The following is a 392,331-nucleotide window of genomic DNA, read 5'->3' as shown; positions in this document are numbered from 1 at the left end:
ATTTTAAATCCCTTGTGTCTACCAATTCCACCACCAGGGCAACGCAATCATGCGATGGGTTAGACACCATCTGTCTCAGCGGCCTTTGCCGTGAGAACGAGGCGTACTTTAACGGATTAATTTATCTGGTCAACAATAAATTTTATCTTTTTGATTTAAGTGCTTAAAAAGCGATCTGCCTAGTATATTTGGCATTCAATTAGACCAATAAGCACCCGTTCCCTTTCATTAGCTATAAAGCCATACGCATATTAGTGTCCGTAACTGCTTCGAGGTAAACACGCGACTATCACGTTATGAACGCTGATCTTTTCATCGTTGTAACATCTGTAACAATTTAATTCCCTACTCTTGGCACGATTGCGTACAGAACATCATATTTTGTTACCGATAACTTTATATCGAATGTGGTCGTACCTTTATAAAATCATTGACTTTTTTTATTTTCAAACAAAGCTCAATTCATTATCGAAAATATCAATAAATAATGGTACGTTACACGAGTTGCAGTAATTTAATGGACATATATCACATATAAGGATGTGGTTTACTTTGGCGACACAACATAAGAAAAACAAGGTATATCACTAATGTCTATCAAGAATCTTTCTATAGCGAAAAAGATATCGCTATCGTTTTTACTCATTGCCATCGTCAACATTGCATTTGGCGTGTTTTTATCTACAGAGCTCAAAAGCATCAAATCTGAGCTTTTAAACTATACCGACGATACGCTTCCTGCAATGGAAAGGGTCGATTCGATTCGAGATCATTTGTCTCGCTGGCGCCGAGCTCAATTTGCTGCGTACACTTATGAAGACGCAGACCACGTCAAAACTAAAATTTCTAACAATATTAGAGAGCGCGAAAAGATCACTAGAGAGCTCAACGCTTACGGTGAAACTATCTGGCCTGGCGAAGAGCAGCAAACTTACCAGCGTCTTATGCGTCAGTGGAAAAAGTACTTGGTTACTATGGACCAGTACAATGAAGCGATGCTAGCTAACGACAAAAGCAAGGCCCACCCTATTTTGGCGAACTCTTTGTCTGCTTTCGAAGCGGTTGACTCAGAGTTAGGCGAACTAATCCGTCTCCTTAAAGAAGCTATGGATAGCAACAAAACTCATATCCTGTCCTCTGTAAATGGATTGAGTAATTCTTCAATTGCAAGTAACGTGATTATTCTACTGATCATGGTAGGCATGACATACGTGCTGACTCGCCTAATTTGTGGCCCACTTAAACTTGTTGTTGAGCAAGCAAATGCCATCGCGACAGGTGATCTATCAAGTGACATTGACCGTAAAGCAATCGGCAATGACGAGCTTGGTGAACTGGCAGACGCGACCACTAAGATGCAAGACGACTTACGCCAAGTTATCGATAACGTGATTGCTGCAGTTACTCAGTTAAGCAGCGCTGTCGAAGAGATGAACCAAATCTCCGATATTTCTGCGTCTGGTATGAAAGATCAACAGCTGCAAATTACGCACATCGCAACAGCAATGACAGAAATGAAAGCGGCCGTAGCCGATGTTGCTCGTAACACTGAAGACTCAGCGAACCAAGCTAACGAAGCAAACCGCCGCACACAACACGGTGTTCGTGAAACCCAAGATATGGTTGACGCGATTCAAGAAGTTTCAAACGTAATTGGCGCTGCAGGCGATACCGTAGCAGAGCTTGAACAGCAATCGAATAAAATTAACGTGATCGTGGATGTTATCCGCGACATCGCCGATCAAACCAACCTACTTGCACTTAATGCAGCCATTGAAGCGGCGCGTGCTGGTGAGTCTGGTCGTGGTTTTGCCGTCGTTGCAGACGAAGTTCGAACGCTTGCCGGCCGTACGCAAGATTCAACGAGTGAGATCACTTCGATCATTGAGCAGCTACAATCACTTGCAAAAGACGCAAAATCAGCCACTGAACTTTCTAGAACCAGTATTTCAGAATGTGCAGAACAAGGCATTCAATCAAAACAGCTGATGAGCGACATTGAGCATTCGATTTCGGACATCTCAGACATGGGTACCCAAATCGCCACGGCTTGTAACCAGCAAGACTCTGTTGCGGAAGAGCTTAACCGCAGCATTGAAAACATACATTTGGCATCTCAAGAGGTCTCGCAAGGCTCGGAGCAAACCGCACAGGCGTGCCGCGAACTAAGCCAGCTATCCATTTCTCTTAAAGATGTAATGAGCCGCTTTAAACTGAGTTAAACTCAGTGGATACCTTAGTAGATACCAAATCAATCCCGATTTGCTTAAATTGAATGTCATCACTGAGGTATATTTAGGTATATATTAAATCACTATCTTAATAAACGCTCCAAAGCACCACTTGGAGCGTTTTACTTCGTCAGGCACTTTCCCCAAGTGCTCAATAACATAACCAATACAAAAAACGCGTACGGAGACTTTATGCGCTTAAATAAAACCTTACTATCACTGACTATCGCTGCTGCAGTCGCGGTTCCTGTAATGCAAGCCACTGCCGCTCCTCTTCAAATTAGCAATACAGCAGCAAAAGCAGAGCAAGTTCAAGGTGCTAACGCTTGGCTAGAAATAAACTTAGGTCAGTTCCGCGATAATATTGAGCAGTTTAAATCGCACATGGATGGCAAAACGAAAATCTGCGCCGTGATGAAAGCCGACGCATACGGTAATGGTATCGCAGGCCTGATGCCGACTATTATCGAACAACAAATTCCTTGCGTTGCCGTTGCAAGTAACGCCGAAGCACAAACTGTTCGCGACAGTGGCTTTAAAGGCCAACTCATGCGTGTACGCTCAGCGGATATTGGCGAGATTGAAGCCGCAATCGACCTAAATGTCGAAGAGTTGATAGGCACAGCAGAGCAAGCTAAAGCACTGTCTAAACTAGCCGAGAAAGCTGGTAAAGAAATCAAAGTTCACCTAGCTCTGAACGACGGTGGTATGGGACGTAATGGTGTTGATATGACGACAGAAACGGGCAAGAAAGAAGCGCTAGAAATCGCTCAACAAGCTGGCGTTAATATTGTTGGTATCATGACTCATTTCCCTAACTACAATGCAGACGACGTGCGCCAAAAGTTAGCTTCATTCAAAGACAGTTCTGCATGGCTGATTAAAGAAGCGAATCTAAAACGCGACAACATTTTACTGCACGTAGCAAACTCTTACACCGCGCTTAATGTTCCTGAAGCGCAGCTTGATATGGTTCGCCCTGGTGGCGTTTTATACGGAGACCTACCGACTAACCCTGAGTACCCTTCTATCGTGTCTTTCAAAACACGCGTGGCATCCGTTCACCACCTGCCAAAAAATAGCACAGTCGGTTACGACAGTAGCTACACAACAAGCAAAGAAAGCTTAATGGCGAACATTCCTGTTGGTTACTCTGATGGTTACCCACGAAAAATGGGGAATGCGGCAGAAGTTCTGATCAATGGCCAACGTGCAAAAGTTGCGGGCGTTGCTTCAATGAACACTACAATGGTAGATGTTACAGGTATCAAAGATGTTGAGCCTGGTTCTGAAGTTGTTTTGTTTGGCTCCCAACAAGGCAAAACGATTTCAGCTGCTGAGATGGAAAAACACGCAGAAGTCATCTTCCCTGAACTCTACACGGTTTGGGGAAGCGCGAACCCTCGTGTCTACGTAAAATAAACCTATTCAGTTATTCGTAACAGAGCGAAAAAGCGAGCCTGGTGCTCGCTTTCTTTCTTATCTACTAATTTGTACTAGCTCGTGATTCTATCAATTAAACAGAGCTTACTATTTCTGTTGTTTTACTCTCCTTTAGCACTACCAAGTGCGACTCTCTACACTCTGTTTCTTAAAGCCGCTTGGATGGCTCATTTTTATATAGCACTTAGTGTTTGAAAGCCCCTCTAATTGATGTTAAACATGAAGTTTACAAAAAAATAACAAACACACTCGTATGGCACTGCCCCTTTGCCTGCTAGCTAGGTATCTCTATGACAGAAAATACTCAACATCTTCAACGCTCCTCCACTGAGTTGCACGAATTTAATCGGCTTGACGTCTGGAACGGCTTCACCCAACTTTTACCCCTCTCTATGTTCGTGGTCATATTTGGCCTCGCTTTCGGTGTTGCTGCGGTACAGACTGGACTAGATGTATTTCCCACTATGTTGATGAGCACACTGGTCTTCGCCGGTGCTTCACAATTTGCCACGTTAGAAATGTGGGGAGCGGAAGTCCCTTTCATTCCAGTACTTATTACTGTATTTGCGATTAATGCTCGTCACCTCTTGATGGGAGCCACACTTTATCCATGGTTACGACAACTCCCACCAACAAAACGTTACGGTGTAATGCTGGTAGCATCAGACGCTAACTGGGCAATGGCACTCAATGCATTTGGTAGAAAAGAACCAGGCTTTGGCTTGCTTGTTGGTGGCGGCTTAGCGATGTGGTCTTTTTGGATTGTGGGCACCTGGATCGGCATTTATTTTGGTAGCGCAATCAAAGATCCGGTGGGCCTCGGGCTCGATATGGTTATGGGATGCTTCCTGCTGTCTATGGTGGTGGCCGGGCCGAAAGACTTAAGAATCTTTGCGATTTGGGCCATAGCAGCAGCCTCTTCTATGTTGGCGTATTGGTATTTGCCAGAGAATAGCCACGTAGTGGTTGGCGCCATTACTGGCGGAGTATTGGGTGCTTGTTGGAAGGAGAAGAAAGCATGAACATCGAAACAACCATAGGTGGCACACTGCTTATCATCATCGCTATGGCGTTAGTCACGCTCATAACCCGCTGGGGCGGAGTGTATGTTATGTCATTCATTCCAATTAGCGAACGGGTTCAACGTTTCATTACTGCGATGTCAGGCTCCGTACTGGTTGCCCTTTTAGCTCCGCTAGCAGTAGAGGGTGATAATGGTGCTAGAGCAGCACTGTTTTCTACTGCTGTTGTCATGTTCATCGTGAAAAAGCCTCTACCAGCAATTGCAGCAGGCATCATCGCCGCCGCCGCGGTACGTGCTCTTTAGTCGCTGTTTCAACGCCGATACCAGTCATCAATAAAAGACCCAAAACACAAAGCCCTGATGTCACAAGTGTCATCAGGGCTTATCTTATGCTCATCATTTGAACGATGAACAACGATTATTAATCATAGTGAGACAGCACATTACGCACAGCAGTTACAATTGCGCTTATATTTGTCCATTTTACCAATACCAGGGTTAAAGGTATTGGTTGGGTCTAATTCGTGGTAAAACTTCTGCAACGAGTTTTCGGCTTCATACAAGTGACCCACATTATGTTCTGCTGGGTATTTGGCACCACGGCTATTGAGGTGCTCTAGCATCAGCTTTTTCATCAACTTCGTGTCAGTCCCTTTTTTGAAAATGTAATCTTGATGGAAGACGTAACACATAAAGTGACCATAATAGAGCGCTTGAACAAGGTGCTTACTCACCTCTTCAGGCAAAGTTTCTAGCCACTCTTCATCATTGCGTCGCAATGCGATATCAAGTGCAACGATGTCTTCTACGTCTTTTCGATGAATCGTCTCGTACCGAATTGCTGCACCAGCGGCTGCAAAGCGATGTAAATAAGCTTTTTTACCTTCTTCCGGCGTACACTCGAAGAAATCACAGTCGTCTTCAACAGCCCAAACTTCTTTGAGGTATTTTTGTGCTTCAGCAATACCACCATCACTCATTTTCAATACCAGGTGATGCTCATACTTGTCACGGAAATCCAGCATTCGCTCTGGTAAATGTTGTGGGAACAACTTGCTCGCGTAGTACAAAATGGTGTCTGGCAGATATTTACTGACAAACGGGATGCGCTCTAAGAAGTTTTCTACCTTAGCTTTAAGTGCGAACATTTTTGGCAGCTTATCTGTGCCTAACAAGTCGATGGATAAGAACACATCCTTGCCGTACTTCTCTGCCATGTTGAAGATATCTCGATGCAAGTATTCTCCCATCTCAGGCAAGTTATCAAACGTAGATAAGAAGTCTTTTCGCAACTTCGTTAGTTTCGCAGGGTCATTGGTGCCAAGGTAAAAAACCTGCTCTTTTTCGGGTACTGGGTAGCTGTCAACCCGAACGGCAAAAACCCCCAACTTACCAGCGCAGCCACTGGCTTCAAATAATCGGCGTTCATCGGCATTAAAGCGAGAAGGAATGTCAGAAGTCACGTCTCGAACACGTTCATCGTATTCTTTGTCTGATGCCATTCGCTCATCATGAATGATCTTCGCTGGGTCAAAGTTCCCTTCTTGCAGGTTTGTTAGAATTTCTTCTGGCGTTTCACCTAACCCTTCAATACCAAGGTGGTTCACCAAATGTAACTGGCCTTGCTTATCGACCTGCGCGTAGAGCGCCAGTTCCGTATAAGCAGGACCACGCTTAACTAGCGCACCGCCTGAGTTATTGGCGATACCACCGACCACAGTGGCACCTAGCGATGAAGAGCCGATGATAGAATGCGGTGCTCGGTTCACTGCCTTCAACTCTTTCTCCAAAGAGTGTAAGCTCGCACCAGGCAAGCAAACCGCCTGCTTACCACCATCTAATAAGTGAATCTTCTTGATTTTGGTAATATTGATCACAACCACATCGCGATCATAATCATTACCACTCGGAGCTGAGCCCTCTGTTAAACCTGTTTTAGCCGCCTGCATGATAATGATGCAGTTTGCTTCAACACACTGTTTAATAATCTTCCATTGTTCTAGAAGAGTGTTAGGAAACACGATAGCAAGCGCATTACCACTACCCGAACGAAACCCCGAGCGGTAATATTTCGTTTTAACCTCGTCGGTTAGAACATTTTCTTCCCCCACGATGGTTTTAAATTCTTCAATCAGCTGCTTTTGTTTCATATCCGTATCTCTAGTTATTGTACTTCGCTCACAACACCGCTTAGCGGCAGGCATGGCGTTTGAGCCACTATAAGCAGTCCATTTCTCTGCGTCTATGTCAGGCGGACGAACAATACGTAATCAATAAACAACAAACAAAATAATTCTTTATTTTTCTGTTACTTATCTTTCACATTTGAGAAATTTAACGTAAGAAACAGACCGTTTCTTAAAAGAAACAATAGCAAAACCATTTGTTAACAGTTGTGCGGGGTATCTTGTTATCAATATTAGTGAAGAAAACGAGGAGAAGCGTAAGCTCCTAAATTTAAGAGGACTCTTAGAAATGAAGATGGAAACATAAGCTCAACACCAACATAACGATCGGTGTTGAGTTATTGGCTTAAAATCGATGGTTTTGACTTTGAAAGCTTGTGTATAGATGATCGATAAAGATCTTAATTTTTTCTGGTTGCTGACGAGTGTAAGGGTACACCGCATAAATACCCAAACATTTGGCGGTTTCGTCTTTAAATAACTGAATCAGACTGCCTTGCTTTAAGTCTTCATAAACCAATACACGCGGCACATAGATGATTCCCTGCCCTAACAGCGCCACATTTCTCAATACAGAAGAATTGTTAGTACAGAGGTTACCGTCGACGGTGATTTGATATACCTCGTCTCCATCTTTAAACGCCCACTCATGCGCTCCGGTTTCTTGGTAGGAATAGACTAAACAATTGTGTTTAGCCAAGGCTTGAGGTTGTTTAGGTATGCCATGTTTAGCTAGGTATTGGGGTGACGCGCAAATGATCCAATTTGCATCCACCAGCTTTCTTGCAATCAGACTAGAATCTGGCAACACACCCGTTCTAATTGCCAAATCAAAACGTTCATTCACGATATCGACGAAACGATTATCTAGATCCATATCGATATTGATGTCTGGGTATTTCTGATTAAATTCATTAATCACTTGAGGAAGAATTAATTCACCAGAGATAGTAGGCACCGAAATTTTAATGTTTCCAGATAAGTTTTTACCTAAACCCACAATGGATTCTTCCGCCGTTGCCACCGCTTGATAAACCGCTTTTGCATGAGTAAAAAACGCTCGTCCTGCTTCAGTCAACGTTAGCGTTCGCGTTGTTCGGTAGAGAAGCTGTACACCAAGCTCTTGTTCAAGCTTGGCAATCCGTTTACTGACGACCGATTTGGTCAGTGACATATGTCTCGCGGCAGCACTGAATGAACCTTGCTCGATCAAGTGATAAAAAATGATGTAATCGTCGGTATTTCTCATGCGTCTTCGTCAAATCCTTTGGAAGCCCGTATTGTAAACTGAAATTGGCTGAGGTGCGAAACATCGGGTCACACTTAATATCAGAAACTCGTGACAGAGATGGGGTTGCTAAGCTCACAGGTAATGAAAAAGAGATGGTGTGAATTTATCAGTCTTCAGATACAAAAAAACCAGCTTTCGCTGGTTTTAAGTTGATGCACTTGGCATCGAGATACCGCCATGGCCATATCTGAATAATTTGGAGCGACACACGAGGTTCGAACTCGTGACCTCAACCTTGGCAAGGTTGCGCTCTACCAACTGAGCTAGTGTCGCATTTATTCTCGAAAGCCATTCGCTCTCAAAAGAATAATGGAGGCGCCTCCCGGAGTCGAACCGAGGTCCACGGATTTGCAATCCGCTGCATAGCCACTCTGCCAAGGCGCCTTTTATTACGCTTCAGGGCTCTACCCCGTTGCGTTGGTGGCTACTTTACGGATTGAGAGAAGATAGTCAAACAAAAACATTTCATTTTCTGTTCGTTTGATTTCTTTTAAGTCAATTCGACCAAAGTTCGATCTTATTGGCTTAAAACGAAGCAATATAAATCTCGCTTTCAGTTCGTTTTGTCCCATGAAACATTAAGGCGTTTAATAGTTGCTGACCCTTTTTAGCAATCTTCCCACAACATTAGGGTGATAAGACCAAGTGTGATCAAACATCGACATTAATGCAGGATTTCCGTATTTCGATAAGCTAATCGCGTGAAAACGGTTTTTCTTCGCTTTGAGCGCATCCACTTTGGCCAGTAACTCGTCTTGTTGTTTTGGCGCGATAAAGTCGGAAATGACTACCATGTCTGCGTTTTTATATTTATCACCGCTCATCAAGTCGATAGATTTAATCAAAGTTGGCTCTAAGTCTGTACCACCATGGAAGCTATAAGTTAGAAAGTCCGCCGCCTCGCGCAGACCATCTTGTTTGGTTAGTTCGTAGGTAATGTGTTCCGTAGAAAAAATAATGACATAGCAATCACGTTGCTCCGCTAGTGCGATTTGCATCAGAGCATAAGCCATGGCTTTGGCGCATTGCTCAGGAAAGCCACTCATGGAACCGGACGCGTCCACACAAACAATGAAGGGGCCTTTTTCGATATCTACCGCTTTATGGTCAGGTCGGTGAGCTTTAACTTTACGTAACGTGCGCGATTTGCCTTGTGTACGATAGTTCATGAGCCGTTTATCAACTAAGTGTTTATAGAACACAACTTCAAGTTCAGGATACGCCAAAAACATCGTTTCGTTGGGAAGTAGCTTATTTAGATCATCGCTTTCGTGAATACCGACAATATCATCCGTCGCCTCATCACTTTTCTCTTCGACCAATTGAAGTTCTTCAGTGGGCGCACGATTTAGTTCAGGATCATTTACTTGCCCCGCCATACGACCGAGTTGCTCCGCAATTTCTTGCAAGCCTTGGTGCTTCTTCAGAAACTCAGCATGGCGTTTCATCACCGTTAAGTCTGTTTTACTCAACTTGGCAGATGCCATATCCCACAGGCGCCCTACACTTTCAGCGTCACCCGACTCCGTGACTTTATCCATATTACGCATGGTTTCCATACGTTGATACAGGTCATTCAGCACCTTTTCTTTATTGGCTTCAAGCTCGCTTACTTGCGCTTGTTTTATAGCATCGGTGAGGCTTTTGTACCATTGATCACAAAAGTAATGAGGGAACATAGGGTTATTCATCCCTTTGTTCTTTTCCATCATTCGGCGAGCTTGCATGTAAAACGCAGAGTGCCATTCCAGCTTTTTAATCACATCTTCGATGTTTTCAAAAAACGCCTCTTCATCCCAATGAATAACCTCTTGATATAAAGACAGCTCTTGTTGGAAACGCTCTGTCTCACATACCTTGGTGATCCGTTTTTTGACGCTGCCTCGCCACTTTAACAAGTGACCTTTGACCGAAGATTTAACACCTCGGTTTTCTGCCATCATCATGACTTGTGAACGAGCCATCAAATCATTAACTGCGCTATCGATGATGCCGGAGTCGGCCACCATCAGCGCGAGGTTAAGTCCGTCTGCACCTAGCATGTCGTCTCCTTATGAGAAAAACTGATTTAAGTTTTTAAAGCGTTGGATAACTTTTTCACTTTCTGCTTGGATTGATTCAAGTCTCTGACTGACCTGTTGCAGACTCGACTCCATTAGGCGGGGTAGTTCAGGATCAACAAAGCTATGCGGAAGCGCATCATGAAAGTTCGCTTTCACCTTACGCATATGGTGTTCTGCCTCACTAAGCTGATTTACGGCTTTTTCGCTCTGCGTTAACCACTTTTGGTAAAGCTCTACATCCAAGCCCTCTTGAGTCACTAGACTAACCAGAATGCCTCGGTTCGCGATATCACGGATAACTAGGTTGTTCGCCGCGTCAACGTCAAATCGTAAACGGCACATGTTGGTGTTTTGATTGACGTAACCATACACATCACCGCTTCCCTCTTTAATGACTCGATCTAACTCATCTTTGGGTACATAAACCCAGCGGCTATCACCTTTTTCTGATTCTGAAACCGACATGTTGCTTTGCAAGACAACCAATTTAACTAAGTTAACGGCTGCGCCAACTTTGTACATCTTGGCTTTAGAGGTATCAAAGCGCATGGTTTCTTTACGCAAAATACCCGTTGCCGCTTCAGACGTTAACGTCATGCGGTAGGCATCTTCAAGTTCATGTTGAACATCAACCAAAGACTCACGGCAGTACTCAATTTCCTGCTCCGCGTCTTGTTGATCAAATGCATGTTTTAAGGCGAACTCTTGAACCACTTCACGTACCACATCTCGCGATTCAGGACTGTTCCATAAACAATCTTGCAACAGTAGAAGGTCAAGCGGATTTATTCCATCGCGACCATTAAAAAACGCGCTCGCTTTTAACAACTTCACGGCTTTCTTCCAGCGGCGGTCAGAGACATACATGTCGGTATTGGCCACATCACCAAACTGAGCTTCAACTTTGCTTTCTAACATCGTTTTAAGCTGGAAAAGCTTTTCGAATGCATTGTCGGTTAGCGTCAATTTGTCGAGCTGTTGTTGCCATTGATGATATTCTTCATCAGTTATCGCTAGGCCTTCTGGTACTTGTGCCTCTTGCGATGTGCCCACAGTCAACATCGACTTAAAGTTTTGTTTATTCTGAATTCGATTCACAAACACACGTACCAACATGCGGTCGTAGAGCGCATCCAATCCACTATCTTCATCGGGTAATTCATTGGAAGCCGATACCAACAAGCGCATTGGCACACGCTCGATATCACTACCATTTTTGAATGTTTTCTCATTAACCACTGTGAGCAATGTATTAAGAATTGCAGGGCCCGCCTTCCAGATTTCATCCAAAAATACGACTTGTGCAGTTGGCAAATACCCTTTAGTTAAGCGAACATAACGGCCGTTGTCTTTTAGCTCTTGGATACTCAGTGGCCCAAACACCTCTTCAGGGGTTGAGAAGCGCGTCATCAGGTATTCGAAGTAACTGCTGTTATCGAACGCTTGGATGAGTCGTTTGGCAATTAAGCTTTTTGCAATACCAGGCGGACCTAAAAGAAAAACACTTTCACCAGCAAGTGCAGCAAGAAGGCAGAGCTTGATCGTATGTTCACGCTCATAAACGCCATCCGTTAACGCTTTCGCCAATTTATTGATGCGTTCTGAGAGAAGCGCTTTTTCGGCATTTGAGGCAAATAAGGTTTGTGTCATACGTTCTCCGGCTGCTGAAGTGGTATTGCGTTAACATTTTTATACACTTGTTATAACTTTGTTACAAATGTATTTTGTCGAATTCCCCTTATAGCAGATGCTTTTCCCCTTCTTGACGAAGCAATCAAAGTTTCCATTTATGAGACATTGCTCACTTAAAGTGCAAACGCTTTCGTCGTGTTGCAGTATTTTTTGCTTTTGTTTCCCACCATTTGTGGTTAATGTCGAAAAACGTCAAAAATGCGGTAACAGCTAGGGTTCATAACTGCATGAGCAAGATAATTCATAAATGGAAGCAAATTTCTCTGATTGAAGAAGACGTTATGCTTCCTACAGGACAGGCAATTACGCACACTACAATCCATCATCCGGGCGCTGCAGTGATTCTCCCTATTACAGCGGAGGGTGAGGTTGTCCTTGTCCACCAATTTCGGCCTTCACTTAATAAATGGCTATTGGAACTTCCTGCTGGTACCAGGGAAGGCAACGAAGAGCCGCTCTGCTGCGCCAAAAGAGAGTTAGAGGAAGAAACTGGGTTTAGTGCAGAGAAATTCACGTCTCTCGGCCAAGTCACCCCTCTTGCCGGATTTTGTGATGAGATACAGTATCTATTTGTTGCCGAAAAGCTCAACAAAACAAACCGTTACGAGTGCGATGAAGACGAAGTGATTGAGGTCGTCACCTTGTCAATCAAGCAACTCGAAGAAAAGATTGTCGATGGCACGATCACCGATGCCAAAACGATCGCTTGCTTAAGCAAAGCGCGCCTTTGCGGATATATTTAGGACTTTGACCAAGGAGACATTCATGGATTTTCGATCAGATACCGTTACACAGCCCACCCAAGCCATGCGAGAAGCCATGTTTAAGGCCCCCGTTGGGGATGATGTTTATGGTGATGACCCTACGGTCAATGAGCTTGAAAAATTTGCTGCGCAGCTTGCTGGTTTCGAAGCAGCTTTGTTTACCACTTCAGGCACTCAAGCCAATCTGCTCGGTTTAATGGCGCATTGCGAGCGGGGAGATGAATATCTATGTGGGCAACAAGCACATAACTACAAATACGAAGCTGGTGGCGCGGCGGTTTTGGGATCAATTCAACCTCAACCAGTCGAAAATAACCCAGATGGCACGCTACCATTTGATAAACTGGCTGCTGCGATTAAACCAGATGATTGTCACTTTGCTCGCACTAAGCTTCTCAGCTTAGAAAACACAATTAATGGTAAAGTACTACCTCTGTCTTACTTAGCAGAAGCACGTGACTTCGTGAATAAACATAACTTGCAGATGCATCTAGATGGCGCTCGCGTTTTTAATGCAGCCGTTGCACTTGATGTTCCGGTAAAAGAGATCGGTCAGTACTTTGATTCAATGACGATCTGTCTGTCGAAAGGTCTGGCTGCCCCTGTTGGCTCGCTACTGCTTGGTAGCAAAGACTACATCGCAAAAGCACGTCGCTTAAGAAAGATGGTCGGCGGTGGTATGCGTCAAGCGGGTATTCTTGCCGCAGCAGGCAAACTTGCCCTTACCGAACAAGTGGAACAGCTAAAACAAGATCACATCAACGCAAAAACCTTAGCGGAAGGTTTAGCAGAACTGCCTGGTTTTTCAGTCAACGCTGAATTTGTTCAAACAAACATCGTGTTCGCGAAGCTTGATCCTCAAGTGGACATAGTAAGTATCGCTGCGAAACTAAAGGAACAAAACATCACGATAACCCCTGGAAATCCAATTCGTTTTGTAACTCATAAAGATATTTCAGCGAAAGACATCGACACTTTCTTATCAAGTATAAAATCTCTACTTTGATTTGATTTTGATCATTGAGCTTCCCCTAAGGGGAAGCTTTATTGTATCGGCATGATTTTTAGCGAATAGATAACCTCCATGCTCAGATTTGTACTTCTAATCTCTTTTATTTTCTCTTCCGCTATCCATGCCGAGCCGTTTGGTGATGCTGATAAAGGTAAAATCAAATCACCTAGCTGTGTCTATTGTCACGGTGTTAAAGGCATCGCAACGAACAACACCTATCCAAGCCTTGCTGGTCAAAATGCTCAGTACCTTTACAATGCAATGAAATCTTATCAAGCCGGTGAGCGTAAAGGGCCACTTGCAGAAATGATGGCAGCACAGTTAAAAATGTTAAATGATGAAGACCTTCGTGATGTCGCTGCTTTTTATGCAGAACAGACAGAAATCAAGTGATTAGATCACCTGTAGATGTACTATGAAAGCTCGTGAATCATCCAAACTCAACGCATATTGAAACATTAACCCAACATTTGACCACAAAACAATCAAATTAACTTCACTTCAAATATTTGATGAATTTATAGTTCAACATAAGCATTAATATTGACTTTTTATTCTATTTTATCGATATTTCATGCTTTATTGAATTTGACGTGAAGTAAGTTATGTCTCACACACATGCGCAACCAGCAGACTCGGTTGCTACCCCTAAGTCGTGGCAGATGCCAGATACCCTCATTTTGATCTTCATTGTTGGTATTCTTGCTGCGATTCTTACCTACTTAATTCCTGCTGGTCATTTTGATAGCCAACAGGTGACCTACATGGTCGACGGTGCAGAAAAAACTCGCACAGTTATCGATCCTTCTTCTTTCTCTTATGCAACCGACGAAAACGGTGAACTGGTTTACAACAAGGTTGGCCTGTTTGCTTCTGGTGGTGGCATTGGTTTGATGAACTTCCCTTTCGAAGGGCTAGTTTCTGGCTCTAAATGGGGCAGCGCAATCGGCGTGATTATGTTCATGTTGGTTATCGGCGGTGCTTTCGGCGTTGTAATGCGCACAGGCACAATCGATAACGGTATCCTGCGCCTTATCGATAAGACCAAAGGTAACGAAGCGCTATTCATTCCAGTGCTATTTTTGCTGTTTTCGCTAGGCGGTGCGGTATTTGGTATGGGTGAAGAAGCCGTAGCATTTGCGATTATTATCGCGCCGCTTATGGTTCGCCTTGGTTATGATGGTATCACTACGGTGATGGTTACCTATGTTGCGACTCAAATTGGCTTCGCTACTTCTTGGATGAACCCTTTTTCCGTCGCTATTGCGCAAGGCATTGCGGGTGTACCTGTTTTATCCGGCATGACAGTGCGCATGGGGTTATGGGCTGGCTTTACGTTAATCGGTATCGCTTTCACAATGATCTACGCCGCTCGTGTGAAGTCAAATCCTAAACTTTCTTACAGCCATCGCACAGACCAGTATTTCCGTCAGCAAGAGCTTGGCAATCAAGATTCTCGTTGGAACCTAGGTGACACACTCGTTATCCTTACGGTTATTGCGACCACGGTGTGGGTCGTTTGGGGCGTAGTCGCTAACGCATGGTACATCCCAGAAATCGCTTCTCAATTTTTCACTATGGGCTTTGTTGTCGCGATCATCGGTACGATTTTTCGCCTGAACGGTATGGCGCTAAACTGCGCAGCTGATGCATTTAAAGAAGGTGCAGCTATTATGCTTGCACCTGCCCTATTAGTGGGTTGTGCAAAAGGTGTATTGTTGATCCTTGGTGGTGGTACAACTGATGAAGCGAGTGTACTGAATTCAATTCTAAACAGTGCTGGCGGCGTGATCAGTGGGCTTCCTGACGTGGCTGCGGCATGGTTAATGTATGTATTCCAATCTATCTTCAACTTCTTCGTCACTTCGGGCTCTGGACAAGCGGCACTAACGATGCCTCTACTGGCCCCTCTGGCAGACATTGCAGGAGTTACGCGCCAAGTGGCAGTTTTGTCATTCCAACTAGGCGATGGCTTTACTAACGTTATCGTCCCTACTTCGGCATCTCTCATGGCAACGCTTGGTGTCTGCCGTATCGACTGGGGTGACTGGGCAAAATTCTGCTGGCGATTTATTCTATTACTCTTTACCCTATCAAGTATCGTCGTTATCGCAGCTCATATTATGGGTTTTGCGTAAAACGAAACCAATTGGTAATTAAGGCGAGACATGTTCTCGCCTTATTAATATTCATCGTATGACGACGCTAAGGTTTTAGATTAGCTTATGGTTTTGGAGTGGTAACTTTAATGGCAACACAATTTCTCGATGACGTGATTCAAGGTCATCAAGTGATTCAATCTCTCAATGTAGCAGACCTAAATTCGGGCGAGCATAAGTTTTGGTTTCGCATCGCAACGAATGCTCTCTCTCAGTGGCAACACCTACCTGTGCTAGTGTTCAAAGGTGAAAAACCTGGCAAGAAGATCATGATTACCGCAGGGGTTCATGGTGATGAGTACAATGGTGTGTTAGCAGCGCAGAAAACTGCTCGAGAGCTCATCGGCACTGAAGTCGCTGGTACTGTCACTATTGTTCCAACCATTAACATGCCTGGTATGCTAAACCACAGCCGCGATTTCTATTCCGCAGACCCTGATGCGTCTCCTGCAAACTTAAACCGCTTTTTTCCTGGTGACCAAAACGGCAATGAGGCCCAACGTTACTTATATGCATTGTGGAATGATTTGCTCAAGCCAAATGCTGATTTAGCCATTGACGTTCACACTCAAACCAGTGGTGCTGCCTATCCACTTTACGTGTTTGCAGATTTCCGAATCGAGCAATCATTAGAAATGGCTCGCCTCATTAATCCTGATGCGATTTTAAATGATCCTGGAGATGCTGGCGTCCTTGAAACGGTCTGGAATAACCATGGTGTCCCAAGCATTACTGTTGAAGTAGGTATGGGGCGATACACCGAGCGAGAACTTATCAGTCGAACTGTAACAGGCATTTTTAATGTGCTGAAAAAGCATAACATTGTTGAAGGTGATATGGACCCTATTACGTCATGCTTGGAAGGAAACGAAATCATCAGTGTGAAAGCGACACACGGCGGCTTTGTACTGCCTCATGTCAGTTTGATGGAATTTGTCGAGCAAGGTCAACTTCTTGCGATTCAATACGACAGCTTTGGCGCTGAGATTAAACGCTACACCGCCCCAACAAGCGGCACAGTACTTAGCCACAATGTTGAATCTATTCGAGCACCAGGTTCCCTGATCGTTCGTTTGATTAAGTAAACCATAACCGTTTGTTGATAGAGCAACCTTTCGACGCTCACTCAAATTTATATAAGCCCCATCACGAGTAATCACAAATGATGGGGCTATATCCATTTTGACCACATTAAGTTACGCCGTAACAAATTACTGTTAAGCGAAATGACAAACTGATCTCTTAATTAGGAAGCTTCCCCTCTGTCCGCTTTTTCAGCCACGCTGATGAACTTAAAGCTGCCGTTGTTTCTCTTGTTCAACAAAAATGAGCTCGTCGATAGCGAAACCTTTCTCTTTAGCTACGTACTTAAAGCGCTCCACTACTTTCTCATCAACATTAGGAGTTCTAGACAATAGCCACAAGTAGTCGTGGTTGTAACCTGAGACAAACGCATAGTCATAGTTTTCACCTAGCTCAAACACAATGTAAGAAGAGTATATTGGCCCAAAAAAGGAAACCTTTAAGTGTCCCACCGTTTCATCTTCAACAAAATAAGCTTTGCCTTCAGCTTCTGACCACTGTCGCTCTTCTTCGGAATATCCACGGTTTATCACCTTGACCCCGCCATCCTCACGAACCTGATACTCAGCGGTAACGTTGGATAAGCCTCGCTCAAATGAATGGTCTAGGCGTGCAATCTCATACCACTTACCTAGATATGGCTCTAAATCGAAATTATTCACGGGTTCCACCCCATCCGGCTTCGAGGTACAACCAAATAAAGTTGCAAGTGACAAAAGTAAAAATATTTTTATCGATTTCATACAACACCTAAATTTTAATTAGTGATTGATTTTACTCTAGAAGATAACAAATCGATCACTAAGCCGCACCATCGCCCTCATAGGTACACATCACAATTCTTCATCATCAATAGCGCGCTGAACACCGAAACCTCGTCATCTCAGCAAATCGATAACAAGATTGCTCTATTTTTGACTTACAAGCTGACCATGCTTGTACATTTTGTCAGCATTTAACCCTATGCATATAGAAACTTTGCACAACATAGACATTCGTAGGCATATCACCCTCCTATAATACGTTGCGTTATAGACAGAGGTTATTGTTATGAAATTAAAAACAGTGTCAGTTTGTGCACTTTTGGTGTTACTTGCAGGTTGTCAGCAGGAAAAGCCGAGCGAAACGACACAATTAACGACCTCGGCAGATGTATGTAATGCACAAGGAAACATGCCAGGTGGGTGGAATGAGTTTAACGCGACCCCTGATGCACAAAAGGCAATGGCCTTTGTTTTAAAGAAAATGGACACAATAGCGTCGTTTAAACAAATACTGAATGTTCACGCGCAAATCGTTAGCGGCGTCAACTATGCTATTGAGTTTGAATTGGATGATGGCTCTGTTTGGAACACGATTGTTTATCGCAACCTCGATGGCGAATATGCGATTACCCAATCGCCAAAAGAAGGCCACTTTTGCGAACAGTAGCGACTTAGTCAGAAAGCCCCTAACAATAGGGGCTTTTTGATCTAACAGTAATCACTGAATTAGACAGCGAAGCGACATTGAGATTTAATCGACACCGTTGAACCAAGTCTTGATGGTTCAACATCAATCCTCTGCGCCATTTGCTCTTTCAGCTCAGAAACGTGAGAAATAACACCGATCATGCGCCCAGTCTGTTGCAGGTCCACTAGCGTTTGAATAGCAAGATCTAAAGACTCTGGGTCTAAACTACCGAAGCCCTCATCAATAAATAAAGTGTCTAAACGGATACCGCCACTATAGGATTGCACAACATCCGACAAACCAAGTGCCAGAGCAAGCGCTGCCATAAATGATTCACCGCCGGAAAGTGTCGCAACATCACGCGTTTTTCCTGTGTAGCCATCTTCAACCATTAAATCTAAGCCGCGACCCGCAGCGCCTTTGAAGCCCTCTGTTTTTCGAGCAAGAATATAGCGCCCTTTACTCATAAGGCTTAAGCGTTGAGAGGCCTGAATCAGCACATCATCCAACAGTACACCAAGAACAAAGCGATGTAGGCTAACCCTGCTGCCTGTTTTACCGCTAGCAACGTCGTACAACGTACCAAAGACTTTGTATTCTTCTTCTAACTTACTATTTTTCTCATGCAACACGGCAATATCTTTACGAACCTTTTCAAGACGTTCAAATATTGAGCGTGTGGTATCAAGTTGATTCCTTACTTCAATATATTGCGCCTGCAGAGTGGTTAACCTATCGTTAAACGACTCTAAATTAGGCCTTTCAAGATCTTTCAATGCATGATTTAAATCATGTAGTGTTTGCTCAAGCTTGGTTTGTGCCTGTTTGAAGCTGTCTATTTCTTGCTGCCAGGCTTGAAGTTCATCATCTCCCACTCGACTACTTAGATAATGGCTTTCATCCTCAAATTTACTCGCCTGTAGTGCCTCATTCCACGCTAATTCTGCTTGGCTAAGTTTTTGCTCTGACTCAGATAACCACTGCTTGTTCGTCGCTAAGTGACTTTCCGCATTTGATTTCTCCAATATCGCTTGCTGCAAAGCGGTTTGCGCCTTTTCTAAGCCTGTGTTCAAACTCAGAATTTGCTCTTTTGTCAGCAAAATTTCACGTTCAAGCAAGTCAGCGGAACTGTATTTTGGGTCAATAGAAGCTTGTAATTGAGCCAATTGTTCTTGGTTCGCTTTAACGGTTGATTCATTTGCCGCCATTTTATTCTGCAGCTCATGAATTTTATTTTCACCCACGACGCAGCGTTGATTAAGCTGTTCAACGTTCTTTTCTAGCTTTTCAATATCAATAGCTTGTAGACGTAGGAGTTGAGCATTGATCGCTTGCAAATCATTTTGAACCGTCGAGATCTCAGATGTAGCATACTCACCCAACTCCTCTTTCAACTGGTTACACTGATTCTGATACTGACTAATGACAACGTTATGTTGTTCTAGCTGATTGCTTAGTTGGTTCAACAAGGTTTGAGCTTCTCGCTCTTTAGCTCTAGCCGCCTGAACTTGCTCTTTTGTAACGGCTTCTTCAACAAACGTTGCGGGGTTAGGATGCGTTTCGCTACCACACACCGGGCATGCTTCACCTGCTTTTAGTCGCTGCGCTAATACTGCCGCTTGAGCGTTGTGCCACTTAAGCTCTATCGTATCAGCGGCTTGTTGACGCTGCATATAGCGCTGACTGGCTTCGTGTAGTGACTGCTGCTTGCCTACAGTTAGCGCATTGAGTTTAGAGAGCTCTAAAGTAAGATCATGCAGCTTTTGTAGATCCTGTAACAGCCGTTGTTTTTGTTTTATTTCCGCATCGATGCTGCCAATAAGCGCAACATCAACTCGTGCTTTCTCTAGCTCCTTCTGTCCCTGCTGGGCCTGTAACGTTAACTTATCTTTTAGTTCTATGTACTGTTTTAACGTTGCTTCAAATTGTTGTTTTTGTTGATAACCCGCCGTTATTTTACTTTCCAAATTGTCTTTCTCGACCAACTTGTTTTTCATACTTTCAAGCTGATACTGCAGTTGCGTTAACTGCGGGACCTTTGCCGCTGCCTCTTTTGCACTTTGCTGCAAGTTTTCTTGTTCTCTCGCAACGACATTAGCTTTTTCGAGACTCTCTTCCAAAGCTACGATTTTTTGCCTAAGCTCTTGCGTTTGAGCTTTTGCATTTTGTAATGAGATGTAGGGCAACTCTATCTTATTGGCATTTTTAGCGTTTTCTAATTGCTGTTGACGAGCTTTTATCGAATCTGCGTGTTCTAGATGCAGCTTGAGTGCGCTTTCTGCTTGCTCTCGTTTCGAAAACTCTCCATTCAAGGTTTCCGCTTTTTGCAATTCAGATTTAGCAGTATTGAGCTTATCTAACGCTGCTTGCTCATTCTTTTTATCAGACTCTAATTGCTTAGTTACTTGTTCCAGTTGTTGTAATAGTTCTTGTTCAGAACTCGCTTCTGCAACTTGTAAAGCACCTCGAATTTGATTATCAAATTCGCCTTTCGCTTTACTAATTGCACTCGCTTTATCTTTGAGCGCGTACTCAATTTTTTTATATATGTCAGTTTGAAAGAGCTGGCCAAAAATTTCTTCACGCTCTTTAGAGCTAGCAAGCAACAGTTCTCGGAATTTTCCTTGAGGCAACACCATAACTTGACGAAATTGAGTTTCATTCAAGCCAATAATATTGCTAACTTCAGTTTTAACCTGAGTCGTCTTGCTGGTGATAAGCGTTTCAGTCTCACCGAGTTCATAAAGAGCCGCAGTGTGCTTTTTAATCGTCATCCCTTCACCACGGGCCTTGGGCGCTTCCTGCTCAGGGGATCGAACAACTCGGTATTGTTTGCCGTGTAACGAAAATTCGAGAACTACTTCGGTTGGTAAGTCTTGCGCGGATAAGTCACACCGCATCTGAATACCTTGTCGCTCATTACCTGTGGTTTCACCATAAAGGGCGAAGCAAATGGCATCTAAGATCGACGTTTTACCGGAACCTGTAGGACCATTAATCAAAAATAGAGGGTTACTGCCAAGCTTCTCAAAATGAATGATTTCAGTTTTTGCAAACGGACCAAAGGCTTGCATGGTTAGTTTAATTGGTTTCATCTTTGGTCCCTATTGCTGTGATAATTGCTTAATAATGTCAGTAACAGCTTGCTTTTGCTCTTTAGACAACTGGCTATCTTGCGCCTCAATAAAAAAATCTCCGAACATATCAATTTCGCTTCGCGCCAACTTTGCTTGCGCCATTTCCTGCTCTACCCCAATTAACATGCCAGGTTTCTCAAGGTGTAAAACGTTTGGATACACTGAACGAAGTTTTTCCATTGGGTTTAAAATCGCATGTTTATCCATCAAACGAACTAACAAATAATCTTCATTCTTGGGGTCTGTTTTCCCTTGCTCAATAACTTTATCCAGCTCGCCCTCTACAATACGCATTTCATGAGGAGCCGTAAGATCAATATGCTTTGCAGAAACGAATCCTTTCTTGTCCAGTTCAACTAACGTGAAACCTTTTCTCTGGTTCTGTTCACCAAAGCTATACTTCATGAGAGAGCCAGAGTAACGGATATGCTCTGCGCCTTTCTTTTGAGGCTGATGCAAATGACCAAGTGCGACGTAGTCAAAATCTAAGAAGTGTTCATGACTCACGCGATCAGAACCACCAATAGATAATGGTCGTTCAGAGTCTGACTCGATAGCCCCATCAACAAAACAGTGACTCACGAGCACGCGCTTTTGCTTAGAGATAAAGCGCTCTTTAATTTGCTCAACAAGCAATTGATGAGCCTCATCATGAGTGGATACCGAGGCTTTGTAGGCAAACCTGACCTGTTCAGGGTCGTTATAAGGCATACCATAAAACGCGACCTCGTCCGCAGAGTCCGTTTTTATGATGATGGGAGTGAGCATATCTTCAAAGTTGCTAACAATATGGAGACCTGCATTTTTCATTTGCTCTGAGCCGAAACCTAGCCTTTCTGCACCATCATGGTTGCCAGATATAAATATCATTGGTGTTTCTAACTCGGTACAAATGCGTTTCACGACTCGATCTAACAGTTCTATTGCAACCGTTGGTGGCACCGAACGGTCATAGATATCTCCCGCCACTACAACTGCATCGACGGGGTTGCGTTCAATATAGTTAATCAGTTGTTCGAGTACTGCTTGTTGATCTTCGAGTAGTGATACGTTGTGGAATTGTCGACCAAGATGCCAATCTGAGGTGTGGATAAACTTCATTCGAATTCACTTTCCGCCAATTCTATGAGTAGGCTTGCTTCTGTCAGAGTCCATGTACCGTTTATAAAAAGGAATGCGTCACGGGTGGGATCTCGAACAAGCCAAAACTCAAGTTATTTTATATCGGTAAGGATATCTTGAGTCGAACAGCTTTTCATGTGGTTTGTGTTCTATGGCTGGCTATTTAATCAGAAAGCGAGAAGAACACTGTAAAAACGCGGTGAGCAAAGCTATTTTGAAAAGCAAGCTGCGCCTAGTCATTCTCCAAACATCATTAAAGGGCCAGTTTCGAGTCAATCCCCCATAACATTTGCATCACTAAAACCTCAGCTACTAGAAGGAAAAGCAATAGCCAGACCTATTCGCTACGCCAATTGTATATTACTCCTACCGCATAGCCATCTGGCTCGATGTCGGCTTGCAAAACGTGAAAGTCTGGGCAGGGGCTGCTTCTTTGAAGCTCATCAATCACTAACGCTTTTAAAACTCCGCCACATGCACCCAATCCGCCAAGTTTTATATCAACAAATTGATACTGAGTTTGATCGGTCACCCACGGAGACAAGAATTGCATTGAGTTTAACCATTGCGGCTCTTCCTCATTAACGGATAAATACAATTGACTGAGTGGATGTTCACAACTTACTCCTAATTGCTTAAACACCTTGTCCACGGCGATGCGTTGTTGTTTGGCATCTAAATCAATTCGAACAACATCAGGCACAAGACCTGAATGTCGAAAAAAACACTTGGTTAAAATGATAGAGCTTTGAGGTTTGACATGCCCTTCTACATCGCTCGTAACCTCTATAGCCAGTATCCAAGTCGCTTGCGTTTCATTAACTTCACGATTTATCCGATTTAGTGCCATCAAAAATGCAGCTTGGCCATAAGGATAAAAGTAAATTTCAGTATTGACAGTTTGGCCAACGAAAATAGAAAGCTCGCTTATCAATGCTTTAAGCAAGCTTTTGTCTACCGAAGATGGTAAAAGAACACAGAGATTCCCTTTGATATCAACTTGCTCAAGACTCTCGCGCTCAGAGCGCACGAGGCTTAATATATGCTCATCTATTGATTGAGCAAAGTCAGGGGGTCGGATTTCCTCGGACAATCTAAAAGAATCATCAGCTATCTCGCGAACGGTGTGTGAACGGCCATTAAAGGATAGAAGATGCGTTTGAAATGCGAGTGGCATCTAGCCTCCGATTAAAACCGTAGGCATACCAGATAGAATTTTGCCACCATGAGACGTTGAATCGCCGACTCTTGCGGCTGGTTTACCGTTGATTGTTACGCTAGAAGAACCTGCTGAGATACTATCCGGAGGACCGATACAAATAAGCTTGTCGCCTTGTCTTGCCGCAGGTATCCCGCCAATCGTTACGTTTGGTGAACCAACAACGACGGGACCACCGACATGCGGTATCTTTCCTGTTTTTTTAGGGCAAAGATGAAAGCTGCCCAAAATTGCGGCTGGTTTACCCACTTTAAATCACCTTAGTTCAATGAAATTTGCCCAGCTTTAAGAGCAATAGCTGAGCCGTTAATGGATATTTTATTACCTTTGATATTGATTTCTCCAGAGCTAGACATCTGAATAGAAGCACCACCTACTTTGATCTCGACGCTCTTTCCTGCATTAAAAGACAGTACTTCACCCGTTTCATTCGAAAAGTTTTTACCTACTTTCAAGCTCGCGTTCTGACCAACCTCTTGATTAACATCATTGGTCACTTTTTCGGTTTTACTGTTTTCAACGGCGATATCAACACAGTCTTCAACTAGCATTTGGAACAGTTTTTCAGCATGAAGATAAATGTGCTCTTCACCAGGCTTATCATCGAAGCGCAACTCATTAAAATTGGATGTACCTTTTTGTACAGAGCGTGATTTATAACCACTCTGAGAACTTTGCTCTGGTAAAGCGTAAGGAGGGAGTTGACTACCGTTATATAGTGACCCCGTAACGATTGGTTGATCAGGGTCTCCGTTGACAAACTCGACGATGACCTCTTGTCCGACTCTAGGGTGAAACACCGACCCCCATCCGTTACCTGCGATATTTTGCGCAACACGAATCCAACATGAACTATTTACATCGTATTTACCAACACGGTCCCAGTGAAACTGAACTTTGATACGGCCATGTTTGTCTATGTAAATTTCACCATCTTTGTTCCCCGTAACTATTGCAGTTTGCAAACCTTTCATCTGAGGTTTCGGATAGTTAACTGAAGGACGAAGGATTGTCTTTGAGTCAACACAACTAAACGAGACTTTGACACCTTGCGCACCGGTGCCACCTTGACCAGTCTGGTTATAAACAGCAGCAGACAAAAAAACAGAAGACAGTACATATTCTTTGCCAACTCGAGATTTATCTTCATGTTTTTTAAACTTGAAGCACTTGCCTACGCTGAATGTTCTGCACGTAGCCTCGCCACGACACAAATATGCATTTTGCTGTAGTGCTTCTATTGCATGCGTGTTTCTCAGTGCGTATTGATCATTGCTCTCCATTTCACCCATGTATTCAAAATACTCGCTTTCAGGCACTGTAAAAAAATCACTTTCACCCTTTGCAGTATTTTTAGGATTCGAAGAAGGCTTGAGCATGTTATAGCCTGACTTTTGACTCGCTTTAGTAGTCAGAATTTGCGTTTCATGCCAAGAAGAAATGTGGCTAGATTTCGCCGTACCTGTATCAAAATCGACTAAAAACTCAGTACCCGGCTTATAAAAACTGATGTCATCAAAAATATTGAGCGTATGGGCAGACTTAGTATGTGTAAAAAAAAATGATAGCCCCTCTTCCGATAACAGACGTCGAACAAATTCAAGATCTGATTCTTCATATTGTACTTTGTACGTGTATTTAGGATAGGACTTGGTTAGCTCAAAACTAAAGGCAACACTATGCTCCGATAGTACTTCAGAGATAATTTCCTTTATATCTTTATGCTGAAATATTCTGCAATTTTTTCGATATTCAGCGAAACGTAATTTAGGCTCTATTAATAATTCTATGTTTTTATAATTTTCGCCTTTATGTGTATTAGAAACCCTTTTCCCTTCTAATCTTGCAGCAGAAACGTAACCATGCATATAACGAGGATTTGAAGAAACATCCTCATTATTTTCAAGGGTAATGGTAACTTCCTTACCAATAATTTCGTTTAACTCACTTCGTTGATCATTAAAGTAAGCTTTAGCACGCAATGAAAAAAGTTCTGAGATCTCTTCTTTATACTCAAACGAGTTTAGTATGATGGCATCTTTACCGAATGGGGAAGAAATTCGGATGAAATTGTTATCTTGAGTTGCTCTTTTCATTAAATACTTCTTTCAAAAAAATGCGGAGGAATACTCCCCCGCATGAAAATTACATTTGTTGACCTTTAACACCGCTGTAGCCGTATACCAATGGAGCAGAAGTGTTGTTCTTATCGTCAGTAGGAGTCACTGTCATCATCATTTCTGTGTAAGAAATTGTGATAGTTTCAACTGGACGATCGTCTTGGATAGAAACTGAGTAGTTAGAAATCATCGCATCAGTCAGTTCGATCTTCATGATCTCTTCAACCTTCTCACCCTGCTTAGTAATATGGAAAACCGCTGGTTTACCTTTACCAATCGTCGCTTCTTTAAATAAGTCAGGAGAAGAACGGTCTTGAAGTTTAGTGATAGTCAAATCATATAGACGAGTAGCGCTCGCTTCACGGTCCATCGCTGTACCAGTGTATGATGAGATCTCACGACCTACACTCCAATCTACAGATAGTAGTGTAATCAAATCTTTGTATTGCTCGGCTGTTGCCTCACCCTTAATATCTGCGTATTTAAGATACGTATTAGACTGCATGCTAATCTCCTATAGCATTATTAATTGACATATATCGTAGTAATTTAATTATCTGACGTTTGGTGATAATTAGTGATTAATGTATCAAAAACTTCATTTTAAATACGCCCTGTTATATCTTTAAATAAGATTTAATTTAAGCGTTTTTTATAAAAAATAATAGTTAATATGAACCAACTCCCAATTATTATTGAGAGTGTAAAGGATGTTAAACTATTGAGACATCAAGTCCACTAGTTGTACCTTTAACAATAATTTCATCAAACGTCTTATCATTAAGAATTGCATGCAATATTTCATGAGAAATCTTCGGAAGCAATGTATTTTCTATGGTTGTTTGTACCACACGCGCACCACTGCCAGACTCATTGCTATTGTCTACAATATCATTAATTAGTTCCTCATCAAAAAACAGGTCAGCGTTATAGTGCTTACGAATACGAGTCGTAATTTTATCCAACTTTAATTTTGTTATTTCTATCAATACTTTTCTTGATAGAGGCAAATAAGGTAATACGTTCACACGCCCTAAAAATGCAGGTTTAAAGTCGACCAACAAATCATCGCGTAAAGCATCTTTTAGTGCTGACGGCTCAGGAGATAAATCAGGATCAGAATACAAAGACATCGTCGTTTCGGTCCCTGTGTTCGCGGTCATAATAATAATAGTGTTTTTAAAGTCTATATCTCGACCTTCACCGTCTTTAATTGAGCCTTTATCAAACACCTGATAAAAAATATCTTGAACACCAGGGTGCGCTTTTTCCATTTCATCGAGGAGAATTACACTATAAGGTTTACGTCTAACAGCTTCAGTCAGTACACCTCCTTCTCCATAACCGACATAACCAGGAGGAGAACCTAATAGCAATGAGACTTTATGCTCTTCCTTAAATTCCGACATATTGATAGTCGTGACATTTTCTTCACTACCATAGACTTTCTCTGCAATCGCCAAAGCCGATTCGGTTTTACCCACTCCGCTTGGTCCGGTTAGGAGAAATACACCATTTGGTCGTGTCTCATCCGTGAGCTGCGCACTCGCGGTTTTTATCACTTCAGACATGAGCTCTAAAGCGTGATCCTGCCCGACAACTCGCTTACACAAACTTTCTTTCAAACCCAATACTGCTTGGATTTCATCATCCTGAAGTTTACCTAGCGGTATACCGGTCCAATCCGAAATAACTTCTGCGATTAGCGCTTCATTTACATGCGAAAAAACTAAGGGCTGTGAGTTAGCGGAAAGGTTATTTTCAAGCTCTTGTAACTTGTCTCTAGCAGTTTCAGAACCCTCCTGGATTATTTGGGTTCTAAGTGACTTAGCTTCATTTACCCATTCTTTTTCTTTTTCCCAAAGTACTTCTAATTCAATAATGTCATTAGATAGCGCATCAATCTCTTTTCGGACACCTTGCAGCTGCACATCAAGAGATGCTCCTAGCCGACTCTCTTGGCTAAGATGCTCATACTCAGCTTGCTTTGCTTTAAGTTTGTTTCTTTTCGCATCTAGGCCTCCCGGTGTAGATGACTGACTTAACGCAACTCGAGAACAGGCCGTATCCAAAACAGAAACCGCTTTATCTGGCAGTTGACGACCATTAATGTATCGAGCTGACAGTTGGACCGCTGCATTGAGAGCTTGGTTAGTGATATGAACATCGTGGTGTTGTGCCATTACATCAAGTAAGCCTCGTAACATTTCGATCGCGAGTTCAGGGGCAGGCTCATCAACCTTTACGACTTGAAAACGCCTAGTTAAAGCTGCATCTTTTTCAAAATACTTTTTATACTCTGCCCACGTTGTTGCTGCGATCGTTCTGAGTTCACCTCTCGCTAATGCTGGCTTCAGAATATTCGCCGCATCACCTTGGCCCGCTTGCCCACCACCGCCAATTAGGCCATGAGCTTCATCAATGAACAATATAATAGGCTGTGGAGCGTCGTTTACTTCCTTAACAAGGTTCTTAAGCCTGTTTTCAAACTCACCTTTCATGCCTGCGCCGGCTTGCAGTAACGCCAAATCCAGAGACTTAATTGCCACATTTTGCAGAGCGGGAGGTACATCGCCATCAATGATCTTTTGCGCCAAACCTTCAACAACGGCTGTTTTTCCAACACCAGCTTCTCCCGTAAGAATCGGGTTGTTTTGTCGGCGTCTTAATAAAATATCGATCATTAGGCGAATTTCATTATCTCTACCAATCACCGGATCTATTTTACCTTCCCTAGCTTGCTCAGTAAGGTCTGTTGTAAATTGATTCAAGGCGGAATTCGCGTTTGACTGCGCTAAGTCATTCGATCTTGATTGAGGCGCATTACTTTCTTTAAAGTTCAATAAGCGAGATGGTTCTATCTTGTTTAGTTCAGGACTAATCGAACCAGCCATGTTGACTAACGTATCATCAGACAAGTAGGCAAATAAAAGATGGATGCACCCCAACTGTTCTTGATTGAATTCAATGGTTGCAGACAACAAGGCATTTTGCATAACAGTCACCGTATGAGCTGATAGCCCAGGCACCGACTGGCATCCTGTTTTGTATTTTTCTAATGCCTTTTGAATATCGGTTTCAACCTTGATTTTATCGACATCAAATTCGTCAAAAACTTCAGAGTAAATATCGTCAGGATGGCGGATAATCATCATTAACCAGTGAGACATTTCAATACTGTGATGAGTTCGGGAGCTTGCCATCGCAGCTGCCTGTTCAAGTGTTTCCTTAGCCTGAGGAGACAATCTTTCGACCAACGCTGAAAGTGAGAGTGAAGCCATTACATTTCCTTTAAATAGTAATTGTTATAGTTCGATCTTTTGTACGTTCGTGTTTTTTAAGCACAGAACCAATACCTAACTGCCCCTGCTGTTTCGATAAACAAGCTTGTGGTAGCAAACTATGTTTGGTGGTGAGCTGCCACTTCAGTTGTTTATGTTTTCCAATCAACTCATAAGCAGCGTTCTTAATGATTGCTATATTGGGTTGGTTAGGAAGCAATTTACTAACTAGCTGTTTATCTTTTGGCAGAAATTCTATTGTTGTCCCCGCGTTGATGTTCCATGCTTTCGAACCCAAAGACGCTCCTAAACCAAGTTGAGCAAACTGCCCTTCAGGCATAGTTCGGGATGCAAGGCGTGTTTGCTCTTCTTTCGTAAGGTGTAACCATTGTCCTTGAAATTCATGAACTTTTACTTGGCATCCAGATAAACATTCAAGAATACTTTTCAGTCCACCTTTACTTCTCACTGGTGAAGCAAACACACCACCATAGTGCCGGGACAGTGAACTCCCTTTCCCAGTTAATGCCGATTTACAGCTTTCTAACGGCGAACGCGCGCCCTGCGCATGCGCACGAGACTGAACAGTCAGCTGACTCAGTTGCCAACATCGATAATAAAGAGATAATAAGCGATGATTGAAAATATCGTAGAAGTCCACCATAGCCGTATCGCCTTCTTTTTGGCGATGTAAAGCTAATTCACTATAGTGCTGGGGAAGCACACCTTGCTCACCCGTTAGGCCTATTAAATTGGTCTCAATCTCTAACTTGCTGTCATCTATATTTTTCAGTTCACAAAGCTGAGCATTTTCAAAACCTAATGATGGATTAACCTTTAAGTTTAGCTTTTCATGCTTCGGTAACGCATCTGTTCCTATTTGCGCCTCTGCTTGCAGAACTTCGTGTTCAATAAGATGAATCGCTTCAAACAATGGATGTTGCTTTAATTCTCGATAAAATTGTTCCGCGCTCATAGCAACACCTTATCGCCAGTTAATGCGGGCCATAGGTGGAAAGACTTTCCCGTGGACTTAATTCTTATTTCTAACTGCGTAAAAATGTTAATTTCAGCATATTGCGAGAAGTAAACAGATAAAACACTACCTAAGAGAAAGATCTGCTCTTTAGGTAAAATTTGATCAGAAACCGTCAAAATAATTTTTATACCGTGCGCAAATCCAACTTTGCCTTTCTGACTAATTCTTCCTGTAGTAGGCTCAAACTCTAACTTAGTTAAAGCATCGATTACCGCTTTCGTTTCTGCTGTCCCAGAAAATGCATAGAGATTAAGGGTCTGCTTCAAAGTTGCTAAACCATCTTCCTCGGTAAAATGGTTTAAAGTTAAAAGCTTAGTTAACTGCCATCGTGTGCTTTCATCCATTTCTGGCCGAATAGTTTCTGATAAAGAAACTAAACAACGAACAGATTCGAAATTGTCATTTACCTCCGGTAAAGATACTTGCGGCAGCCCACCTCCAAATGGAAGTTTCTGCGCTAAGTTGCGGTTACAGCACTCAGCTTCCACGTACATTAACCAGTTTTCCCGGCTATCCGGGCTGAACAATTGATGTTTTTTATCAACAAAAGAAATGTAAGTTTCTCTACCTGGCTCATCATACCCACCAGCCCAGTTCTTATCCTCACGTCTCATCAACCAATAAATCTCACTAGTGTTTGTATAATGCGTGTGCTCACCAGCGTGATAACATGGCAAATTGTGGTACGTTTTGTTCCAGTTTCTCAACGTTACGTCAGAAATTGAGACAACCTCATTACTTTCAGATTCTTGGTATTGTGGAGACAAGTGGTAATCGTATTCAGTTGGTAGAATACGCTTAGGCTCCATAATACTTTTAAATAAGTTGATTACAGGCACACAACCTACCATTAAGCTTTCTTCGTCCACTTGCTTTGGAAGCCAGTCATCGTTGGTATCAAAGTAAAAATACAGTTCGACTTGCTCTCCAAGATCTAGCTCAGATAATCCAAGTTCGGTGATATCAAAGAACATAAACTTCTCAGGAAAGTGCAAATACTCAACAAGTAATCTTGCTCCTGAAAAGCTTCTTTTACTGTATGGCACAACTTTCTCATCTTCTGAAAATCCTACTTCAGAAAGATGTCTTTTGGTTAAAGGACGAACTTCTTTGCCATCCACAACAACAGATAAACCAATTAGGTTTTGAAACAGCATTTGGTAGAGCTTAAAAGTCAATTGAGATTGACCGTTTAAATAGAAGCGCAGCCGTTCTATCCCCATTTCACCAAGAGGAGTCTCTTCATCTTGAGCCGTGAGCTGTACTTTCAAAACTGAATGAGCATTGCTTTCCCATCGTGAGCCAACTGGCTTGAAAGGCGCATTTTTAAAAACGCCAGAGGTCACATCAACAGGATACATTCTGACCGGATAACAAGTTCTAAACTCGCATTCATGATATCCAGTAGCACCGATAACAACTCGCTCGCCTTCTTCTACATCAAAATAAGAGGAAGTGGAGTTAGAACAGCTCATTTTAATGACTGACATTGACGGGATTGGGGCGTGAAAATCCGGATATAACTGTCCCATCAAAGACTCTGTAAACTGAGGGTAACTATTGTCTAAGCTTTGTCTAATCCTTGCTGTTAGAAATGCGCAGCCTTCTAACAATCTTTCTACGTGTGGATCGTCAACCTGTTCCTCACTAATACGAAGTCTCGCGGCAATCTTGGGATACTGCTCACCAAACTCTTGCCCTTTGTGACGCAAATAAGCTAACTCGCGATTATAGTACTTGAGAAACTCTTCACTCATTTTGCTCTACTCAGTTTCATACCTAAATTTACCGGCTCTACTTCAGAATTGAATCGCACTTCATGAATACTGTTATCAATTAAGCAAGTGGCATTTATCTGTAACCTCAATACCCTATCAATAGCGTTTTTCTCGTCCGAAATCTGGACATGAGGGTTCCTTAACCTCGGCTCAAACTCTTTAATTGCATCATGAACGATGTCGCAAAGCTGATTCTGCCCTTCTTGGCTGCTATAGGGCATTGAGGAAAAATCTGGCAGCCCATAGTTCAATATTGAATAACGAACCTCTAGAAGATCATCAGGAATATTTTTCCATCCAATACGACTATTCAGCATCGACTCTAGATCTCTAAGTAAGCTGCTCAACATCTGTTGCTGGCTTGCAGGGAAGTCTTTCTCATCTCGAGTGAGAGGATCACTATCTATCAATTTGTCGAGCAGAGAAACGGTTAACGACATGATATTTCTACGCTATTTGTTTCTGTTCTAATAATGTAGTCAAATCACAGATTGGAAGCGCTGAGTCACCGACTAACCAACATTTTTGACCCAAGCCAACAAAAGATTCTTGCTCACCAATCTGCTTCCAATCCGTTTCTCGGCCTAACTTTTGTGCATCGGTCTCTGAGTCGACATACGTCAAAGGCATATGGCCTTCGCCTTCACCAAGTCCATCGATATCAAACTCGACAGGTCGCCAAATACTTTCTAACAAAGAAGTAGGTGCTTTAACTTCTAGCGTATGGATGCTCGATATGGGTACAAGAAAATAGTTACCTGCTGTAGAAAACAGTTCAATGTAACCACCTAAACGATCATCAATATCTCTAGCATCTTCGTAGTTTGTGCCGTTTACGTTAAACCCTTTAATAGTACGACGCTCTTCAATGCGATGCGATAGACGTGACGCTTCTTCGTACTCTTGATTTCCGAGAGCAAGATTAAATCGAACAAGCTCTTTAGTTAATTCCTCATCACCTAATACTTTGGCACTAGCCGCACCATTGATAAAATCCTTTCTAGCTTGAGCTGCTTTCACTAAATGTCGTAGCTGACTTGCACCAGGCAGATACTCAGGAAACAATTTAATCGATTGCATGAGCTGAGCGTCCGCACGCTCGAAGTCCCCATCAATGCAAAGAAGCTCAATGAAGGAACTTCTCAAGCTCGCATCTTTAGGGGTGGCTTTAATTTCATCAATTAATTGCTCTAGAGCGTGTTGCAATAGGCCTTGGGACAAAGCATTTTTCCATTGAGTCATTGTTATTTCCTTACACCATGTGCTCTGGTGATAATTCGGTAATTAATTTAATGCTAGATACCATTTGATCGAGTTGAAAATGCGGTCGCAAATGGATAACTGAGTAATAATGTCCAGGAGTTTCTCTTTTCTCTCGAACTGTAATTTTCGCTTCATTTAGGGGGTATTTAGCTCGAAGCTCATCAGACGCTTCATCTGATGCGGTAGTGTACTGGTGTAACCAGCGTTGAAAGTCACGCTCTAGGCTTTCTGCGTCTTGATACCCACCAATTTTGTCACGCCCCATAACCTTGAGATAATGTGCGACTCGCGATACACACAATGTGTATTGCAACATCGATGTCAGTTTTGCATTCGTTGAAATATGCTTTTCTGCGTATTGTTTGGGCTTGTAGAGAGATACATTCGAGGTCATCCCTACCATATCAGTCTCAGGTATTGGAGAAATAGAAATAAAACCGCACTCAGACAATTCTTGTTCTTTTCTCTCAGTGATTTTCAAGTTTAACGGACATCTTTCACGATCATTCTTGCCATTAACACGCATCGTGCTCCTTGTAGGAGCGACGATAATACCCTGACTGTAATCGCCTTGTTTAATCCCTCGCATATGCGTGAACCAACCATGTTCCTGAAATGCTCTAATTGATACAGCAGCAAAACAGTACGCACTACTCCCCCATAGCAAATCTCGGTTGGAGTCGTAGATGTGTTCTTGAAAATTGAATTTATCATTCCGCGAGCCATCACTTTTGTATGGCTGACGGAACAAGACGTTAGGTGCAGTCAAACCAATAAATTTAGCGTCATCGTTATCTCTCAAACTACGCCACTTTGCATAATCTTCCTGTTCAAATTGGGCTGCTATATCTCTTATCGCAGAGAGTTGAGCGAAACTATCAACACCAAACATCTCTGGCGATGCAGACATGATAAATGGGCTGAATGCTGCAGCTGCAGACTGAGAGATCTTACTCAACACAGACAGATCTCTATCAAAATAATTTTTACTAGGATCACAGCGAAGCTGATAATCTCCAACCACCACACCAAAGGGCTCTCCCCCTGCCATGCCATATTCATTTTGATAGAGCAACTTAAATAGTGCTGATTGGTCAAACTCGATGGCTTTTAAAGCATCTTTACTGATTTCATTCCATGTCGCCGTTAAAACCTTAACTTTTACAGAGTCCGATGAACGAGAATCAACCTGTTCACATAAATACCTAACTCCAACCCACCCCCTTTCGAGCTGTTGAAACTCAGGATGATGTAATATTTCATTTAGTTGAGATTCTAATAGCTCATCAATGCGGTTAATTGTGTTCATCACACTATGACGAAAGCTGTCCAAATCTCTTGAACGTGTACCTTCTAGCCAAATTCGAGCTGACGATACAAGATCAGAAGATTCATTGAATCGAGTCAACCACGGGCTATCAAGTTCAGCATAGCCTCCGGTACTGAACTCATGTTTTAGCTTGCTAGGGTCGCGAAAGTTAAGTGACACTGCTAATTCCATCTAGAACATAAAGATTGGTCATGGCTGGCCTTTCGACCAGCCAATTCATTTCTTATCCACCTGACTGAGGGATCTTTGCCACAAGTCGCAAAGATGTGGTCAGTTCTTCCATTTGTAACCAAGGCTTCAGCCATGCTACGGCATTGTAAGAACCAGGTGCGCCAGGAATTTCCTTAACCTGAACACGAGCGTCTGCTAGAGGGTATTTCGCTCTGATCTCTTGACCACCGCCTTCAGAAGCATTGACGTAACCTAGGATCCAGCGGTTCAGCCAAGACTCAACGTCTTCTGCTTCCATAAAGCTACCAATTTTATCTCGAGCCATTACTTTCAAATAATGCGCAAAACGAGATGTTGCCATCATATAAGGTAGGCGGGCAGAAATGGCCGCATTGGCCGTTGCTTCAGGGGATTCATGGTTCGCTGGTTTTTGACAGGTTTGCGCACCAAAGAACACTGCATAGTTGGTGTTTTTGTAGTGACAAAGCGGTAAGAAACCAAGCTTACCAAGCTCCGCCTCACGTCTGTCGGTAATACCAATCTCTGTTGGGCACTTCATATCAGGGTCGCCATCATCACTCATGAAGAAATGCGTTGGCAAGTTATCCACTCGACCGCCGCCTTCTGCACCACGGATGGCAGTACAAAATCCATATTTTGAAAATGCGTCGGTTAACTTAACACCAAGAACATACGAAGAGTTCATCCAACAGTAGTCGTTATGTTCAGCGTTAACAGCAATACCTGAAACAGGATCTACTTCGAACTCTTCAAACCCAAACTCTTCGACTGGAGCGGTAGCTTGTCCGTATGGCAAACGAGCAAGGACTTTTGGCATCGTCAGACTAACGAAGCGCGAATCGGCACTCTCGCGGAACGAACGCCATTGGGCGTATTCTAGTGATTCAAATACCTTATCTAGGTCGCGTGGTTTTGACAACTCAGTCCACTCATCAAAGCCGAATAGTGCTGGTGAAGCCGCGGACAAGAATGGAGAGAAGCCAGAAGCCGCTACATTTGACATTAGGCGTAACGACTCAATATCTTCTGGGTGGTTGGTAAACTCATAGTCTCCAATCAATGCACCATACGGTTCACCACCAGCACTACCAAACTCAGACTCGTAAACCTTTTTAAAGATCTGGCTTTGATCAAACTCAACAGCTTTGCTCAAGTCTTTATGTAGCTCTTTCTTGGTCATGCTCATCATGCGAACTTTCAGAGTAGAGCTGGTCTCTGAATTCATCACTAGATAATTTAAGCCGCGCCAAGAACCTTCGAGTTTCTGTAATTCTGGGTGATGCATTACTTCAGACAACTGATCAGAAATCTGCCTATCGAGCAAATTAATCGCTTCACGAAAAGTTACTGTTAGGTTTTTGTTCCAAGTAACTGTCCCTTTCATTGCTTCTTCAGCGAGCGTTTTAATCAGCTCCTCAGCACGAGAAGCTTCGGTCTGCTTAGTCGCACCAATAGCTTGATCTAAGAATGAAGTTGTCTGTTCATTAACAGTTGGATCTAACTGTTTTTCAGCTTCAGTCGTCATTATTCCGCTCCTTCAGTACTGTCTGACTTCGCTTTCTTGCCAAGATCTAACTCGCCTGCAAGTCTTGCCAGATTGTCTGTATTGTTCAAAACATCCTCTAGGATATTTTCAAGCTCTTCTGAGCGGTCAACTTTTGTCATCAAATCACGCAGTTTATTACGCGTTTCCATCAATTGGCGTAGTGGATCAACTTGATTTACGATCGCAGCAGGCTCAAAGTCTTGCATTGATTTAAAGTTTAAATCGACCTCAAACTGTGAATCGTCATTCGCAAGCTTATTCGCAACTTTAAACTTCACCGATGGATTCATTTTTTTGAGTACATCGTCAAAGTTATCTCGATCGATCTGAATAAAACGGCGGTCTTTTAATGGCTTCAACGCTTCTGTGTTTTGACCAGCGAAGTCACCCATTACACCTACAACAAAAGGCAGTTCTTTCTTAAGAGTCGTACCTTCAGTTTCAACATCATAGGTAATGTGGACACGAGGCTTCCGTACTCGTGATAGTTTCGAGTGGATACTCGTCATACCATTCTCCCTTTATTAATTTTCATTTTGTTCTGCTATGCCAACCAAACGGAAGTAGCTTTTCTTTGCATCCCCGTCGGAGATAAGTTCCGCCAGTAACTCCGGCAGAGGCATCCCACACCAACGAATAATCTGTTCGATGGAGTAAGAAACTGGTGAGTGAGGTTCACTCTCTCGGAAGAAATCAGCTACTTGCTGCAATTGTCTAATTGCCTGCTCTCGTGATTTCATGTTTGTCGCTAATAATGCATCACAACTTTGTGAACTTAACGGTTGTTCAGAAGAAGATTCATCAAGATCCTCTAGCTCTTCAAACACGGCTTGTGGTTGATTGAAACGATCTCCTAGAAGGTGCTTTAATGCCGAGTGTATTGATTCGAGTCTTTTTGATATATAAGAGCTAGGAGTCACATCACCGACCGCTTCGTCTAATCGCTGACTGAATTCATTAAATGATTCTGTAGCGAACTCCAAATCCGTGATTAATTCTTGATAAAACGTATCAGAAGTCGACTTAACCGTAGTTATAATTTCAGGTAGCTCAACAGCCCCAAGCTCGACTCGATTTCGGCGCTTATCTTCGTCTAAGCGCTCAAGCTCTATAGCTTGCTGATATTCCCAATAGGCATAAGCTTGCTCCACGCCTAAGTCAGTCAATGGTATACAAGCAATTGGAAAAATAAGTGTTCCTTCACTATCGATACCATTGAGGCCAATAATCGCCGATATTCTTGTCTCAATACCATCTTCATCAGGCATTGGGTACAGATCATCCCAAAAGTTCTCAATTAAACTGGTTGCGAGTTTGTAGCCAACGCCCATACCACGAAAACCATACAATCGAGTTAGGGCTTCTATAAGCCAGGCAACAAATTCCAAATCTTTAGACTGATTCGTGAGTATTTCTGGGACATCTTCAATAAATACTCGCCATAAATTACTGTGGGTATAGATACTTTCTTCTTCTATAAGAGCATTACGTTCAGCGTTGCGGGCGGCCATACGCTGATCTTTCAACCGATAGTAAGAAGACTGTGGTGATACATCCTCTCTAGGATCAATACCTGTAGGATTTTCTTGAGATATAGGAGCCAACGCTTGTTCATACCAATCAAACATTTCATTACTCATAAGCTCTCCCTCTTAGAAAGACAGGTATCGTCGCGTCTTCTCTAGTTACTGTTTCGCACTCCGTTTGCGCTTGGCGAACTTTGATCAAAGCACAAGTTACGTTATCACTTGCGCCCCGAACCAAAGCCGAATGCATGAGAGCTAATCCAGCTTGGTTGACTGAGTCTGCATACAATGTCCGATGAATTTCATCACTCGTAAGTTCCTTAGAGAGTCCATCGCTACAGAGTAGAAACTGATCGCCGTCAGCCAACTGCCCTGAAACTTGATCAATAGTGACACTTTCGTCGACCCCAACAGCTCTGGTAATAACATTTGCAAGAGGGTGCGATTCGGCATCTTCAAATGCCAATAAGCCCTGATCCACTAAGTCCATGACTTGACTATGATCACGTGTTTTTTGGACAAAATTACCACTTCTAAGCTGGTAAATTCGGCTATCACCCACCCAAAGACAGTGGTAATACCCATCCTGAATAAACAACAAAACAAGTGTTGTTCCCATCGTTTTACCGTCTAAGTGATTTTGTGCGTATTGGTAAATTTCTAAGTTCGCTTCTTGAACCACTCTTCGGATATCATCGATATTAGTATTGGAGACATCCTGCATGTGGCGCGCGACTCTATCCACTAGCATCTGGCTTGCTATATCGCCAGCACTGTGTCCACCCATTCCATCGGCAACCACCCAAATATGCTGTTCTGTCATATCCAACAGAGCATCCTCGTTATAAGGGCGTACTTTTCCTGCGTGCGATTTAGCAAAGGTAAAATAGTTCCAATTCATTCTTCTATCCTACCAATTCCACTTTTTCCAGCCGCCATCAAGCATGGCTGAAAACTGACCAATTGAAGGAAATCCACTAGTAATGAACATGCATGGTTCAACCTTCGTTGAACCTTCAGTCCACCAAAAACATGGTTTACTCAATTTTTCTTTAATGAGGTAATTCAAAAGCGTGTTTTGATCAGTATTGCCGTGATCATGAAAAACTGTAGATATTTGGCTTTGATAAAGAAACTCTAGAGGCTTCACTTCACTTGTTACATTCGCAACGAGGTCATTTTTTTCTTGAGTACTCTTATGCCAAACATCAAAGACAAAGTCGTCCTCAAGTACTGAAAGAGCAAGAGCGGCACTGTCCTCGGTCCAAGCTCTGTCACCCCAATATTGCGCAGCTTCACCTTTTACGGCACGAGCTATAGTAAAGAAAAAGTATCTACCGCATGCATCAACACTAGGAATCATGCTACCAATGTAGGTTGAGTCTTCTAAATAGCTAATATCCAAAGCAAAGTGCCACACAGGAGCCGTTAAAAAGTGCTCATTCCAGCTTTCACCCAGTTGTTCCCTGCTGACTGCAATAACCGCCTGTTGCCAATCATGCCAACGCTCCGAGAAATCTTGTGATAAACCATCTTTCACAAAGTCCCCTTTTGCAGGCATTTTACCGATATAGCCCCAGCCTGATGTTATAAGGTTCGTGGACATCTGAACCTCTCCATTTCATTTGACCAAAACGGATTAATGGCACTAGAAGGAATAAGCTCTAGCTGCACCTTATTTCCCTTTAAATCAATCATAACTATATTGTCTTTACGCGATTCTGGCCTTGCTTTAAGTGATTGATCCAAAAGCTTGAATATGCCCCACTCACCTTCATAGGTATGCGCAATTTCGCGTTTAGATTCAGGTGGTGTGAACACAATTCGAGTCTGATCTTGACCGGCAGGCCAACTCAACGATTTAGCTCTTGCTGGTCCATGCTTATAAACCAAATCTTGTCCACCCAACTCTAAGACAAATCGAGTAATGTGCTGGTCTAGATAAACAGGCTTCATCCCAAACTCTACGCGTAATGAATTATCAGATTCAAAGAAAGACTGCCTGATACGTTGCGCTCTTTGAAAGACCATTAGTGTTTCTGGACGAACTCCAATTTCCTTTTCTAATCGCCAACGACTTTTCGAAGTATCCACAAACGGTTCGAGGTATTCTTGGAAGAATGCGTCAAGCGTACCTCCATAACCAAAGAATCGCTTAAAGTCTTTCAATCTAACTTCTTTGCTCGCGTTGGGCTCGAATGGATATCTGCCAGCAATAGTCCGCTGATAAGGGCGGACCACCTGTGTTACCCAAAGTTGATTTAGATGATCCTTCGAACCGCTCTCCGCAAACTTAACCGACTCTTGAGAAAGCTCACCTAGCCATTGATTAAATGGTCTCGGCAAAAGTTCTTTAGCACGAGCAAAGGAAGCTGCGACATCTTGTGTAACGGTTCCATCTAAAATACTTTTGTAGGCAATTTTCTGATTGTTACCAGAGCTTGATAAGTCACTTAAATACGAACGCAAGTTAACCATTGCTTGTTGAATATCATCAAAGTCTTGCTCACCAAGGCGTAAGATCTCTGAAAAATGCGATTCGACTTCTTTACCTGGCAGAGCAACATTGAAACCGTTTTCTTCAGGTAAATACATGTCTAGTCTATCTGCCGTATTTGAAAACTTAACTTTGGCAACTTTACCAGCAACTTCAGAAGCGGCTTTTTGATTTTCTGACAATGATACTTTTGATAGAGCAACCTCTTTTTGGATTGCTCTCAACAAAGATTCGATTGGTCTTTCAACTCCAGATAAAACCCTCGCTTGCTCTGTCGCAAGTTCTAGGCTCGGAGCCTGCTTCAATTGAATATCTTCGATCAACGTTTTCCATTCATTAACATAATCTTGATAGTATCGTGACTGAACGCCTTGGATGGCACTATCTTGATCAATTTCATGAGCCTTAAGATCGTCACCATAAACCCAGTTCTCTTCCATTAGGCTTTTTACTGTACGGTTGATCTGAATCTGAAAAATGCTATGAAAACCATTGTACGTGTAGAAGCCCGAAATGCCTTGTGATAGCGGTTTTCCACTCGCTCGCTCGAACTGCTCAAGCCCTTTAGGTCCCAATACATCAGTCAAGCGAAATGAAGGTACATGACTCTTAGAAAATTGTATTTTCATTCGCTGATAAGCACGTTCAGGTAGAGACATTTGAGTCAACACTTCTCGAGCACTCGTCACAGCAGCAGTGTTGTAAGTAAAGCCTTGTCCATCGTTGCCTAATAAATATTGAGTGTGCTGTAGCAAGCGTCTTCTTAAGTCTACGTTTAGCTCACCCGGATATTGACGTTCGAAATAAAAGTTAAACCAAGCCAACACTTCATCTTGTTGATATTTGTCTGGATTGAATAACATCAAATACGTTTTTAACGTTTCGTACAAATACTCACGATGCTGTTGATTGCTCTCCATTTCTGACACCAAGCTATCAAGAAGCAGAGGGGCGTAATATTGGGTCAAAGCATCAGAATATGCATTGTTTGCCGCCTGAGACACTTTGTCTCCTTGATAGAGACCAAACCTCTTTACAGAGTCGGCATCACCGTAGTCGCTTTGCTTTCCGAGAGGAAGCGTCATCAACCTATCTAATGTTTCTACAGCTGAAACAATATCCGTTTCAAAATCTAAACTTTGAGCGCCAATCATTGCATCAATATGGCTCGCTTGTTCATTGGTATCGACAATTAACTGTGAGTTCCACTTATAACTCATAAACCAAAGCGCAGAAGCTCCTAGCAGTAGCGTTGTACATCCAATGTAAACACCTCGACGCATCCAACCTGACTGCTTTTGATAGTGACGATTAACTGTTCCTAACAGTTGCTCTTTGAAAATAACCTTGTCAAAAAGATTCTTTACGAAATAACTATGAGAACCAGTCTGACTCTTTGCTAGAGCTAAACGATTTAACCCAAGTCCATTGGTTGATTCATTCATCAGCTTATCGACTGGTAAGCCTTCTTGAACCGAACTCAACATAAACACACCACGAATCAAGGCAGGCTCTTCAAAACTGTTTTGTGCAAAAATTTCAGCTAAAAACTCGTCAAGATTAGCTTGTAGCACTCTTAATTGCTTTGGAAACTCAAAGATAAGCGCGCGTTTATCTAAATCGTCCTCTGTTTCAAGTATTCTAAGCATACGGGCATCAAGGCGCTCCAACATGCCATGAAATTCTTTGTTGAATAGAGAAATAACGCCTCTTTCATCATCCACTTCACGAGGGAACATGAAACCAAATAATTCCTCTCGCTCTTCCTTACTTAAATCGGCAAAAAACTCATTGAAACCGGCAACTAAATCCATTTTGGTGAGCAATACGTAAATCGGAAACTGCATGCCTAACTGGTTTTTCAGTTCTTGAAGTCTCGACTTAATTGCTCGAGCATGAAGACTTCGCTCGGTTCGAGTCTGAGACATCACGCTGGCTAAACTTATCGTAACAATCGCACCATTAATTGGTCTTTGCGTTCTATACTTTTTCAACAATCCTAAGAAACCATGCCACGCTTTAGAGTCGACCTTTTCTTGACTGTCTTGTGTCGTATACCGGCCAGCCGTATCTATAAGAACTGCTTTATTTGCAAACCACCAATCACAGTGGCGAGTGCCACCTACACCGGCAATAGAGTCAGAGCCAAGGCTGTCTCCTAATGGAAACTCTAACCCCGACTGCTTTAATACAGTTGTTTTCCCCGTTCCAGGAGGGCCAATCAACACATACCACGGTAAGTCATACAAGCTTCTCTTGCCTTTGTGTGTTTTCGTCACTACTTTGACAGCTTGCTCAATACGCTCGCGCATTAAGTCAATTTCACTTGCCGCTTCTTTATCTGATAGGCTATCAACCTCAAGCAACGTTTGAATACTTTCGTCTTCTCTCACCTTTTGCTTATGCTGCTTGGTAACGTTAAATATCGCCCAAAGCAACACCAACACTAGAATAGTGACTAGCCGTTGAAAGTCACTCTTTAGGGGCTCATATCCCGCTATCGCAATAAGTGGACCAACAACCCAAATGAAAATAGAACAAGCAGCGACACCTATAAGACCGAGAAACCATCTTTGAGTAAATATTCTGCCAATTTCTTTAATACGCATCTCTATCTACCTATTATTAATTCGCGACAAGAAGGTCGATTTCAATCCGGCGGTTAATAGCTCGGTTTTCATCACTACTGTTTTCAACTAATGGTCTTGCATCCCCCAATCCCTCGGGTATCACTCGCCCTTCTAATGCACTATTCGAGATCAGTTGTTCAGACATAGCAGTGGCTCGAGCTAATGATAGGTGCCAGTTCGAGGGATATTTACTCGTGAAAATAGGCCTATCGTCGGTGTGACCAGTAACAATGATCTTGCCTTGGGTCGACTCCAATGTTCTCGCAAGCTTAGAAATAACGGGTTGGATGTAAGCGACAACATCAGCACTACCTGATTCAAATAGATCTTGAGACTTTAACGAAATTCTTACCCTGTCTTGCAGCGGCTCAACATTGATTAGCCCCTTACCGATCTCAGTTGCTAGATACATTGAAATCTTTTCTGCAATTGGCGCTGATTTTGATTCTGACGTTGCATCTTGGTTAAGTTGTTGCGGTTGAATCAAATTGACTAATTGAGAAAAGGTGCGATTGGATGCCTTATTTAGCTCATAACTAAAATACATATATATGCAGACCAATAGTGCCGCCGTTACAGAACATACAACCCAAAGAGGAGCTCTATCAGAAGCCTTTGAGCCATTCAAAATGTGTTGGTCGATACTATTGCTTAGTTCCTGAGGGACTCCTCTCCCATAAGTCTTAAGAGTAGCAATAACCTGTCTTCTCAATTTCCGGTGCGATTCCAGTCCATTTTTTTCTAAACGGTATTGACCCAGAAACCCGAGAGATAAGCACACATACATTAGTTCAAGCAAATCTAAGTTCACATCTGGTTTCGCCATGCACTTATCAAGATGCTTAAAGAACGCTTCCCCACCTTGACTGCTAGCATAGAAGGAGCTAAGTAATGAATCGTGACTCCAGAATGAATTCCCACCCCAATTGGTGTTAAGGACAACTTCATCTAGTGAACAGCATAAACAATAACGAGCTGTATCAATGGTATCCAAATCAACGTCATGCTGACGTAATCGGTTCTCATAATCTCTAAGCTTTTGTGCCAATGTCTCTTTTAGAAACAACGGATCGGAATGAGTCGCTGTCGAGCGAATTTGACCGATAATAGATAACAGGCCATTCGCCTCTGCTAGTAGAGAGTTATTCCCATAAGCGACCACTGAATCATTGTTCACCAATTCAGGACTTTTTGAGATAACTACGGTATTATCCACAGACTTTTCTGATTGTGGTTTCGATGCGGGTGCTCTTCCACCCGGTGTTGGTTTTACTATCGTTTGTTCCATACAGAGCGCGCCTATTGATTAATACTCCAAAGCTCAAGTTCAGCGTTCGGAAAATGCCCTGATAGGTGAAGCGCAATACCGCCACTATCTTTTAGCCTCATCCAAAATGGCCCTTTCTTGACAACTTCGAAATAAACATAGCCCGTTTGGTAAGGAATCTGTCTCGGGACGACACTCAACGGCACTACGTTTATACCGTTGATCTGATTATTAATTAGATCGCGAATCTGTTCTGCCGGGCCAAACTTGAGTTGCGCTGGGACCAGGCGTCTTATTTCATCTGTTGTGGTGTCTGCTTTAATTGCTAGCACAAATTGGCATGACTCAAGCAAGCGTTTATCTGGAAGCGGCGTCACTTGAATACCGTATTGGCGAGGCTCCAACGGAAGTTTGGTCGCAGTTTGGTCTAGGACAACACTGAGGTACTGACTGAGTATCTGATTCAACTCGCTATAGACACTTGATACATCTAAGTGATCATACGCAAGCAAACTTGGGACTCTTTTAGTTTTATTAGAAAAAGTGGCTAACTCACCAATGTAACCTTTAAGTGTCGTCGCTAATTCCAGTGGATGTAACCTATCTAACTCACTGAAATGCTTTAACTTCGCCTCATATCGGTTCAGCATTTGGAGCATGATGAAATCAACAGCAGATGCCGATGCAGATTTACCCTTAATCAAGCGCTGTGCAATAACGTCAGCACGCATCTTTGTCATCGCGATAACGTTACGTAGATAAGCTGACATAACTTTGTCGCTAAGGAGGTTGATAAGCGGAGGAACGTACTCATCGTCTAGTATAACTTCCCCTTCAGGAGTTACCTCTTTGATCCTTAAGATAGGTAACTCCACATAACCCGCTAATTTGTCATTACTCGCTTTCAACTCTAGGTTAAGGGCTGCAACTTGGATGGTTTCTTCATCTTGTCCTGTAAGGTTATCTATCACGTCGATATCTTGAAGTACATAACGAGAGACGATCGATTCGCTTACATCCGAAACGTTTTTACCTGTAACACTTGAAAGAGGGAGAGTTATTTTTACTAACGTATTTTCAGTGTTTTTATCAATAAGTAGAGGCGAAACTGAATCGTTGGATATTAACGTATTAACCAACGTCATATCTGGCAAAACAGCTTCAAGATGCTCAAGTTCAATAAGACCATCTTTTAGCGCGTGTTTTTTTACTCGACATTTCCAAACTCCCCAATTGTAAGCCCCACCTAACTGATGTAAGCCCTTGAATTCTTGAGAGGTTGCGCGTTCTTGTTGTTGGAAGTGCTGGGGACGTAAAAACATTCCTTCGCACCAAGCCGTCTTGGAGTATTGCGTCATTTATAATTAGCCAACTAAACGTTATTTAACGACCAAAGACAGATCTTCTAACAATACTTGATATGTGTTGTAACCGGTCTTATCCACTTTAATGACTTGTCGCCAATTTGAGTTTTCAATATCTCGAAACGCTACGACAATGCCTAAATATTCTGTCTTTGGAGACATACTTGCTTGATATGTTTCTTTCTGACCTGGAGTTAATGAAACTTCATATTTATTCACTAAATCAGGTCCTAAGACTTTTTCACTTTCTTCATAAATAGAAAAAAAGTCCTGGCTTTCGAAAATGGTATTTGACGTTAATTCAAATACATACACCACTACAGGAGAAGGCCTGCCGTTTGAATCAGGATTAATGTTATGACTTGCTGCTATTTCTAAATCTGAGTATGGATCAACAACTAGGTTCGCTGCTGAGCACCCAAATAAAGCTATTGAAATTAATAACAAAATATATTGGTAAAACTTTTTCATCACCCTAATTCCTAGCCTTTGTTTTTTAATGCTAATTCATAGTGCTTAGCGAAGTCTTCTAAATAGAACGGAGACTCTTTATTGATAATATCATCGGATAGCTTTTCATGAATATCCTCAAACCTCTTCCAACTTTGAGCATATTTCCTAGCTGGAATAACCTTATTAATAACCGTGTCTTTCGCTAAAGCATCTGAGTATATAGAAGTAGGTTCAACAAGTGACATAACACTCGAAACCGTACCTTCAACACCTTTCATTAAGGCTTGCTCATGACTTTCGATGTCATTAAATGCTTCTTTAATGGCTGCATTTGGCTTTAAGAAGCTAGCGGTTTGACGGTTATATAAGTTATGAATCGCATCTTCTAAGTTTGCAGAAAACTTTAAAGGGTTATTTTCTGACTTACGAAATGCGGTATGACTAAGTCGATTTGTTTGTTTAAACACTGCTCTGTTATGCAGTGTTTCCATTAAACCAACTAGCATCAAAGAAAATGACTCCCCCAGTTGTTCGAACCATTCCTCTCGGTTATCGCTGGGAATCATCATTGGATCTATACCCACCCCTCTAACAAAAGCCGCAAGTTCACCCCCATTGGTATCAAAGTTGGGAGTCGATAGGTGTTCTGATTGTCGGTTAACTTTCGGTAAAGTTTCAGATACGGTGCTCTGTTTTTCGGGCTTTGGGATATCAATAAAATCATCGACTAAACCAATATCTAGCTGAAAGTCAGAAGGAACACTTTCGTTTAAGAGTTCACTAGCACTAAGGCCTAGGTCAACAAATTCTGCTTCCGATGGACTTGAGACTACTTCAGGGGGTGCGCTAGAAAGACTTTTACTTGTCTCAAGACTGAATACATCTGTATCTGTTTGAATAGAAACTGAAATTTGATAATCCCCTAAGCTAACCATATCGTCATCGCTTAGTGCTATTTCATTTCCTTGACCCACAGGAGTTACAGCATTATTTACAAAAGTACCATTAGTTGAGAGGTCTTTTATCAAGTATTTGTCACCAAACTTAATCAGTTCTCCGTGGGTTCCGGATACCACTCTTTCAGGATCTGGTAGTGTCCAATCACATTGTTCAGACCTACCAAATGTAACCTTGGCATGTTCATCACTTGATTCAAACACGAACTCACTCTCAATCTCTGGAGTAAATTTGTGAAAACTTGTTATGGTTAAAACCAACTTCATGTAAACCTCGCCAAAGACCTGCTAGATATTATTTTTAATTTTATTATTAACTACTTTCTTATTAACAGTAAGATTAATAAAAATCTTAATACTGCCATTGAAAATCATGCACGGAATAATGAATCATTTTTTTATCAAAGCAATCACGTATTGTTCAACAATTTTAATTATCCAACCAAGTTCAAATTTTTGACACTTAGACTTTCATCAATAAAAAAACGAATGTTAGTTTGGCCGAGAAATTCTAACATAATGACTTTTCATTGAGCAGAAAGGTATATATTCCCCCATCATTTATACGGAGTTCTTGTGATGGAAGACAGTAATAAAAACAATTCTATAAATAACGAAGAAAGCGGAGATAAAACTAAAATTGTAAAGACTCAAAAACGAGACAATGCAATTAAATCAACCAAACTCACTAATAATGAAACCTCCGTTAAAAATAAAAATGAAACAAACACAAAACTGTCTCAAAAAGAAAACACTCCGTTAGTTAATAAGAAAAAAAACAATAAAGATGACTCATTAAATAATAACAAAGATGTTATTAACGAAAGCTTAATAGGAGCGTCCGTTAAAAATCGGTATGAAATTGAGTCGGTTATTGGGCATGGTGGGCTTTGCGATGTTTACTTAGCTAAAGATAGGATTCTTGAATCTTCAGGTTCAGAAACACCCTACGTTGCGTTAAAAATATTACAGAAAGAGTTTGCTTCTCAACCAGAGACTGCACGCATGTTAATACGTGAAGCTCAACAAACTCAAAGGTTAAGCCACCCTAATATCATTAGGGTTTTTGATTTTGGTGTTGATGGCGAAATATACTTTTTAGTTATGGAGTATATTAACGGAGAAACATTAGAGAGTTTAATACAGCGTTCTAGGCCCCATGGGCTGAAGTTTAATGCAACTTTATCAATCCTAAATCAGGTACTCGATGCACTCTCATATGCTCACTCTCTTGGTGTAGTGCACGCCGACCTAAAGCCCGCTAATGTGATTTTAACGTCTGAGGGTAACGTTAAACTGCTTGATTTTGGTGTATCTAAAACACATCAATTAAAGCAGGATCAATATGCGGCTAAACGTAAATCCGAAAATGTTGAAACGCTTGGTTATACTCCCAACTATGCATCACTCAACCTGTTATCCGGTAAGGAACCGAACTTAAGCGACGATATGTTTGCTCTATTTTGTATTGCTTACGAGCTATTGAGTTGCAAACACCCTTACGCAAGAACTCCAGTTAATGAAGCTCTCAAAAAGAAGATCAAGGTCTCTAAACCAACTAACATGCCTGCATCTAAGTGGCCAATATTTTCAAGCGTATTTTCAACTGGCATTATTCCGAACGAACTGACCCCTGAGCAGTTGAAACGCAAATTGAATATGCGCTATTGGCCTATCGCTAGCGGCGCGGCAGCGAGTATATTATTAGTTAGCGGCATTGTATTTGGTTATCAGCAGCAACAAGAAACCATCACCAATTTGGAAACCGTTATTAGCAAGCAAAATGATCAAATTGCCGGACAAGAGTGGCAGCTTGATACGCCAGCAGAAAAAAGTTTGGCACTGATTGATAGTGAAAAAAGCTTACATCCAGTCGTTAAGGCTGGCTTATTACGCTTACACAAGACCTATATTCTCAGCGAGTTTGAATCTGAAATTGATCAGGTTTTGAATTCTGATGCCAACAACTACCCGAATTATGATGAAATTGAGTCCATACTTGATAAAGCAAAAACCTACTACCCTGACTCACATAAAATAGAAGTTCTTGCCTTAGATATTCAGTCAAGCAAGCACTCCACGTTACTTTCGATAGCAAGGCAAATCAACAGTCAACTTGAAAAGTCTCGGTACAGTAAAGAAGACGGCAGTAAATCCATCTATGAGCTCAAGGATGAGTTAAATCAGATTCATCAAGGTTATCCTTTCACGCCAAGTTCGTTATCTAGCGATGTTTTCGGTCAGCACCTCACTGAAGCACTCAAAAAGAAAGACGCAGCTGCACTTGTTGCTCTTATTAAGGTTGGGAACACCTTCTTTTCAAACGTAGAAGAGCATCAAGAGAACTTACAGATAAGTAATGCGATGAAAGATGCAGTGCTGGAAATGAAATTATATGAGACAGCGCTAGATTCCAACAGCCCTCTACCGTTTCCAGAAGATGCCGCTAGAATCCTGTTCCAAGAAGAGTTTGAAAACTTTTATTCTCGCCTAGAAAAGGCAAGGACGACAACTCATCTCGATAACTTGGTGAAGGATGTGGATCTGTTCTCGAAAAACTTTCCTATTGGTTTTCAGGATGTTAACGATTTAAGATTCAAAACTGCTGATAAATACTTACGCTTCTCCGATATATTGCTTAATAAGCGAAGGACTTCAAGCGCAAGACGCGCTATGAAGAAAGCCAACGAGCTTATGAAGCAAATAGAACAGGACTCTAAGCAAAGCTAGTAATACAAAAGGGACGCGAGTCCCTTTTTTGCCGTAGATTACTTGCCAATATGCAACTAGATTGCTAATTTATACTTGTACTTAATGAGGAGAGTTAGCCTTGACTGAAGGAATAGTCAAAGTTGGCGAACGTCTGGCGTCCGTATGTAACGATAGCCTTAAACTAGGACTGCAAGACACTTACCGACTCGGCGTTTTACTTGGAAACATCCCCTTTGCTACTTGTGTTAAAAACACGCGAGTTGAAGTTTTTTCATCCCTACATTTCGACCATTGCCGTTTGGATATAAGTCAAAATATCTTTAACAATGACTTTCTTTTTGTAAGTTTATCTCAAGCGACAAGCAAACTATTTCTGCTCAAATACTGGTTATGCCATTCATACCTTCGGCTAAGCCTTCACTATCCGAAACATTCCTCTACCTCAACGTTTAATAGGGGTATACATGATTAATTTTGATGTTCTCAATACATACATGGATAACGACGTAGATCTGATCGTCACTGTTTTTTCTACATACCTTGAAGATCACACGAATGATATAGAGCGTATAGATGAGCTATATGCAAGCAAATGTTGGTCAGAACTCTATCTATTAGCTCATAGTTTAAAGGGCATTCTAGAGAGTTTCGGAGAAGACACCGCGGTCATTGCGTTTCAAAGAATAGAAGAAAAAACCAGAAACGATACAGCGCCAGATAGCTCAGATATAGCTATAGTTACTAAAGAGCTAGCTGCAATTAATCAACAAATCTTCACTTACTTGAAGAATATGCAATAAAGAAATTCAAGGCTTAACTGGGGGAAATATGGCAATGAATAATAGCAATTTCAGGGAGTTGATTGAGTCTCTCAAAGACTTAACACCAACTCAAAAAAGGTACTTACTTAGCCGTACAAAGATGGCGCTAGATGATGAAAGTAATATGTTAAACATCAGTGATATTCTAACACCAGAAGAGTTGGAGGCGTTACTATCACCGGCACCAACAACGAATACAAAATAACAATGATATACAACGCAACCGTCAGATTAACGCTAGGGACCAAGTGAAGCAAATCGACTTTGCTTGGTTGTTAGTTTATCTCCCTATTCCTTTTCACTACAACAAACGTATTGTTTTCGAAACCTTTTTCCAATGTAAACAGGTCAGATAATTGAGCGACTAACATCAGTCCGCGACCTGAGGAGGACCAACTATCGTCATCCATTAAGTTAGGTGCCTCAATCTGTTTATTTTTATGTTGGATGAACGTCTTTTCATTGATCGGCGCTCCGCAATCAGAGACTCTCAGTTCCACGAAACCGGACACTTGGTCATCCCCAACCCTACACTCCACTTCAATTGGTAGGCCATCTATTTCACTGTAAGAATGAATATAAGCGTTATTCATGAGTTCAACGACACAAAGCTCCAATGATTGAATTGCATTTAAGGGGATTTGATGACCCATCAAAAACCGAACAACGTCTTTGCTCGCACTTCGTGAGTGAGTAAGGGAGCTCCCGTAAGTTCGTTTAAATTCGCTCTTTGACATTCTTTTCCTTAAAATCGAGCCTCTCACCATGCCATTTTACCTGTAAAAGGCTGGCATCATCATCAAACTCATCTTCGTTATGCCAAGATTGTACTTTTTTAAAGACGTCTCCCACTTGGTCTTCAACTGTCAGCGTGCAAACAGCTTTTATACTCGATGCCAATCGTTGTAGTGAAAACATCTCCTCACCCTGCCTCGCTTCAATCAAACCATCCGAATAAAGCCACAATGCATCGCCCTCATCCAGACTAATTTGGTTACCGATATATTCCATCGGCTGCATTGCACCAACGATAAAGTTATCGTCACCTATCTGTTCCATCGTTTTCGTACTCGTTCGCCAAACTAAGATCCTGGGGTGGCCAGCCGTGCAATAGCTAAGTTGCCCTGATTTTGTGTTAAGAATGGCGTAAGCCATAGTAAAGTAAAGTTGACTGTTTCTAGTTTGCTGATAACGCCGATTTAGCCGTTCAATCACAGATGCAGGCTCACTTACGCAATAGCCGTCATCTCTCAACTCCATCGTGATCGAATCAGGCCCCTGACTTTGAGATAGCGTCTGTTGAATAGAAAAAGCCATCAAAGCTGAAGAAATACCATGACCAGAAACATCAAATACATAAAACGCAACATGTCGTTCATCGAGCTCCAAATACCCCAACATATCACCACCAATCTGGGAGCATGGTTTGTAGACATAGCTAAAATTTACATTCTGAATAGTTGATTCAGCAGGGAGTAGTTGCTCCATCAGATGACTAGCAGACTGTAGGTCTTGGTGAATTGTTTGATAGGCCGCATCTAGCTCTTTATTTCTCTCAACGAGTTTGTTGTGCAGTTCTAAAGTACGAAACCCCGCACGGATTCTGGCCTGAAGTTCCTCTACAGACGTCTTCTTATCTACGAAATCATCTGCGCCAGCATCAATGCCTTTCACGATCGAACTTTGGTCATTTCTAGAAGACAGTAGAACAAAGAAAATGTAACGTTCGCTAACTTTAGATTTTAATTGGCGACACAATTCAATACCATTAATTCTAGGCATCATTAAATCGCTCAGCACAAACTGAATATCAGGGCGGTGGGTTAGCACTTCAAGCGCCGCTCTTCCGTCTTCAACTGCAACCACTTCATAGCCTTGCTTTTCCAATGCACTGCTGATGTAAAGCAGTACTGTTTTACTGTCATCGACCAAAAGAATGGGTTTCATCTTCCTCCTTAATACAGTTGCTATACTGGCTAACGCAAAACACTAGTCACTGACTGCTCATTTCTAAAACGGCTGTAGTCTTCGGCTAATAATTGGTGTTGATATCGAGTGTAAGACAACGCTTCATTAGAAATTAGTATCTGATGCTCTTTTTCGATTAACTGACTTTGCAGCCTTTCAATCTGTTCATCCTGCTGTATGTAATTGAGGTACAGTGCGAATAGACCAAAAACCGAAACCATTAACAGGGCTATTAGAATATTATTGATAGTTTTCACTTGAATACTCATGACCTCTCCTTGTCTATTACTAGACTTTCCATGATGAAAGAGAGCGTCTACGGACCAAGAGCTCGAGGCTCTAAAACGCAACGAAGCAAATTGAGGTTGTTTTTCCAATTATAGGCGATAGGAGAAAAAATAAGAAAAATCTGAGAAAATTTGAATATCCTGCTGAGTTAAGAATCGGTAAGGTGGTAGCAGCGAGCTATCATCCACTCGCTGCAATACATTAACTCTGAAATGCAGGTCTAGCTAAAATTTGGTTATACCATCGAGCAATGTTTGGCGACGTCGATAGCACATCAATTTCTAGGCCTTTAATTGCGAAACTGATCAAAATAAAGCCTGTTATATCGACGATAGTAAAATGGTCTACGGCGATAAAATCATTATGTTCAAGACGCTTGTCTAAGACGGGCAGAAATTCGTAGACGCGTTGTTTTGATTCTTCGCCCCATGCTTCAACGCAACGTTCTCTGTCTCCATAAACTCCGGTCATGTTTCGAAACGCCTGAAATGCCGCATTTAGTCCTTGGAACTCCACCACACGATGCCACATTTCCACCTGAGCACGTTCGAGCTGGTTAGCACCAAACAGCGCCAGATCATTTTCAAACGCTTCATCTAGGTAGCGACAAATCGCCACGCTTTCACAGATCGTCGTACCATCATCCAGTTCTAGTAGAGGCACTTTGCCGTTCACGCTTTTCGATTTAAACGGTTCAGATAGGTTATCGCCCTCACGAACGTTCAGCGCAATTCGCTCAACCTCGCCACCGATTTCCTTTAGAAAAATGCTAACTCGCTTACAACTTGGAGTCATTGCGGTTTCATAGAGCTTCATTTCACATCCTTTTATCTTTTTCTAACCGATTGGTTAGGATATACTGTAGTCAGTTTATAAACGATCAGTCAAGAACTTCACTATCAAAAATTTTCAAACAGTTGTGGGTCTGTTTGCTGAGCGAGATTTTTGATGCCGTTTGTGAGTTCACATGAATTTGGGGGCTGATACCCAAGAATAGATGGGTATTCATCATATTGGTTCAGTTCGAACGCTAGAGGTTCTCTGTACCATCCCTCCAAAGCAATTTAATTACCCGATAAGCAGACCCAGGCAGGTAATTTATGGCAAGAAAAGCCAACTTCGACCGAGATGAAAAGCTTCTCGTGGCTATGGATGTGTTTTGGCGCAAGGGCTTTGCGAACACGTCTATCTCGGATCTCACCGACGAGTTGAACATCAACCGGTTCAGTCTTTATAACACCTATGGTGACAAGCAACAGCTCTACTACGAAGCGCTCGATACTTACTTAAAAAAAGTCTCGCTACCGTCACTGAATGATTTGGAAAAAGACGACGCGTCTTTACCTGAGTTGGAATCGTTCCTTAAATCTTTTGCTGAGCTGCAACGCAAACGGAACTGTGGGTGTTTTATTCAAAATGCGTTGATTGAGCACGCTGGCGAAGACGATGACGTACTGCGCAAAGGGCATTTTTTGTTTGACCATCTTATCGACATCATTGCGGATGCGCTGACCAATGCGCAAAAGGAAACCTTAGTGCCAAAAACGCTTAAACCAGAAGAGCTTGCTCGTTTTGTTCTCAACAACATGCAAGGTATGCGTGTACTTGGCAAAGCTAAACGTTATGCCGACTTGGATACCGCGCTTTCCTGCTTGCTGGTTTTGATTAGGAAGTGACATGTCGATTGAAGTGATAGCAGTACGTCTTACCAAAGGCATGGACTTAAAGCTGAGCCTTGCGAAATTGGTCAAGCAGCATGGTATCAAAGCTGGCTCGATTGCCTCATGCGTTGGCTGTGTCTCTGACCTCAACCTTCGTTTGGCAGGTGCAGAGAGTACGTTAACCAAACATGAGCCATTTGAAATCGTCTCTGTGATGGGAACTCTAACGCCTGAACATCAACACGTTCATATCTCGGTGTCTGATCGTGAAGGACGAGTTTGGGGTGGGCATTTAATGGAAGGCACGGTTATAGATACCACCGCGGAATTGATCATCCATTCTTACTCAGAACTTGAGTTCACTAGAGCGATGGACGACTCGACTGGCTATACCGAACTACAAGTGAACCCTTCCAAATAATTAAAAGCTCCAGAGCCATACTGTGCTGTCTCTGGAGCTTTATTCGCTTGTCTCTTACGCTAAGAATTTACTCATTTCGAGCAAGCTAGTTTCGAGGGTCATTCTTCGACTAAGTAACAAACCTGATTATCGTCGACTGTTACTTGCCATGTTTTTAGACAGTGCGCATCGTCTTCTAAACACTGCCCACTCTTTAAACTGAAGTGCTGTTTATACAGTGGTGATGCAACACACATCTCACCATCAATATCACCGACAATCCCTCGACTCATCACATAAGCCTTACCAATTGGGTCCCAATCCTGAACAGCGTAAACACCGTTATCAGGAATGTAGAATAACGCCACATGCTCGCCTTCAATCAATACAGTGGCACCGATAAACGGCATTAAGTCATCAAGCTGACACAATTTCACTTTGGTTAAAGCTGCCATTTACACCTCCTGTTTCACGGGAATACGCTGACCGCGCACACGTTGGTACGGCAAGACTTTGCTGCCCGACGTGCTGTTCAAGAAAGGACGGAAGCGTTGCAATTTTTGAGGATTATCCAACGTACTCTTCCACTCACATTGATAGGTATCTACGACTCGTGCCATTTGTTCATCCAAAGAATCACATAGGTTGAGAGAGTCATCCAAAATCACTTGTTTAAGGTAGTCTAGGCCCCCTTCCATGTTCTCCATCCACACTGACGTGCGCTGTAAGCGATCAGCGGTGCTGACGTAGAACATCAAAACTCGGTCAATCATGGTGATCAACTCTGATTTGGATAAGTCGGATGCAAACAAATCAGCGTGTCTTGGTCTCATGCCACCATTACCACAAACGTATAGATTCCAGCCGTTTTCGGTGGCGATCACCCCAATGTCTTTACTTTGCGCTTCTGCACACTCACGAGTACAGCCCGATACGGCAAACTTAAGCTTATGGGGCGCTCGCAATCCTTTGTAGCGGTTCTCTAACTCGATGGCTAATCCAACTGAATCATCAACACCATAGCGACACCACGTAGAACCGACGCAAGATTTCACGGTGCGGACCGACTTGCCGTAGGCGTGCCCTGTTTCAAAACCGGCATCAATTAAGGTTTGCCAGATTTCAGGAAGCTGTTCTAACTGCGCACCAAATAAATCCACGCGCTGACCACCAGTGATCTTGGTGTACAGATCGTACTGCTGAGCGACTTCACCTAGTACGATAAGTTTGTCTGGTGTGATTTCGCCACCCGGAACACGAGGCACAATCGAGTAAGAGCCATCTTTTTGTAGGTTCGCCATAAAGGCATCATTAGAATCTTGCAGAGATTGATGTTGAGGCTCCATGATGTGTTCATTCCACAAAGAAGCGAACACAGATGCCGCTGTCGGCTTACAGATATCACACCCATGCCCTTTGCCATGCAGTGCGATTAAGGTGTCGAAGTCTTTGATTTGTTCCACTTGGCAAATATGGAACATCTCTTGGCGACTAAGCTCAAAGTGCTCACAAAGGTGGTTGTTAACCTCTACCCCCATGGCTGCCAGTTGAGTATCCAATACCGACTTCACCATATTGCTACACCCACCACAGCCAGTACCGGCTTTGGTGTTGGCTTTAAGGTCCGTCAGGTTGGTAGTGCCGGCTTGAATCTCGGCAACCAAGTCACCTTTTGTGACGTTGTGACAAGAACAGATGATGGCGCTGTCTGGCATCTCTCCATCAAGCATTCCGGTATCAAACAACAGGTTCGCGGCGTGGTCTGGCAAGACTGTTTTGTTCAAATAACACTGTAAGAGCGCATCGTAATCGCTGTTATCACCGACGAGAATCGCACCAAGTAATTGGGTGCCGCTCGCATCAACCACCAGCTTTTTGTAGATGCCTGCTACCGTATCTTGCAAGACCATTTCTTGTGCGCCTTCGGTTTGCATTTGTGCATCTCCGATAGACGCCACATCCACCCCAAGCAGCTTGAGTTTGGTGCTCATGTCTGCACCTTTAAAACCTTCGCTTGGCATTCCAGTCAGGACATCAGCAGTGGTTCTTGCCATGGTGTAACCGGGTGCGACTAAACCAAAGATCTTTTGCTCCCAAAGAGCACATTCGCCAATCGCATAAATATTCTCATCGCTGGTTTGGCATTGATTGTTAATCACAATACCGCCTCGTTCGCCTACTTCCAGCTCAGCCAGTTTTGCCAGCTCATCTTGAGGGCGAATACCTGCGGAAAAGACAATCACATCCACTTCGAGAGGATCTTTGTCTTTAAACACCATACGATGCTTAGCCGTTTCACCATCGCAGATTCGTTCCGTACCCGTCGAGGTATGTACGGTTAACCCTAGCGCTTCAATCTTCTCTTTTAGCACTAAGCCAGCACCATCATCTAACTGTACGGGCATCAGGCGAGGTGCAAACTCAATGACGTGAGTTTCTAGCCCCAACAGTTTGAGTGCGTTTGCCGCTTCTAAACCCAACAAGCCGCCGCCAATCACTGCGCCTGTTCTTGCACCTTCACATGCCTTTTTGATCTGTGAAAGATCATCAAGCGTGCGGTAGACAAACACGTTGTCGCGGTCTTTACCTTCAATTGGCGGCACAAATGGGTAAGAACCGGTCGCGAGCACAAGTTCGTCGTAACCCAGCACATCTTCACCATCAAGGAGAATGCGCTTTTGCTCTCTGTCGATGCCTGTTACTTGGCTGCCAAGTACGAGTTGGATGCCATGCATGTCGTACCATTCTTGGTTACTCAGCATCAAATCATCATGAGACTTACCCGCAAACAAAGAGGACAACTGTACACGGTCATACGCGATAAAGCGCTCTGCACCAATCACGGTAATTCGGTGCTCCAAATGCGCGTTTTTCTGTACTAATTGCTCGACAAGGTGTTGCCCGACCATACCGTTGCCTACCACAACGATGTGGCTCAATGCGTTCTTTACTGGAATCGTTAAAGGACTGTTCATCGCTGCCTCCTTATGCCGTTTGCGCTGCGGTTTTGGGTTTGTCTTCTTTCGAAGCAGGAATCTCGACTTTGGATTGCTTCTCGTAAAGGAACTTCAACACCGCTTGTCGACACTTCTGATACTGCGCATCATCCGCCAGTGCTACACGCTCACGAGGGCGAGGTAGATTTACTTCTAACACTTCTCCAATGGTTGCTGCCGGTCCATTAGTCATCATCACGATTTTGTCAGATAGCAGCACCGCTTCATCCACGTCATGGGTAATCATGATGACGGTATTGTTTAGCTCGGCTTGAATCTTCATCAGTGCATCCTGTAAGTGCGCACGAGTCAACGCATCCAGCGCACCAAATGGCTCATCCATCAGCAAAACCTTTGGTTGAAGTGCCAGTGCTCTCGCAATGCCGACTCGCTGCTTCATACCGCCCGAGATTTCATCGGGCTTTTTGTGCGCAGCATGCTGCATTTGAATCAACTCCAAATAGTGGTTCACTTGTTCCTGAATCCACGCTTTGCCCTTTTTGCCGGCAATTTGTTTTACTGCAAGCTCAACGTTTTGATACACGGTTAACCAAGGCAATAATGAATGGTTTTGGAATACCACTGCGCGGTCGGGTCCCGGCCCTGCCACCTCTCGTCCATCGACTATTACGCCGCCGTCTGTTGGCATGTGTAGCCCTGCGACTAAGTTTAATACCGTTGATTTACCGCAGCCAGAGTGACCAATTAGGGATACAAACTCACCTTTATTGATTTGTAAATCGACGTTCTTAAGCGCGATGAACTCGCCATCTGGCGTTGGGAATCGCATCCCTAAACGCGTTAGATCTAATAATGCTTTTTCCATGATCGTTTCCCTTATCTCAACGCTTGTTGTTTATTCCAAGACAGCCACTTTTGAAGTTGCAGCATGCCTCTATCGAGCATCAAACCGATAAAACCAATGGTGATGACTGCCACCATGATGCGCCCCAATGATGCCGAGCTGCCGTTCTGGAATTCATCCCAAACGAACTTGCCTAACCCCGGGTTCTGAGCGAGCATTTCTGCCGCAATCAACACCATCCAAGCGATACCTAAAGAGAGACGTAAACCTGTGAAGATCATTGGAATGGCAGAAGGTAAAACGATAGTGCGAATGTGCTGCCACCACGAAAGTTGGAGCACTTTGCTCACGTTGATTAAGTCTTTATCAACGCTCGTTACACCCACAGCGGTATTAATCAGCGTCGGCCATAAGCTACATAGCGCTACTGTGATCAGAGAGTTAATGAACGACTTAGCAAACATCGGGTCATCACTCACATAAGTGGCACTTACAACCATGGTAACGATGGGTAGCCAAGCTAAAGGTGATACGGGCTTGAGCAGTTGAATGATTGGGTTGAACGCTTGATACAGCCCTTGATTAAGACCAAGCACGATGCCAAGCGGAATCGCGATAATCGTCGCCAGCAGAAAGCCCGCGGTCACAGTCACTAAGCTAGTCACGATTTGGTCGAAGAACGTCGGTTTACCTGTGTAAGGACGAATCTTCACTTCCGCGTCTGGATTCTTCGCTAACTTCGCAGCATTGCGCTTTTCCTGACGCTCGATAAACGCTTGTTCCTTTTCTCGCTCTTGCCAATGGTCATCGACAAGGTTGCTGAACTGCTGAAAAGTTTGCACAGGTCCCGGTAGCGTACCTAATGAAGTTTGCACTTCTCTCGCTGCTAAGTGCCACATTGCCAAAAAGATCAGCAAGCCAATGACGGGCAAAAGCACCAGCCGACTTCGGTTCACTACCTGCTTAGCAGGAAACAGGGAAATGACATTACTAGACATACTCACTCCTAAGAAATTTACATCCTTGTTGCCACAAGCGAATTCCCTCGCCTGTGGCGTTTATCGTTATGGTTAAACCTTGTCTTTTCCTTTAAGCCCGATAGAGAACTTCTCTAGATATTTATTTGGCTCGCGACCGTCATAAACGATGTTGTCGATAAAGTGTGTTTGTGGCGCACGGAAACCATCTTCAGCACTAAAATCTGGGAAGTCTTTTTTGCTCAACACACCATCTTCAATTAGCGCTTGAGCTGCTTGTTTGTAGATATCTGGACGGTAAACCTCTTTCGCCACATCCATGTACCAATCATCGGATTTCTCGCTTGAGATTTGTCCCCAACGGCGCATTTGAGTCAGATACCAAATCGCATCGCTGTAATACGGATACGTGGCGTTATGACGGAAGAAAACGTTGAAGTCTGGCACGTCTCGTTTGTCGCCTTTCTCATATTCAAATGTGCCCGTCATTGAGTTGGCGATAACTTCGGCATCGGCTCCGACGTATTCGCTTTTTGATAGCATCTTCACTGCCTCTTGGCGGTTGGCATTGTCGTTTTCATCTAACCAATGTGCCGCTCGAATCAAGGCTTTCACTACGCGAATGTGCGTGTTTGGATACTTCTCAGCCCAAGCTTTAGAAACACCAAATACTTTCTCTGGGTTGTTCTTCCAGATCTCGTAATCGGTCACGACTGGTGTACCAATGCCCTTGAACACAGCTTGTTGGTTCCATGGTTCGCCAACGCAGTAGCCTTTGATTGTGCCCGCTTCCATTGTGGCTGGCATTTGTGGTGGCGGTGTAACACTCAAAAGAACGTCAGCATCCAACTGGCCACTGTTATCGCCTGATTCTGGTGCGTAAAAGCCTGGATGAATCCCGCCTGCCGCTAACCAATATCGCAACTCATAGTTGTGCGTCGATACCGGGAACACCATGCCCATGTTGAACGGTTTGCCTTTATCCAGATAGCTGTCGACCACAGGCTTCAGTGCATCCGCTTTGATTGGGTGAACAGGTTTGCCATCTGGTTGTTTTGGAATGTATTGCTTCATCTGCTCCCAAGTATCATTGGAAACCGTGATTGCGTTGCCGTTCAAATCCATACTGAACGCGGTAATCACTTCTGCTTTTGTGCCGACACCAATCGTCGCGCCCAATGGCTGACCAGCAAGCATGTGCGCGCCAGCAAGCTCACCGTCGATGACTCGGTCTAAAAGCACCTTCCAGTTTGCTTGCGCTTCTAAAGTGACGTACAAGCCTTCGTCTTCAAAAAAGCCTTTCTCATAAGCAACCGCCAGCGGTGCCATATCGGTTAACTTAATAAAACCAAACTTCAGGTCTTCAATTTCTGGCTCACCCAACTCTGCCTTTACGCTGACCGTGGTGAATACCGATAACGAAATTGCTGACACTTTCAGCATCGAACTCCATTTCATTGGTTTGCTCCCATTAAAAAAGCGCCACTACTCCGAAGAGCAGTAGCGCCGTTGCTAAGTCTACAATTACCGCCGTTGATAATTGAGATAAGCGATTCAACAATAAACCCAATTCTACTAATCCAATTACTGTGCCAACTTATTTTTCACATTAAATACAATAAGTTGGTATATCTTGCCGTTTGTTATTCCCTGTTATTGCTTGCTGATAGTGCAACACGCACCACGTTAGAAAACGCACTCTAACCCCAAAGTGGTAGAGCAACTAATCAAGCACCTCCAAAGTAGTTATCAAATTCTTGGCAACTTGTGCGAGCGTTTGGCTCGATTGCATGGCTGAATTTCTAAGTGCTTTATAAGCCTGTTCTTCATCAACGCTGTGCATCTTCATCAGCAGACCTTTGGCTTTTTCCACCAGCTTGCGCTCTTCAATCTTATGGGTCAGCGATTCAATTTCCGATTGCATACTTTCGAATTTCGCTCTCACTAGTGTCGCATGTTCAATCCAAGGCTGAAGCGCAAACTCACTATCGTGCGGCATGAGCACATAGTCCATTTTTTCTGATAACCGATTGATATCATTAGATGATAACTGCTTTAAGACGATAAGAAGTGGTGCCGATTTTCTGCGGCAGAAATCGACGATCAAACGCAGTTCCGCGGTTGGTTGCTGCCATCCAACCACAACGCTTGCTGACGGTTCTCGTTGCATTAACGTTTCTAGTTGTGCCAATTGGCAACCGATGATGTTGTCGTAATCTTTGCTCAATAAGCCGGACAATCGAGCCTGCTCTTGGAGGCTATCACAACATACTATGATGGGTGTTTTTGACGTTGATTGAGTCATGCACATTCCTTGTTTATATCTCACTCACTAAGAGAGACATAACAAGGAATGTGCCAACTAAAATAGACGCGTTTTAACTAGAGGCGAGATGTTCTTTGAAGAAGCCGAGTGTGCGCTCCCAAGCGAGTGCTGCTTCTTCCGGTGCGTAGCGTGCTGTTGAGTCGTTATGGAAGCCGTGGTTGACGTTCTCATACATTAACGCTTGATACTGTGCGTCGGTTGCGATCAATTGCTGCTCATAAGCAGGCCATGTGTCGTTAACACGCTTATCGAGCCCTGCAAAGTGAATCATCAACGGCCCTTTGACTTGCTTTTGGATCTCTTGCGCAGCTGGTGTTCCATAAAAAGGCACACCTGCATCGAGCTCTTCAGGCATTACCGCTGCAAGCATATTGACAATGTATCCACCGAAGCAGAATCCAACCGCGCCCAATTTACCGTTGCCACCCTCGTATTGTTTGAGGAAGTTAGCGGCTGCAATAAAGTCTTGTTCGATCTTGGCTCTGTCCATCTCTTTCTGCATGGCGCGACCTTCATCGTCGTTCCCCGGATAGCCGCCGAGTGGATAAAGTGCGTCTGGAGCGAAAGCAATAAAGCCATCTTTTGCAAGTCGTCTTGCGACATCTTTGATATAAGGGTTCAGACCTCGGTTTTCATGAATCACCAACACAGTCGGCGATTTTAAAGTCTTCTTCTGTGGCATCACCAAATAGCCGCGACCTTCTCCATGTCCATTTGGAGATGGAAAGGTTTCGTACGTTGCCTTGATGTCAGGATCGTTAAATGAAACTTGTTCTGCGAGTGCGTAATTAGGGGTTAGCGCGTCGACCAGTGCTGTCATGCTAAAGCCAAGCACAGCAAGACCACCCAGCCTATTAAGAAACTCACGGCGCGAGATTTTTCCGTGGGCGTATTCGTCGTACCAATCGAAGGCTTCTTGCGGGATCGGGTGAGAAGCCTTTTCACTAGGAGTGGTATGCTTTAGAACCATTATCCATGTCCTCTGTGTCTTACCATATGGGATTTTCTCATTCTCAAAAGCGCAGCGAGAAACGAACGCGATTGAGGCTAAAACTGCGGTTTCACCACTCTGATACGGAGCAAGGTGGTGAAACACATCATTGGCGAGCTAGGATCTTTTACCTTCTTCAAACAATAGATAATGGATTCAGATTCAACAACTTTGCGTCGTTGGTTTTACATTAATTGACAATAGTGCGTTATTGCTGGCCACAATAGGCTTGCCAGTAGGAGAAGGCGCGTTCGAATGCTTTTTCCCTGTCGTGCATTTGTGCAAACAAGATCACTGTCATCGTAGCGAGAACCGTATTCGCCATTTGGTTCATGTCATCTTCTGACGTCCCAAACGGGCAGTTCGCAGGCATTGGCACCTCAGACAGCATTTGCTCCGTCCAGTAGTGCGATGTCACGCCGCTTGTTTGGCTTAACCATACTGTTTGGCTTACTTTCGGGTTGTATTCTGACTCACCCGATTGTCCTTTGAATGACACAACAGCGTGAGCGGTTTGACCGATCTCGTATTCGACTTCTGCATGAAGTTGTTGGAAACCAGGATGGAAGCTACCACGAATACCAACCGTTGCTTGCCCCGGATTCAATGCTCGAACCACGGTATTAATCGGCGTTCTAAGCCCATAACGATTCTTCCAACCGATCATGGTTTCTGCTTGTGGAGCAAATGCGCTGAGCGGTAGATACACGATGTTTTGTGTTTCTAAGACACGCTTTGCTTCTTCTGCTGATTCCGCTTTCTCGATAGCAAATTTGTCGAGGTAGTCTTCAGCGTGTAAACGACCAGATTGACGGTCGTGATATCCGTGCATCAGCACTTTGTGGCCATTATCGGCAAGGATTTTCGCTGCCAACAGATGCCAAGGCTGACCTGCCGCTTCACGTTTGCCCGCATAGCATGGCCAATCAATATCTGCACCAATAGCAGGCATGCGGGATTGGAATGCTTTCACAAAGCCAGCGATTTCTTGTTGAGTCTCGTTCTGTACGCGGATCAGCATCAATAACATCGCCATCTGATCATCATCGCACTCACCGTTTAGGTATTCATCCATAACTCGAAACGCTTGGTCAAAGTTCAGTGGTTTTCTACCACGTTCGCCACGACCGACTGTTCTAATACACTCCAAAATGCTGCTCATATTCCCTCGTATTCCGTCACTGACTGTACGGTTTCTATTAGTTGTTCGCGCAGTTTGACAACTTCTCCCATCACAATCAATGCTGGGCTCACGCCTTTAAGTGTAATCGATAAATCATTGAGCTGATTGAGTTGTGTAACGTGCACTTGTTGTTGAGGGCTGCAACCATGAGTGATGATCGCGACAGGGAAATCTTCTCTCAAACCAGAGCCTATTAAACCCGTTTGTATTTGCGATGATTTTTCTAACCCCATATAGAAGACTAACGTTTGTCCGCTTTGCATCAGTTGGCTCCACGCTTCAAATGCGCCTGTTACCACTTGCCCCGTCACAAAGGTAACGCTACGAGCAACGCCACGATGAGTCAGCGGAATCAAGCTGTTTGCTGAACATCCAATCGCAGCGGTAATGCCGGGAATGACTTCGTACGCGATTGAGTGTTTGACGAGTGCTAACGCCTCTTCACCTCCACGGCCAAATACAAAAGGATCTCCCCCTTTTAAGCGTACAACTCGCTTTCCTTGTTGAGCGAGCGATACCATCAAGTCACAAATTTCTTCCTGACCAATACTAGGTTGTCCGCATCTTTTGCCCACGTAAATCCAATCGGCTTGTGGCGAAGCCAACTCCAAAATATCTTTGTTAACCAAACGGTCGTACAACAGTACCTCTGCCGACATAATCGCTTTCACAGCCTTTACCGTTAACAAGTCAGGATCGTGCGGCCCTGCTCCGACAATCGAGACAAAACCTTTGTGGTTCGCGTCCAGGTCTAGTGAATGGTCTTCTAAAAGTTGGTTCAGTTTGCTTGCTTGATCATGCTTAGAAAAGCGAGACGAGCGTTCTTGTTTCTGACTCGCTTGTCCTTTCTTAAACCAAGACTTTTGATAAGGCGCTTCCATGTGCTTATCCTCTTTATGACTTACTTTATTTGAATAGCCAAACTTTGCTGGTTCGCTTGCTGTTTGCCCTTTTGATGCTGATGGCTGTCGACCATTTGTTTGATTTGAGAGACGCACGAGCCACAGTTAGTACCGCATTTGAGTTTGTTTTGAAGTTGGGTCACTGACGTGCAGTCTTGTTTCTCCATCGCGTCATGTATTTGTTTATCGGTAACGCGGAAACAACTACAAACCAGTTTGGCACTGCTTTGCGATTGAGTGATGGTAAGCAGTTGCGATAGCTCCATCGGCTTGCCAATCAAGCCGGTAAAGTTGGTGTAGTCGGTTTGAATCGGTTCACTAGACACCACCAAAACAGAGCGAATGATACGCACGTCTCCAACAAGGTCATAGTCCACCGCTAGCCAACCTTGGACAATATCTATCGTAATTCTGCGGCTCTTTTCCGTTCGACAAAAACTCTGCTTCTTTGGTCGCTTATCATGTGCAAAGCGCCAAATGCCCAAATTGCTTTCTGCTTGAAATGCGCTGTAGAGAAATTTACCGGAATCAAACTGTGTACCGATGAACATACCGTAGGTTTTGACCGCGGCGTCTTGCACTTCAACATAAGACGACTTAAATGCAGGCTGCCCTGAAATAGGGTCTTTTGCGCTGTTTACTATCGCATTAACACTGCTTTCACCGCCATATCGACCCGCCCAGTGCATTGACATAAACAGCTCCTGAAAACCCAAACCTTCATCAATGGCAACTTTGGCATAAATACCGGTGTTTGAAGCAGGCTGAAACAGCTTGGTGAGCTGTCCTGCTTTTAAGCGATTTTGAGTGGCAGAGAGCGTGTTCATGTACACGGTTGGTTCTAACTCTGAGGCGGCAAGGTGGGCGATATGCCCTGTGCGCGTCATGGTATGCCATTGGTCACGTTGCCTGCCCGTATTGAGCCACCAGCCTTTTGTTCTTTCTAAGCGCGTTGGAGATTCACTGGTCACGACAAAACGCGCTTTTCCATCTGGGTGTGAATAGACGCCATCAGCAAAAGGGCGCTCTCCTCCCCATTGTGTCGGCACCCACTCTTCGTATTCTTGCTCGGTTAAGTTGGCGTATTGAGAAAGATCTAGCTTCAATGGCGAATCTGCATTCATGCCTGTCATCGCGGCATATTCCCTGAATACCGCCCGCTCAGAAGTAAACGCAAAGCCATTTTGTGTCTTTTCCAATGCACACAGAGCTTGCCCAACTTGGCTTATCGCCCACCAATCTGATTTTGCTTCACCGGGAGGCGTTTGAAACTGGCGCTGCCTTGAAAGTCGACGCTCAGAATTGGTCACCATGCCTTGCTTCTCCCCCCAGCCAGCGGCGGGTAGCAATAGGTCCGCGTAATGCGCTACATCCGAATCCGCTGTGATATCGGAAACAATCACAAACGGACAAATCTCTAGTGCACGTTTTACCAATTGGTTATCTGGCAAAGAGACAACAGGATTGGTTGCCATGATCCAGAGAACTTTAATCTCACCACGTTCTACCGCCTCAAACAGTTCAACGGCTTTTAAACCGGGCTGAGTGGCAATTTCTGGTGAATCCCAAAACGCCTGCACTTGCTTTATAGACTTTGCGTCAAAAGCACGATGAACCGCTAACTGGTTTGCCAATCCACCGACTTCTCGCCCACCCATCGCATTGGGCTGACCTGTAATAGAAAACGGCCCACAACCTGACTTGGCAATTTTACCCGTCGCCAAGTGTGCATTAATGATTGCATTGCCTTTGTCGACGCCATTTTCGGCTTGGTTTACCCCTTGGCAAAACAACGTAATTGCGGTTGGGCTTTGCGCAAACCATTGGAAGAATGTCGTGAGTTTTTCTTCTGAAATGCCAATGGAAGACGTCAAATTAGTGACATCGTAACGCAAATCAGAAACTTCTTCTCTAAGTGCATTAAATCCGTCGGTATAAGAATTTATGTATTCAGAATCAATCAATTGTTGTTCAATAAGAAACTTGAGCAGCCCATTGAAGAGTGACACATCACCATCGTTTTTAATCGGTAGATGCAAATCCGCTTGCTGTGCGGTGACCGTTTCACGCGGGTCAATGACCACCAGCTTGAGGTTAGGATTGTTTTCTCTCGCTTGTTGAATACGTCGGAATAAAACAGGGTGCGTCCAAGCGGTATTAGCACCGCAAATGATCAATAGCTCAGTCTTATCAATATCGTCGTAATTGACGGGAACGACATCTTCACCAAATGCTCGTACATGAGCCGCAACCGCCGAAGACATACACAAACGCGAGTTCGTATCGATGTTTGCGCTGCCAACATAGCCTTTCATGAGTTTGTTGGCGACGTAATAGTCTTCCGTTAACAACTGCCCTGACACGTACATCGCGATGGAATCCGGTCCAAACTCCGCTTTCGCTTGATGAATCTTTTCAGCAATCAGATCCGTGGCTTGTTGCCATTGCACCTCTTGCCCTTGAGGTCGTTGCTTGGTGACAAGCTTTGGATACAACAAGCGCGAAGGCATATTCAAGCTCTCTGCCAGCGCGACACCCTTCACGCACAGTGATCCCGCATTTGCAGGATGACACACATCCCCAACGATTCCTTTCGTATTGACCTCGACACCACATCCAACACCACAATAGGGACAAGTGGTTTTTTTGCATCCTTGCGACATAACACCTCCAGTGCGATTCAGCCCAACTTACTAGCAAAAAAAAGCCTCTCCCGAATCGAGAGAGGCAGCAATGCCTTTAACGCTGTTAGTACATTTTCAAAAAGTAATACCCTATACCGCTCTCGCCTGCTATTAAGAGCGGCGCATCGAGTTATCGATGAACGTTTATGTAAAGCAAGTGAGGTGCCAAGATTAAAAACCCTTACCATACAAAGGGTTAGCTTAAAACCAATTATAGCAACGTAATGCTACGCACTGATTGTGTGCAAATTTCGGTCATTATCGTGCAGTATTACTTTACTAATTCCATAACTAACCTGGATTCTTCGTCACCAAAATAATGCGCTTCTTCTTCTAACGTTTTAAAGCCAAGGGAGAGGTATAAAGACAATGCAGGTTGGTTCTTAGGATCGACAGTCAATTTCACGCTTGAGCCTAACGTCAACGACGCAATAACGTTTTCTAGGAGGGAACGCGCAATACCTTTACCTCTATGTTGAATATCGACGGCCAATGACATGATCCAATATTGATGTGCATTTGTGCTAGTCGTTAGCAATATATACCCTGCGACCTGCTCTCCCTCTTTTGCTACCAGTAAACTCTCTCCCCAACAATCAAAAGCTTGCCGAAAGAAAAATTGAGGATAGGCGTGTTCTCCAAATAAAGTATTTTCGAGCTTATATATGGCAAATAAGTCCTCTTTTTGCGCAGACAAGATGTCCATTCAATGACTCCTTCTTTAACATGAATGGCAGCAGTATACCTAAATCTCATCTAAATGACGGGACACAAACATCTCAATTAAGTGCTTAAGAAATGTAATATTCTTCCTGAAAATTAGGCCTAACTCACTTAGAACACACATCCGTGATTAAGTTTTAACCGCAAAATCAAAAACCACACAAGATGAAAATTTCAATACATATAACCATTAAATGCATTACATTTAAGAACTTTATTCTGGTTTATTGAAAAATTCATAGTTGGATAATTTACAACCACCCCAAATTCACAGCATTATTCACCAAGCTTCGCGTGTGATAATAAACACTAAAACCTTTACCATTTTCAGCATTATTATTTTTATAAAAGCGAGTTTTAAAGTGAAAGAATCTCGAAATGCCTTAAATCCTAGTGAAATAAACACAACCACAGCTTGGTCAAAACATGATACACATTGGGTTCTTAGCCTATTTGGAACAGCCGTTGGCGCAGGCATCCTGTTTCTGCCAATTAACCTTGGGATTGGTGGTTTTTGGCCTTTAGTCGCGATGGCAGTACTTGCTTTTCCAATGACCTATCTTGCGCACCGTGGCTTAGCTCGTTTTGTACTATCTTCTAAGATCAAAAACGCAGACTTCACTGATGTAGTGGAAGAGCACTTCGGCGCAAAAGCAGGTCGTTCTATTTCACTGCTGTATTTTCTTTCGATCTTCCCGATCCTGTTGATATATGGGGTTGGAATAACAAACACAGTAGATAGCTTCATGGTAAATCAGGCTGATATGGCTTCTTTACCTAGACCTTTGCTTTCTGGCGTACTAGTGTTTGCACTAATTGCTATTATGATGGCGGGTGAAAAAGTAATGCTACGGGCCTTTGCCATCATGGTGTTCCCACTTGTTGCCATTCTTGCCTTTCTATCATTTTACTTAATACCGAACTGGACCATGCCTGTCATGGATGTGCCAGAAGCGTCAGCTTTTGCTAGCACTATGTGGTTAGCAGTTCCTGTAGTGATTTTCTCGTTTAGTCACGCAGCTGCAATTTCAAGCTTTGCAAATGTACAACGTCGCCATTACGGTAAGCAGGCAGATGCCAAATCCGAAGTTATTCTTCGTCGCACTAGCATTATGCTGATTGCCTTTGTTCTTATTTTTGTATTTTCCTGTGTACTAACACTGTCACCTGAACAATTGGCTCAAGCAAAAGAACAAAACGTATCCGTATTGTCTTACTTAGCGAACGCAACCGATAATCCATTTATTGCAACACTTGGTCCTTTAGTAGCGTTTGTTGCTATCACTTCATCTTTCCTTGGGCATTTTTTAGGTGCGCGTGAAAGCTTAAATGGTTTAATTAACAAGCATTTTAACCTATCTGAGAAGCGTGTTGATCGTATCAGCGTGGCAGCACTGTTCTTCTCAATCTGGGCGGCCGCGATCATGAACCCAAGTATTCTTGGTATGATGGAAGCATTGTCAGGGCCTGTTATTGCAATGATCTTATTTATTATGCCAATGTTAGCGGTGTATAAAATCGAGGCGATGAAACAATATCGAGGAAATGTCTCTACTTACTTTGTTCTAGCAGCAGGCATTGTGGCGGTAAGTGCATTGATTTTTAGCTTCTTCAGCTAATAACTAAAGACTAGCTTGGATTTTCAGGGGAATACCTTACACAAGGTTAAGGTGATTCCCTGAATTTTCTTACTCTTTAAAAGGTAATCATCGTTACCCTTGACTCTTAAATAAGAGCGAAAACACCCGCAATCATAAGTACTGAAGCGATGCAGGTACGGCCGATAATGCCGAAGTGCGAAGGTTGAATCATTTCATTATGCATAGTTAATCTCCTATTTATTATAAAAGCCATTTTTTATTGGCTTAATAACACTATGTCTAATATCCAGTTTTTTAACAACCCATACAAACATTAAATATTTATGACAGAAACGTAATTTTTTACACTTCGCCCTGATTTTGAGCGATGAATCCGCGGTTTAAATCATTAGATTGAGTCCACCGAATATGCTCGCCTACCTGTCATCGTTACCTTATCTATACCATCGCCTAATCATTGCATAAGTTTTCAATAGATTTTGTTTTATAAATCATAATATTATAGAGATCCTTCTCGTATCTCACTCCCAAAACACTTTGCCACTGGGAATCCATCCGCACTTAACCTACAAGAAATGGTAGACTTAACTGGTATTCGGTTAAGAGATCACATTTTATTAATACGCTCATGCACTTCTCAATTAAAAAACTGGCTTGCGCACTTTGTACTGCACTTGGACTTTTCTTGCATCCCACCAACGTACTGGCGAGTACCGAAAAGCAAGCTTATCTGGAAGAACACATTTCAGCAGAAAGCAAGCCCATGTTAAAACTCTACTTTCGCTCGATGGGTAAGCCGCGATCAATTCAAAAAGATGAGTTAAATGCGCCACAGAATGCATCAGCGGAGTCTCTTGCTCTGTATTACTTTGCACGAAAGTACCTTAAGCGTTACGAAGGAGTTCCATTACCGAAAGATATGCCCGATTTAATCGAATTCGGTAAAAAGCACCATTTGGAATGGGTCGTCGCTGAAGCACAGCTCAATAAGGCTGTAACAATGATTGAGCAAGACGATAACTGGAACGCAGAATTGTTACTCCATGACGTTGTTTCTACAGCCCGTGATCTTGGTTATCTAGCATTAGAAGGCCGTGCTTACCGCTGGTTAGGCAATCTAGAAGTATCTCGAAATCAACTACGCAGTGGCCTAAAATATTATCGCAATGCCTATGAGTTATTAGAAAAAACAGTGTTTGAAATACAAGTCGCGATGACACTGAACAACATTGGGACGGTCTACATCGACGCATCAGATTGGGCTCGGGCCAACAGTTACCTAACGCAAGCCCTCGACACTTACCTAGAGAGCGAATATCAATACGATAATAGCTTTTTTATGAGTGTTATCTACGCAAACCTTAGCATCGTTCACTCGAGCCTCGGAGATAACAAAAAAGCGGAATATTATTTCAATGAAGCCATTCGACTTTCAATGCAAACGGGGTCGGACACAGTCAAGCACCACTCTTTATCCAGCTTTTCACAAATGTTGAGCTCGGTAGGAAAAATTGATGATGCATTAATGGTCGCACAACGTTGCGTAGACCTGCCCATTCCAAAAAATCTAGAAATGCTAAAAACGTCTTGTTACGAGGCATTTGCAGAGGCTTACCTCGCAAACAAACAATACGATAAAGCTATTACAACAGCACTTAACATTCTAGAACAAACTAAATCAACCAGTGAATTAGAGCTGCGTCAGCGTATTGATATGCTTTCGGTACTGGTAAACGCTCATCAAATTCTTAATGACTATGAAGCGGCTTTTCATTATTTAACCCAATTAAGAGAGCTAGAGGCTGAGTTTTCTCATCATATTCATGGTGAAGAGATGATTAACATTAAGTTTGACCTCGAAGCTAAGTTAGCCCAGAAAGAACTCAAATTGCTAGAAACAAAAAATGCGCTACAAGCCTCTGAACTGCGTTCACAGCGCTATCGAGAAATGTTCTACTTTATCGCTATTGCGGCAATTGGAGTCGTTGGTTTTCGTTACGTACTGCGCGTTAGACGTATTAATAAAGCACTCACTCAAGAAAATACTACCGATCCATTAACTCAACTGCATAACCGTCGCTATCTTCACATTTGGTTGGACAAAATGGCTCGTAGAAGCCCAGATAGAACATTTGCCTTAGCCGTTTTAGATGTCGATCATTTTAAAACCTTTAATGATCAATATGGACACGATATTGGCGATAAAATGCTGACTCATATTGCCACGCTATTTAATGAATCCACTCGCTCTGGTGACCTACTCATTCGTTGGGGTGGAGAAGAGTTTGTCCTATTATTCGAAGTACAGCGAGTTGAAGATTGCGCTAAGTTTTTGGAGCGATTGAGATATACTGTTGAAAACACACCATTGGTGGTTGACTCTAAACCATTAAGCGCGACAATTTCCCTTGGAGCAGTGGACAAACTGTCGGCACAAACAATTAAACAAGAATGGGATCAGTGGTTTTTCTTGGCAGACCAAGCTTTGTATGATGCGAAGCAAGCTGGCAGAAACCAGTTCATCATTCACCCTACATCATAAAAAAGCACACATGAAAAAAAATCTAATCATTATTACTTTTGCGCCTCTATTTCTTATGGCGTGCAGTAATCAGCAAGCATCTCAACTGGGAATGCGCAGCAGCAGTGTCAACGTATATGCCCAGCAAATGAGTAACACTCAACTATGTGAAACTCTCTACTACAACCGTGCAACTAACCAAACCAAAGTGGCGATTGGTGCTGAGTTCAATCGACGTGGATTAAACAAAAAGTGGTGTGATAAAGAATTCGATAAGTTGTACATTAAAAAGTGGATTGATAACGTGCTGCCTAAGGAAAAAGCCAAACCTAAGAAACCAATGGCAACTATTCAACCCGCTTCAACTAAATAACTCCTCTCTTGAAGCAGACGGTACACTCGTATTTTCTGCTTTTCACTTTTCATGCATGTTCGATACGACATATAAAAACCTCATAGTTTCAGTAAATTAACAAAGACTTATGTTGTCCATCGAACTTTTAATGTAAACAAGTTGTAAATGGTTTTCGTCCTTATTCTTTGTCGTTAGCTTTGTTTGTTCCTGTTAGCGGAATATGAAACAGGAACTAAAAAATTCCAAACAAAGACATGAGGTCAAAAATGGAAATACGCATTAATCGCCTATTTGCCGCTATGTTGGCAGTAGGCATTGCACCTGCCGTCTCGGCGTTTGATCCACTCTATTCTGAACAATGGCACTTAGACAACACGGGGCAAACTGCGTTTGCGGCTAATCCTGCTGTTGCTGGGAACGACTTAAACACTAAGCTCACTCAGGCAATGGGGATTGCAGGTGTTGGTGTGAAAGTTGCCGTCATTGATTCTGGAGTGCAGATCGATCACCCCGACCTTGCAGGTAATATAGTTATAGGTAGCAGAAACTTCGTCGAAGACTCTTCATTCCCACTAAGTTATCCGGTTGATACTAATGGTCATGGCACTGCTGTAGCCGGTTTGATTAGCGCCGTCGGCAACAACGGTGAAGGCGGACGCGGTGTCGCTTCTCACTCTTCCCTCATTGGTTTTAACTGGTTAGCCAACCAGACATTAGAAGGTTGGTTAATCTCCCATGGCATGGACCCAGCAACACGTGATGTTCGCGTATTTAACCAAAGTTACGGTTTCAGCCCTATAAACCCGATTACTTTTGATGAAAGCGACCCTCAACTAAAACTTGAAATGGACGTGATGAAAAACGTCAGCGAGAGTAACGCCTGGGGTCGAGGTGCTGTATTTGTAAAGTCAGCAGGTAATGGTTACCGCTATTTCAATGCAGGGCGATTCTTCGTATTGCCAAGTAACTTCTTTGCTGGTGGAGACAATCAAGGCTTACCGATGCACAACTCTGCTCAGTCTTATGATAACGCCAATTACTTCAATTTAGTCACTAGTGCACTACGAGCGGATGGTACGCGAGCGAGTTACTCATCGGTGGGTTCGAACGTGTGGGTTGCAGCACCAGCAGGTGAATATGGGCAAGATTTCCCTGCTATGGTCACCACTGATTTAATGGGTTGTGAAGAAGGGCAAAATACCAGTGAAGGCCTTGGCATTAATGGGTTACACGGCGGAACGGAGCTCGATCCGAACTGTAACTATACCAGTACGATGAACGGAACCTCATCGGCTGCGCCAAACACATCGGGTGCCATCGCGGCAATCATGTCAACCAACCACGCACTTTCTGCTCGTGATGTACGTGCTTTACTAGCGGAGACAGCAAAAGTAACGGATAAAGCGCATCCAGGCGTACAGCTTGAATTTACTAACCATAAAGGTGAACAGGTTAGCTACGAGGCAATTGCCCCTTGGCAGAAAAACGCAGCAGGCGTAGATTTCCATACTTTTTATGGCTTCGGCGCTGTAGATTTAGATGAAGCGATGCAACGTGCTCGCATGACGAATCGTGTTTTACCAGCTCAAGTCATTACGCCATGGGTTAATAACGCTACAGAAGTAAGTGTACCCGATGCAAGTCTAGTTGGTGGTTCTTCAAGTATCGCCATTGCCGATGAGCTGACAGTAGAATCCGTTCAAGTGACATTGACATTGGACCACGCTCGTCTGCCCGACTTAGCTATTGAGCTCATTTCGCCATCAGGGACTCGTTCCGTTTTGCAAACACCGCGCAATGGTCTTGTTGGTCAATCTCTTGATCCAACGATTACAGGCTACAAAGATCAATTAATGTTGTCTAACCAATTTTATGGCGAAGATGCAAAAGGCGAATGGACGTTGCGAGCAATAGATACGAACGGCGATGAAGTCTATTCTTACATTGCATATTTCAACTCTTCCACCATCTATGACGTTCCGATGGCAAACAACGCTCAACCCGGTGTTATTAAGAACTGGTCGATGCGCATATTTGGACACTAAGGAGTCAATAACATGAAATACAAATCATTTTCTATGCTGGCTCTCGTTATCATGACGTCGAGTGTATACGCAGAGCAACAGCTCTCTCAACAACCTGCACCAGAACTGTTTGTGCCATCAGAAGCGGTTGAGATTAATGGCCAAGACTATCGAAAAGTGCAAACTGGCACTGTTAGAACCCTATCTGAAGACGTAAAACTTCAAGCGGGTGATGAGGTGTTTAAGAATGCGTTTAGTAACGTATCCAAAGCCACTGGACTGGTTTACATCACCGTAAACAATCCTAACGAAGCGAAAGCAGTCGCCAAAGAGTTAAAATTAGAAGTTATCTTCGCAGAGGGGGAATCAGCGGTGTTAAAAGCATCTCAAGATCAAGATCTGCTAAGTATTAGCGACTACCTAAACGCAGACAGCCGGGTAAAAGCGTCTAAAATTGAACTAAACAGCGGTAAATACCGTGCACAATAATTCTCTAACAAGAGAAGTTGGCCTGTAAAACCATGCCTCAGCGATTGCTGAGGCATTTTTATGGGTAGGAACAGATACGCTATTATTCTTTAGTAACATTTCGCATAACTAGTATGATACCTAAACACCCTACTCGCCTGCGCCTGTCATTTCTTAAACAAAATAATTTCCGTTCTTAGCTCTTCTTCCGTGGTTTCCTTCGGGCTATTCAGATAGCGTTCGATTCCTAAAGGACTGGTTTTGACTTTCATACCACTCTGACGAACCAAGTTCATCGCTAACGCCCATGCATTTCCCAAAAACTGATATTCACCTCGGTGTTCAACGACAAATGTTTCACTCTCAGGAATGGTACCGGTAACCGCCCCTTGAGGCGCTGGTACTGAGTTATGAAGAGGAAAGCAAGTGATAAACTCGAATGTTCCTTTCTGCATATCCATCGACTCGTAATAACAAAACAATTCACCATTCACGGATAGGGTTTCGTCACTAATTAACTGTTCTAGTTGCTGAACATGCTTCTCAATTACCGAACCTAATTCCTGCAAGCTAGCCACACCCTTGACCCCAATATAATGAATTTGAGGCAACGTTCGGTTACCAATTTCGACTAAGTCTGAATGCACTCTTCCGGTTTCAAGCTTACTTTTAAGCATGCGTAACCCACGTTGATAATCCATCTCTATCATCGACTTAAACATACTTTTCAGAAAGAACAGGTACCAAGGGACGCGAGATTGCATTTGCCATTCGACTAAACAGCCATTTTGTGACGGCGTCACGATTAGAGTCACCTTTCCATGGCTCTTGATTGGGCGAAAGAAATGCAGCTCCATATCTAATCGATGCTCTTGAGTACTTTCCAGTACAATCGCGCCAGTCCCAATACGCTGACCATTCCATTGATAACCAGCTCCAACGTGGCCCTGATTATCACTGAATGTCAGCTCGCAGCTTGGTTCAAGAATGATCCATGGTGACCAGCTGGGCCAGTTATTGAAGTTCTTGAGATAGCCAATAATTTCACTTTGATTCTTATTAATTTCAATACTTCGGCTGACCTGATAAGAGAGCATAACGGTTCCTCGAGTTTCCGCTTCACTAACTTCAGTCTAATTCAAATTCCAGTTTTTTCTTGTTTGACTGCGGGTTAGATGCGTATGACAAGAAAAATCCAGAGCGTTAATTCTCACTTGAATCAATACGCGCAAAGCTAAGAGCAGAACTCCACTTTTGCACTAAATCGAACACCATCATCGTCCAGTACTAACGCCCATCCCATCCGTTCACATATTCGTTGTACGATAACAAGCCCACAACCATAACCAGCGTTGTACGTCTCGTTGCCATCGTGACGATTTAGGATCTTAAGCGCATGACCTTTCAACTCAATTTCAATATCTCCCACACTATAGCTAAAGGCGTTTTTAATCAGATTGTTGATAACAATGGCCACAAAACTCTCTGGTGCCTTCACTACACCACTATGTTGTTCGTGCAAAGCGTAATTCGAATCTTGCTTGGCAAATAAAGGCGCTAGCTCTTCCAACTGTTTTTGTAAACAAGTGAGAAGCTGATGCTCTCCGTAATGCTGAGGCTCTATTTTCTCTTTACCAAGTAAGAGAAACGCTTCTGTCAGTACACGCATCTCGTCACAAGCTGACTGCATCCTCGTGATGGCTTTTTGCGCAATTCGAGGTTGATCAGGAATACGCGTCAGAATGTCTGTTGAGCCTTTTATCACCATAATTGGCGTTCTCAACTCATGTGATGCAAAACGACTAAATTCTTGTTCTCGTTTGAAATAGCCCGCGATATCGTTCTTATTATCCAGCAAAGTCTGCTCTATCTGGCGTGTTTCGCTGAACTTAGTTTCAACTTGGAAAGCGGGTTGATCCGGTGACATTTGGCTAATTTTGTCTTCAATTTGCGCTAATGGCCGAGACAATATTCGAACCATGTAAATGCCATACCCAACCATGACAAATGAAAACAAACCACCGAGCAGCAGCGTAAACTGATGCAGCGAGCTTTCGTATTCGTCCAAGTAATCATCTGAGTCATCTTGAAATACAATGTACATAAGCCCCTTCCCTGAGGGATGGTTCAATACAACAAAGTGTTTGTCTTCTTCACCAAGCAGGTATTCGTAAAAACCAGGTGAAGTAAAAGAGAGCAACCAATCCGGTGTCGGTGCTTCACTCCAATATGAGTTGAATTCCAATACGTTTGGCAATGGCGCATCCCAGCCCTGTTTCTCGAAATTCTCACTATAAAGCGCAGCTTCAGTATCTAGCCAGTGATGTAAACTCAGCACTTCCAGTTTGTTTTCTGCCACATAAATCAGCGACCAAAAAAGAGTAAACATCACAAACGTCATGACCCCAAAACCCCAACGGATCTTGCGATAAATGCTTGGATATTCGTTATGCTTTAAGTCGGTAACCTTGTCCATGAATAGTCTCTAATCGTGATTCTTCAAAACCTTTGTCTAACGCGGTTCTTAAACCGTAAATATGGCTACGAAGTGCATCACTTCCAGGTGGTTCGTCTCCCCACACACTATCGATCACTTCTGCGCGCGAGACCGCTGCTGGCGCACGTTGGAGGAGCAATTTTAAAATTTTAGCTTGAATTCGACTCAGCTTAATTTCTTTGTCTTTTCTCGTTACTTTTCCTGTACGTGCATCTAAACAAATATCTGCAAATTTGAGCGTTCCGATATCTTGTCTTGGACCACGATTAGCCAAAGCATGAACACGCAAACTGAGCTCTTCCATCGCAAATGGCTTCATTAAATAATCATCTCCCCCCGCTTTAAAAGCCGCGATTTTGTCATCTAGCGTATCTTTTGCCGTTAGGAAGAGAATTGGCGTTCCACATAACTTATCTTGTCGAAGCTTCTGTACCGTACTGATGCCATCGAGCTTCGGCATCATGATATCCATGATGATTACATCGTAATGATTTTCCTCGATTAACTTAATCGCAGCCTCTCCATGAAACGCACAATCGATAATCATGCCTTCGAGCTCAAGATAGTCTGCAATCGTCTCCGAGACGTTATGGTTGTCATCTACAATTAAAATTTTCATAAAATCAAATTTCTTCACGATCTCTTCACGATATGCCCAATAAGATACAGGCAATTTCCTAAACTCGCTCGTAAATTGAGGCTAATACAATGAAAAAACTCGCTCTTATTTCTGTAGTAGGTTTGGCATTGTCTGGTTGTGGTGGTTCAGGTGGTGGCACCAATAGCGATAGCACACAAACTCAACCAGCAGTGAAACCAAGTGTAGCGATTGGCTCTGTTGAAGCGGTCAACGCTGAAGAAAGCACGTTAACCGTCAATGGACATACGTATCGTGTGTCTGAGGTGGTTTATGACGACACACAAGTGCAATTGGCCGATGTAAAACCCAAAATGGTGGTTCGCGTGGGTTCAGATATTCGGCAAGCTTCGGGCAATGGCGTCCGAGTCACACTTGAACCAACCATTACTGGACGTGTGACAGCGATTGATCATGTGAAGAAAAAATTCACGGTAAACGGCATAGAGCTGCAGTTTGACGGTTTAAGTGATGATATAGAGATCAACGACTGGGTGATGGTGTCATCCTTACCGACTGCGGATGCGGGCTATCGAGTGTTGTCTGTGGTCGAAATCGACGTAGATAACGATTACCCAGCCCTTGGAAGCTACTACGAACTGGAAGGTCACATTACTAGTACCGATGAAAATGCTGGCACGTTTGAGCTTGGTACAAATATAACCGTATCTTACGACAACATTAGCCAACTTAGCATCGGCCAATGGGTAGAAGTAGAAGGTGAAATGCAAAACGGCATCTTCATGGCAAATGAGGTAGAAGTTGAAGACTACGACGATCTAAAAAATGACAGCGATGTGGAAGGTATCGTGACTTGGGTTGCCAAGGATTATAGTGAGTTCTCTCTAAACTACCGAGGAGCCTTCTTCATTGATAACGCAACACGCTTTGAGGATGGTAGCAAAGCTAATCTAGAACAAGGTCAAGAAGTAGAAGTGACCTCTGTGATGAAAAATGGCAAACGCACCGCTACCGTCATCGAATTTGAGCGGTCGGAGTTTGACAATGACAACCAATGGCGAGGTAAAGAGTTTGAATGTGAAGGCTATGTATCAAACTACGATGCTGATTCAAGAGCATTTAAAATCGAGCATTGTGAGAATGATGCTGATCAAGTACTAAGTAACACCACCGTTGTGATTGATGCGCAAACACGCTTCCAAGGCATTGAAGAACTTAACCTAAATGGTGCTCGTGTCGAAGTCGAAGGTGTGATCATTAACGACCAAAATATTGCCCGTGAAGTGGAGTTAGACGTTTACGACAACTAATCCCTTCTACGCTTAAGAAAAAGTGTCACTTCGGTGGCACTTTTTCTTTTCACCTTACTTTGCTTCCCAAGCTCAAACCAACAAATTCTCAGTCAAAGCCTTTTCTCTCCGTTACACTTTACCTATGTTTCACAACATTGGTGACGACTATGAAAAAACGCAACCTCATTTTGTTAATCTTGTTTTTTGGTTCAGCCACGAGCTTAGCTAGCGTTATGGATCCTGACTGCGATGCAGAAAAGGCAGCTAAAGCCGCTGCGACAAAAGCCGTGGTTGGTGTTGGGGGTCGCTGTACGCCTAAAGAGGCACTGAAAGATACCGCAGTTGATGCAGGAAAAGACAAATTGCCAGATGAAGGGATGGCGGGTAAAGCTGTTGATGCAATGACACCGGAAAAAGAGAAGAAAACGATGAAAGACGTAACCAAAAAGCTCAATAAAGATTGATACGCTTTCTTGTAGTTAACTTTAATAGCGAAACTCCCCCCTCCCAAAAAAAGAGCGCCGATTGACGCTCTTTCCGAACTCTAATAGATAACCAATTATGCGGTCTCTGCTTCACCTATCCAATGATAATGGTGGTTGGCTTTTTTCCCCACTAAACCGAGCTCTGTCAATTCTTCAAATACCTTGTCTACCTCTTCCGCAGACAGCCTAAACTGTTTAGCAACGGCTTTTTTGGTGCACGTAATTTGATGCGTTTTAAGTGCATCGCTAACTTGCTCTAACAAGGTTTTCGGTTCCTTTGGTTCTTCTGGCTCCGGCGCAGCTGGTATTTCTTGCTCTTCTTCCTCTTTTATATGAGGAAGATAACCCGCAGGCGCTGGGTCTATATCGCGAACTGTTTTCAATATCATGCCCTCATTTCTGCGATAGAAATATCGGAACCGTTGCTCTTCACCAATCAAGCCAACAAAAAATGCAGCAAAGAAGTCCAAAAGAATCGAAAGAAATACAACCAAGCCAAGCTGAGCTTGCTGAGAGGTGGTACCAAATGCGTTGGCTAGGCTATCAATCAAACCAATCACTGAGCCTTGCGTAACCGGCGGTAAACTATCACGCTCCATAGCCAAGCGTTGCTGCTCTTCACGTAAGGTTTTGTTTTGATCCTGAATGCGAGTTACACCAGTCGCGATACGCTCCATCTCGATGTATTTCTGCGCTGCCATATTGTTGAGCTCAATCTGCTTATCGATTGCCGCAATCTGACGATTAAACGCTTCCACTTTCGCCTGCTCTACCGAAATATGACTTTGTGCACTATTGGTTGCACTATTAATCCCACCAATACTACCGCCAATGGAAATCGCAGCTAAAACTAAATAAAACACGAGAGCGGTTGCTGCTCCTGTGTAGTTGCGATGGGCTCGGCGCTCACCGTATTCATACCAAGCGTAAAATTTACCCGCTTCAAAAATGATCGCTAAACCACCAAATAAGGTTTGCATCATCGGGTTTTCGTCGATAGACAAAAATAGCAATAGAGAAAAAATAGTCGATGCTAAAATCGCAGCACCGGTGAATGCATATACACTCACCATGGCAAATCGACCTTTAGGGTATCGATATCCAATCTGTTGTTCGTATTTCATTTGAGAAATTTCTTAAGATTAATCGCCCCTCCGACTAAGTAGGACGGACGTTTCTGGCATGTACAAAGGAGCGCAGAATACCGTATCCTTTATTAAATTACTGTCATAATTCCGTTAATGGAAAACAAGTGAAGATTCGGTGTGCATTTTGAATCGATATCAGCCAAATCTAGCACGTAAAAACACCACCACGACACCCACTAACCGAAGCTTCAGTGACATATAAGAGAGATTAATTCGGTATCTTCAGAAGCGACTAAGCAAGACTGACAAGTTGAATTGGAGGTTGTGAATGTCAGCCGAATCAAGACATTAAAGCGTTAAAAATAGGCAATAAAACAAATAATGCACACTTGCATCACCTTTTAGTAAACTGATAATTACATTGTTTGGTTAATTTGTTAGTATCCCGCGCCGAAGAAGATAAGCACTCAATTGTATGGAAAACACTCTAATACAGCACAAACACCATCGCTTGCACGCTATTGCGGTTATTATCGCGGTGTTGTTTCAGTTGTATTTAGCATCCACAGCCGCTCTTAACCCTACACAAGTTCACAGCACAACTTGGCTCAACAAAGTCCAAAGTGAAAAGGTTTTACTGTGTACCGCAGATGGTTTCAAATGGGTGGATATCAATACGTTGATTGAGGCTAACGCTCAATCTTCTTCTAAGCTCATCCAAGATCTTAACTTACACGACGGCTTCCAGTTTGAATGCCCGCTTCTTCAAGCTGTTCAATTCTTTCTTTTAGTTGCGATTGGGCTTTACCTGACAACGATCCATTGGCTGCGCCGAGTAAAGTATGCACTGACGACTTATCACTTTTCAAAATGCGATAAGCTCGTTTACAAACACATCGCGCCTAAGCACTCTCCGCCGAGTGTTTTTCCTGCCTAACAGGCATCTAATCATTAACAACTTTATCCAAAAATAACGATGACTCTGTTTGTTGTCCATTCAGAGAAGCTATTCATTCAAAAGGAAAAACACATGCTTAAATCATTAAAAACCGCCGCTATCGCGCTTATTGCTGTCATCGCTAGCCCACTGAGTTTAGCGCACGATTATGAAGCAGGAAAAATTCATATCGACCATCCATGGAGCCGCGAAGCGCCACCAAACGCACCTGTTATCGGTGGTTTTTTTCAATTAACCAACCACGGTGACAGTGAAGATACATTGATCGCAGCAGAAAGCCCAATCGCAGGACATGTCGAAATTCACACGCATAAGAAAGAAGATGGTGTGATGAAAATGATTAAGATTGACGAAGTGCGCGTTCCAGCCAATGAGTCTGTGTTGTTTAAACCAGGCAGCTTCCATTTAATGATTTTCAATCCAACACAAGCGCTCAAAGAAGGCGACCGCTTCCCTATGACGTTAACATTCAAAAACGCGGGTAAAGTGGAAGTAGAAATGGCGGTTGAGAAACAAGGCCACATGGAAAAACACATGCATCATTAATGACGCAAACAAAAGTGCCCGCTGATTTAGCGGGCATTTTTATCTCAGCTTAGTCAAAATCATTATCCAATAGGTCCTAACTCGATCTTCAGAACAATGGTGATAAATAACGCTTGGCGAAACGGGGTCATATATCATAACAGCGTGCTCGGGCAAGAGATTCTAAATCACGCTCGTTCCTCACTGTTCAGAATGACGTTAAAAGATTTAAGAATCCCAAATAGGTTTCCTACTCGCATGAAACTCAATCTCTCAGCGAAATCTTCCAACCATCATTTGATAAGCCTAAGCAAAGTCATAAATTTGGTAACAATGCCCATAGCGCAATTAGTTTTCTTTCTACTTGAAACAAACCTCAGCCCAACGAGCTAAGCCCGCAGTTACTGAGCCAAAATAGTTTCCACTGACAACCGGAATACTTGGCAGTACGGTTTGAACCGCATCGCGCAAGATTGGCGAGCGTGCCGAACCTCCAGTCATAAAGATAGCATCGGGGTTAACTCCAGCTTGCTCTACCGCTTCTGTCACCAACGCCGTCATTTTATTCTTTGGCGACTGGATCGCTTCGATCATTTCGTCACGTTGTACATCAACTTCAATCGTTTCTGATAGTAAGTTGATGCCAGTTCGGTAAGAAGCTTGTTCTGAAAGTGCCACTTTTGCCTCTTCGGCACGGCGAACAATGTTGTAGCCTAAAGACTCATGATACACCTCTAGCAAACGAGCAAGTTTTTCTGGCTCTTGAGCCTGCTTTTGAAGCAACTTTAACGCTGATAGGTTCTCTCGCGAATAGAAGTCACTCTGCGCTTCTACATTATTGATTGCTATCGGGTTCCAGAATTGGGTAGTCGGCATCACAATACCTGACTCCATTTTACTTCCCATGCCAAAAGGGAACATGAGCTGCTTAAATGCTAGCGCGATATCAAGATCATTCCCGCCGACACGCTGGCCACTGTGAGCTAACAAGCTTGCGGTCCTATCTGCTTTGCCGCGCCAAGACGGTCCCATTTGGATCAACGAACAGTCCGTTGTACCACCGCCAATATCGACTACTAGAATGATTTTATCTTCGCTGAGTGTCGCTTCATACTCTAGGCCCGCCGCGACAGGCTCAAACTGAAACTCCACATTTTGGAAGCCCGCACGTTTCGCTGCCCGCAACAAAATGCGTTCAGCCTGAATGTTAGCCGTTTCACCGCCACGCCCATGAAAGTTAATTGGTCTGCCGATCACAGCATCGGTAATACTTTGCTGCGCATCGTTTTCGGCTTGAGACTTAATATTGTCCATCATCGCGCAGACAAGGTCTTCGAAGAAAGCCAATTGCACATCACGCAAGCCAGATGCACCAAGAAAAGACTTCGGCGATTTCACATAATAGATATCGCGAGGATCTTCCAAATAGAGATTAAGTGCAGCCTGACCAAACGCGATGTCGTCGGATTCTAAGTCAATACTTTCTTCTCGGTTTAAATTGATTGCCCGGCGTAAAACCTGCTCACCAACTTGATCTAATGGTTTAATATCTCGATGGCGAAATAAATGCTCGGATACCGATTCACGAGTCGGTGCAGCAAGGGTGGAAGGAATAAAAGGGCTGTTTCCTTCCAGATTAAGCAGTACTGGATCACCCGATTCCATTTTAGCCACTGAACAGTTTGCAGTACCATAGTCAAAGCCGATAAACATTGTTTCTCCCACTGTCCCACTGATTAGTGGCCTTTTGAGCGTTAAAAAGCTGGCAATGCTAACTTAATGGCATAAGAATTACTATCCCAAAATCAAGTGTAATTTAACGTGGAAAATCTATCTAAGGTACACTACTTTCTCTTTTTGCAGATGGCACAACAACCGCTACCAGTAAAGCTAACAGCAGGAACACAGGGCTAAGCATTAATCCATGCCAGATTGAATACCCATCATGGAACAGCCAGAATATACCAAGCGTCAGTAGGTACGAAAAGTAGCTGCAAAACACCAAGCTAATCGCGACAAAGCGCTTTTGATTAATAATAAGAATCCGCACTAGATACTGGCTAAGAATACCAGAGCAGCGCATGGCAAGTTGCCAATTAATGATAAAGAAAGCAAGCGCAATAAACCCAGCTACGACCAGTGCATCATGCGTACTTAAAATGAAGTAGCTACCAAATCGGCTTATGATGACCGGATAATCGCCTTCGTATATCGTTGACCAAGATATTGCGTTCGCTGCTGCTACGTAATTGGCAAAATAAGCAATAGCGTAGAAAGTCGTTTGAGAACTGAACGGCTGAAATACATCCCTACAAAATCCTCGCCATTCTTCTTTGTTGGCGGTAGGCCCAACCCAGTCACGTTTTTTTTGAGCGGTACGCCCGGCAAACGCAGGCCCGTTGCGAAACAACAGCCAAAATATATAGAGTGCAAGTATAACCAAGAGTATTGAAAACATACCCTTCCCCCTCATAAATTATCGGCGCCACTGCCAATGGCGTTGGGGTCGTAAACTGCACTTCCCTGCTATACCTATTTGATTTATCAAAGACTTATTATTTTATTACCACCAAAATTCATTTAATGGCATGCTAAACAGCAACATTTTCACGCTTTGTGCGTGAAGTTCGAAAGCCTACTTTTAGGTTTAGCACAAAAATAACTACAGCAAAGCGTAAGAGAGGGATTCCGCACCCATCAATGAAGATGAGGCGTTAAGCAGAAGCTGTGACCGCAATGAGAAGAGAAGGATTCAAAGCGGCCATGCATGGGCAAGAGGAGCAACTATTTCTCTAATTTTTCTTCAAATACACCAATCTCTCTGCCCAACCAAATCGCGCGTTCTGTGTGATCGAGCAACTCTTCTTCGCTTACTGGGTGAATGAGCACAGAAAAATCGCCTCGAATCGTATCAAGCCACGCCAAGAACTCTTCACTCAATGATTCTAGGTGAATTTCAAACATCGGCATTTTGTGTGGGCCAACTAACCTTCCAACTAATGGAAACACACGCAGCACATCTTGACGCTCTTGACGGATGATCTCGTTCAAGGCTTGCGCTTTATCTTGTTCTCTTAGGGGAAAATAAACATGAGCGTGGTACATAACTTCTCCATAATCACTTCCGCTTGAGCACCACCTACTTTGGATAAGCTCAAGGACTGCCGAGGGTATACATTTGTAATGCCGTCACCCTACCTTGATTCCACTCAGTTGGGAAGAAGTTATGCATTCTCATAAGGTCGAGGCTTCGAGCACAACAAAAATTTGCAATTCATCATATAGCAACTGTTTGAGTTGATTCATTAATAATGACTCACTTTGTCAAATTTTACAGCCAAATTTTGTTGCAAATATGTTTCATTAACCAGTAATTAAATTCGAGTTTAAAAATACCACCAACAAAATAGCAGCATATTACTCTGCAAAATCAGGGTGTAAGCAAAACTTTACTACTGAGCGAAAGTCAAAATGAAGCATAATTTAACAATTTGTTTACACTTATTGTATCTGGCTATACCACGATTTAGTTAGAGGGTTAGATACAGAAAAGCCTTTCTCTGTATCTTGCGGTGAAATGGTCGCAGCGATGTTATCGACAAATAGTTTAAGGGACGAACAGATGCCTACCGCTATCGAAAGCACACGCAACCTTAGGTATGGCCTTTGCGCTGATATCAGAGTTTGAGTACCCATACAAACTCTGGTTTTGTATGAACAGCTGCAGTCCAAAAGATCCGCAGCGTCAAAAGGAGCTTGAGATGAACGTTCAGGCATTACCCATGCATCGGTTTATCGACCATCGTGGGGACCTAGTCGGCCAACTACCCAACTGGGCTGACACTGAAACATTGGTCGGGTTTTACCGAGATATGGTATTAACTCGCACTTACGACAACAAAGCAGTTGCCTTGCAACGCACCGGTAAGCTAGGGACCTATCCCTCACACTTAGGCGCGGAAGCCATAGGCATTGCGGTCGGCAGAGCACTTAAAGCCGATGATGTGTTTGTCCCTTACTACCGCGATATGCCTGCGATGTGGTGTCGTGGCATTGGCATGGAAAAGAACCTTCAATACTGGGGTGGCGATGAGCGCGGGAGTGATTTTGCTCCTGAGGGCAGTCCGGTTCCTAGCCGAGACCTTCCCTACTGTGTACCCATAGCGACGCAATGTACGCATGCTGTCGGGGTGGCTTCCGCGCTAAAAATTCAAGGTAACCATGAAGCTGCGCTAGTCATGTGCGGCGATGGTGGTACATCCAAAGGGGACTTTCTTGAGTCAATAAACTGCGCAGGTACTTGGAATATTCCACTTGTTTTCGTCGTAAACAATAACCAGTGGGCAATTTCAGTGCCGCGTAGTCTCCAATGTGCCGCCGATTTCTTATCAGAAAAAGCGCAAGGTGCAGGTATACCGGGTATTACTGTCGATGGTAACGATGTCGTCGCCGTTTATGATGCAACTAAAACCGCCCTTGAGAGAGCAAGAAAAGGGAAAGGCGCAACACTCATCGAAGCGGTGAGTTACCGACTGAGTGACCACACTACGGCCGATGATGCGACTCGTTATCGTAAAGAAGATGATGTTCAAACTGCATGGCAATACGAACCTATCGCACGCCTTAAAACGTATCTCCTTAATCAAGGCGCTTGGAGCGACGAACAAGAACAGCAATGGCTAGATTACTGTAAAGAGCAAGTAGAGTTAGCTGTTGAACGCTATCTGAGCTTACCGCCACAAGCACCAGAAACCGGTTTCGATTACTTGTATGAATCGCTACCTCAAGAGCTTCATGCACAAAGAGATGAACTCATCAACAAGGCAATGAGAATGCAGGGAGGCAGACATGGCTGAGCTAACGTTGGTTGAAGCAGTAAACCTTGCCCTGCACCACGAAATGCAACAAGACCCCAATGTTGTCGTACTAGGTGAAGACGTGGGCGATAATGGTGGTGTATTTCGTGCCACTGTTGGACTCAAGCAAGAGTTTGGTCTTAAACGAGTCATCGATACGCCACTCGCTGAAGCCTTAATCGGCGGGGTTGCGGTCGGTATGGCAACGCAAGGATTACGACCTGTCGCCGAATTTCAGTTTCAAGGTTTCGTTTTTCCTGCGATGGAGCACTTAATGTGCCACGCGGCTCGAATGCGTAACAGAACTCGCGGTCGGCTCACTTGTCCCGCGGTTTTTCGTGCGCCATTTGGCGGCGGTATCCACGCTCCGGAACACCACTCAGAAAGCGTGGAAGCGCTATTTGCTCACACTGCTGGATTTAAAGTGGTGATTCCTTCTTCTCCACAACGCGCATACGGCTTACTTCTCGCTGCAATTAGAAGCAATGATCCCGTCATGTTCTTCGAACCGAAGCGCATATATCGCACCGTTAAATCTGAAGTCGTTGATAACGGCGAAGCACTCCCACTCGACACCTGCTTCACCTTGCGTAAGGGGCGAGATATCACGCTCGTTACTTGGGGCGCATGCGTCGTAGAGTCACTTCAGGCCGCGCAAACCTTGTCTAGTCAGGGAATTGAAGTCGAGGTGATTGATTTGGCGAGTATTAAGCCAATTGATACCGCGACGATTTTCAGCTCACTAGAAAAAACTGGACGTTTACTCGTTGTTCATGAAGCGAGTAAAACTTGTGGTGTGGGCTCTGAGCTATTAGCTCGAACCGCTGAACATGCCATGTGCTTACTTAAAGCCCCACCTAAACGAGTAACTGGAATGGACACCATTATGCCTTATTACCGTAACGAAGATTATTTCATGGTTCAGGAAGAAGACATTGTGACCGCGGCGCGCGAACTCGTGGAGGATTGGAAATGAAGACGTTTAATTTACCCGATCTCGGTGAAGGTCTCGCTGAGTCAGAAATTGTCAAATGGCACGTTAATGTCGGAGACATGGTTAAATTAGATCAAGTGATCTTAACCGTAGAGACAGCAAAAGCGACGGTAGACGTCCCTGCCCCCTATTCGGGCCGTGTGGTCAGCCGTCATGGTGAGGAAGGTGAAATCGTCAATATTGGTGCATTACTGCTAGAGATTGATGAAACAGGTGCCGGGAGAGAAGTAATGGCAGAGAAAAAAGCCACTGCTGACGCCGCAACCGTCGTCGGTAGCGTTTCTCACCAAGCGCATCATGTTAACGTTGATGATTTCTGGATTGGTGGCAACCACAACACGACAGAAAGCAACCTCGTTACCGCCCTGCCTTCGGCTCGCTTGTTGGCACAAAAACTTGGGGTAGATCTTAACCTCGTGTCAGGTAGTGGCCCGAACGGACTTATCGTTGATGCCGATATTTACGACGAAGCCGGAAAACAGCGTCCAGGCACCGAAGTTTTGAAAGGCGCTCGACGTACCATGGTGTCGTCTATGACCGAATCGCATGAACATGTTGCAGCCGTAACCATTACGGAAGAAGCGTTGTTGGAAGATTGGCTGCCAAACGAAGATATCAGTATCCGCCTTGTTCAAGCTATTGTTCATGCGTGTCAAGAAGAGCCTGCTTTAAACGCTTGGTTTGATGCCGAAACCATGACACGCTGCGTACACACAACGGTCAATGTAGGAATTGCAGTAGATAGCCGTCATGGATTGTACGTACCAGTTTTGCGCCACGCAGATGAATATGAGCCACAAGATATTCGTCGTTGGCTCGATCAAACCGTTGAAGGGATCAGAGAGAGAAAAATCGGTCGTGAGCAATTGCAGCACGCGACGATTACGCTTTCCAACTTCGGCGCGATTGCCGGTATTTACGCAACACCTGTCGTCACACCGCCACAAGTCGCTATTGTCGGCGCGGGCCGAATACTCGACCGAGTTGTGATAAGAAATGGTCAAGCAATTTCGGTGAAAGCAATGCCGCTATCCGTAACGTTTGATCATCGCGCTTGTACTGGTGGTGAAGCTGCAAGGTTTACGAAAGTACTTGCAGAGCACCTGCAACGTCCGAGCGAAAAGTAACTTATTAAAATCAAATGATAAAGGCTTCCAATTTGGAAGCCTTTTGTTTTAGGGAACAAGACTATATCTACAGCTTCTCTAACAGCTCAGGCATTACCACAAACAAATCGCCGACCAATCCATAATCTGCAATGTCAAAAATAGGCGCATCAGGATCGCTATTAATTGCAACAATCACCTTGGAATCTTTCATTCCCGCCAAATGCTGGATCGCTCCAGAAATTCCGACGGCAATGTATAACTCCGGTGCAACAATTTTGCCGGTTTGCCCGACTTGATGGTCATTAGACACATAGCCCGCATCGACCGCCGCTCGTGACGCCCCTACCGCTCCACCTAGCTTGTCCGCCAATTGTTCTACTAAAACAAACTTCTCTTTACTCCCGAATGCACGCCCCCCCGACACCACTACTCTAGCCGCTGGCAATTCTGGTCGCTCACTTTCTGGCGTTTGTTGCGAAACAAACTCACTAAGTTTATTGATAATCACCGTGTCGACTTGAGTAAGCTTAGGGACAACTGGCGTGTCAGATAGCTCTGCGGCATCAAAAGCCGTACTTCTTATGGTCATCACTTTATAGGGATCATTCGACGTGACTCTCGCCAATGCATTTCCAGCATAAATTGGACGAATCACCGTATCGATAGACTCGATTGTCATCACGTCAGAAAGTTGACCAACATTAAGCAACGCCGCCACACGAGGCATCACATTCTTACCAAATGTACTGGCAGGAGAAAGAATATGTGAGTAGTTTTTGGCTACTTGTGAGATCAAAGGTGCGATATTTTCCGCTAATCCATGTTCATATCCCTTCGCATCAACCCAGATAATTTCTGCAACACCCTGAACACAATTCAACTCATCCAAAACTGATTGGCACTGATATCCAATAAGCAACACAGAAACAGGAAGCGATTTATCATCATCCTTAATCTCAAATGCCGCTTTAATTGCACACAGCGTCCCTACAGCCAACGATTGGTTGTCATGCTCTGCGAGCACAAGTGTTGCTAATGGTCGGTCTTCCATGGTCATGCCTCATATAACACGTCAGATCCATTACTTGAGCTTAGTCCGCTTCACGTTAACGTCAACTGAGCTATAGTTTTCTGTATAGAAACCAAAACCTGTCACGCAGATGACGATAATAGAAAGGAAGCATAAAGATGGAACGAGAATGCATGGAGTTTGATGTCGTGATCGTGGGGGCCGGACCTGCAGGCTTAAGCGCCGCTTGTCGGCTAGCTCAACTCAACCAAGACAGTGAAGGTGACGCACTTTCAATTTGCGTTGTAGAAAAAGGCTCAGAAGTGGGCGCACATATTTTATCTGGCGCTGTTTTTGAAACTAGTGCCTTAGATGAGCTTTTCCCCAATTGGAAAGAAATGGACGCCCCGCTAGCAGCCTCAGTTCAACGAGATGATTTCCTTTATCTTACTACTGAACAAAACCATATTCGCGTTCCCCACTTCCTTACACCGCGTCCAATGATAAATGGCGAGAATAATTACGTAATTAGCCTTGCCAACCTTTGCCGTTGGCTCGCTAACCAAGCAGAAAATCTTGGGGTGGAAGTTTTTCCGGGCTTTGCCGCTGCAAGCATCAATTATGATCAGACTGGCGCCGTGACAGGCATTAACACGAGCGATATGGGACTAGATAAGAACGGCCAGGCCAAACCTAACTTTGAACCAGGTATCGAGCTAAGGGCAAAATACACCCTTTTTGCTGAAGGTTGTCGCGGACATCTGGGTAAAGAACTTATTCAAAGGTTCGACCTAGACGCAGGAAAGCAACCACAGCACTACGCGCTTGGCCTAAAAGAGATATGGGAGTTACCCACTGACAGTAAGGATGTATCTGGCAGTGTTATCCACTCCGCTGGCTGGCCCTTGAGTGAAACAAATACCACAGGCGGCGGTTTTCTCTATCACATGGAGAACAACCAAATCGCCGTCGGGCTTATTGTCGACTTGAATTACAGCAATCCTTACTTGAGTCCGTTTGACGAATTTCAACGCTTTAAGCACCATCCTGCTATTGAACCACATTTGAAAGGTGCTCAGCGCATCGCTTACGGCGCAAGAGCCATTGCGAAAGGTGGGCTTTCCTCTCTGCCGAGACAGCAATTCCCTGGCGGTTTATTGATTGGTTGTGATGCGGGGACTTTGAACGTCGCAAAAATTAAAGGCAGCCACACAGCAATGAAGTCCGGAATCATTGCAGCAGAAGCGGTACATACGGCCCGACAAACTGGAGCTTCTGAGCCAGACTACCAGTCGTTGTTTGAATCATCATGGTTGTATGACGAACTCGCCGAAACGCGTAACTTTGGCGCGAACATTCATAAGTTTGGCAGCATACTTGGCGGTGCTCTTTCGACTTTTGAACACAACCTGTGGCAACCACTGGTTAAGAAGCCGTTACCTTGGTCTATCAAGGACTATTCGCACGATCATGAGCAGTTAAAACCTAAACAAGAGTGCCACCCAATTGCATACCCAAAACCAGATGGTGAAATCAGTTTTGATAAGCCTTCGTCGGTATTTTTGTCGGGAACACAGCACGAAGAGAATCAACCTTGTCACCTTGTTCTGACTTACCCTCACATTCCAATTGATGTGAATTTAGGTATGTATGACGAGCCGAGCCAGCGCTATTGCCCTGCAGGGGTTTACGAAGTGGTGGAAGTTGAGAGTAAGTTGAAGTTTCAGATAAATGCCGCCAACTGCGTGCATTGCAAAACCTGTGACATCAAAGATCCTTCGCAAAACATCACGTGGAAAGCACCAGAAGGTGGCGGCGGACCAAGCTATCAAAACATGTAGATACGTTAGTATGTTGACGATCTAACAAATGGATAAACAAACCGATTGGCAGAGCCTCATTACTCCTGCCAATCGACAAAATGATCAAGCAAGAAGTCGATAGCCAATCGCGCTCGTAGTGGTAGAAAGTGACGATTCTGATAAACAATCCAGCTGCTGTTGCCGCTTCCCCAATACGGCTCTAGTATTGGCACCAAACGACCAGACGAAATAGCATCGTTGAAACTACTCTTCGGTAAGTACGCCACACCTAATCCTTCTGCACAGGCTTGCAAGACCGTGTGTGCGTTATTGCTCTTCCATCTGCCCTGCACTTTTACGCCATCTAAAGGCTTGCCGTCTTTTTCAAACAACCAAACGTCCTTATTGGCAATAATGCAGCTATGACGCTTGAGTTGCTCTGGGTGCGTTGGTAAACCATGTTCATCGAGATAACGCTGACTGGCTGCCGCTGCCATGGGACGATCCACCAGCTTTCTCGCAACCAAGCCTGAATCACTCAACCTGCCGTAACGAATGGCAAAATCGAAACCATCTTCAATAAAGTTGACCATGCTGGTGTTGAAGTTAATTTCAACCGTGAGATTAGGATGTTGCTTGGCAAACGCCATCAAGGCAGGCGCTACATGGTTCTCAGAAAACGCACCAGCGGCACTCACGCGTAACGTACCACTCAACTGAGTTTGCTGCGTGGTGAGCTGTTCATTGGCTTGCTGAAGCCCAATCACCAACTCTTTACACTGCTGATAATACGCTTGCCCCGCTTCCGTTAGACTCACCATTCTTGTCGAACGGGCTAACAAAGCGACACCTAATCGCTCTTCTAATCTTGTGACTTGGCGACTGACATGACTGGTACTGCAACCTAACTGTTTTGCCGCTGCAGAAAACCCTAAGCTCTCAGCAACCGTAACAAACTCATTGATGCCTTCAAAACTGTCCATACTTACCTTTGCTATATAGCAATAATGTTTTGCCAATTAATCGTATTATCACTTATTTGTTTAGCAATTAGTATGAAGGTGTTCAACAAATACACGTAAGCCAAAAAGGAAACCATCATGAAGAAAGTACTCATCATTGTGACGAACCATGCGACTCTTGGTGAAACTGACCAAGCAAACGGAACTTACGCGCCAGAGCTCACTCATGCCCTTAGCGAGCTACTAGGTGCAGGCTTCGATTACGACATTGCCTCTATCAAAGGTGGACAAGCACCACTGTACGGAACCGACATCGAAGGCGACGCAGCCAACGAGAAAATTTTGGCGGATGATGATTTCCAGAACCGCATCAACAACACGATTCCAGTATCACAAATCAACGGTGACAACTATGATGCGATCTTCTATCCGGGTGGCTTTGGTCTTCTTTCAGACCTAGCGAGCAACGAAGATTTTGCCAAGATTTCCGCAAAACACTATGAAGATGGCGGTATTGTGGCAGCAGTTTGTCATGGTCCGGGCGCTCTTCTTCCTATCACGCTTAGCAATGGCGAGAAGCTACTTGCGTCTAAATCAGTGACAGGTTTCACTCGCGAAGAAGAGATCGACTTCGGCACCATCAACGATATCCCATTCCTATTGGAAGAATCTCTTGCACGCAGCGCAGCGCGCTACTCTAAAGTGCAACCTTGGCAAGAGTTTGTAATTGTGGATGATCGTGTCATCACAGGTCAAAACCCAACGAGCGCACACGGCGTAGGCAGAGCGATTGTTGAACACCTAGCTTAAACGCGCCGGAAACGACAACCATCCTAGAAGAGGAAAGCGTGCTTTGTCATGCTTTCCCTTGCTACAGGCGATCGCAAGATGCGCTTATACTTCTTCCCCTGCCTCGTCCTCTTCTACGATATCTGTTTCTTGGCTCGCCTCTTCCAGCCATTGCTGTAAAGATTCACTTGCTAGCACCTTCTGTTGGTAAGCTTTGGCACCCTCCGATAACTCGATGCCATAAGTTTGGAAACGCAATGCCACAGGTGCATACATAGCATCTGCAATCGACCATTCTCCAAATAACCAGCCGTTGGGATACAGCTTGGCTTGCTCAGCCCAAATGGCATCAATACGCGCAATATCCTTACGCGCACCCTCCGTTAAATCGACTTTTCTGCGCGCACGGATGTTCATTGGGAGCTCGTTTCTTAAATCAAAGAACCCCGAATGCATTTCTGAGGCAATGGCGCGGGCTTTAGCTCGTTCTGCAGAGTTGCTTGGCCATGCTTGGCCTTGTAAGTATTGCTCGTTAACATATTCCAAAATCGCTAATGAATCCCACACGGTTGCGTCACCATCCACCAAGGTAGGTACTTTCGCCGTTGGTGTAACATCTTCCAAGGTCTTATAAAAATCTTCCGTGAATAATTTGAGCTTGGTGACTTTCACATCCAGTTTGAATTGAGAAAAGATCAGCCATGCGCGCAGTGACCAGCTTGAGTAGTTTTGGTTAGCAATAAACAGTTTCATGACGCCTCCATGCGGTTCGTGTTTTGAGTACCCATTCACAATATCTGATTGTATTTAAGGGGACTAACGGATAGTTTTGATGGAACACTTCAACAAAAACGATGGATGAGTTTTAGATATGGATATCGATGCGTTACGCAGCTTTCTGGCTTTTGTCGAAACGGGAAGTTTCACTCGTGCAGCCAAGCAGATCAATCGCACCCAATCCGCGTTCAGTGCGCAAATGCGTAAGCTAGAAGACGAACTCAGCGTCAGTTTGTTTGAAAAAGAAGGTCGCAATCTTGTCTTAAGTGAAGCGGGATTAGCACTACGCTCTCACGCAGAGCAATTGGTTAGCTTGCACAATCAAGCACTGAAACAAGTGAAACGTTATGAAAATAAGCGTCCTCTTCGCTTAGGTTGCCCAGAAGACTACAACGACAATATCTTGCCTAAAGTCATCCGCGTATTACAGCAATCTGAGCCCACATGTTCGATTCAGGTCTTTAGTGAGCCGAGCATCACCTTGAGAGAAAAACTTGATGAAGGAAAGCTAGACGCCGCTATTGTGACAAGAGCACCGGACAGTGAGGAAGGTTACTGGCTAGCAAGCGACAAAGGCGTGTGGATTGCTCATCCTGATTTTGACATTGAGAACGCCCAACCTCTCCCTCTCGCCCTATTCCAAACCGACTGTAAATACCATGCGGCAGCAGTAGACGGATTAACCAAACGTGGCACTCCTTATCAACTACTGGCATGTTGCAATACGGCTTCTGCACAACGAGCAATTGTACGTTCAGGCATGGCTATCGGTGCGATGGGCAGTATTAGCGTTAGCGAGGATCTTAAGATCTTAGACGATATGCCATCGCTACCTTCCGTGGATATCGTTTTGGTCACGGGCGTCGAGCCTCATCCGACACTGGATAAAGAATGCTTGGCGCAATTGGTTGAATTAATGGCTTAACCGGATTAGCTAGCCAATCACAAAGTTAAATTGGCCCGTTAACCGCCCGTCGATTCGTATAGTTTCAAACTGCAGATAATCACGGGCTTTGCCTCCCCACCATTCATCGCCAGTATTGCCTTTCAAGTACAACTGAGTGGTCAGAAGTTCTTGATTATCTCGCAACAACTTAACGTGAATGTGCGGTGGGCGAGAAGCATAAGGTACAGGGTACAAGGTCTGAAACAAGTAGTGACCATCCGATTGAGTTAAAACTGCACCAAAGCCAGCAAAGTGCGCATCAAACTTATCGTTATTTGGTTGCTTAGGATGATCGTAAATCCCCTGCCCATCGCATTGCCAGATTTCTACTTTGATGCCTGAGACAGGGTTTCCCGATGTATCTACGACTTTACCTTGCAACACGATAGCTTCACCGACCAAACCTTCTGATTGCAGAATCAAGTTTTGACGAAGAGGAATGTCCACTACTGGATAAAATGGCCCTTCAGTTTGTGCTGGCGTTGGCCGCATTGGTGTTTTCGCTTTTAATGAGGGTGCGAACAACAATGTCCACAGCGCTAAAAAGTGTCTTCTTTCCATGGTGCCACCAATACAATTGCGTTGAATTAAGTTTGGGAGAACTTGAGGAATTTGCCATGACGAATATAAAAAATGCCCCTGCAAGAGAGCCATTCGCAGAGGCACTGTGGAACTAAATGATGAGTGTTGATTGAAGGATTATGCGGCTTCGAACGCCAATGCTTTCTTCTCTACCTGACGGAAAATGAGAGTTAGCACACCATTTACCGTTAAATAAAATGCGCCTGCAATACCAAATACCGTCAACGTATCGTAGGTTTGTGCGTTAATGCGCTGCGCGTAACCCATCAGATCCATGATCGTAATCGTGCTTGCTAGTGACGTGCCTTTGAAGACCAAAATCACTTCGTTCGAGTAAGCCGGAACAGCACGGCGAATAGCGTATGGCAGAAGCACTTTCAGTGTTGCGGTTTTGTTCATGCCTAATGCACGACACGCTTGCCATTGACCGGAAGGAATCGCGTTAAACGCTCCTTTGAACAACTGAGTGCTGTATGCAGCGGTATTTAGTGCTAGTGCTAACATCGCACAGAACCAAGGTTGGCTTAACCATGTCCAAAATACACTTTCTCTTACAGCATCAAACTGACCCGGACCGTAGTACACCAAGAAGATCTGCACCAATAAAGGCGTACCAGTAAACAAGGTGATGATGCCACGACTTAACCAATGCAAACCCGGAGTACGTAGGATCAGAGTCAGCGTCATCATCAAAGCTAAGAGGCAGCCCACAACCAAGGAAGCAGCGGTCAATTGGAGGCTAGTGCCTAAGCCATCCAGCATTTGCCAAACGTGTTGTTCGTTCATGCGGTCGCCTCCTGTCCCATGCTCATACCTTGAATTGAGAATTTCTTATCAATCAGTTTTACGGCACGTTGCGTAATCAAAGTAATGCCTAAGTAAATCGCCGCAGCGGTTGCGTACCATGTAAACGCTTCATGCGTCGCTGCAGATGTTAGCTGCGCTTGCTTCAACAAATCCGTTACGCCAATCAGTGATACAAGCGCGGTGTCTTTCAGCAGAACCAACCATTGGTTAGTTAAACCTGGTAGTGCATGTCTTACTGCTTGTGGTAAAACAATGCGAACGAAAGCGTGTGCTTGACTGATGCCGAGTGCACTTGCTGCTTCTCTCTGCCCTCTTCCAACGGCTTTTAATGCGCCACGTAGAGTTTGAGAAGCGTAGGAAGCGAAGATCAATGACAACGCCACCACGCCAGACAAGAACGGGCTAACTTCAATAAAGTCGCCGGTGATTAAAAACAGAACCTGCGTCGAACCAAAATAGATGAACAACACGACAAGGATTTCTGGCAAGCCACGTACAATCGTCACAAACGCCGTCATTGGCCATTTAACGAAAACGCGGCGAGACATTTCACCACTGGCGAATACCACTGCCAGAATCAAACCGACTAAAAGGCTTGTGAAGGCTAGCTGGACAGTCATCCAACTAGCTTGAACAAGCGATAAAGAGTAACCCGTTAGTGCCATATTACTTACCGAAGTACTTGTTGTAGATTACGTCGTATTCGCCGTTCGCTTTCACTGTTTTCAGTGCCGTGTTCAGCTTGTTCACTAGCTCGTCGTTACCTTTGTTTACTGCGATACCGAAACCGTTACCGAAGTATTTAGGGTTAGTAACGTGCTCGCCCACGTACGCTAGGTTATCTTCTTTCTTGAACCATTCTGCTACGACAGCTGTGTCACCGAATACAGAATCAATACGGCCATTCTTCATATCGATGAATGCGTCTTGGTAACTTGAGTAAGGAACCGCTGTTACGCCCGGCATTTGTTCAATCAGGTAGCTTTGGTGTGTTGAACCGTTTTGAACACCAACACGCTTACCTTCTAGTGCTTTTTGAACAGCCACTTTTTCTTTGATAGAAACAAACGCTGCTGAGTTGTCGTAGTAAGGGTCAGAAAAGTTCACTTGCTCCAAACGCGCGTCAGTAATATCCATTGCAGAGATAGCCGCATCGTAACGCTTGAATTTTAATGCAGGGATCAGGCTGTCAAAAGATTGGTTGTGGAAGGTACATTTGGCTTCCATTTCTTTACATAGTGCGTTCGCCAGATCCACGTCAAAACCTTGGATTTGGTTGTTTTCATCCATGTATTCGAATGGTGCGTACGTCGCTTCCATCGCGAATTTGATCTCTTCTTGTGCTGCTGCGTTTGCTGCCATAGTTGCAGAAGAAAGGCCGATTAGTGAAGCTAGTAGAATCTTTTTCATTGCAATACTCCGTGTGTACTTAGTGGGCTGACACTCGCAATGACAGCCGATCTTATCTGTTAAATAGACTGAACTTTAAAAACGTAATTTAGTGATTTAGGTAGTCAGCAAACTGGGCGGTTTGCGGATTAGAAAACGAATCATTTGTGCCGTGCTCGACGATGTGTCCTTTTTCTAGATACAGTACGTGGCTAGCGATTTTCTTAGCAAAATCGACCTCATGCGTTACTACGACTTGGGTGATGCCAGTTTCGCTTAAATCTTTAATAATCTTAACGACTTGGTTAGTAATTTCCGGATCAAGCGCTGCGGTCGGTTCATCAAAAAGCAAGACTTCCGGTTTCATCATCAATGCACGAGCAATCGCCACACGTTGTTGCTGACCACCAGAAAGCTGCATCGGCCATGCATCCGCTTTGTCTGCCAAATGCAGCGTTGCGAGAATTTGCATTGCTTGGTTCTTCGCTTCTTCTTTATCCATGCCAGATACTTTTACCGGAGCCTCAATCAGGTTCTCCATCACTGTCATGTGCGGCCATAAGTTGTACTGCTGGAACACCATGCCTACTTTACGACGAAGTGCTAAACCTTGTTTCTCTTTGATTTCAGTAGAGAAATCAAAAACATCATTTGCGATGTTTAGCTTGCCGTTATCCGCCCCTTCAAGAAGGTTAAGAACACGCAGTAGAGAGCTCTTACCTGCGCCACTTGGACCAAGTAACACCAGTGTTTCCCCGCTTTCACACTTAAAGCTGACATCGTGAAGCACTTGTGTCTCACCGTAGGATTTATTGATTCCGCTTACCTGAATAGTCATGCTGACATACCGCATTAATTGTCACTTGGTATTTATATTACTCAACTGGACTTTTTATGCAATAAAAATGTATAAAAATTTAATTTGTTAATTTTTTGTATGATCAGCTACCACCAAGACAGAGTATCTGACTGGTTTGAAGAGTTAGTTTTAACTGAATTTGTTGAAGAAAAATCCAACAACATGGTGACGACCGAAACAAGGTTAAAATGGTGGTTATTTTTGTGCTGACGTGTAGAGGAAGTTTTGAGTCTATGAGGATGATCTATTCCAAGTACACCCGCTCATTTTTGCACAGCATCCCCTGTTAGTTTTCCTGTAAAGTCCTCTATGGCAGGGTCCTGATTACGACTTCGCGAATGGACTATAATTTCTCTTTGTATCTGACTCTTAATTTGAGTCATCTAAGTATTAATGGGATAACTCCATGTTGAAGTCGCATTGTTTTTCTCTCGTTACACTCATTTCTTTGAGCTTGCTTTCTGTACCCAACGTTTGGAGTAGAACAGCAATCGTATTACCTGGGTTGCATGAACAGGGTATTGATCTTCAAGATAAGCCTATCTCTGCTGCCGCTGCACTTGAATGGGAGTTGGATAATGCCGATATCGTGTTTGGAGCTTACGAAAATAAGAGTGATAACGAGCGTGTAAAAGCGCTTGGTTACATGTACAACCAAAAGCTGGAACTTAACTCAGGTTGGCTGGAAAACGATATACGTAACCAAGCAGAACTGAATGGAGTTGACTACGAAGATTTCTTTCTCCACTTTTCTGAAGACACTATCCTAGCTGAAGTCGACTCAAGCCATGGCGAGAATACTCTACTCAATCGAAAACCGATGATCGTTGGCTATACCGCCAGCGCTGACCACGCCGGTTTTTGGCTATATCAACCACCGCCATGGGATGCTGATGTATTCGGTCAGGCGAATAATGGTGGTGCCCTCTATGTTTATCACTCAGAGAAGTTCGACCGCTTAACCTTTACGTTTTCTCAGTTTGCTCAGGGTGGCAGCTTTACGATTGAATACCCTCCTGCTATCGACTCGTTTGGTCAGGTAACTGAATGGAAAAGCTTCGCGATTAAAAAAGACAAAACTGAGAACATGACTAAAAACCAAACAGTAAGCTGGTCTGTTCCTTTGGATTGGGTTCGCGCTACAACGCATGATGGTAGCGGAAAAACTTATGGTGGCGGTCAGTACTTTGGCTCCACCTTTTTACGCGACGGCGGCCGCCTTTACGTTGCGAAAATTACTTGGCATGACGACAACATAGAAAACCGCCCACGTCTCGAAAACATTCAACTCAAAGATAGCTTCCCTGCCGTCAATATCTCAGGAGCACCAACGGAGACACCTGAAGGTCAAACCATTCAACGCTGGCGTAAAATTCGTGGCTTCGACAAATCTGCAGATCGAAACCAAGACAATTATCTTTCTTGGAATGAATACAAAAACCGTTCAAATAAGAATGCAACCGCACGATTTCGTTGGGAGTCACGCGTTATTCCATTTGGTCGTATGTGGAATCAAACCTCTTCTTGGGCATTGACCAATCTCGGCAATCCCTTTTTTGCCAATACAATGCGCCACTCTTACCAAGCTGAATGGGCGAAACAAGGTTTAAATGGTGCGTACAACGACGATACGAATAAGTTACTCGGTGCAAATCAGTTCTACATATATTCCGGAGGCACAGTGGATGAACTTGGTTTGGTGGCGGGTAGCCAAGCTGCTGACGATGCTTACAAAGCGCAATTCTCGGCGTTCTTGAATAAACTGGCAACGCTGGATGAAGATGCGTTAATTGGCCTCAACATAGGTACGGCAAACTTATTCGGTCGTAATGGGCAAAACCACTTGGTTAACGCTGGCTCCTTGTACTTGCGCGAGCACTACCTTTTCCCTGCTACCGGCTTTAGTGGCTATGCTGGCTTGACTAAATTTTGGGATAACTCTGCACTCGCCAAAGCTGGCCAGAAAGTGATTTATCAAGCGACCACGCGTTATGGTCGCGTTCAATACTTTGGTAACACAGAAAACAATTGGAAACAGGACCAATACTCTGCACTAGCGGTGTTCTACTTAAACTATCACCCTGAGCGCATTTACTTTAATCAGTGGAACAATGGCTACTTATATGGAAGTAATAACGCAACAAGTGACAACTTCTGGAAGGCAGGCGTACCAAAGAATATTGCTTATCAACCTAGCGCCTTGCTTGCCGTTGATTTGGGAGAGCCTGCCAATCAAATACCAGAGGGGTATCAGGCGACTCCGCTAATGATGTCCACCAGCACGCCCTATCCTGCCGATTACACGGTGATTGGAGATGCTTCTATGAGCAAAGTGGCTCATCCTGACTTGCCTAATGGCGCTATCGATTTGTTACCAACCCATACGTACTTTGCGTATCACTCAGACGATACGGTAGTGATGCATGGCCCTACAGAGATGGTGTTAGCCCGCGAGTTCACCAAAGGCCGAGTTCTGTATCGAACTGATTTCTTTGGTAAGAATATCGATTATTTCTCCTCACCGAAGATAACTATCGCACTTCCAGAGCCTATGCGACCTGTAGATCAAGACGGTAACATCGGCGACTATGTTTCTCATATTGAGATTGGCGGCTACGAAGGAGTGTTCTTGCTGTATTAACTCCCTTTCAACACGCCTCACCAAACGCTTCATAAATCACCGTTTTTATGCTTAACGTCACTGAAAAAAACTTGTTCACTGAATCTTTATAAACCGATGTATATACTGAAGTAAATGACAACGACAAGGAAATTCAGTCACATGAAGACGACACCTTCAATGCTCTCTGTTCTGCTGCTATCAGCATTATCTACTCATGCAAATGCAGACGAATGCGGAAAAATAACCATCGCAGACATGAATTGGAATTCGGCCAGCTTAATGGCGCACATCGACCAATTTGTCTTAAATGAAGGCTACCAGTGCGATGCGGAATTGATCCCTGGTGATAGCGTTCCTACAGGCACCTCTATGATTGAAAAGGGGCAACCTGACGTTGCGCCAGAGTTATGGACAAACGGCATTAAAGAAGCACTTGATAAAGGGATTGCGGATAAACGCTTGCGCATCGCTAGTGAATCGCTTGTCAATGGTGGTGAAGAAGGTTTTTGGGTTCCCGCCTATCTGGTAAAACAGTATCCAGAACTCGCGACGATAGAAGGCGTCATCAAGCACGCCAAACTATTTGAACACCCAGAGGATGATGACAAGTTCGCGTTTTATAGCTGCCCTGCTGGTTGGACATGCCAAATCACCTCCGGTCACTTGTTTAATGCATTAGGGTTAAGTGAGCACGGCTTTGAGATGGTTGACCCAGGATCTGGCGCAGCATTAGCTAGCACCATCGCCAAAGCCTATGATCGCAAAATGCCTTGGTTTGGTTACTACTGGTCACCGACCCCCGTATTGGGCAAGTATGATATGGTCAAAGTGGATTTTGGTAGCGGAACAGATTTAGAAGAGTATCGCAACTGTACCACTCAGCCTGATTGCGCTTCACCAAAAGTAACAATGTACCCACCTTCTCCAGTTCGCACAGTAACAACTGAGGCGTTTGCGAGCAAAGAACCCCAAGCATTCGCGTACTTGCAGAAACGCGGATTTACCAACGAGCAAATGAGTGAAATGCTCGCATGGATGGAAGATAACTACGCGGACGGTGAAGAAGCGATGTTTTACTTCTTTAATACCTACCCTGACTTGTGGAAAGGCTGGGTATCTGAAGACGTCGCGGCGAGAATCGAAAAAGCGCTTTGATGATTAATACTTAAAGTGCCACAAATCATTTAACCTCCCATACCGTTTGAATAAACGGCATGGGAGACTCGTCAACGACTCGTTAATACATGGTGTGACCATTCAATGTTTCTTTGGGTATCTCTTGCAGAGCGTCCCAATGTTCAACAATCTTCCCATTATGATCAAAACGAAAGAAATCCATCGTCACGTATTCAATATCATTAGGCCATGTTTGGTGAGTGTGTAGTGCCACCAAGTTCCCTTCAGCAATGGCTCGCACAAACGTAATATCTTTATCGGGATACTCATTTTGCATCCGCTCAAAATACTCGATAAAAGCCTCGGGGCCATTTCCAACTAATGGATTGTGCTGGATGTACTCATCACCTACGTAGTCTTCAACTGCCTTTCTTGGGTTACCTCTATAGGCGGTTTCGTAAAACGCAATGGCATTTCTTTTATTCTCTTGCAGATCCATTTTTCTTACCTGTGTTGCTCCATCTTGCGGATAACGGTAATCATAGTCTTTGAACTTCAGAAGTGACTGAACATCGCGCACAAAAAAAGGCCGCTAAACAGCAGCCTTCATCACTTCTACTTGGAATCATCGCCTTTCATAGCTTAAACCACACCACCAGCACCGAGCATAGAACGCTCACTGTTCTCCACCAGCAACGCGGTTGCCGTTTGTTTCAGTGTTTCCCATTCTTGGTCTTCGACAAAGATACCATTTTGCCAAGAAGCTTGTTGCGTACGGCTTAACTCATCGCCTTCAATGTGGGTGGTATATCCTTGTGCACTTTTCTCGATATCGAAATCGTTCACGGAGAGCTCGATAACCATACTATGCAAATCCGTATCATGCCCATCAAACTGATCCGAGAAAAAGACTTCTGGTGCGATTCGTCCGCGGTTTAACACATAAAGCGTTCGCTTGGGACTAGAGCCATTGACCCACTGTGCTCGACACGCGATGCCTTTCGCAGAGAGCTTCAACAACTCACTGAAACCCAACCAACGGTTATGACACTGTTTCAACGTAATGGTAATCGACTTACGGTTGATCATTTTCTCGAGCGCGAAATCCAACACCGCGGGTAAATGACACGCTACACTCCCGTTGTGCAGTTCTACCTCTATGCTTGACGGCGTGCTGTTGGTCACCGATACGGCGCAGTCTGAATCTAACCCAAGAAACAGACTCGCGTTATTAAAATGGCGAACTCCATGTAAGCCAACCATTTGCAAGTCCGCCACCATGTTCGCAATGACATCCGCCTCACCACAGTGACGGCGCATGCCAAGAAATGCCTTACTAACGGCGGCCACCAATTCGTTGTGAGAGACGATCATAATTCAAATCCTCCACTGATTTTTTGATTATCACTTTGCGCAATTTCGTCACGCGGCGGCATGCTAGGGAAAATCCATGTGTCTGCCAGTTTAGGGTCGTGAATTTCATCTAACAACGGCGCACCTTGGAAGAAAGTTACTCGAACCCAACGATCCGAGCGCGGATCAAACTTAGTCGCGCCAAAGATCGCCAATTTACAGCGCAGTAAGTGCATTGGTAACGCATCTTTACGCAGCACATTCATTTGAATATCCCCCATCGCACGGTTGCCTAGCGTCCATACGCGACGTGTGATCGAACGATAAGCCGGTTTTTGCAATAGAAACTCTGCTACGGACATTTCTACATCACAGTCAAGCAAGGCCTGGTACAAGCGATTCACTTGTCTGCCGATATCAAGCGGCAGTTCTTTTTCTTCTCCAGCCTCTTCCCCGCGAACACCAAGCCTTGGCTCTTCTTTATCTTGTGAGCGATACCAGAACCAGTAGTTGTTCTCGGCTAGTGAGTAATCCGCATCAATCGCCCAGCGGTACTTGCTTTGCAACACTTCCAGTAAATCTTGGATCTTTTTCCCGCCCGGAATCGATAACGTTTCATCCGTATTCATTTGGCTAGCAAATTCATCCACTAAAGATGGGTAGAGTTCGATCAAGCAAGAGGTGAGGATTTCTTGGGCTTCCACACTCATTGTTTTCTTTTGCTCGACCAAACTCGCCCAGTTCGGATGTGATGCCATTAACGTTGTTAGCTCTGATAGCAGTTGTTTGATGTCTGCTATCGCTTGGTGATTGAGCCTATCTTGATGTTCATTGATGGTGATGACTTGCTCTAAATGACGCTGTGCTTTTTGTAGTAATCCTTGCAAAGGAGCATGGAATGAAGCTTCACATGGCATCGCAAAGACTCGCGCTACCGCACGTTCGCGAGAGGTCATCCATTGGTCAACGATGCACGGGTGATTAATCAAGTATGGAGCCATGCCTAAGCCAGTCGCATTGCCGACACCAAGGTAGCGCTGCAAGCCACGATGCAAAGCCACCGCGTTGTCGCCACCTTGTTGAAGTGCCAGATAGTGCACCCAATCTAGGCTGAATTCACGCAACATATATACGGCACACATTTGCGCACTAAAATACTGGCTGAAATCTGAGTTGTTCTCTAACAGTTTGAAATCGGCGATACCAAACTTTCCGTTACCATAAACTGCTGTGGTACGCAGGATATAACCCACTTCCGCTAACTCTTTCGGCTCAGGCTGCTCGCCTTGAGAAAGTGCGCTAACAATGTGCTCAAACACGCGCACACTTTTATTTGCGCGAGCAAGAACAAGTACGTTGTTTGGATTACGTCCCGCTTCTTGCAGCGGTACATTTTCTCGCAATCTTTCCAACAAAGTAACATCAACATCGCCTTGAACCAGTGCAAATGTGACGTCCCACTTTTCAGCAATTACGCGATCATTACGCTCGTCGTCGGCAATTTCATCACAGAATACCACCAAATGATAAACGTGCTCTGGCGTGGTCAATTTGTAAATCACATGACCATAACCACGAGGACAAAGCTGCCACTCATGCTTGGTTACTTGCCAGTTTTGGCTTGCCATATTACGAATCAGACTGCGTACAAAGCTGATTCGGTTTTGGTGCATTGCGCCAAGCCTTTCGGCTGCCATGACAATCGCTGCATCGCGCATAGTTGCTTCCGTATAAGTAGAACGATGTGCATCCATTTTGCTCACCACCTATTTGTTATTGTAAGAATACTAGGGTTTGTGCGGATGCAGGAGGAAAACACCCGCACAAGCTCCACGTTGTTTGAATTAGATAATTGTTATAGCCCTTGCTCTTTCGCCATTTTGATTGCGATTTGCGGCGCATTCCAAAGTGACGGTAACAGAATCAACGAAACCGGAACCGCGGTAATCACAATGAAAGATTGCAGTGCAGAGATGCCACCAGAGCCAAGAGAAATCAGGATTAGTGCCGTCACACCCATCATTACGCCCCAAAAGGTACGGATGATCGCATTCGGCTCCGTTTCACCACTGATCACGACACTGATTGTGTAGGTCATTGAGTCGCCCGTCGTGACGATGAAGATCGTGGTTAAAATCAGAAATAGAATTGAAGTCAGCATTGGCATTGGTAGTTGCTGAGTCACCGCAAGCAAAGCACCTGGCAGGTTAAAGCCTTCGAACGCCGCACTCACGCTACCCGGTTCAGCAATTTCAAACGCAAGACCTGAGCCGCCCACAATCGTGAACCAAAAACAGGTGGTTAACGGAGCCACAATACTGATGGTGGAAATGACTTGTCGGATAGTTCGACCACGGGAAATACGCGCAATAAAAATTGCCATCATCGGACCATAACCAAGGAACCAGCCCCAGAAAAATACTGTCCACCAGCTTAGCCAACCTTCATCACCACGGTAGGTCGCCATTGGGATAAAGTTATCCAGCATGCTCCCTACACCTTGAATGTATCCGTTAAAGATAAAATTCGTAGGGCCAAAAAACAGGATGTAAACCATCAATGCCATTGCCAGAATCACGTTGTAACGACTAAGCAGTTGCATACCTCGGCTTAATCCACTGAGTGCTGACAAGGTGTAAAGAGCAATCGCAAACAAGATGATGATAAGCTGAGTGGTAAAGCCATCAGGAATATCAAACAGCGCATTTAACGCGTAGCTAACCTGCAAGCCTAGAAACCCAATGGGCCCGATGGTGCCCGCGGCTACCGCGATAATGCAGCACGCGTCAATCAATGCACCGAGTTGGCCTTTAAGTGCTCGTTCGCCCAAGACTGGGTAAAGCAAAATACGGGGTTTTAGTGGTAAACCTTTGTCGTAATGTAGGTGCATCACCACGATGGAAGTTAAGCTACCTACAATCGCCCAAGCTAGAAAGCCCCAGTGCATAAAGGATTGTGACAACGCATTCACCGCACCTTGCTGCGGGTTATCTTGCGCGCCGTACAAAGGGGGTGGGCTAACATAGTGTGCGATAGGCTCAGCCGCGGCCCAGAAAACACCACCACCAGCCAATAAGGTACAGAAAATAATCGCCATCCAGCGGAAAGAGTCCATTTCTGGTTTTGCAATCCCGCCCAACATCACCTTGCCTGTTCGCCCTGCAGCCAAGCCAAGACCAATAAGAAAAGTGAGAAGCAGCAGTAACTGCCAGTATGGACCAAACACCTGAACTGCCCAGCTAAAACCGGCGTTAACGATCGTAGATAACAGCTCGCCGTCATAAAGTGCAATAGCAACGAACAACGCGATGAAACCACCGCTATACCAAAAGGCCGGGTTATTCAGTCCTAATTTGTCCATCGTGTTTTCTGTTGTTGATGTGTTGTGTTTTACTTTTGACTTACCCGATGACACGCTCATCGTGGAAGCTTTCATGCTATTGGTTAAATCAGACATACTCTGGCTCCAGAGGTTCTTTGCAGCAGCCAAAGACTGGCTACAAATGTGAGTTTTACGCCTGCCGTATTGTTATTATGTGGGCAGGCGGTTCCTACTTTGGGGAATGCTATGAAATAGGCTCTAATCCTTCTTTAAGGAAGTTGAACCAGTTTTCACCCAATATTTTTCCAGCCTCAGATTCACTGAATCCGTGATCCATTAATCCGTTGTAGATGTTCTCCATCCCTGCGCTGCCGCAGAACCATGGCAGCGCATCTGGCCATCCCGAGTTACTTGCTGAACCTTCGCCGTAATCCATCGCTTTTGACCAACGCCCGTTGCGCATCCATTCCAACACTTGTTGCGGCTGATTTAGGCACAAATCGCTACCGATACCTAAATGGTCAACGCCAAACATGTCTGCGGTTTTCGCAACCATCTGGCAGAAATCATCCAACGTGCACTGGCTGCCATTTGGCAAATGGAACGGATATAAACTGAATCCAATCAAACCACCGCGCTCCGTCAGTGCTTTGATCACGGTATTAGACTTGTTGCGCAGTGCGTCATGCGCAAACGTCGGGTTAGCATGGCTGATACAAATTGGACGCGAAGAAAGATCGATGGCTTCCAACGTCGAACGCTCTGCACTGTGGGACATATCAATGATCATTCCGACTCGGTTCATCTCTTCAATCGCTTGCTTACCAAAGCGAGTTACGCCGGAATCGTTTTTTTCGTAACAACCTGTCGCCAGTAAGCTTTGGTTGTTGTAGGTCAGTTGCATGATCAGCAGGCCTTGGCGGCGCATCACTTCAATCAGACCAATTTCATCATCGATAGGTGAGCAATTTTGCGCGCCGAAGAAGATGCCGACTTTGCCTTCTGCTTTGGCTTTTTCTACATCTGCCATTGAATAAATAGGCATGATGAGGTCCGCATTTTGCTCGAAGCGCAAGTTCCACTCAGCAAAACGCGTTAAGGTTTCGCGCGCAGTTTCGTGGTAGACGATGGTGGCATGAACGGCGGTAATGCCACTCGCCTTAAGCGTTTGGAAATACTCTCGATCCCAATTGCAGTACTGCAATCCGTCAATCACAATCCGTTGTTGGTACATAACCACTCCTTAAACAATTTCTTAGCCTTTTCGTGCGGGCAATTGACACCATCAGTTACCCTGCCGATCTTAGTAAGGACGCTGATAAGCGGTTTTCACTACGGTGTAGAACTCTTTGGCGTACTGACCTTGCTCACGAGGACCAAAGCTAGACTCTTTACGGCCACCAAATGGAACGTGATAATCTGTACCCGCAGTTGGCAAGTTAACCATGACGCAGCCCGTTTGGACTTGCTGTTTGAAGATCGCGCTATTACGCAAGCTTTGCGTGATAATGCCGCCTGTCAGGCCAAAGCGCGTATCGTTCGCGACTGCAATTGCCTCATCCAGATCAGAAACGCGAATCACGCTCGCCATTGGCGCAAAGACTTCTTCTTGGTTCACTTCCCAGCCATTCTGTGTATTTAAAAACAGAGTTGGTGACATGTAGTAACCGTCATGCTCTAGGCTCAGACGCTCACCACCGAAAGCCAGCTCCGCGCCTGCTTGGCGTGCGTTTTCGATCCACTCAAAGTTCGCATTCAGTTGGTTACCATCAACCACTGGGCCCATGAACACGCCCTCTTCCAGTGCGTGACCCACTTTAAGTTCACTCATGCGTTTGATTAGCGCTTCAACATACGCGTCGTGAATTCCGTCCATAACCACAAGACGAGAAGACGCGGTGCACTTTTGACCTGCACCCGAGAATGAGCCTGCGATTGTCGCTTCGACAGCAATCTGAATGTCTGCATCATCTGCCACTACGAGCGCATTTTTGCTACCCATCTCTAGCTGACAACGCACAAAATTTGGTGCCGTTGCCGCTGCAACTTTACGGCCAGTGTCCACAGAACCAGTGAAGCTAACGCCGTTCACGTCCTTCGAATTGATAAGGGTATTACCGACTTGCGAACCGCTGCCCAAAACGAGGTTAAACGTGCCAGCAGGTAAACCTTGGCGATGGATAATCTCTGTCAGCGCAACGGCACTTGCTGGGGTTAGGTTGGCAGGCTTCCAGACGACGCTGTTGCCAAACGCAAGTGCTGGCGCGATTTTCCAAGCCGCTGTTGCTGTTGGGAAGTTCCAAGGAGAGATAATGGCGATAACGCCGACGGCTTCGCGAGTAACTTCAACGGAGACACCTGGACGGACGGAAGCAGCGCTATCGCCAATTTGACGCAGAACCTCAGCAGCAAAGTATTGGAAGAATTGGCCAGCACGGTAAATCTCACCTCGACCTTCAGCAAATGGCTTACCTTCTTCACGCGAAAGCAAGGTGCCCAATTCGTCACATCGTGCAATGAGCTCATCACCAATCGCTTGTAGCACTGCTTGCTTGCGCTCGATTGGTGTTTTTTCCCACTCTGGCTGCGCTGATTTAGCCGCTTGAATCGCTTGCTCTACTTGCGACACACTCGCTTGTGCGAAATCGCCAATGTTTTCGCTGATATCAGAAGGGTTAATATTGGCGATGGTGTCCATGCCCGATTGCCATTCACCTGCTATATAGAGGGATTTTTCTGCTTGAACATTGTTAATAAAAGTCATGGTTCTTTCCTTGTTCTTCCGATTTGTGATGGCAAGCCACTCACTCACTGATCTCTAATTATTCTCGTTGGATTTATTCTGGTTGGCTTGCCGACGCGTAGACAACAAACTCCACCAACATCTCTTCTCGCGCTAACCCTGCAACCACCATGGCGGCGCGATTTGGGTACGGCGCTTCAAAATATTCCGCGTACACTTGGTTAACGGTCTTTAAGTATTCTCTGTCAGTCACATAAATCAGGACCTGCAACACCGAGTCCAAAGACTCCCCTGCACACTCCAGGGTGTGAATGAGATTGTTAAAGGTTTGACGTGTTTGTGCTTCGATACCGCCTTCCACAATCGCGCCTGTGTCATCAATAGGAATTTGAGCCGTATACAGGGTTCCGTTGTTGACTATCGCCCATTCAAGCGGCGCTTTAGAAGCAAATAGACTGGTTTTAACTGGGTGTTTTTTAGTAGGAGTATTCACGTGCCTTTCAACCTTTGTAACAGCTTTGTTTCAATATGGTTAAATAATGCACATTGACAGGCGATAAATCTAACGGTAAATTTTTGACATTTGATAAATTAAACTTATCACTCTGTTTAAAATAACGTAAATAAAGGGATTAAGAGGCATTAGGGATGAGTATTAAGCTTCAACAATTAATGCATTTTGTGATGGTAGTCGAGGAAGGAGGCTTTCGAGCCGCTTCACATCGTGCAAATCGTTCTCAGGCGGCACTGTCAACATCGATAAAAGAGCTTGAAAAAATTCTAGGGCAAACGCTGTTTGAACCCGGAAACAAAACCAAATTGACCCCGTTTGGTGAAATTTGTCTGCCCAAGGTGGTTCAGTTTCTCAATATCTACAGTGCGCTGGACAACGATCTCAAAGCTGCCGCGGCCGGACAGCAAGGGAGAGTGCGAATTGCGAGCGTTCCTTCTGTTGCAGCGAAACTCATCCCTAGCGTGTTGGGTGCCTTTTGCGAGCAGTATCCAAATGTAGAAGTAAGCTTGATCGATGATAACGCGGCGGGCGTCGAGGCTCGCTTACTCTCCGGTGAAGTCGACTTGGCGCTCGGTAACCCCTCTCACCTCGATGAGGGCGGCATTGACTTTACGCCGCTGTTAGCCGATCCAATAGGCGTGGTGTGTTTAAAGGACAACCCTATTGCAAGTCATCCAGAAGGAATCGAGTGGCAAACTTTGTTGGAACAACCCTTTATCCGTAACGGCACTTGTACGCTTCTCGATCCAACCCCAGCAAGAGCTCTGAGTCAGCAAGCGCTCTATTCGGTCGAAAATATTACTTCACTGTTTTCTGTCTTAGAACTTGGGATTGGTGTCACGACCCTACCGAAGCTTGCTTTCCCAACCAATGAAACACGCTTGGTTTGGATTCCGCTTATCGATCCACCACTTGAAAGGCAAATTGGTATATTTACGTTAACCGATCGCACGATCTCGCCTCAAGCTAAAGCATTTCACGATCTTTGTGTGCATTATTTAAACTATCAAAAAGAAGATAAATAATGGTTCGATTAACATGCGGATAATTAAAAGCCTCCATATTCAGAGTGGAGGCTAATTTGTATTTGTGTATTCGCTTCGTTCTATTTTTTGCGACGATTTCGGTTCTTATACACCACGCAAAAGTTACCACGCTTGGTACGACACTTTGAGCAACGTTCACAATCTACTGGTGCGCGATTGCCTTCTTTCCAACGTTTGATCAACTGTGGCTCAGCCAATAAAGGGCGTGACACAGCAAAAAATTGGATACCTGTGTTTTCTGCAATTTTCTCAATCGCATCAATGTCGCTCAGCCCGCCGACAGTAATCACCGGTATGCTAACGTCCTGACTGATCACGTGACCATATTCGTGAAAGTAACCTTCTTCTTGTAGTGTGTAACCATCGAACGTTTGACCAACAAGTTCGTTTGCTTTGCCGTGAACATTGCCAGATACGATGATCGCATCAACGCCTATTTCTTCAAGTTTCTTGCAGACGACGCGAGTTTCATTGAACGTTAAACCGCCGTCAAAGAACTCTGTTGCCGTCAGTTTAACGAGGATGGGAAATTCGCTTCCAACCAGCTTTCTGGTTTCAGAATAAATTTCTAAAAGAAAGCGCATGCGATTTTCTAAGTCACCACCATATTCGTCTTCGCGACGATTATAGTACGGGCTTAAAAACTGGTTAATTAAATAAGTGTGCGCCGCATGAATCTCTACGCCGTCAAAACCAGCGTCTTGAGCACGTTTACTCGCCAATGCGAATGCCTTTACGATGTAGTCTATTTCGTCCTTTGTCATCGCTTTGCCTTGCGTATTTGTACCACGCTCAGGCACGTCACTCGGAGCGAAGATGACACGCTCACCGACGTTATGGGTGGTTTTGGTGCCACCGTAAGCAATTTGCATCACGATTTTAGAATCTTGTAGATGTACTAGCTCTGTTAGCTTTTTGTATTCTTCAATAAAAGAGTCGTTGTAGATCCCCATCATACCTGCGTTGGGTTTCTCTTCTTCAACGATATTGGCATAACCCGTAACAATAAGCCCAACTTCCCCTTTCGCAAGCGTTTCGTAAATATCGTAAAGCTTTACCGTCATGTGACCATCTTCGGTCGCCATGTTCTCCCACGTTGCGCTTCTCACAAAACGGTTCTTTAGGGTCATGTTGCCAATTCGGGCTTCGGAAAACAAAATGCTCAAAACCAGTCCTCTTAAAGTTGTCTTTATGTTTTATCTTTTCGCAAGTAAACAAGAACGAAAAAGGAACAGCGATACACGATGTATGGCTGTTCCTTCTCTGAATCCTTGAGACCTGCAAACTACAGGCGCACCTTAATGCCTCGGAGACGACAAAACTTTAATCTGGGTTAAGGTTTGGTGAGTTTTTAGATTATGTAAAAGGATGATTCTTAATCGTGTTCATTTCACTGGAGCTAAGGTGCTTCCTTACCCACTTTCAGTCGTAAAACTTTTGTATTTCGCTAGCTGGTGATTCAACTCAAACATTCACATTGTTAGTTTGTATGCTGCTATGGGAACTAGCACTCTCCCCAAATGTTTACATTACAAACTATCGATATTGAATTTTCATATGGCGAATAGAGTTATTGCGCTGTTTATACTTTTTAGCTTAATAGTCACTATCTCTTGGCATTATTACGCGTCAGCGAAAACGTGCTTCACTATGTTTTACACACTGGTTGTTTTTGCTTTTAGATATGAATACGTGATAGTGAAGCTAGAGGAGGAGCAGGAAAAACAGGGAAAATAAAGAACAATAGAAAGTTAAATGACCTTACTTCTAGGTAAGGCCATTCATGCATTCAGCAGCAAAAGATATTGGCGCTTAGCAAACGCTTAGGTTTGGTTGTTACAGAGCTAGAGGAATCAACTCGACACCAAGCACACCACTGATCCCCATCACCACTAGCAGTGAGACTTTAAACACCGACTTTGACCAAGCGATATAGTTGTTGTCATCAATGCTGCGAAAGGTCACTTTCGTCCACATAAAGCAAACAACCGCTGCAACCGCTAAGTATTCATACCCGGCTTCACCTAGTAAAAATAACCCCAATGATGCTGCTCCAAACGCCACGACATACGCTTTCATGTGTCGATGAGCTTTATGAATGCCCTCTTTAACTGGCAATACGGGAATCCCGGCTTCTCGGTAGTCTTGCATGCGGAACATGGCAATGGCATACGAGTGCGGCATTTGCCAGAGACAGAACATGGTAAAGAGTAAAATCGCTTCCAAGCTAATGAAGTTTGTTACCGCTAAGTAACCCACCAATGGCGGAACTGCGCCTGAGATACTTCCCACTAAGGTTCCATACACCGAGTTACGTTTGTACCACATCGTGTAAAAGAACACGTAATACACGTAGCCAAGCAACACGACGACAGCGGATAGTGGGTTCACTCGGATAAATAACAGTGCGGTTCCTACCAGCAATAAAGCAAGTGCATAAACAAACGCAATATCGATATTGATGTTGCCTTTCACTGTTTCACGATTTCGTGTACGTGCCATCTTTTGGTCGATATCACGATCGAAAATATTATTCACCACACAACCTGAAGCGATGACTAACCCAACACCAACTAACGTCGTAACGAACAGCATTAGACTGGCTGGTTCTGTTTTTGCGGCGAGGAAGAACCCCGCCGCAACAGAAATCAGGTTGCCGAAAATAATGCCCGGTTTAGTGATAGACAAATAACTTTTCAGCATACCTTGACCTACAACTTCATGTTGACGTTCATGTTGTAGATGATCCATACCGAGCCAGCGATAAGGATAAGTACAACAATGGCGGTAAACATCAGTGATACAAGGTTCCAACGTCCGTCGGATGTTTTTGTTTCCATGTGCAAGAAGTATTTAAAGTGAACAAATATCTGCACTAATGCACATCCAAATAGAATCGCATAGGTCGTTGTATCTGGTAATGATTTCGTCCAAACAAAGTAGAACGGAATTACCGTCAGAATCAGTGAGGCAATAAAGCCTTTCACGTAATCTGACGAACTGGTTTCTACATGTTGATCCATTACATTACCCCCAGTAAGTAAACGATGGTAAAGACACAAATCCAAACGATATCTAGAAAGTGCCAGAATAGGCTTAAGCAGTTAAAGCGCATTGCCATATTGTCGTTCAGACCTTTCGTCGACAGTTGATGATACGCTACCGCTAACCAAATCAGACCAAAGGTTACGTGCAGGCCGTGCGTACCAACCAACGTAAAGAATGCCGATAGGAATGCACTTGTTTGTGGCCCATAGCCTTCTTCAATCAGGTGATGGAACTCATAGACCTCCATACAGATAAAGCCAAGACCAAGCGCGAACGTGACTAACATCCAACGTTTGAGACCAGCAACGTTGTTGCGCTTCATCGCGATAATGCCAAAACCAAATGTGATACTGCTAAACAGAAGCAGCATGGTTTCGACAAACACGAATGGGAGTTCAAAAATGTCTTTACCTGTTGGACCCGCAATTGAATTGCTCGACAGCACAGCGTATGTCGCGAACAAGGTCGCAAACAGTACACAGTCACTCATCAGGTAAACCCAGAAGCCAAATAGCTTGTTGCCATTCGTGTCATGGTGGTGATCATGGTCGTGATGTGCTGCGATATTAGTTTGCATACGTCACCTCCAGATCATCTTTACTTTCGCTGTCTTTCACTGAGTTTTTCTTCGCTTCTTCAAGCTGAGCTCGACGTTCGGCCTCAATTGCTTTGATCTCTTCAACTTCCACGTAGTAATCCACATCATCGTTATAGCTATGCTGAATACACGTCACGATAATACCGACCAAACTTGCCGCCGCTAGCCACCAGATGTACCAAATCATGCCGAAGCCAAATAGGAGCGACCAAGCCGACACGTAGATGCCTGTTGCCGTGTTTTTTGGCATATGAATACGTTCGTATTCCACTTCTTTAGTTGGATCGAACTCGCCACTTTGTTTCTGGTACCAGAAGGCATCCAGCACATCACCTTTTGGTAGGTGCGCAAAGTTGTAGAACGGCGGTGGAGACGATGTTGCCCACTCAAGAGTACGTCCACCCCACGGGTCACCAGTTAAATCACGATTTTGCTCGCGGTCACGGATACTCACGTAAATTTGGATGAACTGAGACAATACGCCCAGCGCAATCACAACCGTACCTGCTGCGGCAATCGACAACAGTGGGAAGTATTCTGGGTTGATGTCTTGGCTTAAACGACGAGTCATCCCCATAAAGCCCAGCGCATAAAGCGGTAGGAACGCCATTAAGAAACCAATAATCCAAAGATAGAACGCACGTTTGCCCCAAGTTTCATTCATGGTGAAACCGGTCGCTTTCGGGAACCAGTAAGTGATCGCAGCGAAACATCCAAACACCACACCACCGATGATAACGTTGTGGAAGTGAGCGATAAGGAATACTGAGTTATGCAGAACGAAATCTGCACCCGGAACAGCCATTAGTACGCCCGTCATACCACCAACAGTAAAGGTGATCAGGAAACCCACCGTCCACATCATTGGCGTCGTAAAGCGGATGCGGCCTTTGTACATGGTGAATAGCCAGTTGAAGATCTTCACCCCTGTTGGGATAGAAATGATCATCGTGGCAATACCGAAGAAGGCATTTACGTTCGCGCCAGACCCCATCGTAAAGAAGTGGTGTAGCCAAACAACAAAGGCAAGAATCGTGATAACTACGGTAGCCCAAACTAGCGATGTGTAACCGAACAACTTTTTACGTGAGAAGGTTGCGGTGACTTCTGAGAACACACCAAAAATTGGCAAGATCAAAATGTACACTTCTGGGTGACCCCAAGCCCAAATCAGGTTGACGTACATCATTACGTTGCCGCCAAGATCATTGGTAAAGAAGTGCATGCCTAGGTATCTATCCAGCGTAAGCAGAGCGATAGTCACCGTTAGGATTGGGAATGAAATGATGATCAAAATGTTTGCACACAGAGACGCCCAAGTGAAAACTGGCATCTTCATCATTGGCATAGACGGTGTACGCATACGCAAAATGGTCGCGAAGAAGTTCACGCCTGTTAACGTCGTACCAACACCTGATATCTGCAGCGCCCAAATCCAATAGTCGACCCCGACTCCTGGGCTTGCCTCAATACCTGAAAGCGGCGGATACGCTAGCCAACCTGTACGACCAAATTCACCTAAGCCGAGAGACATGTTTGTTAGGATGACACCAACAACAAACAGCCAGAAGCTCAAGTTATTCAGATACGGGAAAGCCACGTCACGTGCACCAATCTGCAATGGCACGATGATGTTCATCAAACCAATGACCAATGGCATCGCTACAAAAAAGATCATGATCACGCCGTGGGCAGTAAAAATTTGATCGTAGTGATGCGGTGGCAAGTAACCTGCTTCACCCGCAGAAGAAAGGAGTTGCTGACTACGCATCATGACTGCGTCAGCAAAACCACGAACAAGCATCACCATCGCTACTGCGATGTACATGAAGCCAAGTTTTTTATGGTCTACTGAAGTAAACCATTCATTCCACAAATATTGCCACTTTCCGGCTTTGGTCACCGCGTAAACTACGGCTAAACCAACCAGCGCCACAACCGCTAGGGTGATGACGATAATAGGTTCGTGGAATGGAACTGAATCAAGAGTTAATCTTCCAAACATTACGATTATCCTTGGTTTTCAGGCAAACAGTTCATTGAACCAGGATGCTGAGTCACAACGTCGGTGAACAAGAACGGAGGAACGCTAGAGAACAAAGTGACTGGCTCTGCGATACTTGGCGCTGCCAGTGAGCTGTATTGCTCCCAATCTTCAATACGATCAGGGCTCGCCTTCACTTTCTGCACCCAATTTAGGAACGCAGCACGATCAGACATTGCTGAAGCTGTGAACTTCATTTGCGAAAAGCCTTCGCCGCTGTAGTTCGATGCAAAACCCTTGTAGTCACCTTCGTGGTTCGCTATCAGGTTGAGCTTGGTTACCATTCCTGGCATCGCGTAGATCTGTGTACCTAAGCGAGGGATGAAAAACGCGTTCATGATGTTGTCCGAAGTCAGTTTGAACTGCACTGGCACGTCTTTCGGGAACGCCACATAGTTCACCGTCGCAATGTTTTCTTCTGGATATATGAACAACCATTTCCAATCGAGTGACACCACTTCGATGGTCATTGGTTTAACATCACTTTCCAAAGGTTTGGATGGCTCTAGTTCATGAGTTGAACGCCATGTGATCGTCGCAAGAATCGCAATGATGATGATTGGAATTGTCCATACCACCACTTCGATTTTGGTCGAGTGTGACCACTCGGGTGCGTACTCTTCTTCAGTGTTAGAGGCGCGGTATCGGTAAGCGAAGTAAATCGTCATTAAAATCACAGGGATTACAACGATCAACATCAGCAAAAGAGCAGTAATAATTAACTCTTTTTCTTGCACACCAATGGCACCTTTGGGGTCAAGTAAAGCTGAATTACATCCTGAGAGCATAAGTATGACGGACGCCAAACTTCCCCTCGACAAGATGCGTTTATATCTTGAGGCTTCCATTAACTTTCTCGATGGTTGTCTGGTTTCAAAGCAGATGCCAATCAAAGTAAATAAAAGCTCACAAATAGCGCAGAGGTAATGTATGAGAACAAGAAAAAACTTCGATAAGTAGTTATTCTACTTACAATTTTTCAACTTCGTCATCAAGCATTTAACCAGCTAGAATGAACCGTTATTTGCTACGATACGATTGGTATCAAGCCAAGAACCAGTTGTTATAGTCATTAGAATGTTTATGTGTTGAGCATGAGTAACGTCGGGCTCAGAGCGAAACAAAACGGAATTGAGTGGAGATCAAAACCACACTCTTAGTGTGAGTTTATTGTTACACTTTGAAACACTATGTTACATTTGGCGCATTATGAGGAGTAAAAAGTTAAAGCTCATTAGCCACAACTGGAAACTAACCTTCCATTAATGGAAGTTACACACTTTAAATCGAATATTAACCTCAACACGAATTTCTCGTGCTTCAAAAATTAATTATTTAAAAACAAATAGTTGAAACTTAAAATTGATGAGACTGACTATCAACTTCATTTACGCAGATAGCCTTAATGAGAAGCGGAAACTAAAAAACCAAAAGTGTGATCAGCATCAAACTAATGATTTCACTTAATATTTGAGTGGTATTTACATCTCTTTATTGGATTGCGAGAAATCATTCTCAAGGTAAATCCAAACATAAGTTGTAAATACATTTGGGTTGCGCAGAATTAGCACTCCACAACATAGAAAATGTTGAAATGGAAAGAAACTTATTATTCAGGTCTATCAGAGCCTTATTTAAGTGGTCACTTACATACGAATACCGCCATCCACTTCTAAAACCCTGCCAGTAAAGTAATCACTCTCAATAATGTATTTTACTGCATGCGCGATTTCGCTTGTTTCGCCCATCCTGCCAACTGGGATCATCTTTTCTAATCGCTCTATGGCTTCTGGTTTCATTTGCTCTGCCATCGCGGTATGAACTACACCTGGTGCAACCGCCGCCGCGCGAATACCGTATCTTGCGAGCTCACGGGCCCATGTTGTCGCCATGGTCGCGACCGCCGCTTTTGACGCAGAATAATTGGTTTGTCCGATATTCCCTGCTCTCGCAACACTAGAAATATTGATGATAACGCCTTGGGAGCCACTCTCAATCATCTTGACGGCAGCTTCACGCCCACACAAAAATGTTCCTGTCACGTTAACGTTCATGACCAAATTGAATTGATCTAAAGACATCTTACTGATCACGCCATCTTTTGCTTTTACAAGTAACCCATCTCTTAACACGCCAGCGTTATTGACTAACCCATTGAGTTGACCAAAATCTTGGATAATCGCTTCAAACGTGGTTTCAACATCGATTTCGTTGGTGACATCCACTTGATATGTCAACGCTTTCGCACTCAGCATTCGACACTGCTCTTGTGTTTCCATTAAGCCACTGGCGTTTACATCCAATAACGCTAAATCAGCGCCAGCTTGAGCAAGGGTAATGGCCATCATTTGCCCAAGCCCCTGCCCTGCTCCTGTAATGGCAATAACACTACTTTTTATGTCCATATTGGTGCACTCCATAGCTCGTAATGTTCTATACCTCAACCAGTCTAAGTTGGCCGAAATGATGCGCATTTTACGTCACCATCTCGGGCTGGTTTGTCACAAAACTCGGTCTAGCCTTTCTTACTCTTGTATAACTCAAATAAGCTTGAGAAATCGAGCTCGCCGTGGCCGCTCGCGTTGTGGAAAGAATATAAGTTGCGCGCTAACGACCCCATCGGAACCGAAGAATGTGTTTGTAACGCCGCATCTAACCCCAAGCCGAGATCTTTTAGCATGAGTTTGCTCATAAAGCCCGGTTGGTAATCGTGACTGGCTGGCGCACTGTCCATCACGCCTGGGCAAGGATTGTAAAGCTCCAATGCCCAATTTCGGCCAGAGCTTTGCAGCATGATGTTTGATAGCACTTTTGGATCGAGTCCATGATCGATACCTAGGTTTAATGCCTCGCACGTACCAGACATTAAAATGCCGAGCATAAGGTTGTTACAGATTTTTGCCATTTGACCATCGCCTGCTTTGCCAGCATGGAAAACATTTTTTCCCATATACTGCAAAATCGCATTGGCTTTAGAAAACGCTTGATCCGAACCACCAACAATAAAGGTTAATGTCGCCGCTTTAGCGCCAGCAACGCCCCCCGAAACGGGCGCGTCGACAAACAACACGCGTTTATTTGCCGCTTCATTGGCGACTAATCGCGCAGAGTCCGGATCAATGGTTGAACAATCAATCATCAAGGTACTTGGCGAGACAAGATTGAGGACACCTACGCCACCGTGTAAGTCACCAAGATACACGGAACGAACGTGAGACCCTGCTGGTAGCATCGTGATGACTGTGCTAGCACCATCTACTACCTCTTCGATAGAGCTCGCCACCACCGCACCAAAAGGTACTAGTTGCTTTGCGGCTTCGCTATCGACATCGAATACTTGCACGTTAAATCCAGACGCGAGTAAGTTTTGCGCCATAGGATGCCCCATCCTTCCTAAACCGATAAATGCGATGGTACTCATGATCATTCTCCTTATTGACCTAGTGTTTGTTCACCCAAATTAGCAAGCGGATGCTCGTTATCTGACCAAAGCGAGGTAAACAAAGTATCGATAACATCTTCATCGACTTCACTGACACTGTTAAATATCCAGCTCGGCTCGCCATCCCGGTCAATGAGCCGAGAACGGACGCCCTCTTTAAACTCACCTAATAAGGCACTGCGAACCGACAAACTCAACTCTAAACGGAAGCAATCTGCAAGCGGTAAGCTGTGGTACTCTTTCACTTGTCTGAAGCAAATATGCGCGGTGATCGGACTGCCTGCGGCGAACGTTTGTTTCGCGTTTTCTATCCACTGACTGTTCCCGTCGATAGCCATGATTCGCTGTGCTATCGTATTAAGATCAAAGCCTTTGCACGCTTCCTCTATCTGATCTAAGTATGGACAAATTTGCGTGGTTGGTTTGCTATCAATAACTTGTTCTTCCATTAACTGTAGTAGTGCAGTTACCAACTCTTTCGCATCTTCTTTGCCCCACTGGAGCCGCTTCAGCTCATCCAGTAAGGTGGGATACTGCTCTTCCAACAGTAACCAATCGGCCAAACCAATAGTGACAGCGTCACTTGAATTAACCATTGAACCTGTCAATCCGAGGAATAAACCCACTTGCGGATCTATCTGGCTTAAAAACCACGTACCTCCCACATCAGGATACAGTCCGATATTGATTTCTGGCATAGCAAGGCGTGATGTTGTTGTCACAACTTTATGGCTGGTTCCCATAAAAAGCCCCATCCCACCGCCCATGACAATACCTTCTCCCCAACCGATAATGGGTTTGTTGTAAGTGTGGATGAGATAGTCACACTCATACTCCAACGAGAAATAGTTCGTACAGAACTCTACGATTTTTTCTTTACTCTCGTTATGCATGACGTGATACATAGCTCGAACATCACCACCAGCACAGAATGCTTTTTCTCCAGCGCCAGTCAGTACCACACAAGCCATATGTGGATCATCTTGCCACTTGATAAGCTGATCGTTAAGTTGGACTAACATGTCATACGTCAATGCATTCAATGAAGCGGTGTTGTCTAACGTTGCGATGCCAATGCGGTGCACGCCATCTAAGCACTCTATTTCACTAATGGTTACCATCCCTGCCATGTGGCCTCCTATCGGTTTTTCCATTGCGGTGGGCGTTTTTCTAAAAAGGCGCGAACACCCTCAACTTGATCTTCCGTATCAAAAAGATTCAGAAACAAATCTCGCTCTTTCATTAAGCCGTGCTTAAGTGGCGCAGAGCGCATATTTTGAATGAGCGCCTTACATGCGGCGACAGAAGATGGTGACTGGTTCGCAACAGATTCAGCAAGTTCCAGCGCTTTACTTAAAGCTTCACCTTTGGGAACCAACTCCTCAACTAGGCCTAGTTCTTTTGCTTTGTCAGCGCTGACTTGCTCTCCACATAAAATGATACGCTTTGCCCAGCCTTCCCCTACTAACGCTGTGAGGTTTTGGGTACCGCCAGCGCAGGGCAAAAGTCCGACTTTGGCTTCAGGTAAAGCAAGTACCGCTTGCTCTTCAACGACTCGAATATCACAAGCTAATGCCACTTCTAAACCTCCACCCATGGCGTAACCATTAATAGCGGCAATGGAAACACCACGGAATTCCGAGAGCGTTTCAAAGGCTTCACCAAAGCATCGCGCCATGTCTAACGCAACCGCTTTGTCACCGTCAGAAAATAGCTTGAGATCTGCACCAGCAGAGAAAAACTTTTCTCCACTGCCGGTTAAAACCAGTGCGTAGACCTGCTTATCATTGTTAAGTGTGAGTATCAGCGACTTCAGTACCTTGAGGCTCTCTGCTGTCCACGTATTGGCTGGCGGGTTGTTCATCGTCACCACCGCAACGTGATTAGTGATCGTATGTTGAATGGCTTCTTGGGTTAATGGCATATCTGAATCCTTTCTCAATGAGCAAATCCAATACTTCGCTACAGCAAGGCCGACTCCTCAGAGAGCAAACGACGTGCGATGATCAAGCGCATGATTTCGTTCGTTCCCTCCAGAATTTGATGCACACGCACATCTCTGAAATGACGCTCCATTGGATACTCTTTGATGTAACCATAGCCGCCATAAAGCTGCAGCGCGTGGTCGCAAACCTGGAAACCCACATCGGTTGCGAACCGTTTTGCCATCGCGCAATAAGCCTTGGCATCGGGGTCATTTCGGTCGAGTTTGCTGGCGGCATAGCGCACTAACTGCCGCGCAGCCACTAGCTCTGTTGCCATGTCTGCCAATTTGAATTGTAAGGCTTGAAACTGCGCAAGCGACTTGCCGAACTGCTTACGCTCCTGAATGTATTGTGTCGCCTGCTCAAGGGCCTGTTGAGCCGTACCGACGGAACAGGTCGCAATATTTATACGCCCTCCATCAAGCCCTTTCATCGCAAAGACAAAACCTTGCCCTTCTTCGCCCAGTAAATGGCTAGCTGGAATAACGACATTTTCAAAAGTAACCGCTCGTGTTGGTTGGCTGTTCCAACCCATTTTGGGTTCTTTGCGCCCATAGCTGATACCATCAGCGTGAGCAGGAATAACAAATGCGGACACGCCTTTGGCACCCGCTTCTCCGGTTCGCGCCATCACGACCAAAACATCTGTCTCTCCTGCGCCAGAGATAAAGGTTTTGCCACCATTCAACACGTAAGTATCACCTTTTTTGCTCGCGGTTGTGGCCAACGAAGCGGCATCCGATCCCGCATTAGGCTCGGTTAAGCAATAGGAGCCTAACCACTCCCCCGTAACTAATTTCGGACAGAACTGCGTTTTGGCTTCATCGGTAGCAAAACTGGCTATCATCCAACTGACCATGTTGTGAATCGTCATAAACGCCGTAGTGGACGTACATCCCATGGCCAGTTGTTCAAAGATAATTGAAGCATCCAAGCGACTCAGCCCTAGGCCACCTTGCGCTTCTGGAGTGTAGAGACTGAGAAACCCCAGTTCCCCCGCCTCTCTCAATACGTCTTTGGGGAAGATCTGCTTTTCATCCCACTCCGCCGCCATCGGTGCTAAACACTCATCGGCAAATTGCTGAGCGGTATCAGCAAATGCACGTTGATCTTCATTAAGTTCAAAGTCCATAAAAGCTCCTTTTATTCACTCAGCGCAGTTGGATGGTCAGATTGGGCCCCGTCGGAATATCGTCATCAAACCAACGTGCCGTCACCGTTTTAGTCTCGGTATAAAAACGTACCGCTTGTTTACCATACGCATGTAAATCACCATAGAAACTGCCTCTCCAACCAGTAAAGGAGAAAAATGGTAAAGGGACTGGAATTGGCACATTGATCCCAACCTGACCGACTTGAATGTCATGCTGATATTTTCTCGCAGCAGCGCCATTAGCGGTAAATATAGAAGTTCCGTTGCCGTAAGGGTTGCGATTCACTAACTCAATAGCTTCTTGCAACGTTTCGACTTCCATACAAACTAAGACAGGGCCAAATATCTCTTGCGTGTAAATCGACATGTTCGCTGTTACACCGCTAAACAAGGTTGGGCCAATCCAGTTTCCATCGGGAAAGCCTTCCACTTCACACTGACTGCCATCGAGTTCACACACTGCGCCTTGTTGTTTGCCATCTTCAATTAGGTCCAATACGCGTTGTTTAGCTTGCTCACTGATCAGTGGGCCATAAGCAGCTTGCTCATCGTCCCAAGGCCCTGGGTGTACTTTCGCCATTGCCTGTTTGAGGTCTGTAATCCATTGTTTTGAATCGCCGACAAATACCGCAACAGAAATTGCCATACAACGCTGCCCCGCAGCCCCTACGGAGGCTCCGATTAGGTTATTCACCACTTGATCTTTGTTTGCATCAGGCATGATCACCATGTGATTCTTTGCACCAGCAAAAGCTTGAACCCGTTTAAAATGTTTAGTCCCTGTGGTGTAGATATAACGGGCAACGGGAACCGAGCCAACAAATGACACCGCTCGAATATCAGGATGAGCCAGAAGAAAGTCGACTTGCTCTTTGCGGCCATGAACGATCTGCAACACTCCTTTCGGCGCGCCAGCTTGCTCAAATAATTCAGCTAAACGAATAGAGGTCAATGGCACTTGTTCGGAGGGTTTAAGCACAAATGTATTGCCCGCAGCGATAGCGATTGGGAACATCCACAACGGAATCATGGCAGGAAAGTTAAATGGCGTAATGCCGCAACACACACCTAGGGGCTGAATCATTGAGTAACTATCAATATCCGTGGCAACGTTTTCGACGGTTTCGCCCATCATGTTGCTAGCAATGTTTGCCGCCTGCTCAACCACCTCGATACCACGCCATACATCGCCTTTAGCATCCGCTAAAATCTTACCCGTTTCATGAGAAAGCAGTGTGGCAAGCTCATCATGATGCTCTTTGAGCAAGTGCTGATAACGAAGCATGACTCTGGCACGCTCGGATACTGCCACTTCCTTCCAGGATTGGAATGTCTCTTTCGCATTATCAATGGCAGCTTCCATCTCGTGCTCTGTGGAACATGGAACGTACGCAATGACATCATTAGTGGCAGGATTGGTTACCTCAACCCAATCCGATGTTTGAGATTCACGAAACTCGCCACCAATAAACAAGGGAACCAAACGAGTCATCATTTACTCCTTTCTGATTTCAATTAAAGCGGTATTTCAATGCCTATCGCCGTGGCTTCTCCACCACCGATACAAAGTGACGCAACACCCCGCATCACTTTTTTGGCTTCGAGATCACCATTGGTGCCTAGCGCTTGTAGCTGACGCAAACTGTGAATCAATGTCACCAGAATTCGTGCGCCACTAGCCCCTATCGGATGCCCAAGTGCACAGGCTCCACCTTTAATATTTACTTTGCTCGTATCTAGTCCAAGTTCCGCCACCGCTATTTGTGTCACAACGGCAAAGGCTTCATTGATTTCCCACAGGTCCACTTCATAAATTGACCAATCTAGCTGGAACAGCAGTTGCTCAATTGCGTAGACGGGTGCCAAAGTAAATTCTGCAGGTTTTCTGGCATGTGTAGAGTGCGCCTTGATGATCGCAAGTGGTTTAAGCCCCTGATGACGCGCAGTGTCTTCATCCATAAGCACAAGAGCCGCCGCGCCATCTGAAATGGCACTCGAATTAGCAGCGGTCACCGTACCTTTTTCATCGAATGCAGGTTTGAGTTGAGGAATTTTACCAAGGTCAATCGAGCGTGGGTGCTCATCGTAGTCCAGCACCGCTTGTTCTGACTTGGTATTGAGTGAAACCGGCGAAAGTTCATCGGCAAACAAGCCTCGCTCTTGAGCTTCCAACGCACGTTTTGCCGACATCACGGCCCATTCATCCATTTGCTCTCTGGTGAACTTAAGCCTGTCAGCGACTTGCTGAGCATAAACACCCATTAAGTGCCCTTCGTAAGCATCTTGTAGCCCATCGAGAAACATGTGGTCATACGTAGACTGGTGCCCCATGCGCATTCCCTTTCTCGCCTCCCTCAGCAAATACGGCGCATTGGTCATACTTTCCATACCACCAGCAATGGCTGAGCGAATCGTTCCAGCTTTAATGAGATCGTGCGCTAACATGACGCTCTTCATGCCAGAGCCACACACTTTGTTAATGGTGGTGCACCCTACACCCAAAGGAAGATCGGCCCCCATAGATGCTTGCCTCGCAGGAGCTTGTCCACACCCTGCTGGAAGCACACATCCCATGAACACTTCATCCACCGAAGTCACATTCACTTCGTGCATTGCCGCCTTGATCGCCAGTGCGCCTAATTGAGGAGCAGAGTAAGTTTGCAACTTGCCTTGAAAGCGCCCAATTGGCGTTCTTTTCGCGCTGACAATCCAGATGTCTTTTCCCATGATTCGCATTCCCTTAAGGTATATGTGAACACTTGGCAGAATGATGACACCCTACATAGAATTACTCACCAAGCGCCACACCAGCCTTTATCGCCTTTTTCACTAACAAACTTTCATTCCGCGATTTCTTGACGTTTACGTAAGCATAGCACTAGCCTTTACAATGAGATGAAAAAACACACCAAGCAGGCGTTTATATTTCAAAGTTGATGTTCGACCTTCCCATTAAAGGTTCGATTTCCAGAAACTGGATTTTTATTCGAGGTAAGTATGTTATGGAAAAATACAAGATCAGTGACCTCGCCAAGGAGTTTGATATTACTACTCGCAGTATCCGGTTTTATGAAGACGTGGGTCTGATTGAACCAGAGCGAAAAGGCAATATGCGCGTTTATCAACGCAGGGATAGAATTCGCCTCAAACTGATTTTAAGAGGGAAACGACTCGGTTTTTCGTTGGCAGAAATTCGTGAACTTTTCGAGCTCTACGACATGCAACAAACCGAAGGACAGTTGTTGAAAATGCTCAATATCATTGAAGAGAAACAAGCTGTCCTACAACAACAACTCAACGACATCAGCGTCGTTATGGCTGAGTTGAATGCCGCTAAGGAGCGTTGTATTCAAACACTCAAAAGCAAGCAGACATAAACGCTATACTCAATTAGCAACACCGCTATCGGCTTTTCCACCTTACCTCTGATACCGGGAGACGTTATGAAAAGCACCTATACCCCACTCAATTTCGGACTTGGTGATACCATCGATATGCTCCGAGAACACGTTAATGCCTTTGCTACGGAACATATTGCGCCCATCGCCGCTGCGATAGACCGCGATAACCAGTTCCCGAATCATTTATGGCCTTTGTTGGGAGAAATGGGGTTGCTTGGTGTGACCGTCGATGAAGAGCTTGGTGGTGCAGGCATGGGATACCTCGCTCATGTTGTTGCCATGGAAGAAATCAGCCGTGCCTCTGCGTTTGTCGCTCTAAGCTACGGCGCTCATTCTAACCTGTGCGTCAACCAAATCTTTCGTAACGGCACGCCTTCTCAACGCGAAAAATACCTTCCAAAACTCATTGATGGTACGCACGTTGGCGCCCTAGCGATGAGTGAGCCCAATGCCGGTTCAGACGTGATAAGCATGCAACTGAAAGCGGAGAACAAGGGCGACCATTTTGTACTGAATGGCAACAAAATGTGGATAACAAACGGGCCCGATGCTGACGTAGTGGTGCTTTACGCTAAAACGGATGTCAGCGCAGGTTCACGTGGCATTACCGCATTCATTATTGAACGTAACTTCGCAGGTTTCACTCATGCTCAAAAGCTGGACAAGCTAGGCATGAGAGGCTCGAATACTTGCGAACTTGTATTTAACCATTGCGTAGTGCCAAAAGAGAATATTCTTGGCGAGTTGAATAAAGGCGTCGAGGTGTTAATGAGTGGGCTGGATTACGAGCGCGTCGTCCTCGCTGCCGGACCACTCGGGATAATGCAAGCTTGCATGGACATTGTGGTCCCGTACGTACATGAACGAGAGCAGTTTGGAAAATCCATTGGCGAGTTTCAGTTAGTTCAGGGCAAGATCGCCGATATGTACTCTCGAATGAGTGCAGCAAAAGCGTATGTATATACCGTCGCAGCGGCTTGTGATCGAGGTAACGCAACACGCAAAGATGCGGCAGGAGCGATTTTGTACAGTGCAGAGCTCGCCACACAAATGGCACTCGATGCAATACAACTGCTCGGTGGGAATGGCAACATCAATGAATACCCTGCTGGTCGTTTGCTACGTGATGCAAAGCTTTATGAAATCGGCGCGGGTACCTCAGAGATTCGCCGCATGTTAATAGGCCGAGAGTTGTTCGAAGAATCTCGCTAACGGAACATACGACAAGGAAGTCATTATGGCCATTATCAAAAGTAAAACTAAGCCAACTGACGAGTTATTTCTTTCCAATAAAGCTGCGATGGAAACGTTGGTCACTCAACTTAATCAACACATCGAGACCATCAAACAGGGCGGCGGTGAAAAAGCCATTCAGCACCAGAGGCAAAAAGGAAAACTCCCCGCACGAGAACGCATCGCGCGCTTGCTTGATGACAACACTGACTTTCTTGAAATCAGCCAGTTTGCCGCCTGGCAAGTGTATGACGAAGCGATCCCCTGCGCTGGCGTTATCGCCGGCATTGGTATCATAGAGGGGATTCAATGCATGGTCATCGCCAACGATGCTTCGGTAAAAGGCGGAACCTACTACCCACTCACGGTAAAAAAACACCTTAGAGCGCAAGAGATTGCCCAACGTTGCCAACTCCCCTGCGTGTACTTGGTGGACTCCGGTGGCGCAAATCTCCCTCATCAGTCCGACGTCTTCCCCGATAAAGAACACTTTGGTCGCATTTTCTTTAACCAAGCGAGAATGTCGGCGAAAGGCATCCCCCAAGTTGCTGTTGTGATGGGGCTTTGCACTGCTGGGGGCGCGTACGTTCCTGCCATGGCGGATGTGTCCATTATGGTTAAAGAGCAAGGCACCATTTTTTTGGCGGGGCCACCTTTGGTGAAAGCGGCCACTGGCGAAGTCGTGACGGGTGAAGAGCTCGGCGGTGCAGACGTGCATTGTCGAAAATCTGGTGTCGCAGATTATTACGCTGAAAATGATGAACATGCCCTAATGCTTGCGAGAGAAGCCATTGCCAATGCCAATAGAACAAGACCTGTTAAGCCAGAAAACACCGTGCTTCCTCCCCGCTACGACGCAGAAGAAATCTACGGAATTGTGAATGCCAACTTACGACTGTCATTCGACGTTCGAGAAATTATTGCCCGCATCGTCGATGATTCTGATTTCGACGAATTCAAAGCCTTGTACGGCAGAACGCTAGTGTGTGGCTTCGCTCGTATTCAAGGACACTTGATTGGTATTGTGGCAAACAACGGTATCTTGTTTTCTGAATCGGCACAAAAAGGCGCGCACTTTATTGAGCTGTGCGCCAAACGGAAAACACCGCTTCTCTTTCTCCAAAACATTACCGGCTTTATGGTCGGAAAAAAGGTTGAAGAAGAAGGCATCGCAAAACATGGCGCCAAGCTAGTGATGGCCGTCGCTTGTGCTGACGTGCCGAAGTTTACCGTGATCATCGGTGGATCGTACGGCGCTGGTAATTACGGCATGTGCGGCCGAGCGTATGATCCAACCATGATGTGGATGTGGCCGAACGCGCGTATTTCTGTTATGGGCGGAGAACAAGCAGCAGGCGTTTTAACACAAGTTCGAAAAGACGCGAAGGAACGTCAGGGGGAAGAGTGGTCAGAGCAAGAAGAGCACATTTTTAGAGAATCGATCATAGGCTTGTATGAAACACAAGGACATCCCTATTTTGCGAGTGCTCGGCTATGGGATGACGGAATTATTGACCCTAAAAAAACGCGTCAGGTGTTGAGTCAAGCGTTAATGGCAGCATTAAATGCCCCCATTCCTGATAGCGAGTTTGGCGTCTTCAGAATGTAAACATCCAAAGATGAATTAAGGAAGTTAGTATGCAGGAAATGCAACCAAGCATTATTCCCAACGCCCAAAGGCAAGATGATGTTCTTTGGCATGTCGATGATAATGGCGTAGCGACCATTACCCTAAACAGAACAGCTAAACACAATGCTTTTGACGCTTGTACGATCGACTTGCTGATCCACCGCCTAGATTATCTCGCTTTACGAACGGATGTGCGGTGCTTGGTATTAAGAAGTAACGGCAAGCACTTTTCATCCGGGGCCGATTTGAATTGGATGCAGTCGATGGCCGACAGCACGAGGCAAGATAACTTCGTTGATGCCCAAAACTTGGCAAGACTCATGGAAACATTAGATTCGTTCCCTCAACCCACCATCGCAGTTGTTCAAGGTTCCGCTTATGGTGGTGCTTTAGGGTTGATTTGTTGTAGTGATATCGCCATCGCAAGCCAAAGTGCCAACTTTTGCTTAAGTGAAGTTAAGCTTGGTTTAGTTCCAGCGACCATTGCGCCTTACGTCATGCGCGCGATGGGGAATAGACAAGCTAGACGCTATATCTTAAGTGGTGAAGTCATTTCAGCCGAAGATGCCGAACGGTTTGGTATTGTGCACGAAGTGAAAGAAGCCAAACAGCTTGAAAATGCGGTCGATAGCGTAATCAAGACGTTGCTACTGAATAGCCCAGATGCGATGCGTAAAGCGAAAACGCTCTGCCATCAATGTCATCAAAACCCCATCGATCAACAACTGATTCACTATACTAGCAAGCTCATTGCGGACATTAGAGTATCACCCCAAGGTCAAGATGGGCTGCAAGCGTTTCTTGAAAAACGTAGCCCAAGTTGGGTCACCAAGTCACAGGACAAGTAATGCTACCTTCCAAAGTAAAGATTGTCGAAGTAGGTCCTAGAGATGGGTTGCAAAATGAACCTCCTGTTGCGACCCAGACTAAAATCCGGCTGATCAACTTACTCTCTGATACTGGGTTAACGCATATTGAGGCGGGCTCTTTTGTTTCGCCCAAATGGGTGCCACAAATGGCGGACTCAACAGAGGTCATGAAAGCAATAACAAGGCGAAATCATGTTACTTATTCTGCCCTGACACCAAACCTAAAAGGCTTCGAACAAGCCTTGGAGGCTGGTGCCAATCAGGTCGCGATTTTCACTTCATCATCAGAAGGATTCTGCCAACACAATATCAATTGCTCGATTGCAGAAAGCCTAACTCGCTTCGAACCTGTAATGCGATTAGCCACCAAACACGGCATCCCTGTTCGTGGCTATCTATCCTGCGTTGCCGACTGCCCTTACGATGGCCCGACAGCCCCTAAACAAGTGGCGAGCGTGGTCAAATCACTCATCGATTTAGGGTGTTATGAGGTGTCTCTAGGCGACACAATCGGTACAGGCACGCCAAACCGTATCGCTGCTATGCTGGAAGCCGTCATGTTGGTTGCACCTCTTCGCCAGCTTGCTGTCCATTTCCACGACACATGGGGACAAGCTCTCACCAACATTTATCAGGCATTGAGTATGGGCATCAATACCATCGACAGTAGTGTAGCTGGGCTGGGTGGATGCCCATACGCTCATGGCGCATCAGGAAATGTCGCAACGGAGGATGTACTGTATTTATGCCAAGGGTTAGGAATAGAAACGGGGATCGACTTAGAGCTACTGGCTAAAGCTGGCTGGATGATCAGCGAAGAGCTGGGTCGGCAGCCTACATCAAAAGTGTCATTAGCATTGCGTAACCGCGTATTATCACTTTCGTAGAAGGCCATCCGGCACCTCAAATTCTCCCAACCCAAGTTAATTTGCTCTACTTTCGAGTAGGGAAGCGAAACCGCCCGCCAGTACGATAAATAATTAGAGAAAATAAGATAAGCACACAACCTACTAGTTTATTTGCCGTTAGCACTTCGCCATACCACAGCACGCTCAGAATAACCGTCCAAACTGGTTCTAATATCATAATTAGAGCAGCGTTACCTGCCTGAACAAATTTTTGCCCCATGGTTTGCATTACGTAACGCAAGCTCGTCGCTAATAAGGTACTCAACGCAAACCACCACCAAATAGAGGAGTCCACCTCAGCCGGGAAAGATTCCATAAAAAATGAAACCAACAAACCTAAGCAACCTGCTGAAAAAAGTTGCACGCAAGTAAGCAGCAGCACAGGTAGTTTTTGAGAGTATTTGCTGTTCACATTAAAATGAAGCGCCAAAACCAGTGCTGCACCAAGAAACCACAATTGACTGGCCGATTGTTTCCAGCCACCAACTAAAGAAAGACAAGCAAGACCTAATACAGCGATAGGCAAAGAAAGCCAGAAAATTCGTTGTGGTCGTTGACGAAACATAACCCATGCAACAATCGGCACAAACAGCATGGAAAGGCTCATGATAAATGCGCCTTCCCCAAGAGTATCACTGATAGAAATAGCGTAAATCCATGTCATAACGGCACTGCCTAACAGGAGCCCGACACCACCAGCAGAAAGCACATCTTTTAAGTTTGCTTTCAGCAAAGGTCGGTAACATAGAGGCAGTAAGCAGAGCGAAGCGATAGTAAATCGCGCCCCAATAAAGCCAAAAGGTGGTAAACCCTGTATTGTTTCCTTAGAGAATATCCAGCCAAGTGCAGCGATCATCGTCGTCGCAACCAGAATAACCGTCGCTTTGCGTTCTGAGTTAAACATAAGTACTCACAAAATATGGAACACACAATAGCGCAGCAAGAGAGTTTTACTGCGCTATTGTGTAAATTTGAAAGGGGTTTGTGTCGAGCGAAAAAGTGAAAGCCCGATCCTCTCCTGTATTGTTGTCACGCAGATTGAAGTTCTGCTGCTAGATACATTAAATGCAGGCAAAGTCTTAAGGCAAGCCTTTTCGCATACTAAATTACTTTAGCATTCTATACAGCAAGCAAACTGGCTAAAACCTGTACCGGGTGTCGAACTACCTCCCCTTCAAAACGCTTAACTTGACTGCGGCAGGAGTAGTATTGCGACTTCAGCGCTCCTCAATACAGGTTGAATAAGGCGAATTGCTTTTTACCCATCGCCCCTACAATGAAAACTTATTGATTAACTACAACGAGCGGTTAAATTGCTCCACGGCCTCTACAACACGGCTAGCGCCATCTTGTATTTCATTCATCACATTGCCTGCTTTTTCAGAGAGCTCTAGCGTATCTAGTGCTTCTTTTTGGCATTTAGCGATCAGCTTAACTGCGTTATCTGTTCGCTGTAGGTTTTCACTGACCATTGTGACAATTTCATCGGTGGTTGCATTGGTTCTTGTAGCAAGCTGTCTGACTTCATCAGCAACAACGGCAAAACCTCTACCATGCTCACCCGCACGAGCCGCTTCTATCGCCGCATTTAACGCCAATAAGTTAGTTTGGTCAGCGATACCACTGATGCTATTTACCAACTCGCTAATACGCGATGAGTGCGCTTTAAGCTCGTCAATCGCGGTGTTCGCTTGCTGCATTTGCTCGGAAAGTATCTGCATCTTTTCTAACGTTGAGCCTATAACCTCTTGCCCTTGCAGGGTTTGTGTTCCAGTTTCTTGGGAGATTTCGTTCGCCAATTGCGCAGCCTGGGCCATTTTCTGTTCCTGCATCACCTGCTGGGTAATATCTGTCGCGAACTTAACGACCTTGTAGAGCTCTCCTCTGTCGTTATGGATAGGGTTATATGAAGCCTCTAGCCACACCTCTTCACCATAACGGTTAACTCGTTTGAATCGCTCTGATGAAAATTGCCCTTTTGCTAAACGTTGCCAAAACTCACGGTAAGCTTGAGAGCTCGACTCTTCCTGATCACAAAACATGCGATGATGCTTCCCTAGAATCTGATCAAGCGTATAACCCATTGTGTTTAGGAAATTATCGTTGGCTTTTAAAACATGGCCATCTAATGTGAACTCAATCACCGCCATAGAACGACTTAATGCATTTAGCATGTCCTCTTGCTCACGGGATGATTTGATCGTTCGCGTAAGTTCAGAAGCAAAAACAAAAAAGCTTTCTACTTCTCTGCGCTCATTTAAAACAGGCTGGATAATCGTTCTTAACCAGGCTTCCTCACCATTACCTTTCTGTACTTGCAATGCCCCATTCCAGAACACTTTATCTTGGACGGCTTTCTTCATTCGATGAAAGTGGTCTGTATTGCGCGAATTTGACGGTACCAATTCAGTAATTGATTTCTTTAAGATCTCATCATCATGTAAGAAAAGTTCTTGCTGTAGTTTGGTATTTGCAGAAGTAATGAGGCCTTTACTATCCAATGTTAAGCGGATCATCTCTTCATCTAAACTGGTTTGGATTTGCTGCAGGATTTGCAACTCCTGCTTTAATCGTTGATTTTCTTGTTGAAGCGACTTATTAAAAAACATGACTTTCTCTCATTTGACCGACCTTCGGATTAGTCAAAGGTTTATTATTTGTATACCGAATAAACTGCAAGCGGCAAAATCGTTTGGTTGCATATTCAAACGCGATTTCTATTTCTTATCAAAGGACCCCGCAGGGAATACGGCGATTTTTTCTCCAGTGTAACCTAAGCGCAGTATACTGAAATTTCTTCAGCACCCAAGTTGTTTATATATTTATCAATATTAAAGCTCTTTATCGCCAATTTGAGGTTTGTATTTGTGGATATACTTATATGGAGAAGTGGTGTGTTCAGATCAATAAGCCTTTTCATTTAAAAAAAGGGCCTTGACTTAGTTCCAATAATTTTCGCCGTTTTACCGCTTTTCCACCCGACTTTTGAGCGATTACCCACTCCTTATTCGCTTGTATTTCTATTAACAACGCACGGAGGAACCAGCAACAAGCGCATCGATTTGCCCAGTATCAATACGTTGTGGTATCCGCTCATTCAGTTTGCCGTGAAGGTGATGAATCACCACCTCACCAGTCGACTCGTCACGATCAGAAATGAGGCAATGAGGTAATGAGGTAATGAGGTAATGAGGTAATAACGCATGACACCAGAGATTACATTATGTGTCCAACATTGTGCCCACTCCTAAGTTTCATAACTTCCTTCCCTCGGACGCTTCTATCTCTCACCACAGCAACTATGCTTTAAACGACATGTATTCAATTGTCTAGCTTCAACATATGAAGGTTAAGTGAACATAAACAAGCGAAGGAAACAGGGCCATGGAAGTCGATAAAAATGATAAGTTAACAAAAAAATTACAGATAGTGATTCATTGGTCTGTAAGAGTATTGTCGATAGTTATGTTGTTTGTAATCGTCATGGGTGTGATAGATGTTGCATGGACGATATATCAAAAACTTATCACGCCACCTAAACTCATTCTGACGATTTCAGATATGCTAGCCACTTTTGGTGCTTTTATGGCCGTTTTAATTGCTATTGAAATTTTCATCAATATAACTATTTACCTGAGAGAAAATGTTATTCATGTAAAAATCGTCATGGCCACCGCGCTGATGGCAATCTCCCGAAAGGTCATTATTATAGACTTTGAAACCTTGTCTCCAATGTACCTGATTGGAATTGCGGCTGTAGTTCTTAGTATGAGTCTTGGTTACTGGCTGATCCATAAACTGCCCAATAAGAGCCATACTGAATAAACTTCTCAGCCTCCCGAATTTTCAGATACTCTCAAGGCATGAAAAAGTCTTGTCTTGGCACGTTGGAAGCTAATAAATTCCTCCATGCTAGGCTCTATATACTGCGAGACTACAAGATTATAGAGTAGTGCCTAGGCGGAGAAATTATCGATATTATTTTCTAGCAGCTAATCTTTGAGTATTGGCAAAGCTCAATGGGGCAAGTGTTGCTCCAGTTCCCCATCTGATTTATACCCTCAACATCTATGTATTTTAATTTAAACTTTTCCGTGATCCTCTTAAACAAGGTCGTCACGAATAGCCTGAAGGATTACATCCGGCTAAAAGTAACCGCCAGAAAAGTGATTGTCAGGTGGTCGGTCATCTCGCCGTAAAATTAGCTCTTAACGCATACCTTCAGCTCAGTTTGCGAAAAAGCCTTAAAGGTCAAAGTAACTTTCAATCCCATTCAGAGTGTTGGTCGTGGCCACAGCGGCTAATATCAACCCCATGATCCGACTTACAGCACTAGCTCCTGTATTCCCAATAATCCTGTGTATGCCGCTGGCCATTAATAGCAAGATATAAACAACCAATAGTACCAGCAGCATCATAGCCACTGTCTGGACTTGCTCCCAAATATTAAACCGCACGTTCTCTGTGAGTAAAACGGCGGCTAATATTGCGCCAGGGCTAGCAATTGATGGAATGGCTAGAGGAAAAACTGCTGTATCATGATGACTATTGAGCGTTCTGATTTCTTCTGCTGGTTTACTCTCACCAAATATCATAGTCAAAGCAAACAAGAACAATACGATACCGCCCGAGATTTGAAACGCAGACAAGGGAATACGCATTGCTGTAAGTATGATTTCACCAGCAACAACAAAAAACAGTAGGATAGCAGCGGAGAATAGAGTCGCAAAAAGAGCGACCTTACGCTTTGCCACTTCTTCATAGCTTTTTGTGGCTGCGATAAAAACGGGCACAGTACCTATGGGATCGATGACAGCAAAGAAAAAGATAAAAGTTGCCACAAAGTCAATCATGCTACTTTCTCCAGTACCAATTTAGCTTTAAGGATAGAAGATCAGCTTGAAGTAGCAGAGAAAATGTTTGACGCTAACATAGCGAGAGCTCATTCAGAAAAACAAAAATGGTGCGTTATTTACAATACAGAACTTACTTCTATCCTATCGATAACTATTAATATCTCAAAGGTAATGACTACCATACCTAACGGTAGTCGCCATCGCTTTAGACTTCTCAGAGAACATCAAAAAAACAAGTGAACGAGAAGAATATCGACGTCATAAGATAGTGAGGCTTTAGTGTTTATACCAGTGCTCTTTTGACTCCATTTGAGCTTTTACTTCTGCACTATATTCAGCAGTAGGTCGTGCCAATAACCTTGGAATGCCGATAGGTTCTCCGGACTCTAAACAATAGCCATACTCCCCTGCGCGCAAGCGAGCCAACGATCGTTGAATCTTAGGTAACAGCTTTTGCTCTCTATCTATGATTCTTAATGCGATTGCAGATTGCTCCTCACTGGACGCCCTATCGCTTTCGTCACTGAATTCCATTGGCGCAATCATCTCTTCTTTCGCGCGTTCAATATGCGCTAACGTCAATTCATAAAGCTCAAATAATCGGTTTTCAAAAAACGCGAGCTGAGCTTCATTCATATAATCCGCCTCGGGCGCTGCAAGAATTTCTTCTTCTGTCATGACATGCTTTTTCTCTTCGTTCATAGAACCTCCACACCGAGATAAGAGTTCGATCTCTAAATTCCGGACATCTGAACCTGTGCAACTAAACGACAAATAAAGCCGCCAATAAGGTGCAGTGCTCGACACACTCACAAACTGCTTGATGCCAGAGTTAAGATCACCGACTATATTAATTGTTATATTATAACATTACACTATAAAGAGCATGAGCATGAACACCCAGAAACTCCCTGTTACGGTTTTGTCCGGCTTTCTAGGCGCAGGAAAAACAACCGTTTTAAGTCATATTCTTAACAATAGACAAGGCAGAAAAGTCGCGGTCATCGTCAACGACATGAGCGAAGTCAACATCGATGCAGCGACCGTTCAGAATGAAGTTTCTCTCAACCACAGTGAAGAAAAGTTGGTTGAAATGAGTAACGGTTGCATCTGTTGTACCCTGCGTGAAGATCTGCTTGAAGAAGTCACTAAACTCGCGCAAGAAGGCAGATTCGATTACTTAGTTATCGAGTCCACTGGCATCGCCGAGCCACTTCCCGTTGCAGAGACTTTTACGTTTGCTGATGAAAACGGGCTATCACTTTCAGACGTTGCACGTTTAGACACCATGGTTACGGTGGTTGATGCGATTAACTTTCTGCGTGATTACGATGAAGCTAAGTTCTTAACAGAGACAGCCGAATCATTAGGTGAAGACGATGAACGCAGCGTTGCTGACTTACTCGTTGATCAAGTAGAGTTCGCTGACGTTATCTTGATAAGTAAAACCGACCTTGCTGAGAAATCAGAAATCGAAAGGCTTCTTGCGATTCTTAAAACTCTTAATACATCGGCCACTATTCTTCCTATCTCGAATGGTGAAGTAGAACTTGATGCGGTACTCGACACACAAAGCTTCAGTTTTGAAAAGGCACAACAAGCCCCAGGTTGGTTGAAGGAAATGCGAGGCGAGCACATACCGGAAACCGAAGAATACGGCATTTCCAGCTTTGCCTATCATGCGAGACGCCCTTTCCATCCAGAGAAGTTTTACGACTTCCTCCACAATGCGAAAGATTACGGCAAACTGATTCGTTCCAAGGGTTACTTTTGGCTAGCAACCAGACCAGAGTTTGTCGGTCAATGGAGCCAAGCGGGAGGCATCGCACGTTATGGTGTTGCGGGTATGTTTTGGAAAGCGATTCCGAAGGAGGAATGGCCGACGGATCAAGATTACCTAGATGCTATAAACGACATTTGGCAAGAACCATACGGCGATATGCGACAAGAATTGGTGTTTATTGGTCAGGGATTAGAGCAAGAGAAATTGATTGCTCGTCTTAACGAATGCTTGTTAACAGAAGATGAGATGGAGCAAGGGCTCGACTATTGGTTATCTCTGGAAGACCCTTTCCCTGAATGGGAACAGTAAACGACTGAGATACAAAAAGCCTCCCACCATTCGGGAGGCTTTTTCGTTACACAGAGCCAATTTTGGTATACCGAGCCAATTCAGTAAGTCCGTTCTCGAAACAACCCGAGATTCAAACATGTAGCGAGGGAATCCTCACCAGTGCATTCAAACCGTCTTCTTCTGGCTCAACTTAGCTATTTTCTTTGGCCAAGGATCTTCAAATGTTGCCCCTTGTTGCCATTGCTCCAATTCCACATCCGTTAAAAAGCAGTTTTCCAGCGCATCAATAAACACATCGACTTCGTTTTCTTGCCCAATCACCGTTAAGCGACAACGACGATCACCAAAGCGGCTTTCAACGCTGTCTATCTTATCTTGTAGGATTTGACGATGTTCCTCTGTGAAGTTTTGCGATTCGTCATTGATTACCGAAGCGCGCCAAAAGCCTGTAATTTCAAGCCCCACATTGCCGTTTGCTTGGCTCCAAAGTAGTGAAACATCGTCTCGAGTTGGGAACCAAAAGAACCCCTTACTGCGGAACACACCTTTAGTTAAATACTGATGGCAGGTATTCCACAAACGCGCAGGATGAAAAGGTCGATCATCTTTGATCACTTTGGCGACAAGGCTTTGTTCGTCTTTATCAGAGAGATTCAACGGCTCATTCGCCGTCTCACGAAGTTCTGCGGTTAACTGCTCAACGAGGAAGAAATTGTAGTCTTGCTCACCTTTCAACATGCGGATATCTAAGTTTCCCCATGACGTTTTGATTATCTCGGTGTAAACATTAAGCGGGTGAATCGCCTGCGCGATGTTGCGAACGGTATTGTCGTCCACTTTGTCCGTCTTGGTGAGCATGATACGGTTTGAGAACATGATTTGCTCTACCAACAAGTTTTCAACGCCGCGAACACCCTGCTGCACGTTCTCCTGCCACTTAGGGATTAAGGCAGAACCTTGTCGATAGTCATCTCGCAACCAAGTCGCATCCACCAACGTAATTACGTCTTTGAGTGCGAATTGTGCGTTACTTTTGAAGTACTCGACCAAAGGTAAAGGATGACTACTGCCCGACGTTTCAATCACAACCCATTCTGGCGATTTTTCTGCGCAGAGCTTTTTAAGGGCTTTATCGAGCTGCTTTACACCACTCAGGCTGCTGATGCTGTCTCCACTGATCGTAACAAAGTTGCCCTGCTCTTCACTCACCGCATCGGTATTTAAGATAAGCACGCCATCGACGTCTAACTCACTCATGTCATTAACAATAACGGACAGATCAATACCAGAAGAATCGGCTTGTTGAAGAATGTTGCGTAAAAACGTGGTTTTCCCGGACCCGAGAAACCCATGCAAAATGGTGACTGGAATTGATGGCATACTTTTGACCTACAAACTCTGGATGAACGCATGTTATAACATAACGTCTTAGTGAGTTATAGAAGGAATCCAATTGCTGTCTTAGACGCAAAACTTAAGAATCGGTAAAGATCACAGGGGCTGATTTCTCAGAACTCTCCTTCGTTTCTCATCACGTTTCATCACCAGCAAAGGTCTGACTATTGATAAAAATAATAAGTGGTTACAAAACGACCATTGCTTTGTTTATAAAATTGGAGAAAGATGACAATACAGCGATTTATAGGAGGTGGTGTTATGACTTTAGTTCTTACCGTTCTTATTTTCCTAAGTTGTATTGCGATGCTCGCGATTGGTGTGATGTTTTCACGTAGGCCGATCAAAGGCGGAGGTTGTTGCAAAGTGTCCGATGTTGCGGATGTGGGCGCACGTAAAAGAAAAAATCGCAGTCATTATTCTTCTAGGAACACATATTGACACTCACCTATTGCTCCAACCTCACAACACAAAATAGCATAACTGAGCCCTAACAAATTGTCGGGAGTCAGTTTTTCGTTTCTACTAGATAATCAAACTCTGATACTCGCGCCAAAAACGAAGGTTTCTGGATGTTAGGAAGCGACTTCGCGATAGGTAAGTCGGCTTTCATTGCATCAACCGGACGATTACGAACTAAAACTTCAAAATGTAAATGTGGTCCGGTTGAACGACCAGTATTCCCAGAGAGGGCTATTTTTTGCCCACGCTTTATAACTTGACCTTTTTTAACCAAGATTTTATTCAAGTGTAGGTAACGAGTTTTGTACACACTGTTATGTTCAATCACTAAATAATTACCGGCATAAGGGTGCTTGCGGACCGCAATTACTTTTCCATCCCCAGTAGAATAAACTGGCGCACCGATTGGTGTCGCGAAATCCGTTCCGTTATGCGGGGTGACTCTTCCCGTCACTGGGTGTTTACGCTTAGGGTTAAACCCAGAGGTGATTCGGCGGTATGCCCTATCGACAGGATAACGGTTAAACGCTCGCTCCAAACTGTTACCAGCTCTATCATAGAACCGTCCATCCTCGGCTAGAAATGCAGCGACTTCGCCCCTCGCTAAGTTAAAAGAAATAGCCTTAATCTCACTATTGCCAGTTTTGTGTTCACCTAAATATTGCTGTTTCACTAATATATCGAAACGGTCACCGGCTCTAAGAGATCGCGCAAAATCAATCTTATCTTTCATCACCTGCGTAATATTTGCGACGTGGCCTGATGCCAATCCTACTCGATGTGCCGAGACTGAAAAACTCCCTTTGATTTCTCCCGAAAATAAGGTTTCACGCCATTCCCCTGAAATTTCCTGAAATTCGTAAGAGAAGGAGCCATCGTTTTCTCTAGTGTAGATAGCCTTCTCTACAAGGCTCATATGATAAATTAGTCGACTCAATTGCCCCATGTCATCCATCACTAATTCAAGCTCTTCTCCGGGCTGAATCATATCTAGCTGGAGGTGATCAAGATCAACTGAGAGAATTTGCTGCAAAATACCGTAAGGGAGACCCAATTGAGCGAAGATACCACTGAGCGTATCTCCCACTTTAACTATATAGTGTATTTGTTTAGGTTTAGGCAACGGAGTCAAACTGACATCTGAGGGAACCACTATCTTTGATGATGGAGGTGGTGACGAATCACTGCTTTGATTCAGTTGAACGCTGTGACTATCTTGATTTGGCTCATCCTCTGTAGGTAGAAGCAAAGCGACCGAAAAACAAAACACAGCAACGATTAAAGCAATAAATTTAAACTGACTCATGAGAAACTAAGTATCAATAACAATGATTGTTATGTTATAGCATATCTAGGATTATTTTTACTCAGTTTAGTAAACGTTTATTCAGTTCACTGGATTGGCTAAGAGAAGACCAGTCATTCACCCCATTCTCTTTGAGAAGGCTCAATAATGAACACATTCAATTCAGCACTTATCGTTGCAGGAACACACGGAAACGAACTTTCTGGTATTTATTTACATAAACTAATCAAAGAAAAACGTTACTCTGTCAATAGATCAACCTTTTCAGCCTGCTCGATCATCGCAAACTCCGAAGCAGTAAAACACAACGTCCGATACATCGATACAGACTTAAATCGCGAGTTCTCAGCAATGAATAGCAATCATTGTCCTGATTTGCATGAAAGCAAGATTGCACATCAATTTATCGAGAAATATGCAAACCAAGAAAAACTGTTGATTGTTGACCTGCACAATACAACAAGCAATATGGGAGCGACGTTGATTTTGCTTTCTAACGATGTGTTTTATCGGAAACTGGGCGCGTACGTCAAACAACGAATGCCATCAGCACATGTCCTTTTCGAAGAGCGAAAAGAATGGCAAGAGCAACCTTACCTTTGTACTGCTGGGCAATATGGAATAATGATTGAGGTCGGGGCGCAAGCACATGGTGCGCTAGAGTACAGTACGTTGGAGTTGATGAAACAGATGCTTACCGCAGTATTGGACTATGTTGAAAAGCACAACCTCAACCAAATAGGCTTACTGAGCGATTATGAGGCATTTTTTTACACCGAAGAAATCAGGATTCCACTTGATCAAGAGGGTATGCGGCAAGCACTAGTACACCCTACTATTTGTGGCAGAGATTTTGAGGCGGTCAAACCAGGAGCACCTTTATTAGCGACTTTCGCTGGTTATGATATCCATTGGAATGGCAAAGGGGAAATTTACCCGCACTTTATCAATGAGAGCGCCTACAGTACCGCAAATATAGCAATGGCCCTCGCTAAAAAAAGACGTGTTTCTTCCGGGTAACTTAAAGCAAGTAATTAGGCCACGTGTAACGTGGATACCTCACACCATGAATAAAACTGTGCCTGAACCGCATAGGCAGAAAATACGGGTACTAACCCCACCCTAATACGGCAGCATAAGTGCCCTAAGCGCAGCTTTAAAAGAAACCCCACTAGAATTTTAAGGAGGTAAGACATTATGGTTAAAAGGAGAGTTTTCTCTTTTCTATCATGATGCCTTCTCCAAACATCGAAATAATCTATCTTCAAATTGGTCATCTAGACCGGAAGAGATCAGTTCTAGGCGGCTTTCTGAACACTCGTCTAGTTCAAACTCTGTGAGTCCATCTGATGTTAGATTGTAACCAAAAATACCGCTTCCCGTGATAAAAACCGCTTTCATTCGTTCGACCTTGAGGTCGAGCAGCAATAATCTCAGCTTTTGATGATCGAACACGTTTTCAGCGGATATACGCCAACCGATACTGTAGAAACCTTCCCCCTGATTGGTTGCTTTTAGAATGCCGCTCTCAGGCATAGGCAACTCAGGAACAAGTGACTTTTTCTCTCTTTCACGATAAAGAACAGAGGGCGTTTTTTGCACGTCAATACGAGTCGCTCCCCCACATTCATGAAAAGGGATAGCGCCATGTTCAGCGAAAATCACTTTTGTTTCCCGCAGACCGAGCTTTGCTATATAAGCCGTCAGCTTTTGCTCATCTTCATCTTGATAGAGATCGCGCTTATTACCTACCACTGTATCTGCGATAGTGATTTGCTGGTTAAACGTTTCATGCTCAGTGTACTTAGGATCCGATAGTTTACGTGCATCGACTAAAGTAATGTTTTTTTGCAAAGCGAGAATTTGACGATAATACTCGGTCGATAGCACTTGCAGTACTTCTTTAGGATGACCAAGACCTGTAGGCTCAATCAACAATCGATCTGGCCTTGCTTCAGACAATAATTGATTTAAAGCGATTTGCATCGGAAGACCTGCTGCACAGCACATACATCCCCCGGGGACCTCTCGAATAAACACTTGGTCTTGTTGTTTTTTTTGGCCTTGTAACAAGCTGCCATCAATACCAACTTCGCCAAATTCATTGACCAATACAGCCCAACGTTCATGGCTAGGTTTATGGGTCAATAAGTGCATTATTGCCGATGTTTTCCCCACCCCGAGAAAGCCAGTGATGATGTTAGTCGGCACTCGCGAAATCAGTGGCTTATTAAAGTTCATTGGCAATTCTCCGGTAGCCTTGGACTAGTTCATGGTTGGCAGAAACGACGGATTCGGAAAAAGCTGAATATTCTGGCGGCACTTTAGAGATACTCTCTAAATCAAAACCGACACCAATATTGGTCATCGGTGGTACATGGAAATAAGCGGGTAAATCGAGGCCATCGACGACACAGTTATGACGAATAACACACCTCTCACCGATGACGCTATTGAACACGACGGAGTTGAAGCCAATGAAAACATCATCACAAACCTGGCAAAGACCATGAATAATCGAACGATGAGCAATGGATGAGCGCTCACCAATGGTCACCGCAGCCCCTGCCTTAGAGTGAATTACGACACCATCTTGGATATTGGTGTCACGTTTGATGACGATAGCTTCCATGTCTCCATGGTTATTAACTTCGTCAGCTCGAATAACAGCATAGGGTCCAATAAAAACGTTATCCTCAATAATGACTTTGCCACAGATAATAGCGGTTGGATCGATAAAGGCTGTTGAGGACACCTGTGGCATATGGCCCGTTGGGTTTCTTCTTAACATAATGCTTCCAGTTTGTTTATGGCTCTTTTTTAACGGTCAGCGACTTAACGATTGAAGGATAAACGCATCGCTCCAGCTGGTTTATCGATGACTTTGTTATTGGCATAAACTAGCGCGCCATTGACCCAAGTCTTTTGAATTTGAGCTGAAAATTCATGTCCAGCAAAAGGCGACCAACCACAGTGATATAAACTGTTTTCGTTGCTAACTCGTGTTGGGGTATGAGCATCAACCAACACCAAATCGGCGTAGTAACCTTCACGAATAAAACCTCGGCCTTGAATGCCATAGCGAATGGCCGGGTTGTGCGCAGTTTTTTCGACTACTTGAGTCAAACTCATATGACCTAAACGGACATGCTCGAAGAGAGTAAGTAACGCATGCTGAACTAACGGCAGTCCGGCTGGAGCCTGCTCGTAAGGCACTTGTTTTTCTTGCCAAGTGTGAGGAGCGTGATCTGTTGCAATGATATCTATTTGCCCCGTATTTAACGCTTTTAACAACGCATCGCGGTCACTAGGAAACTTGATTGAAGGATTACATTTGATCAAATTACCAAGAGCGCCATAATCTTTGTTGCTGAACCAAAGATGGTGAACACAAGCCTCCGCGGTGATTGATTTATCTCGAATGTCTCCCTCGTCAAAAAGTGCTAGCTCCTTCGCCGTTGTGATGTGCAGCACATGCAGTTGGCTGTGATACTTTTTGGCAAGTTCTACCGCATAAGAAGATGAAGCGTAACAGGCCTCTTCGTCACGCAAAATGGGATGGTCTTCGATAGTGAAACCTGGCTTCTTAAGCCTTTGCTTTTGCTGGTTTTGTTTAATAACAGTCCCACTTTCACAATGAGTAACAATGAGTACTGGAGAGTCACGAAAAATTGACTCTAACGCTTGCGGATCTTCGACTAACAAATTTCCTGTTGATGCCCCCATAAATACTTTCACACCACAATGTTGTTTGGGGTTAAGTTGTTTAATCTGTTCAAGATTGTCTTCGGTTGCACCGAGGTAGAAAGAATAATTCGCAAACGAGCTTTCTTTAGCGAGAGCGAACTTGCGCTCTAACGAGTCAATAGTCGTTGTAGCCGGACTAACATTGGGCATTTCCATGTAGCTTGTAATACCGCCGGCTACCGCTGCCCGCGACTCGCTTGCAATTGTGCCTTTATGTGTCAACCCAGGTTCTCGGAAATGCACTTGATCGTCAATCATGCCTGGCAGTAAATAAGCCCCTTTAGCATCAATTACAATATCTCCGTGTTGTACGGATATATTAGTAGCAATCTTGTCAATTCGTTGATCAACAATACGTAAATCTGTTTCGGTAATGGCTCCTTCGTTAACCACCCGAGCGTTTTTAATCAATGTTGCTGACATAATTCATTCTTTTAGATAATTTGAAAAGGTGGCCAATACTCGGTCACCTTGTGAAGCTATAAGGGGAGATCGTGTGTCTGCCTCATAGGGGGCGGTTTGCGCATTCATCGCAAACACAGGAAATCTCAAATTGTGGGCTAAGAACGGTGAAGCCTTCTTGTATGGCTTTCGCACATACGCTAGAAATAACATTGGCTTCAACCGCTATTTCACTAACCTTTCCACACTGAGAGCAAATCACAAACTGTGGAACGCCATGCTTCTGATCGCACGCGATTTGAGAACAAACGACGTATTTACTAGATGTATTGAGCTTATGGACAAAGTGCTCTGCTTCAAGGAAATCGAGTATTCGATAAACCGACATCGCTTGAATGTTTTGAGAAAAGTTGTGATTGCAGTAGTCAACTAGTTCGTAGGCAGAAAGCGGCTTCTCCGCATATAGCAGTGAAGTCAGTATCAATTTCCGTTTAGTAGTGAGTTGTTTACCTCGCAGCAGGCAGATTTTCTCTACCTGCTTCATGACGTCATCTACCGTTTTGAGCTTTCTCATATCTCTAGATGAAATCCAATGTGAGTAGTAAGCGACGTTCATTGTCTGCAACATGTGGAGAGCGATGTATAAGTCCAGTGGCTTCATTGCCTTCCCAACCACTTCCTTTGAGCAGGGCAACATCGCCAGGCTGCATTCGTCGTATTGCACTTTCAGAGTCGTATAAGCCCGATAGGTGATCAGGTTGACCGAGACTACCGGCACCGAGTTTAGTGCGATCAATGGTATCGTTGGTTAACCATTCGGTCGCTCGGCCGGTATAAGTTATGACAAGTCTGCAAGGCACACGATCAAAGTGAAATTTCGGGCACATCGGGCTGTCTAGGCGAGTTAGTCTCAAACCTGCTTCTTTAACCTCAAACAAACAGCAGAACATATCGACGATTAAAGCAACATCTTCACTCAGCGCATCAGCACACGCATAGCCCTCTAACTTGCTTCGTACCCATTGTGCAGCATCATCTGGCGTGACACTTTGTACCAATGCCAATCTAGGCTCCTGAGCCAGCATCAGATTAATGTCCTTCGTCAACTCTTTCGAGAGCGTTCGCTGCCATATGGCAATATTGTGCTCTGGTTTGTAGATGTCGCTAAGTATGTTCGCTGATGTCGATATCGCCAACGATGATGTTTTTTGGACACGAAGCGGGTTCTCAACTACATCAATGCTCATATATCTTCCTCCCAAGCGTTAAAAAGGTCAGGTAAAGGTTTTAATAACGTTGATTTTCTAGGGCTATGAGACCTAGTAATCGTTACGATTTCGCTCTAGTTCACGGACATATTGACACAGTCCCACCCCATGTAGAGTCAAGTCAGACAGCGCTTGTGAAGAAATCAACGTTTACTCTCCTCAATAGGAGACTACTGGTTGTGAGATCAATTCTTTAAACAACAAATTGTAGAGCCCCAAACAAGGCAATGTTATAACATAACAATTAATCTTTTCAATATTTACCTTTTTTGATTAAAGATAATTAGGGGAACATCATGAGCATGCGAGCACGGAAATTATATTCCGCGATTAGAAAAGTAACGCGTGGGTGAATCGCCATAGACCCGACGAAACATCGCAATAAAGTTACTGGGCGTCGAATAACCTAAAGCATGTGCAATATCTCCCACCGATTCCCCTCGAGCTATCATTTCTAATGAATGTATTAGCAGTACTTGTTGCCGCCATTCACTAAAACTCATGTTTAACTCACTTCGAATCAATCGTCTTAACGTCCGAGATGAGACTGCCCCAATATTGGCCCAATGCTCTACAGAATGCTTGCTGTTTGGGTCTATTAAAATTGCTTGAGTAACTTTTTGCAGTCTCGGATCTCTGGGCAGTGGGATGTGGAGTGACTCATGAGGGCTATTGACGATTTCATCGGATATTACGGCGAGAATACGTAAAGACTGTATGGATAGATCGTCTGTTTTGCTCCATATCGATGCCCTAACCAATAGGGCTTTCAACACATCGCTCATTTGGATAACACAAGGTCTCATTGGAAACCGCTCACAACTCTCTGGAGTAAACAGTAATGAACTACCTTTCAGAGAACCACAAAAATAAACACTGTGCATCGCACCCGGGGGGATCCAACCAGCTCGGTGAGGTGGTAGTATCCACGTTCCTTCATCGGTTTTTACCTGTATTAGCCCTTCATCTATACACAGTAACTGGCCTCGATGATGACTGTGCCAATTATGTGGCCGTTGATCCAAATGGTTGAAGTCGCTCCTTTCATGCTGCCACTCCTTAGCGATCAGTGCGGCGCCATTTTTCCATTCGCTGTAATCAGAGTTTGTCACTTTATTTACTCAATTCCATTTTGGCCATTATTCATTATTTTCTGTCCTCTTAACGTTACCATAGCAAGTTAGCGTTCGAGTAACATTTTAGCAACGATCATTTTATCGAAGGCAGAACCATCATGAACGAACCTATCTTTATTATCTATTACATTACAGCAGGCTTGGGCATTGGCTTTCTCGCTGGACTCGTTGGTGTGGGTGGTGGTGGAATGGCCGTCCCTATTTTTGCGTTTCTATTTTCACTACAGGGAATAGCTGATACGGAAGTAGTGCATCTTGCGTTAGGGACATCAATGGCTTCGATGATTATTACAACATTGGGCAGCATGCGCGCTCACTACAAAAAAGAGAATGTAGACTCGACAATGGTAGGAAAAATGTTGAGCGGAGTTCTAGTCGGAACATTTTGCGCCACATTCGTAGCATCGTATCTACAAGGAGTTTATCTGGCAGGCTTTTTCAGCGTATTCATGTTGTATGTTGCTTATAAGATGTTTCTCAACACTGAAAATGAGTACAACCCTAACCCACATGGGGCTATCGGTAATATCACTGTAAGCTCGGTGATTGGCTCTGTATCAGCACTTGTCTCTATAAGCGGTGCGGGGTTGATCATCCCCTATCTTGTCCAGCAAAATTTTGAGGTAAAACGTGCTATTGGTACCTCTGCTGCGATAGGTTTCCCTATCGCGCTGTCAGGAAGCCTCGGTTACATGTTAAACGGATGGGGAAACACAGATTGGAACAACTTAGTATTAGGATACATATACCTTCCTGCAATGCTCAGCTTCTCCATTAGTAGCTACTTAACTACTAGCCTCGGCGTGCGTTGTGCAGCGTATTTCCCAAATAAAGTTCTTAAGAAAATCGTTGGTATTTTGTGTGTTCTTCTAAGCTTTAAAATGCTGGGACAAGTACTTAATTAAGGCAAATAATACGGTCACTAGTATGTCTTGCAGTATGGTGGAGGGATAAGCCTGCACAAAACTTACTCCTCGCTTTGCTTACTCGAACAGACAATGTGTAAGAAAGTGTCACATTGTTGCTATTCTTGTGGCTTTGTTAGGCTAGTCAGAATTACATCCAAAATTTTCTGGTGATTGTCCTTTCTGGAAACCTCGTCACGCTCCTGGCAAAGTGCTTCCTCCCCTTCTGATGCGAGAATTTTAATGCCACGCTCAGTACATTCTGCGAACGCACTAAACTGACTCGCACTGGGGATCTCTTGAAACGTCACATTGGGAAGAGCAACAAGTGATTCGGCTGGTGTCAGTGCGGGATGTAGCCGATCAGAGAGCGCCACCACGGTGATAGCATTGTTCATCAAGGCCAGAGTTTCAGGGACAAAAGTTTTCGTTAGCTCAGGGTTGATAACGACGACCGATTTCAGTTTGTTTTCAGACTGAAATCGGGGGAATTTTTGATCCGGGATGCTGGTAATATCAACGTTATTTTCACGTAACCAATGACAGTCTACATTGGTGGCGTTGTGACACGATGTTCGATATTTCTCCGGGCTTATTTGCGCTCCGGAGAGCATCAGCATAGATGTGCCGCCCAGAAAAAAGCCGACCCCCTGCACTGCATCAGTATCTACGCCTCCGGACAGTATCCCGACCGAACTTAATTCGTTCAGCCCAAGCACCAAATCACTGGTTCTGAATGTGATTTCATCAACAGCCATTTCTGCATTGATTTCGTTCGGTGCAGGAGGCTTTGGTACCACAACGACATAACCTTGTTGCGCCAGGCTCGAGGCTATCCAACCACTGTGGGAAAACGCTGACCGTGTTCCGCCCTGCGACAAAAGCACAACGGGAAATTTTCCACTTGCTAAAGGGGCATCTAACTGCGTTTCGACTGATTTAAAAATGTTCCCCCTACCAAACGAGAAGTTGTTTTTTTCGTTCGTTGTGGGATACCAATAATAGACTTCCACAGGCTTGTCTCTGTCTTCACTGAATCCCGTTTTGACTGTTAGCGCAGAATGGTATTTCGGCTCATTCGTACTGGCGCTGACACTGACACATAATGTAGCGAGTAGAAAAGACATTATTATTTTGGTTTTCATTTTTCCCTCAGCCGGCAAACACATTCTTCTGCACGGCATCTGAAGATAACGAGCAGAAGAATATCCATATATTTTGCGAAACATAGCAATTAAGCTATTCATAGTCGAGGTAACCCAAAGAAAATGATAGACCGCTCCAGCTAGAGCCTTTCTTTTCAATAATTTTCTGCGGATATCCACCATGCAGAAGTTTGTACTTTACTCATTATAAACGACTAATCATGGCCTCTTAAGGCAACATTAGAAAACCAACCGTATTCACAATCCATAACTCCATAACTCCATAACTCATAGTTACACCGATGTATATCTAAGTGAGCTGAAGCTTCATTGCCCATCCAGTGCCCTTTGCATTTTTATAGCAAGGTAGCCAAGCACCATTTTATTACGGACCATTGCTGCCCGCACTAACACTTTTGTTTTGTATCGTAACTGATTTGCTTACTGGCGTTCTTTAGTTGCACTCCTGCCTTATTAAATGCCTTTTGAATAGTTGTGGAAACATGCTGGCGGCCCTCTCCTTCAAAAAAGTTAGCTCGATCTTGCTTCGTTTCGAATACGCAGACTATTTCTAAACTTTGTGGAAAAGAAGAGAATTTGACGGTATGAGTCACCCAAAGAAAGCCATCGTAGCCTTTTAGCGTATCTTCACAAACTTCGGTCAACACTCCTCTAATTAGATTCTCGACCTTCTTATCTGATTTGCGCATAAATTAAACTTCATTCCTATCTAACGCCTTTAATTAGGTTTCAGTGTACATTGTCTTAAACAGTATTTGGCAGTGGTATTTAGTCAATAGCCTGTAGATGAGGTTATTCGCACGAAGATTTACCGACCTACTCGCTTCGAACTACATCTTACGCTGTTAAAAATAAGCGCTTTGCAACTCTACAAAACGCTTCTAACTTATTAGATTATTTTAAGTGTGTTTCAAGGAATGCTGAAACCTTGTCCATTGCAATGCCGACTGCTTCTGGATGGTCATACAGTTCATAGTGAGACCAGTTTTCCAAATTAACCAGCTGTCGGTCTTTTGATTGAACAGAGCGGCCATAAATTTCCTGCCCATCACGATAAGCACCAAACGCCCCGACTTTTTGCCCTACCACGGCCATAACAGGCTGAGTCAATAACGTTTCGGCAAATGCAAAGGCATCCCAGCTCAGTGTTTTCTGTGCATGTGAAAACAGCATACGAGTTGCACCACCTTCGGTTTGTCCACGTGATGTTTTGTAGTATTCAGTAGCTTCGAACACGTCTCGTTCTGTTAATCCATTTTCTTTTGCAAATTCAATATTTGGAGGAAGAAGTTCATCGATTTTCAGCTCTGAGCCGCGAGCTTCGGCTGTTCTCTGCGCAGCCATAGCTTCAAGATTGGCGATAGGGTCGTACATACTAAAGCCTTCACGGAACAAGCGACCTAAGTTAACAGGCGTAATACCTACGACAGCTTTCAAGCGCTTTTCGGTTAGGGCTGAATTGATCATGTAACCACCACCGCCGCAGATACCGAGTCCACCAATTCTATTCTCATCGACATAAGGTAAAGTCACTGCATAGTCGATAACGCGACTGATATCTTCAACACGTTGACTTGGGTCTTCTACGTAGCGAGGCAATCCCCCCGATTCTCCTTGGAAGCTCGCGTCAAATGCGATCACGACGTAACCTAACTCAGCAAGGGCTTTACCATAGACAGCGCTGGATGTTTGTTCTTTACAACTACCAAAAGGATGAACACTTATCATTGTTGGGTAGCGTTTCGATTCATTGAAGCCTTCTGGGAATAAAATTAATGCAGACATATCCCAAGACATATCAGCATTTCTAAAAGTGATTTTTTGCATATTCATAATCAATACCTTAAGAGTAAAAAGCCTTGAGAGCAGAAAGGCTCGAAGCAATTGAGCCTTTCATCGGGAATATTAAAGAGTGCGTTGGAAGAAAGATGCGAGTTGGGATACTGCGTCATCGACGTATTCGGCAACATCATAAAGCGACATATGGTTTGCACCATCAATGGCATACAAGGTTTTATCTGAACTCGCAGCACGTTCTATCAGGTCATCACTCATCCATTTGCTGCCTGCGTCACTACCAACGACAGCAAGAATTGGCTGAGTTAGGAATGCTTCCGCTTTGTGGTACGCATCGTAAGTAATGATCTGGTTTAAGTTACGAGTTAGAGCAAAGCCCGGCGCATTCGGATGTTCACAACGTGGTGTGTGGTAATACTCCCAAGCTTCGCGTAGCTCTGCATTTGAGGCATCTTCTTCACGCATCGGAGCTAGAGGAATAGTCGCGAATTCTGTACCATTCGTGTCGGTTGTGCGAGCATTCGAACCAAATTCTAAGTAATCAACAGCGTCAGCATCGTTAACCGAATTATCCCAACCATTACGGAACATTTGGCCAATGTTTACGGCACTAACCATACCCAGTGCTTTGATTCGACGATCATTGATCGCTGCATTTGCACTATAGCCCGCACCAGCACAAATCCCCATTGCGCCAATTTTATCGTTATCGACGTACTCTAACGTTGTCAGATAGTCGACGACTGCGCTCACGTCTTCAGTACTCGTGTAAGGGTTTTCCATTTGGCGAGGCTCACCTGTACTTTCACCTTGATACGAACGGTCAAACGCAATGGCAATTATGCCGCTTTTTGCAAGTTTACTCGCATATAGGCCTGCGGTTTGCTCTTTTACGCCACCACCTGGGTGTGAAACAACAACCGCCGCATATTGTTTACTTGCATCAAAATCTGTAGGGAAGTTGATAACCGCTGAAATCTCAATACCTTGACCATTGAGATTTTTGAAAGTGACTTTAGACATAGCGACATTCTCCATTAGAGGTTAACTGTTCATCTCAGGCTGACCTAAGCTTCGAGGTAATATTAGTCAACACACTGTTTCGGATAAATATCGTTTTATCTACATGACTGTTTAGTTATACTTAACAAATGAGAATAGAACCTTCTTTAATTTCATCACTGACGTGGTTAGCACATATTGCTCGCCATCGCAGTTTCACTAAAGCAGCCTTAGAAATGGGGATAACCCGTGCTGCCTTATCACAACACCTGAAAGCGTTAGAGCAACAGCTACAAGTTCGGTTAATCAATAGAACCACTAGAAGTATGTCGTTGACTCAAGAAGGCCAACGTCTGCTTGATATTTTGCAACCTTCATTGATGAACATTGAGCAGGTCGTTAACGAATTGAACGACTCTCATCTTGAGCCTTCGGGATTAATCCGTATCAGTGTATCAAGAACCGCTGCTCGGCTGCTTATTGAGCCCTATCTAGGTGAGTTCCTCTCTCGTTATCCTAAAATACGCCTAGAGCTAATCATGGATGATGGGTTTTCTAACATCGTCGCAGAAGGCGTTGACGCTGGCATTCGCTTAGGATTAAGCTTAGATGAACATATGGTTGCGGTCCCTATTACTCCGCCGTTAACAACGGCAATAGTGGGCTCTCCTGAATACTTTAGGCAAAATGGACTACCTCAAACTCCTGAGGATTTAGAAGGTCACAATTGCCTTGCTTATCGTTTTACCTCTAGCGGAACAATTGATCATTGGTCGCTAACCTCTCCAGATGTTGCAAAGCGCACCCTCGTTTTCGAGCCTAAAGGCAATGCTATTTTTAATGATGACTATAGTATGTTACAAGCTGCAATACAGGGTGTGGGTTTAGTGAAGCATATTGATTTATGGGTGGAAAAGCACATAAATGAGGGAAGATTGACCCGAGTTCTGACACCTTGGTGCAAAGAGTTTCCTGGGTTTTATTTATATATACCTTCACGAGAGCATATGCCGAAAAAAATCCGCGTCTTGATGGATTTTTTAATCGAAAAGCGCGAAGCTCTGAAACTCAAAGAGTAATTACCAAATTGCTTTAAGTAAAAAAGCGAGCACGAGGCTCGCTTTTAACTTTCTGTTTTCGTTATATATTACAATAGCTCAACCGATTGTTTAGCTATCACAAATTCCTCGTTAGTAGGAATAACAAGAGCTTTGGCACCTAATAACTCAGATGTTGCAATAACACCTGCGTTACCAAATCTTGCATCTTCGTTACCTTTCTCATCTTCAACAAAACCTAACAGTTTTAGGTTTTTCAAGATTTCACGACGAATTGGTAGTGAGTTTTCACCAATACCACCAGTGAAGATGATGCCGTCTAATGAATCCAGAGCCGCTAGGTAGGAAGTAATGTATTTCGCAACGCGGTAAGTGAAGATCTCAAATGCCAACTTCGCACGTGAATTCCCCGCTTCCATTGCTTCTAGTACGCCACGAGCATCACTTGTCACACCAGATACACCTAAGAAACCTGACTTCTTGTTCATCATCTCGAACACTTCGTCTTTTTCCCAGCCTTTACGGAAAAGGAACTCGATAACACTTGGATCAAGGTCACCACAGCGAGTGCCCATCATTAGGCCAGCTAACGGCGTCAAACCCATACTTGTATCAACACATTCGCCATTTTTAACCGCACTCACTGATGCACCGTTACCTAAGTGCACAGTGATAAAGCTGCTTTCTTCAACCGGCTTATCTAGCATTTTCGCTGCTTCACGGCTTACGTAGTAGTGGCTTGTACCGTGAGCACCGTAACGACGCACTTTATGCTCTTCGTAAAGCTCGTAAGGAAGTGCGTACATAAAGGCTTTGGCTGGCATTGTTTGGTGGAAAGCAGTGTCAAATACAGCAAATTGAGGCAGTGAAGGGAACGCCGCCATTGCCGCTCTCATGCCTTCAGCGTTCGCTTTGTTATGAAGTGGTGCAAGTTCAGCAAGGCGCTCTACTTCTTGAATAACTGTTTCATCAACTTTCACAGTTCCTTTAAAGGTTTCACCGCCTGCGACAATGCGATGGCCTACAGCGACAAATTTTGAGCTCAAACCTAGAGTATCGAGTAGTTTTACCACTCGCTCAACAGCGTACTGATGATGGTTGCCACCAGCTGGAATTGCTTCAACGGTTTTTTCTCCCTGATATTTCCAACTGATTTCAGCTTCAGGTAGGCCAAAACACTCACCAATACCTGATACCAAAGCTTCACCGGTTTCAGAATCAATAACAGCAAATTTTAATGAAGAGCTACCAGAGTTGATCACCAGTACAAACGAATTAGACATGAAATAGTTATCCTGTTGTAGAGCAGAGGTTGTAATAGCGCTTGTGCGCTGCGTACTTCTTGTTTGCCCCTCTATTATTCAATAATTTTTTAATCTTTCAACAATCTTTTAGTAAAACCGATTTAATTGAACAAATTTTGTTGATCTGTAGCAAGTTTTCATTTTATTTGAAGGCTAAAAGATATCACTTGTTAAAGATAATTTATGAATAGGTCAATTTGTACAAAGTCAGATATATAAGATACGTTGTTTATTGGGTGAACAAAAATAACAAACCAATCAATAAATCGGGGTAATAATGTGCCCACTATTGCATTTCTATTAGTGATCTTAGGTTCGATTTTGCTCTGCTGGGGATGGCAGATGACAAAAAACATCTGCTCGAAAACTGACGTAACCGGGTGGACTTTCCTATTATTGTTAATCAGCTGTTTCATTTTTGCTTATGCCGTTTTTTTGCACGCCATCATGCAAAAACCTATTGCTTCTCTCTTAGAAACGGGGGTTTCTCTTATACTTTTTGGCGGCAGTATCTTTGTCGTGCTGGTGATTAAGTGGAGCAACGATTCGATATTCGAGCTTCATACCGTTGCTGAAAGAGAGAAGCGCAATGCTGTCCATGACGCTCTTACTGGGCTCCCTAATCGTAAATACTGCTTTGAGTCTATCGAAGACATGACACAACCTGAAGGCCAATGACTGATTCAAATTATGAGATAACCTCAAAAACGTCGAAAGATTGATAATACGTTTCAAGGTAAGCTGGTTAATTTCTTTTCACAGCAAGCCGCACTGAAGGCTCCCGCTCTATCGTTGAGAACACGATTGCGTTAGCACATGGATTAGGGTATTCGGTCGTAGCAGAAGGCGTTCAAGACATGGACACACTGCATTTTTTGAGAAGTCGAGGCTGTGACATCATTCAGGGTTACTTGTTCTGCCCTGCCCTTAGACGAAGTAATAAGTTGGGTAAACAAACACGATGAAAAGCAAAACCGTATTAGACGCGCATAAAAAAGCCGAGCGCTTTGCTCGGCTTTCAATTCTTTTTGTAGCAACTTAAACCGTCGCTTTAATCACTCGTGATTATGCGTCTGTACGACGGCCACGACCGTGACCACGTTCACCACGATGTGCACCACGGTGATCACCACCACGGTTGCGATCGAAACGACGTTCGCCACCTTCACGATTACCATCGCGGTTGCCGTCACGGTTACCACGGAAACCACCTTCGCGACGACCGCCTTCACGACGATCACCACCACGATTGCCGCCTTCGCGGTTGCCACGGTAACCACCGCCATCACGACGACCACCTTCGCGACGACCACCGTCACGGCGACCACCACGAGACTCGCGGAAATCATCGAAATCACATACTACAGCACCAACATCTTGTTGACGGATACGTAGTTTGCTTAGCTTGTTCGCCGCGTCTGAAGTCATTGCTTTAGGTAGCTGTACGAATGTGTGGCCTTGAGCTAGCTTGATCGCACCGATAGAACCTTTACCTAGACCTAGTTCGTTTGCTAGAGCGCCAACGATGTCTTTAACTTGAACGCCTTGCTCACGACCAACTTGAAGCTGGTAAGTATCCCAGTCTTGGTTGTTGAAGTTACGACCGCCATCGCGACCACCTTCACGACGCTCTTTACGACGTTGCTTGTCACGCTCAATTGCTTCAACCATTGGGTCTTCGCCAATGTAGAACAGAGGACGTTTGCCTTGCTGACGCTTAAGAAGCATAGCAGCAAGTGTTGCTGGGTCGATGTCTAGAGAAGTTTGTAGTTTCTCTACCAACTCAGCAAATTTGTCTAGTGCTTTGTGCTCTTTCTCTGCTTCAAGCTCAGCGCCTAGCTTAGCTAGACGAGCTTCAGCAACTTGGTCACGTAGAGGAAGTTGGATTTCTTCCATAGATGACTTAGTTACACGCTCGATAGTGCGAAGCATACGAATTTGGTTAGTGCGAACTAGAAGGATCGCTTTACCCTTACGTCCAGCACGGCCAGTACGACCGATACGGTGGATGTATGACTCAACATCAAATGGGATGTCGTAGTTGAATACGTGCGTAATACGTGGAACGTCAAGACCACGAGCTACAACATCAGTTGCAACTAGGATGTCAATAACACCTTGTTTGATGTGATCAACAGTACGCTCACGTAGAGACTGAGGAATGTCACCGTGCAGTGCAGCTGCTTTGAAGCCACGTGCAGATAGCCAGTCAGCCAGACGCTCAGTATCTTGACGAGTACGTACGAATACGATTGACGCGTCAGTTTCTTCAGTTTCAAGAAGACGAGACATTGCTTCATCTTTCTCTACACCTTTCACTACCCAGAACTGTTGTTGAACTTTGTCTACAGTGTGGTTTTTACCAGCAACGTCAACCGTTACAGGGTCACGAAGGAAACGTTCAACGATCTTCTTCAGCATTGGAGGCATAGTTGCAGAAAACAGAACGCGTTGTGCTGACTCTGGAGCGTGCTCCATGATCGCAGTTACGTCATCTACGAAACCCATGTTTAGCATTTCGTCTGCTTCATCAAGAACGAAAGTACTAACTTCGTCTAGGTGTAGACGTTCGCGATTGATAAGATCTTGAACACGGCCTGGAGTACCGACAACTACATGAGCGCCACTTTTAAGAGCACGCATTTGGTCGACAATAGATGCGCCACCGTAAATCTCTAGAACTTTCAAACCTTTGATGTTTTTACCAAGGTTTTTCATTTCCGCTGCAACCTGAATTGCCAGCTCACGAGTCGGAGCAAGTACAATCGCTTGCGGTTTGCGTTGGTTTAGATCGAGTTTGTTGAGAAGAGGCAGAGAGAACGCTGCTGTTTTACCTGTACCTGTTTGAGCTTTACCCAGCGCGTCAGCACCTTCCAATAGGTGTGGGATTGCCGCAGCCTGAATTGGAGTTGGTGACACGAAACCCATTCCGTCTAGAGCAGAAAGGATAGAATCATTCAGAGATAAATCACTGAATTGAATAACAGAATCTTGCATTGGGATCCTACTTAATTAAACAAAAAAACAGTCCCATATGCTCTTCCAATTCGATACTGATCCATCCAGATACTGATTCCATTCAGACGGGAACACAGCACAGTACACAACCGCGATAAGCCATTAGGGACGACTAAGGGAGGCGGATTATTCCTTAAAAGCATAAAAAAATCCAGAAAAAATTGAATTACATCACAATTTATTCTCAACAATGGTATTTTTAGCATATTTTTCCACCAACCCTACCATTCCCCGTAGATTCGCGTAACTCACAGATGAGAATTTCATCAATATTTAAGCCAATTTCTCGTGGTTAAATTGGCAAAATTCACAGCGAAATTACGCTCCACAGGTAGTAATAATAGCTCGCAATGATTATAGTGTGCCCAACTCCATAGGTAATTTAAGAAAAGATGTTTCAAGATAACCCACTACTCGCTCAGCTTAAGCAGCAAATCCAAGAAAACCTGCCTAAAAAAGAAGGCTCAATAAAAGCCACAGATAAAGGCTTTGGCTTTTTGGAAGTGGACAGTAAGACGAGCTTCTTCATCCCGCCTGCGTACATGAAAAAGTGCATGCACGGTGACAAAGTCATCGCCATTATCCGCACCGAAAATGAACGCGAAGTTGCAGAGCCACAAGAGCTGCTGGAACAAGCCGTGACTCGCTTTATTGGTCGAGTAAAAATGTTCAAAGGCAAGCTCAACGTAGCACCTGATCACCCACAGCTTAAAAAGCTATCTCTTAAAGCGAAACTAAAGAAAGGTCTAAAACCTGACGAGTTCGCCGAAGGTGATTGGGTTGTCGCACATCTTATTCGCCACCCTCTAAAAGGCGATAACTCTTTCTTCGTAGAAATTTCTGAAAAAATCACTGACGCGAATGATAAAATTGCGCCTTGGTGGGTGACGCTTGCTCAAAACGATCTACCAAACTCTGAGCCAGCAGGCATCGATAACTGGGAACTAAAAGACGACGCGGAGCTAGAACGCGTAGACATGACTCATGTTCCATTCGTCACTATCGACGGTGAATCGACTAAAGATATGGACGATGCGCTGTACGCGAAGAAAACCGTATCTGGCGATTTCGAACTCACCATCGCTATTGCGGACCCAACCGCTTACATCACACCTGAAGATGAAATGGATAAAGTAGCGCGTGAGCGTGGCTATACTATTTATCTTCCAGGCCGCAACATCCCGATGCTACCTCGCGATTTAGCGGACAACCTATGTTCTCTGATTGAAGGAGAAACCCGCCCTGCTATTTGCTGTACCGTAACGGTAAGTAAAGATGGTGTGATTGGCGACAATATTAAATTCTTCGCGGCAAACATCAAATCACATGCACGCCTAGTATACGATCACGTGTCTGATTGGTTAGAAAACGGCAGCTCTGAAGCATGGACGCCATCTGAAGAGATCGCGACTATCGTTCGTGATCTTTATGAGTTCTCTCTTGCTCGCGCTGAATGGCGTGAGAAAAACGCAGTGGTCTTCCCTGATCGTCCTGACTACCGTTTTGAGCTCAGTGAAGATAACGATGTAATCGCTATCCACGCAGACATGCGCCGCAGTGCAAACCGTCTTGTTGAAGAATCCATGATTACCGCAAACATCTGTGCAGGTCGTACATTACGCGATAAATTTGAAACAGGTGTCTTCAATACGCATGCAGGTATCAAGAACGAGAAGATTGAAGAAGTGGTTCAACTTGTCAATCCAGAAGGCCAGTTGGAGTTCACAGCGGAGTCTATTGCTACGCTAGAAGGCTTTGCTGCGTTGCGCCGCTGGTTGGCTGCTCAAGAAACGTCTTATCTAGATAACCGTATTCGTAAGTTCCAAGCATACAGTGAAGTGGGTAATCAGCCTCTGCCTCATTACGCAATGGGTTTAGACATCTATGCAACTTGGACATCACCAATTCGTAAATACGGTGATATGATCAACCACCGTATGTTGAAGGCCGTCATCCTTGGTAAAGAACCCGTACAAAAACCAGATGACCAAGTAGGCGAAGAGCTAGCTCTACATCGTAAACATCATAAAATCGCTGAGCGAAATGTCTCAGATTGGCTATATGCACGCACGCTTGCTGATGAGCCGAGCAAGAAAACTTGTTTCACAGGTGAGATTTTCGATATTAATCGTGCAGGCGCACGTGTCCGACTTCTCGAAAATGGCGCAGCAGCCTTTATTCCTGGTGCACTAATTCTTGATAATAAAGAAAGAATTGAGTGCAATGGCGACAACGGTACCATCTCTATCGATAAAGAGGTCGTATACAAACTTGGGGATACATTGGAAATTGTCCTTACGGACGTAAACCAAGAAAACCGCAGTTTAGTTGCAAAGCCAACCCAGGTATTCGCTGAACAACCAGCAGCACAAACAGAACAGACTGTAAGTGAATAATACCGAATGAAGTTAAAAGGCGCTCTATTGAGCGCCTTTTTTATTTGTTATGTAAAACGATAAGAACGAGTATGCCGAACATTGAGATCATTCGCTTTAATCACTTCACTGCGCGCAAAAGTGAGCGTTACACTGCAACACATAATGGATTATATATTGTTGAAGAAGGTGCCCTATTAGTTCATCAACCTAATGGTGAGCAATTTGAACTTAAAGCCGGAGATTTCACACTCTATAACTCCGCAGATCTGAGCAGTGCAGAAGCCGTCTCTAGTGACGGTGGCTTTAAAGCACTGGCTTTGGTCTTCAACCCAAACATATTCTGTGACTTTAAGAAAGCGCACCCGATGCTACGTTCCAAAACGGAAGAAAGGCGCTTCTATCCTTTTTCAACGCAATCCAGTAGCGAAGTAGCACAATTGAAGGACATGTTGGTTAAGTTAGCGAGTCGCAACGCTCCAGACTACACACAAAGCCATATCGCAATGGCATTGCTGTCGTTGATGGTTGAGGTAGAGCCAAACATCCTATCTATCATAGATGATGCAAGTAGCCTGAGCGACTCTCAAAAAGCCATTAAGTACATTGAGGGTAATATTGAAAAAGACATCACGCTAGAAGGCTTAGCGGCTCATATGAGCATGTCCATCGCGACCTTGAAACGTCGCCTCGCCGCAGATGATCTTTCGTTTTCTCAGATATTAAAGGTGAAACGGATAAACTTCGCAGCAACCCAACTGCGCAAGTCAGAAAAATCAATAACAGAAATAGCGTTTGAGTCTGGTTTTAAAAGTGCAGCGCATTTCAGTACAGCATTTAAATCCGTTTACAACATGACCCCCAAAGACTTTAGAAACCAAGTCGTTAAGCCTAAAGTATAAATCATGTCGGCATTCGCATCCGTTGGGCTCGCCCTATTCCCAAAAACACGCTTGAGGATCGCGCTCCAACTCGTTGAGTAAGTCCTCAAGCATTCGGCTAAATGGAAGTGGCTTATAAGGCACCCACCTTAACAGCTCGTTGTGATATGTGGGAACATAGAAATACCAAAGTTGGTTGTCCTCATCAAACATGATCTTCGCGACGGGAGAAGTATACTCGCTATGCTGGGAGTCGAGGAGAAAATGCGCCCGATGAAGCTCAACGCCATTTTCTACTAGCTCATAGAGGCACTTGCCCTGTTCGACAGGCAAGTTAGCATTACGCGCAGAGCAGAGCGATTGAACTGATTTGTATAAACGACTTGTCGCCATTTGGGACACTGACATCAACGTTCTCCCGATGGATGATAGTTAGAGCTGTCGATCCTAGTATATAACCTTTACATCATCACCGATGGTAGTTATCTACCTAACTCAAGTATAAGATAGCTATATTATCATTTACCCAGATTATCATCTCAATCCACTTGGAAACGCTAGCTCCATCACCTCTTGACTAGAAACAATTCCCCTGTTTAGCGCTAACAGTTCACAAAAGTGTAACCTGAACGCAATATCATAAACTCTGCTTTATCCCGTATATGGAGTTTAATATGTTACGTTTTACTGTGGCGACGTTATTGGCCATAGCAGTCTCCCTCCCTACCATTGCAAAAGAAATCAACATCTCGGGTTCAACGTCGGTTGCTCGTGTGATGGATGTACTTGCTGAGGAATACAACAAAACACACCCAGACGATTACGTTGCTGTTCAGGGCATTGGTTCGAGTGCTGGTATCACCATGGTCAATAAAGGAGTAGCCGAAATAGGCATGAGCTCTCGCTATCTGACTGAAAGCGAAAAAGGTGAAGATCTCAATGTATACCCTATCGCTTATGATGGCCTCGCTGTTGTTGTAAACCGTACCAACTCTGTAGAAAACCTTTCTCAGCAACAACTATTTGATATTTACAAAGGTAAAATTAAGAATTGGAAAGAGGTCGGGGGCGCAGATCAGCCTATCGCGGTGGTTACTAGAGAAGCGTCTTCAGGTTCACGTTACAGCTTCGAAAGCTTGCTGGGACTGACCAAAATCGTTAATGATCGCCTTGTCTCGGATATCAGCCCAAACAACTTGGTTGTAAACAGCAACAGCATGGTAAAAACCATTGTTAACCATAACACTCGCGCCATTGGTTTTATCTCTGTAGGGTCAGTAGATCGCTCGATCAAGGCGATTCAGTTAGATGGTATTGACCCAACCTCGACAAACATTAGCAATCATAAGTACAAGTTGGCGCGACCATTCCTAGTGCTATACAAAGTAGATAAGATTAGCGATGCAGGTAAAGGTTTTATCGCTTTCCTTCGTTCAGAGCAGGGACAAAAAGCGATTGCAGGTTACGGTTATACGCCAGTAAAAAACTTTAATCAGTAAAAATGAAAAAGAGAGCACCTTGATGCTCTCTTTTACTATGTCGTGTTCTATCCGGTTTCGGAATTAGAAATGCAGTTGAATTACAGAGACCACAACCGCACCAGGTCGACGAATACCTTCAATTTCCACTTTAATTTCGCGCTCAATCTCCAAACCTTTTTTGATTGGCGTTACTTTTGTTAACGTGCTGACTGCACGAACATTATTGCCTGCTTTGACAGGGTAAGGGAAACGGACTTGGTTTAAACCCAAGTTAACTACCATTTTAGCTGTTGGGAACATTGGCTTGTCTGGATCGACTGAATCCGTCAGTTTAGGCAGCAATGCTAATGTTAAAAAGCCATGAGCGATAGTTGTCTTAAATGGAGATTCAGTTGAAGCACGCTCTGGATCAGTATGAATCCATTGCATGTCTTCCGTTACCGCACCAAATTGGTTAATACGTTCTTGAGACACATGAACCCAATCACCAGTGTGAATAACTTCGCCAATTTTTTCACTTAACTCGTCATAAAGCTTTTGAGCCTCAGGTGCCATTACGATCGGTGCAGGTTGAGGTGCAACTTCTTCGTTGACGGCTGGCTGCTGGTGATCACGAACTTTTGAGAAAAGAAAGCTATTTTGAGCTTTCCCCAAAAAGTCACTCCAATAATCGCGTAACGTTGGAGACATCCAATTCATAAACTCGGATTGATGAGCAGAAATCGCATCAACTTTGTCTTTAAATAGATTTGTGACCTTCATAAACACCCTTAAGAATTCTAAGCACAACTGGCTATACCAGTTAATTTTGAATTAGTTCACAAAGTCTTGCAAATACTTTCGGGCGAACACATGTACCCTAAAAGCATGTTATGTCTTATATATCAGCAAGATAACAATAAAACACCATTTTATTGACGTGCGCCAATATAAAGTAAAAACTCTATAAATTGGTACTTTTTGTCCCTTTTTCACTCCGTTTTCAAACTGTCCAACATCACATCAGTGATCATAAAACAAGCAAACAGTACTTCTATTATAATTCAGCACTTTACAAGTCGGACTATGCTCCTTATTATACCGCCCACAACGGAGAGATGGCTGAGTGGTTGAAAGCACCGGTCTTGAAAACCGGCATACGTTAATAGCGTATCTAGGGTTCAAATCCCTATCTCTCCGCCACTTATTTAGAGAGCTCGCATTTATTGCGAGCTCTCGTCGTTTTAGCTCTTACAAAAACGAGATTTAGAAATCCTCGCTCGTAAGCGAATCCAGCACTTCACTATATTCCAGTTAAAAGCCCGCTAATGTTTAGCGGGCTTTTAACTTCGATTTTCTAAAGTTTAAGCAAACTTCTTAATCATTTCAGACAGGTCATTGGTGCAATTTTGCACTTTGGTGTTCATATGATTCGTTTCAGTCATCAGTTCATACGATTCACTGTACTTTAAATTAAGCGACTGGATGTTTTCATTTATTTCATCCGTTACATAAACCTGCTCTTCTATCGCGACCGCAATTTGTTGGTTTCGTTCGACGACGTCCTGAACAAGGGACTCCAGTTGTTGAATGCTATCCAAAGCAGTACCTAGCAATGTTACCGTTCCGGTCGACATTTCATTACCTTTCTCTAACGCAGAAACCGCTGATTTGCTCCCATTTTGAATCCCTTCAATGGCCGATTTAATCTCTGTTGTCGATTCCTGAGTTCTTTTAGCTAAGGTTCTCACTTCATCTGCTACAACGGCAAACCCTCTGCCTTGTTCGCCTGCCCTCGCGGCTTCAATTGCAGCGTTCAACGCTAATAAATTAGTTTGTTCGGCAATACCATTGATGACTTCAACAACGGTTCCAATTTGCTCGGTTTGTTGGTTCAAACGTATGACCACTTTAGATATTTCGCCGAGCTCACCCACCAGCTCTAGTACCGATTGGTTAACATTATCGATAACGCTACGGCTGTCTATCATCGTATTTTGCGCTTCTAACGTAGCCTCGGCGGTCGCTTGAGCATTATTTGATATCTCAGATGAAGAGGCTTGCATCTCGTTGACCGCTGTTGCGACCGAGTCAATCTCCACTTTCTGTGCGCTTAAGTTCTCCGTCACTTGCTGGCTATTTGTCGCAGCACTGTTAGCACTTGCGCGCGTTTTTTCGCAAGAGTCTTTTACAGACACGCCAACGCGCCCCAATAGCGCATTGGCAAATTGCTTACGCATCTTCATACCCAGCTCAATCTCAGCCAGATCGTTGATTCTTCCGCAATAAATATATTCCATGAGTGGATTGTTGAAGTCTTGCCTAGCCTGTTTAGCGAGCTTCTCAACTGGTCTGGTTAATACATAAATAGAGAAAACGGAAAGTAACGCAACAACGCCAAACGCTATCACTGGTGATTGATTCATTTGTAGAATGAGTAAGCCAAGAAGGTTTGAAATTAAAAGGAAGAAGGCCGATCTCATCCACAAACGTGTACGAGGAAGATACATTTTCCACGGCTTACGATTATTTCGAAGCTTCGAATACGCTTTTTCCGCTCGCTGGATGTGTATACGCTCAGGTTTAAATCTCACTGATTGGTATTCCACAACTTCACCATTAGATTTTATAGGAGAAGCAAACGCGTCAACCCAATAATAGCCGCCGTTTTTACGTCGATTTTTGACCATTCCCATCCAGTGTTTGCCAGTTTTCAGGTGAGTCCATAAATCTTTAAAAGCCTGTTTTGGCATATCAGGATGACGCACAACATTGTGGGGTTTACCGATAAGCTCCCCTTCATCAAACCCCGCGACTTCATTAAAGTTTTCACTGGCATATTTGATGTAACTGGAGGTATCGGTAATGGAAACTAGGCTGTAACTCGAAGGGTAATCGTATTCCGTTTCACTCATAAACATGTGTCCTTACATTGATTAATTAACAAACGGCAGATATGAATTTATCAGCATAACATATACATGCATAATGATAGGTTGATTCAAAAATAAAACAAAATTATTGACAAGTTTACTTGTTACTTAATGACTCTAGTCGCATTTTTATCCTCTACTACAAGGCTTCGTTAATATGCACAAGACTGAGCACTGTTCAAAATTAATACACAAAAGCGCTTCCGTACTGAGTTCGTAAATTGTTATAAGTAATCCACTAAAACGAAAACAGGGAAGACAAACACAATGACTATTCACTTTCGTCAGCTTGCAGCTAAGAGAAACACGACACACTTGTTTATTGACGATTGGAAAATTAACACTCAGCAGTCTTGGGGGATATTCAGCGCGGATGGAGATATTGGCTCTCTGCTTGGAGACCTTATTTGTGATGAAATGTCACCAAATAGTGGGGAAATTGAGCTAAATGGGCTGTCCGTTGCGCAAGTGTCGTTATCAGAGCAACAGCGATTACTGGAAAGAGAATTAGAAAAGGATGATACGGATTTTCTTGATCGTATCGACCAAGGGAGCACTGTTTATTCATTAATCCTAGAGCAGAGCCAAGACACCAACTTAACTGAACAGCTAATTAATGATCTCGACCTAAGTCATCTTAAAGATAGTGGCTTCCGCGTTCTCTCTACCGGAGAAACCAGAAGAGTAATGCTCGCCCGAGCTTTAGCCACACAACCTGACTTAGTATTACTCGATAATCCATTTACTGGCTTAGATATTGCGCACCGAGCTGCTCTCGCTCGCTATTTACACTCGCTTTCTCAAAATGTGCAACTACTCGTAACCTTCTCTCGCGAATCTGACATGCCTGAGTGGATCAATAGCATCGCGCTTTTCAGTGCAGGAAAGCTTGATAGTACAATGGATAAGTCCAGTTGGGATAATCATCCAATCATTGGACAAATAAAATCTCAGTCAGAGCAACAGAGTGAAGAAATGATGAGCTTGATACGTCAGCATCAGCACTCGACGCCATTCAACAACCCAATATTTGAACTAAAGAATGGGACTGTTGAATACACCGATAAGAAGATTTTTACTGACTTGAACTGGCGCATAGACAAGGGCCAACATTGGCAGGTCAAAGGCCCAAATGGTTGTGGAAAGAGTACCTTACTTGGATTGATCTTTGGCGATCATCCGCAATGCTACAGCAATGACATTGATATTTTTGGTAAAAAGCGTGGTACTGGCGAGACAATCTGGGAAATTAAGCAGCATATCGGTATGGTGTCTTCAGCGCTACACCTCCAATATCGAGTCAATTGCAGCGCATTAGAAGTCATTTTGTCAGGATTTTACGATTCGATTGGGTTGTATAACCAGCCAACTCGCAAAGAGATGAATATTGCAAACGAGTGGCTCGATATCTTACATATGAGCCAGTACAAAAAAACCTCATTCAAGCAATTAGAGTACGGTCAGCAGCGACTATTACTGATTGCAAGAGCCATCGTGAAACAACCCACATTATTGATTTTGGACGAGCCGTATCAAGGGTTAGATTTTTTGGGTAGACGGTTAGTTAAGAACACACTTGAGCTCATCGCTAGAGAGAATTTAAGCCAACTATTGTATGTGTCTCACTACCAAGAAGACCGCTTAGATAGCATCAAAAATGAGTTAGAGTTTGTGTTTGATGAAAATGCTCAGTGTTATAGAGCTAACGTCTACCAATCATAATGACTTCGCTGCGCAAGCTGCTCATAAGGTAATGGTTTGGAGTATAGGTATCCCTGATGATATCTCACTCCCATCTTCTTTAAGTGTTCAGCTTGCGCTATGGTTTCCACGCCTTCAGCGATCAATTGTACTTGTAATTCTTCCGCGAAGTGAACCATCGCTTTTAAGACAGAAGCACTAAGGCTAGGAATACCAATGGTTTCGACAAAGCACTTATCGATTTTTAAGTAATCTATGCGCATGTGCTGTAGAAATGCTAACGAGGTTTGGCCAGTTCCAAAATCATCGATCAGCACATCAATACCATGCACTCGCAGCGCTGCAATGCATTTTCTCGCCTCTGAATCAATGAGCTGACGCTCCGTTATCTCTACCCCTAATGAGACTTTGTTTCGGCTCAACTGTCTGTCGAGCAATTGAATTTTTCTGATCGCGTTTGGTCCGACTAAATAACCAGGCGGCACGTTAATACCAAGGTGGACAGGCTGATCAAAGACTAATTTACTGAAGTCCTCTGCCGCTTTATCCAGAACGAAATCAGTAAGTAAAAAAACCAATCCACTTTGCTCTGCCGCAGGGACAAACTCATCCGGAGAAATGAACCCCTTACTTTGATGCTCCCATCGCACTAGCGCTTCAAACCCGAATAACTGGCCGGTATCAACGTTAACTTGCGGTTGGTAATACAGGGTCAACTCTCCTCTTTTTATCGCTCTTTTAAGATCCAGTATCAAATTGCGATGGGGATCAATAAACTTATTCAACGCATACAAGCAAAGGTAGATAACGAAAATAATTGGAATTGAGTACAAAAAATAGGAAAGTGTTCTCTGTTTGACGAAAAGATCGCTGGCTTCGCTCAAAGCTTCATACTCAAACATTTGCGACGATTTGATACCGATAGGATTACTTCCCGCTCTTAATGCTCCTTCAGGTGAAACTTGATCATGGATAAACAGCGCAGAGCGTTTTAGGCGTAAATCGTTGTTAAACCCTATTGTTGCATTAAAGTAGTCATGATCGATAATCGTTACGGCTTGATAACCCCGCTCTCCCTCCGTTACCACTAGCAAGAACTGATCGTACAAGCTATCAACACTACCAAGCGCTAGCGTTTGTCCCTTGGGAAAGGCGATGTGCTCAGCTAACGGTTTAGAGATACTTCCCAATTTCGAAGAACAAGTAATGACTCCCTCTTTCACAATGAGCATTTCTTCAATATCTCGTTCAAACATTAAGCTTTGCTGGAGCTCTTCACATCGTTCAGGGTGTAGCAGCGCCGTGCGGTTTTCTGTCTCTATTTGGAATAAAATTTCATCTGCAATTTGCACATTTTTTTCTAATAAATGATTGAGATTGTTTTGCACGCTTTCACGAGCTAAATACAAAACTTCTCCAATAACCAAGGGAATAGGCAGAAGGAAAATGATGGCTTTTTTAAAAATCGCCTTATTCAGCATATAAAAGTAACCTTTTATAAAACCGATTTACTGAGATGGTACCTCGATTCCGATACCCGCTAGCAACTCACGTTTTTTAACATTATTTGTTTGGATTAACTCAGTATGCGAAACGCTGAGTAATACCGCAAACTAAACAATGTCTTATTCACTCCTGTTCCAATTTAGTATCAAGCGCCTCAAACCTGAGACTTTAATTCGACACCATGTTATGTCTATCGGTACTTGCGAAAGTCTTTACCGGTCTGTTTCTCATCATGTAAGAATTACCCATTAAAATTATTTTTCTTTTCTCAGTAATTAAGAATTATATTTGTCGTAACTCCTACAACACGTTACAACACTCTCATGACGACAAACAAAGCTAATGCTAACCAGGTAAACGAAAAATCACTGCAGTTGTTAATGCAAGTTGCAGTTAGTCCGTTCCCAGTTTCTGCGAAAGCGCTAAGCGAGCAATTGAACGTTCCTTTAAGCAGCCTTTACCGACACTTAAAACTGCTTAAAGAGTGGAACTTGATCGAAGAAAGCGTTCACGACAAGACATTTGTCGTTGGTCCAGCGGCATTATTACTCATGCACAGCTATGAGACCGCGCAACATGGGCTCGACATGGTCGAAACCATACTGGCTAGGTTGGTACAACAAACCGGGGAAATGGCCGCTTATATGGTACCAGCTGGTTATCGTGCGCTTTGTGTCAGACAGAAAGAAAGTATGCAGGCGCTGCGTTGCAGCTTCGTCCAGGGTCAAAGTCAACCTCTGCTGCGCGGTGCCTCATCTAAAGTGATGCTCGCTTTTATGCCTCAAAGTCGATGCGAGAAAATCTTGAGATATTTTAATCAAGATCACCGACGCGACGAGTGGGAAAAAGAGCTCACAACCATCCGTAAACACGGATATGCCGTCAGTACTTCTGAGATTGACCCTGGTGTTTCAGGTATAAGCGCACCGGTAATGAAAGGAAGCAAACTGATTGGCGCAGTCTCGGTGATGGCTCCGGCCCACCGAGTCGAAAAGGATAAGCAGCGCATTATTTTACATGTACTGCAAGCGGCAAGGGCACTACCACCAGAAAGGTAATTCATCATGTTAAGCTTTTTCAAACGCTATAAACTCCATCACACAGTGAAACAGCCGCAACATTACCCTTTTTCTTTTATGACAGTGTGCGAGTATTTACCTCCTATGTCGAAGGGTGCGTTTGAATTAGCTGATCAAAGTTTGGAAAATGCTAGTGATTGGCTTTACCAACAACATGATCATGAAACCGCTGAAAACTTTGGTCACTTCAACCACGACAAGCTGGAAAATGGCGAGTTTCAGGAAGCGTTAAGTCTTTCGCTTTCTCGTCATTCTATTCCCGTTTTAGTGACCAACTGTACCGAGGCAATCTTGTCAATGTTACCTGTGGTCGTATCCTATCGAGACGAAGTGGGTGTCGTAAATATCGGGCATAACATGAACTTGAAGCCGACACTTGAGCCACGCTTAGGCTCTGCATTCCATTTTGCTCTTTCTCGCTATCAAAACGTACGATTGTTTTTTGCTGGCGTCTGTGAGCAAGAGACGAAGCAGGAAACGTGGGAATACGCGGAAGATCAAGGTTGTGATTGGGTGACCGAGAAAGAGTTTTCTTTTCGTCATCGCAATAACGTTAAGCAACAGATCGGCAATTACCTAGACCACTGCGACCAAATAATCATTAGCATCGACCTTGGATCTCTAAAAACCAAAAACAGCCTTGATGGCGCGTCAGAAATTGATATCCAAATGGTTCTACGCACGATTAGGCAATGTCTGGTTGCAGGTAAAGTGAGGGCAATTCAGCTCGTTGGCGATCGAGATTGCCTGGTCTATTCGAGACAAACGAAAGCCATACTAGAAGAGTTATATCAGATGGCTCCACTCATCGTTCACGCTGCATAGCGTTATAAACATTCAGAATCAGGATCGCTTCCTTCCTGATTCTGAACCAACATGCTTACTTATTATCCTTAACTAACAAATAGTTACACATATAAATCGACACACATCACACTGGCCTCTTGAACTAACCTGACACTTACGTTGTAATAAGGCCGCTAAACTTTGGTATGACATACGAAATAAAAAATAACCAAAGTTCAATAACTAAGCTGCTTCAAAACAAAAAATTACCGCAGCTATTCCAATTTCAGTGAGCATTTGCTCACGCTCGCTTGATGCCATCTTGTTCCACTCATTAGGACATTTGATGATGCGTCTTTGCAGTATTTTCACTGCGGTTCTTTTTTACCGCTAACCTCACACGCCACCACTTATGACTTAGCAGATATCAAGTCAAACACTAATGTTGCCTTTTGTAAAAACGGAACCATTCATGTAACGGGTTCTACTTACGATTGCACTACAAATATTGTTCTCCCGAAAGGCGATCAAATTATAAATAGTAGTCAAAGCTCATCGTCTTTAACCGCTCATGGTTCCATAACACTCCGTGGGCAGAATGTCATAGGCTCAAAGGAAAGCCCTATAAACATCAAAGCTAAAGGAACTTGGTTAAAAATTAATGGTAATAGCTACGTACTAGGTAATGTCTCTGCTTTAGGTTCTATAAAAATAACTGATAGTGAAATCGAAGGAGATATAGAAACCAATGGTGTTGGTGGAAATGGCCGTTCTGTCGAGTTTTACGGAGAGCACAACGTCCTTAATGGCAACATCATTGCTCAAAGTGACGTGTACATCGAATCTGGTATGTTCTGCGGTGATATCAAATCAAAAGGAACAAAAGTAGAAATTAATCAACTGGAATCGTCGCTTTCTAATACACCAATAGTTGTGGGCAACATTAATGCTCTATCGGGGATAAATCTTAATAATACGACAGTTTTTGGTTCTTTGACATCTCAGGGACATACTGTAGATACAGGTTTTGGCACGACCAAAATATATGCGAATAAGCAAGCTATTTCGGCAATGCATTTTTCAATTAATAACTCCAATACTTCTATTTGTGGTAGTGTGACAGCCACCCTAGAATCAAGTTCAAATTTCAACCACTATTGTGGCATTGATGAACCCAATTGTAGTTACGCAAATCAAACACCAACAACTTGCCCTATTCCTTCTTATATCCCTGAATGTAAAATTACGCCTCCATCAGAGAACGACTTCGACCTCAGCGTCACACCATCGGACGACATGGCACTGATGTGCGGCGACGATCTTCCGCAATTTACAGCAATGACAACCAATAATGGAGAAGTTGTAAGCGCAGAAGTCAGTGCAGCCCTATCACACCCTGACTTGTTCACTTTAGAGGTGATCAAAGGTCAGCAGACATTAAAAGCAAACCAATTTATGTCTGACGACAATGGTGAGCTCGTTGTTCGAGTGGTCCCGAACGATATTGATACCATCGCGTTAGGTACTAACTACACGCTGACTTTCACTATGGCAGAAGACACCAGCAAGCATCAAACGGTTAGCTTTATGTTTACGCCATTTATGTTTGAGGCCTACTCAAAGACGAAAAGCGCCACTTTAAATCAAATACGCGTTATTGCAGGTAAACCAGAAAACGTGCATACGCGATTGCTTGCTTGTGCTTCCACCGGCGAACCTGTAGTCGCAAGCAACTACAATGGTACTCCTAAGGTTTTTCATCCATTGGTTCAACCATTAGGAGGAAGTGAAGGAAACTTTAGCTATTCAGCGGAATTTAAAGACGGCTTGTCTGAACATGGTCTTGTCACGAACGAGTCCGGCATATTTGAAGTGACATTGTCCGATCATTTTGAATGTGAGGGATTTGAAGAGTGCCCTGAAGAAGGCAAAGTGGAAGTGAAAGGGACATTTAATGTGCACTCGCGACCATGGACATTCGCTATCTGTGACAACCAACGTGCTTTGCCTTCTGGCACCTCTGAACAAGGAGATGGGTTTATTGCCGCCGGAGAACTTTTCTCTCTAACAGTGAAGCCGATCATTTGGCAAACTGACGGCTCTGTAAGTGGTTCTGTTGAATCAGCACGTTATTGTGATGCCTCTATCACCCGTAATTTTATGCTTGATGACGCTCCAGCAGCATCGGTTGTCTTGTCGAGTGAGCAACATACGCCATCAGAGACAGCGAACCAAACCTCAAAATTGCTAAAAAGTAGTGACTCACTGGCTCAGGCGCATAATTCAGCCAAGAATGATCAATTCGTCTTTAATGGATTATATTGGGAAGAAGTCGGGAGCTTGAGAGTAAAAGCAAACCTAGAAAGTAAATATCTAGGTATGACTGTGAACGAAAGCTATCGTTACATCGGTCGTTTTTACCCAAAATATTTTCAAGTGCAAGACCAAGAATGGCACTACCCACATGGCCAAACTTTTGCTTACATGAATCAACCTTTTGAGAAAGTCACTTACGATGTTGTCGCACTCAATGCGAATAAGGAAAACGTGAAGAACTACGTCCACTTTTCATCTAACCTTCAACAACATTTCGACTTAGGCGAGCTAAGCTCATACTCCGATCGGTTTTTGCCGCCTAAGCCTAAGAAGGTAGACTGGAAACTACTGGGTAGCGCGAGTGTTGGAACGTTTGTGATCGAGAAGCCCTCGACCAATGCGACTTGTAACAATAGCCCATGTTGGAAAAAGAACACGACAGATAAACAATACCCTGATGGCCCATTTAATAAAGGGACTAACAGTGACAGCAGCCAAATAGGTTTAGTCACGACTAAAGCCGTTGATGAGGTAAACTTCTTCGACGATAGCGAAGTGCTCACAAAACAACCAGACATTCGATTCGGTCGTTTGAACTTTCAAGATGTAGGTGGCAACCAAGGCATGGTGATCAAAGTGCCACTTGATGTGGAAATTTGGCAAAACGGTCGATTTACGACTAACTTCGATGACAGCTCAACAACGGCGAGTGGTGAATATTACTTCAGCACGCCAATTTGGTCTCATGCGCTAGCAAACAACGCCCTGCTTTCTGGCGTTGGAACGATGAGTATTGGCAGAATGACCGATATCGTTGCAAGCCAAATTGACTCAGCACGCGAGCAAATACAATTCCACCTGGATTTAGACGGCTCAGGTAATCGCATCCCTTGGCTGAAATACGATTGGGATAACACGACAAGTGAAGAGGAAAATCCACCTGTTACAGTTACGTTTGGTATTCACCGAGGAAACGATCGCATTATTTATCGTGGTGAGCCAAATATGCTTGGCCTAAATTAACGCGAAACGACAAAACAAAAAAAGCCCCTATATTGAGGGGCTCTTTTCATCTAAAACGGATGTAATTTACTTTGCGCCACGACGCGCTTTCAGGCGCTTCACCATAGCAAGACGACGCTCTGCCGACCCTTGGTCTGTTGCCGACTGGTTCGGGTTATTACGACGACCTTGACGATTCTTAAACGCTGGTTTTGAGTGCAGCTTTTCAATGTAAGATTCACGCTGTTTTGGTTCATAGCCTGCAAGCTCAATACGGCGAATTCGCTGCTGGATTAGATTTTCAACCTGAACAACCGTGAGCTCTTCATCTCGGTTTACAAATGAAACAGCATGGCCTTGTTTACCTGCACGGCCTGTACGACCAATTCGGTGAACGTAATCTTCCGCTAGGAAAGGCATGTCATAGTTCACAACGTGAGGTAAATCTTCAATATCTAGACCTCGAGCAGCGACATCGGTAGCCACCATGACACGTGCTTTACCGGACTTGAACTCTTCTAACGCACGACGACGAGCACTTTGAGCACGGTCACCATGACAAACCACCGCTTTGATACCATCAAGTTTCAGCTCTTTTACAACGTCGTTTGCGGTCTCTTTGTAGTTCACAAATACCAACACTTGTTTCCAGTTCTTACGACCAATCAGCTCCGAAAGCAGTTCCGTTTTTCGCTCTTGATCAACTGGATATAACACGTGAGCAACTGTCTGTGCTGTCGTATTCGCTCGCTCAACTTCAATACGCTTAGGCTTACGCAGGATATCTTTTGCTAACAGATTTAGTTGGCTCGAAGTCGTTGCTGAAAACATCATAATTTGCGGATCAGTATCCACATCTAGCATGATCTTACGTACTGCGTGAATAAAGCCCATGTCCAAGATACGGTCTGCTTCATCAAACACTAAAAACTCTAAGTGTGCGACCGAGACATTACCTTGTTCAATGTGCTCTTCCAATCGACCTGGTGTAGCCACTAGGATATCTACACCGTTTTCTAATGCCGTTACTTGAGAAGACATTTTACGGCCACCGAAAATCGCAGCCACCGACAGGTTCGTGTACTTCGTGTAAGCTTTGATGTTGTCAGCAATTTGTTCAGCAAGCTCACGAGTTGGAGCCAAGATAAGTGCGCGAGCAGTCTTACGAGAAGCGCTACGGTTACTGTCTAGCAGCTGCTGAATCATAGGCAGAGAAAACGCAGCCGTTTTACCAGTACCTGTTTGTGCTGTAGCGAAAATATCATGGCCTTTGCGAGCCATTGGAATCGCCTTCTGTTGAATTGGCGTTAACTTTTCATAACCGCATTCTGCCAGTGCTTTAACCACTTCTGGCGCAAAACCTTGAGATGAAAATGACATTGAGCGTATTCCTTAAACAAACCACTAAAAATAGCTTTAAAAATTTAGCCGTGCACTATACCCGAATTTGAGTGATTTATCTCACTTTTCTCATTGAAATCCTACAAAAGAAAAAACGGTGAGCACAGATATATCAGTGGTTCACCGTTTTCGTTTAACCTTTGCGCAATTTAATGTTTGATGCCAGATAACTGAAGGAGAATTCGCTCAAGCTCATCCCATGGCAACAGCTGAGAATCTATCACTTCTAATCGTGATTCAAAGCCTTCTAAGCTGATTTCATTCACCGACACGACTCGGTTGGCAACATTAAACGCGTAACAACCTTGATCCGTATTGACCACTGCTTTAACACGCTCTGCGGTCAAGTCCGAAAGCATAGAGAAAAGCTTTTCAAAATCAAACTTATACTCTGCCCCAAACAACCACCCACAACTAAAATAACCCTGCCCTTTGTTCTCTTTGCGCACAAAGGCTTCACCAGGCGCCAACTGGAATTGAGGCTCTTGATGAGCGTGGTCATGATGATGTGACTCGATATGGGAAGAAGCGCTGCCGTAAACCCGTTCAATATCCAAGACTTCTATCGGCAACTCACCGTCATGAATAAGCTTACTGAATACTTTTGAAGGGGATTGGTCCGTCACCCAGTCATTAAACACATCAAGGTCGTGGCTGGAACATAGGTCAACCTTACTACCAATAACCACATCTGCACTGTCTAACAGGTCCACGAAGTTTTGGTTAGAAAGATACTTTTCATCACTTAAGTTACGCGGATCAACCAAGGCAATCGTCGCTTTAAGATCAACGTAAGGTTCATACTGCTGTGAGGTAAGCGTCGCGATAACCTGTTTTGGATGACCAAGGCCTGTCGGCTCAATCAATAAACGGTCCGGTTTTTGACGCAATAATGCGGTGATACCTACCGACATCGGCACACCCGCAGTGCAGCACATACAACCACCCGGCACTTCTTTAATCAGCGCTCCTTGGTCGGTCATCAATGCACCGTCGATGCCAATCTCACCAAATTCATTGACCAAAACCGCCCAGTTTTCTTTTTCCGGTTTGTTCTTCAGTAGATTTAAAATCGTGGTCGTTTTACCGACACCCAAAAATCCGGTCAGTATGTTGGTTGGTACTCGATTTGACATGCTTATCTCCGACACGTTAGTGCATTAATGCTCCAGCAAAGTATACGGAGAATGTGACTCGCTTCAACGCTTTTTATCGCACTCATCAAGCTCATTGCGTGATGCGTTGGCACACATTTTTCGAGCTTGTTTGGGTTGACTTATCAACTCTGAACGCTTCATATCGGACAAGTACCTACCGGTATAAATAACGCAAGTAAAAAACGCGATAATAGCGACTACGATGGGAAGAACTCCGAGCGTGTTTTCGAATTTAAGCGCAGCAATAGCCAACGCGAAAACAACGACAGAGATAAGTGCGATTGACTTACTTTTGTTGCTTTTCATAATAACTCGCCTTTCGTAAAGTTAGCCCCTAACACCTCCTGTACTAGAGGAATGCCAGTTTGAACAACATCCAACCTGACTATTCAATGCTACTCCTTTCGCTACTTGTGAAATTTGACAAAGCTAACATTTACTACAACATCAAACGACGAGCTTATTATTATCTTTCAGACACTTACTGGATTTTAAAACACTTACTAGCAAATCGTTCCACCGCTTACCAGGATATCGCTATCATTGGCAATACAAACTTGCGCCACCAGCCTTAGCCCTTCGACTATCATGTCCAAAGACATAGAAGGCTGACTGCCATCTACTGCTTGTTCTGGCAATAATGGGATATGAACAAACCCATGACGAATAGGTTTGTCTTTTAGATAATGTTGGATGCCATAAAAAAGGTGGTTACATACAAATGTTCCGGCACTGTTGGAAATCTGGCTAGGTATCCCCTGCTTTTGCAGCGTTTGAACAACACGCTTTATCGGCAGCGTCGAGAAGTAAGCATCAGGACCATCGGCCACCACGGGTTCATCAATCGGCTGATGACCAGCGTTATCTGGAATACGAAAATCATCGACATTAATTGCGACACGCTCTGGGGTTATCGCGCTACGCCCGGCCGCTTGCCCTACAGTAATCACACAGTCTGGCTGGTGCGCTTCTATTGCTTCAATAACGACTTTCACCGAGTCATATCGAACTACGGGGACTGGGCAAGTAACTATCACACCGCCTTTTATGGCCGCAGCCTCTAATTACTTGACCGCTTCTAAGGCGGGGTTAATGGCGTCACCACCAAAAGGTTCAAAACCGGTAATCAGGACTTTCTTCATAACAGCCTTTAGGAAAAGAGTTTTACAAATTATTGCACTCCCCTTTACCCCATCCAATAGCAAAAGTATTGATGAGATAAACCAGACAACATTATGTGACTCATGTCTAACCAGAGAGTGTTTTCTGCCTCATTGAATCTAGGCAAGTTCCGGACTATCGAGACTAACTTATTGATGATTAGTGGCAGGGCAAGGTTCTCTCATTACATGACGCACGTAGAAGCTTGGTTTCCACGCTTAACTTAGGTAGAGTACGCGACCGCAATGCAATTCGAAGAGATTGAATACAATGAATATTGATAACCATGTAATCGAAACGATTGAAGAGTTAGAGGCATTTCTGCATTTAGTAGAAAGCGGCGCTCTTGGCCTTGAAGGTGTCACTGGCGTTGCGCTAGCCACCTCTAATACCGATGGTCGTCCATTTGTTGCCGTATTAGGAGAAAAGCACCAATTGCTCCTCGGTCGCTGGGTTTCGCAGCACGTATATGACAATGGTAAAGACATCGTTCGTAACGGCCCAACCAGAAAACACTAAGCGCTCGACGCCACCTATAACATCACGCCGTCTTATACACCAAGCGTATGCTTTGAAAGCAATGCGCTTGGTGTACTCAAAAAATAAAAAAGAAAAGGCTAGCCTTTATTAATTTTGTCGGTATACTGCACATCAGCTCTTACGGAAAGAGCTATTAATGTAATTAAAGATCAAAGTTTCTCTCAGTTCCACATCGAATTCCTCGTTTACGTTCCTGCGACAAAATAGTTATCTCTAAAATCATATAGTAGCACTTGATATTAGCTAAAAATTCAATATTTAAAACAATCAAATATAGAGGTATCTATGTCTAATAAATTAACTGGTTCAGTAAAATGGTTCAACGAAACTAAAGGTTTTGGTTTTATTTCTCAAGACAATGGCGGTGATGACGTATTCGTTCACTTCCGTTCTATTGTTTCTGAAGGCTTCAAAACTCTTACTGAAGGCCAAAAAGTATCGTTCGTTGTTGAACAAGGTAACAAAGGTTTACAAGCAGCTGAAGTAACTGCTCTGTAATTCTTTGTGTGGCATCAATGTTGTTGGTGCCACAATCCCCTTCCACTTATTACTGCCCTTACTATTCTCTATCTAAGTTTATATACCCAAATCACTTACCTCTCCCACACCATCATTAATCACTTTCAATAAAGTCACTTTGGTATACATCTTTAGGTAATCACACAACCTACCTTGCAATTCCAGTTTGGAATTAAATTAATCTCATTCATATCTGAATCACTTCGCCTCATGCTTTGCTCATAAAAATAAAGTTTATAAAATAAAAGCGATTGGCGAATATAAGAGAAAAAATGAAATTAAATATATCTGCTCAATCAATAAATTCTAATAACTACGAGCACATAATCCCTAGCTGAGAGGTTGAGTCAGCACTGAAATGTCATTACATGAAGCCATTTATCGGACAACACTTCATAGGGACAGCGTGTGGAGTCACACACTTCGGGGTATTTGTTGAGTTAGAGGAACCGAACCGAAGGTCTCATTCCTTTATCAAGTTTCCAAAATGGTGAGTTCGAATTTGATGCAGTCAAACAAAAAATTTCCAGCCAGAGCGCCACGTTTACTTTAAGAGCTAAAGTGCACGTGTTGGTTAAAGACGCCGATTCGAGACAAAGAAAGATCATGTCCAACTTAAAAGACGCGGAACACGCGGTAGGTTAGCCTGTTTTAGGTTACTTTCTAATCCATTAATCAAAAATAAAAAATAAGCTTTTAATACCGCAATTAACTTGTGACATTTCGCTGACATCGACTCATTCTAAAACCCTAATATCTGACAAAGGAAACGAATCTAATTTTTGTTTCCAGACACCATCGCAGAGTGTATTTCCAGCATTCTGTTTGCCTCGAGAGGTTCTTATGACAGCCTAGGATCTCTCGAGGCTTTTTTGCATCTATTCAAACCACCTGATTCTACATCACAACTATTGTCCCCTACACAAGTTGTACTTTTTAACTAGTGCACTAGATCGCGAACTCTGATTTAAGCAACTGATCACACAACCACTTCTAAATTTTGGGTATAAAAGTATCAATACTTTCGTTAACTAGGATGTAAATAATGAAAAACTCGTTTGATCTCACTATGCCCAACGAAGAAGGATACTTTGGTGAATACGGTGGTAGCTTTGTTCCACCTGAGCTTGAACAAATCATGCATGACATCAACGCAGCTTATGAGGAATGCAGCAAAGATCCTGAATTTAAAGCGGAACTCGCTCGCCTGTATAAGCACTTTGTTGGACGACCTAGCCCAATCTTCCATGCGGAAAACTTGTCTAAAAAATACGGAGCAGACATCTACCTAAAGCGCGAAGACTTAAACCATACAGGCGCACATAAAATTAACCACTGCTTAGGGGAAGCCATTCTCGCTAAAAAGATGGGTAAGAAGAAACTAATTGCAGAAACTGGCGCAGGGCAACACGGTGTTGCGCTTGCTACAGCCGCGGCATTGGTTGGCTTGAAATGCGACATTTACATGGGTGAAGTTGATATCGCCAAAGAACATCCGAATGTCGTCCGCATGAGAATCCTTGGTGCTAATGTCATTCCTGCCACTCATGGGCGCAAAACCCTCAAAGAAGCGGTAGATTCTGCATTCGAAGCTTATCTGAAAGATCCTGATACACAACTTTATGCGATAGGCTCTGTCGTTGGCCCTCACCCATTCCCTAAAATGGTGAGAGATTTCCAATCAATTATCGGTAACGAAGCACGAGTTCAATTCAAAGAAATGACCGGCAAGTTACCCAATAATCTCGTCGCATGCGTTGGAGGTGGTTCTAACGCGATGGGGCTATTTACTGCTTTCTTAGAGGATGAACAAGTCGCCATTCACGGCGTTGAACCTGCGGGCCGCTCTTTGCAAAAGGTTGGCGAGCATGCTGCAACACTCACACTCGGTGAGCCAGGTATCATGCACGGATTTAAGTCTTACATGCTTAAAGATGCGCAAGGCGAACCTCAGGAAGTGTACTCTGTAGCAAGTGGCTTGGATTACCCATCGGTTGGGCCTCAGCATAGTTACTTAAAAGACATTGGCCGTGTCAATTACGGCTCAATCAGTGATGACGAAGCGATTGATGCCTTCTTTGAGCTGTCTCGTGAAGAGGGAATAATCCCTGCTATTGAATCCTCACACGCTGTCGCTTACGCAATTAAACTCGCACAGCAAGGAGAAACCGGCTCGATTTTGATCAACTTATCAGGCCGTGGTGACAAAGACATTGATTTTGTCGTTGAACACTACGGCGCAAAATACGGCATTGAATCACTCATATAGCCTAACTCCGTAGCCTAACCCTACATGCAAAAAGCTACCTGGTACTAGGTAGCTTTTTGTTTTTGTCTACTATTTTAAGAAGCAAGTCCCTTTACTCACTGCTCTCACTATACCTTTAGAGCATAATTCGATTAACCGATAAGAGCTGGAATGCCTGGAAGCTGACCAACAATAGCAAGGGAGCCTGCACATACGATAAACGCAGTGCCAGGAATCAGATATTTATCTTTGCGCGATAGTTCGTTAGCACGCTCATGGTCGCCGATAAGCCCGAGGTTATCCAACAGCATCGTGATTGCCCAACCGAAGACTGGATTAACGAATGCACAGGCAAAAATACAGATACCTGCACTGAGTGAATCTTTATGCTTATGGATCATCTGCATACCCGCTTCAAGGAGTGGTAAGAATACACCCACAATCAAAGCAACGCGCAGAACAGGTTCCCACATTGCTAGATCCATTGGGTAGCCAATTACCGCCGCCGCAATACACATGAAACCCGTCAACAGAGCGCCACCTGGAATAGGACGCTTGGCAATTGCGGCAGGAATCATGTACGTTCCCCAAGAAGAAGCTAGGTTTCCGCCCCCTAAGAGTGAACCAACCCCCTGACGAACAGATGCTCCGACCATCGTGTCGTCGACATCCATGAGTACACCTTTCGCTTCTTTTGGGTAGTTAAGTTCTTGAAACACACGATGGCCGAGATAATCAGGGGACCACATAGCGACTGCCAGTAGAGCAAATGGAGTCACGGCAATAAAGTGCTCTAGGGTTGGCCAGCCTAGCTGCCAGCCTGTATCTTCCCCCCACCAGTAGAATGGACTGAAATTAGGTAGGCCCGGTTCTGTGGTAAAAGCAAACTCAGCGCCCATCAAATAAGCAACAATACCCGCGAGTGCAGAGCACAATGGGATAGCGAGCCAACGTTTATTGATCTTGGCTAAGTAAGCGTAAACCATAACGGTTAGGCCTATGACCACAAACGAAATGTAACCTTGGTCCGTACTTGCAGCCCACGCTTCCGTCTTATTAATTTGCCCGAGCAACCCAACGGCACCAAGGTAGATCAACAACCCTCCTCGAACCCCGATACCAGTAAGAGTCATGAGTTTAGAGCCACCTTTGGTTAAGGCGAGAATTAACCCAAAAACACACACCATCAAACCTAGCGCGAGAGGGTGCCCTCCTGCAGCTGCAATCATAGGAATCAGCGGTATCATTGGTCCATGGGTTCCCGCTAAGTTTGCATTCGGGTTTAGGATGGCAGAAAACAGGATGACGAACAGGGCTCCAGCGATAAGTAATTCGTAACGCACGTTTTCTGCAATGAATTCCGGAGATAAACCAAACTGAGCAGCAAAAGCGGAAACCATGGCAGTGACCATAACCACTTTACCAATGGTTGCTGCTAATGCCGGTACCCAGTCTTCGATTTCAATACTGTAATCACGTGAAGGCAAATGAATTCCCCAGCGACGGAAACTCATGACGGTTAAATCATGATTTAGAAAGTCTTCTCGGCTTTCAAATTCATGCGGTTTTTTGCGCACATCCCTGTAAAAAGTCTTACTTTTGTCAGACATTGAGTCATCCTTTTATGTTTCAACGTTGAACTACGTCAACTAGAGTTTCGCTTGGTAGACAGGCCTTCGACCAATACGAGACAACACCCACATCAAACTTCTAGGCCATACTAAGAAAGCGGCATGAACCAATTTTGATTTTGAGCTTATTAAGCATGTGTTGCTATGGGTAGGAATATTAGACATTAGTAAAAGAACAACAAAAATCTCACTTATTACACAATAATTTAACATCGAGCTGGGACGCTTGAACTTTTAAGAGTCATTTTTGAGCAGAGAGCCAAGTAGAGCGGCCAATTCCGATTTATACTTTCAAGGTAGAGAGCACTGTGCTCGCATCCATCGCAAAGTAACTATAGATATCTCTACATTGTATACTTTGTTAAACTCCGCCCTTTAATGAGTAAGGCCCTTAAAAATGATGACTGACGAAGAGAGAATCGAGCTGCAACAGAACAATCCACTGCACGGATTAAAGCTAGAGACTATGTTGCAAGAGTTAGTGGATTTTTACGGCTGGGACATTCTAGATACAGCAATGCGTTTTAATTGCTTTAACACTAAGCCTTCGATTGCAAGTAGCGTGAAGTATTTAAAGAAAACCGAATGGGCGAGAGAAAAATTAGAAAACTTTTACCTTTATCGCTTTAAGCGCATGCCACGCGCGAGCGAAGAAGAATACAACTTACCACCAAGAGCTCGTACCTTCCCTCATGGCCTTGAACCTAAAGAGCCAATGCCGCTAACCGTTGACTCTATTCTTAAGTCACAAGCCAAAGCAGCGTCTGCATTTAAAAAGCGTTCACCTCGCGGACGCCCTGCTCGTCGCCAATAACACTATCTTGAAAAGCAATAGAGCCCTACTGGTAGCTCCAGCAGGGCTCTATTGTTCTTTAAAGGAATGGCTAGAAGCGAAGACTCAAGCTAGTGAGCATTCCTTTTCTCTAACAACTCCCGTAAGTAAACTCACATGTAGTTTACGTTTTCTATTGATTACGCTTTTTCTTCTTTTTACCCGTACCTGCCGGCTTCGCTCGCGGCTTCATTGGTAAAAAGTAGGCTTCACTCTGATCGTCTTCCACTTCAAAACCGACTACCTGCTCGCGTTCAAGTTGAAACTTATTTTTCTTTTCTATCACTTTGAAATGGTGGTAGTCGTCGTAATCGATAAGAGATAACCCTAAACCTACTTCACCAGCACGACCACTACGACCGATTCGATGCATATAATCAGCAGGGCTACGCGGAAGATCGAAGTTAATCACCACTGGAAGTTTTTCTATATCAAGGCCGCGTGCTGCGATATCGGTGGCAATAAGAACTTGAATCTCGCCAGACTTAAAACCGTCAAGGACACGAGTACGAGCGCCCTGCCCTTTATCACCATGGAAAACTTCAGCGGTAATACCGCGTTTTGACAACTTTTGAGCTAAATGATTACAGGCATTCTTAGCATTCACAAAAATCAGAGTCTGTCGCCACTGATGCTGTTTGATTAAGTGCGCGAGTACCGCCGTCTTCTCACCTTTATTTACACTAAACACGCGCTGCACCAAAGTGCTGGCTTCTGCGCTCTGCAACTGAACTTCAACAGGGTCGCGGAGCAACTGCTGAGCCAACGTCGTCACTTTATCAGGGAAAGTTGCAGAAAATAACAGCGTCTGTTTCTTCTCTGGGAGTAACGCAAGAATCTTATTCAGTTCTTCGGTAAATCCGAGGCTCAACATACGGTCGGCTTCGTCAAGAACAAGCGTTTTTACTTGGTCCAACTTAATCGCGTTACTGGATACCAGATCAAGTAATCGACCCGGCGTTGCAACAATGATGTCACAGCCACCACGAAGCGCCAGCATTTGTGGGTTCACCGATACACCACCAAATACGGCAACCGTTTTGATCTTATCTCTGAGATGGTATGAGTAAGATTTGACGTTATATGCCACCTGTGATGCCAACTCACGAGTTGGTACTAAAATCAGGTGGGAAACGAAGTTGCCACGGCGATTGTTTGATTCGTCTTGCTGAACAATTTTTTGCAAGATTGGCAGCGAAAAAGCAGCGGTTTTACCAGACCCCGTATTGGCACCACCAATAATATCTTTCCCTTCAAGGATATCAGGAATAGAACGGGATTGAATGGGCGTCGGTTGGCTGTATTCCAACGCTTCTAGTCGCTCGACTAATGTTGGAATCAGGCCAAGATCGGCAAATGTCGCTTGCTGTGTTTTATCTGTCATTACAATGAGTGGCTCAGTGCTAGTAAAGGCCGTGTATCTTATGCTATTTCGCGTCTGGATGTTAGAGATAATGGCCCAAACAGAAGATTGGTGAAAGAAGCACTATAGGGTTCAGGAACTTCCTTTCACTAACATGAGTTAATGGTTTCGATAACCAATACTCTACGACCAAGATGGTAAAGCTCACGACAAGCAAAGTGAAAAGGAGTCAGGCATTCTGACTCCTGTAAAGCAAAATACAGCTTGAGAAAACCCTATAGCTTATAATTGGACAGAAGTACGTTAGAATACATACCCTAAAGTAGTCATAGATTTATTCAACCACTGCCTGAAAATGAGCCAGCCGCTCCCATTAATCAGAATGATAAAATGCCCAATAGAGATACATGAAAAAGCCAACTGTAATCACAGTTGGCTCAGTATTTCCCCTTGAACTTTTAAGCCTTATATTGACTAGAGCGTTAGTTCGGAAAGTGTTTATTTAAGAAGTCCAAAACATGAGTAACGTACTTCTCGGTATCAAAGACAGGTGCACTGTGTCCTACACCTTCTTCAATGAAAAGTTGGTTGGTAACTCCATGCTCATCAAGCTTAGCCTTAAGTATCTCACTTTGAGATAGAGGCACTCGCTTATCCAAGGTGCCGTGTAACTGTATATATGGTGGAGTATTTTCATTCACATAACTCGTCGTTGATGCTTTCTTGGCAAGCTTTGGAATATTGTTTGGAATATCTCCTAAGAAACGAGATACAGACGATTTTTTGCTGGTTTTCTTGCCACCTTTATTACTTAACTCAAGTAAATCGGTAGGGCCAAAAAAGCTCACTACGGCTGAGACCTTGTACTTTGGTGGCTCATAGAAATCTACTTGGTTGTATGCCGAGTTAGTCGCACCAATAAAGCCAGCGAGGTGCCCACCAGCAGAGCGTCCCATTATCACAACATTGTCCGCTTTAATACCGAGCTTTTCAGCATTGCCGTACAAATAGTTCAGTGCATCATTAATGTCTTGTACTGGCTGAGGAAAGATCGCTTCTCCACTTAAGCGATAATCAACTGAAGCTAGCGCATAACCTTCATTCAACACAGACTGAAGTAATAATGGGTTCTTTTCTGGGATGGCGTCTTTGCTTCCACGTTTCCATGCACCACCATGTACCCAAACTAATAACGGGTACTGAGTATTTGATTCAACCGATGGAGTATAAAGATCAAGTTTAATCTCTCTCTCACCTACAGTTTTGAACAAGATATCCTTCTCTACATTGAACTCCCCAGCCAAACAGACAAAGGGCATAAGTAGCAGAGAGGTCATCGCAGACTTAATTTTGGTATTCATTGTTTTGTTATTCGCTTAAAAAGTGAGTAGATTAGAAAGTCGCTTCAGCAGCTAACCAGTAGCGTCGGCCATCTTCAATATAGCCAAACTCTTCCTCTGTGGTTTGAGCATCGAACAAGTTATAAACCGCTGCCATTAACTTCACACTCTTAGTTACACGCCAGTTCACACCGAGATCCACGTAAGTAATAGAAGGTGCCAACGTTCTTGTGCTATCACTAGTGATGTTGTTTTTGTCTTTGCCTTGATAGTTTATTCGGGCCCATGAAGCAACATCATCACGCACTGCCCAATCACCATTAAGTGAGAAGATATGTTCAGGTGCTTGTACGAGAGGTAAGCCATCATCATCGTCATTAGTGTTCTTTTCACTACGAGTATACGAGTAGGTCGCACTTAGTGTAATTGACTCTGTAATACCCTTAGATACGGAACTTTCTGCACCATAGCTGATCGCATCATCAATGTTGACGTAAGTGCGGTCGCAACTTCTGCTATCAGTACAAGTCGGATCGACAAACTCACTTTCGATCTTGTCTTTGAAGTTGCTGTAAAACAAAGTAATGTTTGCAGAAAGGTCTCGCTCATTAACGTAATACAGTCCCATCTCTGTATTGATGGAGGTTTCTGCTGTTAAGTCTGGATTACCGTAAATAGAACAACGTCCTCTACAGCTCTCTTGAACCCACTCTTCGTCCATTTGTGTCAAACTAGGTGCTCGATAACCCGTAGACACACCACCTTTTAGCGTCCAACTAGGGTCAATAGACCAGACCCCGTAAGCTCTTGGGCTAAATTGCCCGTCAAAGATCTCATTGTCGTCGTAACGTAAACCAAGAGTGAGAGCGAATGTATCCGTGAGATACCACTCGTCCTCAGCAAATACTGCCCATTGCTTGTTTTTAGAGGTCAATGATAGTTTATTATCAGTCAGATCCTTTTGCTCGAAAGATGCGCCCAGCGTTAAATAGTGAGCATTAAGAGGCAGACCCCATTGCGTATTAATTTGACTATTCTCTACTTCTTTATCTGCACCGATATTTTTTACTGTTTCATTACTGATAAATGAAGAACTTGTACCCCAAGAGTAGTTTCCGTCGTGGCTAAAACCAATAGATTGGCGTTCATATTCTCGTACTGCAACTTGAGACTCTCGCTCCACTGATTTACCTAGAGTGGTCTCTCGCTCTTGGTTATGATTGGTGAACTCCAGAGTAAAAGTGTCATCCGAGGTAGGTGTGAGGTACAAAGAAGCTCGATAGTTGTCGAGTGTCTTACCTGCATAACCACCTTCAATTTCATCTTCTTTTCTTTCCTGATACAGTCCAGTCAAAGAAGTACTCAACAGACCATCTATGACAGGGCCAGCAAGGTACAGCTGCCCTTGATAGCTATTTCCAGATTTTGAATTTTCTTGAAGCGTCGTTTCTGCACGCAAGCTTCCGTGCCACTCTTGATAATTTTTACGCGTAATAATATTAATCACACCCCCCAAAGCATCAGACCCATAGAGGGTTGACATAGGGCCACGTACAACTTCAATACGTTCAATTGCACTCAACGGGGGAAGCCAGTCTTGTTCAGTAAACGTACTACCATTAGTTTGAGTTTCTCGACCAGACTGCTTCCTGCCATCAACAAGAATGGCCGTATATTGAGCAGGCATACCTCGAATTGAGATATCTTGGCCATCACCACCTCCTGTGACGGTTACCCCAGGTATATCACTTAAAGCATCAGTCAAATCTTTATATGAGCGATTTTCAAGTTGCTCTCGGGTGAGAACACTTATAGTTGCTGGCGCTTCTGTGACATTCTGTTCGTAACCAGAGGCTGTGACCACTACGGTTTCCATTGCTGTTGTATTGATACCAGTCTCAGGTAACTGGTCATTTGCAACAACGACCATAGGTACAGTAATACAAGCAGAAACAACTGATGTAGAAAATAGAGAGTATGTGAAAAGAGGCTTCATATTGAATAGGCTTAAAATGTAATTGCATTTAATAATTATTATCAATTAAACCTGATTATCATAATCACTGACAAGTTAATCACTATCGAGAAAAGAGAATATCACTATCCAATATACGAATAGTTAAACACGAATGACCCGATATAAGCATTTAAGCTAAAGTATCGGTTCCAACATAGAGCTGTTTAAAGATCTCTCGTACCCATTCACACATAGGATCATCGTTAAAGCGTTTGTGCCAATATAGGAAGACTTCTTGAAAGTCCAACTGCAACTCGGCAGGTACTTCTCGAACGATCAAACGAGGGTCTTGACAAGCTGCTTCTGCAAAAGGTGTTGGTAGATGAAATATAATCTCAGTCTCCGCAGCGACACTTGGAGCAGAACTAAAGTTATTCAGTTGAACTGGTGCTGATAAACGCTTTTTTTTGTTCGCTAGCCCTAGCTCTTGGTATTTATGCTCAAACGACAATCGCTTCTCACCCTGCAAAGAGACTTGTCCAAAGTCAAATTCGGCCAAACGCTCTGGAGTTAGCTCTAAATCGGCCAGTGGATGATAGCGGTTCATAAGCAAACGGAAAGTGCGCTTAGCAACAACCATTCGATAGATATTTTGCTCAGAGCTTGGCGGTTGATGAGAGGAAAGTGCGAAATGAACATCTCCAGCCACCAACGCATCAAAATGACGTTTTGGTGCTGAGTCCAAACTGACCTTAAGGTTTGGAGCCTCTTGCCGAATCTTAGCGATAACCTTAGGCATTAAGGTATTAATCTGAGGAAGAAGGCCGTAAACCTTAACGGTGCTTGATACAGTGCTCGGATCAAACGAGTCTCTATGGGCAAGTTTTTCTAAACTGGTAATCACATTATTGATGTCTTGCCTTACTGACTCTGCTTTTGGAGTCAGTTCATAGCCGTATTTCTTGCGCACCAGTAATTCGTCATTAAAGAAAACTCTCATTTTTTGCAGTGCTCGACTTACCGCAGACTGGCTCATATTTAAAGCCATAGCGGTGTTAGATACATGCTTCTCTTCGAGCAAGTGCTTTAAAACAAAGAGCAAATTCAGATCAATTTGAGATAAGTTCACGTCAATACCACCCATCAAGCTTCCAGTAGGTGGTATAGTACATAAATCTCTAGAGTTTGTGGTAAGTGTTTTCGATACTACAAGGCACTATTGAAACACAAGTCTGGTAGCAGGACAGTTTCCGTGCTAACACGAAAAGGGGCAATAAAGAGTCAGCCTAACGGTCTGGCTCTTTTGAATGAAAACACTGGTCTCGTGGGTGAACTTGTAAGGCTGTGGCAGGTTACACTCACTTACTCCTTAGGCAGGTGACCAGTTTCCTTCGCAAGCTTTTGCATCGCCTCGGCAAACGTTGTTGTCCCGCCTTTAGCTTTAACCTGTATTACCTTATATGCCAACTTTTCCAACGCTTGGCGCTCTGCCAAAACAGCTTTGTCATCTTGCTGGCTACCTTGAGCTGGCTGATGAATGTAACATCCCTCTAATTTACCATCTTCGACCAATTGGTGGTGTTTCAGTGCATCGATATCAAAATTCATAATAAGTCTTTTCATCAAGAGTGGGCGTTTCTGTAGCTAATTACATGCGCTTCAAAGGCTTCACGACACTATCTAAGCCTTCAATTTTGAGCGCTAAACATAGCTTGAGCAAATCCCCTAGCTCGCCGCTTGGCCAGCCCTTTTTATCAAACCACAGTAAGTATTCTTCAGGCAGGTCGATTAACACTCGCCCTGCATATTTCCCAAATGGCATTTGCATTCTAGCGAGTTTAATGAGGTTTTCTTTTTCTAACATAAGTGACAGAGAGTTAAGGTAACTCGTGCAAGGGTAACACTGGTTCTCCCTCCTCACCAGCAAATCGCAGTCACGTTTATTTTGGCGGCCTTGACTCGCTTTGTGCTAGAGTACGCGGCATAAAAAATGAGAACGAGAAAGCAATGAAGTCACCTTGTCGAGCAGCATGTAAAAATAACGCCGGAATATGCTCTGGTTGTCACCGGACGATGGATGAAATCATCCAATGGAAAGACAAAACCGATCTCCAACGAGATGCGATTATCGAACAAATCGCAGGAGAAGATTCAACGCACAGTTGTCCTGAGTGCGGGACTCAAGCCCATTGTGATATCGCCGCAGGCAAAGAGACATGCTGGTGCTTTACTATTGAAACCCGTGATTTACCCAAGCCAAGCGCCAACCAGCTGTGTTTGTGCCGAAAATGTCTAGAAAAAAAGCCAGTCGCGTAATACGACTGGCTTACTGATCATCGTTTTCTGACTGGTGTTTATTTAGCGGTTAAAGCGGACGCTTCAAACTTAATGCCTTCCCACCCTGTCACCATAAAATTACGAATATTCTGGTGATCGCTGTTCTCTGGATGCTGCAATACATCTTCACGATAAAAACGGCCAAAGCAGGCTAGCGTCGCTTCTTTGTCTAGGTTGTTTAGCAAACCGAAAGCGAAGATCTTACACGAACCGTTGTTCTCGCCTGCATTGTTTTGTGTCTCACCATTTACAAAAGCGGTTGGCTCAAACGTATAGTTATCTTCGATCACCGCCATCGTTGCTTCAAATTCGACCTGCTCTGGTGACGCTGCCAATAAATCTAAAAACGATTTTAATTCCATTATTCCTCTATCCCTACTTCATCATATTGATGACACATTAGTTTCATAAAAAGCCAATATAAGAGTCATCAATCATACATATATTCAGAGCCTTACCAAATCAAACGTCATTCAGCGCTCTATCATTCCAGTTGCGGAAATGGACAGCAGCATAAAACCCATGCTGATTGACAACCTATCGGATTGATAAGGAGATATCATGATCACCCCTTTAAAGGCAATCGGTGCACTCGCATTGTCATCACTTGCCATCGCGTGTTCATCACAACCCGAAGATACCGTGGCTTCATTCGCTACACAATGCAAACCTACCACTGCACCCGTTACTGGGGAAACGTCAATTCAAGGTTTAACTTTTATCGGAGCATCCGTTGCTGATGCACCATTCGACACATCGGCAGCTGAAATCGTCAGTTATGACGCCTGTACAGATAAGCTCTATGTGGTTAATGCTCAAGCAAAACGTGTCGATGTAATGTCTATGGATGACAACGGCGTACCAACGCAAAGCGCATTCATTGATCTCAACAGCGCTGGCGAAGCAGCGGGCATTGAAATTGGCGCAGCAAACAGTGTCGCTGTATTCAATGGTTTGGTAGCAGTTGCGATTGAAAACAGTAATAAACAAGCGAATGGTATTGTTGGCTTGTACCGCTCCGACGATTTGTCATTAGTCATGACGTTTCCAACAGGCGCATTGCCAGACATGGTTGGCTTCTCGAAAGATGGCCGATACATCGCAACCGCTAATGAAGGAGAACCAAACAGCGATTACAGCATTGACCCTGAAGGTAGTATCACTTTGATCGATCTGAGCCTTGGTGTTGCTCAAGCAGAAGTGTCACAAATTGGCTTTAACGAATTTGATGATTCACGAAAAGCAGAGCTTCCAAAGAATGTGCGTATTTCGGGGGTAAACGCCACCATCGCACAAGATCTAGAGCCGGAATACCTCACTTTTGCAGATAACGGCAAAATCTATGTCGCGCTACAAGAAAATAACGCCATGGCAATCGTCAATCCAGAGAGCAAATCAGTAGAGCGAATTGTTGGCTTGGGTGAGAAGTCTTGGTCGGGCGCTAAACTCGATGCATCCAACAAAGACAAAATCATTGGGAACTTGAAAAGCTACCCACAACTGGTTGGCTTATTTATGCCTGACACCATCGACAGCTACTCAGTGAATGGGAGTACTTACATCGTATCTGCAAATGAAGGCGACGGGCGTGAGTACGGATTCAAAACCACTCAAGAACTGTGCGACAAAGCTGGCTTTATGTGGGATGAAGACGATTACCTCGGTACAGATGAATATACATCTGAGCAAGGAACCTGTTTAAGCCATATTGATGAAGTGCGCGGTAAGAAGCTGAAAGTGGCAGCAGAACACCCATTGGCAGAGGCACTAAAAGACAACAAACAACTCGCGCGTTTAAAAGTGATTAAGCCGGAACAAACGCTTTCTGCACAAGAGAATGTTCAATCATTTGGCGCGCGTTCATTCTCGATTTGGGATGAAAACGGCAAGTTGGTCTTCGATAGTGGTGACGATTTCGCGACTATCGCGCTGCTGAATGAAGGCAAGAACTTCAACAGCACCAACGATAACAATAATAGTGGGGATGACCGAAGTGATGATAAAGGTATTGAGCCAGAGGCGATTGAAGTAGCACAAATTAACGGTCGTCATTACGCGTTTATCGGCTTGGAGCGTCAAGGCGGTATCATGATTTATGACATCACAGACCCGAAACAAGCGCAGTTTATGCATTACGTAAACCGCCGTGATTACAATCAGCCAGTATGTACAGAAGTCGAAGATGGCGAATGCATGAACGACACATACAATCCAAAAGCAGGCGATTTAGGTCCAGAGTCCATTAATTACTTTACCCGTAACGGTGGTCATTTTATCGTCGTTGGCAATGAGGTATCGGGCACGACATCCGTCTTCCGAATCAATCTATAAAGTAATGTAAAAGTCATTTAGAAACAAAACGCCCGACGTAAGCCGGGCGTTTTTTGTATGAGGTAATGTCCTACTCTGCCGATGCTAGCGCGTCACACTTTGATGCGCAGATAAAATCGTTTTTATGCAGACCTTTGATAGAGTGACTCCACCACGTTACGGTGACCTTACCCCATTCCAACAAAATAGAAGGATGGTGGAACTCATCTTCTGCCAGTTCCGCGATTTTGTTACTGAAAGCCCATGCTTGTTTGAAGTTCTTAAATTTATACACCTTTTCTAGTTGAGGTATGTCTTCTCTTTCAATGATCTGCCAATCAGACAATTGCAGCAGCAGAGATTGTTGTTCTTCTTTGCTTAGTGCAATGGCATCGATACTACAAGCTTCGCATTTTTGTTCATTCAACATGAGCAGGTTCCTTTGGTTCAAAAAGTGGAGGAAGCAGTCCAGCTTCAATCGCTAGATCGGCTTGTTTCAATAAATTTAACTGACTGATTTTAAAAAGTTGAGAAAAGTCGTCAATCACGTAGTACTTCGGTTGCATGATGTCGATACGATAAGGCGTTCTCAGCACAGTTTGTAATTCAAATGGGTCGCGAATTGCTGCATCATTCTCTAATGCGTAGAGGGTTTCGCCAGGAGATGAAAGAATACCACCACCGTAAATTTTGGTTTTGTCCCCTTCTTTCACCAAGCCAAACTCTACGGTAAACCAGTAGAGGCGAGCGAGATAGGCTCTTTGTTTTGGGGTAGCGGCTTGCCCTAGTTGACCATAATGCTCGGTAAATGCAGCAAAGTCTGGGTTGGTTAACATCGCGCAATGACCAAATATTTCGTGGAAGAAATCTGGCTCCTGTAAGTAATCGAACTCATCTCTTGTACGCAAGAATGTGGCGACTGGAAAGCGCTTATTACCGAGTAGATTAAAAAATCGGTCGAAATCAATAAGCGCGGGAACGGGCTCCACTTGCCAACCTGTTGTATCCATCAAGACACGATTAATTTCTGGCAACTGAGGAACGCGGTCTTGAGGTAAATCAAGCAGCGTCAAACCGTGTAAATAAGCCTCACAAGCTCTGTTTTGGATCACACCCATTTGTCGTGTTACCAAATCTCGCCAAATGGCGTCTTCTTCACGGCTCCATTCAACCCTGCCTTCCTGGTTTACGGGTTTAGAACGATACTGGGTCATGGCTCATCTCCATTAACAAATCCTTTACATTAAGCCTATCTGTAGTCTTAAGAGCTTCCAATCCCTGCGCGATTTTCTCAGCATTATCCTGATGTAACATATTGTTTACAACCCATCGTAACTGCATGATTTTTATGACACGATATAATATCTGGCTTGTTTGACTTTATCGTGTATTCCTCTCACACTAAAACCTGTTATCACTTTGTTATAGAGGGACCTATGCGCGAGAGCAGCAAAGTATGGCAACCGAGCGACAGTCGTATCGAAGAAGCCAACATTACACAGTTTATTGAACACATTAATCGACAAGGAAATACCCTTGAAAGCTTCGCTGATCTGCATCAATGGTCACTCGATCATGTAGAAAAATTTTGGCAGGAAGTTTGGCTATTCTGCGACGTCATTGGCACTCCGGGAGAGACCATAAAAGAGCGATCATAAAGTCGCTGGCAGCAGCCTGTTGAAAATAGGGATATAAAATGGTTCCCAAACGCGCAAATTAACTACGCCGAAAATTTGCTAACCTACGCGTGTCACCAACCCGATGATCTCGCGATTTGGTTTGAAAATGAACGTGAAGAAAAACAGACCTACACCTGGAAACAATTGTGCGAAGAAGTTTCGAGTGTGCAGCAATGGTTGAAAGAATGTGGAATTAAGCAAGGTGATGTCGTCGCTGGTTATTTACCTCACCTACCTCAAACGGTGATAGCTATGCTAGCAACCACCAGTTTAGGGGCGACCTGGACTTCCACCTCACCTGATTTTGGCGTCGAAAGCGTTTTGGAGCGCTTTGGTCAAGTGAAACCCAAAATCCTGTTTACTTGTGATGGCTATACATTCAATGGCAAAACTTTCGATATGTCTGAGAAAAACCAGCATATTGCGGATCATCTTGATGGTCTTAAACAAGTTTGCCAAATTAGCTACCTTAAACCACACATTTTTGAATGCGATGTCTGCACCCAAGATTGGCAAAACGTCCTGAATCAATACACACCCGAAGCGCTGACTTTTACTCGTGTGAATTTTAACGATCCGCTATTTGTGCTTTATTCTTCAGGCACAACAGGCAAACCGAAATGCATCGTTCATTCCGTCGGCGGAACGGTGCTTAATCACTTGAAAGAGCATCAACTGCATTGCGATATTCAACCGAACGAACGCGTGTTTTATTACACGACCTGCGGTTGGATGATGTGGAACTGGCACGTTTCTTCACTCGCGAGCGGTGCATGTTTGGTGATTTTTGATGGTAGCCCTGTTTACCCCACTCATGATGTGCTCTGGGACCTCGCAGAACGAGCCGAAGTGACGCTGTTTGGAACCTCAGCAAAATACCTAGAGGCGCTGGAAAAAGCATCTTTTTCTCCGCAGAAAAGTGATGCATTTCCAAGTCTGAAAACCATTTGCTCAACGGGCTCTGTTCTGTATCCAGAACAGTTTGATTATGTCTATCAGCACATTAAAGAAGATGTACACCTCGCCTCGATTTCTGGCGGAACAGACATTTGTGGCTGCTTTGTATTAGGCAACCCTATTTCTCCCGTTTATCGGGGAGAGTGCCAATCAGCAGGGTTAGGGGTCGATGTCCGAGTCTTTAACCAACAAGGTAATAGCGTAATGGGAGAGCGCGGCGAGTTGGTTTGTGCCAATTCATTACCCAACTTCCCTGCTGGCTTTTGGAACGACACCGGTGAGAGATATCATCGCGCTTATTGGGATAAATTCGACAATATTTGGCACCACGGCGATGATGTTGAACAGACCAGCGTTGGGGGATACGTGTTTTATGGTCGAAGTGATACCACGTTGAATCCCGGTGGCGTAAGAATCGGCACGGCCGAAATCTATCAGCAAGTGAACTGTATAGACGGTATTCTAGATTCGATCGCAGTAGGAAAAGAAGTCGATCGCAACGAACAAATATGGCTGTTTGTCCAATTAGTCAAAGGGGTAGAGCTCAATGACGAGATGATCGCTTCCATCAAAGCACAGCTAAAGTCTGCATGTTCTCCAAGGCATGTACCTAGTGCAATTTACGCAATAAGCGATATACCTAAGACACGCTCAGGAAAGCTGGTCGAGTTAGCCGTTAAGCAAGTCGTTAACAACCGAAGCGTCGAAAATTTAGGCGCAATAGCCAACCCTGAAGTGCTGGAGGAGATACGCAGGATAGTCGTCTCAAAATAACCTCCGAAGACTAAGTTGTTCGAGTATGTCCTTGCCTGCACCACGACGCTTGTTTAGAGCAAGTGAAGTTACATATATCCTCATCAGATAAGAAAAAAGCGAGCTTGTTAGCTCGCTTTTGTCATTTTTTGTTCTTTATTCAGCGGTATTAGCGACGACCAAGCCCCATTAATACCGACATTGTTTTACCATCAGATGTAATGTCAAAAACGTGTTGCGATTCAACTTCAGTAAAACCCGCTTCTTTCAGTGCACGCTCAGACTTCGCAAGGGTAAAACCGTCTTGTTCACATTCTGCAATCCAATCAAAATGAACAAAATAGCCGCCGTGGTTAAGTAGAGAATGCGAGATCGTTAATGACGCGTCTAAGTCTTCCACAAACGCTAAAACTGATGATGCAACCACCAAGTCGAACTGTCCACGAAAGGCCGGATGCTGAGCGACCAAGCCGCGAGATAATGCATCTACCACAGGTTCTACGTTGACGAGCTCTTTTTTATCGAGTTCCTCAATCATGGCTTCCGATGCGTCTAATGCTACGATGTCTTTAACCATCGGTGACAATCGTTGACTTAACTGCCCTGTTCCGCATCCAAAATCTAGTACTTTAATGCCATCAAGCTGAGTTAGCTGTTGTAACTGCTCAAACACCGACTGCGCAAATTGCTCTGTTGCTGGATTTGATTCCCAGTTTTTTGCTAAGCCGTCCCAATCTTGTGCCATCGTGGCCTCCATGTTCACTTTTTGTAACCCACATAGATTACCGCAAAACCGTTAAAAGACCATAGACTTATCTGGCGGATTCGCGTTTTTTTCGATAATCTTTCATGGCTTTGGGAGCGCATCTGCATAATACCCAAATTATTTGAATTCATTTATTGGTTGTGTCAAATCATGAACTTAACTCAAGTAGAAGCCTTCTGCACCATCGCTGAGTGTGGTTCTGTTTCTGAAGCGGCAAGGCAACTCGACTGCAATCGTACCAAACTCAGTATGTCGATTAAGGCATTAGAGAAAGATCTCGACGTTGAATTGTTTAACCGAACTGGCAACCAGCTCACCCTCTCTGAAGCTGGGAAAGCCATTTACAAAGATTGCGAACACCTACTTATCATCGCACAACGGGTCAGAAAGACCTGCGCTCAAATCTCGGAAGGGTTTAACGCGGAAGTTTGGGTAGCACGTGACGACTCCTTACCTGATGATCTCTGGCAAGAATTATCTCATACATTGAATAACCGCTTTCCTTCAACAACCTTCAACTTAATCTTGGCATCCAGTGGCGACTTAGCCAACTTGGTCAGTACCCACCAAGTAGATTTTGCTTTCGGCGTTGATTATGAGCGAGTAGACGATCCTCGTATCGTATATAACCCATTAGGCAAGATACGTATGATGTCAGTATGCAGTGTAGAACACCGCCTAAGTAAGATGCGCCGTGTCTCAGACGAAGATCTACGTAGTCAGATGCAAGCACTAATGGTGTACCTAAATGAGAAAGACAACCCTGAACTGCAACCTTTCTCGACTCGATATATTGGTTTTTCGAGTTTTGACTACATGCTGAACACCATCTTAGAAGAAGACGCTTGGGGCGTGCTTCCAGAACCATTAATCCGCCATTACCTTCGTCAGCAGAAGCTCGCCGTTATCAAACACACATACGGATTGACGCAAGAAGACTACTGTATGTTTTCACCTAACGGCCATACTGAGCATCCAGCAATGACGTGGTTAGCAGATAAATTGAGCGAGTATTTATTTGACTTCTAAACATTTTATCAGTGAGTGTCAATTTTACTGACACCAAAAAATCACAGTAAGCCATTGTTTTATAGGAATATAAATAAAAACGCAATTTTTTAGATTAGTTACTGGTCACTTTGTGGTTGCCTAAATTACCTTATGAGCGAAGAATAGTAAGGTATTAAAATTCAAAGGCATCTTTTATGTGTGACAGGACAAGCAAAAACGAAAACCGTATTCTAACCATTTCAGCCCTTTTGGCATCTGGGTTCGCTGCTGGTGGTATGGTACTTGGCTTGCTTGTAGGATCAATTGTCATCGTGTTTGACGGTGTTTACTCTTTGGTCAGCTTACTGTTAACTTTATTGTCACTGGCCGCTTCTTACTATATTAACAAGCCTTCAAAATCTGTATTCCCATTTGGAAAAGCGGTCTTAGAACCAATCGTTATTGCGATAAAAGCAGCCGTCATTTTAGTGGTTGTAAGCTTCTCTCTCTACTCTGCGATATCAGCATTGATGTCTGGAGGTCGCGAGGTCGATGCTTCTATTGCGACCTTATTCGGCATCGTGAATGTTATCGGTTGTGGTTACGCTTGGTGGTTTATGGCGAAACGCAGCCGCCGCTTCTCATCAGGCTTGATTGAAGCGGAGAAAAAACAGTGGCAAATGGATACTTTGTTGAGTGTGGCGGTGACCGTAGGATTTATCTCGGCTTGGGCTGTTTCACTAACGCCATTCTCTGAGTATGCGGTATATGCCGACCCCATGATGATGGTTTTAATGGGCTTTTACTTCCTCAAAGTACCGTTCGATATGCTAGTAGGTGCCTTACGTGAACTACTAATGATGGCACCAAGCAAAGAGCTGTGTCAGAGCGTTGGCAAAGATGTTCTTGAGATTGAAAAAGTAACTGAGCATCAATTGAAACTGGCTGGCGTAACGAAGGTGGGCCAAGAGCTACGAGTAAATGTGGACGTACATATTGATGACGACACATTGGAGCTTGATACACTAGAGCACACTCGTAAGCAGCTTATCAAGCGACTGTCGAAGCACAGATTCAAGCTTCAACTACACTTGAACGTCGCTTATTAGAGTGCCACCAAAGAGCCGTTAAAACTCAATAAAAAGCTCCCAATCTCGGGAGCTTTTTTAATTTTTTCGATTTAGTTTCTTCGTATTCGAATACAGCTCGCAAGGGAGATCTGTTCGTTGCTCACTTAAATTCTCTGATCTCGTTGGTAACTTACCCAGCCGCTTCGCGCTTCTCTTTGGTGACTAACCAACACATCAGCGAGCCCACCGTTACCATCACAACGCCCTGCCAAAAGCTATGGCTCAGAGTTACGCCAAGAATAATGGAAGAAAATAAAGCGGAAAAAATGGGTGTGAAGTAAGACAAGGTGGCGAGAAAAACCATATTGCCGCCAACGATCGCGATATTCCATAAACCATAACCACCAGCCATTAAAGCCGCAGAGGCCACTAAGTACCCCATCGCTTCCCAACTGAATGTCATTGGTGGCTCATCCGTAAACGCGTATTTGACCCAAAGCGAAACAGCTGTTGCAATAAAAAACAGGGTAATCGCATTATGTTTAGATTGCTGCCTTTGGGTTAAGTTGCAATAAAAAGCCCATATAACCGCGCCAGCGAAAGCCATAAAATACACCAGAGGGTTACTACTAACATTGGACATGATCTGAGTTATGGATAAGCCATTCTCACCGCTCACAGTCCAAGCAACCCCAACAAACGCCAGCGTAACTGCGGGATAAAGCAACCAGTTTGTTTTTTTATTGCTGCCAAGGACCGCAAATAAAACCGTCAGTGCGGGCCAAAGGTAATTGACAATCGACACCTCAATTGCCTGCGCGCGCGAGTTGGAATATCCCAAAGATAGAGCGAGAAATATTTCATAACAGACGAACATCGCACCACCAAGCGCAAGATACTTGGGAGAAAAGTAAGACAACTTTGGAATACCGACCACGATAAGAAGGAAAACAGAGCTAAGAGAGTACAACATGGCTGCCCCGCCTACAGGACCTAAACTCTCCGTAACCAACCTCGCGATGCCAAGCAGACAACTCCAAGAGAGAATCGCGATACAACCATAAAGTGTGAAACGAAATTGCACTGATTTCATGTGACCTACCACTCACGAATGCCAAAGGAAACGTCAGCTTAACTCAAAAATGATCAGGTTCAACGTACTGTTTTATAAAAATCAGTATAAAAATCATTCTATTAAGCCGTTGGAGTCGATATGAAACATTTTCTGCCCTCTAGTGTTATGCTTACACCCTTTGTTGTGCGCTACTATGATGAAGATGACAACGAGAGTGAAAACGTTAAAACACATTCGGAAACGCATGGTCTAGATAGCGAAGAGCAATCTAAGGAACGTTCAGAGTAAAGGAATCCAAACATGAAAAAAGTCGCAGTCATTTTAAGTGGTTCAGGCGTTTACGACGGTTCTGAGATCCACGAAGCAGTGTTGGCGCTCTACGCCATCGAGAAGGCAGGTGCAACTTGGCACTGCTTTGCACCTAACATTGACCAACTCCACGTCATCAATCACCTAACTGGTGACGAAATGGATGAAACACGTAACGTATTGATCGAATCAGCTCGTATTGCACGCGGAAATATTGACGATGTCGCCAAACTTAACGTCGATGAATACGATGCCCTACTGCTTCCAGGTGGGTTTGGTGCCGCGAAAAACTTAACCGACTTCGCTGTTTCGGGTGCGGAGTGCTCCATTAACACACACGTAGCTCAAGCTTGTCGCGCGTTTGCTAATGCGAAAAAACCAGCTGGCTATCTGTGTATTTCTCCTGTCATTATTCCGATGATTTATGAGCAAGGCGTGAAAGGAACGGTAGGCAACGATGAGGCAGTCTCAATAGCATTTAATCAAATGGGCGGTGAACACACCACGTGCCCTGTCGAAGACATCGTTTTTGATGAAAAACACCTCGTACTTTCAACCCCTGCTTACATGTTGGCAGAGAATATCTCTCAAGCGGCTTCAGGTATCGAAAAGTTAGTATCAAAACTGATTAAAATAGCTTAATTATTAGTAGTTAGCTTATAAAACACTTCCCTATCCCCATTGATAATTAAGTTATTAATGGGGATTTTTTATACTTTAGTCGAATTTAGAGATATATCCGCGTCAGAAGTCAATTTCTGCCAATCGTTTGCGTCCATAGTTTCATATTTGTTCTACTTTATATCAGTGTTGCACTTATACGCAGTGCAACAAGATCACTGTCACAGTTTTTCTCTTGCAAGTACCTCTAAGTGGGTAAACTTGCTTTAGATCAACTTCAATCTGGAAACGAATGTGCGACAGTAAATGGCAAATTAAGAAAGATTATTAAAAATAACGACGGAGCTATCCAATATGACAAGTGCATTTTTTATCCCTACGGTAAACCTAATGGGCGCTGGTTGTTTGAAAGACGCAGCAGACAACATCCAATCTCAAGGCTTTAAAAAAGGTTTGATCGTTACGGATAAGATCCTTAACCAAATCGGTGTAGTCAAACAAGTTCAAGACCTTCTCACTGAGCGCGATGTAGCAACCGTTGTGTTTGATGGCACTCAACCAAATCCAACTATCAGCAACGTTAACGACGGCTTAGCACTTCTTACTGATAACGAATGTGACTTCGTTATCTCTCTAGGCGGCGGTTCACCACACGACTGTGCGAAAGGTATCGCGCTTGTTGCTTCTAACGGCGGCAAAATCGCAGATTACGAAGGCGTAGACCAATCTGCAAAACCAATGATGCCACTTATCGCGATCAACACGACGGCGGGTACTGCATCTGAAATGACGCGTTTCTGCATCATCACTGACGAAGAGCGTCACATCAAGATGGCTATCGTTGATAAGCACACAACACCGCTTATCTCGGTAAACGATCCAGAGCTAATGCTAGCTAAACCTGCTTCGCTAACTGCGGCAACAGGTATGGATGCCCTAACTCACGCGATTGAAGCTTACGTATCTATCGCAGCAACACCAATCACTGATGCGGTAGCAATTAAAGCGATTGAGCTTATCCAGGCTTATCTACGCACAGCAGTGAAAAACGGTGAAGATCTAGAAGCTCGTGAACAAATGGCATACGCGCAGTTCATGGCGGGTATGGCATTCAACAACGCGTCTCTAGGTTACGTACACGCAATGGCACATCAGCTAGGTGGTTTCTATGACCTTCCACACGGTGTTTGTAACGCGATTCTTCTACCTCACGTACAGCGTTACAACGCGCAAGTATGTCCTGAGCGTCTACGTGACGTAGCAAAAGCAATGGGCGTAAACGTAGAAGGCATGTCTGCTGAAGCAGGTGCAGCGGCAGCAATCGACGCTATCGTTACTCTAGCGAAAGATGTGGGTATCCCAGCAGGTATCAAAGAGCTTGGTGCGAAACTGGAAGACATCCCAACACTAGCAGACAACGCACTGAAAGACGCTTGTGGTTTCACTAACCCTAAACAAGCAACTCACGAAGAAATTTCTAAGATCTTCGAAGAAGCGATGTAATCTCGCTAACTAAACAGTTCTCTAGCCTTAATTCAATCCCCGATCTCGTATCGGGGATTTTTTACATTCATATACAAGTGAATCTCTGCCAAACATAGTCTTTTAGTGTTAGCTTTTAAGTATTAACACGATTCATATTGGAAGGAACCATGAGAACGATTGCTGCTGCCCTACTCACTTGTTTATCCTTTTCTGCCAACGCTGCCGAATACCGCGCGAACGAGGTGGCGAATGGATTTCAGATCCCTTGGGGGATCGAGTTTTTAGATAACCAACGCGTTATCGTCAATGAAAAGAACGGTACGGTTTCGTTGCTGGATATCACATCAGGCAAACCTCAAAAGCTGTTTAACGTCCCCAATGTGAACACCAGTGGACAAGCTGGTTTATTGGATGTTGCACTCGCACCGAATGCCGATACGCAAAACCCGCAACTCTTCTTTACCTACAGCAAGCGCACGAGTAAAGGCAATACGGTGGCGTTAGCGACGGCGCAATTGCAAAACAATCAACTTGTGGGTTGGAACGATCTCTTTGTTGCTGATGCCATCACCGACACAGGGCGTCACTACGGCAGTCGACTTTCATTTGTAGACGACAAAGTTTATTTCTCAATCGGTGACCGTGGCGAACGTGATAATGGGCAAGACACTCAAACCCATGCTGGCAGTATTCTGCGCCTTAACCTTGATGGTTCGGTTCCGCAAGACAACCCATTCAAACCTTCCCAAGCTCGTCCTGAGATATGGAGTTACGGGCACCGCAACCCACAAGGTATGTTTTACGACGAAGCAACAAAACAGCTGTGGTCTATTGAACATGGACCACGCGGCGGCGATGAAATTAATCTAATCAAGAAAGGCGCGAACTACGGCTGGGCAAAAGTCTCTCATGGTAAAGAATATTGGGGTCCGTTGGACGTCGGTGAAGCTAAGTCGTTACCGGGAATGGAAGATCCCAAGCTGGTATACGTCCCTTCTATCGCACCCAGTAATATGATTTTGTACCGTGGTGATAAATACCCAGAGTTGGACGGAAAAATCCTCGCCGGTGCCTTGAAGCTGGCGCACATCAACGTGGTTTCTATTGAGAATGGCAAGCTCACCGAATCAAAAAGATTGATGGAGAATCTTGGTGAGCGAGTAAGAGATATAACCATCAGCCCCGATGGTTATATCTACTTTTCTACCGACAGCGGCAAAATCTTTCGTCTTGAGGAAAGGTAATCAAACACTAAAATCGTTAAGACTATTTAATTTGTGACGTACTAGTGATTTATTTTCGTACAATCTAAGCAGAAGAATCTAAACTTAACAATAACCTTTTGTTTTTTAAAACGATAGTTCGGTTAAGTTGTACGAGGTCATTATGATTCCATTCCCTTTACAGCTCGATAAAATTAAAGCCGTGGTGTTTGATTTGGACAACACCTTGGTGAGTTCTGATATGAACTTCGGCGAATTGCGACAACAGCTTGGCTGTCCGCAGAGTGAAGATCTATTGGATTTTGTCGACGCACTTGAGCATCCTCATCATCGAGAGCACGCTCATAACGTGATATTTGATTACGAGATTTCTGATGCTGAGCAGTCTGCTCTAATGATTGGCTGCCATGAATTGCTCGCCCACTTGCATCAAAATGAAATCAAAACCGCTATCGTGACGCGCAACTGCCAAATCGCCACTCAGCGCAAACTAGAGCACAACCAAATCTCAGTAGAACGAGTCATCACTCGTGAATGCTTCCCGCCCAAGCCAGACCCTTTGTCTCTGCAGGTATTGGCGAAAGAGTGGCGTTTGATGCCTGATGAAGTGCTTTATGTCGGCGATTACCTTTACGACTTGCAGGCAGCGTATAACGCGCAGATGCCCTCTTGCCTTGTGCACCATGGGAATCAAGAAACCTTCAATGACTCAGCCTCGTTGGCGCTTAATGAACTCAGCGATTTACTGAGCCATTTCCAATCCTTACCACGCAAATAAAGCGCACACATAAAACACGCAAACAAAAAAAGGGGCACCAGCGTGCCCCTTATGACTTATTCCCGATTGTTTCATGCGTTCCCAAGGATTGCTTGGGTGATGCGCTGCTTAGCCTTGTAGGTAAGCGTTAAGCATCCACATTAATTTTTCTTGCTCACGGATGTAGTCACCCATCAATGCCGCTGTACCTTCGTCATCTGCTTCACCCGCGTTTTGTAGAATCTCACGCTGTTTTAGAAGCAGAACGCTAAAGCCTTGAACCAGACCTTGTACACACTCCTCACCAGAAGTAGCGTTTTGATGTTCTTTAATTTCACTTGCTTCCAAGTAGTTGCTGAATGCGTGCGCTGGCGTGTGACCCAAAGTTAGAATACGCTCTGCAAGCTCATCGATTTTTGTTTGTAGATCAGTGTAGATCTCTTCAAATTTTACGTGCAGTTCGAAGAATTGCGCACCTTTAATGTTCCAGTGGTAACCGCGAGAGTTCATGTACAACACTTGGTAATGCGCTAACAGTTGATTGAGCTGTTGAGCTAGTTGTGCTGATTGTTCGCTGTCTAGACCAATTAGGCTTACTTGTTTGTTCATAATCTTGCTCCTAGAAGGATGATACCAATCGTAGTAACGAACGATTCTCTTACCGGGATTGGTATAAAGTTTAAAAATTCTTTTGCAGTATTTGCTGCCGATGGAGTCATATTACGACTCCGGCTCGGCGAAGAGAATTTGGTTTTAGCTATGATTTAAATAGCCAAATCCAATGAGCAAGCAGACGAATATCGGCGTATCATCCAACAAAAAGCCCCAACCCTTTTTGTGTAAAAAGGATTGGGGCTTTTTTACTATTTGGTTAACGTTCAAAAGTCGATGAAAGATGTAAACCTTATCTACGCCGTTTTGAAAGTTGCCATCTGTTGATTCAGCTCAGTAACTTGCTCTTTTACTTGCAATGATGTCTCTGATGCACGTTGGCTGTTATTCGAAACTTCATCCACTGATTGAGTAATACCGGACATCAATCCAGTGATCGAATTGGTCGCATGAGATTGCTGCTCTGCCGCTGCTGCAAGTTCTGCCATTTGCTCATTCAAGGAACCTATTTGCTCAGTAGTAACAAGCAAACGAGTTACCGCTTTTTCAATGTGCTCAGCGCCCTGCTCCGCAAGTGATTGACTGTGTTCAATCTCCTCTACCACCGAATTGGTCGAGCGTTGAATCGCATTGATGATACCGTTGATTTCTGTCGTCGATTGAGTAGTGCGAGTCGCTAACATACGTACTTCATCCGCCACAACCGCAAAGCCTCGTCCTTGGTCACCCGCACGCGCTGCTTCTATCGCGGCATTCAATGCCAGTAAGTTAGTTTGTTCTGCTAAGCCTTCAATCACCTCTGTGACTCGGCCAATGGCTTCGCTCTCTTTGCTTAACTGCGTCACCTGCGTACTCGCGGTTTCAATGCTGCCGTGCAAACTTTCCATAGTGACTTTGTTTTGCTCTAAAGCATCACGACCTTGTTCAATCTCGCCTTTTGAATCAGAAAGCTTCTGCACTGATTGGTTGGCTTGATCTAGGGTGTTACGCGCGGCTAAAGCGATTTCATCCAATTGGCTTCCCATTTCAACAATGCTGGTCTGTTGCTGTTCTACATTCGATGAAGTGACTTGCGCCGATTCCAACAAAGCCCCCATACTGGTATCCACTTGGTGCGCTTTCTCACTCACCCCTGCCACGATGCTCGCTAACGATTGGTTCATGCGGTTAATCGAATCGGTAAGGTCTGCCAATTCATCTTTCCCAACAACAGTTAACGGAGGCTGAGAAACGTCCCCTGAAGCGATCGTCTTTGCACGCTCCGATAAGTTTTTCACTCGGCGACCAATGGTGTTGCCCATGTATTTTGAAATCGCTACTGCGGCAAACAAAACCAATGCCGCGGCAATCAGCATGGTGGTGAGTACGTTTTTGATCGACTGATTAATGCCCTGTCCACTTTGATCTGCACGACTTTGCTGAGCCAATACGATCGTTTCTAAGCTTTGGTCTAGTGCATCCGCTGCTGGCAACAGTTCATTCGCCATTAACAAGTTTGATTCGTTCCACTCTGGCGATTGACGCAATGCAATTACCTGCTCTGCTAAAGGAAAGTACAGTTGCTGCATTTCTTTAAACAGTGACCACAAAGATTGGTCGTTATCAGTAAGTCTGTCGAGTTTGCTATCGATTTCCGCCACAGATTGATTGTGGTATTTAATCAAGTCGTGGTATTTGTCTAGGTGATCTTGCTGCCCGTATAACAGGAAATCTCGCAGTGCAGACAGTGCATTGGCGAGCGAGGTATAGCTGTCGGCATAAACTTTGAACAGACGTTTTCTGTCTCCACCGAATGGGTTTCCTGACTCTTCGTTGATTAAGCTTTGAAGCTGGTCAAGTGCCACTTCTGCAATGGGTGCCGCTTCGTTAATAAAGAGGTTGTGTGCGGGTAAGTTCTCATCACTGTGGCTAAGTTCAATCAGCTTGTTTAGAGAAACTTTTACCGCGTCCCACTGGCTTTGGATCGCTTGAAAATCCTGTTCAGAGATCAACGCCTGCAACGTTGGAAGCGACTCGTCTGTAGATGCCATGATATTACGCACGTCCTCACTCAGACGTGCGCTCGCCTCTTCATCGCCACCTAGCAACATGTAGGCTCGAATCGAGGACAGCGACGCTTGAACGGACTGTTGGATACCGCGACTGGTGTCGACGGTCGGTAAATCGGATTTAAGTAACGAAGAGGCGTATTGCTCTACGGTAGTGACGTTGCGATACGTGAATACCGCTGATGCCATAAAAAGTACGGCTAGCAGCACAAAACTGAGCTGCAACTTCCCTGATATCGTAAGGTTCATCCATAAACTCCTGACAACGATGAGCCTTAAATATAACGATGTTTACAAAAATGTTAAATACAGGTGTCAAAAGTTACTAAGAAAACCATGTAAACCACTATTTTAAGCCTATAAATAGGGCTTATTCGAAGTATGGTATGCGCTCACTACGTAAAATCAGATAATTAACGTAAGTCGTTTCTAAGCAGTCTTGCTCCCACAACGAAAGAATCCGCTTAGTGGCGAAGTAGTAATCTTTATTACGCAGTAACACGCCCACCGTGCGACTGAGCTGCTCAAAGCGCTGTTGCTCATTAGCAGAGATGTCATTGTCCTCATTTTCAATGATGGGCGCCAATCCATCGGCAAACCAATTGTTCAGAATTTCACGCATCTCAAGTTCTGACTCCGGTACATCGATACTCGACAACTCGCGATGCTGTGGTGGCGGTACTATGTACTTTGACGCTTTTGGTGAACTGACATAACGGTACATGTCGCTCCTCCTTGTAAATGACTCTTATACCCAAGTGACTTCAAGATGCAGGATTCAGAGCGTTGTCATTGATTCGGGGTCAAGGAAAACAACGCAGCGTAATAGTCAGCTCTTTCCAAGTTGTTTGACACAGAAACCGAGTCAATGACACGCTCCCGAAGGGCGAGCTGTCTTGGTTTGTATACTTTGTTGTCGATTCTTGATTTAGACCCACTAGACCTTTAAATCGCCGCCGCGTCTACAAACCAAGCCATTCTCGCTGAACCTAACATCTCGAGGTTACTTGGGTATAAACTAGCTAAGAATACTTTTTTCAATTTCCAAGTTTTTTTCTAGAGCTCATAGAAAGAAGCCCAACAAAAAAGCCATGCAAAGTAGGCTCTGCATGGCTTTGGTTTGGGCAGCAATGACACTGCCCTCGTCTAGGACTGGTTACATTGAGCTTTGATCGAAATCGTTGCCTTGGTCAGTACCCGTTTGAGTATCCGAGTCGAAGCTGCCAGAGTCATCCGTGAAGTCAACACCTTGATCTTGACCTCCTGCACTTGTCCAGTCGCTGCCGCCAGATTCCATACCCGCCATATCTGGTTGCTGATCTTGAGCAGAACCTTGCATGGTGTATTGATCATCGACTTCAACTTCAACTGTGCCACTCGCACCTTCTACTGCGCTGCCCAATTCGTCGTAACCTTGGAATTGGATTTCGCTCGTACCTTCGTAACCTTCTGGTAGGTCAACTGATACTGGTTGGTTGAGGTTGCCACTTAATGTGAAGCTACCATCGCCATTATCCAGTGCGTTGCTTACCGATGCACCATCAGGTAGACCGGACATTTCTGCATAATCCACCGATTCGTTACCACTGACCTCATCTGGAACCGAGATAGAAATAGTATCGCCTGGTGCTGCAGTCACATCAGCTGCGCTCTCCTCTTCACTGTCTGCACCGTTTGCTGCTTGCTCTTCAGGCTGTTGCGCTTCGCCAACTTGCTGCTCTGCTGATGCTTGAGCAGTTTGGATTTGTGGCTCGTCGCTTTGCGCTGAATCGTCCGCAACTTGGATGCTCAGATTCTGAGTCAATACTTCACCATTGTCGTTGACCTGAACATCCATAGCCAAATTGCCATCGAAGTCATCGTTCGGCCAGTATGTCCACTCTTCATCACCTGATTTCGCAAAGAAACCAGCATCGTTTGCATCGGCGACATCCAACACTTCTGCAGAAGGGCTAATGCCAAGTTCATCAATCAACTGCGCTTCCGTTAGTGTTAGTGAACCATCATCAGCCAGTGCGTAGCCTTCGCTGGTTGTGGTTTCACCTTCACCTTGGATGTCGACATTGAAGAAGCTCTCAATGCGGTTTTCACCGTCAGTTGCAATGAAGCCAACTTGAACATCTCCGGTGTAGCCTTCTGCTGGTGTGAATTGGTAGTTACCTTGGTTATCGGTCTCTATCACACCTTGACCTTCCATTAGGCTCACTGACTCAATGCTCAAGCTGTCGCCTTCTGCATCGCTCAAGGTCGATAGCATGTCATCATTGGTGAACGACAAGGTGCCATCCGCTGCCATTTCTGTGGTAGAAATGCTGTCGATTTCTGGTGAAGCATTCTCTTGTGGTGCGTCTTCTTTCACGACCACGCCTGTTTGCTCATCATGAAGCACACCGTCTTTATCAATCACGTAAGCGATATCCGCTTCACCCGTAAAGCCTGGTGCTGGATTGAATGTCCATGTGCCATCACCGTTATCGACAATTTCACCTTGGCTGCGATCAGCTAGGTGAACGAATTTCACTTCATCACCCGCGTCAGCGTCCACATTCTCTGCCAATCCGATTAGGTCATCTGCGGTTAGTACAACTGGCTCACCCGCTAAGGTTTCGAAGTCACCTGAATCGATGCCATCTTCGAACTCTTCTGGCTCGTCACCATAATCCACCGTTGTTGCGGTCACGGTTACGAAGAACTCGCCATTAAAGTCAGCCGGAGGCGTCATTTGCAGGTCTGAGATATCCCACTCGTTCAAGTCGATGTATTGACCCGGTTCCGTGATGGTAACGGTGTTCACACCATCCGTAACTTCGAAGCCAACAGGGAAACCAGTCATCACTAGGTTACTTAGCGTTTCTGAATCGTCGATCAGACCGACATTCAAGCCTAGGTGACCTGTTTCGTCCTCACCGAAGACTAACGGACCATCATGGTCGGTTGTGATGACTGCGCCATCGGCAACAGGGCGAACAAACACTGGTACATCAAGTACCGTCTCAAACTCACCGTCACTTACCACAACTTGCAAGTCAGAAACCCCTGCAAAATCGCCAGTCGGTGTGAATGTCCAAGTACCGTCACCGTTGTCCGTTACCTCACCACCATATTCACCTTCTGCGGTGATAATGCGTGATACGACTAGGTTTTCAGTGTCGATATCGCCGAACAAGTTCATCAAGTCGCCAGCGTCGAAGGTGAATGCGCCATCCTCGTCGGTTGCCATAAAGGCATTACCCACATTGAATGGAGCATCGTTGACTGGGATGACATCCACATTCAACGAGCCTTCAACCACTTCTTCACCATCCGTCGCGGTGTAGCCCAGTTCCACCAAACCATTGAAGTCTTGAGTGGTCACCAAGTGGTACATACCATCTGGCTGCTGGGTTAATGTCGCGTTTGCAGGAGCACGAACCGTGATGCTTTCTACGCTGATTTCGTCACCATCAAGATCCGTAACTTGATCAGCGATGTAAGCTGGGTCAATCACCATGACCACATCTTCTTCGCCTTGCATCTGGATGGTTGGCGCTTCTGGTGCATCGTTAACCGCTTCGACGTTTAGATTGCCTTCAACCGGCGTAACTAAATCACCATCGCTGACGCCGAACGACATTGGCACATCACCATTGAAGTTCTCAGCCGGAGTGAATGACCAAGTACCATCACCGTTGTCTAGCAAGTCACCGTATTGCTCATCAATCACTAGGTCGACAGCAGACAGTTCATCGTAGGTGTTGTCGATGTCTGTCGCGTTAGCAAGCAACATGTCCTGCGTAATAAGAATGGTGGTATCTTCGGTGCCAGCAATATTCACTGGCGTTGATTGCGGCGCATCGTTAATTGGGTTCACCGTTAGGTCGACGCCCACTTCCACGCTCGCACCATCGTTATCAATCAAGTCGAAACTTAGGTCGATATCGCCATTGAAGTTCGCGTCAGGCGTAATCGTAAAGCTACCATCTTGGTTCTCAACAACGGTTGCATTGGCTACCGCGGTTAAGTTCACCGCTTCTAGATTATCGCTGTCGACGTCACCCGCTTGAGCCAGTAACTGCTCTTGACTCAATGTGATTGAACCGCCTTCATCGACGCTGTAAGCCAAGTCGCCAGATACCGGAGCATCGTTGACTGGCAATACATCAATGTTCGCGTTGGTTGTCGCAGTTGCACCGTCTTCATCAGCGACGACTACGTCTAGGCTTACGCCACCGTTGAAGTTTTCATTTGGTGCGAAGCTGTAAGTGCCATCGTCATTCGCCGTTAGAATGCCGTCACTACCACTGTAAGAGACGCTTTCTAGGCTCACGTCACCTTCCACATCACTTGATTGCGCTAGCAGTTGCTCTTCCGTGAAGATAATGACTTCGTCTTCATTGACAGAGTAACTTGTCGCACCTGCGATTGGCGGATCGTTCACCTCAAGTACCGTAATACCTGCGGTGGTTGAATCCGTCGCACCGTCTTCATCGACAACCACAACGTCAAGGCTCACTTCACCATTGAAGTTCTCGTTTGGAGAGAAGGTGTACGTACCATCACCATTGTCTTGGAAGACGCCATCGTTGCCACTGTAAGTCACACTACTGATGTCTACGTCGCCTTCAATATCCGACGAATTAGCCAGTAGTTGCTCGTCACTGATGGTGATCGAGTTGTCTTCATGTACGGTGTAAGACGTGCTGCCCGCCACAGGTGGATCGTTCTCCGGCGTCACACTCACATCAATGTTGGCAGAGGTCGTATCCGTACCGTCTGACACATCGAAAGTGAAGTTCACATCACCATTGAAGTTCTCGTTTGGAGCAAAGCTGTAGGTCCCATCACCGTTATCGGTTAGGACACCATCAGCGCCAGTGTAAGTGACACCTTCTACCGATAGGTCATCACCATCGATATCCGTTGCGCCATCAAGCAGATCTTGGTCAGTGAAGGTCAACACACCATCTTCACCAATGGTGAACGCTTGATCTTCCGGCTGCGGCAAGTCATTGACTGGGTTAACCGTTAGGTCAGCCGTTGCAACGATAGTATCGCTGCCATCATTGATATCGAACGTGATATCAATGTCGCCATTGAAGTTCGCGTCAGGCGTGATAGTAAAGCTACCATCGTCATTAGCCGTAACCGTCGCATCACCGTCAACCACTAGGTTGGAAGCGGTTAGTGCATCACCTTCTACATCCGTTGCTTGTGCCAACAATTGTTCTTGGCTTAGCGTGATTGAGTTGTCTTCGTCGACACTGTAAGCCAAGTCACCCGATACCGGAGCATCATTGATTGGCAGAACATCAATGTTTGCCGTCGTCGAAGCGGTCGCACCATCTTCGTCCACGACTACAACATCAAGATTCACTTCACCATTGAAATTTTGGTTTGGTGCAAAGCTGAACGTACCATCACCATTGTCGGTAAAGATACCTTCGCTGCCACTGTAGCTCACGCTATCTAGTACTACCTCACCTTCAATATCGGAAGAGTTTGCCAACAACTGTTCTGCGCTGATGGTGATAACTTCATCTTCATCAATGGTGTAACTGGTTGTGCCTGCGATTGGTGGATCGTTCACCTCAAGAACGGTAATACCCGCTGTTGTTGTATCAACCGCGCCGTCCTCGTCAACCACGACAACATCAAGGCTAACATCGCCTGTAAAGTTTTCGTTTGGAGAGAAGGTGTAAGTACCATCGCCATTAATTTCTAGCACACCGTCGTTACCGCTGTAACTCACGCTGCTGATCGCAACATCACCCTCGATATCAGACGAATTAGCCAGTAGTTGCTCGTCACTGATGGTGATCGAGTTATCTTCATGCACTGTGTAAGACGTGCTGCCTGCCACTGGTGGATCATTCTCTGGCGTCACACTCACATCGATATTCGCGGTCACGGTGTCCGTGCCATCGGAAACATCGAAGGTAAAGTTTACGTCGCCATTGAAGTTCTCGTTTGGTGCGAAGCTGTACGTGCCATCGCCATTGTCGGTTAGGACACCGTCTGCACCTGTGTAAGTCACGCCTTCAACGGTTAGGTTGTCACCTTCTACATCCGTCGCGCCTGTTAATAGGTCTGCATCTGTGAAGGTAAGAATACCATCCTCACCCACGGTGAACGCTTGATCTTGTGGCTCTGGAGCATCATTGACTGGTGTTACTGTTAAGTCGAGGCCAGCAGCAACCACTTCTTCCCCGTCAGTCACATCGTAGGTGAACTCGATGTCACCGTAGAAGTTCTCGCTCGGAGTAATGGTGAAGCTGCCATCCTCATTCATTTCAACCGTTGCATTTTCATCATTGGTGCTCAGGTTGATTGCACTTAAGTCATCGCCATCGATATCAACAGCGTGCTCCAGTAACTGCTCTTGAGTTAGCGTAATGCTATTGTCTTCGGCAGTGACTGCGCTGATATCACCCGTCACTTCTGGTGCATCATTGGTTGGCGAGATATGAATCGTCACATCTTGCGTTGCTGTTGCCGTGGTTCCGGTATCCACATCTGTAGAGGTTGCATTCACGGTTAGCGTCACATCGCCATTGAAGTCCGCAGAAGGAATAAACTCTAGCCCTTCTAGCTCGCCCGGTTGTAGTGACCAAGTGCCGTCACCATTATCGACACCCGCTGATAGCGCGCTGCCTTCTGGCACATCTTCAATCAAGATAGAGAGGTTTTCTGAACCATCGGTATCGGTTAACGCTGCATCGATATCAAGCGGCACTGGTGTATCTTCGGTGCCAATGATTTGGTAATCCGCGTCCGCTACCGTGATTTCAATGTTGTCGATGCCGAATGACTCGTCAGGAATACTTTGGTTTAGCGTAGAACCAAAGCCTAACTGAAGCTGACCGTCTTCCACCGGAACGGTTAAGTTCACTTGGTGTGCTTGGTCGTTCCAACCACTGAAGCCTTCACGTTGAGAGGCTCCGTGGATCACTTCACCCACTTCATTACCATCTGAGTCGTAAAGCGTTGTCGTACCATCTTGAGTACGGAACGCGGAGTTCTCCAAGGTGGTTAGCTGTTCGCCGCCGACAAAGATTTGGAACGACTCGCCATCCCAAGAATCGATTTCGTAGAAGCTAAACGAGATATTCACTTCATTGACATCGCTTGGGATATCGTAGGTTTTGCTGACCGCTTCATCACCGCCAGTGCCACCAATACGACCCAGCATGTCGCCTGTTTCGAAACCTTGTGAACTTTCAGTATTCGCGTTCCAACCGTTCGAGCCAGACTCGAAGTTATCAGAGGCAATTACCAAGTCCGAAGCAATCGACAACTCTGGCATATCAACCACAGATTGAACATCAATGTTCGCTTCTGCAGGAACCGTTACGGTGCCATCGTTGACATCAAACGTCACGTTGACGTTGCCATCGAAGTTTTCATTCGGAGCGAAGGTGTACGTGCCGTCACCGTTATCAACCAAAGTACCGCTGTCAGAAGCAACGTTTTCAACCGTTAGGTTATCACCATCGATATCACCTGCATTTTGCAGCAGTTGCTCTTCGGTGAAGGTGAAGCTGGTGTCTTCTTGCGTAACAAACTGTGGCTGACCAACCGTTGGCAAGTCATTCACTGGGTTCACAGTCAGATCGGCAGTGGCTTGAATGGTCGCATCGCCGTCTGTAATGTCGAAGCTCAGATCAATGTCGCCATTGAAGTCCGCATCCGGTGTGATAGTGAAGCTGCCGTCATTATTCGCAACAACGGTCGCATTGCCGTCAACAGTGAGGTTGGATGCAGTTAGGTCATCGCCATCCACGTCGCCGGCTTGAGCAAGAAGCTGCTCTTGGCTTAGCGTGATAGAACCGTCTTCATCCACGCTGTATGCCAAATCACCTGATACTGGCGCATCATTGATTGGCAATACATCGATGCTTGCATTGGTTGACGCAGTTGCACCGTCTTCATCAACAACGACAACATTTAGGCTAACATCACCGTTGAAGTTTTCGTTTGGTGCGAAGCTGAATGTACCGTCGCCGTTGTCAGTAAAGATACCGTCGGAGCCGCTGTAGCTGACGCTATCAATCGCGACATCACCTTCAACGTCAGAAGCATTCGCCAATAGCTGCTCAGAGCTAATGGTGATGACTTCATCTTCGTTAACGGAGTAGCTGGTCGCGCCTGCGATTGGTGGGTCGTTCACCTCAAGAACAGTAATGTCAGCGGTGGTTGAGTCCGTCGCACCGTCTTCATCTACCACGACAACATCTAGGCTCACTTCACCATTGAAGTTCTCGTTTGGCGAGAAGGTGTACGTACCGTCACCATTGTCTTGGAACACACCATCTGTGCCGCTGTAGCTAACGCTATCAACTGCGACATCTCCTTCGACGTCTGATGAATTCGCCAGTAACTGCTCGTCACTAATGGTGATCGAGTTGTCTTCATGCACTGTGTAAGAGGTGCTGCCCGCAACCGGTGGATCGTTCTCAGGTGTGACTGTCACATCGATATTCGCGGTCACGGTATCCGTACCATCGGAAACATCGAAGGTAAAACTCACGTCGCCATTGAAGTTTTCGTTTGGAGCGAAGCTGTAAGTGCCGTCACCGTTGTCGGTTAGGACACCATCTGCGCCAGTGTAGCTCACACCTTCAACCGATAGGTCATCACCATCGATGTCCGTTGCACCATCCAACAGGTCTTGATCCGTGAAGGTCAACACGCCATCTTCACCAATGGTGAACGCTTGATCTTCTGGCTGCGGCAAATCATTAACTGGGTTAACAGTAAGGTCCGCCGTTGCAACAATAGTGTCGCTGCCATCATTGATGTCGAACGTGATATCAATGTCGCCATTGAAGTTCGCATCTGGCGTGATAGTGAAGCTACCATCGTCGTTTGCCGTAACCGTTGCATCACCGTCAACCACTAAGTTAGTCGCGGTTAGCGCGTCCCCTTCTACATCCGATGCTTGAGCAAGAAGCTGCTCTTGGCTAAGCGTAATTGAATTGTCTTCATCGACACTGTAAGCCAAGTTGCCCGATACTGGCGCATCGTTGATTGGCAATACATCGATGTTTGCATTAGTTGACGCAGTTGCACCGTCTTCATCAACAACCACAACATCTAGGCTAACATCGCCATCAAAGTTGGCGTTTGGTGCGAAGCTGAATGTGCCGTCACCGTTATCGGTAAAGATACCGTCGGAGCCGCTGTAGCTGACGCTATCAATCGCAACTTCACCTTCAACGTCAGAAGCATTTGCCAATAGCTGTTCAGAGCTAATGGTGATAACTTCGTCTTCGTTCACTGAGTAGCTGGTCGCGCCTGCAATTGGTGGATCGTTCACCTCAAGTACTGTAATACCTGCGGTAGTCGAATCCGTCGCACCATCTTCATCGACCACGACAACATCTAGGCTCACTTCGCCATTGAAGTTCTCGTTTGGCGAGAAGGTGTACGTACCGTCACCATTGTCTTGGAACACACCATCTGTGCCGCTGTAGCTAACGCTATCAACCGCGACATCTCCTTCGACGTCTGATGAATTCGCCAGTAACTGCTCGTCACTGATGGTGATCGAGTTGTCTTCATGCACTGTGTAAGACGTGCTGCCTGCCACCGGTGGATCGTTCTCTGGAGTGACTGTCACATCGATATTCGCGGTCACGGTATCCGTGCCGTCAGAAACATCGAAGGTAAAGTTCACGTCGCCATTGAAGTTCTCGTTTGGCGCGAAGCTGTAAGTGCCATCGCCATTGTCAGTTAGGACACCATCTGCGCCTGTGTAAGTGACGCCTTCAATCGAGAGGTCATCGCCATCGATGTCCGTTGCACCATCCAATAGGTCTTGATCAGTGAAGGTCAACACGCCATCTTCACCAATGGTGAACGCTTGATCTTCTGGCTGCGGCAAATCATTAACTGGGTTAACGGTTAGGTCCGCTGTTGCAACAATAGTATCGCTGCCGTCGTTGATATCGAACGTGATATCAATGTCGCCATTAAAGTTCGCATCTGGCGTGATAGTGAAGCTACCATCGTCGTTTGCCGTAACCGTTGCATCGCCATCAACCACTAGATTAGATGCGGTTAATGCGTCGCCTTCTACATCCGATGCTTGAGCAAGAAGCTGCTCTTGACTCAACGTGATTGAGTTGTCTTCGTCGACGCTGTAAGCCAAGTTGCCCGATACTGGTGCATCATTGATTGGTAAGACATCGACTGTGATGTAAGTATCGACCTCTGCACCGTCTTCATCACGAATGGTCACATCCAACTGCACTTGACCATTGAAGTTTTCATTCGGTGCAAAGCTACAAGTACCATCGCCGTTTACTGAGAAGATACCATCTGGACCGTCGTAGCTGATGCCTACTAGCTCAACATCCCCTTCAACATCCGAAGCATTCAGTAGCACTTGCGATTCACTAAAGGTTAGAACTTGGTCTTCATCGATAGTGTATGCAGTAGGACCTGCGATTGGTGGGTCATTTACCTCAATCACAGTAATGCCAGCAGTGGTAGAGTCCGTTGCACCTTCTTCATCGACAACGACAACATCTAGGCTCACCTCGCCACTGAAGTTCTCGTTTGGTGAGAAGGTGTAAGTACCATCACCGTTGATTTCCAGGACACCATCGTTACCGCTGTAGCTCACGCTATCAATCAACACATCGCCTTCAATATCCGATGAGTTCGCTAATAGCTGCTCGTCACTGATGGTAATCGAATTGTCTTCATGAACGGTGTAAGCCGTACTGCCTGCCACCGGTGGATCGTTCTCTGGCGTAACTGTTACATCGATATTTGCCGTCACGGTATCCGTGCCATCGGAAACATCGAAAGTGAAGTTCACGTCGCCATTGAAGTTCTCGTTTGGTGCGAAACTGTAGGTGCCATCACCATTGTCAGTAAGAACACCGTCTGCGCCTGTGTAAGTGACGCCCTCAACAGATAGGTCATCCCCTTCAATGTCGGTAGCGCCTGTTAGCAGATCCGCATCAGTAAAGGTCAGCACACCATCTTCACCAACAGTGAACGCTTGATCTTGTGGTTCAGGCGCATCATTAACTGGTGACACCAATAACTCAAGGTTGGTTGAGACAACATCATCGCCGTCAGACACATCGAACGTAAAGGTGATATAACCATTAAAGTCCGCATCTGGCGTTAAGGTGTAAGTACCGTCGCCATTGTCTGTAATGGTGATGTTTTCATCATCCGTTGCCAAGTTCAGTGCTGTCAGTTGGTCTCCATCCAAGTCACGCGCATTAGCGAGTAAATCTTCTTGCGTAATTAGGATCGAACCATCTTCTTCAACCATCGCTGAAACAGGCAATGCTTCAGGCGCATGTTCAATGTGGGCACCTGTTGCATTGACGTAGATGGTTTGAGAAACGGTTTCAGAATCATTATTTGATAGCTCTGTTGCCGTTGCCGTTACATTGATTTCTAGCTGTTGGTTAAAGTCTTCTGGCAATTGAATCTGTAGCTCTTGTTCAATTGCTGTGGTTGGAAGCGTTACAGAACCATCTGGACCGACTGTCACTTCACCGCTGTAGATCTGGCTGTTCACTTCACCGACATCAATGGTGAAGTTGAAGTCGGTGTAATCGGCATCGCCGCCACCGTAGAGATCTTCAAAGCCGTAAACCAGTTCACCGTCTTCGTTCACAGTAGTTCGGGTATGTTCAATACCATCTTGGTTCAGCTCTGAGCTTGAACCACCATGGAAGACAGCATCACCGAATTGGCTTTGAATCACGGTTTCAGAACCATCAGCGCCAACAAACACGAGTTGTGGGTCAACTGTATCCATGTTCGCAGGAGAGCCATCTGCTGCACGGAACTCGTACTGACCATCTTGCATGGACGCAAAGTCATTGAAGTTATGACCGTTAGGAATTAAGAATAGGTTGAAGCTTTCCCCTTCCGAGATTTGGAAGCTGAACTGATCTTGTCCCGGAACGAGGTCACCGCCGCCGCCAACTTGAGAGGCGTTTTCGTACACCACTTCAACGCCCGTGATGTTGCCATCTTCATCGACTTTGTAGTAACCCGCTGTATTTTGGTAACCCGCGGTTTCACCTTCAAACGTAACCGTGATTTCAGTATCGTTGAAACTGGTGATACCGTTGTCTTGATCGTTAAGTACCCCTTCGTTGTCGTAGCTGATCACCGAACCTTCAGGAACACCATCAACGGTCACAGTCAGCGTTTCTGACAAGTCTTGGTCAACCAATGCTGCGGCGATGTTCACTTCAACAATACCGCCTGGCTCAACCAAGATCGCTTGGTCATCCACGTTTCGACCATCGCCATCAGTGATGACTAGGTCTGGCGCATCTGCCACGGCTTCGATATGGACATTAATGTCTTGCTCAACTTCATCAGTACCGTCAGAAACCGTAAAGCTGAACTGCAAGTCACCACTGAAGTGCTCTTCTGGTACGAAGCTAAATGTACCGTCACCGTTGTCCGTTACAGTACCTTCATCACCCGAGTAGTTAATGCTGGTAACGGTGAGGTCATCACCATCAATATCAATCGCGCCACTTAGAAGATCTTCTTGCGTGAACAGGATGCTGCCATCCTCTTCAATGTGGTACATGCCAGGCGCAACAATTGGAATGTCATTGACTGGGTTCACCGTCAACGTCATTTCATTGGCAACACTCAATTCACCGTCGCTTACTTCATAAGTAAACTCTATGTCTCCATTGAAGTGCTGTGAAGGCGTAACGGTAAAGGTGCCGTCACCGTTATCCACGATAGAGGCATTCGGATCATTGGTTTCTAGTGCCGTTGCGTATAGGTCATCACCATCTTGATCGCTGGCGTTTTCAAGCAGCATTTCTTGTGTCACGAGGATAGAACCATCCTCGTCCACGTCTGCCACGATTGGTGCTGCTTCTGGTGCGTCGTTGACGAACTCAACTTTCAAGTCGATGTTTGCCGCCACCACATCGGTGCCATCGCTCACATCAAACGTGAGGTCAACATTACCAAAGAAGCCTTGCTCTGGCGTTAACGTGTAAGTGCCATCACCATTGTCTGTCACTTGAACCGTATCGCTTAAGCTCGTCACGTTCACAACAGATAAGTCATCGCCTTCGATGTCCGTCGCTTGAGCCAGCAGCTCTGCTTCAGTAATCGTGATGGCTTCGCCGTCTTCTGTGGTGAAGGACAAATCAGGTACATCTGGCAGGTCGTTCACTGGGTTAACGGTGAGGTTTAGATCCGCAGCGACGGTTTCAATCGCGTCAGTTACGTCATAAGTAAATTCGATTTCACCAAAGAAGTTTTCGCTCGGTGTAATCGTGAAGCTACCATCAGCGTTCTCAACGATGGTTGCATTAGGATCGTTGGTCGACAGGTTCACCGCTTCAAGGTTGTCACCATCCACGTCCGTCGCGTTCGCCAACAAGTCTTCTTGAGTGATGGTAATTGAGCCATCTTCATCGACGACCGCATCAACAGGCCCGCTTACCTCTGGACCTTCGTTGACGATCTCAACATCGATCTTCGCAGTGCTTGGTGCGCTTGCTTGACCATCGCTGATGTCGAAGGTCAGGTTCACTTCACCGTAGAAGTTCGAAGTTGGCTCGAAGGTAAAGGTGTTGTCGCCGTTGTCTGTCAACGTACCTTGTGACTGGTCAACAAGCAGTAGATTCTCGATATGAAGAATGTCGCCATCCACATCGGTCGCACCTGATAACAGGTCTTTTGCTTCGATGATGATGGTGCCGTTTTCTAGCATTTGAGTATGCAGCGGTGCACCAGGAACTGGCACATCGTTGACCGGAATAACGGTCAGGTCTAGATGAGTATCGACTTCATCGGTGCCATCGAAGACTTTGTAATCGATATCGACTTCACCATTGAAGTTTTCATTCGGCATAAAGGTGTAAGTGCCGTCGCCATTATCGACAAGCTCACCGTTATCACCGCTGTAAGAGATATCAGAGATAGACAGCGCATCACCTTCCACATCACTTGCATTCGCAAGCAGATCGTCCGCGCTAAACGTAATGCCCACATCCTCATCAGTCGACAATACAATCGGACCAGAAACGATTGGCGCATCGTTTACTGCTTCGAAGTTGATGTTGATGATGTTGTCGTCAGTGAGTTCACCATCCGTAACTTGGTAGCCAAGCTCAATCTCACCGTAGAAGTTCTCATCTGGTGTGACTGTCCACGTACCATCGCCGTTGTCGGTTAACGTAGCGTGCTCCGCGTTATCCCCCACCAGCTCTAGGTTTTGAATATCAAGGACGTCACTATCGATATCACTCGCTTGTGCGAGAAGCTGCTCTTCTGTGATTACCACAGAGGCAAACTGCGTAGAACCTTCGGTATCGATGGTCACATTTGGCAGATCAGCCGTCAGTTCGATTTCACTGTCACCTTCACGGATATTCAGTTCTACCGTTTCAGTGATTTCCGTGCCATCCACACCAATAGATGTGAACACCGCTTCATCATGACAAGTTTGCGAAACCGTCATGTTTTGAACCACGTATGTACCGTTACCTTGAATCGTACCTAACTCAAAGTAAGACACCGGCTCGTTCACCGTTAGGGTGTAATCCGTCTCATAGCTACCACGATCTTCTTTGTGGTAAGTCATCGAGTCGATCAAGTCACCATCAGAGTTGAATGCGCGAATTTCGACTTCGGTAAAGTGGCGAGACTCTTCCATAAACCAGCCGCCTAGACCATCTAGGTGGAAGCTGATTTCGTTGATGTCTTGACCTTCAACAGTCACAGTCAGTTTTTCATCACCGCTCAAGCCTTGGCGGTCAGTATCACCAATACCGTGACCGATGTGTGTTTTACCATTCCACGCACCGAGTGGGTCATCATTACTTTGAACGGTAACTTTCAAATCACCATCAACAAACTCACGTGTGTAAGGGTCAACAGCAGTACCCCAATCATCAAGGCTGGCGTTGTCGTCAAAGGTACCAATTTGACTCGTATGCGTACCGTTTGCCAATGCATCATCATTTGGAATGAAGCGCACTTCCGTGTCTGCAGGAACCTCCTGCCCGACTTCTAGCTGTACCCATTCGTCATTTAGATTTGCTTCAATGATGCCGTTTTCAGGGGCTTGGTCGAGACGTAACGCAGGCTCTTCACGCAGAGAAACACCCACTGTTTGGTCTTCTTCTGCTTGAATAAAGATCTCGTCACCCGCTTCTGGCGCATCGTTGACAGGATTAACGGTCAGATCCAACGTGGTCAGAACATCATTTTCGCCATCGCTGATGTTGTAAGTGAAGTCCAACTCACCATTGAAGTTTTCCGTATGCGTAATCGTGAATGAACCATCATCGTTGGCTACGATCGTCGCATCCGGGTCATTGGTTTGTAGATTGCTGGCAACAAGGTCATCACCTTCAATGTCTGTCGCATTCGCAAGCAACTGTTCTTGCGTGATGGTGATGGCATTATCTTCATCCACTTCAGCTTGAATGCCTGATGTTTCAGGTGCGTCGTTCACCGCGATAACATCGATGCCTGCGGTTGTCGTATCCGTTGCACCATCTTGGTCGATGACCGTAACGTCGAGAGAAATGTTACCGTCAAAGTTCTCATTTGGCGTGAAGGTATATGTGCCGTCGCCATTGTCCACGAAGCTACCGTCGTTACCAGAGTAGCTAACATTCGCCAAGGCTACATCGCCTTCCACATCAGAAGAGTTAGCTAACAACTGCTCGTCACTAATGGTGATTTGACCGTCTTCTTGAACCGTGTAAGACGTAGAACCGGCAACCGGTGGATCGTTCACTGGTGTCACGCTGACATCAATGAATGCTGGTGTTGAACCTGTGCCGTCAGACACATCGAATGTGAACTGAACATCACCGTTGAAGTTCTCATTCGGCGCGAAACTATAAGTGCCATCACCATTGTCGGTAAGTACACCATCCGCACCTGTGTAGAGAACGTTTTCGATAGACAGATCATCGCCATCAATATCCGATGCACCTTCCAATAGGTCTGCATCCGTGAACAGCAAGGTGCCATCTTCTTCTACCGTGAACTGTTGATCTTGCGCTTGTGGCAAGTCATTCACAGGATTAACCGTAATATCCAGACCAACTTGTACCGAGCCGCCATCGTTATCAATGATATCGAAGGTCAGATCTAGGTCACCGTTGTAGTTTTCATCTGGTGTGATGGTGTAGCTGCCATCATCGTTGTATTGAATTGTCGCGTTGTCATCTGTCGATAGATTGATGGCTTCAAGGTTCTCGCTATCAATATCGCCCGCTTTGGCAAGCAGTTGCTCTTGGCTTAGCGTAATTGAGCTGTCTTCGTTGATGGTGTAAGCCAAATCACCCGATACTGGTGGATCGTTGATTGGCAATACGTCGACATTGATGTGCGTATCAACGGTTGCCCCATTCTCATCTTGAATGGTCACATCCAACTGAACTTGACCATTGGAGTTCTCGTTTGGCGCAAAACTACAAGTACCATCGCCATTGACGGTAAAGATACCATCCGAGCCTTCATAGCTGATGCCAACAAGCTCTACATCACCCTCGATATCAGATGCGTTGGCAAGAATTTGTGACTCACTGAATGTCAGTACTGAATCTTCATCAATCGTGTAAGACGTTGGACCGGCAACTGGAGGGTCATTCACTTCAATGACGGTAATGCCTGCGGTCGTTTCGTCAATCGCTCCTTGCTCATCCGCCACAATCACATCAAGGCTGATGTCACCACTGAAGTTCTCATTCGGCATGAAGGTGTAAGTGCCGTCACCGTTGTCTTGGAATACGCCATCGGTGCCTGAATAGGTCACGCTATCGATGGACACTGCACCTTCCACATCTGAAGAGTTAGCCAGAAGCTGCTCGTCGGAAATGGTAATCGCGTTGTCTTCATCAACCGTGTAAGACGTTGAACCCGCAACCGGAGGATCGTTCACTGGAGTGACGCTCACGTCCACGTTGGCTGGTACGGTCTCAGTACCGTCAGAAACACCAAAGCTAAAGCTGACATCGCCGTTGAAGTTTTCATTTGGTGCAAAGGTGTAAGTACCATCACCGTGGTCAGTCAGCACACCATCGCTGCCTGTGTAGCTAATGCCATCAACCGTTAAGTTATCGCCATCGATGTCGGTCGCGCCAGCAAGCAAGTCTGCATCGGTAAACTGAAGCGTGCCATCTTCTTCAACACTGAACTGCTGGTCTTGAGGAACAGGAAGATCGTTAACTGGATTAACCGTTAGATCCGCCGTTGCTTGGATAGTGTCTGTGCCATCTGTAATGTTGAATTGGATATCAATGTCACCATTAAAGTCCGCATCTGGTGTAATCGTGAAGCTGCCATCATCGTTCGCTGTGACGGTTGCGTTTCCATCTACAGTCAAATCGCTAGCAGTCAGGTCATCGCCCTCAATATCAGACGCTTGAGAAAGAAGCTGCTCTTGGCTGAGCGTAATTGCACCGTCTTCATCAACGCTGTAAGCCAAATCACCCGATACTGGCGCATCATTGATTGGCAATACATTCACATTGATGACGGTATCAACTTCTGCTCCATCTTCATCTCGAATGGTCACATCAAGTTGAACTTGCCCGTTAAAGTTCTCGTTTGGCGCGAAGCTGCACGTGCCATCATCGTTAACGGTGAAAATGCCATCCGGACCATCGTAGCTAATGCCAACAAGCTCTACATCGCCTTCCACATCAGAGGCATTCAACAGCACTTGCGACTCACTAAAGGTCAGAACAGAATCTTCATCAATGGTGTAAGAAGTTGGTCCTGCGACTGGTGGATCGTTCACTTCCAGCACCGTAATGCCAGCAGTGGTGACATCCGTTGCGCCTTCTTCATCAGCGACGACAACATCAAGCGTCACTTCACCATTAAAGTTTTCATTTGGAGAGAAGGTGTACGTACCGTCGCCATTGATTTGCAACACACCATCGCTGCCAGAGTAGCTCACGCTATCAATCGAGACATCCCCTTCTAGATCCGAAGAATTTGCCAACAGTTGCGCGTCAGAAATGGTAATAGAGTTGTCTTCGTGAACCGTGTAAGACGTTGAACCAGCCACCGGAGGATCATTCACCGGCGTGACGCTCACATCTACATTCGCTGAAACCGTATCTGTGCCATCAGATACGTCGAAGCTGAAGTTCACATCGCCATTGAAGTTCTCATTTGGCGCAAAGCTATATGTGCCATCTCCATTGTCAGTTAGAACGCCGTCGGTGCCTTCATAGCTGATTCCCGTTACAGAAAGGTCATCGCCTTCAATGTCGGTAGCACCTGCAAGCAGATCTGCATCAGTAAATTGAAGAGTGCCGTCCTCTTCCACACTGAATTGTTGGTCTTGAGGAACAGGCAGATCGTTGATTGGATTAACGGTTAGGTCAGCGGTTGCTTGAACGGTATTCGTGCCATCTGAGATATCGAAGCTGATGTCGATATCACCATTGAAATCTGCGTCCGGCGTGATGGTGAAGCTACCATCGTCATTTTGAGTCACCGTCGCATTGCCATCTACCGAAAGGTTAGAAGCCGTCAGTGCATCGCCTTCCACATCGGAAGCTTGCGACAACAACTGTTCTTGACTCAAACGAATCGAGCCATCTTCGTCCACCGAGTAAGCAAGATTGCCAGACACTGGCGCATCATCGACTGGCGTAACACTGACATCAATGTTGGCAGAAACCGTATCCGTACCGTCGGACACATCAAAGCTGAAGTTTACGTCACCATTGAAGTTTTCATTTGGCGCAAAAGTGTAAGTCCCATTACCGTTGTCGGTCAGGATGCCGTCACCACCGTCGTAGCTTACGCCCTCAACTGTTAGGTTATCGCCTTCAATATCCGTTGCGCCAGTAAGCAGGTCAGCATCGGTGAAGATCAGCGTACCATCCTCTTCAATCTCAAAGGTTTTATCTTCAGGCACTGGTGCGTCATTGATTGGACGAACAGTTAAATCAATCGAGCTAGAAATGGTTTCTTGACCATCACTGATATCAAACGTTAAGCCGAGTTCACCATTAAAATCAGTATCAGGTGTGACGGTATAAGTGCCATCACCATTATCCACAACGGATGCATTAGCACCCACTTGCACGTTGAATGCGGCAAGATCATCGCCATCAACATCACTCGCGTACCCGAGAAGTTGTTCTTGCGTGAAGGTAATGGTGCCATCTTCATCCATGATGTATGCCAGATCTTGCCCTACTTCTGGCGCGTCATTTTCACCTTCGACTTTAATTTGGAACGTTTCGCTCGTAGTTTCGGAGTCGAAATCGTCTTCTACTTGCGTCGTGGTTTCTTCGCTGGTGTCTTGTACATCCACCGCGAAGCTCTCTTCAGTGGTTTCTGAATCTAGCTCGTCACCACCTTGAGAACCTTCAGAGTCTGAAGAAGCACTTGGCGCAGATGAAGTTTGTACCGCTTGTCCTTGCGCTTCATTGCCTTCTGCGTCCGAACCACCTTCAGAGCCAGAGGCATCACCACCACCGACCGCTTGGGCACCCGCCCCAGAATCCGAACCACCGCTGCCCAGAGCCTGGTCACCTGATTCTCCGCTAGAAGCTACACTATCAACAACATTGGATTGTGTAGCGTCAGAGTCGCTGCTACTTTCAGTATCCTCTTCTTGAACTGCGCCACCCGAGCTCACTGCTTCTTCTTCCGTACCCGCGCCACTAGGATTTTCTTCCATCGCACGATTGGCTTCATCAACAGCATCTGCACTTTCAGCACCGGTCGCTACAGTCGAAGAGACGGTCGACTGCTGTTTTTCTTCTTTTGTCCCCGTATCCTTCGTTTCTGTTTGCTCTACCGCATCGTTAAGCTTTTCATTGTCTTTTTCTTGATTAGTGTCGCCTGCCATTACAGCCTCCGTTGCTTTTAGCTAACTGATCGTATTTAGAGGCAGTAAAGGACACCATTTTTAGAAACCAACTTTTTTATACAACTTTTTTCATACCTTTCGAGTTCCATAAAAACAAAAAAATTTGAAAACCCAGTATAAAGATCCTTACTTGTTGTCATTAAAGCAATTAGTGCGGTGGGATAATGATAAATATGACAAATCTGTTGCGCTCAGTCGACAACAGCCATAAAGGGCTGCAATTGCTATTAGGCGATTTTTACCAAGATTTCAGTGACGCAGGGATTGATATTGAGATGCTGCATAAACAAAACCGTTTTGAAGCACTCAGATGTTATTCAAAAAGACTAAAGACCATTCTCGTCTTGTTATGTGATGACGACTTACCACCAAAATTGGCAAAGATTGAACACTTAAACAAACACCATTTCCCTGCTCCTAATGAATTGATCGAGGACGTTAAAACCGAGCTTAACAACGTAAACAAACAAATTAGCCAGCTGTTAAAAATCGAAAATTCAATCGATAGCCGCACAGGTAGTGAATCGTAGGGGTGGCTCATGAGTAATAAGCAAATAGAACATCACCTCAAAAAGGCGCTCGTTTCGAACAACGAAGCTTCGAAGGTAACAACAGACGATACAATCGTGCTAGCCAGTGCAATGACCAGCGTACACAAAACCTTGCTGGTTATCTTTTTGCTTTCCATGGTGGCTATCGCCGTGGCATCTCAGGCTCGTATCGACATTGTGGTGTCGGTGCGCGGTGAGCTATTGCTCGAATCTGACATCGAAAAAGTGCAACACCTTGAAGGCGGTATTCTAGAAGAAATGCTAGTGCGCAAAGGCGAAGTAGTTTACGAAGGTCAGCCTATTGCACGCCTTCGCTCTCTGGATAGAAACACTCAACTCGATACGGTAAACACAGAGATCATTCAGCTAGAGCTAGACAAGATTCGTTACGAAAGCCTGCGCGATATGGTGGAACCCGATTTTTCTGCCTACATCGAAAACTACCCAGAATTAGTGCAAGTCAACATGAATACCTGGCAGCAAGAATTTTCTAAAAACCGTTCCAATGAAGAGTTGATCACTCACGATATCCAACATAAGAATTCGCTTATTGATTCAATGCTCAAGCGCCGTAAAAGCTCCGAGAACCAGCTCTCCTTGATACGCAAGCAGCTCAATATTAAGAACACCTTGTACAAAGAGGAAATGGCGTCTTACGTCGATGTTCTGAATATGCAGGTTCAAGAGTCAAACATGGTGCGTGAGATAGAAAACCTTGATGAGTCGGTCATGAATGAGCGTTTCCAACTCGACAAACTAGAGAAGCAGTACCGAGACTTGGTGGAGAATCGTAATGCCGAGTATCAAGCACAAATCATTCAAGCAAACAAGGACTTAAAGTTGAAACGTATATTACGTCCTCAACACTCAGATAAAGTGGATCGCCTCGTGGTTTACGCCCCTATTGACGGTGTAGTAGATAAAGTGCACTTCAACTTCCGCTCCGCTGTGATACCGCCAGGTGAAAGCATCGCGGACATTGCACCGATCAATAACGCCCTTCACGGAGAGGCGAAGATCCCGCGTAAAGACATGGGTTTTGTAGAAATCGGACAAGCGGTCAAAGTGAAGATGGATACCTACAACTTTGCCAAATACGGATTTTTGGAAGGTCGAATTGCATCGATCAGCCGTTCTTCTTATGAAGAAGAAGACGCTGAATTCTATCTCGCGGAAATCCAAATCAGTCAAAACTATCTAGAGCGCGGAGGCACACAATACAAGCTGTCCCCTTATATGGAGTTTACCGCAGACGTGAAAACAGGTTCACGCCGGGTGATCGAATACGCAGCGAAGCCGGTAATGTCGGCTATCGAAGACGCATTCGATGAGAGGTGATGGATGAGTAGCAAACCTTCTTACAATATTTCCGTTCCTGTTATGCGCCTAAGCATCGCTTTCAGCTTGATGCTGGCTGCCCTCGCCTTTTATTTGTATATCTCTTGGGAAAAAGTGGATTCAGTCGAGAAAGTGCAAAACGCGCCTCTGTTGGTTCAAGCTCAACAGCTCAACCAAACTATCGAGTTTGATATTCAAACGCTTCAACGCTGTTTAAGCGCGCGTTATTGCAGTACAACAGAGCTTGATTTTGAGGTTCTGAAAGACGAAATTGACCAATTTAAGTCGCTCGCGTCACTCAACAAAACCGAGTTTAGCTTGGTGGGCGCGACCGAATACACGCAGCTTGAACTGGCAATCAATCGCTTCTCAGACAGCCAAAAAACACGCGACGATGTGTTGGCACTGTACCTCTCGCTCACCAATAACTACCTACAAATGGACGACAACTACCGGACCATATTTAACAACCATGCGAGTGACCTAATGATGGAGAAAAACGAGTTCTTCATTTGGTTGTTTGTGGTCGTTGTCGTACTGGTTGGTATCGCAGTGCTATCGAACTTGGTGGCAATCCTTAAACTGAAAAAATCCAGCTCGAATGAGCGTGACATTGACCAAGAATTCGATGAGCTTTATCAAGAACTCAAACTACTGGATTTACAAAGGTTGGAAGAGTTGCTGAATGAAGTGAGCATCAATCCTAAGCAGCGTCAGATCTACTCACACCTAAAACTGATTTTCAGCAAACTCGAAGAGCAAAAACGCAATAACGATCTCTACAAGCAGCTCTATGCTCTGATTGGTTACGAGATTCGTGGCATCACCAACACCATTAACGGCGGCGTGCAATATCTCGTTCAAGAGACCGATGAGAGCGGAGTGTTGATGGCGCAAGATATAACCTCGGCTGCCAATACCCTGTCTGAATTGGCAGAGAACTACAACCGACTCATTTCACAAGGGACCGAGAGCAAATCGAAAGAGTTTTCACTGCTGAATGTACTGTCTGAATTGATGATTCACATCAGTTCAAAAGTGCAGCGAAATGAAGGTGAGCTAGACTGCTTTATCTCAGATAACTTACCAAACCGTGTTGAAGGACAATCTACCAGCTTATTCTGGGTGTTGTTCCTACAGCTATCAAATGCCATCCAACTCAAAGCCGACAAGAAACTGTTTGTCACCATTGAATCAGGTGCGGCGTCAGACATTGAAAATACCCGCTTGACCATCAATCTAAACTTCTTAACCACACTGGATGTGCCGTTTGCCAAGCTCAATACCCTACACTGGAGCGACCATAAACAGCACACTGCAACCAAAGACGATTTGGCTAAAAGCGTACTGAAAGATTATGGCTATTACGAGAGCCATTGGTATCAATCGGGCAATCAGGAACGTTTTCAAATTCAGCTCGATTTGAAAGCCAAAAGCTTCCACACCGAGAAAACTCGCTTCGACAATAAGCGTTTGTTGCTGTGTGCCAACTCTCAGCTGCGCATTGATGTAATGAACAAAATGTTAGTCAACTTGGGCTTGGAGATCACGCCAATTCGAACGCCGAACGAACTCTTCTCTGCTGCAAAAACCTTTGGCGAATACGATGCCATCATGCTGACCGACACGTTCGAGCCAAACAAGCTGCCCTCACTGAGCAAAACGGTGAAATCGCAACTGCGCAATCACCCGAACACGAAGTTGTTGCTTTCAGTCACTAGCACTCAGCAAGCACAAGAGAGTCATACCTTTGTCGACAAGATTCTGAACTCTCCTGCGATTCCATATGAGTTCATCCCTAACCTGTTAGCAATCATGGAAGCGGAAGCCTCTGAAGATCAGATGGAGAACAGCTCATTCCTGATTGTGGAAGATGACCGTGTTCAACAGATTCTACTCAAACGTATTTTGAGCAAGCAAGAATACGAAGCCGATACCGTTGGCGATGGCGCAGACGCTGTTCAGCACTTCATAAATCAACGCTCGGACATCATCTTTATGGACTGCATCATGCCAGGCATGGGCGGTATTGAAGCAACCAAACGCATTCGACAGTACGAACAAGAGAGCGGGCAAAACCCTTGCACCATTATAGGTGCGACAGCATTGACCAGCAGTAATGAACACCAAGCTTGTATCGAAGCAGGAATGGATTACGTGATCAGCAAACCTTATAAAAACGACGAAATCATCAAGGTGATCAACAAGTATGTGGCGGTACAGAAACTTAACTAGCTGCGTATTGGCAGCGCTTACATTGAGCAATGCTCCTTCGGCAATGGCGACCACCTTGCTTGAGGCGGTCAAACTCGGCTTGGAAAACAACTTATCTCTGCGCGCTAGTGACAAAGGCGTGGAAGAAAACGAATACAACATCGACATTAGCCGTTCTAAGTTTCTACCCTCTTTAAACGGTGCTGCTGATACCACATGGAATGAAAACGAAACCATATTAACGGGAACACCGGATACACGTTCTAGCTACAACTCGAACAGCTACAGTGTGTCTTTATCCCAATCGGTGTTTAACCTTGGTGACATCTTTAAATACGGCACCGCGAAGCTTGATTTCAACATTGAAGAAATCAAACACGAGAACAAAATCCAGAGCACCATTTCTGAAATCGCGACGCAATATTTCGAATACCTCAAAAACAACGCGCAAATCAAAGCCACCCAAGTAGAACTTAAATCGTCTGAAACACGTGAGCGCCAAATGCGTCGCAACGTGGAACTTGGCAACACTGCGGCGAGCGAGTTGTATGAGGTAATTGCCCAGAAAGAAGGCATTGCCAATCGCTTAAGAACCTTAGAGAAAGACCGGCGCGTAATTTTGAACGGTTTAGAGATTCAAGTTCAATACCCAGTCACCCCATCACAGGACATCTACGAAAGCGTGCCCTTGGCGGAAATCAGCGAATCCGAACAACGTGAGATTCTTGAACAAGCTTTGAAGCTCAATAACGACTTATTGGTTGCGAAGAAAACCGTCGAGCGCAGCCGAAGAGGCTTGAAAGAAAGCGGTTCAAACTTTGTGCCGACCGTATCGCTCTCTGCCAGTTACCGTTACGACGATGCGAACAACTATGACCGAACCGACCCAACCGCAACAGGGGACAGTAACTCGACCAGCGTCGGGTTGAACTTGAATGTGCCAATTTTCTCCGGCGGTTCGGATTACTACGGTTATCAAAAATCGTCGACTGCCATCGAGCGAACGGAGCTGCTGTACCAAGATTCGTTGTTCACTACGCGCAATAGCGTTAACACCTCGGTGCTCAACATCAATGACTTCTCCCGCGCCATCAGCAGTTACGAGAACATCATCCGTGCAAACTACGCTTCCTACAAAGGCATTCAACGCGCTTACCAGCTTGGCACGCGAACCATTACCGACTTACTGGCAGCGGAAAGTAAACTGTTTAGCGCGCTACGTGATTACGAGAGCGCGCGTTATGACTACATCATTGAATCGATCAATCTTGAGCAAATCAAGGGCATGTTGTCGGTGCAATCCATCGAAAGCATCATGCAGTTGATGAGCGATATCGAAGGCAGAAGCAATCAAGACTTAGTTCCAAAACACCTTCTCTCCAAACCATCGATTAAGAAAGGAGGTCGCAATGCAAACTGAGCATTTTTCCCAAAAGATTAACTTTGCTGACAAGTGTTACCTGACTTTCTCAACGGTCATCTCGACACTGTTTGGTTTAGTACTGCCCTTTTCGATTCTGATTATCTTTGACCGAGTTTTACCTAACCAAGCCAAAGACACACTGTTTCTTCTGTTTGCCATTATCTTGATCACCATCTTCCTCGACTATCACTTAAAAAATCAGGAAGAGAAGATTTCGTCGGTCATCATGAAGCAGTTCGAAACCAACCTAACCAACAAGGTGTTTCAATCCATCTGTTTGGCTGAGATATCGAAGTTTCGTCGCCTAGAACCCGGTGAATACCTAGAGCGTATTGCTACCATTCCAGAGATTAAATCCTTCTTTGGCGGAGAATCTGTACGGGCATTGATCAACCTTGCAGTCAGCATACTGACCATTCTGATTATCGGTCTAATCAACATCTGGGCTGGGGTGACCATCTTGCTCGCCTCCATCGTTTTGGCGGTGTTCGCACTCAGTCTTTCCAAGCAAAAAATCAACAGCCTAGAAAACAAATCCGACATCGAAGGCTTAACCACGTCGAAAATCATCGAGATCATCTCTAGCCCACTCGATATCAAAGCGCGCAATATGGAATATCGCGTCGAAAGTTTGATGACACAAATGGTGGAAGAACGTGAAGTCGAGAACATCAAATACGAGCAAATCGAATCGAACTTCAGCCTTATCTTGTCGCTCATACAACAGCTCTCCATCGCTTGTGTGGTGGTGGTTTTGGCAACGGCAGTTATCAACATGCAATCTAGCCAAGGCATCATGGCAGCCATCATCATGCTTACCAACCGCTACTTCGCCCCATACCAACAAGTGATGCGTACGGTGAGCCGCTGGGAGTTGAACAAGCTTCATATTCAACGTATCGCCGAACTACTTGAGCTTGCGGCATCTGTAGAACAACAAAATGACACGACAGAAGTCGAGCGCATCTCGGTGAAGTATTCGGAAAAACAACGCATCGAGTTTGAACGCGGTCAGGCTTACTTGCTAACAGGGAAAAGCGGCGCAGGCAAAACCCACCTCGCTAACTGCATTACGCGGCAAAACACCGACAGCAAGCTCGATATCCAAATCAACGAGACACCACTCGATGACGTCAATTACAACGTCTGGCGCAATAGCGTGCTCATGGTCGACAAAACCAATTCGTTCGTCGAAGGCACCATCATCGACAACTTGACTTGTTTCCGCCCGAGCTTAAACAACACCGCATTTGCGCTTTGCGAGACCATGAACATCAAAGCACAAATCGATGCCCTTCCCGCTGGTTTTTATACCGAGCTTAAAGGACATTTACGCAACCCATTCTCGCGCCAAGTCGCTTATGCCTTGTTGTTAGTGCGTGCCTTACTCGCGAACAAACGTGTGTTGATCTTCGACGATATCGACTGTGTTTATGATGACGACTTTGCTCGATTGGTTTTGACCAGTACCGCCTATCGCGCCAACGACAAAATCCTCATCATCGTCAGCAACAAGATGGACAAACTTAATCATCGCCTCAAACGCGTCAAACTTACCGGAGGTGACCAATGAGTATTTTGGTTGATTTTAATAATGTCCCTCAGCGCTTGTTGGACTTTGAGGCTCGCAGTTATGACGAGCGATACAATCAGTCACCTTTGATTCGTGGTTTAGCTTACACCCTCATTGCGCTTGAATGGGAAGGCACACCTTCTATCCTCAGTGATGCTTTTATCCCTAAACCAAAAGACAGCGACAGTTTTGTTGCCACGATTGAACGTCTTGGTTACCGTTGTGACGTCACCAAATTAAAAACGTTGGAGCACATCGAGGGGCACCCTCATCCTTGTTTTATCGAGATAGAAAACCTCACTGCGATTTTCTTGGGCACTAAAGACGGCAAACTGATCCTGTTTGATTACACAAATAACAACACCATTGAATACCCGCTCTGCAAGAAGCCGTGCTTGTTGGTCTCGATCAGCGAATACTCCCGCTTATTCCGAGAACCGCCACCTGAATCTCAAGACCGCAGTAACTGGATTAAATACGCGTTTTATCGCTACAACAATGAACTCAAAAGCCTGATTATTCTCAGCTTCGTGGTCAGCATTCTCGGCGCACTCCAGCCCTTTTTTATTATGAGTGTGTACAACTTCGCCTTAACCTCTAGCTCGCAAGCCACGCTTTATTGGCTCACGTTATTTGCTGTGATTGTTGGGTTCTCGGAATACTTTTTCAAGAAAATGCGGGTCAACATCATCGCCACATCAGGAAAGGATTTGGCGGTGCATATTTCTCAAAACGTAATATCCAAACTGTTGTGGCTTCCTTATTCGATGACATCTACCGCTGGTGTCTCTTCTCAGTTAGCACGATTGAAGGACATCGACACTTTCCGCCGTTTGGTAACCGCAGAGTCAACATTAAGCTACTTCGACATGCCGTTTGTTATCGTATTCATTATTGCCATTGCTCTTATGTCTGGTACCGCAGCGCTAGTCGTTATGGCGGGGTTGATTCTAATGTTGGTGTTCTGTGTTTATTCTCGTTACATCTACTCGCAAGCCACGTCCAAGAGCTCTCGCGCCAACGCCATGGTTTCTTACCAATGGAATGAGATTCTTCGTGGTATAAAAACCATCCAAGGCTTGCCATTATTGCGTGTTATCCAGTCCCGCTTTAGCGCATCGCATTTACAAAGCACCAGCGATGCAGAACATGTTTCAGTGACTAATAGCAGGGTTCAGGCAGCAGGCGGGAGTTTGATTCAGGTTATTGGTACCGCAAGTATCGTCGCGGCCGTTATCGGCGTGATGGACGGCACCTCCGATGCAGGTGCAATGCTTGCTACCGTAATTTTAGTCTGGAAGGCGTTGGGGCCTATTATGGGCATCTACAACTCTATTTCTAAGTTCCAATCCATTAAGGCGTCTTCTGCGCAAATCAACAACCTTATGGCGATGAATGACGATAAGCTAACGTTAGAGAAAAGCCCCCCTATTCGCCTCTTTCAAGGTAGTATCGTCGGCTCTGGTGTGAGCCATCGTTATAGTGGTGCGGCAACAGGCTTAACTAATCTTGGTTTTAAAATTCCACCGGGCGCAAAAGTTGTGATTTGTGGACCAACAGGTTGCGGTAAAACGACGCTCATTTCTATTATCGCTGGGCTAGAGGAACGCTATCAAGGCTCAGTTTCGGTGGACGGTTATAACATCAAACAATTCAACAGTTACCGCTATCGAACCTCGATTAACTACATCCCGTTTAACCTGCATATTTTTGAAGGCTCCTTGGAGACTAACTTCATCTTGCATAATGGGTTAATCCCAACAGAAAAAATGCGTGAAATGGTGAGTTTCTTTGAGCTCGATACATGGTTGCCACAAGGCCTGGACACTCAATTGAGCGTTGATATCTGTAAAAGTTTACCAAATGGTATTCAACAAAGACTGCGGCTCGCATTAGGGCTAGGCAACTGCGAACAATCTTTGATTATCATTGACGAGCCATTTAATGGTGCAGAGCAAGAAAATTCCCACTACTTCAAGCGGTTATTTAGCGACAAACTACTCAATAAGACCGTTATTTTCTCAACGAATGATCCGGGCATGATCTCTACATCCAATATGAGCTTAGTCTTGGAGCCAGATGGCAACCTGAAGTATTTCGGGTTAACCGATAAGTACTTAAAAAGTCTAAGTTAAGTTCGGAATGTGGTGTGGTTCATCATTCATACTTGAGCACGGTCATTGACAAAAATGTAAACGATGAGACTATTTACTCTGTAAGCGCGTACACTAAGGAATCCGATGTATACATTTGTTGCAGACAAATTGGATGTGGTTTATTTATCAACGATACCAGAAAACTACCAGTTACAAGACTTCGACGTGCCTGAAGAAGAACTCGAAATTCGTGAAATTGTAGAGGTATGGTATGAGTGTGCGTTTCTTCCTGACTTTAACCTTCAACACATCGACATCGAAAACAAAACTGCTTTGGTCGAGACACAAGCGCAAGTCGTAAACAACTACACAAGTACGCTCGCTTTTTTACTCAAAAGTCGTACTTATCGCGCAGCACTTAACCGATTATTGAGTGTATGGAGATTGGAGGCAGCAGCTAAAGCACAGCTTGAGCTGCTGTTACTTACGGAAGAACAGAGTAGCAAGCCAGTAAATTAATCGGCTAGGATAAGGGGCTAAAAATCTTAAACCCAACCATCGAATCGGAGACGTTTCTGCACGCGTTCAACCGCCTCTATCTGCATCTGACGAACACGCTCGTTAGACACGTTTAACAACAGGCCTATTTCCGACAAGGTTTTCACTCTCTGGTCAAATAATCCGAATCGATGGATTAAGACTTTCTGCAACTTAGTTGGCAAGGTTTTAATAATATTTTCAATAGCTTGAGTAAAGCACTGGTTTTCACAGTCTTGTTGTGGATCTGGCGTATACTCACTTTCACACAGTTCAAGAACAAATGGAACACGATGAAGGTCCGCAGTGGTCGATACATCAATAAAACCACTAAGAGCAACAAGTTCATCTATACGCTCTGCTTTCACCCCTGAGCAGCGTGAGAGTTCAGAAATAGACAACTCCTTGCTCTCACTTTTTGACGCATCGAGCTTTTTTAAAGCCAGGCTATTTATCTCTTTGCACACATGAGCAGGTAAACGTACCGTGCGGCCATTGTTCATTAATGCCGCTTCTATATTCTCGCGAATCCACCATACCGCATAAGTAGAAAAACGGTAGCCTGGCTCAGGATCGAACTTATCGACCGCTTTTATCAAACCAATGTTACCTTCTTCTATTAAATCGAGCAGAGTAAAGTTATTGCCTGGCCGTTTGAGGTAGCCTTTTGCGATTTTCACAACAAGTCGAAGATTAGACTCAATCAACATTTCGCGCGCTTCTTCATCACCAGCTCGATTAAGTTTGGCGTAATGCAACTCCTCTTCACGAGACAACAAATCAATCCCCACAATATCTTTGAGATAGTGAGCATAAGGGTCTTTCCCAACTGACAACGATTCTTTCATTGACAGTTCATCCGTGACAGCTCGGAACCTAGCAAAGCATTCGTTGTTCATTCCCCGTCCTTCTCAAGCCAACTTATTTCTTATCTTCTTTAATTGTTTTTGTACAACACCGTATGCATCATGCTTTATATGCATTACTTTACACTGAGTGTAGACAGGGGTTCTGATCTTTACCAAGAAATCGCTTATCACTTTAAAACAATTACTGCTTCTATGATAAAAACGTGAGCAGGTGGGGGGTTATATATATGAAAGTGCGAATATTTGTACGCAAATTGGCCTCAAAGAAAACAACGCAACGTAATCGTCAACGCTTACCACGTTACTCTGACTAAACCTTTGAGGCTTGAGGATGGTTTGAAGTATCAGTTGAATTAGCGAGACCTAATTCACTTGACGAAGCGCAGGTTGAAGCTGACAGTCTGTTATAACTTGGAAAACTGCACGATTCTTTCCTTCAGACTTACCTTGATACATCAAGTCGTCAGCATCTTGCAAGCTCACGATGTGGGTAAACTCAGGATAGTAAGCACAGCCCAAACTGATACTCAAATGAATTGCTTGTCCGCCCAGTATAACAGGCTGATCGTAAACGGCTTTACAAAGCATATTGGCAAAATTGAGCGCTTCTCGCTCTGACAGAGACGACGTAACGAGTGCGAACTCTTCTCCTCCAATTCTCGCCAATGTCATTCGGTCATCAGTCATCGACTTAGCGGCTTCTGCGATGGCAACTATTGCTCGGTCTCCAGCAAGGTGGCCATATCGATCATTGATTGATTTAAAATCATCAATATCAAACACCATCACCGTTAAGTTTCGCTTCAAATGATTCAGTAGCGCCAATTGCTCAATCAGGTGTCTACGGTTGTATAGCTTTGTGAGAGAATCCGTCAACGTCATCTCCAGCAATTGCTGATTGGCAATCGTTAATTGCCTTGTCCGAAGAGCAACCATACGTTTGAGAGCAAAAATATGATAAAGCGTTGCGACCGCCATAATGAAAATAGCAATAGGGAAAAGATAAAGTGGATAAACCGTTTTCACCACACTCCAACGGGTGAGGATCCGCTCACGATCCGTATCGATGACTTTTTCAAACGCTCGTGATACCTCTAAAATGGAAGTTGCACTGTGCATTCCTGCTGCAATCCGAAGATCTTTACTATATAAGCTAATTGTCGGGACAAACATACCCGCTCCCGGCGTGGTTGCCATATAAAAGTTAGCAACTTGCAGGTCTGCAACAAAGTACAGCACCTTTTTATCGACGGCGGCTTGTATCATCGAATCATTGTTAATGTATTCTGCGATAGGTGCATTCGGATAATTCGTCTGAACAAACTCAGACTCGTAACTTCCTTTAACAACGCCAATTGGCAGCGTCATTTCGCCAGTTAAAACACTCCTGATATCAACCGAAAGTACATCTTTATTTACGTACAGTTTGGTTTGGATAGGCATTATGACTGCGCCAAAGTCCATATACTTCGCTCTTTCGGGCGAGTAGACAAGTCCTCCGTGAAAGTCAGCCTTACCCTCTTTTACGGCTTGTAAAGAAGCATCCCAATCCAAAAGGAGAAACTGAACGTCGATTTGGTTGTTCGCCGCGTACTCTTTCCAAAAGTCGATTAAAATACCTTTAGGTTCACCATCTGGGCTAAGGTAAGAGAACGGCTTCCACGCTTTGGAGTTAGCAACAATTAAAGAATGAGACTCTGACTTGTGTGCATGCGCCATCGGACAAATGGACAGCCACAGTAGTAATAAAGAAGCACACGCTTTTTTACATTTGCAACCATAAGTACCATAACTCGTCGATGACATACCTACTTCTCACCAGTCTTTTTAAACCATAATCTCGGCTGTTTGATTAGACTAAAGATATAGTAGAGTTGCATAAGACAGGAAGTGACGCTTATTGATATGAATCTAACTTAGTAAGTTTTAGTACTTAATTGGTACTTTCAACGCCTAGTTCGCTGAAGCAGTTGAAGCAGTTGAAGCAGTTGAAGCAGTTGAAGCAGTACATGATAAATTAGGAAAACTTATCTGGTACTAAAAATTGAATATCATCAGTTTTGCAAACACCTAGTACCAACAAAAAAGCCCTATTCAAAATCCACCTTGGGGAGAACTTTGAATAGGGCTCTTTGCCTCTATGCTTCATTTTACGGCTGAAGCTACCTTTACCTTTTTTCGCTTTAACGACTCGTGTTTGGAACAGCTGACTGGTAACAACCGCTTTTAACGCGTTGTCTTTGATTTCACCTCTGCCGAAGTCGGTCTCATGTTGTGAGCCACTCGGTTGAGGACTGATTTTACGCTTTGCCATAAATCCTCCTTAATGGTCGAACCAGATTGGACAATAATTATATAAATAAGTCAAATTTATAGATTTAGTTGAATTTTATGCTAAAAAACTTCACATCACCGTCATTTATTTGAAATTTAATCAAAAACATGCTGGTTAAATAGTGACTAAATACAAATATTTGTCCATAAAGCACTAATATATGTTGACTCTTCGTGGAATTAACCTAGACTCAAACACGGCTAGAAAGAAAGTTCTTTGTTTTCACATTTCGTTGGATTACTTGTAACCCGTCGTCCTGTGGTACGCAATAGCAATTTATTTTTCCACGCTATAAGCGCCGTTGAGGCGAAAGATTACATTATTTAGATATTTAGGAAATAGACATGTCTAACACAGCTACTGGCACAGTTAAGTGGTTCAACGAAACTAAAGGCTTCGGTTTCATTCAACAAGAAAACGGTCCTGACGTATTTGCTCACTTCTCTGCAATCACTGGTGACGGCTTCCGTACTCTAGTTGAAGGCCAGAAAGTAGAATTTGTTATCTCTCAAGGTCAAAAAGGCCCTCAAGCAGAGCAAATCAAAGTACTTTAATTCTTAAAGAATTTGATACGATAGCCAGCTTTTAAAGCTGGCTATTTTTTTGCCTAAAACTTATTTTGCCAACAAAACGATATAAATCTATGGCTCTTAAACCAACCATTTACAAATTTCGTATCGCCATTTCCGATATGAATAATGACTATTACGATTCTAAAAATCTAACTATCGCCCTTCATCCTTCTGAAAAGCCGCAACGAATGTTGGCTCGCATTCTAGCTTACTGTTTAAATGCTCAAAGCAATCTGGAGTTTACAAAAGGACTCTCTACGATTGAAGAGCCTGATTTATGGCATGTTGGCGATGATCAAAGCATTACTCACTGGATTGAAATTGGCGAACCAGAACCAGACAGAATTAAGAAAGCTTCTCGCCTCGCAAAGCATGTAAAAGTTTACACTTATAACACCAAAGCGGCTGTCTGGTGGGACAAAATGTCAGGAAAGTTCTCAATGCTTCCCGTCAACGTAGAGAGCTTTGACTATGACGCTATCGACTTGATTTGTCAGCATCTTGACCGAGGTACTAGCCTTTCTGTTATGATTACTGGCAGCTCAATTTTTGTTGATATCAATGATCAACATATCGAAGTAACGGTGAAGGAACTAAAAAACCATGACGTCTCTTAGTGAACTGAGTCAAGAGATGGGATTTGAAGAAATCCCCTTTGTTAAAGAACATAAAGCAGCAAAGCGGCGTTGGTTAAAAGAACAGTCACAACTATTTACAAAAGTTTGTGAGAACAAACCCACAACAGCACCTACTCTTCACCTGCTTGGCCTTTTGACCAAATCACATATTGAAGCAAGTGCTAACTACGAGCAACATGCTCACTCTACCCAGCGTATGCAGCAAGTTCTGACTGACTCCTTGGGTAATGAGCACGCGGATAAGTTTACTAACCAATCTGCTGAAGACCTAATCTTAGTCACCCACCTTTGGTTATACACGCAAGGCTATTTAAATATGGATTTCAGCTTGGCGCACGATCATGCCGAGCAGACTCAAAATACATTGCAGCACGAACTTGTCATGAAACGCATGGACGTTGATGCATTCAGAACCGAACTCATGCAAAGTTTTTATCAAGGTAAAGAAGCCCGTCCGGCTTCAGCAAGTGGCTTTTGGGGTTGGTTTAAACGTCTATTTTCCGCATAAAATACATGGTTTTATCCATTTCAAACAACTGATAGACTTCACGTCCAGTGCAACAAGCATCATGATTGCATTCTTAAAGGACAATTACCCAATGAACATCAAGGGATCATTATGAAGTTTATCCGTTGGATTTTAGGCAAGGTTATCTTATTGCTGAACGCGGTGTTCTCACCTCGTGGTATTAAGCGCACCGCAGAAGAACAGCAACGTATTGATGAAAAAGCGAAACAATACGCACTTTACCAATTTGAAGCCTGCCCTTTTTGTGTAAAGGTCCGCCGTGCAATGAAGCGTCAATCGGTGAACATTGAGCTACGTGATGCAAAAAATAACCCGACTCATCGAGCTGAACTAGAGCAATGTGGTGGGCGAGTTAAAGTCCCTTGTCTTCGTATCGAAAAAGATGGCGAGACACAGTGGTTATACGAGTCATCTGACATCGTCGCTTACGTTGAAAAAGAATTTGCCTAAGTTCCCCCTATGAACATTGGCGGATGTAAAAGAGGCACCTAACGGTGCCTCTTTTCTATTTTTTCTAGCTAGATGTTGCCGTGCGAGCTTTCCTTATTCAGTCTTCTTGCTCAACTCCGAACTTAAACTCCACTAAGCAAATAACGGGTATGCAAGAACAACACAACGAAGATTACCGCCTAACGTCTGCGTTATTCATCCACGATCAATGTTAGCTCTACGCGCCGATTGCAAGCTTTACCACTCGCTGTCGCATTGCTGCACTTCGGTACATACTCCCCGAAGCCTCTAGAAAACACTCGTTGACGTGGAATACTCGTCGCCAATAGTTGTTTTTCTACTTCACGAGCTCGCTTTTCAGATAGCGTGTCATTGAAGCTTTCAGCTCCCGTGCTATCCGCATGACCATCAATCACGACATCAACATCAGTTCTTCCAGCCAGATAGTGACCAATGTTTCGAATCCAGTCTTGAGATTGAGCAGATAACCGTGCAGAACCCGTTTGAAAATGCACTTGCTCTTTCAAACGTATCATCAGGTGACCACCACTGAGCGTCTCGTGAGGAATGTTATGCCTGCTCAGGAACATTTCCAGAGAGGTCACGTTTTGCGACTTTTTTACTGACGCCCTCGCCGTTTGATATGAACGAGGGGAAGAAGCCACATTGGATGCGCTCGGGTATCCCCACTCTGGGTGTCTCAGCTCAGTGTTTGATTTAGGAGCTGTATCTAAAATGTTCCCACCAGGGACCATATCTTGATCGAGGCTGCTGCACCCGGCCAGAATGCCACAAACAATTAAAAACCAATGCTTCATACCATTACCAACGTAGAAAAACTCTTGTTCATTGTGTCGACAAAACACGCCGAATCTTTAGCGCTTTTGTCCACCGATTGGTTTGTCTATGCAGCGTTCATGCCACTGGAGTCAATGCAAAATCATCTCTCAAATAAAACGCAACACTAGAATACCCTACCCTTACAGTCCATACGTCAGGCAAAGTCTGTTACCAATGGTCTCACTTTATTGTTATTTAATGGTTTTAGTCACTATCGTTAACCGATAAACTAACGCAAATTTCTCATTTAGAGCACTACTATGTTAAAAACCATATCGAAAGGCTTTGCTGTTGTTGTTGCCGTAATGGCTTTGTCGGCATGCGATAGCGGCAAGAGTCAGCCTCAGCAAGGCAAACAATACGAAGTTTTGCCAGTATCCCTTGAAGAGTATGATTTAGCTCCCCTGACTGAAGCATTCTCTTTAACTTGTGGCCACTGCCGCTCAATGGAAGAGTTTGTCCCTCAAATTGAATCATTGACCGATCAAAGCGTTGAAAAAATGCATGTAACGTTCAATGAAAGTGCACAAGTGAGCGCCATCATCTTCTATACTGCCGTAATGCAGCTTGAATCAACACCAGATAAAGCGTTTATGGCGGATCTTTTTACTGCTGTGCAAATGGGTGCCGATGCAACGGCTGAGGAACGCCAAATCGCTGTTGAGAAAGCCTTTGAGTCTCGCAACCTTATCAGCCCTTACCATTTAGATGAAGCACAGCAAAAAGCGCTGTTTGAGTACATCACTAAGGCAGAAGCGATCACCACGCGAGGCCAAATTAACTCCGTTCCAGCCTTTATCGTAAACGGAAAATATCAAGTAATTACTGGTGGTCATGACAGCGTTGAAGCCATGGCAGAAACCATCAACTTTTTGCTAAAACAACCTAAATAGACAAGGAGATTACGTGTCTAAATTTTTGTTTCCTCTTATTATTTTTATTTTGGCGGGCTTTTTCATTTACCGTACTTGGACAAACCATAAAGTAGCAGATGAAAACTTTGCCAAAGGCCAAGCATTCTTACTAGAAAATGCGAAAAAAGAAGGCGTCATCACAACAGAAAGTGGCCTTCAATACATGGTTCTTGAAAAAGGCGAAGGTGAGGTTCACCCAACGGCAACAAGTAAAGTAAAAGTACACTACCACGGCACCTTGATTGATGGCACGGTATTCGATAGCTCTGTTAATCGTGGTGAGCCTATTTCATTTGGTCTTAACCAAGTCATTAAAGGCTGGCAAGAAGGTCTACAATACATGGTAGAAGGTGAGAAAATCCGCCTTTTCGTACCAAGCACGCTTGGCTATGGTAAGAGTGGCTCTGGCCCAATTCCACCAGCAAGTGTTTTGATCTTTGATGTTGAACTGCTAGAAATTCAATAAATCTAGAAAGCTTTGTCTTAAAGCCAAAGTATCAAAACCAAAAACGCCGCGAACCACGCGGCGTTTTCTGTTTTAAGAGAGGTTAAAAACCAATATAGTGATCCGAAAGCAATGCAATGAACAACGCCAAAAGATGATAGATAGAGAATTTAAACGTCTCCATCGCGGTATTTGGCTCTGGTGCATATTTTAGCTTCCATGCATGGTACATAAAGCCAGCATTGAGTAGTAGCGAGGCAAAAAGATACACCACGCCGACCATACCAACCAAAACCGGTAGGACACAAACCAAAGTCAATAGCACCGTATACAACAGAATAGAAGTTTTGGTGTACTCAATGCCGTGTGTCACTGGCAGCATGGGAATATCTACCTTGCGGTAATCCTCGACACGATGAATAGCCAGAGCCCAAAAATGTGGTGGCGTCCAGATAAAAATGATCATTACGAGCAGCCAAGCATTCGCATGTAATTGCCCTGTTACAGCAGTCCAACCGAGAAGAGGCGGCATCGCACCGGCAATCCCTGCAATGACGATATTTTGGGGCGTAGCACGTTTGAGGTACATTGTGTATACCATCGCATAGCCGAGCAAACTCATCAAAGTCAACCATGCCGTCAGCGGGTTGACCATCGCATAGAGAAGTACAAACCCTAAGACACCTAAAACTGTAGCGAAGGCTATCACCGATGATGGTTTAGTCTCACCCGATGGCAATGGTCGTTTGTGTGTACGTGCCATTCTCGCATCAATTCGGCGGTCAATTAGATGATTAAACGCTGCCGCAGACCCTGCCATCAGACCAATCCCCGTTAGGCCAACTACCGCCTGCAACCAGGGGAAATCATCAACCGGGGCTAAGCTCATCCCTACTACTGCCGTCACCAACATTAACGCCACCACTTTAGGTTTCGTTAACTTCAAATAAACGGAACTTAGTCGCTTTCGCCCATTTAACGACAGCGCGATTTCTTTACTCATAGCGAACTCCTTTCGCGGTGTAATTCCAAGCCGTTTTACCCTGCCACAAGTAAAACTGGCTAACACAAACGAGACTCAACATAACAGCGGCACCAAGGTTGTGCGCCACCGCGACATAGATAGGAAGTTGAAATACTACGTTGCTTACACCCAGCATAATTTGGCACACCAGAGTGAATAACAACCACCCTCCGATTCTCTGTGAATGATGAGAATCTTGCCTCATAAGCCCAATACTATAAGCCAATACCACGGTGGCGGTAACAATAGCGCCTATACGATGAGTGACGTGTATAGTCATTCTTGCCGGATACTCCAAGACACCAAATTCATAATTCTCGAATCCAGTTTGCCAGAAAGAAAACGCTTCTTTCCATGAGAGATGGCTCATCCAGTCTCCCTCACAAATCGGCAGTGTGGTACACATCAGCGCAGCATAATTTGACGAAGTCCATCCTCCAAGGAGCACTTGCACCAAAACAACCAGGAAAACCAACAATGAAAAGCCTCTCAGAGAGCTAGAAGATGGAGAGAAATAGAGATTGTTTTGCGCTTTTAATTGGCAGTAAAAAATCGCCTGTAACGCCAATAAAACAAAACCACCGAGCAAGTGAAGCATCACGATGACGGGCATTAATTTAAGAGTAACTGTCCACATCCCCAAAAGTGCCTGCCCAATCACCAATACGCTTAGCAACATCGGAATGGTTGAATTTACACGCTCAGACCTTACTGATATCGCTGCCATCGCAAAAATGACTAAACCTAACGTTCCTGCAAAATAGCGATGAATCATCTCAAGCCATGCTTTCTCATGCTCTACTGCCCGCTCGGGGAAGTTCAGGTTAGCACGTATGACGTCTTCTTCTTGATGCGGCACAGAAAAGTGCCCATAACAACCAGGCCAGTCCGGGCAACCTAACCCTGCATCTGAAAGGCGAGTATATGCCCCTAGCATGATCACCACGAGAGTTAGGAGCAAACTGAATCTAACCAACTGAATTAATTTCATATGCACTTCCTCTAACCGACTCGTGACAGTTTTAAGAGCTTGCGTAAGTCCGCCAACATACCTTTATTCAATAGGACTAAGTCCTCATTTGGTTTCGGCGAATAAGACATCACCAGTTGCCCAAGAGGATCAACGATCAACATTTGCCCAGGTTTCACTTTTGCGGTAACCAATTCATTCATTTGCATCGCTAACATCGATACTTCCATGGGATCTGAATGCTCAGTCTGCCAAACGACTGGCACTACTCGCTCTTGATACTTACCTAAAGCAACATGACTTTGCTGAAGCAGGTAAAGCTGCTGTTTACACTGTTCAGTGCATTCGTTAGGCAATACATAAGCGAGTTGCCAACCATGGTCTTTGAGAGGTGACTCTTGACCAAGCTGCTCTAACGTCGTGTATGGTTCGACTAACTCGCCTCTATTGGTCACTCCGCTTTGATACCACCCTTGTGTGAGAATGACTTTTGCAATGACAGCGGGAAGCGCGAACGTACAAACCAGCGCAATCAACATTAGTCGTCCTTTGGTTACTTTAGATGTCATGCTTCACCTCCATGTGACGCAACTTTTTTTGCCAACGAACAAAAACAATTAAAGTCAGTATTAAGAAAACACCTGCCATCGAAAACCATTGAATCGAATAGCCAAAATGTTTGGCACTATTGAGTGGTAATGGATTCCAAGGAAAGTCATAGGGCCAACGAGTTAAATTGTCTGGCTGCAAGACTGCGGGCATAAGTTCAATATTCAGTAGCTGATTCAATTGCGCGATGTTTAGGTTTTGCACGCGAATAACATCGCCAACTTCCGGCATTAACTCTGAGCTCAGTGGATTAGTAGATTTTCGGTACAGGCGTCCTGTGATGAAAATCGAATTATCGAGTTTGGTGACCGTTGGTAACACTGAGCGATCTGCTTTTCCCTCGACAAAACCAAGCTCCAATAACGCATAGGCACTAGGTTCATCGCTCGTCAATACAATCTGAAATGCTAAATATCCCACACTGCCTTGATGCGTTTGGTTGTCTAACAAAATTACGGGAAACGCCTGAGGAACAACATTAACTTCCACTTTTTTCCCGAGGATACTTTCCTCTCGCCAGTCGTTGTCTTCAAGAACGACGCTTAGTGCTTGGTACGCACTATCCGCACGCGCGAGAATGGCTTGTTCCAATGCTTGTTTTTCTTGCCCTCTCTCAAACTGCCAAAAACCCAGTTTGACCAAAAGAGAAAACACAACCACAGTTAAACCAACTGCAACCCAAAACCGTTTCGATAGCCATAATTGTCTTGATAACAACAATGATGAAACCGGAGGTGCCATGTCCACCGTATTTCTATTCAAACTGACGCTTGTCCTTTTGCTGCTTTTCATTATCTTCAACCTCGCAAAAGCGCTTATCGAAATGGTTCGTGAAGACCCAGATAATCCTGAAAAAAGAGACAAACCCATGAGTCATTACTTAGGCCGTCGAGTCATGTTCTCCGCTTTGGTGGTCGTCCTTTTGCTTATTGCGCTCAGCTCGGGTTGGCTAGCACCAAACCCTCGCCCTTATTAGTCGAACCAAGAGTTCACACTGCGCCTAAAGTACGTAAACAAACACAAACAGACATAACCAAACCACATCCACGAAATGCCAATACCAGCTGCCCGCTTGAAAGGCAAAATGGTTCTTTGGCGAAAAGTGATCTTTAGCGATTCTGAACAGCAGCACGATCAAGAAGATAGTCCCAAGACAAACGTGTAAACCGTGGAACCCCGTCAACATGAAGAACGTGTTACCGTAAATACCGGACTGCAACGTGAGCCCTATGTCTTGATAAGCATGAACATACTCAACCGCTTGGTAATATAGGAAAAAGCCAGCAAGTACGATGGTTATCTCTAACCAAACAATCAGTGCCGTTCTTTTGTCTTGTTCAAGGCTTATATGCGCCATATGTAGCGTAATAGACGACAATAGCAGCAAGATAGTATTGGTAAGGGGTATGCCCTGCCACGGCATAGCTTGTGTTGTTTCTCCCCCCGGTGTCAGTGTGAGTGGCCACATCGCTTCGAAGGTTGGCCACAGGACTTCGTTGGTCATGAAGTTATTATCTGCCCCACCTAACCAAGGCACAGAAATCATTCTGGCGTAAAACAAGGCACCAAAAAAGGCACCAAAAAACATCACTTCAGAAAAGATAAACCAGCTCATTCCTTGGCGAAAAGAACGAGTAATTTGCGAGCTGTATTTTCCACTCAGTGATTCAGTAATCACATTACTAAACCAACCAGCCAACATGTAAAGCAAGAACAAGAAGCCCACCGCTAGCACAATGCCACCAATGGTTCCCACTGCACCGCCACTTTGTGTCCCCTGGACGGTCATGCCTGCGCCAACAGCAACCAAAAACAGAGCAAATGCACCGATGATCGGCCAGCTACTTTGAGCGGGAACATAATATGTTCCTGGCTTGTTACTCATAATTTCTCTCCTTACTGACCAACCTTGGTCTGTATCTCTCTCCCTGAGTGGCTAAGAGCCTGTAGGAGGGGGAAGTTTATAGAGTGTGTAAGACAGCGTTAACGTGTGTATAGACTCCGGCAAGTCCGGTTCGATATAAAAAATCAACGGCATTTGAGCTTGCTGTTTACCATCCAGAGGCTGCTGGTTAAAACAAAAACACTCAATCTTATTGAAGTAAGCAGCTCCAGTCCCGGGAGAAACAGAAGGAACGGCTTGCCCCACCAACTTCTGCCCGCTTTCATTAAATGCAAGGTATTCGGTTTGCACGACTTCACCTGGGTGAACATCCATCGAAATCACTTTGGGTCTAAACTCCCAAGGCATATCTGGGCTGACATGCGCCATAAACTCCACGCGAATAGTTCGGCTCATGTCCGGTTGCATACCTGTCGGTTGAATGGCGGCCACTTCACTTGTCTTTCCATTGATTCCCAGTGCGTCGCACATCACGTCATAAAGTGGGACCAGTGCATAGCCGAAGCCAAACATTAACAGGGTCGCCAAAAGTAACTTCACTGTGAGCTTCTTGTTTGATGGATTCGGTTTCATGTCACTCACCCCACTTGCTAGTCAATCTTAGGCGGTGTAGTAAACGTATGATGTGGCGCAGGGCTTGGCACTGTCCACTCTAAGCCTTCCGCACGTTCCCACGGTTTTGCAGAAGCCTTCTCCCCGCCACGAATACACTTGATCACCAACCATAAGAAGATCAGTTGTGACAACCCAAATGCAAACCCACCAATTGATACTATTTGATTAACATCAGCAAACTGAATGGCGTAATCCGGTATGCGCCTTGGCATGCCTGCTAAGCCTAGGAAGTGCATTGGGAAAAACAGGACATTGACGGAAATAATTGAGCACCAGAAATGCCATAAACTCAGCTTGTGGTCGTACATATTGCCCGTCCACTTAGGTAGCCAGTAGTATGCCGCTGCCATGATCGAGAATACCGCACCAGATACCAACACATAATGAAAATGGGCAACCACGAAGTAAGTGTCATGATATTGGAAATCCGCCGGCACAATCGCCAACATCAGTCCCGAGAAGCCGCCAATAGTAAAAAGCACAATAAAGGCAATGGCAAACAACATTGGCGTTTCAAATGTCAGAGCTCCACGCCACATGGTGGCAACCCAGTTAAAGACTTTAACCCCCGTTGGTACCGCAATCAGCATAGTGCAATACATGAAGAAGAGCTCAGCAAAAACTGGCATCCCCGTGGTAAACATGTGGTGCGCCCACACAAGGAAAGATAACAATGCAATGCTGCACGTCGCGTAAACCATCGAATGATAACCAAACAGCTTCTTACCACTGAAAGCAGGCAGAATGGCGGAAATGATTCCAAACGACGGTAAAATCATGATGTACACTTCTGGGTGACCAAAGAACCAAAAGATGTGTTGGAACATTACCGGGTCACCACCACCAGCTGCGTCAAAGAAGCTAGTCCCGAAATATTTGTCAGTAAGAACCATGGTCACTGCACCCGCTAGTACCGGCATAACCGCGATCAACAAGAAAGCGGTAATTAACCAAGTCCAAACAAACATTGGTAACTTGAACCAAGTCATTCCCGGAGCTCGCATATTTACGATCGTCACGATAACGTTGATCGCGCCCATAATGGAGCTGATACCCATGATATGCACAGAGAATACAAACAGCGCAGTGCTATCTGGTCCATAAGTCGTGGACAGCGGAGCATAAAACGTCCAACCAAAATCAGGACCGCCGCCAGGTAAAAACAACGAGCTCAACAAAATAAGAAATGCAAAAGGTAAGATCCAAAAGCTCAAGTTGTTCATGCGCGGCAGCGCCATATCAGGAGCGCCGATCATCATCGGGATCATCCAGTTAGCAAGACCCGTAAATGCTGGCATCACCGCACCAAATACCATCACTAAACCGTGTACCGTGGTCATTTGATTAAAAAACTGCGGATCGACTAGCTGTAGCCCTGGCTGGAACAGTTCGGCACGAATGATCATTGCCATCGCACCACCTGTTAGAAACATCGCAAAGCTAAACCAAAGGTAGAGGGTGCCTATGTCTTTATGGCTTGTAGAATACAACCAACGAGTGATGCCCTGGGGTGCATGATGCTCGTGACCATCATCGATCGCAATGGTACTGTTCGCACTGGCTTCTGCTGGCGCAGACTTCACTGCCTTATCTATTGGCTTACTCATATTTCCTCCTTAGCACTGCCTTGTGCCTTAAAGGCATTCACATCGGATGCTTGCACTGTATCGCCAGTATCGTTGCCCCATGCATTTCGTTGATATGTGATAACCGCGCCAATTTCTTTGTCACTTAACTGATTAGAAAAAGCCTGCATTGCGGTGCCCGGGCGACCGTTGACAATAATATCTATGTGCTCTGTAACATCTCCGGTTGCAATAGGACTGCCTTTAATCGCGGGAAATGCACCCGGAATCCCCTCACCATTTGCCTGATGACACACAGCGCAACGCGCCGTGTATATCGATTCGCCTTGCGACATCAATTCGTCCATAGATAAGTCTTGAGAGAGCGCTTCTTGTGCCGCCGCTTTTTGAAGCGCGAGTTCTTCCTTCTTACTCGCTAGCCATTCATCGAACTTTTCTTCTTCCATTGCATGCACCACCACTGGCATAAATCCGTGTGCACGACCACATAGCTCCGCACACTGACCGCGATATACGCCTGGCTCATCAATTCTTGTCCATGCTTCATTGATAAAACCTGGAATGGTGTCTTTCTTGACGGCAAAGTCTGGTACCCACCAAGAGTGAATGACATCATCAGAAGTCATCAAAAAACGCACTTTGCGATTCACAGGCAACACCAAAGGGTTGTCTACTTCCAGTAAGTAATGCGCGCCTTTAGCTTCGATTCCATCAATTTGTTTTTGGCTGGTGGCAAGCAAACTGAAGAACTCAACATCTTCACCAAAATAGCTGTAATGCCATTTCCATTGCGAGCCTGTGATCTTGACCGTGATATCCGATTGGCTTGTGTCTTCCATTGCTACTAGAGTTTTTGTTGCGGGAATCGCCATAGCGACAAGAATGATGATGGGTATGACCGTCCAAATAATTTCCACTTTTGTGCTTTCATGGAAATGTGCTGCAACTGCTCCTTTTGACTTGCGATGACGGAAGATGGAATAGAACATCACACCAAAAACAATCAAAGCAATTACACAGCAGATATAGAAAATCAGCATATGTAATTCATACACTTGCCCACTTATCTCTGTGACCCCTTTTGTCATGTTGTAGTCATTTTCCTTTGACCAACCAAAAGAGGAAAATGTGATTAAAATCACATTCAGTGATAAGGCTAGAGTAGTCGTTAATCTTTTCAAAAGATCTCTCCTCTGCTCAGACGCTACGCCTACGCGAGCTTCCTTGCGTCCCGATGCAAATATCGAACAACTTTACGAAAAATCACAAAAACTACGATTTCGACACGGTTTGTTATATTTATGTTAAAAGGCTAGTTATAGTTCCAAGGTTCTTCAAGAAATTAAATATGATTAAATTTTGTTCGGATAAGAAAAATTAATTCGGTTTATCGATTGCCCTCTTTGAAATGTAATTGAGAACCATTTACATTGATTTAAAAGAAAACATTGAGATACTTACCAAACGAAGTGTCCAAGAAAGTAGGCTCCCCCTACTAAGGAATGACTGATATGACAGCACTAATTACGCAATGGCTAGAACGAGACCCTGATCCTAAGACTCGTGAAGAGCTACAACACCTCGTCGATACGAACAATGAACAAGAACTTACTGATCGCTTTGGCTCACGCCTTGCCTTTGGTACTGCAGGCTTACGTGGCAAAGTGGGCGCAGGTCCAAACCGAATGAACCGCTTGGTGATTCAAGAGACCGCCACTGGTTTAGGAAACTATTTGCTTGAGCAAGTCAAAGATGCCGCGAGTCGTGGTGTCGTTATTGGCTACGACGGTCGTCCCGATTCAAAACAATTCGCGCATGATACCGCATCCGTACTGACGGCCCTTGGTATCAAGGTTTACCTAACGTATGACGTTGCAGCAACCCCAATTGTTGCGTTTGGTGTCCGTACATTGAATGCTGCGGCCGCTGTTGTTGTTACTGCCAGCCACAATCCACCAGAATACAATGGCTTCAAAGTATATTGGGAAAATGGCGCACAGATTATTCCTCCACACGACTCTGGAATCGCAGCGAAAATTGATGACGCAACAACGAAGCCATTACCTTTAATGTCTCTCGATGATGCAAAACAGCACGGTTTGTTAGTTTGGTTGGAAGACGACTACTACCAAACTTACCGTAAGACAATGAATGAAAACGCGCTGCTTACTCCTGACAACAATACCGATATATCTATTGCTTACACCGCAATGCATGGCGTTGGCGCGAATATGGCGGAAACGCTACTTGTCGACGCAGGCTTCCAAAAAGTGGCAAGTGTTAAGGAACAGCGCGAACCTGACGGAAGCTTCCCAACCGTCAACTTCCCAAACCCTGAAGAAGCCGGTGCAATGGATATGGTGATGGCATTAGGTAAGTCCGTAGATGCAGATATCGCTTGCGCTAACGATCCAGATGCAGACCGTTTTGCCGTGGCAGTTAGACGCCCAGATGGCGAGTATCAGATGTTAACCGGCGACCAAGTGGGCTCACTATTTGGCGATTACTTGCTGGAACAGCAACCTAACGCTTTGGTTGGCAACACCATCGTATCCTCAAGAATGCTGAGCAGCATCGCTAAGGCGCATGGCGCACAATACTATCAAACATTAACTGGCTTTAAATGGCTTACTAATGTTGCCATGGAACAAGAGACAGAAGTCAACCCATTCTTGTTTGCTTATGAGGAAGCGCTCGGTTATACCGTGGGTAACAAGGTGTGGGATAAAGATGGTTTATCTGCAATCGTCGCGTTTTCACAGCTAACAGGCAAGCTTAAAGCGCAAGGCAAAACACTGTGGGATAAACTGGAAGAGCTGTACCGCGAGCACGGTTTCTACTTCAACGCGCAACGCAGCATCGCTCTCGACCCGAACTCTCCACCAATCGGCGACAAACTCCGAGCAAATCCACCAACAGAGATTGCTGGTAAAAAAGTTGCAGTAACCGAAGATCTTAAAACATCGGTTCGCATGTTTGACGACGGCTCTGAAGAATCCATTGACTTACCAGCAAGTGACGTATTGATTTATCACCTAGAAGATCAATCACGCGTGATTGTTCGTCCTTCTGGTACTGAGCCAAAACTAAAATGTTACTACGAAGTCATCAACCTCTTCCCTGCGGATATGAGCTATGAACAAGCACAGCAAGCAGCAGAAGCGAAGATGAACGAACTTATCGACGCGCACCAGCAAAGTTTGTAAGTCAAAGAGAAACATAGATATTTTATACAACAAGAGGCGCAAATTCGCGCCTCTTTTTTTGATTTTAACTAGAACAAGTCAAGCTAACCCGTGCTTTCCCTAGCCTACAATTTCCTTTTGTAGAAAGTACTTGTGGATGCCCTCTGCAGGATAGCCTGAGTACTGCCCCACTTTCTCAAAACCTAATTTGATATAGAACTCAAGAGCTTGAAAGCTGTAGGTATCCAAATAAACATGGGTAACCCCATGAGGCTTTACTTTTTGTTCTAGCATCGACATTAATTGGCTACCGAGACCAGAGGTTCGACTTTCAGCGTCTACCCACAAAAACTCAACAAACACCGTATTTTTAAACATTTCGCCAGTCAAGCCACCCATGATCTTGCCATTCTCATCTTTTGCGAAACAGCCTACAGCATGCACTTCCCCTTCTGGTAAATGCAGTCGGTTATAAGATCGAATACCTTCACGAACAAAATCAAGGTCTGTTTGATCTGGATTTAAACAAAATTCAAGCTTCATATACCCTCTCCTTAGGAAACACCAATATCCTAAAACAAAAAGCCAGCAATTGCTGGCTTTCTGATGGAATATGATAACTTTACAAGGCGAAACTACTCAGCATCCACAACGCCAGAATAACAAACACTAACCCCACTAGTTTATGTTGATACGTGCGGAATTTTTCGTTCTCGAGCAGCCCTTTGCCCAATGTGCCTGCTAACCCAACAAGTAATAAATTGAATGACAAGCCAAGAACGTTCAACAATAACCCTAGCGCTAGCATCTGCTCACCGGAAGATGCAGTGATATTGCTTGAGACAAACTGAGGCAAAAACATCACAAAAAAGACCAAGGCTTTAGGGTTAAGCAAATTACTCATCAAAGCACGCTGATAATAAGTTGATGCCATTTTGTTTTGACCATCAAGCTCTGGAGCCGAAGATGCCTCAGCTCGTAAGCAGTCCCAACCCATTTTTAACAAGTAAGCGCCACCTAATAGATGAAGGACTTTAAGGGCTATTGGGCTCATGGCAATCAGGGTAGATACGCCCATCGCAGCAAGCAAAGTAAGAATAACACCAGACGTCGCATTGCCTAAGCTAGCAAAAAGACCGACCTTCTTACCGTAACTCATACTTGAGCTAGCTATCAGCAACATATCAGGCCCTGGTAAGAGCAATAAGGCGACAACTGCGGTGAGATAAACAGGAAGTACAGATAAATCAATCATGATGGAACCGCTTTTCTACAACAAGGCGGCGAATGTTATACCAACAAAATGACATCATCCAGCCCAAAATAGCCAAGATAAATCAAAAAATAAAAATCATAGTTTGCCCAGCCGAAAAATAGCAATCAATTCGCCTGTTTATCAAAATCGAATAGCAATTTTGTACAAAAATAAGCACGATGGATCCGTTACACTTCTAAAATGATTTTCTTGAGCAGACCGGATAAAGATGAAAGAAAAGAATAAGGAAATCGCTACCTTCAAGATAGCTCAAGAGCTCGGAGGTTTAGAGCTTCTCGATGCAAAGTATGAGAAGCAGAATTTTTCACGCCATAGCCACGAAGGTTACACTATTGGTGTCATCGAAAAAGGGGCACAACAATTTTTTAGGACGGGCGGGAATCATATCGCGCCACAGGACAGCATCATCCTTGTTAATGCAGATGAAGTACACAACGGGCATTCAGCCTCGGAAGGCGGCTGGGAATACAAAGCAATGTACCCCGTACCTCAGCAGTTTCAAACTTTAGGACAAGAGCTTGGCTCACCAAATGTAGCTCTGCCCTATTTCCCTCAACCTGTGGTTTACGATCCTGAGCTGGCTAGTCAGTTACGACTGGTATTTGAAACACTAGAAAAATCAGACAACCGTTTATTGAGAGAAACTTTGGTTTACGGCACGTTGATCAAGCTAGCCAGTAAACACAGCACTCATCGGGCACCACTGAAAGAGTCAACCAGAGCTCAGCGACAAGTGCAGCTCGTCAGAGAATTTTTGGAAGACTTTCCACAAACGGACGTCTCACTAGAAGAACTCGCGAAACTGTCTGGATTAAGCCCTTTTCATCTGCTGAGAGAGTTTCAAAAGCAATTTGGCTTTCCGCCTCATGCCTATCAAATTCAGCAACGTTTACGTATGGCGAAGAAGCTATTAAAAATGGGACAAAAAATTTCAGACGTGGCACAAGAATGCGGTTTCCATGATCAAAGCCATCTGCATCGACACTTTAAAAAAGCCATGGGCGTCACTCCCGGCCAATACGTCCGTCACAGCTAAAGCAGCAATATTGTACAAGGCGTTATGCGACTACCGAGCTATCTTGGTAATCTGATTTAGGAATAAATAAGAAGAAACTATGGACCACACTTTGCCGTTACAAAAAGAATCAAAAGCCACGCTATTTTGGCAAGGTACACTTGCGATGATGCCTCTGAGTATCGCAGTGCTCCCTTGGGGCTTACTCGCAGGCTCATTCGCAATTGATACTGGGCTTCACCCTTTGGAAGGACAAGCACTATCCGCCATTTTGTTCGCAGGTTCTGCACAGCTCGTCGCGATGGGAATGATTAAAACGGGAGCAGGTCTAGTGACCATGTTACTGACAACGTTTTTTATCACCTCTCGACACTTCCTCTACAGTGTATCGATGCGCAGTAAAATTGCACCGCTCCCTCTAAAATGGCGATTATCACTCGGCTTCTTACTTACTGACGAGCTGTTTGCGATTGTAGGCCACCATTCCGATAAACAATTTAATCGCTGGTATGCACTTGGGGCTGGTCTGAGTTTTTACCTGTTTTGGAATGTCGCGACATTGACGGGCATTATTGCGGGAAGTCTAATCCCTGAACTGAACGAAATGGGTTTGGAATTTGCTGTAGCCGCTACTTTTATCGCGATAGTAGTACCCACCATTAAAAATGCAGCGGTGCTCGCGAGTGTTATTGTGGCTTTGGTGAGCTCAGTTGCCCTAACCTATTATCAAATTGAGGGAAGTTTGATGATTTCGAGCATTTTAGCCATGCTTACTGGTTACTTTGTGGAACAAGTAAAGGAGAAACGCTAATGATCATGTTGGCTATTTTGCTGATGACGGTACTTGTTTTCACCAGCCGCTACTTGTTTTTAGAACCCAAGCTACCATTGCGATTAGGGACGCGCACTCAAAAAGTACTCAATTACGCTAGCCCCGCAGTACTGACTGCGATCTGGGCACCGATCGTTTTCATTCCCGATGGGGAGCTCAGCGTCAATGTGCAAAACCCATTTTTACTGGCTGCCGTACTGGCTGCTTTAATCGCGTATTTTACTAAAAATGTTCTTTTAACGACGGTTATCAGTATGGTGGTATTTCTCGTTCTACGAATTTGGCTTTAATCCGCCAACCACTCAATCTCCAACAAGGTGACATCGCCACACTTTAATCGACCAAGGAAGATGTCACCTTCATGTACCTCACCAACGCCCTTTGGTGTACCAGTCATCACTACATCGCCATCTTGAAGTGTTGTGTAACTGGTTAATTCATCCAGGATAGTTAGCGGCGGATAGAGCATTTGGTTAACGTGACCTTTTTGTACACGAACACAGTTGATTAAGAGCTCAAGGTTAAGATCATTGATATCAATGTTATCCAAAGAGACAAACCGACTAAACACAGCAGAGCCATCAAATGCCTTAGCACGCTCCCACGGCAACCCCTGATTTTTAAGCGAGGATTGCAAACCACGCTTGGTCAGATCCAATCCCAAACCAACCGCTGAATAACGTCCATCCTTGATCAAAAAGCAGATTTCAGCCTCATAATGAAGGGGCTCTTGATGGAATGAACGCAGAGTTGTTGATACGGAAGTTGCGGGTTTATTAAATACCACCATTTGCTCAGGCATTGCATTATTAAGCTCATGAATATGTTCAACGTAATTTCGTCCAACACAAAGCACTTTACCCACTTCTACTTTCTTTTCTTCAACTTGAATAACACTCATCATTCTTCCCTGCAAAACAAAAATCCCATCATAATCTAACCTATTGACTTAACGACACTAAATAGCAACCTCTAGTGTAAAAAATAAGACATTCACCCCGTTTTGAGTTTTGTATCATCTAATTGAAACAGCAAAGTATTTGTAAAACAAATAGACAAAAAAGCCAGCACGAGGCTGGCTTTAGATCAATGAGCTGAATAATAGTTCTCGCTAAATCCTATTATAGGTAGTAACGAGCACCTAACGCCCATTTGTCATCAGTTTCACGACCATTGTCGTCATTTAGGTCAAACTGGTAACCCGCGTAACCAACAAATTTAGGCGTGAAGTTGTATTCTGCTTGTAGTGCCATTTCTTCACGAGCAGTTTCTGTTTTAGAGTTCTTAAACTCTTTACCTTCCACCATCTCATAGTTAACACTCAAGTTTAGGCTGTTCGCCAGAGCGTATGCGATGATCGCCTCGTACGCATCACTTTCTTCTAAACGGTCACCTTTTGCACTGAAGTTCATGTTTTCGTTTGAACCATAAACTGCAGCAAGGAATAGGCCTTGGCCGTACGCACCGTAAGATGCTGATACAACGTGTGATTCCGCCGTGTGCTTACCTGCATATGCAGGGTGCTGGAAATCACCGCCATTGTAAGAGTAACCGATTTTAGCGCCCATGATTGAGTAAGAAAGCGCAGCTTGCACACGGTCATCGTATTTAGCACCGCCAGTTATAACTCCAGCATCGTTGCGCGTGTAATCATCGTTTGCACCCTGCCAACCAAGACCAAAGTTGATCACACCCGCTTCACCCAGCTCGATGGCATTACGGTAAGAAAGCATTTTATCCGCACGGCCAGTGCCAAGGTTTCCATGATCGTCATAGATGAAGTCGTTGGCAAACGCGATTGGCATATCTGCAATACCTGCGACATCGTAGTAAGGTGACCATTGCGTACCACCTACTGCACGACCATAAACCTCATGTGTTATACCTAAGTAACCTAGACGAGTTTTAAACGACTCTTCACCACCGTCTAAGTAGTTTAGCGCCCATTCACCACGTGCGTCTGCGGTGAAGCCATTACCCAAATCCTGTGTCGCAGAGATATTGATACGAGGAGAGTTAGTACCCACATCCGTGTCACCTTGCTCTGATCCATTTAAATTAACAGAAACGTGGCCGCCCATCGAAAATGTTGTGCCATCGTTATTATATAGTTCCACTGCAACTGCTTGAGTACCGAAGGTTGCTGCCGCGATTGCCGCTGCTAATAATTTTTTATTCATTTCTAAATCCATTACTTATTAGTTGGTTAGTCAGTTTTAGACCCGGCTTTGGTTCACTTTCGTAAAAACGAAATGATGAACAAAGAGAGGAATACAAAGGCTATCCGAGGCATCGTTTCCACCAGATTACTTTTACCTTTGTGTAACAACTGCCGACACTTTATTTGATTAGTTCCTGACAACCGAGTGAAAAGATCTCAGACAAAACCTAAAAAGCAATCGTTTACTTAGTCTTTAAGAAATCGAGAAATAAAAACCTTACAATAAGAAATGCTTTAGAGAGAGTTAGCTCACAAATAGCTGATGATTCGCTATTTTTAGGCCAAACTTCCCTGCCAAATTGAAATGTTTACTTACATTTAGGGTCAAGAAGCAATTCAGGAACTTTTTGAAAAAAACACAGTCTTTAACGGAGAGGAAAAAACCTCAAAAAAGATAAACCTTTCTTTTTATAAGTGGTATGAGAAGGGGAACTTATTCTTTCCAGCAATAAAAGTGCAATCAAATCATAACTTAACAGAAATCTATCTTTCATTTTCAGCCTTTACCTTAGCGTCATCAACACATCGGGCAAGAAAGCCCATCGATTACAACTAGGGTAATAAGAAAATGAAAAAGGCAGCACTAACTACTGCAATTCTTACAGCATTGGTATCAGCACCATCATTCGCAGCAACTGTATACAAAAACGACGGTACTGAATTAAAAGTTGGCGGCCGCGTTGAGTTTCGTGGTGACTTCATCGGTTCAGACGGTGCTGAAGTTGAAGGTTCCATGGAAGATAAAAGCCGTGCTCGTCTAAACCTAAAAGGTAAAACAGACATCGGCAACGGCCTTTCTGCTTTCGGTGTTTACGAAGCCGAACAAAAAACGGGCAAGAGTGAATTCAAAAACCGCTACATGTATGCAGGCGTCGACTCTGATATCGGTGCTTTCTCTGTAGGTCGTCAAGACATGGCTGCCGTCATCATCTCTGACATGACGGATATCACTGAATTCTCTGGTGTTCAGCAAGTTATTGATTCGTCTTCTGATAAGCAAGACAGCGTTTTCGCATACCGTGGTGCGTTTGATGCACTACAACTTCAAGCAACCTACCAAGCAAACTCTAGCGATAACGAAGATAAATACGGCATCTCTGGAATGTACTCACTACCAATGGGCCTCGACTTTGGTCTTGCATACTCTGGTGGCGATGTAGATAAAGATAACTCTGAAGATCAAATTCTAGGTGGTATCGCTTACTCGATGGACAACCTTTACCTAGCAGGTACTTATTCTCAAGGTTCCCTGACTGACTCTGAAGACTTTACGGCTTACGAGCTAGTCGCAAGCTACAAAGTAGCAAGCAAAGTGACACTTGCAGCTCTATACACAGCTCAAGAGAATGATCCAGACAACGGTTCAAAGTACGACACCGTTGAAGGTATCGAGCTTGTTGGTTACTACAAACTAAACAGCAACTTCCGTACTTACCTGTCTTACTACATCAACCAACTTGATGAAGCAAAAGATGCAACAACAGGTCTAGTAACAGAAGGCGAAGATACACTGCGCCTAGGCGTACGTTACGATTTCTAATTCACTCTTGTCCTAAGAGCGAGTCCACTTGGCCAGCACCTTTGCTGGCCATTTTTTATGTAACCCAACATAACTCGATAAGTTTTCACACTATCCAAGCATCGCTCAGCAATGAAAAACGACCGTAACGACGCCTACTTCTGCCCTCTTTTAATGCGATTGATCACTAAGTTAGTGCATTTCATCTAATCGACAACATAGAAAAACCAAAAAACCATTTAAAATCAAACACATAAAAGTTGGCACGTGTTCTGCAATGTTATTTATGCAAATGCATGGCAGCGTTTGTGCTTCTCGTTCTTTGTACCTGTTATAACAGGCACGTCCTTTGAATTGGTAATGTCGCCTCCCTCTGGGAGGCATTTTTTTATTGGCGCGAAAAACAATAGGACGTATGATCCCGCCACCTCTATCAAACTGGAATTTTTCAATTGAATCATCATCCTGTTCAAGGTGCGTCCTGGATGCTAACAGCTGGCTTGGCATTCGCCATAGTGAACAGCTTCGCCCAAATTGCTAGCATCAACTTTGGTGTCTCCTCCACCACATTTGCGTTATTCCAATATGCAATCGCCTTATTTGTTATTCTGCCCTACCTACGTACACTTGGGATTAGACGTTCTTTAAGAACCCAACACTTTGGCTGGCATGCATTCCGCATTTTTCTCTCTGTTATCGGGATTCAACTTTGGTTATGGGCTCTCGCTTACCCAGTTCCAATTTGGCAAGGTATTGCACTTCTCATGACCTCCCCGTTATTTGCCACAGTTGGTTCTGGCTTGTTACTCAAAGAAAAAGTAGGTACTGCACGCTGGCTCGCTACATTGACGGGGTTTGTTGGTGCCATGATCATTCTTGAGCCTTGGGCAGACTCATTTACATGGGCGACCCTGCTCCCTGTTGGCGCCGCATTTTTCTGGGCAGCGTATTCATTAATGGTTAAAAAAATGTCGGTAAACGATCCGCCATCAACCATGGTTGTCTATTTATTGCTGCTGATAACACCATTTAATATCTTGTTAGCGATACCGACGTTTACTATGCCAGATACGTGGACGATATGGGGTGTGCTTTTAGCCGCAGGTGCACTTACAGCACTCGCTCAATGGGCTATCGTTAAAGCATATGCAGTAGCAGACGCCTCATTTGTGCAACCATTTGATCACGCCAAACTGCCTTTGAATGTTGTTGCTGGTTGGTTGGTGTTTGGTTGGGTGCCACCTGGTCGTTTATGGTTAGGTGCTGCGATTATTATTGCATCTATTGCGTTTATTACGCATTGGGAAGCAAAAAAGACAAAGTTAGTTGAAAGAAAAATCTAATTTAAAAGTTCTATATTTTCAGGAAAGGAAATGAGGAACCCATATGAGTCAACCAATCAAAATTACACTGTATCGCTGGGCTGGTAGTTGGGGCCCATTCAAAGTCAATATTCCTTGTGGTGAATGTACATTAACCAAAGATATTTTAAAGGATACTTTTGAAAACGAATTAGCCGATGTGCCCGTTGAACTTGAAGTAAAAGATTGGTTATCGCACTGGTGGGAACCATTAAAAGCTGGTGCTTGGCATGCACCCATTCTTCTTGTCGAAGGGAAAGTTATCAGCCAAGGAGAAGCATTGAATCGGGGTGTACTTGTACAGTCTGTTATTGCTGAGTGGGTAAAACGCGATGAGCTAAAAGGCAACATTGTTTATGGTAAAGCAACTTGCCCTTACTGTGTCAAAGCCAAACAATTACTTGACGAGGCTGGCGTTCAGTATGAGTACCATGATGTAGTTAAAGACAGCGCCGCCTTATACCGTATGATTCCTGAAGTAAAAGCCATCATTGGCGAAAAAACACCGGTAACAGTGCCGCAAATCTGGTTAGATGGAAAATATATTGGAGGCGCTGACGATTTAGAAAAGTGGTTATCAGCAAAGGGGCTAGATAAAGTGCCTAACAATGTTGTGGAGATACCAAGCCAATCCGCGTAATTCTAGATTTAAATGTCATCAGTCTTTGAGTAGCGTTTTGCCAATGTTGTGCAATATGTTGGCTACTTACTAACAACAAAACAGAGAAAAGCAAAAAGCCCTGATTTTTCAATCAGGGCTTTTTAAATTATTTCGCCAGTTTTTTAATAACACGAGCAAAAACAGAAGCTTTTTTCTTCTTCGCTTTACCGTAAAGCGCTTTGTGCATCGCGTCTTTTGCAATCATCTGGCCAATATAAGCACCACCAAGTTCGTTACCCATGACCTTCTCCTGAATGTATTGACTTAACTATGTTGTAATTTTACACCACAATTAGATAAAAACAAGACTCCAGTCACATTTATTTTGTAATTAACTTTCAGTTTGATTTTCGTGGATTTCTTGAAATGAGCGTCTATCGCTTAGGTTGTTGGTATGTTTTTCCCGCTGCGACGTACGTATCTTTCTGTTTGATTTCAAAGAATGTTTCAAAGAACCACGCAGCAAACTTGATCAAGTGATCGCCTTCATTCATGACGTGCTCTACGTATTCTTGCTCTTCTCCGGACTCATCTTCTTGAGTGGTAATATGGTAAATACGTTTCTCACCATCAACTTCTGCAAGGCCAAACTGACCCGTTAGGGATTGCGCCGCTTGTGCAACTTCTTCTTCCTCACACGCCTTCAAGATTTCAAGTGCCTTTGGCATGCTTTCTTGCTGAGTAATTTCTTTTACCAGTGTTTCAAATTCGTTTTGTTGCATTCTTTCACCTAACGATTAGAGATCGGATAGCCATTGGGCAGAAATGTATTCCAAGCTTGAGAGAAGTATCAAGGTTCGCCCTCTTCCTTTCAAACCAAGTCATTCAGTATACACAACAGGCCTAGCTTAATTTAGCTGCGCATTTTAGAAAGCCGACCTTCTGGTTGCAAGTATATTCAGATGGAAGTTTCTGCTTGAACCGTCCCTTCTGGCACTTTACGAAATTGGCTTAGTACAAGAACAAAGCAAGAAAGTAACGCAATAAACAAATAAAACACCCCAAGCTGCTGCTGATTCGTAACCCATGAGTCTACTAAGTACCCACCAAACAAACCTGCTAAACACATTTGAATAGAGCCAGATAACGCAGAAACCGCGCCTGCCTGTTGCTTATGTGGCGAAAGTAGCAAACTGATCGATACTGGGAATGACATGCCTTGGGCAAAACTTAAACACGTGAATGCCGTCAGCAATGAAAATACACTGAAGGGGGTAACCAACAACATGAAGCCAGCAACAGCAACAATCGCGAAACTCATCAGCAAGATTTGCTGAGCTTTGTAACGAGCATTGATCAAATTCAGCACTAAGCTACCCGTCAGCAAACCAACTGACGGTATGATCATCAAAGAGCCGTAATCTGCCGCCGTTAATCCTAACTCTTGTTGCATTAAAAATGGATACAAGGAGAGCGTAACCAGAGCCGATAAATAACTAAGCCAGTTGTAGCTCGCACTACCAATCACTTGTGTATTCGTTAACAGACGCAAATAGTTCGCGCTTACTTCGCCTACTTTAAATTTTCTCTTCGGATAAGGCAGCGTTTCTGGCAGCACCAATAAACCAAGTGTAAAAATTGCCATTAAGTAAATCAGCACAAACACGAAGACAGCATGCCAACTCAGGTGAAAAGCGATCCAGCCACCAAACAGCGGAGCAATAATTGGCATCACTGAAGCAGTGACTGAAATATAAGATAGCGCTTTGGTTAGTTGCATACCGTCATAACTATCACGCAGTACTGACCGACCAAGTACCGAAGCGCTGCCCGCTCCTAGGCCTTGCAGTAACCGTCCCGCTTCAAGGGCAACAATGTTGTCCGAAAACGCGATGCAAATAACCGTACCAACTAAATATACACTTTGCCCCAGAATAAACACCGGCCGACGACCAATCGCATCAGACAATGGGCCGTAAAAAAGCTGAGAGATACCGAAGCCAACGAGAAATAGCGTGACGAGATTCTGAATCGAATGTTGCGGCAAATTCAAGTCATGACCAATCAATGGCAAAGAAGGAAGATAAATACTAACGCCAACTTGGCCTGTGGCAATGATCATCATCGCTAATAACAATGGTGTTTTACGCAAACGTTCCTCCTACTTTGTGACAGATTGATGGCAAACAGTGTATATTTGATACTCAAAGATGATAATCAGCTAAGTTGGAAAGGAATTAATTCCCAAGGAGATACAATGGACTGGATTCAAAGCGTGAAGAGTTATATTCGTGTGGTCGAAGAAGGTAGCTTTAATGCCGCAGCGCGGAAACTCAATACCACCAGCTCAGCTATCAGTAAGCGAGTTCAATGGCTAGAAGATAAAATTGGCGTTCAACTACTCAAACGTACGACCCGCTCAATTAGCCAAACTGAAGCTGGTGCTCTGTTTTATCAACGAGCAAAAAGTCAGCTTGATTCATGGCAATCGGTATTAGATGAAACTCGCTCAGTCAACCAATCACCAGCGGGGCTATTAAAGATTGGGGCAACGTTGGCCGTTGGTTCTAAATTTCTAGTTCATTATCTTGATGATTTTCTTGATAAATATCCAGACATCACACTTCAATTAACAACAACGCTACCAGGTCAATTGCCAGAGCTAAGCTTAGACCTGTTTATTAGCCGGGAATTAGAGCAACTGAACTCTCTGAGTTTCAAAGCCACTGCGCTTTTCGAACATAAAGCCCAGTTTTACGCTGCGCCTAGTTACCTAAAAAAATACGGCACCCCACAATGCGTTGAGGATCTGACAGAGCATAATGTCCTGATTTGGGGAGAAAAACCCTCACGAGAAATCAAAACAAATCGAGGCAAACGTATCAGCTTGTCCGGTAACTTTGCCACGACCAACCCAGAAGCGCTGTTTCATGGTGCCAAAAGAGGCATGGGTATTTTGATGACGAACAACGTCATGATCAAAGATGACCTCAAATCCGGCGCGTTAGTCCCTATCCTGCCCGATATCACAGCGGATAAAGCCACTGTATATGCCTACTATCCAAAGCTGGATTATCAGCATACCCGAACTAAGCTATTCCTCGATTATCTCAAATCACGATTAGAAGAGGAGAAGCGCGCCTAGCTTAGCGTTTTTATCGCTATAGCTTTAAAAGGTTCAAGCATAAAAACATGAAAATAATGATTTGTTCGTTCACAAAATTTGAAAAATCTGCCTTAGTAACCGATAGTTTATTTGATGCATATCAAATAATAATTCGTCGTGTCTTACACGATATGTAAATAACAACGCTAGGTGAAATGCTCAATGGGTCAGGTACAAATCAGTTTCCACAAAATTGATGAGATATTGAAGCTAAACGGCACGGCTCAGCTAAACCGAGTCACGCTAGATATTCATCAACACTTGCAGAGCCATTGCACTTGCGTTGTAGAAGTTGCGCATCTTCAGCATTCGGCTCATACCATTTCCTTCGCCAGCAATGGAAAAATTACAGACAACCTAAGCTACCACCTTTCAGGCACCCCCTGTGAAAAAGTGGCGAAAGACATTGGCGAACATATTTTCTATCAAGACCAGGTATACAAGCGTTTTCCTGAAGATCAGATGTTTCAAGAAGATGGCATTCAAGCTTACATTGGCCTGCCATTGAAGACACAAAATGGCGAAGTTCTGGGAATTTTACTGTCTACCTTTACCCGAAGCATCCACGCGAAAGAAGCGCAAGATATCCTCGACTTCCACCGATTTTATGCCAATGTCATTATTCATAGCTTACGTGAAAAGTGGGTCAGTGAACGTTCAGATAAGCTTCTTAATCAGCTTAGCTATGAGGTATCGCATGATAACCTAACTGGACTGCTCAACCGTAGCTGTTTAGCTGATACCTTGGAGACATTAACGCAGCAGGCGACTCGCCCATTCAGTTTGGCGTATCTTGATATCGATAATTTCAAATCGATCAATGATATCAACGGAAACTATATCGGCGACCAAATCATTAAGTTCACAGCTAACGCCATTCAACAGAGCTTGTCGTCGCCAAACAATGCGTTCCGTGTTGCAGGAGATGAATTCGCCTTCATCACGTACGACGAAGATCCTGTCGCCGTGTGTCAGGAAGTACTCGACAAAATTGAAAGCGGCTACAGCGACAAATCTAACCGGATTTCTTTCACCGTTAGTATTGGTATTGCACGTGCCCCAGTACATATGTTGAACAGCGATGAGCTGATTTTGAATGCCAGTCTCGCTCTCAAAGATTGTAAAAAACACCGCGATACACGGATTCAGCATTACGACACACACCTTAGTGCTTTATACCACCGTAGGACGCAGCTTATTGAGGCAATGCGAATCCAGCTAAGTACTGATATACAAGACAGCGATGAGTTGTATGTAGTGGTTCAACCGATCGTCGATATCACGAGCGACCGCTGGAATTACTTTGAAATTTTGACTCGTTGGAATAGCAATATCTATGGAAATATCTCTCCAGCGGAGTTCATTGAAGCTGCCGAACAATCAGGCCTGATTATCGAGTTAGGTGAACGGATTATTGAACTCGCGTGTATCGCAAAGCAAGAACTCGAAGCGAACCTAGGCTATAAAGTCAAACTCTCCATCAATTGCTCAGCGTATGAGCTGGTTGATTCCAACCGTTATATTAATCACTTAACCAACATGGTTGAAAAGTATCAGCACGAAGCAAAAGACTTTGTTATAGAGCTCACCGAGACCGTCTTACTCTCACAAAGTGGCCGTGAACAGATGGTACTTAACTCGTTGCGATACTTGGGTTTTAAAGTCGCACTGGATGATTTTGGTACGGGATACTCAAGCTTGAACTATATACACAATTATCCAATTGATAGCATCAAAATCGATGCTACCTTTGTGCAGAACATGCTCTCAAATACAACCTCTGAACAAGTAGTGTTTTTGATAGCGCAATTGGCAGAGCTGCTTGATGTGGATTTGATTGCCGAAGGCGTAGAAGACGATAGAGCACTACAAAAGTTAATTGAAATGGGCTGCCACTACATCCAAGGTTATTTTTACTCTCGTCCACACAGTGTTGAAGAAATCGTACACCTGATAAATGAACGTGAAGTGCGGAGTGCCTAACGTACTGAACAGACTGCTGTCATAGAATTCAAATCTAGTTAATGCACAAAGTAAAAGAGACCAAGCTATGCTTAGTCTCTTTTTGTTTTTTAAGCGAAGTACTTTATTACAGCACTGCTTTCTCTTTATCGCGTAATAGTCTATCCATTTCATCTCTGTTCGCGACAAAAGTAGCCATCTCTTTCTTAGGAACAGAACTCGCCATTGGGATATTTGCTCGCATAGCGTTAACTGGACGGCCGTATTCAATCAACTCATAGTGAAGGTGTGGCCCAGTCACTCGACCTGTTTTACCAGAAAGACCGATACGCTGGCCTCGAGAAACCTTTTGCCCTTTCTTCACCAAAATCTTACTTAGGTGTAAGTAACGGGTTTTGTATTTGCTGCCGTGCTCAACAACCACGTAGTTACCCGCATAGGGGTGTTTACGAGTCATGATCACTGTACCATCACCAGTAGAAACGACTGGTGTACCGGTTGGTACAGCAAAGTCAGTGCCGTTGTGCGGCGCAACACGCCCCGTTACTGGATGTAAACGATTAGGGTTGAAGCCAGAACTGATACGCCAACGGCTACTTACAGGGTAACGCTGGAATGCGCGCTGTAAGCTTTCACCTTTGGCATTGTAGAATTGACCATCAGTATGAAGGTAAGCGGTGATCTCGCGGCCGCGATTATAAATCTTAATCGCCTCAATTTCGTTCTTACCTGTTGGTACACCATTGATGCTTTGTGAGCGACGAACAACTTCAAATCGATCACCTGCACGAAGGTCACGTCCAAAGTTAAGTTGTTCTTTGAGTAAGCTTACGACTTGACTCACTTCCGCCGACGTTAAACCTAAACGACTCGCAGAAGAAGAAAAACTGCCTTGAATAACGCCAACTAAAGGCTCTTGGCTCCACACGCCAGGAATGGAAATATCAGTAAAGTCATAGCTACCATCACTATTCAGCTTGTAGACCACTTTATCTGCAATAGAAAATTGCAGTTCCATTTTCGCTAACTCGCCTGTCGCATCATCACGCCAGAAACGGAGCGTATTGCCCGGCTTAAGTGTATCAAGTGCCAAGTAGTTCAAATCCGTTTCCATTACTTTCATTAACGAGCTGTAACCGAAACCGAGCTGACTAAAAATAGTGCTTAGGTTGTCACCTGCTTGGATTTGATATTCGAAGTTCGGGGGAGTGACAACTTCGGCAGTTGTCGCATCAAGAATTTTTTCAACGACCTGAGATTCAGGTAGGTTCAATGCGATGGTTTTGGTTAAAGATGACTCTTTGAGAGAGTGAGAAACACCAATCGCAACTAAAACTGGCAAGGAGTATAACAGCAGCGCTCTACGACTTGTCAGATTCGGCAACCGTCTTGTAATTTCATTTGTAGACACGGGAATTACTATCTCCTTTCAAACAAGGCTCATAGCTTATGCATTCCCGAATAAGAAATCACTAGGAAATTTCGAGATCTAGCGCAGAAAATACTGAATTTTTACAGAACTCAAAAAAAATTCATCACTGTTGCATATGTAAGTTATTCCCTACACGCTGTAATGTGGATGAATTGAATTGATTTGGCGTGTCTGCCATTGCTTGATCGTCACCGTGCGCTAAATATGAAAGCGTGATAGTTGTATCACTTTTCCATTCGAGCTGAGTAAATTTCACGCGGTCACCAACAAAAATACTGTCTAAAAGTACAACTCGGCTCGGCACGGGGTCAAACTTGAACAAGCCAACATAGTTAAACGAACCGCTACCTTGTGTCGTTACAATCATCGGTGCAACAACCCATGAAACACCTTCAATCTCACGCTGACTAATCGACGCAGTTGGGACAAGTACCTGACCTTTCGTCGCACCTGCATCATAGTCACCTATCAAATAGCCGTTTTCTTTATCCCACTCATCAAGAAAAGTGACCGCACCCTGCTCGGGGACTTGGATCGTCCAAGGATTACGTGCAGTGATACCAAGCGTCTCTTGCACAATAACGTTAGTTTCTACTTCTGTTTGAGGAAACTTAGCCATGATCTCGTCATCAGACAAACTAAAACGATAAACACCCGCGATCACAACCACAACTAATAAAACGATTGGAATAAGTAGAATAAGTGGTATCGGCAGGATTTTTTTGTGAGTCATGAAAGCTTCCTTGTTTCAAGGTATAAACGAAAAGCGAGTATACCATTGTATACCCAAATGATTTCACCTCTTCAAGTGTTTCAAAATTAAACTAAACTGATTATATCCAAATAGTTTCAAGTCCAGAGCTCATAACGAGCTAGTGACACAAGCTCTGTGCTCTAGGTCTATTGGTGTATTGGGACAAATAGGTAATCACGATGACAAAAACCATTCATACATGCGAGTGCGCCTGCGGTTTAGTTGAGATCCGTTGTAAGGGAGAGCCCACCCACACGTCTGTCTGCCATTGCTTCGAATGCCAAAAACGAACTGGCAGTGTTTTTGGGGTACAAGCTCGCTTTGAAAAAGAGCACGTCACTTTAAACGGTGAAGTCACTAGCTATACCCGAATTGGCGATGATGGCAGTGAGGTTCAGTATGACTTTTGTCCATCCTGCGGCACGACAATGAGGTTGTTCGTTGCTGCATACCCAGAAATCATGATCATTCCCGTCGGTCTATTTACCGATAAAGAGTTCCACCAACCTACCGTTTCAGTCTATGAACAAATGAAACACGGGTGGGTGAGTTTCGAATGCACAACGGAACACATCTGCTAGCGGGCAATCCACGTTCACATATTTACTTTGGCTCGGACAAACACCCTATAAGTGAGATTTTTTTGAGAATGATCAATCGAGTTTTACTGTAAAGGGTTTCGTAACTCGGTGTGAGCGTTATAATCGGCTCCTAATATTTGGTGGGGGTTTATTGTGATTTCCAGACTTCCTCGTTGGGTGGAATATGGCGCGTTTCTACTAGCTCTTCTCGCGGGCTGCGTCAACGCCGTTGGTCTTCTCGGCTTTCAACACCAAGCGATAACTCATCTTTCGGGAACCGTAACTCAGCTAGGGAACAGCTTGCTAACAGGTGTGGATAGCTCCATTCACCTGCTCTTCATCGTATTTAGCTTTTTGATTGGCGCTGCCTTTAGCGGCTTTTTTATTGAAAGCAGTGCGTTAAAGCTAGGACGAAGATATGGTGTTGCACTGTGCATAGAAGGAAGCTTGCTCTTACTCAGCTTGGGCTTTTTGGTGCAAGGGGATTTGTACGGCCAATATCTAGCATCAGCAGCATGTGGATTACAAAACGCAATGATCACCACGTTTAGCGGCGCAGTAGTCAGAACCACACATATGACCGGAATCATCACCGATCTAGGGATTATGATTGGAGAGAGCTTGAGAGGTCGTCAATTTGACCGACGTAAAGCAAAATTATTCCTATTCATTTTCTTTGGCTTTTTGTTTGGCGGCGTCGCGGGAGCGGCTCTATTTACGGTATATGGTTTATATACGCTGGTTTTCCCAGCAATATTGGCTTTTTCTACAGCTCTGATTTACTGGAGTTACCTATACATACTTAGCCGTCAACAAAAAGCATAAAATTTCGATCCGATTGAAGCGACATACTTCAATCGGATTTGGCTCAATAGGTTCACACTGCAACGGTACAAGAAACGCTGAACGGCATTTTGACACTGCTAAAAACCTTAGAATAGATAAGGCTAACTGAATTTCTGGCTAAGAAGTTAGTCAGATCAAAATCACATTTGTTTACCATTTTATTATTCCAGTCACAATGCGCCCCATAATTCACTGCGCAATTCGCCTCTCGTGCTACAATTTTCTAACACACGCAACATATTCGCATACACTTAGACGTTATTTGACCAATTACCCGACAAATCGGCTGAATAACTAGATGTATTTAATGAATAGTATTGCAATGGATGCAGTTTGCGGGTACCCTCCGCAAAACTGTGATTAAATACGGATGTTTAGTGAATATTTATGTCATGGAAATGGCAAGTATTGACTAGTAGTAACACGAGACAACTATGCATAACACCACTAATGCTACTGAAGCTCCTAAGGGCAACTTTTGGATGTTTTTCATCCCTTCCCTAATTGGTCTTCTACTCTTTATGGCTCCGATCTCTTACGATGGCGGCCTAACCATTCCCGTTGCAGTGATGGCAAAAGTCATCCCAGCGGTGTTAGGCGATACCTTGATTGCTATCGTCACCAGTATCATCGCTTTCATGGCCGTTGCTTCTGTTCTTTGCAAAATTTTTAAGCCAGCTGCAATTTTACGTAATGGTTTTTTAAACGGTCTCTTCAACCCATCTCCACTTTGGCTCGTTGTTCGTTTAATCGGCGGCGCTGCCGTGTTAATGACGTTTTTCCAAGTGGGTCCAAAAGCAATTTGGGAAGAGAACACTGGCGGGCTTGTTCTTACTGGTCTCCTACCTACTCTGTTTGCCGTTTTCATTTTCGCGGGTTTACTGCTTCCGCTTCTTTTGAACTTCGGTCTTCTGGAGCTATTTGGTGCGTTACTCAGTAAAATAATGCGTCCGGTATTCAACCTACCTGGCCGCAGTGCAATTGACTGTATGGCATCTTGGTTAGGCGACGGAAGTGTTGGTATCTTGCTAACCAGCAAGCAATACGAAAATAAGTTCTATACTCAGCGTGAAGCGGCTGTTGTCGGGACCACTTTCTCAGCAGTATCGATCACGTTTAGCTTAGTTGTTATCGCTCAGGTAAAACTAGAGCACTTATTTTTGCCTTTCTACGGCGCTATCTGTCTAGCTGGTATCGTAGCTGCGATTGTCATTCCTCGCCTGCCTCCGCTTAGTCTGAAGAAAGATCGCTACATTGACGGCAGCAACCCTGATAAAGACGCAGATGCAGTGCCAGAAGGCCACACCACATTCTCTTGGGGTATGGATCTAGCTCTTAAGCGTGCTGGTCAAGTCACATCGGTTCAGTCTGTATTTAAAGAAGGCGTACACAACGCAGTCGACATGGTATTTGGCGTATTACCTGTAGTGATGGGTCTTGGTACCGTTGCATTGGTGATTGCAGAATACACACCTGTATTTGCAATTCTGGGTCAACCGTTTATCCCATACCTAGAGCTACTGCAAGTCCCTGAAGCTGTTGCAGCATCACAGACAATCGTTGTTGGCTTTGCGGATATGTTTATTCCAGCAATTTTAGCGGCCTCAATCGATAACGAAATGACACGTTTTGTTATTGCAGCAATGTCAGTAACTCAGCTTATCTACATGTCGGAAGTAGGTGCCCTACTGTTAGGCAGCAAAATTCCAGTAAACATTGTAGAGCTCTTCGTAATTTTCATTTTACGTACGTTAATCACGTTACCTGTGATTGCTGGCGTTGCTCATCTTATTTTCTAAAATCGAGACGTCAATTAACAAAGGCTCCGCATCGTCGGGGCCTTTTTTATACCTAAAACTCCGTCCACATTAGGCTTTTAGTAAAAAGCTCATAATTTACAAAGACAAAACTTCAACAAAACACCTGTCAGCACCAACAAAATTTTCATCACCTCACCTGTAAAGCCAGTTAATGCCACTGTTTGTTAAGCAATTCTTTTCATTATGACGATTTCATTAATTGAGCTCGCAAACATGATCACACTCACAAGTTTTAACGTAAATTGTCGGTTTGTTTAAATTTAGTTAAAAAAGACGACAAATGAGTTCATGTTTTTGACAAAGATGTCGATAAAAATATAACCAAACACAATAGGTTTCTCTTTACGCCCAATTCGCTCGGTTTAAAAGAGGCGAAAGCAAAGTGGAACCAACCGGGAGAATCAGAGGAAAGCTCATGAAATTCAGACATAAGGTTGTCACAGCCTCTTCATTTTTGCTGCTAATTACCGTGTCGTTATTGTCGACACAACAAGTTATGACCATCCGCTCCCAAACTCAGGAGCAAATCGACTCAAGTGTAAACGAGATATTGACCAGTGTTGGTAACACTGTGCAATCAGAAATGAATGCAAAGAAGGATCTCGCTCGCTCCATTACTGAAGTGATTGAGCTTGATCCCAGTTCACATAGCTATGTTCAAAACATACTTGAAAGACCGACGCCAAAAAGCAGCTTCCTTGCCATCGGTTTTGGTTATGAAAGTAATGGCTTTGTGATTGAAAATGACGACGGCTGGGATGCGGGTCCAGACTACGACCCACGTCAGCGTCCTTGGTTTATTGCAGCTAAGAGCAAAGGCGATTTGGTCGTAACCGATCCGTACGTCGATGCGTCTTCGAGAAACGTTATCATCTCTGTTGGTACGCCAGTAAAAGAAAATGGCCAGTTTTTAGCCGGTATGTTTTATGACCTCGAATTAACTACCCTTTCTGATCTGGTCAACCAAGTGAATCTGTTTGATGCTGGTTACTTATTTCTGATCACCGCTGATGGCACAACCATTGCTCACCCTCAAAGTAAGTATAACGGCGAGAAAGTCGGTAGCTACCTCCCGCAAATCGAACTTACGCAATCAGCACAACATGTTGAGATTGATGGCAACCGCTACATGGTTAACCTGACTCACATTCCTGGCGAGAACTGGTACGTAGGTTCGGTGATCGATGAAGCTGTTGCCTATTCTGCCGTAGGAGAGCTTCGTAACAACGCTATTATTTATTCAATCATTGCCGTGATTGCATCTATTATCGCCCTAACTCTGTTGATTCGCACTCTCATGCGTCCTTTGGACACGCTAAACAATGCGATTAAAGATGTAGCATCAGGGAAAGGCGACCTTACACAACGCCTCGAAACAGATACTGACCAAGAGTTTTCTGAGCTTGCCACAAACTTCAATACGTTCATGGAGAACTTACAACAGCAAATCATTGAGTCGAAACGTATTTCTGATCAAATTTTAAACGGAACTCAAATCACCGCTGAGGGCGCAAAAGACTCGGCAGGCGCAATTCACACTCAGCTGCAAGAGCTAGAACAACTTGCTACCGCGATGCATGAGATGTCTGTCACCGCGACAGAGGTTGCTAATAATGCGCAAGGTGCGGCAAGTGCAGCTAAAGAAGCCGACCAAGCAACGGTTGAGGGGTCTTCTATCGTTGGTGAATCGACACAAACGATAAACATGCTTTCCGATAGCATTGACCTTGCAGTCGAAGAAGTACAAGTGTTGGAATCTGCTACCGCCAATATCGAAACGATTCTAAAAGTCATCAACGATATTGCGGACCAAACAAACTTACTCGCGTTGAATGCCGCAATCGAGGCTGCACGTGCGGGAGAATCTGGCCGAGGCTTCGCCGTTGTTGCAGATGAAGTACGTACACTGGCACAACGTACTCAAGAGTCGACAACAGAGATTCGTACTATGATTGAGCAACTACAATCTGGCGCTTCATCTGTGGCAAATGCCATGCATCAAAGCAAAGGTAGTGCTATAGAGGCCGTTGAAAAAGCGGGTTTAGCAAATAGTGCGTTACAACGCATTCGTGACGCGATTCAGCGTATTTCCGATATGAACTTGCAAATTGCCTCAGCAGCGGAAGAGCAAAGCCTTGTCGCTGAAGAGATCAACAACAATACGGTGAATATTAAAGACCTATCGACTCAAGTCGCCGAATCGGCAAATCGAACCAACGACGCGATGCAGGCGCAACAAGAAGATGTACATAAACAAGATCAAATCTTAAATAGATTTACTGTCTAACACTCATCTAAGCAAAAACAGCGAGCACCGGCTCGCTGTTTTTGTTTTTAACCCTCAACCCTAGTATTGGTCGATGTTACATGTGCCATGTTGTTGCTATTAAGCTCAACATTACAAGAACGCCGACTATGTGCCCTTTCAAGTTTAATTGAACTCGACATGGATATAGCGATCATTAGAACGGCGATAATAACGGTCGTCCACTTTTAGATAAGTGAAATCTCCAATCTTTATGTAGGTACTATTCCGAGGAATTCGGTCATGGTAATAGTAACTGCGCCTTGGTCGTCTGGTCTCCACATAAATAACGTCACGATGTTTGTGTTTATGCTTGTGCTTGCGCTTGTGTTTATGATGGTGGTGATGAGCATGATGGTGATCGTACCGATGTCCATGCTTATGCTTCGGGTCAGCCACCGCTTCTGTACTCAACACACCTAAAGACAACATAACGCCAACCATGGCAAAAGATAATTGCTTTGACACAACAGAGCCTCTTATTCATATCAACATCGATATAATAGAAGGGTGAATCACTGTACATGTCAGCCTTTCGCTAAGGAGTTTTACTAAAAAGTCAGCGCTAACCGTGATTATCAGAGAAACGTCAAACATCACAAATGCTGATGACTTCGAGTGGCCTGGGTTCGGCTATGAATACAAAAAAGCCGCCCGTTTGACTACGAGCGGCTCAGTTTTTAAATAAGCTAGCGTGATTTTATACTGCTTGGGCAAACAGCAAGAAACAGCCGAATAGGAAGATCATGCTCATTCCCATTGCGCCGCCACCAGCTTCATAAATATTGTCATCTTCTACCGGCACTCGGCGCACTTTCATGGTCATTGATAATGGGACAAAGACCGCGAGAAACACAAGAATAATCCCCGCGTAGCTGAGAATAGCTAGGAAGTGTTCTGGCGCAAATACAGCACCTAATAGTGGTAGCACAAAAGTAGTAACAAAAATCACTGGCTTACTTGCTTTCAGTAGGTCTGCATTTTGATCATATAGCGCCATTGCAACACCTAAGAACGACGTTAGCAGTGCCAAACCAGTAAACATGGATAGGATGAACTCTAAGCCCTCGTATTGCTGACCTAGTACCGAGATCAACTCTGTTACGTTGGAGTATTGAACAAGCTCATGAGGTGGTAGATTGCCGACAACCGCTAACAACCATAATAGGTAACAAACAAGCGGAATAGTTGAGCCCACGATAATCATATTACGCAGCTGTGTTTTACTCGCTTCTTTGTTGTAAGTTACAAGCGATGGGATCACGACCATAAAACCGAAACTGGTGAAAAGCACCGAACTGGTTTTGATAAGTGCCATTTTATCGTCGCTCACAACCTCATCAAGTCCTTCAAACGAGACGCTTGGTGCAAGCGCAAAAAGTGTCAGGATCAGCGCTACGATCATGCCTAAGAACAAACCGCGATTCAGCTTATCTACTACCCCTGTACCTGCCGAAACAATGATACCAACTAAAAGAGTAAAACCGACTTGGCTTGAGATCGTAGATGTTGGAAGCCCAATTGAGGCTGTTACTTTTTGTACCAGATCACCCGCACCAATGATGTAAGCCATTAATAGACAAACTAACAGGGCGTAAAGCAAGCTGTTGGTTACCAACTGGCCTCCTTTACCAAGCGTTTCGCGAGCAATTGCATTCATGCTCACACCACCACCTACTTTGCAACTGGCTTCAAGAAGGAGCAGCGCAGCATAAGTCGTTCCAGCCCAGATGAACAACATAAGAAGAGTGCCCCAAAGGAGGCCAAATTGAGCAAGCACCATTGGTATAGCAAGCATACCAGCGCCAAGAGCAGTACCTGCAACGATCAGGGAGCTGCCGACAAGTTTTAGGTTCACGGTTAATACCTCTAAATTCAATCCGTTAATTTCTCGCCAGTTGTGCTTTATCTAAAGCACACAACAAAACGCTCCGACTTAGTCAAAATTTGGTTACAAGAGCACTATGTTACAAGAGCCCTGTATGGCTAAGAAAACACGCAACAAAAGGTGGTTAATCATTTGCACATGAACACTTGAGAGTCGTTTTTGGCGATGTCATCGTTGATGAAATGTGCGCAACTTTGGGTTCGAAGCAAAATTGTTCATCTTAATTCATCAACCCCATTCGTTATGAATGGATTTGGTTCGAAAAGATTGTAAGGCATAAGCAGGACGATTGAAAAGCAAAAGGTCAATCTTATAGCGATATATTTTAACAACTCTTATCTTTTACCTAAGATGTGTTGTTTTTTTCGTCACTAATTAGTCTTTTATCGCTTAAAGAGAAGGAAGAACGTGCTCAATGGCTCAATTTGGCTGGGTGTACAGATTAATTTACAGTTTAAGTGAAGGTGTTAGATTCCAAGGACGTAGCCTAGATCGGACAATATCGCTATTATTCGCTGCGTACCGACACTGTTCGGTTCACATACCTCTAAACACTGATTTACGGTTCGAAAATATAGGTAAATGAGTGTCCGAATGCTGGGTGTGGTTCCCCAGCATTTGCATCCTTTCTTTTAGATGTCATCAATTGATCGAAATTGCGTAAATCTTGTATCGCCCGACTTTACGACTGTGTTAATACGCTTTATCTAGCGCGCCAATGATATAAGTTAACACTGGAATACCCATATCGGCGACCTGCTTCTCAGTCTCACTCATATTTTCATGCGCGATCCGCAGCTCTACTTCACTTATCGATTCTTTGTGAAGGTAAAGCTCTTTGTAGTTCATCAATCGCTGTTGTGACTGTTGAATCAGTGTCACAACATTCTCTTTAGTCTCACGATGTTGCTGATCAATTTCACTAAATAAATGATCTAAAATGCGTTGCATTTTGCGAATAGAAGCTTTCGTTTCTATTGATTTGTATGATTGATACTTTTCCATTGAGTTAATAACTGACTAAAATATTTACGTTTTTATAAGACAGTTATTTTTATACTGATTGCAAAGCAGGTAAATATGTGGTGGTTAAACTGGTCCACTTCTTGCTACGTTTAGGTCAAAACTGTCCTTTCAGGAGAGCACATGCAGGTAGACCCTATAATTCAAGCACTGATCGCAAGACGAAAATCGAATGGCCTCTCCCGTGAGCAAATGGCAAACATCGCTGGAATGAGCGTAAAAACATATCAAAGGATCGAGCGCGGAGAGTCCGATCTTAAACTCTCACAATATCGTGCCATATTGCGTTCGCTTCATTTGGCTGACCTAGATATTGCTTTAGATGTACGTGATGTTCAGCATGTCACAGCAAATGACCTAACGGCCGTGGCGAGATTGCTCTCACCGGAAGCTCAGTCCCTGCTCGTTCGCCTATTATCGTTAGTCCTTGAACAAAAGAACAAGAAAGGTGATTAACGACATTGCTCATACCCAAACGATGAATGCCCTGTTGAGCGTTGAAACATGAATCGTTTAGACAAAAATAAAACTCGTCAAATGACGAGTTTTATTCTTTATATCAGTCCGTTACTCTAGGCTTTTCAATTCCGATGTATCAACGCCTTTTATTGCATCTTTCGCCACTTTATCAGGATCAAAGACATCACGTTCTTCATATGAATTATCAATCATGCCTTGTCCTATCGCGGTTGCCTGCTTTTGTAACTTGTTACCCTCTACCTCACCAGCATCCCAGCCTTGCCGATAATCTGAGTCGGTTTGATACCTTGTTTCGTCCTTAATATAGTGTTCAAAATCATTCCCTGCCTCTTGCATACCACTATGCCGACCGTCATGAAAGCCTTGGATATAAGCTTCATCATAACCGCTCTCTTTTAACGCGCTGTCACTCGTACCACAGCCTGAGAGGAGAACAAAAAATAGCGAAACGAATACCTTATGAAACATATTTAGGCCTCAAAGCTTTCAAATAAATTAATCATAGTTCGCGATTTCAACTTCTGCTTACTTCAGGCTATTAGATAGCATTGTGACTCGACGAAGCCTGTGAACTTGAGTCCCTACAGTGAGTACAAAGCTGGACAAAGCATCACACCTACTGATAAACATTATACTCAACGCGCGTTTAATACTTCCATCGCAAGTGCTTCATCATCTTGCTCAGCCAAACCACTGATACCAATTGCACCGACGACTTTCCCCTCTTGTTCTACAGGTACACCACCCATAAAGCCTGTGATCTTCGGGTCAGTCCAATAACTCAACTGCTTACCCGTCTCACGAGCCCAAGCACCCAGATTGCCGCTAGGCTGACAGTCTCTAGCCGAGGTGTAAGCTTTGTTATGTGCCAACAAACCTGCTTGCACACTCACATCATCCATTCGGGCAAAACCGAGCAATTCTCCATGTGTATCAACCACGGCAACCGCAATGTTCTGCTTGCGAGCAGTCGCAATTTCCAATGCCGTTTGAATCAGAGTTTGAACTTGTACGTATTTCATTTTTCTCTCCTACGGGATCTCATGACCAAGGGTTTTCTCGAACAAGCCATACCAATGGCTACGTGATAGCGTGACGTTCTCTACTTGAGCACAAGCGCGAATACGCTGTGGGTTTGCAGTACCAATAACAGGCTGAATTTGGTTTGGATGACGCGTCAGGAAGGCTAAAACAATCGCCTCAGACGACACGCCATATTCAGCTGCTAGCGCCATTACCATCTCCGCCGTCTGTCTGGTGTTGTGATCATCAGAATGTAAGCCACGCTCTGAGAATCTTCCTTGCGCCATACTGCCCCACGCTTGCAGTTGGATATTGTGCCTACGGGCATGTTCCAGTGTTCCCGCAACGTAGTCAGATGCGGACGAAGGAAGCCCCATACCTTGCTTGATGAAGTCAGACTTAGCCAGACTCATTTCCAACTGGTTCGCCACAACAATTTCGCCCGTTGCTTGTTGAAGAAGATCAATTTGAGCACTGTTCATGTTAGAAACACCGAAGTGGTTAACTTTGCCAGCTTGTTTCAGTGCTTGGAGCGCTGTGCCCAGTTCTTCAAATTCAACCAGAGGATCAGGACGATGCAGCATCAAAACATCAAGGTTTTCCACGCCAAGGCGCTCAAGAATGCCCTCAACAGAAGCCGTCACCCATTTGGCAGAGAAGTCATACTGCTTAACACCTTGCTCATCTCCTAGACGGATGCCGCACTTGGATTGCAGATAAATTCGCGCTCGTAAGGTTGAGTCATTGGCTAAGATGCACCCAAACACTTCTTCTGCCTTACCGAATTTGTAGATATCCGCATGATCAAAGAGATTGATGCCAACCTCTAATGCAGCCTCGACAGCGGCATAAGCTTGGTTTTCATCTTGGGCGGTTAATGGGTTGCGATTCCACTCCCCTCCAAGTCCCATACAGCCGAAGACCAAGCGGCTAACGTTAGGTAAGGTTTTGGCGAGCGGTAGTGTTGGATTGTTCATCGTTATTCTCACTTTTCCGATTTCTGCATCTTCAATTTCTTAAGTTAACTCTAACCATCTTACCGTTCGTAAAAATTAGTTTAATACCGTAAAATCGAATTCATTATCCTCGCTACCGAACAATTAAAGCGAACAATAAAGACGAGCAATCAAGATGGCAGATTATAAGAGAATCGAAAAACTGATGCTGTTTGCTGAAGTGGCTCAAACACTTAACTTTTCTAGGGCAGCGGAGCAACTTGGCATTTCTAAAAGTTACCTGTCGGAACAAATCAAGCGCTTGGAATCGGAACTCGCAACGCCTTTGATTGTTCGAACCACACGCAGCGTGAGATTGACGGCAGAAGGTGAATCGATCTTTGCACAAGCGGAAGATCTCAAACGCCGCGTAATGGAAATGGAAAAGAGTTTAAGTCAGCGATCTGAACAAATAGACGGTCTGATTCGTCTTACCGCTCCCAAGATGTTTGCTGAAGCGGTGCTGCATGATTTGTGCGTAGCGTTTCGCGCTTTACATCCAAACGTAGAGTTCGAGATCCTTTCTAGCTATCAAGCGTTTAATCTGACAGAAACCAGCGTTGATTTTGCGTTTCGAGCGACAAGAACGCCGCCAGAGAATATGATTGCTCATCACCTTTTGGACTACCACCACTGGCTGGTTGCCTCTCCTCAGTATCTGCAAGAAGAAGGTACGCCGGAGACATTAGATGATTTACAAGAGCATCAATGCTTAACCACATTGCATCAAAAAGAGTGGCCGTTAAAAACGGGAACAGTTCAAACCCAAGGTTGGCTTTCAAGCAATGAAAACCGCTTACTCAAAGAATCAGCCCTGTCTGGCAATGGCATTGCTCGGTTAGCAAGTTACTTTGTCGAACAAGACGTTGAGCACTGCCGTCTAGTGCAGGTTCTATCGGAAGAAACCGACCACCAGCACAACGCGGTTTACTTGGTGTACCCACAACTTATCTATCAATCGGCGAAAACCAGAGCCTTCATTGAATTTGTGAAGCAGCACTTTGCTCAATAACTAAAGTAGTTAATCCGCTGACCACACCGAGCGAATATCTGGCCAACCCCAGTTAGTAAGAGCGACGTCTTCTAAAACACCTTGGAAACGCAAAGTTTGTGTATGGTGGAACATGGGTGCAATCCAGTATTCGCTGATCAACGTCGATGCAATTGGCTCCAATGCATTAAGGTAGTCCTCAAGTGGAACGAAAGATCTGACTCTCTGTAGTTGTTCATCCAACCATTGTGCGTTCTTTTCTCCCAAAGTGTGGAATAGCACAGCGTTGCTGAAGAAGTTCGTGAACGCTGAGGCATGACGATTATCATCTAGGTTTATGTTCGTCACGACCATCGTCTCATTTAGCTCACCATTCTTAGCTTTCTCGTTCAGCTCACGATAGGAATACATAACAATTTCTACTTTACTGCCAACACTCGCCAAACGATTAGAAATAGCCCGCGCACAGCGACGCAACGCGGTATAGTTATATCCTGCTATCGTAATGTGTTTAGGTAACTTAAGCGGCTCACTAAACGGACGGAGCACTGGCTTCCAACCTGGTAGCAGGTTATAAGCGGGTATACTCCCAAATACAATATTCTCGCGGCGCATCACTTCGGCCAAGTGCTCAGGTTGAATTAGCTCACTAATATAACGGCGCTGCGCTAAAGAGAGTTTGTGCTTAGCGTGCTGATTAAATAAGGCGAATAAGCAACCATCTTCTATTCGACTACGCTTGCTCGCCGATGAGTTTTCTCGGTTTTGCGTCGACATATAGTGTCCACACAAATCCTCCTCGGGCGAAGCATCCCTTTGCAACGTATTTGCTGCCAATGACGGGTTCTCCATTTGCTCGTCATTAACAATCCAGATAGTCACCAAATCCGTTAGAACTCTACATGCATAGTAACCATTAAATGCTTGCAGTTTTAAACGACTTTCATTGTGCTCGACAACAGAGAATGGGCCACTTCCGACCACCAGCTTGTTATTCGCTACGTTAACTTGGCTTACTGGTTGAATGCCGTATTTCACTCCAGAAATAAGTCCAGCAAAGCCCAAGTCAGCTCGATTAAGCTTAAAAACAACTTTCAATGGCGTTGGCGCAGTAATGTTAGCAACATGTGCCAACTCTTTTTCGTAATACTGTAGTGAACTCAACTTTGCAAACAAGCTAACCACTGTTTCTGCATCAATGGAATTACCATTATGAAAAGTCAGACCTGGACGAAGGTAGAAAGTCCATTCGTAGGTGTCTTCGTCATAACGCCAGTGATGTGCGAGTTCTGGTTGCACTTTCCCATTGTGATCACTCGAAACTAAGCAACAATAGATTTGCCTTAATAAGAAACGTTCGCTGCTACGCTGAAGTTGATGTGGAACGACGCGCTCAAACATTCGCTTATAGGTTAATTGAATATTGAGCTGTCCTTCTTGCACAGAAGCACCAGACGTTGTTTTTAACAAACGGCCAAATGCCATTTCGTCTTCATCTAATATCGCCAGTGCTTTTTCATACTTGCCTAACTTGATACGTTCAAGAGCCAAGCTCTCTTTTAAAACGTCTAACTCCATATTCAGAATAAGAGTCGATCGTTGGTTCCGCCCAGCTTTCGGGTGCCAGCTCAACCACGCCTTCTGCTGCATCTGCGTTAGCAGGCTACGAGCATGCCGAGAAGAAGTGAACATGATGTCGGCAATGTCCTGTAACGTGGTTTTTGTTTCATCACCAACGCTAAACGAGAGTAATCGTTGGTAATAGCGAAACAAATTGAGATCAGACACTGAATCAACCTTAGATCTGTGAAGTTTGTGGATAGGAATAGTTTACTTAAGTTGGCGGTAATAAAATAAGAAAACTTCCTAATTATCTGTTCCCCTTTTCCACAATTAACCTCCAAATTCGGCTTTAAAGCCCCATATATTTACGTTATTAGGAAAAAAGCCAACAAAAGCACTCTCTTTTTTATATCCCCTTTTATACACATAATTTACTCGTCAGCTAAAGGAGGAAAAAATGAAGAAGCCAATGATGGCGTACTTTTTTCAGCAACGCCTAGCTCAATCGAGTAATAAAATAGAAGTGATGACTCTGGTTTATCTTAACGATATGTTCCAGTGGTCATAGCCTAACCTCAAGCAGAACTTAGCTCCTGATACTACACCCCCACTTCGTTGTATCTTAAGTTCTGCTTTTTCATCTTTTGCACTCTAATACCTTATTGCAGGTTACTAAAAGTTAACTAGTTGAAACACCGCAAAACAGAGTCTACATTGAAGTCTCATCCCCCAATCGCTTTGTTGAGAAAGGGGCATTCATGGATATACACCATCAATTCGGGAGTCAATATGGCAACTTCAGTGAAACTTAAAGCGGGCGACAGCTTCCCTCATCTTCAAGCCACTTTGCTAGATGGTTCAAACGTAACGTTGGGTCAGCCGCAAGGTGATGCGACTTGGCAAGCAGTATTCGTTTATCGTGGTAAACACTGCCCTCTTTGTACTAAGTACCTCAACGAGCTTGAGAGTTACAAACAGGCTTTCGCTGATGCTGGCGTCGATATTCTTGCCGTTTCTGGCGATTCAAAAGCACAACTAGAGGGGCATCTAGAGAAACTCGAAATCAGCTTCCCTATCGCTTACGGCCTGACCGAAGAACAAATGAAAACGCTAGGCTTGTATGTATCTATTCCTCGATCTGAACAGGAAACCGATCATAATTTCGCAGAACCAGGTCTGTTTGTGGTGAATGAACACGGCGACTTACACGTGGTGGATATTTCAAACAACCCGTTTGTTCGCCCTGAGCTTGGCGCGCTATCACGCGGATTGGCATGGATTCGCGATCCAAACAATAACTACCCTATCCGTGGCACATTGGATTACTAATATCTTCTACACCCAAGTAAACTTTCTATCCTTAAATAAGCTAGGATTCTTGCCTTAGTGAGAATAACTTGGAATACATATCAGATCCGTGAGATCTGATATGTATCAACAAGTTGGAAATAGAGTCCTTGTTCATTATACAACGCCTTGATGAAAAACAAGATCAGTGAAGCCCAGGCTCCCCTCAAACAACGTTAGTTATTTACTTCTAAGTCACTTTCACGATAAATACATGAAATTAAAACTAAAAACTTAGACTTAACGGATATATAAATCATAACGGTACCTACACAAGTAGTTGGCTAGCGATTATTATCCTATTGCAACTCAAAATTGTGCAAATCTAATAATTCATACCATAAATGAAAACATAGATACCGTAAGAGACAAAATAAAAGCAAACGATTAAATTACCAATAAAACACCGTTCAATTAAAATAAAAAACATTTCACTTTATAAAAATGTAATTAATCGTTATTTGCAATCACACATCTTAATTGAGAAATACAGTATGAATAAAATCTCTTTACTTTATATGGCCGTTTGTATCGGATTAGTTGGATGCGGTTCAGGAGGAAGCGACAACGATCCAGCAAAAGATATACATCCCACCATTTCAAATCCGGAACAAGTCAACGCAATGACGGTGGACAAAGGTCATTTCTATTGTTCTGTAAACCAACAAAAACTGGAACACGGAGGGACATCTGCAACTATGTCCTACCTGATTGAAAAGAAAAGAAATTCTACGGTTGTCGACGATTATGAATGTACCGAATACGGTTTAAAGAAAGGTGAGTCAATTATCGTCACTAAAAGTGCAATTGAAAACTTTTCATACTCAAAACATTATAAAAGCACGAAGAAGAATGACATTAATAGGTTTAAAATCATCTACCCTACAGGGCTTACGACTCCGATTAATAAAGATTATGAAAAAATTACGATCACGTATAATACGGAGAGACCTGACGTTAACATTAAGATAATTCAATATTTTGACGAAAGGTCTAAATTATATACCATCAAAAAATATGAAAGCCACGTTAACGACAACTCACCAATAGGTTTAGTTGAGAAAGAGGAATTCGATAAATATTCCGATTTTGAAAAGAAACTGGAATTAAATAGTGCTTTTTTAAATTCAACTGAAGTGAGTGATTTATTCTACAACTTATTAAGTATGATAAAATAATAACTAAAAATCAAAAACTTAAAAAGTACGATTATGCTCAAGTAGCTTCGATATGCCTGACTCGAAAGAGTACGTTGTTTTACGAAACAAATTACGATTTGAATGAAGCACATCTAAGTTACTTGGGTATAAACGGCGATGTATTGTTAATCAGCTTTCAAAAGAGAGTGACGTTTGCGATTAACTACTTTGGTCTTAACGAAGCTCAATTTGATGCTTTTCAGACCAAATTCGCAAATCATCAAGAATCTTAAGTGCGGTACGGCCGAACTCTGTTAGTTCATAGCTGACTGCAATTGGGCGGTCGCTGATCACTTTACGCACCACCATACCTTCCGCTTCTAGCTCTTTAAGACGTTGGTCGATCATCTTTTTACTTGCACCGCCTAGCATGCGTGCTAAGTCATTGAAACGAACTGGGCCGTCTTTCAAATGATAAATCAGAGAACCTTTCCATTTACCACCAATTAAACGCATCCCTTTCTCGATAGCACATGGCTCCGCACATACGTTCGCCACTGACTTACGACCTTTGCTATCTACACTGATTCTGCTTTCCACAATACACCTCAAGATACGCACCTAATCTAGGTAACGAAAAGTAAGCTAGATACATTTAGTGCTTTAGAGTAATAAAAACGTCACCTCGCCGCAAACAAATAAAAATGGACCGCGTACAGCAGTCCATCTCAATTCATCATTCAGTTCGCACTATCTTTCTAAAAGGATTAGAAGTTTTCGTTAATGTGAGCTTCGAAACGAACAAAATCGTTTTCGATATCTGCGTTCTTCATCACATCATAACAAGCGAATGTAGGTAATGCTGACATACCAAAGAAGCGGAAGTTAGCGTGCATGTGGAACATCAAATCGTCCACGCCTTTACCTTGGAATAGGTATTCGTTCTCATCATCAAACGATTCTTCTGGCGCGTTGAATGTCAGTGACAGCATGTATTTGCTGTTGGTTTGAGTGCCGCTTGTACCATAGTTTTTCTTTGGTTCTTCTGCGCTACGGCCATCGAATGCACATAGTGCGCCGCCCATACCCGCAGTAAACACGTCGTCCATGTATTTTTTGAATGACCAAGGCACAGACATCCAGTTGATTGGGCTTTGGATGATCACGCGATCAGCCCACTCAAAGTGTGCGAGTTGCTCATCTACGTTGATCTCATCTTGCATTGTCACAACGCGAACCTCATGGCCTTTTGCTTGCAGAAACGTCTGTGCTTTGTCGACAAGAGAAGCATTTAGACGACCTTCTGAATATGGTGATGGTTCGTGTGCATTGATGATCAGTACGTTGCTCATGGGATTACCTTTAAATAAGTTCACAAGATGACGCAGTAACCATTGTGCGTCGGATGTGGTTTATTATGGTAACCTAGAAATATAGTGCAATTAGTTAACTTTTAGTAACCTACTTAATTTTTTATTATATCACTGTTTTTAAAACATATATTTTTTCAATTTTTTATTCATCGTTATTTTACGATTAATTTTTTCATCGAGTTGTTGCATCTTCCACAGAGCAGGCGTACACTTTATCGCAATTCGACGATTAACTATTAAGGCCAGCGAATGAGTGATAAGTGCAAGGACACGTGCGAAGTTGTTTTTCAGACAACACAACAACAGCTCGAGAAAGAACAAACTCTCGCAGCGCAAGCAAAAGCTTTGTCGCATCCAGCACGTTTGCGCATTCTGCATATCCTGCACACGCTCGATACCATGGGCGGTTGTTTGAACAGTGATTTGGTTTCTGAACTGGGTCTTGCGCAATCTACTGTTTCCGAGCACTTGCGTATTCTCAAGCAAGCAGGCTTTATCAGCGCCGAGCCAAACCCACCTAAGGTGTGTTACCGCATTCAACGCGACGCGTTTGATCAGTTCAATCTAGGCTTTTCCAAGTTATTTGATTAATTCCCTTTGCACGCTGGTCAGGCGTGCAGAGATAAACTATACCTTTAACTATCGCCTTTCGACGATAAACGAATAAGAGAACACTATGACTACTCAAGTTTTAAATAGTGCAAGCGACAAAATGAGCTTCTTGGACCGTTACCTAACGGTGTGGATTTTTGTGGCAATGGCAATCGGTGTAGGTATTGGCGCAGCATTCCCTCAAGTTGCTGAGTGGAATGAGTCAATGTCAGTCGGCAGCACGAACGTACCGCTCGCGATTGGTTTGATTTTGATGATGTACCCGCCGCTAGCAAAGGTGAACTACAACCTGCTAGGTACAGTGACGAAAGATAAAAAAGCGATCACGCTGTCTTTAGTCATGAACTGGATTGTCGGCCCTATTTTAATGTTCATCCTTGCATTGACTTTCCTAGGTGATCATCCGGGTTACATGGTTGGTATCATTCTGATCGGTCTTGCTCGTTGTATTGCCATGGTATTGGTATGGAACGATATCGGTGGTGGTAACAAAGAATACGGCGCAGCCCTAGTTGCATTAAACAGCGCTTTCCAAATCGTAACTTACAGTGTGATGGCATGGTTGTTTATCACTGTGTTGCCACCAGTCTTTGGTTACGAAGGTTTCGTAGTTGATATCTCGATGATGGACATCGCGGAAAGCGTTCTTATTTACCTTGGTATCCCATTCCTAGCGGGCTTCCTAAGCCGCAAATGGCTGGTCGCTGCGAAAGGTGAACAATGGTACAACGACGTATTCATCCCACGCATTTCACCAATTACGCTTATCGCCCTGCTTGCGACCATCGTGCTGATGTTCAGCTTGAAAGGTGAAATGATTCTTGAACTGCCAATGGATGTATTCCGTGTAGCAATTCCACTGGCTATCTACTTTGTGTTGATGTTCTTTGTCAGCTTCTTCGTTGGTAAGAAAATGGGCATTGACTACGACAAAAACGCGTCGATTGCTTTCACGGCAACAGGCAACAACTTTGAATTGGCAATTGCGGTTTCTATCGCGGTGTTTGGCCTAAACTCAGACCAAGCTTTTGCTGGTGTCATTGGTCCACTGATCGAAGTGCCTGTGTTGATTGCTTTGGTGAATGTAGCATTGCGAATGAAGGCCAAATATTATGGCTAACCTAAAAAGCACAAAAAATACAAAAGCGGTAAAACATTAACTCACTACCGTTTTAATATACTCGCTGGGCGTTAGGCCGAACTTACTTTTAAAGCGTTGGCTAAAACGCCCCTCTGACTGATAACCACACAACTGTGCTAGCAGCGCAACGTTATACGAGCCATTTTGCATCAAGTAAAGTGCGTGATTTAGGCGCACTTCTGCCAATACTTCACGATACTGGGTACCTTCTTGTTTCAGTTTGCGTATCAATGTTGCTCGGCTCATAGCAAAGTGCCCCGCGACCATGTCTAATGGATGCTCCTCCCCTGGAGAGCGCGATAAGTAACGACTAAGTTTCTGACTAAAAGAGATATGTGAACTCGAGAACAACCGATGCAATAACCCTCTCTCAGCTAGCTGCTGATATAGACCCATAATCCAATAGCGTTGTGTCGCTTCACTTAAGCTTTCCCGCTCAAACGAAAACAAAGCATTTAACGTCGCTTGCAATGCTTTATCTATCTCAACAACGGGTACATAGTTTCCTAATGCGTTGCTCATGCTTAGCTCCAACATTTCATCGCTAGGCACACAGTGAAAACTGAACATTCGAGAAAGAAATCGCCCTTGTAGAGGAAGATTTTCAAAATTTAGGGATGCATTTGCTTCACAAAGCATGATATTTGGATGATGGATGTCGAGTACTTCGTCTTTCCAGAAAAGATGTTTACTCCCCTTAACAATCTGAATAAGGCTTGGGGAGTGAACCCTGACATTACGAAGCTTCTGCTGCTGCTCCGCACGAAACAGCGTAACCTGATATTGGTGACCCATTCTCTCCCCTTATATTCAATTATCGCGTGTAAGTCGTGGTTAATGTCGCTTTACCCAAAGCAACACTATTCAAAGTAAACCCTACAATGGCTGGTGGCGTGTTTTCATCCAAATTCAGTTCTTCAGTTGGCAATGCCCACACCGTAAACTGGTAACGATGCATCCCATCATTCTTTGGAGGACACGCGCCGCCGAACCCCGTTGTGCCGTAGTCAATACGAGATTCTTTGCCGCCTAACTTGTTCATATCAATGCCTCGAGGCAGCTCGCTAACGGTGGATGGAATATTAAACGCTATCCAATGCCAAAAACCACTGCCTGTTGGTGCATCGGGGTCATACACGGTGATCGCAAAACTTTTTGTGCCCTTTGGAGCTTCTTTCCACATCAATTGTGGTGATTGATTCCCGCCATCACATCCCCAACCAGAGTATTCAAATGTCTTCGCCATCGGGTGGCCTTCTTGAATATCTCTACTCACGAGTTCAAATGCATGGGTAGAACCGACCGCAAAAACACTCAATACCAAAACTGACTTGTATATCGCTTTCATGTTTTTCTTCCTTTCAATGAATTCAACACTAGTCTAAATACCCAGCAGTCCGAACCCTTGTCAGTAAGTATCAAAAACCACAAAATAATCTATAATTTTGACACTTTAAGATTCTAACACAAACTTCTTACTCTCTTAATTGCACTTGGTTTATGCTAATTAATCGCTCACGGAATAAGGAAGGAAAATGGAATTGGATATCTACGTGGTGGACGCCTTCACCGATACGCAATTCAAAGGCAACTCAGCAGCGGTGGTACCGTTAGAGGAATGGCTAGCCCCAGAATTGATGCAAAATATCGCGACAGAAAACAACTTGTCGGAAACGGCTTTTCTAAAATCCATTGGCGCAAACCGATATGAGATTCGTTGGTTCTCTCCTATAACTGAAATCGACTTTTGTGGACACGCCACACTGGCCTCGTCGTTAGTGCTGTTTGATGAGCTTGGCATTAATGGCACGATTGAATTTCATACTCTGGAAGTAGGAACCCTCACCGTAGAGAAGAATGCGCAAGGTAAGATCGAGATGACGTTCCCTGCTCGTCCTCCAAAAGCCGTTTCTGATATTCCCTCGGCATTGATTGAAGGCCTAAGTTGCGATGTGGAACGCGTACTGCTTAGCCCTCAAGCGTATTTCGTGGTGGTCGGCAACCAGCAGGAGGTACTTGAGGTTCAATACCGTTCAGAGCACCTCAAGACACTCGCTCCTTACGATGTGGTCATTACCGCGAAAGGCGATCAACAAGACTTTGTATCTCGTTACTTTTGGCCTGCAAATGGTGGTGACGAAGACCCCGTAACTGGCTCGATTCACGCTGGATTAGCACCGTTCTGGACAGAAGAATTAGGCAAGACGTCACTGGTCGCTTACCAAGCTTCTCAGCGCGGAGGTATTTTGCACTGTGAAGTTACTGGCGAACAAGTAAGAGTATCTGGCGACGGCGTGCTCTACATGAAAGGCCAGATTTTTGTTTAAATGATATTCATGTAATCAACTTAAAAGAGCCAAGTAAAGCACGGCTTCAGCAGGATAAAGCCAGTTTCAATAATTAATCAATTGATGAATATTGAAGGAATTAACTTCCTAGCCGGACAAAACTGACTCACGTTACACTGAATGCAGTCCCATACTCTTCTATAGCTTGATACGAGTTCGAGCTCACCTTCTTAGAGGAAGCGTCGCATGATGAAGCGAATCATTCTTGGCACCCTAGCCCTGACTCTTTTAACTGCTTGTTCCAAAGATGACGGACAGCAAGCCCTTGGCACACTAGAACGTGACCGCGTAACTTTTACTGCCACCTCTAGCGAGATAATTCGTGCCCTACCCATCAAGGAAGGCAGCCAAGTCACCGAAGGAGAAGTGCTGGTTCAGCTCGATACAAAGAACCAAGAAGCCGTTTTAGCTCACGCCGTAGCCGAACAAGCCAAGGCTGACGCCTATCTTTTGAAATTGACTAATGGTGAGCGACCAGAAGACATTGCCGCAGCGCAAGCACGTGTTGCCAGAGCGGAAGCTCAATTGGTTGAAGCGCAAAAGAACTACCAACGTAAAGCGGAGTTAGTTCGCAAAAAACTCATCAGCCAATCAGAGAAAGACACCGCTTTAGCAGCCAGAGATTCTGCCCGTGCAGAGCTAGACTCCTCACAAGAAGAGTTCAGCAAACTGACCGCTGGCTCTCGCCCTGAAGATATTGAACAAGCGAAAGCCGCACTCATGGCAGCAAAAGCCGATGTGGCACTGCAAGAACAGAAACTGGCAGAACTCACCATCACGGCCACGCGAGATGGCTTGTTAGATAACCTACCGTTTAACCTTGGCGAACGCGTCCCTGTCAATGGCGTGGTTGCTGTAATACAAGCAAGCCGCGTCCCATACGCTCGCGTTTATGTTCCAGCCAACTACCGAGTCGATTTTGTGCCGGGTAAAACGGTTAACGTGCATGTAGATGGCGTTGAGCAACCATATAGCGGCACCGTTCGTTGGGTTGCGACTGAACCTTCATTTACGCCTTATTTCGCGCTTACCGAGGAAGAACGCTCGCGTTTGATGTACCTTGCAGAAGTCGACCTTCAAGACTCAGCACAATCCTTGCCTTCAGGTATACCAGCGCAAGTGGATTTGGTGGAGTAAGCCAATGACCGAATACGCTATTCAAGCTGAAAATGTAGTGAAGAAGTTTGGTGACTTCACCGCCATCAACAACATCACGCTTAATGTGCCCAAAGGCAGTATTTATGGTTTTCTTGGTCCTAACGGCTGCGGTAAATCGACAACCATTCGTGTGCTGACGGGCTTGCTTAGCCCAAGTGAGGGCAACGTGGACGTGCTTGGGCTAGAGATCCCAAAACAATCTGAGCTTCTGCGCCTCAAGATTGGCTACATGACACAAAAGTTCTCCCTATATGATGACCTGACGGTTCAAGAGAATCTTGAGTTTATTGGACAAATCTTTGGTATGGAAACCAAGGCTCTGAAAGCTCGCATCGAAGAACAACTATCCACCTACGGTCTCGACCAACTACGTAAACAGCGCGTCGGCGGAATGAGTGGCGGGCAGAAACAACGCTTGTCTCTCGCCGCAGCCACCATGCACAAACCAGAACTGTTGTTTCTCGATGAACCCACATCTGCGGTTGACCCAGAGAACCGACGCGATTTCTGGGAGCAGTTGTTTGATCTCTCTGACCAAGGCACCACAATTTTGGTCACAACGCACTACATGGACGAAGCAGAGCGCTGTCATCGTCTGGCCATTATGGAAGCCGGGGAAATCCGCGCCGATGGTGAGCCAGAAGAGCTCATGGCGCAAATGGGCGTTAACATCGTCGAAGTCAAAGCGGATAACTTACGCGAGCTTAAAGAGAAAGTCATTCAGCGCGAAGAGGTACGCTCAGCCGCACAGCTCGGCATTCGCTTGCGCATTTTAATCCACCAGCACATCGAACAACCGATCGAATGGTTAACCCAAACCTTTCCAGAGCTTGAGGGCTGCGAGATGAACATTGCTCGCCCGAGCTTAGAAGATGTGTTTGTCAGCGTGACGGGGGAAGGCCGCCAATGATGAAATCTATTGCCCGTATGAAAGCGGTGATGATCAAAGAGATCCGTCAGCTTTCACGTGACCGCATTACCTTTGGCATGGTCGTGATGATCCCGCTAATTCAGCTTCTGCTGTTCGGCTTCGCTATTAATACGGATATTCGTAACATCCCCGTTGGTGTCGTTGATCAAAGTGGCAGTACCGCCGGGCGCGTGATTACCGAGTCCGTTAAAGTAACGCAAGTGGTCGATGTGGTTGAAACCTTTGCTACCGCTTCAGAAGCCGAGCAAGCCATTCAAGACGGTTTGGTGCGAGCGGCTTTAATTCTACCTAGCGACCTAACCCAACGTATGGTGCAAGGTCGAGAGCTTGGACAGTGGATTGTGGATGGTTCAGACACCATGATCAGCTCTGCGATTCTCTCGCTACAAACCATGCCGTTAACGGATTTTGATTTTGAGATACGCCCTGCCCCAACCAAAACCTTTGAAGTTGCGCTGTATTACAACCCGAGTCGGCGCTCGGCGGTGAACATTGTCCCTGGTTTATTGGGCGTGATTCTGACCATGACGATGATCTTGTTCACCAGTGCAGCCATTGTTCGAGAACGAGAACGCGGCAATTTAGAGTTACTGATTACTACGCCAATTCACTCCATCGAACTCATGGTGGCGAAGATCATTCCGTATATCTTTGTTGGTCTGATTCAGGTGTTTATCATTTTAGGATTGGGGCACTGGATATTTGGCGTGCCAATAAACGGCGCCATTAGTCAGATACTGTTTGGCACGCTGCTGTTTATCGCCGCGAGTTTAACCTTAGGTTTGGTGATATCCACCATTGCGACGACACAGCTTCAGGCCATGCAGATGACGGTGTTTATTCTTTTGCCATCGATTCTTCTGTCCGGATTTATGTTCCCTTATGAAGGAATGCCCGTCGCGGCACAATGGATCTCAGAAGCCCTGCCTGCCACTCACTTTATGCGCATTATTCGTGGTGTGGTGTTGCGTGGTGCAGATTTAATGGAGCTATGGCGAGATACAGTCTGGTTACTTGGATTCACTGTTATCGGCCTTATTGTCGCTTCATTTCGCTTCAAAAAATCACTCGACTAATCCCACGATATTGCGTTCATTCCTTAAAAACAAAAATAGCCCCAACGAAGGGCTATTTTTTGTTTGTGTATTCATACACTGTGCTATCGAGCTCAACTCTCAGACAATATTAATAGTACTCACCGTAGGAACAATCTCGTAAATCGGAAATATTGTAGTTTTTCAAAGAGTTTATTTTAAAGTTGAACACTACCTGTTTACAGACAACGCCTTCGCGATCCGTGTACGTGATAATACCTTCACTGTACGCACGCTGACCATCAGAGGATGTCACGTCAGCAACAAGTTCCAAATGGCCCTTATGCGCGTCTACGCGATTCATCATCTCAAACACATCTACCCACTCTTCGCGATTTGCCATTTGTATTAGCATGGACTTCGCCTGTGTTTCCAACTGCTGGGGGTATACATAATAACGGTTGTAACCAAAGTATGCGCACATAAGTAATAAAACGAGTGCAAATGAGGTTGTTCTTGTCATACAAGCTTCCTCTTGTTGTTATAAAAATCTTGCTTCGTTAATTCAGTATAGGAAGCGAGCAAAGTTTAGGTTATAGAACTTGCCCAAATAACAGAGGACAGTCAGAGACAGTCAATTCTATGACAAGCTCAACAACAAACTTTATTGCACTCTCATCATGGGCTTGAACAAAAATACGCCATAGAGACAGTAAGAAGTAAGAAGTAAGAAGTAAGAAAGGAAAACTAACCGGAGCGCGGTGATAACAGAAAAGTAAAAGGAGTTTGAAGAAAAAGACAATCCGAGTGAATGTAGTGAGAGCGGAAATCAAGAGTAGATTATCCGCCCATCAACTAGGCTCAAATTGTCAGTGCCCACAACAACGTGACTCGCCGAATTTAAACGTGTTGGTAACTATCTTCGAGAGACTCTGTCTGCGTTGTCTTTTCGCTCACTTCCACTTTAACCGCAGCGACCTTGAACTCAGGGATCTTCGCATGCGGATCAGTCGCTGTTGTCGTTAGACGGTTGACTGGCGATTCAACAAAGTGGAATGGAATGAACACCACTCCTTTTTGAATACGCTTAGTCACAAAGGCATCAATCTCAATGCTCCCGCGACGTGTAGATACCGTCAGACGCTGACCATTACTGATACCTAACGCTTCTGCGTCTTCCACGCTCACCATCGCACGAGGGCCAGCAAGATTATCCAACCCTTTGGTTTTGCGCGTCATGGTTCCAGTATGGAACTGCTCAAGTACGCGACCCGTCGTTAACACAAGTGGGTACTCTTCATCTGGCAGCTCAGCCGCATAACGGAACGGTACACCCACCATTTGCCCTTTACCACGAGTAAACTGGGTTTGGTGCATGATGCGAGTACCCGCAGGGTTGTTCTTGTTGCTCGGCCATTGCACACCGTTTGGCGTAATGGCATCCCAACGAAGACCCGCGTATTGAGGTGTCACTCGTGCGATTTCATTAGTGATATCAGACACGCAGTGGTAATCCCAATCACTGCCCATTGCATTGGCGATCTCTTGGATAATCCACCAATCTTCTTTCGCTTCACCCGGTGCCGTTACGACCGGATTCACGCGTTGAACACGACGCTCCGTATTGGTGAAGTGACCCGCTTTCTCAGCAAACGAGCAAGAAGGCAGAACCACATCCGCGTATTGTGCAGTCTCCGTTAGGAAGATGTCTTGAACCACCAAGAAGTCGAGCGTTTCTAAACCTTCAATCACATGCGCTTGGTTCGGGTCACTCAACACTGGGTTCTCACCCATGATGTACATACCACGAACGTCACGATGGCAAGCCGCATCAATGATTTCTGTCAGGGTTAGACCTTGCTCAGAAGGCAGATTTGGTGCGTTCCATTCAATCGCAAACTTCTGACGCACAATTGGGTTGTATACCTTTTGGTAGCCCGGGAAACTGTTTGGCAACGCGCCCATATCACACGCGCCTTGCACGTTTGATTGACCACGTAGCGGGTTGATACCACCACCTTCAATACCGATGTTGCCACACAGCAATTGCAGGTTAGCGATAGAACGCACGTTGTCATGACCTGTCGTGTGCTGAGTAATACCCATTGAGTAGTAAACAGCGGTACGATCTGCCGTGCCAATCATACGCGCCATTGCTTGAATGTCTTCAGCTTTAACGCCCGTAACCAACTCCACTTTATCGAGGTTGTAAGCTGGCGACATTACTTCTTGCAGCAAGGTATCAAAGCCGTCGACACGTTCTTCGATGTACTCTTGATCGTACCAACCGTTCTTGATGATCTGCTGCATGACGCCATTTAGGAGCATCACATCCGTACCCGGACGGTGCGCCATGTACAACTCAGCATGCTCTGCCATATCGACACGTTTCGGGTCAGCCACAATCAAACGAGCGCCGTGGTGACGAATTGCTTGTTTGATGTGTGAAGCGATGATCGGGTGCGCCGATGTGGTATCCGAACCAATAATAAAGATCACATCCGAGTGCTTAATGCTTGGAATGTCGTTGGTCATTGCACCACTACCCAGTGACGCCTCAAGACCGGTTACACTCGATGCGTGGCACAAACGCGCACAGTGGTCGACGTTATTGGTGCCCAGTTCACGACGGACAAATTTTTGGAACGCGTAGTTGTCTTCGTTGGTGGTTTTCGCTGAAGAGAAACCCGCTAATGCGTTGCTGCCAAAATCTTGCTTGATGCCAGAGAACTTACTTGCAATCAGTTGAATCGCCTCTTCCCAACTTGCAGGCTGCAACCAACCGTCTTTACGAATCAATGGCGTGGTAAGACGCTCTTCACTGCCAATGAAGTCAAAACCAAAGCGCCCTTTCACACACAGCATGCCTTGATTCACCGCCTTTCACGTAACGAATCGTATTGGTTGCTTCGTCCACGAACATAGTCAACTTACAGCCCACACCACAGTATGTACAAATGGTGTCGACCGCTTTCAGATCTTCAGTACGACCTTGCGAACGGTCACGACTATCGACCATCGCACCCGTTGGACACACTTGAACGCACGCGCCACATTGCACGCAGTTCGAATCGCCCATTAGGGTTAAGCCATTCTTGTTACTTCCAAAGTGTGGACGATCATCAGGACGTAATGCGGGACGACCTTGTTTATCGCACACAAAGTTCAGTACACCGTGCACGGCTTTGTCGCGACACGCTTGGATACACTGACCACAGCTAATACAGCGGTTAGCATCAAACTCAATAAACTCAGAGCTGCGGTCAACTTCGTACTTATGACGCAAGTCTTTCGCACGAAGATCTAACCAATCTTGATGCGATTTAATCTGCAAGGAGAAGTCAAAGCTCTGCTCGGCTTCATATTCGGTGGAGTAGTCACGTAGCGCACAATCGGTATTGGCCTGACAGCCACATTCAAGGCAGCGCGCGGCTTCCTTCATTGCTTCTTCGTTATCAAAGCCCAACTCCACTTCAGCGAAGCTTTGCTCGCGTTGTGTTGGAGTCAGCTCTGGCATGATAGAGCGAGCGACTTTTTGGATATTCTCGAAGTGAAGCGGATCGACTTGAGAGAGTTTCTTCTCTTTGCGCGAGTTGAACGCCGCCTTTGGCATATCCGCCATATCGCCATTCAAAAACAGGTCAATGGCTTTTGCCGCAACGCGACCATCACCCACCGCTTCAACTGCCGTTGCAGGACCGCGGCGGAAATCACCAATACTGAAGATGTTGCCCGTGCCAGTGTGCATGGTCTTTTCATCTGCATCAGAAGTATTCCAGCGCGTAAGTGGAATCGACAAATCTTCGCCTTCGAGGAAGCTCAGATCTGGCTTTTGCGATACTGCCGCAATCACGGTGTCGAACTCTTCGGTAAAGAACTCGCCAGTTGGTTTAGGGCTGCGACGACCAGATGCATCCGGCTCACCCAACGCCATGCGCTCTAGACGAATCGCATTCACGCGTCCGGTTTCATCGGCAAGGTTTTCTGCAGGGTTGGTCAAGAAGTGGAATTTCACCCCTTCGTGTTCCGCTTCGACAATCTCGTAGTCTTCTGCCGGCATTTCGTCACGGGTACGACGATAAATCAACGTGGTGTCTGCACCAGCACGACGCGCAGTACGAGCACAGTCAATTGCCGTGTTACCACCACCGATCACCGCGACTTTCTGACCCGTAACGTAATTTTGCTCAGTCACGTAATCTTTAAGGTAATCAACGCCTAAGTAGCAACCTTCAAGGTCGCTGCCTGTGTAATGCATTTCAACCGCTTGAGACGCACCGACCGCCAAACACACTGCGTCGTATTCTTCGCTCAATTGAGAAAGCGTGAAATCCACACCCAGCTTTTGATTAGTGTGCACTTGCATGCCATTACGGCACATCAGTTCGATTTCTTTATCGAGAATGTCTTTTGGCAAACGGTATTCTGGGATGCCATAACGCAACCAACCGCCCGCTTTTGGCATGGATTCAAAAACCGTAACGTCGTAGCCTTCGTTCGATAAGTAATAGCCAGCCGTTAGACCACCAGGGCCACTGCCGACGACGGCAATGTTCAACCCTTTAATTGGTTTCTTTTCTGGCACATAGGCTTCATGCGCAGACAGATCTGCATCCGCGGCATGACGTTTTAGCTGACGAATTGCGATTGGCTCATCGACTAGCGAACGGCGACATTCGCTCTCACAAAATGCAGGGCATACGCGGCCAATCGATAACGGCATAGGCAGCGTACGCTTAATCACTTCAATCGCTTTTTGATGGTCGTTCTGTGCGATGTGATAAAGGTACGATTGGATATCCACGCCCGCAGGACACTCGGTTTTACATGGCGCTTCACAATCGGCGTAATGGTCCGTCATGATGCGGTTGAGTGCTTTTCTGCGGTGCTCGCTTAATTGTTCTGATTGCGTGACCACATTAAGGCCGCGGTAAACTTCGAGCTCACACGCACGCTTAGTACCGCCACTTTCGACTTCAACTACACACAAGTCACACGGTACTTTTTCATTACTTTTGTTCATTCCGCACAGCGATGGGATCTCGACCCCACACACTTTTGCTGCTTCTAAAAGGGTTAGACCCTCTTCTACAATTCTATATTTTCCATCGATGACGATTTCTATCATGCAACCCCCGCAGCAAAGCAAATCCAAATCTGCACAAGTAAAACCATGCATTCTATAAGGATAATCATTTGTAAGACAAGTTAGTGTGATGTAAAACTTATAAACCACATTTTTCACGTGTCATAAAAAGCGAGGGCTTCTTTCGCTAACTTTCAACACTCGGTGTTTAACAAACGTTTTACTCCCTCGAAAGTGCGAAAACTGAAGGGGTGGACTATTTTGATAATAAGAGTAATAAATGATTGACCTTACCCTTAGGTTAACCTTTAGAATCGAAGGGTTTTCATCATTTTCATCAAACACATGGGAAAAGGTATGCACTTAAAATCGCTGCATACAATCTGGTTAACTCTCTTCACGACGCTAGTACTATTGGTATCTAGTGTGGCGAACAGTGAGCCGTTGATGAATATTCAAATGATGTCTACTGGCATGGCTCACCATCCTTCTATGATGAGTGACAGCGAACACTGCGGTATGCCTGGCATGATGGACGTCTCCATGACTGACGCTTCTATGTCCGAAGATGGCGATGCAAGAGAAACCAGCATGAACTGTGGTGGGGGCTCCGGCATGGTTCATACCTGCTGTACTGCTGCGTGTACGATAGTTTTCGTCCCCCTACCGAATCCTATCAATAGCCCAATGCCCGTCGTCTATCGCGCAACTATTACTCCTGAAGTTGCTTCCCCAGTCGTACACGTCAGCCGCGACCTGTACCGACCTCCTATAGCCTAAATCCATCCTAGCATTCGACCCTGCGCGTGTATCGCAGGTTGTTTTAATGCGCCTGAACGATGAGGTAACAAGGCTTTACTGTTCCCGCAATAAAATCCGCACCTCCATCGATCCGGCGAACACTGGATTTAGATTATGGATATCAAACCATACCGCTTAGCTGCACCTATTTTTATGGTGGCTCTGGTCGCTGTGCCAACCTTGGTTAACGCCGCTGGTAAAGAGACGCACGCAGCGCAAAATTCCGCATCAAGTGAGCGAGATTCAACGACCAAGCTTGCCCAACTGATCAACGTCGCTTTGAGTAACGATGGCAATCGTAAGCAATACTCAGCGCAATCTGCTGCCATGCGTGAAACGGGTGTCGCGAGTGCGACCTTGATGGACCCAAAACTGAAAGTGGGTTTTGGTGGCTTACCTGTCGACAGCTTCAAATTCGATGAAGACCCAATGACCAACATCTCCGTTGGTTTAATGCAACAATTTGAGCGTGGCTCTACGCTTGATTTACAGCAGAAGAAAGCCAATCAACAAGCTGACGGCCTTGGGCTTCAAGTCCATGCTCGTGAGCTTGAGGTAGCCAACAGCATGACTCAACTTTGGTTAGAACTTGGTTACCAGCAACGCGCGGAGCAAATCATGCTTGAGAACCGCAAGTTGATGAAGGAAATGGAAAGCTTTATTCAAACCAACTATTCGATTGGTAAGAGTGAAGCGCAAGATCTGCTCAACGCCCAACTTCAAGTCAGCAAGTTGGATGAGAAACTGCAAGCCAATGCACAAATGCAACGTCGTCTTATCTCTCAACTCTCCGAATGGTTGGGGTCAGATTGGTTGGCGAACGAAGAGGCTCTGCACGCGAGCAATCAACTTAATTGGGACACACTGAACAGCAAACTTGCTGCCAGCCAGGGTTCCACCAAGCATTATCAGCAACTCAGCCAACACCCGATGGTTAAGATGGCCGACGTCAGCATTTCTGCCAATAAAACGCAGGTGGAAATTGCTGAGCAAGCCTACAACCCACAATTTGGCGTCGAAGTAATGTACGCCTACCGCCAAGCCGACAACATGATGGGTGAGCCCGCCTCTGATTTGGTTAGCGCTTACCTCACCATGGACATTCCGTTGTTTACGGGTGACCGCCAAGATCGTAATCTCGCGGCCGCTCAATACCAAGTTGGCGCGGCACAATCACAAAAGGACACCTTACTAACGCAGATGAATGCCAAGGTGAACACTTTGCTAGTTGATCGCGGCAACTTAACCCAGCGTTTAGAACGTTATCAATCCACCTTATTGCCTCAAGCGAAAGCGCGCATTCAAGCCGTTGAGCGGGGTTATCAAAACAACACAGCGCAGTTTAACGATGTGATTTCTGCCACGACTGACGAATTGGCTCTGCAATTAGAGCAACAACGTCTACTGACCGATCTCAACATCGCAAACAGCAATTTAGCCACCCTACTCGGTGGTTTCGACTACCAAGTGGCTTCACCGGAAGCTCGCTCTATTTCGACATATTAATTTGTGATTCCCCAAGACAGTTGGGGCTGCAGTTAGGCGGCAAACGAGAGAATCCCATGAGCATAGATCCTCTATGTGATTTGGGTGAACGAGAGCAGGCAACAACGCTGTAGCGTCAAATGTGAAGGGGAAAATAAGGTAAAACAATGAAAACATTAAAAATTGCAACCATCGCGCTGATTGTTGGTGGTGCTTTAGGGTTTGGTGCTAATCATTTTCTTACGGGCTCAACTCATGACATGAGTGCGATGGGTGGCGAGTCTGCTGCAAGCTCTAATGATCCGCTTTACTGGGTTGCCCCAATGGATCCGAACTACAAACGCGACAAGCCGGGTAAGTCCCCAATGGGCATGGATTTGATTCCGGTTTACGCAGAAGACCTATCCGGTGAACAAGACGCACCGGGTACAGTGACTATTGACCCTTCAGTAGAGAACAACCTCGGGGTTAAAACCGCAAACGCGACACTACAACAGCTATCACCACGCATCGAAACGGTTGGCTATATTGCCTTTGATGAAAGTCTGTTATGGCAAACCAACGTTCGTGTGGCGGGTTGGGTAGAAAAACTCTACATCAATGCCGTGGGTGAGAAAGTGAAGAAAGGCGATGTGCTGTTCACGCTCTACTCTCCAGAACTGGTTAAAGCACAAGAAGAATTGCTGAATGCGTACCGCACTGGCCGCAAAGGTCTTGAAAAAGGCGCGACCGAGCGCTTGGTAACGCTTGGGGTTGACCGTGCTCAAATCAAATCCATTACTCGTAGTGGTAAAGCATCGCAAACCATTGAAATCAAAGCGCCTGCTGATGGCGTTATCGCGAGCTTAAACGTGCGTGAAGGTGGCTATTTGTCCCCTGCTCAAGCGGTGATCAGTGCAGGTCCTTTGGACAATGTTTGGGTTGATGCAGAAGTCTTTGAGCGTCAAGCGCACTGGATGAAAGCGGGTTCTCAAGCCACGATGACCCTTGACGCGATTCCGGGCAATGAATGGCAAGGTGTTGTCGATTACGTGTACCCAATCCTTGATCCGAAAACACGTACGTTGCGTGTGCGTCTTAAATTCCCTAATCCAGATGGCGCATTGAAGCCAAACATGTTCGCCAATATTGCCTTGCAGCCTGTTACTGACGACGCAGTGTTAACGATTCCTAAATCATCTGTTATCCGCTCTGGTGGTATGACTCGCGTTGTTCTAGCTGAGGGCGAAGGCAAATATCGCTCCGCTCGAATTGAAGTTGGCCGTGAAGCTGGCGAACAAATCGAAGTATTACAAGGACTTAAACAAGGCGATAAGATCGTTACTTCATCTCACTTCATGCTCGATTCTGAATCAAGCCAGTCGGCGGATCTGTCTCGCATCAATGGTGTAGAAGCAGCGGCAGAAACAGCATGGGCCAAAGGTGAAATCACAGACGTAATGAAAGATCACCGCATGCTGACCATCAACCACCAACCTGTACCAGAATGGGATTGGCCGGGCATGGTAATGAACTTCACTTTCGCAGATGGCGTTGAAATGGGTGACTTGAAAAAAGGTCAGGCTATCGAATTTGAAATGCAAAAGACGGAGTCCGGTCAGTACCAAATCATCGAGTATAAGGCAGACAACAGCGTCATTGCCGCAGAAGTTTGGCTAACTGGTGACATTAGCATGCTGATGGCTGATTTTGGCATGATCACCTTAAACCACCTACCGGTTGCAGAATGGAACTGGGATGCAGGCGAGATGAACTTCTCTGTGGGTGAAGACGTTGATCTATCGGGTTTTGAAGAAGGACAGAAAGTTCGGTTTCTAGTTGAAAAACAAGGTTCTGACTACGTTCTTAAACAGCTAGTTCCTGCAACAACAGCCGTCGAGGGTTAATTATGATCAATGCTATTATTCGTTGGTCACTGAGCAACCGATTCCTAGTGTTGGTCGCGACCTTAGCCCTTGTATTAGGCGGACTTTACAGTGTAAAGAATACGCCTGTTGATGCGATTCCGGATCTTTCTGATGTGCAAGTGATCATCAAGACAAGCTATCCGGGTCAGGCTCCTCAAGTCGTCGAGGATCAAGTCACTTACCCACTCACCACCGCCATGCTTGCCGTGCCGGGTGCTGAGACAGTTCGTGGTTACTCCTTCTTTGGTGACTCTTACGTTTATATCATTTTCAACGATGATACCGACATGTACTGGGCACGTTCGCGCGTGTTGGAGTACTTAAGCCAAGTAGCACCAAAGCTGCCACCGAACGCAAAACCAACCCTAGGTCCTGATGCAACGGGCGTGGGCTGGGTTTACAGCTACGTATTACAAGACAAAACCGGCAAGCATGATTTGGCGGATCTTCGCAGCCTGCAAGACTGGTTCTTGAAATACGAATTGCAAACCGTTGATGGCGTTTCTGAAGTCGCTACCGTGGGCGGTATGGTGAAGCAGTATCAAGTGCAGATTGATCCTGCCAAACTGCGTGCGTACAACCTCACTTTGCAACAAGTGAACATGGCAATCCAAAACGGTAACCAAGAAACCGGCGCGTCCGTTATCGAAGTTGCGGAAGCCGAACACATGGTTCGTACCACGGGTTACCTAACCAGCATTGAAGACATCAAATCACTGCCTCTAAAAGTCACCGAGAAAGGCACGCCGTTGCTATTAGGAGACATCGCAGACATTAACCTTGGCCCACAAATGCGCCGTGGTATCTCAGAGCTGAATGGCGAAGGTGAAGCGGTAGGTGGCGTTATCGTGATGCGCTTTGGTGAAAACGCCAGTGAAGTGATTGCGAAAGTCAAAGACAAACTCGCAGACCTACAACGCAGCCTGCCAGAAGGCGTGGAAATTGTTGCAACTTACGATCGCTCTACCCTTATCGATTCAGCGGTAGAAAACCTATGGAAGAAGCTTGCAGAAGAGTTCATTGTCGTTGCGATTGTGTGCGCGTTATTCTTATTCCACATTCGTTCTTCGTTGGTTATAGCTCTGAGCCTACCGGTTGGCATTCTCACTGCGTTTATCGTAATGCATTGGCAAGGCATCAACGCCAACATCATGTCCTTGGGTGGTATTGCAATTGCCATCGGTGCCATGGTGGATGGGGCAATCGTAATGATTGAAAACGTTCACAAGCACATTGAACGAACGCCATTGACCGACAAGAACCGCTGGCAAGTAATCGGCAAAGCCGCAGAAGAGGTCGGCGCACCGCTGTTCTTCTCGTTGCTTATCATCACTCTTAGCTTCGTACCAGTGTTCGCCTTAGAAGGCCAAGAAGGCAAGATGTTCTCGCCGCTTGCGTTCACTAAGACTTACGCAATGGCAGCGGCAGCAGGTTTGGCAATCACACTCGTCCCTGTTCTTATGGGCTACTTCATTCGCGGTAAGGTGTTACCGGAACACAAAAACCCAGTTAACCGTGGCTTGGTCGCGTTGTACCGTCCGCTGTTGAACACCAGCTTAAAATACCCTAAGACCATGATTGTTATCGCATTAGGTCTGATGGCATCGGCTTACTACCCAACCAGTAAACTGGGTAGCGAGTTCATCCCTCCGCTGGATGAAGGGGACTTGATGTACATGCCAACAACCTATCCGGGTATCTCAATTGGTAAAGCACGCGAGCTTCTACAACAAACCAACAAGCTGATCAAAACCGTTCCAGAAGTGAAAACCGTATGGGGCAAGATTGGCCGAGCTGAAACTGCAACCGATCCAGCGCCACTCACCATGATTGAAACCGTGATTCAGTTGAAGCCACGCGACCAATGGCGTGAAGGGGTAACAACCGAGTCACTGCGCAAAGAGTTCGACAAGCTGGTTCAGTTCCCTGGTCTTACTAACGCTTGGGTAATGCCGATCAAAACGCGTATCGACATGTTGGCAACGGGCATCAAAACCCCTATCGGCATTAAGATCTCCGGACCCGATCTGAAAGTGATTGAGAAGATCGGTTCTCAGTTGGAGCCAATTCTTAACGGCGTACAAGGCACGGCATCGGTTTATGCAGAACGTGTAGCAGGTGGTCGTTATGTCACGATCGACATTAAACGTCGTGCCGCAGCGCGTTATGGCTTAAGCATCAAAGACGTTCAGCAAGTGATCTCCACTGCGGTGGGCGGTATGAATGTGGGTGAAACCATTGAAGGCTTGGAGCGTTACCCAATCAACGTTCGCTACCCACAAGACTACCGAGATTCAGTGGTTAAACTGCAAAACCTACCATTGGTGACACCAAATGGCGCTCGTATTGCGCTGGCTGATGTAGCGGACATTCGTTACGAAGACGGCCCTCCGATGATCAAGACAGAAAACGCGCGTCCAAACGGCTGGGTATTTGTCGACATCGATGGTCGTGACCTTGGCTCTTACGTAGTGGAAGCACAGCAAGTCGTGGCCGATCAACTAGAACTTCCTGCGGGTTACTCGCTGGCTTGGTCTGGTCAATACGAATACATGGAGCGTGCGAAAGATCGCTTGAGTGTCGTGGTACCAATCACCATCGCCATCATTATGCTGCTGCTTTACTTCAGCTTCCGTCGTGTCGGTGAAGTGATGATCATCATGCTTACCCTACCACTCGCTATGGTTGGTGGTTTGTGGCTCATGCATATCCTCAACTACAACTTCTCGATTGCCGTTGGGGTCGGCTTTATTGCCCTAGCAGGCGTCGCGGTTGAAATTGGGGTCATCATGCTCGTCTACCTCAACCAAGCGTGGCACTACAAAAAACTCGATGCAGAAGAGAGCCAACAGAAGCTTGAGGCGAAAGACCTAACTGATGCCATTCGTGAAGGTGCAGGCCTACGTGTTCGCCCAGTAATGATGACGGTACTGACGGTCATTATTGGTCTGATTCCGATCATGTACGGCGAAGGGACAGGATCAGAAGTAATGCAACGTATCGCCGCACCAATGATTGGTGGTATGGCATCAGCACTGCTGCTGACGCTGTTGGTGCTTCCAGCCATCTTCAAGCTGTGGAAACAACGTGAGTTGCGCCAAAGCAATGCAACTAATCACCAAGCTAGTGATGTAAACAACAAGGCTTAACCCCTACCTTCCTCTCAAACATGCCGTTTGAGGGGAAGCAACCAAGTTAATAATGAATTAAAACAAGGATATAAAAATGAAAAAGACACTAATCACTCTTGCTCTAGCCCTAACAACAACGACTGCGTTTGCCCAAGTGGATCATTCAAACATGGACCACGCGAACATGGATCATAGCAACATGAAGCATGAAAATATGGACCACGGCAGCATGAAGATGGACCACAGTAAAATGGACCATTCAAACATGATGGATATGCCGGGCATGTCGGCAGTTGGTATGCCAGCAAAAGGGGCAAAGCCAGACAAGGTGGTACACGTTATCTTGGGTGATGACATGACCATCAAGTTCAAAAAAGACGTTAAAATTGAGCCAAACGATGTGGTGCAATTTGTGGTCATGAACACCGGTAAGATCAACCACGAGTTTACGATTGGTTCGGCTAAAGAGCAGCTAGAACATCGCGAAATGATGAAGACAATGAGTGGCGATCACATGCATGACTCAGGCAACGCAGTTACGGTAGAACCAGGTAAAGCGAAGCAATTACTGTGGCACTTCCACGGTGACAACAAGGTTGAGTTCGCGTGCAACATTCCGGGCCATGCAGAATCGGGCATGGTTAAAAAGATTGAACTGTAAGTAATTATCCAACTAGACAAAGGAGCTGATGATTCAGCTCCTTTTATTTCTCTGGATCAAACTATTCGTTAGCTCATGATAAGAAATTCTGAGCCAGTGTCTCACGCTAAGATATTTTTATGACCGAATCACCGACGTAATATATAAGCCAAACTACGGGCCTTGATAGCAACACTCTTCTCCTCATATTGAGACCGTATTAGCGTATTGCAAAGAATCCTACATAAAATAGACATAGATTTAACAGTGTTTAGAGTATTGGCTCGTTATAGTTTACGTGACATCGCTACGGTGCGAACTAAAACTAAAATTGAAGAACACGATCCATGAAAAAGTTATTTTTGTTGGCTGGGCTAATGGTTTGCTCAACCCTAAGTTACGCGTCCCAACTGAATGAGGACATTTCTCTCCTCGAGCAACAAACCTCAAGCAGAATTGGGGTGTCAGTTTGGGATACCCAAGCAGACGAGCGTTGGGACTACCGTGGCGATGAACGCTTCCCACTCATGAGCACATTCAAAACCCTAGCTTGTGCCAAAATGCTAAGTGATATGGACAGCGGTAAGCTAAGTAAGAATGCGACCGCAAAAGTCGATGAGCGCAGTATCGTTGTATGGTCTCCAGTGATGGATAAGCTCGCAGGCCAAAACACACGCATAGAGCACGCGTGTGAAGCCGCTATGTTAATGAGTGATAATACTGCAGCCAACTTGGTATTAAATGAAATTGGCGGCCCTAAAGCCGTAACAATGTTTCTGCGAACAATTGGAGATAAAGCAACGCGCCTAGACAGAATAGAACCTCGCTTGAACGAAGCCACACCAGGCGACAGCCGCGACACAACCACACCTAACGCCATACTAAACACTCTTCGAACTTTGGTCGAAGGCGAAACGTTGTCTTATGAGTCTCGTGTACAATTAAAAATCTGGATGCAGGACAACAAAGTTTCAGACTCGTTAATGCGTTCTGTATTACCAACAGGTTGGTCTATTGCAGACCGTTCTGGTGCGGGTGGTCATGGTTCGCGTGGCATTAACGCGATTATATGGAAGGAAAATCATCGACCTGTTTACATTAGTATTTATGTCACAGAAACCGAGCTCTCACTTCAAGCTAGGGACCAGCTCGTTGCGCAGATAAGTCAGTTGATTTTACAAAAGTACAAAGACAATTAAGTCTCTACTCACCTGACCCCATTTGTATCCTTTTCTAGCCCTTCTCTTCCAGAAGGGCTCATTCTGTACTTCCATCTTAAAAACACCACTTATTGAGTAATGACTTACTTATAAATAGGTATAAGATTTACTTATTTAGGGTGAGTTAACGCCCACATTAAGCAACCAAATGCACACAAACGGCGATAATTAAACCATACTCTTACCAAGAAGCACATTTTCTACAAAATAGCTTCACGTAATTTATTGTTGGTATTTGCAACATTGCCAAGGAGATGTCTATTGAGACTTGAAAGAACTTTTAACCCTGATGACTTATCGATGCAAAACATGGAAAGTCCGATATGTATGCCGATAGGGTTTGTTCACTTTTTAGCTCAATCGGAAACACTACAGCAAGTACTTGATACGGTGGCAGAATGGATAAATCGTATATTTAATTCTGACCGTGCGAGTATCACACTTTATGAAAACAATGATCATCTAAAGGTCTACTCTTTCTCTGGTAGTAAAGCGATTCCCGCTGAATTTTTAGTGCCCATTCATCAAGCGTTTGTTGGCCGAGTGTTCAAAAAGCAACAACTGATGATCTGCGATGATGTTACGCAATCTGATGAGATCGATTGTATGATGCTCGCATCCAATGGTATGGGTACGTGTATGGACGCGCCTTTAATGCACGGTAAAGTCTGCCTAGGAACGCTTAATGTTGCGCATCATCAAACGCACATTTACACAAACGAACAAGCGGCACAGCTTCAGTGCATCGCTAATTGGATTGCTTTAAACATTGCCCTTCATATACAGATTATGAAGATGGAGCACCTCGCCACGACGGATGATCTAACAGGTATTCCAAACCGCAGAGAGTTCATGCGACAAATCGAAAGCCGCCTAAATGAATACCGAACCCAGGGCATTGACTTCCATGTTGCTATTTTAGATCTCGACAATTTTAAAAGCCTCAATGACCGATTTGGTCATGACGCAGGCGATAAATCACTGATCCATGCAGTTAATACTATTAAAAGTCATCTACTTGATTGTGACTTACTTGCCAGAGTTGGCGGTGAAGAGTTTGCCATCGTATTAAGAAGTCGCTCATCACAGCAAGCTCTAGACACATTAGAAACGATTCGTAATGCACTAGAAACGACGACCGTTCAACATTCAGGTTGTGATATGAGCTTCACCGCGAGTATTGGGGTAACTCAAGTCTGTCGTCTCGACGACTCATTTGAACCATTAGTTAAACGCGCCGACTTAGCACTTTACAAGGCAAAAGAAACTGGAAGAAATCGCGTTGAGTTTCATATTGGTGAAGAAAGGTAGAAAAAATAAAAAAAGGTAGCGACTCATTGCGCTACCTTTTATCGATTCTAACCCGCTTAAAATAACTAATACGAACTTTAAGCCAGTTAAAAATAAGAATGAGCAAATTTAATTATGCTTTCTTAAGATCTTTAGCTGGGTAAGTTAGTGTTTTTTCGCCTGCTTTTACATGTGTGTAAAAACCGCCACTGCTTAAACCTGTAACAACCATTTCGCCAAGATCGATACCTTTAGTCGCTACTACTACGTCACCGATTGAAAACATATTGAATACCTTGTTTGTTTAGATTAAGACACCAAGTCGTTGCGCGGTATTTAATACGATATTAGGCAAAGCACCTAATCGAGTTTTTTATCGTAAAGATTAATTTATATTTGTCGTGAACTCTAAGTTTCCACATTGAAAATCACAGGATATTTTCCAAAAAAAGATGCGCTATTCTTGTGAAATACGGTAATATTTTCTAGCATCAAGTGCGGAGGTATTCTCCGCCCTCATTGGAGAAAAATGATGAAGAAAGGCCTAAAAATGCGTGCATTAGAGCGTTCTGATTTGCGCTTTATTCATGAACTGAATAACAACCGAAATATCATGGCCTACTGGTTCGAAGAACCTTACGAGTCTTATGACGAGCTCGAAGAACTTTATCGAAAACATATACATGATGACGCTGAAAGGCGTTTTGTCGTCGAAGATGAAGACGGCATCGTAATTGGCTTAGTTGAGCTGATCGAGATTAACTACATTCACCGCAGCGCGGAATTTCAGATAATCATCGCCCCAGAGCATCAAGGCCGAGGTTATGCGACAGAGATGATTAATCGTGCGTTAGATTACTCATTCTCAATTCTTAATCTACGTAAAATCTACTTATTAGTCGCAGTGGATAACGAAGTCGCTATTCACTTATACAAAAAGTGCGGCTTTATCGAAGAAGGTCACCTTGTAGAAGAATACTTTATTAACGGCGCTTACAGCGATGTTAAGCGCATGTATATATTAAAACACCAGTACCAGAAAAAGATCGAAGAAAACAACTCAATTCACTAGTTCATTCTATCAAAGTAAAAACGCAGCTATTTGGGCTGCGTTTTTATTTATTCAAATTGATATTGATATGATAATACGATGCGCTTGTCTGCTTCATCCAAATAGGTGTTGTTGTCCATGCCAAACGTCATTACGTTAAAAGAGTGGCGTTTGCTCACGAGGTAACCAAGACCAATACCACCAAAGAAGCCTTTGTAGTTCTCTCCTTCACTGTTTTCTGAGCCGTAAGTGCCTGCTGCAAAGCTGATTAACGTCAGCTCTTTGGTAAACGATTTCAGCGCAAATGCACCAACGTAACCGCTACTGCCTGAAGAGCTCATCATATTGAAGCCATTCTCTGCACTTGGCGTACCCGTAAAGTTAGGCTCGCTACAGAGACTACTTTCTGCACCGTCACAAACAGGAACATCACCAGTGTTGTACGTATAGCCTGCCATTGGGAAAATTTGGAAGCCTGCTGGCTCAATCCCGAAATAACTTAGCGGCATAAAGGTACCAACGCTGTAGTTGGTTTGATCCGCGCCGTTTACGTATTCATTTTTACCGAAGTTGAAGTTCACGATACCGACCGGAAACAACCACGAGCCACCAATACGCCACTCGCTCGCATCATCATTGATACGCAGGTTGATTTTGCGCGCTTGGTCAAGCGCAAGTGAGCCCGAGAATGAGATGTTTTGATCATCAAAATCGTAGTTGTTTGCGTACGACGCGCCAAATTTCGTGATGACTTTTGTTGGGTCATCCGCCAACTTGTTTTTATTGTCTTTTACTCGATGCTCGGCACCATGAGCCAGCGTACTGACCAACAAAGTTATACACACTAACGCTAGTTTATTTTTCATTTTTCAGTCCTTTGAGATGTTGAATACCCGCACTTAGCTGCGCAGATATTTTTTGAATCATCACTCACTGGATGTGACAAAAGCGCCCTAACTACCTTAGATGGCGTGACAGCATCCAGTGCAGGTAGTTAGGGTAGAATGGCCTGTAAGGAAGGCGTTTTAGCGATTAGGAATGATTAGTTTTTCCAGTTGTAGCTCATGCTCATGAAGTACAGTGCAGGCTCATCAAAGCCCGCTTGGAAGCGTGGCGTTTCTGACGATTCCATCAAGATCGCTTCAAACGCGAAACCAATTGAGTTTTCTGAATCCAATTTGTAATCAATGCCTGTACCAATGCGGTACGCCTTGCCAGTAGGAACGGTAATGTCACCGTTTGATTGGCTTTCATACATGCTGGTATCGAATGCAAAACCTGCATTCCACATCATTTTTTCATTCAGTTTGTACTGAGTACCCAATGCGATTTGGTAAGTGTCTTGTGTCTCTACGCCCAGCGTGGTTGTGTATTCGCTCCAGTCTTGCCAGTTCACGTTCCACATCACCGCTAGGTCATCATTCACTTCATGGTAAGCACTGAAGATCAGTTGTTGTGGAGCAATGGAGTTACTATTGTCGAATTCAAATTCGGTTTCAGAAGAGTAAGACAGGCCAAGACGCGTACCTGGTGTTGCCTCATAAAGCACACCTACTCGGCCGTTAACCTGTGTGTCTTGGTCTTCGTCATTGAAGTTCAAGGCTCCCTTCGTTTCTACTTCATACATACCGTACTGAATGCCAAGCGCCGCACCCACAGACCAGTGATCATTGATGCGGTAAGAAGCGGAAGGTTGAATGGTCAAGGCTTGCGTCGTTGCTGTAGGAATATCTAAATGATTATTCAAAAGACCTTCGTACTCGAGGCCAAGGCCGTAATTGCCATACAGACCAATACCCAGCGTCCATTTGTCGTTCACTTGTTGGCTGTAAAATGCCGACGCCATAGGAACAAAACCAATCACGTTGCCCGCATCGCCAGTCATCGTGTCTAGTTGCGCGTCACCGTAAAGGCCAATCAGGTTACCAGAGAAAGATTTACCAGAAATATTCGCCAGACCAGCCGGGTTTGCTGCCATTACTGAGGCATCTTGCGCACGAGCCGCCATACCAGCGGATGCCAAACCAATATCCGATGCTGTTGTTTCGTAAAGGTATAACCCACCCGCTTGCGCAGCAGCACAAGTCAGTAGAGAACTCGCTACGACGATTTTTGAAAGATTTTTCATGTTAAAACCTATTATTGTTAGGGGAACCCACGCTGCGACGGTGGTTGTATATCAATGAAAGGCATTGGCCAATCGCACACAGCGTGGGGGTGTTGTGGAGTCAGTCAGTTGAAATCAGCGTTATTGCTCGCTCACCTCAAGTTCAGTGGGTTTCTTTCGCTTAAACTTCTCGCGCAGAGATTGCATCATCACGAAGAACACTGGCGTCAGTAACGTGCCAACAAACGTAGAGAGAATCATGCCGCCGAATACCGCAAAGCCCAGTGAGTGACGAGATGCCGCACCGGCACCCGATGCAATCACCAACGGGAATACCCCCCAGATGAAGGCGAATGCGGTCATCTGTACTGCTCGGAAACGGATTCGAGCAGCTTCTTTGGCAGCATCAATGATGGATAAGCCCTTTTCTTCTCGCAGAACTTTGGCAAATTCCACGATAAGAATCGCCACTTTGGCGGACATACCGATCAAGATGACCACACCAATCTGCACATACAAATCGAACGGTTGTCCCACCAGCAGTAGCGTACCCATTGCGCCGAGAATCGCGACTGGAACCGCCATCATTACCGCAGCAGGAATGGTCCAACTTTCGTACTGAGCCACCAAGAACAAGTAGGTGAACAGCAAAGACAATGCGAACGCGATTGGTGCCATGTTGCCTGCTTTCATCTCTTGGTAAGTCATGCCTGACCACTCGTACGAGTAACCACTTGGCAAAGATTCCGCAGCCAGTTTTTCAATGGCTTTTACAACATCACCCGAGCTGTAACCTGGCGCTGGCGCACCGTTCACGGTTGCAGAACTGAACATGTTGTAGTTCGACAAGGTATCTGGGCCGAAGATCGGCTTCACTTTCACTAGCGTTGCCAGTGACACCATTTTTCCAGAGCTTGAGCGAACAAACAGATGGTTGATGTCGTCGATATTGTCACGGTATTGCTCTTCTGCTTGCACTTTCACTTGGTACGAACGACCAAACAAGTTGAAGTCAGAAATGTAGGCGCCGCCCAACTGTGCTTGCAGTGTGCTGAAGATTTCATTCAACGGTACGCCCATCGAAATCGCTTTATCGCGATCAATATCGATGTAACGTTGCGGAATATTCGCACGGAAAATCGAGAACGCATGTGCAACTTCAGGCAGTTGGTTGATTTGGGCAACAAAATCAGCGGTTGTTTTTGCCAACTCTTGTGGAGAACGGCCCAAGTTGTCCTGCAGCACAAGGTTGAAACCATCCACCGCACCCATACCTTTGATTGCCGGCGTCGCGAAAACGAACGAAGCGGCATCTGGCGTTGAGTTCAGCATTTGGTTAACTTTATTCATCAATGCGCGTTGGTGTAGCTCAGGGTCTTTACGTTTGCTCCAGTTATCCAGTTTGATGATCAACATGCCCGAGTTTGGAATCGACGCCATGTTAATTACCGAGAAGCCCGCAACCGAAACCACGTTCTCCACACCTTCCATCTGTTTTAGCTCATCAACGTACTTCTTCATTAATGGTGCAGTACGCTGCAATGCTGCTGCGTCTGGCAAACGCATTTCGACCATGAACACGCCTTTATCTTCGTTCGGTACGAAAGAGGAAGGTACGGTCATGAACGCAAATGCCAGCACCGCAATAAGCGCGCCATAAACACCGATACTCAGCACAATACGACGGCTCAAGAAGCCAACTAAACCTTGGTATTTGCGCGTTATTGCTTCAAAACCTCGATTAAACGCACGCAAAGGCGCAATAGGTTGCGAGTGAGTAGATTTCAACATCAACGCACAAAGCGCTGGCGTTAACGTTAATGCGTTGATCGCAGAGATCAGCACCGACACACAGATGGTGACTGCGAACTGGTTGAACATCCGACCAGAAATACCCGGCAATAGCGCAACCGGTACGAATACCGCCAACAAAATAAGCGTTGTTGCCAATACTGGCCCCGTCACTTCTTTCATAGCTTGGATCGTGGCCGGAATCGGGTCTAAATGCTCTTCATGGATAACCCGCTCCACGTTCTCTACCACGATGATCGCATCGTCCACCACGATACCGATGGCGAGGATCAAGCCAAACAACGAGATGGTGTTAATGGTCATGCCCATCACGCCCATGATTGCGAAAGTCGCAATGATGGAAACCGGAATCGCTAAGGTTGGAATGATAGTCGCTCGCCAGTTCTGCAAGAAAACGTACACAACGAAGGTGACAAGAAGTACCGCAATCACCAGCGTCTCGTACACTTCATCAATCGATGTCTCTACGTATTCGGTAGAGTCATACGCGATGTCATAGACCAAATCATCTGGGAACGATTTCTCGTACTCTTTCATGGCCTCTTTCACGCGTTCCATCACGTCTAGCGCATTCGCTGTCGGCAACTGGTACAATGCCAGAACGGCGGCTGGTTCGTTATTCATACGACCATCAGCTTCGTAACCTTGTGCGCCAACTTCCACACGAGCCACATCTTTCAAGCGAATCAAAGAACCTTTCTTGCTCGCGCGGATGATGATGTTCTCGAACTCTTCCGCAGAAGTGAGTCGACCTTTGGTTTGCAAAACATATTGATATTGCTGGTCACCCGGAGCTGGCATACCACCGATCTTACCCGCCGCCACTTGGATGTTTTGCGTTTTAATTGCGCCAATAACATCGTTAGCAGAAAGCTTCAAGGTGGCCAGTTTATTTGGGTTTAACCAAATACGCATTGAGTAGTCTTTCTTACCCAGCAGCGTAATGTCACTCATACCTTCGATACGTTTTAGACGCTCGACAATATTGAGATCCGCGTAGTTAGAAAGGTAGATACTGTCGTGAGACTGTTTCGGAGAACGCAGTGTGATAACGCCCAGCATGTCGGAAGATTTCTTCTTAACCGTCACACCGATTTGGTTTACTTCTTGTGGTAGAGACGACGTCGCCTGTGCCACCAAGTTGTTCACACGAACCTGCGCCATATCGCCATCTGCGCCCACTCGGAAGTAAATACGCAATGTGTATGAGCCATCGTTACCAATCACAGAAGACATGTAAATCATGTCTTCAACGCCGTTGACTTTGGCTTCTATCGGTTGTGCTACGGTCTTTTTAACCACGTCCGCGTTTGCACCCGGATACATGGTGCTCACCGTAATTACCGTTGGAGAGATTTGAGGATACTCAGAAATTGGCAAGACTTTCAGGGCGAGCATACCCATCAATGTCATCGCCAGTGAGATCACCAAAGCAAACTTCGGCCGGTGAATGAAAAATTTACTTAACATCAGTACTCACTCAGCCTTGTTCACTCTGTAGCTCAACGTCTTTCACCGTTGCACCCGGACGCACTTTTTGTAGACCATTGACGATGACTTTTTCGTTAGCCGCCAAACCAGTCAGCACAGCACGTTTCACACCGTAGGTCTGACCGAGTTCAACGTTACGACGAGACACCACGTGATCATCACCAACCACCATGACGTAGTCACCCGCTTGGTCTTGTTGAACAGCCGCCGATAGGATAAGCAAACCATCAATGGTTTTGTTGCGCAGCTTGATGGTCAAGTTGCCATATTCACCCGGCATAAGCGCGTAAGTTGGATTATCGAATTGTGCTTCTGCTCGAATTGAGCCTGTTTCTAAATCGATCTTATTGCCAACGGCGTAGATCTTGCCATCAAGCGGATACAATGAACCGTCTGAAAGCGTCAGTGTTAAATCAACATCCAGTTTGTCATCGTTACGATGAGCCACATCAATCGCACTTCTTACGCGGCGGTAGAGCTTCTCATCCACATCAAAGCCAAAGCGAATTGGGTCTACTTGAGTGATCGAAACAAGAGGAACGAGTTGAATTTTCGAAATACGGTCACCCACTCGGAAGTTGCTGAAACCCACGCGACCAGAGAAAGGAGCATGCACAGAGCTAAATTCAAGATCGAGCCTTGCTGAAACCAGCGTCGCCTTCGCCTCTTCTACCGAAGCAATCGCTGCGGCTTGCGCGGCAATGGCGTCATCGTATTGCTGCTCACTGATGCTTTTATCTTTGATGAGTTTCTTCACACGTTCTGCATCACGCGTAGTTTGAACGAGTTGCGCTTTTGCTTTTTGCAACGACGCTTTTGCATACGCCAGTGCCGCTTTGTAAGGACGGTCGTCGATTTCAAACAACAATTGGCCTTTTTCGACCATATCGCCATCTTTAAAATAAATCGCGGTTAATTCTCCACCGACTCGCGGCATAATATCAACGTCATTTACCGCTTCAGTTCGACCGATAAAAGTATGATAAGGAGTGATTTTTGTTTCGGTTAGGGTAACGGTTTCAACAGAGGGTGCTTGGGCTGTTTTCGTTGCGATATCGCCAGTTTTGCATCCTGATAGTAATGCAGAAGATATAGCAATAGATACCAACGCAAATTTATATTTGGCTTTCATGATAAACCTACTTTATATAGAAAGTGCTTTGGCCTAGATATTTAAATATATGGATAAACACACTTTCTATTCTGGAAATAAACGAGGTAGTTAGAATTGGTAGTTAAATTCGATACGGTGATCACCATCACCGAAATTAACGTGCTCATTCCAGTTTGCAAAGTAACGAATATTTGCGCGAGGATTAATTTGATAAGACAACGCGAACTCATGAGTCAAGATATTATCTTCACCTGCATAATAAGTATCTTTATATTGACTAGACCCTGACAACGTATGCATATACATTGGGTTGTAGTTAATCCAGATTTTATCGGTTAATTCAATTTTTGAGTACATACCCACAACAGTGAAAGTACCTGGAATTTCATAACCTTTGTCATCACCACTAAAATCATTAGCAATAGTGATACCCGCACCAGCTAAAGGAAATAGCTGCAACATACCAAACTTAGGTAGACCTTGAATAAAGCTATAAGATGCATCTAATTTATCGTTATCAACGTCGTAGTTTACATCTAATTGACGGCCTAGACCTTTTGCGACTTCTACTTGGAAATTACGTAGTCGGAAAGAGTCAATGCTGTCATCAACGTTGGCATATATTGGATCGTCATTGTCGCGAATGCCAAATAGCTCACCACCAATGCCTTTCATTTCAATGATGTTCATCGCCATGGTACCAGGCTGGCTAGATTGGTAAGTTTGACCGATTTTGATGTTCGCGCCTTTATCAGTAATACCAAAGCCAGCTTGGGTGTATACCGCAAGTGGGTCAGACATATCTTGTAGTTCTTCGTTATTGTTTGTCTGCGCATAGGCAGAAGACGCGAGTTGTAGGGCTGCAACCATAATGGCAACAGACGGTTTCACTAAATTCATAAAACTGTATCCATTTTAATGATTATAAAATTATTCACGTCATGAGGTCATCATAAATAGCAAGCAACACAACTCGCTTTGGATAACATAAATTATCAAAGCAAATTCAATAATGACGAAACATTCGACGCTTTAATTAAAATAAAATAAAGCATCGTAAAAGTTCAATCACCGCTACTTATATCTTATATAACTTGAAATTTGGTAATACTAACGAAGAAGGAAATATTAAAACTTATTAAAATTCAATTATCATTAGAACGAATGATTAATTAATCTTACCATATAAATAGAGAGTGCAATGGATTTAGGTGATCGCGATCAATGTTTCATTTCGATCGTACAACACTCTTCAGATTAATTAGAACATTATAATAATTTAAAAAACCTTAGTTTGATTAGCCTCGCATCAGATTAGAATAGTAGCCCTATAATAAATAAAAAGGGAATCACTCTCTGTGATTCCCTTTTTATTATCGAGCGATAAAGCGCCGATGCATTTCGATAACTAAAACGCAAACAATTCGCACTATTGCAGTTTCTCTATTCCCATATTGAACAGTGCAAAACTATAAATATCTGCATTTGTCTCAATTATTTTACGCGTTGGTGTGCCTGCACCATGTCCTGCATTGGTTTCGATGCGAATTAAGGTCGGATTTGAACCCGCTTGCTTCGATTGCAACTCAGCAGCAAATTTGTATGAGTGAGCAGGAACAACACGGTCATCATGATCACCGGTTGTAATCAATGTTGCTGGGTATTCCACCCCCGCCTTTACATTGTGCACTGGCGAATAATCTTTCAGATATTGGAACATCTCTTTACTTTGCTCTGCCGTGCCGTAGTCATACGCCCAACCAGCACCTGCGGTAAAAGTATGGTAACGCAGCATATCCAGTACGCCGACTGCTGGCAGCGCCACTTTAAACAGCTCTGGACGTTGCGTCATAACGGCCCCCACTAACAAGCCACCATTCGATCCACCGTTAATGGCTAACTTGTTTGATGACGTTACCTTTTCATCAATTAGGAATTCAGCCGCAGCAATAAAGTCATCAAACACATTTTGCTTTTGCATTTGAATGCCAGCGTTGTGCCACTCTTTGCCATATTCCCCACCACCACGAATGTTCGCTACCGCGTAAACACCACCAAGCTCTAACCAAGCCGCACGTGTCGGGCTAAAAGATGGCGTGAGGCTAATGTTGAAACCGCCATAACCATATAGGATGGTTGGTGCACTGCCGTCCATCGGTGTCCCTTTTTTATAGGTGATGATCATCGGCACTTTTGTTCCGTCTTTTGAGGTGTAAAACACCTGGCGAGAGTCATACAAAGCGGGATCAAATGGCGCTTTAGATTTGTAGTACACCTCGCTATCACCATCTTTGATGTTCAGACGATAGGTAGTGCTTGGCATCTTGTAGTTGGTGAAAGAATAGTAGACTTCGGTTTCATCTTTTTTACCCGAGAAACCGTATGCGCTGCCAATATCAGGCAATTTGATTTCTCGGATGAGTTTGCCGTTCATGTCGTATTGCTTCACCATCGAGATCGCATCAACAATATAGCTCGCAAACAAATTGCCACCCGCGGTAGAAACACGTAACACGTTCTTTGTTTCAGGAATCAAATCTTTCCAGTTTTTGGGCTGCGGCTGACTTGCATCCACCGTCACGACGCGTTTGTTCGGTGCATTAAGGTTCGTAACCAAGTACAGTTTCGTGCCTTGGTTGTCTATCACCCAAGTATCAGAACTGGTGTTATCTAAAATGGTTTTCAGCGGGCTATTTGGCTTACTCAGGTCTTTGAAGAACAGTTTGTTGCCCGACGTCGATACGCTGGCTGAGATAAACAAGTAGCGTTCATCTTCCGACGTGTAACCCCCAACGTAGCGATACTTTTCGTCCTTTACACCACCGAAAATTAATTGGTCTTCACTTTGTTTCGTCCCTAGTTTATGAAAGTAGAGCTTGTGTTGGTCTGTCTTCGCGGAAAGTTCACTCCCTTTTGGCTTGTCATAACTTGAGTAATAGAAGCCTTGATTGCCGAGCCAACTGATGCCACTGAACTTAATATCCACCAGCGTTTCACCGACGGGCTTTTTGGTTTCTGTGTCTAACACAATGACTTTACGCCAATCGCTACCGCCTTCCGAAATGCTGTATGCAACCAAAGATCCATCTCGTGAAAAGCTCACTCCCGCTAACGATGTGGTGCCATCTTCACTAAAAGTATTTGGATCGAGGAAAATTTCTGCTTCACCATCACCTAGCTGCCGATAAAGCACGTCTTGGTTTTGTAACCCGTCATTTTTGTAGAAGTAAGTGAACTTACCCTCTTTGAACGGCTGGCTTTGTTTTTCGTAATCCATGAGCTTAGTAATGCGCTCTTCAATCTGCTCGCGGTAAGGGATTTTCGCCAGATAATCAAACGTCACTGCATTTTGTGCCTTAACCCATTCTGCGGTTTCTGGGCTGAGATCGTCTTCCAACCAGCGATAAGGATCACTCACTTTTGTACCAAAGTAGTCATCGACAACATCCACTTTTTGTGTGGTTGGATACGTGATGGTTTTCGGGGTTACCTGTTCAACCGACGATTGCGCCGCTTCATTTGCATACGCCACCGACAACACACTTCCGAGTGCGAGAGCCGTTGTGAGTGCTAGGGTGTTCTTTTTCATGAAATTCCTTTTTATTTTTCTGTTGTCTTTTTGTGCAATACATCAGAACTCTACTATATATCGACAAAATGAATCTAATTTCATTAAACGAGTTGTGAAAGCCATCCTAACTCCCTCATTTCCTTCCAGTTCTACAAACTAGTAAGTGGAAGTGTAGAACTTGGGAACAATACTGAAGAGCCACGATGGCGTTTACTCTCTTTCGTCTAAGTCAGCTCGATTTGGCGCAAAACCCCAGACTCAGAAGCGAAATCTTGGTCGTGACTAATCAGAACAAATCCACCTTTGTATACATTTAACGCCTGACTAAGCATTATTTTTGACTCGAGGTCGAGATGGTTATCTGGTTCATCAAGCAGCAGCAAAGGCTGAGAATTTTGGTTGCTGACTATCAGCATCGCGAGCTTCATCTTCTCGCCACCGCTCAGTAGGCGCCCCAATCGAAACACAGCATCTCGACGAAAACCGATCCCGGCCAATAAGGTCCTCGCTTCACTTTCCGTCATCTCTTGGCAGCTCTCCATTACGTTCTCAAGTAACGAAAGATTTGGATTCACTGCACCAAAATGTTGGTCGAGATAGTACAAAGGCGTATTCACTTGCAACTCACCACTCTGCAACGATAACTCGCCAAGCAACGTCTTTAACAAGGTTGATTTTCCGCAGCCATTTCTCCCTTTGAGATGGACTTTGTCGTTCGCAAAAATCTGCAACGTGATAGGCGTAGAATTCCCAAAAGGTAATATACCTTCTTGTATCGACAACACTTTTCGCGAACGGTTCGGATTATCTGTAAGATAAAGCTTTTGCGCCTTGAGTTGCTCATGTCGCGATTGCAACGCCTGTTCTTTGGCTTGTAAATGCGCTTGTCTGAGTTGCTCATTCTTATTGCGATTTGAAGCGCTGGCGGTCGCGCTATCCTTTTTTCCATCAAGCAAAATTTTGGGCTGACTGCCGTCTTTGCGCAGTTTGTTCCCTTGCGCGGCGCGTTGGTCTGCTTTTTCGCGATTTTTCTGGGCTTGCTCGGCTAACCGTTTTTTCTGTTTATCGACTTGCGCTAACTGCCTCTCAACCGCTTGCAGTTCAGTGCGTTTTTTCTCGGCGTACACATCGTAATTTCCACCAAAAGCCTGTAAACCTAGGCCCGATAGCTCCCAAATTTCCTCCATCTCTCGCAGCAGCTCACGATCGTGACTGATGAGTAAAATCGCACCGCTGAAATGCGTCATAGACTCTATCAACCATTGTTTCGCCTCGGTATCGAGGTGATTGGATGGTTCATCGAGAATCAAAAGCTCCGTTTCGTTTTCAAACAACTGCCATAACTGCAAACGTGCCAACTGACCACCACTGAGCCGAGCACAAGAGAAGTCAGGGTCTTGCGGCAAGCCCATCGCAGCAAGCTGCTGTTTGAGTTTCAGTTCAATATCCCACTGTTCGCCAACCAGTTCGAACCAATGCTCAGAAACATCACCTTGTTCAATCTGCTTCAAAGCATGTAAGGCCGAGTCTGTTCCTAGAAATTGGGCGATCGATTGCTGACCTGAAAGCAGATCAGACGGCTGCTGGCGATACATCATGAAAGAAGAGGGAGCAGTCACAACACCGCTGGCAGGCTGAATTTCTCCCGCTAAAATGGAAGCCAAAAGCGACTTGCCGATGCCATTGCGCCCAACCAAACCAACACGTCGTTTAGTCATGGAACAAGAAATAGACTGGAATAGCGTATCGCCATTATCAAACTGATGGCTAACATTAAAAGCTTGTAAAACTGGCATAATTTGCCTCCTGTATGACAGGGACAACAGCCGTAGCTATGATTTGAAATTGCAACAAAACGCGTGCACAAACGCATTAAGCTCTATGTAAAGCTCGACGATATACGTCAAATCAAAAAGTCGTCTTGTTGCAAAGAAATATCGGAAAGTGAGCTACGCCTACTAACCCTGCAGATCCAAAAAATAAGTAAAAATATGGATGACAGGTTTAGTTCTTCATGTTGGCGTAATCTCCTAGAGAAATGATGCGCAGAGTGTAGCCGCTTTTTTGTTCAAAAAGCAAGCTTTCTAACCAAATGTGAACAAAAAGAAAGTTTCACAATAAGTTGTTATATCACATTAACTTTTTAACAAGTCTTTGAACAATTTCGAGATCTTAGCAACACAATTTTTATCCAAGCCATACTATGCTTAGGGTAAAGATAATCCACATAAGGGCGTGGTTATGAAATACAAACATATCCTTGTTGCACTCGAACTGTCAGATGAAAGCACCGTGCTTATCGACAGAGCGGTATCAATGGCAAACTATCTCGACTCCGATATATCCTTTATTCATATTGATGGTACGCACGGAGAAATCTATCGTGAGCTTGTAGACATCAAAGAAAACCCGGATCAAAGGCCGTTGAATGAGCATTCAATGGAATGTTTAAAAACATTTAGTGATTACATGGATTACCCACTTAAACATTTCTTCGTAGGTACTGGCGACTTGGCTGATAAATTAGAGGTCACCATTAAAGAGCAAGAAGTGGATCTTCTGATTTGTGGTCACCACCAAGATTTCTGGAGCAAGATTATTTCTTACTCCAGACACTTAATTAACAAGTCACCGGTGGATATTCTAGTCGTCCCTATTCATGATTAGTAAAAAGTAACGCTTCCCAAAACCACCAATTTATTTGGTGGTTTTTTATTGATATTGAAACAGCTTAAACAGTTTTCCAAACTAGCTTGGCGATCATTTATGAGTTACATTTTCTAACCAACCCGCGCTCCTACTGGGCATGGTTATTTAGATAGCAAGGATCCCTATGGCAAATAAAAAAGTACTCATTCTCTTTGCTCATCCTTCCCAGCATCGTTCAGAAGTGAATACTCCACTTTTCAAAGAAGCTCAAAAAATTGAAGGCGTGACATGTGTTGATCTCTATGGCGAATACCCTCGTTTCGATATTAATATCGACCGTGAGCAGCAACGCTTACGTGAGCATGACGTGGTGATTTTCCAATTTCCACTATATTGGTATTCAACGCCTGCGATTTTAAAAGAGTGGCAAGATCTGGTTTTGGAATATGGCTTTGCTTACGGTACAGATGGCACAGCACTGCAAGGTAAGACCATGCTTTGTGTGCTGTCTGCAGGGGGTAAAGAAGAAGCTTATAAGGCAGAGGGCTACAACCACTTTACGATTCGTCAACTGCTTGCGCCTATTGAACAAATGTCCGCACTGACCGGCATGAACTACATTGCCCCTCTCGCGATGTTTGGCGCACGTACAGCAGATGAAGAAGGGCGAATCCCTCGTCATGTCGAGCGGTACAAGAGCCTGCTAACAGCTTTAGTCGAAGATAGGTTGGATGTTGAAGCTGCGGCGTCATTAATCAAGCTTAACAGCGCATTGCCAGAGCTCATTAAGGAGGCTTCATGACAGGGATATTCTTACAAGCCTTCGTATATTTGATTGCTGCTGTAATTGCAGTCCCACTTGCTAAGCGTTTGGGACTTGGGTCCGTTTTAGGCTATCTCATCGCAGGTGTGGTCATTGGCCCAATTATCGGTTTAGTCGGTGAAGAAACAACAACAATCCAGCACTTTGCCGAGTTTGGCGTGGTGATGATGCTGTTTCTCGTCGGTTTAGAACTCGAACCCAAAATGTTGTGGGCGATGCGCAATCGCTTAATGGGTTTAGGAGGTCTGCAAGTCGGTGGTACCGTCGCGGCGATTATGGGTATTGCCTTGTACTTTGACCAGCCTTGGACCATAGCCTTAGCCATAGGTTTGATCTTCGCCCTCTCTTCTACTGCGATTGTTTTGCAAACTTTTAGCGAAAAAGGATTAACGAAGACGGAAGGTGGACAAAACGCTTTCTCCGTGTTGCTTTTTCAAGATATTGCAGTGATACCAATGTTGGCGTTCATTCCTCTATTGGCCTTACCTGAATTAATTGAACAGGCACAGTCCGCGGCTCAAACAGCCGCAGCGCACCATGAAGAATTAAGCCTCGTTGCGGGGTTGCCAGGCTGGGCATACGGCATCGTAATCACAGCATCGATTGCAATCGTCGTCGTTGGTGGACACTTTTTAAGTCGACCTCTGCTCAATTATGTGGCTAGCTCTGGTTTGCGAGAAATCTTTACCGCAACTGCACTCATGCTTGTCATTGGTATCGCTGCACTAATGAGTTTAGTGGGCTTATCTCCTGCCTTAGGAACCTTCTTGGCTGGCGTTGTATTGGCGAACAGTGAATTCCGCCACGAGTTAGAATCCAATATCGAACCATTTAAAGGTCTATTGTTAGGTCTGTTCTTTATTACCGTTGGCGCAGGGATCAACTTCTCGGTCCTTTTTGGTGATTTCTGGTTGGTCATGGCATTGACCATTGGCGTGATGGTTTTGAAAGCCTTGGTGCTGTTTATTCTTGCACTGATATTTAGGGTGAAAGGCAGCAACCGCTGGCTGTTTACCCTAAGCTTGGCTCAAGCAGGTGAATTCGGCTTTGTGCTTCTAAGCTTTTCAGTGCAAAACCACGTCATCCCATTTGAACTCTCACAAACTCTTGCGTTAGTGGTTGCGATTTCGATGTTCCTGACACCAGGTTTGTTTATTCTGTTTGATAGAGTGATTCTGCCGCGCTTTGAAAGCCAGTCAAATGAACGCGAAAGCGATACGATTGAGGAAACAGGCACGGTGATCATCGCCGGCATCGGCCGCTTTGGACAAATAGTGAATCGCCTATTGGTATCAAACGGCGTGACTACCGTGGTACTTGACCATCAATCTGACCAAGTCGATAACATGCGCCAGATTGGCACTCGCGCCTATTTTGGCGACGCGACTCGACCAGATATGCTACATACAGCCGGCATTGAGCACGCCGCTGCGTTGGTTGTGGCGATTGATAACCAAGAATCGAGTGTAGAACTGGTGAAGTACGTTAAGCACACGTACCCAAAAGTAACAGTGATTGCACGTGCCTTTGACCGTGGACATGGCTATCTTTTGCGTCAAGCGGGGGCTGATATTATTGAATCAGAGACCTACCATTCTGCATTGGAGATGGGCGGTCACACAATGAAAGCCCTTGGCATTCACCCCTTCTTTGTTGAACAACAGAAGGCGACATATAAGCGTGTTGAAGCACGTAAGTCAGAAATACTTTACAAAGCTTGGGAAGATGATTCTGAAGGTGAACGCTATGACAACAATTTCCGACAACTGTTTATTCAGTTAGAGGAGAAAATGGCGGAAGAGATGCAAAAAGATCGTCATGACAAACTATCGCGGTCAGAACGTGGTTGGACACCGCCACCTAAAGGTTACGCAGATGACTTTAATGAAGATAACGTCCAAGAGCTAACACCACCAAGAGAAGAGCCTATCCAACGATAACGCACTCCATATTAAAAACCTCCCGCTTGGGAGGTTTTTATTTTTTCAGTACAGAGCCACACGCCGTGCAGGATAAAATGATCTTCTCGATATTACATAAGATCATTCATTAAAATCTCATACTCTTCGTTTGCTTCTTCCACTAAATGAGAAAGCTCTAACGCATCAGTAACTGCAAGATTGAACTGCCACGGAGTTGTGTCTTCTTTACCACAGATTCGAGTTTCACACCCACGACTCTCAAAAGACAAATCATCAAACTCTGTGGTGTGGCGCTCTTGAAGTTCAACAATCTCAACTTCTAATTTACCAACAGGGTTGACTTTAACGTGGGCATGTAACTCCGAACTGTTAGACAAACAATAATCTCTATGAACCGCAATCATGGCCGCCTCCTTGGTCTGCCAACTGACAACTCAACATTGAGTGTAGACGAGGGATTTTGAACGTGGCGTGAAATAATAATGAAGATTGATCTGTCTCATTAGAACAGACAATTGTTGTCATGAAGGCATTAGCCAGCATGAATCTCATCTGATTTAAATTGTTCTGAGATCGTAATAGTTGGCATTTACCGAGACTTTCCCTATTATCGAAACAAAATTACTGTGGTCATTCTTTAGAGGTCAGTATGGAGCTTGAAGCCGTTGCTAAAGCACTAAAAGAGTTAGGGCATCCGACTCGTTTAAGTATTTACAAAGAAGTCGTCAAAGCGGGATACAAAGGTATCGCGGTAGGCGGCGTACAAGAAAAGCTTGGCATTCCAGCATCCACTCTCTCTCATCATATCTCGAGCCTTGCTTCAGCCGGTCTTCTCACCCAGCGCCGTGAGGGTAGAACCCTTTTTTGTGTTGCAGAGTATCAGTGCTTAGATGACGTAATTGGTTTTTTAAAAGCAGAATGTTGCGTTAACGAGTGCTCATAAATTTCTAGCAAAAACGAGAGAGTTTGAGTTTATATTGAACTTCAGCAGAACGTGAATGACGATGAAAAACATACACACCGAAGTTGCTAACCTCGGTGTGTACATCTTCTACTTCGCGACGAGTAACATCGACGACTTAGATGGTACGATTAACTTACCGTCAGTTGGAATGATTTGTTCTGTCATCAAATCAACCCAATTACCATCGATTTTTAATGTCAAAGACTGTTGACGCTGTGATTTATTAAGCACCACAATACCTTTGTCACCTCGCTTAAGTACGAGCATGTCATCGTTACCTTCAAGAACACTCATCGGCTCGCCATGCGTCATATTATGGAACTGGATCATTTTTGCCATTCTCGGATCGCTCCATGCACCTTGCCATCTTGGCTGACCATTTTTACCTTTAATACCGCTGGTGTTTAAGTCGGTATAAATCAACGGCACACCACCATCTCGGCCTAGAATATAGGCATAAGCTAACCATTCGTTTTCCTCGTCCATGATGAGATCAAGAAAGACATCATTGTTAGGAATATCATGTGTGATAGCAAATGTAATCGCACGACCGGGAGACAGAGCCTGACCAAAACAATAGGGATCAATCAGAGACTTGAAGCTGCCCTTTTTAGCAAACGCCTTAAACATGGTTGAGAACAAAGGGAAATCGTACGCACCTAGGCGAGTTTCCTGTAGATACGGCTCAAGAAACAGCTGATACTCTTCTTCCGTCGCACCGCCATCGGTAATAATTTCACCAAATATATGCACATCCCGCGTGATGTCGTCTGTCCAAACACGCTTAAGATGCTCTAACGTCATGTGTTTCGCAGCGTCAATACGAAAACCTTTCACACCAATAGCTTTCAGCGCCTTTAGGTACGCTCGCTGCTGCTCAACAACATGGTCACAAACACGAAGAGTTGGCAAGCCAGGATCGGTTGGCCCACCTGTGATACGTCCGTTTTGAACCTGCCACTTATCTTTCCAGTCTTTGATGCCGAATGCTTCAACAAAGTCCTCTTCATCAAAAAGTGGTTGAGATAGATCGCCAAACAACGCTAGCGACTGATATTTCTGTTTGTTGTTCTGGTATTCCTCCAAGACCTCTTGTCTTGGGTACTGAAGGTCTCTGCGAAGGTGGGCCTCATTTGCCATATGGTTAAACACTACGTCGGCATAAACCCACACACCAACTTGCTCCAGTTCACGAACCATATGAATAAAATCTTTGGTATCACCCAAGGCATTATCGATAACACGATAATCCTGTGGTTGATAACGCTGCCACCAGCGCTCATCGTGTGCGCTTTTCATTGGTGGCGAAACCAACACAGAGCCATAACCAAGCTCGCGGATTTCTTTTGCTCGTTGGGCAATGTCAGCATACTTCCAATCAAACGCATGTAAGATAACGTTTGCACCGAATGATTGTGTTTCCTGTGAGCCACTCATGTTGTTCTCCTGCTCGTTTCCACTCACGATTACTTGTTTGCATTTTTTTGTGAGTGAATTCAATAATCGAAATTATAAAAGCTATTCATCAGAGGCACTCACCCTTTTAGCACTAACTCAAGGCTGAAATCGAAGGCGTAGCAACTCATCCATTGCACAGCGATAAATCGTTCTGAGTGAATAACGGGCACACAACATACAACCCAAATAGCCCAACACAAACCTAAAATATTGTTTTTATTGGCAAAAACATCAATCAAAAAAGATGCAACATAAGACCTACGTACGCCCTAAAATAGGCCCAAAGGATAAAAATAGCCAAGCCAACCCGTTTAGTAATCAATTGTTAATAAAACGAAACTGGCAGGTGGATCACGTTTGGCGCGTTTCAAAAATCCAGTAAATCACCATACCTAGCGTTAAAAGACTAAAGATTTCTGTTTGTATCTGTCCCGAAATGACTTCAAAATGCGAAACTTAGCTTATCTCTATGGGGTATGCTCTACCTTGGAGGATAATAATGAATATCAAAGAATTTTCTGACCTCGTCGGGCTATCTGCTCATACACTTCGATACTATGAAAAAATCGGTTTACTTAAACATGTCCATAGAAACGCGAGTGGACATCGAATGTATAGTTCGAAAGATCTAAACTGGATAAGCTTTGTTAAACGTTTAAAAGAAACTGCAATGCCACTTGAAGAGATTCTAGAATATGCCAAATTAAGGGAAGTCGGCTCTCAATCTGTACCACAACGTCAAGCCCTGTTAGAACAACACCAAGAAAACCTCAAACGCCATATTGAGCAACAGAAAAAGCACTTATCGGCTCTAGAAGAAAAAATTGCCTTGTATAAAAGCGGAAAAGTTCGTTGACTTAGAGTTAACTCTAACGATTAAGGTGTGTTTACGTTTATTCACTAGGAACATACCGATGGAACAATCACGCTTTAACAAAGGATTAGAACTACTCTCTCAAATTGATGGCGACGCTGGTCATAATGTCATCGAAACCTTACAAGATATTTGTCCAGATTTAGCTCAGTACACCATTGAGTATCCGTTTGGCGATATTTATGCTCGCCCGGGCTTAGACCTAAAATCGAGAGAAATCGCAACCGTCGCCGCGCTAACGGCTATGGGGAATTGCGCGCCGCAACTAAAAGTGCACTTAAATGCAGCGCTGAATGTAGGCTGTAGCGAGGATGAGATTAAAGAGATCATTTTGCAGATGTCCGTCTACGCAGGGTTTCCCGCGGCATTAAACGGCATGTTTGCATTCAAAGAAGTGTTAGCGGAAAGAGCAGAGTAATAACAACGTTGAAATCAATTTAACCGCAGTTAAAAACGGCCCTTGGGGTTCGGGCCGTGATTAAAACAACGAGTGAATTAGCGCTCAGGAGTTTCAAGCAGTTTAACCGCGCAATCTACCGCGTTGTTAATGCCTTGACTGCTCTCCAACTTGCCTGAACTTGCAGGACCAAGGGCACAAGAATACAAAGCCAGCTGCTTATCGAACGGCAGATCCAACTGTTCATAGAGATTTTGTCGGATTCTTGCATGTTGTTCTGGTTCTTGGTTAGCAAGGCTAATCAACGTTTCATAAATAAGCGTTTTCATGTCTTTCCCTTTTCACTTTATTGCACGGGGTGCATATATATTGTATCCATTTGGGAATCACAAATCAGAAGCTAGGTCACAGAACGCGTCGCTAAAAAAGTTTATGTGCGCGGTAAATTGCAATACAAACCTAAAGCCGTTTAGAAAAAGGGCAACCGATAACTCGATAGATCAGCCGATTAACTAGCATTCGCCGCTGTTTGTTTATAATCGTGTCCGATATAAACAAAAACGTCGCTGTATCAGCGACGTTTTATCTCGACTTTAGCTAATCGAACCTGTTTAGTTGAAGTGCACTAGCATTTCAACGTCATCACCTTGCTCTGGAGCCTGAAGAGCGAAGTACACGTACCCTGCTTCAGTAACAGGAATCGCAAGGTATTCATTGCTGCCTGCATAGTTGGACGCATACTCGTGCTGCTCTACTGTAGGCCAATGTTCCCTACTCGCGTATAGATCGACATTACCAGTTTGAGAGTGAGCCGTTAGCCATACACGAACCTCTTCAACACCTTCAGGCACATAAACTGCTGCATAACGCTGCTTGTGAACGGTAAGCATTTTGGCTTCACCAGACTCTAATACCACAGGTGCTAAATCATCTTGCACTTGGGTTGGCGGTGTTTGCGCTTCCACTTCTAACGCAGCCACAAGATTCACTGAGTCATAGCTATCACGTCCAGTTAAGCTGATGTAGTAACGACCCGCTTTAACGTAACCATCTTGCTTTGGTTCAAACACAATCTCTTCATTGCTGCCATCAGCATATTGACTCATTTCGAAATCATAGTAATGCGCGATTTTGTTGTAGCTCATGTAAAGATCCGCATCACCCGCACCCTCAATAGATACATTGAAGTTAACGGTGTTGGCTGGAACATCAACGTAGAACAGTTTTTCGCTGTATGCTTCGCCACTGAGCTGAAGGCTTTGGTTCGCCGTCAATTCAGTCACTTTTGCTTCAGGGCTTGTTGGTTCTGTTGGTTCTTCTGGGTCTGTATCAGGTTGCTCAGGTTCCACTTTTAATGTGTCCAACCAACGTTCAAACTCAGCATCGTATTGTTGACCTAAAGACGTCACCTGCTGTGCCCATTGTTCGAACTGGCCAGAGCGCGACAATGCCAACAAGCTTTCGACGTCTTGTGGATGATTTTCTAACATGAATCGAACAGCTAGATAACCCCAACGATAGATACGATTGGTATCGTGAGAGTACGTGGTATCAAACACAGTGGAAAGGCTCAGTTTACCATCTGCAATCAGCTCAATCGCAGCTTGGTAACCTTGCTTGTAATGCATGTATTCAGCAAAACCTTCTAGCCACCAAACAATATGACCATAAGCCAAGTTATCGCTGAACGAACCGTATTGGTTAAATCGTGCATCTAAATAGTGCGTGTATTCATGTTCTAGGTTCAAGATAGAGAGATCTTCACCATTCGCGTAGCGATAAGCGACGAAACGCGCAGTATTGTCCGCTTTTGAAGGGTCACCTTCTAGGTACTGACCACCGTTGTCCGTTGTATTACCAAATAGGAATGAAGAGTAATCAACGTAACTAGCGTTACTCGCGAATACCGCCACTTCAACACGATCATTCAAATCATCAGCGACAGGTTGATTACCCGTATTCGCAACTCGATGGAAGTCGGCTTCTTTTGCCGCTAGCACTTCACACGCTTTCGCTGCTTGAGCATCGGTCAGATCTTCAGAGCGAATAATGGCAGGTCCCTGACATTCAAAACGATTTGGCATTACACGTGCAGCTAAATCTTGCTTGACTTGCTCAATATTCAGACCATTTAGGCCTTCTGGTGCGTAGTAGCTCATCATTTCAACGGCAGCAAGCCATAGTTTGTCATGCTCACTACCCAGTGGATAACGCTGCATCACCTGTTGCATTACTGCCAATGCTTTGCGTTTGGTCTCCTGATCTGGGCTCGCGAGCAAACGACCAGTTTCACGTAATGCATTGAAAACGATAAAGCTTGCATCCGTATCTAATGCCCAAGCATTATCAGATGCGAATTTCACCAACGTATCAATATGGTGTGTATTGTTTGCCATGTATCGGTAGAACGCATCGTTCGCCGCATGGCCTGCCATAGAGCGGAACAAGTTGTTTAAACCATCGACCCATTGCGTGTCCTGTGCGGTTTCACGATTAAAGTGCATCAACGCGGCCATCATGCTATCCATGGTCAGCGGCAACTGCTTAACGTTATCAACCATCAAAGTCAGGCTCTTCATTGCACCAACTTGTTCACGACCTTGATCCAAAGCATGAGGGTTGTTTAGGAATAGGTTCGTCGACTGAGCAAAACGCTGACTCAACGCTTGCGAAAACTCAGGTGTACCAGTACCAGCGTTGTAGCGAACGTAGTAGGCCGCTCGAATAAATTCGCCTAGGTTCTCTAGAATACGAGCTTGATCTGCTTCACCACGATAGCGAGCGATTTCTTGATCCAGCGCGACTTGGATACGGCTTAGGCTCGCTTCACTATAGATATCATTCAGCGTTTCTGAAGGTGCTGAAAACCATGCGTGGTAGCAATCATACTCAGCACCAGAAACGGCAGTAGCCAGATCTCGCGATTGTTGTAAATCAGCAACAGCACACTGATTTTGTGCAAAAGAGAAGCCAGACACACTCGCTAGCATACAAGCAAGCGCCAAACGATGGCGCGGGAAAAAACGGATATGAGACATAACAACACTCATTGATTATTAACATACATTGAGTGGGGGTTTATATTCTTTACAGCTCAAACAGTGAAATCAGTGTCATAAAATTTATGAAACCGCTCCCAAAAATAGGTCTTTTACTCTAATTAAATGGGAGCAATCCCACTCCAAAAAAACTCACAATTATCAATAAAAACATTAATTTACCTTTTTCTAAATAACGACTTTATGAGGAAAATTGCCCTTAAACGCCCCCCTTAACTCTTCCAGATAGAGTTCACGACAATCAAAGGTTCTAAATTAAATTTTGATGCTTGATACCATCTATTTTTATTTGTGACTCATACCCAATAAGTCATAGAGTGCATATCAAAAGGTTGGCATTAATGGTAAATTCTCCGCCAAATCAAACACATTTACTCCTCCAGTCATTGATGAGTGAATAAAGCAGATATTTGGCTAGGGATAATACATGTCACTTTGGGGATTTTGGGGAGCGGGGATTGCCTACTTCATGACAACGTTTGCCTTTGTTTTTGGCGGCATTTTTTGGTTATGTTCTGAAGGTAATACATTAAGAGAAACAAAGCGCCAATCATCAATAATGTCCGGGGTTATTGCTTGTACTATTGGAACTTGGGTGCTTGCTTTTGGTGTTTACGTTTACGGTTACTTTTGGGATAACTCTTCTCACTATTATTTTTATTTGCTCGCTCCATGGGGACTTGCCATTTTTGGGGTAAAACTTCGTAACCGCTGGGTTAAGCAATACGCGCGTGTAAAACACGCAAAAGAAGAACAGTGGCAAAAGCACTGGCGAGAATTATTAGGGGAAGATACTGAAGAGCTTCCACCATATACACATGATTACGAGCTCTACTCGGGCATTTGGCAAGCCAATGAAGCGCTCCAAGAACAGTGTTTTGCAGCCCTTCCTCACGGGAAAGCAGTCTACGAGAGAGTGAAAGCCTTCCAAACGATGGCCTCCCCCGCTGGTGACATAAACAATCAAGTTTTGCTGAGTAAACTCGATCAACTAGAGGATGAAATCATTCAAGTTCTTGAGCAACACTCGCAAAAGAAAGTAAGCATTGAAACTGGCGCAGGTACTTTACACAAAGAGTCAAAACGCAATGTTTATCACCATGAGAATGGCCCAACAGAAGAGCAACTGTACGACTCAATCAACCTCCAACATGATTTGGATCGAGAGCTACGCAACATTATCTATGATCGGCTCGGTTACGATGGCGAAGATGAGTACTTTTTCCTCCAAGCGCCACTCGAAGAGCTTACCGAGAATGAAACCGCAATCAACTGGATGCTCTGGGGGTTAGTAAGCAACCATTTTGCTGTTGACCCATACCAAACGGCGTTGGATCTCAGCCTAATGAATGCGGAACCAAGATGGGGGCAAAATGAACGGTTTGTAATGATTACGGCTCAATAAACGCAAGTACTAAGTCTAATTTTAATACAACCTATTCTGAGACCACCCTCGCGTTGGTTAACTTAGCCAGTAAGCGGCCAACGCGATCGCGCATTTCACGTCTATCGACAATCATATCTAGCGCACCATGCGCTAGTAAAAATTCACTTCGCTGAAACTCGTCTGGTAACTTTTCACGTACCGTTTGCTCAATGACACGTCTTCCCGCAAAGCCAATACTTGCTTTAGGTTCACCAATATTGATGTCTCCTAACATGGCTAAACTCGCCGAGACGCCACCATAAGTTTGGTCCGTCAATACTGAGATATAGGGTAATCTGTGCTCAGATAAGTGGTTTAACGCGGCGCTGGTTTTTGACATTTGCATTAGTGCCACCAAAGACTCTTGCATGCGCGCCCCTCCGCAAGCGTTAAAACATACTAACCCAGATTTTGTATTAATTGCGCTTTCAATTGCTCGGACAAACTTCTCGCCAACCACTGCGCCCATCGAGCCTGCCATGAAAGAGAATTCGAATGCACACGCAACAACAGGCAGCCCCAATAACTTGCCCTGCATCACCACCAACGCATCTTTTTCTCCAGTCGTTTTCTGCGCTAAAGCAATTCGCTCTTTATATCGCTTTAAGTCTTTAAAACCCAAAATATCTTGTGGCTCCAACTCACTTGCCAACTCTTGTTGTGTTCCATGGTCCAGAAAAGAGATCAACCTTTGACGCGCAGCCATTCTCATGTGATATGAGCATTTAGGGCATACTTCCAAATTTTCTTTTAACGCGGCACGATAAAGTATTTGTTCACACTCAGGACACTTTGTCCAAACGCCCTCAGGGATAGACGCTTTGCGCGAACCTATTATATTTTTATTCTCAAATAACCGTTCTAACCAGCTCATAAATTCACCACTATTGATTACGTTCTAGCGCGATATCTCGTTGTTTGTTCGCTTAAACTTGTAAATAAAATTGTATGTAACTTAGTACAGGGATAAAGTGCGATATGCTGGCTTGATAATCCAATAAAGTGGGATAATGAAATGTTTGATAACGTTGACCAAATCTGGTTAAAAAGTTTTCACTGTGTTTATGAGAACAACAGCTTTAAGCGAGCCGCTGAGTGTTTGAATATACCAACATCAAATATCAGCCGACACATTGCCCTGCTTGAAGAAAAGTTAAACATTAGGTTGTTCAATAGAACAACAAGGCGAATGACGCCTACCGAGGCTGGAGAAGAGCTCTATAGCAGCACTCGTCCGTTATTGGAGCAACTCAACGCCGCACTAGAAACGGTAACGCGCCACTCGCACACGGTAACAGGGGAACTGCGAATTCTTATGCCAGACACACCTGTACTGGCCAAAGCGGTTGTCACCTTTTGCACGCAATACCCGTCAATCTCTTTGTCTTGCGATACAACGCTAAACCCTAAAGATGATGTTATTGACAGCTTTGATGTCATTTTGAGTTTTCATAGAGGGACTTTGTCAGACAGTAACTGGGTGGCGAGAGAGATAAAACGCTGGCCCAGTGCCATTTTAGCCGCGCCTCAATTAATTGAGAAATACGCCACCCCTTACAAAATTACGGATCTAAGTCATGTTCCCTGCATCACGACGCTTACCGCAGTAAATGGTGCACCATGGGTATTCAGAAACCCTGTTGGGGGCCATATTACTCAAACTGTGCAATCTTCATTCAAAGTAAACAGCGGTCATCTCGCCAGATATGGCGCGTTATTAGGGCTTGGATACGCAATATTGCCAATTGAGTCATGCCAAAATGAGATCAAAAATGGTGAGCTAGAAATCGTCACTCTAGAGTACGAACCTGAGGATTTAGTGCTTTACGCCTTTTACTCGTCAAGAAAACATGTAGCTAAGAAAATATCTATGTTTGTTGAACATTTAAAGCAAAACGCAAAACTTAACGCCTAGCTAAGCTTTACTCAACTAATTTATCGTATTCTGTTTTATCGTCTAGAAAGGACAAACACCGCTAAGCGATTTGAGACTCGATTTTTTCAAATAAAAAAGCCAGCAATTAACATTTACTGGCTTTTATTAAAGAGGGTCAGTTGGCGTTTAGATTCTAAACGCTCCTACGTGACGATCGAGTGTTCGCGATAGCTCCGCGAGTTGTTGACTTGATTCTTCTAGTTGCTCACTCGCTGTTAGCGCACTTTTCACTGAGTGGCTGACGGTATCCATGTTCATATTAATTTCGTTTGCTACCGTTGATTGCTGTTCTGTTGCGGTTGCTACTTGAGTATTGATATCTGAAATAGTCGTCACTTGTGCAGCTATTGCTTCTAAAGCCTGTCGAGCTAACTCAGTTTCTGCCGTTCCTTCTTCAATAAGAGTCTTACTATTACTCATTGAATTCACCGCACTTTGAGCTTCAGTTTGTAGCTGGTGAATCATATTGTCAATTTCATCGGTAGAATGAGCCGTTTTAGTCGCTAGGTTGCGAACTTCATCAGCGACTACTGCAAAACCTCGGCCGGCATCACCAGCGCGTGCCGCTTCGATAGCCGCATTGAGAGCCAATAGATTGGTTTGCTCCGAAATACCTCTAATCACCTCTAGAATACTACCAATCGACTGAGTATTTTCAGCAAGACTCACGATAATGTTGGAAGTGCTGTTCATCTCGTTTTCAAGATTAGTCATCGCCGTTTTGGTTCTTTCTAGCGTCGTGTAGCCATCTTGCGCTTCATTACTTGCTGCACTCGCAGCATTTGCCGCTCCGGCAGCATTGGAGGCAATTTCATTGACCGTCGCAATCATTTCGTTCATGGATGTGACAACCAGCATGGTTTGCTCGTTCTGCTCTTGCCCTCTTGTGAGCGCTTGTTGAGATTGCCCACGCAAAGCGACAGCTGAACTATTAAGCTCCACACCAGTATTTACAACTTGTGTAATAATCTCATGTACTTTCCCAACAAAAACGTTGAAAGCAGAAGAAATTTGCGCGACTTCGTCATTACCTTTCGCTGGCAAACGAACGGTTAAGTCTCCGTCTCCTTTTGAGATGTCTTGTAGAGCGTCTTTAAGCGCAGAAAGCGGTCTCATCAGTTTATTTAGCAGAAGTGACAGAATCAAAACACACATAACGAAGATCGCCACCATAGAGATCAACTGGTAAGTAATAATTCCATTCGTCGCTTGGCTCACTTCAGTAATAGGAATACCGATATCAAAAGTACCGTATAACTGACCATCCACATAAATTGGTGCCATGATGTCAAACACCCATACTTTCTGGACATCGGCATACCACTTTGAGTACTGTTGAACACCTCTCGTCGCGCCTTCAACAGTATATTCATCGTTATAGGTTTTGTTCAACTTGTGCTTATCACTGTGGGCTACTGCCGTCACGTTACGATCAATTACAACGGCATAGCTCACGTCTGAACGTTGTTTCAGCCCCTCAACAAGCGATTGTAAATCTTGCATTGGATTAGCTGAGTTCTCCAAAATATAACTCGCATTTCCCGCTAGAAACTCAGCTTGAACTTGGGATTTGTTTAAGATGATGTCATCGATTTTCTGACTCGAAATTAGGTACGTTGATGCCATACTCGCCACGACAGCAATACCAAACATGGCGCAGACTGCTAATAAGATGATTCTTTTCATTATAATTGTCTCAATACAATTCAATTGATGCTCATTAATCGAGCGCTAAGCCTTTCTTCTCCAAAACCAACCAAACTGCATTTTGGGTCTGTTTGGCAGAGCAAGACATAACTTTATAACTATGTATCTGCTTGGTTCCCGATTACTTTAGACAGAAGGAAAAAAAGTCTTCAAAACGTCACATTTCTACGAGGTTTGGCGAAGGGACGAGTACGCAAAAGGAAACGTTTGCATAGTTAAATTTAACTATGCGACCAAATTGGTATCGAACATTAAAGAAAAGACTTCTAATTAGCGTTTTGACCGTCGGGAGCACTGTGGTCAGTGCTCCCGTTTTATCATTTAGTATCTCAGGTTCAGATATTAGAGCCACAATTGCAGCGGTTGTAATCCGAGATGCTTGGTGAAGCGAGAATGACTTGGTTTGTAGATATGGCAGCGATGTCAGATCGAGTGATTCTCAATCAAGAATCGGCAGCAAAATAGGCAAACCAAGGCATGAAGCCATTGCCCATAAAAAAAGAAAGGAAAAAAATCTTTACCACAGAGTTTAACTTGTCAGCGATATGTATCCATGCATACCCATGTATAAACCAACTGCACTGATCAAGACGCCCGATAAGTAAGGAGCTCGACGTGCAACATCATTCAAACCGCTCCATTTAGATGTCGCTTTTTGCACGCCCACTGCTGCCACAACGCCAACAGCAACCAGAGTCAAGGCTAAGCCAATACTGAATGACACAACTAAAGTCGCACCAAGAGTCATTGCCTTAAGCTGCAAACAGATAAGCAAAACCGTTACCGCAGCAGGGCATGGAATCAAACCGCCCGTTAATCCAAACAGCAGAATTTGCCCATTCGTCACGTCTCGATTCTCAAAGCGTTTTTGAATGTCTAAAGCGTGAGCGCGTTCGTGAGCATCTTGATATTCCTTATCTTCGCTTTCTAAATGAGAACCAGAACGGAAATGTACATCAAAGTCATGGGTATGATCATGGTGCCCGATGATCAAAGTGACAGAAAGTCCATTAGAGACTTCAATGCAAGACGCCGATTCCAAGTATCCATCACGCTCTATAAAGTGATAGATATCAGCAGGTTGATAACCATCACTCGATACCGAAACCTTGATACCTTCAGCAGTTAAAGGTTTACCGCTGAGTGTTCGCAATTGGAAACGGTGATGCTCCCCTTCCTGTGTAATCGAAAGCGAAACATGCCCATGTCCTGTATCCACAACTTGCGTCGTCCAGTCGCGAGCATGATCCTGAGCTTTGTTCCAAGCTCGCTCATCGCTCCATGTCCGCCAAAACATCCATACGCCGGTTGTCACGATAATGACCCCAGAGATAAGTTGCATCCATGGTTCAGCCGCTTCAGCGGTGAATTTCTGGCTAATATACATCCCGCCAACAGCGATTAACCATACAATTATAGTGTGAGAAAGTGTGGCAGCTAAACCCAGCATCACGGCTTGTTTGACCGTTCCTTTCACCGCGACAATGAACGCCGCCATCATCGTTTTAGAGTGCCCAGGTTCTAAACCATGCAAGGCGCCAAGCAAAATGGCACTGGGAATAAAGAACCACCCATTACCTTGTTGTAGTAACGCGACAAAATCCATTGTTGTTCTCTGTTGTTGATTCTAATTTATCGCAAACTATACTCCCCCCTAGTATTAAATACTACCCCCCAGTATAAATTGAGTGCTACATTATCAGTTAGAATAACTCGGCCCGTAACTTAAAGAAGATAAGACATGTCGCATACAACCAGAGATCAAAAGAAGCTCAACACTCGAGTCAGTAAAATACAGGGTCAGGTAAATGGACTTAAAAAAATGCTGGAAGAAGAGCATGAATGCCAAGATGTGTTGCAGCAGATTGCCGCTATTCGGGGAGCAGTAAATGGTTTGATGCGAGAAGTAATTAAAGGTCACTTACTTGAACACGTCGTACTTGAGGAAGACAAAACTCAACGTGAAAAAGATATGGAAGTCGTATTAAAAGTACTGGACTCTTATATAAAGTAACCCTACTTCGCTAGAGTAAAATCACTAGAGTTAAACTCGAATAGAACCTTTATAGGTAATCTCTTACTAAGCGGGAAATAACAATTCCATTTCATATTGATTAAGTTGAAAACGGAACCTATATCGGTTCAATTTAAATAGTTTATTTATAAGAACTAAAACGGCCCAAACATAGGGCCGTTCATATTATTAAAAAACTCTAAACTATCTGATAAAAATACATATTGTGATAGGTTTTTACTTTATGGAAGAGTACAAGTAAACCTTTATACCTCTTGTAATTCGACGTGCTTAGCGCTGTAAGATTTTGTAAATGCAACACACCCCAAAAGTACAGCAAGTGGTAACACAGGATCAAAGATTGAACCATGAGATCCGAAGAATAAGTTAAGAATCATGACTAATGAACCACCAATAGCCCAAGCAATTGTTGTTGGAATAGTCCAAATAATGAGTTGTTTCTTAACCTCAGTCACCCCCATTAATCGATTAACAATATGGAATAGCGAGTCATTAAAGTAGCCAGCAAATAGAGATCCCATCGTAGCTGCCGTCGCTGCGAATAAAAGGTTAACGTCAGGAATATTCACTAAAACTGGGGCAGATATAGAAGCAGCGGTTATCATGGAGACTGTACCAGAGCCCTGAATAATACGAACTAACGTCGCAATAATAAATGGAATCATAACCGCAGAAATAGGAAGCCCTGCAACTTGGTTGGCAATCTCTGCGCCCGCACCCGTTTCACGCAATACGGCACCTAACGCGCCACCAGCTCCTGTTACTAACAAAATGATGCCACAAGTGGAGATTCCTTGTTCCATCTTTTCATTCGCTTCTTCTTTGGTAAGGTTATTACCCAATGTGTAAACCGCTAGTAACGTCGCTATTGATAGTGCAATAGTAGGGCTGCCGATAAAAGCGATAAATTGACCAAATGTTGTTGCAGTCAGCCCTTCGAAACCGAAAGTCCCCTCTAATAAACCCATCACTGATTTCGCAAGTATAAGTAAAATTGGGATAATAATTGGAGCGATAGATTTACTTAAAGATGGTAGGTCTTTCGCTTCTTTACTTGCAATGTACTCTTTGTGATCATTAATCAGTTGCTCACTAGACTTCGAGAAATGTTCGGTTGGAATGAATTCAGGAAACTGCTTTTCTAACCATCTTGCATACCAAACAATACCCATGACACAAGGCGCTGCGATCATCAAACCAAAACCTAACATGCTGGCAAGATCGACACCAAAGATACCAGCAACGCCCAAAGGCCCTGGAGTCGGCGGAATAGCGTGATGCGCTACGACCAAGCCGCCCGCCAGAGCAACCGTAAGCGTTAAAATCGAGCGATTGGACGTTTTTGACAAAGACTTCGCTATTGGATAAAGAATGATAAGCGCGCTATCCACAAAGATTGGGATGCTAACAATATAGCCAGTTACAGCAAGAGCGGCCTCTTCTTTCTTTTTTCCTAACCACTTTATAAAATTATAGGCAATACTTTCTCCTGCTCCAGAAGCCTCTAAAATAGCCCCCATCATAACGCCGAGACCGATGACAATCCCTATACCGCCTAATGTTCCACCAAATCCTTTGCTAACGGTCGCAATCGTGTCGTCAACACTTAACCCACCAATAATACCTGCGATACATGCCGCAATTAACATCGCAATTAACACATGTACTTTTGTACGTAACACAAGAAAAACAAGGACTGATACGGCTACTATTAGTCCAATTACTGAGGTTGGTAACATTAGACAATCTCCATATTGTTAACAGAAATAAATTGTTGTAATACATCCTTGAAATTACTGTCTGCTTTAAATCCAAGCTCCAGTTCTTTAGTACAATCAATTTTTTGTGGCCAACTACTCACAATACGATCAATACCCGCATCATGCTCATAGGTAATATAATTAGAAAGTTGTTTACCCGTTAGAGTGTCCATTGTTTGAATCATCTCAGCTGGTGTAGTTTGAATACCAGGTAAATTAAGCGTTCTATAGGACAGATTATTTAACTGCTCATAAGGCATTAGCCCTGCATATTGAATATTGTCCACCACTCTAGACGGGCTCGATATCCAAAGTTTTAGCGTAGGGTCTACAGGACAATTTGATTCTTGAGCATTCAAAGGCTCACGAATAATTCCGCTTACGAAAGAGCTAGCGGCAAGGTTTGGTTTCCCAGGGCGAATACAAATAGTCGGTAAACGTACGGATACAGCTTTAACAAAGCCTTTACGGGCATAGTCGTTAACCAATAACTCACCTATGGCTTTTTGCGTCCCGTAGGATGACTGAGGATGAAGTGCTGTTATTGGTGTAATCGTTTCCGGAAGATCACCACCAAAGACAGCTAAAGATGAAGCAAACGTAAAACGAATATTAGGGTTTACTTTACGGCAACGCTCAAGCAATAACTGTGTGGTCGTCAGGTTTACAGCTACGCCTAAATCAAAATCTTGCTCAGCATGGCTCGATACAATTGCCGCTAAATGAAAAATGTGTGTCGTTTCGGCAGTAATAACTTGGTCTATATTTTCTCGCTTTGTCATATCCATGACTAAAGAAACGACTCGGTCATCAATGCCCTCTAAGCGCGACTTTTGAATGTCGACAATAGTAATACTTTCAGCTTTGTTTTCTTTTAGTAGTGATTTGGCAAGTAGGGTTCCGAGAAAACCCGCCCCTCCAGTTATGATAATATTCATAGTCACGACCCTTTGTTTTTGTAATTGGTTTCAAGTTATTTATGGATAGAAATTAAAATTGTTATAGGTATGGTTTAACCCAACTAAGGCCCAGCTGCGTGCTATGCCTTGGGTTGTATTCACAACCGATCCAGCCTTGGTAACCAGAGTCATCCAAAACATTGAATAGGTGTGGGTAATTCAGTTCGCCTTCCGATGGTTCGTGCCTTTCAGGCACAGAAGCAATTTGAATATGGCCTGTGTATGGCGCCACATCGCGAATCAACGTACTCAGATCACCGTCCATAATTTGTGCGTGATAGAGATCGAGCTGCAATTTCACGTTTGGACGAGCCACTTGTTTGATGAGTTCCACCGCTTCACGTTGATGTGCAACAAAGTAGTTCGGTACATCGCGATTGTTGAGTGGCTCAATCATCAGCTCAACACCTTGTTCGGCAAACTTATCCGCTGCATAACGAATGTTTGAGATAAAGGTTTCAATATGCTGATCACGAGTGAAGCGTGAATCAACAATGCCAGACATAGCGTGAACCTTTTTACAGTTCAGTGCCTTGGCGTACATCAGCGCAGTCTCGACGCTCGTTTTAAATTCATCCTCACGCCCCGGAATAGCTGCAAAACCTCGTTCACCTGCATCCCAATCACCTGGAGGCATGTTGAATAACGCTTGCTCAAAACCAAACTGCTGTATCTTGCTTGCTAGTTCTTGCGCTTCGAATGCGTATGGAAAAAGGTATTCCACCGCTTTGAAGCCCGCTTGGTGTGCTTTTTCGAAACGATCTAGAAAAGGAACTTCTGTGAATAACATTGTCAGATTTGCCGCGAATTTAGCCATTACTTACCTCTCCCTTTTAGGTCTTGAATCTCAGTATCCGTTAAGTAGCGGATGTTGCTATCTTTAAGAATGAACGCTAGCTTCGCTGTCTCTTCTAGCTCTTCTGCGTTATCCACTGCATCTTCAAAGTCCGTACCCGTGATCACTGGACCATGGTTCGCCAGGAGGAAAGCTCGGTAGTCACTAGCCCGCTGCGCAAGTTCTTCAGCAATCTGAGGGTCGCCCGGGCGCAGGTACGGAATCACTGGCAGTTCGCCAATGCGCATTACAAAGTAAGGTGTAAAAGCTTTGATGGCATTCTCGCGATCTAGACCTTCAAGACAAGAAAGCGCCGTCAAGTAAGTAGAATGCAGATGCACAATCGCATTACACTTTGAGTTATTTCGATAAATCGCCAGATGAAAAGCCACTTCTTTTGATGGCTTTTCACCAGAGATATGGTTGCCATCAATATCCACAACCGAAAGCTCTTCAGCAATCAAGCGGCCGAACGAAGAACCAGTTGGCGTTGCCAGAAAGTGTCCATTAGGCAGTTTTAGAGAAAGGTTGCCAGCGCCGCCAGTCGCATAGCCACGTTCAAACATAGAGCGCGCCATAGTGACCATTTGCTCTCGCAGTTGTTGTTCTGTCATCAATTCTTTATTCATCACAACCTCACCTATTCAAAAAACGACTGTGCTTTGGCAAAGAAGTGTTCATCGCCGAAGTTGCCCGATTTCAGAGCCAAAGAAAGCTCGCCTTCAAGTGACTTCACCCAAGGTACACCTGGTGCGATTTGAGGACCGATATGAAAACCTTTTACGGCTAGGCTTTGGGTTACAACCCCTGAGGTTTCCCCACCCGCAACGATGAAATTTTTCACACCGTGCTGCTGAAGTTTGATTGCAAGTTGGCTAAAGAATTGTTCAACCGCGTGGCTTGAAGCATGCGCGCCAAACTCTTGTTGAATCGCTTTTAACGCCGCTGCATCTGCGGTTGCGTAAACCAGTGGTGCGAACTCGCTTTCGATGTTGGTCATGACCCAATCAAACACTTGATTTGAGTAGTCTTCTTCCGTCAGACACGCCTTCACATCAATAGCAAAGTGTGGCGCTTTTTCTTTGTAAACAGCGACCTGTTGGTTGGTCATGACAGAACAAGATCCAGATAACACAACGGTTGGTGCTTTTTTAGGGTTCCCCTCTTGCTTCGCATCACTTTGATCTTCAAGGCTCTCTATCCAGTTCTTAGCAATACCCGCAGCCAAACCAGAACCACCAGTTACCAGTTTTAGAGACTTCGCCGCTTGGCCAAGTGTGACAAGATGCTCTGCATTGAATGCATCAACCACTGCGTAGCGGTTGCCTTGTACTTTTAGCTCTTCAAAGCGCTCAATTACCGCTTTTGGACCTTGTTCAATTATTTGGAAGTTCACCAGGCCAGATTTGCCTTGAGATTGAGCATCCATCATACGAACTAGGCTTGAATCAGTCATTGGTGTCACAGGGTGATTACGCATACCTGAGTCGCTTAGCAAGTCTTGGAATACAAATAGATGGCCGTTGAAAACTGTGCGACCATTCACTGGTAATGATGGGCAGACAATGGTGAACGCTTCACCTAGCTCTGCAAGCAGTGCATCCGTTACAGGACCAATGTTACCTTCTGCTGTGCTGTCAAACGTTGAGCAGTACTTGAAGTAAAACTGCTGACAGCCATTTGCTTGCAGCCACTTAAGCGCCGCTACTGAATCCTCGATTGCCTCATCTACAGGACAAGAGCGAGATTTAAGACTGATCACGACCGCATCTGCGTTTACATCAATCTCTTCTTTTGGAATACCGTTAAGCTGAACTGTGCGCATGCCGTTTTCTACAAGAAAACCTGCGATGTCTGTTGCGCCAGTAAAGTCGTCTGCGATAACGCCTAATAACATCATTTTTTCTCCGTTTTACGTGCGCTTATTTCTGTTTGTTTTCTACACCTGGAAGCTCAATACCATCAAAAATCTTGATAACGGCACTGTCGTCCTCCTGGCCAAAACCAGCATTGCTTGCACTCAAAAACATGTTTAGTGCTGTGCTTGATAGAGGAAGTGGAAATTTGAGATCTTTTGCTGTGTCCGATACGAGGTTTAAATCTTTCACAAAGATGTCGACCATAGATTTAGGGGAGTAATCACCATCAACCACATGCTTCATGCGGTTCTCAAACATCCAAGAGTTACCCGCTGCATTCGTCACCACGTCGTACATCAGGTCAAGAGGAATGTTTGCACGTGCCGCTAATGCCATTGCTTCAGCACCAGCTGCGATATGAACACCTGCTAGCAATTGGTGGATAATCTTCACAGTTGCGCCTAGGCCAATCGCTTCACCGATGTTGTAGACTTTAGCTGCCGTTGCGTTGAGTACTGGTTCAAGTGCATCAAATGTGCTTTGCGCTCCCGACGCCATAATAGTCATCTCACCTAATTCGGCTTTTGCAGCACCACCAGATACCGGTGCATCAAGCATCACAAGATTGTGTTCTGCCAATTTCGCTTCAATTTGTTTTGCGTCTTCTGCTGAGATGGTTGCTGAAACCATTACTGGCGTATTCGGCTTAAGCGCTGTAGCAAGACCGGTTTTGAACAAGACCGTGTTAACTTGAGCTGCGTTCACAACAAGAACTAGAACCGAATCAAGCTTATCTGCAAACTCAACTGCATTTGTAGAAACAGCTTTTGCACCGAATGAACCTAACTCTTCAAGCGCTTGAGAATTTAAATCGAAACCATAGACATCTAGGCCTGCACGCACACATGACTTTGCGGCGCCCATTCCCATAGAGCCTAAACCGATAACACCTACAGATTGAACTTCACTCTTAAAAACAATGCCTTCTGGTCTATTAAACTTTGTTAATTCTTGTTTGGTTGATGTGATTATATGTGAAGATTAATACTAAGACCTCGCTTTGAATCACATTTTTTTCACACAAATTAACAATGTCGTGATATATACCTCTTTATGGGCAGAGATATTCCGAGCAGTTAACACAAGCGAAGGCTGTTCTTACAACGTTGAGAACATAATTCACAGATATTCACAACAAATGAAAAGATTGGTAGGATACTGAAAAACAAGAATATAGAAGTGAAACTATGATCCCAGCAGAACGTCAAAGAACCATATTATCCCTGTTATCACATCAAGAAGTGTTAAGCATTTCAGATTTAACCGACCACCTTGGCGTATCACATATGACCATTCGTCGTGATATCGTGAAGCTTGAATCATCAGGTAAAGTCGTTTCTGTTTCTGGTGGAGTGCAACTCGCTCAAGCTCTACATTCCGAACTTTCCCATGATGCGAAGGTCGAGCAACAAGCGGATGAAAAAATTCAAATTGGTAAGCTGGCGGCTACGTTAATTGGTCAAGACGCTACGATTTACTTGGATGCGGGAACAACCTCTCTAGAAATCGCCCATCAAATAGCAAATCGTAATGATCTTTTAGTGATCACCAATGACTTCTCTATTGCTGCTTTCCTTATGACGCACAGTGAATGTGAGCTTTACCACACTGGGGGAAAAATTGACCGCGAGAACCAATCCACCATTGGAGGAAAAGTCGCAGAGTTCTTGAATGGGCTAAATATTGATATCGCCTTTATTTCGACTTCATCTTGGAGCTTGAAAGGCTTATCAACACCTAATGAAAATAAAGTTCTCGTTAAAAAAGCAATCATCAAGGCGGCACAAACCAATTATCTGATCTCAGACTCAACTAAATACGGTCAGATAGCGAGCTTTCATGCATTAGACATCGAGCAATTGGACGGAATTATTACCGATCGAAACCTATCCGAAGTGGTCACTCAAGAATTAACGGATAAAGGATTACGTGTGTATAAAGAGTAACACTACCTAAACATCTGAGTTCGCGTAACTTTTATACTCGTTAATTTATAGGTGCTTCCAATATACATAGACCGTGCTGTGTACTTTCTGGCAGAAAACACATCCTTTTGTTTTCTAAATTACCAAATTACTGATTACATCTGGATATGGAAGCTCACTTCGCTTTATCGCTGCTCGTCACTTGTCATCAAAAATCAAATTCACCGCAATTGCCATCAAAACTAAGCCTGAGATTGGCAGCAAGACACCTAATGGTGAGCGCTCTATGTAAGGCAAGTTTTCCGCAATCAATAAGCCCCACTCAGGTTCTGGCGGCTTAACGCCAAGTCCGATAAAACTCAGAGACGTCAGGCTGAGCGTAATGTATGGCAAACGCAGAAACGCGTGACGAATCAATGGCGGCAGCACATAAGGTAACAAGTAGTAACGGAGTACTCGCCACTGACTGGTTCCCCAAATGGGCGCAAGATGCGTGTAAGGCTGCGCTTTGGCTTCCATCAACAAGCTCGCACAGTGCGCCGCTAATGGTGCCCATGACACCATAACAATCGCAATCAAAGCGCTGTTTGGGTTCATCCCCGTTAGACCAGCAATCAGCAGACCCGCCACAATGTATGGCACACCTTTGGTGATCTCAATTAAGCCTTGGCTATAACGAGTCACGAAGCCGAGCAGCAAACCAATCACCAAACTTAGGAAGGTTGCGATGATGCCCATTTTGATTGTCGACATCATACCGCCGCCAACACGAGCAAGCAGATCTCGACCAACCGCATCGGCACCAAACGGGGCAGCTAAGCTTGGCGATTCAAGGCGGGTAAATTGGATAGTGTAAGGATCGCGCATTAAGGCCCATCCCGCACAACCAATCAGCAAGGCAAAGATTGTCGCACTGACAACACGTTTGGTGGTGCTTTGGGTAAAACGAAACGTGCTGTGACTGCTGATCAACTTGCCACTCGTGACACTGTGCCCGAGTAACCAGCGTTGCAATAAGATGCTCGCACTGCTGATCAACATCGATAACACCAGCAACACTAACAAACCACCTTGCAGCATCGGCAGATCTTGTGACTTCGCCGCGCCTAAGATCAATCGTCCGATACCCGGAATGGAAAACACTTGCTCCACAGCAACCGCACCGCCGGTTAAACCAATCACCGTCATTGCGATTTGAGGAATCAAGTTACTAACGGCACGCCACAAGGCAAAGCGTAAGATTTGAAACTTACTGACGTTTGCCGATAGCCAAGTGATCACCCAAGGCTCATCTAATACTCGCTTGAGGCTGTCATTGAGCAAGCGCCCGAACAAACCAGCAGCAGGCAATGCCATTGCCAAGCTGGGTAGCCAGAGGTTTTGCACGCCTTGCCAACCATAAGGTGGGAACCAACCTAACCAAATGGAAAATACCATGATCAGCAATGAAGCAATCACGTATTCCGGCAATGAGACCAACATCGAACTGAGCGTGTCATGATGCTTGTCTAAACGATTCTGTTGCCAACGACGCACGGTGTAAAGCACGCTCGCCATGCACATTACAAATGCCATACCTAACGCTGTAAGCATCAGTAATAGTGACGTTTTTGCGGTTTGTTGAACGCTCTCCATGACGGACGCCCCGCTCACCCAAGAGACACCTAAGTCACCTTGCATGGCAAGCGTCAACCAATCCCACAGTCGCTCAGCAGCGCTGCGGTCAAGTTGAAGATCTTCTCGAATTGCTTGCAGAGCTTCTGCCGTCAGCAATTGTTGAGCACCCGCACGAGCACGGAGGATTGATTGGCTTGGGTCGATACCGGCAATATCCGGCATCAAACCCACCAGCACAACCACTACCCCGAGTGACAGGAAGCGCGACAAAAAACGCGTAAACCATTCAGGCATACAAGCGCTCCAACGAGAACGCATGTTGGCAACAGACGACATCGAGTTAGTTCACCTCAGTAAACTGGTCGATCAGGCGACGCTCACGTGGGTCACGTTGTGCATTCTTCACACGATCACTCTCACCTTGGATTACACGCTCGTGAAGCAGTGGAATCACAGCGTATTGTTCAAGGATTTTGCTTTCTGCTTCGATGATCGCTTGTTGGCGTTTCTCACCCAATGGCTGACGATCAGCGTGTTTCAATGCAGCATCTACTTCTTCAGAGCAGAACTGACCCAGGTTGTAAGAACCTTTACAGCTAAAGTCACTTTGCATGTACGCCACTGGGTCACCAGAATCCAGCACTGTTGCACGTGACAACAAGAACGCATCGAACTTACCTGCTAGTGCATCGTTTTCGATTTGTGCGTATTCACGAACGTCTAGCTCAACCACAAAGCCAGCCGCTTCAAGTTGTTGCTTTAGTAGCACCGCCACTTCTGGCAACTCTGCACGGTCGGTAAACGTACCAATGGTGATCTTCTCACCATTCGCGTGGCGCATTTCCATGGTTTCCATACGAGGGTTCGCATCACGAATTGGTTGAGCCCATGCCAATGCTGGACCTAACAGACCTTTCGCTGAATCGGCGTGGTTCTCGTAAACCGTTTTGATGATTTGCTCACGGTTAACCGCTTGAGCTGCTGCTTTACGCAAACCGAACTGGCTAAACACATCTGATTTGTTGTTTAGGTAAAGCGTGTTGGTACGTGGCATTGCAACTTCGTGCAGCTGTGAAGATTCCATCATCGCGATTTGCGAAACAGGAACCGCTTCAACGACATCCGCCTCACCGGTACGTAGTGCCGCAGCACGAGCAAAACCGTTTGGTACGTATTCAGCAAAAATGCGGTCTACTTTTGCTTTTTCACCCCAGTAACCGTCAAAACGCTTCAGTTTTGCGCTGGTTGTCCCGTTGATTTCTGTCAGAACGAATGGACCCGTACCCGCATTGATTGGAACAACACGACCGTTTTCTTGATATGCAGCACCAGAAAGGATCGCTAACTGTGGGCTAGATAGACGGCTTGGCAACAATGGATCGTTAAAGGTCGTTTTGATTTCAACAGTGAAGTCGTCCAATGCGCGAACTTGCCATTCGATACCATCCAAAATACGTGGCTTTGGTGCGGCATCTAATGCTTTTTGTAGAGAGTTCACGACCGCGTTTGCATCAAGCTCAGAACCATCGTGGAATTTCACGCCCTTACGTACCGTAAATTGCCACGTCATCGGGTCAACTTGTTCCCACTCTGTTGCCAGCATAGGCTCTGCTACCGACTGATCGTTTAGGTTTACTAGCGTCTCTGCTGTGCTCCAACGTGACAGTTTGAACGCGTCATCTGAAAGTGGCGACAAACCTGTGCGTGGTGGTTGCATCATGGCGACGCGAATTTCCGTTGCTTGCGGTGCAGCTGCTTTTTCCGCATCTGGCTTGCTTTCGCCAGAGTCAAAACAACCCGTCAGCAGTGCGCTTAAAGCCAGCGACAAAGCTAACTTGGGAGTACTAAGGTGCATAAGAAACCTCTCCAATGTTTTTTGTGAATTCATTACTTTTGTGTTGAGCGCTCATCAAGGCTCTCGTGATCAAGTGCGATGGGTTATTTGTCACGTTTTGTGCCGTGCCGTGCTCGACAACACGTCCTTTGTCTAACACCAGGATTTCATCGCATAGGGTTTGTGCCGCATCGAGGTCATGCGTCACCAAAATCAGGCGCATCTGACGACTCTTTTGAATGCCTGCCAACAAGTCGAGAGTCTGTTTACGACTGACGGGGTCTAAGCTGCTGGTTGGCTCATCGGCAACCAATACACAAGGCTCAACAATCAAAGCTCTGGCGATAGCTACACGTTGGGCTTGCCCAACTGATAATTGCTGCGGGTTACGATCCAGCAATGTGAGATCCAAACCGACATCCGCCAAGACCTTTTCCACCTTCTCGTTGAGCTCTTGCATCAAACCAATGTTGCTTAGCGGCTCCAGTAAGATCTGGCGAACGGTGTAATAAGGATTCAAGCTCGATTGCGGCTCTTGCGGAATCAGTTGAATGTGCTGACACAACTCTTGGCGCTGCTTAGCCGAGCTACGCGATAGCGGATAGCCACACACATACACTTCACCAGATGTGGGTTTACGAAGACCAAACAGAAGTTCAATCAAGGTCGATTTACCCGCACCAGAAGGACCAACAATCGCAATGTTCTTTGTGTCGATGGCAAGATCCAATTGTTCGAGCGCTTTAAACGGTTTGCCCCCTAACCAACTTGGTTTGGAGTAATAGTGAACACTGGCTTGCTCAAAGCGAACTTCCGCCGATTTAGGCTGCGTGTGCCCGCTCAAGTTGTGCTTAGTCAAAATAGGCTCCAGAGATGAGGTTAAGGCAGCAGTTGCGCAAGTTGTTGGCAGAAAGGATGCGAACTTTGCTGAATGGCTTGCCATGGTGCGCCATAAGCCACCATGGTGTTGTCCGCAATCACCAAGACTTTGTCACACGCCAAAGCCGCAGATAGATCGTGCGTGATCAACAAACCACTGATGTTGCGTTGCTGAACACTACTGCGAAACAACTCAAGGATCTCCGCTTCGGTGATTGGATCGAGCGCACTGGTGGGCTCATCCGCGATGATCAAGTTGGCACTACCAAGCAACGCGATCGCAATACAAATACGCTGACGTTGACCACCAGATAGCTGGCTTGGATGCTGCGCTAATGCTGCTTTTGGATCCGCAAATCCAAGTTGAGATAACAAGGTCGTCACCGTGTCTCGGTTTGCTGAAGACAAACGCGTTTTGTTGCCCGTCAATGCCAAACACAGTTGTTGTTCGACAGAGGCCAATGGATTCAGCGCTTTAAGTGCATCTTGGAAAATGACCGCAGGACGCTGCGATTGACTCCGTTGCAGCATGGCAGTTTGTGCGACTTCACTGCTGTTAAGCTGGATACTTCCGTCTACCCAAATATCAGACGGCAAAAAACCTGCGACGGCTTTCGACAACATGGATTTACCAATGCCGGAAGGTCCCATAATGGCAAGAACTTCACCTTGAAACAGCTCAAAAGAAATGTCTTTGAAGAGTGTGCGCTCTGAGTCTGTAAGGCTGAGATTATTAACGGAGAGTATTGGTTGAGAAATCACGGCATAAACTAAATGTAATAATATAACATCACAAATAATATCATGCGGGTTAAAGCAAGGAAACCAGTCGGAAAGGTTATTTCATCACCTTTTTCAGATTTATCAACAAGGGCAGATGGCTCCACCCTTGTTATAAGAACATCTAAATTAGGTCGTTTGTGACAGTGTGAATTAAAGACACTTTTGTTTAACTTGACCGAGGTATCGAAACAAGAAGACAAAGCGCCCAACGTAGAACAAAGTGAATGCCAGCCATAAACCGTGGTTGCCCCAATATTGCACCGCAATCAATTGAGTCACTAAGAACAACACCATGGTTAGAAAGGTAGAGTTACGCACTGGTCGCGTCGTCCCTGTACCGGTAAAGATGCCGTAAAACGTAAGACCAAAACCAGCAACCAACGGGAATGCCAATAACCAAGGGCTCATGTCTAGATACAGTTCAACAAGATTTGGCAAGGTGGTAAACAACATCACCACTTGGTGTTTGAACAGCACTAACAGCAAGGTCAAGACAACAACGAACGCCGCGGTCCATTGCGTGTTTAGCTTAATCACGTTATCAAGCAATGTCGGATTCTTCTGCCCTACCGCTTTACCTGCAAAGACGCTCGACGCGTTCGCTACACCGTCGAACATGTAGCTGACGATAAAGGTCACTTGCATCATGATTGCGTTCGCAGCAAGCACATCAGAACCAAGCTGAGAGCCTACACGCGCCATCATGTTGAAGAACACCAATAGACACACAGTACGAAGCAGCAGATCCATATTGGAAGACGCAATGACTTTGAGATCTTTACGCGTCATTTTTGCGGTCTGAATGTGATCAAACAGCGGGAAGCGACAGGTTTTCAACACCAGCACCGCACCAATAACAAACGTCGAGATTTGCGCGATAAGTGTCGCCACCGCAACACCAGCAATGCCCATATCGAAGTACAACACAAAGACGATATCCAGCACGATGTTCAGCACGTTACCAAACACTTGCGTGAACAAGGTTTCTTTGGCTTTCGCCTGCCCCATCAGCCAACCAATCACGGTGTAGTTCAGCAGTACAAACGGTGCACCAAAGATCATGATATCGAAGTAAATCTTCGCGTTTTCGGCCACGACTGCATCAGGGGAGATAATCAGCTCTGCCCCCATCCAAATCACGGACTGCAACGCAATGAAAATCAAGCCAAGGCAAAGCGAAAGTACGAAAGGACGAAATAAGCTGCTCGCTTGATCTTCTGGGCTATTTTTACCTAATGCGATTGCACTTTGCCCCGTAGTACTTACGCGGAAAAAGCCAAACAACCAATACAAGGTGTTCATGATGACGGTGCCGATCGCCACACCACCAATCATCTCAGCCACACCGAGTTTACCGATCACCGCGGTGTCCACCGCCCCCAACAATGGTTGGGTAACAGTAGAAACAATGAAAGGAAATGCGATTTTAAAATAGTCTTTATGAGTCAGGGACATCTTAAATTATGAACGGGGTTAATTTTTATAAGGTCGCTATCATATGCGAATGGCGCCCGAACATGAACCAAAGTTCGCCAGCAAGGAATAGCATTGATAATTGATACAACCAGCCAACGTATTCTCATACCAAAGCTTGAAATAGGATAACGACTTATGAGAAAAGCCAAGTTAACTGCATATAAATGAGTTTCTAGTTTGGAAAGATTAGCGTTTGGTTGAGCATGGCAGATCAGAATGTATCTGCCATGTCATAACGGTAGTGATTGGTGAAAAGAGACCGTACAGATGATATTTAATGCTTGTGGGTTTCATCTGACAATGTTTAGGTCGATACCAAGCCTTATGTTCTGTAAAGCACCTTTACAACATGCCAACCGAACTTGGTTTTAACTAGATGCGGCGTTAACACTTCGCCAGAAAAGCACACTTTGTCGAATTGAGGTACCATTTGACCACGGCGGAATTCACCAAGGTCACCACCGCGTTTGCCTGACGGGCAAGTTGAATACTTCTTCGCTAATGTCTGAAACTTTGCGCCTTTTTTCAGTTGCTTGATTATGTCTTCCGCTTGCTCTTTGTGCTTCACAAGAATATGTAATGCGGCTGCTGTATTTGCCATTGATCTATCTCTCACTATTCTGGTCGCGCAAGTGTACCCAATCCTTTTTAACAGACCAAACATTTCTTAATAGTAGCTCAGTGGCAAAGGCCAAAATGCACGTGGAATATAAAATCGTCTATATAATGAGTTTAAAATACAAACAAGTTTTGCTCAGTTAATCACTATTCTCTAAAAGATTGCCTAAAAAGCTCACATTTGTCTCTCCGATGGTTGAAGCCTTCGTCTGATAAGATTAGATTAGACACAATTCGGTGGTATTTATAAGGTTATTTTCATGGCAAAAGTCGTTAGCAAAGCGAATCAGTCTCAGGGCATGTTGATGTTTAAGCTCACCCTGCAACAGAGTTTCGCTATCGGTACGCTAAAAGTCCGTGAAATCGTCCCATACATGCCAACGACGAAGATCCCTTACTCGCATCATCATGTCATTGGAACCGTTACGATACGTAACTTAACAGTACCAGTGATCGATATGTCAGCGGCTGTTGGCTTTCGTCCTATAAGTGAAGAAGAATATAAAAGCTGCTACTTGATCGTGACAGATTGCTTGCGAACCGTGGTAGCTTTTATGGTTCGTAGTATAGAGAAGATCATTGAGTGCGATTGGAAAGCTATTGAAACGCCACCTCCGAGCGCTGGAAAAAATATTTTCGTGACTGGAATTACTCGCTACGAGGATAAAACTGTTCAAATGCTGGATGTGGAACTGCTACTTTCCAAAATTTATCCGCAGTACGAGAATTCAAAGATCCCAATGCTGACAGATATTGAGCGAGAACGCCTAAAAGCACTCAGTATTCTATTGGTGGATGACTCTTCCATCGCTCGTAAACAGCTGTGTGACGCACTCGATAGCATCAATATTGGGTATCAAATCTGTAAAAATGGTTTAGATGCATTGGAACTGATGAAAAGTGACGCTGCGGCTCATCGCCCAATTGATATTCTGGTCAGCGATATTGAAATGCCCGGATTAGACGGTTATGAGTTAGCATTTGAAGTTCAGAATAATTCCTCTCTGAACCATTCATACCGCATTTTACACACATCGTTATCGAGCGAAATCTGTGTAGACAGAGCTCACCAAGTTGGCGCGCATGAGGCACTTGAGAAATTCAATGCAGGAGAACTAATCGAAGCGATGCTTCGAGGAGCAAAAGAGCTAGAAGCCAAAGCTATGACTTCTTAACTCTTATTGGGCGACTTGATTTGAGAATATAATGCAGTGCTTGTCCTATCCCTGATGCTCACATCCGCTAATTTCTCAGCTCACTTCTTTGGCATCGCGTAACTACGAGAAACGAATTCCGTCTCTTTGACTTGATGAGTATGATTAATATAAGAAGCTAGGCTGTAAAGTACATTCGCTAATAAGTTCGCGTAACGAAACAAAATAGGTGCGGGCTGCTTCTTACCTGTATGTTCAACGGCAACTAATGCTCGTACCGTTTTTTTAGCTTGGCAACGGCACAAATGCAATTGACTGGCTGCCGAGTGCCCTCCGGGTAGAACAAAGCCTTTGAAGCCGCCATCAATACGTTGCTTGAGCAAAGCATAATCGGCCTTTAACTCTTCAACTTCCGTCTCTGTAATCGCTAATTTTCCGCGAACCGAACCATTTAGATGATAAACATTAGGCTGCATTCTTGTCAGTATATCGCGGCTAAACTCGTCCAACTCCATAGCGAGAACAAGGCCAATACGACTACAAAGTTCATCTGCTGTAATTTCAAAGTCACAAACCGGACTGTCCTCGTAAATAAACGGATAGCAAATCTCGCTCAATTCCTTGCTTACAGGTTTCATGCTTTTGTTCCAATATAAAAAAGGGAGTCAGTATAACCTAACTCCCTTTAAACGTTCATTATGCCAAATGATCGACATTCATATGATCGGTTTACAATCAGGCACTTTCGACTTTCTTGTGACCTTCTTGAAGGTGAACAAAATCGACTAAATCATCACCAGACACTTGATACGCCTGACCAAAACCTTTAACAAATAGCCCCGATTCTGGCTTTAAGTTGAACAAAACGAAATCCTCTAGCTGGCTTAGACCATCAATAATCTCACCAAAACGCTCTTTCATTTGTCCAACAACTTGTTGCCACATCTCTGTGTCTCGCTCAACTACATTTGCTACCGCATCAAAAGTTAAGCGCTTACGAGCAAACAACTGCTTTGAAGACTCTTCATCTTCGATCATCATCAATGAAACATTTGGATTTTCTAAAAGGTTACGGGCATGACGAGCGATTTTAGAAATGAGAACGAAATAACCTTCCTGGTTTTGAACATAAGGCGCGTAGCTTACATTCGGGCGACCTTCTGCATCGACAGTTGCAAGCTGAAGTGTACGGCGCTCCTGACGAAACTCTTTGATCTCTGGCCCTAAACGACCTTGCAAACGCTCTTGTTTAACTTGTTGATCCATATTGATACCTGACTTTACTAATTAGTATTCGAGTTAAGCCTCGATTATGTTTGTGATTACTTTTTTAATTCGGCTTGTAGGGCGCGAAATGCGGTGACTTGATCTTCAATCAACTCGCGCTTTTCGTTACGGCCTAAATAAACCTTGAAAATATTGCTTCCGCACTCTGAGAAAAAACCAAAATAGTGACTCTCTCTACCCATAAACGGTTTACTGACTAATGCGACATTTTTAACGTTATCTAATTTAAGGTGGCCGTGCAGTTCACCTTCTCTACCCATTAAATTGTAATAGCCACGCGCCACTTTTCCTTTTGGAAACGGCGCTTTAACTTCAAAGATAGAACCAAAAGAGTGGACGATGGTCGTCACCGGGCCAAAACCAACCAAACTTTCTAAGATGCTTTGCGCTTGCTCTCCTGGTGCAATAGCCACCATTTCCTGAGGTAGAGCCGCAACAACCTCAAACTCGGAAATGCCAAGACGCTCTGCCATCGCAGCTGGCAATAATTGTGGTTCTTGCTCTAGTAATACTTCAACTTGTTGCTTGATTGATTCCATTGTGTCTTCCGTTTTTGTTCAATTTGTTTTCATTAATTATTGGATGCTTTCGGTACGGTTTCGTTCATCTCTGACGTGAGTACCTGAATACAACTTTGAGCCAATGACACAGCCCAGAAGCTGCCTGCAAGAGTAAGGACTGCGCTACGTTCATGTAGTTGTACTAAGCCTTTCGCTTGCCACACTTTAAATAGAGGCAATAAAAACCCGAACGCGTCCTCTCCCATAAATGATGGAAGTTGATTTGCTTGAACAATGCCACGGTCAAACGCAGATTTGAGTGCAGAAAAAAGTGGTTCTAGAGGGCTTTGCTTCATCATCATCGCGATGGTGCTTTGACCTTCTTTGACCGCTTTAATATAGGTCTCTAGTGTGCGGTGTTGCATCATCCCGTAGCCACCGATATTACCTCCAGCACCACAGCCAATTGGCAATACCTCTGCATAAGTCTTGGCTAAACTATTGTATAAACTACGCTCGCGGTTATCGATTGCCCAATGGTTCACACTCAGTTGCTTCATATGGTGTTTGGCCATAAAGTTCACACCGAGCTCATACATTCCCGCTTTTTCTGGTGTGGTCGCAGGTGGCGGGATTTTTCCCTTTTCTACGAGGTTGAGCATGGGAGCTGACCCGCCAACCACTAACTGATACAAATCCAGTCCGTGTGCGCCAGTCGAGAGGAAATCATTTAAATCTTGCTCTAACACTTCTTTGGTTTGATAAGGTAAGCCATAGAGTAAATCGATAATGACCGGAATTTTGTCTTCTTTGGCGATCTCGCTCACTCGTTTGAGGACATCTTCCCTATCATCTAAACGTTTTGCGCTGCGGCGCACTTGTGTATTAAAACTTTGCACACCAAAAGAGAAACGATTAAACCCACCCTCTAAAGCGCCTTGATACAACTCATCAGAAAAACGATTGATGCGACCTTCTAAGGTGATTTCGCAGTCTGCAGCCAAAGGAAAGTGGTCTCGGATAGCCTGGCCTAACACACGAACCTGTACTGGAGATAGATCCGTTGGCGTTCCGCCCCCGATATATACGGCGTGAAAAATACCATTTTGTGTCCAAGGTAATGCCGCTTTCTCTCTAAGCTCCTGCATTAATGTTTCAAAGTACTCATCAACCAGTGTGCGACTTGCAGCATTTTGAAAGAAATTACAAAAAGTGCAACGAACGCGACAAAACGGAACATGAATATAAAGACAGCGTTTATTGGTCGCTTTAATTGAGTTAGCCGTAATACTCGAAAAAATCGCCTGTTGTTGAGACGAGGGCACAGGTACGCTCGCTCCCCCGGCATGTGCAGAATGCTTCTTAACAAAAGCAAATCGCAATGGATCAGGACTATCACTGCCCAACACTGATTCATCAAGCTTATCGATATCGACGCTCATATATACTCGCTTAACTCCCATCATGTAAGGGATGGAAGCTGATCTTGAAAATTCTGCAAGAATCATAATTTGAGCGTAATGATAATGCAATTGATAATTGATCTTATTTCCATTGTAAGTAATAATCTGCCCAAGTTTTCATAGTTTCCCGAGATATTCCGTGAACGTACAAAGATATGTCATTGCAGGAGGTGCTTCCCTTGCCATCCATGCCGCACTTCTTTTTGTTTCTCAAGAGACAAAGGTGTTCGCGATGCCGGCTGGAAACCCAGCAAGTTCGGTAAGTCTAAATCTTGTGTCTGCTCCTCCAGCTGTCGAAAAATCTACACCAGAAAATGTAGCACCACCAAAAGAGCAGCAGCCTCAAGACCAACCTGAACCAGAAAAGAAGATTGTAAAAAAACAGGTCGTCAAGAAAGACGCTGTTAAGAAGAAGGTAGTAGAGAAAAAACCTGAACCGGTTAAACAATCTAAACCTAAAGCGGTCGAGCCCACCAAAACCGTAACAAAGCAAAAGGTTCAGCCCGAAGCGAAACCAAAGAAAAAAACGGAACCGGTGAAGAAAGAGACGGTAGCTCAACAATCCGCACCTGCGAGCCAATCCAAAGGGGCAACGTCTCAGCCTGTCTTGGTCGACAAACCAACGTTTGTGAGTCAACCAACACAACCCCGTTACCCAAGGTCTGCACAAAGACGCGGTATTGAAGGTGTAGCCTTGTATGAGATATGGCTAGATGAGAATGGTAACCAGATTAAACAGGTTTTGATTGAGTCTTCCGGCACAGAGTCGCTAGATGCCTCAGCACTTCGTGCGATCAAACAGTGGCAATTTACACCACATATTTCAGGTGGGCTAAAAGTCGCTCACCGAGTACAAGTACCTGTTCGTTTTAAGTTGGATGGATAATGGAACAACTACAAGAATTACAAACTCAATTTGGGCTGATGACATGGCCTTTGATCATTTGCTCAGCTCTAACCGTGATGATCATCGCCGAGCGATTATTCCATGTGTTAATTAGCCTTGGTGTAGGAAAGCGAGCCATTCGCCAAAAGCTCACAGGATTAGACCGAACAAATGGGAGCGAGCTTGAAGCACTTGCTGAAGAGTTGTCGAATAAGCGGCCGCTTCTGTACCGTGGTGTTGCGATGTTGCTTGCTCATCATTCTTTCTCGAAATCTTTAAGAGAAGATGCCGCAGGTATTTGGCTGCAAGAAAAACGCCATCAGCTGCATTCCGGCCTTCGTTTGCTGACGCTGATTGGTGTCATCAGTCCTTTAATTGGCTTGCTTGGTACGGTACTTGGCTTAATTGACATGTTTAAAGGCATCGCGGTTTCAACGGGGAATATCACTCCGAATGATTTGGCTGACGGCCTAGGTCTTGCTATGCGCACCACTGCCGCGGGTCTCATTATCGCACTTCCTGCCATTTCAGGAGCGCAGATCATTGGTTTGTGGGCGGATCGTGTAATCGCCAAGCTTGAGCACACTTTAAACTACGTCAACTTATGGCTTGAAGGTATCTCGTTACAGCATGTCTCGCCAGACCACTCAAAAGTAACACTTCGCTCTTCTGAGAAGATTGAGGCTGCAACTCAATGATTAAAACACCACAAGAAAATAGTCGTAACGGTTTAACCCCCGATTTAACACCGCTGTTAGACATTATTTTTATCGTCATGGTTTTCCTGATGTTAACCGCAGCGGTCAAACTCGATTCATTAGACGTCAATTTACCGAGCACAGAATCTCAGGCTGTTGCAGATGTCGATAAGCAATCCATCACGGTAAATATTCTTAAAGACGAGCCTTACTGGGCTATTAACGGCAAGACATACATCGATTGGGACAACTTTACCCTCGCGCTGTTAGAAGAGAGTAAATCAAGCGATAAACCAATTGTAATTGGAGCAGAAAAAACCGCGAATATTCAGTCGCTAGTACAACTTCTCGGCTTTTTACAAGAAAACGGAATTCAAGCTACTCAGTTACTCACTGAAGAGCCATCATAAAAATAAGTAAGATAGAGATCCTTTCAAAATGAAGAACACACGCATCACTATTCATGCTGTTGTCACGGCAGCTATTTCCCTACTTGCGAGTAGTCAACTTTTTGCCAATGAAACGCCATCCTCAGAGCGCGTTGTTAGCGCAGGCAGCGCCGTCACTGAACTCTTGCTTGAACTCGACGCTAAAGATAGCTTGGTTGCTATCGACGTCACCAGTCAATTACCAAAAGGAATGGAACTGCCTAAAGTGGGCTACCATCGTCGTCTTTCAGCGGAGGGGTTGCTCGCCTTACGTCCGACAAAAGTCATTGGTTCTGATGAGATGGGGCCGAAAACAACATTGAGCCAATTGAAATCGGCTGGCGTAGATGTAGAAATCGTTAATACTGATGCAAATGTCGAGGGCCTTTATCAACGTATTGATCAAATTGCGAACCTTATGGATCGCAAAGCTCAAGCTGAAAGCTTAAAGCAAGATGTCCAGGCGCAAGTACAAGCACTCAATGCAAACCAGCCTGATCAAGCAAAGAAAAAGAAAGTGCTCTTTCTGCTGATCCATGAAGGGCGACCTGCAAATGTGGCGGGCTCACAAACGACACCCGATGCAATTATTCAACTCGCCGGCGGACAAAACCCAGCCGCTACACAACTCTCGTCTTACAAGCCTCTATCCACAGAAGCGATGGTAGAGATGCAGCCTGACGTGATTCTTGTTAGTGGTCGCAGCTATGAAACGTTGGGTGGTGCCGATGCAATTTTAAAAGCAATGCCGCTTCTTGCTGCAACACCCGCTGGAAAGAACAAAGACATCATAACGATTGATGGTCATGCTCTGGTAGGTGGTTTGGGCCTTAAAAGCCTTGCAGAAGCTAAACGCTTGAATGCACTGCTTTACCCATAGAGACATGACATGTTGTTAAGACGCATCCCCCTTTCAACGACGTTATCAGTGCTTAGTGGATTTTTAGCATTTATTGCTATCGCCTCTATTACCGTTGGCCCAATGAACATTAGCTTTGCTGACAGTTTGCGTAGCCTAACGGGAGGCAGTTCTGATCTCGCTCCTCACATTCAGTTGGTCATTAACGAAATCCGATTGCCTCGCACCATTTTGTGTATGTTCATCGGCGCCATTTTAGCAATTTGTGGTGTGGTTATGCAGGGCTTGTTCCGTAACCCATTAGCCGAGCCTGGTATCATTGGTGTGTCTGCTGGCGCTGCTCTTGGTGGTGCATTCGCTATTGTTGTATTTGCTGAATTTAGCCAAAACTATCCGCAACTAATGAACTTAGCGGCTCTGCCTCTTTTTGCTTTCCTTGGCGGTGCACTAACGACTATTCTCGTTTATAAACTCGGCACAAGTAAGTTTGGTACCTCAGTTACAATTATGTTGTTAGCCGGCGTTGCCATCAGCGCGCTCTCGGGGGCTGCGATTGGCTACATGAACTTTATCGCAGATGATCAGATGCTGCGAGATTTGACGCTTTGGTCGATGGGCTCATTAGCTGGTGCAAATTGGTCAGGGATTGCTCTATCTGCTATAACACTCGTCATCCTATTGCTCTGGTTTCAGAAGAAGTCGATGGCGCTGAATGCTCTGTTGTTAGGGGAATCAGAAGCAAGACACTTAGGAGTTCCGGTTCAAAAACTCAAACGTCAGCTTATTTTACTTTCTGCACTGGGTGTTGGTATTACGGTGAGCATCAGTGGTGCAATTGGCTTTATTGGGCTCGTGATTCCACACTTAGGGCGCATGCTCGCTGGGCCTGACCATCGAACGCTATTACCAATATCTGCCTTAATGGGAGCTCTGCTTCTTACTGCCGCAGATATGTTTGCTCGTGTTGCCGTGGCACCAGCTGAATTACCAGTTGGAATCGTGACCGCATTGATTGGCGCGCCCTTTTTCATCTACTTATTGTTCCAGCAAAAAGGGAAGATTTTGTAATGAACCAGATCGTTTTATCGGGGAAAAACATTTCGATGACATATGGCAACCGTGTGGTGCTCGATGACATCAACATTGATATCCGAGCTGGTGAAGTGACCGCCCTACTCGGCCCCAATGGCGCAGGTAAAAGTACTTTACTCAAGCTTCTATGCGGTGAGATCTCTTCGAATCATCACATCACCTACTTCGGTAAACAAAAGCATGATTGGGAGCCTGAAAAAAGCGCCAAACATATTGCAATGCTCCCGCAGCACAGCACCTTAACCTTCCCATTTCTAGCCAGAGAAGTAGTAGAGCTGGGGGCAATACCGCTATCACTGTCCAATAAAGAAACCACTAAACTGGCTTTACATTACATGGAACAAACCGACGTATTGCATTTAGCAGAAAGCCTGTACCCGTCTTTATCTGGTGGAGAAAAGCAACGACTGCATCTAGCACGAGTGATGACACAACTACATCAATCTGGCGAAAAACGAATCTTAATGCTTGATGAACCTACCTCAGCGTTGGATCTCGCCCATCAACACAACACGTTAAAAATTGCTCGTGAAACGGCAAAAGCACAGAACGCTGCGGTGGTTGTGGTGTTACATGACTTGAATCTAGCCTCTCAGTACGCAGACCGCCTTGTACTCTTGCATAACGGGAAACTAGTTTGTGATGACACGCCATGGAATGCACTAACGTCAGAGCGCATTGAGCAAGTTTATGGCTATCGATCTATTGTGACAAAACATCCGACGCTAGACTTCCCTCAAGTGCATGCCGCAGCATAAAGCGTATCTCCTCTAAGCCGTCTCTAAAACACTTTGATACGACAAAGGCCCGCAATATGAGAATTGCGGGCCTTTGCTTTGATAGTGGCAGAATTTGGGGCTTTAAAGGCTATTACTTGCTCATTTGGATCAATGATCGACCAATCAACCACTCAAGCTCTTTGTCACCACCCGCACCAAACTGGCTTTCAACCATTTTGTATAAGCGGTCAATACCATTAGCAGCAAATTCTTGCGCATTTTCAGCGGTGACAATGTGATGGAATAGCAGTCGTAAAATCGCGAGAAACTCAGCATCTTCCAGCGCTTTAATCCAACTTTGTGAAAATGCATTTAATCCTTTATCAAACTCTAAGTGTTCAATAAACATTTTAAAGATACGGCCATCCAGTGCGGCGGTGAAGTCCGTTTTCTTAGGGAAGTGATGGCTAATACCGGTACGCGATATACCTGTCTGCTGGCTTAGCGTCGTGTACGACATTTTGTCGTAACCTAATCTGAGTAGCTGATCAATAACGGCATCCATGATCTTTTGGATAGTGATTTCGGTATCTTCTTTACTACGCTTTGGCATATTTTAAGCTCTTCTCTTTGTAAATCCATCTAACTCACTATTAAATGAGGCCAGAATGAAATCATTCTTAGCATTATACCCGGCTCGCCGATGCGGTTCGATTAGCGAAAACCTAGAAATCAGGTTGCTAAGCACTGCACTTGAAAGCGCTTTGGGTATATGTATTGCGACTATTTAATATCATGTCGAGTTCCAAACCATAACGTCTTTACACTGCGTAATGTGTAATTTTCAGTTATGTTTTTGTCAATACATGCTACTCAAAATAAGGCGAAAAGTTAGTCTCATCAAAACCTTGCGCCAATTATTCATCGAAACTATTCAAAGACCAAGAATGATAATTATTAAAAATAATCAATCAAGAAATAGTCTTATAAATTAACCATTAGTTCAACTGGACTGAGCAAAATCTCGTCACTATGTTCGTTAATTGATTTTAAATGTTGATATATATCACATTAACGTTCTTGATGATTTAGTAATCCAATCTTTAACCCTTACTTAACAAGTGCCTACTCTGTTCCTTTTTTACGCAAAAGTCGTCATTTTTGTAGATACAGATCAAATACCTGATAGAATACCCTTAGTATTTACAAGAGGATTCGTTATGAGTGTCGAATTAGAAAAAAACCAAGTATGTGAGGCCTGCGGCTGTGCTGGCGAGATAGGCTTTATCATCAAAGAAGGTGACGAAGTTGCCGACGTAACGGTTTTCGCACAGACAAAAACAGAGCTAGAGTCTGAACTACAAAAATACATCGAGCTCGCTAAATCAGTATGTGCTGATGTTGAATACAATGTTTCAGAAATAACCGAAGAATCTAACCAAGCGACGGCTCGATTCAAATTTGAAGTAAGTGCTGAAAAACTTATCTTTGAATTAAAAACTCGCTCACTCGCGCGTTAATGAAAAAAGCGAGCATGATGCTCGCTTTTTATTTTTCCAATCTCTTAATCTTAAACCGCTCTAAATGAAACAGACAACTTCGGCGCGTTTATTTATCTTTTTTGAACACGGCCCACTTTAACGAGCCATTGGTTTCAAAATCGTTCTCAGCGGTACACATCAGTAATACGCCTTCAACATTAATCACGGCCCCTGTGGTGTAGGCTTTATCATCGTAGTAACAGATACGCTGACCTACCTTACCGTCAGCAACTATTAGCGCTTTGTTTTCTGGTGTACTGTATGATTTAGCAAAAACGGAACCCGACAGCAGTACTGCAAAAACACCAGCGGTAAAAATAGATACACTTTTTAACTTCATGAAAATCTCCCTCAAACCTCAATAATACTAACAAGGACCCTTGTGAAGTTCTTGGAAGAATCTCATATTATTCAAATATCTACTGATATTTTTCTCACCTCTACACTTGGGTCTGCTTCACATTCAATCATTTAATTTATCTAATTTTAGTAAGCTTGAAGTTACTTAGCTCAGTAAAGAAGCGCACTTTTAACGTGTATCTCTAATTTGAATATTTAAGTTATGAATCAAAAACTGTGAGCAAAAAATGCATAATAGGTTTATTTAAGTATAAGATAAGCACCTGTTGATCTCGGTATTTAACTAACTCTTTGACTATGCGTTTTGTTTCCCTATGCCTTACTTCAATCCTACTCTGCTCGTCTCCTTTGGCATATGAGCTAGATTACTATTCTAAGTTTGGTCACATCGATAATTACGGCAATCTTGATCTTAGAAACAAGCCTTACACCCAACTACCCTCTGGCCTAGTGGTAAAGGGCAACTTAAACATCTCACAAACCCCTATCAAAACCTTGCCTAAAGGGCTTGATGTCGAAGGCAGTCTGGAAGCAACTAACAGCGCACTCAAAGTTATTCGCTCAGGAACAAAGATAAAAGGCTATGCAAACCTACTAGGTAGTAAGATCGAAAACTGGCCTAAAGGCATCAAACTAGGCGGTTACCTAAATCTGACAGATACACCGTTAAAAGCGCTTCCAGCTAAACTTCGAGTAAAAGGTGATCTAAGTGTTATTCGCACTCCCATTTCTGAACTTCCTGAAGGATTGGTGGTTGATGGTAATCTTTATATTGGAGGATCAGCGCTGAAAGTATTTCCAGACACAATGACGGTGAAAAGGAATATCTATTTAGGTGGTAACAGGATCACCAAATGGCCTAGCAATTTAACCCTTGGTGGCGCCGTCGCACCTTAAAGAGCAGATAAACAAAAGCCCCGTCAGACCGAGGCTTTAAGGCATTCTGAATCAACGAGTTCAGTGACGAAGATTACTCTTGGTTATTCACAGGATTAGCATAGCTCGCCACCAAATAAGGTCTTGCGCCTTCAGGTAGCTGATCCAACTTATCCGCGAGATGACGCTTAACCGCTTCCGTAATGATGCTCGAATCTTCATGCCCAGCAGCTAACAAGTTGATTGGGTACAATTTGTAGTTGTTGTGAATTTGGCGGTCGATTTCACCAGCAAGAGATTCCGGCGTTTCAAACTCTTGCTCAATCACATCACCAAACGCAACATGTACACGGCCTTTATAGCCAACGATACCTTGAATGATGCTTTCGATATCTTCAAATTCGCCTTTTTCATAGCGGCCATTTTCTGCTTTTTCGTACAGCTCTTTTGCTTTGGCAATGTCACATGGATCATTTTCATAGGCAATCGAGACAGGAACGATTTTCAGAGAACGCGTGTACTCACCAAAGCTGATCTTTTGTTTACGACCTTCAACATGGAACATTTTTAAAATCGCAGGATCAGTAAAGTCGTTTCCATCTTTAGCACGACCTTCCTTTTGGGCAATCCAAATTGAATTGCCAGTATCAAGCGAATGTTTGATATAGCTTGACAGTTGTCCCAATGCTTTCATCATTTCTCTAGGCGCCTTAGCAGAGCGCTTAACGATGAAGCTCTTATTGAGTCGCATCAATTCTGTCGCACATGGCTTCTTCAGCAGGTTATCGCCAATCGCTATACGAACTGTACGGTGCCCACTTTGGTACAAGCCATAATTTACGAGCGCAGGGTCCATCGCAATATCACGGTGGTTAGAAACGAATAGGTATGACGTGTTTTTATCCAGCTTATCCAAACCAGAAAAAGTGACGCCATCCGTTGTCTTATTCAATGTATCTTTCAGGTACTTCTTCACTTCAATCTGAATTGCTTCGACAGAATCAAGCTTGCTCCACTTGGCTTTCAGGTAGATGCGCAGGATCGGGCTCATTAGCGTTTTGAACCACGCTGCTTTATTAGCAAAGCGATGTTCTAGGATAGCAGTGATAAATTCATCATCTTGGATTAGACGATCCAGCGCTGCTGGAATTTCTTCGTCGTTGTAAGGACGAATTTCAATATAAGGATCGGTATTGGCTGTCATTGTTCATTACATATCAAAAAAAGCTGGCACATTTTACGCATAGTTTTGCTGACAAGCAGCATTTCAACCCATACTTTTAACATGGTCATACCAGTTAAGCCACCATTTATCATGCTAAAAAATTCTCTCTGCAGGTTGGAATCGTATGGGTTTAACGTTACCCTTAGCGCCAAAAAACACTGGTACTCATAATGAACTACGCAATTGAATTTCACGACGCTAAATACCCCTTTCTTGATGTAGCTGCGCGTAAAAAAGCATTGAAGCACAGTCTACTGTCTGTCATCGAAGGGTTAGCCGTCATTAAATTGGGTAAGCAGGAGTATGCCATTGAACCAGGCCAATATTTTTGGATTCCTCAAGGATGTTTGAGCTCCCTCACCTTTTTACCTAATTCTCGTGTATATCGTTGTGATTTTTCTGTGCGTTTAAATGACGACTTCTCACAACAGGCGGGCTTTGTGAAGCCTTCACCGCTACTAAAAGCGCTCGTCGAGAAGCTAGCAACAACTGCCGAACGCTCGGATCTGCAAACCGATCTACTGACAGTAGTAAGACATGAAGTATTGACGCTGTCTCCTAAACTAGCGCACTCAACGTTAACGAGAACCATCAATCAATGGACTCCTGGCTGTGACATGAATATTTCTAAAGAGCTTTGCTTGGTACTAACACTACGTGAAGCAAGAAAAATGAAACTGTCGGGGAAGAAGGAAGAGCAAATTGTTGACTCTCTTTTTGCTGGTAACACCGAAGAATATGAACAGCTTTGCTTTTTAGTCTTTGGAGAAGCGCTATAACTTGCTCTTTAACAAGCTACGTTTTCAGCATTACGTAGAGTTACGGATACAGAAAGTAGAGATTCAAGTAAAAACAAAAAGGGCGTACATTGATAATGTACGCCCTTTTTTCATTTGCTTGAGATGTCTAGAAAGGTACTTCTATCTGCATCATCCAGTCAGCGTCATAATATTCGTGCCAACGATAATCAAACCGCATTCTTGGCTGTCCGTCTGATTTATCACCAAAACCGACGCTGAACATCAACCCGTGACTACGAAGCCACTCTTCTGTATCCATTTTACTCTCTTCGTCTCGGAGCTCTTCCGGCATCCAAAAACCAAGACCAAAGTAATTCTTTTCTAAGTTTTGAGTTAGAAGTGGGGTGTCTTCCGGCTTAATCGCCCACTCCTCCCAATAGTTTTCTGTTGGTCCTTCAAGCTTCGCTTCCGCTGCATACCAAATCAATGCTTCAGTACTTAACACGCCGATGGAATCTAAAATTTCTTCACAGATTGGAAGCGTGTTATCTTCAAACACCACGGAACGATCAGAAAAATAGTTACACGCGGAATGAGCTTGTGTCACCACAAGCAGCGCACATGCACTAAATAAAACGACTCTGACCATGAAAATCTGACCTCTCAGTTCCCAGACAATGTTTCTCTGTATAAGCCTTTACTAAGTAATAAATCACTTACGGAAGGTGTTGTATAGGCGCCGATCTCTTCACCCTCGGCCAATGCTTTGCGAATATCTGTGCTTCTGACTTTTACTTTTTCAGGACATGCCATAACAGTCCAACGTTCCGTAATCTCTTCAGCTCTACTAAATTTAGCAAATTTGAAGAAATTATCAGGACCAATGACAAAAGTTATATCGGCAGATGGGTAGATTTCTTGAATTTTTTCTAACAACGCATAGGTCGTCACACTTTGTCCAGGTTGGTATAAAGCTTGCTCCGCATCAGAACGCTGAACATTAGAAAGCCCCATATCCTTGATGAACACATCAACCATTTTGCACCGAGTTGGGTAATCAAGCATGTTCTTGCCCCAAGCATGTGCAATGCTTGGCTCAAGTAGCACGAGATCAAAGTGGCTCAAAGACTCAATAACACTTTTATGCCCTAAACTAGGTGGGTTAAATGCACTACCAAAAATGGCGATTTTTTTCATATCCGGTGATTACCTGGTTGAAGAGAGTTTTCTAATCTGATGATTTCGGTATGATACTACTAATCTTTACAGCTTTTGACCCTAAAGTCGCGTTTAATGAGCCTCAACTGTATGGTTTATCACCATTTGAGCAAATGCGCTTTAGAGTCTGAAATATTTGCAGGAAAAGGAACCCTAAATGGAACAATCCATCCGTGACGAAATGCGCGTACTCCCTTCAATTGATCCGCATTTTGAAATTGAACGCCGTGTCGCTTTTATTAAGCGTAAATTGCAAGAAGCGGGCTGTAAGTCTCTTGTTCTTGGCATCAGCGGTGGCGTTGACTCAACGACATGTGGTCGTTTAGCTCAGTTGGCTGTAGACCAACTAAACGAAGAAGCGGGCAACAATAGCTACCAATTTATCGCAGTTCGTCTGCCTTACGGGGAGCAAAAAGATGAAGATGAGGCTCAGCTCGCTCTGTCTTTTATCCAGCCAACCCATTCTGTATCGGTGAACATCAAAGCAGGTGTTGACGGGCTTCATTCGGCTTCTCACGTTGCATTAGAAGGCACAGACCTTCTACCAACTGATGCAGCAAAAGTCGACTTCGTAAAAGGCAATGTAAAAGCGCGTGCTCGCATGGTTGCTCAATACGAGATCGCGGGCTACGTAGGCGGCCTTGTTCTTGGTACTGATCACTCAGCAGAAAACATCACTGGTTTCTACACTAAATTTGGTGATGGCGCTTGTGACATGGCACCATTGTTCGGATTAAGTAAACGCCAAGTTCGTGAAGTGGCTGCTACATTGGGTGCACCTGAGCAACTAGTGAAGAAAGTGCCAACAGCAGACTTAGAAGAGCTTGCTCCACAAAAAGCAGATGAAGATGCCCTAAGCTTAACTTACGAGCAAATCGACGATTTCTTAGAGGGCAAACCCGTTCCACAGCAAGTAAGTGACCGTCTGGTAGCGATTTACAAAGCAACGCAGCACAAACGCCAGCCAATCCCGACGATTTACGACTAAGCGATATTTTCAGCTCTCTTTAAAACTCAAAACGCTGCTAAAAATAGCAGCGTTTTTTTGTCGAAGGACAAAGACGTTCTCGCCTAGTTGGTTACTGTTACGTCCGTCTCTGGCACAGCACAACACGCCAATACGGTTCCCATTGCACGTTCCTCATCAGTCAACGCGGGCACGTCCGGATGATGTACTTGACCCGACGTAAGCTGAACCTTACACGCGCCGCATAAGCCAGCACGACAGCTATTGCTAACAACCTTCCCAGCATCCTCGAGCTGATCTAACAACGTTTTTTGGTTGTTGCCTACGACTTTAGTTCCATTAAAGTCAATAGCGAGACTTTTCTCTGGCTTTGACGTAAGAGAAGAAACTCCAAACGCTTCTTGATGGTAGTTTTCTTCTGGCAGCCCTTTTCTTAGCAGGAGATTTTTCGCTTTCTCCATAAAACCATCAGGACCACACACAAACACTTGGCGCTGTTCAACATCTTTGATTTGCTTAATGTGTGACAAACTTAAACGCCCTTTTAACCCAAACCAATCAACGGCAGGCTGCGTTAAACAGACTTTTACTTCTAGCCCTGGGTGCTCACGCTTTAACTGCTCCAACTCTGAGCGACACGGAATATCATTTTCGGTCCGACATTGATGGTAGAAAACCACGTTCTCCAACTGATTATGATCCGCTAAGTAACGCACCATTGATAACATTGGTGTTACTCCGCTACCCGCAGAGAGTAACAGCAGAGGCTGCGCTTCATGCGTTTTAAGGTGGAACTGACCGTCAGGTTGTTCTGCCTCTAAAACATCACCGACTTGTAAGTTGTCTAAGAGTGAGTTAGAGACTCTTCCGCCCGCGATACGCTTTACAGAAATAGCATAACGACCCGGACGAGAAGGACTGGATGATAAGGTATAGCGTCGACCCACTTTCTTACTATCAATATTCACCTCTATTGGCAGGTGTTGTCCTGGCAAGTAATTAGGCAACGAACCTTTGTTTGGCTCTAACCATAAGGTCACAAAGTCTTGGGCAATTTCTTCACGCTCAACACATGTAAGCTTCATGCGCACTGGCGAGTTATCTGCGTAAAACTCCGGCTCTTTGTACTCCAATACTTCAACTTTATCGCCTTGACGAATAATGCCTTCATTTCGCGCGACAAGATTCTGGCCAAAGAACACACCACCGACATCGTTTGCACGGAACTGTTGCAAGGTTTTGAGCGGCTCTTTGCTCTCACGGAATGTGCCTCTTTGGGTATTCACCGTAGTCAGGATACAGCGCTCGCAAGGTTTGAGAGACTCAAACTCTACCTCACCGATTCGTATGCGCTTCCATGAATCTTCTTCAAATGGCTTAGTATCAGAGACAACTAAGTTAGTACGAAACTGATCCATTGAGTGCAGCTCTGAACTTCTTCGATTCAGCTCATCAAGTGAAGCTTGGCTGATCACTAAAACCGGATAACCATCAGCAAAACTGACGTTTTGACCTAGCTTTTCACGGACACGATTCGATTGCTCACCACTAAATAACAACTCAACGCGCTGCCCCAAAACACGACTAAACCAGTCATCTGCATCATCTGTCGTGGTATAGGCAGTAAATGTATCTTTCCAAACCGTTGCAGGTGTCTCCTGCATTTTGAAATCTTGGTAACGGATTTTAAGTGGCTCCATACCCAAACTACTAAACACCACTCCATCGGACAATAAGGCAGACTTAATGGTTACCATTTGCGGATACTTTCGCGCAGTGATCATCGAGCCATCAGCTTTCGCAATCATAAAGCGACGATCGAAGCTCAATCCTTGCTTCTCAACCCATACGGACGACAGCGATAATCCGCCAACTGACTTAACCGGAAAAACATTAATTTGGGATAAAACGGGTTGCGACATTGCCTTCTTCCTACGGGTGTTTTTTATTTGTTGCGGTATTGTATACTCAAATCACATTAAGTTGCAGAGTCTACTGCCTCTTCATCCATCGCAACTTTCTCGAAACCATATTCTTATAAATTTGGTTTTAGTGACAAGTATTTACTACACTCAACATTCGCGTTTTTTAACACCGTTCTGACCAAATACCGTTTGATAAAGTGTGATACGACACACATAATTCACCCAAGTTATCACTACTCCCATTTATCGATTTGGAGCTTAATTATGGATACAAGAAAACTGGTTCTGATTTTGTTATGTATCTTTCTTCCGCCTGTCGCGGTGTTTATGGAGAAAGGTCTAAATAAAGACTTTTTGATTAATCTAATATTGACGTGTTTCTTCTTTCTACCAGGTACGATCCACGCGCTTTGGTTAACAATGAAGTAACCACTTACACTCTCACTCTTTATAAAATTGAAAAATGGGATGAAATATGAGGGCAATTCCTCTATCATCCTGTCGCCTAAGCGCAAGCGTTTGCTCAAAAGCAAATACGGCGCTTAGGCTCCAATCAGACAACTTTTCAATGGTGGGAGCAATTAATGACAACACTGACTATCACTCGTCCTGACGACTGGCACGTTCACTTACGCGATGGGGAAGTTCTTAAAGACACCGTTCGCGACATCAGCCGCTACAATGGCCGTGCGCTGATTATGCCAAATACCGTCCCACCTGTTACTACAACTGAGCTCGCCCTAGCCTACCGTGACCGAATTCTCAAAGAGCAACATGGCGAGCAGTTTGAGCCTTTAATGGCGCTTTACCTTACAGATAACACGACACCAGACGAAGTACGTAAGGCTAAAGCCACCGGAAACATTGTTGCTGCCAAGCTTTATCCTGCAGGCGCTACCACAAACTCAGATTCCGGTGTGACCAATGCGAAAAACATTTATCACGTTTTAGAAGCAATGGAAGAAGTAGGAATGTTACTTTTGGTTCATGGGGAGGTAACACATCACGATATTGATATATTCGACCGAGAAAAAGAATTCCTTGATACCGTCCTCGCTCCTATCGTCAATGACTTCCCTAATCTTAAAATCGTTCTAGAACATATCACCACCGCCGACGCAGCAAACTTCGTTAGCAACGCCTCAGACAACGTAGCGGCTACCATCACTGCCCACCACCTTCTTTTCAACCGTAACCACATGCTTGTGGGTGGTATTAAACCTCATTTCTACTGTTTGCCAATTCTTAAGCGCGGAACCCACCAGCAAGCGCTGATCGAAGCAGCAACTAGTGGTAGCAAGAAGTTTTTCCTAGGTACAGACTCAGCGCCACATGCGAAAGGGGCAAAAGAATCGGCTTGCGGTTGTGCTGGTTCTTACACTGCACACGCAGCGCTAGAGCTTTATGCAGAAGTCTTCGAAAAAGAAGGCAAGTTGGAAAACTTGGAAGCTTTCGCAAGCTTCAACGGTCCTGATTTTTACGGCATTGCACGTAACACAGATACGGTAACGTTAGAAAAATCCGCTTGGGATGTGCCAGAAACGATGCCATTTGGCAATGATATCGTTGTGCCTATTCGAGCAAATGAACAGATCGAGTGGAAAGTGAAGTAAGTACTTTACTGACGTTTCACCTATAAAACAGGGTCATGCTTTTTGTAAAAAGAAGTCATGACCCTTGTTACTATCGTCTCATGTTTTAGATGTGATTATTGACCACGAAGCTTTTCAACCATCGTCCATACCGCAACCACAACTAACCCTGCCACAAAGCCGATAATACCGTTCAATAAAATAGGCAAAATGGCTGTAGCAACCGAATGGCCACTAAAGTTCATAATAATCGGCTCTACAAAGTGATGAATGGCTGGCACGTTGTGCACCACAATTCCTCCACCCACCAAAAACATCGCAGCAGTTCCTACAATGGTTAACAACTTCATCAACTTTGGTGCAAAAGCGACCAAGGCCCCTCCGACTTTCGCCACCCAACCTTTACCGTTTGAGCGACTTTCAAGGTAAAGGCCTAAATCATCTAGCTTCACAATCCCAGCGACTAGTCCATAAACCCCAACCGTCATAATCACTGCAATTAAACTGACAACTAAAATTTGCGTAACAAGACTGGCTCCTGTCACGGTACCTAACGCAATCACGATGATTTCTGCTGAAAGGATAAAGTCTGTTCGAATTGCACCAGAAACTTTACGCCTTTCATACTCTTCTATCGACTCGCCAGTATTAACTAGCTCCTCTTTTCCTTCGTGCGGATGCGAGTGAGGAAACACTTTCTCAAGTACTTTCTCTGCCCCTTCAAAGCAGAGAAATAAGCCGCCAATTAGCAATAATGGCATGATAAGCCATGGAATAATCGCGCTAATAAGTAAAGCTGAAGGAACTAAAATCAATTTATTTTTGAATGAGCCTTTTGCAACCGCCCAAACTACTGGAATCTCTCGCTCAGATGCAACACCAGACACTTGTTGAGCGTTTAACGCTAGATCATCTCCCAACACACCTGCGGTTTTCTTTGCCGCCATTTTTGACATTAAGGCGACATCATCAAGCACCGTGGCAATATCGTCCAACAGTGTGAGTAAACTTGCTCCAGCCATTTTTGGTCTCTTATATGAAATTGAGTAAGTAACAAAATGTAACACCAATGAATCACTCATCAAAGTGATGATTTTGCAAAGAATACCACCCCAAATGGTGTTTTATATTGCCGTAACGATAAGACGGGTCTAGTCTTGTGATACCTTTCAGCAGTCAAAAGAAAAAGTATAGATGAAAAGTGGATACATTTACCCGATCGGTACTCCTGGCCAACCTTGGACCGAAGAAGAACGTAAAGCTTGGTTAGCAACGCAAGAAGTAAAACGTAGCTACCAAGATGAAGTCGTCAGTAAAATCGATGCCCTACGCGGGCATTTTGATGTTGAACAATATGGTGCGCTCTCATACAACGAGGCACGCTTCCCTCTGTTTTGTATCAAAACACGCAATTGGGATTCAACTAAACCTGTTGTGTTGGTCACAGGCGGCGTGCACGGTTACGAAACCAGCGGTGTACATGGCGCATTAAAGTTTGTAGAAACGGAAGCAGAGCGCTATGCAGAGCATTTCAATATTGTCGTTGCCCCCTGCGTAAGCCCTTGGGGTTACGAGGTGATCAACCGCTGGAATCCAAACGCGATTGATCCAAACCGCTCTTTCTATAAGGATAGTCCTGCCGAAGAATCCGCTAACCTCATAAAGCTAGTTGCAACTTTAGGCGATGTGTTAATGCACATTGATCTACATGAAACGACAGATTCTGACGAAACTGAGTTCCGTCCAGCCTTAGCTGCTCGTGATGGTATTGAGTACATTGAAGGTATGATCCCAGATGGCTTTTACACGGTGGGAGATAGTGAAAACCCTCAGCCTGACTTCCAAAAAGCGGTCATTGAGTCAGTTGCAAAAGTGACTCACATTGCACCAGCAGATGAAAACGGCGAAATCATCGGTTCACCCGTCGTACAGTTTGGCGTTATCAACTACCCAATGGTAAAACTGGGCCTGTGTGGCGGCGTAACAAATTGCGTTTACGGCACGACAACGGAAGTGTACCCAGACAGCCCAACGGTGACCGACGAAGAATGCAACGATGCGCAAGTTGCAGCCGTAGTTGGTGGTTTGAATTACGTACTAAGTAAGCTCGAATAACACAGGTTAACAATAAAGCAACTGACGATGTCTTTGAATTGTGAATCAGCTTTACTTTGCTCCAAAAGCAAGTTGAGACATTAATCCGCTAGTTTATTAGAAATTACCGCATTAACATCGCTAACACTGAAGATGCGAAGCATCACGACTTTATGACGCTATTTTAATGCGGTATCTAATAAATCCTAAAATACAAACGACATCTAGACATCATCGTCACTACTAACTCCTCTTCCTGAACAAACTATCGTCATACCATTTAAATCAAACCTCAACCAACGAGCTTCTGAAGCGAAAAACATCCTTAAACAATAAGAAAGCTTAATGCTCTTTGGCTTTATTTTTTAATCACTTACCCAAAAGCACATGCATTAGCCATTGCCTTGTTTTTTATACGCGATTGATCTTTTTAGAGAAACATATATGAACCTCATTGCTTAACCGAAAAAACAAAGATATAATGAAAATAATTATCATTTGTATTTTAATTTTAAATCGAGAACCTCTTTCTCTTTGCATTGAAAGCGGCACTTTTCTTTTGCTAGTTAATCCAGTTTTAAAGCTAAATCAGCACGTTGAATTTTTAGGTATGGCCTAGTGATACTTTGAGGGCTGGATTGTGACCTTAATGTTTATAAAAAATAACTTGGTTATGTTTTGTTGGAATTTAGAACCTATATGCGAATAGATATTCATTATTCGTATTCCATCCCCAAGTCATAAGTTAAGAGAAACTCACTTTATTTTGGGGCAGATTCTGTATGAGTATTCACGTAGTAAGCCTGTTTTTTATACTGTGCTTAACTTCAATTTTCGTCGGCGCAAACCAACTAGATTGGTCGTTATTGCTGACCATGGATGACAAAGCTTGGCTACCGATTACTGCTAGCAGATTACCAAGGCTAATCGCACTAATTCTTACCGGATCTGGTCTCGCAATATGTGGTGTTATTCTTCAACATATTGTTAGAAATCGTTTTGTTGAGCCGGGCACCACAGGCGGTATCGATGCGGCAAAGCTCGGTATTTTGGTATCTATCGTCATGCTTCCATCCTCAGACAAGCTTGAACGTATGCTCTTCGCCGTACTATTTTGCTTCGCCGCTGGCCTTATCTACATTGCCATCGTACGAAAAATTAAATTCAGTAACTCTGCGTTAATACCTGTGATTGGGCTTATGTTTGGTAGTGTACTAAGTGCTATAGCGGAGTTTTATGCTTATCAAAACAACATCTTACAGAGTATGTCCGGTTGGTTAATGGGAGATTTCTCCAAAGTGGTCCAAGAACACTATGAAATAATTTTCTTGATTTTACCCATCACCCTACTGACTTACTTATATGCACATAAGTTTACTGTGATGGGAATGGGCGAAGATGTTGCGTCCAACTTAGGAATTAATATTGCGTTCACTGCCGCCTTGGGTCTAATGCTAGTTTCCGTGACAGTTGCTATAACAGTGGTGACCGTAGGTGCCATTCATTTTATCGGTTTAGTCATACCTAACCTAGTCGCACTAAAATATGGCGATCACCTTAAAAACACCCTACCAATCGTTGCACTAGGCGGCGCTTCGTTACTTATTTTTTGCGATGTCATAGGCAGAGTTGTTGCCTTTCCTTTTGAAGTCCCAATTGGATTAACAGCCAGTGCTATCGGGGGAGTCATGTTTCTTGTGTTTCTTTTGAAAGGAGCACGAGTATGAGATCACATTACTCAAACATGCGAGTGAGCATTATACTCGTTTGCATACTGTCTATCGCCTTTATCTTTACAAGCTCTGGGTGGGATTTTGATTACGTCATCCCTAAGAGGCTGATTAAACTTGGTGCCATAGTTATTGGGGGCAGCTGCGTGGCCATCTCTGCTGTTATTTTCCAAGCTTTAGCTGGTAATCGTATTCTTACGCCATCCATTATGGGATATGAGTCGGTTTATCTGGTTTGGCAAACCCTACTCTTATTACTAGGGGGCACTTCTGGCATTGCTACATTAGGTGTTGTCGGTAATTTCGCTGTCTCTGCAATACTCATTCTGTTGTATTCCTTAGCGATTCAATCTTGGGTACTCAATAGATTTAAACATGACATGCACCAAGTTCTGCTGATTGGCTTTGTTTTGACAATGGTGCTGACAACTCTTGCTCAATTTATCCAGCTCAGAATAAGCCCTGGAGAATTCTCTATCCTTCAAGGGCTCAGCTATACCTCGTTTGAGCGAGCGAAACCTTCTACGTTACTTTTTTCCAGTATTGCGTTAAGCGTTTTGGCACTCTTTGCTAACAGATGGTCACGCGAGCTAGATGTGATAGGTCTAGGTCGAGACCAAGCGATGTCATTAGGACTAAATGATAAGCAATATGTACCAAAGTTCTTTGCTGTAATCGCCATTTTAGTAGCAATTTCGACGAGCTTGATTGGCCCAACGGCTTTTATGGGAATTTTTATTGCCAATATTGCTTATTCCGTTACTAGCGCACCGAACTACAGACACATATTGCTCGTTGCTTGTGCTATTGCAATTGTCATGTTCTTGTCTGGTCAACTTCTGGTAGAGCACTTATTTAACTTTAAAACCACCGTCTCTATTTTGGTGAATGTCCTTTGTGGGGGATATTTCCTAGCCATCACGATAAGAACAAGAAGCCAAATATGAAAACTGTTACTCGCCTGTTTAAAGACAACTCACTGACAAAAAGGAAATACCCCATGTTTAAGAGCCCCCTACGTTTGAGTATCGCGCTTGCTTGCTGCGCTCTAGGAACCTTATCAGGTTGCGAGCCGGAAATAACTAAAATTGAAGATACTCAGCCATTAGAAAAGCTCATCGTGATTGAACACAATCTCGGAGCAACTACTATTTCTCATCGCCCTCAACGAGTGGCAGCATTAGATATGAACGAAGTGGACTTTTTAGATCAGCTAAATGTTCCAATCTCAGGAATGGTGAAAGACTTTGTTCCTCACTTTCTAGCGAAATACAAAGACACACCTGAGATAGCGGATCTTGGTGCGATAGTTCAGCCTAATATGGAAAAGATCTATGCCCTAAAACCAGATCTCGTATTGATGACTCCGCTACATGCTAATCAGTATGAAGAACTCTCTCAACTCGCTCCGACTTTACATTTTGACATCAACTACCGTAATAGTCGTGACCATCACGTCGATACCATTAAGAAACACCTTGTAGAGCTTGGTGAGATCTTTGAAAAGCAGGAGCTAGCCCAACAGAAAGTTGCCGAAATCGATGCAAAAGTCGCAGAAGTGCGCGCTGTTACGAAAGAGCGTTCTGAAAAAGCTTTGGTTGTCATGCATAACAATGGTGCTTTCAGCTCATTTGGCGTTGAGTCTCGTTATGGCTTCGTTTTCGATGTTCTGGGGGTAAAACCAGCGAGTGAAAAAGTGGAGACAGGTTTGCATGGTCAGCCAATTTCTAGCGAGTTCATTAGCCAAGCTGATCCAGACATTCTTTACATCATTGATCGAACAGCAGTAATGGAAGGAAAGCCTGTCATTGATGCGGAACACTTAGCAAACCCACTACTCCGTCAAACCAAAGCATGGAAAAACGACAACGTCGTTTTTGTTGATGCCGATGCTTGGTACATCACTTCAGCAAGCATCACATCTCTGAAAATCATAATTGAAGACATCCTAAAAGGTTACCAAAGCTAAATCTAATAACAATGAGTTGGATCTTAAGTAATTCAACACTCAATCGACGTCAGAACGGATGTGAGCTAGCCCAAACAAAGAAAAGGAATCTATAATGACTCATGACTATCATCAGATAGCGATGGACTCTTCACAGAAAAACAAACCAAGCCCATGTCATATCGCCCTCTTTATTTCACTTCAATTTAGTACTTTTGTCGTACCAATTAGTATCGCTCAAGCTGAAGAAGTCGTAGATGAATCAATGACAGTTTATGGTGAAGCAAACAGAGTTTATGCCGCTGGCAAAGTTTCTCACGCGAGTAATATAGGAATGCTTGGCGACAAAAACTTCATGGAAACGCCTTTCAATACGATTGGATACACAGAAAAACACATTCAAGACCAACAAGCACGCGATATCTCAGATGTAATCTCAGCTTCTGATCCCTCTGTTTTCACCAGCGGTGAAACCGGCTTAAACAAAGAAAGTTTCAAAATAAGAGGTTTCAACTCAGACATTAGCGACGTTATGCTTAATGGATTGTATGGTATCGCTCCTTATTACCGAACCTCTCCTGAAATGTATCAACGTATTGATGTACTTAAAGGTCCTGCTTCTTTGCTCAACGGTATGCCACCGAATGGATCTGTTGGTGGCACCATCAACTTAGTGACAAAAAGAGCACAAGAAACACCAATCACATCTTTCACCGGCAGCTACTTATCGGACACTCAATTCGGAGGACATATCGATATTGGACGTCGCTTTGGTACAAATGAAGAATTTGGTATTCGTTTCAACGGTGCATTTAAAGATGGAGACACCGCGATAAACAACCAAAGCAACAAAACTCAACTTGCATCATTAAGCCTTGATTGGCGTAATGACATTGCTTTCCTTGAAGCAGATTTTTACTACAGTACAGAGCGAGTTGAAGGTGCAAACCGTGGGTTAAGCATCGCTTCTGGTCTCAAAATCCCATCACCTCCTCTATCTGACACATTATTGACGCCAAGTTGGGCCTACAATGATAGCGAAGATAAAGGGATGATGATTCGCGGGGAGCTAAGCGTTAGTGACTCTGTAACTGTGTACAGCGCATTGGGTGGTAGCCGTACAGATTTTCATTCAAATGTACCGCAACGAATCAAAATCATCGATAACGAGGGTAACCTAGAGGTATCTCTCGGATCAGTTAAGCTTGAGAACAAACGGACTTCAGGTGAGATAGGTGTTCGTAGCAACTTTGACACTGGCCCAGTAGAACACCACCTTGTACTGAATAGTACTTACTTTAGAGAAGATAAAAATGATTCTCCAACAGGTAATAATAATCCAGCCCCTTGGAACTCGAATATTTATGATCCTGTTTGGGGACCAGAAAATTCAGTTTACGACAACTACTATGGTTTACCTATCGATTCAACTCAGGTCAGCTATGGCATTGCCGATACGTTATCTTTTGTTGATGGGAAATACCAAATCACGCTCGGCTTGCGTTACCAGAGCATTGATTATGAATCTGGAATAATAATGAACGGAATGTCGCTTCCTACCACCAAGTTTAAGGAAAGTACTTACACTCCCGCACTTGCAGCATTATACAAAGTTTCGAGCTCAGTTTCGCTTTATGGTAACTACACCGAAGGCTTAACGAATGGGAAAACAGCAGGCTCTAGCGCTGCAAACGCAGGAGAGGCTTTTGAACCCCAAAAAACCAAACAGACTGAAGCAGGCGTGAAGCTTGACCTGGACGGCTTTGCTCATACGTTCAGTTTATTTGAGATTAAAAAGCCAAATGGGTACCAAGATCCGGATACCAACATTTTTTCTTTCGGTGGTGAACAGCGCAATCGCGGTATTGAATGGGGGTTCTACGGCACACTATCAAAGGACTATACACTCATCGGTGGTATCGCCTATACAGATGCAGAGATTACAAAAGCAACAGATGTGACAGAGGAGGGGAAACAAGCAACTAAGCTACCCGATTTACAAGCTAAACTCGCATTAGAATGGAACCTCCCTGCGATGCGTGATCTCACGCTTATCGGCCAAGCGAACTATATGTCTGAACAATACATTGATGCACAAAACACTCAGGCATTACCTGCACAGACTATTCTTGATCTTGGCGCACGCTACAACTCAAAAATTGCTGAAACAAGCGTGGTTTGGCGCCTTAGCGTAAACAATGTACTGGATGAAGATTACTGGACAACCACCCACTATGCGGACCTAGCTCTTGGCGCACCACGTACAGTGATGCTGTCAGCTACTGCGGATTTCTAATCCCTCCACCTCCCCTTTAGCCTGCCTTCTAAGGGGGGACTTACTCCCATTTGGCTGTTCATGAAAATTCACAACAAATCAAAGGAAGTACTCATCTTCAACATTCAAGCAGACAAAGAGCTCGCAACACCTACGGCCAAAGTTAATTCAAAACATAATCCATCAACGTCCACTTCCATAGGCTTTATATGAAAAACGATAAGAGCTCAATATGCTCTACCACGTTCTCCTTATTTTCGCTTGATAGGCTAGATAAGGTGACAATATGATAAGTAAAATCAGCCAACATTACGTTACGCCTAGCTTAATGCCAGCCTTAAAGCCATCGATTAAGAAGCTTGCTTTGGGAACGTTTTGTGAAGCACTTGCCGCTGTGGCAAAAGTTGGTGCACTGCTATGCTTGATAAACCTTATCGATAAATTTGCAAACCAATGGATTTACGGTGCCATAGGACTTTGGGCGGCTAGCGCACTTGCCTCATCAGTGGGCTCGTGGTTAGTTCATGATGCCGAGTCGCAGTTTTCCACTCGATTACGTCGCCAAGTTGCTCAGCACTTGACGCGCTTGCCAAGCAAGACCATCTCTCAATATGGTGATAATCAACTGCGTCGCATAGTTTCCGAAGACATCAGCACGCTTCACCACATGGTTGCGCATTTGCCTTCAGAACTCGTGACATTCATTGTCGTACCCGCAACTTCTATTTTTATCATGTTGAATCTCACAGGTCCGGTAGCGATGCTTACTCTGCTCCCTGGTCTAATTGCATCATTGTACTACCTACTCTTTTTACCTAGGTTCGCCGCTAAACATGGCAAAGAGCGCATGACAATAATGGGTGATATCGTTACCGCAGTAAACGACTACACAAGAGGTATCCGAGTAAATCGAATTTACGGCACGCAAGCAGGAGCACTCGACAGCTATAATGATGCCACAAGACGCTTTACTCACGGCATAGTGAAATGGGTTGGTAGCGTTGCCCTTCCAGCAGCAATTGCTACCGCATTACTTCAAGCGGTTTCGACTTTCGCAATGGCCTATACCATTGGCTATGAATTAAGTCCCGTGGCAATGGCGTCGCTATTCTTTTTTGGTTTGGCCGTCGTATCACCCGCACTGAAGCTTGGCCATGGATTGGACTACGTTAACGCAGGAAAGAATGCTGCAAAGAACATCAGCGACTTTTTACAGCAACCACAAATAGAAAGTGGCAGTTTGAGCGCGGGAGAAAAACCGCTATCACTACAAGCATCAAATATCGTAGTGGCTAATGGAACTGTTAATATTATTGATAACTTCTCCCACTACTTCCCACGGGGTTCATTTACAGCCATCATGGGGCCTAGCGGAGCAGGCAAAAGTACGTTACTACGTCTATTAACAGGTCAAGAAACACCTCTTTCAGGCTTCGTTACCTTAGGAGGCAATCAACTGTCTAAACTCTCTGAGATATCCCGATACTCCGCCATACGCTATGTACCCCAAGATATCGGTGTACTCAAAACTACCATTAGGCAGAATTTGAAACTATCAACGCCAAGTTCAAGTGACGACGAGCTGAACCAAGCTTTGCAACAAGCTCAATTAAAGATTGACCTCAATTCTGATGCAAGCGTGCTTTCAGGAGGCGAGCAACAACGTGTCGCAATAGCTAACACATTTCTAACTCAAGCCAACGTTCTATTACTGGATGAACCAACCAGTGCTCTCGATAAAAATACGGCCTTCACTGTGATCAGAAATCTCGCGAAGTTTGCGAAAACACAAGACAAGATATTGATCATAATTACTCACGACTCAGAACTCGCGAAACTTGCAGACACTACATTGATGCTCAACAGAAAGGCTCAACGACAGGATGAAGAAGTATGACGGCTCACAATACCCTCTATTCCAATTCGACAATTCCACAAAGTGCAAAGCACCGTCTATATCGAGTCGCTATAGGTTGGGGACTAGTTGCATTATTTGAGGCAACGGCTTACACATTTCTTGCAATATCTATTGTCGAACAAGCTTCACCATTGAACGTCATAATAGCTGCTGTTCTAACTGTGATAGTTACCGTTATTGTAACTCGTTCTGGATTTCTCTCTGGTGCGAAACTGGCTGGGGATCTTTATTCATCAGTAGGTCATTCGCTCAGTAAAGCAAAGTTAGCTTGGTTTAATGATCAGCATAGAACTCAGCTCACTCAACTAGCAGAACGAGGAATACCTGGCTTTATGGCCATTCCTGCTCATCAGCTACAAACATTTTTACACGCTCCAATGTTACCCATATTTTTAATTATCGGTATTGGGGTCGTTGGAGGAGGTGAAATTGCACTACTCAGTGCCGTATTGTTACTAGTTGCACTGCTCGTTCAGTACAAGGCGCAAAGATACCTAAGTCGCTCAGATAGCGACCGACATGACGCAGAGCTTCAAGCGACTAAATCAACACTTGAGCTCATAGATCACCTTGAGTTACTTCGCTCAACAGCGGGGCCTGAGCGCTCAATCGAGCGTATTGAACAGAGTTGGCACGCACAAGAAGAAGCTCATTCAACTATTAATCGTAACGCTTCTATCGCAACCTTAGTATCAGGATTGGCAACGATTTTACCCCTTGCAGGTATCGCCATCTATCTCGTCTTAGAGCCGATTACTCAACCCTTATTAGTCTTGGCTTTATTGATATTGATTACCCGTGCAGCTGCACCTTTGGGTGAACTCGCGTTGGCAGGCTTTGCGATTAACGACGTAAAATCCTCAATTAAAAATTACGCTCAGTTAACGAATGTCCCTGTTCTGCCTGAGCCTAATCCTCAATTTGCAACCTCCCCCAAAAACCATAAGTTCGAACTGAACCTTGTGGGCCATTTAGATCTCTTTGAAGATGCTAGCACGGAGATCAAACAAGGTGATACCGTCGTCATCAATGGAGTCAGTGGCAGTGGCAAAAGCACTTTACTGGGCCTGTTTCTAAGGTTTGATGATCCTGACCAAGGTCTTATTTCGCTCGGAGGGATAGATCTAAAGAATATCCCTTATGACGTGCTCACCCAGCATATAGCCTATGTTGCTCAAGAACCGGTCATTTTTACTGGCACATTGGCGGATAACATTCGGTTAGGTAATCCCAATGCAAGTGATTATGAAGTTGAGAGCTTTGCAAGACACGCACAATTGGACAAACTTATTGACTCATCTCCTAAAGGAATACATCAAACAGTAGGACAAAGAGGCTCAGGGTTGTCAGGAGGTGAAAGACAGAGAGTCGCAATTGCGCGAGCTCTCATTAAAAAGGCGCCAATCCTCATTTTCGACGAAGCGACGGCAGCATTAGACGAAGCAACCGAAAAAAGTATTGCTCAACATATTCAAACATTGAACTCGACCGTGATTATTGTGACGCATCGCGATCAGAATATATGGTCACCCACATTGGAACTCACGATTGAGGGTAGAAGAGTTATAGTTGCACAGTACAACTCTACTTCCTTGAAAAGTAGGGACAAATTGGCGGCTGAAGAAACTAATAACAATCAATACTTAAATCTAAGCGGTGTCAATTGAGTTTTTTGTCACTTTAGCACATTGTATCATCTAAAGAATCTTACAGGCATGTTGTAAAGCAATAATAATAAAGCGAATTCTCAAGGTTATAATTCTGACTCAATCTGACACAAGATAGACGTAAGTCTTTCCAATACCATCAGCTTTTCGAGTCGGTCATCATACAGCGCATTGTCAATTTTTTTAAAATAGACTCTACACTTTTACAACAATCGATTCTTGTATTGCTCCGGTGTCATGCCGGAGTATTTCTTGAACATCGCGATAAAAGGGCTAGCTTGGTTATAACCTAACGTCAGAGCGACTTCTTTTACGGTCTGCCCTTTACGCAGCAACTCCATAGAATGCAAATAACGTACACGTAAGCGCCACTCAGTAAAGCTCATTCCTAATTCACTCTGGCAATGTCTCGCTAACGTGCGTTCTGTGGTATGCACTTTTGCCGCCCACTCCGCCAAACTGATCTCATCCGTCGGCGATTCTTCTACTGCTTTTAAAATCGGTTCAAGATACTTATTGTCGGTAGTCGGTAAAAAGTGATGTTCGACTTCTTGCTTTGCAAGCTGGTCCAATAACACTTGTACCAAGCGCTTGTCTTCATCAGTTTGCGCCACATTAATGTCTCGCTGACGAAAGTCCTCAATAATAGATGACACGATTGGAGTCACTTTGATCAAGCTCGTTTTAGTTGGAAAATGCGCCGTCAATTCAGGGGCAATGTTCAAAGAACAATATTCGATTGGCTTACGGTTGTAGCTAGTGTGACGAACTCCGGCGGGAACCCAAATAGCAAGATGTGGAGGTGCTAGAAATCTTGTGTCTTCTGCATCCATCTCCAGAATCCCACCGCTGATCAGTTGCACTTGCCCCCAAGGGTGGCTATGAATTCGTGTTTCTGTATTAGAGAGAAACGCTTCGAAATTCATAAATACATCTGATGGCGCACGATCGATTGATAAGGAGGGGTGAAGATTTCTGGCGCTCTTTTTCAAAATTGTCTTCCTATCGCTTACGATGTCTTTTAAGAGATACTTTTTATTATAAAGACCTGCCAGACTAGCGCCATCAATAAATGTGCTATAGGGTTCTCATGATTTATTTACTTCCGTTTTTCACCGTTATGATTTGGGGTGGTAACTCAATTGTGAACAAGATGGCTGCGAGCGCCATTGAACCAAGTGCGATGAGTTTCTACCGTTGGTTTGTCGCAATGGTACTCCTAACGCCATTTTGCCTGCCTGCAATCATCAAACAACGACACATTATTCGACCTTACTTAGCTAAGTTGGCGTTTCTTGCGTTACTTGGTATGGTTCTCAACCAGTCACTTGGATACTATGCCGGTTTAACAACAACGGCCTCTAATATGGCCCTGATCACCTCTTTAGTTCCTTTGCTCAGTGTGTTTTTAAGTGTCCCATTGCTCGGTAAATCTATATCAATGTTAAGTATCGTCGGTGGTGTCATTTCGCTCGGCGGCTTGGCATTTATGCTTGGTCACGGTGATATCACTTACTTTTTACATCAAGACTTAACGCAAGGTGACAGCTTAATGCTCGTTGCTGCCATGGTATACGCGGCTTATTGTGTTCTGCTAAAACGGTGGAAAATGCCATTCAGTAGTCTGACTCTGGTTTACATGCAGGGCTTCTTTTCTGTTTTGATGCTCACACCACTTTGGCTCTCTAGTGAGCAACTGTTACCAAGCCAAGATGCGCTACCGTTAATCGCTTATGCTGGTATTGCTGCTTCCATTTTCGCGCCGCTGATGTGGGTAAAAGCGATTGATTCAATTGGTGCTGATTCAAGCGCTATGTTCATGAACCTAATGCCTGTGGTTTCCGTCATACTTGCTTCAACACTAATTGGTGAGAAAATTTACGCTTACCACATTATTGGTGGGTTGTTAGTCATCTCTGGCGTTATCCTGTCGCAAATAAAAGTAAGACAGAGAAAACCATTGTCCAATTCTGAGATTGCCTCTACCGCCAATTAACATCTACACCTCAAGCCACAGAACTACGCTGTGGCTTGTCACTTCCAGCGTTCGAATAAAAGTTAATATTTTGTTTCATTCGCTATTCCCGAAAATTCATCTTGCTGCTAAATTGGGAAAACAATAACCCATCAAGGAAAGACAGATGAGCAGTGGTCAAAGAGACATTACCCTTCGCTTTTTAGCAGAACCCAGCGACGTAAATTTTGGCGGAAAAGTGCACGGCGGCGCCGTAATGAAATGGATCGACTTGGCAGCGTACGCCTGCTCTGCAGCATGGAGTGGTAAATATTGCATTACCGCATATGCTGGCGGCATTCGGTTTGTTGCGCCGATTCATGTCGGCAACTTAGTCGAAGTTAGCGCGAAAGTCATTTATACCGGACGAAGTTCAATGCACATTGCGATTGACGTGCAAGCCAGTGATCCAAAGCAAATGAAAAACAGACTCACCACTCACTGTATCGTTATCATGGTTGCTGTAGATGAAAACGGAAAACCAACCGATGTACCGAAATGGATTCCAGAGTCAGATGAAGACAAAGCCTTAGAGCAATCCGCTATCCGTCTTATGAACATGCGTAAAGAGATTGGGGAAGAAATGGAAGCACACGTTAAATATCTCAAGTAACTGGCATCCGTTAAGAACGCTATTAAGTACCTCAACGTTACCTAGACCCAGAGTGTGGAGCTACATCATGGTTTTGCCATTTGTTTCACGCTCGCCCTTCTCTGTCATAAATCCTTCACCTAGCTTTGCTTAAATCCATCCATTATTTTAGAGTTGGATAGAGTTTGGATCTTGAGACTAAAAGAAACGACCTTAAGTGAAGAGACGTTGACCAATTTAAAAGCGGTCGAGTACCAGTGGGTGAGAACCATGTACGTCGAGGGGTATAACGAAACAGAAATTAATCATTACATTCAAACTTGCTTTGGCGGCGACGTTACCTTTGCTAATCTATTTCGTCGCGTCGCACTGCAGCAAGAAAGTTTGTACACGCTGCTTCAATACGTTGGATGCGCACCTTCCAGCCGAGAGTTTTAATCTCTTCCTTCCCTACCTCAATTTAGCTTTTTACTAAGCTCTAGTTATTTATGTGAAGTGCTACGCAGGGCATTATTCAAGCCCTGTGTAATCCATTGCAAAGCCGCTAATCTCTATCTACTTATCGCAAAATTGCCTTTAACAGGCATAAAAAAACCTGAGTCTAAACTCAGGTTATGGTTACAAAAACTGTTAGTGATTGAATCGTAAGGAACTAAGCTAACAGCCAGCTATGCGTAACGCCAATAAAAGCCAAGATATTACTGATCGGCGGCCAAACCAAAATTGTAATATCCGTGCTAAGTATAAGGGCGACCATGTGGTCGCCCTTTTCTAGTTATTCTTATCAATCTCAGACCACAAGAGATTATCCTTTCACACCACCAGCGGTTAGACCACCAACCAACCAGCGCTGCGCAAGTAAGAATACGGCAGTGATTGGCACTGCTGAAAGTACAGCAGCTGCGGCAAAGTCACCCCACAAGTAGTTTTGTGGATATAGGTATTGCTGCATACCCACTGCAAGTGTGTACGAGTCTACATCAGAAAGCAGTAGTGACGCTACAGGAACTTCACCAATTACCATGATGAACGACAAGATGAAGACTACCGCTAGGATTGGCACAGACAGTGGCAGCAATACCAAACGGAATGCTTGCCATGGTGTAGCACCATCAAGAGCCGCCGCTTCTTCTAGAGACGAGTCAATACTTTCGAAGTAGCCTTTAATGGTCCATACGTGCAGTGCGATACCACCTAAGTAAGCGAAGATCAGACCGCCATGCGTGTTCAGGCCAAGGAA

333 protein-coding genes, 3 tRNA genes and 7 pseudogenes (1 of these 343 cut by a window edge) are annotated in these 392,331 nt (G+C 44.5%); 146 read left to right on the top strand and 197 right to left on the bottom strand.

Features of this window, described 5'->3' with window-relative positions:
* The first annotated feature begins 590 nt into the window (after window positions 1–590).
* From R8N49_RS01960 to R8N49_RS01945, 4 genes are all read left to right on the top strand, one after another.
* Window positions 591–2,222 carry a methyl-accepting chemotaxis protein gene (locus R8N49_RS01960; RefSeq protein WP_104976063.1) on the top strand — a complete coding sequence of 544 codons (1,632 nt, stop codon included), beginning with the start codon at window positions 591–593 and terminating at the stop codon, window positions 2,220–2,222.
* A 201-nt stretch (window positions 2,223–2,423) separates the two neighbouring features.
* Window positions 2,424–3,653: an alanine racemase gene (alr, locus tag R8N49_RS01955; protein WP_132936428.1), complete on the top strand. Its 1,230-nt coding sequence runs from the start codon at window positions 2,424–2,426 to the stop codon at window positions 3,651–3,653.
* Between the two features lie 311 nt (window positions 3,654–3,964).
* Window positions 3,965–4,696 (top strand): AzlC family ABC transporter permease, encoded by a 732-nt coding sequence (locus tag R8N49_RS01950; RefSeq protein WP_005375986.1) that lies wholly within the window; start codon window positions 3,965–3,967, stop codon window positions 4,694–4,696.
* Window positions 4,693–5,001 (top strand): AzlD family protein, encoded by a 309-nt coding sequence (locus R8N49_RS01945; RefSeq protein ID WP_005375985.1) that lies wholly within the window; start codon window positions 4,693–4,695, stop codon window positions 4,999–5,001. Before R8N49_RS01950 ends, R8N49_RS01945 begins: the two co-directional genes overlap by 4 nt.
* Before the next feature lie 140 nt (window positions 5,002–5,141).
* Here R8N49_RS01945 and dld read toward each other — a convergent pair whose 3' ends face one another.
* The 6 genes from dld to R8N49_RS01915 form a co-directional block, all read right to left on the bottom strand.
* Complete coding sequence (gene dld / locus R8N49_RS01940; protein ID WP_053349928.1) at window positions 5,142–6,848, bottom strand: D-lactate dehydrogenase; 1,707 nt, start codon at window positions 6,846–6,848, stop codon at window positions 5,142–5,144.
* A 382-nt stretch (window positions 6,849–7,230) separates the two neighbouring features.
* The gene (locus R8N49_RS01935) at window positions 7,231–8,133 is read right to left on the bottom strand and encodes a LysR family transcriptional regulator (protein WP_017633645.1); all 903 of its coding nucleotides are present in this window, start codon (window positions 8,131–8,133) and stop codon (window positions 7,231–7,233) included.
* Between the two features lie 239 nt (window positions 8,134–8,372).
* Window positions 8,373–8,448 (bottom strand) — tRNA-Gly (locus R8N49_RS01930).
* A 37-nt stretch (window positions 8,449–8,485) separates the two neighbouring features.
* Window positions 8,486–8,559, bottom strand: a tRNA-Cys gene (locus R8N49_RS01925).
* A 203-nt stretch (window positions 8,560–8,762) separates the two neighbouring features.
* Entirely contained in the window at window positions 8,763–10,217 is a 1,455-nt protein-coding gene (gene viaA, locus R8N49_RS01920) for an ATPase RavA stimulator ViaA (RefSeq protein WP_005375981.1), read from the bottom strand.
* Between the two features lie 9 nt (window positions 10,218–10,226).
* The gene (locus R8N49_RS01915; RefSeq protein ID WP_132936426.1) at window positions 10,227–11,888 is read right to left on the bottom strand and encodes an ATPase RavA domain-containing protein; all 1,662 of its coding nucleotides are present in this window, start codon (window positions 11,886–11,888) and stop codon (window positions 10,227–10,229) included.
* Window positions 11,889–12,157: 269 nt separating this feature from the next.
* Between R8N49_RS01915 and R8N49_RS01910 the strand changes: the two genes are divergently transcribed.
* The 5 genes from R8N49_RS01910 to R8N49_RS01890 all read left to right on the top strand — a co-directional run bounded on the left by R8N49_RS01910 (window position 12,158) and on the right by R8N49_RS01890 (window position 16,950).
* Window positions 12,158–12,673, top strand: coding sequence for an NUDIX hydrolase (locus R8N49_RS01910; RefSeq protein WP_186585271.1), 516 nt, complete (start codon window positions 12,158–12,160; stop codon window positions 12,671–12,673).
* Between the two features lie 22 nt (window positions 12,674–12,695).
* Window positions 12,696–13,700, top strand: coding sequence for a low-specificity L-threonine aldolase (gene ltaE / locus R8N49_RS01905; RefSeq protein WP_186585270.1), 1,005 nt, complete (start codon window positions 12,696–12,698; stop codon window positions 13,698–13,700).
* A 78-nt stretch (window positions 13,701–13,778) separates the two neighbouring features.
* A complete protein-coding gene (locus R8N49_RS01900; protein WP_186585269.1) occupies window positions 13,779–14,099 on the top strand; it encodes a c-type cytochrome in 321 nt (106 codons plus the stop codon).
* Window positions 14,100–14,311: 212 nt separating this feature from the next.
* Complete coding sequence (gene yfcC / locus R8N49_RS01895) at window positions 14,312–15,844, top strand: putative basic amino acid antiporter YfcC (protein WP_258489457.1); 1,533 nt, start codon at window positions 14,312–14,314, stop codon at window positions 15,842–15,844.
* Between the two features lie 110 nt (window positions 15,845–15,954).
* A complete protein-coding gene (locus R8N49_RS01890; RefSeq protein ID WP_318189856.1) occupies window positions 15,955–16,950 on the top strand; it encodes a succinylglutamate desuccinylase/aspartoacylase family protein in 996 nt (331 codons plus the stop codon).
* A 207-nt stretch (window positions 16,951–17,157) separates the two neighbouring features.
* On the opposite strand, the gene R8N49_RS01885 is transcribed toward R8N49_RS01890, so the two are convergent.
* Window positions 17,158–17,691 (bottom strand): lipocalin family protein, encoded by a 534-nt coding sequence (locus tag R8N49_RS01885; protein ID WP_025767720.1) that lies wholly within the window; start codon window positions 17,689–17,691, stop codon window positions 17,158–17,160.
* Between the two features lie 307 nt (window positions 17,692–17,998).
* On the opposite strand from R8N49_RS01885, the gene R8N49_RS01880 reads away from it, so the two are divergent.
* Window positions 17,999–18,379 (top strand): cystatin domain-containing protein, encoded by a 381-nt coding sequence (locus R8N49_RS01880; RefSeq protein WP_005387498.1) that lies wholly within the window; start codon window positions 17,999–18,001, stop codon window positions 18,377–18,379.
* Window positions 18,380–18,438: 59 nt separating this feature from the next.
* Here R8N49_RS01880 and R8N49_RS01875 read toward each other — a convergent pair whose 3' ends face one another.
* The 22 genes from R8N49_RS01875 to tagH form a co-directional block, all read right to left on the bottom strand.
* A complete protein-coding gene (locus R8N49_RS01875; RefSeq protein WP_115386666.1) occupies window positions 18,439–21,495 on the bottom strand; it encodes an AAA family ATPase in 3,057 nt (1,018 codons plus the stop codon).
* Window positions 21,496–21,504: 9 nt separating this feature from the next.
* Entirely contained in the window at window positions 21,505–22,638 is a 1,134-nt protein-coding gene (locus R8N49_RS01870) for an exonuclease SbcCD subunit D (protein ID WP_186585265.1), read from the bottom strand.
* A gap of 358 nt (window positions 22,639–22,996) precedes the next feature.
* Window positions 22,997–23,836: a hypothetical protein gene (locus R8N49_RS01865; protein ID WP_054578967.1), complete on the bottom strand. Its 840-nt coding sequence runs from the start codon at window positions 23,834–23,836 to the stop codon at window positions 22,997–22,999.
* Window positions 23,837–24,127: a PAAR domain-containing protein gene (locus R8N49_RS01860; RefSeq protein ID WP_005375969.1), complete on the bottom strand. Its 291-nt coding sequence runs from the start codon at window positions 24,125–24,127 to the stop codon at window positions 23,837–23,839.
* A gap of 11 nt (window positions 24,128–24,138) precedes the next feature.
* Entirely contained in the window at window positions 24,139–25,974 is a 1,836-nt protein-coding gene (gene tssI / locus R8N49_RS01855; protein ID WP_186585264.1) for a type VI secretion system tip protein TssI/VgrG, read from the bottom strand.
* Window positions 25,975–26,023: 49 nt separating this feature from the next.
* Window positions 26,024–26,503, bottom strand: coding sequence for an Hcp family type VI secretion system effector (locus tag R8N49_RS01850; RefSeq protein WP_005375967.1), 480 nt, complete (start codon window positions 26,501–26,503; stop codon window positions 26,024–26,026).
* 208 nt (window positions 26,504–26,711) lie between these two features.
* Window positions 26,712–29,279, bottom strand: a complete 2,568-nt coding sequence (tssH, locus tag R8N49_RS01845) for a type VI secretion system ATPase TssH (RefSeq protein WP_017820212.1) — start codon at window positions 29,277–29,279, stop codon at window positions 26,712–26,714.
* 10 nt (window positions 29,280–29,289) lie between these two features.
* Entirely contained in the window at window positions 29,290–30,255 is a 966-nt protein-coding gene (gene tssG, locus R8N49_RS01840) for a type VI secretion system baseplate subunit TssG (protein WP_005375963.1), read from the bottom strand.
* Window positions 30,252–32,075 (bottom strand): type VI secretion system baseplate subunit TssF, encoded by a 1,824-nt coding sequence (gene tssF / locus R8N49_RS01835; RefSeq protein ID WP_017820213.1) that lies wholly within the window; start codon window positions 32,073–32,075, stop codon window positions 30,252–30,254. The genes tssG and tssF overlap by 4 nt, the downstream gene beginning before the upstream one ends.
* Window positions 32,072–32,536 (bottom strand): type VI secretion system baseplate subunit TssE, encoded by a 465-nt coding sequence (gene tssE / locus R8N49_RS01830; protein WP_017635621.1) that lies wholly within the window; start codon window positions 32,534–32,536, stop codon window positions 32,072–32,074. Before tssE ends, tssF begins: the two co-directional genes overlap by 4 nt.
* Before the next feature lie 7 nt (window positions 32,537–32,543).
* Window positions 32,544–33,338: a type VI secretion system accessory protein TagJ gene (locus tag R8N49_RS01825; RefSeq protein WP_017820215.1), complete on the bottom strand. Its 795-nt coding sequence runs from the start codon at window positions 33,336–33,338 to the stop codon at window positions 32,544–32,546.
* A 10-nt stretch (window positions 33,339–33,348) separates the two neighbouring features.
* A complete protein-coding gene (tssC, locus tag R8N49_RS01820) occupies window positions 33,349–34,860 on the bottom strand; it encodes a type VI secretion system contractile sheath large subunit (protein WP_132936420.1) in 1,512 nt (503 codons plus the stop codon).
* A gap of 52 nt (window positions 34,861–34,912) precedes the next feature.
* Entirely contained in the window at window positions 34,913–36,406 is a 1,494-nt protein-coding gene (gene tssC / locus R8N49_RS01815; RefSeq protein WP_005375950.1) for a type VI secretion system contractile sheath large subunit, read from the bottom strand.
* Window positions 36,406–36,936: a type VI secretion system contractile sheath small subunit gene (gene tssB, locus R8N49_RS01810; RefSeq protein ID WP_005375949.1), complete on the bottom strand. Its 531-nt coding sequence runs from the start codon at window positions 36,934–36,936 to the stop codon at window positions 36,406–36,408. Before tssB ends, tssC (R8N49_RS01815) begins: the two co-directional genes overlap by 1 nt.
* Window positions 36,937–36,951: 15 nt before the next feature.
* Complete coding sequence (gene tssA, locus R8N49_RS01805; protein WP_186585263.1) at window positions 36,952–38,067, bottom strand: type VI secretion system protein TssA; 1,116 nt, start codon at window positions 38,065–38,067, stop codon at window positions 36,952–36,954.
* Window positions 38,060–38,854, bottom strand: coding sequence for a PP2C family protein-serine/threonine phosphatase (locus R8N49_RS01800; protein ID WP_005375947.1), 795 nt, complete (start codon window positions 38,852–38,854; stop codon window positions 38,060–38,062). Before R8N49_RS01800 ends, tssA begins: the two co-directional genes overlap by 8 nt.
* A 9-nt stretch (window positions 38,855–38,863) precedes the next feature.
* Window positions 38,864–39,559 (bottom strand): type VI secretion system-associated protein TagF, encoded by a 696-nt coding sequence (gene tagF / locus R8N49_RS01795; RefSeq protein ID WP_005375944.1) that lies wholly within the window; start codon window positions 39,557–39,559, stop codon window positions 38,864–38,866.
* Window positions 39,541–43,059, bottom strand: a complete 3,519-nt coding sequence (gene tssM, locus R8N49_RS01790; protein WP_258490114.1) for a type VI secretion system membrane subunit TssM — start codon at window positions 43,057–43,059, stop codon at window positions 39,541–39,543. Before tssM ends, tagF begins: the two co-directional genes overlap by 19 nt.
* Before the next feature lie 16 nt (window positions 43,060–43,075).
* Entirely contained in the window at window positions 43,076–44,368 is a 1,293-nt protein-coding gene (gene tssL, locus R8N49_RS01785) for a type VI secretion system protein TssL, long form (protein WP_005375939.1), read from the bottom strand.
* A gap of 11 nt (window positions 44,369–44,379) precedes the next feature.
* A complete protein-coding gene (tssK, locus tag R8N49_RS01780; protein WP_080276943.1) occupies window positions 44,380–45,705 on the bottom strand; it encodes a type VI secretion system baseplate subunit TssK in 1,326 nt (441 codons plus the stop codon).
* A gap of 21 nt (window positions 45,706–45,726) precedes the next feature.
* Window positions 45,727–46,182: a type VI secretion system lipoprotein TssJ gene (tssJ, locus tag R8N49_RS01775; RefSeq protein WP_005375933.1), complete on the bottom strand. Its 456-nt coding sequence runs from the start codon at window positions 46,180–46,182 to the stop codon at window positions 45,727–45,729.
* 11 nt (window positions 46,183–46,193) lie between these two features.
* Window positions 46,194–47,387, bottom strand: a complete 1,194-nt coding sequence (gene tagH, locus R8N49_RS01770) for a type VI secretion system-associated FHA domain protein TagH (RefSeq protein ID WP_005375931.1) — start codon at window positions 47,385–47,387, stop codon at window positions 46,194–46,196.
* Window positions 47,388–47,699: 312 nt separating this feature from the next.
* On the opposite strand from tagH, the gene R8N49_RS01765 reads away from it, so the two are divergent.
* The 3 genes from R8N49_RS01765 (at window position 47,700) to R8N49_RS01755 (ending at window position 50,858) form a co-directional block, all read left to right on the top strand.
* Window positions 47,700–49,850 (top strand): serine/threonine-protein kinase, encoded by a 2,151-nt coding sequence (locus tag R8N49_RS01765; RefSeq protein ID WP_165935321.1) that lies wholly within the window; start codon window positions 47,700–47,702, stop codon window positions 49,848–49,850.
* Between the two features lie 446 nt (window positions 49,851–50,296).
* Entirely contained in the window at window positions 50,297–50,632 is a 336-nt protein-coding gene (locus R8N49_RS01760; RefSeq protein WP_031781126.1) for an Hpt domain-containing protein, read from the top strand.
* Window positions 50,633–50,666: 34 nt separating this feature from the next.
* Window positions 50,667–50,858: a hypothetical protein gene (locus tag R8N49_RS01755; RefSeq protein WP_025767706.1), complete on the top strand. Its 192-nt coding sequence runs from the start codon at window positions 50,667–50,669 to the stop codon at window positions 50,856–50,858.
* 70 nt (window positions 50,859–50,928) lie between these two features.
* Here R8N49_RS01755 and R8N49_RS01750 read toward each other — a convergent pair whose 3' ends face one another.
* The 4 genes from R8N49_RS01750 to R8N49_RS01735 all read right to left on the bottom strand — a co-directional run bounded on the left by R8N49_RS01750 (window position 50,929) and on the right by R8N49_RS01735 (window position 53,725).
* Window positions 50,929–51,306, bottom strand: a complete 378-nt coding sequence (locus tag R8N49_RS01750) for an ATP-binding protein (protein WP_240694220.1) — start codon at window positions 51,304–51,306, stop codon at window positions 50,929–50,931.
* A 64-nt stretch (window positions 51,307–51,370) separates the two neighbouring features.
* Window positions 51,371–52,600: a PP2C family protein-serine/threonine phosphatase gene (locus R8N49_RS01745; protein ID WP_132936414.1), complete on the bottom strand. Its 1,230-nt coding sequence runs from the start codon at window positions 52,598–52,600 to the stop codon at window positions 51,371–51,373.
* Window positions 52,601–52,629: 29 nt separating this feature from the next.
* Window positions 52,630–52,890, bottom strand: a complete 261-nt coding sequence (locus R8N49_RS01740) for a hypothetical protein (protein WP_132936413.1) — start codon at window positions 52,888–52,890, stop codon at window positions 52,630–52,632.
* A 220-nt stretch (window positions 52,891–53,110) separates the two neighbouring features.
* The gene (locus R8N49_RS01735) at window positions 53,111–53,725 is read right to left on the bottom strand and encodes a glutathione S-transferase family protein (protein WP_005375905.1); all 615 of its coding nucleotides are present in this window, start codon (window positions 53,723–53,725) and stop codon (window positions 53,111–53,113) included.
* 284 nt (window positions 53,726–54,009) lie between these two features.
* On the opposite strand from R8N49_RS01735, the gene R8N49_RS01730 reads away from it, so the two are divergent.
* Together R8N49_RS01730 and R8N49_RS01725 are read left to right on the top strand one after the other, a co-directional pair.
* Window positions 54,010–54,585: a TetR/AcrR family transcriptional regulator gene (locus R8N49_RS01730; RefSeq protein ID WP_005375904.1), complete on the top strand. Its 576-nt coding sequence runs from the start codon at window positions 54,010–54,012 to the stop codon at window positions 54,583–54,585.
* A 1-nt stretch (window position 54,586) separates the two neighbouring features.
* Window positions 54,587–54,991, top strand: a complete 405-nt coding sequence (locus R8N49_RS01725; protein ID WP_132936412.1) for a PPC domain-containing DNA-binding protein — start codon at window positions 54,587–54,589, stop codon at window positions 54,989–54,991.
* Between the two features lie 98 nt (window positions 54,992–55,089).
* Here the strand turns inward: R8N49_RS01725 and nirD are convergent, their stop codons facing one another.
* The 11 genes from nirD to R8N49_RS01670 all read right to left on the bottom strand — a co-directional run bounded on the left by nirD (window position 55,090) and on the right by R8N49_RS01670 (window position 68,540).
* Complete coding sequence (gene nirD, locus R8N49_RS01720; protein ID WP_047123394.1) at window positions 55,090–55,425, bottom strand: nitrite reductase small subunit NirD; 336 nt, start codon at window positions 55,423–55,425, stop codon at window positions 55,090–55,092.
* The gene (nirB, locus tag R8N49_RS01715; RefSeq protein WP_186585251.1) at window positions 55,426–57,945 is read right to left on the bottom strand and encodes a nitrite reductase large subunit NirB; all 2,520 of its coding nucleotides are present in this window, start codon (window positions 57,943–57,945) and stop codon (window positions 55,426–55,428) included. It abuts the gene before it with no gap.
* 10 nt (window positions 57,946–57,955) lie between these two features.
* Window positions 57,956–58,792 (bottom strand): ABC transporter ATP-binding protein, encoded by an 837-nt coding sequence (locus R8N49_RS01710; protein ID WP_005450080.1) that lies wholly within the window; start codon window positions 58,790–58,792, stop codon window positions 57,956–57,958.
* An 11-nt stretch (window positions 58,793–58,803) separates the two neighbouring features.
* On the bottom strand, window positions 58,804–59,769 hold the full coding sequence (locus R8N49_RS01705; RefSeq protein ID WP_053303689.1) for an ABC transporter permease: 966 nt from the start codon (window positions 59,767–59,769) through the stop codon (window positions 58,804–58,806).
* 72 nt (window positions 59,770–59,841) lie between these two features.
* A complete protein-coding gene (locus R8N49_RS01700; protein ID WP_130545592.1) occupies window positions 59,842–61,206 on the bottom strand; it encodes a CmpA/NrtA family ABC transporter substrate-binding protein in 1,365 nt (454 codons plus the stop codon).
* Between the two features lie 265 nt (window positions 61,207–61,471).
* A complete protein-coding gene (locus tag R8N49_RS01695; protein ID WP_012842515.1) occupies window positions 61,472–62,053 on the bottom strand; it encodes an ANTAR domain-containing response regulator in 582 nt (193 codons plus the stop codon).
* A 73-nt stretch (window positions 62,054–62,126) separates the two neighbouring features.
* Window positions 62,127–63,044, bottom strand: coding sequence for a dienelactone hydrolase family protein (locus R8N49_RS01690; protein WP_009704599.1), 918 nt, complete (start codon window positions 63,042–63,044; stop codon window positions 62,127–62,129).
* 229 nt (window positions 63,045–63,273) lie between these two features.
* Window positions 63,274–64,227, bottom strand: a complete 954-nt coding sequence (locus R8N49_RS01685; protein ID WP_130545591.1) for a glycosyl transferase family protein — start codon at window positions 64,225–64,227, stop codon at window positions 63,274–63,276.
* Window positions 64,224–65,129, bottom strand: a complete 906-nt coding sequence (gene cobA, locus R8N49_RS01680; RefSeq protein WP_017634211.1) for a uroporphyrinogen-III C-methyltransferase — start codon at window positions 65,127–65,129, stop codon at window positions 64,224–64,226. Before cobA ends, R8N49_RS01685 begins: the two co-directional genes overlap by 4 nt.
* 20 nt (window positions 65,130–65,149) lie before the next feature.
* Window positions 65,150–67,813, bottom strand: a complete 2,664-nt coding sequence (locus R8N49_RS01675) for a nitrate reductase (protein WP_186585250.1) — start codon at window positions 67,811–67,813, stop codon at window positions 65,150–65,152.
* Window positions 67,814–68,105: 292 nt separating this feature from the next.
* Window positions 68,106–68,540, bottom strand: coding sequence for a GNAT family N-acetyltransferase (locus R8N49_RS01670; protein WP_017634213.1), 435 nt, complete (start codon window positions 68,538–68,540; stop codon window positions 68,106–68,108).
* Window positions 68,541–68,919: 379 nt separating this feature from the next.
* Here R8N49_RS01670 and R8N49_RS01665 point away from each other — a divergent pair, with 379 nt between their 5' ends.
* From R8N49_RS01665 to R8N49_RS01645, 5 genes are all read left to right on the top strand, one after another.
* The gene (locus tag R8N49_RS01665; RefSeq protein WP_017820237.1) at window positions 68,920–70,176 is read left to right on the top strand and encodes an aromatic amino acid transport family protein; all 1,257 of its coding nucleotides are present in this window, start codon (window positions 68,920–68,922) and stop codon (window positions 70,174–70,176) included.
* Window positions 70,177–70,786: 610 nt separating this feature from the next.
* Window positions 70,787–72,700: a tetratricopeptide repeat-containing diguanylate cyclase gene (locus tag R8N49_RS01660; protein ID WP_186585249.1), complete on the top strand. Its 1,914-nt coding sequence runs from the start codon at window positions 70,787–70,789 to the stop codon at window positions 72,698–72,700.
* 10 nt (window positions 72,701–72,710) lie between these two features.
* The gene (locus tag R8N49_RS01655) at window positions 72,711–73,052 is read left to right on the top strand and encodes a hypothetical protein (protein ID WP_186585248.1); all 342 of its coding nucleotides are present in this window, start codon (window positions 72,711–72,713) and stop codon (window positions 73,050–73,052) included.
* Between the two features lie 248 nt (window positions 73,053–73,300).
* Window positions 73,301–75,079, top strand: a complete 1,779-nt coding sequence (locus R8N49_RS01650) for a S8 family peptidase (RefSeq protein WP_186585247.1) — start codon at window positions 73,301–73,303, stop codon at window positions 75,077–75,079.
* A gap of 12 nt (window positions 75,080–75,091) precedes the next feature.
* Entirely contained in the window at window positions 75,092–75,547 is a 456-nt protein-coding gene (locus R8N49_RS01645; protein ID WP_025767689.1) for a hypothetical protein, read from the top strand.
* A gap of 146 nt (window positions 75,548–75,693) precedes the next feature.
* On the opposite strand, the gene R8N49_RS01640 is transcribed toward R8N49_RS01645, so the two are convergent.
* The 3 genes from R8N49_RS01640 to R8N49_RS01630 all read right to left on the bottom strand — a co-directional run bounded on the left by R8N49_RS01640 (window position 75,694) and on the right by R8N49_RS01630 (window position 78,642).
* Window positions 75,694–76,623, bottom strand: coding sequence for an SRPBCC family protein (locus tag R8N49_RS01640; RefSeq protein WP_186585246.1), 930 nt, complete (start codon window positions 76,621–76,623; stop codon window positions 75,694–75,696).
* Between the two features lie 137 nt (window positions 76,624–76,760).
* Window positions 76,761–78,002 (bottom strand): sensor histidine kinase, encoded by a 1,242-nt coding sequence (locus R8N49_RS01635; protein WP_186585245.1) that lies wholly within the window; start codon window positions 78,000–78,002, stop codon window positions 76,761–76,763.
* Window positions 77,974–78,642: a response regulator transcription factor gene (locus R8N49_RS01630; RefSeq protein ID WP_186585244.1), complete on the bottom strand. Its 669-nt coding sequence runs from the start codon at window positions 78,640–78,642 to the stop codon at window positions 77,974–77,976. Before R8N49_RS01630 ends, R8N49_RS01635 begins: the two co-directional genes overlap by 29 nt.
* Window positions 78,643–78,731: 89 nt before the next feature.
* Here R8N49_RS01630 and R8N49_RS01625 point away from each other — a divergent pair, with 89 nt between their 5' ends.
* Window positions 78,732–79,931, top strand: a complete 1,200-nt coding sequence (locus tag R8N49_RS01625; RefSeq protein ID WP_186585242.1) for a DUF5666 domain-containing protein — start codon at window positions 78,732–78,734, stop codon at window positions 79,929–79,931.
* 149 nt (window positions 79,932–80,080) lie between these two features.
* Window positions 80,081–80,377: a hypothetical protein gene (locus tag R8N49_RS01620; protein ID WP_053307751.1), complete on the top strand. Its 297-nt coding sequence runs from the start codon at window positions 80,081–80,083 to the stop codon at window positions 80,375–80,377.
* A 95-nt stretch (window positions 80,378–80,472) separates the two neighbouring features.
* Here R8N49_RS01620 and R8N49_RS01615 read toward each other — a convergent pair whose 3' ends face one another.
* Complete coding sequence (locus R8N49_RS01615; protein WP_171345427.1) at window positions 80,473–81,522, bottom strand: Preprotein translocase subunit SecY; 1,050 nt, start codon at window positions 81,520–81,522, stop codon at window positions 80,473–80,475.
* A 439-nt stretch (window positions 81,523–81,961) separates the two neighbouring features.
* On the opposite strand from R8N49_RS01615, the gene R8N49_RS01610 reads away from it, so the two are divergent.
* Both R8N49_RS01610 and R8N49_RS01605 read left to right on the top strand, forming a co-directional pair.
* On the top strand, window positions 81,962–82,423 hold the full coding sequence (locus R8N49_RS01610) for a hypothetical protein (RefSeq protein WP_005388493.1): 462 nt from the start codon (window positions 81,962–81,964) through the stop codon (window positions 82,421–82,423).
* 93 nt (window positions 82,424–82,516) lie between these two features.
* Entirely contained in the window at window positions 82,517–82,990 is a 474-nt protein-coding gene (locus R8N49_RS01605) for a copper chaperone PCu(A)C (RefSeq protein WP_186585240.1), read from the top strand.
* A 339-nt stretch (window positions 82,991–83,329) separates the two neighbouring features.
* On the opposite strand, the gene yegD is transcribed toward R8N49_RS01605, so the two are convergent.
* The 4 genes from yegD to R8N49_RS01585 form a co-directional block, all read right to left on the bottom strand.
* Window positions 83,330–84,682 carry a molecular chaperone gene (yegD, locus tag R8N49_RS01600; RefSeq protein WP_025767684.1) on the bottom strand — a complete coding sequence of 451 codons (1,353 nt, stop codon included), beginning with the start codon at window positions 84,680–84,682 and terminating at the stop codon, window positions 83,330–83,332.
* A 121-nt stretch (window positions 84,683–84,803) separates the two neighbouring features.
* Window positions 84,804–85,427 (bottom strand): hypothetical protein, encoded by a 624-nt coding sequence (locus R8N49_RS01595; protein ID WP_086047331.1) that lies wholly within the window; start codon window positions 85,425–85,427, stop codon window positions 84,804–84,806.
* A 326-nt stretch (window positions 85,428–85,753) separates the two neighbouring features.
* Window positions 85,754–86,074 carry a DOPA 4,5-dioxygenase family protein gene (locus tag R8N49_RS01590; RefSeq protein ID WP_005375836.1) on the bottom strand — a complete coding sequence of 107 codons (321 nt, stop codon included), beginning with the start codon at window positions 86,072–86,074 and terminating at the stop codon, window positions 85,754–85,756.
* Window positions 86,075–86,470: 396 nt separating this feature from the next.
* The gene (locus R8N49_RS01585; RefSeq protein ID WP_127891143.1) at window positions 86,471–86,665 is read right to left on the bottom strand and encodes a hypothetical protein; all 195 of its coding nucleotides are present in this window, start codon (window positions 86,663–86,665) and stop codon (window positions 86,471–86,473) included.
* A 65-nt stretch (window positions 86,666–86,730) separates the two neighbouring features.
* On the opposite strand from R8N49_RS01585, the gene pdhA reads away from it, so the two are divergent.
* The 3 genes from pdhA to R8N49_RS01570 are packed head-to-tail and all read left to right on the top strand — an operon-like array spanning window position 86,731 to window position 89,946.
* Complete coding sequence (gene pdhA / locus R8N49_RS01580; RefSeq protein ID WP_025998586.1) at window positions 86,731–87,825, top strand: pyruvate dehydrogenase (acetyl-transferring) E1 component subunit alpha; 1,095 nt, start codon at window positions 86,731–86,733, stop codon at window positions 87,823–87,825.
* A complete protein-coding gene (locus tag R8N49_RS01575; RefSeq protein WP_017634235.1) occupies window positions 87,818–88,801 on the top strand; it encodes an alpha-ketoacid dehydrogenase subunit beta in 984 nt (327 codons plus the stop codon). Before pdhA ends, R8N49_RS01575 begins: the two co-directional genes overlap by 8 nt.
* Window positions 88,798–89,946, top strand: coding sequence for a dihydrolipoamide acetyltransferase family protein (locus R8N49_RS01570; protein ID WP_085568971.1), 1,149 nt, complete (start codon window positions 88,798–88,800; stop codon window positions 89,944–89,946). Before R8N49_RS01575 ends, R8N49_RS01570 begins: the two co-directional genes overlap by 4 nt.
* A gap of 67 nt (window positions 89,947–90,013) precedes the next feature.
* On the opposite strand, the gene R8N49_RS01565 is transcribed toward R8N49_RS01570, so the two are convergent.
* Complete coding sequence (locus R8N49_RS01565) at window positions 90,014–90,979, bottom strand: electron transfer flavoprotein subunit alpha/FixB family protein (RefSeq protein ID WP_005375829.1); 966 nt, start codon at window positions 90,977–90,979, stop codon at window positions 90,014–90,016.
* A gap of 137 nt (window positions 90,980–91,116) precedes the next feature.
* On the opposite strand from R8N49_RS01565, the gene R8N49_RS01560 reads away from it, so the two are divergent.
* Window positions 91,117–92,778 (top strand): electron transfer flavoprotein-ubiquinone oxidoreductase, encoded by a 1,662-nt coding sequence (locus R8N49_RS01560; protein ID WP_258490102.1) that lies wholly within the window; start codon window positions 91,117–91,119, stop codon window positions 92,776–92,778.
* Window positions 92,779–92,837: 59 nt separating this feature from the next.
* Here the strand turns inward: R8N49_RS01560 and R8N49_RS01555 are convergent, their stop codons facing one another.
* Window positions 92,838–93,722 (bottom strand): LysR family transcriptional regulator, encoded by an 885-nt coding sequence (locus tag R8N49_RS01555; RefSeq protein WP_042521059.1) that lies wholly within the window; start codon window positions 93,720–93,722, stop codon window positions 92,838–92,840.
* 117 nt (window positions 93,723–93,839) lie between these two features.
* Between R8N49_RS01555 and R8N49_RS01550 the strand changes: the two genes are divergently transcribed.
* The gene (locus R8N49_RS01550; RefSeq protein ID WP_025767679.1) at window positions 93,840–94,511 is read left to right on the top strand and encodes a type 1 glutamine amidotransferase domain-containing protein; all 672 of its coding nucleotides are present in this window, start codon (window positions 93,840–93,842) and stop codon (window positions 94,509–94,511) included.
* 84 nt (window positions 94,512–94,595) lie between these two features.
* On the opposite strand, the gene R8N49_RS01545 is transcribed toward R8N49_RS01550, so the two are convergent.
* Window positions 94,596–95,243: a glutathione S-transferase family protein gene (locus R8N49_RS01545; protein WP_213961485.1), complete on the bottom strand. Its 648-nt coding sequence runs from the start codon at window positions 95,241–95,243 to the stop codon at window positions 94,596–94,598.
* Window positions 95,244–95,361: 118 nt separating this feature from the next.
* Here R8N49_RS01545 and R8N49_RS01540 point away from each other — a divergent pair, with 118 nt between their 5' ends.
* Window positions 95,362–96,192: a LysR family transcriptional regulator gene (locus tag R8N49_RS01540; protein ID WP_132936387.1), complete on the top strand. Its 831-nt coding sequence runs from the start codon at window positions 95,362–95,364 to the stop codon at window positions 96,190–96,192.
* A gap of 9 nt (window positions 96,193–96,201) precedes the next feature.
* On the opposite strand, the gene R8N49_RS01535 is transcribed toward R8N49_RS01540, so the two are convergent.
* The 5 genes from R8N49_RS01535 to artP form a co-directional block, all read right to left on the bottom strand.
* The gene (locus R8N49_RS01535) at window positions 96,202–96,774 is read right to left on the bottom strand and encodes a protocatechuate 3,4-dioxygenase (protein WP_132936386.1); all 573 of its coding nucleotides are present in this window, start codon (window positions 96,772–96,774) and stop codon (window positions 96,202–96,204) included.
* A gap of 138 nt (window positions 96,775–96,912) precedes the next feature.
* The gene (gene artM / locus R8N49_RS01530) at window positions 96,913–97,581 is read right to left on the bottom strand and encodes an arginine ABC transporter permease ArtM (protein ID WP_033906962.1); all 669 of its coding nucleotides are present in this window, start codon (window positions 97,579–97,581) and stop codon (window positions 96,913–96,915) included.
* A complete protein-coding gene (artQ, locus tag R8N49_RS01525; protein ID WP_005388570.1) occupies window positions 97,578–98,267 on the bottom strand; it encodes an arginine ABC transporter permease ArtQ in 690 nt (229 codons plus the stop codon). The genes artM and artQ overlap by 4 nt, the downstream gene beginning before the upstream one ends.
* Before the next feature lies 1 nt (window position 98,268).
* On the bottom strand, window positions 98,269–99,012 hold the full coding sequence (locus tag R8N49_RS01520) for an arginine ABC transporter substrate-binding protein (protein ID WP_132936385.1): 744 nt from the start codon (window positions 99,010–99,012) through the stop codon (window positions 98,269–98,271).
* Window positions 99,013–99,100: 88 nt separating this feature from the next.
* Window positions 99,101–99,829, bottom strand: a complete 729-nt coding sequence (gene artP / locus R8N49_RS01515) for an arginine ABC transporter ATP-binding protein ArtP (protein WP_104970792.1) — start codon at window positions 99,827–99,829, stop codon at window positions 99,101–99,103.
* Between the two features lie 427 nt (window positions 99,830–100,256).
* Here artP and R8N49_RS01510 point away from each other — a divergent pair, with 427 nt between their 5' ends.
* Both R8N49_RS01510 and R8N49_RS01505 read left to right on the top strand, forming a co-directional pair.
* Entirely contained in the window at window positions 100,257–102,491 is a 2,235-nt protein-coding gene (locus R8N49_RS01510; RefSeq protein WP_132936384.1) for a hypothetical protein, read from the top strand.
* 141 nt (window positions 102,492–102,632) lie between these two features.
* The gene (locus R8N49_RS01505; protein WP_132936383.1) at window positions 102,633–103,628 is read left to right on the top strand and encodes an ABC transporter substrate-binding protein; all 996 of its coding nucleotides are present in this window, start codon (window positions 102,633–102,635) and stop codon (window positions 103,626–103,628) included.
* Between the two features lie 82 nt (window positions 103,629–103,710).
* Here the strand turns inward: R8N49_RS01505 and R8N49_RS01500 are convergent, their stop codons facing one another.
* The 7 genes from R8N49_RS01500 to R8N49_RS01470 form a co-directional block, all read right to left on the bottom strand.
* On the bottom strand, window positions 103,711–104,088 hold the full coding sequence (locus tag R8N49_RS01500; protein ID WP_031777276.1) for a nuclear transport factor 2 family protein: 378 nt from the start codon (window positions 104,086–104,088) through the stop codon (window positions 103,711–103,713).
* A 143-nt stretch (window positions 104,089–104,231) separates the two neighbouring features.
* Window positions 104,232–104,963, bottom strand: a complete 732-nt coding sequence (locus R8N49_RS01495) for a DUF3726 domain-containing protein (RefSeq protein WP_132936382.1) — start codon at window positions 104,961–104,963, stop codon at window positions 104,232–104,234.
* Window positions 104,960–106,696 (bottom strand): hypothetical protein, encoded by a 1,737-nt coding sequence (locus tag R8N49_RS01490; protein WP_318189855.1) that lies wholly within the window; start codon window positions 106,694–106,696, stop codon window positions 104,960–104,962. The genes R8N49_RS01495 and R8N49_RS01490 overlap by 4 nt, the downstream gene beginning before the upstream one ends.
* Window positions 106,697–106,797: 101 nt before the next feature.
* Window positions 106,798–108,399: a BCCT family transporter gene (locus R8N49_RS01485; protein ID WP_005375792.1), complete on the bottom strand. Its 1,602-nt coding sequence runs from the start codon at window positions 108,397–108,399 to the stop codon at window positions 106,798–106,800.
* 109 nt (window positions 108,400–108,508) lie between these two features.
* Complete coding sequence (locus R8N49_RS01480; protein WP_258490097.1) at window positions 108,509–109,498, bottom strand: dipeptidase; 990 nt, start codon at window positions 109,496–109,498, stop codon at window positions 108,509–108,511.
* Between the two features lie 69 nt (window positions 109,499–109,567).
* Window positions 109,568–111,028, bottom strand: a complete 1,461-nt coding sequence (locus tag R8N49_RS01475) for an aldehyde dehydrogenase family protein (RefSeq protein ID WP_025767670.1) — start codon at window positions 111,026–111,028, stop codon at window positions 109,568–109,570.
* 73 nt (window positions 111,029–111,101) lie between these two features.
* On the bottom strand, window positions 111,102–111,500 hold the full coding sequence (locus R8N49_RS01470; protein WP_025767669.1) for a RidA family protein: 399 nt from the start codon (window positions 111,498–111,500) through the stop codon (window positions 111,102–111,104).
* A gap of 155 nt (window positions 111,501–111,655) precedes the next feature.
* Between R8N49_RS01470 and R8N49_RS01465 the strand changes: the two genes are divergently transcribed.
* Complete coding sequence (locus R8N49_RS01465) at window positions 111,656–112,546, top strand: LysR family transcriptional regulator (RefSeq protein ID WP_005375788.1); 891 nt, start codon at window positions 111,656–111,658, stop codon at window positions 112,544–112,546.
* A gap of 80 nt (window positions 112,547–112,626) precedes the next feature.
* Here R8N49_RS01465 and R8N49_RS01460 read toward each other — a convergent pair whose 3' ends face one another.
* The 13 genes from R8N49_RS01460 to R8N49_RS01400 form a co-directional block, all read right to left on the bottom strand.
* Entirely contained in the window at window positions 112,627–113,733 is a 1,107-nt protein-coding gene (locus R8N49_RS01460) for an NADH:flavin oxidoreductase (protein WP_025767668.1), read from the bottom strand.
* 670 nt (window positions 113,734–114,403) lie between these two features.
* Window positions 114,404–115,318: a heme o synthase gene (gene cyoE, locus R8N49_RS01455; protein ID WP_033906955.1), complete on the bottom strand. Its 915-nt coding sequence runs from the start codon at window positions 115,316–115,318 to the stop codon at window positions 114,404–114,406.
* Window positions 115,279–115,590 carry a cytochrome o ubiquinol oxidase subunit IV gene (gene cyoD / locus R8N49_RS01450; protein ID WP_005375783.1) on the bottom strand — a complete coding sequence of 104 codons (312 nt, stop codon included), beginning with the start codon at window positions 115,588–115,590 and terminating at the stop codon, window positions 115,279–115,281. Before cyoD ends, cyoE (R8N49_RS01455) begins: the two co-directional genes overlap by 40 nt.
* Window positions 115,590–116,192 carry a cytochrome o ubiquinol oxidase subunit III gene (gene cyoC, locus R8N49_RS01445; protein WP_005375782.1) on the bottom strand — a complete coding sequence of 201 codons (603 nt, stop codon included), beginning with the start codon at window positions 116,190–116,192 and terminating at the stop codon, window positions 115,590–115,592. Before cyoC ends, cyoD begins: the two co-directional genes overlap by 1 nt.
* Complete coding sequence (cyoB, locus tag R8N49_RS01440) at window positions 116,182–118,218, bottom strand: cytochrome o ubiquinol oxidase subunit I (RefSeq protein ID WP_005375781.1); 2,037 nt, start codon at window positions 118,216–118,218, stop codon at window positions 116,182–116,184. Before cyoB ends, cyoC begins: the two co-directional genes overlap by 11 nt.
* A 5-nt stretch (window positions 118,219–118,223) precedes the next feature.
* Window positions 118,224–119,105, bottom strand: coding sequence for a ubiquinol oxidase subunit II (cyoA, locus tag R8N49_RS01435; RefSeq protein WP_005388604.1), 882 nt, complete (start codon window positions 119,103–119,105; stop codon window positions 118,224–118,226).
* A 798-nt stretch (window positions 119,106–119,903) separates the two neighbouring features.
* Entirely contained in the window at window positions 119,904–120,662 is a 759-nt protein-coding gene (locus R8N49_RS01430; protein ID WP_005375778.1) for an SDR family oxidoreductase, read from the bottom strand.
* A 110-nt stretch (window positions 120,663–120,772) separates the two neighbouring features.
* Window positions 120,773–121,678: a 3-hydroxyisobutyrate dehydrogenase gene (mmsB, locus tag R8N49_RS01425; protein WP_005375775.1), complete on the bottom strand. Its 906-nt coding sequence runs from the start codon at window positions 121,676–121,678 to the stop codon at window positions 120,773–120,775.
* 11 nt (window positions 121,679–121,689) lie between these two features.
* The gene (locus R8N49_RS01420) at window positions 121,690–122,829 is read right to left on the bottom strand and encodes an enoyl-CoA hydratase/isomerase family protein (protein WP_186585218.1); all 1,140 of its coding nucleotides are present in this window, start codon (window positions 122,827–122,829) and stop codon (window positions 121,690–121,692) included.
* 8 nt (window positions 122,830–122,837) lie between these two features.
* Entirely contained in the window at window positions 122,838–123,623 is a 786-nt protein-coding gene (locus R8N49_RS01415; protein WP_318189854.1) for an enoyl-CoA hydratase, read from the bottom strand.
* Between the two features lie 38 nt (window positions 123,624–123,661).
* Window positions 123,662–124,816: an acyl-CoA dehydrogenase family protein gene (locus R8N49_RS01410; protein ID WP_186585217.1), complete on the bottom strand. Its 1,155-nt coding sequence runs from the start codon at window positions 124,814–124,816 to the stop codon at window positions 123,662–123,664.
* Window positions 124,817–124,835: 19 nt separating this feature from the next.
* Window positions 124,836–126,329: a CoA-acylating methylmalonate-semialdehyde dehydrogenase gene (locus R8N49_RS01405; RefSeq protein WP_064354633.1), complete on the bottom strand. Its 1,494-nt coding sequence runs from the start codon at window positions 126,327–126,329 to the stop codon at window positions 124,836–124,838.
* 23 nt (window positions 126,330–126,352) lie between these two features.
* Window positions 126,353–127,564 (bottom strand): acetyl-CoA C-acyltransferase, encoded by a 1,212-nt coding sequence (locus R8N49_RS01400; protein ID WP_017821196.1) that lies wholly within the window; start codon window positions 127,562–127,564, stop codon window positions 126,353–126,355.
* A gap of 275 nt (window positions 127,565–127,839) precedes the next feature.
* On the opposite strand from R8N49_RS01400, the gene R8N49_RS01395 reads away from it, so the two are divergent.
* The 5 genes from R8N49_RS01395 (at window position 127,840) to R8N49_RS01375 (ending at window position 132,857) form a co-directional block, all read left to right on the top strand.
* Window positions 127,840–128,214: a MerR family transcriptional regulator gene (locus R8N49_RS01395; protein ID WP_017821195.1), complete on the top strand. Its 375-nt coding sequence runs from the start codon at window positions 127,840–127,842 to the stop codon at window positions 128,212–128,214.
* 66 nt (window positions 128,215–128,280) lie between these two features.
* The gene (locus tag R8N49_RS01390; RefSeq protein ID WP_318189853.1) at window positions 128,281–129,450 is read left to right on the top strand and encodes an isovaleryl-CoA dehydrogenase; all 1,170 of its coding nucleotides are present in this window, start codon (window positions 128,281–128,283) and stop codon (window positions 129,448–129,450) included.
* A gap of 25 nt (window positions 129,451–129,475) precedes the next feature.
* Window positions 129,476–131,080 carry a carboxyl transferase domain-containing protein gene (locus tag R8N49_RS01385; protein ID WP_025767660.1) on the top strand — a complete coding sequence of 535 codons (1,605 nt, stop codon included), beginning with the start codon at window positions 129,476–129,478 and terminating at the stop codon, window positions 131,078–131,080.
* 29 nt (window positions 131,081–131,109) lie between these two features.
* Window positions 131,110–131,949, top strand: a complete 840-nt coding sequence (locus R8N49_RS01380) for an enoyl-CoA hydratase-related protein (protein ID WP_042521092.1) — start codon at window positions 131,110–131,112, stop codon at window positions 131,947–131,949.
* Window positions 131,949–132,857: a hydroxymethylglutaryl-CoA lyase gene (locus tag R8N49_RS01375; RefSeq protein ID WP_213965143.1), complete on the top strand. Its 909-nt coding sequence runs from the start codon at window positions 131,949–131,951 to the stop codon at window positions 132,855–132,857. Before R8N49_RS01380 ends, R8N49_RS01375 begins: the two co-directional genes overlap by 1 nt.
* Before the next feature lie 46 nt (window positions 132,858–132,903).
* Here R8N49_RS01375 and R8N49_RS01370 read toward each other — a convergent pair whose 3' ends face one another.
* From R8N49_RS01370 to R8N49_RS31000, 3 genes and pseudogenes are all read right to left on the bottom strand, one after another.
* Window positions 132,904–133,782 (bottom strand): DMT family transporter, encoded by an 879-nt coding sequence (locus tag R8N49_RS01370; protein ID WP_005375761.1) that lies wholly within the window; start codon window positions 133,780–133,782, stop codon window positions 132,904–132,906.
* Between the two features lie 391 nt (window positions 133,783–134,173).
* Window positions 134,174–134,527 (bottom strand): annotated as a pseudogene (locus tag R8N49_RS31005) (methyl-accepting chemotaxis protein); the annotation flags it as partial.
* 180 nt (window positions 134,528–134,707) lie between these two features.
* Window positions 134,708–135,394: pseudogene (locus R8N49_RS31000) on the bottom strand (PAS domain-containing protein); the annotation flags it as partial.
* A gap of 868 nt (window positions 135,395–136,262) precedes the next feature.
* Here R8N49_RS31000 and R8N49_RS01355 point away from each other — a divergent pair.
* Window positions 136,263–136,703 (top strand): phosphate-starvation-inducible PsiE family protein, encoded by a 441-nt coding sequence (locus R8N49_RS01355; protein ID WP_005375731.1) that lies wholly within the window; start codon window positions 136,263–136,265, stop codon window positions 136,701–136,703.
* Window positions 136,704–137,122: 419 nt separating this feature from the next.
* Here the strand turns inward: R8N49_RS01355 and R8N49_RS01350 are convergent, their stop codons facing one another.
* A complete protein-coding gene (locus R8N49_RS01350) occupies window positions 137,123–137,731 on the bottom strand; it encodes a MarC family protein (RefSeq protein ID WP_017635732.1) in 609 nt (202 codons plus the stop codon).
* A gap of 279 nt (window positions 137,732–138,010) precedes the next feature.
* Complete coding sequence (locus R8N49_RS01345) at window positions 138,011–138,436, bottom strand: TraR/DksA C4-type zinc finger protein (RefSeq protein ID WP_064354628.1); 426 nt, start codon at window positions 138,434–138,436, stop codon at window positions 138,011–138,013.
* 190 nt (window positions 138,437–138,626) lie between these two features.
* Between R8N49_RS01345 and zigA the strand changes: the two genes are divergently transcribed.
* Window positions 138,627–139,826: a zinc metallochaperone GTPase ZigA gene (zigA, locus tag R8N49_RS01340; protein ID WP_005375723.1), complete on the top strand. Its 1,200-nt coding sequence runs from the start codon at window positions 138,627–138,629 to the stop codon at window positions 139,824–139,826.
* A gap of 147 nt (window positions 139,827–139,973) precedes the next feature.
* Here the strand turns inward: zigA and R8N49_RS01335 are convergent, their stop codons facing one another.
* Both R8N49_RS01335 and R8N49_RS01325 read right to left on the bottom strand, forming a co-directional pair.
* Window positions 139,974–141,188 (bottom strand): CobW family GTP-binding protein, encoded by a 1,215-nt coding sequence (locus tag R8N49_RS01335; RefSeq protein WP_053303729.1) that lies wholly within the window; start codon window positions 141,186–141,188, stop codon window positions 139,974–139,976.
* A 523-nt stretch (window positions 141,189–141,711) separates the two neighbouring features.
* A complete protein-coding gene (locus R8N49_RS01325) occupies window positions 141,712–142,971 on the bottom strand; it encodes a peptidoglycan DD-metalloendopeptidase family protein (protein WP_054579012.1) in 1,260 nt (419 codons plus the stop codon).
* Between the two features lie 147 nt (window positions 142,972–143,118).
* On the opposite strand from R8N49_RS01325, the gene R8N49_RS01320 reads away from it, so the two are divergent.
* Window positions 143,119–143,991 carry an aspartoacylase gene (locus tag R8N49_RS01320; RefSeq protein ID WP_064354625.1) on the top strand — a complete coding sequence of 291 codons (873 nt, stop codon included), beginning with the start codon at window positions 143,119–143,121 and terminating at the stop codon, window positions 143,989–143,991.
* Between the two features lie 207 nt (window positions 143,992–144,198).
* Here the strand turns inward: R8N49_RS01320 and R8N49_RS01315 are convergent, their stop codons facing one another.
* The 6 genes from R8N49_RS01315 to R8N49_RS01290 form a co-directional block, all read right to left on the bottom strand.
* Complete coding sequence (locus R8N49_RS01315) at window positions 144,199–145,212, bottom strand: CobW family GTP-binding protein (RefSeq protein ID WP_005375717.1); 1,014 nt, start codon at window positions 145,210–145,212, stop codon at window positions 144,199–144,201.
* Window positions 145,202–145,762, bottom strand: coding sequence for a carbonate dehydratase (locus R8N49_RS01310; protein WP_017635738.1), 561 nt, complete (start codon window positions 145,760–145,762; stop codon window positions 145,202–145,204). The genes R8N49_RS01315 and R8N49_RS01310 overlap by 11 nt, the downstream gene beginning before the upstream one ends.
* A 44-nt stretch (window positions 145,763–145,806) precedes the next feature.
* On the bottom strand, window positions 145,807–147,141 hold the full coding sequence (locus R8N49_RS01305) for a dihydroorotase (RefSeq protein WP_047104476.1): 1,335 nt from the start codon (window positions 147,139–147,141) through the stop codon (window positions 145,807–145,809).
* 82 nt (window positions 147,142–147,223) lie between these two features.
* Complete coding sequence (locus R8N49_RS01300) at window positions 147,224–147,694, bottom strand: Fur family transcriptional regulator (RefSeq protein WP_258490091.1); 471 nt, start codon at window positions 147,692–147,694, stop codon at window positions 147,224–147,226.
* 4 nt (window positions 147,695–147,698) lie between these two features.
* Complete coding sequence (locus R8N49_RS01295; RefSeq protein ID WP_017635741.1) at window positions 147,699–148,367, bottom strand: DUF1826 domain-containing protein; 669 nt, start codon at window positions 148,365–148,367, stop codon at window positions 147,699–147,701.
* Between the two features lie 338 nt (window positions 148,368–148,705).
* The gene (locus tag R8N49_RS01290) at window positions 148,706–149,500 is read right to left on the bottom strand and encodes an AraC family transcriptional regulator (RefSeq protein ID WP_258490089.1); all 795 of its coding nucleotides are present in this window, start codon (window positions 149,498–149,500) and stop codon (window positions 148,706–148,708) included.
* 122 nt (window positions 149,501–149,622) lie between these two features.
* Between R8N49_RS01290 and R8N49_RS01285 the strand changes: the two genes are divergently transcribed.
* On the top strand, window positions 149,623–150,429 hold the full coding sequence (locus tag R8N49_RS01285; RefSeq protein ID WP_258490088.1) for a sulfite exporter TauE/SafE family protein: 807 nt from the start codon (window positions 149,623–149,625) through the stop codon (window positions 150,427–150,429).
* Between the two features lie 119 nt (window positions 150,430–150,548).
* Here the strand turns inward: R8N49_RS01285 and R8N49_RS01280 are convergent, their stop codons facing one another.
* The 4 genes from R8N49_RS01280 to R8N49_RS01265 all read right to left on the bottom strand — a co-directional run bounded on the left by R8N49_RS01280 (window position 150,549) and on the right by R8N49_RS01265 (window position 154,415).
* Window positions 150,549–151,757 carry an alpha/beta hydrolase family protein gene (locus R8N49_RS01280; RefSeq protein WP_240694219.1) on the bottom strand — a complete coding sequence of 403 codons (1,209 nt, stop codon included), beginning with the start codon at window positions 151,755–151,757 and terminating at the stop codon, window positions 150,549–150,551.
* A 224-nt stretch (window positions 151,758–151,981) separates the two neighbouring features.
* Window positions 151,982–152,284, bottom strand: coding sequence for a hypothetical protein (locus tag R8N49_RS01275; RefSeq protein WP_054579645.1), 303 nt, complete (start codon window positions 152,282–152,284; stop codon window positions 151,982–151,984).
* Between the two features lie 205 nt (window positions 152,285–152,489).
* The gene (locus tag R8N49_RS01270) at window positions 152,490–153,428 is read right to left on the bottom strand and encodes an alpha/beta hydrolase (RefSeq protein ID WP_017635745.1); all 939 of its coding nucleotides are present in this window, start codon (window positions 153,426–153,428) and stop codon (window positions 152,490–152,492) included.
* Between the two features lie 72 nt (window positions 153,429–153,500).
* Window positions 153,501–154,415: an alpha/beta hydrolase gene (locus R8N49_RS01265; protein WP_182038368.1), complete on the bottom strand. Its 915-nt coding sequence runs from the start codon at window positions 154,413–154,415 to the stop codon at window positions 153,501–153,503.
* 128 nt (window positions 154,416–154,543) lie between these two features.
* On the opposite strand from R8N49_RS01265, the gene R8N49_RS01260 reads away from it, so the two are divergent.
* Window positions 154,544–155,473, top strand: coding sequence for a LysR family transcriptional regulator (locus tag R8N49_RS01260; RefSeq protein ID WP_318189852.1), 930 nt, complete (start codon window positions 154,544–154,546; stop codon window positions 155,471–155,473).
* 68 nt (window positions 155,474–155,541) lie between these two features.
* Here R8N49_RS01260 and R8N49_RS01255 read toward each other — a convergent pair whose 3' ends face one another.
* On the bottom strand, window positions 155,542–156,735 hold the full coding sequence (locus R8N49_RS01255; RefSeq protein WP_005375697.1) for an acetate/propionate family kinase: 1,194 nt from the start codon (window positions 156,733–156,735) through the stop codon (window positions 155,542–155,544).
* Window positions 156,736–157,098: 363 nt separating this feature from the next.
* On the opposite strand from R8N49_RS01255, the pseudogene R8N49_RS30995 reads away from it, so the two are divergent.
* Together R8N49_RS30995 and R8N49_RS30990 are read left to right on the top strand one after the other, a co-directional pair.
* Window positions 157,099–157,419 (top strand): annotated as a pseudogene (locus R8N49_RS30995) (GGDEF domain-containing protein); the annotation flags it as partial.
* 125 nt (window positions 157,420–157,544) lie between these two features.
* Complete coding sequence (locus R8N49_RS30990) at window positions 157,545–157,721, top strand: EAL domain-containing protein (protein ID WP_373921230.1); 177 nt, start codon at window positions 157,545–157,547, stop codon at window positions 157,719–157,721.
* Window positions 157,722–157,821: 100 nt separating this feature from the next.
* On the opposite strand, the gene R8N49_RS01245 is transcribed toward R8N49_RS30990, so the two are convergent.
* Complete coding sequence (locus R8N49_RS01245; protein WP_104976537.1) at window positions 157,822–159,753, bottom strand: DEAD/DEAH box helicase; 1,932 nt, start codon at window positions 159,751–159,753, stop codon at window positions 157,822–157,824.
* A gap of 413 nt (window positions 159,754–160,166) precedes the next feature.
* Between R8N49_RS01245 and rnb the strand changes: the two genes are divergently transcribed.
* Both rnb and R8N49_RS01235 read left to right on the top strand, forming a co-directional pair.
* Entirely contained in the window at window positions 160,167–162,170 is a 2,004-nt protein-coding gene (rnb, locus tag R8N49_RS01240) for an exoribonuclease II (RefSeq protein WP_170890049.1), read from the top strand.
* A gap of 71 nt (window positions 162,171–162,241) precedes the next feature.
* Entirely contained in the window at window positions 162,242–163,051 is an 810-nt protein-coding gene (locus R8N49_RS01235) for a helix-turn-helix transcriptional regulator (protein ID WP_053307810.1), read from the top strand.
* 33 nt (window positions 163,052–163,084) lie between these two features.
* On the opposite strand, the gene R8N49_RS01230 is transcribed toward R8N49_RS01235, so the two are convergent.
* Window positions 163,085–163,438 (bottom strand): DUF3024 domain-containing protein, encoded by a 354-nt coding sequence (locus tag R8N49_RS01230; protein WP_017635751.1) that lies wholly within the window; start codon window positions 163,436–163,438, stop codon window positions 163,085–163,087.
* A 266-nt stretch (window positions 163,439–163,704) separates the two neighbouring features.
* Here R8N49_RS01230 and R8N49_RS01225 point away from each other — a divergent pair, with 266 nt between their 5' ends.
* Complete coding sequence (locus R8N49_RS01225; protein ID WP_064354614.1) at window positions 163,705–164,529, top strand: phosphate ABC transporter substrate-binding protein; 825 nt, start codon at window positions 163,705–163,707, stop codon at window positions 164,527–164,529.
* Window positions 164,530–164,592: 63 nt separating this feature from the next.
* Here R8N49_RS01225 and R8N49_RS01220 read toward each other — a convergent pair whose 3' ends face one another.
* Window positions 164,593–165,273 carry a MaoC family dehydratase gene (locus R8N49_RS01220; protein WP_005375670.1) on the bottom strand — a complete coding sequence of 227 codons (681 nt, stop codon included), beginning with the start codon at window positions 165,271–165,273 and terminating at the stop codon, window positions 164,593–164,595.
* A gap of 329 nt (window positions 165,274–165,602) precedes the next feature.
* On the opposite strand from R8N49_RS01220, the gene R8N49_RS01215 reads away from it, so the two are divergent.
* A tRNA-Ser gene (locus R8N49_RS01215) sits at window positions 165,603–165,693 on the top strand.
* A gap of 161 nt (window positions 165,694–165,854) precedes the next feature.
* Here the strand turns inward: R8N49_RS01215 and R8N49_RS01210 are convergent.
* Window positions 165,855–167,405, bottom strand: a complete 1,551-nt coding sequence (locus R8N49_RS01210) for a PAS domain-containing methyl-accepting chemotaxis protein (RefSeq protein ID WP_025768974.1) — start codon at window positions 167,403–167,405, stop codon at window positions 165,855–165,857.
* 285 nt (window positions 167,406–167,690) lie between these two features.
* Between R8N49_RS01210 and modF the strand changes: the two genes are divergently transcribed.
* On the top strand, window positions 167,691–169,145 hold the full coding sequence (gene modF / locus R8N49_RS01205; protein WP_064354613.1) for a molybdate ABC transporter ATP-binding protein ModF: 1,455 nt from the start codon (window positions 167,691–167,693) through the stop codon (window positions 169,143–169,145).
* Here modF and R8N49_RS01200 read toward each other — a convergent pair.
* Window positions 169,133–170,605 (bottom strand): EAL domain-containing protein, encoded by a 1,473-nt coding sequence (locus tag R8N49_RS01200; protein ID WP_258490086.1) that lies wholly within the window; start codon window positions 170,603–170,605, stop codon window positions 169,133–169,135. The genes modF and R8N49_RS01200 overlap by 13 nt on opposite strands.
* Window positions 170,606–170,953: 348 nt before the next feature.
* Here R8N49_RS01200 and R8N49_RS01195 point away from each other — a divergent pair, with 348 nt between their 5' ends.
* The 3 genes from R8N49_RS01195 (at window position 170,954) to R8N49_RS01185 (ending at window position 175,834) form a co-directional block, all read left to right on the top strand.
* Window positions 170,954–171,688: an IclR family transcriptional regulator gene (locus R8N49_RS01195; protein WP_053307814.1), complete on the top strand. Its 735-nt coding sequence runs from the start codon at window positions 170,954–170,956 to the stop codon at window positions 171,686–171,688.
* 6 nt (window positions 171,689–171,694) lie between these two features.
* Complete coding sequence (locus R8N49_RS01190) at window positions 171,695–172,534, top strand: arginase (RefSeq protein WP_086047306.1); 840 nt, start codon at window positions 171,695–171,697, stop codon at window positions 172,532–172,534.
* 318 nt (window positions 172,535–172,852) lie between these two features.
* Window positions 172,853–175,834, top strand: coding sequence for a DUF6701 domain-containing protein (locus R8N49_RS01185; protein WP_412034900.1), 2,982 nt, complete (start codon window positions 172,853–172,855; stop codon window positions 175,832–175,834).
* A gap of 66 nt (window positions 175,835–175,900) precedes the next feature.
* Here the strand turns inward: R8N49_RS01185 and R8N49_RS01180 are convergent, their stop codons facing one another.
* The 4 genes and pseudogenes from R8N49_RS01180 to pcp all read right to left on the bottom strand — a co-directional run bounded on the left by R8N49_RS01180 (window position 175,901) and on the right by pcp (window position 179,513).
* Window positions 175,901–177,193 carry a DEAD/DEAH box helicase gene (locus R8N49_RS01180; RefSeq protein WP_025768979.1) on the bottom strand — a complete coding sequence of 431 codons (1,293 nt, stop codon included), beginning with the start codon at window positions 177,191–177,193 and terminating at the stop codon, window positions 175,901–175,903.
* A 170-nt stretch (window positions 177,194–177,363) separates the two neighbouring features.
* Window positions 177,364–178,350 carry a GTP-binding protein gene (locus R8N49_RS01175; protein WP_318189851.1) on the bottom strand — a complete coding sequence of 329 codons (987 nt, stop codon included), beginning with the start codon at window positions 178,348–178,350 and terminating at the stop codon, window positions 177,364–177,366.
* Window positions 178,351–178,413: 63 nt separating this feature from the next.
* Window positions 178,414–178,677 carry a hypothetical protein gene (locus R8N49_RS01170; RefSeq protein WP_053303741.1) on the bottom strand — a complete coding sequence of 88 codons (264 nt, stop codon included), beginning with the start codon at window positions 178,675–178,677 and terminating at the stop codon, window positions 178,414–178,416.
* Between the two features lie 197 nt (window positions 178,678–178,874).
* Window positions 178,875–179,513, bottom strand: a pseudogene (gene pcp, locus R8N49_RS01165) (pyroglutamyl-peptidase I).
* Window positions 179,514–179,802: 289 nt separating this feature from the next.
* Here pcp and R8N49_RS01160 point away from each other — a divergent pair.
* From R8N49_RS01160 to trpB, 4 genes and pseudogenes are all read left to right on the top strand, one after another.
* Complete coding sequence (locus R8N49_RS01160; RefSeq protein ID WP_005375646.1) at window positions 179,803–180,051, top strand: hypothetical protein; 249 nt, start codon at window positions 179,803–179,805, stop codon at window positions 180,049–180,051.
* Between the two features lie 306 nt (window positions 180,052–180,357).
* Window positions 180,358–180,570 (top strand): cold-shock protein, encoded by a 213-nt coding sequence (locus tag R8N49_RS01155; RefSeq protein WP_005375644.1) that lies wholly within the window; start codon window positions 180,358–180,360, stop codon window positions 180,568–180,570.
* A 359-nt stretch (window positions 180,571–180,929) separates the two neighbouring features.
* Window positions 180,930–181,236, top strand: a pseudogene (locus tag R8N49_RS01150) (S1 RNA-binding domain-containing protein); the annotation flags it as partial.
* A gap of 400 nt (window positions 181,237–181,636) precedes the next feature.
* Complete coding sequence (trpB, locus tag R8N49_RS01145) at window positions 181,637–182,860, top strand: tryptophan synthase subunit beta (protein WP_005375643.1); 1,224 nt, start codon at window positions 181,637–181,639, stop codon at window positions 182,858–182,860.
* A gap of 131 nt (window positions 182,861–182,991) precedes the next feature.
* Here trpB and R8N49_RS01140 read toward each other — a convergent pair whose 3' ends face one another.
* A complete protein-coding gene (locus R8N49_RS01140; protein ID WP_053303744.1) occupies window positions 182,992–184,449 on the bottom strand; it encodes a DUF3360 domain-containing protein in 1,458 nt (485 codons plus the stop codon).
* Between the two features lie 418 nt (window positions 184,450–184,867).
* Between R8N49_RS01140 and R8N49_RS01135 the strand changes: the two genes are divergently transcribed.
* Window positions 184,868–185,284, top strand: a complete 417-nt coding sequence (locus R8N49_RS01135) for a VF530 family DNA-binding protein (protein ID WP_005375544.1) — start codon at window positions 184,868–184,870, stop codon at window positions 185,282–185,284.
* Between the two features lie 151 nt (window positions 185,285–185,435).
* Here the strand turns inward: R8N49_RS01135 and R8N49_RS01130 are convergent, their stop codons facing one another.
* From R8N49_RS01130 to R8N49_RS01105, 6 genes are all read right to left on the bottom strand, one after another.
* Window positions 185,436–186,686, bottom strand: a complete 1,251-nt coding sequence (locus R8N49_RS01130; protein ID WP_005375545.1) for a DEAD/DEAH box helicase — start codon at window positions 186,684–186,686, stop codon at window positions 185,436–185,438.
* Window positions 186,687–187,147: 461 nt separating this feature from the next.
* The gene (locus tag R8N49_RS01125; RefSeq protein WP_005378556.1) at window positions 187,148–188,026 is read right to left on the bottom strand and encodes an alpha/beta hydrolase; all 879 of its coding nucleotides are present in this window, start codon (window positions 188,024–188,026) and stop codon (window positions 187,148–187,150) included.
* A gap of 31 nt (window positions 188,027–188,057) precedes the next feature.
* Window positions 188,058–190,001 (bottom strand): TonB-dependent receptor domain-containing protein, encoded by a 1,944-nt coding sequence (locus R8N49_RS01120; protein ID WP_054576367.1) that lies wholly within the window; start codon window positions 189,999–190,001, stop codon window positions 188,058–188,060.
* Between the two features lie 151 nt (window positions 190,002–190,152).
* Window positions 190,153–191,106 (bottom strand): LysR family transcriptional regulator, encoded by a 954-nt coding sequence (locus tag R8N49_RS01115; RefSeq protein ID WP_256900902.1) that lies wholly within the window; start codon window positions 191,104–191,106, stop codon window positions 190,153–190,155.
* 218 nt (window positions 191,107–191,324) lie between these two features.
* A complete protein-coding gene (locus tag R8N49_RS01110; protein WP_170893315.1) occupies window positions 191,325–191,570 on the bottom strand; it encodes a hypothetical protein in 246 nt (81 codons plus the stop codon).
* Window positions 191,571–191,610: 40 nt separating this feature from the next.
* Window positions 191,611–191,826: a DUF3820 family protein gene (locus R8N49_RS01105; RefSeq protein ID WP_005375557.1), complete on the bottom strand. Its 216-nt coding sequence runs from the start codon at window positions 191,824–191,826 to the stop codon at window positions 191,611–191,613.
* A gap of 143 nt (window positions 191,827–191,969) precedes the next feature.
* Here R8N49_RS01105 and R8N49_RS01100 point away from each other — a divergent pair, with 143 nt between their 5' ends.
* Window positions 191,970–192,278 carry a cysteine-rich CWC family protein gene (locus tag R8N49_RS01100; protein ID WP_080276966.1) on the top strand — a complete coding sequence of 103 codons (309 nt, stop codon included), beginning with the start codon at window positions 191,970–191,972 and terminating at the stop codon, window positions 192,276–192,278.
* 38 nt (window positions 192,279–192,316) lie between these two features.
* Here R8N49_RS01100 and R8N49_RS01095 read toward each other — a convergent pair whose 3' ends face one another.
* On the bottom strand, window positions 192,317–192,661 hold the full coding sequence (locus tag R8N49_RS01095; protein ID WP_005375560.1) for a HopJ type III effector protein: 345 nt from the start codon (window positions 192,659–192,661) through the stop codon (window positions 192,317–192,319).
* 199 nt (window positions 192,662–192,860) lie between these two features.
* On the opposite strand from R8N49_RS01095, the gene R8N49_RS01090 reads away from it, so the two are divergent.
* A complete protein-coding gene (locus R8N49_RS01090; protein ID WP_170893316.1) occupies window positions 192,861–194,630 on the top strand; it encodes a choice-of-anchor I family protein in 1,770 nt (589 codons plus the stop codon).
* A gap of 70 nt (window positions 194,631–194,700) precedes the next feature.
* Here the strand turns inward: R8N49_RS01090 and R8N49_RS01085 are convergent, their stop codons facing one another.
* Both R8N49_RS01085 and phhA read right to left on the bottom strand, forming a co-directional pair.
* Window positions 194,701–195,039 (bottom strand): 4a-hydroxytetrahydrobiopterin dehydratase, encoded by a 339-nt coding sequence (locus R8N49_RS01085; protein ID WP_005375563.1) that lies wholly within the window; start codon window positions 195,037–195,039, stop codon window positions 194,701–194,703.
* A complete protein-coding gene (gene phhA, locus R8N49_RS01080) occupies window positions 195,029–195,823 on the bottom strand; it encodes a phenylalanine 4-monooxygenase (protein ID WP_170893317.1) in 795 nt (264 codons plus the stop codon). Before phhA ends, R8N49_RS01085 begins: the two co-directional genes overlap by 11 nt.
* Window positions 195,824–196,045: 222 nt before the next feature.
* On the opposite strand from phhA, the pseudogene R8N49_RS01075 reads away from it, so the two are divergent.
* Window positions 196,046–198,019 (top strand): annotated as a pseudogene (locus R8N49_RS01075) (acetoacetate--CoA ligase).
* Between the two features lie 148 nt (window positions 198,020–198,167).
* Here R8N49_RS01075 and R8N49_RS01070 read toward each other — a convergent pair.
* On the bottom strand, window positions 198,168–198,743 hold the full coding sequence (locus R8N49_RS01070) for a class I SAM-dependent DNA methyltransferase (RefSeq protein ID WP_017821100.1): 576 nt from the start codon (window positions 198,741–198,743) through the stop codon (window positions 198,168–198,170).
* A gap of 171 nt (window positions 198,744–198,914) precedes the next feature.
* Between R8N49_RS01070 and R8N49_RS01065 the strand changes: the two genes are divergently transcribed.
* Together R8N49_RS01065 and R8N49_RS01060 are read left to right on the top strand one after the other, a co-directional pair.
* Window positions 198,915–199,793, top strand: coding sequence for a LysR family transcriptional regulator (locus R8N49_RS01065; protein ID WP_005375568.1), 879 nt, complete (start codon window positions 198,915–198,917; stop codon window positions 199,791–199,793).
* A gap of 176 nt (window positions 199,794–199,969) precedes the next feature.
* The gene (locus R8N49_RS01060) at window positions 199,970–200,863 is read left to right on the top strand and encodes a cation diffusion facilitator family transporter (protein ID WP_053303754.1); all 894 of its coding nucleotides are present in this window, start codon (window positions 199,970–199,972) and stop codon (window positions 200,861–200,863) included.
* Window positions 200,864–201,014: 151 nt separating this feature from the next.
* Here the strand turns inward: R8N49_RS01060 and yddG are convergent, their stop codons facing one another.
* Window positions 201,015–201,917: an aromatic amino acid DMT transporter YddG gene (yddG, locus tag R8N49_RS01055; protein WP_005389394.1), complete on the bottom strand. Its 903-nt coding sequence runs from the start codon at window positions 201,915–201,917 to the stop codon at window positions 201,015–201,017.
* A 120-nt stretch (window positions 201,918–202,037) separates the two neighbouring features.
* On the opposite strand from yddG, the gene R8N49_RS01050 reads away from it, so the two are divergent.
* From R8N49_RS01050 to R8N49_RS01030, 5 genes are all read left to right on the top strand, one after another.
* Window positions 202,038–202,187, top strand: a complete 150-nt coding sequence (locus R8N49_RS01050) for a hypothetical protein (RefSeq protein ID WP_017634379.1) — start codon at window positions 202,038–202,040, stop codon at window positions 202,185–202,187.
* 12 nt (window positions 202,188–202,199) lie between these two features.
* Entirely contained in the window at window positions 202,200–202,850 is a 651-nt protein-coding gene (elbB, locus tag R8N49_RS01045; protein ID WP_017634378.1) for an isoprenoid biosynthesis glyoxalase ElbB, read from the top strand.
* 333 nt (window positions 202,851–203,183) lie between these two features.
* Window positions 203,184–204,332 carry an L-threonine dehydrogenase gene (yiaY, locus tag R8N49_RS01040; protein WP_186585195.1) on the top strand — a complete coding sequence of 383 codons (1,149 nt, stop codon included), beginning with the start codon at window positions 203,184–203,186 and terminating at the stop codon, window positions 204,330–204,332.
* A 149-nt stretch (window positions 204,333–204,481) separates the two neighbouring features.
* Complete coding sequence (locus tag R8N49_RS01035; RefSeq protein WP_186585193.1) at window positions 204,482–205,558, top strand: PQQ-dependent sugar dehydrogenase; 1,077 nt, start codon at window positions 204,482–204,484, stop codon at window positions 205,556–205,558.
* A 142-nt stretch (window positions 205,559–205,700) separates the two neighbouring features.
* The gene (locus tag R8N49_RS01030) at window positions 205,701–206,315 is read left to right on the top strand and encodes an HAD family hydrolase (RefSeq protein ID WP_186585191.1); all 615 of its coding nucleotides are present in this window, start codon (window positions 205,701–205,703) and stop codon (window positions 206,313–206,315) included.
* A 108-nt stretch (window positions 206,316–206,423) separates the two neighbouring features.
* Here R8N49_RS01030 and R8N49_RS01025 read toward each other — a convergent pair whose 3' ends face one another.
* The 4 genes from R8N49_RS01025 to R8N49_RS01010 all read right to left on the bottom strand — a co-directional run bounded on the left by R8N49_RS01025 (window position 206,424) and on the right by R8N49_RS01010 (window position 228,788).
* Complete coding sequence (locus R8N49_RS01025; protein WP_005388254.1) at window positions 206,424–206,903, bottom strand: Dps family protein; 480 nt, start codon at window positions 206,901–206,903, stop codon at window positions 206,424–206,426.
* A 299-nt stretch (window positions 206,904–207,202) separates the two neighbouring features.
* Complete coding sequence (locus R8N49_RS01020) at window positions 207,203–209,203, bottom strand: methyl-accepting chemotaxis protein (RefSeq protein ID WP_053303759.1); 2,001 nt, start codon at window positions 209,201–209,203, stop codon at window positions 207,203–207,205.
* Window positions 209,204–209,324: 121 nt separating this feature from the next.
* Complete coding sequence (locus R8N49_RS01015; RefSeq protein WP_033906832.1) at window positions 209,325–209,678, bottom strand: hypothetical protein; 354 nt, start codon at window positions 209,676–209,678, stop codon at window positions 209,325–209,327.
* 432 nt (window positions 209,679–210,110) lie between these two features.
* The gene (locus tag R8N49_RS01010) at window positions 210,111–228,788 is read right to left on the bottom strand and encodes a tandem-95 repeat protein (protein WP_258490083.1); all 18,678 of its coding nucleotides are present in this window, start codon (window positions 228,786–228,788) and stop codon (window positions 210,111–210,113) included.
* A 182-nt stretch (window positions 228,789–228,970) separates the two neighbouring features.
* Between R8N49_RS01010 and R8N49_RS01005 the strand changes: the two genes are divergently transcribed.
* The 7 genes from R8N49_RS01005 to R8N49_RS00975 all read left to right on the top strand — a co-directional run bounded on the left by R8N49_RS01005 (window position 228,971) and on the right by R8N49_RS00975 (window position 238,523).
* Window positions 228,971–229,339 (top strand): hypothetical protein, encoded by a 369-nt coding sequence (locus tag R8N49_RS01005; RefSeq protein WP_025998718.1) that lies wholly within the window; start codon window positions 228,971–228,973, stop codon window positions 229,337–229,339.
* A 9-nt stretch (window positions 229,340–229,348) separates the two neighbouring features.
* Window positions 229,349–230,698, top strand: coding sequence for an HlyD family type I secretion periplasmic adaptor subunit (locus R8N49_RS01000; RefSeq protein WP_053307833.1), 1,350 nt, complete (start codon window positions 229,349–229,351; stop codon window positions 230,696–230,698).
* A gap of 3 nt (window positions 230,699–230,701) precedes the next feature.
* A complete protein-coding gene (locus R8N49_RS00995) occupies window positions 230,702–232,933 on the top strand; it encodes a response regulator (RefSeq protein ID WP_170897020.1) in 2,232 nt (743 codons plus the stop codon).
* Window positions 232,908–234,332 carry a TolC family protein gene (locus R8N49_RS00990; protein ID WP_053307835.1) on the top strand — a complete coding sequence of 475 codons (1,425 nt, stop codon included), beginning with the start codon at window positions 232,908–232,910 and terminating at the stop codon, window positions 234,330–234,332. The genes R8N49_RS00995 and R8N49_RS00990 overlap by 26 nt, the downstream gene beginning before the upstream one ends.
* Window positions 234,322–235,908, top strand: a complete 1,587-nt coding sequence (locus tag R8N49_RS00985; protein ID WP_054701322.1) for an ATP-binding cassette domain-containing protein — start codon at window positions 234,322–234,324, stop codon at window positions 235,906–235,908. The genes R8N49_RS00990 and R8N49_RS00985 overlap by 11 nt, the downstream gene beginning before the upstream one ends.
* Window positions 235,905–238,043 (top strand): ATP-binding cassette domain-containing protein, encoded by a 2,139-nt coding sequence (locus R8N49_RS00980; RefSeq protein ID WP_170897022.1) that lies wholly within the window; start codon window positions 235,905–235,907, stop codon window positions 238,041–238,043. Before R8N49_RS00985 ends, R8N49_RS00980 begins: the two co-directional genes overlap by 4 nt.
* Before the next feature lie 105 nt (window positions 238,044–238,148).
* Window positions 238,149–238,523 carry a hypothetical protein gene (locus R8N49_RS00975; protein ID WP_005375619.1) on the top strand — a complete coding sequence of 125 codons (375 nt, stop codon included), beginning with the start codon at window positions 238,149–238,151 and terminating at the stop codon, window positions 238,521–238,523.
* 26 nt (window positions 238,524–238,549) lie between these two features.
* On the opposite strand, the gene R8N49_RS00970 is transcribed toward R8N49_RS00975, so the two are convergent.
* The 3 genes from R8N49_RS00970 to R8N49_RS00960 all read right to left on the bottom strand — a co-directional run bounded on the left by R8N49_RS00970 (window position 238,550) and on the right by R8N49_RS00960 (window position 241,724).
* Window positions 238,550–239,440 carry an RNA polymerase sigma factor RpoD/SigA gene (locus R8N49_RS00970; RefSeq protein WP_017635872.1) on the bottom strand — a complete coding sequence of 297 codons (891 nt, stop codon included), beginning with the start codon at window positions 239,438–239,440 and terminating at the stop codon, window positions 238,550–238,552.
* Window positions 239,441–239,773: 333 nt separating this feature from the next.
* Complete coding sequence (locus R8N49_RS00965) at window positions 239,774–241,216, bottom strand: diguanylate cyclase domain-containing protein (RefSeq protein ID WP_054577116.1); 1,443 nt, start codon at window positions 241,214–241,216, stop codon at window positions 239,774–239,776.
* A 211-nt stretch (window positions 241,217–241,427) separates the two neighbouring features.
* Complete coding sequence (locus tag R8N49_RS00960; protein WP_017635870.1) at window positions 241,428–241,724, bottom strand: alternative ribosome-rescue factor A; 297 nt, start codon at window positions 241,722–241,724, stop codon at window positions 241,428–241,430.
* 365 nt (window positions 241,725–242,089) lie between these two features.
* On the opposite strand from R8N49_RS00960, the gene R8N49_RS00955 reads away from it, so the two are divergent.
* The 4 genes from R8N49_RS00955 (at window position 242,090) to R8N49_RS00940 (ending at window position 243,934) form a co-directional block, all read left to right on the top strand.
* A complete protein-coding gene (locus R8N49_RS00955; protein ID WP_005375625.1) occupies window positions 242,090–242,299 on the top strand; it encodes a cold-shock protein in 210 nt (69 codons plus the stop codon).
* A gap of 89 nt (window positions 242,300–242,388) precedes the next feature.
* Window positions 242,389–242,934 (top strand): YaeQ family protein, encoded by a 546-nt coding sequence (locus R8N49_RS00950; protein WP_005375627.1) that lies wholly within the window; start codon window positions 242,389–242,391, stop codon window positions 242,932–242,934.
* Window positions 242,921–243,463, top strand: coding sequence for a hypothetical protein (locus R8N49_RS00945; protein WP_017635869.1), 543 nt, complete (start codon window positions 242,921–242,923; stop codon window positions 243,461–243,463). The genes R8N49_RS00950 and R8N49_RS00945 overlap by 14 nt, the downstream gene beginning before the upstream one ends.
* 111 nt (window positions 243,464–243,574) lie before the next feature.
* Window positions 243,575–243,934, top strand: a complete 360-nt coding sequence (locus R8N49_RS00940) for a glutaredoxin family protein (protein ID WP_054574391.1) — start codon at window positions 243,575–243,577, stop codon at window positions 243,932–243,934.
* A 191-nt stretch (window positions 243,935–244,125) separates the two neighbouring features.
* On the opposite strand, the gene R8N49_RS00935 is transcribed toward R8N49_RS00940, so the two are convergent.
* The gene (locus R8N49_RS00935) at window positions 244,126–244,752 is read right to left on the bottom strand and encodes an OmpA family protein (protein WP_025768460.1); all 627 of its coding nucleotides are present in this window, start codon (window positions 244,750–244,752) and stop codon (window positions 244,126–244,128) included.
* A gap of 282 nt (window positions 244,753–245,034) precedes the next feature.
* Between R8N49_RS00935 and R8N49_RS00930 the strand changes: the two genes are divergently transcribed.
* Together R8N49_RS00930 and R8N49_RS00925 are read left to right on the top strand one after the other, a co-directional pair.
* Window positions 245,035–245,667 (top strand): thiol:disulfide interchange protein DsbA/DsbL, encoded by a 633-nt coding sequence (locus R8N49_RS00930; protein ID WP_042521488.1) that lies wholly within the window; start codon window positions 245,035–245,037, stop codon window positions 245,665–245,667.
* A gap of 13 nt (window positions 245,668–245,680) precedes the next feature.
* Window positions 245,681–246,154, top strand: coding sequence for an FKBP-type peptidyl-prolyl cis-trans isomerase (locus R8N49_RS00925; RefSeq protein ID WP_005375638.1), 474 nt, complete (start codon window positions 245,681–245,683; stop codon window positions 246,152–246,154).
* 82 nt (window positions 246,155–246,236) lie between these two features.
* Here R8N49_RS00925 and cyoE (R8N49_RS00920) read toward each other — a convergent pair whose 3' ends face one another.
* The 4 genes from cyoE (R8N49_RS00920) to R8N49_RS00905 are packed head-to-tail and all read right to left on the bottom strand — an operon-like array spanning window position 246,237 to window position 249,477.
* The gene (gene cyoE / locus R8N49_RS00920; RefSeq protein WP_005385222.1) at window positions 246,237–247,136 is read right to left on the bottom strand and encodes a heme o synthase; all 900 of its coding nucleotides are present in this window, start codon (window positions 247,134–247,136) and stop codon (window positions 246,237–246,239) included.
* Window positions 247,129–248,148: a COX15/CtaA family protein gene (locus tag R8N49_RS00915; RefSeq protein WP_017635865.1), complete on the bottom strand. Its 1,020-nt coding sequence runs from the start codon at window positions 248,146–248,148 to the stop codon at window positions 247,129–247,131. The genes cyoE (R8N49_RS00920) and R8N49_RS00915 overlap by 8 nt, the downstream gene beginning before the upstream one ends.
* 11 nt (window positions 248,149–248,159) lie before the next feature.
* The gene (locus R8N49_RS00910; protein WP_017635864.1) at window positions 248,160–248,696 is read right to left on the bottom strand and encodes a hypothetical protein; all 537 of its coding nucleotides are present in this window, start codon (window positions 248,694–248,696) and stop codon (window positions 248,160–248,162) included.
* The gene (locus R8N49_RS00905) at window positions 248,686–249,477 is read right to left on the bottom strand and encodes an SURF1 family protein (RefSeq protein ID WP_186585627.1); all 792 of its coding nucleotides are present in this window, start codon (window positions 249,475–249,477) and stop codon (window positions 248,686–248,688) included. The genes R8N49_RS00910 and R8N49_RS00905 overlap by 11 nt, the downstream gene beginning before the upstream one ends.
* Between R8N49_RS00905 and R8N49_RS00900 the strand changes: the two genes are divergently transcribed.
* Window positions 249,476–249,712 carry a DUF2909 domain-containing protein gene (locus tag R8N49_RS00900; RefSeq protein ID WP_005375504.1) on the top strand — a complete coding sequence of 79 codons (237 nt, stop codon included), beginning with the start codon at window positions 249,476–249,478 and terminating at the stop codon, window positions 249,710–249,712. The genes R8N49_RS00905 and R8N49_RS00900 overlap by 2 nt on opposite strands.
* A gap of 24 nt (window positions 249,713–249,736) precedes the next feature.
* Here R8N49_RS00900 and R8N49_RS00895 read toward each other — a convergent pair whose 3' ends face one another.
* From R8N49_RS00895 to coxB, 4 genes are read right to left on the bottom strand one after another with little or no spacing between them, the layout of a single operon-like run.
* Window positions 249,737–250,621, bottom strand: a complete 885-nt coding sequence (locus R8N49_RS00895; protein WP_005375506.1) for a cytochrome c oxidase subunit 3 — start codon at window positions 250,619–250,621, stop codon at window positions 249,737–249,739.
* A 51-nt stretch (window positions 250,622–250,672) separates the two neighbouring features.
* Window positions 250,673–251,212, bottom strand: a complete 540-nt coding sequence (locus R8N49_RS00890; RefSeq protein WP_017821600.1) for a cytochrome c oxidase assembly protein — start codon at window positions 251,210–251,212, stop codon at window positions 250,673–250,675.
* Between the two features lie 17 nt (window positions 251,213–251,229).
* Window positions 251,230–252,861 carry a cytochrome c oxidase subunit I gene (ctaD, locus tag R8N49_RS00885; protein ID WP_005375510.1) on the bottom strand — a complete coding sequence of 544 codons (1,632 nt, stop codon included), beginning with the start codon at window positions 252,859–252,861 and terminating at the stop codon, window positions 251,230–251,232.
* Window positions 252,858–254,021, bottom strand: coding sequence for a cytochrome c oxidase subunit II (gene coxB / locus R8N49_RS00880; RefSeq protein WP_005385208.1), 1,164 nt, complete (start codon window positions 254,019–254,021; stop codon window positions 252,858–252,860). The genes ctaD and coxB overlap by 4 nt, the downstream gene beginning before the upstream one ends.
* A gap of 330 nt (window positions 254,022–254,351) precedes the next feature.
* On the opposite strand from coxB, the gene R8N49_RS00875 reads away from it, so the two are divergent.
* Window positions 254,352–256,046: a phospho-sugar mutase gene (locus R8N49_RS00875; RefSeq protein ID WP_186585187.1), complete on the top strand. Its 1,695-nt coding sequence runs from the start codon at window positions 254,352–254,354 to the stop codon at window positions 256,044–256,046.
* 99 nt (window positions 256,047–256,145) lie between these two features.
* Here R8N49_RS00875 and R8N49_RS00870 read toward each other — a convergent pair whose 3' ends face one another.
* Both R8N49_RS00870 and R8N49_RS00865 read right to left on the bottom strand, forming a co-directional pair.
* Window positions 256,146–256,568, bottom strand: coding sequence for a GNAT family N-acetyltransferase (locus R8N49_RS00870; protein ID WP_053307844.1), 423 nt, complete (start codon window positions 256,566–256,568; stop codon window positions 256,146–256,148).
* A 79-nt stretch (window positions 256,569–256,647) separates the two neighbouring features.
* Window positions 256,648–257,280, bottom strand: a complete 633-nt coding sequence (locus tag R8N49_RS00865; protein WP_318189850.1) for a LysE family translocator — start codon at window positions 257,278–257,280, stop codon at window positions 256,648–256,650.
* A 229-nt stretch (window positions 257,281–257,509) separates the two neighbouring features.
* Between R8N49_RS00865 and R8N49_RS00860 the strand changes: the two genes are divergently transcribed.
* The 3 genes from R8N49_RS00860 to R8N49_RS00850 all read left to right on the top strand — a co-directional run bounded on the left by R8N49_RS00860 (window position 257,510) and on the right by R8N49_RS00850 (window position 259,438).
* Window positions 257,510–258,337: an AraC family transcriptional regulator gene (locus tag R8N49_RS00860; protein WP_005385198.1), complete on the top strand. Its 828-nt coding sequence runs from the start codon at window positions 257,510–257,512 to the stop codon at window positions 258,335–258,337.
* 79 nt (window positions 258,338–258,416) lie between these two features.
* Complete coding sequence (locus R8N49_RS00855) at window positions 258,417–259,127, top strand: AzlC family ABC transporter permease (RefSeq protein WP_005375526.1); 711 nt, start codon at window positions 258,417–258,419, stop codon at window positions 259,125–259,127.
* On the top strand, window positions 259,127–259,438 hold the full coding sequence (locus R8N49_RS00850; RefSeq protein WP_005385193.1) for an AzlD domain-containing protein: 312 nt from the start codon (window positions 259,127–259,129) through the stop codon (window positions 259,436–259,438). Before R8N49_RS00855 ends, R8N49_RS00850 begins: the two co-directional genes overlap by 1 nt.
* Here R8N49_RS00850 and R8N49_RS00845 read toward each other — a convergent pair.
* Window positions 259,435–260,049, bottom strand: coding sequence for a fumarylacetoacetate hydrolase family protein (locus R8N49_RS00845; RefSeq protein ID WP_017635857.1), 615 nt, complete (start codon window positions 260,047–260,049; stop codon window positions 259,435–259,437). The two genes, R8N49_RS00850 and R8N49_RS00845, sit on opposite strands and share 4 nt — an antisense overlap.
* A gap of 220 nt (window positions 260,050–260,269) precedes the next feature.
* Window positions 260,270–261,328: a porin gene (locus R8N49_RS00840; protein WP_017821605.1), complete on the bottom strand. Its 1,059-nt coding sequence runs from the start codon at window positions 261,326–261,328 to the stop codon at window positions 260,270–260,272.
* 609 nt (window positions 261,329–261,937) lie between these two features.
* On the opposite strand from R8N49_RS00840, the gene R8N49_RS00835 reads away from it, so the two are divergent.
* The 3 genes from R8N49_RS00835 (at window position 261,938) to R8N49_RS00825 (ending at window position 264,889) form a co-directional block, all read left to right on the top strand.
* Window positions 261,938–262,909 carry a porin gene (locus R8N49_RS00835; protein ID WP_005375535.1) on the top strand — a complete coding sequence of 324 codons (972 nt, stop codon included), beginning with the start codon at window positions 261,938–261,940 and terminating at the stop codon, window positions 262,907–262,909.
* A 464-nt stretch (window positions 262,910–263,373) separates the two neighbouring features.
* A complete protein-coding gene (locus R8N49_RS00830; RefSeq protein ID WP_005375542.1) occupies window positions 263,374–264,231 on the top strand; it encodes a DMT family transporter in 858 nt (285 codons plus the stop codon).
* A 43-nt stretch (window positions 264,232–264,274) separates the two neighbouring features.
* Window positions 264,275–264,889 (top strand): glutaredoxin domain-containing protein, encoded by a 615-nt coding sequence (locus R8N49_RS00825; protein WP_005385185.1) that lies wholly within the window; start codon window positions 264,275–264,277, stop codon window positions 264,887–264,889.
* 127 nt (window positions 264,890–265,016) lie between these two features.
* Here R8N49_RS00825 and R8N49_RS00820 read toward each other — a convergent pair whose 3' ends face one another.
* From R8N49_RS00820 to R8N49_RS00810, 3 genes are all read right to left on the bottom strand, one after another.
* Window positions 265,017–265,151 carry a hypothetical protein gene (locus R8N49_RS00820; RefSeq protein WP_017635854.1) on the bottom strand — a complete coding sequence of 45 codons (135 nt, stop codon included), beginning with the start codon at window positions 265,149–265,151 and terminating at the stop codon, window positions 265,017–265,019.
* A gap of 133 nt (window positions 265,152–265,284) precedes the next feature.
* A complete protein-coding gene (locus R8N49_RS00815) occupies window positions 265,285–265,632 on the bottom strand; it encodes a hypothetical protein (RefSeq protein WP_005375501.1) in 348 nt (115 codons plus the stop codon).
* A gap of 176 nt (window positions 265,633–265,808) precedes the next feature.
* Window positions 265,809–267,002 (bottom strand): multidrug effflux MFS transporter, encoded by a 1,194-nt coding sequence (locus R8N49_RS00810; protein ID WP_017821607.1) that lies wholly within the window; start codon window positions 267,000–267,002, stop codon window positions 265,809–265,811.
* 105 nt (window positions 267,003–267,107) lie between these two features.
* Here R8N49_RS00810 and R8N49_RS00805 point away from each other — a divergent pair, with 105 nt between their 5' ends.
* Both R8N49_RS00805 and R8N49_RS00800 read left to right on the top strand, forming a co-directional pair.
* Complete coding sequence (locus tag R8N49_RS00805) at window positions 267,108–267,995, top strand: LysR family transcriptional regulator (protein ID WP_025768470.1); 888 nt, start codon at window positions 267,108–267,110, stop codon at window positions 267,993–267,995.
* Window positions 267,996–268,178: 183 nt separating this feature from the next.
* Window positions 268,179–269,999 carry a putative bifunctional diguanylate cyclase/phosphodiesterase gene (locus tag R8N49_RS00800; protein WP_005375494.1) on the top strand — a complete coding sequence of 607 codons (1,821 nt, stop codon included), beginning with the start codon at window positions 268,179–268,181 and terminating at the stop codon, window positions 269,997–269,999.
* A gap of 106 nt (window positions 270,000–270,105) precedes the next feature.
* On the opposite strand, the gene R8N49_RS00795 is transcribed toward R8N49_RS00800, so the two are convergent.
* Both R8N49_RS00795 and R8N49_RS00790 read right to left on the bottom strand, forming a co-directional pair.
* Complete coding sequence (locus tag R8N49_RS00795; protein ID WP_025768471.1) at window positions 270,106–271,389, bottom strand: peptidoglycan DD-metalloendopeptidase family protein; 1,284 nt, start codon at window positions 271,387–271,389, stop codon at window positions 270,106–270,108.
* 124 nt (window positions 271,390–271,513) lie between these two features.
* Window positions 271,514–272,143 (bottom strand): hypothetical protein, encoded by a 630-nt coding sequence (locus tag R8N49_RS00790; RefSeq protein WP_017635850.1) that lies wholly within the window; start codon window positions 272,141–272,143, stop codon window positions 271,514–271,516.
* A gap of 200 nt (window positions 272,144–272,343) precedes the next feature.
* On the opposite strand from R8N49_RS00790, the gene R8N49_RS00785 reads away from it, so the two are divergent.
* The 4 genes from R8N49_RS00785 (at window position 272,344) to R8N49_RS00770 (ending at window position 277,698) form a co-directional block, all read left to right on the top strand.
* The gene (locus R8N49_RS00785; RefSeq protein WP_025768472.1) at window positions 272,344–272,745 is read left to right on the top strand and encodes a GFA family protein; all 402 of its coding nucleotides are present in this window, start codon (window positions 272,344–272,346) and stop codon (window positions 272,743–272,745) included.
* 153 nt (window positions 272,746–272,898) lie between these two features.
* Window positions 272,899–273,570 (top strand): YoaK family protein, encoded by a 672-nt coding sequence (locus tag R8N49_RS00780; protein ID WP_005375484.1) that lies wholly within the window; start codon window positions 272,899–272,901, stop codon window positions 273,568–273,570.
* A 455-nt stretch (window positions 273,571–274,025) separates the two neighbouring features.
* Window positions 274,026–275,390 carry a YjiH family protein gene (locus R8N49_RS00775; RefSeq protein ID WP_005385171.1) on the top strand — a complete coding sequence of 455 codons (1,365 nt, stop codon included), beginning with the start codon at window positions 274,026–274,028 and terminating at the stop codon, window positions 275,388–275,390.
* Window positions 275,391–275,826: 436 nt separating this feature from the next.
* The gene (locus tag R8N49_RS00770; protein WP_318189849.1) at window positions 275,827–277,698 is read left to right on the top strand and encodes a methyl-accepting chemotaxis protein; all 1,872 of its coding nucleotides are present in this window, start codon (window positions 275,827–275,829) and stop codon (window positions 277,696–277,698) included.
* A 144-nt stretch (window positions 277,699–277,842) separates the two neighbouring features.
* On the opposite strand, the gene R8N49_RS00765 is transcribed toward R8N49_RS00770, so the two are convergent.
* The 3 genes from R8N49_RS00765 to R8N49_RS00755 all read right to left on the bottom strand — a co-directional run bounded on the left by R8N49_RS00765 (window position 277,843) and on the right by R8N49_RS00755 (window position 280,609).
* The gene (locus R8N49_RS00765; RefSeq protein ID WP_080276968.1) at window positions 277,843–278,184 is read right to left on the bottom strand and encodes a hypothetical protein; all 342 of its coding nucleotides are present in this window, start codon (window positions 278,182–278,184) and stop codon (window positions 277,843–277,845) included.
* A 232-nt stretch (window positions 278,185–278,416) separates the two neighbouring features.
* The gene (locus R8N49_RS00760; RefSeq protein ID WP_005375474.1) at window positions 278,417–279,574 is read right to left on the bottom strand and encodes an amino acid permease; all 1,158 of its coding nucleotides are present in this window, start codon (window positions 279,572–279,574) and stop codon (window positions 278,417–278,419) included.
* A 723-nt stretch (window positions 279,575–280,297) separates the two neighbouring features.
* Entirely contained in the window at window positions 280,298–280,609 is a 312-nt protein-coding gene (locus R8N49_RS00755; protein WP_054577105.1) for a hypothetical protein, read from the bottom strand.
* Window positions 280,610–280,750: 141 nt separating this feature from the next.
* On the opposite strand from R8N49_RS00755, the gene R8N49_RS00750 reads away from it, so the two are divergent.
* Window positions 280,751–281,083, top strand: a complete 333-nt coding sequence (locus tag R8N49_RS00750; RefSeq protein ID WP_318189848.1) for a helix-turn-helix transcriptional regulator — start codon at window positions 280,751–280,753, stop codon at window positions 281,081–281,083.
* Window positions 281,084–281,194: 111 nt separating this feature from the next.
* Here the strand turns inward: R8N49_RS00750 and R8N49_RS00745 are convergent, their stop codons facing one another.
* The 3 genes from R8N49_RS00745 to R8N49_RS00735 form a co-directional block, all read right to left on the bottom strand.
* Entirely contained in the window at window positions 281,195–281,575 is a 381-nt protein-coding gene (locus tag R8N49_RS00745) for a hypothetical protein (RefSeq protein ID WP_005375467.1), read from the bottom strand.
* A gap of 167 nt (window positions 281,576–281,742) precedes the next feature.
* On the bottom strand, window positions 281,743–282,129 hold the full coding sequence (locus R8N49_RS00740) for a GlcG/HbpS family heme-binding protein (protein ID WP_186585185.1): 387 nt from the start codon (window positions 282,127–282,129) through the stop codon (window positions 281,743–281,745).
* A 9-nt stretch (window positions 282,130–282,138) separates the two neighbouring features.
* Complete coding sequence (locus R8N49_RS00735; RefSeq protein ID WP_186585183.1) at window positions 282,139–283,107, bottom strand: aldo/keto reductase; 969 nt, start codon at window positions 283,105–283,107, stop codon at window positions 282,139–282,141.
* Window positions 283,108–283,261: 154 nt separating this feature from the next.
* Between R8N49_RS00735 and R8N49_RS00730 the strand changes: the two genes are divergently transcribed.
* Window positions 283,262–284,137, top strand: coding sequence for a LysR family transcriptional regulator (locus tag R8N49_RS00730; protein WP_186585181.1), 876 nt, complete (start codon window positions 283,262–283,264; stop codon window positions 284,135–284,137).
* A 9-nt stretch (window positions 284,138–284,146) separates the two neighbouring features.
* On the opposite strand, the gene R8N49_RS00725 is transcribed toward R8N49_RS00730, so the two are convergent.
* A complete protein-coding gene (locus R8N49_RS00725; RefSeq protein ID WP_186585179.1) occupies window positions 284,147–285,904 on the bottom strand; it encodes an SgrR family transcriptional regulator in 1,758 nt (585 codons plus the stop codon).
* 564 nt (window positions 285,905–286,468) lie between these two features.
* Between R8N49_RS00725 and R8N49_RS00720 the strand changes: the two genes are divergently transcribed.
* Together R8N49_RS00720 and R8N49_RS00715 are read left to right on the top strand one after the other, a co-directional pair.
* Window positions 286,469–287,008: a redoxin domain-containing protein gene (locus R8N49_RS00720; RefSeq protein WP_054578683.1), complete on the top strand. Its 540-nt coding sequence runs from the start codon at window positions 286,469–286,471 to the stop codon at window positions 287,006–287,008.
* A gap of 512 nt (window positions 287,009–287,520) precedes the next feature.
* Window positions 287,521–288,204 carry a hypothetical protein gene (locus tag R8N49_RS00715; protein ID WP_054578682.1) on the top strand — a complete coding sequence of 228 codons (684 nt, stop codon included), beginning with the start codon at window positions 287,521–287,523 and terminating at the stop codon, window positions 288,202–288,204.
* 195 nt (window positions 288,205–288,399) lie between these two features.
* Here the strand turns inward: R8N49_RS00715 and R8N49_RS00710 are convergent, their stop codons facing one another.
* Together R8N49_RS00710 and R8N49_RS00705 are read right to left on the bottom strand one after the other, a co-directional pair.
* On the bottom strand, window positions 288,400–288,765 hold the full coding sequence (locus R8N49_RS00710) for a winged helix-turn-helix transcriptional regulator (RefSeq protein ID WP_005375456.1): 366 nt from the start codon (window positions 288,763–288,765) through the stop codon (window positions 288,400–288,402).
* A 167-nt stretch (window positions 288,766–288,932) separates the two neighbouring features.
* The gene (locus tag R8N49_RS00705) at window positions 288,933–289,517 is read right to left on the bottom strand and encodes an NAD(P)H-dependent oxidoreductase (protein WP_318189847.1); all 585 of its coding nucleotides are present in this window, start codon (window positions 289,515–289,517) and stop codon (window positions 288,933–288,935) included.
* A 270-nt stretch (window positions 289,518–289,787) separates the two neighbouring features.
* Here R8N49_RS00705 and R8N49_RS00700 point away from each other — a divergent pair, with 270 nt between their 5' ends.
* Window positions 289,788–290,129, top strand: coding sequence for an ArsR/SmtB family transcription factor (locus R8N49_RS00700; RefSeq protein WP_005375451.1), 342 nt, complete (start codon window positions 289,788–289,790; stop codon window positions 290,127–290,129).
* An 85-nt stretch (window positions 290,130–290,214) separates the two neighbouring features.
* Window positions 290,215–291,270, top strand: coding sequence for an ACR3 family arsenite efflux transporter (arsB, locus tag R8N49_RS00695; RefSeq protein ID WP_005385145.1), 1,056 nt, complete (start codon window positions 290,215–290,217; stop codon window positions 291,268–291,270).
* 36 nt (window positions 291,271–291,306) lie between these two features.
* Here the strand turns inward: arsB and R8N49_RS00690 are convergent, their stop codons facing one another.
* Both R8N49_RS00690 and R8N49_RS00685 read right to left on the bottom strand, forming a co-directional pair.
* Window positions 291,307–292,086, bottom strand: coding sequence for a helix-turn-helix domain-containing protein (locus R8N49_RS00690; RefSeq protein WP_170890025.1), 780 nt, complete (start codon window positions 292,084–292,086; stop codon window positions 291,307–291,309).
* 19 nt (window positions 292,087–292,105) lie between these two features.
* Window positions 292,106–292,639: a YbhB/YbcL family Raf kinase inhibitor-like protein gene (locus R8N49_RS00685; protein ID WP_047101665.1), complete on the bottom strand. Its 534-nt coding sequence runs from the start codon at window positions 292,637–292,639 to the stop codon at window positions 292,106–292,108.
* A 187-nt stretch (window positions 292,640–292,826) separates the two neighbouring features.
* Here R8N49_RS00685 and R8N49_RS00680 point away from each other — a divergent pair, with 187 nt between their 5' ends.
* The 4 genes from R8N49_RS00680 to R8N49_RS00665 all read left to right on the top strand — a co-directional run bounded on the left by R8N49_RS00680 (window position 292,827) and on the right by R8N49_RS00665 (window position 296,804).
* Window positions 292,827–293,618 carry a PhzF family phenazine biosynthesis protein gene (locus R8N49_RS00680; RefSeq protein ID WP_186585177.1) on the top strand — a complete coding sequence of 264 codons (792 nt, stop codon included), beginning with the start codon at window positions 292,827–292,829 and terminating at the stop codon, window positions 293,616–293,618.
* Between the two features lie 207 nt (window positions 293,619–293,825).
* The gene (locus tag R8N49_RS00675) at window positions 293,826–294,776 is read left to right on the top strand and encodes an HlyD family secretion protein (protein WP_005385136.1); all 951 of its coding nucleotides are present in this window, start codon (window positions 293,826–293,828) and stop codon (window positions 294,774–294,776) included.
* Window positions 294,777–294,780: 4 nt separating this feature from the next.
* Window positions 294,781–295,707 carry an ABC transporter ATP-binding protein gene (locus tag R8N49_RS00670; RefSeq protein ID WP_047101669.1) on the top strand — a complete coding sequence of 309 codons (927 nt, stop codon included), beginning with the start codon at window positions 294,781–294,783 and terminating at the stop codon, window positions 295,705–295,707.
* Window positions 295,707–296,804: an ABC transporter permease gene (locus R8N49_RS00665; RefSeq protein WP_017635233.1), complete on the top strand. Its 1,098-nt coding sequence runs from the start codon at window positions 295,707–295,709 to the stop codon at window positions 296,802–296,804. The genes R8N49_RS00670 and R8N49_RS00665 overlap by 1 nt, the downstream gene beginning before the upstream one ends.
* Window positions 296,805–296,913: 109 nt before the next feature.
* On the opposite strand, the gene R8N49_RS00660 is transcribed toward R8N49_RS00665, so the two are convergent.
* Together R8N49_RS00660 and fdhF are read right to left on the bottom strand one after the other, a co-directional pair.
* Window positions 296,914–297,285, bottom strand: coding sequence for a hypothetical protein (locus R8N49_RS00660; protein ID WP_005375433.1), 372 nt, complete (start codon window positions 297,283–297,285; stop codon window positions 296,914–296,916).
* Between the two features lie 377 nt (window positions 297,286–297,662).
* Window positions 297,663–301,890 (bottom strand): annotated as a pseudogene (gene fdhF, locus R8N49_RS00655) (formate dehydrogenase subunit alpha).
* A 315-nt stretch (window positions 301,891–302,205) separates the two neighbouring features.
* Between fdhF and R8N49_RS00650 the strand changes: the two are divergent.
* From R8N49_RS00650 to R8N49_RS00620, 7 genes are all read left to right on the top strand, one after another.
* A complete protein-coding gene (locus R8N49_RS00650; protein WP_017635236.1) occupies window positions 302,206–302,628 on the top strand; it encodes a hypothetical protein in 423 nt (140 codons plus the stop codon).
* A gap of 135 nt (window positions 302,629–302,763) precedes the next feature.
* Window positions 302,764–304,155, top strand: a complete 1,392-nt coding sequence (locus R8N49_RS00645; RefSeq protein ID WP_186585173.1) for a TolC family protein — start codon at window positions 302,764–302,766, stop codon at window positions 304,153–304,155.
* Between the two features lie 146 nt (window positions 304,156–304,301).
* Complete coding sequence (locus R8N49_RS00640; protein ID WP_186585171.1) at window positions 304,302–306,020, top strand: efflux RND transporter periplasmic adaptor subunit; 1,719 nt, start codon at window positions 304,302–304,304, stop codon at window positions 306,018–306,020.
* Window positions 306,021–306,022: 2 nt separating this feature from the next.
* Window positions 306,023–309,190, top strand: a complete 3,168-nt coding sequence (locus R8N49_RS00635) for an efflux RND transporter permease subunit (RefSeq protein ID WP_186585169.1) — start codon at window positions 306,023–306,025, stop codon at window positions 309,188–309,190.
* A 76-nt stretch (window positions 309,191–309,266) separates the two neighbouring features.
* Entirely contained in the window at window positions 309,267–309,833 is a 567-nt protein-coding gene (copI, locus tag R8N49_RS00630) for a copper-resistant cuproprotein CopI (RefSeq protein ID WP_064376773.1), read from the top strand.
* Between the two features lie 326 nt (window positions 309,834–310,159).
* On the top strand, window positions 310,160–311,011 hold the full coding sequence (locus tag R8N49_RS00625; protein ID WP_005375420.1) for a carbenicillin-hydrolyzing class A beta-lactamase CARB-42: 852 nt from the start codon (window positions 310,160–310,162) through the stop codon (window positions 311,009–311,011).
* Window positions 311,012–311,293: 282 nt separating this feature from the next.
* Window positions 311,294–312,343, top strand: a complete 1,050-nt coding sequence (locus R8N49_RS00620; protein ID WP_021707655.1) for a sensor domain-containing diguanylate cyclase — start codon at window positions 311,294–311,296, stop codon at window positions 312,341–312,343.
* A gap of 112 nt (window positions 312,344–312,455) precedes the next feature.
* Here the strand turns inward: R8N49_RS00620 and R8N49_RS00615 are convergent, their stop codons facing one another.
* Complete coding sequence (locus R8N49_RS00615; RefSeq protein ID WP_005375418.1) at window positions 312,456–312,608, bottom strand: hypothetical protein; 153 nt, start codon at window positions 312,606–312,608, stop codon at window positions 312,456–312,458.
* A 246-nt stretch (window positions 312,609–312,854) separates the two neighbouring features.
* Between R8N49_RS00615 and speG the strand changes: the two genes are divergently transcribed.
* The gene (gene speG / locus R8N49_RS00610) at window positions 312,855–313,394 is read left to right on the top strand and encodes a spermidine N1-acetyltransferase (RefSeq protein WP_005375417.1); all 540 of its coding nucleotides are present in this window, start codon (window positions 312,855–312,857) and stop codon (window positions 313,392–313,394) included.
* Between the two features lie 47 nt (window positions 313,395–313,441).
* On the opposite strand, the gene R8N49_RS00605 is transcribed toward speG, so the two are convergent.
* The 7 genes from R8N49_RS00605 to R8N49_RS00575 all read right to left on the bottom strand — a co-directional run bounded on the left by R8N49_RS00605 (window position 313,442) and on the right by R8N49_RS00575 (window position 325,264).
* Complete coding sequence (locus R8N49_RS00605; RefSeq protein ID WP_186585167.1) at window positions 313,442–314,239, bottom strand: hypothetical protein; 798 nt, start codon at window positions 314,237–314,239, stop codon at window positions 313,442–313,444.
* Between the two features lie 176 nt (window positions 314,240–314,415).
* Entirely contained in the window at window positions 314,416–315,501 is a 1,086-nt protein-coding gene (locus tag R8N49_RS00600; protein ID WP_186585165.1) for an OmpP1/FadL family transporter, read from the bottom strand.
* 120 nt (window positions 315,502–315,621) lie between these two features.
* Window positions 315,622–318,762, bottom strand: a complete 3,141-nt coding sequence (gene vmeQ / locus R8N49_RS00595; RefSeq protein ID WP_136976497.1) for an efflux RND transporter permease subunit VmeQ — start codon at window positions 318,760–318,762, stop codon at window positions 315,622–315,624.
* Between the two features lie 10 nt (window positions 318,763–318,772).
* A complete protein-coding gene (gene vmeP / locus R8N49_RS00590) occupies window positions 318,773–319,915 on the bottom strand; it encodes an efflux RND transporter periplasmic adaptor subunit VmeP (protein WP_136976498.1) in 1,143 nt (380 codons plus the stop codon).
* 90 nt (window positions 319,916–320,005) lie between these two features.
* Window positions 320,006–320,797, bottom strand: coding sequence for a hypothetical protein (locus R8N49_RS00585; RefSeq protein WP_136976499.1), 792 nt, complete (start codon window positions 320,795–320,797; stop codon window positions 320,006–320,008).
* A gap of 529 nt (window positions 320,798–321,326) precedes the next feature.
* Window positions 321,327–323,486, bottom strand: coding sequence for a prolyl oligopeptidase family serine peptidase (locus R8N49_RS00580; RefSeq protein ID WP_186585163.1), 2,160 nt, complete (start codon window positions 323,484–323,486; stop codon window positions 321,327–321,329).
* Between the two features lie 206 nt (window positions 323,487–323,692).
* Window positions 323,693–325,264: an ATP-binding cassette domain-containing protein gene (locus R8N49_RS00575; protein ID WP_054578669.1), complete on the bottom strand. Its 1,572-nt coding sequence runs from the start codon at window positions 325,262–325,264 to the stop codon at window positions 323,693–323,695.
* Between the two features lie 445 nt (window positions 325,265–325,709).
* Between R8N49_RS00575 and R8N49_RS00570 the strand changes: the two genes are divergently transcribed.
* The 3 genes from R8N49_RS00570 to R8N49_RS00560 all read left to right on the top strand — a co-directional run bounded on the left by R8N49_RS00570 (window position 325,710) and on the right by R8N49_RS00560 (window position 328,880).
* On the top strand, window positions 325,710–326,135 hold the full coding sequence (locus tag R8N49_RS00570) for a universal stress protein (RefSeq protein WP_005375398.1): 426 nt from the start codon (window positions 325,710–325,712) through the stop codon (window positions 326,133–326,135).
* A 166-nt stretch (window positions 326,136–326,301) separates the two neighbouring features.
* Window positions 326,302–326,919, top strand: a complete 618-nt coding sequence (locus R8N49_RS00565) for an NAD(P)H-dependent oxidoreductase (protein ID WP_005375391.1) — start codon at window positions 326,302–326,304, stop codon at window positions 326,917–326,919.
* Entirely contained in the window at window positions 326,916–328,880 is a 1,965-nt protein-coding gene (locus R8N49_RS00560; RefSeq protein WP_005375390.1) for a monovalent cation:proton antiporter-2 (CPA2) family protein, read from the top strand. The genes R8N49_RS00565 and R8N49_RS00560 overlap by 4 nt, the downstream gene beginning before the upstream one ends.
* Before the next feature lie 92 nt (window positions 328,881–328,972).
* Here the strand turns inward: R8N49_RS00560 and R8N49_RS00555 are convergent, their stop codons facing one another.
* On the bottom strand, window positions 328,973–329,266 hold the full coding sequence (locus R8N49_RS00555; RefSeq protein WP_005375389.1) for a hypothetical protein: 294 nt from the start codon (window positions 329,264–329,266) through the stop codon (window positions 328,973–328,975).
* 245 nt (window positions 329,267–329,511) lie between these two features.
* Between R8N49_RS00555 and R8N49_RS00550 the strand changes: the two genes are divergently transcribed.
* Window positions 329,512–329,805, top strand: coding sequence for an ArsR/SmtB family transcription factor (locus tag R8N49_RS00550; protein WP_005375388.1), 294 nt, complete (start codon window positions 329,512–329,514; stop codon window positions 329,803–329,805).
* A 108-nt stretch (window positions 329,806–329,913) separates the two neighbouring features.
* Here R8N49_RS00550 and R8N49_RS00545 read toward each other — a convergent pair whose 3' ends face one another.
* Window positions 329,914–331,263, bottom strand: a complete 1,350-nt coding sequence (locus R8N49_RS00545; RefSeq protein ID WP_017635250.1) for an alpha-amylase family protein — start codon at window positions 331,261–331,263, stop codon at window positions 329,914–329,916.
* Window positions 331,264–331,783: 520 nt separating this feature from the next.
* Between R8N49_RS00545 and R8N49_RS00540 the strand changes: the two genes are divergently transcribed.
* Entirely contained in the window at window positions 331,784–332,140 is a 357-nt protein-coding gene (locus R8N49_RS00540) for a MerR family transcriptional regulator (RefSeq protein WP_005375386.1), read from the top strand.
* Window positions 332,141–332,198: 58 nt separating this feature from the next.
* The gene (locus R8N49_RS00535; RefSeq protein ID WP_005375385.1) at window positions 332,199–332,576 is read left to right on the top strand and encodes a carboxymuconolactone decarboxylase family protein; all 378 of its coding nucleotides are present in this window, start codon (window positions 332,199–332,201) and stop codon (window positions 332,574–332,576) included.
* Between the two features lie 77 nt (window positions 332,577–332,653).
* Here R8N49_RS00535 and R8N49_RS00530 read toward each other — a convergent pair whose 3' ends face one another.
* Together R8N49_RS00530 and R8N49_RS00525 are read right to left on the bottom strand one after the other, a co-directional pair.
* Window positions 332,654–332,884 (bottom strand): PAS factor family protein, encoded by a 231-nt coding sequence (locus R8N49_RS00530; protein WP_005375384.1) that lies wholly within the window; start codon window positions 332,882–332,884, stop codon window positions 332,654–332,656.
* Window positions 332,885–333,166: 282 nt separating this feature from the next.
* Complete coding sequence (locus R8N49_RS00525) at window positions 333,167–335,593, bottom strand: M9 family metallopeptidase (protein ID WP_318189846.1); 2,427 nt, start codon at window positions 335,591–335,593, stop codon at window positions 333,167–333,169.
* Between the two features lie 448 nt (window positions 335,594–336,041).
* Between R8N49_RS00525 and R8N49_RS00520 the strand changes: the two genes are divergently transcribed.
* Entirely contained in the window at window positions 336,042–337,019 is a 978-nt protein-coding gene (locus tag R8N49_RS00520; protein WP_065275418.1) for a hypothetical protein, read from the top strand.
* Window positions 337,020–337,050: 31 nt separating this feature from the next.
* Here R8N49_RS00520 and accD read toward each other — a convergent pair whose 3' ends face one another.
* Window positions 337,051–337,914, bottom strand: a complete 864-nt coding sequence (gene accD, locus R8N49_RS00515; protein WP_186585159.1) for an acetyl-CoA carboxylase, carboxyltransferase subunit beta — start codon at window positions 337,912–337,914, stop codon at window positions 337,051–337,053.
* A 141-nt stretch (window positions 337,915–338,055) separates the two neighbouring features.
* Between accD and R8N49_RS00510 the strand changes: the two genes are divergently transcribed.
* A complete protein-coding gene (locus R8N49_RS00510; protein WP_005375376.1) occupies window positions 338,056–338,955 on the top strand; it encodes a LysR family transcriptional regulator in 900 nt (299 codons plus the stop codon).
* A gap of 147 nt (window positions 338,956–339,102) precedes the next feature.
* Here the strand turns inward: R8N49_RS00510 and R8N49_RS00505 are convergent, their stop codons facing one another.
* Together R8N49_RS00505 and R8N49_RS00500 are read right to left on the bottom strand one after the other, a co-directional pair.
* Window positions 339,103–340,662, bottom strand: coding sequence for a methyl-accepting chemotaxis protein (locus R8N49_RS00505; protein WP_017635256.1), 1,560 nt, complete (start codon window positions 340,660–340,662; stop codon window positions 339,103–339,105).
* A 550-nt stretch (window positions 340,663–341,212) separates the two neighbouring features.
* The gene (locus R8N49_RS00500; protein ID WP_171344147.1) at window positions 341,213–342,289 is read right to left on the bottom strand and encodes a nickel/cobalt efflux protein RcnA; all 1,077 of its coding nucleotides are present in this window, start codon (window positions 342,287–342,289) and stop codon (window positions 341,213–341,215) included.
* Window positions 342,290–342,424: 135 nt separating this feature from the next.
* Between R8N49_RS00500 and rcnR the strand changes: the two genes are divergently transcribed.
* Window positions 342,425–342,697, top strand: a complete 273-nt coding sequence (gene rcnR / locus R8N49_RS00495) for a Ni(II)/Co(II)-binding transcriptional repressor RcnR (protein ID WP_005375370.1) — start codon at window positions 342,425–342,427, stop codon at window positions 342,695–342,697.
* 266 nt (window positions 342,698–342,963) lie between these two features.
* Here the strand turns inward: rcnR and R8N49_RS00490 are convergent, their stop codons facing one another.
* The 6 genes from R8N49_RS00490 to ltnD all read right to left on the bottom strand — a co-directional run bounded on the left by R8N49_RS00490 (window position 342,964) and on the right by ltnD (window position 349,112).
* Entirely contained in the window at window positions 342,964–344,457 is a 1,494-nt protein-coding gene (locus R8N49_RS00490; RefSeq protein WP_005375369.1) for a GntP family permease, read from the bottom strand.
* Window positions 344,457–345,416: a D-erythronate dehydrogenase gene (denD, locus tag R8N49_RS00485; RefSeq protein WP_064369125.1), complete on the bottom strand. Its 960-nt coding sequence runs from the start codon at window positions 345,414–345,416 to the stop codon at window positions 344,457–344,459. The genes R8N49_RS00490 and denD overlap by 1 nt, the downstream gene beginning before the upstream one ends.
* 61 nt (window positions 345,417–345,477) lie before the next feature.
* The gene (otnI, locus tag R8N49_RS00480; protein WP_047101720.1) at window positions 345,478–346,254 is read right to left on the bottom strand and encodes a 2-oxo-tetronate isomerase; all 777 of its coding nucleotides are present in this window, start codon (window positions 346,252–346,254) and stop codon (window positions 345,478–345,480) included.
* Window positions 346,254–346,901, bottom strand: coding sequence for an aldolase (locus R8N49_RS00475; protein ID WP_005385078.1), 648 nt, complete (start codon window positions 346,899–346,901; stop codon window positions 346,254–346,256). Before R8N49_RS00475 ends, otnI begins: the two co-directional genes overlap by 1 nt.
* Window positions 346,902–346,912: 11 nt before the next feature.
* Window positions 346,913–348,169 carry a 3-oxo-tetronate kinase gene (gene otnK / locus R8N49_RS00470; protein WP_031777204.1) on the bottom strand — a complete coding sequence of 419 codons (1,257 nt, stop codon included), beginning with the start codon at window positions 348,167–348,169 and terminating at the stop codon, window positions 346,913–346,915.
* Window positions 348,170–348,194: 25 nt separating this feature from the next.
* A complete protein-coding gene (gene ltnD, locus R8N49_RS00465; RefSeq protein WP_318189858.1) occupies window positions 348,195–349,112 on the bottom strand; it encodes an L-threonate dehydrogenase in 918 nt (305 codons plus the stop codon).
* Between the two features lie 266 nt (window positions 349,113–349,378).
* Here ltnD and R8N49_RS00460 point away from each other — a divergent pair, with 266 nt between their 5' ends.
* Window positions 349,379–350,137, top strand: coding sequence for a DeoR/GlpR family DNA-binding transcription regulator (locus R8N49_RS00460; RefSeq protein ID WP_005375354.1), 759 nt, complete (start codon window positions 349,379–349,381; stop codon window positions 350,135–350,137).
* A 177-nt stretch (window positions 350,138–350,314) separates the two neighbouring features.
* On the opposite strand, the gene R8N49_RS00455 is transcribed toward R8N49_RS00460, so the two are convergent.
* The 6 genes from R8N49_RS00455 to ppiC all read right to left on the bottom strand — a co-directional run bounded on the left by R8N49_RS00455 (window position 350,315) and on the right by ppiC (window position 357,369).
* A complete protein-coding gene (locus R8N49_RS00455; protein WP_412034899.1) occupies window positions 350,315–352,069 on the bottom strand; it encodes an ABC transporter permease subunit in 1,755 nt (584 codons plus the stop codon).
* A gap of 4 nt (window positions 352,070–352,073) precedes the next feature.
* Window positions 352,074–353,588 (bottom strand): ABC transporter substrate-binding protein, encoded by a 1,515-nt coding sequence (locus R8N49_RS00450; RefSeq protein ID WP_186585157.1) that lies wholly within the window; start codon window positions 353,586–353,588, stop codon window positions 352,074–352,076.
* A complete protein-coding gene (locus tag R8N49_RS00445; protein WP_186585155.1) occupies window positions 353,578–354,426 on the bottom strand; it encodes an ABC transporter ATP-binding protein in 849 nt (282 codons plus the stop codon). Before R8N49_RS00445 ends, R8N49_RS00450 begins: the two co-directional genes overlap by 11 nt.
* A 20-nt stretch (window positions 354,427–354,446) precedes the next feature.
* On the bottom strand, window positions 354,447–355,208 hold the full coding sequence (locus R8N49_RS00440; protein WP_186585153.1) for an ATP-binding cassette domain-containing protein: 762 nt from the start codon (window positions 355,206–355,208) through the stop codon (window positions 354,447–354,449).
* 171 nt (window positions 355,209–355,379) lie between these two features.
* The gene (locus R8N49_RS00435; RefSeq protein ID WP_161441156.1) at window positions 355,380–356,684 is read right to left on the bottom strand and encodes an MATE family efflux transporter; all 1,305 of its coding nucleotides are present in this window, start codon (window positions 356,682–356,684) and stop codon (window positions 355,380–355,382) included.
* Window positions 356,685–357,027: 343 nt separating this feature from the next.
* The gene (gene ppiC, locus R8N49_RS00430; RefSeq protein ID WP_080276970.1) at window positions 357,028–357,369 is read right to left on the bottom strand and encodes a peptidylprolyl isomerase PpiC; all 342 of its coding nucleotides are present in this window, start codon (window positions 357,367–357,369) and stop codon (window positions 357,028–357,030) included.
* A 214-nt stretch (window positions 357,370–357,583) separates the two neighbouring features.
* Here ppiC and R8N49_RS00425 point away from each other — a divergent pair, with 214 nt between their 5' ends.
* On the top strand, window positions 357,584–358,498 hold the full coding sequence (locus tag R8N49_RS00425; protein WP_005385059.1) for a chemotaxis protein: 915 nt from the start codon (window positions 357,584–357,586) through the stop codon (window positions 358,496–358,498).
* 80 nt (window positions 358,499–358,578) lie between these two features.
* On the opposite strand, the gene R8N49_RS00420 is transcribed toward R8N49_RS00425, so the two are convergent.
* The 4 genes from R8N49_RS00420 to hutW form a co-directional block, all read right to left on the bottom strand.
* Entirely contained in the window at window positions 358,579–359,115 is a 537-nt protein-coding gene (locus R8N49_RS00420; protein WP_186585151.1) for an ATP:cob(I)alamin adenosyltransferase, read from the bottom strand.
* 97 nt (window positions 359,116–359,212) lie between these two features.
* Window positions 359,213–359,743 (bottom strand): heme utilization protein HutZ, encoded by a 531-nt coding sequence (gene hutZ / locus R8N49_RS00415; RefSeq protein WP_005375331.1) that lies wholly within the window; start codon window positions 359,741–359,743, stop codon window positions 359,213–359,215.
* A 56-nt stretch (window positions 359,744–359,799) separates the two neighbouring features.
* Window positions 359,800–360,303, bottom strand: a complete 504-nt coding sequence (hutX, locus tag R8N49_RS00410; protein ID WP_186585149.1) for a heme utilization cystosolic carrier protein HutX — start codon at window positions 360,301–360,303, stop codon at window positions 359,800–359,802.
* 32 nt (window positions 360,304–360,335) lie between these two features.
* Window positions 360,336–361,706 carry a heme anaerobic degradation radical SAM methyltransferase ChuW/HutW gene (gene hutW / locus R8N49_RS00405; protein WP_186585147.1) on the bottom strand — a complete coding sequence of 457 codons (1,371 nt, stop codon included), beginning with the start codon at window positions 361,704–361,706 and terminating at the stop codon, window positions 360,336–360,338.
* A 160-nt stretch (window positions 361,707–361,866) separates the two neighbouring features.
* On the opposite strand from hutW, the gene R8N49_RS00400 reads away from it, so the two are divergent.
* Genes R8N49_RS00400 through R8N49_RS00375 form a run of 6 tightly spaced genes read left to right on the top strand, consistent with a single transcriptional unit; the run spans window position 361,867 to window position 366,448 of the window.
* Window positions 361,867–362,613, top strand: a complete 747-nt coding sequence (locus R8N49_RS00400) for an energy transducer TonB (RefSeq protein ID WP_064354554.1) — start codon at window positions 361,867–361,869, stop codon at window positions 362,611–362,613.
* Window positions 362,613–363,311 carry a MotA/TolQ/ExbB proton channel family protein gene (locus tag R8N49_RS00395; protein WP_186585145.1) on the top strand — a complete coding sequence of 233 codons (699 nt, stop codon included), beginning with the start codon at window positions 362,613–362,615 and terminating at the stop codon, window positions 363,309–363,311. The genes R8N49_RS00400 and R8N49_RS00395 overlap by 1 nt, the downstream gene beginning before the upstream one ends.
* A complete protein-coding gene (locus R8N49_RS00390; RefSeq protein WP_005375322.1) occupies window positions 363,308–363,721 on the top strand; it encodes an ExbD/TolR family protein in 414 nt (137 codons plus the stop codon). The genes R8N49_RS00395 and R8N49_RS00390 overlap by 4 nt, the downstream gene beginning before the upstream one ends.
* Before the next feature lie 28 nt (window positions 363,722–363,749).
* Entirely contained in the window at window positions 363,750–364,619 is an 870-nt protein-coding gene (locus R8N49_RS00385) for a heme/hemin ABC transporter substrate-binding protein (protein WP_005375320.1), read from the top strand.
* Window positions 364,620–364,628: 9 nt separating this feature from the next.
* A complete protein-coding gene (locus R8N49_RS00380; RefSeq protein WP_053350537.1) occupies window positions 364,629–365,666 on the top strand; it encodes a FecCD family ABC transporter permease in 1,038 nt (345 codons plus the stop codon).
* Window positions 365,666–366,448: a heme ABC transporter ATP-binding protein gene (locus R8N49_RS00375; protein ID WP_005385036.1), complete on the top strand. Its 783-nt coding sequence runs from the start codon at window positions 365,666–365,668 to the stop codon at window positions 366,446–366,448. Before R8N49_RS00380 ends, R8N49_RS00375 begins: the two co-directional genes overlap by 1 nt.
* A gap of 112 nt (window positions 366,449–366,560) precedes the next feature.
* On the opposite strand, the gene R8N49_RS00370 is transcribed toward R8N49_RS00375, so the two are convergent.
* Complete coding sequence (locus R8N49_RS00370; protein ID WP_005385033.1) at window positions 366,561–367,022, bottom strand: TetR/AcrR family transcriptional regulator; 462 nt, start codon at window positions 367,020–367,022, stop codon at window positions 366,561–366,563.
* A gap of 607 nt (window positions 367,023–367,629) precedes the next feature.
* On the opposite strand from R8N49_RS00370, the gene R8N49_RS00365 reads away from it, so the two are divergent.
* Window positions 367,630–367,929: a YfcZ/YiiS family protein gene (locus R8N49_RS00365; RefSeq protein WP_005375307.1), complete on the top strand. Its 300-nt coding sequence runs from the start codon at window positions 367,630–367,632 to the stop codon at window positions 367,927–367,929.
* Window positions 367,930–368,017: 88 nt separating this feature from the next.
* On the opposite strand, the gene R8N49_RS00360 is transcribed toward R8N49_RS00365, so the two are convergent.
* Window positions 368,018–368,290, bottom strand: coding sequence for a YnjH family protein (locus R8N49_RS00360; RefSeq protein ID WP_053307874.1), 273 nt, complete (start codon window positions 368,288–368,290; stop codon window positions 368,018–368,020).
* Between the two features lie 317 nt (window positions 368,291–368,607).
* On the opposite strand from R8N49_RS00360, the gene R8N49_RS00355 reads away from it, so the two are divergent.
* Window positions 368,608–369,207 carry a hypothetical protein gene (locus R8N49_RS00355; protein WP_042521566.1) on the top strand — a complete coding sequence of 200 codons (600 nt, stop codon included), beginning with the start codon at window positions 368,608–368,610 and terminating at the stop codon, window positions 369,205–369,207.
* Window positions 369,208–369,280: 73 nt separating this feature from the next.
* On the opposite strand, the gene R8N49_RS00350 is transcribed toward R8N49_RS00355, so the two are convergent.
* Window positions 369,281–370,390, bottom strand: a complete 1,110-nt coding sequence (locus tag R8N49_RS00350) for a 1-acyl-sn-glycerol-3-phosphate acyltransferase (RefSeq protein ID WP_005385027.1) — start codon at window positions 370,388–370,390, stop codon at window positions 369,281–369,283.
* A gap of 191 nt (window positions 370,391–370,581) precedes the next feature.
* On the opposite strand from R8N49_RS00350, the gene R8N49_RS00345 reads away from it, so the two are divergent.
* Window positions 370,582–371,190, top strand: a complete 609-nt coding sequence (locus R8N49_RS00345) for a hypothetical protein (RefSeq protein ID WP_005375302.1) — start codon at window positions 370,582–370,584, stop codon at window positions 371,188–371,190.
* Between the two features lie 127 nt (window positions 371,191–371,317).
* Here the strand turns inward: R8N49_RS00345 and R8N49_RS00340 are convergent, their stop codons facing one another.
* A complete protein-coding gene (locus R8N49_RS00340; protein WP_017635276.1) occupies window positions 371,318–371,800 on the bottom strand; it encodes a hypothetical protein in 483 nt (160 codons plus the stop codon).
* 14 nt (window positions 371,801–371,814) lie between these two features.
* Window positions 371,815–372,348 carry a nicotinate-nicotinamide nucleotide adenylyltransferase gene (locus tag R8N49_RS00335; RefSeq protein WP_042521568.1) on the bottom strand — a complete coding sequence of 178 codons (534 nt, stop codon included), beginning with the start codon at window positions 372,346–372,348 and terminating at the stop codon, window positions 371,815–371,817.
* Between the two features lie 178 nt (window positions 372,349–372,526).
* Here R8N49_RS00335 and nadE point away from each other — a divergent pair, with 178 nt between their 5' ends.
* Complete coding sequence (gene nadE, locus R8N49_RS00330) at window positions 372,527–373,357, top strand: ammonia-dependent NAD(+) synthetase (RefSeq protein ID WP_005375299.1); 831 nt, start codon at window positions 372,527–372,529, stop codon at window positions 373,355–373,357.
* 83 nt (window positions 373,358–373,440) lie between these two features.
* Here nadE and R8N49_RS00325 read toward each other — a convergent pair whose 3' ends face one another.
* Entirely contained in the window at window positions 373,441–375,258 is a 1,818-nt protein-coding gene (locus R8N49_RS00325; protein ID WP_064354885.1) for a hybrid-cluster NAD(P)-dependent oxidoreductase, read from the bottom strand.
* 267 nt (window positions 375,259–375,525) lie between these two features.
* Here R8N49_RS00325 and R8N49_RS00320 point away from each other — a divergent pair, with 267 nt between their 5' ends.
* Together R8N49_RS00320 and pyrC are read left to right on the top strand one after the other, a co-directional pair.
* Entirely contained in the window at window positions 375,526–375,690 is a 165-nt protein-coding gene (locus R8N49_RS00320) for a YqaE/Pmp3 family membrane protein (RefSeq protein ID WP_005375297.1), read from the top strand.
* Window positions 375,691–375,845: 155 nt separating this feature from the next.
* Complete coding sequence (gene pyrC / locus R8N49_RS00315) at window positions 375,846–376,874, top strand: dihydroorotase (protein ID WP_053350086.1); 1,029 nt, start codon at window positions 375,846–375,848, stop codon at window positions 376,872–376,874.
* 95 nt (window positions 376,875–376,969) lie between these two features.
* On the opposite strand, the gene R8N49_RS00310 is transcribed toward pyrC, so the two are convergent.
* Window positions 376,970–377,875, bottom strand: a complete 906-nt coding sequence (locus R8N49_RS00310; RefSeq protein ID WP_318189845.1) for a DUF808 domain-containing protein — start codon at window positions 377,873–377,875, stop codon at window positions 376,970–376,972.
* Window positions 377,876–378,047: 172 nt separating this feature from the next.
* On the opposite strand from R8N49_RS00310, the gene R8N49_RS00305 reads away from it, so the two are divergent.
* The 7 genes from R8N49_RS00305 to R8N49_RS00275 all read left to right on the top strand — a co-directional run bounded on the left by R8N49_RS00305 (window position 378,048) and on the right by R8N49_RS00275 (window position 388,485).
* A complete protein-coding gene (locus R8N49_RS00305; protein WP_054578652.1) occupies window positions 378,048–378,968 on the top strand; it encodes a M14 family metallocarboxypeptidase in 921 nt (306 codons plus the stop codon).
* Window positions 378,969–379,729: 761 nt separating this feature from the next.
* Window positions 379,730–380,674, top strand: a complete 945-nt coding sequence (locus R8N49_RS00300) for an ABC transporter permease (RefSeq protein WP_033906772.1) — start codon at window positions 379,730–379,732, stop codon at window positions 380,672–380,674.
* Window positions 380,671–381,624, top strand: a complete 954-nt coding sequence (locus R8N49_RS00295) for an iron chelate uptake ABC transporter family permease subunit (RefSeq protein WP_053307879.1) — start codon at window positions 380,671–380,673, stop codon at window positions 381,622–381,624. Before R8N49_RS00300 ends, R8N49_RS00295 begins: the two co-directional genes overlap by 4 nt.
* A 53-nt stretch (window positions 381,625–381,677) precedes the next feature.
* Window positions 381,678–382,646, top strand: coding sequence for a siderophore ABC transporter substrate-binding protein (locus tag R8N49_RS00290; RefSeq protein WP_054701806.1), 969 nt, complete (start codon window positions 381,678–381,680; stop codon window positions 382,644–382,646).
* A gap of 94 nt (window positions 382,647–382,740) precedes the next feature.
* Window positions 382,741–384,921, top strand: a complete 2,181-nt coding sequence (locus R8N49_RS00285) for a TonB-dependent receptor (protein ID WP_132936315.1) — start codon at window positions 382,741–382,743, stop codon at window positions 384,919–384,921.
* A gap of 265 nt (window positions 384,922–385,186) precedes the next feature.
* Entirely contained in the window at window positions 385,187–386,797 is a 1,611-nt protein-coding gene (locus R8N49_RS00280; protein WP_186585143.1) for an ATP-binding cassette domain-containing protein, read from the top strand.
* On the top strand, window positions 386,794–388,485 hold the full coding sequence (locus R8N49_RS00275; protein WP_033906768.1) for an ABC transporter ATP-binding protein: 1,692 nt from the start codon (window positions 386,794–386,796) through the stop codon (window positions 388,483–388,485). Before R8N49_RS00280 ends, R8N49_RS00275 begins: the two co-directional genes overlap by 4 nt.
* A gap of 203 nt (window positions 388,486–388,688) precedes the next feature.
* Here R8N49_RS00275 and R8N49_RS00270 read toward each other — a convergent pair whose 3' ends face one another.
* On the bottom strand, window positions 388,689–389,477 hold the full coding sequence (locus tag R8N49_RS00270; RefSeq protein WP_047101782.1) for an AraC family transcriptional regulator: 789 nt from the start codon (window positions 389,475–389,477) through the stop codon (window positions 388,689–388,691).
* A gap of 98 nt (window positions 389,478–389,575) precedes the next feature.
* On the opposite strand from R8N49_RS00270, the gene R8N49_RS00265 reads away from it, so the two are divergent.
* The 3 genes from R8N49_RS00265 (at window position 389,576) to R8N49_RS00255 (ending at window position 391,529) form a co-directional block, all read left to right on the top strand.
* Window positions 389,576–390,481, top strand: coding sequence for a DMT family transporter (locus R8N49_RS00265; RefSeq protein ID WP_158155415.1), 906 nt, complete (start codon window positions 389,576–389,578; stop codon window positions 390,479–390,481).
* Between the two features lie 145 nt (window positions 390,482–390,626).
* On the top strand, window positions 390,627–391,112 hold the full coding sequence (locus R8N49_RS00260) for an acyl-CoA thioesterase (protein WP_005375279.1): 486 nt from the start codon (window positions 390,627–390,629) through the stop codon (window positions 391,110–391,112).
* A 171-nt stretch (window positions 391,113–391,283) separates the two neighbouring features.
* Window positions 391,284–391,529: a hypothetical protein gene (locus tag R8N49_RS00255; RefSeq protein ID WP_005375277.1), complete on the top strand. Its 246-nt coding sequence runs from the start codon at window positions 391,284–391,286 to the stop codon at window positions 391,527–391,529.
* Window positions 391,530–391,896: 367 nt separating this feature from the next.
* On the opposite strand, the gene malG is transcribed toward R8N49_RS00255, so the two are convergent.
* Window positions 391,897–392,331 carry the final stretch of a maltose ABC transporter permease MalG gene (malG, locus tag R8N49_RS00250; protein WP_005375275.1) on the bottom strand. 456 nt of this gene lie beyond the right edge of the window, so the window shows 435 of its 891 coding nt (coding positions 457–891); its start codon lies off the right edge, out of view; its stop codon occupies window positions 391,897–391,899.

The sequence above is a fragment of the Vibrio sp. 1978 genome (genome assembly GCF_033344345.1).
Note: the sequence above shows the minus strand (reverse complement) of the source record. Positions and strands in the feature narration are given on the sequence as shown.

Bases quoted from the DNA above. Each gene is read 5' to 3' on its own strand.
- R8N49_RS01960 (WP_104976063.1), top strand. From the start codon at position 591: ATGTCTATCAAGAATCTTTCTATAGCGAAAAAGATATCGCTATCGTTT.
- alr (WP_132936428.1), top strand. From the start codon at position 2,424: ATGCGCTTAAATAAAACCTTACTATCACTGACTATCGCTGCTGCAGTC.
- R8N49_RS01950 (WP_005375986.1), top strand. From the start codon at position 3,965: ATGACAGAAAATACTCAACATCTTCAACGCTCCTCCACTGAGTTGCAC.
- R8N49_RS01945 (WP_005375985.1), top strand. From the start codon at position 4,693: ATGAACATCGAAACAACCATAGGTGGCACACTGCTTATCATCATCGCT.
- dld (WP_053349928.1), bottom strand. From the start codon at position 6,848: ATGAAACAAAAGCAGCTGATTGAAGAATTTAAAACCATCGTGGGGGAA.
- R8N49_RS01935 (WP_017633645.1), bottom strand. From the start codon at position 8,133: ATGAGAAATACCGACGATTACATCATTTTTTATCACTTGATCGAGCAA.
- viaA (WP_005375981.1), bottom strand. From the start codon at position 10,217: ATGCTAGGTGCAGACGGACTTAACCTCGCGCTGATGGTGGCCGACTCC.
- R8N49_RS01915 (WP_132936426.1), bottom strand. From the start codon at position 11,888: ATGACACAAACCTTATTTGCCTCAAATGCCGAAAAAGCGCTTCTCTCA.
- R8N49_RS01910 (WP_186585271.1), top strand. From the start codon at position 12,158: ATGAGCAAGATAATTCATAAATGGAAGCAAATTTCTCTGATTGAAGAA.
- ltaE (WP_186585270.1), top strand. From the start codon at position 12,696: ATGGATTTTCGATCAGATACCGTTACACAGCCCACCCAAGCCATGCGA.
- R8N49_RS01900 (WP_186585269.1), top strand. From the start codon at position 13,779: ATGCTCAGATTTGTACTTCTAATCTCTTTTATTTTCTCTTCCGCTATC.
- yfcC (WP_258489457.1), top strand. From the start codon at position 14,312: ATGTCTCACACACATGCGCAACCAGCAGACTCGGTTGCTACCCCTAAG.
- R8N49_RS01890 (WP_318189856.1), top strand. From the start codon at position 15,955: ATGGCAACACAATTTCTCGATGACGTGATTCAAGGTCATCAAGTGATT.
- R8N49_RS01885 (WP_025767720.1), bottom strand. From the start codon at position 17,691: ATGAAATCGATAAAAATATTTTTACTTTTGTCACTTGCAACTTTATTT.
- R8N49_RS01880 (WP_005387498.1), top strand. From the start codon at position 17,999: ATGAAATTAAAAACAGTGTCAGTTTGTGCACTTTTGGTGTTACTTGCA.
- R8N49_RS01875 (WP_115386666.1), bottom strand. From the start codon at position 21,495: ATGAAACCAATTAAACTAACCATGCAAGCCTTTGGTCCGTTTGCAAAA.
- R8N49_RS01870 (WP_186585265.1), bottom strand. From the start codon at position 22,638: ATGAAGTTTATCCACACCTCAGATTGGCATCTTGGTCGACAATTCCAC.
- R8N49_RS01865 (WP_054578967.1), bottom strand. From the start codon at position 23,836: ATGCCACTCGCATTTCAAACGCATCTTCTATCCTTTAATGGCCGTTCA.
- tssI (WP_186585264.1), bottom strand. From the start codon at position 25,974: ATGAAAAGAGCAACTCAAGATAACAATTTCATCCGAATTTCTTCCCCA.
- R8N49_RS01850 (WP_005375967.1), bottom strand. From the start codon at position 26,503: ATGCAGTCTAATACGTATCTTAAATACGCAGATATTAAGGGTGAGGCA.
- tssH (WP_017820212.1), bottom strand. From the start codon at position 29,279: ATGGCTTCACTCTCACTTTCAGCGTTGGTCGAAAGATTGTCTCCTCAG.
- tssG (WP_005375963.1), bottom strand. From the start codon at position 30,255: ATGAGCGCGGAACAATTTTATCGAGAATTAAAGCAACATCCATTGTTT.
- tssF (WP_017820213.1), bottom strand. From the start codon at position 32,075: ATGAGTGAAGAGTTTCTCAAGTACTATAATCGCGAGTTAGCTTATTTG.
- tssE (WP_017635621.1), bottom strand. From the start codon at position 32,536: ATGTCGTTAACCGTTTCTCTGCTCGACAAATTGATAGATAGTGATCCT.
- R8N49_RS01825 (WP_017820215.1), bottom strand. From the start codon at position 33,338: ATGACTCAATGGAAAAATGCTTTGTCCCAAGGCCTATTGCAACACGCT.
- tssC (WP_132936420.1), bottom strand. From the start codon at position 34,860: ATGGAATTAGCAGTGTCACTTAACTTTCGCGACCCTAGCAAGCTAAAA.
- tssC (WP_005375950.1), bottom strand. From the start codon at position 36,406: ATGACGACTGAAGCTGAAAAACAGTTAGATCCAACTGTTAATGAACAG.
- tssB (WP_005375949.1), bottom strand. From the start codon at position 36,936: ATGACGAGTATCCACTCGAAACTATCACGAGTACGGAAGCCTCGTGTC.
- tssA (WP_186585263.1), bottom strand. From the start codon at position 38,067: ATGAGTAATGAAATGTTTGATTGGTATGAACAAGCGTTGGCTCCTATA.
- R8N49_RS01800 (WP_005375947.1), bottom strand. From the start codon at position 38,854: ATGAATTGGAACTATTTTACCTTTGCTAAATCGCACGCAGGAAAAGTA.
- tagF (WP_005375944.1), bottom strand. From the start codon at position 39,559: ATGTCCACGAACCTTATAACATCAGGCTGGGGCTATATCGGTAAAATG.
- tssM (WP_258490114.1), bottom strand. From the start codon at position 43,059: ATGCGTATTAAAGAAATTGGCAGAATATTTACTCAAAGATGGTTTCTC.
- tssL (WP_005375939.1), bottom strand. From the start codon at position 44,368: ATGGAACAAACGATAGTAAAACCAACACCGGGTGGAAGAGCACCCGCA.
- tssK (WP_080276943.1), bottom strand. From the start codon at position 45,705: ATGACGCAATACTCCAAGACGGCTTGGTGCGAAGGAATGTTTTTACGT.
- tssJ (WP_005375933.1), bottom strand. From the start codon at position 46,182: ATGAAAAAGTTTTACCAATATATTTTGTTATTAATTTCAATAGCTTTA.
- tagH (WP_005375931.1), bottom strand. From the start codon at position 47,387: ATGAAGTTGGTTTTAACCATAACAAGTTTTCACAAATTTACTCCAGAG.
- R8N49_RS01765 (WP_165935321.1), top strand. From the start codon at position 47,700: ATGGAAGACAGTAATAAAAACAATTCTATAAATAACGAAGAAAGCGGA.
- R8N49_RS01760 (WP_031781126.1), top strand. From the start codon at position 50,297: ATGATTAATTTTGATGTTCTCAATACATACATGGATAACGACGTAGAT.
- R8N49_RS01755 (WP_025767706.1), top strand. From the start codon at position 50,667: ATGAATAATAGCAATTTCAGGGAGTTGATTGAGTCTCTCAAAGACTTA.
- R8N49_RS01750 (WP_240694220.1), bottom strand. From the start codon at position 51,306: ATGGGTCATCAAATCCCCTTAAATGCAATTCAATCATTGGAGCTTTGT.
- R8N49_RS01745 (WP_132936414.1), bottom strand. From the start codon at position 52,600: ATGAAACCCATTCTTTTGGTCGATGACAGTAAAACAGTACTGCTTTAC.
- R8N49_RS01740 (WP_132936413.1), bottom strand. From the start codon at position 52,890: ATGAGTATTCAAGTGAAAACTATCAATAATATTCTAATAGCCCTGTTA.
- R8N49_RS01735 (WP_005375905.1), bottom strand. From the start codon at position 53,725: ATGAAGCTCTATGAAACCGCAATGACTCCAAGTTGTAAGCGAGTTAGC.
- R8N49_RS01730 (WP_005375904.1), top strand. From the start codon at position 54,010: ATGGCAAGAAAAGCCAACTTCGACCGAGATGAAAAGCTTCTCGTGGCT.
- R8N49_RS01725 (WP_132936412.1), top strand. From the start codon at position 54,587: ATGTCGATTGAAGTGATAGCAGTACGTCTTACCAAAGGCATGGACTTA.
- nirD (WP_047123394.1), bottom strand. From the start codon at position 55,425: ATGGCAGCTTTAACCAAAGTGAAATTGTGTCAGCTTGATGACTTAATG.
- nirB (WP_186585251.1), bottom strand. From the start codon at position 57,945: ATGAACAGTCCTTTAACGATTCCAGTAAAGAACGCATTGAGCCACATC.
- R8N49_RS01710 (WP_005450080.1), bottom strand. From the start codon at position 58,792: ATGGAAAAAGCATTATTAGATCTAACGCGTTTAGGGATGCGATTCCCA.
- R8N49_RS01705 (WP_053303689.1), bottom strand. From the start codon at position 59,769: ATGTCTAGTAATGTCATTTCCCTGTTTCCTGCTAAGCAGGTAGTGAAC.
- R8N49_RS01700 (WP_130545592.1), bottom strand. From the start codon at position 61,206: ATGAAATGGAGTTCGATGCTGAAAGTGTCAGCAATTTCGTTATCGGTA.
- R8N49_RS01695 (WP_012842515.1), bottom strand. From the start codon at position 62,053: ATGACTCAATCAACGTCAAAAACACCCATCATAGTATGTTGTGATAGC.
- R8N49_RS01690 (WP_009704599.1), bottom strand. From the start codon at position 63,044: ATGGTTCTAAAGCATACCACTCCTAGTGAAAAGGCTTCTCACCCGATC.
- R8N49_RS01685 (WP_130545591.1), bottom strand. From the start codon at position 64,227: ATGAGCAGCATTTTGGAGTGTATTAGAACAGTCGGTCGTGGCGAACGT.
- cobA (WP_017634211.1), bottom strand. From the start codon at position 65,129: ATGGAAGCGCCTTATCAAAAGTCTTGGTTTAAGAAAGGACAAGCGAGT.
- R8N49_RS01675 (WP_186585250.1), bottom strand. From the start codon at position 67,813: ATGTCGCAAGGATGCAAAAAAACCACTTGTCCCTATTGTGGTGTTGGA.
- R8N49_RS01670 (WP_017634213.1), bottom strand. From the start codon at position 68,540: ATGGACATCTTGTCTGCGCAAAAAGAGGACTTATTTGCCATATATAAG.
- R8N49_RS01660 (WP_186585249.1), top strand. From the start codon at position 70,787: ATGCACTTCTCAATTAAAAAACTGGCTTGCGCACTTTGTACTGCACTT.
- R8N49_RS01655 (WP_186585248.1), top strand. From the start codon at position 72,711: ATGAAAAAAAATCTAATCATTATTACTTTTGCGCCTCTATTTCTTATG.
- R8N49_RS01650 (WP_186585247.1), top strand. From the start codon at position 73,301: ATGGAAATACGCATTAATCGCCTATTTGCCGCTATGTTGGCAGTAGGC.
- R8N49_RS01645 (WP_025767689.1), top strand. From the start codon at position 75,092: ATGAAATACAAATCATTTTCTATGCTGGCTCTCGTTATCATGACGTCG.
- R8N49_RS01640 (WP_186585246.1), bottom strand. From the start codon at position 76,623: ATGCTCTCTTATCAGGTCAGCCGAAGTATTGAAATTAATAAGAATCAA.
- R8N49_RS01635 (WP_186585245.1), bottom strand. From the start codon at position 78,002: ATGGACAAGGTTACCGACTTAAAGCATAACGAATATCCAAGCATTTAT.
- R8N49_RS01630 (WP_186585244.1), bottom strand. From the start codon at position 78,642: ATGAAAATTTTAATTGTAGATGACAACCATAACGTCTCGGAGACGATT.
- R8N49_RS01625 (WP_186585242.1), top strand. From the start codon at position 78,732: ATGAAAAAACTCGCTCTTATTTCTGTAGTAGGTTTGGCATTGTCTGGT.
- R8N49_RS01620 (WP_053307751.1), top strand. From the start codon at position 80,081: ATGAAAAAACGCAACCTCATTTTGTTAATCTTGTTTTTTGGTTCAGCC.
- R8N49_RS01615 (WP_171345427.1), bottom strand. From the start codon at position 81,522: ATGAAATACGAACAACAGATTGGATATCGATACCCTAAAGGTCGATTT.
- R8N49_RS01610 (WP_005388493.1), top strand. From the start codon at position 81,962: ATGGAAAACACTCTAATACAGCACAAACACCATCGCTTGCACGCTATT.
- R8N49_RS01605 (WP_186585240.1), top strand. From the start codon at position 82,517: ATGCTTAAATCATTAAAAACCGCCGCTATCGCGCTTATTGCTGTCATC.
- yegD (WP_025767684.1), bottom strand. From the start codon at position 84,682: ATGTTTATCGGCTTTGACTATGGTACTGCAAACTGTTCAGTGGCTAAA.
- R8N49_RS01595 (WP_086047331.1), bottom strand. From the start codon at position 85,427: ATGTTTTCAATACTCTTGGTTATACTTGCACTCTATATATTTTGGCTG.
- R8N49_RS01590 (WP_005375836.1), bottom strand. From the start codon at position 86,074: ATGTACCACGCTCATGTTTATTTTCCCCTAAGAGAACAAGATAAAGCG.
- R8N49_RS01585 (WP_127891143.1), bottom strand. From the start codon at position 86,665: ATGGGTACTCAAACTCTGATATCAGCGCAAAGGCCATACCTAAGGTTG.
- pdhA (WP_025998586.1), top strand. From the start codon at position 86,731: ATGAACGTTCAGGCATTACCCATGCATCGGTTTATCGACCATCGTGGG.
- R8N49_RS01575 (WP_017634235.1), top strand. From the start codon at position 87,818: ATGGCTGAGCTAACGTTGGTTGAAGCAGTAAACCTTGCCCTGCACCAC.
- R8N49_RS01570 (WP_085568971.1), top strand. From the start codon at position 88,798: ATGAAGACGTTTAATTTACCCGATCTCGGTGAAGGTCTCGCTGAGTCA.
- R8N49_RS01565 (WP_005375829.1), bottom strand. From the start codon at position 90,979: ATGGAAGACCGACCATTAGCAACACTTGTGCTCGCAGAGCATGACAAC.
- R8N49_RS01560 (WP_258490102.1), top strand. From the start codon at position 91,117: ATGGAACGAGAATGCATGGAGTTTGATGTCGTGATCGTGGGGGCCGGA.
- R8N49_RS01555 (WP_042521059.1), bottom strand. From the start codon at position 93,722: ATGGACAGTTTTGAAGGCATCAATGAGTTTGTTACGGTTGCTGAGAGC.
- R8N49_RS01550 (WP_025767679.1), top strand. From the start codon at position 93,840: ATGAAGAAAGTACTCATCATTGTGACGAACCATGCGACTCTTGGTGAA.
- R8N49_RS01545 (WP_213961485.1), bottom strand. From the start codon at position 95,243: ATGAAACTGTTTATTGCTAACCAAAACTACTCAAGCTGGTCACTGCGC.
- R8N49_RS01540 (WP_132936387.1), top strand. From the start codon at position 95,362: ATGGATATCGATGCGTTACGCAGCTTTCTGGCTTTTGTCGAAACGGGA.
- R8N49_RS01535 (WP_132936386.1), bottom strand. From the start codon at position 96,774: ATGGAAAGAAGACACTTTTTAGCGCTGTGGACATTGTTGTTCGCACCC.
- artM (WP_033906962.1), bottom strand. From the start codon at position 97,581: ATGAACGAACAACACGTTTGGCAAATGCTGGATGGCTTAGGCACTAGC.
- artQ (WP_005388570.1), bottom strand. From the start codon at position 98,267: ATGGCACTAACGGGTTACTCTTTATCGCTTGTTCAAGCTAGTTGGATG.
- R8N49_RS01520 (WP_132936385.1), bottom strand. From the start codon at position 99,012: ATGAAAAAGATTCTACTAGCTTCACTAATCGGCCTTTCTTCTGCAACT.
- artP (WP_104970792.1), bottom strand. From the start codon at position 99,829: ATGACTATTCAGGTAAGCGGAATCAATAAATCCTACGGTGAGACACAA.
- R8N49_RS01510 (WP_132936384.1), top strand. From the start codon at position 100,257: ATGTTGAAGTCGCATTGTTTTTCTCTCGTTACACTCATTTCTTTGAGC.
- R8N49_RS01505 (WP_132936383.1), top strand. From the start codon at position 102,633: ATGAAGACGACACCTTCAATGCTCTCTGTTCTGCTGCTATCAGCATTA.
- R8N49_RS01500 (WP_031777276.1), bottom strand. From the start codon at position 104,088: ATGGATCTGCAAGAGAATAAAAGAAATGCCATTGCGTTTTACGAAACC.
- R8N49_RS01495 (WP_132936382.1), bottom strand. From the start codon at position 104,963: ATGATCGTCTCTCACAACGAATTGGTGGCCGCCGTTAGTAAGGCATTT.
- R8N49_RS01490 (WP_318189855.1), bottom strand. From the start codon at position 106,696: ATGGATGCACATCGTTCTACTTATACGGAAGCAACTATGCGCGATGCA.
- R8N49_RS01485 (WP_005375792.1), bottom strand. From the start codon at position 108,399: ATGTCTGATTTAACCAATAGCATGAAAGCTTCCACGATGAGCGTGTCA.
- R8N49_RS01480 (WP_258490097.1), bottom strand. From the start codon at position 109,498: ATGTACCAACAACGGATTGTGATTGACGGATTGCAGTACTGCAATTGG.
- R8N49_RS01475 (WP_025767670.1), bottom strand. From the start codon at position 111,028: ATGACTTTTATTAACAATGTTCAAGCAGAAAAATCCCTCTATATAGCA.
- R8N49_RS01465 (WP_005375788.1), top strand. From the start codon at position 111,656: ATGAGTATTAAGCTTCAACAATTAATGCATTTTGTGATGGTAGTCGAG.
- cyoE (WP_033906955.1), bottom strand. From the start codon at position 115,318: ATGGATCATCTACAACATGAACGTCAACATGAAGTTGTAGGTCAAGGT.
- cyoD (WP_005375783.1), bottom strand. From the start codon at position 115,590: ATGGATCAACATGTAGAAACCAGTTCGTCAGATTACGTGAAAGGCTTT.
- cyoC (WP_005375782.1), bottom strand. From the start codon at position 116,192: ATGCAAACTAATATCGCAGCACATCACGACCATGATCACCACCATGAC.
- cyoB (WP_005375781.1), bottom strand. From the start codon at position 118,218: ATGTTTGGAAGATTAACTCTTGATTCAGTTCCATTCCACGAACCTATT.
- cyoA (WP_005388604.1), bottom strand. From the start codon at position 119,105: ATGGAAGCCTCAAGATATAAACGCATCTTGTCGAGGGGAAGTTTGGCG.
- R8N49_RS01430 (WP_005375778.1), bottom strand. From the start codon at position 120,662: ATGGACATAAAAAGTAGTGTTATTGCCATTACAGGAGCAGGGCAGGGG.
- mmsB (WP_005375775.1), bottom strand. From the start codon at position 121,678: ATGAGTACCATCGCATTTATCGGTTTAGGAAGGATGGGGCATCCTATG.
- R8N49_RS01420 (WP_186585218.1), bottom strand. From the start codon at position 122,829: ATGGCAGGGATGGTAACCATTAGTGAAATAGAGTGCTTAGATGGCGTG.
- R8N49_RS01415 (WP_318189854.1), bottom strand. From the start codon at position 123,623: ATGCCATTAACCCAAGAAGCCATTCAACATACGATCACTAATCACGTT.
- R8N49_RS01410 (WP_186585217.1), bottom strand. From the start codon at position 124,816: ATGGACTTTGAACTTAATGAAGATCAACGTGCATTTGCTGATACCGCT.
- R8N49_RS01405 (WP_064354633.1), bottom strand. From the start codon at position 126,329: ATGACTCGTTTGGTTCCCTTGTTTATTGGTGGCGAGTTTCGTGAATCT.
- R8N49_RS01400 (WP_017821196.1), bottom strand. From the start codon at position 127,564: ATGGGAAAAGACATCTGGATTGTCAGCGCGAAAAGAACGCCAATTGGG.
- R8N49_RS01395 (WP_017821195.1), top strand. From the start codon at position 127,840: ATGGAAAAATACAAGATCAGTGACCTCGCCAAGGAGTTTGATATTACT.
- R8N49_RS01390 (WP_318189853.1), top strand. From the start codon at position 128,281: ATGAAAAGCACCTATACCCCACTCAATTTCGGACTTGGTGATACCATC.
- R8N49_RS01385 (WP_025767660.1), top strand. From the start codon at position 129,476: ATGGCCATTATCAAAAGTAAAACTAAGCCAACTGACGAGTTATTTCTT.
- R8N49_RS01380 (WP_042521092.1), top strand. From the start codon at position 131,110: ATGCAGGAAATGCAACCAAGCATTATTCCCAACGCCCAAAGGCAAGAT.
- R8N49_RS01375 (WP_213965143.1), top strand. From the start codon at position 131,949: ATGCTACCTTCCAAAGTAAAGATTGTCGAAGTAGGTCCTAGAGATGGG.
- R8N49_RS01370 (WP_005375761.1), bottom strand. From the start codon at position 133,782: ATGTTTAACTCAGAACGCAAAGCGACGGTTATTCTGGTTGCGACGACG.
- R8N49_RS01355 (WP_005375731.1), top strand. From the start codon at position 136,263: ATGGAAGTCGATAAAAATGATAAGTTAACAAAAAAATTACAGATAGTG.
- R8N49_RS01350 (WP_017635732.1), bottom strand. From the start codon at position 137,731: ATGATTGACTTTGTGGCAACTTTTATCTTTTTCTTTGCTGTCATCGAT.
- R8N49_RS01345 (WP_064354628.1), bottom strand. From the start codon at position 138,436: ATGAACGAAGAGAAAAAGCATGTCATGACAGAAGAAGAAATTCTTGCA.
- zigA (WP_005375723.1), top strand. From the start codon at position 138,627: ATGAACACCCAGAAACTCCCTGTTACGGTTTTGTCCGGCTTTCTAGGC.
- R8N49_RS01335 (WP_053303729.1), bottom strand. From the start codon at position 141,188: ATGCCATCAATTCCAGTCACCATTTTGCATGGGTTTCTCGGGTCCGGG.
- R8N49_RS01325 (WP_054579012.1), bottom strand. From the start codon at position 142,971: ATGAGTCAGTTTAAATTTATTGCTTTAATCGTTGCTGTGTTTTGTTTT.
- R8N49_RS01320 (WP_064354625.1), top strand. From the start codon at position 143,119: ATGAACACATTCAATTCAGCACTTATCGTTGCAGGAACACACGGAAAC.
- R8N49_RS01315 (WP_005375717.1), bottom strand. From the start codon at position 145,212: ATGAACTTTAATAAGCCACTGATTTCGCGAGTGCCGACTAACATCATC.
- R8N49_RS01310 (WP_017635738.1), bottom strand. From the start codon at position 145,762: ATGTTAAGAAGAAACCCAACGGGCCATATGCCACAGGTGTCCTCAACA.
- R8N49_RS01305 (WP_047104476.1), bottom strand. From the start codon at position 147,141: ATGTCAGCAACATTGATTAAAAACGCTCGGGTGGTTAACGAAGGAGCC.
- R8N49_RS01300 (WP_258490091.1), bottom strand. From the start codon at position 147,694: ATGAGAAAGCTCAAAACGGTAGATGACGTCATGAAGCAGGTAGAGAAA.
- R8N49_RS01295 (WP_017635741.1), bottom strand. From the start codon at position 148,367: ATGAGCATTGATGTAGTTGAGAACCCGCTTCGTGTCCAAAAAACATCA.
- R8N49_RS01285 (WP_258490088.1), top strand. From the start codon at position 149,623: ATGAACGAACCTATCTTTATTATCTATTACATTACAGCAGGCTTGGGC.
- R8N49_RS01280 (WP_240694219.1), bottom strand. From the start codon at position 151,757: ATGGTGGATATCCGCAGAAAATTATTGAAAAGAAAGGCTCTAGCTGGA.
- R8N49_RS01275 (WP_054579645.1), bottom strand. From the start codon at position 152,284: ATGCGCAAATCAGATAAGAAGGTCGAGAATCTAATTAGAGGAGTGTTG.
- R8N49_RS01270 (WP_017635745.1), bottom strand. From the start codon at position 153,428: ATGAATATGCAAAAAATCACTTTTAGAAATGCTGATATGTCTTGGGAT.
- R8N49_RS01265 (WP_182038368.1), bottom strand. From the start codon at position 154,415: ATGTCTAAAGTCACTTTCAAAAATCTCAATGGTCAAGGTATTGAGATT.
- R8N49_RS01260 (WP_318189852.1), top strand. From the start codon at position 154,544: ATGAGAATAGAACCTTCTTTAATTTCATCACTGACGTGGTTAGCACAT.
- R8N49_RS01255 (WP_005375697.1), bottom strand. From the start codon at position 156,735: ATGTCTAATTCGTTTGTACTGGTGATCAACTCTGGTAGCTCTTCATTA.
- R8N49_RS01245 (WP_104976537.1), bottom strand. From the start codon at position 159,753: ATGCAAGATTCTGTTATTCAATTCAGTGATTTATCTCTGAATGATTCT.
- rnb (WP_170890049.1), top strand. From the start codon at position 160,167: ATGTTTCAAGATAACCCACTACTCGCTCAGCTTAAGCAGCAAATCCAA.
- R8N49_RS01235 (WP_053307810.1), top strand. From the start codon at position 162,242: ATGCCGAACATTGAGATCATTCGCTTTAATCACTTCACTGCGCGCAAA.
- R8N49_RS01230 (WP_017635751.1), bottom strand. From the start codon at position 163,438: ATGTCAGTGTCCCAAATGGCGACAAGTCGTTTATACAAATCAGTTCAA.
- R8N49_RS01225 (WP_064354614.1), top strand. From the start codon at position 163,705: ATGTTACGTTTTACTGTGGCGACGTTATTGGCCATAGCAGTCTCCCTC.
- R8N49_RS01220 (WP_005375670.1), bottom strand. From the start codon at position 165,273: ATGAAGGTCACAAATCTATTTAAAGACAAAGTTGATGCGATTTCTGCT.
- R8N49_RS01210 (WP_025768974.1), bottom strand. From the start codon at position 167,405: ATGAGTGAAACGGAATACGATTACCCTTCGAGTTACAGCCTAGTTTCC.
- modF (WP_064354613.1), top strand. From the start codon at position 167,691: ATGACTATTCACTTTCGTCAGCTTGCAGCTAAGAGAAACACGACACAC.
- R8N49_RS01200 (WP_258490086.1), bottom strand. From the start codon at position 170,605: ATGCTGAATAAGGCGATTTTTAAAAAAGCCATCATTTTCCTTCTGCCT.
- R8N49_RS01195 (WP_053307814.1), top strand. From the start codon at position 170,954: ATGACGACAAACAAAGCTAATGCTAACCAGGTAAACGAAAAATCACTG.
- R8N49_RS01190 (WP_086047306.1), top strand. From the start codon at position 171,695: ATGTTAAGCTTTTTCAAACGCTATAAACTCCATCACACAGTGAAACAG.
- R8N49_RS01180 (WP_025768979.1), bottom strand. From the start codon at position 177,193: ATGTCATTTTCATCTCAAGGTTTTGCGCCAGAAGTGGTTAAAGCACTG.
- R8N49_RS01175 (WP_318189851.1), bottom strand. From the start codon at position 178,350: ATGTCAAATCGAGTACCAACCAACATACTGACCGGATTTTTGGGTGTC.
- R8N49_RS01170 (WP_053303741.1), bottom strand. From the start codon at position 178,677: ATGAAAAGCAACAAAAGTAAGTCAATCGCACTTATCTCTGTCGTTGTT.
- R8N49_RS01160 (WP_005375646.1), top strand. From the start codon at position 179,803: ATGAATATTGATAACCATGTAATCGAAACGATTGAAGAGTTAGAGGCA.
- R8N49_RS01155 (WP_005375644.1), top strand. From the start codon at position 180,358: ATGTCTAATAAATTAACTGGTTCAGTAAAATGGTTCAACGAAACTAAA.
- trpB (WP_005375643.1), top strand. From the start codon at position 181,637: ATGAAAAACTCGTTTGATCTCACTATGCCCAACGAAGAAGGATACTTT.
- R8N49_RS01140 (WP_053303744.1), bottom strand. From the start codon at position 184,449: ATGTCTGACAAAAGTAAGACTTTTTACAGGGATGTGCGCAAAAAACCG.
- R8N49_RS01135 (WP_005375544.1), top strand. From the start codon at position 184,868: ATGATGACTGACGAAGAGAGAATCGAGCTGCAACAGAACAATCCACTG.
- R8N49_RS01130 (WP_005375545.1), bottom strand. From the start codon at position 186,686: ATGACAGATAAAACACAGCAAGCGACATTTGCCGATCTTGGCCTGATT.
- R8N49_RS01125 (WP_005378556.1), bottom strand. From the start codon at position 188,026: ATGAATACCAAAATTAAGTCTGCGATGACCTCTCTGCTACTTATGCCC.
- R8N49_RS01120 (WP_054576367.1), bottom strand. From the start codon at position 190,001: ATGAAGCCTCTTTTCACATACTCTCTATTTTCTACATCAGTTGTTTCT.
- R8N49_RS01115 (WP_256900902.1), bottom strand. From the start codon at position 191,106: ATGGGTGGTATTGACGTGAACTTATCTCAAATTGATCTGAATTTGCTC.
- R8N49_RS01110 (WP_170893315.1), bottom strand. From the start codon at position 191,570: ATGAATTTTGATATCGATGCACTGAAACACCACCAATTGGTCGAAGAT.
- R8N49_RS01105 (WP_005375557.1), bottom strand. From the start codon at position 191,826: ATGTTAGAAAAAGAAAACCTCATTAAACTCGCTAGAATGCAAATGCCA.
- R8N49_RS01100 (WP_080276966.1), top strand. From the start codon at position 191,970: ATGAAGTCACCTTGTCGAGCAGCATGTAAAAATAACGCCGGAATATGC.
- R8N49_RS01095 (WP_005375560.1), bottom strand. From the start codon at position 192,661: ATGGAATTAAAATCGTTTTTAGATTTATTGGCAGCGTCACCAGAGCAG.
- R8N49_RS01090 (WP_170893316.1), top strand. From the start codon at position 192,861: ATGATCACCCCTTTAAAGGCAATCGGTGCACTCGCATTGTCATCACTT.
- R8N49_RS01085 (WP_005375563.1), bottom strand. From the start codon at position 195,039: ATGTTGAATGAACAAAAATGCGAAGCTTGTAGTATCGATGCCATTGCA.
- phhA (WP_170893317.1), bottom strand. From the start codon at position 195,823: ATGACCCAGTATCGTTCTAAACCCGTAAACCAGGAAGGCAGGGTTGAA.
- R8N49_RS01070 (WP_017821100.1), bottom strand. From the start codon at position 198,743: ATGGCACAAGATTGGGACGGCTTAGCAAAAAACTGGGAATCAAATCCA.
- R8N49_RS01065 (WP_005375568.1), top strand. From the start codon at position 198,915: ATGAACTTAACTCAAGTAGAAGCCTTCTGCACCATCGCTGAGTGTGGT.
- R8N49_RS01060 (WP_053303754.1), top strand. From the start codon at position 199,970: ATGTGTGACAGGACAAGCAAAAACGAAAACCGTATTCTAACCATTTCA.
- yddG (WP_005389394.1), bottom strand. From the start codon at position 201,917: ATGAAATCAGTGCAATTTCGTTTCACACTTTATGGTTGTATCGCGATT.
- R8N49_RS01050 (WP_017634379.1), top strand. From the start codon at position 202,038: ATGAAACATTTTCTGCCCTCTAGTGTTATGCTTACACCCTTTGTTGTG.
- elbB (WP_017634378.1), top strand. From the start codon at position 202,200: ATGAAAAAAGTCGCAGTCATTTTAAGTGGTTCAGGCGTTTACGACGGT.
- yiaY (WP_186585195.1), top strand. From the start codon at position 203,184: ATGACAAGTGCATTTTTTATCCCTACGGTAAACCTAATGGGCGCTGGT.
- R8N49_RS01035 (WP_186585193.1), top strand. From the start codon at position 204,482: ATGAGAACGATTGCTGCTGCCCTACTCACTTGTTTATCCTTTTCTGCC.
- R8N49_RS01030 (WP_186585191.1), top strand. From the start codon at position 205,701: ATGATTCCATTCCCTTTACAGCTCGATAAAATTAAAGCCGTGGTGTTT.
- R8N49_RS01025 (WP_005388254.1), bottom strand. From the start codon at position 206,903: ATGAACAAACAAGTAAGCCTAATTGGTCTAGACAGCGAACAATCAGCA.
- R8N49_RS01020 (WP_053303759.1), bottom strand. From the start codon at position 209,203: ATGAACCTTACGATATCAGGGAAGTTGCAGCTCAGTTTTGTGCTGCTA.
- R8N49_RS01015 (WP_033906832.1), bottom strand. From the start codon at position 209,678: ATGTACCGTTATGTCAGTTCACCAAAAGCGTCAAAGTACATAGTACCG.
- R8N49_RS01010 (WP_258490083.1), bottom strand. From the start codon at position 228,788: ATGGCAGGCGACACTAATCAAGAAAAAGACAATGAAAAGCTTAACGAT.
- R8N49_RS01000 (WP_053307833.1), top strand. From the start codon at position 229,349: ATGAGTAATAAGCAAATAGAACATCACCTCAAAAAGGCGCTCGTTTCG.
- R8N49_RS00995 (WP_170897020.1), top strand. From the start codon at position 230,702: ATGAGTAGCAAACCTTCTTACAATATTTCCGTTCCTGTTATGCGCCTA.
- R8N49_RS00990 (WP_053307835.1), top strand. From the start codon at position 232,908: ATGTGGCGGTACAGAAACTTAACTAGCTGCGTATTGGCAGCGCTTACA.
- R8N49_RS00985 (WP_054701322.1), top strand. From the start codon at position 234,322: ATGCAAACTGAGCATTTTTCCCAAAAGATTAACTTTGCTGACAAGTGT.
- R8N49_RS00980 (WP_170897022.1), top strand. From the start codon at position 235,905: ATGAGTATTTTGGTTGATTTTAATAATGTCCCTCAGCGCTTGTTGGAC.
- R8N49_RS00975 (WP_005375619.1), top strand. From the start codon at position 238,149: ATGTATACATTTGTTGCAGACAAATTGGATGTGGTTTATTTATCAACG.
- R8N49_RS00970 (WP_017635872.1), bottom strand. From the start codon at position 239,440: ATGAACAACGAATGCTTTGCTAGGTTCCGAGCTGTCACGGATGAACTG.
- R8N49_RS00965 (WP_054577116.1), bottom strand. From the start codon at position 241,216: ATGTCATCGACGAGTTATGGTACTTATGGTTGCAAATGTAAAAAAGCG.
- R8N49_RS00960 (WP_017635870.1), bottom strand. From the start codon at position 241,724: ATGGCAAAGCGTAAAATCAGTCCTCAACCGAGTGGCTCACAACATGAG.
- R8N49_RS00955 (WP_005375625.1), top strand. From the start codon at position 242,090: ATGTCTAACACAGCTACTGGCACAGTTAAGTGGTTCAACGAAACTAAA.
- R8N49_RS00950 (WP_005375627.1), top strand. From the start codon at position 242,389: ATGGCTCTTAAACCAACCATTTACAAATTTCGTATCGCCATTTCCGAT.
- R8N49_RS00945 (WP_017635869.1), top strand. From the start codon at position 242,921: ATGACGTCTCTTAGTGAACTGAGTCAAGAGATGGGATTTGAAGAAATC.
- R8N49_RS00940 (WP_054574391.1), top strand. From the start codon at position 243,575: ATGAAGTTTATCCGTTGGATTTTAGGCAAGGTTATCTTATTGCTGAAC.
- R8N49_RS00935 (WP_025768460.1), bottom strand. From the start codon at position 244,752: ATGAAGCATTGGTTTTTAATTGTTTGTGGCATTCTGGCCGGGTGCAGC.
- R8N49_RS00930 (WP_042521488.1), top strand. From the start codon at position 245,035: ATGTTAAAAACCATATCGAAAGGCTTTGCTGTTGTTGTTGCCGTAATG.
- cyoE (WP_005385222.1), bottom strand. From the start codon at position 247,136: ATGAGTAAAGAAATCGCGCTGTCGTTAAATGGGCGAAAGCGACTAAGT.
- R8N49_RS00915 (WP_017635865.1), bottom strand. From the start codon at position 248,148: ATGAAATTAATTCAGTTGGTTAGATTCAGTTTGCTCCTAACTCTCGTG.
- R8N49_RS00910 (WP_017635864.1), bottom strand. From the start codon at position 248,696: ATGACATCTAAAGTAACCAAAGGACGACTAATGTTGATTGCGCTGGTT.
- R8N49_RS00900 (WP_005375504.1), top strand. From the start codon at position 249,476: ATGTCCACCGTATTTCTATTCAAACTGACGCTTGTCCTTTTGCTGCTT.
- R8N49_RS00905 (WP_186585627.1), bottom strand. From the start codon at position 249,477: ATGGCACCTCCGGTTTCATCATTGTTGTTATCAAGACAATTATGGCTA.
- R8N49_RS00895 (WP_005375506.1), bottom strand. From the start codon at position 250,621: ATGAGTAACAAGCCAGGAACATATTATGTTCCCGCTCAAAGTAGCTGG.
- R8N49_RS00890 (WP_017821600.1), bottom strand. From the start codon at position 251,212: ATGAAACCGAATCCATCAAACAAGAAGCTCACAGTGAAGTTACTTTTG.
- ctaD (WP_005375510.1), bottom strand. From the start codon at position 252,861: ATGAGTAAGCCAATAGATAAGGCAGTGAAGTCTGCGCCAGCAGAAGCC.
- R8N49_RS00875 (WP_186585187.1), top strand. From the start codon at position 254,352: ATGACAGCACTAATTACGCAATGGCTAGAACGAGACCCTGATCCTAAG.
- R8N49_RS00870 (WP_053307844.1), bottom strand. From the start codon at position 256,568: ATGAAGCTTGAATTTTGTTTAAATCCAGATCAAACAGACCTTGATTTT.
- R8N49_RS00865 (WP_318189850.1), bottom strand. From the start codon at position 257,280: ATGATTGATTTATCTGTACTTCCTGTTTATCTCACCGCAGTTGTCGCC.
- R8N49_RS00860 (WP_005385198.1), top strand. From the start codon at position 257,510: ATGAAAGAAAAGAATAAGGAAATCGCTACCTTCAAGATAGCTCAAGAG.
- R8N49_RS00855 (WP_005375526.1), top strand. From the start codon at position 258,417: ATGGACCACACTTTGCCGTTACAAAAAGAATCAAAAGCCACGCTATTT.
- R8N49_RS00850 (WP_005385193.1), top strand. From the start codon at position 259,127: ATGATCATGTTGGCTATTTTGCTGATGACGGTACTTGTTTTCACCAGC.
- R8N49_RS00845 (WP_017635857.1), bottom strand. From the start codon at position 260,049: ATGAGTGTTATTCAAGTTGAAGAAAAGAAAGTAGAAGTGGGTAAAGTG.
- R8N49_RS00840 (WP_017821605.1), bottom strand. From the start codon at position 261,328: ATGAATAAAAAATTATTAGCAGCGGCAATCGCGGCAGCAACCTTCGGT.
- R8N49_RS00835 (WP_005375535.1), top strand. From the start codon at position 261,938: ATGAAAAAGGCAGCACTAACTACTGCAATTCTTACAGCATTGGTATCA.
- R8N49_RS00830 (WP_005375542.1), top strand. From the start codon at position 263,374: ATGCTAACAGCTGGCTTGGCATTCGCCATAGTGAACAGCTTCGCCCAA.
- R8N49_RS00825 (WP_005385185.1), top strand. From the start codon at position 264,275: ATGAGTCAACCAATCAAAATTACACTGTATCGCTGGGCTGGTAGTTGG.
- R8N49_RS00820 (WP_017635854.1), bottom strand. From the start codon at position 265,151: ATGGGTAACGAACTTGGTGGTGCTTATATTGGCCAGATGATTGCAAAA.
- R8N49_RS00815 (WP_005375501.1), bottom strand. From the start codon at position 265,632: ATGCAACAAAACGAATTTGAAACACTGGTAAAAGAAATTACTCAGCAA.
- R8N49_RS00805 (WP_025768470.1), top strand. From the start codon at position 267,108: ATGGACTGGATTCAAAGCGTGAAGAGTTATATTCGTGTGGTCGAAGAA.
- R8N49_RS00800 (WP_005375494.1), top strand. From the start codon at position 268,179: ATGGGTCAGGTACAAATCAGTTTCCACAAAATTGATGAGATATTGAAG.
- R8N49_RS00790 (WP_017635850.1), bottom strand. From the start codon at position 272,143: ATGACTCACAAAAAAATCCTGCCGATACCACTTATTCTACTTATTCCA.
- R8N49_RS00785 (WP_025768472.1), top strand. From the start codon at position 272,344: ATGACAAAAACCATTCATACATGCGAGTGCGCCTGCGGTTTAGTTGAG.
- R8N49_RS00775 (WP_005385171.1), top strand. From the start codon at position 274,026: ATGCATAACACCACTAATGCTACTGAAGCTCCTAAGGGCAACTTTTGG.
- R8N49_RS00770 (WP_318189849.1), top strand. From the start codon at position 275,827: ATGAAATTCAGACATAAGGTTGTCACAGCCTCTTCATTTTTGCTGCTA.
- R8N49_RS00755 (WP_054577105.1), bottom strand. From the start codon at position 280,609: ATGGAAAAGTATCAATCATACAAATCAATAGAAACGAAAGCTTCTATT.
- R8N49_RS00750 (WP_318189848.1), top strand. From the start codon at position 280,751: ATGCAGGTAGACCCTATAATTCAAGCACTGATCGCAAGACGAAAATCG.
- R8N49_RS00745 (WP_005375467.1), bottom strand. From the start codon at position 281,575: ATGTTTCATAAGGTATTCGTTTCGCTATTTTTTGTTCTCCTCTCAGGC.
- R8N49_RS00740 (WP_186585185.1), bottom strand. From the start codon at position 282,129: ATGAAATACGTACAAGTTCAAACTCTGATTCAAACGGCATTGGAAATT.
- R8N49_RS00735 (WP_186585183.1), bottom strand. From the start codon at position 283,107: ATGAACAATCCAACACTACCGCTCGCCAAAACCTTACCTAACGTTAGC.
- R8N49_RS00730 (WP_186585181.1), top strand. From the start codon at position 283,262: ATGGCAGATTATAAGAGAATCGAAAAACTGATGCTGTTTGCTGAAGTG.
- R8N49_RS00720 (WP_054578683.1), top strand. From the start codon at position 286,469: ATGGCAACTTCAGTGAAACTTAAAGCGGGCGACAGCTTCCCTCATCTT.
- R8N49_RS00715 (WP_054578682.1), top strand. From the start codon at position 287,521: ATGAATAAAATCTCTTTACTTTATATGGCCGTTTGTATCGGATTAGTT.
- R8N49_RS00705 (WP_318189847.1), bottom strand. From the start codon at position 289,517: ATGAGCAACGTACTGATCATCAATGCACACGAACCATCACCATATTCA.
- R8N49_RS00700 (WP_005375451.1), top strand. From the start codon at position 289,788: ATGAGTGATAAGTGCAAGGACACGTGCGAAGTTGTTTTTCAGACAACA.
- arsB (WP_005385145.1), top strand. From the start codon at position 290,215: ATGACTACTCAAGTTTTAAATAGTGCAAGCGACAAAATGAGCTTCTTG.
- R8N49_RS00690 (WP_170890025.1), bottom strand. From the start codon at position 292,086: ATGGGTCACCAATATCAGGTTACGCTGTTTCGTGCGGAGCAGCAGCAG.
- R8N49_RS00685 (WP_047101665.1), bottom strand. From the start codon at position 292,639: ATGAAAGCGATATACAAGTCAGTTTTGGTATTGAGTGTTTTTGCGGTC.
- R8N49_RS00680 (WP_186585177.1), top strand. From the start codon at position 292,827: ATGGAATTGGATATCTACGTGGTGGACGCCTTCACCGATACGCAATTC.
- R8N49_RS00675 (WP_005385136.1), top strand. From the start codon at position 293,826: ATGATGAAGCGAATCATTCTTGGCACCCTAGCCCTGACTCTTTTAACT.
- R8N49_RS00670 (WP_047101669.1), top strand. From the start codon at position 294,781: ATGACCGAATACGCTATTCAAGCTGAAAATGTAGTGAAGAAGTTTGGT.
- R8N49_RS00665 (WP_017635233.1), top strand. From the start codon at position 295,707: ATGAAATCTATTGCCCGTATGAAAGCGGTGATGATCAAAGAGATCCGT.
- R8N49_RS00660 (WP_005375433.1), bottom strand. From the start codon at position 297,285: ATGACAAGAACAACCTCATTTGCACTCGTTTTATTACTTATGTGCGCA.
- R8N49_RS00650 (WP_017635236.1), top strand. From the start codon at position 302,206: ATGCACTTAAAATCGCTGCATACAATCTGGTTAACTCTCTTCACGACG.
- R8N49_RS00645 (WP_186585173.1), top strand. From the start codon at position 302,764: ATGGATATCAAACCATACCGCTTAGCTGCACCTATTTTTATGGTGGCT.
- R8N49_RS00640 (WP_186585171.1), top strand. From the start codon at position 304,302: ATGAAAACATTAAAAATTGCAACCATCGCGCTGATTGTTGGTGGTGCT.
- R8N49_RS00635 (WP_186585169.1), top strand. From the start codon at position 306,023: ATGATCAATGCTATTATTCGTTGGTCACTGAGCAACCGATTCCTAGTG.
- copI (WP_064376773.1), top strand. From the start codon at position 309,267: ATGAAAAAGACACTAATCACTCTTGCTCTAGCCCTAACAACAACGACT.
- R8N49_RS00625 (WP_005375420.1), top strand. From the start codon at position 310,160: ATGAAAAAGTTATTTTTGTTGGCTGGGCTAATGGTTTGCTCAACCCTA.
- R8N49_RS00615 (WP_005375418.1), bottom strand. From the start codon at position 312,608: ATGTTTTCAATCGGTGACGTAGTAGTAGCGACTAAAGGTATCGATCTT.
- speG (WP_005375417.1), top strand. From the start codon at position 312,855: ATGAAGAAAGGCCTAAAAATGCGTGCATTAGAGCGTTCTGATTTGCGC.
- R8N49_RS00605 (WP_186585167.1), bottom strand. From the start codon at position 314,239: ATGAAAAATAAACTAGCGTTAGTGTGTATAACTTTGTTGGTCAGTACG.
- R8N49_RS00600 (WP_186585165.1), bottom strand. From the start codon at position 315,501: ATGAAAAATCTTTCAAAAATCGTCGTAGCGAGTTCTCTACTGACTTGT.
- vmeQ (WP_136976497.1), bottom strand. From the start codon at position 318,762: ATGTTAAGTAAATTTTTCATTCACCGGCCGAAGTTTGCTTTGGTGATC.
- vmeP (WP_136976498.1), bottom strand. From the start codon at position 319,915: ATGAAAGCCAAATATAAATTTGCGTTGGTATCTATTGCTATATCTTCT.
- R8N49_RS00585 (WP_136976499.1), bottom strand. From the start codon at position 320,797: ATGAATTTAGTGAAACCGTCTGTTGCCATTATGGTTGCAGCCCTACAA.
- R8N49_RS00580 (WP_186585163.1), bottom strand. From the start codon at position 323,486: ATGAAAAAGAACACCCTAGCACTCACAACGGCTCTCGCACTCGGAAGT.
- R8N49_RS00575 (WP_054578669.1), bottom strand. From the start codon at position 325,264: ATGCCAGTTTTACAAGCTTTTAATGTTAGCCATCAGTTTGATAATGGC.
- R8N49_RS00570 (WP_005375398.1), top strand. From the start codon at position 325,710: ATGAAATACAAACATATCCTTGTTGCACTCGAACTGTCAGATGAAAGC.
- R8N49_RS00565 (WP_005375391.1), top strand. From the start codon at position 326,302: ATGGCAAATAAAAAAGTACTCATTCTCTTTGCTCATCCTTCCCAGCAT.
- R8N49_RS00560 (WP_005375390.1), top strand. From the start codon at position 326,916: ATGACAGGGATATTCTTACAAGCCTTCGTATATTTGATTGCTGCTGTA.
- R8N49_RS00555 (WP_005375389.1), bottom strand. From the start codon at position 329,266: ATGATTGCGGTTCATAGAGATTATTGTTTGTCTAACAGTTCGGAGTTA.
- R8N49_RS00550 (WP_005375388.1), top strand. From the start codon at position 329,512: ATGGAGCTTGAAGCCGTTGCTAAAGCACTAAAAGAGTTAGGGCATCCG.
- R8N49_RS00545 (WP_017635250.1), bottom strand. From the start codon at position 331,263: ATGAGTGGCTCACAGGAAACACAATCATTCGGTGCAAACGTTATCTTA.
- R8N49_RS00540 (WP_005375386.1), top strand. From the start codon at position 331,784: ATGAATATCAAAGAATTTTCTGACCTCGTCGGGCTATCTGCTCATACA.
- R8N49_RS00535 (WP_005375385.1), top strand. From the start codon at position 332,199: ATGGAACAATCACGCTTTAACAAAGGATTAGAACTACTCTCTCAAATT.
- R8N49_RS00530 (WP_005375384.1), bottom strand. From the start codon at position 332,884: ATGAAAACGCTTATTTATGAAACGTTGATTAGCCTTGCTAACCAAGAA.
- R8N49_RS00525 (WP_318189846.1), bottom strand. From the start codon at position 335,593: ATGTCTCATATCCGTTTTTTCCCGCGCCATCGTTTGGCGCTTGCTTGT.
- R8N49_RS00520 (WP_065275418.1), top strand. From the start codon at position 336,042: ATGTCACTTTGGGGATTTTGGGGAGCGGGGATTGCCTACTTCATGACA.
- accD (WP_186585159.1), bottom strand. From the start codon at position 337,914: ATGAGCTGGTTAGAACGGTTATTTGAGAATAAAAATATAATAGGTTCG.
- R8N49_RS00510 (WP_005375376.1), top strand. From the start codon at position 338,056: ATGTTTGATAACGTTGACCAAATCTGGTTAAAAAGTTTTCACTGTGTT.
- R8N49_RS00505 (WP_017635256.1), bottom strand. From the start codon at position 340,662: ATGAAAAGAATCATCTTATTAGCAGTCTGCGCCATGTTTGGTATTGCT.
- R8N49_RS00500 (WP_171344147.1), bottom strand. From the start codon at position 342,289: ATGGATTTTGTCGCGTTACTACAACAAGGTAATGGGTGGTTCTTTATT.
- rcnR (WP_005375370.1), top strand. From the start codon at position 342,425: ATGTCGCATACAACCAGAGATCAAAAGAAGCTCAACACTCGAGTCAGT.
- R8N49_RS00490 (WP_005375369.1), bottom strand. From the start codon at position 344,457: ATGTTACCAACCTCAGTAATTGGACTAATAGTAGCCGTATCAGTCCTT.
- denD (WP_064369125.1), bottom strand. From the start codon at position 345,416: ATGAATATTATCATAACTGGAGGGGCGGGTTTTCTCGGAACCCTACTT.
- otnI (WP_047101720.1), bottom strand. From the start codon at position 346,254: ATGGCTAAATTCGCGGCAAATCTGACAATGTTATTCACAGAAGTTCCT.
- R8N49_RS00475 (WP_005385078.1), bottom strand. From the start codon at position 346,901: ATGAATAAAGAATTGATGACAGAACAACAACTGCGAGAGCAAATGGTC.
- otnK (WP_031777204.1), bottom strand. From the start codon at position 348,169: ATGTTATTAGGCGTTATCGCAGACGACTTTACTGGCGCAACAGACATC.
- R8N49_RS00460 (WP_005375354.1), top strand. From the start codon at position 349,379: ATGATCCCAGCAGAACGTCAAAGAACCATATTATCCCTGTTATCACAT.
- R8N49_RS00455 (WP_412034899.1), bottom strand. From the start codon at position 352,069: ATGTCGTCTGTTGCCAACATGCGTTCTCGTTGGAGCGCTTGTATGCCT.
- R8N49_RS00450 (WP_186585157.1), bottom strand. From the start codon at position 353,588: ATGCACCTTAGTACTCCCAAGTTAGCTTTGTCGCTGGCTTTAAGCGCA.
- R8N49_RS00435 (WP_161441156.1), bottom strand. From the start codon at position 356,684: ATGTCCCTGACTCATAAAGACTATTTTAAAATCGCATTTCCTTTCATT.
- ppiC (WP_080276970.1), bottom strand. From the start codon at position 357,369: ATGTTTGGTCTGTTAAAAAGGATTGGGTACACTTGCGCGACCAGAATA.
- R8N49_RS00425 (WP_005385059.1), top strand. From the start codon at position 357,584: ATGGCAAAAGTCGTTAGCAAAGCGAATCAGTCTCAGGGCATGTTGATG.
- R8N49_RS00420 (WP_186585151.1), bottom strand. From the start codon at position 359,115: ATGAAACCTGTAAGCAAGGAATTGAGCGAGATTTGCTATCCGTTTATT.
- hutZ (WP_005375331.1), bottom strand. From the start codon at position 359,743: ATGGATCAACAAGTTAAACAAGAGCGTTTGCAAGGTCGTTTAGGGCCA.
- hutX (WP_186585149.1), bottom strand. From the start codon at position 360,303: ATGGAATCAATCAAGCAACAAGTTGAAGTATTACTAGAGCAAGAACCA.
- hutW (WP_186585147.1), bottom strand. From the start codon at position 361,706: ATGAGCGTCGATATCGATAAGCTTGATGAATCAGTGTTGGGCAGTGAT.
- R8N49_RS00395 (WP_186585145.1), top strand. From the start codon at position 362,613: ATGGAACAACTACAAGAATTACAAACTCAATTTGGGCTGATGACATGG.
- R8N49_RS00390 (WP_005375322.1), top strand. From the start codon at position 363,308: ATGATTAAAACACCACAAGAAAATAGTCGTAACGGTTTAACCCCCGAT.
- R8N49_RS00385 (WP_005375320.1), top strand. From the start codon at position 363,750: ATGAAGAACACACGCATCACTATTCATGCTGTTGTCACGGCAGCTATT.
- R8N49_RS00380 (WP_053350537.1), top strand. From the start codon at position 364,629: ATGTTGTTAAGACGCATCCCCCTTTCAACGACGTTATCAGTGCTTAGT.
- R8N49_RS00375 (WP_005385036.1), top strand. From the start codon at position 365,666: ATGAACCAGATCGTTTTATCGGGGAAAAACATTTCGATGACATATGGC.
- R8N49_RS00370 (WP_005385033.1), bottom strand. From the start codon at position 367,022: ATGCCAAAGCGTAGTAAAGAAGATACCGAAATCACTATCCAAAAGATC.
- R8N49_RS00365 (WP_005375307.1), top strand. From the start codon at position 367,630: ATGAGTGTCGAATTAGAAAAAAACCAAGTATGTGAGGCCTGCGGCTGT.
- R8N49_RS00360 (WP_053307874.1), bottom strand. From the start codon at position 368,290: ATGAAGTTAAAAAGTGTATCTATTTTTACCGCTGGTGTTTTTGCAGTA.
- R8N49_RS00355 (WP_042521566.1), top strand. From the start codon at position 368,608: ATGCGTTTTGTTTCCCTATGCCTTACTTCAATCCTACTCTGCTCGTCT.
- R8N49_RS00350 (WP_005385027.1), bottom strand. From the start codon at position 370,390: ATGACAGCCAATACCGATCCTTATATTGAAATTCGTCCTTACAACGAC.
- R8N49_RS00345 (WP_005375302.1), top strand. From the start codon at position 370,582: ATGAACTACGCAATTGAATTTCACGACGCTAAATACCCCTTTCTTGAT.
- R8N49_RS00340 (WP_017635276.1), bottom strand. From the start codon at position 371,800: ATGGTCAGAGTCGTTTTATTTAGTGCATGTGCGCTGCTTGTGGTGACA.
- R8N49_RS00335 (WP_042521568.1), bottom strand. From the start codon at position 372,348: ATGAAAAAAATCGCCATTTTTGGTAGTGCATTTAACCCACCTAGTTTA.
- nadE (WP_005375299.1), top strand. From the start codon at position 372,527: ATGGAACAATCCATCCGTGACGAAATGCGCGTACTCCCTTCAATTGAT.
- R8N49_RS00325 (WP_064354885.1), bottom strand. From the start codon at position 375,258: ATGTCGCAACCCGTTTTATCCCAAATTAATGTTTTTCCGGTTAAGTCA.
- R8N49_RS00320 (WP_005375297.1), top strand. From the start codon at position 375,526: ATGGATACAAGAAAACTGGTTCTGATTTTGTTATGTATCTTTCTTCCG.
- pyrC (WP_053350086.1), top strand. From the start codon at position 375,846: ATGACAACACTGACTATCACTCGTCCTGACGACTGGCACGTTCACTTA.
- R8N49_RS00310 (WP_318189845.1), bottom strand. From the start codon at position 377,875: ATGGCTGGAGCAAGTTTACTCACACTGTTGGACGATATTGCCACGGTG.
- R8N49_RS00305 (WP_054578652.1), top strand. From the start codon at position 378,048: ATGAAAAGTGGATACATTTACCCGATCGGTACTCCTGGCCAACCTTGG.
- R8N49_RS00300 (WP_033906772.1), top strand. From the start codon at position 379,730: ATGAGTATTCACGTAGTAAGCCTGTTTTTTATACTGTGCTTAACTTCA.
- R8N49_RS00295 (WP_053307879.1), top strand. From the start codon at position 380,671: ATGAGATCACATTACTCAAACATGCGAGTGAGCATTATACTCGTTTGC.
- R8N49_RS00290 (WP_054701806.1), top strand. From the start codon at position 381,678: ATGTTTAAGAGCCCCCTACGTTTGAGTATCGCGCTTGCTTGCTGCGCT.
- R8N49_RS00285 (WP_132936315.1), top strand. From the start codon at position 382,741: ATGACTCATGACTATCATCAGATAGCGATGGACTCTTCACAGAAAAAC.
- R8N49_RS00280 (WP_186585143.1), top strand. From the start codon at position 385,187: ATGATAAGTAAAATCAGCCAACATTACGTTACGCCTAGCTTAATGCCA.
- R8N49_RS00275 (WP_033906768.1), top strand. From the start codon at position 386,794: ATGACGGCTCACAATACCCTCTATTCCAATTCGACAATTCCACAAAGT.
- R8N49_RS00265 (WP_158155415.1), top strand. From the start codon at position 389,576: ATGATTTATTTACTTCCGTTTTTCACCGTTATGATTTGGGGTGGTAAC.
- R8N49_RS00260 (WP_005375279.1), top strand. From the start codon at position 390,627: ATGAGCAGTGGTCAAAGAGACATTACCCTTCGCTTTTTAGCAGAACCC.